Here is a 461,373-nt window from a genome sequence, read left to right on the forward strand (position 1 = left end):
CTTCCGCGGTATCGACCACGCCGGGTACTACCGGCTGACCGACGATCTGCGCAACGACTACGACGTGACCGGCTGCGGCAACTCCGTGGACACCTCCCACCCCGGTGTGCTGCAGATGATCATCGACTCGATGCGCTACTGGGTGACCGAGATGGGGGTGGACGGGTTCCGTTTCGACCTGGCCACCGAGCTGATCCGCGACGAGCACCACGGTGTCGATCAGGGTCACGAGTTCAAGCGGGTGATCGCCGAGGATCCCGACTTCGCCGGGATCAAGATGATCGCCGAACCCTGGGACCTCGGCCCCTACGGCTACCAGGTCGGCAACTGGGGCCAGCGCTGGACCGAATGGAACGACCGCTTCCGCGGTTACATCCGTGACTACTGGCGCAGCCAGGTCGACGGGGTGGACGAACTCGCCACCCGGCTGGCCGGTTCCACCGACATCTTCGATCATGAAGGACGTCCGGCGACCACCTCGGTGAACTTCGTCACCGCCCACGACGGCTTCACCCTGCGGGATCTGGTCACCTACAACGACAAGCACAACGAACTGAACGGTGAAGACAACCGGGACGGGACCAATGACAACCGGTCCTGGAACTGCGGGGCCGAGGGTGAGACCGACGATCCGCAGGTGAATGCCCTGCGGATGCGGCAGATGAAGAATCTGATGGCCACCCAGCTGCTCGCGGTCGGGGTGCCGATGATCACCGCCGGGGACGAGTTCGCCCGTACCCAGGACGGCAACAACAACGCCTACTGCCAGGACGGCCCGCTGTCGTGGATCCACTGGGATCTGCTGGAGCCCTATGCCGAACTGCACTCGATGACCAAGGCGCTGTTGCAACTGCGGGCGAAGTATCCGGTGCTGCGGCGGAACAGCTTCCACTACGGCCGGGAGATGAACGACCTGCAGGGCAAACCACTGGGGCGCAAGGACATCGCCTGGTTCTCCGAGAACGGGGAGATGTCGGATGTGCACTGGGCCGACGGTTCCCGCCGCCTCCTCGGATGGTACGTCTCGGATCGCCGGGTGGCCTTCCTCAGCTGGTTCAACTCCTCCGATGTCGGTGTCGACGTGGTACTGCCCGACCAGCCGTGGGCGAACTCCTGGCAGCTGCGGATCGAGACCGGCCCGCCCGGTGAGCTGCCCTCGGAGGTGCTCGCACCGGGATCGACCTTCCACCTGCCGGGGCGCACGGTGGCGGTCTTCCAGGCCGAGGTGCCGCTGTGGGCCGCCGCCGATCCCAACCGGGAGCTGCGCCGCCCGGCGGCGGGTGAAGCCGGCGACCCGAGCCAGCGAGGTCGTCCCGGCCCGCGCTGAACGCGTCGGTCGACGGGCCCCACCGAAGCACTGTCTCGGTGGGGCCCGTCGCATCATTCCTGAATCGACCGGCCGACCGGCACCGAACGCGTCAGGGTACGTAGTCGATCGGTGCGTTCGGCCCCCAGGGGATGCCGAGCGCCCACCAGAGGAAGAATGCCGCACCCCAGAAGACCCACATGGTGATCGATAGCGGAATCGTCAGCGACAACAAGGTGCCGATGCCGGCGTTGGACTTGTACCGCTGGATGAAGCCGAGGATGAGTACGAAGTAGGGGCTCATCGGGGAGACGATGTTGGTCGTCGAGTCACCCACCCGGTACATCGCCTGGGTGGTCTCCGGTGAGATCCCGAGCAACATGAACATCGGCACCAGGACCGAGGACAGCAACGTCCACAACCCGGAGCCGGAGGTGATGATCAAGGCCCCCACGGCGACCAGGAGGAATCCGCCCAGCAGGATCACGAACTTGCTCGCGTTGATGCTGTCGAAGAACTCGGCCCCCTTGATCGCGATCACCTGACCCAGGTTCGACTCGCTGAACAGCGCCAGGAACTGCGAGGCGGCGAAGAACAGCACCAGCACCGGTACGAACGGGCGTACTCCGTCGGCAACCATCTCCGGGATCTCCGAGGCCTTCTTGATCTCCCCCACCGCAACCCCGTAGGCAATGCCGACGAGGAAGAAGCCGAAACCGACGATGGCGGCGATCCCGGCCATCAACCCCGAATCGGTGGAGAACCCGCCCTCGGCGTCGCGGAGGAAGGAGCCACTCGGCCAGGCCAGCGCGGTCAGCAGCACGAAACAACCGATCAGGGTCGCCAGGGCGATCCACATGCCACGCTTCTCCTGCGGGGTGGCCGATCGGGTGAACTCCTCGTCGTCCTGGTCCTGCTCATCGGCATCCAGTTCGATCTGGTCCCCGCGCTTGTTCAGCACGAGTTCGGTGACCAGGGTGATCGCCAGGGTGACCACGAACATGGAGACGAAGTTCCAGTACAGGTTGGCCACCGGGGTGACCGCATAGCTGTCGTCGACGATGTGTGCTGCCGAGGTGGTGAGGCCACCGAGGATCGCGTCCAGGCTGTTCACGAAAGGTGCCGCCGAGTAGCCACCGGCGGTCGCGGCATAGGCCACCGCACAACCGATCACCGGGTTCCGGCCGACCGCCTTGAACGCCATCCCGCCCAGCGGAATGACGATCATGTAGGAGGCGTCCGAGGCCATCGACGAGGCCGTACCGACCAGCGCCACCACCGCGGTCACCCACCGCGGAGAGGCCGAACGGAGTGCGCCGCGCATGACCACCGCGAACAGCCCGGAACGTTCTGCCACAGCCACACCGAAGAGCACCACCAGCACCAGGCCGAGTGCGGGGAACTCGACGTAGTTGGTCACCACACCTCCGACGACGGCGCGCAGGTTCTCGGTGGAGAACAGATTCGAGACCGCGACGGTCTCCCCGCTCGCCGGATTCACCGCCGACACCCCGGCAGCGGCACAGATGGCGGAGACGAACATCACGATCACCGCCAGGCCGAGGAAGAGCCAGAACGGATGCGGCAGTTTGTTGCCGAGCTTCTCGATGATCACCAGCGCCCGCATCAGCGGTCCGAGATCATCCTCACTCGCGGTCGTGGTGGACTTGGCCATCGGGTACCTCCGGGGGATCTGTCGTACCTGCTGGTGCGGGGGTCACGTCTTCTCCGACCCATTCGTCATCGACCCTGTCGAGCATCGGTCACCCGGGCAAGCATAATGATGATGATCGCCGGGCACAGCAGATCAACGAACCGAAGCTGATCCCGAGTCGGCACACCCGACAGCTTCCCGAGGAGAATCGATGAGAGCTCCGAAAGCTCGTCCGCAGCACCACCGGTCCATGATCGTCACCCCGCAACCGGAGGCCACCGATGCCGGTGCGGTGGTGCTCGCCGAGGGTGGCAACGCCGTCGACGCCGCCGTCGCAGCCGCACTCGTGCAAGGTGTCGTCGATCCGCTGATGTGTGGTGTCGGTGGCTTCGCGCTGATGCAACTGCGGCTGCCCGACGGCACTCAGTTGATCATCGACGGACTGGGCACCTGCCCGTCGGGGATCAGCGACGGCGTCTGGGCCGAGGACCTGCTGGGCATCACCTCCGACGGATTCGGATTCCGGGTCAGGGACTTCGTCAACGAGACCGGACCGCAGGCCGTGATGACCCCCGGCACCCTGCGTACCCTGATGCAGGCCCACGACCGGTTCGGGTCCCTGCCCTGGTCCGACCTGTTCGCCGAGGCGATCCGATTGGCCCGGACGGGCTGGCCGGTCCGCCCGCATGTGCAGACGGTGCTGATCCAGAACGAAGCCAAGTACGGCCGGATGGACTTCGCCGACAAACTCGGGGTGACCGCCGACGGCCGACGGATCTACCGACCCGAGGGCGCACTCCCCCGGCTCGGTGATCTGGTGGTCAACCCCGAACTGGCCGAGACCCTGGAACTGATCGCCGAGCGCGGTGGGGAGGACTTCCACCGCGGCGAACTGGCCGGGGTGATCGTCGACTCGATCGCCCGCGACGGCGGGTTCCTGTCCGCCGAGGACCTGGCCGACTACGTCACGATCGACCGGGAGCCGCTGCGCGCCGACTACCGGGGTCTGACGCTGTGTGCACCGCCCTCACCGGGAGGTGGGCACCAGCTGCTGCAGACGCTCGGGATCCTGGCGCGATTCCCGCTCGGCGAGCTGGTGCACAACAGTGCCGACCACCTGCAGATCCTGACCGAGGCGATGAAACGTGCGATGGGCGACCGGGAGGCCTTGTGGAACTCCGCCTCGGTCACCGACGCCGACTACGACGCGCTGCTGGAACCTGCCGGCCTGGACGCCGCAGCCGCTGCCATCCGGGCCGGTGATCGATACGACCTGGAGGCCGGACGGGTCTCCCCGCAGCCGGCGGAGTCGCAACACACGACCCACCTGAACGTGATCGATGCCGACGGGCTCACCGTCGCCCTGTCCCATACCTTGGGCAACCCCTCGGGCTACATCCCCCGGGGTACCGGCTTCATCCTCAACGGCGGGATGAGCACCTTCGATCCCCGTCCGGGGCGGACGAACTCGATCGCCCCGGGCCTGCGGCGGAACTCGACGATGAGCCCGACGATCGTGCTGTCCGAGGACGAACCGGTGATGGCGGTGGGAGCACCCGGCGCCTCCTGGATCACCCCCGGCATCACCCAGGCGATCTCGAATGTCCTCGACTTCGGCATGTCGGCCGCCGAGGCGGTCAGCGCCCCGCGCGCCGTGGCCACCTCGAATGCGATCGACATCTCCAACCGGATCCCCCGGCGCACCGAGACCGCACTGATCGCACAGGGCTATCAGGTACGCCGCTCCGCCCTCTCCTACGCTTTCGCCGGGGTGCACCTGATCACCCGTTTCGACGACGGACTGCGTGGTGGAGCCGATCCGCAGCGCGACGGCTACGCCGCCGGAATCGGCTGACCCGGGCGATCTCGAAGTGTCCGGCCCGGGCGTCGGATGGGTGGCAGGGCCTGACCACCGAAGCGATCACCCGATACCGTGGTCTCGTGACTCCTCCGAGCTCCGCCATGGGCAAGAATCCCGGCCACACCGACCCGAGCGTGACCACTCCGGCTGCTGCCTCCTCGGACAGCGTCGCCGTCGATGCTGCCGCAGCGGTCTCCCCGACGGACCTGCGAGCACCCGAACCCGACCACCCGGAGCCGGTGCTGGCACATCCCACCCAGGAGGCCCACGGGACGCCGTTCGGCCGGATCCCGATCACCGCCGTCGAACCGGTGATCGAGGGCGGTGCCTATCCGGCGAAGGCAACGGTGGGCGAATCCTTCGACATCACCGCCACCATCTTCCGAGAAGGCCATGATGCGGTGAATGCCACCGTGCTGCTCACCGCACCGGACGGCAGCGAGCGGCAGGTCCCGATGGCCAAACACGGGCCCGAGGGTCTGAACGGGTGGCTGGCGACGGTGACCTTGGACTCCCCCGGCCCGTGGACCTACCGGATCGAGGCCTGGGACGATCCGTGGGGCACCTGGCATCACGCCGCAGTGGTCAAGTTCGGTGCCGGGATCGACACCGAACTGGTCTGCGCCGAGGGCCGCCAGCTCTTCGAATGGGCAGCCGAGCAGGCCCGTACGGCACGGGATCAGGCCTCACTGAAGTTCCTCTCCGAGGCCTCGAACGCACTCACCCCGAACCGCCTCCCCCAGGCCCTGGCCGAGCTGGCCGACGACCCGTACCTGGCCGAGGTGATGGCCCGGTACGGCCCACGCCGGCTGGTCACCCCCACCCCGGAGATCCCGATCTGGTGCGATCGCCGGCGGGCCCTGTTCGGCTCCTGGTACGAGTTCTTCCCCCGCTCCCAGGGCGCGGTGCAGAACCCGGACGGCAGTTGGACCTCGGGCACTCTCCGCAGCTCCCGCGATCGCCTGGACGAGGTGGCCGCGATGGGCTTCGACGTGGTCTACCTGCCGCCGATCCACCCGATCGGTCAGGCGTACCGGAAGGGCCCGAACAACACCCTCACCCCCGGACCGTACGATCCCGGATCGCCGTGGGCGATCGGTGCCGCCACCGGCGGTCACGACGCGATCCATCCGGATCTGGGTGATTTCGACGACTTCGACGCCTTCGTCGACCACGCCCGGGACCTCGGGATGGAGGTCGCCCTGGACCTTGCCCTGCAGGCCTCACCGGACCATCCCTGGGTGAGCGAGCATCCGGAGTGGTTCACCACCCGGATCGACGGCACGATCGCCTATGCGGAGAACCCGCCGAAGAAGTACCAGGACATCTATCCGATCAACTTCGACAACGATCCCGACGGGATCTATGCCGAGGTGCTGCGGATCGTCAATCTGTGGATCGACCACGGGGTCACCCTGTTCCGAGTCGACAATCCGCACACCAAACCGCTCAACTTCTGGGCCTGGCTGCTCGCCGAGGTACGCAAGGAGCATCCCGAGGTGATCTTCCTGGCCGAGGCCTTCACCCGCCCGGCGATGATGCATGCGCTGGGGAAGATCGGTTTCCACCAGTCCTACACCTACTTCACCTGGCGCAACGAGAAGTGGGAGCTGGAGGAGTACCTGACCGAGCTGACGACCGAGACCGACAGCTTCTTCCGGCCGAACTTCTTCGTCAACACCCCCGACATCCTGCCCGGTTACCTGGTCGACGGCGGACCGGCGGCCTTCACCATCCGGGCCGTGCTGGCATCGATGCTGTCACCGACCTGGGGCGTCTACTCCGGGTTCGAACTGTTCGAGAACCTGCCGGTGCGTCCGGGCAGCGAGGAGTACCTGGACTCCGAGAAGTACCAGTACCGACCACGGGACTACGACGCCGAGCCGAATCTGAACATCCTGCTCACCCGGTTGAACGAGATCCGTGACGAGCACCCGGCGCTGCAGCAGTTGCGGAACCTGACCTTCCACCACGCGCCGAATTCGCAGGTGATCGTCTTCTCCAAACAGGTGCCGACCGCCGACGGTTCGGCCGACCGGGTCCTCTGCGCAGTCTCGCTGAATCCGCAGGAGACCGTGGAGTCGGAGGTCTACCTCGACTTCGCCGCGATGGGACTGCAGCGCGGGGAGACGATCACCGTCACCGATCAGCTGACGCACCAGAGCTGGACCTGGGGTGAATCGAACTACGTCCGCCTCTATCCGGCCCAACCCGCGCACATCTTCACCGTGCGGCGCGACGGCACCCACTGAGCACCCCGCCGCCAGCCGCCCGTGGCCTGACGCTACGGTCGAATCCGACAGAATCTGAGGTGACCATGTCCGACGACCCGACAACCGATGCACTGCGCTACGGCGGTCTCGCCGGCTGGGACCTGGAAGGTTTCCACACCGGCGCCGACACCGAGATCTGGAAGCGGCTCGGGTCCCACCTGGTCACCGTCGACGGTCCCGAGGGTCCGGTCAGCGGCACCCGCTTCGCGGTCTGGGCACCGCAGGCCAAGGCGGTCTCGGTCCACGGCGACTTCAACGACTGGTCCGGCCAGCCGATGGAACTGCTGCCCGGCACCGGCGTCTGGGTCGGTTTCGTCCCCGGCGTCGGTGCCGGTGCGCTCTACAAGTACTCGGTGCAGACCCAGTGGGGCGAATGGCTGGAGAAGGCCGATCCCATGGCCCGTTATGCCGAGATCCCGCCGGCGAGCGCCTCCATCGTCTGGGAATCCGACTACACCTGGTCGGACCAGGAATGGCTGGAGCGCCGGGCCGAGGCAGATCTGCACGCCGAACCGATGAGCATCTACGAGTTGCATCTCGGCTCCTGGCGCAAGGGCAAGAGCTACCGCGAGGTCACCGAGGAACTCGTCGAGTACGTCACCTGGCAGGGGTACACCCATGTCGAGCTGCTGCCGCTCAGCCAGCATCCCTACGAGCCGTCCTGGGGCTATCAGGTCACCGGGTACTTCGCGGCACAGTCGACCTTCGGCAACCCCGATGATCTTCGCCACCTGATCGACCGGCTGCACCAGGCCGGTATCGGAGTGATCATGGACTGGGTTCCCGGTCACTTCCCGAAGGATTCCTGGGGTCTGGGACGTTTCGACGGCTCCGCCCTCTACGAGCACGCCGATCCCCGCCAGGGTGAGCACCGCGACTGGGGCACCTACATCTTCAACTACGGCCGCAACGAGGTGAAGAGCTTCCTGGTCTCCAATGCGCTGTACTGGTTGACCGAGTTCCACGTCGACGGGCTGCGGGTCGATGCCGTCGCCTCGATGCTCTACCTGGACTACTCCCGCGAGGAGGGCCAGTGGGTGCCGAACATCTACGGCGGCCGGGAGAACCTGGAGGCGATCGACTTCCTGCGCTACGTCAACTCCCACCTGCAGAAGCGGGTTGCCGGGATCGCCATGATCGCCGAGGAATCCACCTCCTTCCCCGGAGTCACCCTGCCGGTGGAGGAAGGCGGCCTGGGCTTCACCTTCAAGTGGAACATGGGCTGGATGAACGACACCCTGTCCTACATCGAGGACGACCCGATCTATCGGCAGTACCACCACAACAACCTCACCTTCGGTCTGGTCTACGCCTGGAGTGAGCACTTCATCCTGCCGATCAGCCATGACGAGGTGGTGCACGGCAAGGGATCGATGATCAACAAGGTCCCGGGCGACGACTGGCAGAAGTTCGCCACCCTGCGCGCCTACTACGCCTTCATGTGGAGCCACCCGGGCAAGCAGTTGCTGTTCATGGGATCCGAGTTCGGCCAACGGCCGGAGTTCAACGAAGCGGTCAGCCTCGAGTGGTGGGTCAGCGACCTGTGGGGTCACCACGGACTGCAGTTGTTGTTGCGTGACCTGAACCGGGTCTACCGTTCACACCCGGCGCTGTACACCGCCGACAGCGACCCGGCCGGATTCGCCTGGATCGACGCCGGTGACGCATCGGGCAACACCATCTCCTTCCTCCGCCGCGGGACCGGCGGGGAGCAACTCGCGGCAGTGATCAACTTCTCGCCCGTACCACGGGAGGCGATGACCATCGGCCTGCCGTCGACCGGTAGCTGGCACGAGGTGCTGAACACCGATTCCGAGATCTACGACGGAACCGGGAAGTACGGCAACCTCGGCCAGGTGGAGGCGCTCGCCGAACCGTGGAACGACTTCCCGGCACGGGCGAGCGTGGTCGTCCCGCCGATGGGAGCGGTCTGGTTCAGCCAGGACCCGGTCGAGCAGAACCCGGGACACGAGTCGGATCGGTGAACATCGACTGCACGATCGGTGCCGACCGGATCGCCCGGTTGGTCTGGGACCGGTCCCCCGAACCCGATGAACTGCGGGAGACCGCCGAACGGGCACTGGCCGAGGTCGAACGGGTGGAGGTCGAGGTCGCCGCTCCCGACCGGGTGGTACGCCGAGCGCTGCATCTGGCGGGGTTCCGGCTCGAGGGCACCCGCCGGCGCGCCGGCCGCGGGGCGGACGGGTCGACGGTCGACGTCGATCTGTACGGCCGCCTGCGGGAGGACGACACCGGTGGTCAGTCCGGTTTCTCGGCGGTGATGAACTCGGTCCTGCCGCGTACCCGGTCGATCGCCCATGTGCTGTTCCACCGCGACCGTGAGGGCGGCCGGGAGTACCTGTTCTGCCAGACCCTGTTCAAACCCGACTGGGAACTCCCCGGCGGTGTGGTGGAGCGCTTCGAATCCCCCCACACCGCGGCCACCAGGGAGGTGCTGGAGGAACTCGGGCTGGAGGTCGAGCTCGGGGACGTCCTCGCCGTGGACTGGCTTCCGCCCTACCTGGGTTGGGACGATGCCGTGGAGTTGATCTTCGACGGTGGGGTGCTCAGCGAGGAGCAGCTGGACTCGATGGTGCTGCAGCCCTCGGAGATCGAATCGGTGCACTGGCGCCGGGCGGCCGATGCCCTGGACCAGTTGCGCCCGGGGGCCGCCCGGCGGTTGCAACACATCGAATCGGAACCGAATCGGACCTGGTACCTCGAGGACGGCAACCCGGTGGGCTGAGACAAGCCCACTCAGCCCACCGCGGTCGGCCGGCTCATTCGGTGATGCCGATGCCGTCGAGCAGGAAGGCGTAGTCCCAGGCGACCTCTTCCCATCCCTTGTAGCGACCGGAACCACCACCGTGTCCGCCGTCCATCTCGATCTTGAACACGATGGGCTCGGTGCCGGTGCTCACCTCCCGCAGCCGCTGCACCCACTTGGCCGGTTCGACGAAGAGCACCCGGGTGTCGTCCAGGCTGGTGACCGCGGCGATCCGGGGGTAGTCGACCGCCCGGATGTTCTCGTAGGGGGTGTAGGCCTTCATCGCGGCATAGACCGCGGGGTCGGTGATCGGGTTTCCCCACTCCTCCCACTCCAGCGCCGACAACGGCAGGTCCGGGTCGAGGATCGAGGTCAACGCGTCGACGAACGGGACCTGGGCGACGATCACCGCATAGAGCTCCGGGGCGAGGTTGGCCACCGCGCCCATCAGCAGGCCGCCCGCCGAACCGCCCATGGCGCCGATCCTGGACCGATCGGCCCAGCCGGCATCGATCAGGTACCGGGTGGAGTCGACGAAGTCGGTGAAGGAGTTGATCTTCGCCAGCTTCTTGCCCTCGACGTACCAGCCGCGCCCGAGCTCCCCACCACCGCGGACATGGGCGATGACATAGACGACACCACGGTCGAGCAGACTCAGCCGGGAGATGCTGAAGCCGGGGTCCATCGAGATCTCGTAGCTGCCGTAACCGTAGACGATGCTCGGGTGCGGCCCGTTGTCCGGACTCAGATCGGCACGCCGGATCACCGTCAGCGGGATCTGCGTACCGTCGGCGGCACTCGCCCACTCCCGCTCGGCGCGATAGGCCTGCGGATCGTATCCACCGCGTACCGGGTTCTCCTTGCGCAACAGGAGTTCTGCGGAGTCGGGTACGAAATCGTAGACCCGTGCCGGGGTCAGATAGGTCTCGTAGACCAGCCGGACGAGCGGCGCCTGCAGATCCGCGGCGATCAGCTCGACCGAATGCAGTTCGGCCTCGAACTCCGGGGTCTGCAAGGTCACCTCACCGGCGGTGATCTCGGTCAGGGGCACATATCCGATGGTGGGAACGGTGTCGCGCCGCAGGCCGACGAACAACTGCCCGGCGGCCGGGACGGCCGAGGTGATGCGTACCCGGTCGTCATGCGGTACGACGGTACGCCAGACCTGTTCGGCACGCGGGAGGGAGATCTCCTCGGCCGCCAGGATCGAGACCATCGAGTTCCGGGCGCCGTCGGAGTCATGGGTGATGATCAACCAGCGCTGGGAGTCGATGTCGACCGGTTCGACGCTGTACAGCACCCCGGCGTCGCGACCGAGCACCACCTGCGGTTCGGCTGCGGGGTCGGTGAGGTCGAGCAGCTGGTTCTCGCTCACCTCGGAATTGCCGATGCCGATGATCAAGGTCCGGTGATCGGCCGAGCGGTCGATGCCGGTCCACATGGTCGTGTCGTCCTCGGTCCAGATCACCTGGTCGGCCTCGGCGGCGGTCCCGAGCAGATGTCTGCGCACCTGGTACGGGCGCCAGGAATCGTCCACCACCAGGTAGAAGATCGCCGAGGCATCCGGTGCCCAGACCGGTCCGTAGAAGGTGTTCGGGATCTCGTCGGCGAGTTCGTCACCGGTCCGCAGGTCACGCACCTTGAGGGTGAACTTCTCGTTGCCCGCATGGTCGACGGCATAGGCCAGCAGGTTGCCGTCGTCGCTCACCGTCGCCGCCCCCAGGGAGTAGAAGGCATGCCCGTCGGCCTCGGCGTTCTCGTCCAGCAGGATCTGCTCCTGCGCCGGCGGATCGTTCGGGTCGATCACCGGTGGGGTCCAGTCCTGCCCACCGGCCGGCACCCGGCAGTGCAGGCCGTACTGCTCGCCCTCCACCATCCGGCCGTAGTACCACCAGTCCCCCCGGCGGCGTGGCACCGACAGATCGGTCTCCTGGGTACGGGCCTTGATCTCGTCGAAGATCGACTGTCGCAGCTTCGCCTGACCGGCGGTGACCGCCGCGGCGTAATCGTTCTCGGCGTGCAGATGCGCCAGCACCTGCGGGTCGTCGCGGTCCCGCAGCCATTCGTAGTCGTCGACGAAGGTCTCGCCATGATGGGTACGGGTGACCGGCCGCTTCTCGGCGATCGGTGCCTGCAGGGGCTTCACGTACAGATACTCCTTGGTCTGGGAGAGGTCGTTGAGCTCTCTCACGTCACTGCGTCTGCTGAATCCCAGGCGCTCGTAGAGTCGGTGGGCATCGGTGAACCGGGTGTCGGTCCACAAGATCAACTCGCGGCAGCCGGCATCGGCGGCAGCCGTTTCGGCCGCCCGGACCAGCGCCGCGCCGAGCCCCGAACCGCGAGCCTGCGCGGCAACGTAGAGCGATTTCAGTTCGGCGGCACCAGCTGCGGGCCGCCAGCCGACGCTGGCGACCAGCACACCGTCACGCTCGAGCACCCAGAGGTCACCGGCATGCTCGGCCCAGGCCGTGGCCGGGGAGCGCATCCAGGGTTCCTCGGCGTCGACGTCGAGGATGATCCCGGGATACTCGGACCAGATGCCACCGATCAGCTCGATCAGTGCCGCGGAATCGGTGTCGCGAACCGGGCGCAGATCCTCCACCGCCTGGGCTCGACGGCCGCTCAGAACAGTGCCGTCATCAGGTCTCGCCGGGCCTTCAGAACCGCCGGATCCTTCGGGTCCACCACCTCGAACAGTTCCAGCAGCCGCTGCCGGACCCGCTCGCGGTCATCCCCGGCGGTACGCCGCACGACCCCGACCAACCGGCCGAACCCGGCCGCCGCGTCACCGCCGACGATCTCGGCGTCCGCGGCGGCCAGCTGGGCCTCGACATCTGCGGGCGCGGCCTCGGCCGTCGCGATCACCGCCTGCGGATCGATGCCGGCGCCGACCGTGCGGGCGAGCAGGCCGACCTGGGCCTTACCTGCCCTGGCCTCGGGATCGTTCGGGGTCTCGGCCAACAGCTTGGCGTACTCGGCCTCGGCGGCGGCGTAGTCACCGGCGGCCAGGGCAGCGTCGGCGGCCTCGAAACGTGGATCGGCCGGGGGCTCTGCACCCTCGTCGGACTCGGCTTCGGCGCCCTGGGACGGTGCGGTGCCGACGATCCCGTTGGCCACCGCGGTCTGCAGCACCTGATCGATCACCGCCCGCACCTGGTCGGCGGGTTGGGCACCTTGGAACAGCGGGGCCAACTGCCCACCGAGGACCGCCACCACCGTCGGCACGGCCTGCACCCCGAGCGCCTGGGCGATCTGGCCCTCGGTGTCGACATCGACCCGCCCGAGCAGGAACCTGCCACCGGAGGAGTTCGCCAGGTCGGCCAGGGTACGGCTCAACTCCGCCGTGCCCTCCGCCCTCGGTGACCAGAACTCGACCACCACCGGATACCTGACCGACTCCCCCAGCACCTGCTGGAAGTTCACCTGGGTGATGTCGACGACGAAACTGCCGCCACCGGCCTGTGCGCCGGTGGACTGCGGGGCCTGCGCCTTGGCCTTCAGGGCCGAAAGGTCCATGGCGCCACCAAAACTGGAAGAACTCATGACCCCATTCTGGCAGGCCCGGCCGACGACACGGCAGGATAGGGCCATGGCACACGAGCGGGCCGGTCAACCGGCGCAGTCCTCCGACCTGATCGACGTCGACGCGGTGCTGGCCGCGTACCACGAGATCGTCCCGGATCCGACGAATCCGGACCAGCAGGTGGTCTTCGGCACCTCCGGTCACCGGGGCTCCAGTCTGGACGGCGCCTTCAACGATCTGCACATCGCCGCCACCACCCAGGCCATCGTCGAGTACCGGGCCTCGCAGGGGATCACCGGCCCGGTGTACCTGGGCAAGGACACCCACGCACTGTCCCTGCCCGCCTGGCGTACCGCCACCGAAGTGCTGATCGGCAACGACATCGCGGTCCGCGCCGAGCGCGAGGACGAGTACACCCCCACCCCGGCCCTGTCCCGAGCGATCGTGGTGCACAACGCCGACCCCGCCAATGCCGGTGCACCCGCCGACGGGATCGTCGTCACCCCCTCGCACAACCCGCCCCGCGACGGCGGGTTCAAATACAACCCACCGCACGGCGGGCCCGCCGACACCGATGCGACCAAGGCCATCGCGGCCCGGGCCAACGCACTGCTCGCTGACCCGGCGGCCATCCGGAGGGTCACCTACGCCGTGGCCGAGCCGCAGGTCGAGCGCTTCGACTACCTGAGCCTGTACATCGACGGACTCGCCGAGGCGATCGACCTCGACGCGATCCGCAGGTCGGGACTGCGGATGGGGGCCGATCCGATGGGCGGTGCCAGTGTGCACTACTGGCAGGCGATCGCCGAGCGTCTGCAGCTCGACATCACCGTCACCAATGACACCGTGGACCCGGCCTGGTCGTTCATGACCCTGGACACCGACGGCAAGATCCGGATGGATCCCTCCTCCCCCGACGCGATGGCCTCCCTGCTGGCCAACCGCACGGCCTACGACCTGTCCACCGGCAACGACGCCGACTCCGACCGGCACGGGATCGTCACCCCCGATGCCGGGCTGATGAACCCCAATGCCTACCTGGCCGTCGCCATCGGCTACCTGTACACCCACCGCAGCGGATGGCCGCAGGGCATCGGAGTCGGCAAGACCCTGGTCTCGTCGTCGATGATCGACCGGGTCGTCGCCGATCTCGGCCTGAATCTGGTGGAGGTGCCGGTCGGCTTCAAGTGGTTCGTTCCCGGTCTCAGCGACGGAACTCTCGGCTTCGGCGGGGAGGAATCGGCCGGAGCCTCCTTCCTCACCCGCGACGGCCGGACCTGGACCACCGACAAGGACGGGATCCTGCTCTGCCTGCTGGCCGCGGAGATCCTGGCCGTCACCCAGAAGACCCCGTCGCAGCTGTACTCGGAGTTGACTCACCGATTCGGGGAGCCCGCCTACTCCCGGATCGACGCCTCAGCCGACCGGGAGCAGAAGGCGCGGCTGGCAGCCCTCTCCCCGGCCGATGTCACCGCCACCGAACTGGCCGGCGAGCCGATCACCGCGGTGCTGACCAAGGCACCCGGCAACGATGCCCCGATCGGCGGGATCAAGGTCACCACCGAGAACGCCTGGTTCGCCGCCCGGCCCTCCGGCACCGAGGACAAGTACAAGATCTACGCCGAGTCGATGCGCGGCCCGGAACATCTGGCGCAGGTGCAGGCCGCCGCCCAGGACGTGGTGTCGCGGGCGCTGGGTGATTGATCGACCGGCTGGGTGATTGATCGACCGGCTGGGTGGTTGATCGACCGGCTGGGTGGTGAGTCGACCTGCCCGAACGGCGGCTGATCCGGAAGGTTCGGCACCGAAACGACCCGCACCGAAGCGCCACCGTTCGTTCACCACGGGTTCATCCGGGGGTTGCCAGCACACACCGAAGGGCCCTAGCTTTCCGGAGTGGCTGGCACAGTGGAAGTGGCAAGCGGGGATCCTCCGCGGTCCGAGGCGACCGCCGATGATCGAACGGGAACGTCACCGTCCCGCCGTCGGCGATTCGGCATCAGCAGGCGCAACCGGGGTGATTTCTGGATCTTCTTGTTGTTCGCGCTGCCGAACATCGTGTTGATCCTGGTCTTCTCCTACCGCCCGATCCTGACGAACTTCTACTACTCCACGCTGAACTGGGTGCTCGGGTCACCGATCGCCACCAGCGCCGGGCTGGACAACTACGTCCGGTTCTTCAGCGGCGACCGCGCGGTCGAGGTGCTGCGGACGACGGCGATCTTCACCATCGCCACCGTCGGCGGCTCGATCGTCCTCGGCCTCGGTCTGGCGGTGGTCCTCAGCCGGCCCCTGCGCGGACGTACCTTCGCCCGAGCCTCGGTCTTCGCTCCCTATGTCCTGTCCGGTGTGGGCATCGGACTCGTCTGGTCGTTCATCTTCGACCCGACGATCGGCGTGATGGCGATCATCCTGCGCAAGTTCGGCGCCGCCTCACCGCAGTGGTTCAACGACCCGGACCTGACCCTGGTGATGGTGATCATCGTCTTCATCTGGAAGAACGTCGGCTACTGCGCGGTGATCTACATCGCCGCCATGACCGCGGTCCCCAATGACGTGCTCGAGGCGGCCTCGATCGACGGGGCCTCACCGGTACGTCGATTCTTCTCGGTCACCCTGCCGTTGCTGTCGCCCACCAGCTTCTTCCTGCTGATGACCGTCACCTTGGCATCACTGCAGGCCTTCGACATCCTGCGGATCATGAACCCGCTCGGCCGGGGCACCACGACGCTGATGTACGAGTCGTACCTGCAGGCCTTCCTGGCCAACAACCAGGCCGGTTACTCCGCAGCGATCTCCAGCATCTTGTTCATCGTCCTGATGGTCCTCACCCTGGTCCAACTGATCTTCGTCGAGAGGCGGGTGCACTACACGTGAGCACGACCACGCTCCCGGCCGATACCCCGACCCCGCGCCGCCGGCAGCGTTCCGGCGCCGCGGTCGCCGGGGACCTGATCGGCGGCTACCTGCCGATGATCATCGCCACCTTGGCAGTGGTCCTCCCACTGGTCTGGATGATCATCAGCTCGTTCAAGTCCCCCGGGGAGATTGTCACCCGGGAGCTGATCCTGTTCCCGGCCGATCCCAGCCTCGCCGCCTACGAGCGGGCCTCGGCGACCGTGGACTTCCCCCGGTTGTTCCTGAACTCGTTCATCGTCACCGCCATCGGTTCGGGCCTGAAGGTGATCTTGGCACTGACCACCGCCTATGCCCTGGTCTTCGTCCGGTTCCCGTTCAAACGGATCATCTTCGTCGCCATCCTGGTGGCCCTGATGGTGCCCCCGCAGGTCTCCCTGCTTCCCAACTACGTGTTCATCGCCGGGCTCGGCGGAACCGACACCTACTGGGGACTGATCCTTCCCGGTCTGGGCACGGCATTCGGCACGTTCCTGCTCCGGCAGCACTTCCTGTCCCTGCCCAAGGAACTGCTGGAAGCTGCCGAGATCGATGGCGCCGGTCACTTCCGACGCCTGTTCAGCATCGTCGCCCCGGTCTCCGCACCGACCATCGCCACGGTCGCCCTGGTCACCATCGTGACCGAGTGGAACGAGTACATCTGGCCCCTGGTGATCACCAACTCGCTGTCGATGGCGACCTTGCCGGTCGGCCTGACCCGGTTGCAGAACAGTGAGCCTGATCCCAGTGCCTACGCCATGTTGATGGCGGGATCGGTATTGGTGATCCTGCCGGTGCTGATCGTCTTCGCGATCCTCCAACGACACATCGTTGCAGGACTCACCCAAGGCGCGGTCAAGTGACCGCCACCTATGTATCGACCCTCCCGGCGGCGACGGATCGTCGGGTTGTTGACGAAAGGGACAGTCAATGAGATCAATGTTCGACCGGCGCCGATTCCTCGGCCTGGCCGGTGCCGGCGTGGGTGCGCTGGCCCTGGGCGCCTGTGGCGGCCCGTCCATCGGTGGCGGTGCCGGCGGAGGTACCGCACCGGTGGACGTCAACGGTCCCGACTTCAGCGGTGTGGAGGCGGCCAAGTCGATCACCTTCTGGTCCAACCATCCCGGTGGTTCGGAGCAGATCACCCGAAGCCTGCTGGACGCCTTCACCCAGGAGTCCGGGATCGAGGTGGAACTGGTCACCGCCGGCGCCAACTATGAGGAGATCGCCCAGCGCTTCCAGACCGCCCAGGCCTCCGGTGACCTGCCGGATGCGGTCGTGCTGTCCGATGTCTGGTGGTTCCGCTACTACATGCAGCAGACGATCATCCCGCTGGGGACCGCGATCGAGGCTGCCGGGATCACCACCGCCGGTTACCGGGAGTCGCTGATCGGTGACTACCAGTACGACGGTGGCCAGTGGGCGCTGCCCTGGGCCCGCTCGACGCCGCTGTTCTACTACAACAAGGCGCACTGGGAGGCCGCCGGGCTGGAGGATCGTGCTCCGCAGACCTGGGCGGAGTTCGCCGAGTGGGCACCGGCGCTGAAGGAGGCCACCGGTGTCTCGGCCTATGAGTTCCCGGCCCTGGACGGGTACGCGGGCTGGATCCTGCAGAACCTGCTGTGGGGGTACGGCAGCGGCTGGTCGGCCGAGGAGTCCTTCGACATCATCTGCGACAACCCGCAGGCCGTCGAGGCCATCACCTTCGCGCAGAACTCGATCAAGGACGGCTGGGCCACGGTGGCCAGCCAGGCCGCGGTTGACGACCTGGCCGCCGAGGGCTGCAGCGCGACCATCGAGTCCACCGGTTCGTTGGTCGGTCTGCTGGACACCGTCGGTGACAAGTTCGAGGTCGGGGTCGGCTTCCTGCCCGGCGGACCGCAGGTGCAGACTCCGGTCTGCCCCACCGGTGGCGCCGGCCTGGGCATCCCCTCGGGGATCGATCCGGCCAACCAGCTCGCCTCGGCGATGATGATCGGCTTCCTGACCAACCCGGAGAACACCGTGAAGTTCTCCGCCGCCACCGGATACATGCCGGTGCAGACCGACGCCGATGTCTCCACCCTGTTGGCCGAGACCCCGCAGATCCAGACCGCGATCGATCAGCTCGAGGTCACCCGTTCCCAGGACTGGGCCCGGGTGTTCGTCCCCGGGGCGGAACTGGAGATGGCCAACGCCGCCGCGGCCGTGCTGAACGAGCAGGCCGATGTGCAGGAGACGCTGACCGGGTTGAAGTCGACCCTGGAGGAGTTGTACACCACCCAGGTGGAGCCGAACATCGGCTGAGCCACGGGAATCAGGACGAGACCCCGCCGGGGACCGGATGGTCGCCGGCGGGGTCTCGTCACTTCCGGTCCTGATCAGCCCGTACGTGCGGCCGGATCGAGGCTCGGGTCAGCGATGCCTGTCATCGGGGTCGGACGGTCGCTTCCCTGGGGCCGGCGGGCCGCGCCGGTTCGTCCCGCAGGCCCACCAGATGATCCACCGGACCGTTGCCGTGTCCCACGGCCAGCTGCCGGCCGGCGGAGATCGCCGCGGTCAGCCAGTCCTTCGCCTGCTGGGTCGCCAGCGCCCAGTCACCGTGGGCGGCCACCCGGGTGGCCAGTGCGCTGGACAGCGCGCACCCGGTTCCATGGGTGTTGCTGCCCGGCACCCGGTCACCGGTGAACTCGGTGACCACTCCGCGGTCGAGCAGCGCGTCGGTGACCACCAGTCCCCGCAGGTGTCCGCCCTTGACCAGTACCCGGACCCCGGACCGGTCGGCAAGACCGTGGGCCTGTTCCAGTGCCTCGGCCAAGGTACGGGCCGGGGCAGCGTCGGTGAGGACGGCCAGTTCGGGGATGTTCGGGGTGACCAGGTCGGACCGGGTGATCAGCTCCGAGACCGCGTCCTCGGCATCGGCATCGACCAGCCGGTCCCCGCTGGTGGCCACCATCACCGGGTCCAGCACGACCACCGGGGGCCGATGCCGGACCAACCATTCCCCCACCACGCGGGCGACCGCTGCCGTACCGAGCATGCCGATCTTCACCGCGTCGACGGTGATGTCGTCGCTGATCGCCTCAAGCTGGGCGCTGAGGAACTCCGGTGGTGGCACGTGGATGGCCCGGACCCCGGTGGTGTTCTGGGCGGTGAGCGCACTGATCGCCGCCATCGCGTACCCGCCGTTGGCGGCGATGCTCTTCAGATCACCCTGCACCCCGGCCCCTCCACTGGGATCGGAGCCGGCGATCGACAACACCCGCGGGATGCCGCTCACCCGTTCTCCCATCGGTCGGCCAGCGCACGGGCGGACCCTTCGGGGTCGGCACTGGCACAGATCGCCGAGACCACAGCCACACCGGCGGCCCCGCCGCGACGGAGCCCCGGCAGATCTTCGGACCGGATTCCACCGATCGCCACGCACGGCAGTGCGGTGGCGCCGGCGAGTCTGGAGAACCCGTCGGTACCCAATTCCGGCGGGTGGTCGGGCTTGGTGGCGGTGGCCCGCACCACCCCCACCCCGAGGTAGTCCACGGTGCCACCTGGCAGTGAATCCGCGGCCGCCAGCTGTGCCCGGGAGCTTGCCGTCAACCCGATGATCGGTTCGGCACCGAGGATCCGCCTGGCCGTCTCGGCGGGAAGGTCGTCCTGTCCCAGGTGGACTCCGGCCACGGCTGCCTGCTGTTCCCGGGCGGCACAGAAGATGTCCACCCGATCGTTCACCAGCACCGGTACCCGGTCACCCACGGTGTCTGCGATCCGGGTCACCAGGTCGAGAAATTCGCGAGCCGAGGCGGTCTTGTCCCGTATTTGCAGCACGCTCACACCGCCGGCGACGGCTCGCCGAACGGTCTCCAGCACACCGCGGTCACCACACTGGGCGGTGTCGGTGACCAGGTGCAGCTCGAGCCGTCCGGGCACCCGAGCCCGGCCGGGCACCGGTTGGCCGACGCTCATGCCAGTACCACCCGCTGCCGCACCTGGTCCGCCGTGAGATCGCCGAGCCGGTCCAGGAATGCCACCGCGAACGAACCCGGACCTGCTGCCTGCTCGGCGGCCAGTTCGGCGGCGATCGTGTAACAGGCCACCGCGGTCACGGTCGCATCGAACACCGTCGTCTCCTCGCTCACCGCCAGGAAGGCGGCCATCACCGCCCCGAGTGCGCAACCCCCACCGGTGATCCGGGTCAGCAACCGGTCCCCGTTGGCCACCCGGACGACGGTGCTCCCGTCGGTGACCAGATCGGTCGGGCCGCTGACCGCGACCACCCCACCGGTACGGACCGCAAGTCCCCTGGCGGCATCCAGTGCCGCTTCCGGCCCGGCCGTCGAATCGACTCCTCGCCCGCCACCACCGGCGCCGGCAGCGGCGAGGATCTCACTGGCATTACCGCGGATCACGGTCGGGCCGGCGGCCACCAGTTCGGCGGCCAGTGCGGTGCGGATCGGCAGCACCCCGGCCGCCACCGGGTCGAGCACCCATGGGGTCCCGGCCCGACCGGCGGCTGCGGCCGCCTCGACGGCGGCGGCCCGGTTCTCGGCCAGGGGTGTCCCCAGGTTGATCAACACCCCACCGGCGAGGCCGGCGAACATCCCGGCCTCGCCCGGGATGTCCACCATCGCCGGTGCAGCCCCGAGTGCAAGCAATGCATTGGCGGTGAAGTTGGTGACCACGGTGTTGGTGATCGACTGCACCAGTGGGGAGGTCGATCGGAGCCGATCGAGCAGCTCGGTGTGAATGGTCGGCGTCGTCGCGGGCGCATGGTCGCGCATACGGACATCCCTTCGCTAGTACGAACTAGATCAGGTTCAACGGGTGTGATCTCAGCACCGTGGCGCACCCCGTGTCACTTGCCCCACACCCTACGTCAGCACCCAGAGGCACGAAAGGGCCGGGACCTACCAGAGGTGGATCCCGGCCCTTCGCCGATCGATTCCGCCGGCCTCACGGCCGGGGCGAGCCCGAGATGATCAGGCTGCCGCCCGCGCCGACTCGGTCACCGGTTCCAACGCCGCGGCGACCAGTTCGGCCACATCGGTGGACGGGACGACGGTGATCGCCTCCAGCACCTCACTCGGCACCTCGTCGAGGTCGGGTTCGTTGCGCTTCGGTGCGAAGACCGTGCGCAATCCGTTGCGCTGGGCGGCGAGCAGCTTCTGCTTCAATCCGCCGATCGGCAACACCCGCCCGTTCAAGGTCACCTCACCGGTCATCCCGACATCACTGCGGACCCGACGGCCGGTGGCCATCGAGACCAGTGCGGTCACCATGGTCACACCGGCGCTCGGCCCGTCCTTGGGGATCGCACCGGCCGGAACGTGGATGTGGATCCGCCGGTCCAGCACACCGGGGTCGGTGATGCCGAGTTCGGCGGCGTGCGCCCGGACGTAGGACAGGGCGATCTGCGCCGACTCCTTCATCACCTCACCCAACTGACCGGTGAGGGTGAGACCTCGCTCGCCGTCGACGGCATTGGCCTCGATGAACAGCACGTCGCCACCCAGTCCGGTGACGGCCAGACCGGTCGCAACCCCGGGCACCTCGGTACGTTCGTCGGACTCCGGAGTGAACCGTGGCCGCCCCAGGAAGTCCTTCAGATTGCCCAGGTCGATGGTGATCGCTGCCTCCGCCCGGCCCTGAGCGATCTTCGTCGCCGCCTTCCGCAATCCCTTGGCCAGCAGCCTTTCCAGCTGCCGCACGCCGGGTTCACGGGTGTAGTCGGCGGCGATCTCCCGCAACGCCTCGTCGGTGAAGATCACCTCCTCGGCATCGAGTGCGGCCAGTTCCCGCTGCTTCGGCAGCAAGAAGTCACGCGCGATGTTGATCTTGTCATCCTCGGTGTAACCGTCGATCGTCACCAGTTCCATCCGGTCCAGCAGCGGCTCGGGGATGTTCTCTATCACGTTCGCCGTGGCCAGGAACAACACATCGGACAGGTCGAGATCGACGTCCAGGTAGTGGTCGCGGAAGGTGTGGTTCTGCGCCGGGTCCAAGACCTCCAGCAGCGCCGAGGACGGGTCACCCCGGTAGTCCGAACCCACCTTGTCGATCTCGTCCAGCAGCACCACCGGATTCATCGAACCCGCCTCGCTGATGGCACGCACGATCCGACCCGGCAGGGCTCCGACGTAGGTACGCCGGTGACCGCGGATCTCGGCCTCGTCCCGGACTCCACCCAGGGCGACGCGGACGAACTTGCGGCCCAGGGCACGGGCAACCGACTCCCCCAGGGAGGTCTTGCCGACACCGGGCGGCCCGGCCAGCGCCAGGACGGCACCGGAGCCACGCCCCCCGACCACCTGCAGCCCACGCTCGGCCCGCCGCGACCGAACGGCCAGGTACTCGATCATCCGGTCCTTCACGTCATCCAGACCGTGGTGATCGGCATCCAGCACCTCCCGCGCCGCGGCGATGTCGGTGTTGTCGGTGGTCGTCTGTCCCCACGGCATGTCCAGGATCGTGTCCAGCCAGGTACGGATCCAGCCGGCCTCCGGGGTCTGGTCCGAACTGCGCTCGAGCTTGTCCACCTCACGCAGCGCGGCCTCGCGTACCTTCTCGGGCAGGTCGGCCTGCTCGACCCTGGTCCGGTAGTCCTCCGCACCATCGGGTTCGCCCTCGCCGAGCTCTGCCCGGATGGCATTGAGCTGCTGGCGCAGCAGGAACTCCCGCTGCGACTTCTCCATGCCCTCGCGGACATCGTCGGCGATCTTGTCGTTGACCTCGGCCTCGGCGATCTGGTTGCGAGTCCACTCGATCAGCGTCTGCAGCCGCTCGGCGACCTCGGGGGTCTCCAGCAGTGCGCGCTTCTGGTCGTCGGTCAGCCAGCTGGCGTACCCGGCGAGATCGGCGAGCTGATCGGGATCGGTCACCCGCTGCACGTTGTCGATCACCTGCCATGCGTCACGGCGCTGCAGGGTCGCGATCACCAGTGACTTGTACTCCTTGGCCAGCTCGCGCAGCTGCTCGTCGGGTTCGGTCACCGGCACATCCTCGGCCTCCACCCACAGGGCACTGCCGGGCCCGGACACACCGGAGCCGATCTTCACCCGGCGTTCGGCACGCAGGACCGCGGCTTCGGCGCCGTCACCGGCCATCCGCCCCTGCTGCACGATCTCGGCCACCACGCCGTAGCTGGCGTACCGGTCGGCAAGTCGCGGAGCGACGACGAGTTTGCCGTCGCTGCTGGCGCGCGCGGTGTCGATCGCGGCCCGCGAGGTCTCGTCCAGCCGGATCGGCACGACCATGCCCGGCAGGACCACCAGTTCGGAAAGAAAAAGAATCGGAAGTTGCACAACATCCTCCATCAAGTTGAGCGTCACCGACTCAACGTCAGATTCAAGGACTTCATTCCCGGTTCGCTCACGGTGAAAACGCTCAGCACAGATCCACCGGATCGGACACGTGTCTCATGTCTCATTCGAGAAGGTTGTGACCTTCACCTCTTGACGTAAGGTGTCCCTAACCTAGGAGAATGACGGGGCACCGCACGGGACCGGTCACGGGGCATCGTTCCCAGTGACGACACGGCAGCACCAGAAGGATGAGCATGAACCTCGCAACCGCGACGCAGATCAGCACCACCCCATTCGTGTCTGCGCCGAACGAAGCTGCACCCCTGCCCTCGGTGGGACGATGCGCGATGGCGATCCACTCCCCCTTTCCGGTCGAACGGCTGCTGCCCCGCTGCGTAGCAGCACTGGCCAACCAGGAACTGGTGGCTGCGGCGGCCCGCTCGCAAGGGATCAGCGTGTTCCGGGTCTCCCGGCCGACCGCCCGGGTGAGTGCGGTCGACCATGGTGACGAAACCCTGACCATGTGGCGCGACGACGCCTTCTCCCGAACCGACCTGGCCGACCGACTTTCCAGCGCCGGGCGTGACTGCCTGGTGATCGTCGGCGGACACGCCCAGATCGAGTGCCTGGCCACGGCCACCCGAGCCGTTCGTGAAGGGTTCTGCCCGGTGCTGGTGACCGACGCACTGGTCGACACCGATGAGTTCGGCGCGACGGCGACCGCCCGGTACGTGGCCGCCATCGGTGGTCGGGTGTGCACCAGCGAGGAACTCCTGGCGCAGTGGCAGGGCGACGAGCGAGGTCGGACCACCGGCAATGACTGAGGATTCCTGCGCCTGCCGTTCGACCGATGAGATGCGCCAGCCGCTGCTGGCCGTGGCCCCGGCCTCGGCAGTCCTGGCGGTGGCCAGCAACCACTTCCACCCCTGGGTGGCACTGTCGCCGATCGAACGCGCCCGCTGCCGCTCCCTGCACTCGCAGCAGGATCGGGTGAACTTCGCGGCCTCACGTGCGCTGACCCGGCTGCTGCTCGCCCGCTGGGCGGGCCTGGCGCCGTCGACCGGCATTCGCTTCCGCTGGTACCAGAACTGCTCCAGTTGCCGTACCCCGCACGGTCGGCCGACCCTGTTCGGCTGCCGGCCCCCGGGGGTCTCCTGGGCCTATGCCGGCGGGATGGTCGCCGCTGCGGTCGGCGCCGGTGCCATCGGGGTGGACATCGCCCTGACCGGTTTCGACGATGACGACCCCCGCAGCATGTCGCCGCGGCGGACCGCCGCCGGGGCCGCGGCGAAGGCCGGTCTGGGGGAACTGGCCGACCTGTTGGCCAGCCGCTCGTTGTTCTCCCTACCGGCCGGTGAGTTCTCCGACCCGGCCACCGGCGTACGCGGACATGTCGTCTGCGGTGGCGCACCTGAGGCGATCGACCTGTTCGCCCTGGTGGACACCACCGCCGACACCCCGGCCTGAAGCCGGGGTGGGCGGGCCGTGCGCGCGGCTCAGGGTGCGTACAGGATCAGCGCATCACCTTGTCCGCCACCACCGCACAGCGCGGCAGCACCGATGCCGCTGCCACGGCGCTGGAGTTCCTTGGCCAAGGTGAGCACGAGTCGGGCGCCCGACGCGCCGACCGGGTGACCGACGGCGATCGCGCCGCCGTGGATGTTCACCTTCTCCTCCACCGCTGCGTCGTCCAGCCCCAGTGAGCGGGCGCTGGCGATGCCGACCGCGGCGAAGGCTTCGTTGATCTCGATCAGATCCAACGAGGCGGGATCGATGCCCGCCCTCGCACAGGCCTTGCGGATCGCATTGGCAGGCTGCAGCTGCAGCGAGGAATCGGGACCGGCAACCTGTCCGTAGGCCCCGATCCGGGCGATCGGGGTCAGCCCGAGGCGCTCTGCGGCCTCCGGGCTGGCCACCACCACGGCAGCCGCGCCATCGGAGATCGGGCTGGATGATCCGGCAGTGATCGTGCCCTCGGCGGCGAAGGCCGGACGCAACCTGCCCAGGGTCTCGGCGGTGGTGTCCCCCCGTACCCCTTCGTCGGCGGCGATGACCACCGGCTCACCCCGGCGTTGCGGGATGCTCACCGCCACGATCTCCTCGGCCAGCAGCTCCGCGAACTGTGCTGCCCGCTGGTGGGACCGGGCGGAGAAGGCATCGCCCTCGGCCCTGGTGACCTCATCGGCACCCTTGTTGTACTGCTCGGTCAACGCACCCATGGACTGATCGGTGTAGACGTCGAACAGGGCGTCCAGTTCCATGTGGTCGGCCATGCTGAGCGCACCGTACTTGTGTCCCTGACGGGATCCGGTCAGCAGGTGCGGCGCATTGGTCATCGACTCCATGCCCCCGGCGACCACGACCTCGGCCTCACCGGAGCGGATCAGCTGATCGGCCATGGCCACCGCGGTCAGTCCCGACAGGCACACCTTGTTGACGGTGACGGCCGGTACGTCCATGGAGATCCCGGCCTTCACCGCAGCCTGCCGGGCGGTCAACTGCCCGCCCCCGGCGGGCAGCACCTGGCCCAGCACGACCTGGTCCACCTCGGAGGGATCGACACCTGCCCGTTCCAGTGCCGCCGCGATGGCGATCCCCCCGAGATCGGTGGCCGACTGCGAGGCCAGGCCTCCGAGCAGTTTGCCGAAGGGGGTACGGGCACCGCCGACGATGACAGATCCGGTTGAACTCGCCTGTGAACTCATGTTTTCCTGCCTCCTGGATGTCGCCCACATGGTAGCGCCGATCAGCCCTCGCGGACTCCTCGGCCACCGACCCCCGGGCCACCGACGACACCCGCTCAGGCCGGCGGCAGAATCTTCTCGAACACCTAAGATGTTCATTCAGCAGGCAGTCGTGCGTCGTTTTCGTACCTGCTGCGCGCTAACTTGGAAGCAGCGCCAGCCTGCCCCGCACGCATTCAGGAGTTGCACAGTGACCGAGATGACCGGACTCAACCTTTTCGACGATCGGGCCAGTGCCGCCGGCAACTTCCCTTCCGCCCTGCGGGGTTATGACCGTCATGCGGTGGACGAGTACGTGCTGTCGCTGGAGGAGAAGCTCGGCCAGGCACGCGATTACATCCGGGAACTGGAGTCGCAGAACGCCGACCTCGCCGCCCAGGAGCCGACGCAGCCGATTGCACCCGGTGAGGGCGATTTCGAACATCTGGGCAATCACGCGACCGAGATCCTGCGGGTCGCCCAGTCCCAGGCCCGGGAGCTGACCGACCGCGCCCACATGGAGGCCGAGCGGGTACGCGAGGAGGCCCGCCGGGCCGGTGACGAACTGCGCGCAGCGGGACGGCAGGAGGCCGAGGACACCAAGGCGATGACCCTGGCCGATCTGCGCGAGCTGCGTGACAACCTCGACCGGCAGGCGACCCAGCACGTGGAACTGGCCCGGGCGGAGGCGGCGAAGATCGTGCAGGCTGCGGAACAGCGGGCGAACGCGATCATCGGCGAGGCCGAGAGCGAGAGCGCCGCCATGGTCGAACAGGCCCGGCTGAACGCCGAACAGACCAACGAGGCCGCCCGGCGGACCGCAGCGGAGTCGGTGGCCGAGGCCGCCCGCAAGCGGGAGGAGATGCTGGCTGCACTGCGGGCCGAGCACGAGAAGATCAGCGGTGACACCGTACGTCTGCTCGACGACGCCAAGCAGCGCCATGCCGAGTCGACGGAGTTGCTGGCCGCCCAGGTCGCCGAGGCCAATCGGGTACGTTCGGAGGCCGCCAAGGAGGCCGAACGGATCAAGGTGCTGGCCGCCCGGGAGACCGAGGAGCAGATCGCCAATGCCCGCCGACAGGCCGAGGCGATGACCAAGCGGGCCGAGAAGCAGTTCCTCTTCCGCAAGGAGCAGCTGGGCCGGGAGACCGAGTTGCTGAACCAGCGCAAGCAGTCGATTCTGGCGCAGCTGAGCAGCCTCTCGGCGCTGGCCACCCAGACCGCGCAGGAGTTCCCTTCGGTCGACGATCTGGACGAGTTCTCCGACGGCGCCCCGACGGGGAACCAGCAGCCGGACACCGCCTCACAGCCCGCTGACGAATCCGATGTGCAGACCGTCGCCACCTCCGAGACCGTGACGACCTCACAGGGCCCGGCCGCGTCACAGCCGGCTGAGGCCTCACCCGACGACGAGCCGACGGTCGAGACCGCCCAGTTCCATCAGGAGCATGCCGCCACGACCGACTCCGGTTCGGGTGAGGAGACCGAGGTCTCCACCCGCAAGCTCAGCCTGCCCAGCGACACCACCAGCACCTCGAAGTGACCGAGGACCCCGCCGAGCCTTCGTCCGAGCGATCGGGCCGAGCGGGATCCGGCGAACTGTCGGTCCGGGGCCGGTTCGGTCGGCTGGCGCGGCTGATCCGGCCACGTCGACCACGCGTCCCCGAGCCGGACTGGACGATGTCCTCCGATCCGTGGGAACGCTCATCCTGGCCCGAGGCGGCGCCTGCCGGGTCGCTCGCCGATGACCGCCCGGACAGCCCTTCGGAGCGGGCAGCCGAGGATCCCGGTCCGCGCCGCGGGCCGGTGGAGCGCGACAGCGCGCCGCCGATCCCCGCGGCTTCACTGCGCCGGCGCGGTCTGACCGACCGGTCGCCGTTCGGCATCGGCTTCTTCGGCACCCTGGGCGCGCTGGCCGCCCTGGCGGTCGGTACCGCGCTGCTGCAGTTGCAGACGCTGGTGCTGTTGATCGTCCTGTCGTTGTTCATCGCCCTGGGCGCGAACCCGGTGGTCGAGTTCTGGATCCGTCGCGGGGTACGCCGGGGGTTGGCCGTGCTCGGGGTCGTGCTGGTCGGCCTGGGACTGCTCGCACTGGGTCTGGCCGCGGTGCTCCCGGTTGCCCTGGCCCAGGTCAACCAGCTCGGTACGGCCGTACCGATCGCCTTGGAACGGCTGGCCCAGCTCCCGCAGCTCGCCGCCCTCGACGCCGACTACCAGCTGACCGAGCGACTGACCGGTTTCATCGCCTCCGGTCAGTGGGCCGACCGCGCCTTCGGCGGCATCCTGGGCGCCGGTGTCTTCGTCGCGAACTCGGTCTTCTCACTCGTCGTCACCGTGGTGCTGACCATCTATTTCCTGATCTCACTGCCGACGATCAAACGCACGATCTACCAACTGGCGCCGGCCTCGCGGCGTCCCCGGGCCCGCTACCTGGCCGACAAGACGATGCGGCAGGTCGGCGGATACCTGTCCGGTATGGCTGTGGTGTCGCTGTGCTCGGCGACCTTCGCCTTCATCTTTCTGAACATCATCGGGATGGGCCGCTACGGCCTGGCGCTGGCCTTCGTGGTGGCCATCTTCGCCTTCATCCCATTGGTCGGATCCACCATCTCGTTGATCATCGTGACCCTGATCTGCTTCGCGGTCGGAGTCGTACCGGGGGTGGCGTACCTGATCTACGGGATCGTCTACCAGCAACTGGATGCGTACCTGATCCAGCCGCGGATCTTCCATCGGTCGGTGAACATCCCCGGTGTGGTCGTGGTGATCGCCGCCACCGCCGGTGGACTGCTGAACGGGGTGCTGGGTGCCATCCTGGCGATCCCGATGGCGGCGGTGATCATGGTCCTCTACCGCGATGTGCTGATCCCCCGGCTGGACCGCAGCTGACCTGCGCTGCTCCCCCGCCGGGCGAACGGTCGACTCGTCGGCCTCGACACCGTCGCGACGGTGAGGCGCCTTGCGGAGCGTGCCCTCAGATCTCCATCGGGAACCACTGTTCCAGCCAGTTCAGCGCAACGGTGTCCCGGACCTCCTCGCCCAAGGTGTCCGGGGCGTCGAAGTCGTGGCCACCGAAGGGGTAAATGAGGTGGCGTACATCCACCCGTTGCCCGCGCAGCGCGCTGGCGAACCGGTCGGCCACCGCCTGCGTGGTCACCGGGTCGTACTGACCGGTGATCAACAACGTCCGCGGCAGGTCCTCGCGGACCCGGTTGATCGGTGAGGCATAGGCGTAGGCCTCGGCCGCCTCCTGCGGGCTGCCCCCGAGGAACTCCGCCCAGGGGAAGTCGCCGGCCTTCGTGGGTACGGTGAGATCGACCTGCGGCGAGATCGCGATCACCCCGGCAGGCGCCTCGGGCAGGTCACCGCAGCTGGTGCCGATCCCGGACTCGGCCTCCTCCCCCTCAGCCGGTGGCTGGTCCAGGCCGTAGGCCACCGTCAGCGCCAGGTTCCCACCGGCATCGGATCCCCCGAGAACGATCTGTTCCGGATCGATGTCGAGTTCCCGGGACTGCTCCCGGACCCAGGACAGCGCACAGGCGACATCGGAAGGGGCCTCCTGCCAGCGCGGTGGCGGCGACAACCGGTACTGCACCGAGATCACCGGGTAACCGGCCTCGGCGAGCTCACGATGCCAACCGGCGTCCTCGGCGGGGTCACCGCCGACGAATCCGCCACCGTGCATCCAGATCAGGGCCGGCCGGGGATCGAGCGAATCGTTGCGGGGCAGCCACAGTTGGGCCTGCAGTTCGGTCCCGTCCTCCAGCGTCGCATAGACAGCGGTCCGATCCGGTGCGGTGTTCTCGGTCGAGGCGATCCCCAAGGTGTTCGCCGGGGTGGGCACCGTACCCTCACTGAACGCGACCACGGCCTGCGGTGCGCAGACCACCAGCCCGAGCAGCAGTGCCGGGGTCGCCAAGGCGGCGCCGAACCAGCCGAGCACCGTGCGTCCGAGCCGGCGGACCAGCAGCCCGGCACCGAACATCAGGGCGCCGATGATCACCACCCAGGGCCCGTAACTGCCGTAGACGGCGATCCCGAGCTCCTGCAGCGGGCCGGGAATCCAGATCGCGGCCACCGCCAGGACGACGAGCAGCGCCCCGATCACCACCGCGACCACGCCGAGACCGGTCGCCACACCTCGCTTCATGGGGCCTCACCCTAGGGGCAATGGGTTCGGCTCGGGCAGGCGTAGGGCGGTACGGCGGGGCTTTCGTTGGCAGGTTGTGATCGAACCGGCCGCGATTGGCATCCGTTCCGCAGCACCCCCCGCCGGCAGGCCCGGCCCGCCATCCGTTCCGCAGCAAACGCAGCCAACGCGCCACCAGAGGTGCACGTACTGCGGAACAGATCAACGGACGCGGCGGTACGCGGACCGGGCTCCCGCGGGTCGGGGCCGTCAGCGATTCAACCTGGCCCGTCAGCGATTCACATGGGCCCGCCAGCGATTCAGAAGAGTCGGTCCTCGGGGTTGTCGATCCCCCGCAGGGCGTCGTAGTCGACCACCACGCAGCTGATCCCACGATCGGCGGCCAGCACCTTCGCCTGCGGTTTGATCGCCTGCGCGGCGAAGACCCCGCGTACCGGTGAGAGCAGCGGGTCGCGGTTGAGCAGCTCCAGGTAGCGTGTGAGTTGTTCCACGCCGTCGATCTCCCCGCGCCGCTTGACCTCTACGGCGACGTGCATCCCGTCGGCATTGCGGCACAACAGGTCGACCGGCCCGATCGCGGTCGGGTACTCCCGACGGACAAGCGACCACCCGTCGCCGAAGGTGTCGGGGTTGGCGGCCAGCAGTTCCTGCAGATGGGCCTCCACTCCGTCCTTCTGCAGCCCCGGATCGACACCCAGTTCATGACTGGAGTCGTGGTGCACCGCGGTGATCGAGATCTGCAGCAGCTCGCCGGCGGTATTGCGTACCTGCCAGCGCTGGATCACCTCGGCCAGATCGCCCTCCAAGGGCTCCGGCGCGGTGTCGATGGTGAGGGTGCAGGGCGGGCTCATCCAGTTCAGGGGTTTGTAGGCCCGATCATCGGCATGGATCGAGACCGAACCGTCGGCCTTCACCAGGATCAACCGGCGGGCCATCGGCAGATGCGCCGAGAGCCTGCCCGCGTAGTCGACCGAACACTCCGCTATCACCAACCGCACGATCACCCAGCCTAGTCCTCCGACCCGAGCATGCGCAGTTCCGCGTTCGGCTGCCCACTGCGCCGAGGCCAGCGGTCATCGCTGGTCCGGACCTGCCAAGATGGGGCAGTGAGCGAACAGCAGACAACCGCCGTGATCGGTTTGGGCACCATGGGGGCCGGCATCGTCGAGGTGCTGGCCAAGGCCGGACATCGGGTGTTCGGCATCGACTACGACGACCGGGCGGTCGCCGGTGGTCGCGAACGCCTGGAGACGTCCCTGGACCGCGCCGTGCAGAAGGGCAAGCTGAACCCCGACGAACGCCAGGCAGTGGTCTCCCGGGTGAGCTTCGGCACCGACAAGGCCGTCCTCACCGGGGCATCGGTGATCATCGAGGCGGTCAGCGAGAAGCCCGAACTGAAGCAGGCGGTCTTCGCCGAGATCGACGCCCACGCACCGGCGGATGCGATCCTGGCGACGAACACCTCCTCGCTGTCGATCACCTCGATCGCCGCCGGTACCACTCGTCCGGACAGGGTGATCGGCATCCACTTCTTCAACCCCGCTCCGGTGCAACCGCTGGTCGAGGTGATCGACACCGTACTGACCGATCCGGCGGTGATCGACCGGGCCATGTCCTTCCTGCAGGAGCTGGGAAAGCGTCCGATCCGCTGCGGGGACCGGGCCGGGTTCATCGTCAACTCGTTGCTCGTGGGATACCTGAACGCAGCGGTCCGTACCTATGCCGACGGCCGGATCAGTCGCGAACAACTGGATGCGGCGATGGTCGAGGAAGCCGGGTACCCGATGGGGCCGCTGGCGTTGCTGGACATGATCGGGATCGACGTCGGCCATGCCGTCCTGGTGCGGATGTACGACGAGACGAAGGACCGTCGACATGCCCCGGCACCGTTGCTGACGCAGTTGCTGGAGGCCGGACTGCTCGGTCGCAAGACCGGCCGCGGGTTCTACGACTACCGCTCCGAGGAATCGGTCGCCCCGGTGCGCACACCGCAGTGGGCCAGCGGTGAGGGCATCGCCGAGGAACTGGTCACCGATTATCTGAACGATGCCGTTCGCATGGTGGAGACGAACTACGCCACACCCGATGACATCGACGCCGGGATGTCGTTGGGCTGTCGGATGCCGAAGCCCTTCGAGGTCCTGGCCGCGCGCGGGCCCCGCGCCGTACTGGACCGGCAGCGGGCGATCTTCGAGCGGACGGCCGAGCCCGGTGACCGTCCGAGTGCGCTGCTGGAGGCGCTGGCCGATGCGGCCGAGCCGCAGGCCGCCCTGGAACTGCTGCGGTCACGATGACCCGGACCGGGCGAGGGTGAACGGAGGCTCCGATGGGAAAGCGCCGTCCGAGCAAGCACTTGCGTACCCGCGTCCGCTCTCGGCCGGATTCGCGGCCGATCTGGCGGCCCCCGCGGGCTGGGTGGTCCGGCGGGTGAGCGGCGCCGGCGCGACCAAGGAGTACCGCTGCCCGGGGTGCAACCGGGTGATCAGCCCGGGGACCGCCCATCTGGTCGCCTGGCGCGCCGAACGCAGCCTGGCCGGGGGTGGCCCGGAGGACCGTCGCCACTGGCACAACAGTTGCTGGCAGCGGTTGGGACCGCGTTGATCGACCGTACCCGCCGGCCGAGGACGCGCCCGGACCGGGATCGGGACCACGAAGGGAATGAACGGTGAAACTGCACGAGTCGGTGATCGGAGGTTCCGAACCGGATCTGGCGTTCTGCCACGGCCTGTTCGGTCAGGGCAAGAACTGGACCCGGATCGCCAAGGCGCTGACACCGGCGCACACCAGCCTGCTGCTGGACATGCCGAACCACGGCCGCTCTCCCTGGACCGATTCGGTCGACTACGCCGCCTGGGCGGATCTGGTCGCCGAACAACTACGCCGGTACGCGCCGGTCGATCTGATCGGTCATTCGATGGGTGGCAAGATCGCCATGCAGGTGGCCCTGCGGCATCCCGACCTGGTCCGCCGACTGGTGGTGGTGGACATCTCCCCCGTCGACTACCGAGGCCTGACCTCCTTCACCCGTTACGTCGAGGGGATGCAGGACATCGACCTCGATTCCCTGACCAGCCGCGGGGATGCCGACGATCTGCTCGCCCAGCGGGTACGCAGTGGGGTGATCCGGGGATTCCTGCTGCAGAACCTGCGGCGGGACAAGGACCACTGGCGCTGGCAGATGAACCTGCAGTTGCTCGGTGCACATCTGGACGACCTGGGTGGCTGGCCACCGACCGAGGCGACCTTCGACCGACCGGTGCTGTGGGTGGCCGGCGCCAATTCCGACTACATCCAGCCCGGTTACCGCGAGGCGATGCGTCGGCTGTTCCCGAAGGTTCGCTCGGTGACGATCAAGGGCGCCGGCCACTGGGTGCATTCCGAGCAACCCGAGGCCTTCGTCGCGGTGCTGCAGAAGTTCCTCGGCGACACTGCTGAGGACTGAACACCCGGCCGACTGCCCGCCCTCGGTCGGCAGCACGACCTGCTCGAGGTACCCCCGACCGCATCCGTTCCGCAGGACACGCACCTTTGAGACGATCATGGCTGCGCATGCTGCGGAACGGATGCGAGGGAGGACGGTTGTTCGGTGACCCGCGACCGGTTCTCGTCGCCGGGGAGTTCTGCGCGGCGCGCAGCCCAGACTGCCTCGCGATGCCCCTCAGCGCGCCGGCCGGCTTGAGGCGGTGGGTACCTCACCGTCGGCGCCGAGCAGCGACAAGCGGTGCGCCGCGTCCCACACCACCGGGTGGGCTCGCCGGCTGGGTAGGCTGTCCGTCGTGAGCATGGGACGAGGTGCGGCCAGTGGAGCGGCGACCAGAGCCCTGTTGCACGAGCACACCCGGACTGTCGCCGAGCAGGCCGACCGCCATGCGGTCACCCTGGAGTCGATCCTGGCGATCCTGCGGTCACCGCGGCTGGACCACCGTACCGCCCGTACCCGCGCAGTCGATGTGGCGGCAGCCGCGCTGGTCTCCTTGCGTGCGGACAGCGATGCCCAGCGCCAGAGCCTGCTCGAGCCGGTGACCGGGGCGTTCGAGCGACTGCAGAACGATCTGCGTCCGTTGATCCGGTACGGGGACCTGCAGGTGCAGTTCGTGGCGCCCCCGGCCACCGGGCGGGCACTGCCCGGTGAGGTCGCCCAGGCCGCCCGGGCGATCGTCCGGATCGCGGTGCTGGCCCTGACCGATCGCGAGGATGCCCAGCGGGTACGGATCCAGTGGAACTGTGACGGTTTGAATCTGCTGATCGACATCCACGACGACGGCGACGGCGAACTCGACGTCCACGACGACTCCCTGCGACCGATCGCCGAGCGGGTGAAGGCGCTCGACGGAAGGTTGGACATCGAGTCGACCAGTGGTTGGGGATCGCACACCTCGATCCGGCTGCCGCTGGACCCGCCGGGCGGCCGCAACGAACGCGAACCTGCGGTGGGACTCACCAGCCGCGAACGCGACGTGCTTCACCTGGTGGCGGCCGGCCATCGCAATGCCGACATCGCCGCCGAGCTCGCGATCAGCCCGAACACCGTGAAGTTCCACATCGCCAACCTGCTGCGCAAGGTCGGCGCCAGGACCCGGTCGGAACTGATCGCCCTCACCCGGTGAGCCGGGTTCCGGCCTGCTCCAGTCGCAGCAGGCTGGTCCCCCAACCGACGGTGCCGCGCTCGGTGACCGCCAGGCCGGCGCGACCCACCAGAGAATCGGTCTGCGCCGGGTCACGGGTCCCGCTGCCATGGATGGCGAAGTCCAGCAGATCCTCGGCGTAGTCCTCGTCGTCGGCGTCCGCACCGGCGTCGAGCAGGTTCTCCAGCAGGTGGAGCCGCCCACCGAGCAGCGACCAGTTCCGCAACCGCCGTTCGGCCGCATCGTCGGCCAGCCCGGCGAGCACCCCGCTGAGCAGCACCACGTCGTAGTCCCCGGCCGGGGGCTGATCCGGATCGCCTGCCGACCAGGTCACCCGGGCGGGTTGCCCGTGCACCCTGGTCAGGGCCTCCACCTCCGCCGGGGTGGTGACCACGGTGACCCGGCGTTCGGGGTCCGCTCGGGTCAACGCCACCGCGAGGTCACCGGCGGCGGTTCCGGCGACCAGCACCGACCGGCTGCCGGTGAGTGTGGATGAGGCGGCCAGCGCCGTGGCCACATAGGCGCTGAGATAGGACTGCCAACGGACCGCGCGGCGCAGCACCTCCGGCTCGGCCTGCACCAGCTCGGCGAACTCCGCGCCGAACAGCTCGGCGTAGTTGCCCCGTCCGCCGCGCACCGCCTGGGTCAGGGCGAGCACACCGAGGGTCCGGCGGCCGGTGTAGCTGTTGAAGTCCAGTTCCTCCAGCGAGTGCTCCTCGGCGAGTTCGTTGCCCAGGGCGGTCAGCGCCCACCGCTCGCCGATCTGTTCGGTGAACCCGACCGCACCCAGATAGCGCAGTAGTCTTGCCGTACCGACCGCGTCGGTACCGGTGTCGGCGACCAGGGCGTCGAAGGAGACCGGTCCGCCGGACAATGCCTCGATCAGGCCGACCGAGACCGCCACCCGGGCGGCGAATCCCGGCATGATGTCGATCAGCTCATGCATCCGGGCGTGGACACTCGGTTCGTCGGCCGGTCTGGCCGGATCGGCCTTCTGCACCCGCCAGTAGCCGTCCACCTGGACCTGCTCCGCGGTGAGCTTCTTCTCCCGGCGCAGCCAACGGCGGATCGGTGCGATGCTCAGCGCCTCGCCGGCCACCCAGGCGAACGGTGTCCCCGGATCCCAGCGGGCCGAGGTGAGCGCATCCAGCAACAGCGTGGTGGTCCCCGCCGGAGCACCGTCGCGGGACAGCCAGGTCAGCTCGACCCCGTCGGGCACGGCAAGCTCCTGGCGATGCGCGGGTTCGGCCACCTCCACGAACACCTGGCCCGGAACTCCGGCCGGCCAGTGCTCCAACCAACGGCCGATGGCCGGCAGGGCCGTCTCGTCACCGGCGGCCAGGATCCAGTCCGCTCCGACCGGATCACCTTCCGACATCGTCGGACCAGCCACCTGGATCGACTCGCCGGGCTGCACCCCACGGGCCCAGCTGGTGGCCGGTCCGGCCCCGTGCAGCACCAGGTCGACGTCCAGCTCACCGGCCTCGGGGTCCCAGCGGCGCACGGTGTAGGTACGCATCACCAGGTGCGGATCCTCCCGCGGCCAGTTGAGCACCCCGTCGGCCTGGGTCGGGCCGACCACCTGGGCGGCATCGGGATGCTTCAGGATCAGTTTGAACTCGTCGTCGAAACCCTCGGAGCGGAACCCCTGGACCGGAAAACCGTTCGGTGCCGTGTGTGCTGCCAGCAGCGGGCCGCCGAGGGTCACCCGCCGCATTCCCGGGGTGACGTCGGCGACCCGGAGCACCTGCAGGACCCGGGTGGTGATCGGGAAGACGTCCATCGGGCGAAGACTGCGGGCCATGCTCACTCCATTCGGGCCGGAGGTGATCCGGCGTTCGGTTCGGGGACCGTGCTGATTTCGGCGGTCCGGGATCGTACCCGGCGGTACGGACTCAGCCGACTGCGAGGTCGGCAGCACTCCGGGCGTTCACCGCACGCCCTCGACGTCGAACGGCTGGGCCCGAGGATCCAGGGGCACCACCGACGGGGTGCCGGTCACCGGGTCGGGTACGACCAGCACCCGCAGGCCGAAGACCTCCTCGATCACCTCCGCGGTGATCACTTCGGCCGGGGGGCCAGTGGTGACCACCTCACCGTTCCGCATCACGATCAGGTGCTGGGCGTATCGCGCGGCCTGGTTGAGGTCGTGCAGCACCGCGACCACGGTCTTGCCCTGTTCGTGCAGGTCCCGCAACAGTTCCATCAGTTCGAACTGGTGGGCGATGTCGAGGAAGCTGGTCGGTTCGTCCAGCAGCATCAGTCTGCTGGGCCAGCAGCATCGCCACCCAGACGCGCTGGCGCTGACCGCCGGAGAGTTGGTCGACCAGTGCCCCGGACAGGTCGGTCAACCGGGTGGCGCGCAACGCTGCCGCGACCGCTTCGCGGTCCTCCGGGCGCCACTGCTGGATCAGGCTCTGGTACGGGGCCCGGCCCCGGGCCACCAGGTCGGCCACCCGGATCCCGTCCGGGGCCAGGGAACTCTGCGGGAGCAGGCCCAGGCGCTGTGCGACCTCCTTGGGGCGCTGGTCGGCCAGATCCTTGCCGTGCAGCAGCATCTGACCGGCCACCGGACGCAGCACCAGGGCGAAACCACGCAACAGGGTCGACTTCCCGCAGCCGTTCGGGCCGATGATCGCGGTGAACGATCGGTCCGGCACCGTCACGTCCAGCTCCCGGCTGATCACGACCCGGTCGTAACCGATCGTGACCCCGCTGGCCTGCAGCACCGGCGGGTCGAGAAGTTCGGGTCGAGAGGTCATGACATCACTCCGTACTGTCGGCGGGTTTCCCGGACCAACAACCAGATCAGGTAGAGACCGCCCACACAGACGGTGATCAGCCCGGCCGGGACCGGGCGGTAGAGGATCCCGAGCACCAGCGACAGCACCTGGGCCCCGACCAGCAGCAGTGACCCCATCGCCGCCGCGGCGAGCAGACTGGTGCCCGGTGTGTGCGTCAGCCGACGGGCGATCTGCGGGGCGACCAGGGCGATGAAACCGATCGGGCCGGCCGCGGCGGTGACCAGGGCGGTGGTGGCCACACCGACCACGATCAGCCCCAGCCGGACGGCGCCGACGCGAGTGCCCAGGGTGACCGCTGCATCATCGCCCAGCTCGAGGCGACGCAGACCGGGCTCGAGGGCGGCGGCAGCGATGATCACCACGGTCGCGATCATCATCGAGGGCAGCAGACTGGTCCAGGAGATCCGGGCCAAGGAGCCGGCACTCCAGAAGCCGACTGCCATGGCGCCCTCGATCGCCGCCCGGGTGATCAGGTAGGAGTTGATCGAACCGAGGATGGCGGTGACGCCGATGCCGACGATGATCAACCGGAAACCCTGGATCCCCTGACGACAGGCCAGAACGTAGACCACGAAGGCGGTCAGCAGACCGCCGACGATGGCAGCACCGGCGATCGGCCAGTAGGACCGGTTGCCGATGATCAGGATCATCACGATCACGGCGGTGTAGGAACCGGCGTCGAAACCGATGATGTCGGGTGATCCGAGCGGGTTGCGGGACAGGGACTGGAAGATCGCCCCGCCGATCCCGAGCAGTCCGCCGAAGACAAGCGCGCCCAGCAGGATCGGTGCGCGCCACTCGAGCACGATCATCTGCTGGAACTTGGAACCGCCCCCGACGAGGGTGTTGACCACCTCGGAGATGCTCAGCGGATAGTCACCGATGGTCAGCCCCACCACGGCGATGCAGCTGGCCACGACGAACAGCAATGCCGAGATCATGATCAGCCGCCAGGAGGCCCGCCAGGAGAAACCCGGCAGCTGGAAGGCGGTCGTCCGGTAGCCGAAGTCGATGCTGGGGTCGACATCGGTGTTCGGTTGGCGTTGGTCGGCCCGGATGCTCACAGTCCGCTCATCCCCTTCCGGCGCACCAGGGCGATCCGCACCGGGGCGCCGATCACCGCCGTCAGCACACCGACCTCGATCTCGCTGGGCCAGGCAATGACCCGTCCGAGGACGTCGGCCAGCAGTACCATCACCGGTGCCGCGAGCACCGAATAGGCCATGATCCAGCGCTGATCGGGTCCGACCGCCCAGCGGACCAGGTGCGGGATCATCAGACCGACGAACGCCCACCGCCTAAGGTGCCTGACCACCATGACAACTCCCGTCTGGGCGGTGGGACGGAGATTCCCGTCACACCCCGACATCGGCCCGCAGCCGATCAGCCCGGGGTCACCGCCACGATCTCGGCGGAGTTGTTCGGACGTCCGGATCCGTCGGCCGAAGAACCGTCCTGTCCCTCGGCGGCGATCCGATTGACCACCTCGAGTCCGGCGGAGTCCATCTCGCCGAAGACGGTGTAGTCGGCAGGCAGCGGGCTGTCGGCCCAGACCAGGAAGAACTGGGATCCGTTGGTGTTCGCCCCCGAGTTCGCCATCGCCACCGTGCCCGGCGGGTAGCTCTCGACACCGGTCAGTTCGTCGTCGAAGGTGTAACCCGGCCCGCCCATTCCGGTGCCGCTGGGGTCCCCGCACTGCAGGATGAAGATCCCGGTGTCCACCAGACGGTGGCACCGGGTGCCGTCGAAGTATCCCTGCGAGGCCAGGGAGCTGAACGAACTGGCGGTGCACGGGGTGAGTTCGTAGTCCAGGGTGATCGGTACGTCCCCCTGGTTGGTCTGCACCACCCAGCGGGTCTGCGCAGTGGCCGGATCCACCTCCGGCGACGGCGGATCGACCGGGATCGCCGGCGAACCGTCGGCACGGTAGTCACAGCGTGCGGTGACCGCCGCGGTCGGTTCGCCGTCGGCGGCACGGTCCGGCGCACAGCCAGCTGTCGCCACCAGCAGCGCCACCGCCGGTACCAGCAGCGGCACCACCCGGACCGAGGTGCGGTGCGAACGGGACGGCGCGATCTGCGAATTGCTCACCGCAGTACCGTGCCACATGCACCCCCGTCGGCCGATTAGGCTCGGGGCGAACGATGCCGATCGTGGACACGGCGGTGTCCCGCCGGGCCGACAGGGGTTGCACAGTGGTCGTACTCAGCCGTATCTACACCCGCACCGGGGACGGCGGGAGCACCGGGCTGGTGGATTCCACTCGGGTCTCGAAGACCGATCCCAGGCTGGGAGCGATCGGAGATGTCGACGAGGCGAACGCCTCGATCGGCCTGGCCCTGGCCATCGGCGGACTCGAGGTCGAGGTGGAACGGGCGCTCGGGCTGATCCAGAATGAACTGTTCGACCTCGGCGCCGATCTCGCCACTCCCCTGGCCGACGACGATACCGAGACCGCTTTGCGGATCGTCCCCGACTCGGTCGCACGGTTGGAGGCTCTGTGCGACCGGTTCGGGGCCGGACTCCCGGTCCTGCGCTCCTTCATCCTTCCCGGGGGACGACCGGTAGGTGCCCAGCTCCACCTGGCCAGGACGATCGTCCGCCGCGCCGAACGCTCGGTCTGGGCGGCGATCGAGGCACACGGTTCGGGATCCGACGACTCCGGGCCGGGCAACGGGATCAGCCCGCTGCCGGCGATCTACCTGAACCGCCTGTCGGACCTGCTGTTCGTGCTGGTACGCGTGGTCAACGGGGCGGACCAGGAGACCCTGTGGCAACCCGGCGCCGAGCGCACCGATCTCGAGCAGGCTGATCTCGAGCAGACCGGTCTCGAGCCGAACGATCCCGAACGGGCGGACTGAGCGACAGCAGAGCCTCGTGCACCAGCGGTAGCAGTGCGCGAGCGCCGTCGCGGATCAGCTCGGCGCCGACCAGGTGAAGGCCGCTCAGACCTCCCTGTCGGCCAGTCCGGGCGGAGCAGCCTCCAGCCAACTCATCAACCCGGTGAGCGAGCCCGGCTCCATGGCCAGTTCGACGGGCCCGGAGTCGGGCGAATCGGCACCGACGATCTGCAGCACCCGCTGCCCGGCGAAGAGCACCGACTGCTCCTCGGGCTCGGCATCGCGGACCGCGACTATCGCCGCCCGCCCGCGGTGCACCCGTACCCGCGGGCAGAAGGAAAAGGAGAAGACCCGGAAACACTCCAGATCTTCTCCGCTGTACCGGGCCACCCCGAGAGCCCAACCGGACCGGCCTGGACCGATCCGCACACTGCACTCGAACAGCCCACCGTCGCGCGAGAGCCAGCGACGACGCAGGACCAGCACCACCACGGGGGTGGCGACCATCAACACGATGAGCAGCACCACCAGACCTGCCCAAGACATGGCAGAAACTTAACGGCGGGGCGGGCTGGCACAAAGTCGGCAGATAACGATTCGGAAAACGGCGACTGCCCGCATCCTCGACGGATGCGGGCAGTCACGGTGTGAGGGTCGAATCAGCTCGCCTTCCGAGCAGCCTTCACCTCGGCTTCGGCCCGCTCGAACTCCTTGCGGGCGTCCTCATCGGAGTCGTCGGCATCCGACCACGCCGAGGCGGCCCGCTGCAGACGCTTCTCGGCATCGGGCAGCGACAGCTCCGAGGCCAAGGTGGCGTACTCGCTGAGGATCGAGACCCGGCCACCGGCGACGGAGACGAATCCTCCGTCGACGGCCACCACGATGCGCTCACCGTCGGTGCTGACGATCTCCACACCGTTGGGCACCATCACCGAGAACATCGGCGAGTGGTTGGCCATGATGCCGATGTCACCCTCGACGGTCCGGGCGACCACCAGCGTGGCCTCCCCCGACCATACGACGTGGTCGGCGCTGACGACCTCGACGTGCAGTGCTGCACCCTCGGCCATCAGTTCTCCTTCTCGAGCTCAGCAGCCTGCTTCTCCACGTCGTCCATGTTGCCGGTGTTGAAGAAGGCCTGCTCGGGCAGGTTGTCCACCTTGCCATCACAGATCATCTTGAAGCCCTCGACGGTCTCGGCGACCGGCACGTTGGATCCCGGCACGTTGGTGAACTTCTCCGCGGTGTAGGTGTTCTGGCTGAGGAACTGCTGGATCCGCCGGGCGCGGGAGACGATCAGCTTGTCCTCCTCCGGCAGTTCGTCCACACCGAGGATGGCGATGATGTCCTGCAGTTCCTTGTTCCGCTGAAGGATTCCCTTCACCTCGGTCGCCACGTCGTAGTGCTGCTGGCCGACGTACTGGGCGTCCAGGATCCGCGAGGTGGAGGTCAACGGATCCACCGCGGGGTAGAGGCCACGCGAGGCGATCGAGCGGGAGAGCTCGGTGGTCGCATCGAGGTGGGCGAAGGTGGTCGCCGGGGCCGGGTCGGTGTAGTCGTCGGCCGGCACGTAGATGGCCTGCAGGGAGGTGATGGAGTGACCCCGGGTGGAGGTGATCCGCTCCTGCAGCTGACCCATCTCATCGGCCAGGTTCGGCTGGTAACCCACCGCCGACGGCATCCGGCCGAGCAGGGTGGAGACCTCCGAACCGGCCTGGGTGAACCGGAAGATGTTGTCGATGAACAGCAGCACGTCCTGGTTCTGCACGTCGCGGAAGTACTCGGCCATGGTCAGTGCCGACAGGGCGACCCGCAGCCGGGTGCCCGGCGGCTCGTCCATCTGGCCGAAGACCAGCGCGGTGTCCTTCAACACCCCGGCCTCTTCCATCTCGAAGATCAGGTCGTTGCCCTCACGGGTGCGCTCACCCACACCGGCGAAGACCGAGGTACCGCCCATGTTGTTCGCGATCCGGAAGATCATCTCCTGGATCAACACGGTCTTGCCGACACCGGCGCCACCGAACAGACCGATCTTGCCGCCCTTCACGTACGGGGTCAGCAGGTCCAGCACCTTGATGCCGGTCTCCAGCATCTCGGTCTTGGGCTCCAGCTCGTCGAACTTCGGTGCCGGGCGATGGATCGGCCAGCGCTCGGTCACCTCGAAGCTGCTGGGATCGACGTTCAACACGTCACCGGTGGCGTTCCACACCTTGCCCTTGACGATCTCGCCGACCGGCACGCTGATCGGCGCACCGGTGTCGCGGACCTCGGCCCCACGCTGCATACCGTCGGTGGGCTTCATGGCGATCGCGCGCACCATGTTGTCACCGATGTGCAGCTCGACCTCCATCACCATGGTGCGCTTCTCGCCCATCACCTCGGTGTCGACCTGCACGGCGTTGTAGATGTCGGGCATCTGGTCGGCGGGGAACTCGACGTCCACCACCGGGCCGATCACCCGAGCCACCCGGCCCACGCCGGGCGTGCTCGTGGTCTCGGAGTCAGTCACTGTCGCAGTCATTCTCGCCTCACTCGCTGTTCGCGTCGGCGAGCGCACCCGCGCCACCGACAATCTCGCTGATTTCCTGGGTGATCGATGCCTGACGCGCCTGGTTGGCCTCGCGGGTCAGCGACTCGATCAATTGCTCTGCGTTGTCCGTTGCCGCCTTCATCGCCCGCTGCCGGGCAGCCAGTTCCGATGCCGAGGCCTGCAGCAGGCAGTAGAAGATGCGACTCCGCACGTACAGCGGGAGCACCTCGTCCAGCACCGTCTCGGCGTCGGGCTCGAAGTCGTAGAGCGGCAGCAACTCCTGGTCGCTCGGGGCGTCATCGTCCTCGACCACCTCCAGCGGAACCAGTCGCAACACCTCCGGCCGCTGGGTCAACATCGACACGAACTGGGTGTAGACGATGTGGATCTCGTCCACACCACCCTCTTCGGTCGGGGTGAGGAACGCCTCCAGCACGACATCGGCGATCTGCCTCGCATCGGCGTACTGCGGGGAGTCGGAGAACCCCTCCCAGGAATCGGCCACGTCGCGCTTGCGGAACTTGTAGAAGGCCTTGCCCTTGCGACCGGCGATGAAGGGCACGACCTCCTTGCCCTCATCGCGCAGTCGGGCGGTCAGCTGCTCCCCGAGCCGCAACACGTTCGAGGAGTAGGCACCGGCCTGACCACGGTCGGAGGTGATCAGCAATACCGCCGCCCGGGTCGGATTCTCCGACTCGACGGTGAACGGGTGGTCGACATGGGCGTAGGTGGCCAGTGCCGAGACAGCCCGGGTCAGCTCCCGGGCGTACGGCGCCGCCGCCTGGGCAGCATGCCGAGCCTTGATGATCCGCGAGGCCGCAACCAGCTCCATGGCCCGCGTGATCTTCTGCACGTTGGTCACAGATGCCTTGCGGCTGCGGAGTTCGCGCAAACTCGATGCCATTACCGCTCCGCTCCACAACTCGTACCGGAGGCGGACCGCGTCACCGCGGTCCGTCCGGCGCAGGGGCTGGAAGCCATCCGATCAGCCCCGCTTCTGCTTCTTGATCTGCAGCTGCTCGACATTCTCACCCTCCAGGGCCTCCGACTCGGGCTCCTCGCCGGCCAGCAGCTTGCCCTCCGAGGTCTTGAAGCCCTGCTTCACCTCGGTGACGGCCTTCTCGGCCGCCGAAGCGGTGTCGTCGTCGAACTTGCCGGTCTCGCGGATCACACTGAGTACATCGGTGTTGTGCTTCAGGTGGTCGAGCAGGTCGCCGACGAAGCGCAGCACATCCTCGACCGGTACGTCGTCGAGCTGTCCGGAGTTGCCGGCCCAGATCGAGATCACCTCGTCCTCGACCGGGAACGGGTCGTACTGCGGCTGCTTCAGCAACTCGGTCATCCGGGCGCCACGATCCAGCTGCCGCCGCGAGGTCGCGTCCAGGTCGGAGGCGAACATGGCGAAGGCCTGCATGTCGCGGTACTGCGCCAGGTTCACCTTCAGCGGACCGGCGACGTTCTTCATCGCTTTGATCTGCGCCGCACCACCGACTCGGGAGACCGAGATGCCGACGTCGATCGCCGGACGCTGGTTGGCGTTGAACAGATCGGACTGCAGGAAGATCTGACCGTCGGTGATCGAGATGACGTTGGTCGGGATGAAGGCAGAGACGTCGTTGGCCTTGGTCTCGATGATCGGCAGGCCGGTCATCGAACCGGCGCCGAGCTCGTCGCTCAGCTTGGCGCAACGCTCCAGCAGCCGGGAGTGCAGGTAGAACACGTCACCGGGGTAGGCCTCACGACCCGGGGGACGACGCAGCAACAGCGACATCGCACGGTACGCCTCGGCCTGCTTGGTCAGGTCGTCGAAGACGATCAGGACGTGCTTGCCGTTGTACATCCAGTGCTGGCCGATGGCCGAGCCGGTGTAGGGAGCCAGGTACTTGAAGCCGGCCGGATCGGACGCCGGGGCGTTCACGATCGTGGTGTACTCCAGGGCGCCGGCCTCCTCCAGGGTGCGGCGCACCTCGGCGACGGTCGAGCCCTTCTGGCCGACGGCGACGTAGATGCAGCGGACCTGCTTGTCCGGGTCGCCGGATTCCCAGTTCGACTTCTGGTTGATGATCGTGTCGACGGCGATGGCGGTCTTGCCGGTCTTGCGGTCACCGATGATCAGCTGCCGCTGGCCACGGCCGATCGGGGTCATGGCGTCGATCGCCTTGATCCCGGTCTGCAGCGGCTGGCGTACCTCCTGGCGATCCATCACGCCGGCGGCCTGCAGTTCCAGCGCGCGACGGGAGTCGAGGCCCTCGATCTCACCGAGACCGTCGATCGGGTTGCCGATCGCGTCGACCACCCGGCCCAAGTATCCGTCACCGACCGGGACCGAGAGGATCTCGCCGGTGCGCTTGACCTGGGAACCCTCCTCGATGCCCTCGGAGTTGCCGAGGACGACGACGCCGATCTCGCGGACGTCGAGGTTCTGGGCGATGCCCATGGTCCCGTCGGCGAAGTACAGCAGCTCGTTGGCCATTGCCGACGGCAGGCCTTCGACCCGGGCGATTCCGTCGCCGGAGGTGAGCACCGTGCCGACCTCCTCGGTGGCGGCGGTGTCGGGGGTGAAATCACGGACATAGCTGTCCAGTGCGCTCCGGATGTCCTCCGGGCGGATGGTGAGTTCGGACATCTCCTGGGTTCCTTGCTCTCGTTGCGAAGACTGCTTGTCAGCGGATGGTGCGGCGGGCGGCTTCGAGTCGGGAGGCCACCGATCCCTCGATGACCTGGTCCCCGACCTCGACCCGGACCCCGCCGAGCACGGTCGGGTCGACGATCACCTGCAGGGAGATCGCCCGGCCGGCCTGTTTGGTCAACGCCGCCCGCAGGCGGGCCTCCTGCTCGGCGTCCAACGGCCGGGCCACCCGCACGGTGGCGATCGACCGGTTGCGCAGGGCAGCGGTCTGGTTCAGGTAGTGCTCCATGGTCCGGGTGAAGGTGCGCTCGCGCGCCCGTACCGCACGTTCGGCCAGCGCGATCGTCGCCGGATCGGCCTTGCCCCGCAGCAGGTCGGCGACCAGCTCGGTCCGCCGTTCGACCGGGGCCGTCCGGTCAGCGAGGACATTGCGGAGTTCGGAATCGGCGTCGACCACCCGCTCGAAGCGGAAGAGTTCGTCCTCCACCCGGTCGAGCCGACCCTCACGCTCGGCACCGATCAGTCGCGCCCGTACGCCCAGGCGTTCCAGTTCGGCGACGAAGGTGGAGATCGCCGACCAGCGCTTCTCGGCCACCGAACCGACCACCGTGATGGTGGCGTCGGTGAGCTGACCGGCGAGCAGCCGCTCGGCGACACCGCGGCGAGCCCGCGGCGGCAGACCGGGATCGGTCAGTGCCCGCCGAAGGGCCGGACTCGCGTCCAGTGCGTCGACCACGGAGAACAACTCCGAGGAGATGACGGCCGGATCGCCGGAACCGAGGACGGAGTCGACCACCTGGTCGAGGTCTCCCCCACCGGTCGAGGTCTCCAGATCCAGTTCGGGCTGTTCGGTCACGACTGCTCCACGGATTCTTGGTTCTCCAGGTCGGCGATGAACCGGTCGACGGTACGTCGTGCCCGGTCGTCGTCGTCCAGCGACTCGCCGACGATCTTGCCTGCCAGCGAGGTCGCCAGACCGCCGACCTCGGCACGCAGCTGATCGATCACCTGCTTGCGCTCGGCGGCCAGCTGCGCCTGGGTCGACTCCTTGATCCGGGCAGCCTCGGCATTGGCCTGCTCCCGCATCTCGGTGATGATCTGGGCGCCCTGGTTCTTGGCATCCTCACGGATCCGGGCGGCCTCCTCGCGGGCATCGGCCAGTTGGGCCTTGTACTCGGCCAGCGCCGCCTCGGCCTCCTTCTGGGCCTTCTCAGCGCGCTCGATACCACCTTCGATCTCGTCTCGGCGCTCGGCGAACATGCTCTCGAAACGAGGCACGACCACCTTGGCAAAGATGATCGTCAGCAGCACCGTGAAGACGATCGCGGCGACGATTTCGGTCCAGTAGTGGGGCAGCAACGGCCCCAGATCGATCTGCATCTTCCCTCAGAGGATGTCGACGGCGATCAGTTGCCGAGGACGAACGAGAACGCCAGGGCCAGAATGGCCAGGGCCTCGACCACGGCGAAACCGATCCAGGCGGTACCCATCATGGCACCACGGGCCTCGGGCTGACGGGCGGTGCCCTGGATCACGGAGGAGAAGATCAGGCCCACGCCGATACCGGAGCCGACGGCGGCCAAGCCGTAGCCGATGAGGTTCAGCGAGCCGTGGAGTGCGTATTCCATCTTGGGTTCCTTTCGAGAACTCTTGTCTTCTTCTTGAAGTCTTGAGGTTGTTGGGACAGGTGGTCAGTGGTCCTCGGCGAGCGAGGAGGCGACGTACTGGGCGGACAGGACGGTGAACACGTAGGCCTGCAGGGCCGCGATCAGCAACTCCAGGGCGAACAGAGCCATGGAGAAGATCAGCGCGGCACCACCGGCGATGTTGTTGACGAGCCCCCAGCGGTTGGAGGCGTGCGCACCGTAGAGCAGCAGCCAGCCACCGCCGACGGTGAAGACCAGGATCACGATGTGACCGGCGAACATGTTGCCGAACAGTCGCAGGCCCAGCGTCAACGGGCGGATGATGAAGTTCGACAAGAACTCGATCGGGATGATGATCGGCAGCAGCGGCCACGGCACACCGGCCGGGATCAGGCTGTTCTTGAAGTAGCGCGCACCGTGCCGGGCGATTCCGGCACCGTTGTAGACGACGAAGACCAGCAGCGCCAGACCCCAGGCATAGCCGATGCTCGCCGCCGTCGGGTACATGAACAAGAAGGTGATGCCGAAGACGTTGCTGAGCAGCAGGAAGAAGAACAGGCTCATCAACAGCGGCAGGTAGGCCCGGTAATCGGGTCCTAGAGCATCGCGGGCGATGCCGTTGCGGACGAAGTTGTAGGCGTACTCGGCTGCGAACTGTGCCTTGCTCGGAATCACCCGCAGCTTGTTCGAGGCGAGCAGCCAGACGATACCGACCAGCAGGAAGGCGATCAGTGCCTGGATCAGCGGCTTGTCGACCCAGTCCACCCCGGGGATGAACCCGCCGGTGAACATGAAATCGCACTCGACCGTCGGTGCGTGGTACTCGGGGACACCCGTTGCCGGATCGATGGTCTCCTTGCACTCGTCGCCGACGGTGGGCATTGCACCGCCGAAGGAGATCAGGCCGCCCACAAAGGCTCCTCTCTGCACGCGTCGGTCATCGCTCCGACCTCGCGTATCGTCTGATGATCATGTAGACGGACAAGGCACATCCGACCAGCATTCCGATTCCCACCAGGAACTCGGTCCCGATGAATCGGTCGGCCAGCCAGCCGATCCCGCCGTAGCAGAGCGGACCCGAGATCAGGTACGCCAGCACCCGCATTCCCTCGTTCATGCCCTGGGCATCCAGTTGCTTGTCCGACGGGGTTCGCGAGGAGGTCTCGGCGGCACGGACTCTAGCAGTCCGGTCAGCTTTGGTCATATCGCCTCCTCACTCGTCCGAACGGGCTCGGGCTCGGGTTCGTCGTAGACCGGAATCCGCAATTTCGCGTACGCCCGGGCCATTCCGATCAGCCATCCGAGCACACCTGCACCGACCCCGATGCAGAGGCCGACGGTGGACAACCGGGACTGCGTGTCGACACCCAGATTCGCCCACCCGGTCAGCAGCAGCGCCAACAGTGCCGCCCGAGCACCGAAGGAGGCCATCGAGGCGGCGAAGAGCTGCCGCGCGGGTGCGGCGGCGAAGCGGATCTGCACCGCCTGGCCGATGGTGTAGAACATCAACGACACCATGGCGCCCAGGGCGACCGATACGGCGACGCGGGCGCCACCGACGAAGGCGGCGATGATCACGGCCGGCACGACCAGCAGGTGCAGACCGATGATGCCGCCGACCAGCAGGGAGCGGGCCCGGTTGATCAGCACACCCGCCTGTACCGGACCGGGCAACGACGCGTCCACCGGTGGCCCCGGTTTCGGGCTGGCCTCAGAGGTCATCGGTAGCAATTCTCATTCGGATCGGGCGGCGTCGTCCGCAATGCGACGACTGCTTGTGAAAGCTAGCACAACCTACTACACAGCGTCGAACTCGTCGGTAACCAGCCACGACGTCTAACCGGCGGGCCGGCTGCGGCGCAGCGGCCCGATGGTCAGCCGGGCGATGATCAAGATCAGTACGGCCAGCAGGATCAAGGTGGTCCACTGCCCGGTCATCCCGATGGCGATCGTGCCGAAGGAGATGATGGCCGCCCACACGTACATCAGCAGCACCGCATTGCGATGGCTGTGCCCCCGGGCGACCAATTGGTGGTGCAGATGCTGTTTGTCGGCCACCCACCACCAGTGACCGCGGATGGTCCGGCGGACGAAGGCCAGGCTGAAGTCCAGGATGGGCAGGGCCAGTGCCGCGATCGGCAGGATCAGCGGCAGGTACGCCGGCAACAGCCCACCGGCCCGTTCGGCACCGCTGTCGACCAACCGGGTGGAGTCGATCTGACCGGTGAGGCTGATCGCCGAGGTGGCCAGCAGCAGTCCCAACAGCATCGATCCCGAGTCGCCCATGAACATTCGCGCAGGGGTGAAGTTGTGCGGCAGGAAGCCGATACAGGCACCCGCTGCGGCGACGGTGATCAGGCTGGCGGTGGTGGCCCGGAAGATGTCCTGGTCCCAGGTCAGCCAGTAGGCGTAGGAGAAGAAGGCCAGGGCACCGATGGCGATCACCCCTGCGGCCAGCCCGTCGAGGCCGTCGACGTAGTTCACCGCATTGGTGCAGAGCACGATGAAGAAGACCGTGATGGCGATCGAGGAGGCATCGTTGAGGGTGAAGATGCGATCGGGCAGCGGGATCCACAACATCTTCACGCCGAGTGCGACCACCAGCCCGGCGGCCAGGATCTGACCGGCGAGTTTGGCCAGCGCATTCAGTTCGAAGAGGTCGTCCAGCACCCCGACCGCACAGATCACCCCGGCTGCGGCGAGCACCGCCCAGGCATCGTGGCGGACCAGTTCGAGTCGGCCGAGGAACGGCAGGTTCACCGCCACGACGAAGGCCGCGGCCACCCCGAAGAACATCGCCAGCCCGCCGAGGTACGGGATCGGCACGGTGTGCATGTCCCGCTCGCGGACCTGGGCCACGGCGCCGGCCCGGACCGCGATCCGTCGGCACAGCCCACTGCCGAGATAGGTCACCGTCGCGGCGATCAGGAAGACCAGCAGGTACTCACGCATCGTTCGGGCGACCCTTTGCCGACTCGGTCCCCTCGGGCTGGGCCAGCTCCGGCGGTACGTGCAGCGCGGGCAGGACTTCCCGCAATTCCTCCACACCGATGCCGCCGACCCGCAGCAAGGCACCGTCGGGGGTGGAGACGAAGTCGACGATCGTCGAGGAAGGGCCGTCACTGCTGCGGCCGGCGTCGAGATAGCCGGCGACCGACAGCCCGAGCTGCAGCTCGGCCTCCTGGGCGGTACGGGCAGCGGGCTGACCGGTCTTGTTCGCGCTGCTCACGGCGAGCGGGCCGGTCACCCGCAGCACCGCCCGGGCGATCTCGTGATCGGGGATCCGGATCGCGACGGTACCGTCGGCATCGCCCAGGTCGAGGCGGAGGCTTCGCTGGGCGGTCAGTACCAGGGTCAACGGCCCGGGCCAGAAACGCTCCATCAGTTCCCGGGCAGCCGGCGGCACATCGGAGGCCAGGGCCATCGCCACCTCGGGATCGGCCACCAGTACCGGCGGCGGCATGTCCCGACCGCGGCCCTTGGCATCCAGCAGGCGCTGGACGGCCTCGGCGTCGAAGGCATCGGCGGCGATCCCGTAGACGGTGTCGGTGGGCAGCACCACACATTTGCCGGCCACGATCAGTCGGCGTGCCCGGGCCGCCGCCTCGCCGACATCGTCGGTGGGCAGGATCCGGCTGGGTGCCGGGTCTCCCGGGACTCCCGGCCGGTCCGTGCTGCTCACCGTTCCATCCTGCCAGAATCCGACCGCTGCGCCGTGACGAACCGCGGCCTGCCGGTCAGGTCACGATGGTCGGCCACGGCGACGAAACCGCCGTGATCGATGAACACCGCCGGCGCGCTGTCGGCCTGCACCTCGGCATGTTCGGCGGCGACCACTCCCCCGCGGCCAGCCGGCCCGTCGACCCGCAACAGGCGATGCGCGGTGGCTGCGACCTGTCGCATCGCGGTCAATCCGTCCGGACCGGAGAACAGCGCCAGGTGCGGTTCGTGGGTGCGTACCTCCTCGGCCACGCCGTCCCAGTGCTCCAGCGGGATGTAGGGCGGGTTGCTGATCACCAGGTCGACCGTCCGATCCAGGTCGGGGAAGGCATCGGCGAGGTCGCCGTGGCGCAGGTCGACCCCGTGGCGGGAGAGGTTCTTCGAGGCCCAGGCCAGTGCGTCCTCCGACAGCTCCACCGCATGTACCAGGGCGGCCGGGACCTCGGCGCTGACGGCCGCCGAGATCGCACCCGAACCGGCGCCGAGTTCGACCACCACCGGTGCGGCGACCCCGTCGGCGATCCGATGGCGCAGCCAGTCCACGGCCCATCCGGTCATCACCTCGGTCTCCGGACGTGGTGTGAACACACCCGGGCCGACTTCCAGCCGGACGGTCCGGAACCAGGCCTCTCCGGTCAGGTGCTGCAGGGGTTCACCGGCGATCCGACGCCTCACCAGTGCGGTGAGCGCCTCGAGCTGGGCGGCCTGCAGTGGTGGGGCCAGCACCAGGGCACCGAGTTCGACACCCAGCACATGCGCCAGGAGGGTCCGCGCCTCGGCGGCCGGGCTCGGCGATCCCCCGTCGGTGAGCAGCCGACCGGTACGCCGCAGGACTACCGCGATCGATCTGTCGCCGTGGTCGGCGACCGGCATCGGTTCGGTGCTCATCGCCCCAGCCGGGCCGCCAGGTCGGCCTCGGCGAGCGCGGTCAGCACCGCGCCCAGCTCGCCGTTCAGCACCGCGTCCATGTTGTAGGCCTTGAACCCGATCCGGTGATCGGCGATCCGGTTCTCCCCGAAGTTGTAGGTACGGATGCGCTCGGACCGGTCGACGGTACGTACCTGCGAGCGCCGTGCATCGGAGGCTGCGGCTGCCGCCTCCTCCTCGGCCCGGGCGACCAGCCGCGCCCGGAGCATCCGCATCGCCTGCTCCCGGTTCTGCAGCTGGGAGCGCTCGTTCTGGCAGGAGACGACGATCCCGGTCGGCAGATGGGTGATCCGGACCGCCGAATCGGTGGTGTTCACACCCTGACCGCCGGGACCGGAGGAGCGGAAGACGTCGATCCGCAGATCGGCGGGGTCGATGTCGACCTCATCGGCCTCCACCTCCGGCATCACCAGGACGCCGGCGGCGCTGGTGTGCACCCGCCCCTGGGTCTCGGTCACCGGTACCCGCTGGACCCGGTGCACACCGCCTTCGAACTTGAGCACACCGAAGGGCTGCTCCCCTGCTCCGCTGCCGCCCTTGATCGCCACGGTGACCGAGCGATACCCGCCGAGATCGGTCTCCTGGGAGTCGAGCACCTCGACCTTCCAGCCGCGGGACTCGGCATAGCGGGTGTACATCCGCAGCAGGTCGCCGGCGAACAGCGCGGATTCCTCGCCGCCCTCACCGGACTTGATCTCGATCAGGGCGTCGGCGGCATCGTTGGGGTCACGCGGTGCGAGCAGCCGGGTCAGCTTCTCGGTGTTGCGCTCCAGCTTCTGGGACAGTTCGTCGACCTCGTCGGCGAACGAGGGGTCCTCGGCGGCCAGTTCGGTCGCCGCCCGCTGATCGGCCAGCAACTTCTCGCGGTCGTCGAAGGCCTTGATCAGCGGTTGCAGTTCGGCATGACGACGGCCGATCCGGCGCACCCGCGCCGGATCGGCGTGGGTGGCCGGATCGGCCAGGGCGACTTCCAGCTCGGCGAATTCCGCCCGTACCGGGCCGGGATCGAAGACCCCGTCGGAGGTACCGGCAGCCGAGGGCGGTGTCGTCAGGACTGCTTCTTGGCGTACCGCTTCTGGAACCGGGCGACGCGGCCACCGGTGTCAAGGATCTTCTGCTTGCCGGTGTAGAACGGGTGGCAGGCGGAGCAGACCTCGGCGCGGATCACGCCGTCGGTCTTGGTGCTGTGGGTGGTGAAGGTGTTGCCACAGGTGCAGCTGACCTGGGTCTCCACGTACTCGGGATGAATTCCCTGCTTCATTCTTGGTCTCCTCGATTCGATATGTCCGGGTCGCCGATCTGGAGAGGCGTGAACCGGACCGACGCACGATTTTGCCGTACGCATCCCTTTCAACCAAATCCGACGGCGATTATTCCCTGGACAACCGGGCCCGAGCGACGGTTCAGAAGCCGCAGATCGCCTGCCCCGGAACCATCGGCTGGACCACCAGATGCCAGAGCTCGTCCTGGTGACGCCACAGGGCCGTCGGATTGTCCCGGGCCGCTGCCAGCAGGGTACGTGCCTGTTCACCACCGACCGATCCGCACGAGCGCGTACCGGTCGGGATCCGCAGCAGCTCGGCGGGATCCTCACCGGGCCACTGCACCGCGTCGTCCGACTCCCCCGTACCCGACTCCTCCGCCGGTGTCCCCCGCACCACGGCCGCATCGGGCTCGAACGGTTCGGGGCTGCCGGTGCGGACCCAGTCGTGGGCCTCGTCGAGGAATTCCCGCAGCTGTCTGCGGTGTTCGGCCGGTTCACCGTCGAGCAGTGCGTCACCGTCGCCGAAGGCGTAGATGCTCAGTCCGCCGGTGCTGCCGGGAAGGTTGAACGCGATCTCGGTCGAGGACTGATCGGTGATCGACGGCTCTCCGTAGTCGACCCCGGAGAGCAGACCGGAGTCGGCGAGTCGCTGCAGGTAATCGCTCACCTCGGCCGGTTCTCGGCGGACCTGCTGCAACTGGGCCGGTACGGCACCGAGGCTGCGTTCGGCGACCTTGGTGACAACGAGGCCGTCGTCGAACACGGTGAGCACCGGGACGGTGCCGGCGGCGATCACCTCCAGCGGGGCCGGTGGGGAGGAGATGGTCACCTGCAGCACCGGGATCGCGTCGGTGGGATCCGGCACCTGGGTGCTCGCGGACCCGCTGGAGGTGGCCGGGGTTACCGGTTCGGCTCCGGTGTCGGCACAACCCGACAGCAACGCGGCGGCGCCGGTCAGTGCACCGAGTCGGAACACGTGACGCCGGGTGAACGGTTCCATTGCCCGAGGATCGCAGATCCGGGGCTCATCGGTCACGACGCACAGTGGCGCAGGTTCGCCCCACTGCCCGAGGCCTGTGTTGCAGGTCTACGGTGTGCGCATGAGCACACAGGACGACGAGGTCATCGAGAGCGAGTTCATGCGGGCCACCGGTCTGGTGATGACCGAGATCACCGCGACAAAGGTCACCGGGTACGCCGAGCTGGGCCCACGCCAGCACCAGCCCCATGGCATCGTGCACGGCGGGGTGTACTGCGCGATCATCGAGACCGTGGCCAGCACCGGTGCCTTCACCGCCGTCGCCGATCAGGGCAAGGTCGTGGTCGGCGTGCACAATGCGACCGACTTCCTCCGCGCGGTCTCCGAGGCCCGGGCGACGGTGGTGGGCGAGCCGCTCTTCCAGGGCCGCACGCAGCAGTTGTGGCAGGTCGTGATCACCAATGACGCGAACAGCAAGGAACTGGCCCGCGGCCAGGTCCGGCTGGCTGTGATCGACCGGCCGAGCTGACCGATCGGCCGAGCTGACCGACCGACGGGCGGCTCAATGTTCGAGCGCCACCGCCAGGCCGAAGGCGACCAGGACCGAACCGGTCACCGCATCGAAGGCTCGACGCACTCGCCGGCGGGTGAGGAACCGGCGGGCGGCATGCGCACCGAGCACCAGCAATGCCTGGTAGATCGTCCCAAGCACGGTGGTCGCGGTGGCATAGAACACCAGTGCCAGCACGCCCTGCCCGGGGGTCAGGAACTGCGGCAGGATCGCCAGGTAGAAGATCAACACCTTCGGGTTGGTCAGATTGCTCAGTGCGCCCTGCAGGAAGCTGCTGCGACTGCCACCGGCACGCAACCGACGCCGGGTGCGCCGATCGTCGGTCACCGTGCCACCTGTCGTACCGACCGGGTCGCTCGGTACGTCATCCGCCGGACCCGTTACCACGGCTGCCGGATCGGTCGCGGCGAGTGGTGCGTACCGGCCGCGGATCGCGGCCCGGATCGACAGTGCACCGAGTACCACCAGGTACGCCGCACCGACGTACTTGATCGTCCAGAACAGCGGGTCGATGGTGACGATCAACGCGCCCAGACCGGCCGCTGCGACCAGTCCCTGGGTCAGGTTCGCCAAGCTGACCCCGGCCACGGTCCACAGCCCCGGTCTTGGCCCGTGGACCATCGCCTGCTTCAGCACCACCGCGGTGTCCGGGCCCGGTGCCAGCACCAGCACGATCACCACCGAGAGGAAGATCCCCAATGACGCCCACTCCATGATCGAATGGTCTCAGCCGTCCCCCGCCTCCCTGCGAGGGGTCCACGATGCGTCGGCCGGGCCCGGGCGAGGTCCGGACGGCCGCTCCGAGTCGAGGTCGCCGGCCCGCTGCAGGGAGGTGGGCAACCAGGCGCCAGTGCCGGGCCGTGATCACCCGCACGTCACAAAGGTGGAATCCCGGCGTTACAGCCCAATCGGCCGATGCCGTCGGCGGTCACGACCCGAAGGAGAAGTTGATGTTCACCGACCGCGGTGATGTCGGCGGGACAGACGAATGCCACCCGGACCGGATCGGTTCGGGTGGCATTCGTACTCGGTGGGGCAACACCGGCCACCGGTCAGGACTCGCCGACGACGATCCCGTCGGCATCGGCCCAGACATGGGCGCCGGGGGTGAAGACGACATCGCCGATCGTGATCTCGACATCCACCTCGCCTGCACCGTCCTTGGCCGACTTCCGGGGATTGGTCCCCAGGGCCTTCACTCCCAGATCCAACTTGCCCAGCTCGACGCTGTCCCGGACGGCACCGTTGATGATCACCCCGGACCAGTCGTTGCGCACCGCGGAGGCACCGATCAGATCACCGACCAGTGCACTCTCCAGCGAACCACCGCCGTCGACCACCAGCACTGCCCCGTCACCGGGTGTGGCCAGGATCTGCTTGATCAAGGCGTTGTCCCGATGGCAGCGGATCGTGCGTACCTGTCCGTCGAAGTCGATCTTGCCACCGAGATCGCGGAGCTGAATCGAGACGCTGGCAAGTGAATCGCCGCGCTCGTCCCACAGATCGGCGGTGGCAACCATGATCAGTTCTCCTGGCTCGGCGTCGTCTTCTGGATCTGCAACAAGAACTCGGTGTTGCTCTGGGTCTTCTTCATCCGGTTCAACAAGGTCTCCAGGGCCTGTTGTCCGTCGAGTCCACTGAGCACCCGGCGAAGCTTCCACATCACCTGCAGTTCGTCACGGGCCAGCAGCAGTTCCTCCCGACGGGTGCTGGAGGCATCCACGTCGATCGCCGGGAAGATCCGCTTGTCGGCGAACTCACGGCGCAACCGCAGCTCCATGTTGCCGGTTCCCTTGAACTCCTCGAAGATCACCTCGTCCATCCGGGAGCCACTGTCCACCAGCGCGGTGGCGAGAATGGTCAGTGAACCGCCGTTCTCGATGTTGCGCGCAGCACCGAAGAACTTCTTCGGCGGGTAGAGCGCTGCCGAGTCCACGCCACCGGACAGGATCCGGCCCGATGCCGGTGCCGCCAGGTTGTAGGCCCGGCCCAGGCGGGTGATGCCGTCGAGCAGCACGACCACATCGTGTCCGAGCTCGACCAGACGCTTCGCTCGTTCGATGGCGAGCTCGGCGACCGTGGTGTGGTCACCGGCCGGCCGGTCGAAGGTGGAGGAGATCACTTCACCGGTGACGGTCCGCTCGAAGTCGGTGACCTCCTCGGGACGTTCGTCGACCAGCACCACCATCAGGTGCACCTCGGGGTTGTTGGTCGTGATCGCATTGGCGATGTTCTGCATCACCATCGTCTTGCCGGCCTTGGCCGGTGAGTTGATCAAGCCACGCTGCCCCTTGCCGATCGGCGAGACCAGATCGATGATCCGTCCGGTCATGTTCGTCGGCGTGGTCTCCAGCCGCAGACGCTCCTGCGGGTAGAGCGGGGTCAGCTTGGCGAACTCCGGCCGGTTCTTCGCCTTCTCCGGGTCATCTCCGTTGATCGAATCGATCTTGACCAGCGGATTGAACTTCTCCTTCCGCTCCCCGTCGCGGGGTTCGCGGATCGCGCCGGTCACCACATCGCCCTTGCGCAGACCGTACTTGCGCACCATCGACAACGAGACGTAGGCGTCGTTGGAACCGGGCAGGTAGCCACTGGTACGGACGAAGGCGTAGTTGTCCAGCACGTCGAGGATGCCGGAGATCTGCAGCAGGACGTCGTCCTCACTGATCACCGGTTCGACGTCGAGCCGGTCCATCCCGCCGCTGCGGCCGCGCCGGTTCTGCCGGTCGCGGTTGCGACGACGGCGTCCGCGACGACCGCCGTCATCGTCACCGTCGCGGTTGTTCCGGTCGTTGTCGTTGTTGTTCCCGCGGTCGTTGCGGTCGTTCCGATTGTTGTTGCCGCGATCGTTGCGCTCGTCACGATTGTTGTCGTCACGATTGCGATTGCGGTCACGTCGCGAGCCCCGGTCGTCGCCATCGGAGTTGCGATTGCGGTCGTTGCCCCGGTTGTCCCGCTCGGCGATCTCGCGTACCAGATCGTCGGGATTCGGCGCCTCGGAACCGTTGCCCTCGCGTCCGTTGCGGGATTCGGAGTCCGATTCCCCGCGGGTGCGATCGTCGTTGCGGTTCTCGCCCCGGTTGTCGTTGCCACGCCGGTTGCGCCCGCGCCCCCGTCCGTTGTCGCCATCGTTGCGATCGCCCCGACCGTTGTCGCCCTCGTTGCGATCGCCGCGAGCGTTGTCGTTGCGGTCGTCACGACCGTTGTGGTTGCGGTCGGCATTGTGCTCGCGGTCGGCATTGTGCTCGCGGTCGGCATTGTGGTTGCGGTCGGTACGAGCGCTCGGGCTCTCCTCACCGGCCTGGTCCTGCGACGCCTTCGGCTCGGCGTCACCGCGGCGACTCGCACGCTCGATGGCCACTCTCCGCGCCTCCTCGGCGCGGGCATCGGCATCGGGTAGCGCGGGCTGGGTCTCGGCACGGCGGTCGGCACCCGACTGCTTACCGGCCGAGTCCTCCGCGGGTCGGTTCTCGACGGGCCGCTCGGCGCTTCGACCGGCACCGCCGGTCGATCCCGGCTGCCCGGACTGAGCTGCTCGGATCGCCGTGATCAGGTCACCCTTGCGCATGGCGGCGGCGCCCTTCAGGCCCAACTGGGAGGCGAGCTTCTTCAGTTCGGGGAGCACCATGGCTTCCAGACCCGAACCCTTGCGCCGTCGACCAGGTTCCGTGACGCTCGTCGTCTCGGTGGTGTCCGTCACATGTCCTTCTTTCTCTTGGCCCAGACGGGGCCTTGACGTTTCTGCGGAGTTTGGACTGAGATTCCGCTGCCAAGCCAGCCCGACGGCAGAGCCGTCAAAAAATGGTGTCAGTGGCGTTGGGGTGCGATTAGCACTTCCTGCCGCGCCCGCTTGACCGAGGCGCACCGTGGTGAATCCACCACTCGTGGACCAAGGTTAGCACCGGGGTGGGCACAGCCCGCAAGGGCGACGATCCGGCGTGTCCGCCCAGCCGGGAAACCGGCACCGGACGGTCCACCGGATCAGCCTCGGTGCGCGGGCGCGAATTCCACCCGGGCACCACCGGCCGGCCGCAGCCGGCGCATCCGGAACCCGAGCGCCTCATCCAACCCCGAAAGGTCCGCCGGCGTCCCCAGCACCACCACGGTCGGCCCGGCACCGGAGATCACCGCGGCATGTCCGGCATTGCGCAGCCGATCCAGCAGCGCTGCCGAGGCAGGCATCAGCGGCGCCCGGTACGGCTGGTGCAACCAGTCCTGGGTGCCGGCGAGCAGGTCCTGCGGCGAGTGCTGCAGGGCGTGTACCAGCAGTGCTGCACAGGCGACCGAGGCACTGGCGTCGGGATGCGGCACCGTCGGCGGCAGCGCTCCCCGGGCCGCCCGGGTGGCGACCGCACCATCGGGAATGAACGCCAATCCCATCAACCGCTCGTCCAGCGGCAGCCGTACCACGCGGTCCTCACCGGGGACGACCAGCGTCAGCCCGCCCAGCAGGGCCGGTGCGGCGTTGTCCAGATGCCCCTCGGCTGCCCGGGCCCGGCGCAGCAGCCAACGCTCGTCCACCGGGCGACCCGGGCGGGCCCAGGTCCAGGCGGCCATCAGACCGGTGACCACCGCCGCCGCCGAGGAGCCGAGACCACGCCCGTGCGGAATCCGGTTCACTGCGCTCAGCCGTATCCCGTCCGGCACCGGCGAGCCGAGATCGGCCAGCCCGCTGAGCAGCGTGGCGATCACCAGATGCCGCCGGCCCTCGGGTACCCGGCCGGCACCCTCACCGGTGACCGACACGGCGAATTCGTCGGCGACCTCCAGCCGTACCTCGTCGACCAGATCCCAGGCCAGGCCCAGGGCATCGAAACCGGGGCCGAGGTTCGCGCTGGTGGCCGGCACCGTGACCGCCAGCGCCGGGAAGGCGGTCGGTCCCGGTACGGACGGAACGCTCAACTCTCCAACCCCAACCAGCGAGCCACCTCGGCGGCCTCGGCCGGCAACACATCGGGGTCGACGCTACGGTCGCGCATCGCGGTGTCGACATCCTTCAACCCGTTGCCGGTGCAGGTGACCGCGATCCGCAGCCCCGACGGCAGGTCGCCGGCGCGATGGGCGGCCAACAGTCCGGCGACCCCGCTGGCCGAGGCCGGCTCGACGAAGATCCCCTCCCAGGCCGCCAACACCGACTGTGCCTCCAGGATCTGATCGTCGGTGACCGCGCCGAACCGGCCCTCGGAGTCGGCGACCGCGGCCTTCGCCAGATCGGCCGAGGCGGGGTTGCCGATCCGGATGGCGGTGGCCACCGTCTCGGGATTCAGCACCGGATGCCCGTGCACCAGCGGCGCGGCCCCGGAGGCCTGGAATCCCCACATCTGCGGCAATCGGGTGGCCAGGCCATCGGTGTGGTACTCGCGGTAGCCCATCCAGTAGGCGGAGATGTTGCCGGCATTGCCGACCGGCAGCACATGCAGGTCCGGGGCGTCACCGAGGGCGTCGACGATCTCGAAGGCGGCGGTCTTCTGCCCCTGCAACCGGTCCGGGTTCACCGAGTTCACCAAGGCGACCGGGTAGTTCTCCGACAACTTCCGGGCCACCTCGAGGGCGTTGTCGAAGTTGCCGTCCAATTGCACGATCCGGGCACCGTAGACGACGGCCTGGGCGAGCTTGCCGGTGGCGATCTTGCCGGCGGGCAGCAGCACCAGGGCCTTCATCCCGGCCTTCGCGGCGTAGGCCGCGGCCGAGGCCGAGGTGTTGCCGGTGGAGGCACAGGCCACGGTGGTGGCTCCCTCGGCGAGGGCCCGGCTGATCGCCACGGTCATCCCCCGGTCCTTGAACGAGCCGCTGGGATTGGCCCCCTCGACCTTGATCCAGACCTCACACCCCAGATGCGCCGACAGCTTCTCGGCGTGCACCAGGGGCGTCGATCCCTCACCGAGACTGACCACCGGGTCGTTCGGGGCCAGCGGCAGCCGATCGGCGTACCGGGCGATCAACCCGGCCGTGGCCGGGCCGGAAACCTGCTCTGCGCTCATTGCGCTGCGCTCCTGTTCTCTGCCTGTCCGCCAGGCATCGTGGTTGGTCGGGCGACGGGACTCACAAGCCCTCGACGCGCATCACGCTCAACACCTCGTGCACGGCCGGCAACTCGTCCAGGGCGCGGACACAGGCGGCCAGCGCGGCGTCCTTGGCCGGATGGGTGACGACCACCAACCGGGCCTCACCGTCCTCGCCGGGGCTGGCCACCTGCCGCAGGGTCTGTACCGACACCTCGTGCTCGGCGAAGCACTGGGCGATCGCTGCCAGCACACCGGCACGGTCGTCGACCTCCAAGCTCAGGTGGTAGCGGGTGACCACCTCCCCGATGCTGTGCACCGGCCGCTGGGCATACGTCGACTCCCCCGGCCCGCGGGTGTGCCGGGTGCGGTTCCGGGCCACGGTGACCAGGTCACCGAGGACTGCTGATGCGGTCGGGCTGCCACCGGCACCGGGGCCGTAGAACATCAGCCGGCCGGCTGCCTTGGACTCGACGAAGACGGCGTTGTAGGCGCCGCCGACCGAAGCCAGGGGGTGATCCTCGGGAATCATCGCCGGGTGCACCCGGGCGTTGATCGTGGCCTCGGCTCCCTCACCGGACAGCTCGCAGATCGCCAGCAGTTTCACCACACAGCCCATGGCCTTGGCCGAGGCGATGTCGCTGCGGGTGATCTCGGTGATCCCCTCCCGATGCACCTCGACCCCCCGGACGCGGCTGTGGAAGGCCAGTCCGGCCAGGATGGCGGCCTTGGCGGCGGCATCGAACCCTTCCACATCGGCGGTGGGATCGGCTTCGGCATAGCCCAGGGCCTGGGCCTCGGCGAGCGCATCGGCGTACCCGGTGCCCTGTCCGTGCATCTTGTCCAAGATGAAGTTCGTGGTCCCGTTGACGATGCCCATCACCGCGGTGATCTCGTCACCGACCAAGGACTCGCGCAGCGGCCGGATGATCGGGATCGCACCGGCGACGGCGGCCTCGAAGTACAGGTCGACCCCGGCCGCCTCGGCCGCGCTGAACAGATCGGTACCGGCCTCGGCCAGCAGCGCCTTGTTCGCGGTGACCACCGATGCCCCGTGCTCCATGGCGGTGAGGATCAGTGACTTCGCCGGTTCGATACCGCCGATCACCTCGATCACCAGATCCACGTCGCCCCGCCGGACCAGTGCCTCGGTGTCGGTGGTGAACAGCGCGGAGTCGATCCCGGGCCGTTCGACACCGGCCCGGCGTACCCCGATGCCGACCAGTTCCAGCGGCCGTCCGATCCGGGCGGTGAAGTCGTCGGCGGAGTCGACCAGCATCCGCGCGACCTCCGAGCCCACGACACCGCAACCCAGCAGCGCCACCTTCAGCGGCTGCTCGGTCGGCGGGGTCGCCCCGTCGGCGGCCGGACCGGCCACCGGTACGGCATCGGGTCCTGCGGGCGATTGTGCGGTCTCGGTCATCGACCAACTCCCAGCTCGGCGTCCAACATCGTCTTCATCTCCATCGGCGATCCCTCGCGATCGGTCGCCATCGCTCAACCCATGTCCAGGGCCAACAGGTCATCGACGGTCTCGCGCCGCAGCAGGGTACGCCATCGACCGTCGGCGACCGCGACCACCGGCGGACGCGGTACGTGGTTGTAGTTGCTCGCCATCGACCGTGCATACGCCCCGGCCCCCGGTACGGCGATCAGGTCACCGGGGGCGATGTCACCGGGGAGGAACTCGTCGCGGACCACGATGTCACCGGATTCGCAGTGCTTGCCCACCACCCGGCACAGCACCGGTGCGGCGTCACTGGCCCGGTTGGCCACGGTGGCCGAGTACTCCGCGGCGTACAGCGCGGTACGGATGTTGTCGCTCATCCCGCCGTCGACCGAGACATAGGTACGCACCCCGCCACCGGCCAGGACCACGGGTTTCACCGTGCCTACCTCGTACAACATCAGCGCCGCCGGCCCACTGATCGCCCGGCCGGGTTCGATCGACAGCTCCGGACGGGGAAGCCCGGTGCTGCGGCACTCGGCCTCGACCATCGCATTCAGGTGTTCGGCCAGTTCGACGGTCGGCCGCGGATCGTCCAGGGTCGTGTAGGCGATGCCGAAACCGCCGCCGAGGTCGAGTTCGGGCAGGATCTGCCCGGTGCGTTCGGCGATCGCTGCCAGCAGGCCGATGGTGCGGCGCACCGCGACCTCGAAACCGGCGGTCTCGAAGATCTGTGAACCGATGTGGGAGTGGATCCCGCGCAGGTCGATGCCCGGCGCCCCCAGACACTCCTCCACCGCACGCATGGCATCACCGGTGACGATGGAGAATCCGAACTTCTGGTCCTCGTGGGCGGTGGCGATGTACTCGTGGGTGTGTGCCTCCACGCCGGCGGTCACCCGTACCAGCACCGGTGCCTGCACCCCGCGGGCGGCAGCGAGTTCGGCCAGCCGGGCGATCTCGATGAAGGAGTCGACGATGATCCTCCCGACCCCGGCCTCCAGTGCGGCCTGCAGTTCGGCCAGGGACTTGTTGTTGCCGTGGAAACCGATCCGCGCGGGGTCGATCCCGGCGGCCAGGGCCACTGCCAGCTCGCCACCGGTGCAGACGTCGAGGTAGAGCCCCTCCTCGACCACCCAACGCGCCACATCCTTGCTCAGGAAGGACTTTCCGGCGTAGTAGACCCGCCAACCGGCGAACGCCTCGGCGAAGCCGCGGGCCCGTTCGCGCAGATCGGCCTCGTCGAAGACGTAGGCCGGCGTACCCACCTCGGCGGCCAGTGCGGTGACCGGCACCCCGGCCACTTCGAGTTCGCCGTCCGGGCGTCGGCGTACCCCCGAACTCCACAGGCCGTCGACCAGGGCATTGACGTCGGTCGGCCGGCGCAACCAGCCCGGTCCGGAGACCGAGACATCGGCGTGGATCGCGCCCGCGACGTGCGTGTGACTCATGGGGCACGATGCTACAAAGACCAGCCGCCGGGACGCACCGGATCGTCTGTGATGAGACTGCTGCACCGGCCTCGGCCTCGGCGATGCGACGGAACCGCAGAACCTTGCTACTGTGTTCCTCGCGCCGGACACCGGTCACCGACTTTCGGTGGCCGCGGCCCCCGTAGCTCAGGGGATAGAGCACCGCCCTCCGGAGGCGGGAGCGCAGGTTCGAATCCTGCCGGGGGCGCAAACATCACCGACGGTGGCTCGTCGATCGGTGCGAGATCGGCTGACATAGTCGGCTTCGGACCCGGTCCGAAGTCCTCGGGCCACCGGCCACCCCAGAACCTCCGCCAGCCGTGGGAACCATGCGATGAACCCGTCACCCGCACCGACCCGGGACGCAGGTCTCGTCGATCGCTGGGCAGGTATCGCCGCCGGTGGCTTCCAGATCCTCTGTGCGTTCGGGCTGTGGTTGATCTGGTCACAGTGGCGGGACCGCGAGAACGGTGACATCCCCTACTACTACGGCCAGTTGACCGGCGGGGTGCCGATCGAACAGGTGATGCCGGAGTACCCGGTGCCTGCCCTTTGGTTGCTGGAACTCCCCCGGTTGCTGATCGGCAGCCAGGGTGATCAGAACGACTACCGCGATGTCTTCGTCGTCCTCTGTTTCGCCGCCCTCGGCGGGTTCAGCCTGCTGCTGTGGCACCGGATCGCGCCGCAGGACCGCCGGGCGGCCGCTGCCGGGGTGATCTGCTGGGCGGCGTTCAGCACCGCCACGGGTACGGTCATCCTGCTCCGCCCGGACATCGCAATCGCCGTCCTCGGCGGTACGGCGGTGCTGCTCGGCAGCAGTTGGCCGGTACTCGCCGGTGCCCTGCTCGCCCTGGCCGGCTGGCTGAAGATCTGGCCGGTGGTGCTGGCCGCCGGCTTCCTGCCCGGTCGCGGGTTGATCGTCCGGGTGCTGCTCGGCGGCTTCGGCACCGCGGTGGCGGTCGCCGTGGTGGTGCTCGTCAGCGCCGGCTGGCAGCGGATGATCTCCCCGCTGACCTACCAGAGCGATCGGGGGCTGCAGGTCGAATCGCTGTGGGCCACCCCGTTGCTGCTGGGCCGGCTGGCCGACCCGGCCGCCTTCCCGGTCCGGATGACCGAGTGGAAGGCCTTCGAGATCCTCGGCGAGGGGCGCGATGCCGCCCTGGTCCTGGCCAATCTCGGCGCACTCGGGCTGACGGCGCTGGTCGCACTCGCCTGTTGGCGTTCCCGCCCGCGGACCGCCGCCGACGGCCGCCGACCCGGGTTCGATCAGGCGGCGATCGCGGAGTTGGCGGTGCTGATCGTGTTGGCGGTGCTGTTGGCGAACAAGACCTTCAGCCCGCAGTACCTGAGCTGGCTCGGGCCGCCACTGGCGATCGCGGTGGCCCGGGCGGTGCAGACCCAGCGGGCGGACCGGGCGCTGCGCTGGGCCGCGATCGGTGTCGCGGCAGCCGCTGCCACCTTCGTGCTCTACCCGTTCGAGTACGGCGGCCTGGTCTGTGGCGCCACTCCCGAGGACGTGGCCACCCCGATCCACTGGCTGCTGCTCCGCAACGCCCTGCTGGTCGCCCTGTTCGTCGACCTCACCTGGTGCCGGCTGCGGACCGGGCAACCGGCACTACTTCGGCACCGCCGAAGATGATCATCGATTCGGGTCCGACCGGCCGCCGCACCGTACCTTTGGTACCGGTGGTCTGCTTTGTCGAGTAGGCTGGATCGAGGCGGTGTGCTAGCCGCCGCTGATGGAGCACGCAGACCGGAAGAAGGCGATTGTGGCCACCGCGCCCTACCAGAACACAGCTGACGGAGCGGACGAATTCGGAGCCAATGACTGGCTCGTCGAAGACATGTACGAGCAGTATCAGGCCGACCCGTCCTCGGTCGACAAGCAATGGCAGGAGTTCTTCGAGGCACGGGCCAATGGCAAGCCCGCCTCGTCGAAGTCCGCCAGCACGGACACCAAGCGGGGTGGGTCGGAGCAGAAGTCGGCCGACCCGAAGCAGAACGGTCAAAAGTCCGGCGCCTCGAAGACCGCGACCTCGAACGGTGCGAGCGGAAACGGCAGCGCACCGGCGAAGTCGACGGAGTCCAACGGCGACGGCTCCAGCGACGACGAGTCCGCCTCCCCCGAGCCCGCCGCGAAGCGCGCTGTCTCCAGCAAGCGCCCGCAGGCGAAGGTGGAGTCCGATGTCGACGTCCGGGATCTGCGCCCGAGCAAGCCCGGCACCCCCGGCGGCGTTCCGGCCGATCCGCCGCGGCCAACCGTCCGCGAGCTGGGCGAGGCCAAGGAACCCACCGAGACCGTCCTCCGCGGCGCCGCCGGCCGGACCGCGAAGAACATGGACGCCTCGCTGACGATGCCGACCGCCACCTCGGTGCGCTCGATTCCGATGAAGCTCATCTGGGACCAGCGGATCGTGATCAACAACCACCTCAAGCGGGCCCGCGGTGGCAAGGTCTCCTTCACCCACATCCTGGGGTACGCGCTGGTGCAGGCCGTGAAGGCCACCCCGGCGATGAACAACGGCTACACCGAGACCGACGGCAAGCCGACGCTGATCGAACCGGCCCACATCAACCTGGGCCTGGCCATCGACCTGCCCGGCAAGGACGGCAACCGGCAGCTTCTCGTACCCTCGATCAAGGGGTGTGAGGACACCGACTTCGCCCAGTTCTGGGCCGCCTACGAGACCCTGGTGAAGAAGGCACGCGACGGCAAGCTGGGCCTGCCCGACTTCCAGGGCACCACGATCACGTTGACCAACCCCGGCACCATCGGCACCAACCACTCGGTCCCCCGGCTGATGAACGGCCAGGGCGCCATCATCGGCGTCGGTTCGATCAACTACCCGCCGGAGTTCGCCGGAACCGATCCCGAGCGTCTGGCCGAGATCGGGGTCTCGAAGATCCTCACGCTGACCTCCACCTACGACCACCGGATCATCCAGGGCGCGGTCTCGGGCGAGTTCTTGGCCAACATGGAACGGATCCTGCTCAGCGACGAGTTCTACGACGACATCTTCCGTTCGCTGCGGATCCCCTACGAGCCGATCCGCTGGGCGCAGGACCGCAGCACCAACCTCGAGGACAAGGTCTCCAAGCAGGCCCGGGTCTTCGAGTTGATCAACGCCTACCGCAGCCGCGGCCACCTGATGGCCGACACCGATCCGGTCGAGTACCGGATGCGCAAGCACCCCGACCTGGACGTGCAGACGCACGGGTTGACGCTGTGGGACCTGGACCGCGACTTCGCGGTCGGTTCCCTGGGCGGGCAGCCGCCGCAGGTGATGAAGCTGCGGGACATCCTGGGCATCCTGCGTGGTTCGTACTGCCGCCAGATCGGCATCGAGTACATGCACATCGCCGATCCCGAGCAGCGCGAGTGGATCCAGGAGCGGGTCGAGAAGCCGCACCAGCCGTTGCCTCGCGAGGAGCACCTGCGGGTGCTGGACAAGCTGAACGAGGCCGAGGTCTTCGAGCACTTCCTGCAGACCAAGTACGTCGGGCAGAAGCGGTTCTCCCTGGAGGGTTCGGAGTCGGCGATCGTGATGGTCGACGAGGTCTGCGAACTGGCCGCACACGACGGCCTCGACGAGGTCGCCATCGGTATGCCGCACCGCGGCCGGCTGAACGTACTGGCCAATGTGATCGGCAAGTCCTACGGCCAGATCTTCCGCGAGTTCGAGGGCAATGTCGATCCCCGTTCGGTGCAGGGGTCGGGCGACGTGAAGTACCACCTCGGTTTCGAGGGCAAGTTCAGCGCCCAGGACGGTTCGACGATCAAGACCTCGGTGGCCGCCAACCCGAGCCACCTGGAGGCTGTCGATCCGGTGCTGGAGGGCATCGCCCGGGCCAAGCAGGACATCTTGGACAAGGGCACCGAGTTCCCGGTGCTGCCGCTGCTGATGCACGGTGATGCCGCCTTCGCCGGCCAGGGTGTGGTCTTCGAGGTGCTGCAGATGTCGCAGCTGCGGGGTTACCGGACCGGTGGCACGATTCACCTGGTGGTGAACAACCAGGTCGGATTCACCACCTCGCCGACCGAGTCGCGCTCCTCGATCTACTCCACCGATGTGGCGAAGACGATCCAGGCGCCGATCTTCCATGTCAACGGTGACGATCCCGAGGCGGTCGTCCGGGTGGCCAAGCTGGCCTACGAGTTCCGTCAGCGGTTCCACAAGGACGTCGTGATCGACCTGATCTCGTACCGTCGCCGGGGGCACAACGAGGGCGACGACCCGAGCTTCACCCAGCCGCTGATGTACGACCTGATCGACAACAAGCGCAGCGTCCGCAAGTTGTACGCCGAGGCTCTGGTCGGCCGGGGCGAGATCTCCATCGAGGACGCCGAGGCGGCGCTGAAGCGCTTCCAGCAGCGGTTGGAGGAGGTGCTGACCGAGGTACGCGAGAGCGCCACCTCACCGGACGAGGAGCCCGGTTACCGCCGAGTGCCGAACTACCCGGCCAAGCAGGGCACCACCGGCGGCACCTCGGTCGACCCGTCGGTGCTGAAGGCGATCGCCGATGCCCATACCAATGCGCCCGAGGGCTTCACCACCCATCCGAAGGTGAAGCCGCAGCTCGAGCGTCGGGCGAAAGCCATGATCGACGGGCCCGTGGACTGGGCCTCGGCCGAGCTGCTCGCCTTCGGTTCGCTGCTGTTGGAGGGACGTCCGGTCCGGTTGACCGGTCAGGACTCGCGTCGCGGCACCTTCACCCAGCGGTTCGCTGCGGTGATCGACCGGGAGAACGGTGACACCTGGGTGCCGCTGAAGAACCTCGCCGAGGAGCAGGGCAAGTTCATGATCTTCGACTCGCTGCTCAGCGAGTACGCGGCGATGGGCTTCGAGTACGGCTACTCGGTGGCACGACCGGAGGCGCTGGTCCTCTGGGAGGCCCAGTTCGGCGACTTCGTCAACGGCGCCCAGATCATCGCCGATGAGTTCTTCTCCTCCGGCCAGGCCAAGTGGGGCCAGAAGTCCGGTGTGGTGCTGTTGTTGCCGCACGGGTACGAGGGCCAGGGGCCCGACCATTCCTCCTCGCGGATCGAACGCTGGCTGCAGCTGGCGGCCGAGGGGGCCTTCCGGGTGGCCCAGCCGTCGACCCCGGCCAGCTACTTCCACCTGTTGCGTGACCAGGCGTTCTCGGAGAACCACCGACCGCTGGTGGTGGCCACTCCGAAGTCGATGCTGCGGAACAAGCTGGCGACCTCCGATCCGGTGGCCTTCACCCAGAACACCTGGCAGCCGGTGCTGCCGGATCCGACGATCGAGGATCCGACCAAGGTCGAGCAGGTCATCCTGTGCTCGGGCAAGGTCCGTTGGGACCTGGTCAAGGAGCGGGAGAAGCAGGGCCAGGTGGGCAAGGTGGCGATCATCGCCCTCGAACTGCTGTACCCGCTGCCGACCAGCCAGCTCGCCGAGGTGCTGGAGCCGTTCAAGCACGTGAAGGATGTGCGCTGGGTGCAGGACGAGCCGGAGAACCAGGGCGCCTGGCCCTACATCGCGCTGTACCTGGCCGAGAAGCTGGCCGAGCACGGTGAGCTCCCGGAGGTGCGTCTGCAGCATGTCACCCGGCCCGCCTCCTCGGCACCGGCCGTGGGCGTGCACAAGGCGTCGGAACAGCAGGGCAAGGAGTTGATGTCGGCAGCCTTCGCGAAGAAGGGCTGAGCGGGGTCACGGCAACCGAATCGGGGCCGGGTCGGGCAATCGCCCGACCCGGCCCTGGTCGTTCGCCGGGTGACCTTCGTCGTGGTGGTTCACTCGGCCCGATGCGTCACTGGTCCGGTGCGTCACTGGTCCTGTGGGTGGTGGGTCACTCGTCGGTACGCGAGGTGTCCGGCTCGTGGAGTTCGGGCAGGATCGCCCGGGTGGCCGGCGGCGAGACCAGGCAGCCGATGATCACCAGCGAGGAGAGCAGGCCGAGGACGGTCACCGCTCGGGTGGAGCCGCCCCAGAAGCTGATCGCGATCGGGATCTGCAGCAGGGCCGCGAAGACCGCTGCGCTGCGGGCCCAGCGGCGCAGCCCGAGCAGCCCGCGCGCGGCTGCCAGCAACAACCCGGCATAGGCGAGGAAGCCGATCCCGGTGCTGATCGCGACCTGCGGCCGGATCGGATTGGTGTTGGCGAGTTCGAGGATCGCCAGCACGATGAACAACAGACCCAACGCGGCCACGATCGCCACGGCCAACAGAACGGGTATGGGCCGGGCCGCGACTCGGGTGGACATGGGCCCATCCTCGCCCAGATGACCGGCCGGCTCAATTTGATCTGGACGCGAAGTGTGAGACAGTCAACTCTCGATACCCTTGTATTTGTCGGCGTCAGTTGACACCCTTGTACTCGTACGCGCCCGCCCGGGGCTTCTGGGTGCCTGCGCAGGGGTCACCACCCCCATCTGGTGAGTGCGACGACAAGGAGAAACCAGGAATGGATTGGCGCCACAAGGCTGCCTGTTTGGACGAGGATCCGGAGCTGTTCTTCCCCATCGGGAACACCGGTCCCGCCCTGATGCAGATCGAGGAGGCCAAGAAGGTCTGCCACCGCTGCGACGTTCGTGAAGCGTGCCTGCAGTGGGCTCTCGAGGCCGGACAGGATCATGGTGTCTGGGGCGGTATGAGTGAGGACGAGCGTCGGGCGCTGAAGCGTCGGGCAGCCCGCTCACGGATTCGTTCAGCCTGATCGGATCACCGAACACGGACAGGCCACGGGCCGGCGCAGGGGCGCCGGCCTTTTTGGTGCCCGGAAACGGATGTCGCGGCCCGGTCATCGCCGCAGCGGCCGATCCCGAGCGTCGCCCGACAGCCGGGATGCGCAACCCGGGATCGAGACCTCAGCCGCCTCGGCGACTGCTCGGGATCGGTACCTCGATCATCGCCATGGTTCCCCGACCCTGCGGATTCGGTCCGAGGGTGAAACTGCCGCCTAGATCACTGACCAGGGTCCGGACGATCGACAGTCCCAGGCTGTTGCCCGTCGGGTCGACATTCGGTGGCAGGCCGCGCCCGTCGTCGCAGACCTGCACGGTCAGCCGCCTCCGGTCCCGTTGGGACTTCACCAGCACCGTGCCGGCGGCATCGCCGAGTCCGTGCTCGATCGCGTTCTGGCACAGTTCGGTGACCACCAGGGCCAGCGGGGTGGCCACCTGCGCCGGGATCCGGCCGAAACTGCCCTGCCGGCTCACCCGTACCCGTGACTGCGAGGCCCGGCTGACATCGGCCACCATCCGCAGCACCCGATCGGCGACATCGTCGAACTCGACCGCCTCGTCGTAGGTCTGGGACAAGATCTCGTGCACCACCGCGATCGCACCCACCCGGCTCATCGCCTCGCCCAGCGCCGCCTCCGCATCGGCGGACTGGATGCGCCTGCCCTGCATGCGCAACAGCGCGGCGACCGTCTGCAGGTTGTTCTTCACCCGATGGTGGATCTCCCGGATCGTTGCATCCTTGGTCACCAGCTCACGCTCGCGGCGGCGGATCTCACTGATGTCCTTGCTGAGGACGATCGGCGGGATCGGGCCGTCGGCATCGCGCAGCGGCAGCACCCGCAGCCGGAGGACCACCTGCTCGGCGACGATGTCGATCTCCCGGGTGATCTCGCTGTGCAGGAACTCGCGGATCTCCACCTCGGGTTCCTCGGTCACCAACTGCTCGACCACCGATGCCAGATCCTGGTCCAGCAGATCCCGGGTCAGCCCCAGGCGCCGGTAGCCGGTGGTGGCATTCGGCGTGGCATAGACCACCTGGCCCGCGGCGTCGAGCCGGATCAGTCCGTCGCCCACCCGCAGGCTCTGGGTCGGATCGATCGGTTCGCCGGGAATCGGGAACTCACCGCGTTGCAACATCCCGGTGAGGATCTCGGCGATCTCGAGATAGTTGTCCTCGAGGGTGCTCGGCGCCCGTACCGTCATCTGGTTGGTGTGCCGCTCCACCACGGCGACCAATCGCTCGTCGACCTCGTCGTCGAACTCCTCGTCGTCGAACTCATCGAGGTCGCAGACCTCGGGTTCGTGTCCGGGGGCCTCGGCCGGCTCGGCCGGGATCAACTCGTCCAGGGCCTCCCCCACCTCGGGCGGAAGATCGGCATCCCACTGGAACCCGGCAGGCCGTCGGACCGGAATCGCCACGACATCGACCGGGATCCCCGCCTGCAGCTTGTTCTCCCCGGTCTCCACCGGTTCCCCCGACATCCATGCCTCGGCGACTCCGCTGTCGGGTTCGTAGGCCAGCTGGTCACCGACGACGTCATCCTCCAAGGCCGTCGGGCCCGTGGCCGGACGGATCTGGGCGACCGCGTCGTAGATGTCGGCATCCATCGGCGCCGGCACCCAGAGCACCAGATCGGAGAAGGAGAGATCGGCCAACAGATGCCAGTCGACCACCAGGTGGCTGAGCCACTGGGCTGTCACGGGATCCAGCCCGTGTGCCTGCAGAAGCTCTCGCACACTCGCCACGCCGTCACCCTACCGTCCCCGCGCAGGAGCTCCCTTCACCGGATCGCACCCGGTGGCCCGATGCGACTGTCGGCGCAGATCCGTGGCATAATCGGACTCGCACGAACTAGGAGGCTCTCATGGGTAAGACCGGCCGCAAGCGCCGCGCCCGCAGGAAGAAGGGCGCGAACCACGGCAAGCGCCCCAACGCCTGAGGCAGGCAGATGTAGCAACGGACCCCGCAGAATGCGGGGTCCGTTCTTTTCGGCTCTTTTCCAGGGCGGCTTCAGTCGCGCAGGAACACCGCTCGCTGGCTGATCTTGATCCGCAGCGCTGCCGGGGCCTGCACCTCGGAGGTGCCGCAGCACCGGTGGACCAGCTGCTTCAGCGCCTGCTCGGCGTCGAAGTTCTCCAGACACGGTTCGCAGGCGGTCAGGTGCTCGCGAATGGCATCCATGTCCGCTGTCTCCAGCTCGGTGTCGAGGAACTCCTGCATCTGCTGCAGAGCACGCTCACAGTCCACTGGCTGGTTGTTCTGCCCGGTCACCTCGTCATCACCTTCCCGCTGCACACTCATGCCTGGGCCCCGATCAGTCCACGCTCGCGGGCGTGATCGGTCAACAGCGACCGAAGCTGACTGCGGCCCCGATTCAGCCGTGACATCACGGTGCCGATCGGGGTGTCCATGATCTCGGCGATCTCCTTGTAGGCGAAGCCCTCGACATCGGCCAGGTAGACCGCCATCCGGAACTCCGGACGCAACTGGGCCAGTGCATCCTGTACCGCGCCGTCGGGCAACCGGTCCAGCGCCTCGGCCTCGGCCGAACGCAATCCTGCGGAATCATGCTCGGCGGCCCGGTGCAACTGCCAGTCCTGCACATCCTCCCCGCCGGAGATCTGCGGCTGGCGTTGCGCCTTGCGGTAGGAGTTGATGTAGGTGTTGGTCAGGATCCGGTACAGCCAGGCGCGAAGATTGGTGCCCGGTTTGAACTGGTGGAAGGACGCGAACGCCCGGGCATAGGTGTCCTGCACGATGTCCTCGGCGTCGGTCGGATTGCGGGTCATCCGCAGGGCCGCACCGTACAGCTGGTCGAGGTATTCCATCGCATCGCGTTCGAAACGCGCACTGCGCTCGGCATCGGTCTCGGTGGCGAGATCGACGTCTTCACTGTCCACAGGACCCGTCGGCGTACTCATCACCACCGAGCCTACCTTGCCCGGTCGCTCCATCAGTGTTGCAGTCACATCGGTACAAGGTCACCGGGGTCAGTGATATTCCCTGCACCGCCGATTCGACGAACTGCGTACGGTCGCTTCGGCCAGCCGGTGACCGCTCAGTCGCCGATCCTGCCGCGGAGCTCGGCCACCGCATCGCTCAGCGCCTGCCCGATCGGACCCCAGTAGGTCCGGGCCGGGGTCTTCATGGCGTGGTCGCCACCGGGCGCAGTCAGGACCCGAACGTCACTGCCGGTGACCGCCTCGCGGAGTTCCTGATCGGTGCCGAAGCTGTCGCGGCTGCCCTGCACCACCACGGTCGGCACCCCGGCGCCGAGCAACTCGGGCAATCGTGACTTCTCCAGCCTGCCCGGTGGGTGCAGCGGGAACGCGCAGCACAACACACCGGCCGCACCGCTCGCCGTGGCGGTACGGCAGGCGACCCGGGCGCCGGCGCTGCGGCCACCGACGACCAGCTGATCGATCGCGGCCTGGTCCTGCAGCACCTGAACGGCCGGGATCCACCCCTCGTCCAGCCGTGCCGGTGCCGGCGCGACCTTCTTGCCGGCCACCCGCCAAGGCTGTTCGTAGCGGGCGACGCCGATCCCCGATGCCGGGATCGCGGCAGCCAGGTGGGCAAGATCGAGCGCGTCGATGCCACCACCGGCACCGTGGCCGAGCAGCAGCCAGAGCCCGCCGGGCTCACCGGCCAGGTGCAGGCGGCCCGGCCCCAAGGAGGTCTGCACCTCGACGGTCCGATCCGGCATCCGGCCACCACTCACCACAGCGTGTCGATCGGTTCGGACGGCAACGGTTCGACCAGCTCCGGGGAGTTGTTCGCCACATTGCCCACCGCCGGTGAGACCGGGTAGGCCTCGAGTTGATCACTGACACCGATCAGCTCGAACACCGCCGAAGGGTCCTGCAGCTCCGGATCCAACCAGTCGGTCCAGTTCTCCTGCGGGACCGTCAGTGGCATTCGATCATGGATGTGACCCACCGAGTCGGTCGCATCGGTGGTGATCACCGTGCAACTGCGCACCCAGGCTTCGGGGTCCTCGGGGTCTCGTGCGGGGTCGCGCCAGAACTCGTACAACCCCGCCATGACGAAGGTCTGCTGATCGGGGTGGTGGATGAAGAACGGTTGTTTGCGGGACTTGCCCCCCGGGGTCTCGAGGGTCCGCCATTCGTAGTAGCCATCGGCCGGCAACAGGCAGCGACGTGCCAGGAAAGCCTTCCGGAAGGCGGGTTTCTGCGCCACCGTCTCCAGTCGGGCGTTGATCATCCGCGGACCGATCCTGACGTCCTTGGCCCACGAGGGCACCAGCCCCCAGCGCAGCGCGGCGAGCCGGCGCTGCGGACGCCCCGAGTCATGGTCGACCCTGGTCAACACCGCCGGCACCTGATCGGTCGGGGCGGTGTTGTAGTCGGGGCCGGGCAGGGGTTCGATCACCCGGTCGATCTCGAACTCCTCGACCAACCGCGCCTCGGTGGCCGAATGGGCGTACCTCCCACACATGTCTGCAGCCTACCGACCGGTACCGACAAGCACGGTGACGGTGCGACGCACTACGCTGTCGAGGGACGGACTTCAGAAAGGACCGCTCATGTTGCGCTTCCTCGCTCGCACAATGCTCGCGAGCTACTTCATCACCAACGGTGCCAAGATCGCCCGCGACCCCAGCAGCCGCGCCGACGATCTGCAGATCGTCGCCACCAAGGTGGTGCCGCTGGTGAAGCAGGTCGCCCCGCCGACCGTCTCCGGCTACGTACCCAGCAATGCCCGCACCCTGGCCCGGATCTCCGGGATCGCCCAGATCGTCGGTGGCGCCAGCCTCGCGACCGGGATCGGCCGCCGGGTCGGCGCCGGCCTGATCGCCGCCGGTGTGCTGCCGCAGGTCTACGGCGCCAGCCCGCTCGGCCCGAAGCGCCGGACCAGCAACGGTGACATCGATGCCGAGGCCGAGGCCGAGCGCAAACGCGACTTCCTGCTCTACCTGAGCCTGCTCGGTGCCGCGCTGCTCGCGGCATTCGACACCCAGGGCAAGCCCAGCCTCGGCTGGCGCGCCGATCACGCCCGGCAGAACTTCGTCAAGGCCGCCGACAAGAGCCTGAACAGCAACAACAAGAAGCTGTCGAAGAAGGCCGGCGAGCTGGACAAGAAGGCCCGGAAGAAGGCTGCCGAACTGGAGAAGAAGGCGTCCAAGAAGGCCGCCGAGCTGCAGAAGAAGGCGAACAAGCGGACCAAGAAGCTGCAGAAGTCGGGCAAGAAGGTCAGCAAGAACGTTTCCGGTGCGCTTGGCCAGGTCCCGGAGCTGAAGCTCTGAGGAGCGGTACGTGAGCTACAACCCCCGAGCCGACGACCTGTCGACCCCCCAGAGCCCGTCCGCGTTCGACCCATCGTCGACCGCCCCCGCGGCCGGTTCGGCTCCCCGCCGAGCCGCCGCGGGTTGGTCCGCCCCCCGGGTGACCGGGCGACTGCACGCCGTGGTGAGCGTCCCCGGTTCGAAGTCGGAGACCAACCGAGCCCTGGTGATCGCCGCCCTCGCCGACGGACCCTCCAGGATCCGCGGCGGACTCGACGCCCGGGACACCCAGCTGATGCGGGATGCGCTGCGCGAACTGGGTGTCGACATCACCGAGACCGTCGACGGTTGGCAGGTCCAGCCCCCCGAGCAACTGGCCGGTGACGCGGTCATCGACTGCGGACTCGCCGGTACGGTGATGCGCTTCGTCCCGCCGGTGGCCGCCGTCGCCAGCGGACAGTTCCGTTTCGACGGCGACCCCGCCGCCCGGGACCGGCCGCTGGAGCCGCTGCTGCTGGCATTGGCCGATCTCGGCGCCGGAGTCTCCGAACAGGCGACCGGACTTCCCTTCGACCTGACCGGCCGACCGGACCTGCCCGGCGGGCCGGTGCTGATCGACGCCGGCAGCTCCAGCCAGTACGTGTCCGGGTTGCTGCTGGCCGGTGCGCGCTATCAGCGTGGTGTCGACATCCGGCACATCGGTGAGGGGCCGGTCCCCTCCCAGCCCCATCTGGACATGACGATCGCGATGCTCCGCGAGCACGGGGTCCGCGTGGACACCGCCGAGGAGAACCGGTGGGTGGTCTGGCCGGGCACGATCGAGGCCGGGAACACGGTGATCGAGCCCGATCTGACCAATGCTGCCGCCTTCGCCGCCGCCGCTGCGATCGCCGGTGGTCAGGTGACGATCACCGACTGGCCGACCGAGACCCGCCAGGCAGGCGACCGGATCCGGCAGGTGCTGACCGACTTCGGTGCGTTGGTCGAACTGGACGGACGCGGGCTGACCGTCACCGGTGGCGGCACCCTGACCGCGATCGAGGTCGACCTGCGTGATGCCGCCGAGCTGACCCCGGTGGTGGCAGCGCTGGGCGCCGTCGCCGACGGCACCACCGTGATCACCGGTGTGGGCCACATCCGCGGACACGAGACCGACCGCCTGGCCGCCCTGGAGGCCGAGATCAACGACCTCGGGGGCAAGGTCAGCCAGACCGAGGACGGATTGCGGATCGAGGGCACCGACCTGCACGGCGGGACCTTCGGCAGCTACGCCGATCACCGGCTGGCCCACACCGGGGCGTTGCTCGGCCTGGTGGTCCCCGAGGTGGTCATCGACGACATCGACTGCACCTCGAAGACGATGCCGGCGTTCCCGGTCGACTGGCGGACGATGGTCGAGGAATCGAACAGGTTGAGCTGATCGTGGCCCGCCAGATCGGGACCGATGACCACGAGGGGTTCGACCGGCCGCGCCGACGTACCCGGCCGCGGACGAAACAAAAGCCGGACTACAGCGATGCCGAGATCGGCACCGTCACCTCGATCACCCGCGGTCGCTACCACGTGCTGGTGGGCGACCGGCCGGTGATCGCGGTGAAGGCGCGCCAGCTGGGCCGCAAGGCCGCGATCGTCGGCGACCGGGTACGGGTGGTCGGTGACACCTCCGGGGATGAGGGGACGCTGGCCCGGATGGTCGAGGTCGAGGAGCGTACCTCGGTGTTGCGCCGCACCGCCGATGACGACGACCCTTACGAGCGCCCGATCGTGGCCAATGCCGATCAGCTGGTGATCGTCACCGCATTGGCCGATCCTCCCCCGCGGACCGGGATGATCGACCGGATCCTGGTCGCCGGCTTCGATGCCCACCTGTCGCCGCTGCTGTGTCTGACCAAGGCCGATCTGGCCTCACCTGAGGCGTTGATCGCGGCCTACGAGCCGCTGGACGTACCGGTCGTGGTACTCGAACCGGGCAGCGACCTGAGCGAACTGCGCGAGCGGCTGCACGATCGGGTCTCGGTCCTGGTGGGCCATTCCGGGGTCGGCAAGTCGACCCTGGTGAACCGTCTGCTGCCCGATGCCGACCGCGCCATCGGTGTGGTCAACGAGGTGACCGGCCGTGGTCGGCACACCTCGACCTCGGCGATCGCGTTGCCCCTGCCCGGCGGTGGCTGGGTGATCGACACACCCGGGGTACGTTCCTTCGGGCTCAGCCATGTCGATCCGAGCACCATCGTCGATGCCTTTCCCGACCTGGCCGAGGTGGCCGCCGACTGTCCCCGCGGTTGTGATCATCGGACCGGTACGCTGGGTTGCGCCCTGGACGCCGCCGTGGCCACCGGACGGGTCAGTGCTGAGCGGGTGAACAGTTTCCGACGGATGGTCAGCGCCGACCGGGAGTCGTTCTGACCACGGCGGCGCACCCCCACTAGGCTGGCCCCATGCCACCGTCCGACAGTTCCCTGATCGAGGACCTGCGGGTCGCCCACATGCTCGCCGACAACGCCGATGCGATCTCGCTGAAGCGGTTCGGGGCCTCCGACCTGCGTGTCGACTCCAAACCGGACATGACCGAGGTCACCGACGCCGATGTCGCCGTGGAGGAAGCGATCCGGGCCGTGCTGAAGAAGGCCCGACCGCGCGATGCGGTGCACGGGGAGGAACTCGCCGACACCGGCCACGGTCCGCGCCGCTGGGTGATCGATCCGATCGACGGCACCCGCAACTTCGTCCGCGGGGTTCCGGTCTGGGCGACGCTGATCGCGCTGTTCGACGGCGACGAGGTGGTCCTGGGTTGTGTCTCGGCGCCGGCGCTGTCGCGTCGTTGGTGGGCCAGCAAGGGTGGCGGGGCGTTCACCGGGAAGTCGATCCGCACCCCGAAGCAGTGCCGGGTGAGTGCGGTCGGCAGCATCGAGGACGCGTCGATGTCGTACTCCAGCATCGGCGGCTGGGTCACCACCCCCTACGGCCAGCCCTTCGTCGACCTGTTGCGCCAGTGCTGGCGTACCCGCGCCTACGGCGACTTCTGGTCCTACATGCTGCTGGCCGAGGGCGCGGTCGACATCGCCTGCGAGCCCGACCTCGCGCTGCACGACATGGCGGCCCCGTCGATCATCGTCACCGAGGCCGGTGGCCGGTTCAGCAATGTCGCCGGTGAGGACGGTCCGGTCGGGCCGGGTGCCCTGGCCACCAATGATCTGTTGCACGACCAGGTCGTGGCGCATCTGAACCGCGGCTGAAAGCCGCCCAGACTGGCGGCGACCCCGACGACGATCACCTGACCTGACGACGATCCACCAGACCTGGCAGCGCCCCTGGCGACGACGACCCGGTCCGGATCATCCGGACCGGGTCGCGCTCTGCCCCGGTTGCTGTCGGGAAGGAACCTCAGTCCTCCTCGACGATCAGCCGCAGATCGATCGTCTCCGGCAGCGAGCGCAGTTCGTTCTCCAGCGCCTCACTGATCGGTGAACCGATGTCGGTCACCACATAACCCTGTTCGCCACGGGTGGCCAGCGACTGCCGGTCGATGTTCACGCCGAAGTCGGCCAGCAGCGAGTTCAGCCGGGCCAGGGCTCCGGGAACGTTGCGGTGCAGGTAGAGCAGGCGGGCCGCGGTGGCCCGGCCGGCCGCCACATGCGGAATGTTCACCGACATGGTGGTCGTGCCGTTGTGCACGAAGTCGCCGAGCTTCTTCGACACGTACCGCCCGATGTCCTCCTGCGCCTCCTGGGTGGAGCCGCCGATGTGCGGGGTGAGGATCACATTGTCCAGCCCCTGCAGCACCGAGCTGAACGGGTCGCCAGCGGCCTTCGGTTCCTCGGGGAAGACGTCGACCGCGGCACCGGCGATGTGCCCGGACAGCAGGTTGTCCCGCAAGGCCTCGTGATCGACCACCACACCGCGGCACAGGTTCAGGAACAGCGAACGGGGCCGCATCCGGGCGAACTGCTCGGCACCGAACAACCCGGCATTGCCCGGGCGTCCGTCGACGTGCAGGGAGATCGTCTCGCAGGTCTCCAGCAGCTCGTCCAGCGATTCCACCTTGCGCGCATTGCCGAGCGCGAGTTTGTCGGCGATGTCGAAGAACGAGACCTGCATCCCGAGCGCCTCGGCGACCACCGAGAGCTGGCTGCCGATGTTGCCGTAGCCGACGATGCCGAGGGTACGGCCGCGGATCTCATGAGCGCCCTTGGCTGACTTGTCCCACAACCCGGCGTGCATGGCGCTGTTCTTGACCGTCAGCCGACGGGCCAGGGAGATGATCTCGGCGATCACCAGCTCGACCACGCTGCGGGTGTTGGAGTAGGGAGCGTTGAAGACCACCGTCGCGGCGGCGGCGGCGGCGTCCAGATCGATCTGATTCGTACCGATGCAGAAGGCACCGATCGCCCGCAGCCCCGGACGGGCCTGGAAGACCTCGGCGCTGACCTGGGTCTTGGACCGGATGCCCAGCAGGTCGACCCCCTCGAGGGCGGTGATCAACTCATCGGTGTCCAGCGCCCCGGATCGGCGCTCCACCTCGATCCCGGCCTCGGCCAGGATGGTATCGGCGCAGGGGTGGACGTTCTCCAGCAGCAGGGCTTTCACGACGACCAATGTAGGACCCCGGGAGCGTCGAGGCATCCCGCTTCCGAGGTGTGGCCATTCGACGCTCCGTCGCGCGCAGGGTGTTGGTGGCTGACGGTCTGTCGCAGGGGCGGTGACGGATACTGCGCCGCCGGCCGATCAACGGCACACCCCGGGACAGCAGGAGTCGGGCAGTGGCAGACTCCCGGGTGAGAAGTGAGGACGGAGGTGGTGTCGAGGTGGCGAAGCGGCGGAACCCGCAGATGCGTTCACGGGCGATGCGTGCCCTCAGTCTGGGCGAGACCTCGATCCTGATCAGCCGACGCACGCTGCGCAGCGGCATCGGTCGCTGGCGGAACCGGATCTGGATGATCGTGCAGTGCGCGGTCACCGCCGGCGTCGCCTGGTGGTTGGCCATCGTGCTGCTGGGCCACCAGCAACCGGTGTTCGCCGCGATCGCGGCGGTGCTGACCCTGGGCACCAGCTACGGCAAGCGGTACAGCCGGGCCCTGGAGGTCGGCGTCGGTGTCTTCATCGGGGTGGCGATCGGCGACCTCTTCTTCTCCCTCTTCGGCGCCGGAGTGCCGCAGATGATCGCCGCAGTGGTGATCTCGATGTCGGTGGCCACCATCCTCGGCGCCCGCACGCTGATGATCATGCAGTCGGCGGTGCAGGCGATCTTCGTGATGACCCTGGCCACCGCACCGAACCAGGGATTCAGCCGGTGGCTGGATGCCCTGCTGGGCTTGAGTCTGGCGATGCTGGTGGCGCTGCTCGCCCCGACCGGGCCTGCCCTCAAACCTCGCTTCGCCGCCGCCAATGTGCTGCGCGAGGTCGCCGACTGTCTGCGGGACACCAGTGCGGCACTCGACGCCGACGACCCCGATGCCGCCGACCGTGCCCTGCAGCGGGCCCGGAACAGCCAGCGATTGCTGTCGACGCTGTCGGACAGCATCGACGAGGCCCTGGCCGTTGCTCGCTACTCGTTGTTCCGCTCCCGGCACAAGGACCGGGTCGGTCAGCTGGCTGATCTGTACGACCCGTTGGACCGGCTGGTGCGGAACCTGCGGGTGCTCGCCCGCCGCAGTGCGGTGGCGCTGTGGCGGGGCGAGAGCGTACCCATGGCGTACCTGGAGATCATGCGGCAGACCGGGCAGATCCTGGAGTTCTGCGCCAACGAGCTCTTCGAGGGCCGGGTGCCCAGTGAGGCGCAGGCGCGGCTGATCCGACTCGGCCGCAGCAGTTCGCGGGTACAGATGGCTGACGATCTGTCCGCGGTGGTGATCCTGGCCCAGCTCCGGTCGATGATGACCGATCTGCTGCAGTTGTCCGGGATGCCGTACCCGCAGGCCCGGGAGGCGATCCCGGAGGTCGGTCGCTGACCTCGGTTTGCCCCGAACCCCGACGCCGGGTACGGTCGTAGACGCACTGGTCGAGAGACCGGTTGGCGACGCGGGGTGGAGCAGCTCGGTAGCTCGCTGGGCTCATAACCCAGAGGTCACAGGTTCAAATCCTGTCCCCGCTACCACCATCAACGGGCCCGAGATCCTCGGATTCCGGGCCCGTTGGCTTTGCGGTCTCCGGTGGACGTTCCTGGGTGACCTCCGGTTCGACAGCGGCACCCTCGCTCGCGCGTGAACTTTCCGAACTCTTCCGCAGGAACGGCCAGCTGGGGAGCCCTCGGAGGGCGATTCCCGCAGAAGGAATCCGCGGGGGCGATTTGGATCTCCAAGGGGCCATCCACTAAAATTGAACATCGCGACGCGGGGTGGAGCAGCTCGGTAGCTCGCTGGGCTCATAACCCAGAGGTCACAGGTTCAAATCCTGTCCCCGCTACCACCGACATCGGGCCCGGGATTTTCGGATTCCGGGCCCGATGCATGTTCCGGGCCGTGGTCTCCCTCACTCGAACAGCGGCAGCCGGCCGACGCCCCTCGGCACCCGGCCGGCTACCTCCGCGCCCCGAGTGCAGACCGCCCTCTCGGGACCCCGCGTTTGTTTCGAGTCGGGCTTCACTCGAGTCGGGCTTCATCCGAGTCGGGCCTCATCCGTCGAGCCCATCTGACTCGAGCCCATCTGACTCGAGCCCATCTGACTCGGCCCCACTAGCGCGCAGGGGCGACTCATCGAGGTTGACGCTCGTTGCACTCACGCTGGCTCAACCGCTTCCTTCGTTCCTTCCGCAAGAAGCGCCCCCTAACGCGCCGAACGAGGGCAATTCCTGCAGAAGAGATGCCGACCCAACACGGCTCGGCGGACCCGACCCAACACGGCTCGGCGGGCCCGAAGACAGCAGGATTCCCAGGCCGCGCTACTCGGTGTCCTCCCGGGGTGCCGAATCCTGCGCCTTGTCGGGTGCAGTCGCTGCCTGCAAGTCCTTCAGGAGAGGCCCGATGACGTCAACGGGATTGCCGCCGCTGAAACCGACGAAGGTTTCCAGGGGCATGCCCCCGGCAACCCGGAAGACCTCGTCCGTGGCCGGAATCGGTGAACCCTCCGATGTGGCGGCCAATGCCTGCCGCATGAGACCGGAGCCCACCGGATCGGCGAGCCACTCGTTGATGCTGGACTCCCCCGTCAGCGGCGCGCGCTTCAACTCCACGTCCAGGCTGATCGTCTCGGTCAGCGGCAGCGACCTCGACGACGGACCGACCGCGATCGTGTACTCACCGGGGTCTGCGGTCCAGCCCTGCTCACCCCAGTAGGCGAAATCACGCTCACCCAGCTCGAACTCGACGGTCCGGCTCTCACCGACCGGGACCCGGACCTTCTCGAAGCCGCGCAGTTCGCGTACCGGACGGTCGACCCGGGCACTGTGCGGAGCCAGGTACAGCTGGACGACTTCGCTGCCGTCCCGCTCACCGGTGTTGGTGATCGTCGCCCGCACCGTCGCCTGCGCGGTCTGCGGATCCGGGACGACGACCTCGAGATCGGAGTAGGCGAAGGTGGCGTATCCCAGCCCATGACCGAACGGGAACCGCACCTCGAGTTCGCGGGCGTCGTACCAGCGGTAACCGATGTAGACCCGCTCGCCGTAGAGGACGACATGATCGCTGCCCGGCCAGTTCAGGTACGCCGGGGTGTCGGACAGCCGCAGCGGGACCGTCTCGGCCAGGCGCCCACCCGGCTCCGAGATCCCGAACAGCAGATCCGCAGCCGCCGAGCCGGAGGCCTGACCGCCGAGCCACATCTCGAGGATCGCCGAGGCGTCGGCAACCGGGCCGAGGTCGACGACCGCGCCGTTGCTGAGGACGACGACGACCGGCACATCGCGGGTGGACAGTGCCTCGATCAGGGCCAGTTGGGCCTCGGGGAGGTCGAGGTGCTCCCGGTCGAACCCCTCGGATTCGGCGGCATCGGGCAGTCCGACGAACAGCACCACGACCGCGGCCTCCTGCGCATTGCGGGTCGCCGTGGCCAGCACCTCGTCATCGCGTTCCCCGTCGAGCCGGTATCCGGCTTCGAAGGTGACCGGGCGCGCCGTGGCCCGGCTGATCGCATCGAGAGCCAGATCGAGCCTGGTCGGGTTGATGTGGGAGCTGCCCGCCCCCTGGTACCGCGGGGTACGGGCCAGCTCTCCGACCACGGCGATGGTGCCCTGCCCATCTGGGTCGAGCGGCAGGATCCCGTCATTGGTCAGCAGGACGCTGCCGGCGCTCGCCGCCTGGCGGGCGAGTGAGTGGTGCGCCTCGAAGTCGGGTTGCGGCAGCTCGCTGCGCGCAGCGCGGAGTCGATCATGGGTGGTGAGGATCCGGGAGACTGCGAGGTCCAGCGTCTCCTCGCTCAGCCGCCCGTCGTCGATCGCTGCGAGCAGCGGCGCGACGCTGCCGTTCCCGCGCGGCGGCATCTCCAGATCGAGACCAGCGGCCAAGGATTCGACCGAGTCGCTGACCGCTCCCCAGTCCGAGACCACGTACCCCTCGAAGCCCCAGTCGTCGCGGAGCACCTCGGTCAGCAGCCACCGGTTCCGAGACGCATGCACCCCGTTGATCCGGTTGTAGGAGCACATCACCGTCGCCGGCTGGACTTCGGTCACGATGTGTTCGAAAGCCGGCAGGTAGATCTCCCGCAGTGTGCGCTCGTCGACCTCGGCGCTGATCTTCAGCCGATCCGTCTCCTGGCTGTTGGCCGCGAAATGCTTGACCGATGCGCCGACCCCCTTCACCTGGATGCCGCGCACCCAGCCGGCACCGAGCGCACCGGCGTGCAGCGGATCCTCGGAGAGGTACTCGAAGTTGCGCCCGCACAAGGGGGACCGCTTCATGTTCACCCCCGGCCCGAGCAGGATGTCGACGCCCAGCGCCCGGGCCTCGGTACCCAGCGCCTCGCCGATCCGCTGCAGCAGCGAGACGTCCCAGCTCGATCCCAGCGCGCTCCGGTCGGGAAGGCCGTCGCCGGCGCACTCTGGGCGATCCCGAGATGGTCCTCACCGGTGTCGGGGTTCTGCATCCGCACACCGTGCGGCCCGTCGGTGAGTGTCGCCCCCTCGATCCCCGCGTGCTCGATCGTCTCGGTGGTCCAGAACGTGGCGCCCGAGACGAGGCTCGCCTTCTCCTCGCGAGTCAGGCGGTCAAGAGCCGGATGGGTCATGGTGGGAAGCTCCTCGGGCATGTCGGCGATGATCGCGGTCGGGATCCCCAACATACAGACGCGTCGAATGCCGGGCACAGGGTCGCACCCCGCATCCGCGGTAGGGAGACGACGGACGGACCATGGTGACCTACCGGCGCCTGACGGACCGACGAGGCATGATGGGACACATGCCGGATCCGACCACCCCTGAGCTGTTGATGGTGGTCGACGGCAACTCGTTGTTGCACCGCAGTTTCCACGCCCTGGCCGCCAGCAATGCCCGCAACCGCGCAGGTGAACCGATCTGGGCGATCCGCGGGCTGCTGACCCAACTGGTGGTGGCGGCCGAACGGATCGGGCCGCAGCGGATCATCGTCGGTTTCGACGACCCCGACCGCAACTGGCGTCGCGAGCGCTGGCCGCACTACAAGGCTCAGCGGGCGGAGAAGCTGCCCAGCCTGGATTCGCAGTTGCTCCTGGCCCGCGCGGTGCTGGACGAGCTCGGGGTGCAGGTCGTCTGCCCCGAGGCGCAGGAGGCCGATGACGTGCTCGCCTCGGTCTCGGCCCGGGCCGGCACCGAGGGAGGCCAGTGCGTGGTCGTCACCTCCGATCGCGACGCCTTCTGCCTGATCAACTCCCACACCCGGGTACTGCGGGTGATCAACGGCGGGGTCGACGCCTCACCGGTGCTCACCCCCGAGCGCCTGCAGCTGATGATCGGCATCGGCCCACAGCAGTACCCCGACTTCGCCGCGCTGCGCGGTGACCCGTCGGACAACCTTCCCGGCGTTCGCGGGATCGGCCCCAAACGTGCGGTCACCCTCCTCACCGAGGTCGGCGACGGGGAGCAGATCTTCGCCGACGCCGAATCGGGCGGTGAGTTGATCACCGCCGCGCTCAGCCGTACCTGGGCCCAACGCCTGGCCGATCCCACCGCCCGGCAGGTGTGGCAGCACAACCGGCAGGTGATGCAGATGCGCCACGATCTCGACCTGGGCCCGCTGACCGACCGGGGCAGGTTGCCCCTGTCGGCTGCGGCGGTACGGCAGGTACTGCTCGACCTCGGACTACCGGCCACCGCCCGTACCGCCGCCCGGGTGCTGGCCGAGGACCCGAACGCCGAGACCGAATCGGCCACCACCGATTCCCTGGGCTGGCAGAGCCGGGCACAGTGGCAGGGCGCCCGTCGATCGCTGCCGGCGCTGCCGGTGAATCTGCAACCGACCCTCTTCTGAGCGCGCTCAGACGCTCCGGCCGGGCCGCGGATCGGTCGCCAGCAGTCCGTAGATTCCGGTGTCGGTCCACTCACCCTTGATGTACCAGTCCTGCCGCAGATGCGCCTCGTGCTTCATCCCGAGCCGCTCGCACAACCGGGCCGAGGGCTCGTTGCGCGGATCCAGCTGCGCCGCCACCCGGTGCATCCCGAAAGTCCCGAAAGCGATGTCGAACAGGGCATTCACCGCCTCGGTCGCGTACCCCTTCCCGGCGGCCGATCGTGCGAACACCCAACCGACCTCACCCTTGGAGCGGGAACCGTCGGTCGCCCACAGGGCAAGATCACCGATCATCACACCGTCCCGCTCGACCACCAGGGCCAAACCGGCCGACGGCGGCTCGATGCCCGCCCGCTCGACCCGCTCGTTGACCCGCTGGGTGGCGAGCTCGAGGGTCCAAGGATCGTCGAGCAGGTAGCGGGCCACCTCCGGATCGGAGTAGTAGGCCAAGGAATCGGCGACATCGTCGGGCCGATAGGCACGCAGGAGCAGGCGCTCGGTACGGATGGGCAGCGTTACCGTTCTGGACACTCGCTCAGCCTAGGGCGAACAGCCCGCACCGGACAGCCGATCCGCTCCGGTGCAGTGATCAACTGGGCTAGGTTGGCCTGCATGGTCCCGTCAGTCCGCTATCCCCTACACCAACGCCGGCTCGACAACGGTTTGCGCGTGGTGATCAACCCGGACCCGGCAGTACCGGCCGTGGCGGTGAACCTGTGGTACGACGTGGGCTCGCGGCACGAGGAGCCCGGACGCTCGGGCTTCGCGCATCTGTTCGAGCACCTGATGTTCCAGGGATCGGCCCATGTCGGATCGGGCAAGCACATCTCGATGCTGCAGGCCGCGGGCGCGTCGGTGAACGCCACCACCTGGTTCGACCGGACCAACTACTTCGAAGCGCTCCCGGTGGGTGGACTGGACCTGGCGCTGTGGTTGGAGGCCGACCGGCTGTCCACCCTGCTGGAGGCGGTCACCCAGGAGAACCTGGACAATCAACGCGAGGTCGTGAAGGAGGAGAAGCGGCAGCGCTACGACAACGTCCCCTACGGGTTGATGATGCAGTTCCTGGTGCAGAACACCTTCCCTGCCGATCATCCCTACGGTCACACCACGATCGGTTCGATGGAGGATCTGGACGCCGCCGAACTCGCCGACGTCCATGCCTTCTTCCGCCGCCATTACATGCCGAACAATGCGGTGCTGACGATCGCCGGTGGTATCGAGGTCGATGACGCGATGACGCGGGTCGAGCGCTACTTCGGTCAGATCCCGGCCGGGGAGCTGCCGGAGACGCCGAAGACCCCGCCGCTGCCCGCGCTCAGTGGCGTACCCCGGACCGAGGTACGCGCGCCCGTGCCGGCCGATGCGCTCTATCTGAGCTGGCGCCTGCCGGCCCTGGACCAGCGCAGTTTCGATGCGGCTGATCTTGGTCTGTCGATCCTGGGTGACGGCCAGACCTCGCGGCTCTACCGGCGTCTCGTCCGCGAAGATCAACTCACCACCGGGGCCGAGGCATCTGCCCTCGGGTTGATCGGCGGCAACTCCTTCGGATTCGCCTCCGCCCGCGCACGCGAGTCGGTCGACATCGCCCAGGTGGAGGCGATCATGATCTCCGAGATCGAACGGTTCGCGGCCGAGGGACCGACCGACGAGGAACTGCTGCGAGCCAAGGCCCAGTACGAACGTCAGTGGCTGTCCGCCCTCGCCACCTTGGCCACCCGGGCGGATCAGATCTCCTCGGCCGCCACCTTGCTGGACGATCCCGAGGAGATCAATCAACGCTTGATCACCATCGACGGCATCGACACCGCCGAGATCACCGCTGCCGTCGCCGAACACCTGACCGCCGATGCACGGGCCGCGGTCGTCTACCGAGCGATCGGTGAGGACGACCCGGTGACCGTCACCTCCGAAAGGCTGCCGTCATGATCACCCAGGCACCACTGGTGGCCGCGCCGCAACTCCCGCACTTCGCCACCCCGAGCAGCAGCCAACTGGACAACGGGTTGAAGATCATCGTCCTGCACCTTCCCGGCCAGCACGTGGTCAGCGTCAGCGCAGTCGTCGACGCCCCGCTGGGCGAGGACGACCCCGAGGGCGTCGGCAGCATCTGCGCCCGTACCCTCGACGAGGGGACACTGTTGCACCCGGGTGGACGTTTCGCCGAGGTGTTGGAGAACAGTGGCGCGGTCTTCGGCGCCTTCCAGGAACTGCACGGGATCGTCGCCGGGATCGACGTCCCGAGCACCCGCCTGCCCGAGGCGTTGGAGCTGTTCGCCGAGGCATTGACCACACCGGAGCTGTCGACGGCAGATGTCGAGCGTCACGTCGCCCTGCGGCTGGCCGAGATCGAACAGCAGGCGGCCAATCCGGGTTTCACCGCGGCCAAGGAGTTCCGGCGGGCCGTCTACTCCGCTGACTCCCGGGTCTCCCGCCCGCTGGCCGGTGACGCCGACTCGGTGGCCTCGATCTCCGCCGGTGCCGTGCAGGGCTACCACCACTCGCGCTACACCCCCGACGCCACCACGATCGTGATCGGCGGCGACTTCTCCGGGGTCGACCCGGTGCGGCTGGTCGAGGCCGCGCTCGGCCACTGGGAGGGCCGCTCGCATGCCCCGACCCAACCGCTGACCGCCCCCGGTGATCGCGAGTACCGGCTGATCAGCCGGACCGAGGCGGTCCAGGCCAATCTGCAGCTGGGCGGTTTCGGCATCGACCGGACCGACCCTCGCTGGCCCGCCCTGCGCGTCGCCCTCTACGCCATGGGCGGATCCTTCGGCAGCCGGCTGAACCTGCTGCTGCGCGAGGACCTCGGCTACACCTATGGCGTCCGGCTCTCCCCCAGCCCGCTGCGCAGCGGTGGCAGCTTCGCCCTCACCGGCTCCTTCCGTACCGAGGTCACCGCCGATGCGATCGACCAGGCGCTGGCGACCATGTTCGACGGCCGTCCGATCACCGAGCAGGAGGTGGCGAATGCGGTCAACTACTACATCGGCAGCGCACCCCTGACCTGGGCCACCGCCGAGGCGCTGGTCGACCAGACTTCGCGGCAGGTGCTCAACGGCCAGCCCGAGGACTACCTGGCCACCTCCCTGCGTGCCCTCTCCGAGGTCACCGCCGCACAGGCGAGCAAGGCCTATGCCGAGATCGTCACCCCGGACAAGCTCAGCCTGATCGTGGTGGGCGAACCGTCCCTGGCCGAGAGCCTGCCGCAGCCGGACTCGCTGCCGCCGCTGGGCACCGACTGACAGGCTGAGCACCGACCGATGATCATCGACTGGTGATCGCGCCGGCCACCGCCGATCAGGTCACGAAAACCGGAGTCAGCGGCTGAGCGGACCACCCACGAGGTGCCCGCCGACGACCGTCAACCCGACCGACAACTGCCGCAGCACCCGTGCCGCGTCGGCGGAGCCGGTACCGGCCAGCGGATCCCGATCGACCAGCACCAGGTCGCCGCGACCGCCGGCCTGGACGGCCGCGACGCCGCCGGTGCTGGCGGCCAGCGCCTGCTGGGCGGTGAGCGCCTCGTCGGCGTACCAGGCCGGACGGTCGTCGGCACTGCGGTGCACCGCAGCCGCCATCGCCAGCCACGGATCCAGCGGCGCCACCGGGGCATCGGAACCGAGCCGCAGGGTGACTCCGGCCTGCAGCATCGAGGCGAACATGAAGCAGCGGTCGGTACGGTCCGGCCAGACCTGCTCGGCGACGTCCCGGTCGTCCAGCAGATGCGCCGGTTGCACACTCGCGACCACCGACGCCCGGGCCATCCGCTGCAGATCGGAACGCTGCAGCAACTGTGCATGCTCGATGCTGCCGCGCGCCCCGCTGGCCTCGATCGCCGACAGGGCAGCACTCACCGCCCGGTCGCCGATCGCATGTACAGCCACCTGCAGGCCCCCGATACGGGACCGCTGCAACAGCTCCAGCAACTCCTCCGGAGTCTGGTTCGACTGTCCATGATCACCACCGGGATGATCACCGTGATCGGCATAGGGCTGACAGCACCAAGCGGTACGGGTGTTCAACGAACCATCGGAGATGATCTTGAACGGTCCCATCGTCAACCGTCCGCTGCGATCCAACGGGTCGCCGGTCTGCAACCCGGCTGCCAGCACCTGCGGCAGTTCGTCGGCGTAACAGGAGACCTGTATCCGCAGCCTGTCGAGTCCGGCGGCGAAGCGGTGCGGCCATCGGCGCCAGCCGTCACCGAACTCGAAGTCGACCAACCCGACGACTCCCCTGTCGGCCGCGTCCTGCAGAGCCCGGGCACAGGCATCATGTTCGGACTCCCGGGCCGACAGACGCTCCACCTGCGGCGCGATCGCGAACCAGTCGTCCTCCGACAGCGCCCCGCTGACCGGTGGTAGCCCGAGCATCCGTAGCGCCGCCGAGTTAAACCAGCACTGGTGGGAGTCACCGCTGATCAGCGCCGTCGGTCGATCACCGGTGACCGCATCCAGGTCGGCGACCAGCGGCAGATCGGGCCAGACCGCGGACCGGTGGCCGAAACCGACCAGCGGCTGGTCCCCCTCGTCGGCGGCGGCGATGACCGCCAGCCGGGCACACAGATCAGCTGCCGACTCCGCGGCCGACAGATCCAGTTTGGATCGCAGCCGTGCCCACTGCAGCAGATGCACATGGCCGTCCCACAGACCCGGCAGCAGCCACCGGCCGTCGGCGTTGATCTCGGGCACTCCGGTGTCCTCGAACCCGGCCGCTGCCGTACCACTCTCGGCAACGGCAGCGATCCGGCCGTTGCGGATCAGGACGTCGACGACCTGCGCGACCGGGTCCGCGGTCAACGGGACCGGCCGGGCACGCCGGATGATCAGTGATCCGGCCACCCATCAGCCTCCGCCGAGCGCCTGCTGCGCCCGCCGCGTCGCGGCAGCGGCCTCGTCCTGCTTCTCCTGGTACAGGCCGAGGTCACCGTCGGCCAGGGCCTGGTTGGCCTCCTCGTTGGCCGTCAGCGCGTCGTTGATCGCCTGCAGGGCGGCCGGATTGTCCACCTCGGACGGGTCGACGCTCTGATCGCTCTCGGTTCCCTCGCCCTCCTCGGCCTCGACCTCACCCTCACCGGTGCTGGCACCGGCATCACCGGCGAAGACCTGGTCCAGGGCCCCCTGCAGGGTGGGATCGATCGCCACGGTGGAACCGAAGCGGACGATCACGAACTGCAGCGCCGGGTACGACCCGGTCGAGGCCTGCCGTTGGACATAGACCGGCATCACGTTCAGCAGCCCACCGCCGACCGGCAGCGTCAGCAGGTTGCCGTAGCTCACCTGGGCGGTTCCGGCGTTCTGGAAGCGCAGCAGGGTGTCGGCGACCGTCGCATCGTTCGTCATGGCGGCGAAGACCTGCCCGGGACCGTCGGTCTGTTGCGAGTCCGACATCCGCAGCACCCGCATCTGCCCGTAGTTCTCCGAACTCGCGTCGGCATTCACCGCCATGAAGGCCGCCAGGTTCGACCGGTTGCTCGGGACGTAGATGGAGGTCAGGGCGAAGTTGTCCTCCTGTTCCTGAGGCCAGCGCACCGACAGGTAGTACGGCGGAACCTTCGAGGAGTTGCCACCGACCGGATCCACCGGCACCTCCCACAGGTCATTCTCCTGGTACCAGACCGCCGGGTCGGTCATGTGGTACTTGCCGAGGATCTGTCGCTGCACCTTGTACAGATCCTCGGGATAGCGCAGGTGTTCCATCAGCTCGTCGCTGATCGCCGAACGGGGCTGCACCGAATCGGGGAATGCCTTGCGCCAGGTCTGCAGCAGCGGATCGGTCTCGTCCCAGGCATAGAGGGTGACGGTGCCGTCGTAGGCATCGACCACCGCCTTCACCGAGTTGCGGATGTAGTTGATCGAGTCCGTTGGCTGGGTGGTGGCCGAGGCATTGGTCTGGGAGTCGGTGATCGCGTCGGTCAGCGAGATCCGCTGGCTGTTCGGATAGTTGTTCGTCAACGTGTACCCGTCGACGATCCACTTGATTCGGCCGTCCACCGCCGCCGGATAGGCATTGGAGTCGACCTGCAACCACGGCGCGGCCGCCTGCACCCGCTCGACCGGGGTCCGGTCGTAGATGATCCGGGACTCGCTGTTCACCCGGTCCGAGAGCAGGATCTCCGGCGAACCCATCCGGATCGCGTAGAGGATCCGGTTGAACCAGTTGCCGATCGGTACGCCGCCGGTGCCGTCGTAGGTGTTCAGCGTGGGGGTGTTGTTCTCCCCGCCACCGGGGGTGTCGATCTCGATCGGTGCCGATCCCTCGGGGGCGCCGACGATCGAGTACCCGGTGTTCAGCTCGCCGAAGTAGATCCGCGGTTCGTACTCGGGCAGCTCGCCCTCCGGCGGGATGTCCTGCTCCACCCATTCGGGGGTGCCGTTGGCCTGTCGCCGGTTGCCGTAGGCACCGACCAGCCCGTACCCGTGGGTGTAGACGGTGACCATGTTGTTCCAGGTCGGGTTCTCCACACCGGCCGGGTCGAGCTCACGGGCGGCGACCACGGTGTCGGTCTTCGTACCGTCGATGTCATAGCGGTCGACGTCCAGGACCGAGGGGAAGGAGTAGAAGTCACGGACCTGCTGCAGCTGCTCGAAGGTCGGGCCGACCTTCGCCGGATCGATCAGCCGGATGCCCGGCAGGGCCCCGGCGTCCTGCCGCAACTGGCCGGCAGTGGCGGTCGTGTCGGCGGAGTACTCCTCGACCTGCACGTCCTCGACGTCGTAGGCCTCGCGCGTGGCGGCGATGTGCTGGGCGATGTAGGGACGTTCCAGGTCGGGCTCGTCGGGAGCCACGGTGATCGCCTGCACGATCCCGGGATAGATCACCCCGAGGATCAGCGAGGACACCACCATCAGCGCCAGGCCCGCCATCGGCAGCAGCCACCGGCGGACGAAGATGGTGGCCCAGAACAGCAGCGCGCAGATCACGGCGATGCCGGCGAGGATGGTGGAGGCACTCACCTGGACGTTGTCGGAGGTGTAGGTGAGACCGGTCAGCAAGGTGCCGGTCTCCAGGGTGTAGCTGTAGCGGGCGAGCCAGCGCTCGGCACCGAAGGCCAGCACGGCCAGACCGATCAGCACCGACAGGTGCACCCGAGCGGCGGTGGTCACGTTCTGGGCGCCGCGACCGAAACGCAGCCCGCCCATCACGTAGTTCATGATCGCCACACCGAGGGCGGCGGTGAGCAAGGTGGTGACGGCGAAGCTGAGGATGTAGCTGTACCAGGGCAGGTCGTAGACGAAGAAGGACAGGTCCAGGCCGAAGCGCGGATCGACCTGACCGAAGGGCGTGCGGTTGGCGAAGGCGAGGAAGAGCGCCACCTGGCCGGCGGCGCTGGCCCCGGAGAACAGGGCGACCGCACCACCGAGGGCGATCATCGTCGGCACGAACCGCGACTCCAGCAGTTCCCGGTACCGCTCGAGCAACTGGCTGCCGACCGGCCCCTGGCGGACCGAGGGGCGTAACCGGTACGCCAGGACCACGTTCCCGACCACGATCAATGCCGTCAGCAGACCGAAACCGGCAAACAGGATCACCCGGGTCAGCAACTGGGTGGAGAAGACCTGCGGAAAACCGAGGTTGTCGTACCAGAGTCGGTCGGTCCACACGCCGGTGGCGAGCAGACCGACGACCAGCAGTGCCACCAGCGCCACAAGGGTCGGCAGCAAAGCGTTGCGTCGACGGCGCAGCGCAGGGGTCGTCATCGTGATGCTCCTGGGAAGTTCGCGGTCTGGTCAGGCAAGGGTAGTCGCTAGCAAGGAGGTCAGTCCCGGGGCGAGTTCGGGGCCGCCGAGCAGGTCCTCGGGGCTGCTGCTGAGGCGTCCGACCCCGTAGGCGGCACCGGCCCGGGTGACCCCGACGACCAGCCGAAGGTCTTGTCGGTCCGGATGGTTCTCGACGAAGGCCTGCGCCTGCTCGGGGTCCTCGGGCAGGTCCTCCTCGGCGGCCGCGGGCAGGAAGCTTCGCTCCAGGGCCAGCGCACAACCCTTCACCGCCTCGGGCCACTGCACCTGCTGCAGCGACTCGAGGACGTCGTCGGTGACGAAATCGGTCTGTTCGATGGCGGTCCAGGCGCCCGGTACGGACTCGGTGATACCGAACTCCTGGGCGACCTCGGGTGAGTCGCGCAGGATCTCCTCGGTCGGCACCAGGGCGAACAGCCTCGGCGGTACGTCCCAGCCCTCGGCCTGGCAGTGCCGGTCGAGTTCGATCAGGGCAGCGGCCAGCGCACTGGTGGCCGGGTCGAGATCCGGCTCCTCCCCGGTGGCATCGGTCGGTTCGTCGGGAGTCAGCATCGGGGCACCTGTCCAGCGGTCGCGGGATCTCGCAGCAGGTCGACGGCATCGATCGCCTCGGCCAGGCTGGACACCGGTACGACCGCGATGTCGGGATGGTTGGAGGTGATGTCGGCGCAGTTGCCGGCAGGGGTGAGGAAGGCGGTCGCACCGGAGCGTTCGGCAGCGGCGATCTTCTCGTCCACGCCGCCGATCTCGCCGACCACGCCATCGGGGGTGATCTCCCCCGATCCGGCGATGGTCAGGTCTCCGAGCAGGGGTTCGGGAGTGATCTTGTCGTAGATCGCCAGGGCGAAGATCAGGCCTGCGCTCGGGCCGCCGATCGCCGGATCGACGTTGTAGCTGACCTGGGGGGTGGCTCGGTATCCGGTGGTCAGCTCGATGCCGACGATCGGCGCCCCGGTGTCACTGTTCGACGCCCCGAGGACCACCGGGATGGTCATCTCCCTTCCCTCCCGCAGGATCAGGAAGGTGACCTCGTCACCCACCTCGTACCGTCCGATCAGGCTGGTCACCTCCGACGGTGCGCGGGTGGTCACCCCGCCGACCTCGACGATCAGGTCACCGGCCTGCAGCAGACCCTCGGCCGGACCGGCGCTGGTGACGCTGGCCACCTCCGGTCGCTCCTCCACCGGTTGCCCGGCTTCTCGCAGGGCCGCGATCAGGGCGCTGTCCTGAGAGGTGGTCATGTCGGTGCTGGACTGTTGGTCGATCTCGTCGGCGGTGACGCCTTCGCGGTAGTAGGCCTCCCGCGGCAGCGTTTCCCGACTGGGCAGGAAGTGGGCAAGGATCGCCTCGGGAACGCCGACGGTGCCACTGACCTGGGTGACGGCGACGGTGGTCATCTCCAGCCGCCCGGTCGTCGGGTAGGTCTGCACCGACCCCAGGTCGACCAGTGGCTCGCCCTCCTCGTTGGTGGCCATCACGTCCACCGCGCCGCCGGGGGTGAAGACCACGAAGGGTACGGGGATCACCGCCAGCCCGATGGCGAGGCCGACGAAGACCATCGCCGAGACCAGTGCGGTCATCGTCTGCCGGGTCACTGGGCTCCACTCCACTGGCTGGAGCCGTTGTCCCAGATCTGTTCCTTCCAGATCGGCACCTGTTCCTTCACGGTGTCGATCAGGTCGCGGCATGCCTCCAGGGCCGGTCCACGGTGGACCGCGGAGGTCGCGACGACCACCGCCAGATCCCCGACGCCGAGGTCCCCGATCCGGTGTTCGACCGCCACATGGCGTACCTGGTGACGCCCGGCCACCTCACGGCAGATCTCGGCCAGGGTCTGCTCCGCACTCGGGTGGCAGGTGTATTGCAGTGCCACCACCCGGTCCTCGGCCCCGATCGGGTCCCGGTCGGTGCTGAGGCCGATCGAGACCGGGTCGATGTCGCGGACGGTACCGACGAACAGGCCGATGCCCCCGCAGCCGGGATCGGTGACCGCGGCCAGGACCGTGTCCACGCTCAGTGGCTCGGCGCTGATCCGGGCCAGCCGTACCGGATCGACGAGTTCTGTGGACACGGCGCAAACCCTACCCGCCCGAGCCCTGGCTGCCGAGCCGCGAGTCCGGGCGTACCGCTGCTCGGACCGGAGCAACCCCGAGCCGGATCCGGATCCGTCGGGACGCCTGCTCGGCGTCTGCGGTACGAGAACTTGCGCAGTGCGGTTGAATGGGTGGACCACCAATCAGGAGAGTCAGTGATGTCCGACAAAGAGCCGTTCGACCCGGACCGACCCGACGACCATCCCGACCAGTCGGGTGACCAGCCCGGATCCGACCAGCCCGGGTTCGACAAACCCGGGTCGGGCAACACCGGTGGCCCCGGCTCGTCCGAGAGCAACTCACAGCCGGGTCTGGGCCCACGGCCGAACAACTCGCAGAACGAGGACAGCGGCGCAGGAAACCCGAACGACCCCTTCGCGGCGATGTTCGGCCAGCTCGGCGGGGGCGACTTCTCCCAGTTGATGCAACAGGTGCAGCAGGCCCTCTCGCAACTCGGTCTCGGCCAGTTCGGCGCCGGTCAGTTCGGTGCCGCCGCGGAGTCCGGCAACCGGATCGGTTTCCAGGCGCCGAATGCGTCGGCCACTGCCGCTGGTACCGCCGACGGTGTGAACTGGAATGTGGTCCGCGATGTCGCCCGCAAGGCAGCCGCTGCCCAGGGCAGCGATCCGACGCCGACGCGGGCTCAGCAGGAGGCGGTCGCCGATGCCGTCCGGTTGGCCCAGTCCTGGCTGGACGGTGCCACCGAACTGCCCGCCTCCTCGGCCGCCGCCCGGGCCTGGTCCAGGGCCGAATGGATCGAGAAGACGATCTCGGTCTGGCAGCGCCTGGTCGACCCGGTGGCCACCAACATGGCCTCGGCCATGGCCGACACGATGACCTTCGGCGACGGCCCGGAGGCACAGATGCTGGCCGGTATGGAACAGATGTTGAAGCCGATGCTGCGCACCAGCGGTTCGCAGATGTTCGGTATGCAGGCAGGACAGGGAATCGGTGCGGTGGCCGGCGACATCCTGAGCGGGACCGACAACGGGCTGCCGCTGCTGGATGCCTCCACCATCGCCTTGGTGCCCAGCAACATCGACGCCTTCGCCGACGGCCTGGACGGTGACACCGACGACCTGCTGATCTACCTCGCCCTGCGCGAGGCTGCCCGGCAGCGGTTGTTCGCCCATGCGACCTGGTTGCGCCCGCAGGTGCTGGCCCTGATCGAGGAGTACGCCAAGCAGATCACGATCGACACCTCCCGGCTGGAGGAGTTGATGGGCTCGGCCGGTGGGTTGGACCCGGAATCGCTGCAGAAGATCGCCCGCCAGCTGCAGGACAACACCTTGTTCGTCCCGGCCAGGACGCCCGATCAGGAACGCATCCTGGAACGGCTGGAGACCCTGTTGGCCCTGGTCGAGGGCTGGGTCGACGATGTCGTGGCGACGGTGGCGGAGAAGTGGTTGCCGAATGCCGAGGCCCTGGCCGAGCTGATCCGCCGGCGACGCGGCGCCGGCGGCCCGGCCGAGGAGACCCTGACCCAGCTGGTCGGGCTGGAACTGCGTCCGCGGAAGGTACGCGAGGCCGCGAAGCTGTGGCAGGTCCTGCGGCAGCGCTCCGGGGCACAGGCACGGGAGGCGGCCTGGACCCATCCAGACCTGTTGCCGAGCAGCGAGGATCTCGCCGACCCGTTGGGTTACGCGCCCGGTGGGGACGACGAGGGCGACGACTTCGACGCCGCGCTGTACTCCCTGCTCGACGGTGACACCGGCTCGGGACCGGATGAACCGGACTCCGACGCCGACGACTCGGGGCCCGATCGCCCGCAAGGGTGACTCGGGAACCGGACGGTCCGGCTCGGGCGGTCTGACTCAAGCGGTCTGACTCAGGCGGTCTGGCTCGGGCGGACTGACTCGGGCGGACTGACTCGGGCGGACTGACTCGGGCGGACCGACTCAGGCGGACCGGCTCGGTTCGACTCAGCTCGGCTGGGCCTGGCTCGGCTCGGTCCGACTCAGCTCGGCTGGGCTCGGCTCGGTCCGGGCAGTCTCGGTCCGGGCCAGCGCATCGCTCCAACCGGACAGATAGGCCTTCGCCCGTTCGGCATCGGCGTAGGCATTCACCAGGGACCAGAACCGCGCATTGTGTTCCCGCTCGACCAGATGCGCCAACTCGTGCAACAACACATAGTCGACGACCCAGCTGGGCATCGGTCGCATCCGGTCCGACAGGCGGATCGTCCCTGCCGAGGGGGTGCAGGAACCCCACCGGGTGTTCTGGTTGCCGACCCAGCGCACGCTGGCCGGTAGCGGCGCCCCGACCGCCGAGAGGTGTTCGCGGCTGAGCTCGGCAGCCCGCCGCAAAAGATCGGGCTCGCTGTCGGGACTGCGCTGCCGGGATTCCTTGGCCAGGACCTTGGAGACCATCTCGGGCACGATCTGGCGTTCCTCGGCCTTCGTCGTGTGCTGCGGCAGCATGACCACGATCTTGCCTGCGTCGCGGTAGGCGGTGATGGTACGTCGGCGACGGGCGCTGCGTCGTACCTCGACCTCGACCCGGCCATGATCGGACGGCGCCGCCCCCTTCAGCTCGACCGCGTGCTCGTCACCGGCCGGGACCATGTCGGCCGACGCTGCTTCGCCTCCGTCGGGTCTGTGCCCGCCTGAACCTGACATGGGCCACATTCTTGCATCCGGGTCCGACATCGGGACCGTTCACCGATCGGACCCGCGGGTGATCATCAGCCACCCGGTTCACCGGGCCGAAAAATTCTTTCTCGGCGAGGACTGTGCTCCCCGGACCGGACCAAGAGCACCACTGGTATGCGGGTTCTCCCCCGATGAGGGAGTTGCTCCACAGGGATGACCGGCGCGCTCCACACCGGATCCACAAAGTTTTCCACAGGCCGTGGACGCAGCGTGCGGCAGTCCTTCGACACCCGCTTGACGGCCTGCTCGGACTGCCCTAGGTTTCTTGCACAGGCCCCCGGATGGTCGGCCCGCTCGCAGGGGAAGGCTAGCGGAACCGATGTTCCCGGGGGCCTTCTCCATGTCCGCACGTCAACGACTGACGACCCGTCGCGGCACGCGGGCCACCGGCCGGATCGACTGCGGATCGGCCGGTGTCACGTTCGGACCGGCGCAAGGGCCTGTGGAAATCTTCCGGACACCTCGATCCGGGGGCCGACGATGGTGTGATGACGATCCCCGAACGTCCGCGGCTCAACCCCGACAGCCCGATCCTGCAGCGACCGGACGGCACTCACCAGGTGGGTCTGCACCACCGGCCCGTCCTGCTACCGGCCAGGCTCGAACCCCTGCTGCTCGCGCTCGACGGGCGTTCCTCGCCGACCGGACTGGCGGCCCGGACAGGTCTTCGGCGGACCGAGATCGAGCTCGTCCTGCAGGCATTGGCGGGATCCGGTCACCTCACGGCCGGCACCACCCGCTCCGGCGGCGGCGCGAGCCTCGCTTCGCCACCGCCTGTGGCCTGCGGTTCAGTCACACTGATCGGCAGTGGTGTGCTGGTCGAGGAAGCCGCTCACCTGTTGCGTCAGCTCGGTCGGCGCGCCCGGTTGCTGCGCCACCCCCGCCGGTTGAGTCCACCGGACCCGAGCGCGCTCGGCGCGGACCCGGGTCTGTGTGTGCTGGCCCTGGGAAGCAGGGAGGCCGACCGGGCGGTGGTCGCGACCGTCCACGCAACCGGGCACCCGTACCTGCTGGTCGACTCGGCGTCGACCTGGGTACGAGTGGGACCACTCGTGCTTCCCGCGATCACCCCCTGTCCGCGCTGCGCCGATCTGCACCGACGCGACCACGACCGCGACTGGCCGTGGCTGGCCGCGCAACTGGCCCGCCCCGCTGAGGAGCCCGGGCCCGGGCTGCGAACCTGGGCACTGGGCCAGTTGCTCACCCAGAGTCAGGCCCTGGCCGCCGATCGGTCACCGTTCTGCCTCGGCGCCAGCGTCGAACTCGACACCAGCACCTGGCTGCCGACCCACCGCCGCTACCGTGCTCATCCCGACTGTCCCTGCGGTGCCAGCGAGTGAGCGGGTGACATCGCACCTCAGCGATCTGGCTGATCCGCTGTCGGGCTTTCGGCTCGGCGCCGGCATTGTGGGTAGTCATTCGGCCATCGCTGCCATATGCGGCAGCAATGGCCCAATTGCGACCGCAAATGCCGGCATCGGCCCGGGCCTCGCCTGCCACCCACGTCACGGTCGTCAGTCACAATGGAACTGTGACCCCAGCCGACGACGACAAGTTCTCGCTCCGACGCGGAACCCTCTCCCGTACCGGCCGGTTGCTCTCCCTGCCGGCCGGGGCTGCCGGACGCGCCGGACGCCGCCTGGGCAACCGGATCGGTGGCATGGACCGCGCGAGCGCCGACGCCCAGTCACGCGAGCAGGCCGCCGAACAGCTCTTCCAGGTCCTGGGTGAGTTGAAAGGCGGCGCGATGAAGCTCGGCCAGATGCTGTCGGTCTTCGAATCCGCCATGCCGGAGGAGATCGCGGCGCCGTACCGGATGCGGATGCGGAAGCTGCAGGACTCCGCGCCACCGATGCCACCGTCGAGGGTACAGAGCATCCTCGCCGCCGAACTCGGCTCGAACTGGCCCTCGCTGTTCAGCGGTTTCGGCCCCCGACCGGTCGCGGCGGCCTCCATCGGCCAGGTGCACAAGGCAATCTGGAAGGCGACCGGTACACCGGTGGCGGTGAAGCTGCAGTACCCCGGGGCCGATCAGGCGCTGGCCACCGACCTGCGTTCACTGCATCGGGTGGCGTCGATGTTCGCCCCGCTGACCGGTGGCCTGGAGGTGAAGCCACTGATCGCCGAGCTGGTCCGACGGATGGGACAGGAGACCGATTACGCCATCGAGGCCGCCAGTCAGCAACAGGCCGCCGAACGATTCGACGGCCACCCCGAGTTCGTCGTACCGACCGTGCGGCTGCACACCCAGCATGTCATCGTCAGCGACTGGGTCGACGGGATGCCGCTGTCGAGGGCCGCGGATCTGGAGCCCGAGCACCGTAATGCGATCGGCCTGCGCTATGTCCGGTTCCTGTTCGCCGGGCCCCGCGAAGCCGGCCTGCTGCACGGTGATCCCCACCCGGGCAACTTCAAGGTCCTGCCCGACGGCCGCCTGGGCGTGGTCGATTTCGGCCTGGTCGAGTCGATGCCGAACGGACTTCCCGAGGCCATGGGCCGCCTGATGTCCATGGCTGCGAGCGGCGACGGCGAAGGAACCCTGGCCGGGCTGCGCGCCGAGGGCTTCGTCCGTCCCGACGCCGATGTCAGCGCCACCGAACTGCTCGACTACCTCTCCCCCTTCATCGAGCCGGCACTGGCACCGGAGTTCCATTTCACCCGTCACTGGATGCGTACCGAGTTCGAGCGGGTCAACGCCACGGTCCGTCCCGGCGGCATCGCCACCCAGCTCAATCTTCCCGCCCACTACCTGCTGATCCATCGGGTGTGGCTGAGTGGGATCGCGGTCCTGGCGCAGCTGGATGTCCGGGCCGGTTTCTCCGGTGTGCTGGCCGAGTTCCTCCCCGGCTGGCAGGTCGAACGCGAGTGAGTCGGGCGTCGTGCCGGTAGCGGCGCCGCCTACCCGGACAACCGCCAGCCCAGCAGCTGCAGGCGGTCGGCATGCTGTTCCAGCGCCTCTTCGATCACTTCGGGATGGCTGTCCCAGAACGTGCGGTGTTCGCGCCGGACCCGGTCGTCGGGGACTCGCTGGTTGTCGATCAGCCACTCCGCCGACGGTTCCCGGTCCAGCCCGAGAGCCTGCACCACCTCGGCATCCACCGGCGCCCGGACCGATCCGAGCAGCACCCGTCCGGGATCGGTCACCTCGGTGTCCAGCCCCAGCCGGGCACGTACCCGCTCGGCCAGAGCACGGACCAGGCCGTTGTCGGGATGGTTCAGGGTCCAGAACTGCCCCGGGCGGGCGGCGACCACATCGTGGATCTCGATGGTCTGCTGGGCGGCGGCGCGATCACGCATGGTGGTGATCGAGTCGGTGGAAATCTGTCGCAGGGCGGCGGCGAACTCCGCAGCGCCGAGTTCGTGGGGACCACCGCTGATCCCGGCCACCTCGGCGATCAGCCGCAGATCCTGGTACGGGATGTCGGGTTCGGCCAGGCCGGGAGCGCGGACCAGCACCTGGAAGGGATGGGCGGTGTTGTCGCGCACCGTCGGGAAGAGCACCACCTGTGCACCCGCGGGCAGCAGCTGTCGCACCTGGTCGGTCCCCAACGGGAGCTCGCGGTAGTTCTCCCGGACCGGTTGGGCCAACAAGACGTCGGTCCGGGCCAGCAATCGTTGCAGGTACGGCAGATCGGCGGCGGTCAACTCATGGACCGGCGGGATCCGCACCGTCTGCAGGTCCGGTACGTGCCGGTGGCTGTCCAGGCAGACCCGCAGGGACTCGGCGAGACAGTTGCCCAGCACCACAGTCACCGGTAGTCCGCTGTCGGGGATCTCGCTCAGACCGTAGAAGGTCCCGTAGTGGCGGCGGCGGCCCGAGTCCTCGCTCGTAGCAGCTGTCCGCTGCTGTTGTGACATCGGCGTCACCCCTCCTGGATCTGGTCGGTCAACTCCCAATGCTCACCGCGCAGCCGGATCAGACCACGGCGGGCGAACTCCTCCAGCCACCCGACCATCGGGAACTCCGACCAGCGGGAGCGGAACAGATTGGCATTGGCGACGATGCTCTGCAGGTGCTGCACCGGCGGCGTCCGCGTCGGGTGGTACTGATGGTAGGCCATCGGCTCGACCGACCATCCCAGTCCGATTCCGGAAGCCTCGGCCAGACGCGCGAAGTCGGTGTCCTCCCCGCCGTAGCCGGTGTAGTCGGTGCAGAATCCGCCGACGGTTCGCCAGGTGGCTGCGGTGAGCGCGAAGGACAGGGACCAGAAAAGGTCGCGGGGCAATCCGTCGGGACCCGGTACGGCGCTGCGCCGGGCCGGATGCGGATCTGTCCAGGCCGCCAGCTCGGCCGGTGCGGCGAGCTCGGCGACCCGTTGTTCGGGTGAGAGATAGGTGACCGGTCCCGACCAGATCACCTCCGGTTGCTGTGCGGTCAGCCGGCGGTAACTCTCGACCAGCCGGGCAGCGGGAACGCAGTCGACATCCAGCAGGATCACCGTTTGCGCACCGGCCTCGATCGCCGCCTCGACACCGAGGTTGCGGGCCGCGGCGAGCGGCAGCCGCGCCGGATCGACCGGCAGGTCCAGCCATCGGGTCGACAGCGCGGGATCAACCGTGCCGGCGTGATCATCCACGGGTATCCCTGCATGATCATCCACGGGTACGTCTGCAAGGTCATCGGCAGCCGTATGTACCTGATCACCCGCAGGCACGCGCACCTGATCACCCGCAGGCACGCGCACCTGATCACCTGCGCGCATCCGCACGACCACATAGTCGTCGGGGAGCTGGGTGCCGGCAGCCAGCATCCGGGCCTGCTGTGCCAGATGTTCGGTGCGGCCGAAGGCCAGGGTCACCACCGCCGTCGACATCAGCGACCACCCAGCAGACCGGTGATCGACGCGGCAGCCCGCTGCGGGGCACCGGCTGCCTGCCACAGGGACCACCGGTCGGGTCGGTCGATCGTTCGTCGGACGACGGCCGCCCAGTCGGTGACCGGTTCGGTGACGATGGTGGCCAGCGCGTGGTCGGCGAGGACCCCGGCGGTCACCGCCTGTTCATCGAACGGTCGCGGCGCGGGTCGGAGGATCGCCGGCACCGACAGCAGAGCCAGATCGGCCACCGTACCCAGGCCGCTGATGCCGACGGCCAGCTGCGCCTGTGTCAGCAGCGCAGACAACTCGCAGGCGCCGAGTCCCCGGCCACGGATCCACTCCCAGCCGGGGGTTGCCGCGCGCGCCCGGTCCAGCTCGGCGTCCGACCATCCACCCTCGGTACCCGGCAGCCAGGCCGCGACGGGTCGCTGGCCGGAGAGCTGCCGACGAGCTCCCCGATCACCACTGCCCCCGTGATCAACTCCGGCCCCGTGACCAGGAACGTCCTGTCGATCGGCGGTATCTCGTCGACCATGGCCGGTGACCGGGTCCAGGCCGGAGATCCCACCGACCCAATGCACCTTCGGGTTGTGCACCGACAACCAGTCCGGTTCGTATAGGGCCCGTGGCCAGGGCGCGATGATCAGATCGGCCGAGCCGTAGGCCTGGTCATGGGGACGGTCGGTCCGGTCCCCGGGTTGGGCGATCACGACCACCCTGGCCCCCAGCAACCTGCCCAGCACCGCCACCTCGGCCGACACATCGCTGATCAGGACCGCTCCGGGATGATCGGCGACCCATTGGGCGATCACGGCCATCCGCCGTCGATGACCGGCCGAGTCCTGCGGCGCCCAGTGCCACTGACCACCGGCGGTCGCGGCCTGCCGGTCGATTCCGGGCTCGTCGTCGGCCGGCAAGGGGTGCCACCGTCCGAAACCGGCCGGCGGGAGGGTGGAGAAGATCGTCACGTCGAGCCCCGGATGTTCTGCCACGATCGCCGAGACGATCGCCCGCGCCCGGTTCAGGTGTCCGTTCCCGTGGTGGTGGATGTAGTAGCCGATCACACCCGGGCGCCTTCGAAGATATCGGCCCGGGCCTCGCTCAGGCTGCGGTAGAGCCGCTCGTAGGCGGTGACCATCCGGTCCAGCGACAGGTCGCGCCGCCCGACCATCGCCACCTGACGGCGGTTCAGACCGAGCGCGGCCTCCACCGCCGCGGCCAGTTCTCCCGGTTCCTGGGCGAAACACCCGGTGACCTGCTCGGTCACCACCTCGGGCAGTCCGCCGCGGCGCAGAGCAGCAACCGGGGTACCACAGGCGATCGCCTCCGCGGCCACCATGCCGAACGGTTCGTCCCAGCACGGAGTCACCAGCAGCGCACCGGCCGAACCGTAGATGCCGGGCAGTTCGTCCTGCGGGACCGGACCCAGGTACTGCACCTCGGGGCCGAGCTCCGGCCGGATCACCTCGGCGAAGTACTCCTCGTCGTAGATGCTGCCCACCAGTCGGATCGAACGCCCGAGCGACCTGGCGGTGTCGATCGCCAGATGGGTTCCCTTCTCCGGTGTGATCCGACCGGCCCACAACAGATCCTCACCCCCCGCACCAGGAGTGAACAGGTCGGTGTCCACTCCGTTCGGCACGACCTCGATCCCGCGCAGTGGCCACAGCGAACGCAGCGCCCGACTGACCGCGACCACATGATGCCGGGCACCGACATTGCGCAGTGGTCCCACGATCCGACGCAGCGGCGGGGTGTGCAAGGTGGTCAGCATCGGCGGCCCGCCGAGGAGGGACTGCTTCACCGGCAGCGGGTGCAGGGCATTGTTGTGGACCACATCGGCGTCCCCGGCGAGCACGTCGGCCATCACCTGGCGATAGCTGACCGCGTCCAGCTCCGCCTGTTCGGGGACATCGCCGAGCATCGTGGGTGCGGCGAACTCGATCACCTCGCAGCCGGCCGGCGGCTGGGTTCCGGCCGGGGCGTGCAGCCGTACCTGATGCCCCCGGGCGACCAGTCCCCGGGCCAGGTGCCAGACGAAGGCCTCGAGACCTCCGACGAAGGGCTGGCACAGCGGGAACCAGCTCGGCCCGATCAGGTCGATCCTCATCCGACTCCTCCCTTCGGGGCCCACCGGGTGGCCGCAACGGTGCCGTCGATCACCAGCGGGATCCGCGACAGTTCCTCCGGTGACGGGCGGCCCAGATGTACCCCCGGTGGCAACGGTCCACCGGACCAGCACTGCCCCGCAAGATCCAGCCACAGGTGGACCTCTCCCCCTGCCGCGAGGCCGGCGACGAGCAGTTCGAGGCTGTCGGCGGGCAGTTCGGGTTCGGTGAGGATCACCGCCACCGACGGCACCTGCGTCGGCGGGTGAGCACCCGGATGGTCCTGCAGCCTTCGGAACCAGGGGTCGGGCAGCAGCGGGGTGAGCCGCTCACGCTGCCGGTCCAGGACCTGAGCCAGTTCGTCGGCATCGAGGCGTCCGGCCAGGTCCGCTCCGTTGTGCCAGGCGACGGCCCCGGGCAGGTACCGCCAGCGGGCGCCGGCGAGCCAGCAGCGATGGGCCAGATCCCAGTCCTCACCCCCGTAGCCGACGAACCGCTCGTCGAAGCCACCGATCCGGTCGAACATCTCGGCGGTCATGGCGAGCACCGCCGAGATCAGGTAGCGGTAGCTGCGCGAATTGCTGTCGGCCAGGTTCGCCGTCGCGGCGTACCCCTCGGCCAGCCAGGCCGGCGGAGTCAGTTCCCGGGGCGGAGCGGCCCGGCCGGTCAACCACTCCCCGATCCGGCTCGGGCTCCAGTTGCCGAGATCGGCATGCCGGCGTCGACCGACCACCACGTCGAGGTGTTGCAGGGCGGCGACGACGGTGGCCAGGTATCCCGGTTCGGGAACCATGTCGGCGTCGAGGAAGACCAGCAGATCGGCCGGGTACGCCGCAACGGCCAGGTTCCGGGCGGCGGCGGCCCGGAACCCGCGGTCGTCCTGATGCACGGTGTGCAGCGCGTACCTGCTCGACCGGGGAAGGATCGGCGGCACCCTCGATCCGTCGTCGGCCACGACGATCCTCACCGGACCGGTATGGGTCTGCAGTTCCATCGCCGCCAGCAGACGGTCGAGTGCAGCTTGGTCGTCGTAGAACGGGACGACCACGCTGATCGACGCGCGCCGGCCGGGGTCGGAAGCGCTCATGACCACGCCTCCTGCAGTGTCCGGGCCAGCTGTTCGGCGACCTCGGCCGGGCCCGCGCCCACCTTCGTACCGGCCGGCAACCAGGTACGCGCAGGGTCCTGCCAGGCCGCGGCAATGGCGCCGGCCAGGTCGTCGGTGAGTTCCAGGGTCTGCGGGAACGACTCCTCGAGTTCGCTCAGGTACGGATTGGGCACCGCGATCGGGCGCCTTCCGGCCTGCCACCAGCTGCCGACCGATCCCGATGCCGACATGTGGCGATGGGCCAGCACCGGGACCGCCACCGCACGGGCGGCCTGCAGCAGGTCGGCATCACTCAGCCAGCCGCTGATCTGCAGCGTGGTCCCCTGTGCGGCCGCCAGCTCGTGGAGTCGGCGACCGTACTCCTCGTGCCCGCGGGCGATCGGCCCCAGATTGACCACTGCCAGGTCGAGCCGAAGCCGACCGAGGGTTTCGAGAACGGTCTCCATCCCCTTGCCCGGATGCAGGAATCCCAGCATCGCCACCTGGGGCAGTCGGTCGCCGGGATCTCTCGGCGCCGGTCGGGGCTCGGCGCGCGGAAGCCCGATCACGGTGATCGGGCCCCGGGTGCCGGCCCGGCGCAGCAGTTCAGCCTCGAACTTGCTGGCGACCACGACCACCTGCGCGGCGTCGGCGATCCGCCGGTAGGCCGCGACCCGGTCCCGTTCCCCGGAGCCACCGGTGGTCCGCGGATCGGCCGGGTCGGGGATGTCGTGCAGGGTGACGCCGATCGAGGTGCCGGCGGCCAGGGCGGTGATCCGATCGGCGGCCGTACCCGGGGTGGGGCCCCACAGATGATCGGTGACGTGCAGATGGAGCGGACCGGTGAACTGGCCCGGGTCGGGGATCCGGCGCCGCACGCTGGCCGAGGCCAGGGCCGGCTGGTCCAGCAGTTGCAACGCATGCAGGACGACGCCATGCTCTCGCGGGCCCGGTACGACGTGGATGGTCGAGTTCACCCGACACCACCGCCACTGACCCGGTCGTAGATCTCCCGGTGCCGCCGGGACAACTGCGCGCGTTCGGTCCGCCGCTGGTCCGCGGTCGCCGGCTGCGGTACCGCGTCGATGGCGTCTGCCAGTGCCGCGGCGAGGGAGGCTCCCGGATCGGTCCAGCTGTGCACCGCGTGTTGTTGATGGAACCAGCCGATCCGCGGTGCCACCACCGGCCTGCCCAGGTCGTGACCGAGTTCCACCCACCCCGAGTGCGTTCCCCAGCGGTACGGCAGGACGATCACGTCGAAACCCGCCACGTGGTCGAAGAACTCGTCCTCATCCCCGGCGGCCCGTTCGACCACCTGCCACTGCCGGCCGTCGCCACGAAGCTCCGGCGCCAACCGGGCGCGCAGGCCCGGACGCAGATCCACCGTCAGCTCGCTCCCCGCGGGCAGCTGGCGGGCGATCACCGGGATCAACTCCGGGTCGGTGTTCGCGCGCAACGCTCCGAGCGGCAGCAGCACCCGCAACGGTCCGTCCATCCGGGGGCGAGGGTCGCAGAGCCGGTCGAGCCCGACCACATGCGGATGCGGCAGCACCACGGCCTCACGCTGCCAGTGCTCGGCGATCTCGGTCGCCGCCCCCGGTGTCAGGGTGATCACCGCATCGGCCCCCTGCACCAGAACTCCGAGGGTCTGTCGGTACCCGGACTGGTCGTGCAGGTGCGGGTTCGTCAGGTCGTGGACCGTCAGCACCAAGGCGATGCCGGCGCGGCGCAGCTCGGCCAGCCAGTCCCGTGCGGCGGCCGGTGCGAGGTGGTCGAATCCGAAGTGCAGGTGGACCAGGTCGGCGGTCCGCTGGGCAGCCCAGCCCGGATCGAAGACCGGCGACGGCCACCACTGACCACTCGGGGCGCCCGGTACCGGAGGGTCGGCCAGCCATCGCAGATCAGCCTCCGGTGGGACCGGGCGAAGGTGGCGGACGTAGTTGTGTGCTGAGGGAACGGACTGGACGCGTAGGGGGGCGGTGCTCAACTGGCGGGGTTCTGCACACCGGTGCGGTGTCGGGGGTGATGCTGCTGCATATCGGTGCTCACGTTCTCTCCTCAATCGAATGACGGAATCAATCGAGTGACAGAGGCCGACGATATCCCACCGGGCCGACATCGCGGACCGACATCGTGGAGAACCGGCAGCGACGACCTGCGCCGATCAGCCCATCGCCGACCGCTTGGGTGTGGCGGCACCCGCCGGCGAGTGCGGCCGCACCGGTAGGGCGTGGGCCGGAACGGTCGTTCCGGCCCACGCCTCAGGCTGCCCGCGTACCGACCCTGGTCGGCACCCGCAGCGGATTCGGTGCCACCTCGCGGCGCACCACCGGTTGCACCGGTGCCGGGTTCTTCCGTGGCCGTCCACGTCCCCGCTTGCGGGAGACGATCACACCGTTGACGAACAGTTCGCCACCCCAGACACCGGCCGCCTCGGCACGCTCCGACGCTCCGGCCAGGCACTGGGTCCGCAGTGGGCAGTCGGTGCACAGGGACTTGGCGAACTCGACGTCGTTGGGTGACTCGGCGAAGAAGACCTCCGGATCAACAAGGTGACACGGCAATGCCTGTGTTCGTACCTCGTCCAGCCTGGCAGTCATGGTTTTCTCCTGGTTGTGTGGCCTGATGGGGGTAGCTGGGCCGAAAACCATGCCTGGAAAAAGAAATCAGGCCATGGATTCCGGATGATCGGATCCACGGCCTGGAGTCAACGGTGCGCTGTTACACCGGACTTCGTCGAGAATCCGAACTTCGCTGAGCGGCGGTACGACCGAACGGGTCGATACCGGCGCCTTGGGAATTGGGCACCTCGCCCACCAGTCGCACGCGCTCACCGGTGACCGTTTTGCGGCCGAGGCCGGTGGCAACGGCAGAGGTACGGAATGCGTCAGTGATGAACCGCGGGGCGGTGGCGGAGGTATGGCAAGCAGCCGACAACGTCGGCAGGTACTTGATCATCGTGTTTTCCATTTCGCATTCCTCCTCTCGTGTGCATCGGATCGGCGGTCCGATGTGGCCTTGTCCGGCGCCCGGTCGAACGCCAGGTTGGACTTTACGGAGCACGCCGATCGGGTGCAAGCGATTATTCGGACAAATTGTCGGCGTCGTTGCGTCCGGGCAGAAGTTGATCATCGTCGGAGTTCAGGATCTGCAGCACCTCGGCGCCGTACTTCTCCAGTTTGGAACGGCCCAGACCGTTGATCCGCAGCAGTCCCGCATCGTCACTCGGCCGCGCTTCGGCGATCGCCACCAAGGTGGCATCGGTGAACACGCAGTAGGCCGGCAGTTTCTGTTCGGCGGCTCGTTCGCGGCGCCAGTCCCGCAGCCGGACCAAGGTGGCCTCGTCGTAGGTCGCCGGACACTCGGTGTGCCGGCCCAGTTTGCGTTCGGCGGCGCTGCTCAACGGCTCGTCACAACTGCGGCAGGTCGCGGCGAGCACACTGGAGCGTTCGCGACGTCCGGGACGGGCTCCCCGACCGCTCTGCGTCCTCGCCTCCTGGGCCGGGCGCAGACCGTCGAGGAACCTCGAAGGCCGCCGGTTCCTCGGACCCGGGGACCAGGAGACGCGCAGATGTTCACGGGCGCGGGTGAGCGCGACGTAGAACAACCGCCGCTCCTCGGCCACCTGCGCCGGGGAGGTCGCCAGCACGAACGGCAGCGTGCCCTCCTGCACCCCGACCACCGCGACGGCGTCCCATTCGAGGCCCTTCGCCGCATGGATGGTCGCCACGGTCACCCCGTGGGCGACCGGAGCATGTTGTTCGGCCGCCCGGCGGGCCAGTTCACCGGCCACCTGTCCGAAGGTGACCTCCGGGTCGGCCCGGCGCAGGTCCTCGGCCACCGAACGCAGGGCCGCCAAGGACTCCCACCGCTCCCGTACCGCCCCGGCACCCGCGGGCGGATCGACACTCCACCCGGCCGACTGCAGGACCATCGTCAGTTCCTCGACCGGGTCCCGGTCGTCATCGGCGAGATGGGCGCCGATCAGTTGCAGGGCCCGCCGTACCTCGGCGCGGTCGTAGAAACGCTCGGAACCACGTACCACATAGGGCAGTCCGCGATCGGCCAGCGCCTGTTCGTAGGCCGGCGATTGGGCGTTGATCCGGAACAGCACCGCCATCTCCCGCGGATCGGTCCCGGCATCGCGCAGTCCGGCCAGCCAGTCGGCCACCGCCGCGGCCTCGGCCGCCTCGTCACTGCTGCCGGCATAGAGGACCGGCGGACCGGCCGGACGCTGGGCCACCAGGGATCCCGATTGCAGCCCGGCGGTCCGGGGTGCTCGGGACAGCACCTGGTTGGCCGCCTCCACCACCTGCGGGGTCGAGCGGTAGTCGCGGACCAGCCGAATCACCGAGGCATCGCGATGGCGCCGGGCGAAACCGGTCAGGAAGTCGGCCCGGGCACCGGCGAAGGAGTGGATGGTCTGTGCCGGATCGCCCACCACGCAGATCTCGTTGGCCGAGCCCAACCACAGTTTGAGCACCGCCTCCTGCAGCGGGCTCACGTCCTGGTACTCGTCGACGACCAGATGTCGGTACTGCCCCCTGACCTGGGCGGCGACCTGGGGGTCGTCGGCCAACAACGAGGCGGTGCACAACAAGATGTCGTCGAAGTCGATCACGGCCCGGGCACGTTTGGCGCCCTCATAGGCCTCCATCACCCGGGCCACGGTCGGGTGGTCGACCGAGGAGACCTCCCGGCCCATCGAGCCGGCCATCGAGGCATAGGACTCGGCGGGGACATTGCTCACCTTGGCCCAGCTGATCTCCCCGGCGAGATCCCGCAGCACCGCGGTGTCGGTGGAGATCCGCAACCGGGAGGCAGCCTCGGCCACCAGCGACATCCGGTTCGCCTGCACCGGGGGGAGTTCGTTGCCGTGCACCCGGGGCCAGAAGTACTGCGCCTGCCGCAGTGCCGCGGAGTGGAAGGTACGGGCGGCGACCGCCGGCACCCCGAGCCGACGCAATCGGGCCCGCAGCTCACCGGCCGCCCGGGTGGTGAAGGTCACCGCGAGGACGGCATTGGGCTCATAGGTGCCGGTGACGATGCCATAGGCGATGCGATGGGTGATCGCCCGGGTCTTCCCGGTGCCGGCGCCGGCGATCACCGCCACCGGCCCCAGCAGACTGGTGGCCACCTCCCGCTGGTCGGGATCGAGGTCGGCCAGCAGACGCTCGGGTTGGGCCGACAACGCCGACTGCAGCACACTCACGGTGACCACGATAGGCGCCGTGGCCGACAAGGCCGACATCGCCGGGCGGCGACTGTCGGTGGACTGATTTAGGGTGGTCCCCGATGACGACGATCGACGCCTCCGGGCCGCGAACCGGTGAGTTGGTGGTGCACCACGGCCCGGATCCCGAGGCACTGCTCGACGTCCTCGCCCGGGAGCTGGCGACCCCACTGGCCGATCCGTTCGCCTTCGAGCTGATCAGCGTCCCCAGCCAGGGTGTCGAGCGCTGGTTGTCCCAGAGCCTGGCCGCACGGCTGGGCACCAGCGCATCCGGGGGCGACGGGATCGCCGCCGGGATCGACTACCGGCCGCTCGACCGGTTGGTGGCCGAGGTGGTCACGGCGGCCTCCGGCAGCGAGGACGCCTGGTCGTCGCAGCGGCTCCCGTGGTTGCTGCTGGCGGCGATGGAGGCGGCGCGCGGCGAGCCGTGGTTCGCCGTGGTGGCCGACCATGCCTGGCCCCAGGGCAGTCCCCGTGGGCGTGCCTGGTCGGTCGCCGAGCGCCTGTCCCGCCTCTTCTCCGGGTACGCCGACCAACGGCCGAGCATGATCAACGCGTGGCGCCGGGGGGAGGACAGCGGCCCCGGCGGGGCGATGCTGCCCGATGATCGCCGCTGGCAGCCGCAGCTCTTCCGATTGCTCTGCGAGCTCGCCGAGGTGCCCGATCCGGTCGAGCGACTGGACCTCGGTCTGCATCGTCTGCGACGGGACCCCGACCTGGTCGACCTGCCGCAGCGGCTCGCGGTCTTCGGCCCCACCCGGCTCGACGACGGGCAGTTGCGTACCCTCACCGCGATCGCGGCCCACCGCCGGCTCCTGCTGTTCACCCCCCACCCCTCCCCGGTGGCCTGGCAGGCCCTGGCCTCCCGGCCGCCGTCGACGTCACCGGCCCGTGCCGCAGACAGCACGTGGCAGGCCCTGACCAATCCCCTGAATTCCCTCCTGGGACGGGATTCCCGGGAGTTGCAGACCCGACTCCGGCAGCTCCCGGCACAGACGGTGGGGCACCGCGGCCCCGCCCCCGCGACCACCCTCCTGGGCAGGTTGCAGGCCGATGTGCACGATGATCGCGCCCCCGCTCGGCTGCAGCTGCAGCCGAGCGACCGGAGCATCGCCCTGCACCGCTCACACGGCCCGGACCGGCAGGTCGAGGTGCTGCGGGAGGTGATCCTCGGCCTGCTCAGCGACGACCCGACGCTGGAGCCCCGCGACATCATCGTCATGTGCCCCGACATCGAGGTCTTCGCCCCGTACATCCAGGCCGCCTTCGGCCTCACCAGCGAGCTCGGCACGCACCCGGGGCACGATCTGCGGGTCCGGTTGGCCGACCGGTCGCTGCTGCAGCAGAACCCGGTCCTGGCCACCGTCTCGGAGGTGTTGCGGATCGCCGACTCCCGAGCCGGTCTGTCGGAGGTGCTCGACCTGTGCGCCAGCGCCCCGGTCGCGCGCAACTTCGGCTTCGACACCGATGACCTCGAACGGATCGCGGTGCTCGCCGAACGTGCCGGTGTGCGCTGGGGCCTGGACACCGATCACCGCCGCCGCTACGCGATGCAGGGATTCGGTCAGAACACCTGGCGCGCGGGCCTCGACCGGATGCTGCTCGGGGTGGCCATGGACGGCGAGGGCGGGCACTACCTCGGCACAGCCCTGCCACTGGACGATGTCGACTCCGGGGATGTCGCCCTGATCGGCCGTCTCAGCGAGTTCATCGCCCGGCTGGAGCGGTGTTGCCGCAGCCTCGGCGGGCCGCAGTCGGTCCGGGCCTGGGCACAAGCCCTGCGATTCACCATCGAATCCCTGACCAAGGTTCCCGGTTCCGAGTCCTGGCAGCTCAGTCACGCACTGAGCAGCATTGCCGAGCTGCTCCCCGACACCGAGAACTCCGAGAACGCGCCGGATCCCGACAGCGATCCCGCCGCCTCGCACGAACTCTCCCTGGGCGACCTGCGTTCGCTGCTCGCCGATGCCTTCGCCGGTCGCCCCAGCCGGGCGAACTTCCGTACCGGCGGCATCACGATGTGCACCCTGACGCCGATGCGGTCGGTTCCCCACCGGGTGGTCTGCCTGCTCGGCATGGACGAACACCGGTTCCCGCGGCGGCCCACCGCCGACGGTGATGACCTGCTGCAGCTCGAGCCCTGGATCGGTGATCGGGATCCCCGCAGTGAGGACCGTCAACTGCTGCTCGATGCGGTGCTCTCGGCACGCGACCAGCTGGTGATCATCCACAGCGGACACTCCGAGCGGACCGGTGAGCATCGTGACCCCTGCGTCCCGGTGCAGGAGCTGACCGACACCATCGCCGCCATGATCGGCGACCTGACAGCGATCACCACCGAGCACCCGTTGCAAGGGTTCGCACCGGCCAACTTCAGCCAGGATCCGCCGCGCAGTTTCGATCCGATCGGGGTACGGGCCGCCCGGGCAGCCGGTGCGGTGCAGGTGGCCCCGCCGAGGATCTGGGACGTCGCCGACCTCGGTCCGGCCGAGACGAGCGAAACGGTGGATCTGAGCGAGCTGATCCGGTTCCTGGTGCATCCGGCCAAGGAACTGCTGCGGGTACGGGCCGGCCTGTCGCTGTGGTCGGACGAGCAGACCGTGCTGGACGAGATCCCGATCGAACTCGACGGCCTGCAACGCTGGGCGATCGGCGAACGGATGCTGCAGGCCGCGGTCGCCGGCGGTGACCTCGACCGGCTGGTCGCCGCCGAGTGGCGCAGCGGCCAGGTCCCGCCGAAGGGATTGGGTGGGGCGTTGCTGCAGACCCTGCGCAACGATGTGGAACAGATCGGCCGGGTCGCCTCGGAGCCGATGATGCGGGCTGCACGCAGCCTGCCGGTCAGTGCCCAGCTGGGGGAACGGGAGGTCTTCGGTGTGGTGCCGGGGGTACGCGGCAACGAGATCGTGTCGGTCAGCTATTCCCGCCTGGGACCGAAGCATCGGCTGACCTCCTGGGTACGTCTGCTCGCCCTGACCGCAGCCGAACCGGGAACACCGTGGCAGGCGGTGACCATCGGCAAACGTGGCCGCCGGTCAGTGCTCGGCCCGGTCGCTGCGGCCGATGCCCGGGCCCGGCTGCTGGATCTGGCGCGGATCCGTGACCTGGGGCTGGGTGAATTGCTGCCGCTGCCGCTGAAGACCGCTGCGACCTTCGCCGAAACCGCTGCCCGCGGGGCGAAACCGCGACCCTACGAGCTGCCGAACGCCTTCAACGACGAACGCGACGACGTCTGGCACCTGTGGTTCGACCGGTTCGGCGATGTCGATCGCGCCCCGGCCCGAGCGGTCGACCAGGCCAACAGCGAACCGGCCCGGCACGAGTCGAAACGCTTCGCCGCACTGGCCCGGCGCGTCTGGGAGCCCCTGGTGGAGGCCGAGCGCTCATGACCGTACCCCTCTCCTCCGTCGACGGCCCGCTGCCGGCACGGACACCGATCACCCAGTTCGACCCGCTCGGGGAGCTGCCCCGCGGGACGGTGATCCTGGAGGCTTCGGCCGGCACCGGCAAGACCTGGACGATCGCCGCCCTCGCCGCACGCTATGTGGCAGACGGGCTGGGCCTGGACCAGTTGATGATGATCACCTTCACCCGGCAGGCCACGCAGGAACTGCGCAACCGGATCCGTGACCGCCTGCTGCGCAGCGCCCGCCACCTGCGCGACGTACTGACAACCGGTGGCCGCACCTGCGATGACCCGATCGATGCCTTGCTGGCTAGCGGTCCACGTGCGCAGGTCGAGTTGCGATTGCAGCGCCTGACCCGTGCCCTGACCGATTTCGACGCCGCGACCATCAGCACCACCCACGAGTTCTGCCAGCGGATGCTGGCCGGTCTCGGGGTGCTGGTCGACCACTCCGCCGACGACACCCTGGTCGAGGACCTGTCCGATCGAGCTCGCGAGGTGGCCGCCGACTTCTATCTGCGCGCCTACGCAGACGCCTCCCCCGAGTTCGACTACCGGACCGCGATCCAGCTCGCCGAAGAGGTGGTGGCCCACCCCGATGCCGTGATCCGTCCCGATGACGATTCGGCCCGCAGTCGATTCGCCAAGGCGGTCCGCAACGAGGTGGAGAAGCGGAAACGTCAGCTCGGGCTCTACACCTTCCATGATCAACAGCAACGCCTGGCCGACGCTTTGGCCAACCCCGCTGCGCAGCAGCGCCTGTCGGATCAGTTCCCGGTGGTGCTGGTCGACGAGTTCCAGGACACCGATCAGGTGCAATGGCAGATCCTGCGCACCGCCTTCCACCGAAGGTCCACCCTGATCCTGATCGGTGATCCGAAGCAGGCCATCTACGGCTTTCGCGGGGCCGATGTGCACAGCTATCTGCGGGCGGTGGGCGAAACCGAACAGGTCGCCACCTTGGGCATCAACCGACGTTCCGATGCCCGCCTGGTGACAGCCCTGGGCGAGCTTCTCGGCGGTGCCGAGCTGGGTGATCGGCGGATCCGGGTTCACCCGGTCGAGGCGGCGCACACCCGGTCCCGGTTGGAGGTCTCCCATCCGCTGCTGCTCCGGGTACGCCCCGACGACGGTGACCACTGGGCTACCACCTTGCAAAGTGACATCGACGCCGATCTGGTGCACCAGGTACGCCAGCTGCTCGCCGAGGCGCCGAAGCTCACCGAAGAGCGCGACGGGGAGCAGGTGGTGCGTCCGTTGCGGGCCGGTGATCTCGCGGTGCTGACCCAGACCAACTGGCTCGCCGACAGCATCACCGACTCCCTGGCCTCGGCGGGGGTCCCGGTGGTGCGGGTCGGTGCCGGCAGCGTCTACCTGGGCGAGGAGGCCAAGGACTGGTTGGCACTGCTGCGGGCACTCGCCAAGCCACGGCCGCAACCGATCCGTCGGGCCACCCTGACGAGCTTCATCGGCTGGACCCTGCCGGAGCTGGCCGCCGCCGATGAGTCCGCCCTGGCGCAGGTCAGCCAACGGATCCGGCGCTGGAAACGCCTGGTCGACAATCACGGGATCGCCGCCCTCTCCGAGGCCGTGGCCGCCGACGGTGTCGCCGAGCGGTTGCTGCGAACCGCCGGCGGATCCCGCAGGTGGACCGACCTGCGCCACATCGGCCAGGAACTGCATGCGGTGCAGCGTGCGCGCCAGCTCGGGTTGGCCGGTCTGATCGAGTGGCTGGCCGAGCAGATGGACACCTCCTCGAAGACTGTGGACGAGCGCGCGCGCCGACTCGACACCGATGAGGACGCGGTGCAGGTGATGACCCTGCATTCGGCCAAGGGGCTGGAGTTCCCGGTGGTGCTGCTGCCCGACCTGTGGCGTGCTCCGGGCAACCGGTCGGCGGGTCCGCAGACCCGCAATGCCGCCGACGGTCAGCGGATCCTCGACATCTCCGGTTCCGCCGATGCCGATGCCGATCGGGCCAGTCGGGAGGACTCCCTGCGCCGGACCTATGTGGCGCTCACCCGGGCCAGTCGGCTCGCCATCGCCTGGTGGGCATGGAACGACAAGGTCTCACCGCAAGCACCGCTGCACCGGCTGTTGCAGCGGCCGGCGCAGGTGGCCGTCCCGCCGGTGGCAGCAGCCCGGGGGGTCGATCCGCACACGGCAGCCGGGTTCACGACCAGCACCATCGACCCGCAGCCGCAGGTGATTCCCCCCGACCCCGCCGTACCCGGTGGCTCGCGGCTGCGGGCGCGCCGATTCGACCGGGAGATCGACCAGGCGTGGCGGCGAACCTCCTATTCCGGGCTGACCGCGGCCGCCCACGATGCACCTCACCCGGGTGCGGTGATCCCACCGCCGTCGGTGACCGTCGCCGGCAGTGAACCCCTGGGACCGCTCAGCGACGAACCCGAGACCGGCAGTGATCCGGATCTGCTCGTGCTCGATTCACCCCCGAGCGAGGCGCCCGGGTCCAGTGCGCCCGGGTCCGACGCATCCGAGATCGACTCACCCGGGCTCGACACAGCCGGGCTCGACTCCCTCCGGCCCGATCCCGCAGCCGGCGGAACGGCACCCGAGGATCCGCGGACCGGCGTGGGAACACCGGATCTGGGACTGGTGTCGCCGATGAGCGGGATGGTCGCCGGCACCTCCTTCGGCACCCTGGTCCACGAGATCCTGGAGCGGGTGGACACCCGGGCCGAGGACCTCGCCGCGGAGGTACGCGCGGAGGTGAACACCCGCTTGCGCCGGCTCCCGCTCGACGGGGTGGACCCCGATCATCTGGCACAGGCCCTGGTGACGGTTCTGCGGACCCCACTCGGACCGATGACCGGTGGTCGCAGCCTGGCCGACTTCGCACCCGCCGACCGTCTGCCCGAGCTGGACTTCGAATACCCGCTCGGCGGTGGTGACCGGCCGACGACCTCGGCGGTGATCGCCGACATCGCCGCCCTGCTACGTGATCACCTGCCGGACACCGACCCACTGGTCGACTACCCCGGCCACCTGGCGAATCCGTTGCTGGCCGAGGAGCCCCTGCGCGGCTGGTTGACCGGTTCGATCGATGCGGTGTTGCGGGCCCCGGTGAACGGTCCGGATCAACGCCACTTCGTGGTCGACTACAAGACGAACTGGCTGGGCGGCCCGGTGGGTGAGGTGCTGACCATCGGCAGCTACGTGCCGAAGGCGATGGCACAGGCGATGATGGCGGCGCACTACCCGCTTCAGGCGCTGCTCTACTGCGTCGCCCTGCATCGCTTCCTTCGCTGGCGGTTGCCGGACTATCGACCCGATGATCATCTGGGTGGCGTGCTCTACCTGTTCGTCCGGGGAATGGCCGGTCCGCAGACCCCGGTGATCGACGGCACCCCCTGCGGTGTGTTCGCCTGGCAACCGCCGACCCAGTTGATCATCGACCTCTCCGACCTCCTGCACGGCGGGGAGAGCGGATGGATCGGTCAGGTGGGACCATGATCAGTGCGGAGACGGTGCTGGATGCCACCGGTCTGCTGGCGGAGTTCAACACCGCCGGTGTCCTGCGGGCGGCCGATGTGCACACGGCCCGGCGGATCGCCGAACTCGCCGGGGAGACCGAGGAGTCGGTGATCCTGGCACTGGCCCTCACCGTACGAGCGCTGTCGGGTGGTTCGGTGTGCATCGACCCGTTGACGGTGCATGCCGATGTCTTCGAGACCGACGCCGCCGACGCGCCCGGCCAGTCCGCTGAACAGACCCTGGCCACCGAGGATCTCCCGTGGCCCCAACCGCAGCAATGGCTGACCGACCTGACGTCGTCGAGGCTGGTCACCGTCGACGCCGGCGGCGTGGGTGAGCGTCCGCTGCGGCTGGTCGGCGGCAAGCTCTACCTCGAACGTTACTGGCGGCAGGAGGATCAGGTCCGCCGTGAACTGCAGCAGCGCTGGATCGGCGAACCACAACAGGTTTCGGCCACGGCACTGCGGGCAGGGCTGGACCAGCTCTTCACCGGTCAGGGCCTGCCCCCGGGTGTTCCCGATCAGCAACGGCTGGCCGCGGCGATGAGTGTGCTGGGCAGGGTGACGGTGATCAGCGGTGGCCCAGGTACGGGAAAGACCCGCACCGTCGCCCGGATCCTCGCGCTGTTGCACACACTGAGCCCGCGTCCGCCACGGATCGCGCTGGCTGCACCGACCGGCAAGGCCGCAGCCCGGCTGGAATCCTCGGTCCGCGGGGAGGCAACCGGCCTGGCGGTGCTGGGCCAACCCTGGGACCGGGTCGGCAGGGATGTGCTCGACCGGTTGCAGGCGACCACCCTGCACCGTCTGTTGGGCGCGGGTTACCAGACCAACCGGATGCGTCACCATGCGACCAACCCGCTGCCACACGACATCCTGGTCGTCGACGAGATGTCGATGGTCCCCTTGACGATGATGAGCCGACTGCTCGACGCCGTCCGTCCCGACGCCCGGTTGATCCTGGTGGGTGACCCGGATCAGCTGACCTCGGTGGAGGCAGGTGCGGTGCTGGCAGACATCACCCGTGCCCAACCGGCGGCGCCGGTGGGGATGGCCGAGCAGGTCGCGGCGGCGGCCAGACGGGATCCCGCCGAGATCGTTCCCGGTCAGGTGACCCTGCAACACACCTGGCGGTTCTCCGGTGACAGCGGGATCGACCGACTGGCCCAGGCCGTGCGGCATGGCGATGCCGATGCCGCGTTGGCCACGTTGCGTTCGGGGGCCGAGGGTCTGCTCTTCACCGAGCTCGACTCCCCGATCGCCGATGCCTTGGCCACACCGCAGTTGCAGGCACTGCGGCGCCGGGTGATCGAGGCCGGACGCGTCCTGCACGAGGCAGCCCGCACACCGGGTGAGGCCTCGACGAGAAGGGCACTCGAGGCGTTGGACAGTCACCGGGTGCTGTGTGCCCACCGCGGCGGACCCTACGGTGTCAGCCGGTGGGGACGGCTGATCCAGAGCTGGTTGGTGGAGGCGATCGACGGCTACGGGTTGGACGGTGACGGCGAGTGGTACTACGGGCGCCCGCTGATGATCACCCGCAACGATGCCGAGGCCGGTCTGTACAACGGTGACACCGGAGTGGTCGTGGCGACCCCGAACGGTCCGCGCGCCGCTTTCGCCCGCGGGACCTCGATCGCGCTCCACTCACCGCTGCAACTGGACGCGGCCGAGACGGTCCATGCGATGACCGTGCACAAATCCCAGGGCAGCCAGTTCCGGTCGCTGACCTTGATCGTTCCGCCGCTGGACTCACCGCTGCTGACCCGGGAGTTGTTCTACACCGGCGTCACCCGCGCCAGCGACGAGGTGGAGGTCATCGGTGAAGCCGCAGCGATCGTGAAGGCGATCCAACGGCCTGCGAACCGGGCCTCCGGCCTGCGCGAGCGCCTCTGATCATCGAATCCTGCCGATGCTGCGCCCGGCGGTCCCGGACCCCGAACCGACCGGGGCATCGGTGTGGCAGCCCCGGGCTGTCACCGCGACGATGATCACCAGTTCTCGGGAATCTCACCGTCGGTCTGCCACCAGGCCATGATCAACCGGTGGGCGATACTTGCCTTCCCCGGCAGGATCAGCTCCCCGCTCTCGACAGCCCGGGTCAGCTCGTCTCGGGTGTACCAGTTCGCCCACTCGATCTCCTCGCCGTCGACGGCGATCGATTCCGAACTCGCCCTGGCGATGAAACCGATCATGATCGACTGCGGGAATGGCCAGGGCTGCGAGCCGAAGTAGCTCAGCTCACCCAGCCGGACGTCGGCCTCCTCGCCGATCTCACGGTGCACGGCCTGTTCGAAGGATTCACCGACCTCGACGAATCCGGCCAGGACCGAGACCCGACCCTCTGCCCAAATGCGCTGGTGGGCCAACAACAGTCGATCGTTCTCGTCGACGATGGCCACGATCACGGCCGGGTCGCTGCGCGGGAAGATCTCCTGCCCACACAGATCGCACTGTCTGGCCAGACCACCACGGATGACCGTGGTGGGCGATCCGTCGCGGGGGCAGAACCGGCCGTTGCGGTGCCAGTTGAGCAATCCGACACCTGCTGCTGCCAGATCGCGATCGATCGGTGCCGCGTCGACCAGCACCTCGCGCAAGGTGGCGGTCTCGCCCTCGCTCAGTGCATTGCTGACGAAGACCGCCCGGTCCTCCACGGTCCCGAGCAGGTAATGCTCAGCGGGGTCGAACTCGCCGAACGGTTTGACCAGACGCAGTGTGCGGTCGGGATTGACGAAACAGCGGCCGGTCTCGTCGACATTCAGCACCCGGGTCTCGGGCTCGCGCCACTGTCCGGCGACCCACTCGGCATTGCCTCGGTGCGCATCCACTCGATCCAGCTCACTCGGTTCCTGCCACTTGTTCACGAGGGTCCACGCTACCGCCGCACCCCGAGCCGATCGCCAATCCTCACCGAGGCGCCCGGAGTTGCGATCGACTTCAGAGGGAGAACCGCTGTTCCAGGCCGGCACGATCCGGCAACCCGGTCTGCACGACCAGCCGGTCGGACCGGATGAAGTAGAACGCTGCCTCCACCTCGTCGATCGGTGTCCCGGTGAGTTCGGCCCAGGCGAGCCGGTACAGCGCCAGCTGGTCGGGTTCGGCACGGTCACGTTCACTGGTCTTCCAGTCGACCAGCAACCACCGATGGCCCCCCCGGCCCGGATAGACCGCGTCGATCCGACCACGGACGACGCGCCCGCCCAGAAGCAGGCTGAAGGGTTGCTCCAGCGCCGTCGGCACTTCGTCGGCGAACCGACCCGTGGCGAACTTCTCCGCCAGCCGGGCCAGCTCGGCATTGTCGACGAGTTCGTCGAGCAGATCCGGATCGTCCTCCAACAGCGCCGGCTGCAGGTGATGGCGGCGAGCGACGAACCGTTCCACCCACTGATGGAACCTGGTCCCGAAGCGCGCCCGGGCCGAGGGTTGGCGCGGCATCGGTCGCGCCAACTGGGCCGCCTGTGCCTGTGGGTCACGGTGCTCGGTCAGCAACCCGGTCACCGAAACACCGGCGGGCGCTGCCACCGAGTGCACCCCCCGTCGGTTCTGCCGGGCCTCGGTGAGCAACTGATCGATGTCGGCGTCCCAGGCCGACACCCGAGCCTCCAGGTCCAGCAGCAACGGCTCATCGGACTCGAGCTGCTCCCCCTTCGCCAGCTGCTCCCGTACCGCTCGGACTGCGTCGGCGGCCTCCCGCCGGCGTCGCTGCTTGTCCGGATCCAGCGGTGCCGGCCAGGCCACCGCAGCTGTCCCGGTGTCCAGGGGGTTGACCGCACCGGGTTCCGGTGGCGGGGTGTCGACCACCACCGCGTTCGTCGTCTGCGCCTCGGCCCTGATGGCGGCGAAGTAGTCCGACGGGCGACGCGGTTTCTTCGTCTGCGGCCGCCAGTGATGGGCGGTGCCGATCAGCAGCCGACGCGCGCGGGTCACCGCGACATAGGCCAGCCGGTCCTCCGACCTGCGCTGGCCACTCTTCAGCTCCTTGGCGTAATCGGCCATGGCCGGCTTCGTCGCCTCCGCCAGTTGCGGGATCGAACCGGCGTCACCGCGCAGATCGGCCGGCACCACCTCGGCGGCCCGCAGCCAGTTGCCACTGACCCGATCGCTGGGGAACACATCGTCCACCAGCCCCGGCAGCGCCACCACATCCCATTCCAGGCCCTTGGCCTTGTGCACCGTCAGCAACTTCACCGAGTCCGCACCGCTGGGAACGGCCTGGTCCAGACCGGTGCCGGTCTCGATCTCCGCCCGCAGCCAGGCCAGTAGACCACCGAGCGAGGCATCGCCGTCCACGTCGACGTAACTGGCCACCGCCTCGCCGAAGGCCGCCAGTTGGTCACGGCGGCCCATCCGGGCCAGATCCGGATCGGCACCCAGCTCGACCTCCAGTCCGAGGGTCCGGATCACCCGCCGGGTCAGGTCCAGCACCGGCTCGGAGGCATTCGACCGCAGCTGCGCCAACTCGTCGGCGAACCGGGCCAGCCGTTCCCTGGCCTGCGCCGAGAACGGCGCGTCACCGGGGTCGTGCACCGCGTCCAACAGTGACACCACCTCGGCGGGGTCGACTCCGGCGACCGCCTGGTCGAGTGCTGCGGCCAGGTCGTCGGCGTCGGTGGCCAGTCGTTCGGCCGTGGCGAGCTCACGCGCCCGCGCGCCCAGCAGAGCCAGGTCGCGGGGGCCGATCTGCCAGCGGGGACCGGTCAGCAACCGGATCAGTTCGGCATTGGCGGTCAGGTCGTCGAGCACGGTCAAGGTGGCGATCACATCGGTGATCTCGGGCAGTTGCAGCAGCCCACCCAGGCCGACGATCTCGGCCGGCACGTCTCGATCGGTCAGCTCTGCGTAGAAGGCGGCGACATCGGCATTGCGGCGGCACAGCACCGCGATCTGGGACCAGTTCTGCACCTGTCCGGCTGACCGCAACTGGGTCAGCTGGTCGGCCACCCAGGACAACTCCTCGGGCCAGGTCTCGAAGACTCCGGCGACGACCTCCCCGGCAGCGGTCTCGGCCGGGGCCCGCAGCGCAGTCGCGGACAGATCGGTCTGCACATGCGGGTCGTTGCGCAGCGGGGTGGCCAGGGTGTTCGCGACCGCCAGGATCCGGTGTCCGCTGCGGCGGTTCATCGTCAGGTCGAAACGCCGGGCGGGCCGGCCGGTGGCGGTCGGGAAGTCGTCGGCGAACCCGATGATGTTGGACGCCGCCGCCCCGCGCCAGCCATAGATCGCCTGGAACGGATCGCCCACCGCGGTCACCGCGTGGCCCTTGCCGCTGCTGGTGTCGGTACCGGAGAACAACCCCTGCAGCAACAGCGCCTGGGCCGCCGAGGTGTCCTGGTACTCGTCGAGCAGCACCACCTTGTAGGTGTCGCGGACGATCGCCGAGACCGCCGGAACCTCCCGGGCGAGACGGGCGGCGATCGCCATCTGATCGGCGAACTCGACGACACCGCGGCGGCGCTTCAGTTCCTGGTAGTCACCGACCAGGCTGGCCAGTTCCAGTCGCTCGGCCAATGCCGCCTGGGCCCTGGCCACATCGGCATACGGTTTGTTGCGGTACTGCGGGGCTTCGGCGAACGCCAACTCGTAGTCGCGTGCATGCCGATCCAGTTCGGACAGGGTGAGCAGATGCGACTGCATCTCGCCGTCGAGCCGCAGCACCCGCTCGGTCACCGACTGCGGTCGCAGTCTGGAGATCGATTCGAACGGCCCGGCAGCCGCACTCACCACCCGCGATGCCAACCGGAACCGGGTCGCCCCGGTGATCATCACCGGCTCGGACTCCTGCCCGATCCGCAGACCGTGTTCGGCGATCAACCGCTGGGCGAAGGCGTCATAGGTCATGATCACCTGCTCACCTGCCTCGTCGACACCGTCGACGTCGACCACACCGGCGGCCGACAGTGCCGAGCGGACCCGGGCGGACAGTTCGGCGGCGGCCTTCCTGGTGAAGGTCAGCCCCAGCACCTGCTCCGGCCGCACCTGACCGGTACCGACCAGCCAGACCACCCGGGCCGCCATCACCGTGGTCTTGCCCGAGCCGGCCCCGGCGATGATCACCCCCGGCTCCAGGGGAGCGCAGATCGCGGCCAATTGCTCGTCGGAGAAGGGAATCCCGAGCAGGCGGCCGATCTCCTCGGGATCGCTGATCCTGGCCCGGCTACGCCCGATCGAACGCAGCTGCGCGCCGGCAGGCTGATCATGGTGCTCAGGCAACGACACTGCCTCCGTTCGGTTTCGCCGGGCAGCTGTTCTCGAACGGGCAGTGCCGGCAGCCCGGGTTGGGCCGGGCGAGGTAATGCTCGGAGCGGGCGATGGCGGCTGCCTCGGCGATCCGGTCGTGCACCCAGGTGGGACCGGCCGGGGGGAGCTGCCGTTCGTCGTCGTGGGTCTCCTCGGGCAGCCGGGGTGAATCGTCCAGCGACGGCTGCACCCGGGTCGTCGGCCAGGGCAGGTCCTGTTTGTCCTGCACTCGCAGGAACACCAGTTCGGCACCGGCCACCTGCCTGACCCCCGGTGCCAACTTGTCGAAGGCACCGGCCTGGGCCGCCAACTGGTAGATCCCGAGTTGATCATGGCCGGCCACCTCGGACTCGGGCAGCGCATTCCGGGAGGTCTTGTAGTCGACGACGTAGAGCTTGCCGTCGCCGGTCAGCTCCAACCGGTCGACCTGACCACTGATGGTCACGCGCTGTTCGGGACGTTCGGCACTGGGCTGCAGGCTCACCTCGGCCCGGAAACCGACCTCAGTGCCGAGCAGTCGGCGATGCCCGCGCGCCTGCAGCCAACCGGCCCACCGCTGGACCGCCGCCTCCGCCTCGGCCCGCTCGATGGCCGACAGCCAGTGGGCGTCGAAGGTCATCCGATCCCAGATCCGGTCCAGCTCGCCCAGCTGCAGCTGCGCCTGCCGCCCGTCGTCGGAATGCTCGATCAGGGCATGCACCACCGAACCGAACAGGGCCTTGTCCCCCGATTGCCGGTCGCCGCGGGCCCGTCGGGCCAGGAACCAGCGCCGGGGGCAGGTCCGGATCGCCTCGACCTCGGAGCCCGAGAGGGTGATTCGGCCCGGTTCCACCGCAGGCGCACTCTCGGTCGGCGCCGACAGACCCCACCAGTTGATCGGATCGGCCGCCGGCACCAGCGGGCGACCGACATCGTCACGGGCCTCGGCCAGCCGGGCCAGCCGCTGCACCGCGGCATCGCGCGCCGGGGGCGTCTCGTTCGGGTCTACCGCCACCCGCCGCAACTCGGCAACCAGTGCCGTCAGGTTCAGCGGACGCGACGGCCTGCCGGCAAGTGGCCGCAGGGGTACGCCGAGCTCACCGATGAACCGCGAGGGCTGGTCGCCCTCCCCCTCGGTGCCGACCACCGAGGTCACGACCAGCCGTCGGCGGGCCCGCGAACAGGCCAGGTGGAAGAGCCGGCGCTCGGCTGCCAGACGGGCCGCCGGCGGTTCGGCATCGAGCAGCCCGTCGGCCCCCAGCCGGGAGGGTTCGAGCAGCGACTCGCGGCGACGCAGATCGGGCCACAGACCCTCCTGGGCACCGGCGACGATCACCAGGTCCCAGGCCTGACCCTTGGCCCGGTGGGCGGTCAACAACCGGACCGCTGCGCCGCGTACCCCCTCCTCCCGGAGAGTGTCGGCCGGGATTTGCTGGGACTCGACCTCGGCCAGGAATCCGGCCAGACCACGTCGGCCACCGATCTCACTGGCCCGCTCGGCAACCTCGAACAGCGCCACCACCGAGTCGAGGTCCCGGTTGGCCCGGCGGGCGGACAACCCGCCACCGAGCGCGCTGCTGCGCAACCGCTGTGGCCAGTCGGTGCCGTCCCACAGCTCCCACAAGACATCCGAGGCGGTGCCGTCGGCCCGGGCGACCGCTGCGGCACCGGAGAGCAGATCGGCCAGCCCGCGGGCCGCCGCCACCTCGGGTGAGTCCCGAAGACCGACCAACCGGTCCGGTTCGACCAATGCCCGGTGGACCAGGTCGGCGGTGGGCGCCGGCAGGCCACCGCCACCGAGTTCGTCCCGCTCGGCCTGCCGCAGGGCCCGGCCGAGCCGGCGGACCCCGAGACTGTCCAGACCGGCCAGCGGCGAGGTGAGCAGTCGATGGGCCTGATCTGCGTCGAGCTGTCCAGCGGCGACCACCTGACAACCGAGCAGCAGCGTCCGCACGGCCTGCTCGGCCGCCAGCGGGATCTCGTCACCGGCCACCTCGATCGGCACCCCGGCGGCCAGCAGGGCCCGCGACAACGGAGGTATCCCGCGTTGCCCCGAACGCACCAGCACCGCCATCTGCGACCAGGCCAGGCCGTCACGCAGGTGGGCGGTCCGCAGCAGCTCGGCGATCTGTTCGGCCTCGGCCCCGGCCGTGGTGCAGCTGTAGGCCTCGACACTGCCACCGGGGTGTTCGGCCACCGGCTCGCGCAGCAGGTGCGGATCGGGCAGCGACCGGGCGAGCGGCAATCGCCACGCGACCCCGCTGACCGCCTGAGCCAACCGGGCACCGCTGCGATGGTTGTGCCCGAGGGTGAGCACCGGTGCGGCCGACCCGTCGGGGCCGGGGGCCAGATCGGGGAAGTCGAGAATGCCGCGGGAGTCGGCGCCGCGGAAGCCGTAGACCGCGGAGTCGGGATCGCCGAAGACGACGACATTGCACTGTCGGCCGGCGGTGGGGTGTCCGGCATAGGCCAACAACAGCTGGGCCTGGGCGGAATCGGTGTCCTGGAACTCGTCGACGTAGACCCGGCCGACCTCGGCTGCCAGGGACTGCTGCACCGAGGGATCGGCGAGCAGGATCCGACTGCGATGGACCAGCTCGGCGTAGTCGAGCACTCCCTCGGCGTCGAGCACGTCGAGGTACTCGGTCATGAACTCCCCGACCGCCTGCCAATCCGGTCGACCGGACTCGGCGCCGAGGGCGGCGAGTTGGTCGGGATCCAGACCCAACTGTCGGGTACGGGCGAGCACCGCCCTGACCTGGGAGGCGAATCCGCGGGTGGGCAGCGCCTCGGTGAGCTCCCCGGGCCAGGCATCGGCCTCGCCCCGGCCCGCCAGCAGCTCGCGTACCCGGAACTCCTGTTCCGGTGCGGTGAGCAGGCGCGGCAGCGCATCGGAATCGGTGAATCGATGCATCAACGCGAAGCTCAGACCGTGGAAGGTGAACACCCGCGGCATCGCACCGGAGCGGCCGATGCGGCGCACGATTCGGTCCCGCAACGCGACCGCTGCCCGCCGGGAGAAGGTGATCACGCTGATACTGCCCGGGTCCTCCCCGGCAGCTACCCGGGCGGCCACCGCCTCGACCAAGGTCGCGGTCTTGCCCGTCCCCGGGCCACCGAGCACCAGCAGTGGGCCGTCGGTGTGGTCGATCACCACCTGCTGGGTCGGATCCGGGACGATCCGTGGGAGCTCGGGGGTGTGCGGGGCGAGCAACTCCCACCGCTGCCCGTCGACGGCGCCGCCATCGGCCTGCCCGGCCCGCCGGGACGACCGATCGTGAGCCGCGACTGCATCGGCTGCGGCCGCGTCCCGGCCTCGATCGCTCACTTCCAGCCCTGCTTCCCTCACGTCGTCCATCGAAGCATCTCACTCCGACAGTCGCCGGTCTCCCGCGCCGCCCGCCTGCTTGCCTGCCGAACCGATGAGCCTGAGTAACTGATGAATTGCGCGGCAAAATCCGGACTGCAGTTCCCAAGCCACTGCATCTGTGACAGGGTTGTGGAGCCGCGAGGATGTGGGAAGACGTCTCCACGTCCAGAGTGCACCTGAGCACGTTGCATTCTGGCGGTGTGGAGTACGCGCCCGCGTTCTTCGCAGTATCAGCAAGGAGAAGAAGTTCATGGCACAGGGAACCGTCAAATGGTTCAACGCCGAAAAGGGTTACGGGTTCATCGCCATTGATGGCGGCGGACCGGACGTGTTCGTTCACTACTCAGCGATCGACACCAACGGATTCCGGACGCTTGACGAAGGACAGCGGGTCGAGTTCGAGACCAAGCAGGGTGACAAGGGACCGCAGGCCGACAGCGTGCGCGTCGTCTGATCTCGCACTGAAATCGAAGGGGCGCCGGGTTTTCCCGGCGCCCCTTCTCTGTGCTGACGACCTGCGTTCCGACGACCTGTGTCCGACGAACCGTGTTCCGACGACCTGGGTTCTGACGGCCTGGGTTCTGACGGACACGCGGCCCGACGCCACACCGCACTTCAGGGGCGGTCCGTCCCGGCCGCGTGCTGCCAGCCGAGGATCCCGCCCTCGAGATGCTCGACATCGGTACGGCCGGCCCGCCGCAGTCGCTGCAGCACCGCTGCCGAACGGGCACCGGAGCGGCAGTACAGGACCAGCCGCCCGGCAGGCAGCGCCGCCTCCTCGGAGTCGAGCAGTGATTTCGGCACGGTGATCGAACCCTCGATCTGCGACACCGCAACCTCGGCGGGTTCACGCAGATCCACCAGGGCGAATTCCTGCCTCCCGGCCTCCCGCTCCGCCAGCAACTGCCGCAGCTCCCGGACCGAGATCCCCGCCTCCTGCGCCGCATCGGTCGTCCCGGTGATCGCTCGCACCTCGCCGATCCGGGCGTCCTCACCGCAGATCGGGCAGTCGGGATCGGCCGCGACCGGCAGCGTCTGCCACTGCTGGGTGAGCGCATCGTGGATCAGCAGCCGGCCGAGCAGCGGCTCCCCCATCCCGGTGATCAACTTCATCGCCTCCGTGGCCTGTACCGTGCCGATCACCCCCGGGAGCACACCGAGCACCCCTCCCTCGGCGCAGCTGGGGATCTCACCTGCTGCCGGCGGGGTCGGGAAGACACAGCGATAACACGGTCCGTGTCCTGCCCAGAAGACGCTGACCTGGCCGTCGCTGCGCAGGATCGAGGCCCAGACCGCGGGTTTGCCGGCCAGTACGCAGGCGTCGTTGACCAGGTACCGGGCGGCGAAGTTGTCGGTCCCGTCGACCACCAGGTCGTACCCGTCGACGACCGCGGCGGCATTGGTGGCGGTGAACGCCTCGTCATGGGCGATCACCGTGACCAGGGGATTCAGGGCGGCCATCCGGGCGGCCGCCGAGTCGACCTTCGCGGTCCCCACCGCCTGGGTGCTGTGGATGATCTGGCGGTGCAGATTCGTGGTGTCCACCCGATCGGCGTCGATCACCCCGATGGTTCCGACACCGGCCGCGGCCAGGTAGGCCAGCACCGGCGATCCGAGACCTCCGGCCCCGACCACCAGCACCCGCGCGGCCTTCAACCGGCGTTGTCCCTCCACCCCCAACTCGGGCATCAGCAGTTGCCGGTCGTAGCGGACCAGTTCGTCGGCGGTCAGCTCGGGACCGGGCTGGACCAAGGGGTGCATAGCTGCAACCTAGCGCGGTCCCGCACGCCCGGGTTCGCGCAGCGGCGACAGGGGCACGGCATGCTTGGGCCATGGCCCGTTCCGAGACGCTGACCGAGATCGACGGCCACCGGTTGTCGTTGAGCAACCTGGACAAGGTGCTCTACCCGGAGACCGGATTCACCAAGGCCGAGGTGATCTCCTACTACCTGCAGATCGCCCCGGTGCTGTTGCCGCACCTCCACCGTCGCCCGATCACCCGACTGCGCTTCCCCGACGGAGTGGAGGGATTCAGCTTCTACGAGAAGAACGCCCCGGCCGGTACGCCGGACTGGGTGCCCACCTGCACGGTGCGCGGCTCCGAGGGACCGATCGGGTACGTCCTCGCCGACGGCCCGGCGAGCCTGGTCTGGCTGGCCAATCTGGCCGCACTGGAGTTGCACGTACCGCAGTGGCAGCTGCCCGAGACGGTCGACGAGGTCACCCTGCCCGAGGCGCTCGCCACCGACCCCGACCCCTCGGCCGGCGGCCCGCCGCTGCACGACCGGCTGGTGGTCGACCTCGATCCGGGTGAGGGCATGACCATGATCGAACTCGCCCGGGCCGCCCTGCTCACCGCCGGTGCACTGGCCGCCGACGGTCTGGTCCCCAGTTGCCGGACCACCGGCAGCAAGGGTCTGCAGGTGGCGGCAGCGATCGCCCCGACCGACGGGCAGCGGGCCCGCGACTACGTCCGCGAGCTGGCTGCGGCGATGGTCCGACAGCACCCGAAGCTGTTCGTCGATCAGATGGCCAAGGCCGTCCGCGACCAACGGATCTTCCTCGATTACAACCAGAATCAGACCTTCCGGAACACGATCGCCCCGTACTCGCTGCGGGGACGGGCCGAGCCCCGGGTCGCCACGCCCGTCACCTGGGACGAGGTTGCCGCCGTGGACACCCCGGAGGCTCTACGATTCGGCCCAGAAGAGGTTTTGCGGCGCGTGGCGAAATCCGGGGATCTTGCTCATGACCTGCTCGACCCCGATCCCCCCAGCCTGCCCGCCTGAGCGATAGGGTGCGGGGAATGGACGAGACGGTGGAGGATCCGGACGCCTACGAGCGCCCGTCACAGCGCACCCGCCTGCCGCGCGAGCAGCGACGCCAGCAGTTGCTCGAGGTCGCCGGCGCGGTCTTCTCCACCAAGGGCTACCACGCGACGGTGATGGACGACATCGCCGAGGCAGCCGGTGTCTCGAAGCCGGTGCTCTACCAGCACTTCCCCTCCAAGCTGGAGCTCTACTTCGCCCTGCTGGACAGCTCGGCCGAACAGGTGATCTCCATGATCAGCCTGGAGATGCAGTCGACCGAGGACAATGCCGAACGGGTGACCTCGGCGATCTCGGCCTTCTTCAACTACGTCAACGACAACCAGGCTTTCCGGTTGATCTTCGAAAGCGACCTGATCCCGGACCCGCAGGTCAGCGACCGCTTCTGGCAGATGCACACCCGGCTGGCCGAGGCCGTCGGTGAGGTGATCGCGATCGACACCCGTCTGCCCGCCGAGGAGGGAAGGTTGCTCGGCGTCTCCCTGGTCGGCATGGCCCAGGTCGGTGCCCGCTACTGGGTGAACGAGGAGTCCGGGATCTCCCGGGAACGGGCGATCGAACTGCTCAGCACCCTGGCCTGGCGCGGGATCCGTGGTTTCCCGCGGGTACGCACGAGCGCCTGATCTGGCTGCGGTCCGGTTCAGGACCGATACCGGTGCCCGATGACTCCCGCGCCCACTAGATTGTCCTGCGAATGTCGGCGGCCCCCGGGGTCGGCGAGCTGGTGATCCAACCAACGGGAGGCATCCGATGACGCAATACCCCGAACAGCCCGCAGCCGCGGCCGCCGCAGCGCCGGCACCGCTGGCCCCGCCCGCCGGTATGCCGGCTGCGTCGCTGAGCCTGGAGGCACCTGCGCCGATCGCCCAGGTGGTCGAGACCCAGGCACCGAAGATGGCTCCCCCGGTCAGCGCCGAGCAGGTGCCGGTGCTGGAGGCGAAGGTCGAGGCGTTCGTCGCCGCGATCGGCCAGGCACAGCCCAAGTCGCCGGAGATGGACGCCCAGGCTGCCGCCGTCCGCTCGATGGGAGATGCCGACATCCGCCGTGCCGCCGAGACCTCCAACCGGTTGTTGAAGCGGCCGGTGAAGGAGATGGACGAAGGCGCCCTGAGCGGAAACTCCCAGGTCGGCAAGACCCTGCTCGACCTGCGGCGGACCATCGAGGACCTCGATCCCTCGCAGGCCACCGGCACCCGCAAACTGCTCGGCATCCTGCCCTTCGGGGACAAGATCGTCGACTACTTCCGCCGATATCAGGACGCCGAGAAGCACCTCAACGGAATTCTGCACTCCTTGCAGAACGGCCGCGACGAGTTGGCCAAGGACAATGTCGCGCTGAACATGGAGAAGCAGAACCTGTGGCAGGCCATGGGCCGGCTGAACCAGTACATCTACATCGCCGAACGGCTCGATGCCCGGATCTCCGAACAGATCTCGGCACTGGAGCTGTCCGATCCCGAACGAGCCAAGACCTTGTCGGCCGATGTCTTGTTCTACGTCCGGCAGAAGCACCAGGATCTGCTCACCCAACTGGCGGTCTCGATCCAGAGCTATCTGGCGATCGACATCATCATCAAGAACAACATCGAGTTGATGAAGGGTGTCGACCGGGCCTCCACGACCACCGTCTCGGCGCTGCGGACCGCGATCATCGTCTCCCAGGCATTGACCAACCAGGAACTGGTGCTGAACCAGATCAGTGCCCTGAACACGACCACCTCCGGCCTGATCCAGCGCACCTCCGAACAGCTCAAGATCAACTCGGCGAAGATCCATGAGGGCGCGGCCTCGGCGACCATCGGCCTGCCGCAGCTGCAGGCGGCATTCCAGAACATCTACGACACGATGGATTCGATCGACGACTTCAAGGCCCGGGCACTGGACTCGATGGGGCAGACGATCACCGTGCTGCGCCATGAGGTGGAGAAGTCCGAGGCCTATCTGGCGCGGGTCGCCCAGCACGACGAACGGTTGGCCGCCGGTGCCCTCGATGTCGAGGGCGGCGGTCCGGACCGGAGTGGAATCTGACTCCATGGGTTTTCTGGACTGGGTCGCTCGGGTCAACGAACGACTGGAACCGGAGACGGTGGACACCCCTGTCGTACCGACCGACGACGACATCGCGAACGCCCTGGACCGGACCGAGGAGCTGGCCCGCGACGCCCAGCTGCCGCCGCTGGTCCTGGCCCGGGTGGGTCGGGTGACCGAGTTGGTACGCGCCACGCTGCCGCGGTTGCGGAGCACCGGGCTGAACACGTCGGACTCCTATGCCGTGATGGCCACTGCCACCGACTACCTGCCGGAGGCGCTGAACGCCTACCTGCGGTTGCCCCGGGACTGGGCGAACTCCCGCCCGGTGGAGGGGGGCAAGACCTCCCTGATGCTGCTGGTCGACCAGTTGGACCTGCTCGGTGCCACCATGGCCAAGATCCTGGACGCGGTCGCCCGGACCGATGCTGCGGCGTTGATCGCCCACGGGCGCTTCCTCACCGAACGTTTCGGAGGCACCGCGCCCACCCGCACCGCCGAACCGGCGCGGCCCCGCAGCTCCAATCCGCTCGACCTGGAGGGACCATGACCGACGACCCCGGCCATACCGATACCGATGCCGGAGCAGGGGCCGATTCCCCGGCTCTGCCGGATCTGGCCTCGGCGATCGCCGAGGCCGCCACAGTGGCCGGATCGGCCGGTCTGCCCAGCGCAGCGGCCCGCACCGAGGCGAGCCGACTGGCGGCCACCGTCGCCGAACCGTCGGCCGAGGCCTTCGAGGAGTGGGCACGGGAGACCGGCAGCCCGGTCGACGCAGACGTCTTCCTCTCCGCGGCCCGCCGGGGGCGGCGCTGGCGGGGTGCCCCGACCACCTTGTTGGACCAGTTGATCGCCGCCCGTTCCCCGCTGGCAGGCAGCTACGCCCGGGCCCTGGCGCAGGTGTGCATCGTCGCGGCGGGCCTGGGTACGCCGAACCAGCGCACTCTCGGCAATGCCTCGGCCGCGGCAGCGGCGCAACTGGCCGCGGTCGCTGCCAGCGACCGGCTGCACGACCCGCAGCACTCCCCGGCAGCGCCGTCGGATCCGATCACCGGTGAAGCCGCCGGTGCCGGGTCGCTCGCCGCAGAGGAATCTCCGGTCCGCGCATTCGCCCGCCGGGCACCGGCGCTGCTGACCGAGATGTTGGCCCGGATCGGCCGGCCGCAGCCGCATCCGACCCCGATCGGCAGTGGCTCCTGGTTGGACCTGGACAGCGATCTGCCACTCACCCCGGGCGCCTTCGACCTGACCGGAACCCGAGCCGCCGAGCCGGCCCCGGTGAGTGGGTCCGTCACTTCGGCCCCGCCGGCCCCGGACACCCAGCAGGTGGCCGCCGGCGATGACCCGGCCGACGACACCCGGGCGACCCGGGACCGAGCGGCAGGTACCCCGGAACCCGCCTCCGAGACCGCCGAGGCCGAGGCGGATCCGCGCACGGTCGAGGAGCTGCTCGCCGAGTTGGACGAACTGGTCGGACTCAACACGGTGAAGGCGGAGATCCATCGGCAGGCCGCGGTGCTGCGGGTCGAGGGCCTGCGCGCCGAGGCCGGGTTGAACCAGCCCACGATCACCCGGCACCTGGTCTTCGTCGGCAACCCCGGCACCGGCAAGACCACCGTCGCCCGGCTGGTCGCCGGGATCTACAAGGCCCTCGGGCTGCTCAGCAAGGGACACCTGGTGGAGGTCGACCGTTCCGAACTGGTCGCCGGTTATCTCGGGCAGACCGCCATCAAGACCGCCGAGGTGGTCGAATCGGCCGCCGGTGGGGTGTTGTTCATCGACGAGGCCTATTCGCTGACCGGTGACCAGTACGGCCAGGAGGCGGTCGACACCTTGGTGAAGGAGATGGAGGACCGCCGCGACGACCTGGTCGTGATCGTCGCCGGTTACCCGATGCCGATGGCGGTCTTCGTCGGGCAGAACCCCGGCCTGGCCAGCCGTTTCCGTACCACCATCGACTTTGTCGACTACACCGATGCCGAACTGGTGCAGATCTTCGGCCTGCTGGCCGAGGGTGCCGACTACGATCTGGCGCCGGAGACCTCCGAGGCGTTCGCGGCGCTGGTGGCTGCCCAGCAGCGGGGACCGACCTTCGGCAACGCCCGCTTCGCCCGGAACTGCCTGGAGGCGGCGATCGGCCGCCATGCCTGGCGGCTGCGGGATGTGGAGTCGCCCTCGGTGCAGGACCTGCGATTGCTGCTCCCTGAGGATCTGGACCTGGACAGCCCCGGCGACGAGGCGGTCACCGTCCCCAGCGAACTGGTTCCCGAGGTCGAGGTGGTACCGGAGATCGACCTGGTCGACTTCGACTCCCCGACCCCGGCGGTCGGTGCCACGACCGAGAAGGACCAGGTATGAGCCAATTCCCGTCCCCCGACCCGCGTGGGCTGCCCGCACCCGGCCCGGCCGGCCCAGCAGCCGGACCCGCCACCGCAACTGCACCCGCGCCCCGGCAGAGGCAGGCGCCACCGGCCGGTCAGGATGCCGCCACCGAGGCGGCCCGGGCCAACCCACCGACGGCCCGGAAACCGGCACTGAGCACACCTGCCTGGCTCCGCCGGGTGCTGGTGATCGCCGTCACCGCCTGTGCGGTACTGGCCGTCGCCTCGACCGGCCTGTTGGCCTCGGACCGATCCTCGGTCACCGCCCTGCAGGCCAATGTCACCCAGTTGCTGCGCATCCAGTCGATCCAGGCGAGCCTGCTCGACGCCGATGTCGCTGCCACCAATGCCTTCCTCGGCACCGGCGCCGACGATGCCGCACAGCTCGCCATCTACGATGCGGCGATGGCGCGGGCAAGTGCCGAGATCGTCACCGCCGGCCGCGCCCAGCCGGCCGATGCCGAGGCCCTCGCGGCCCTCAACCAGCAGGTGGTGCTCTACGCCGAGGCGATCGAGGCCGCCCGGGTGAACAACCGGCAGGGCTTCCAGGTCGGTACCGCCTACCTCTCCGACGGCAGCGACGCCCTGCGGACGGAGACGATGCCGATCATCCAGCGCCTGCTGGAGGCCAACAACGACCGGATCGACGCCGAGATCTCCAACCTCGGCGGTCTCGGCCTGGTGCTGGCGATCCTCGCCCTGGCGGCCCCGGTGACCATGGTGGTCCTGTGGATCCGGCTGGCCCGGCGCTTCCGCCGCTACGTCAACGTACCGTTCGCCGCCGCCACGGTGGCCGCGACCATGGCAGCGGTCACCCTCCTCGCCTCGGTCGGCGCCTCGATGGCCATGGCCCGCGAACTGGCCGACCACGAGGTCGGTGCGCTCAGCCAGGTGTCATCGGCCAAGGGCGCGGCCGCCGATGCCAAGAGCTACGAGTCCTTGCGGCTGATCGAGCAGTCCGCCCGGGACTCCCACGAGGAGTCCTGGGCCGCCTCGGCCGAGGAGGTCGAGTCGCACCTGACCGGTGAGGCGCAGGCCTTGCAGGCACCGTGGCAGGACTACGTGGCAGCCCACCAGGCGATCGTGGAGGCCGACACCGGCGGTGACTGGTCGGCTGCGGTGGAGATCGCCACCACCGGTCAGGACAGTGGGAGCAATGCCCTGTTCGGCCGGTTCATCGACGCGGCGAACGCCCTGGTCGACGAACTGTCGGTACGTGTCGATGCCGAGCTCTCGGCCTCTGCCACCTGGCTCGGGGTGGCCGCCGTGCTCACCGGACTGCTCGGGGTCACCGCAGCCGTACTGGCTGCGGTGGGTGTCAACCAGCGGATGAAGGAGTTCGTGTGAGGACCTCGGTGCTCCATCGTCGTACCGGTCGCAGATCACCGGTCTGGGCTGTGCTGCTGGCCGCACTGGCCCTGCTGTTCACCGCCTGCACCGCCAGCTATGCACCGACCGAACTGCCGCCGACCGCGCCCAGTGAGGAACCCGCGGTGCCCCCGGCCGGTGGCTCGACCTGCCCCGATGCCCTGCGCAGCTACGCCCCCTCCGGTGACCTGCCCACCCCCGGGGAGATGCCGAGCGGGTCGACCATGGCCGAGATCGCCGACCGCGGCCGACTGATCGTCGGGGTCTCCTCCGACACCCGGTTGCTCGGGGCGAGGAACCGGGAGACCGGGCAGATCGAGGGCTTCGACACCGATCTCGCCCGGGACATCGCCGAGGCCATCTTCGACGACCCCGATGCCATCGAGCTACGGGTGATCACGGCCAGCCAGCGGATCCCGCTGCTGGCCGACGGCGAGGTCGACCTGGTCGTCCGCAACTTCACCATCAACTGCGACCGCTGGGAGGAGATCGCGTTCAGCGCCGAGTACTACCGCGCGGGGACGAAGATCCTCGCCGGTCAGTACGCGAACATCTCCGGCCTGGCAGACCTCGCCGACCGGCGCGTCTGCATGCCCAGCGGAACCACCCAGGCCGCCCTGCTCGCAGAACAGGCACCCTCGGCGATCCCGGTCTACGCTGCCAACCACACCCAGTGCCTGCGGCTGTTCCAGACCGACCAGGCCGACGCGATCATCGGCGACGACGCCGTCCTCGCCGGGCTGGCCAGCCAGGATCCGAATGCGGAGGTGATGGACACCGACCCGATCACGCCCGAGCCCTACGGGGTGGGAGTGAATGCCGAGAACGACGACCTGGTCCGGTTCGTCAACGCGGTGCTGGCCGAGCGTGCCGAGGACGGCAGGTGGCAGGACAGCTACGACCGCTGGCTGGCCGAATACCTCGGCCCGGCCTCACCACCCGAGCCCGAGTACGGCAGGTCGGAATGAACCCGCAGGCTCCCGTACCCCCAGGTGCACTCGGCCGCCCGGCCGAGCCCGCCCAGTTGCAGCAGTACCTGAGCGCGATGATCAGCTGGTGTACCGATCGGAAGACCGAGCTCGACGCCCTCGACGAGGCGGTCCTGGCCGAGGACGCGGAGACCCGTACCGCGCTGACCAAGGACATGATGTTGTCCCTGGCGCTGTGGCAGGCGGTCGCGGACCGGCTCGACCTGCTGGAGGCCACCTGGGACTCCGGCAGGGTCGGCCGGGTCGAGCTGGAACGGTTGTCGTCGTTGATCTGGGGCCGTTTGGACGCCACCTTGGACCCGGCGCTGATCGCCGGTGCTGGCCGCGACGACGACCGGGGCACCGGCAACGGCCTGGCCGTCTCCCTGCCCGAGGCCTGCCGACTCTCCGACGCGCTGGCCGCCCAGTTGCGGGCACGGCTGGCCGATGACCCCCAGGTGGACCGCCTGCGCCACCGCCTGCGCGACCTGCGGGCCCAGCTCGAGCGGATCCGGGACCAGATCGCCTGGGAGCCCGCCGAGCTGCAGGCCGCACCCACCCGGGAACTGGCCGCACTGCAGTTGCGCACCGATGACCTGTTCAGCCGTTCCGAGCGTGGCGCGGACATCGGCGGGATGATCGGTCCGGTCGAGATCGAGGCCGCCCGGATGGAGCGTGACCTGATCGTCGGCGGCGCCGAGCGCCGGGCGGGGCGGGCGCTGGTCGAACAGGCAGAGGAGCTGCGCGCCGATCTGCTCGACCGGTCCGCCGCCTTGGCGCAGTTGATCGAGCAGACGGTACGCCGGGTGCAGCCGGCGCCGAAGTACGCACTGCCCGATGTCACCGCCCTCGGCCCGCCGCCGGCAGGCAAACCCGAAGTCACCGCCTACCTGTCCCGGCTGGAGCAGGTGAGCGCGGCGATGCAGGTCGTGCAGCATGCCTACAGCCAGGCACTCGGGGAGCACACCAAACTGCGCAGCGACCTGGCGTCGGTGCAGCGTCGTGCCGCCTCGATCGGGGTGGCCGAGGACCCGACGCTGCTCACCCTGACCGATCTCGCCGAGGAACTGCTGACCTGCAGCCCCTGCCCCCTGCCGCTGACCGGCCGGGTGATCGAGGCCGGTCGCGAGGCTCTCGTGTGGCGTTCCAACCAGAACCCTGTCAGCTCGGATTCAGGAGCCGTGTCATGAAATGCACCCAGCCCGGATGTTCGGGAGACATCGTCGACGGCTACTGCATGATCTGCGGGATGCCCGCAGTGACGACCGGCGGCACCGGTTCGACCGCGCCCGGCGCCACACCGTCACCACTGGACGGTCCGGCGACCCAGCCCTTCGTACCCACCGGGGTCGCCCCTGCCCCACAGCGCGGGCAGTCCGCGAACGCCTGTGCCCGGCCCGGGTGCCCGGGCAGGATCCTGGACGGCTGGTGCGATGTCTGCGGCAGCCCGGCTGCCGCGACCCCGTCCCCGCTGGAATCACCGGTCGGGTCGAGTCGCAGCCAGGGCTCTTCGCGCCTGCAGTCGACCGCCATGGGTTCGGCCCGGATGTCCGGCTCGGGCACCGTCCTCACCCGGCGCAGCGGCGGTTCGCAGCGTCTGCGCGCCTCCAGCCGGATCGGTGCCGGGTTGCTGCGGGTGGATCCGGCGCCGACACAGGATCCGGCCGAGGCGGTGATGGCCAACCCGGTGGTGCCGGAGAACAAGCGCTACTGCCCCAGTTGCGGCAGCCCGGTCGGCCGTTCCCGCGACGGCCGTCCCGGTCGTACCTCGGGGTTCTGTCCGAAGTGTCGCAATCCGTTCTCCTTCGATCCGAAGCTGAAGGCCGGTGACCTGGTCGCCAACCAGTACGAGGTGGCCGGTTGTCTGGCCCATGGCGGCATGGGCTGGATCTATCTGGCGCGGGACAAGAACGTCTCCGACCGCTGGGTGGTGATCAAGGGCCTGTTGAACTCCGGTGACGCCGATGCCCTGGCCGCCGCGATCGCCGAGCAACGGTTCCTGGCCCAGGTCGAGCATCCCTCGATCGTCGAGATCTACAACTTCGTGAACCACGACGGTGCCGGTTACATCGTCATGGAGTACGTCGGCGGGCGCTCGTTGAAGCAGTTGCTGAAGGACCGGATGCGGGAGAACAACGGGGTCTACAACCCGTTGCCGTTGCCGGAGGCGATCGCCTACATCCTGGAGATCCTGCCGGCGATGCAGTACCTGCACGACCTGGGCCTGCTGTACTGCGATTTCAAGCCCGACAACATGATCCAGGTGGGCGACGGCCTGAAGCTGATCGACATGGGAGGCGTCCGGCGGATCGACGACGACGAATCGGCCATCTACGGCACGGTCGGCTACCAGGCCCCCGAGGTGCCGCGGGTCGGGCCCAGCATCGCCTCCGACATCTACACCGTCGGCCGGACGTTGCTGGTGCTGGCTGCGGAGTTCCGCGGCTACCAGACCAGCTGGAAGGACTCGCTGCCCGGTCCGGAGCAGATCCCCCTGCTCGGGCAGCACGACTCCTTCCATCGGTTGCTGCTGAAGGCCTGTGCCCCGACCCCGGCGGACCGCTTCGCCACCGCCGACGAGATGCGTACCCAGTTGTTGGGCCTGCTCCGTGAGGAGGTGGGGCGCTCCACCCCGGGCACTGCGCTGACCTCTGCCCCGTCGGTACTGTTCACCACCCCGCATGTCACCGGCAACACCTTGTCGGACAGGCAGTTGCCGATGCTGCGGGAGGATCCGACCGACCCTCAGTTCGCCTGGCTGGCCAGCATCGACGAAACCGATCCGCGCGAGCGTCTGGCGCTGCTGCGCGCAGCACCGGCCGACAGCCCGGAGGTGCTCCTGGACCGAGCCCGGTGCTGTGTGGACCTCGGTGATTTCGCCGGTGCCGAGCAACAGTGCAGCCTGCTGCTGGACGAGGATCCGTGGGAATGGCGGGCGGTCTGGCTGCAGGGTGTCGTCGCCATGCGGCAGGACAGGTGGGCCGAGGCGCAACAGTGCTTCAACGCCGTCTACGGTCAGGTTCCCGGTGAACTCGCCCCAAAGCTGGCGCTGGGCCTGGCCTGTGAACTGGGTGACCAGCCGCAACTGGCCGAGTCCATGTATCAGATCTGCGCCGCGACCGACGCCTCCTACCTGGTTCCGGCCGCCTTCGGCATCGCCCGACTGCGGGCCCGGGCCGACGACCTGGTCGGCGCTGCGAAGGCTCTGGAGGCGATCCCGCCCACCAGCCGGGCACATGGTGAGGCATCCCAGTTGCGGGCCCGGCACCTGCTGACGATGAGCAATGGGGTGACCGAGCTGCTGGCCGCCGAGGAAGCGGTCGCCGAGACCCAGATGGACCCTACCGACCGGGACAGCTTCATGGCCTCGATCCTGGAGCGGGCGTTGTGGATGGTCCGCAGCAGCGGGCCCGAGAAGGTGACCATCGGTGGCTTCGCCGCCGAGGAGGTCGCCCTGCGCGACGGTCTGGAACAGCGGTACCGGTCCTTGGCCCGGCAGCTCCCTGCCGAGCGGGTCGACTGGGTGGACAAGGCGAATGCGATCAGGAACTGGAGCATGACGTGAGTGAGCCGACCTCGGCATCGCGACTGCAGTGCCCGAGCTGCGGGGCCGAAGTGCAGCCCTACGAGTCGTTCTGCGAGGCCTGCGGGGGTGAACTCGATCCCACCGCCGAACCGCCGGGCGAGTTCGTCGACGACGTACCGGTGCACCTCAGCAGGTCGGTACGGGCGCAGAGTCCGGACCTGGGTTTCGACCAGCAGCGGCGTCCCTGTGCCGAGTGCGGCGCCACCGTGTCCGTCGACGGCTACTGCGAGGTCTGCGGTACGAAGGCGACCCTGCCGCGGGATCATTTCAGCGAATCCCCGGCCGGCTGGCTGGCCGGTACCTCCGATCTCGGACTGCGTCACCAGCGTAACGAGGACGCCATGGCACTGGCCGCCGAGGAGCCTCCGGGTTCGCTGGGTGTGCTGGTGGTCTGCGACGGCGTCTCCACCGCGCCGGACTCCGATGTCGCCTCCCTGGCGGCGGCCCGAGCGGCCCGGGACCTGCTGGTCAGCACCCGGCCGAGCGGGCTGGGGACGGCGGCCTCGGCCAATGCGGCGGCGGTGCAGACCATGGTGGACGCAGCCGCCACCGCCAATGCCGCGGTGGTCGGTTCGTCCACCGTCCCGGTCGATGCCGCCCATGCGCCGTCGTGCACCTTCGTCGCCGCCACGGTGCATGACGGCCTGATCACCTGGGGCAGCCTCGGGGACTCCCGGATCTACTGGATCGCCGACTCCGGTGCGTCGGCGCTGATCACCACCGACGACTCCGTGGCCCAGGCCCGGATCGCCATGGGTGTGGACCGGGCCACCGCCGAGAACGGGCCCGGCGCCCACGCGATCACCAAGTGGCTGGGTGCCGATGCACCGGATCTGTCCCCGCAGACCGGTCAGTTCGCCGCCCCCGGACCGGGGTGGCTGCTGGTCTGCTCCGACGGGTTGTGGAACTACGCGTCCAGTCCGGAGGAGCTGGAACGGGTCTTCGCCGAGGCCGTGCTGGCCGATCCGCCGACCAATCACAACCCGCTGGCACTGTCCCGGCTGCTGGTGGCCTGGGCACGCGACCAGGGCGGGCGCGACAACATCACCGTCGCCCTGGCCCGATTCGGCAACGCACAGTGGCAAGGACCGGTACGGACGACCGGGCAGGCCGAACCCTCACCGCTGGAGTCGGACAGTCCGACCCGCAGCAACCGGCCACCGCACCCGCCGGTCGATAATGTTCCCCCACCAGCGCCCGCGGTTCCCCGGACCGCTCCGGAGCCGGTACCTGCTCGAGCACTGCCAACCGAGGAGACATCGTGACCGAGTTCACCGCAGCCGTCTATCAGAACGAGTTCCTGCCGGCCGGCGGCACCGATGTCCATGCCATCGTCAACCTCAGCTGCACCGGCGCCGGTCAGGCCGGCGCCGGCGGGGGTGCTGCCGGGGAGATCATCGCCGTCGACACCTCGGGTTCGATGGGTTCGGCGAACATGGAGTTGGCCAAGAGGGCCGCTGTCGCCGCAGTGGAGAACATCCACGACGGCACCTGGTTCGCCGTCGTCGCCGGCAACCACCGCGCCTTCCTGGCCTATCCGCGCAACCCCGGCGCGGTGGGCATGGTGCAGATGACCCCGCAGACCCGTTTCGAGGCGATCAACGCGATCGCCACGTTCCGGGCCCAGGGCGGGACCGCCATCGGCTCCTGGCTGAACCTGACCCGGGCGCTGTTCGACTCGGTGCCGAACCTGCCGCAGCGGCATGCGATCATCCTCACCGACGGGGAGAACCACAACGAGACACCGGCTCAGCTGGACGAAGCGATCAATGCCTGTCTCGGATCCTTCCAGGCCGATTGCCGGGGTGTCGGCACCGACTGGAAGGTCAGCGAGGTACGCCGGATCTCCCAGGCCCTGCTCGGCACCGTCGACATCATTCCCCGTCCCGAGGACATGCCCCGGGTGTTCGCCGAACTGGTGCAGCAGTCGATGTCGCGCGGCGTCGCCGATGCGGCGCTGCGGGTGTGGACTCCGCAGGGGGCGCAGGTGTTGTTCTGCCGCCAGGTGCTGCCGCAGGTGGAGGACCTGACCGGACGGGCCAGCCAGGTGAACCCGCTGACCGTCGACTACCCGACGGGTTCGTGGTCCGACGAGTCCCGCGACTACCACGTGGCGGTCCGTCTGGCCGCCCGGGAGCTCGGGCAGGAACAGCTGGCCGCCCGGGTGCAGATCGTGGTCGGTGAACAGACGATGGCCCAGGGGCTGGTGAAGGCCCGCTGGTCCGATGACGACTCGCTGACGGCCCGGATCGACCCGGCCGTCGCCCATTACACCGGGCAGACCGAGTTGGCCGATGCGATCCAGCAGGGACTGGCGGCCAAGGCAGCCGGTCGTACCGACGAGGCGACCACCCGGCTCGGCCGGGCGGTACAGCTGGCTGCGGCCACCGGCAACGAGGAGGCGACCTCGCGTTTGCGGAAGGTGGTCGACATCGACGATCCGGAGACGGGTACCGTTCGTCTCAAGGCGTCGGTCGACAAGGCTGACGAGATGGCGCTGGACACGGCGTCGACCAAGACCACCCGGATCCGAGGCTGATGCCGATGCCCACCTGTCCCGACGGTCACCACAGTTCAGCCGACGACTACTGCGATGTCTGCGGTACGCCGCTGAATGCACCCGCTGCTGCCCCCGCGGCGGCAGCGGAGCCACCGGCCGCTTCGCCGGTGCGTACCTGCCCGCACTGCGGTGCGGAGTCACCGCAGGGTGCGTTGTTCTGCGAGGCCTGTGGTTACGACTTCACCACCGGTACGTTGCCGCGTCCTGCATCGGTGCTCGATCTCGACGCACCAGCCCCGTCGGCCGAGGTGTCGCAGGGGCCTGCGCCCGATCCCTCGCCTGCGGCTCCTCCGCAGCCGGCGGCCCAGGAATCGGCAGCGCAGGACTCGGCACCTCAGCCGGCTTCCGAGTCGGCTCCCGGCCCGCTGGTCCCGCCCGGGCCAGCGACCGATGCCGGGTCGCAGGCCACACCGCCGCGGTCACCGAACGTCTCCCCGGCCGCGCCGGGCCAGCCCTGGGTAGCCGAGCTGTGGATCGACCCGGACTGGTACGCCCTGCAGGAGAGCCCGGATCCGATGCCTTCTCCGGGTCTGCCGCGGCTGGTGACGCTGCGCAACCGGTCGATGCTGATCGGCCGCCCGTCGCGCTCACGCAACATCCATCCTGACCTGGACTGCGATCCCGATGCGGGGATCTCCCGCCGCCACGCACAGCTCACCACCGACGGTTCGCGATGGTGGATCGAGGATCTCGACTCCTCCAACGGGACCTTCGTCGCCGGCATCGCAGAGCCGTTGCCGGAGGAGCCGCTGCGACCGGGGCAACGCCGCGAGATCGGCACCGACGACCGGATCTATCTCGGTGCCTGGACCCGGATCGTGCTCCGTCCGGCACTGCCCGGCGAGACCGGCTGAGGGCTCGTTCCGGTCGGTCGAGCGGTCCGTCGTGACGGACTGAGCTCGTGATCAGGCTGTCTGGATGACTAGGCGCCTGGGCCCGGATCGTCGTCCTTCGGTTGAGACCGACCGAGGGCTCGTTCCGGTCGGTCGAGCGGTCGCCGTGAGGGCGCGAGTTCTCGATGAGGCACCGGGTCGCCCGGCGGGCACCCCACTGCCGGTGGTCGCCTCAGTCGGTCGGTGACTCGGCGCGTCGTATCCCGCGCCGCCGCGGCCGCCCAGCAGGCTCGGGCTTTTCCTCGACGACCTCCCGCGGACTCAGGTCCGGGGCCAGGGCGACCCGTTCGTCGAAGACGAAGCACTCACCATTCCAGTGCGCTCCCCCGACATGCTCGAAGTAGCCGAGAATGCCGCCCTCGAGCTGGTGGGCGTCGATGCCCTGGTCCCGCAGGTGGATCGCGGCCTTTTCACAGCGGATACCCCCGGTGCAGAAGCTGACGACCGTCTTGTCCGCCAGGTCCCCTCGATGTGCCTGCAGCGCCTGCGGGAACTGGGTGAACTTCTCGATCCGCCAGTCCACGGCATTGTCGAAGCTTCCGTGGTCGACCTCGAAGTCGTTGCGGGTGTCCAGCAGCACGACCTCGCGGCCGTCGTCGTCATGGCCCTGGTCGAGCCAGCGACGCAGGGTCTGCGGGGCCACCGCCGGCGCCCTTCCCTCCGCCGGGCGGATGGTCGGGTGGTTCATCCGGATGATCTCGTTCTTGATCTTCACCAGCATCCTGCCGAACGGCTGGGCCTCGTTCCAGCTCTCCTTCGGGGTGAGTGCTGCGAAGCGCGGATCGGTACGCAGGTCGTCGACGTAGCCGCGGACCGCCCCGGGTTCACCGGCCAGGAACAGGTTGATGCCCTCGCCGGCGAGGATGATGGTGCCCTTCAGCTGTGCCCGTACCGCCCGTTCGAGCAGCACCGACCGCAACCGCTCGAGATCGTCGAGCGGGGTGAACAGGTAGGCGGAGATGTTCAGGACGTCGGACACGGCGCACAGCCTAAACGCTGGGCCCGGGCTCTCGTCGCCATCACTCGCCGGGCCCGCATCCGCCCAGGCCTCCACCGCGACCTCGCCCTCCCCAACCCTCGCCCTCTTCGCCCGCTGCCTCCCCCGACGCCTCCGCCTCGACCCGGCACCGAGACACCCGCCGCCCGGTTTTTTCAGCGGTTATGGCCCCCTGATGGCCGATCAGGGGGCCGTTGTCGCTGACGGATTCGTTGCGGCAGCCGCGCGCAGCCCGAACCGACCGCACGGACCCGGCTGGTACGGGAGACGCGGACAGCACCGGCAGGCCGAAGTCGCCGCGGCGGCTGGCCACCACCAGCCAGCCCAGCGCGTACCAGCGCATGATCATCGGCCGACACGGTTGCGCCGTGTGCGAACACCACGGGCCCGGAGCCCTGCACTGTGCAAGGGTGGACACCGAGGACGCTCTTCAGGAGGAACACGTGGAAGTCAAGATCGGAATGCGCCAGGTGGCGCGCGAACTCACCGTCGAGACCGAGGATTCGGCCGACTCGATCCAGCAGGCCTACCAGAAGGCGCTCAAGTCCGGCGAGGCTTTCGAGATCACCGACACCAAGGGTTCGAAGGTGATCGTGCGCGCCGAGCTCGTGGCCTACCTCGACCTGGGCAAGGAGAACCCACGGCGGGTGGGCTTCGGCGCTCTCTGAGCGCATCACGCCATCGAACAGTGAAGGGCTCCCCGGGATCGTCCCGGGGAGCCCTTCACCTGTCGGACCCGGCACCCGCATGGAAACCGGCATCCACGAGCCCACCGGGGTGCACCCGCGTGGACCCCGAATCGATCTATTTCGAGGCCGATCGCAGATCGCCCGGGGTACGGACGGGGAATAGTTCGTCCGACTTGCTCGTTGGACCCAGTGCTGGTGCGGAACGTGTCCCCGGGCCTCACCTATTGCCTTCGCGGAATACCGTTCGGCTGGAACCGCGTCGCGCCACTCGCCGAGAGGCGACGCTCGCACCAGTTCGGCTTGGCCCCGGCGACCTCGAGTCGCCGGGGCTTTGGTCTGTCACGACGCAGTCCTTGGCCGCTGCTCGTCTCATAGGCCCAGTCCTGACGCACCTGGCTTGACCAGTCTGGCTTCGCTGCCCGTCTCGCAGACTCCTGCACTGCCCGGAGGCCACCGTCGGCACAGTCGCAAGGGCGACCCGCCTCTCGGTGTGGATGTGGAGCCGATCGGACACCGCTGGTGTGGCTCCAGTCAGCCGATCTGCGGAGTTTCGGGGTCGATCTGGGTTCTGGGGCCACTGCAGCGGTGTTGGGGAGTCCCATGCTCCGGCGTCGGGGTTGCGGGTCGGGTGAGAGTCTCGGTGCGCGTTGGTGAACGGATTGGTTCCGCGGCTTGAGCTCGGGACACCGCTGGCGTGGCTCCAGTTGGCCGAATTGAGAGTTTCTGAGGCGGATTCGGGTTCTGGAGCCACTGCAGCGGTGTCAGGGTGCGGCAGACCCGGAGGACTCGCGACCCCCAGGGCCTCAAGACGACTCCAGACCTCAAGGGCACCAAGTCTCAAACGACTCAAGGGCCCCAAGTCTCAAGACGACTCAAGGGCTCCCAGACTCAAGACGACTCAAGCACTCCAAGGCAGCAGGACTCCAAGGCCCAAGGCTCAGGCGTTGTGCTGGTCTCGCCAGGCCACCCATTCGGCGAGCCCGTCGAGGTCATGATCCGGGCCGCCGACACCGACGGTGAACAGTCGGGCACCGGCGCCGTGCAGGGCATCGGCCGTGTCGTCGGGCAGGCCGATCGGGTGGCCGTCGCGGCCGCGGCCGTTGACGCCGACCGACACCTCGATCTCGGCGAGATCGCGCCCGACGGCGGCACAGGGTCCGCCAGACCGACCGGAGGCTAGGCCGTACCCCCGGCGACCAGCAGACCGCCGTCCACGTCGAGCACCTGACCGGTCACCCAGGCCGCATCGTCGGAGGCCAGGAAGGCCACCGGGCCGGCGATGTCGGCCGGCTCCCCCAGCCGCTTCAGCGGATAGGCCGCCGACACCTGCTCCTCCCTGCCCTCGTACAGCTTCTTCGCGAAGTCGGTCTTGACCACGGCCGGCGCCACCGCGTTCACCCGCACGTTGGGCCCCAGTTCGACCGCCAGGGTCCTGGTCAGGTGATCGATCGCCGCCTTGGAGATGCCGTACATACCGATCCCCGGGCTGGGCACACTGGAACTGACCGAGGAGATGTTCACGATCGCACCGTGCTCGGCGAACCCGAGCCGGGCATCGGCCACCACCTGCTGGCTCCAGGCCAAGGTGCCCAACAGGTTGATCTCGAGGATCTTCGCCGCCGCGACCGGGTCCAGTTCGGCCACCGGACCGAACACCGGGTTGCTTCCTGCGTTGTTGACCAGCACGTCGAGCCGTCCGAAACGCTCGGCGATCGCGTCGAGGACCGCTGCTCGGTGAGCCGGGTCCTGGCTCTTGCCGGCCACCGTCAGTACCGCCTCGGGGGAGAATTCCCGGGCGGCGGCGGCCAGACTGTCCTCACTGCGGCCGGTGATGCAGACCCGCGCCCCCTCCGCGGCCAGCCGGGAGGCAATCCCCAGGCCGATTCCCCTGCTGCCACCGGTGACCAGTGCGACCCTGCCGTCGAAACGCTGCATTGCGTACTCCTCTGCTTGAACTCGAAAGGCAGCTTAGCGTTCGTTCAGTGGCGGCCGACGGCAGGCCCGACATCGGGTGATCCGACCCTGACCGGGTACGTGGGGTAGAATGGCCGCCGACGGCCCGAACAGCCGTACCCTCCTGCGCACCGCGTTCGCCCGCGACGACAGCTTGTGGCGATGCAGGTGACCGCCCTGACGGGGCCGGTCCGGCGTTGTGCCGGGAGGCGTATCCCAGGATCGCCGCTGTGCGATCCAGAGCACTGAGGCACACATCCTGAACACCGAGAACACAGACAATTCCATCGCGGTTTCCGCCCCGGACGACACCCTCGAGACGCTCGGTACCACCGAGCCCGTCGAGGCACCGGTGGCCGATGCCGCCGTCGCGGTCGAGCCGACCGGTGAGACCGTCACCGTGACCACCGATGAGGCCAAGGCGATCAGCTTCGCCGACCTCGGCGTCCACCCCGACATCGTGGCCGCCCTGGAACAGGTGGGCATCAGTTCACCGTTCCCGATCCAGCAGATGTCGATCCCGATCGCCACCGCCGGCACCGACATGATCGGCCAGGCCCGGACCGGTACGGGTAAGACGCTCGCCTTCGGCATCAGCCTGTTGCAGCGGATCGGCCTCGGTGCCGACGCCCCGACAGACAAGGCCGCCGGCAAGCCGCAGGCACTGGTCATCTGCCCCACCCGCGAGCTGGCCAGCCAGGTCGCCAAGGATCTGCAGACCGCCTCCACCATCCGCAAGGCACGGATCCTCACCGTCTACGGCGGTGTCGGGTACGAGCCGCAGCTGGATGCGTTGAAGTCGGGTGTGGACGTCGTCGTGGGTACGCCCGGACGGCTGCTCGACCTGGCCAACCAGCGCGCCCTCGACCTCAGCCACGTGAAGGTGGCCGTCCTCGACGAGGCCGACGAGATGCTCGACCTGGGCTTCCTGCCCGATGTGGAGAAGCTGCTGGCGAAGACCCCGACACTGCGGCAGACACTGCTGTTCTCGGCCACCATGCCGAGCCAGATCGTCACCTTGGCCCGCCGTCATCTGCGCCAGCCGATGAACATCCGGGCAGAAAGCGCGAGCGAGAACCAGACCATCCCGGCCACCTCCCAGTTCGTCTACCAGGCACACGACCTGGACAAGCCGGAGGTGGTGGCCCGGATCCTGCAGGCCAAGGACCGCGACCGGGCGATCATCTTCTGCCGCACCAAGCGGGCCGCCCAGCGGCTCACCGACGATCTGGACGAGCGTGGCTTCTCGGTCGCCCCGATCCATGGTGACTTGACCCAGGTCGCCCGGGAGAAGGCGTTGAAGAAGTTCCGCGAGGGTTCGGTCGACGTGATGGTGGCCACCGATGTGGCCGCCCGTGGCATCGACGTCACCGGGGTCACCCACGTGATCAACTACGAATGCCCCGATGACGACAAGACCTATGTCCACCGGATCGGCCGTACCGGACGTGCGGGCAAGTCCGGGGTGGCGGTCACCTTCGTCGACTGGCCCGATGTCGCCCGGTGGAAGATGATCAACAAGACCCTGGGTCTGCCCTACGACACCCCGGTCGAGACCTACTCCACCTCGGCGCATCTGTTCAGCGACCTAAAGATCCCCGAGGGGACCAAGGGTCGGTTGAAGCCGGCCAAGCCGGTGGAGCGCAAGCCCCGCGAGGAGGGCCGCGAACGGCCCCGTTCGGAGCGCCCGCGTCGCGATCGCAACCGCCGCCGGACCCACAACGGGGAGCCGGTCGCCGAGGATTCGGCCAAGTCGACCGACACCGCGCCGAAGACGGACCAGCGCCACTCCGACGGGGACGCCGCGAAGACCGGCGAGGCACCGAGCCGCCGTCGGCGTCGTCGTCGGCGCGGTGGTCGCGGTGGCGACGGTGGCGAACAGTCCGCACCGACCCAGGCGAACAGCAACGCCTGACCGATCACCGGCTGCCCACCCGGGCAGCTGATCGAACTCGACAGCCCGGTCCTCGACCGGGCTGTCGTCGTCTCCGGGCGGGTGATCGCTGCGAGCGGAAGTCGATCAGTAGAACCAGGTCTCGGTGCGGTGCCGCGGACGGTCCCGGTAGCGCTGGTCAGCTCCTCTGTTCCACAACAGGTAGTCGAGATCGGCAGCGGTGGCACGTCCGCCGAGCCGATCGACCATCAGCTCGCAGGCATGGATCGCCACCGCCCGCAGCTCCACCTCGGCGCGTGACCCGGCGGGGAGCAGCTGCCCCGACGCGATCTGCTCGGTGAGCTCGGCGTCGTACTCCAGCACCCCATCGGTGTGCAGGACATGGGGTACGAGGTTGTCGGCGAAGATCGTCAACCGATCAAGATCATCGAAATGCCCCAGTTCGTGGTCGGGCAGTGCGAGCGCAAGATCGACCGCGGTCAGCTGGGCCCGCTTGAAGAAGCTCACGCGCCGGCCGTCGACGGTGGCGACGTCGTCGAACATCGGCATCTGTACCAGCACCTGCACCAGTCGGCCCGCCTGCCCATCGGCGGCCCGTACCAGCAGTTCCGGATCGCCGGAGAAGTCACTGACCAGCAAGCTGCCGAGCTGATTCAGCGCCGTGCCGAACAGTTGCATCAGGTCGGCCACCTGCGGGTTGCCTGACTGGCCGAAGATCGCACCCACCCGATCGACCTCCACTCCCGCCAGCTCCGCCGCGGTCGGTGGATTCTGCACGAACCAGTCCCGCAGGGACTCGGCGACGGTGAGATAGCCCGAGCGACCGGGCCGTTTGCGGAATCGGGGGAACCACCCGGACCCGAAGTTGACCGCATCCAGGCAGAGCACCGCCAAGACGGTGCTCGAGGGATCGCCGCGGTAATGGTGTTCGGCATCGAAGACCGGGACCGCCTCGGCCCCCAGCTCGAGGCGATCGGTGTAGTCGGCGAGGGCTTCGGGGTCGATCCGCACATGACGGGCCCGCTGTGCCGCAGCAGCGCATTCGTCACCGACGCGCGCCAACAGGTCCGGGCCGGGTTCGCTGGGGGTGGGCACGCTCCAAGGCTGCCACGGGAGCGGACCCACGGTGCAGTCAGGCTCGTCTTCTCCTGGACCGGCTGGGACCGATCCGCCCCGGGGCCTGCCGTTGATCTGCGCGGAGTTGTAGCGTGCTGTCCCATGGATGACATCGTGGTCACTTCCGAGGAACTCTCGATCGACGCCGGGCCGACCGATCCTCCGCTGCTGGAGGAGACGATCGGCGACAACCTCGCCCGTACCATCGCCCGATCCGCAGACCGTGACGCGCTGGTCGAGTCCTTCACCGGCCGGCGCTGGACCTGGGCGGAGTTCGGTGCGGAGGTCGACCGTACCGCCCGGGCTCTGTTGGCACTCGGTATCGGCACCGGTGACCGGGTCGGGATCTGGTCGCCGAATCGTGCCGAATGGGTGCTGGTGCAGTATGCGACCGCCAGGATCGGCGTCGTGCTGGTGAACATCAACCCTGCGTACCGGACCCACGAACTGTCCTATGCGCTCAACCAGTCCGGCTGTGTCGCCGTGATCGCCTCCGACGCGTTCCGGACCAGCGACTATCCGGCCATGATCGAATCGGTACGCGGTGAACTGCCGGATCTTCGGCATGTGGTGATCATGGAGCCCGTGTCCTGGTCGGCCTTCCTCGCCGGTGCCGACGCCGTCGACCCGGCGAGGTACAACGGATCGGCGAAGGGCTGTCACCGAACGACCCGATCAACATCCAGTACACCTCCGGCACCACCGGTTACCCCAAGGGCGCCACGCTCAGCCACCGGAACATCTTGAACAACGGGTTCTTCGTCACCGACCGGATCGGTATCACCGAGAACGACAAGATCGTCATCGCTCCCCCGTTCTACCACTGCTTCGGCATGGTGATGGCGAATCTGGGCTGCACCTCCCACGGCGCGACCATGATCATTCCTGCTCCCGCCTTCGACCCTGCCGCGAGCTTGCAGTCGGTGCAGGACGAACGCGCGACCGCCCTGTACGGAGTGCCGACGATGTTCATCGCCGAGCTCGGTCTGGAGAACTTCGCCGAGTACGACCTGGCCAGCCTGCGCACCGGGATCATGGCCGGCTCCCCGTGTCCGGTCGAGGTGATGCGGCAGGTGATGGACCGGATGCACATGTCTGAGGTGTCGATCGCCTACGGGATGACCGAGACCTCCCCGGTCAGCACCCAGACCCTGCGCGACGACGATGTCGAGCGGCGTACCGCCACGGTCGGCCGGGTGCACCCGCATGTGCAGATCAAAGTGGTGGATCCGGTGACCGGGCAGGTGCTTCCACGCGGTCAGGTCGGTGAGTTCTGCACCCGCGGGTACTCGGTGATGCTCGGTTACTGGCAGGACCCGGAGAAGACCGCCGAAGCCGTCGACGCCGAGGGCTGGATGCACACCGGGGACCTGGCGGTGATGCGACCGGACGGGTACGTGACGATCAACGGGCGGATCAAGGACCTGGTGATCCGTGGCGGGGAGAACATCTATCCCCGCGAGATCGAGGAGTTCCTCTACGCCCATCCGAAGATCGCCGATGTGCAGGTCGTCGGCGTCCCGGACGAGAAGTACGGCGAGGAGCTGTGCGCCTTCGTCCGGCTGCGCAGTGGCGAGAGCTCGCTGAGTGCCGAGGAAGTTGCGCAGTTCTGCGCCGGCAAGCTGGCCCGGTTCAAGATCCCGCGCTACGTCCTGCTTGCCGAGGAGTTCCCGATGACGGTCACCGGCAAGATCCGGAAGGTCGAGATGCGGGCTGACGCCGCCCGGGAACTCGGTCTGGGCTGAGGACGAGTTCGCGGGCTGCGGTCCCGGGCGAGACCGGCCGCTGGCGGCATCGGCCGGTGTGATCACGGTCGCGCTGCAGTCGACGCACTCTTGGCCCGAGCTTTCGCCTGGCCTGACTTTCGCCGCCCTGCATCGCTTCTCTGCGCCATCTTCCCTCGGTGTCCGCACCTTTTCGCACGCTTTCGGACAACCGGTTGACCAATTGTCTGGCGGGTTCTTATGCTCAGGACACGGGCGGTGGCGAACCGGCCCGCATCCTCACGACGAAGTGGACCCTGCATGACACCCGATCCCTGCACCGACGCACGATCACAGCACCCACCCGCCGCCTGGTCCGGCGATCATGCCGATCATGCCGGCGGTACTCAGGCAGCCGATTCACCCCACACCGACCGCGGCCCCGCCCCGCCTGTGCTGCGTCGAACCCACTGACCCGCGCGGCAGGATCGACGCTCTCATCCGTCGCCCCACGCAGCCACCAACCGTGGCGATCCCGAATCAAGGAGATGATCATGACCGAGAACACCACCACCGACAGCAAGTCCCTGACCCCCCTGTACGGCAAGCAGGTCGAGCTCGACCCGAGCATCAGCGTCGCGGTCGCCGGAGCCGCAGGCAAGATGGGCACCCGCGTCTCGAACAACCTCAACCTGACCGATGCCCCGGTCTACTACGTCGAGGCCTCCGAGCCCGGCCGGGAACGGCTGGCCGACCTCGGACGCGAGGTGACCGACCTCGACGAAGCCGCCCGGAATGCCGATGTGGTGATCCTGGCCGTACCCGATGTGGTGCTGGGCAAGGTCTCGGCGCAGGTCGTACCGCTGATGAAGGACGGCTCGCTCCTGCTCACCCTCGACCCGGCAGCCGCCTATGCCGGCCTGCTGACCGAACGTACCGGCGTCCACCAGGCCTGTGCACACCCCGCACATCCGTCGATCTTTCTCGAGCGCACCACCCCCGAGGAATGGGCCGACACCTTCGGCGGGATCGCCGCCCCGCAGGAGGTGGTGGCCGCCTACGAGGGAGGCGACGAGTCCGTGCGCGAACGCGCCACCAAGGTGATCCGGGCGATCTATGCGCCCGTGATCGATGTCCACTGGGTCACCGTGAAGCAACTCGCGCAACTGGAACCGACCCTGGTCGAGACCACCGGCTGCATGATCGGGCAGTTCCTGAAGGACTCGATGGATCACGCGATCAACGAGGTGGGGATCCCGGAGAAGGCCGTCCAGGCGCTGTTCTACGGTCACATCTTCATCGCCTTGACCAATGCGCTGCGGGGCTCGAACCCATTCTCCGACGCCTGCCTCAGGGCGATGGACTTCGGCCGCGAGCACATCATCAGCCCGGACTGGAAGTCGGTCTGGGACGACGCGGAGCTGGACGTCGTCCTGGCCAAGATGCTGGACCTGGACAAGATCGAGCGCTGACCGCCCCTCCCGCTCGACCCTCCTCCACCACCGGTCCGCCGAACGCCGACCGGCTGCTGCCTCATGCCCGAAACCTGCCCCGGAAGCGCCATGACCACCTCACCATCCTTCGCCCCTGCGGCGAAGTCCACCATCCGCAAGATCTCCATCCGCTTGGTCCCCTTCGTCGCCCTGATGTTCTTCATCAACTATCTCGACCGCACCGCGATCGGGTTCGCCGCCCCGAACGGCATGAACGACGACCTCGCCCTGAGCGCCGCCCAGTACGGGTTCGCCTCCGGGGTCTTCTTCATCGGATACATCCTGTTGGAGGTCCCTTCCAACCTGGCCCTGCACCGCTTCGGCGCTCGCATCTGGTTGGCCAGGATCATGATCACCTGGGGGATCGTCGCCGTCCTGTTCACCTGGGTGCAGAACTTCCCGCAGTTGGTCGTGCTCCGGTTCCTGCTCGGCGTCGCCGAAGCCGGCTTCTTCCCCGGCGCGATCCTCTTCCTCAGCATGTGGGTGCCCGCCGCCTACCGTGGCCGGATCCTGATGCTGTTCTATCTCGCGCAGCCACTGACCACCGTCATCGGCGCACCGCTGGCCGGTCTGCTGATCCAACAGCACGGCCTCTTCTTCGGCCTGGAGGGCTGGCGGTTCATGTTCTTCGGGGTCGGCCTGCCCGCGATCATCGTCGGCATCCTGGCCCTGGTCTACCTGAAGGACAAGCCGGCCGATGCGAAATGGCTGAACGAGGAGGAGAAGCAGTGGCTGACCGGGGCGCTGCAGGCCGAGGAAGCGGCCAAGAGCCAGGGCACAGGACACGTACCTGCGCGTTTCGCCTTCCGCAGCGGCCGGGTCTGGGTGCTGTCGTTGATCTACTTCGGCTTCATCTACGGCCTCTACGCATTGGCGTTCTTCCTGCCGACGATCATCGAGGGATTCCAGTCCCAGACCGGACAGACCTTCGGCGTGGTGGAGAAGGGATTGATCACTGCGATCCCCTACCTGCCGGCAGCCGTCGTGATGTACCTGTGGTCACGAGATGCCGGACGACGCGGTCTGCGTACCTGGCACATCGCCGTCCCGGCCGCAGTCGGTGGGGTCTCGATCCCGCTGGCCCTGTTCGCCGGCTCACCGGCATTGACGATCACCGTGATCACGATCACCGCCTGTGCGATCTTCGCCGCCCTGCCGAACTTCTGGACCTTGCCGACCAAGTTCCTCACCGGCGCCGCCGCAGCCGCCGGTGTGGCGTTGATCAACACCGTCGGCAACCTCGGCGGCTTCAGCGCCCCGTACCTCACCGGTGCGCTCTTCGACCTGACCGGCGGCTACCGGGTGCCGATGTTCGTCGTCGGCTTCTTCATGCTGTTGTCGGCGGTGTTGATGGTGCTGCTCGCCCGTACCGAACGGGATTCGGTACCCGACACGGCCGAAGCCGACAGCCCCCGATGATCATCGACTGACCGGTTCCCTGCGCGCCGATCACCGGCGACGGATCGCCCGGCCCCACGCACTCGGATCGAAGGGCGCGGGGCCGGGCTGCATCGATATGGGCGAGGTCGCGTTCAGCCCTCGCTGACCTCACTGCGATCGGCCGACCAGAGCGTGTGGAAGCTTCCCTCGTCGTCGATCCTTCGGTAGGTGTGCGCGCCGAAGAAGTCACGCTGTAGCTGGGTCAGCGCAGCGGGCAACCGCGGTGAGCGCAGCGCGTCGTAGTAGGCCAGGGAGGTGGACAGGGCCGGGGTGGGTACGCCGGAGTAGACCGCCGTCGCGACCACGCGGCGCCAGCCCTGTTGTGCCTTGGTCAATGCCTCGCTGAAGACCGGTGCCTCCAACAGGGTGATCAGGTCGGGATGCTCGACATAGGCCGCGGTGATCTGGTCCAGGAAGCCGGCCCGGATGATGCACCCGGCACGCCAGATCCGGGCGATCTCACCGAGGTTGATGTCCCAGCCGTACTTCTTCGCCCCGGCGACGATCTCGTCGAATCCCTGGGCATAGGCGATGATCTTGGCCGCATAGAGCGAGTCCCGAACCTCGTTGATGAACACATGCGGGTCCTCGATCCATACCGATCGTTCGGGTCCGGGCAGTTTCTGTCCCACCGCCCGGCGTTCGGGATCCGACGACAGCGAACGGGCGAACACCGCTTCGGCGATGCCGGAGACCGGTACGCCCAGGTCGAGCGCGTTCTGCACCGTCCAACTCCCGGTGCCCTTGGCGCCGGCGGCATCGAGCACCTTGTCGATCAGCGGTTCGTCGCCACCGCGCGGATCGGTCTGCCTCAACACCTCGGCGGTGATCTCGATCAGGTAGGAGTTCAGGTCACCGGTGTTCCACTCGGCGAAGACCTCGGCGATCTTGGCCGGCTCGTACCCCAGCACCCGGCGGAGCAGATCGTAGGCCTCGCCGATCAGCTGCATGTCGGCGTACTCGATGCCGTTGTGCACCATCTTCACGAAGTGACCGGCCCCATCGGTGCCGACATGGGTGACACAGGGACTGTCGTCCTCACCGGCGCGGGCGGCGATGGTCTCCAGGATCGGCCCCAGTGTCCGGTAACCCTCGGCACTGCCACCGGGCATCAGTGAGGGTCCCTTGAGAGCTCCCTCCTCGCCACCGGAGATGCCGCAACCGACGAATACGAAGCCCTTCTCCCGCAACTCGGCCTCGCGCCGGATGGTGTCGTGGAAGTCGGCATTGCCGCCGTCGACGATGATGTCACCGGGTTCGAAGACCTCGGTCAGTTCGTTGATCACCGCATCGGTCGGTGCGCCGGCCTTGACCATGATCACCGCGGTTCGGGGCCTGGCCAGCGAGGCGGCGAAATCGGCCATGGTCTCGGCCACCACGAACCCGGCCTCGGGATGTTCCTCGGCGACCCGGTGGGCCTTCGCGGTGGTCCGGTTGTGGATGGCCACGGTGTTGCCCTCGCGGGAGGCCAGGTTCCGGGCCAGGTTCGACCCCATCACGGCCATCCCGGTGACACCGATGTTGGCGACTCCCGAGCCCGGCGTTGGCTGCTCCGACATAGTTTCCCTCTCGACACAGACGTGGAACTCGACCCTACTTCGTCTGCCCGGCACACCGCAGGGCCGACCGGTCTCCGACCATCGCGCGGGTGGCTGCGCCAGGGCTACGTCCCACTCGGCGCCACCAGCTCAGCGCCGTGGTCCGACCGCACCGTGGAGCCGGTCCCTCGACACCTCGGCCACGATCTCGGCGACGGTACGGACCGGGCCGCGCTGCATCCGATCGGGACGGGACAGCAGGCTGATCACCCGTCCGGTGCGCACACCCCGCAACGGCAGCAACACCAGACCCGGGGTCGGTCTGGTGGAGAAGCGCGGCAGCAGCCCGATCCCCTGCCCGGCCACCACCAGCGATTCGACCAGTCGGTTGTCCCGCAGCCGCTGCACCACCTCGAAGGGCGCGCCGGCTCGACGCTCGATGGCGGTGCGCAGGTCGTCGAACGGGTAGCCGTGGGGCACGCCGATCCACCGTTCCCCGCGAAGATCGACCGGGCTGACCTGAGTGGCGCCGGCCAATCGGTGGTTCTCGGCGACGGCGATGTCCAGGGGTTCGCGGAACAGATCGGTCTGCACCAAGCCGGACCAGCTCGGGTCGGGATCACCCATCCGATGCCCGATCACCAGATCATGATCACGGGCCAGCTCGGCGTACCCCGCCTCGTCCACGTCGTGATCAGTGATCTCCAGTCGTACCCCGGAGTCGCCCAACCGCTGGAGTGCGCTCGGGACGACCACCACCCCGGCGCTGGGCAGCACTGCCAGCCGGACGGTTCCGCCGACGACCTGGCGGTACTGCGACCAGACACGTTCGGCCCGTGCGAGTTCGGTGGCCACATCGGCTCCGAGGCCGGCCAGCAGCTGCCCGGCCTCGGTGAGCCGGATCCCTCGGCCGTGACGTCGGACCAGCTTCTCCCCAAGTTCGGATTCGGCGGCTCGCAGTTGCTGGGAGATCGCCGACGGGGAGACGAACAGCGCGTCGGCGGTGGCGCCCACCGAACCGTGATCGGCGAGTTCGCGCAGCAGCAACAGATGCCGGGTCTCCATGGCCCTCCTGACTTTGTTAAGCAGAGCTTCACTGTACTGAAGATGTTTTCACTTGTGCTCATGCCACGGGTGGGTCTTGACTGCCGCTGTGAGCAACCTCCACCGTCTGCTCGGTGTCGGCGTCGCCGTGCTGTGGGGCATCAACTTCCTTGCCCTGCACGCCTCCTTGCAGCAGTTCCCGCCTTTTCTGCTGGTGGCCATCCGGTTCGCCGTACTGGCCATTCCGACGATCCTGTTCATCCCTTTCCCGCAGGCACGGCTCCGTTGGCTGATCGGGTACGGCATCGGCTTCGGCACCTTGCAGTTCGCCTTCCTCTTCCTGGCCATGGACACCGGGATGCCGACCGGTCTGGCCTCGCTGATCCTGCAGTCCTCGGCGCCGTTCACCGTGCTCCTGGGGGCCACCTGGCTGAAGGAGAAGCTCAACCGCAATCAGGTGATCGGCATCTGCACCGCGGTCGGCGGGCTGGCTCTGGTCGGTACGCAACAAGCCGGTACGGCAGCCATGATCCCGTTCCTGCTGACCCTGTGCGCGGGGCTCGGCTGGGCCTTCGGCAATCTCTGCAGCCGGCAGGCTCATCCGCCGAACCCTGTGCACCTGACCCTGTGGATCTCGGTCGTACCGCCGCTGCCGATGCTGGCCCTGTCCTTGCTGCTGGAGGGCCCGGGCAGGATCGCCGACAGTTTCACCACCCTGGCCACACCGGTCGGCATCTGGGCCCTGATCGGACTGGCCTACACCGTCGTCCTCGGCACGGTCGTCGGTACGGGGGCCTGGACCTGGCTGATGAGCCGATATCCGGCCAGCCGGGTGGCGCCCTTCTCGATGCTGGTGCCGGTCGTCGGTCTCAGCAGCGCCTGGCTGGTGCTCGGCGAGACCGTCAACTGGATCGAACTCCTGGGTGGCGCGGTGATCGTCGCCGGTGTCCTGTTCGGCTCCCGGGCCGGCCGGGGACCTACCTCGGCCGAGCGACCGGCGGTCGCGCCACCAATCTCTTCGGGACCTGTGGCGACCTGAATCGCGGTTCTGGTCACCATAACTTCCGACAATTTGCGGGTGGAGGTCAGGACAGCAGGCGCTCGTACATCGCGGGGTCGGTGGTGAAACAGCCGAGTTCGTGATCGAGCTTGCCTGCACCGTGGTAGTCGCTGGAGCCGGTGGCGATGATCTGCAGTTCCTCGGTCAGCGCCCGGAGTTCCCGCCGGGTCTGCAGGTCATGATCGTGGTGGTCGACCTCCAGGCCGTCCAGTCGGTGTTCTGCCACCAGCGCCGCCAGGACCTCCGGCGGCAGCACTTCACGACTCGACCGCGACCAGGGATGGGCGATCACCGCCTTGCCCCCGGCAGCGTGAACCAGGTCGATCGCGGCCGGCAGTTCGGTGGTGTAGCGCTCCACATGGGCCGGTCCGCCGTCATGCAGCCAGCGGTCGAAGGCCTCGGTCCGGTCGCCCACCAGACCGGCCTCGACCAGGGCATCGGCGATGTGCGGCCGACCGATCGAGGAGGCATCACCGGCTTGTGCCTCCACCTGCTCCCGGCTGATCTGCATCCCCAGACCCGACAACCGTTCGAGCACCGGCCCCACCCGGTCCTCGCGACCGACTCGGATGCGCTGGAGTTCGGCATTCAGCGCCGGATCCTCGGTGTCCATCCCGTAGGCCAACAGGTGCACCGATGCGCCGTGCAGGTGGGTCGACATCTCCATCCCCGGCAGCAGGGTGATGCCGCTACGTTTGGCAGCAGCCGCCGCCTCCGCCAGGCCGTCGAAGGAGTCGTGATCGGTGAGTGCGATCACCGCCAGGCCGGCATCGACGGCCTTGTCCATCAGTTCGCTCGGGCTGTCGGTCCCGTCACTGACCGAGGAATGGGTGTGCAGATCGATCCGCCGACGATCCACCCGCCGGGAATCACCCGCGTCCCTGCCGCCCCCAGCAGTACCTACCCCACTCATGACCTGCCCTCCGTCTACTCGCTGCGGGCCAGTGACCGCACCACCCGCAACCCGACCGACAGGCAGGCCAGCTCGGCCGGCCCGTCGCAGATCGCCGCGATCGTGGAGATGTCCTCGACCAGGTCGTCTCCCTGCGCAGCGACCCACTGCTCGACGGCCTTACGCGGATCGTCGTGGTCACCACAACGCAGCGCGGCCATCGTCAGCCGGGCGTGCAACTGATGCAGATCGTCGCGCAGCGCGCCGCGGGCCAGGGTCGACCAACGATCGTCGCGAGGCAGCTCGTCGATCCGGGATCCGAGCAGATCCAGCTGCAACCGCTGTCCCAGCGCGAAGTAGGCCGCGGCCACCTCGGTCGCCGAGCGTTCCGACTGCTGGGCGACCTGGGCGATACCGAGTGCGTGGTAGACCAGCTCGGCCCGGGCCACTGCCGCGGCGAGTTCGTCGGGAAGGCCGTCGGCGATCAACCCCTGCAGCCGGTTGCGGTAGTGCGCTGCCTCGCGGCCGGTGAGCAGCTCGGGCAGTTCCTCGGCGATCGCCTTCACGTCACGGCCGTAGCGATCGATGGTCTCGGCGATGTCGATCGGAGTCCGCAGGTTGTTCAGGATCCACCGGGTGCCGCGTTCGACCAGCACCCGCAGCCCGGTCCGGGCCCGTCCCTGCAACTGCGCCGGAACCTTGTTGTCCAGGTGCCGCAGACGGGTCTCGTGCAGACCGACGTCGAAGATCGACCGCGCGGCCAGCTGTGCCCGGACAACATCGGAGGCCTTCGCCTCGGTCTCGGTGGACAACCGGTGGTAGACCGAGATCCCGGAGGAATCGACGAACCTGTTGACCGCGATCGTGGTGATGATCTCGCGGGCCAATCGATGCTCGGGCATCCGATCGGCATAGAGTTCGCGCAGCTTCTTCGGGAAGTACTGGATCAGCCGGTCCGCCAGGTACGGATCGTCGGGAAGATCGGAGGCGGCCAGTTCCTCGGCCAGGACGATCTTGGTCCAGGCCAGCAAGGTGGCCAGCTCCGGTGCGGACAGTCCCTCCCCGGCGGCTTGCCGCCGTGCCATCTCCTTGCTGCTGGGAAGGGTTTCCAGTGCCCGATCGATCCGTCCCGAGCGCTCCAGTCGGCGGATCCAGTCCTCGTGCACCGCGACCATGCTGGGGGCCTGGATCTCGGCATTGGCCAAGGCCAGGTTCTGGTCGTAGTTGTGTGCCAGCACCAGTTCGGCGACCTCATCGGTCATCGAGGCCAGCAGTGCGCGGCGGTCGGGTTCGCTCAACCGACCGGCAGCGACCTCACCGGCGAGCAGGATCTTGATGTTGACCTCATGGTCGGAGGTGTCGACACCGGCGGAGTTGTCGATGAAGTCGGTGTTGATCCGCCCGCCGGACCTGGCGTACTCGATCCGCCCTGCCTGGGTCAGCCCGAGATTGCCTCCCTCGCCGACGACCCGTGCCCGGAGTTGATCACCGTTGACCCGAAGTTGATCATTGGTCCGGTCCCCGACCACGGCATCGGTCTCGGTACTGGCCTTGACATAGGTCCCGATACCGCCGTTCCACAGCAGGTCGACCGGTGCGGTCAGGATCGCACTGATCAACTCATTCGGCGTCAGGGCCCGCACCGTCTCCTCGATCCCGAGCGCCGCACGCATCGGCTCGGTGATGTCGATCGACTTGGCGCTGCGAGCGAAGACCCCGCCGCCTTCGCTGATCAGGCTCCGGTCGTAGTCGGCCCAACTCGAACGGGGAAGGTCGAACATCCGGCGCCGTTCGGCGAAACTCGTCGCCGGGTCGGGATCGGGATCGATGAAGATGTCGCGGTGGTCGAAGGCCGCGACCAGCTTCGTGTGTTCGCTGAGCAACATCCCGTTGCCGAAGACGTCACCGGACATGTCACCGATACCGACCGCGGTGAAGTCCTCGGTCTGACAATCGATGCCCAGCTCGCGAAAGTGCCGCCGGACCGACTCCCAGGCTCCGCGGGCGGTGATACCCATGCCCTTGTGGTCGTAGCCGACCGACCCGCCGGAGGCGAAGGCATCGCCGAGCCAGAACCCACGGCGTACCGCGATCTCGTTGGCGACATCGGAGAAGGTGGCGGTCCCCTTGTCCGCGGCGACGACCAGGTACGGATCGTCGCCGTCGTGACGCACCAGGTCCGGCGGCGCCACGACTTCACCGTCGACGATGTTGTCGGTCACGTCCAGCAGGCTGTTGATGAAGATCCGGTAGGCCTCCTTGCCGGCCTCCACCCAGGCACCGCGATCGGTCGCCGGGTTCGGCAACTGCTTGGCGTAGAAGCCGCCCTTGGCACCGACCGGCACGATCACGGTGTTCTTCACCATCTGCGCCTTCACCAGACCGAGCACCTCGGTCCGGAAGTCCTCGGCCCGATCCGACCAGCGCAGACCGCCGCGGGCGATCGCACCGAAGCGCAGGTGCACACCCTCGACCTGCGGGGAACAGACGAAGACCTCGAAGGCCGGCCGCGGTTCGGGCAGCAGGTCCAGATCGGTCGGCCGGAGTTTCAGCGCTACCGCCCGGGCATCGGGCTGGAAGGCATTGGTCCGGATCGTTGCCATGATCACCGACAACAGGGCCCGGATGATCCGGTCCTGGTCGAGGCTGGTGACGGTGTCCAGGCCGTCCAGGATCCGCTGCCGGACCTCGCGCACCGCCGCGTCCCGGTCCCCGGTCAGCGCCGGATCGAAACGCGCCCGGAACAGGGCCACCAGGTCCTCGGTCAATGCCGGCTGGGAGAGCAGGGTCCGTGCGATGTAGGTCTGGCTGAACCCGGCACTGGCCTGCTGCAGGTAACGCGACAGAGCCCGCAACCAGCTGACCTCCACCCAGTCGAGCGAGGTCGAGGTGATCAACCCGTTCAGCCGTCCCGACTCCGAGCGTCCGCTGTAGCTGGCGGCGAAGGCATCGGTGAACCGACGCCTTCCCCCGGCATCCCAGGCCGGACCGGCGGCGGCCTCCCGGCCGCCGGGTACGGCCAGCCCGAACTCGTAGATGGTCGACTTCTCGTCCTCGGCGCCACGCAGGGTGTAGGGGTACTCGTCGAGCACCTCGACGCCGAGGTTGGACAGGTGCGGCATCACCTGGGACAAGACGATGGAGCGCCCCCGGCGGAACACCTTCAACCGCAGATCCGCCTCATCGGTGGGCGAACTCGGCAGGAACAGTGCCAATGCCATGTCCTCGTCCTGGGCCTGCAGATCGGCCAGTGCGGTCAGATCGCTGACGGCCTGGATCGCGTCGAAGTCCTCCTTGTAGCCCTCGGGCAGGACCGCCGCGAGTCCGGCCAGCCGCTCCCCGTCCTCCTGCACGGCCAGTTCGTCGACCAGTGCGTCGTCCCAGGAGCGGGTGGCCGCGGTGAGTTCCTCCTCCAGTGCCTCGACGTCGATCGGCCCGATCGGCCGGCCCGGCGCCATCCGCACCACGAAGTGCAGCCGGGCCAGGACCGATTCGCCGACCATCGCCCGGAAGTCGATCGACTCCCCTCCCAGGCTGTGCAGCAGTTGCTCCTGCATCCGGTTCCGGGTCTGGGTGTTGTACCGGTCGCGCGGGAGGTAGACCAGGAAGGAGATGAACCGTCCGTAGTCGTCGGCCCGGCTGAACATGCTGACCCGGCGGCGCTCCTTCAGCCGGGAGATCCGTTCGGCCACCGGCGCCAGGTCCTCGGCCCGGGTCTGGAACAGCTCGTCTCGGGGATAGCTGTCCAGTACGGCACGGATCGCCATCGCTCCGTGGCTGCCGGGTTCGAAACCACTCGCCTCGATGATCGCCGCGACCTTCTCCCGGAGCAACGGGATGTGCGTCACCGAGTCGGCATAGGCCGCGGCGGCGAACAAGCCGAGGAACCGGCGTTCCCCCACCACTCGGCCGTGGTCGTCGAAGCGTCGGATACCGATGTAGTCCTGGTGAACCGCACGATGCACCGACGCCACCTCGTCGTCCTTGGTGATCACCAGCAGGTCCGGATCGCCGTCGGCCGGCGGCTTGGCCGCGAAACGATCCGCGGCGGCCGCATCCTCGCGCAGGATGCCGTACCCGGTCTGCGGTACGGGGCTGTAGCTGCCCTCGGCATCGACGGTGTAGTCGCGGCAGCCGAGGAAGGTGAAGTGGTCGTCGGCCAGGTAGTCCAGCAACTGGATCGCCTGTTGGCGCTGATCGGCCCGAGGCCCCTCACTGCCCTGCTCGACGAGCTCGGCCATGGTCTCGGCGACCCGCTCGCCCATCGCCGGCCAGTCCGAGACCACCACGTCGACATCGGCCAAGACCTTCGCCAAACCGTCCCGCAACCGCGCGATCAGCTCGGCCAGCGGCTCGGTGGTGGAGGGACGGCGCACCTCCAGGTGCATCCAGGACTCGCCGATCACACCCTCGTCCCCTGCCGCCTCCTGGTGGCTGACCACTCGTTCGAGACGTCCGTCGGCCGAGCGGGTGACCAGGAACTGGGGGTGGAAGATCTCCCTGATCGACCATCCCTGGTCGAGGATCTCCATGGTGACGGAGTCGACCAGGAAGGGTTTGTCGTCGGTGATCACCTGCACCGCGATGGTGCCGGTGACCTCGTCGGTCGCCGATTCGATCGCGATCACCGACTCGCCGATCCGGCGTTGCATCGCCAGTGCGTAGTGGTCGGCGACCAGTTCGAGCAGTTCGTCCACCTCGCGTCCGGTGACATCGGCCGGATCGACATGGCGGAAGTAGTGACCGACGAACTCCCCGACCCTTGCGGGATCGGCTCCCATGGTCGCGGCACGCTCAGCACCGGCTCGAGCAAGCTCGGCAATTCTTCTCGTCTTCTCACGCTCAGCCGAGGAATCCAGGACCGTCACGGGTGTTCGCCCCCAAGATGTGTGGTGTTCACCGGGCAGCAGCGACCGGTCCGTCCCAGCGTATCCGGGACCGCGATCCGGGGCGACCTTCGACGCGGCGGCACGCTGTCGTCACCCGTCGTGGTCCATAGTGGGCTCATGCAGATCACATCTTCGGCCACCTTCTCCGCCTCCGCCGACGCGGTCTTCGCGATGCTCACCGACGAGGCGTACCTGACCGAGGTCTGCCGCGCCTCCGACGCCACCGACTACTCGGTGAGTTCCGACGGCACGACCACCCGGACCAGCCGTACCCTGGCGGCGCCGAAGGAGGCCGCGCGATTCACCGGCCCGACCCTGGTGGTCACCGAGCAGATCGTCTGGGGCTCTGCCGCGGCCGACGGCAGTCGCAACGGCCAGCTCACCCTCGGAGTCCAGGGTCAGCCGGTGACGATGAACGGCACGACCACGATCCACCCCTCCGGTCAGACCACGACCGTCGATGTCGACGGTGAGCTGAAGGTGAACATCCCGCTGCTCGGCGGAAAGCTGGAGAAGGCTGCGGCGCCGGCGATCCTGGAGGGGATCAAGCTGCAGCAGGAGGTCGGCAACCGCTGGTTGGCCCGCTGAGGCCGGGCCCGGTCAGCGCAGGTCGGTCAGCGCAGATCGGTCAGGGTGGCCGGGTCGACCGTCGTGCCGATCAGCTCCCGGAGCTGGTCGTTGACGTCCCAGATGCCGACGTTCATGGCGGCGGTGACGGTCCGCCCCTCGTCGCCGCCCAGCCAGTAGGCGATGAACTCGTTGTCCGACAGGTTGCCGCGGACCACCACCTCGTCATGCGGCCGGGAGTGCCCGACGTACTCCATCGAGAACTCGAACTGGTCGGTGAAGAAGTACGGCTGCCAGTCGTAGCGCACCTCCTGACCGAGCATCGCCCGGGCTGCCGCCTTGCCCTGCCGGATGGCGTTGTCCCAGTGCTCCACCCGCAGCGGGCCGTAGAGCGCATGGGTGGCCTTGGCCACATCGCCTGCGGCCCATACCTGTGGATCGGTGGAGCGCAGGGAGACATCGGCAATGATGCCGTCACTGACCCCGAGACCGGCTGATTCCGCGAGCGCGGTCTCCGGCTCGACACCGATGGCGGCCAACACGATGTCGGCCGGAAACTCCTCACCGTCGGCGAGCACGGAATCCGGGGTGATCTCCTGCACCTCGATGCCGTTGCGGATGTCCACGCCGTGCGATTCGTGCAGGCGCTGCAGGTACGCCGAAAGCTCGTCGCCGAGCAGAGCCTGCATCGGTGCCGGTCCGCGATCCAGGACGGTCACCTCGAGTCCGGCCTGACGGGCCGAGGCGGCAACCTCCAGGCCGATCCAACCGGCACCGATGATCACCAATCGCTTCTCCGGTGCGAAGGCGGCGTGCAGCTGCTGCTCGTCGGCGCGGGTCCGCAGCACGTACGCGCGATCAGCCCCGGGCACCGACAGCGGACGGGGGCTCGCGCCGGTGGCCAGCAGCAGGCCGTCGTAGTCCAGCTGCCGCCCCTCGTTGAGGGTCACCCTGCGGTTGTGCAGGTCCAGCTCGGTGGCCTTGGCACCGGTGATCACCTCGATGTTCTGGTCGGCGTAGAAGTCGGCCTCGTACTGCAGGTGGAACTCCTTGGTGTCCTGCAGCACCTCCTTCGACAGCTGTGGTCGCGGGTAGGGCAACAGCTTCTCGGCACCGACCACGGTCAGTTCGCCGTCCCAGCCCTCCTCCCGCAGGGTCTCAGCGGCGTATGCCGCGGTCAGGCCAGCTCCGACGATGACTATGCGCTCCATCTGTCCATCGTGCGTCGGCACTCACCGGAAGGAAACCCCCTGCAGCCGGCCTCAGCCGGTCTTGGACTCGCCCTTGGCCGCTTCCCGGCGCTTCTTCGCCGCGTCCACCGATGCCCGCAGGGCGGCCACCAGATCGACGACCTCGGCCTCCTCCGGGGCCTCCTCGGAGTCCTCGGACGGCATCGGCGAGCCGGACAGCTTCGCGTTCACGACCTCTTCCAGCGCGGCGCGGTAGTCGTCGTGGTACTGCTCGGGCTCGAACGGGCCGTCGAGTGCCTCGATGAACGACTGGGCCATGGTCACCTCGGCGTCGGAGACGCTGACATCGGAGGCCGGGGCGGCGAACTCGCCGTCGCGCAGCTCGTCGGGCCACAGCATCGTGTGCATCAGCAACAGATCACCCTTGGTCCGGATCATCGCCAACTGCTCACGGCTGCGGATGGCGACCTTCACCAGGGCGGCCTTGCCGGTCTTGTCCAGCGCATCGCGCAGCAGCACATAGGGCTTCGCGCCGGGTCCGTCGGCCTCCAGGAAGTAGGTCTTGTTGATGTAGGTGGGGTCGATCTCCTCGGCATCGACGAACTGCACCACCTCGACCTGCTTCGCGCTGGGCAGCGGCAGGTCGTCGAAATCGGACTTCTCCAGGATGGCCATCCGGCCGTCCGGCGCCTCGTACCCCTTGGCGATCTCGCTGAAGGGGATCTCCTTGCCGTCCTTGTCGCAGATGCGTTTGTACTTGATCCGGCCGCCGTCCTCGGCGTGCACCTGCCGGAAGGAGATGTCCTTCTCCTCGGTGGCGGAGTAGAGCTTGATCGGAATGGTCACCAGGCCGAAGGAGATGGCGCCCTTCCAGATTGATCGAGGCATGCTGCCCATTGTGACCCACTCCACCACCGCGACGACAGCAGGTGGCCCAGCCGGGGTCGATCAGTCCTGCGGTGCCTTCACCGCCAGCACCGGGGTCAACAACGTGCAGGTGGTGAACATCCCCGGCGCCGGCGGCACCATCGGCCTCAGCTCCTTCGTCACCATGACCGGTGATCCGACCACCGTGATGGCCACCGGTACGGCGATGCTCGGCGGGATCGAGCTGAACGACTCACCGGTGGACCTGACCGATGTCCGGCCGATCGCCAGGGTGGCCGAGGACTACGACGCGATCGTGGTCAATGCCGACTCCCCGTACCAGACCATCGACGATCTGGTGAACGCCTGGTCCGGCGATCCGGGTGGGCTGGTCTGGACCGGCGGCTCGGCCGGTTCGATCGACCATCTGATCATCGCCGCCCTGGCCAAGGAGAGCGAACTCGACCCGAGCGAGATCACCTTCATCCCGAAGCGGTCGGCGTGGCCATGATCGACGTACCCGAGGGCACCGACCCGCCCGGACCGGAGTTCTTCCCGCTGCTGATCGCGGTCGTCATGTACGTCCTGGCGGTGCTGCTGGTCGTGAACTACATCCGCAATCCCGAGGTTCCGCAGCCGGCCACCTACGATGAGCACGACGAGGTCTCCGAGGAGGACCGACGGATCGCCGAGGAGGCGGCCAAGGTCAAGTACGCCACCTTCACCGACTGGCGCTCGGTCGCCTGGGTGGTCGGCGGGTTCCTCGCGTTCGCTGCGGTGCTGGAGTTCGCCGGCTGGGTGATCTCGGCGGCACTGCTGTTCTGGTGTGTCGCCCGAGGGATGGGCAGCCGTCGCCCGCTGCTCGACCTCACTGCCGCCCTGACCGTCTCCAGCATCGTCTATCTCGCCTTCGACGTCCTGCTCGGCCTGAACCTGCCCTCGGGCTTCCTCGGAGGTTTCTGATGGAATCACTATCCATGCTGATGGAGGGGTTCAGCCACGCGTTCACGCCGCTGAACCTGCTCTTCGTGGTGATCGGCTGTCTGCTCGGTACGGCGGTCGGCGTGCTGCCCGGTCTCGGTTCCTCGATGGCGGTCGCGCTGTTGTTGCCGATGACCTTCTCGCTGGATCCGACGGCGGCCTTCATCATGTTCGCCGGTGTCTATTTCGGCGGCCTGTTCGGCGACTCCACGATGGCGATCCTGATGAACACCCCGGGTCAGGCCTCGGCCATCGCCTCCACCTTCGAAGGCCACAAGATGGCGCGGGCCGGTCGAGCACCCGCAGGCGCTGGCGACGGCGGCGATCGGCGCCTTCATCGGCGGCATGATCTCCTGTGTGGTGGTGGTGTTCCTGGCCCCGACCCTGGCCGATTTCGCCACCGCGTTCGGCCCGGCCGAGTACTTCGCGCTGGCACTGTTCGCCTTCGTCGCCACCTCCTCGGTGGTGGCCGACTCGGTGCTGAAGGGGCTGGCCTCGCTGGTCGTCGGGCTCGGCCTGGCCACCATCGGGATCGATTCGATCACCGGTGCCGAGCGGTTGAGCTACCACGTACCGGAGCTCTTCGACGGCATCTCCCTGGTCACCGTCACCGTCGGCCTGCTGGCCCTGGGTGAGGTGATCCACATCGCCTCCCGGATCCGTCGGGACCCGGCCCCGGCGACCATCCGCAAGTCGGGCCGTCCGTTCCTGTCCCGGGCCGAGTTCAAGGAGGCGCTGCCGGCGTGGCTGCGGGGTACGGGGATCGGCCTGCCGTTCGGCGTGATCCCGGTCGGCGGTGCCGACGTACCGACCTTCATCGCCTACGGTGCGGAACGCTCGATCGATCGTCGACGGAAGAATCCGCAGTTCGGCAAGGGCGCCATCCGCGGTCTGGCCGCGCCGGAGGCGGCTGGCAATGCCACCACCGGTACGGCGATGGGTGCGCTGCTTGCCCTGGGCCTGCCGGTCTCGGCCACTGCGGCGATCATGCTGGCGGCGTTCCGGCAGTACGGTCTGCAGCCCGGCCCGCTGTTGTTCGAACGGGCGCCCGAGCTGGTCTGGGGCCTGCTGGCCAGCTTCTTCCTGGCGATGATCGTGCTGTTGTTGTTGAACCTGCCGTTCGCGACCCTGTGGGCCAAACTGCTGCTGATCCCGCGGCCGTACCTCTACGCCGGGATCGCGGTCTTCTGCGGGCTCGGCGTCTATGCCACCTCATCGTCGACCTTCGACCTGTTCATGCTGCTCGGGATCGGCTTCTTCGCCTTCTTGATGCGGCGCTTCGACTTCCCGCCGGCGCCGTTGCTGATCGGGATGGTGCTGGGTCCGCTGGCCGAGACCAACCTGCGGGACGGTCTGCTCAGCTCCGGTGGTGACTACGGGATCTTCCTCACCGGGGCGATCCCGATCATCATCTACCTCCTGTTGCTGATCGCGATCGTGATCTCGGTGGTCGGCCGGATCCGCTCCCGCCAGCGCGTCGACGTCTGAGTCGCAACGGAAAACGACGTCTGAGTCGCAATGGAAAACGACGTCTGAGTCGCAGCGGACATCGACGTCTGAGTCGCAATGGACGACGAGCCGGATCCAGGGCGCGTCTGCGTCCTGGATTCCGGTCTCGGTTCGTCCGCTGCGGTCAGCCGCGGTCGATCAGTCCACCCAGCTCGGTGCGGGAGTGCCAGAGCAGGTCGTTCTCGGACAGGAAATGCTGCACCGCCGGGGACTCCCAGGCGCTGTCCAGGTCCTCGCCCTCGACCGCGGAGGCGGCGGCCGTCACCCGTGCGGGCTCGGAGTCGGCGAAAACCCCGCTCACCTTCGGCAGCCGCAGCCCGTCGACGGCCACCGTGCCGAAGTCGGCCGGTTCGACCGGCTGGGAGTCCACCTCGGCAGTGACCACGATCGGGGACCCGACGAGCAGACCCGCCGCCCGCGCGATCAGCAGGCAGACGTACTCGGCCTCCTCGCCGGCTTCCAGGCCGAAGGCCTCGGTCATCGGTACGGTCGTGGTGTGGCCGAGCAGCCCGTCGACGGTTCCCCCGGCTGCCAGTTCCCGGGCCTGCTCGGGGGTCAACGGGATCGCCGTCAGACTGCTCATCGCTGCTCCTCCAGATCGCGTACAGCCGCCATCATGGCAGACCCGATCGCCGTGGCGATCCGCTCGGGATCCGGTCCCCCCTCGCCGTCGGCGTACACACTGAGGTAGGTCTGCCCCGCCAACTGCAGGATGCCCAGGGTCAGCTGGTGCCCGGCCGAGATCGGTACGACCGGCCAGCTGCCGACCAGCACTGCATCGGCCAGGCGGATCATCGACCCACCGGCATCCACCTCCACGGTGAGCAGGTCGTGGACCAGCGCCGGTGGCTCTGCCGCTGCGGCCACGGCCAGATCGCGACGGGTGGCCGCGGGCCAGCCGCCGAACACCGAGTCACCGAACACCGGGTCGCCGAACACCGAGTCCTCTCCGGCAGGCTCGGCGGCGGCAGACTCGGCCAGTGCATCGATCCGGGTACAAAAGCTCGCCCCGGCGAGCGGCAGCGTCCGTACCCGGGACACCACCGGATTCTCGCTCGCCGACCCGGCGCCCACGCCCGGCACCAGGATCGCCACGGTGTCGACCGGCTCGGCCAGCACCCCGGGAAGCTCGGCCAGCGCCTCGGCCAGACCGGCGAGCACCAGCTCGATCACACCGACCTCGCGAGCGTGCGGGTGATGGGCGCCGTGGTCCTGCCGGTCGCAGGCGTCGCGGTCCTGCCGGTCGCAGGCGTCGTGCAGCAGTGTCTGCACAGTGGTGAGCGTCTCCGCCGGCAGAACGCGCAGTGCCAGCGCTCGTTTCCGGGAGGTGGCTCCGGCCAGTGGTGAACCGACCGGTGGCGGGCCGGTGACCCACGCACCGACCACATCGGTGGCGGCGTCGGCGGCGACCCCGGCGAACGGGGCGAGGGTCAAGACGGTGCCGAAGCCCTCCACCGCGGCCCGCCGCAGCCGCGGCAGCCATCCGTCGCCGGCTGCCGCCTCCGTACCGGCCGCGAGCAGCAGCTCGCGAGGTCCCGGCATCGGCTCGGGCTGCCACGGGCTGCCGAATCCACCCCAGTCGGTGTCCCCGGTGTCGAGGCCCTTGTCGAACCAATCCTGGCCTCCACCGGGCCAGACGTTGCCACCGTCGGTCACCGGTTCATAGAGCAGTTGTCCGGGGTCCAGCGCATCGGGGCCGCAGACCAGGGCCGGATGCAGCTTCCAGATCAGCGCACCGGCCTCTCCTCCGGTGATCACCCAGAGCTGCCACAGCGGGCGGTCCCGGGGAAGCCGGGTGGCGAGGACCTCGGCGGCCAGTTCCCCCAGCTGCGACTCATCGGCGGCATCGGCCACCCGACGGGTGAGCACCTGCCGCCGAAGATCGAAGTCGGTGTCGTCGGCCCAGACCGGTGTGCCCAGATGTCCGGGGATCGGAAGCACCCGCTGCCGGAACCGGGGTAGGTAGCTGAGCTGGGCCTCGAGCAGGTCCCGGACCCGGTCCACCTGCAGCGGCCGGTCGAAGCGGTCGACCGAACCGATCACGGCCGGGTTGTTCGGGGTGTCGGTCGCCAGATGCCGCAACTGCAGCTCGGTCAGTCGTTCCATACGATCTCCCTGCCTCCACCCCGTCGCCTGCTGCCCGGTTCGGCCGCACTGTCCACAGACCCACTTCCCCGCGGCCCGACGACCTGTGAGGCTGACGACATGGCCGTGTCACCGACTTCCACCGATCCCGACCTGCGACCTTCCGGTCGGCGGGAACCGGCACCGCTGGTGAGGCCGGCCCCGGCGTACCTCCCGGCGGGTACCAGTTGGCGCTCGGAGCCGACCCTGCCGAGGGTACGTCGGCACGCCACGCCGCCCCAGCCGTCGATCCCGGCAGCGGCTCCCCGACCGGCCGAAGGCCCGGCACAGGCACTGGCCCGGAGCCTGCTGGAGGTGGCCACCGGTCGGCGTAGCGACGAACAGTTGCAGCAGGTGCTGCACCCGGCCGCCGAGGCAGGGATGACCGCGCTGCGTCGCCGGTTCACCGGCCGGCCGGTCGCCCTGCGACGGGCCCTGACCCAGTCGCCCCGGCCGGCGGTGGTCGAGGTCACCGTGGTCTGCACCGTCGGCGGGCGCGGGACCCCCACGCGCACCGAGGCGGTGGCCGTCGAACTCCGCCGGATCGGCGGCAGCTGGCGGATCTGCGCGGTCGAATGCGCCGGCGGCCGGGCCGGTGTCCCGGTCCCGGCGCCCACCCGCATCGTGGAGGCAGGTCGTCGTGCTGCAGTGGCCTGATCAGCCCTTGCGCCCGTGGCACTGCTTGAACTTCTTGCCCGAGCCACAGGGACACAGCTGATTGCGGCCGACACCGGCGAACTCGTCCTCGCCACTCTCGGTCCTGGTCTGTTCACCGGACTCACTCGGCGCCGAGTAGCGCAGCTTCGGAGCGGTACGCCGACGCTCGGCACCCTTCACCTGCACGGTGCCGGCACCGACCAGTCGGTCGCCGGAATCGGTCGTCTCCGGTGCCGCCCCGTCGGCCTCCGTCGGCTCCCCGGCCTCGGACCCGGCCTCGGCCGACCCGGCCTCGGACCCGGCCTTGGCCGACCCGGCCTGGGCCTCGGTTGCCGAGTTGCCGTTCACCCCGGCGGCCAGGCTGCCGACGGTCACCTTCTTGCCCGCGCTGTCCCGGACGGCCTTCATCGTCGGCTGCTGCACCTCGACCCGGAAGACGAAACTGACCACCTCGGCCAGCACCGCCTCCATCATCGAGTTGAACATATCGCCACCCTCGCGCTGGTACTCGACCAGCGGATCCCGCTGGGCCATCGCCCGCAGGCCGATACCCTCCCGCAGGTAGTCCATCTCGTAGAGGTGTTCACGCCACTTGCGGTCGAGTACCGTCAGCAGCACCTGCCGCTCCAGGCTCCGCATGTTCTCCTCACCCAGCTCCTCCTCGCGCTTGGCGAAGACGGCGTGGGCGTCGTCGATGAAGGCCTGGGCCAGTTCCTCCGAGCGCAGGTCACCGCCCTCGTAGTCGGCGCGGTCCAGGCCGACCGGGTAGAGCGCCTCGGCCTCGGCCCAGATCGCCTCGTAGTCCCAGTCCTCGGCGAACCCCTCGGAGGTGAGCTGGCGGATGGTCTGGCCGACGACCTTGTCGATCGCCGCCTGCACCTGGTCCTTGACCTCGGCGCCCTCCAGCACGGCCCGTCGGTCGGCGTAGATGACGTGGCGCTGCCGGTTCATCACGTCGTCGTACTTCAAGACGTTCTTGCGCATCTCGAAGTTCTGCGACTCGACCTGCTTCTGCGCGCTCTCGATCGACTTGGTCACCGAGCGATGATCGATCGGCTGGTCGTCGGGGACCTTCAGACTGGTCATCACCCATTCGACGATGTCGGACTTGAACAGTCGCATCAACGTGTCGTCCAGCGACAGGTAGAAACGGCTCTCGCCCGGGTCACCTTGTCGACCCGATCGACCGCGCAGCTGGTTGTCGATCCGGCGGGACTCGTGACGCTCGGAGCCGACCACGTAGAGACCGCCGAGTTCGACCACCTCGGCGTGTTCGGCGGCGACCTGTTCCTCGATCTCGGGCAGCACCTCAGCCCAGGCCTGCTCGTACTCCTCGGGGGTGTCCTCGGGGTTCAGGCCGCGCTTCTGCAGCTTCGCATCGGCCAGGAACTCGGTGTTGCCACCGAGGATGATGTCGGTACCACGGCCGGCCATGTTGGTGGCGACGGTGACCGCACCCTTGCGTCCGGCCTCGGCGACGAACTGCGCCTCCTTGGCGTGGTTCTTCGCGTTCAGCACGTTGTGCGGTACGCCGGCCTTCTTCAGCCGCTTCGAGATCAGCTCCGACTTGGCCACCGACCCGGTACCGATCAGCACCGGCTGGCCCTGCTCGTGCCGCTCGGCCACATCGGCGACGATGGCGTCGAACTTGGCCGCCTCGGTGCGGTAGATCAGGTCGGGATTGTCCTTGCGGACCATCTCCTTGTTCGTCGGGATCGGGATCACGCCCAGACCGTAGATCTTCTGGAATTCCGATTCCTCGGTCTTCGCCGTACCGGTCATCCCGGACAGCTTGTCGTACATCCGGAAGAAGTTCTGCAAGGTGACGGTGGCCAGGGTCTGGTACTCGTCCTTGATCTTGACCTTTTCCTTGGCCTCGATCGCCTGGTGCAGACCCTCGGAGTAGCGGCGACCCTCGAGGGTACGGCCGGTGTGCTCGTCGACGATCAGCACCTCACCGTTGACCACCACGTAGTCACGGTCACGTTTGAACAGTTCCTTGGCCTTCAGCGCCTGCTGCAGGTAGCTGATCAAGGGGGTGTTGGCCGACTCGTAGAGGTTGTCGATACCGAGCCGGTCCTCGACCACGTCGATGCCGGGCTCCAGGATCGCGACGGTGCGCTTCTTCTCGTCCACCTCGTAGTGCTTCTCGATGCTCAGGGCAGCAGCCAGCCGGGCGAACTCGGGGTACCACTCGTGGTTGTCCTCGGCCGGACCGGAGATGATCAACGGCGTCCGCGCCTCGTCGACCAGGATGGAGTCGACCTCGTCGACGATCGCGAAGTGATGGCCCCGCTGGACGCAGTCCTCCAGTCGCTGGGCCATGTTGTCGCGCAGGTAGTCGAAGCCGAATTCGTTGTTCGTGCCGTAGGTGATGTCGGCGTTGTAGGCCTCACGCCGCTCGGCCGGGGTCATCGAGTTCAGGATCGACGAGGTGGTCATGCCGAGGAAGCCGAAGATCCGGCCCATCTGCTCGGACTGGAACTTCACCAGGTAGTCGTTCACGGTGACGACATGGACACCCTCACCGGTCAGCGCATTCAGGTACGCCGGCAAGGTGGCGACCAGGGTCTTTCCCTCACCGGTCTTCATCTCGGCGATGTTGCCCAGATGCAGGGCGGCGCCACCCATCAACTGGACGTCGAAGTGCCGTTTGCCGAGCACCCGCCGGCTCGCCTCCCGCACGGTCGCGAAGGCCTCCGGGAGCAGGTCGTCGAGGGTTTCGCCGTCCTCCAGCCGCTGTTTGAAGTCGGCGGTCTGACCCTGCAGTTCGGCGTCCGACATCTCGGTGAAGTCGGACTCGATGGCGTTGACCTGCTTGGCGATGGCCTCGAGCTTCTTCAGCGTCCGGCCCTCACCGATCCGCATCAACCTGTCCAGTACAGCCACGCGTTCCTCGTCCTTGCCTCGGCATGCGTACCGACACCCAGTACGCCGCCGTCCATGGTAGACGCTCGGCCCGCCGGCCGTCGCTCGGCGGCCACGACGATCCCGGTCGGTCGGCGAGAAACCCTCACCCCCACCACCGGGGGGATCCCGGCAGCCGGGATTCGTCGGCCGATGGAGCCACTCGCCTGATCCGCGCCGGGAGCTGTTCTAGGCTGGGGCCCGTGACTGGTTCCGACGATGCACCGGCCTTCCGTGCCTCCGATGCCGACCGGGACGCGGTACTCGGCGTTCTCGGTGAGGCGTTGGCCAACGGCAGGCTGACGACCGAGGAGTTCGACGAGCGGCAGAACCAGGCGCTGGCTGCCCGCCTGCTCGGTGATCTCCCGCCGTTGATCCAGGACCTGCCCGAGGGCCGCCGGCTGCTCGCCCGGCAACAGCCCGAGCACCCGGTCTCGGCCCGGCCCGCCGGTGGGGAGAATCTGCCGGTGCGACCCGGCGAGGGGGAAACCTCCAGTTCGGTGGCGATCATGGGAGGCAAGACCCTGCTCGTGCCGCCGGGTACGCCGAAGCTCATCTCGTACCTGCTGATGGGCGGCGACGACGTCTACCTGACCGATGTCATGGGCCCCGGGGTGCAGTTCACCATCGAGAGCTGGTCGATGTGGGCCGGCAACGACATCTATGTCCCGAGCGGGGTACGGGTGATCGACAAGATGACCAACATCATGGCCGGCAACGACATCGCCGCCGAGGCACGAGGTGACGGGTCGAACGGCACGCTGATCCTGACCGGGGTGAACCTGATGGCCGGTCATGACGTGAAGCTGGATCCCGGGAGCAGGACAGAGCTCGAGGAGTGATCGGCCGGACGCGGAACCGAACGGTTCAGCAGACCGAGTCCGACGGTTTCGGCACCGAGAGCCCGAACCATCCCCGGGCCCGCAACCCGACCCAGGTGCCGGCCAGGGCGACCAGCCCCCAGACCCAGCCGGAGACACTTCCCGAGGCGATCCCGGCCAGATAGGCCCCGATGTTGCAGCCGGAGGCCAGCCGCGCGCCGATGCCCATCAGCACACCGCCAAGGATCGAGACCAGCGCCAGATTCCACTGGATCCGCTGCCGGAACACCCAGACCCCGCCGGCGGTCGCCGCCACCCCGGCCCCGAGGATGATCCCGAGGTTCGTCAGCGAGGTCTTGTCGGCCAGGATCGGACCGGCCAGTTGCTTCGCCGGACCGGCCTGCTGCCAGTACTGCCAGGTCTCGGGCTGCAGACCGAACAGCTGCAGGACCTTCGCGCCCCACAGGGCGAATCCGGAGGTCACCCCCCAGGCACCGCCGGAGACCAGCATCACTCCCCCGCCGAGCAGCGCCAGTGCCAGCGCGCCGACCCACAGCGGCCAGGCACCGCGGACGATCCGGGCAAGCCCGCGGGCGGTCGGCGGGCGGCCGGTGGGAGGCGGGTTGCGGCGGGCCTGCACCAGCCGGGCCAGCACGTAGACCGCGAGCAGCGCCGCGATGGTCACCACCCAGGAGCCGAACCAGCCCACGGAGTCCGACAGCAGGATCGGCGGCAGCGCCGGCAGGTCGGCGACCCAGGGGTAGATGGCGGTGAAGATCACCGATCCGGCGATGAACCCGAACAAGGTGAACAGGATCGTGTTCTGGCCGCTGCCGACGGCAAACAGGGTGCCGGAGGCACAGGCGCCGCCGAGCTGCATCCCGATCCCGAACAGGAAGGCGCCCAGCAACAAGCCGATCCCGAGTGTGCCGGCGCTGGGCTCGGGGGTCGAACCGAACAGTCCCGTACCGGTCCCGATCAACAGGCGAAGACGGTCGCCGTGGCACCGAGCAGGACGGTATGTGCCCGCAATCCCTCACCGTTGCCGACCGCCACCAGTTGCCGCCAGGCGGAGGTGAAACCGAAGCGGGAATGGAACAGCGCCAGGCCGAGGCCGAGGCCGAGCAGCAACAACACCGCTGCCTTGGCCCCGTGCTGGATGCCGACGAAACCGACCAATCCGGCGGCCAGCAGCAGGTAGATCGCCAACGGCAACCACTGGGCCCGCCCGGCGCTCTCCGGCGCGGGTGGCACCGCACAGGTCGGCGCGGGGGCCGGCCAGCGGGAGGGGGCAACACTGGTCACGACGTCTCCTTCTGCGGGGTACGGTTCTGTGCGCGGGGCGTCCTGCCCGCTCAGTCGCACCCTACGACGCACGGCCGAGGCACCCCTCAGGTCCGGCAGGTGGAACGCGGATCGCCCGGGCCGGCCGCTCGTGCCAAGGCCGGCGCGAGATCGCCGTCCGGGCCGATGTCGACCATGGACAGGCCGAGCCAGTCGGCGAGGGCGCGCAGCTCGATGGCGAGTTCGGTGGCGATCCGGTCGTGGTCGTGACCGGCTTCGGACCAGGCCGAACGCACCACCAACCGACCGCTGGATCGATCGGCCTTCAGGTCGACCCGGGCGACGAACTCCTCACCCAGCAGGAACGGATAGACGTAGTAGCCGTAGCGACGCTGGGGTTCGGGAACGTAGATCTCGATCCGGTAGTCGAAACCGAACAGCTCGGACAACCGGCGGCGCTCGAAGACCAGTGAATCGAACGGACTGAGCAGGGCCCGGGCGCCGATCCGGCGCGGGATCGGCGCTCCGGCGAGCATCCACAGCGGCCGATCCCAGCCGTCCACCTGCACCGGCGCCAGTTCACCGGACTTGACCAGCTCCTCGATCGCCGGTTTCACCACACCGGTCCGCAGCCGGAAGTAGTCGGCGAAACAGGTCAGCGAACCGATGCCCAGGGCTCGTGCCGAGCGGCGGACGAGCTGACGTACCGCCTCCTCGTGGCTGGGTGTGGGCTGGTCCACGATGGCGGCCGGCAGGACCTTCTCCGGTATGGCGAAGGCGCGCTCGAACTGGCTGTTGCGGTACGCGCTGGTGATCGCACCGGCGTCGAACAACCACTCCAGGGCGGTCTTGGTCTCCGACCAGTTCCACCCCCAATGATCGCGCCGGTGCTCCTCCTCGGACTCGATCTGCCGGGCCGTGATCGGCCGCCGAGCCTGCTCCACCTCGCGGCGCACCCGGGCGACCAGGTCGGGACGCTCCCGCTGGATCCGTACCTTGCCGGCCCAGGCTTCCTCGGCGGCCCGTTCCATCCGCCAGCGCAGCGCCGGTTGCAAGGTGATGTCGATCAGCGAGGCCGCATGTCCCCAGAACTCGAACAGTCGCCGTGGTGGACGGTGCGCCGCCCGTTCCAGCAGTGCCGGGTCGTAGGCGCCGAGCCGGGAGTACAGCGGCATGAAGTGGGCGCGGGTGACGATGTTGATCGAGTCGATCTGGAACTGCCCGAGCTGGCTGATCACCGCCTGCAGATCACGCATCGTGATCGGTCGCTGCGGACGCGGCCGCCGGAAGCCCTGAGCGGTCAGGGCCACCCTTCGCGCCTGGCTCAGTGACAGGCGGCGTGGTCTCGGCACGACGGGTCCGGTAGGCATGGGGGCAATCTAGCCATCGGCTCCGACCGCACCGGTGACTGCCACCGGCCGGGGAAGCAACCCGGCCCGGGCACGGGCGACGGTGTGCCGGGCGAAAAGCTCGGCAGCCGGCAGCATCCGCCGCTGCGGCGACCAGGACAACCCGATCTCGCGTTGCGGGGAACCGGCCAGGCCCAGCACCTGCACCCCCTCGACCGGCGCCGCCACCGAACCGCCCCACAGGGTCGGGGCGATCCCCACCCCCAGTCCGGCAGCGACGAATCCACGCAGGGTCGGCAGATCGTCGGCGACCAGGCCGACCTGCGGCTCGAATCCGGCTGCTGCGCACAACTCCCGCGTCTGCCGGGCCAGCAACGAGGTGGGCCGCGGAATCACGAACGGATCCTCGGCCACCTCGCGCAGATCGACCCGCCCGGCATCGGCCAGCCGGTGGTCGCGGTGCAGCAGCAAGGTGAGCGGTTCGGGAACCAGGCCGCGCCATCGCAGGCCCTCGGCATCGGTGGGCGGCCGCAGGGTCGACAGTTCCAGATCGATCTCGCTGCCGATCCCCACGGCCGGGACCGTCTCGTCGTGGTTGCTGCGCAGATCCAGGCTCACCGCGGGGTGCAGATCGCGGAAGCTGCGTACCAGATCGGGAATCAGCCAGGTGCCCAAGGAGGGCTGGAAGGCGATCACCACCGTCCCGGTCTCGGGATCGAGCAACTGGTCGACGGCGGCCAGGCCGTCGTCCCAGGCGTGCATCATGGCGTCCACGTGGTGCTTCAGCGCCGAACCGGCATGGGTCATCCGCAGCACCCTGCCGTCGCGTCGGAGCAGCGGCGTCCCCACCTCCCGTTCCATCCGGGACAGGGCTCGGGAGACAGCAGGCTGGGAGACCTGTTCACTCTCGCTCACCTCGGTGACCGTCACTCCGTCGGCGATCAGTTGGAACCAGCGCAACACCTGCACATCCATTCCATAACGCTAGCGCATGGATGGTCTGCACAAATGGCATTGGACGCATGGATCTGCCGAGCGCAGCATGGATACATGACCAAGATTCTTCGCCACCTCCTGAGCTTCGACCCCTTCATCACCAGCTACCCCTTCAGCACCCGGAGCACGCTCCGGCAGACCCGGGTCAGCATCGCCGACAAGGCCTGATCCAGCACCCGACCGACCCCGACCAGCCGTTCCCGCCGGATCCCGGCAAGCTCGAGGCCCCGGCGAGCCGGACCACCCCGGGGAAGCAGAAGACGGGCGGTACCCACCGTGAGTTGTCACAGTGGGCACCGCCCGTCCCCGGGTTCTCAGCGAACAGCGGCTGCCGGGGTGCCGAACTCGGCTTGGCTGGTGTCCAACCGGATCACGCCGTAGTCGTAGTGTCGGCGCCGGTAGACCACACTCGGCAGACCGGAGTCGGCATCGACGAACAGATAGAAGTCGTGGCCGACCAGTTCCATCTGGTCCAGGGCCTGCTCCAGGGTCATCGGCTGGGCGCTGTGGGTCTTCTCCCGGACCACCAGCGGACCGTCACCGGTGACCTCGATCCCGGCCACGGTGTGGGTCTCCACCGCCGAGTCGTCCCCGTCCTCCCCCTCCGGCAGCGGGATCTCTCCCAGCAGTACCGGTGACAGCGTCGAGGTCGCCTCGGCAACTGAACGGGGCGAGCGCCGGCCACGCCGTACCTTGCGCCGGTCATTGGCCTTGCGCAACTGGGTACGCAACTTCTCCAGCGCCTGCTCGAAGGCCGCGGTCTTGTCCTGGGCCGTGGCCTCGGCCCGTACCACCGGGCCCTTGCCGACCAGCGTCACCTCCACCCGTGCACCGTCGTCCGGTTGCTTGGTGCGGCCGCCGGCCGAGACGAGGACTTCCATCCGGATCACCCGGTCCCTGAGCTTCTCGACCCGGGCGACGCGCTCGCGGACATGGTCGCGGAACTCGTCTGAGACCTGGCAATGGCGTCCTGTCACCACAACATCCATCGGATACCTCCTGGTAGGTGCGCACTGGCGTGCACCGGACATGAAAAAGGCGCCCGTGTGCTCCGTTGGTCGAGACCTCCAGGGCAACGTGGCGCCATGGACCAACGCTAGTGGTCGTCGTGGTCAGGCACCAGAGCAGCCCACCTTTTGGGTTGCTGTGACCGTCGCCGCACCGATCACCGGCCAGCCCGCCCGCCGCAGTGTGGCCACGGCCTCGGCGATCGAGGCGCCGGTGGTGACGACATCGTCGACGACGATCAGCCCCGGTTCCAGCGCGGTCGGTGAGCTGCGGGTACGCAGGGCGCCGCGCAGGTTCGCCACCCGCTGGCTCGAGGACAGTCCGGACTGGTCGACCACACCGGAGCGCTGCCGCAGCAGTCGACGGACACCCACCTGTCGGTGCCGCATCCCGCTCACCCGTCGCAGCCGGGCCGCCGCCTGCCGGGCGAGCACGGTGGTCGCGTCCAATCCCCTTCGGCGTACCGCCGCCCGTGCGCTCGGCATCGGCACCAGGGCCACCCCGACGGCCGGGTCCCAGCCGTCGGCGCGTACCAACAGCTCGGCCACGGCCAGGGCCAGACGGCCGCCGAGCACCGGCGCGAGGGTCAACGCGCCGCGGTCCTTGTAGGCCACCACCGCCCGGGCCGCGGGCCCGCGGTAGGTCCCGGCGCCGACGCAAAGGGGCCAGCCCGGTGGTGCCGGCCGGGGAACCACCGGATGCGGCACTTCGGCCCGGACGGCGCCCAGACAGGGCATACACAGCCCGATCGCCGGCCGGCTGCAGGCACAACACCGGGCGCCCAGCAGCAGGTCGGCCGCCAGCTCGAGCCCGTGGCGGACGGCTGTCGCGATCCCGAACGCCGACCCGGCAGGCGGTCCGTCCGGCGGACGATCGGATCCGGTCACCGGTCCAGCATCACCGCTGGGCCGACGCTCGACCACCTTCTCTGTGGACAAACTCTGTGGACAAAACCGGGCCACGCACGACCCGTGCCGGGCAACCCGCTTCCTCGGTGCCAGTCAGGCCGCGAAACCGATGGCCTGCAAACCGGGGCCGACCTCCCGCCAGGTGGCGTCGTCGACATAGCGCCACGTGCCCGCCTGCCCGGTGACCACGACCCGGGAATTGCGGTGCCGCGGCAGGGCAGCGATGCTCTCGGCGTCCCAGCCGTCGGGGGTGGTCAGTTCGGTCGCCGGGGTGCCGTCGGTCGACACCCGCCAGACACCGGCGCCGCCTTGGCCCTCGGCCAGCACCATCAGCGTCAGGTCCGACATCCAGGCGACGTCGAACGGCTCGCCGTCGATCGGCAGGGTACGCCAGCCGTCGATTGCCACCTCCCCCAGGCGATCGATCCGGACCAGTCCGAGCACGGACTGTCCGTCCCGCTCGCCGACGATCGCCATCCGGCCGCCATCGGGGGAGATCCGGAAGTTCACCACCTCCACCCCGGCCAGACCCGGGGCCGAGACGGACCGGACGTCCCGGCCGACCACCCGGCTGACGGTGTTGTCGGCGGCGTCGATGGCCCACAGCTCATCGCGTCCGTCGTCGACGTACTGCGGCCGTAACAGGTCGGTGCCGGACACCATGTCCAGGGGTTCACCGATTCCGGTCGATCCCTGCTGGATCCGGGTCCCCCCATCGGTGACCGCGGCGAGCCGGTCCCCGGTCAGCGACGGACTCATCGCCTCCACATCCTCGGCTTCGGTCCCCCACGGACCAGCCAGTGGAACCAGACCGGTCCCGTCGAGGTCGAAGCCGCGGTCGTCGTCGATTGTCGCGACCGACTCACCGGTGGAACCGAAGAGCTGCTCACCGAGTTCGACCGGGATCGGGTCCAGATCGGCCGGGATCTGCACCTGGACCACCCCGCGTTCATCGGCTCCGGGCACCCGGAAGGGATCACCGGCGACCGACAACCGGACCGCGCTGATCTCCGAATCCGACAAGGTGGCGACAATCTGGTCCCGCAGCCGGGAGCGGGTCTCGTCACCCATCGCGGTCAGTTCCGGCCCACCGACCAAGGACACATCGGCGATGCCCTCGGCATCGAGGAACACCGAACCGACGCTCAGCTGGGTTCCCTCGGGAATGGCGGTGCGGACCGAGGGGGCAAGCCACTGCGTGGGACCGTCGAAGAGCGCACGCAGCCGGGCCCCGGCATTCTGCCGACCCTGCGGAACCACGACCGGGTCGGGTACGAGGGTGCGGAAGTCCGGGTCGTAGTAGTAGACCGCGGCGGTGGTGTAGAAGCGGTTGAACAGGTACTCCTGCACCAACCGACCCGGCGGCGGGTTGGAGATCCGCCACTCACCGTCGACGTCGCGGATCAGTTCGAAGTCGAAGCTCAGTTCGGGCTCCCCCGAGCCGGCGACGGTGATCTCCCCGGCCGATCCGGTCGGGTCGTCGGGGTCGAGCAGCACACCGGGGGTGTAGGAACCGTCGGCATTCACATGACCGGTCACCGGCGCCTTGAGCAGCACACTGCCCGCAGAGCCGTCCCCGCCGGCCCCCTCGCTGATCGTCCACTCGTCGCCGTAGACGGTGATCCCGGCGCCGGGATTCCAGTCCTGCCGGACGCCGGTGGCCAGGTACTCCCGGGCAACGGTGTCACCGTGGAGCTGGCTGGCCGTCGCCTGCAGGAAACCGGCGACGACCTCCGACGGTTCGGCACCGGGCAGCGGATCGGCCGGGTTGATCTCGACCTCGGAGTCGGCGATCGGGCCTGCCCGGCCGACGCTCTGCACCGGGCCGCTGGTCGGGATCGTCCCGCAGGCACCGACCACCGCCAGGATCAGCGGCAGGCCCAGCAACTGCAGACCTCGGGTGAACCTGCCGCGACGAGGAGGCGTCGTCGATCCGCTCATCGTTCCCCCTCCCGATCGTCGTCTGCGCGGCCGTCGGCGGCCTTCACCGCGGTACCGCCACCGGCTGTTGCGTCACCATCGGTTCGATGGCCGGTGGCGCTCGCCGATCCCTGGGCCGGCCGCCGGTGTGGTTCGGCGACCGCATCCCGCGGCATCAGCGGCAGCGGAGACAGCTGCAGGATCGTGTCCTGGGTACGCGGCAGGGTCATCCGGAACTGCGCACCCAGGCCCGGGCGGCCCCAGGCGTTCAGCCAGCCACCGTGCAACCGTACGTCCTCCATCGAGATGGACAGCCCCAGCCCGGACCCACCGATCGTCCGGTCGCGGGAGGGGTCGGCACGCCAGAAGCGGTGGAACACCAACCGGACCTGTCCGGCCTCGAAACCGACCCCGTGGTCGCGGACGGTCACCGCGACCGCCTTCTCGTCCCCGGCCACCTCGATGTCGATCGGCTTGCCCTCCCCGTGTTCGATCGCGTTGGTGATCAGGTTCCGCAGGACCCGGCGGATCCGGCGCTCGTCGACCTCGGCCACGACGTCCGGCCCGGTGTGCAAGCGGAGTTCGGTTCCCAACCGGCCGGCGAAGGCCCGCTGGGCGGCGATCTCGTTGCCGACCAGGACGGCGAGGTCGACCTCGGACAGGCTCAGTTCCGCCTCACCGGCATCGAAGCGGGAGATCTCCAACAGATCGGTCAGCATCTCCTCGAACCGGTCGAGTTCCTTCTGCAGCAGTTCGGCCGACCGCCGGACCATCGGGTCGAAGCTGTCCCGCTCCTCGTAGAGCACCTCCGCGGCCATCCGTACCGTGGTCAGCGGGGTACGCAACTCGTGGGAGACATCGGAGACGAACTGTTGCTGGATCACCGACAGGTCCTCCAACTGGCTGATCTGCTTCTGCAGTTCCGAGGCCATGTTGTTCATCGAGCTGGCCAGGCTGGCCAGGTCGTCGGTGCCGCGGACCGGCAGCCGGTTGTCCAGCAGACCCGAGGCCAGGAGTTCAGCGGTCTTGCGGGCCTCCCGGATCGGTGCCACCACCTGCCGGGCGACCAGTGCGGCGATCAGTGCCAACAGCACCGACAGCAGGACACCGCTGGTGATCACCGCCTGCTGCAACACGTCCAGGGTCTGTTGCTCCTGCTCCAGGGGGAACAGCACGTACATCGGGTACCGCCCGCTGCCCGGATCGACCAAGGAGGTGCCGACGACCAGGCCGGGGGCGTCGGGACGTCCGTCGTCGTGCAGCAAGGTGGTGTAGGTGATCCAGATCCCGTTGTCGGTGGCGACCTGCTGGCGAAGGGATTCCGGGACCGACTCGGTCCGTACCCCCGGGGAGGAGAAGGCCGAGTACGGTCCGTCGACGACCACGTCGTAGCTGGTTGCCCCGCTGCCGCGGTTGCTGGCGTCCAGGGTCAGCTGCACCAGCAGGGTGGAGATGTCGGCCCGGTCGATGTCGGCGGCGGTGAGCTGACGCTGGGCGGTGTCGAAGGCGACCGTCGCGACCACTGTCGCCGACTGCCGCTTACCCTCCAGCACACCGTCGGCGGCCTGCCGCATCAACAGCACACCGCTGAGTGCGGTGACCCCGACCGAGGCGATCAGCACCGAGGAGATGACGCGCAGCGGCAGCGATCCCCACCACCACCGCAGGGGGAACCGTGCCCACTGGGCGATCCGGCTAGTTGGGCTCACCGGCCTTGTAACCGATTCCGCGAACGGTGACCACGATCCGTGGCCGCTCCGGGTCCTCCTCGATCTTGGATCGCAGTCGTTGCACGTGGACGTTCACCAGCCGCGTGTCGGCGGCATGGCGGTAACCCCAGACCTGTTCCAGCAGGGTCTCCCGGCTGAACACCTGGCGGGGACGGCGGGCCAGGGCGAGCAGCAGGTCGAACTCCAACGGGGTGAGGCTGATCTCCTCCTCACCGCGCTTCACCGTGTGTGCCGGTACGTCGATCCGCAGATCACCGATCCGCAGTTGGTTCTCATCGGGTTCGGGTGTCGAGCGCCGCAATCGGGTACGGATCCGGGCGACCAGTTCCTTGGCCTTGAACGGTTTCACCACGTAGTCGTCTGCTCCGGCCTCCAGCCCGGCGACCACATCGGTGGTGTCGGACTTCGCCGTCAGCATCACGATCGGTACCCCGCTGCCGGCGCGCATCTCGCGGCACAGCGACACACCGTCTCGTCCGGGCAGCATCAGATCGAGCAGCACCAGATTCGGATTCGCCTCGCGGAAGACCTGCATCGCCTTGTCCCCGTCGGGGGTCCAGATGGTCTGGAAGCCCTCCTGCCGCAGCACCAGCTGCAGCATCTCGGCCAGCGAGGCGTCGTCGTCGACCACGAGCACCCGCTGGGTGTCGTGCGCTGGATCGGTCACGCATGTCCTCCGTTTCGTCGGTGCCCGACCGGGACATGTCCTGATGCCAGGACAACACTCCTTGCCCCCCGCAGGCGCTGCCGTGCAGACATGGTACGCGCCGGGCCCGGGTCGGCGTCCGAACCACAGTCTCGCGCGCCTGTCGGACCCCCGCCGGTCAAGCCCCGGGTCAGTTCAGTTCCGGGTCAGTTCAGTTCCGGGTCGGCCGGCCAGCTCGCATAGATCGCCAGCTCGAGTGGCTGACGTCGCAGCACTCGCCGCCACAGCGTCTCCGGGGCGACGGTGAAGACATCGGCCGACTCACCCGGAACCACGTACCACGCGCCGTCGGCCAGCTCGGTCTCCAACTGCCCGGCCTCCCACCCCGAGTAGCCGGCGAAGATCCGCAGTCCGGAATAGGCGCCGGCGACCAGTTCGACCGGGGTGTCCAGGTGCAGCAGCCCGACATCACCGAAGGACCGCCGCCACCCCGGCGGGTCCTCCCGCGGCTCCAGCGGCCGGGCCAGACAGATCGCACCGTCGGGCGAGACCGGTCCACCGGTGAACATCACCCCCGGTTCGGACACCTGGTCCACCCACGCCGGCAGGACCGCTGCCAGCGGTACGTCGGAGAGCCGGTTCAGCACCACCCCGAGCGCACCGCCGGCATCTGCTTCCAGCATCAGCACCACGGTGTAGCCGAACCAGCCCTCGGTGTCGGCCACCGAGCTGACCAGCAGATCCCCGGTCTGCGGTGTCACCGGACTGCTCATCAGGACGGTCCCCGCATCAGGCAGTCGCGGCCTGCTTCGCCGCTTCCCGGACGGCTTCGGCGACCTCGGTGTGCACCTCGGGATGGAAGACGCTCGGGGTGATGTAGGAGGCGTTCAGTTCGTCGTCGGTGACCACCGCGGCCAGCGCGCGGGCAGCGGCGAGCAGCATGTCCTGGGTGATCTGGTTCGACTGGGCGTCCAGCAGCCCCCGGAAGACCCCGGGGAAGACGAGCACGTTGTTGATCTGGTTGGCGAAGTCGCTGCGCCCGGTGGCGACGACCTCGGCGTAGCGCGCAGCCTCCACCGGATCGATCTCCGGGATCGGGTTGGCCAGGGCGAAGACGACCGCCCGATCGGCCATGGTCGCGATGTCGTCCCCGGTGAGGATGTTCGGCGCCGACACACCGATGAAGACATCCGCTCCGGCCAGGGCTGCGGTCAGCGGACCGCTGAGATTGTCCGGATTGGTGTGCTCGGCGATCCACTGCAAGGAGGATTCCAGGCCGGGACGTCCGCGATGGATCAGCCCGTCGATGTCGGCGACGCAGACATTCGTCGCACCCGCGGCCAGCAGCAGCTTCAGGATCGCCGTCCCGGCAGCGCCGGCGCCGGACATCACGATCCGCACCGAGGGCAGTTCCTTGTCCACCACCCGCAGCGCGTTCAGCAGCGCGGCCAGGACGACGATCGCCGTACCGTGCTGATCGTCGTGGAAGACCGGGATGTCGAGCAGATCGCGCAGCCGTTCCTCGATCTCGAAGCAGCGGGGTGCGGAGATGTCCTCCAGGTTGATCCCACCGAACCCCGGAGCGAGGTTCTTCACCGCGGTGATGATCTCCTCGGTGTCGGTGGTGTCCAGGGCGATCGGCCAGGCATCGATCTCCCCGAAGCGGTGGAACAGGGCGGCCTTCCCCTCCATCACCGGCATCGCGGCCTCCGGCCCGATGTTGCCCAACCCCAGCACGGCGGTGCCGTCGGTGACCACGGCCACCGAATTGCGCTTGATGGTGAGCCGGCGGGCATCCTCGGGGTTGTCGGCGATCGCCCGGCAGACCCGGGCCACACCCGGGGTGTAGATCAGGCTCAGGTCGTCACGGTTGCGGATCGGATGCTTGGACTCCATGGAGATCTTGCCGCCCAGGTGCATCAGGAAGGTACGGTCGGAGACCCGGCCGACCTCGATGTCGGGAAGTTCCCGCAGGGCCGCCACCAGTTCGTCGGCATGTTCGGTGGAGGAGGCGCCGATGGTGACGTCGATCTGCAGCTTCTCGCCACCGGAGCCGGAGACGTCGAGGGCGGTGACGCTGCCCCCGACCCGCTCCACGGCGCTGGTCAGTTGGCTGATCGCCGCACCACCGGCGGGCGCATGCAGGCGCACGGTGATCGAATAGGCGATGGACGGTGCTGGTCGTTGGCTCTCGGCTGTCACCGCAGAATGATTGCACGTGCCGACCCCTCACCCCGCGCCGCAGGTCCCGCAGCCGATGTGGAACAGGCCACATTCGCCACCCCCGGCTTCGTGGTCGGCGACCGCTCAGACGTTGTGGCGTTGGTACGCCGGTGCGCGCTCCCCTCGCAGCGCCTGCCACATCCGTACCGCGTCGACCGTGGCCGCCACGTCGTGGGTGCGCACCAGGGAGGCTCCACGCTCCAGGCACCACATGGTGGCGGCCAGGGTCCCGGGCAGGCGGTCACCGGCCCGCCGGTCGAGGGTCTCGCCGATGAAGTCCTTGTTCGACACCGCCGCCAGCCACGGCCAACCCTGGGAGTTCAACACCTCGATGCCGCGCAGCAGTTCCAGGGTCTGCACGGTCGACTTGTTCAGGTCGGGCCCGGGGTCGATCACCAGCCGGTCGGGAGACACTCCGGCGGCGATGGCTCGCTCGGCCCGCCCGGCCAGGAACGTCGCCACCTCGGTGACGATGTCGTCGTAGTGCGGTGTCGGCAGATGGGTCCGCGGTGCCGCCAGACTGTGGGTGACGATCACCCCGGCTCCTGCGTCGGCGATCACACCGGCCAGTTCAGGGTCGGCCAGGCCGGAGGTGTCATTGATCACCGAGGCCCCGGCGGACAGGACGGCTGCCGCGACCTCGGAGCGCCAGGTGTCGACGCTGATGGTCAGTCCGTCGAGGTCGGACAGGGCCGCCACCAGCGGCCGTACCCGGTCGATCTCCTGGGCCACGGTGACCGGTTCGGCATCGGGAGAGAAGGGCACCCCACCGATGTCCACCCAGGTCGCACCGTCGCGGATCGCGCGCCGACAGGCATCGAGCGCGGGCTCGAAGTCGAAGGTCGCCCCATGATCATGGAAGGAGTCCCGGGTGCGGTTGACGATGGCCATCACCGAGGGACCCTTGTTGCTCAACACCTCTTCAGCCTAGAATGATCAAGGTTACTTTCCAGTAGGTAGTTGCGGGCGGACGTTCCGGCGGATCCGGCCGATGGTGTTCCGAACTCCCCCCGATGAGGAGGAAGTGATGGATGTGCTGTCGACGACCGTGTGGCGGACAGGTATGGACATCCACCAGTGGCGCACGCTGGTGAACACCTCGTTCGTCCCCGTGCAGGTCGATCCGCTCCACGGAATTCCCTTCGCCGGTGATCTGCACATGACCACCGTCAACGAGGTGACCGTCTTCGAGCTGGCGCAGACACCTCATGTGGTGCACCGCACCCCGGAGTTGATCGCCGCCTCCGAGGTGGCCGGCGGCGGCTTCTACAAGCTCAGTCTGCAGCGGGAAGGCATCGTCGACCTGATCCAGGACGGACGTACCGCGCACATCCGCCCGGGCGACGTCGCCATCTATGACACCACCCGTCCCTACGAACTCCGGGTGGAGACCGACAGCCGGTCGCTGATCCTGCTGTTCCCCCGTCGGATGGTCGATCTGACACCTTCCGATGTCGCCGAGGTGACCGCCCGGGTGTTCACCCGCGAGTCGGTCCTCGGACGGTTGGTCATCCCGTTCCTGGAGGGGCTGGGCGCCAACGTCGAACGGCTGCAGGGCCCGAGCGGCGCGAGGATGGTGAACACCGCCCTGGATCTGCTGGTCACCTTGTTGTCGAGTGAGATCGACCTCGATTCGGATCCGCGCCGACGTCTGGCCAAGGACGTGCAGCACTACATCGAGCAGCGCCTGGGCGATGCCACCATGACCCCGGCCTCGATCGCCAAGGCGCATTTCATCTCCACCCGGCATCTGCATGCGATCTTCTCCGAGGAGGGCGCCACGCTGTCGGCCTGGATCCGGGACCGCAGGTTGCAGCAGATCCGGCGCGAACTGGCCGACCCGCTGCATGCCGGCGATCCCCTGCAACAGATCGCCGCCCGCTGGGGGCTGCCCGGAGCGACCCATTTCTCGAAACTGTTCCGCCACACCTACGGCGAGAGCCCCAGCCACTTCCGTCGGCGGATGCTGGGCGCGATCGCCGCGCAGCGCGACACCGGTCGGCCGGATCCACAGCGCAGGGTGTCCTGACGAGACCACGAGGAAAGACGACAGCGGCGCCGTCCGTGGACGGCGCCGCTGGCAACAGGGTGGAGGTGGCGGGAATCGAACCCGCGTCCTCGAAGGGTGAACCAGGACTTCTCCGGGCGCAGCTGGTTGGGCGGTCTGCTCGGCCCCTGCACTCACACCAGCAAGTTGCAGCCGGGCCCAGTCACAGTTGAGTCCCGACTGTCCCCTGTGACGCAGGACAGCCAGCAAGCCTTCTAGACGAGGCCAACATCCGGAGCGAAGGCTAACTCCGGGTTGACCCTTCGGTCACTGCTCAGGCAGCGAGAGCGAAGTCAGTGCGCTTGTTGTCGGCACTTGTTGTTTTCCAAGGAGCATCAACGAGTTGACCTTGGATCCTCGGCCCGCTTCCCCTGGGACTACCGCCCCAAGTCGAAACCGATCACCCCCTGTTGAGTTGTCATGCTCGGCGGCGGACCGCCTCCGCATCACGTCACCCGCAGGCGACACCCGTACAAACACCGGGACCGGCAAGTATAGTCCCGCCGCCGGTGGCGAAATCAATCGAGTTCCCGGTCACCTACCGAACACCGCAGACGAGCCGAACACCGCTGACGTGGCTCCAGTTGCGAGAATCGGCCCGGCGATCGCCCTTTCGGTGATCTGGCGCCACCTCAGCGGTGCTGATCGGCCCGGATTCAGGCCTCGCGCGGCTGGAGCAACTGGATCAGGTTGCCGCAGGTGTCGTCGAGAACGGCCGTCACCGCACTGCCGATGTCGGTCGGCGGCTGAGTGAACCGCACCCCGAGCTCGGTCAGACGGGCATGCTCGGCCGCCAGGTCGGCCACCTCGAACTGGGCGATCGGGATCCCGTCGGCGACCAGTGCCTCGCGATACGGGCCGACCGCCGGATGCCCGGAGGGTTCCAGCAGAAGCTCCGGACCGTCGGGATCATCGGCACCGACCACGGTCAGCCAGAGGTCATCGCCCAGTGGCTCCTCGTGCTTGGTCCGGAAACCGAGTACCTCGGTGTAGAAGCGATGGGCTGCGCGCTGGTCGTCGACGAACACGCTGGTCAGTCTGATTCTCATGGGTCCTGTTTTCGTTCGGGCCAGCGACGAGCGATCTCGGCCAGCGGTCCTGGGTCGAAGTGGTGGAGCTTGGTACGGCCTTGACGCTCCGTGCGCACCAGGCCCGCCTCCTCCAGCACCGCCAGATGCTGGGAGATCGCCTGACGACTGGAGCTCAGCCCGTACCTCGTGGTGAGCGCACCACAGATCTCGAACAAACTGCGTCCGTCGCGCTCGACGAGCAGGTCGAGGATGATTCGCCTCGTCCGATCGTCGAGTGCCCGGAAGACGTCTGCCACACGCCGATCATATGCAAGCCCCGCCTTGCCTATCAAGTGCAAGCCTGGACTTGCCTGTCGGATGTTCCCAACCGCCGTCGACGAGGCCGTGCTCGCGGTTGCGTGGCCGCCATCGATCCCGGGCTCCTGTCCGGAGCTCGGCCTGCGGTTGGTCAACGATCGGCCTCGCCGGGACCGCAGGACCATGGGTTCGCCGGTGTCCTCGGGTAGCCTCGGCGCCGTGGATCGGATCGTGGACTGGGTCGTTGGCCTGATGGAACTGATCGGCGCCCCCGGCGCCGGTCTCGCTGTCGCACTGGAGAATCTCTTCCCGCCCATTCCGAGCGAGGTGATCCTGCCCCTGGCCGGTTTCACCGCCGCCCGCGGCGGAATGAACCTGGCCGAGGCCCTGATCTGGACCACTGCCGGTTCGCTGGTCGGCGCGCTCGCACTCTACGCACTCGGTGCCCTGATCGGTCGGGACCGGATCCGCTGGATCATCGACAAGATGCCGCTGGTCGACGTCGAGGACTACGACAAGACCGAGGCCTGGTTCATCAAGCACGGCAAGGGTGCGATCTTCTTCGGCCGGATGATCCCCATCTTCCGGAGCCTGATCTCGATCCCGGCCGGTGTCACCCGGATGTCGCTGCCGTTGTTCATCCTGTTCACGACCGCCGGTTCGGCGATCTGGAACACCATCTTCGTGATGGCCGGATACCTCCTGGGCGACAACTGGCACATCGTCGAGGAGTACGCCTCGATCTTCCAGAAGATCGTGATCGTGGTGGTGGTCGCCGCACTCGCCTACTGGTTGTTCCGACGGATCCAGAAGATCCGGGCGCGCCGGGCGCGCGGCGGCGAGGAGGTACCGGTGGACCCGTCGGCGGACACCTTGTCCGGGTACGGCCGGGATGAGCCGGGCCAGGACGAGTCGGGCCAGGACGAGTCGGGGCAGTTCGAGGCGGACTCGACCGGTCGCCCGGCATCGAGGCGAGCGGCGGCCGAGGAGGACCCGACAGGTCCGGGTCGAGCCCGCGACTGACCGTCAGTCCGACCGGCGCCGATGGTGCGAGGGGTCCAGCGCACCGGCTGCACGATCCTGACCGCGGAGCGGCCGCGCTGCGCCCGTACCCACCCACGCCATTAGGCTGTAGCGATGACCGAGAAACCGGAAGTCGATTTTCCCGAGGGCCCGCCTCCGAGCGAGCTGCAGATCACCGATCTCGTCGTCGGCGACGGCGAGGAGGCCAAGGCCGGACATGTGGTCGAGGTCGACTACGTCGGCGTCTCCTACAGCACCGGCGAGGAGTTCGACGCCAGCTACAACCGGGGCCAACCCCTGCGCTTCGGCCTCGGCGCACAACAGGTGATCCCCGGCTGGGACACCGGGATCCAGGGGATGAAGGTGGGTGGCCGCCGGCAGCTCGTGATCCCGCCCCATCTGGCCTACGGCGATGCCGGAGCCGGCGGCGTGATCAAGCCGGGTGAGACCTTGATCTTCATCTGTAATCTGCGTGGCGTGAGCTGAACCGATCGCACATGCGACGAACCCCCGAGGCAAACGCCTCGGGGGTTGCGTCATCTGCGGGTACGGACTGAGCCGGGCCGTCTCCGCGGTCCGGGTCACTTCTCCGACAGCGGTTTCCACGGGCTCAACCGCATCAGCGGGTTCGCCCAGTTGGCGCCGCTGAAGGCCTGCACCGAGCCGACGATGGTCATCGCCACCCAGGTGATCCAGCCCGCCCCCACCAGGAAGTCCAGGTCGAACGGCATGACTACGGTCAGCAGCGTCAGCAGGAAGAAGACCAGCGAGGAGACCAGGGTCCAGTTGAAGGACTTGGCCGCCTCCCGCTTCACATAACTGCCCTGAGGGGAGATGACGTAGACGAAGGCCGGTCCGATGATCCAGCTGATGAACGGCAGCAGGTGGGTGATGCCGGCCGTGGCCTTGGCACCGGGTACGTCGGCGCTGTTCCGGTTCGCCGGCGGCCGGTAGACCGGGTGCGGACCGAAGAACGGTGCCGCGGCCGGCACCAGGTCGGTGAAGGCTGCGTTGAGGTCGCCGCGGGTACGTGCGTTCATCGCCAGGTCGATCCGCTGGGAGAACTCGTCCTCGTCGATCCGGCCCTCGGCATAGGCGTCCTGCAGGAAGTGCTCGGCTCGTTCGCGCTCGACATTGCCGACTCGTTGCTGCTGCCCGGTGTACTCATCCATTGCGCCCATGCCGACCATTCTCCCCGATCGGGTCCGCTCACCCCATCGGGCCAAGCCCCCATTCGACCCCGAACCGGGTCCGACCACGGTCTGGGCGGCGGGTGGCAGCGCCTGGACGATGGCGGTTCACCGGCTGCGGTGGGTCACCAACTGCCGCCGCCGCCGCCACCGCCGCCGCCGCCGGAGAAGCCACCGCCGCCGAAGGAACTGCCACCGGAGCCGAACCCGCTGCCGGAGAATCCTCCCCCGCCGCCGGACGACGGTGGCGGCGGTGGCGGTGCCGCGGAGGTGTTCACCATGCTGGCGAAGGCATAGGCGTTGAAGAACTGGAACCCGGGCCCACCGGCGTACCAGTAGTAATCGGTTTGCGGGATGTATCCGGCCTGCATCGCCTGTTCACAGACCTTCTCCCAGCGGTCGGCCAGGTTGAACACGATCGCCCACGGCAGGTAGCGGGAGAAGATGTCCTGGCCCTCCTCGAACTTCAACTGGTTCGCCTCGGCCGTCGCCAGGTAGGTACGGAAGCCTTCCACCTGGTCGGTGATCGCCCGTCCCTCGGCGGTCCGGGTGCCGCTCTTCATTTTCGCCCGGACGACCAGCCAGGTGATGATCGGCCCGGCCAGCAGCAACATCGGCAGGAGCAGCAACCAGCCGATGTTGATCACGATCCAGCCCAGCACGAAGATCATGCCGATCGAACCGGTCCACTTCCCCGCCCGGCCGGCCCTCGGTCGGACCTTGAACCATCCGTGGGCGTGGACCTGATCCTCGATCACCTGTCGCAACTGGTCGGCAGGGCGTTCCAGTGAGGAGCGGCCGCCGATCGCCACCCGCTGTCCGGGGCGTTGCGGACCGGGGAACAGTGCGTTCAGGAAGACCGTGTCCTCCGGGTTCGCCGCGCGCCCGGGGTCGAGCAGTTCGACCTCGTAGTCGTCGGCCCGCTCCCCGTGGATCTTCACCGCACCCTTCACCGCCAGGTCGACCAGCACCGCGGCGGTCTCCTCTCCGGTGATCTTGCCGTCGATCACGTAACCGGCCTCACCGACCGGGATCTTCGGCGGTGCGAACGCGACCGGGATCTGCACAGTCTTGTCGTGTTTCACGATCTTCGCGTTCGCCGGATCGGTCGGTACGGTGCCCGGCGGAATCCCGGCGTACCGGTCGTCGCGGCCGTTGCGGCGGTACCAGAGCCAGCCGACCAACGGGGAGCCGAGGCCGATGGCTCCGAAGACGATCCCGCCGATGGTCAGGTCCCGCCGGTCTTCGGAGGACATCTTCGACCCGTCCTCGACCAGGATCGGCCCGACATTCGTCACCGCACCCTTGGTGATCGCGGCACCGATGCTCACACCCTCACCGGTTGCCAGGTCGCTTGCGCTGTAGGTCGCGACCCCCTCGTCGTCGACGCTGGTGGTGCAGGTCTCCGTGCTGCCGACGGCGCCTTGGAAACAGCTGGAGTCCTGGACGCCGTCGGGCACCTCGACACTGATCTCCACATTCTCGATCGGTGCGTCCCAGTCGAAACCGGTGGCGTCCCAGTAGAACTCGTCGAATCCGTCCTGCGCCCGCAGCGCCCCCTTGACGTCATAGCTGATGACATAGGTCTCGGAGGAGTCGACGGTTTGCGAGGAACTGCCGATCTGCAGGGTCATCGTCCGGTTCCGTCCGGACTCGTCCTCGGTCTCGGTGTAACGGGGGGACGCACCGGTCGGGCTCTGCACCGAGAGGTCGTCGATCTCGTAGACCATGTCCATCCCCGGGTTGTCCGGGTCCTCCTCGCGGATCGCGAGCTCCCGGTAGATCCCGTGTCGATCGGAGCCGGCGAAGGAGTAGTCGATGGTCTCGGTGACCTCGACCGTACCGTCGGCGTTGACCACATAGTCGATGTCGAAACTGGTGATCACATCACCGGACTCGGCGTGGGCCAGCCCTGGCAGCAGGCCGACGGTGGCCAGGGCCGTGGCCCCGGTCAGCGCCGCCGCGCGCATCGCGCCGCGCCGGATCCGCCCCGGGAGGTCGCTCCGCCGGGTGGTCGCGCCGTCCGCCTGCGTCATCGGCCCCTCCGGTTCAGCACCGCACCGCGGTTGCGTTGGGCCAGCGCCCGCTGGGCCTCCCGATCGGCATCGCGCTTGGCGATGGTCTGTCGCTTGTCGTACTCGCGTTTGCCGGTGGCCACCGCGATCTCGACCTTGGCGTACCCGTCGTTGAAGTAGATCGACAACGGGATCAAGGTGGTGCCGGAGTTCTGCAGCGCTCGCTCGATCCGGTCGATCTCGCGCCGGTTCAGCAGCAACTTCCGGGTCCGCCGGGCAGTGTGGTTGGTGTAGGTACCGTGCGAGTACTCCGGGATGTGGGCCGAGCGCAGCCACACCTCACCGTCGTCGACGGTGGCGAAGGCATCGGCCAGGGAGGCACGGCCGTCCCGTAGCGATTTCACCTCGGTCCCCTGCAGCACCAGACCCGCTTCGTAGGTGTCCCCGATGGCATAGTCGTGGCGCGCCTTCTTGTTCTGGGCGACGACACTGCGTCCTTTTTCGCGCGGCATGGCTACCATCATGCCCGCTGCGGGGCGCAGTCGAAGAAACTACGCCCCGCAGCGGTGCCGATCAGTCCGGTCGATCCGGGTCAGATGTTGACGCCGTTCTTCTTCAACCAGGCCCGCGGATCCTTGGCTGAGTAGACGCTGCCGGGGGTGGCGCCCTTCGGGTAGTACTCGAAGTGCAGGTGGGGTCCGGTCACGTTGCCGGTCGCACCGGTGTAGCCGATGATGTCGCCCTTCTTGACCACCTTGCCCTTGCTGGCGGACTTCCGGCTCATGTGGGCGTACAGGGTGGATTCGCCGTTGCTGTGGCGCAGGATCACGTGGTTGCCGGCCCAGCCACCAGCGGTCGAGCTCAGCACCACTCCGTCCTTGGCGGCACGGATCGGGGTGCCGGTGTAGACACCGGCGAAGTCGAGACCGGTGTGGTAGCGGGCCCAGAGACCGGTCTGGCCGAAGACTGCCGAGATCCGGTAGTTGCCGGGCTTGATTGGAGAGACAGCCGCCGCGGAACTCGTCTTGGTCGCGTCGCGGGAGGAGTCGGACTTCTTCTTCTTCTCCTTCTCGGCCTTCTTCTTCTCCTCTTCCTTCTTCTTCTCGGCCTTCTTCTCTTCTTCCTTCTTCTTCTCGGCGGCTTCCTTGTCCTTCTTCGCCTTGGCCTCGCGCTCCTTGCGCTCCTTCTCGGCCTTCTTCGCCTGCTCGGCCTCGTACTCCTCGAGCTTCTCCTGGGCTTCCTCGGACTCAGCAGCCATCTCAGCCACCCGGTCCTTGTCCGCCTCGACCTGGGTCTCGACCTCTGCCTGGGCGTCGGATTTCGCGGCCACGAGCGCGCTGATTCGCGATTCCTCGGCCTGCGCCTCGGACTCCAGTTCCTGCATGTTCGACAGATTCGTCGCGGCTGCCTCACGCTCGGCCTCGGCCTCTGCTTCGGCCTCGGCCTGGGCCTTCTTGGCCGCCTCCAGCTTCTGCTGTGCCTCCTCCAGTGCATCCAACTTGGCCTGGGTGGCGTTGAACATGGTGGTCGACCACTGAGCGCGGGTCTGCAGTGTGCCGGCGGTGGTGTTGTCGACCACCATGGCCAGTCCGACCAGGCTGTTCTGCTTCTGGTACTGCTCGCGAACGACCTCACCGGCCTTCTCGCGCTGTTCCTCGACCCGCTTCTGGTTCGCCGCCACTGCGGCCTTGGCCTGTTCCAGCTTCTCCTGCGCTTCGGCCAGACGCTCCTGGGACTCCTCGTCGCGCTCCTGCGCGTCGGCGAGCTCTCCTTGGATCCGGTTCAACTCCGAGCGAGCATCGTCGAGCTGGCTCTCGGCATCGGCCAGGGCAGAACGGGCCGATTCCAGATCATTGGAGCTGTCGTCCAGTTGGCTCTCGGCCTCGGTCAGCTTCTTCTCCGCCTTGTCGGCGTCATCGGACGGGTCGGCGAAGGCCGGGGCGGTCAGGCCGATGGTCAACGCCACCGCCGCCACTGCCGTGGCAGCACGGCGGACGAGGCGCCGCGACACCGGCGGCACGCAGAACCCGTACCACGGGGTTGCGGAATCCTGAGCTTTTCCGGATTCGGTGTTTCCGGGTCTTTGCGACTTTGCGGCCGCTAGGGGAAGTTGCCGGTCCACTGTCCATCTCCAAATCGGTCTCAGGTGTGCGACCCGTCCGGAAGCCCCGGATCAGACCCGCAGATACCTGCGTGTAGCTATCAACGTCGGAACAATGCTTAACACCAGAGCCACGATTGCAACCCCGAGGCAGGCCCAAAGCACTTGTTGCGGGCCAATCCAAGGTGAAGCCTGAATCAAGACTTGAGCGTTTTCGGTGATCAGGAAGAACACAGCTGCGGCGAGAGTCGCACAGGCCAGTGCGGCACCGACCACGGCCGCCAGCAGCGCCTCCAGCACGAACGGCATCACGATGTAGAGGTTGGAGGCACCCACCAGACGCATGATCCCGATGTCGCGGCGCCGGGCGAAGGCCGCCACCCGTACCATGTTGCCGATCTGCAGCGCGGCGGCGGCCAGCAACAGGCCGGAGGCGATGATCGCGCCCCACTGCAGGACCCCCAGCCACTGGAACAGCGGATCGAGGATCTCGTGCAGGTCCTGGATGGCCTGCACCCCCGGCAGGCCGGAGATCGCGGTGACGACTCCCTGGTACTCCTCCGGGTTCACCAGCTTCACCCGGAAGGATTCCTGCATGTCCTCCACCCGCAGGGTGTCCTGGATCGGGCTGCCCTCGAAGGCCCGGCGGAACTCGTCGTAGGCCATCTGCTTGGTCTCGAAGTAGACCTCCTGCACCTCGGGGTTCGTGTCCAGAGCCTGCTCGATGGTGCTGCGCTGGGCGTCGGTGATCTCCTCACCGGAGCAGTTCTGTCCCTCCGAGGAGGCATTGCAGAGGAAGACCGAGATCTCGACCTTGTCGTACCAGCTGTCCTTCATCAGGTTGACCTGCTGGAACGCCAACAGACCGGCCCCGAACAGGGACAGCGACACCCACATCGTGACGATCACCGCGAGGTTCATCGTCAGGTTGCGACGCAGACCCGAAAAGGTCTCGGAAAGCATGTGGCGCATCAGTGTTCCTCAGAAGTTCTGTGTGATCGGCGGGCCGGGTAGGCGTCACTGTGTGCCATAGACGCCCCTGCGCTGGTCACGTACCAGTTCGCCGTCGTCGAGCTCGATCACCCGGCGGCGCATCTGGTCGACGATCGTGGAGTCATGGGTGGCCATGATCACGGTGGTGTCGGCCCGGTTGATCCGGTCCAGCAGTTTCATGATCCCGACGCTGGTCGCCGGGTCCAGGTTTCCGGTCGGCTCATCGGCGATCAGGATCTTCGGCTTGTTCACCACGGCCCGGGCGATCGCCACCCGCTGCTGCTCACCGCCGGACAGTTCCTCGACCAGCCGATCGGCCTTGTTCGACAGGCCCACCAGTTCGAGGGTCTCGGGGACGACCTGCTTGATGTGGGCCCGGGACTTGCCGATCACCCTCTGGGCGAAGGCGACATTGTCGGCCACCGACTGGCCGGGACGGAGCCGGAAGTCCTGGAAGACCGTGCCGATCTCGCGGCGCAGCTTCGGCACCTTCCAGCGCGGCAGCTCGGTCAGGTCGCGACCGGCGACCCAGACCTTGCCCGAGGTGGGCTGATACTCCCGCAGCACCAGCCGCAGGAAGGTCGACTTGCCCGAGCCGGAGGTACCGACCAGGAACACGAACTCGCCGGCGCCGATCTCCACCGAGACGTCACGCAGTGCGGGACGGCGTTGATGCTCGTAGGTCTTGGTCACATTGTCGAACTGGATCACGGTGTTGCCCTCGGCCGGCTAGACGAGACCTGCGCAGGCAGCACTGATACAGCTGCTGACCGGCAGGGGATACGGCCGCTTGCAGTCTAGGCAGTCACTCAACAAATTCTTGGGAACACGCCGCGTGTTGCCGATCTCGGCACCGCGAGCGGTTGATCGGGAGAGCCCCCGCTTGAGACAGCCTCAGATCGAGACGCGTCCGGTTGAGACAGCGTCCGGTCGAGACGCGTCCGGTCGAGACAGCACGGTGGTGCTCGGTTGCCAGGCACCATCTGTTCCGCAGCAAACGCACCCATTCCTCACCGATGGGTGCAATTGCTGCGGAACGGATGCCGTTCGGATCAGGCGTCGGCGGTCTCGGTGCGCTTGCGCCAGCGGATGCCGGCATCGATGAAGCCGTCGATCGACCCGTCGAAGACGGCATCGGGGTTGCCCTCCTCGTAGTCGGTACGCAGGTCCTTCACCATCTGGTACGGCTGCAGCACGTAGGAACGCATCTGCGCCCCCCACGAGTTGCCGCCGTCACCCTTCAGCGCATTCATCTCCGCCTCGCGGTCCTTGCGCGCCTTCTCCAGCAAGCGGGCCTGCAACACCCGCAGGGCTGCGGCCTTGTTCTGCAGCTGCGATTTCTCGTTCTGGCACGAGACCACGATGCCGGTCGGCAGGTGGGTGATCCGTACCGCCGAGTCGGTGGTGTTCACGCTCTGTCCACCGGGACCGGAGGAACGGAAGACGTCGACCCGGATGTCGGCCTCGGGGATGTCGATGTGGTCGGTCTCCTCGGTGACCGGCAGCACCTCCACACCGGCGAACGAGGTCTGCCGCCGGCCCTGGTTGTCGAAGGGGCTGATCCGTACCAACCGGTGGGTTCCCTGCTCGACGCTGAGGGTGCCGTAGGCGAAGGGGGCGCTGATCTGGAAGGTGGCCGACTTGATCCCGGCCTCCTCGGCATAGGAGGTGTCGAAGACCTGGCTGGAGTATCCGTGCCGCTCGGCCCACCGCAGGTACATCCGCATCAGCATCGAGGCGAAGTCGGCGGCGTCCACGCCACCGGCCTCGGCACGGATGGTGACCATGGCCTCGCGTGGGTCGTACTCGCCGGACAGCAGGGTCCGGACCTCGAGTGCCTGGATCGACTTCTCCAGCCGGGCGATCTCTCGCTCAGCCTCGGCAAGGGAGTCCGGATCGGCCTCCTCGGCGGCCAGTTCGACCAGCACCGCGGCGTCGTCCAGACGCTGCCGGAGCCCGCTGACGCGCTCGACCTCGCCCTGGACCGCCGACAGCCGAGAGGTGACCCGCTGGGCGTTCTCCTGGTCGTCCCACAGGTCCGGTGCCGCCACCTGCTCCTGCAGGGAGGCGATCTCCTGACGCTTGGAATCGAGGTCCACAACGGCCTCGATCGAGGTCAATGCCTTGTCGAGATTGTCCAGCTTCTCGGCGATGTCGTCTGCCACAGCAGGCCATCCTATCCCCCACATCCCAGACTCACCCGTCCGCGACCCGGCACCGTGCCGGACAGGCTCGGGTACGTCAGCTCGCAGCACCCGCCGTAAGCGACGCCGGTATCGGTGGTTAGGCTGACGCAGGCCGGTCGACCCGGCCGAACTCGACCGGTCCACGCAGCATCTTGGGATGGTCCGGTCCCGACACCGGAAGGGTGCAGCAATGACGCGAACCATCACCTCCGCCGAGGATCTCGACTCGGTCGTGGGCCAGCCCCTGGATCCCGGCGACTGGCTGGAGATCGACCAGGAACGGGTCAACACCTTCGCCGATGCCACCGGTGATCATCAGTGGATCCACGTCGATGCCGAACGCGCGGCCGCCGGACCCTACGGCGCCACCATCGCCCACGGGTTCCTCACCCTTTCGCTGATCCCGGCACTCGGCCAGTCGGCGCTCTCCCTGGACTTCGGCTCGGCCAAGATCAACTACGGGCTGAACAAGGTGCGGTTCATGAATCCGGTGAAGGTCGGCAGCAGGATCCGCACCCGGGCCGAGATCATCGACGTGAAACCCGGCGGGACCGGGACCCAGGTGGTGACCCGCTACACCGTGGAGATCGAGGGCACCGAACGGCCGGCCTGCGTGGCCGAGCAGATCACCTTGATCCTCCCCTGACCACGCCGATCAGACGTTGCGCGGGGCCAGACAGAGGTCGACCTCGGCGCGCAGACCCGACCCGACCAGTTCGGCCTCGACCCGACTCTGCGCCGCGGCCAGCACTGCCACACCCGGTCGCCCGGGTTCGACCACCACGTCGGCGCTGACCCGTGCCCGGCCGTCCCGGATCCGCACGTCGACCTCAACCCTGTCCGGGCCACCGGTCATGCGGACGGCCAGCCCGCGCAGGACCGCCCGGGGGCTGGGGAGCAACGCCTGCACCCCCGGGGTCGTGTGCAACACCTCGGCCACCCGTGCCGCGATCTCGCCATGCCCCGGTGTCTGCTTCGGCAGCGACACCGCATCAGTCATCGTGCACCTCCTCCACGACCAGGTCGATGACGATCTCGCGTGGTCCGAGTTCCCTGTGCAATCGCTCCCGAATCGCCCGCCGGGCACGCTCGACCAGCGCCGGATGGAGCTGCGAGACCGCCACCGACAGGCCGACCGAGATCTGCAGCGGTTCGACCGTCTCTGCCTGCTCGATGTCGACGGGGGCCTCGGTCGGCTGGAGCACGCGGCAGCCGCGCGGCCAGACCCCGGGGATCACCGCAACCGCCTGCCGTACCAGCTCGGTGATCGCGGACTCCCGCACGCTCAGTTCACCGGCCTCGGCGCGCTTCAGCGGGATCTTCCGTCCGCTGCGGAACTCGGCCCGTACCGCCGACATGATGGATGCCTTGAGATCATTGGAGGGTTGCTGCGGTGCCTCCTCGATCCCGCTCCGCCAGGCGGCGGCGAACAGATCGACGGTGGCCAACCGCGCCCGCGCCTCGGTGCAGGTGACGCAGTCACACTGCTCATCGACCACATCGTGTTCGAGTTCGTCCCAGACGTCTCGCAGGTGCCGCTCGGTGCCCGGGGAGGAACGGTGCCGCGGTCGCGGACTCGGGCTGGTCATTTCCAGTCCACCATTCCTCGTGCCAGAGCGACCCTGGCTCGCGCCAGTCGCCCCCGTACCCCATCAGGTGTGGTACGGACGATCACTGCGACCTCCTCGTAACTGAATCCGTCGATCTCGCTCAGCAGCCAAACCGCACGCTGCGTGGGGGGCAGGCGGCGCACCAGGGCCACCAGTGCCTCCCACTCTGCCTTGGAGATGGCCGATCTGTCCGGCCATGGGTGATGATCGGCCACCCGATCCCCCAGCGGCCGGCCGTCGGCGACGGTGTCGTCCAGCGAATCCGACGGGCGGCGGGACCGGAGCTGGTCCAGGCACCGATGGGTGCTGCTGCGGTAGAGCCAGCTGCGCAGACTGCTCGGGTCCCGCAGCTGTTCCAGCCTGCGCCAGGCTCCGACCAGCACGTCCTGGGTGATGTCCTCGGCATCGGAGCTGTCGTTCACCATCCGCAGCGCGTGACGGTACAACGGTCCTTGGTAGCGATCCACGATCTGGTCGAATGCCTCGGTGCCACCGTCACGAGCCCGGAGCACCAGCGTCGCGTCGTCGACCCGCAGCATGGACGCCCCGGCCGCCATGTCCGCCTCGGCACCGCGTGCACCCTCGGTGCTGGTTGGGGCCCTGTCCACGGGCCCATCATGCCACCGATGAACTGTGATGCAGCTCACCCGAGATCGGCCGTGAGGATCCTGCCCCCACCCCGTCTGAATAGGGGTAAGGGCATTCAACGGAAAGGGAAAGCATCATGGCAGCACAGAACAAGCCCACCCCGGCAGATGTCGCGGACACCCCGGTCAAGGGTTCCGCGGTGGAGGTCAGTGACACCACTGCAGAGCCGAAGAAGCTCGATGCCCTGCACACCGAGCACGGTGACACCACGATCGCCGACCAGGTCGTCGCGAAGATCGCCGGCCTGGCAGCCCAGGAGGTCGAGGGTGTCTACGCGATGGGCAACGCCGCTCGCCGCACCCTGAACGCGATCACCGAGCGGATCCCCGGCTCGCAGACCAACGTCACCGGTGGCGTGAGCGTGGAGAAGGGCGAGCGGCAGGCCGCCATCGACATGACGATCATCACCGAGTACGGCTACCCGATCGCCGAGGTGACGCAGAACCTGCGTGACGCGGTGATCCAGGCAGTGGAGTACGGAACCGGCCTCGAGGTGATCGAGGTGAACGTTGCCGTCACCGACGTGAAGCTGCCCGATGAGGATGATCAGAACGCCGACGACGCGCCGACGAAGGAGCGCACCACCACCCTGCAGTGAGGCCCGATCCCGCGGTGGGGAGGGAGACCCCGAAGGCCTCCCTCCCCCACGCGGTGTCGGCGACTGCCGGTCACCGAGGAGCAGCACGATGGAGATTCAGATGAAAACCACTCAGTTCGCCATTCTGGTCGGCATGGCGCTGGCCGCAATCGCCTACTTCGCAGGCTTCGTTGCCCTGCTGATCACCGCGATCGGCGGTGCTGTCGGATGGTTGGTGGCCATGATCATCACCGGTCGGATCGATCTTCGTGATCTGGCGGGTCGGGCAGGCGATCAGCGATGAGTGACCAAGTGGTCGCGGAGTCGGGTACGGCACGATCGACCGAGAACCGACGCGGTACGACCACGATCGCCCGTCGGGTGTTCGAGAAGGTCGCCGCCCAGGTGGCCGGTGAGGTGTCGGCCGCCGGCGGCACGAGCGGCGGGTTCCTCGGAATCGGGACCCGACGCGATCTCGACGCCAAACCCGAGGTCGATGTCACGCTCACCGGTGACGGTGCCGTGGTCTCGGTCCGCTGCGGGGTGCGCTACCCGGCCTCCCTGCGCGCGACCACCGACGAGGTACGGCAGAACGTCACCACCCGGCTGCAGGAGCTCACCGGGGTGAACGTCGACCGGGTGGACATCCAAGTCGCCTGGTTGTCCCGCACCCAGTCGCCCGGTCCCCGACCCCGATGATCATCATCTCCGGGGTCGCCGACCCGACCCACCGCTGATCCCGGGCGGTCCCCACATCCACTTCATCCCTCACGCTCCGAAAGGAAGTGCGCAATGGCCTCGTCATCGTTGATCAACCGCGCCCAACGACGGATCCCGGCATCGGTGATCGCCGTCGCCCTGGCGGCACTCGGTGTCATCGCAGTCTGGGTCGGCATCGTCGGCCTGCAGACCGCCCAGCTGGTGACGTGGCTGCAGTGGATCCCCCAGCAGCTGTCCGGGCTGACCTGGCAGGCACCGATCGTGCACGTGCTCGGCATCGTCGCGGTGCTGCTCGGACTGTTCCTGATCATCGCCGCCTGCCTGCCCGGTCGGGTCTCCGGTGTGCGGCTGCAGGCGCCGAAGGCCACCGAAGAGGTGACCGGCCCGGCCGTCGTGCTCAGTCGGCGCGGACTGGCCCGGGTCGTCGGCAGCTGGGCGGCCCTGGTCGATGGCACCGATGCGGTGGATGTCAGTGTCGGCGGTCGTTCGGTCAGGGTGGCGGTACGCACCTCGGCCAATGATCCCGACGCGGTCCGCGAGGCGGTCGCCGAACAGGTACGCAACCGGCTCGCCGAGTTGGATCTGCAGCGCACACCGACCGTCGTCGTGCAGGCACGCTCGACCAACTGAAGAAACCCAAGCCCCGCAACCACGGTTCATGATCGTCACTGGGAACCGTCGTCGGTCCAGGAAGAAGGATGAGTGAGATGGCAGCAATGCTCAGCGCCGGCCCGGGTGGCCGCAACCGGACCGGAATGATCCTCACCGGAATCGTGTTGACGGTGGTCGGACTGGCCGCGATCGCCATGGCCACCGGTTTGGCCGGCTCGTGGCTGAACGGCCTGGGCTCGCCCTTCACGGTCGCCACCCCGACCGACCCGGTGGTGCCCAGTGCCACGGTCTCGTTGTCCGCCTGGTTCTGGCTGCTGCTGGCACTCGCCGGAGTGGTGATCTTCGTCCTGGCCGTCGCCTGGCTGGCCGCACAGTTCCCGAAGGTCGTACCGGTCAAGCCGTTCCGGCTGCAGGACGACCCGAGGCAGGGCACCACCTCGATCGATGCCTCGGCGCTGGAAGCCATCACCGCCGAGACGATCGAGGAGATCACCGGCGTCAACAGCGCGCGGGCAACGGTTCGCGGAACCGCCGCCGAGCCCACGCTGGAGGTCAATGTGACCGTCGGGGAACGGTCCGACCCGCAGCAGATCGTGCAGCAGATCCAGTCCGGCGCCGCCACCGATCTCGCCACCGCGTTGGACGGGACCGTCGTCGCGCTCCGCATCTTCGTCGAGGTGAACCGTGAAACCTCCTCCACCGACACGGTCACGCTGCCGGCTTGAGCATTCCCCCCGCTCGCCGGCGGCGTGGCCGTCCCCCATTTTCCGCCGTGTCCGCCGACCACAACCGGGTTCGATCCGCAGCGGCGATCGCAGGATCGCGTGCACCCCACCCGGGCCGGATGCCGAGACCGTCGGCGCCGGTCGTACCCGCAGACCTACGGTCACTGCATGACGCGCACGGACCCCGCCACCCACCACACCGGACCCCGCTACACCCACGGTCACGGTGATTCGGTACTGCGGGCGCACAGTTGGCGCACCGCGGAGAACTCGGTCGGCTATCTGCTGCCGCATCTGCGGAGGGATCAGTCATTGCTCGATGTCGGTGCCGGGCCGGGCACCATCACGGCCGACCTGGCCGAACGGGTCGGTGCGGTGACGGTGCTGGAGACCTCCGAGGCCACCTTGGAGTTGGCCCGGACCACTTTTGCCGAACGGAACCTCGACGCCGAGTTCGTGGTGGGCGATGTCGAGCGGCTGGCGCTCGCCGACGACAGTTTCGACGTGGTCCACGCCCATCAGGTGTTGCAGCATCTCGCGGATCCGGTGGAGGCGCTGGTGCAGATGGCCCGGGTCTGTCGGCCGGACGGTCTGATCGCGGTACGCGAGGTCGACTACCACGGATGGACCTGGTGGCCCCAGTTGCCAGGGTTGGACCTCTGGCAGGAGGTGCTGCAGACCGTCCACCGCGCCAACGGCGGCGAGCCCGACGCGGGTCGACGCCTGCTCGCCTGGGCGCATTCCGCCGGACTGCGCGATCTCACCGTCTCGGCCAGCCTGTGGCTCTTCACCGACGAGGATCGTCGGTGGTGGGGGCAGACCTGGGCCGACCGGATCCGTACCACCTCGATCGGGCGACAGGCACTGGACGACGGGGTGGCCAGCGAGTCCGACATCGAGACCATCGCGCAGGCCTGGCTGACCTGGGCCGACGATCCCGACGGTCTGCTGCTGATGCCGCATGTGGAGTTGCTGGCCCGTCCCTGACGCCGGGCCCGGGGCGTTTGCCGACTCGGGCCCTCGGACTGTGCCTTCGCCACGGTCGATAAACGTTCGCGAACTGCCCTACTCTCACCGTATGCACACGCTGGCCGCGCACCGGGGACGGTTGTCGGCACTGCCGGCCCACTGTTCGCCTGCCCGGCATCGGGCAGCCCGGTATCTGGCGGACCGGTACTCGTCGCCCCGATCGGGGTCGACCCGGTCCTGGTCGACCCGGCATTCGACCCCTTGCTCACCGACTCCCCGTTCGTCGCCTTCTTGTCCGGCGCCCCCCGGATCGTCGGCCCGGCACTGGTGGACCCCGTGTTCGTGACCCCGGAGTGGTTCCTCGGGAGCCTGCCGCAGTGGCTGACCGCGCTGGCTGCGCTGGGCACCCTGTTCGCGATCCTGACGATGCTGCGTCGGCGGCGTCGCAATGAGGAGATGGCGCTGCCCAAAGCGGTACACGGCTGGGCAGAGACCCTCTCGGACTCACCGGAGCTGACCCGGATCGTGGTCTACAACGACGGTTCGACCGTGGTCCGCGATGTCGTCGTCCTGACTGCCGGAAGCTCTCGAGGCGACGCACGAGCCACCGTTGCCAGCCGACGCCTGTGGGCCGACGACCTGGTCCAGGTCGATCTGCCGGTGACCGCCTGTGCGACCTGCGAGGTGCAGTTCACCACCGTCGACAACGAGATGTTCTGGCTGGACCTGGCTGAGAACACCCACCGACGGCGCTCCCGGATCGAGAATGCCGCCGCACTCAGCAGCCAGGCATTGGCCGCCGCCTCTGCAACACCCGAACCCGCGGGACGGCACCCGGAGGTCTCACCGACCTCACCGGTGGCCACGCCCACGAGCGAGCAGACCAGCTCCGCGACGGCACGAGACCGTGAACCCGCCGACGAGGACCGGACCGAAACGTTGCCGGTGGTGGACGCCGACACCGCGCGCAACGCGGACCCGGATGCACTCCCGACGGCCGATGACGATGCGCTGCCGGCCCCGGACCCATTCCCGGACGCCGCACGCCATGCACTGCCAGACACCGACCCGGTCCCGCTGCCTGACACCGAGCCTGATGCACTCCCGGACATCGAACCGGACCCACTCCCGGACACCGGCCGCCATGTACTGCCAGACACCGAACCTGATGCGCTTCCGGACACTGGCCGGGCTTCAGCGACTTCCGCCACCGTAGATCCGGTCACGTCGACCGACCTGCGGACGGCAGCGATGAGCGAATCCGGACACGTACACGCCGGGCAGGACCACGCCGGACACGTCCACGCCGGGCAGGACCACACCAGCCGCCAGGAGCTTGCGACGGCCGAACCGGTACAGCCGCAACCGGCGCCTGTCCCCTACGGCAACGGCTACGGCACCTCTGCGACACCGGGAACATCGGAGTCACTCGTCCTGCAGCCCGTACCCGACGATGTGGGCAGACACAGCGCGGGTCCGGCGACGGTCACACCAGCAGCGGCCCGCCCCGCCCGCCGCGCATGGACCAATGACTCCGCATCCACCGACGAAGCCGACGCCGGCCCGCGGCCCCGGCGCGCCCTCTGACTCCGAGGCCCCAAACCGCAAATTGTCGGAAGTTATGGCGACCTCGCGACGGGTGCAGGTCGCCACAGGTCCCGATGAGTTTCAGTTCAGGCGTCCGGTGCCCCGGATTCCTCAGTGCCGCACGTACTCGGCGAGCACGACACCGGACTGGTACGCACTCACGGCGAGCGGCCGGAGTGCCGCAGGGTCGTAGGGCCGGTCGCCGAACAGGCGGACACCGTCGCCGAGCAGCACCGGGTTGACCTTCAGGCTGAGGCGATCGATCTCATCGGCCAGGACTGCGGCGAGCGCGCCACCCCCGCAGAGCCAGATGCCTGCCCCGGCCTCGGCCTTCAGCTCACGTACCACCTCCACGGGATCGCGATCGGTGAAGTCGACACCGGCAGCACCCTCCGGTGCCTGGTGCTCGTGGGTGAACACGATCTGGCGCAGATGTTGGTACGGGTCGGGTAGCTCCGGCAGCCCGACGGCGAAGGTGTTCCAGCCCATCAGCACCGTGTCGAACGGCCCGCCCTCGACCGGAAGCCCCGCCGCGGCGGCGAGCGCAGTCGGTGCCGTACCCCGGTACTTCGCCCAGATCTCACCGGCATGGTCACCCTCGACGAGGAACTGGTCGAACTGTCCGGCGGGTCCGGCGATGAAACCATCGACGCTCACCGCGACGAAATAGGTGAGTTCTCGCATTCGTTTCTCCAATCACGACATATGTAGTGTTTGAACCATAGCAGCTGTAGTGGTTGATCGGGTTAGAGTCGAGCCATGGCGAAGAACGAGGCACGTCGCACCGCGCTGGCCGACGCGGGCATCAGCGTGCTCGCGCGGGAGGGATCGCGAGGACTCACCCACCGCGCGGTCGATGCAGCGGCCGAAGTCCCGACGGGTACGACATCCAACTACTTCCGCAACCGGGAGGCGCTGATCACGGGGATCTTCGAGCGGATCGGTACCCGACTGGCCCCTAGGGCAGACGACCTCGAGGCTGCGGCACGCGAGAAGCCGAGCCGCGAGCTCTTCGCCCGGTACGTGCGAGACATCGTGCGGCGACTGACCACCAACCGAGAGGTCACCCTCGCCCTCTACGAACTGCGCCTCGAAGCCGCACGCCGGCCCGAGCTGGCTGCACCGTTGGTCGAATGGCAACACGCAGCATTCGAGGCCGACATCGCCTTCAACGAAGCAGCCGGCCTGCCGGGGGGCCGTCGCGAGATCGCCTTGTTCCACTATGCGATCGAGGGATTCGTCTTCGACCGGCTCACCTCACCCATCGACCCCGAGACACCCGCCGACGAGGTGATCGACGATTTCGTGGCCGGGCTCCTCCGGTGACCTCCTGCCCCCTGGAAGGATCACACGCGCCTGAACCACGCACCCCATGGCCAGCCTGAGCCGTCGACGCTGGACCTCACAGCTCTCCCCGTCTCGGACCTGGGACCCCCAACAGGAGCCGGTCTCTGGCAGCTGCCCGCGGTTCGGCAACCTCGCCGAAATCCTGCAACAGATCGGCGCAGCGGATACAGTCGATGAATCCGGAATCTTTCGTCCACTTAGTGCGTTGATTCGGACGAGCACTCACCGTGGGTGCGGAGCGGGGGGGCACGCGATGAACACCCAGACCAGCACCGACCGACCGGCCGACCTGCAACGCGGCACGCGACCCCCACTCCGCAAGGATGCGTCGGCCAACCGCGAGAAGGTGCTCGCCGCGGCAGTGACGGCGATCCTCCGCGAGGGCAGGAAGGTTCCCATGGCCTCGATCGCCGATCTCGCCGGCGTCGGTGTCGCCACTCTGTACCGCCGCTACCCCACCCGGGAGGATCTGCTGAGCGCGCTGACCGAGCGCTCCTTCACCTTGGTGCGCGATCTGGCCCACTCGATCGCGGCCCGTGACGAGCCGGGCATCGTCTCGCTGGAGCGTTTCCTGGAGGGGACGATCGATCATCGCGATCAGCTCGTACTGCCGATGCACGGCGGCCCGGCAACACTGTCGGCGGAGGCCGTCCGGCTCCGTGACGAGGTGCACACCGCACTGGCGGAGATCCTCGACAGGGGGCGGCGTGACCGGACGATCGGGTCGAGCGTGACCACCTCGGATGTCGTCTTGTTCGGGGCCATGCTCGCCCAACCGCTGGCCAACACCGCGGACTGGGACGCAGCGGCGAGACGCCAGAAGGACATCTTCCTCGCCGGTGTCGCCGCAGCACCCATCCCCACCCAGGGTGGACGAGGACAGGAGAAATGATGCGAACACTGGTCATCGGCGCCGCCGGTCACGCCGCCGGCGAGGTCGTACCTGCACTGCACTCGCGCGGCGCGTGGGTACGCGGGATGGTCCGTCGGGACGCACAGCGGGCACTCGTGCAGAGCCGTGGTGCGGCCGAGGTGGTGCTGGGCGATCTCCGCGATCGGCGCACCATCGACTCGGCAATGGCGGACATACAAGCTGTCTTCTACATCGCCCCGGCGTTCCTTCCCGACGAGGCCGCCGTCGGCGTGCAGGTGATCGACGCCGCCGTCAGGGCCGGGGTACGCCGAGTGGTGTTCTCCTCGGTCATCCATCCGAGCCTGTCGTTGATCAACCACCGTGCGAAGGCACCGGTGGAGGAAGCACTGTACGACTCCGGGCTCGAGTACACCGTGCTCCAGCCGGCGCTGTTCTTCCAGAACTTCGCCGGTGGCTGGGAGCGAACCCTTGCCACCGGCGTACTCGCCGAGCCCTGGTCGTCGCGGACCAGATTCTCCCGGGTCGACTACCGCGACGTCGCCGATGCAGCGGCGATCGCCCTGACCGAGGACCGCCTGCTCGCAGGCACCTATGAGCTGGCCGCGCCCGGGCACCTGGACCGCCACGATGTGGCCGCCCTCATCGGCGAGGTCACCGGCCGCCGGATCCGCGCCGAGCGTACCGACCCTGCGCAGCTCGACGTCGCCGAACCCATGCGCGCGATGTTCAGCCACTACGACCACGCAGGTCTGCTGAGCAACCCACTCGCCCTGGCCATCATCCTCCAACGTGATCCACGAACGCTGCGCGACTACTTCGAACAGCTGAACTCCGCCAACCCGATCGACGACCCCACCGCTGAACAGGAGCAATCATGACCACTGCCAGCATCCCGCCCGACGACCCACGCCGAACCCTCACCGTGGCTCATCCCGACGCGGCCGACGCGACCCACATCACCCTTGCCGGCAACATCTACACGATGCTCGTCAGCGGTGCCGACACGGCCGGTCGCTACTGTCTCATCGACATGCGGATCCCCGAAGGCGGCGGCCCGCCCCCGCACCGGCACGACTTCGAGGAGATGTTCACGATCCTCAGTGGGCAGATCGAGTTCACCCTGCGTGGTGAGACCACGACGGTCGGCGAGGGCACCACCGTCAACATCCCCGCCAACGCCCCACACTTCTTCCGCAACACCTCCGACGCACCTGCCCGGATGCTCTGCATGTGTGCCCCGGCGGGCCAGGACGAGTACTTCGCGCGGGTGGGCATCCCGATCACCGACCCTGACTCCCCGCCGCCGGCACCGACCGAGCAGCAGCAGGCCGAGAGCCGCCGTCTGGCCGAATCCCTCGCCGCGACCTACCGCACCGAACTGCTCAGCTGAGCAGGGAGCGGTTCCCGACTGCCGGTCCTGCCGGTGCCGCAGTCGGGTCGAGGTTCCGCGACCTGGACCCGGTGATGTCGTTTCCCCGATCCCCGATTCAGGCGAGTCCGCCGTTGGTGAAGAGGATCTGCCCGTTCACCCACCGAGCAGGACCCGCGAGGAACGCGACAGTCTCGGCAATGTCCTCGGGCTCACCCAGGCGCTCCAGCGGCGCAGCCTTCGACAGCTCCGCGATCTGCTCCTCGGTCTTGCCCTCCAGGAACAGCGGCGTCGCGGTCGGACCGGGGGCGACGGCATTGACGGTGATGTCCTTGCCCCGCAGTTCCCGGGCCAGGATCAGCGTCAGCGCCTCGACCGCGGCTTTGCTGGCCACGTAGGGGCCGTAGGTCGGAAACTGGGTGCGAGTGACTGTCGTGGAGAAGTTCACGATCGCCCCACCCGCACGCACCCGGCGGGCAGCCTGCTGGGAGACGACGAAGGTGCCGCGTACGTTCGTGCGCATCAGCCGGTCGAACACTTCGAGGTCGTACTCGACGACGGGTGCCAGGACCATCACGCCGGCGGTGTTCACGACGACGTCGATCCCGCCGAGCGACGCCTCGACCTCGTCAAACAGGGCCGCGACGGCGTGCTCGTCGGCGATGTCGGCTCCGACGGAGAGCGCTCGACCCCCGGCATCGGTGATCTCGGTGACGAGCGCGTCCGCCTTGGCCCGGTTCCCGGCGTAATGCACGGCAACGGCATGACCGTCGGCGGCGAGCCGTTTCGCGACGGCCCGGCCGATCCCGCCGGAACCACCGGTGACGAGGACATTGCGGGTGGTGTTCTGCGTGTTCATCGGAATATCTCCTCGCTTGAAGTCAACGACCACCGCTCACGCGGGCGCGTGCACGGAAGAGGGTGGGGTACATCAGCGCCGCCCGAGCGAAGCCGGGCCGGAGCTCGTCGGATGCGGTCGAACCGATCATCGGACGCGGTCCAGCCACTCGATCAGCAGCGCGGATTCGGCCGCCGTGAACGCATCGGACTCGACCAACCCGGCCCTCAGTGTCGTGGCAGCGACGCGCTGCGCCTGTGCTGCCTCCACGGGCTCATCGGCGAGGATCGCGCGCATCGTCGCCTCGCGCATCGCGATCGACGTCGCCACGTCGGGATACTGCTCGGGGCGCAGGATGAGCGACAGCGCCACACCACTGTTCGCGGCCATCACGATCTGTGCCGCCACTGCCGGGGCGACCCGCAACCTGCCCTGTGCGGCGACGCGCTGCAGAACGCCACGCAGGAGTTCCATCGCCTCGTCTGCCGCTGCCGGACGCGACGGCAGCGCACTGGCGAACACGAGCCGGTAGGCGTGGGGATTGGCCAGCGCGAAAGCGGTGTGGTTGTCCCAACCGTGACGCAGATCCTGCACCGGGTCATCCGACACCTCGGCCGCACGCTTCGCCGCCAGGTACTGTCCCCAGACCTGATCGGCCACCGCGGTCAGCAACCCGTTCTTGTCCCCGAAGATCCGATACAGCACCGGCTGACCGACGCCCGCGGCCTGACACACCGCGCGAGTCGACACATCCCCGGTTTCGGAGGCGGCGAGCAGTTCCACAGCTCGCTCCAGGATCAACGATCTCGAGCTCACGAAATCAACGCTAACACGATGCCGTATCGATGAACAGCGCGATGCGTATCATCGATACTGACGGCGGTCACACAACTGGTCGCATCCCGTGCAGGGTCGTCCCTCGCTCGCCAGGTGAGGGGTGCGGGACCGAGGACATCGTCGAGGTGAGGTGCCGATCACGGCGGCGGACGGGGCTCGAAAGGCTGCACTCGACGGATCGACAGCGCAGCAGATCGGTCTAAGCTCCGACGGCGACACGGGAGACGATCACGAACCGGTGGTGGGCGCAGAGGGACTCGAACCCCCGACCCTCTGCTTGTAAGGCAGATGCTCTAACCAACTGAGCTATGCGCCCGGGCCAGCGTCAGATGCTACCCCGAACCAGCAGATCCTGCACCTCACTCGAGGGTACGACTCGGCTTGCGCCGCCGGCGGCGTACCACGATCACCGCGGCACCGACCACCGCCACTGCGGCCACCACCGCGAGCAACAGCACCGCGATCCGCAATCGCTGGATCGACGGTGCGGGTACGACCTCGCCGGGCCCGCTGTCGGGCTGCACCGGCGCCACCGAGTAGAAGCCCCAGTAGGAGTTCTGGTATGCGATCATGCCACCCTCGGCCGGCTGCGGCTGGAAGCCGGTGAACCGATCACTGCGGTAGGCGCTCAACTGCTGCGGATAGTACAGCGGCCGGATCACGCCGTCGAAGTAGGCGATCGTGAATGCCTGGCGCACCAGGTCGGCACGGGCGGCGGGATCGACGGTGGTGTGCTGCTCGGCGTACAGCTGGTCGAACTCACTGTTGCAGTAGTTCGCCTCGCTGATCCCCTCGCCGTCGGACGAGCGGCGCGCATCACAGGTGTTGATCAACATCTCATGATCAGGATCGGCACCCACCGACTGGTTGCCGATGTGCAGGTCGTACTCACCGGCATTCACCCGCTCGGCCAGATCCGCGGTCGCCAAGGCCTCGGTCTCCACCCCGATCCCGAGCGCGTCCAGCCCGCTGGTGACCTGCTCGGCGATCATGGTCTGGGTCGGGTCCTCGGAGTCGATCAACAACCGGAACGACAGCGGCTGACCGTCCAACCCGAGGCGCAGGCCGTCGTCGCCGCGCAGATACCCCGCCTGATCGAGCAGTTCCCCGGCCCGCGCCAGGTCGAAGGCGAACGGCTCGCTCCCCTCGGACAACCCGGTGAAGTCGGGATAGACCGGTGGGATCAGGGTGAGTCCCGCCTCCCCGTACCCCTGCAACGCGTCACGGATCAACGCATCCTGGGCGATCGACCACTGGACGGCCTGACGGACCAGCGGATCCCGCAACGCCTCACTGCCGTCACCGAACGGTACGTCTTCGGCATCGGCGACACCCGGATTGATCACCAACGAGGTGTAGCTGCGACCGGTACCGACATGCGTACCGATGTCGGTACGCCCGGCCAGGGAATCGAACTGCTCGGCCGACAACGGACTGACGAAGTCGACCTCCCCGGCGACCAGTGCCTCCACCGCCGCCGCCGAGTCCGTCTGCGGTACGAAGTCCAGCCCGGGCAAGGCGGCCGGTCCGCGCCAGAAGTGCTGGTTGGCGATCAACTCGACCGGTGACCCCGAACCGACCGCCGCGGCGACGTCGTCATCGACGGGTACGAACGGCCCGGATCCGACCGAGGTGAGGGTCGACGGATCGCCGAGGTCGGCACCGGAGAGCACGTGCTCGGGCAGCACCACCAGGTCGGCCGCCGGATTCGCCGCCTGGGGCTCGACCATGGTGATCACCAAGGTGGTCGCGTCGGGCGCCTCGATCCCGCCGATACCCGACAGCAGTCCCTCATGGGCTTTGCGCAGGACCGGGTCCTCGGCAAGCGCCCGCAGCGTCCACTCCGCATCCTGGGCCGTCAGTGGTTCACCGTCGGACCAGACCCGGCCGGCCGGGAAGGTGTAGGTCCAGACCCGTCCGTCGGCCGAGGTCGACCACTGCGAGGCCAACCCCGGTACGAGTTCATTGGAGATACCGCGCCCGACGACCCGTTCGTACTGCTGCCGCAAGATCATCTCCGCGGCGGGTGTCGTTGCCAGCCACGGGTTCAGGGTGTCGATCTCGGAGAGCACGGCGACCTGCAGGTGATCGGTCGCATCGGCCCGTGCCGGCGCGGCGACGCCGAGCAGCACCAGACAACCGAGCAACACAGCGACGAGCACCCGCAAGGGACCGGTCGGGCGGGGGGCGGACCGGGTCACCGCAGCTCGACCTCACCGTGGGCCAGCGCTGCCGCGCCGAGCAGTCCGGCATTGTCCAGCTCGGCCCGGCGAACCTCCAGATCGGTGACATAGGACAGCACCGCGTACTCGGCAACATGCCGGCGCAACGGGTCGAAGATCACCGCCCCCGCCTTCGAGACGCCGCCACCGAGAACCACCACCGGCACGTCCAGGTAGACCGCGGCGCTGACGATCCCCTGGGCCAGCGCACGCATCCCCTGATCGATCACCTCCAGGGCGACCGGATCACCGTCGCGGGCGAGCTGGGTGAGTTCCTTGGCATCGGCCACGCCCAGACCGCGGTCCCGGGCCGTGGCGGCCAGGGCCGGGCCCCGGGCGTACAACTCCACACACCCACGGTTGCCGCAGACGCACAGCTCACCGAGGAAGTTGATCGAGGTGTGGCCGATGTGCACCGCATTGCCGGTGGTACCGGTGAACAGCTCGTTGTTGATCACCGCTCCACCACCGACGCCGGTGGAGACCACCATGCCGATCATGGACTCGACGTCGCGCCCGGCACCCAACCAGTACTCCCCCAGCGCGATCGCGTGACCGTCGCCGATCAATTTCACCGTCGCCGGATCGTGGCCACTGGCCCAACGGGCGGCATCGCGTACCCGCTCGACGATCGGGTAGTTGCGCCAGGCACCGATGTTCACCGGGCTCACCGCGCCGTTGCGGGAATCGATCGGACCGGCCGATCCGATGCCGATCCGCAGTTCACCGGGCCAGTCCGACACCAACTCGGCGATCGCCCCACCGATCGGGGCGAAGATCTCCTCGGCGCCGGCCTGCAGGGTCGGCACGACCCGCTCAGCCATCACCCGGCCGGTCGCGTCGACAACCGCCAGAGCCACTTTCGTGCCGCCGATGTCGACCGCCAGTACCCGTTCAGCCACCGGGACACTGTAGCGACCCCTGCTGTGCCGGGGTCGTGACCGACACCGGTGCGGAACACCGGCCTGGGATGGGTTTGAATGGTGCCGTGCGCATGCCCGATCCTGCCGTTCCGCCCGATGCTGCCGGCCCGTTCGACTTCACCCGGGTCTCCACCCCGACCGACGCGGTACGGACGATCGATCTGGTCGAGCGGATCTGGGGCGGCTCTGCGGGTGTGGACGTGAACACGCTGATCGCCCTCGACCACAGCGACAACTACGTCATGCTGGCCGAACGCGACGGCGACGCGGTCGCCGTCGGGATCGCCTTCTGCGGGCCGCCACGCAGCCGCAACCTGCACTCCCACATCGTCGGCGCGAGCGTCCCCGGAGCCGGCCGGGCTCTGAAGTACCACCAGCGCGACTGGTGCCGGGAGCGCGGAATCGAGACCATCACCTGGACCTTCGACCCGCTGATCGCCCGGAACGCCTGGTTCAATCTCGGCGTACTCGGCGCCCGGCCGGTCGAGTACCTGGTCGACCACTACGGGCGGATGGACGACGGGCTGAATGCCGGACAGCCGAGCGATCGGTTACTGGTCTCCTGGCCGGTGGCGACCGATCCCGGGCTACCGACGCTCGAGCCGGAGGTCGGCAGGATCGCACTGCCCGACGACCTCGAACAGATCCGCCGGACCGATCCCGATGCCGCACTGGACTGGCGACTGCGGGTACGCGAACAGTTCGCCGAGCTGATCGCTTCCGGACATGACGTGATCGGTTTCGCCCGCCCCGACAGCAATCGCGGCGGCGAGTACCTTCTGGCCCGCAGCACCCAGTCCCCCACCCTCCGGTTCCATCCCGCTCCCGCGACCGCCCGAGCAGCACAGGAAAGGCCCTCTGCATGAAGCTTCGCTCACTGACCCTGCACCGACTCCGGATGCCGCTGGTCAGCCCGTTCACCACCTCCTTCGGCACCGAGGAGGACAAGTACGTGTTGCTGTTGGAGGGCAGCTTCGAGACCGACCGCGGCCGGATCACCGGCTGGGGCGAATGTGTGGCGATGGAACTGCCGCTCTACTCCGCCGAGTACGTCGACGGTGCCGCCGAGGTGATCGAACGGTGGCTGGCGCCGACCCTGTTCGCCGCCGACGACCTGACCGCCGAGACCGTCGGTGAGCTCCTGGAACCCGTCGTCGGCCATCCGATGGCCAAGGCCGCGGTGGAGATGGCGGTCCTGGACGCCCAACTGCGGGCAGCCGGGGTCTCCTTCGCCCGCTACCTCGGCGTCACCCGTACCGCGGTGCCGTCGGGGGTGTCGGTCGGCATCCAGTCCTCGGTCGACACCCTGCTCGAGGTCGTCGGCGGCTACATCGACGAGGGGTACGCCAGGATCAAGCTGAAGATCGAACCGGGAACCGACATCGCCCCGGTGGAGGCGGTCCGCCGGGAGTTCGGCGACGACCTGTTGCTGCAGGTGGATGCCAATGCCGCCTACTCGCTGAGCGATGCGCCATTGCTGCGTCGGCTCGACGAGTTCGGGCTGTTGCTGATCGAACAGCCGCTGGCCGAGTCCGATCTGCGCCAACACGCCGAACTGGCCGAACAGCTGAGCACCCCGATCTGTCTGGACGAGTCGATCACCTCCGCCCAGGTCGCCGCGGATGCGATCGCCCTCGGCGCGGCATCGGTGATCAACATCAAACCCGGCCGGGTCGGCGGCTATCTGGAGGCCCGGCGGATCCATGACCTGGCGCGGGCGAACGGCGTCGCGGTGTGGTGCGGCGGGATGCTGGAGACGGGTATCGGACGGGCGGCCAATGCCGCACTGGCCGGTCTTCCCGGATTCACACTGCCCGGTGACATCTCCGGGTCCAAGCGCTTCTACGATCTCGACATCACCGCCGAGACGGTGATGAGCGACGGCGAGGTGGCGATCCCCGAGGGACCCGGATTCGGTGTCGAGGTCGATCCGCAGATCCTGTCGAGGTTCTCGGTCGGCGAACACACGGTCACCGGCTGAGCCGGACACTGCCCGGCGAAGGCTGAGTCAGCCGTCGATGGCCGGATCACCCACCCGCTCACGCGACGATGGCTGGGCTCACCGGAGCAGGGTGCGGGCCTGCTGCAGGTGATCGTCGAGGTCGCGGGCGGTGCCGATCGGGTTGACCACCGACCACACGATCCGGCCGTCGCGCCCGATCAGGAACGATCCGCGGACCGCGCAACCGCGGTCTTCGTGGAAGACGCCGTAGGACCGAGCGATCGCCCCATGGGGCCAGAAGTCGTTCAGCATCCAGAAGCTATAGCCCTCCTGCTCGGCGAAGACCCGCTGGCTGAACATCGCATCACAGGAGATGCTGACCGGCCGTACCCCGGCGGCCAGGAAATCGGCGGAAAGTTCCTCCAGCCGGCGCAACTCGCCGGTGCAGGTGCCGGTGAAGGCGAAGGGGTAGAAGACGACCAGGACGGCGGACTCGGCGAGCAGGTCGCTCAGGGAGACCTCGGTGCCGTGCTGGGTGCTGGAGGTGAAGTCGGGGGCCTCGGCCCCGACAGCGAGCTCGCCGCCCTGGATCACCGCCGGTCGCCCTTGGTCCGTACCAGTTTGCTGCCCGACCATTCCGGGCTCACCCCGACCGTGTTCGTCATCGCCAGTCCGGCGGTGAGCGCGGCCTCGGAGATGTCGGCGGGATCGACGTAACCATCGCGACCCACCTTGGGGGTGAGCAACCAGATCCGGCCGTCGTCGGCGAGATCGGTCAGGGCATCCATCAGTCCGTCGCCGACGTCGCCGTCCTCCTCGCGCCACCAGAGCACGACCACATCGACCGCATCCTCGGCCTCCTCGATCATTCCGGCGTCGATGGCGTCCTCGATCTGCACCCGCAGTGCGTCGTCGACGTCGGTGTCCCACCCGAGTTCCTGCACCGTCAGCCCCGGGCGCAGATCCTGCGCCGGGCCGGGAGCCTTACTGCCGTTTCCGCCCGAGGGCTGACCCGCGGACTTCTGCGACGTACCCACCTTCTCCTCCGATTTGTTCGTTGCGCCCCGACATGACTGTCGAAGGGCTGTTGACAAGCCAGATTGCCAGAGCCGGGGCCGACTGCCTACCCCGATGGCCGATGCGGACACTGAGAAGAACCTTTGAGCTGGTCCGCTTCGATGATTCGGCGGATCGGTGAGAGAATGGCTGGGCCAGCGGTGACATACCCCGTCACCCTCAAGGAACGCCACAGATCGGCGTCATCGCACGTACGCGTGAAGGAGCAACATGGCCAGGCCTGGAGACCGACCCGCCATCACGGCCGAGGGTACCGCCAGCCAACTGCCGGACATCGACCCCGAGGAGACCCGGGAATGGCTGGACTCGTTGGACGGTCTGCTGAAGGACCAGGGTGAGCATCGCGCCAGATTCATCATGCTGAAACTCCTCGACCATGCTCGGGAGAACCGGATCGGCCTGCCCGCCCTGCGGAGCTCGGACTACATCAACACCATCCCTCCGGAGAAGGAACCGTGGTTCCCCGGGGACGAACACGTCGAGCGCCGGATCCGCGCCTATATCCGCTGGAATGCCGCGATCATGGTCTCCAAGGCCAACCGCAAGGGCCTCGAGGTCGGCGGCCACATCGCCACCTACCAGAGCGCAGCCAGCCTCTACGAGGTCGGCTTCAACCACTTCTTCCGCGGCAAGGACCATCCCGGTGGCGGCGACCAGGTCTACTTCCAGGGCCACGCCTCCCCCGGCATCTACGCCCGCGCGTACCTCGAGGGACGGCTGAACGATTCTCAGCTCGACGCCTTCCGCCAGGAAGTGAGCCAGGGCCCGCACAAGGGTCTTTCCTCCTACCCGCACCCGCGGCTGATGCCGGAGTTCTGGGAGTTCCCGACCGTCTCCATGGGCCTGACCGGGATCAATTCGATCTACCAGGCCCGGTTCAACCGGTACATGCAGAACCGGGGCATCAAGGACACCTCCGACCAGCGCGTCTGGGCCTTCCTCGGTGACGGCGAGATGGCCGAGCCCGAATCGCTGGGTGCGATCAACTTCGCCGCCCAGCAGGGGCTGGACAACCTGACCTGGGTGATCAACTGCAACCTGCAGCAGTTGGACGGACCGGTCCGCGGCAACGGCAAGATCATCCAGGAGCTGGAGTCGATCTTCCTCGGTGCCGGCTGGAACGTGATCAAGGTGCTGTGGGGCGGCGGCTGGGACAAACTGCTGGCCAAGGACGCTGATGGCGCCCTGGTGAACAAGATGAACACCACCCCCGACGGTCAGTTCCAGACCTATTCGATCGAGACCGGCGACTACATCCGCAAGCACTTCTTCGACGACCCCCGGTTGGCGAAGATGGTCGCCGACATGTCGGACGAGGACCTGGTGAAGCTGCCTCGCGGTGGCCACGACTACCGCAAGGTGTTCGCCGCCTTCAAGCGCGCCACCGAGCATGTCGGCCAGCCGACGGTGATCCTGGCGCAGACGATCAAGGGCTGGACGATCGAGGCGCTGGAGGGCCGCAACGCGACCCACCAGATGAAGAAGCTGACCAGCAAGGACCTGAAGAGCTTCCGGGACCGGCTCTACCTCGACATCCCCGACTCCAACCTCGAGGACCCGTACAACCCGCCATACTTCCATCCCGGCGCCGAGGACGACGAGATCCAGTACATGCAGGAGCGCCGTCGGGCACTGGGCGGTTACCTGCCCAGCCGGAAGCCGAAGCCGACCACCATCGCGCTGCCCGGGGACAAGGCCTACAAGCCGCTGCTGGAACCGGCCGGTGAGCACAAGGTCGCCACCACCCAGGCCTTCGTCCGGTTGCTGCGCGATCTGATGCGGGACAAGGAGATCGGCAAGCGGATCGTGCCGATCGCGCCGGACGAGTTCCGTACCTTCGGTATGGACTCGATGTTCCCGACCGCGAAGATCTACTCCCCGCACGGGCAGAACTACGAGTCGGTGGACCGCAAGCTGCTGTTGTCGTGGAAGGAGTCGCCGTCGGGCCAGTTGCTCCACGAGGGCATCACCGAGGCCGGTGCGATGGGCTCGACCACCGCCGCCGGTACGGCCTATGCCACCCACGGCGAGCCGATGATCCCGTTCTACATCTTCTACTCGATGTTCGGGTTCCAGCGCACCGGCGACTCGATCTGGGCCATGGCCGACCAGCTCGGCCGCGGCTTCCTGATCGGCGCCACCGCGGGTCGGACCACCCTGACCGGTGAAGGGTTGCAGCACGCCGACGGTCATTCGCCGCTGCTGGCCTCCTCGAACACCGCGGTCGTCCACTACGATCCCGCATTCGCCTACGAGGTGGCGCACATCGTCAAGGACGGTCTGCGGCGGATGTACGACTACGGCTCGGAGGAGCACCCCGGCGGGGAGAACGTCATCTACTACCTGACGGTCTACAACGAGCCGGTCGCCCAGCCCGGTGAGCCGGAGAACCTCGATGTGGACGGCCTGTTGAAGGGCATCCACCGCGTCGCGGTGGCCCCCGAGGGTGGGGACGAGCGTCCGAAGGCACAGATCTTCGCCTCCGGTGTGTCCATGCCCGATGCCATGAAGGCGCAGAAGATCCTCGCCGATGATCATGGTGTGGCCGCCGATGTCTGGTCGGTCACCTCCTGGAACGAGTTGCGCCGCGACGCCTTGGAGGCCGATCAGTTCAACCGCGCCCACGGCTCGGAGGAACCGCGGGTGCCGTTCATCACCAAGGCGCTGGAAGGCGCCGAGGGTCCGGTGATCGCGGTCAGCGACTACATGCGGGCGGTGCAGGACCAGATCGAGCCCTGGGTTCCGAACCGGTTCCATTCGCTGGGCACCGACGGGTTCGGCTTCGCCGACACCCGCGCGGCAGCCCGTCGGTTCTTCAACACCGATGCCCCGTCGATCGTGGTCGGCACCCTGCAGGCGCTGGCGGCCGATGGCAAGTTCGATGCCGAACAGGCAGCGAAGGCCTACGACGCCTACCAGCTGGGCGATCCGACCGCCGTGGCCGATGTCGCCCAGGAGGGTGGCGATGCCTGACGGCGGACCCGCCTCGATCGTCGCCGGCTGAGCAGACCGGCGTGAACGATCAGCAGTTCAGTGCCCGGTTGGACGACCTCGTCTCCGACCGGGCACTGGTCTTCGGTGGACCGGCCGAGTTCGTCGGTGCCGCACAGGTCTCGCAGGTACGGCCGGTGCTGGAGCAGGTGGAGGCGGCGACCCGGGCAGGCCGCTGGGCGGTCGGCTGGGTCGCCTACGATGCGACCCCGGCGTTCCTGCCCGAGGTCTCCGGATTCCCCGAGCCCGATCCGGCACTGCCACCGGCCGGCTTCTGGATCACCGGCCCGCCACGGGTGACCTCGGCACTGTCCGGTCTGCCCGAGGGCCGGGCGGTCGCCGAGGACTGGGCCGGCCCGTGGTCACCGGCCGAGCACCGGCTGAAGGTGCAACAGGTACGACAGGCGATCGCCCGCGGCGAGACCTACCAGGCGAATCTGACCACCCGGCTGTCCGGTCGGCTCGACGGCGATCCGGCCGCCTGGTACCGGGACCTCGGCACCGCGCAGCGCGGGGCATTCCACGCCCTGTTCACCCACCGCGACGTGACGGTGGTCAGCGCCAGTCCGGAGCGGTTCTTCCGCTGGGACGACGACGGGTTGTTGTGCAGCCCGATGAAGGGTACGGCTGCCCGCGGCCCCACGCCCGCCGCCGATGCCCGTGCACGTGAGGCGTTGATCACCAGCGCCAAGGAGCGGGCGGAGAACGTGATGATCACCGATCTGTTGCGCAATGACCTGAGCCGGATCGCCCGGCTGGGCACGGTACGGGTGAGTGAGCTGCTGCGCGCCGAGCCGTACCCCACGGTCTGGCAGCTGGTCAGCGATGTGCGGGCCGAGCCCGCCGAGGGCGTCGGGCTGCCGGAGATCTTCGCTGCGCTGTTCCCCTGCGGCTCGATCACCGGCGCTCCGAAGATCTCCTCCACCGAGCTGCTGGCCGAATTGGAGGGCACCGCCCGCGGTCTGTACTGCGGCACGATCGGTTATGTCGCACCGCCCGGCTCCTCGGTCCGTGCCGAGTTCGGCATCGCGATCCGTACCGCCGTGGTTGATCGGCGAAGCGGCCGGGTCGACTACGGGGTGGGCGGCGGGATCACCTTCGACTCCCGGCCCGCGGACGAGCTTCGAGAGATTCAGGCCAAGGCGCGGGTGGTCACCGAACCGAGTGCGCCCTTCGCCCTGATCGAGACCCTCGGTCTTCGTCCGGTCGACGGGGCTGCGGAATTGATCAACTTCGAGGCACATCTACGGCGACTGGCCGACTCCGCGGCGTACTTCGGCTTCGCCCTGGACACCGCCTTGGTGCGCTCCCGGGTGGCCCGGGCCGTCAGCGGCCTGTCGGCTGCCCGGGTACGGATCGAGCTCGCCCGCGACGGAGCCGTCGAGGTGAGCACCGCGGGCCTGCCGCCGGATCCCGACCGGCCGCTGCGACTGGCCGTGGCGAGTGCCCACCCGGTCGACCCGGACCTGGTCTGGGTCCACCACAAGACCACCCGCCGCGACCACTGCCGCCGCGCTGCCGAGGCCCATCCCGAGGCCGATGAGGTGCTGTTGATCAACACCGAGGGCAGGATCACCGAGGCGACCACCGCGAATGTGATCGTCCTGGTCGATGGTGAGTGGCTGACCCCACCGAGCTCCGACGGGTGCCTGCCGGGTGTGGAGCGCGGACGGCTGCTGGCTGCCGGTCTGATCCGCGAGCGATCACTCACCCCCGAGGACCTGGCGTCGGCGGAACGGATCGAGTTGATCAACTCCCTGCGGGGCCGCCGGGTCGCGGTGCCGGCCGATCGATGAGCGGGCGGTCAGCGACGTCGCTTCTTCGCCGCTGCCCACTCGACCAGCTGCTCCACCGGCCAGGTGTCGATGATCATCTCCGGCTCGATCCCGGCGGCAGCGGCCCGCTGTGCCCCGTACTGGGAGAAGTCCAGCTGACCGGGGGCGTGGGCATCGGTGTCGATGGAGAACTTGCAGCCCATCTCCTGGGCCAGGGCGAGCAGTCTGCTCGGCGGGTCCCGGCGCTCGGGACGGCTGTTGATCTCCACCGCCACGTCGAACTGCAGGCAGGCGGCGAAGACGACCTCGGCGTCGAAGGTCGACTCCGGTCGCGTACCCCGTGATCCTTCGACCAGACGCCCGGTGCAGTGCCCCAGGATGTTGGTACGCGGGTTGGCGATCGCCGCCACCATCCGGTGGGTCATCGATTCGGAATCGATCCGCAGCTTCGAATGCACCGAGGCGACGACGATGTCGAGCTGGTCCAACAGCGCCGACTCCTGATCCAACCGGCCGTCGTCGAGGATGTCGACCTCGATCCCGCGCAGCACGGTGAACTCCCCGGCCAGTTCGGCGTTCAGGTCGTCGATCAGTCCGATCTGCTCCCGCAGGCGTTCGGCGCTCAACCCGTGGGCCACCTTCAACCGGGGCGAGTGGTCGGTGATCGCCAGGTACTCACGCCCCAGCCTGCGTGCGGTCTGCACCATCTCCGGCAGCGGGCTGCCCCCGTCGGACCAGGTGGTGTGGGTGTGCAGGTCACCACGCAGCACCGCCAGGATCTTCTCCCCACCCGTGGCCAGCGGTTCGGCACCGGCGGTGCGCCGGCCCTGCAGGTAGTCGGGTACGCCGCCGGCGGCCGCTTGGCTGATCACGGTGATCGTCTTCGGTCCCAGTCCGGGCAGGTCGGCCCACCGGTTGTCCGCCTCCCGCTCGGTACGTTCGGCCGCCGACAGCGCCTCCACGGTGTCGGCGGCCTTCCGGTACGCCTGCACCCGGTAGGTGTCCGAGCGCGATCGTTCCAGCCAGAAACCGATCTCTCGCAGTGCTGCCACGGGGTCCACCCGCTCAGGCTACGCGGCCCGCGGCGGTGACCCCCACAGCAACCTCGGAAGTTGAAAAGGGAACTATCTGCGTGGTGATCCGTTGGGACTCGTGACGGCAGCATCGCCGCCGCCGGACACCCACCCACGGCAAGAACCCGCGAGATGGAGACCCCCGTGCCGAACGAGAACCCGCAGCATGACGACGAGCAGAACAACGAGCCGACCCAGAAGGTGCCCGATGACGGCCGCTCTCCCGACAAACGCGGCGGGCGCCGCAAGGCGCTGCTGATCGGCATCCCGATCGCGTTGATCGTGCTGATCGCGGCGGCCGTACTGGTCCCCCGGATCTATGCCGATTCCCAGAACGCCGCAGCACCGGCACCACTGGAGTACACCCCGACCGCCGAGACCGGGTCCGAGGGTGCCGATGCCGATCCGGCCACCCTGGACGGCGAGTGGAGCGTCGGTGACGGTTCGGGGGCCGGATACCGGATCGAGGAGGTGCTGAACGGTGCCGATGTGACCGTCGTCGGTCGGACCGAGGAGGTCACCGGTGACGTCACCATCGCCGACGGCGAACTGAGCGCGGGCACCGTCGAGGTGGACGTCGCCTCCATCACCACCGACAGCGATCGACGCGACAGCTACTTCCGCGAGCAGGGGATGAACACCGAGGAATACCCGACCGCCACCTTCGAGATCACCGAGCCGGTGGCGCTCACCGGGGCCTCGAGCGAAGAACTGCAGGTGACCGGTGAACTGACCATGGCCGGACAGACCAAGGAACTGACCGGCACCTTCGAGCGGACCACCGATGGCGAGAACCAGGTGGTCACCGGAGCCCTGGACGTGACGCTGAGCGACTTCGGACTGGAGGCACCCGATCTCGGCTTCGTCACCGTCGAACCGGACGGGCAGGTCGAGTTCCTGCTGCAGCTGGCCCGCTGAGGTCAGCGATCGACGCGGACCCGCCGGATCCGCGGACGCGGCCGGTTCAGCAGCAGAACCAGGGCGATCAGCAGTGCGGCACCCATCAGCAGCACCAGGGTCGTCACAGTCATCTCGGCTCCGTTCGGCGAACTCCGGACCCATTATGCCCACCCGTGGGCCCGGATCGGAATGACCTGCTCCGAGGCATCGATGGCGAGCGCTAAGCTCGCCGTCATGCCGACCGATCCCGCGTCCTGGCCGTGGTGGCCGTCGACGCGTACCCGCAACGGCATCGTCAAGCGATTGCGCGGTCTCCGCGGACAGTTGGGTACGGCCGCCGCAGCCGAGATGGAGCACCGTCACGACTGGTTCGGCGACCTCGACGCCGAACACCGGTCCTGGATCGCGGTGGTGGCCCAGACCGGTATCGACGGGTTCATCACCTGGTTCGCCGACCCGAGCAGCGGACCGGTGGGGGCCGAGATCTTCCGGGCGGCACCGCAGTCGTTGACCCGGCAGGTGTCGCTGCACCAGACCGTGGAACTGGTCCGGACCACGATCGAGGTGGTGGAGACCAAGACCCAGGAGCTGATGCCCCGAGGCGACCGGCCGGTCCTCGGGCAGGCGATCATGGCCTTCAGCCGGGAGGTGGCCTTCGGTGCCGCCGAACTCTATGCCCGCGCCGCCGAGACCCGGGGCGCCTGGGATGCCCGGTTGGAGGCGCTGGTCGTCGACGCCGTGGTACGGGGAGAGGCCGACGACACGGTGCTGTCCCGCGCCTCCACCCTCGGCTGGCAGTGGCCCGATGCCGTGATGGTCGTCGTCGGCGGTGTCGGCGAGAGCGACCCCGATGGCGCGATCGAGGACATCCGCCGCCGGTCCGGACGGCTCGGCCTCGACCTGCTCGCCTCCACCCAGGGCGATCGCCTGGTGGTGGTGCTCGGTGGCGAGGCGATCGCCGACAACGAGTCCCGGCCCCGTGCGCTGAACTCGGTGCTGCCCGCCTTCGCCGACGGTCCGGTGGTGGTCGGGCCGGTGGTGGACCATCTGGTGGAGGCCTCCGCCAGCGCCCGCGCCGCCTTCTCCGGCCTCCGCGCCGTACCCGGTTGGCCGGGGGCACCACGGCCGGTCGAGTCCCGCGAACTCCTGCCCGAACGGGCACTCTCCGGTGACGGCCACGCCCGCCGCGCCCTGAATCACGAGGTCTACCGTCCGTTGCGCGATGCCGGGGGTGGGCTGCTGGAGACCTTGGAGGCATTCCTCAACCACAGTTCCTCGGTGGAGGGCGCGGCGCGGGACCTGTTCGTCCACCCGAACACCGTGCGTTACCGGTTGAAGCGGATCGCCGAGATCTGCGACTACTCCCCGACCGATCCGCGGGAGGCCTACTTCCTGCGACTGGCGCTGACCCTCGGTCGGCTGATGGACCATGCCTGACTCACCCGATCGTCTCGACGACGCGTTGGAACCCGGTGAACCGATCCGCCGCCGGGAGTTCGACGATCTCGCCGACACCCACCGCCCGGGACCGGAGAACCTGGATTTCGTCCCCCCGGTACGGGTCCCTGAACAGCATCCGAGCGCCCCGCAGGCCGAACCCGACCCGCCGACGGAACGTACCTGGAGCCCCCGCTGGGTGATGATCATCGCCGCGGTGAGCGTCGCCGCGGTCGTCTCGGCGGTGCTGTTCTTCACCAGCCCCTTCGCCGGTGGCGGCGGGGAAACCGAGCCCACACCGATCGCCTATGAGGTCCCGAGCGAACCGATCGAGGGCACCGTCGGGGAATCCCTGGCCTGGTACCAGCACACCGGACGCGGTGACGTGGAGGTGGTCGATGCCCGATGGGAGACCGAGGGCACGATGCCACCCAGCGAGGGCAACCAGTACCTGGTGCTGGAGCTGACGATCACCGCCACCGCCGGTGAGCTGCGAGTGAATCCGCTCTACGTCAGCGCCTACGACGCCGACGGCAACGAGGTCTTCCTGGCACCCTTCGGCGGTTTCCCGCCGGAGCTGAGCGAGCAGACCCTGGCCGCCGGCCAGAGCAGCACCGTCAACGCGGTCTTCGAACTGCCGCCGGAGCAGTCGCTGGTGATGTTCAGCGACGAACTGTTCAATCCCGTCCTGCTGATCGACATTCCCGCCCCGGAGTAGCGCCCGCCTTTGTGGGAATCCCACAAAATCCGCCGAGCAGATTCATCGACTCGCCTCCCCCACGGCGTCCCGCGGCCGGGCCATTGTGGAGGTGTGCTCGCGATCGTCGCGCCCGGCCAGGGCGCCCAGAAGCCCGGCTTCCTGACCCCGTGGTTGGCCGATCCCCGCTTCGCCGCCCGGCTGGACTGGTTGTCGGCGGTCAGCGGGCTCGATCTGCGTCACTTCGGCACGCAGGCCGATGAGGAGACCATCCGCGACACCGCGATCGCCCAGCCGTTGCTGGTCGCCGCCGGCCTGCTGAGCGCAGCCTCCTTGTTCCCGTACCCGGCCGATGCCTTCGACCGGATCGGTGTCGTCGCCGGTCACTCGGTGGGCGAGATCACCGCTGCCGCCGGCGTCGGTGTCCTCAGCGCAGAACAGGCCATGGTGCTGGTACGCGAGCGCGGCCGGGCGATGGCCCGGGCCAGCGCGGTCCGCCCCACCTCGATGGCCGCCGTCCTGCGGGGCGAACCCGAGGAGGTGCTGGCCGCCATCGAGGCCGCCGGGTTGACCGCAGCGAACAACAACGGCCGTGGCCAGGTGGTGGCCGCCGGTACGGTCGAGCAGCTCGACCGGCTGGCCGACAACCTGCCCCCGAAGGCGCGGCTCGTACCGCTGAGTGTCGCCGGCGCCTTCCACACCGCACACATGTCCCCGGCGGTGAAGCACCTGTCCGATCTCGCCCGCGCGGTCAGCACCCACGACCCGCGGGTACCGCTGCTGTCGAATGCCGACGGCCAGGTCGTCGGTCGTGGCAGCGAGGTGCTGGCCCGGATCGTCGGCCAGGTGGCCAACCCGGTGCGCTGGGACCTGTGCCTGGACACGATGGCCGATCTGGGGGTGACCGGTCTGTTGGAGGTCACACCCGCCGGCACCCTGACCGGACTGGCGAAGCGCAACCTGCCCGGGGTGGAGACCTTCGCCCTGAACACCCCCGACGAACTGGACGATGCCGCCACCTTCGTCCGCAACCATGCCGACGTCGATCCGGCCCGTACCGCGACCGCACCGGCCTGGCAACTCGTACTCTCCCCCGCCCGCGGCCAGTTCGAGCGCACCGAGGGGATCGAGACCGAGACCGTGCTCAGCGGCCTGACAACCCTCGGCACCGTGCAGGGCGCCGACGACCGGTTCACCATCAGCACCCCCGCCGGCGGCGCGGTCGGTGAGTGGCTGGTCGAGGACGGCGACCCGGTCGCCCCCGGCCAACCGTTGCTGCGACTGGACCCGTCCGGCCGCAGCTGACCCCCAACTGTCCGGGCCCGCGCCCGGCGCCGTCACCGACCGGTACGGCACACCCCCACCAACCCACCGAGGAGAATCCATGGCCACCACTGAAGAGATCCGCAGCCAGCTCGCCGAGATCGTCAACGAACTGCTCGAGGTTCCGGTGGAGGACGTCCAGCTCGACAAGTCCTTCATCGACGACCTGGATGCCGATTCGCTGGCGATGAACGAGATCATCTACGCCGCCGAGGACAAGTTCGGTGTCTCCATCCCCGACGAAGAGGCCAAGAACCTCAAGACCGTCGGCGACGCCGTGGCCTACATCGAGCGCAACCAGGGCTGATCCGCCCCGGCCCGGGCACCGGCGCTCTCGCGCCGCCCGGGCCTGCTTGCGTTCCCGAATCCCCTTCGCACCCACCTCGAGGACATCATGAGCCGTACCATCGTCGTCACCGGAATCGGAGCCACCAGCCCCCTGGGTGCCGATGCCCCCAGCACCTGGCAGGCCATGCTGAAAGGCACCTCCGGGGTACGGCCGATCGTCGCCGAGTGGGCCGAACAGCTCCCCACCCGCTTCGCCGGTCAGGTCGCCCAGGAACCGACCGAGGTGATCCCGCGGGTGCAGGCCCGTCGGATGGACCGGGCGAGCCAGTTGGCCACGGTCGCCGGACTGGAGGCCTGGGCCGATGCCGGGTACGGCCTGGACGAGGACAATCCGGTCGATCCCGAGCGTCTCGGTGTCGCCATCGCCACCGGCATCGGCGGTCTGCACTCGCTGCTGGAGAACTGGGACACTCTGCAGTCACGCGGTGTCCGCCGGGTCAGCCCCTTCGCCATCCCGATGCTGATGGCGAATGCACCGGCTGCTTCGGTGGGTCTGCGCCTGCGGGCCCGGGCCGGGGTGCACACCGCGGTCTCGGCCTGTGCCTCGAGTTCGGAGGCGATCGCCCAGGCGGTCGACATGATCCGCCTCGGTCGCGCCGATGTGGTCGTCGCCGGCGGCACCGAAGGTGTGGTGCACCCGTTGCCGCTGGCCGCCTTCGGCCAGATGCATGCCCTGTCCAAGCGCAATGACGAACCGGAGAAGGCATCCCGGCCGTGGGATGTCGATCGTGACGGATTCGTCCTCGGTGAAGGCGCTGCCGCACTGGTCCTGGAGACCCTGGAGAGCGCCCGGGCACGTGGGGCGAGGATCTATGCCACCGTCGAGGGTGCCGGGATCAGCAATGACGCCCATGACATGGTGCAGCCCGATCCGACCGGTGCCGGACAGGCCTCGGCCATGCGCCGGGCGCTGGCCGAGTCCGGGCTGTCGGCCACTGACATCCGGCACGTGAACGCGCACGCCACCTCCACCCCCCAGGGCGACCTGGCCGAGGCGAAGTCGATCCGCGAGGTGCTGGGCGATGCCGCCGACAATGCCGTGGTCACCGGTACGAAGTCGATGACCGGTCATCTGCTGGGTGCTGCCGGTGCGATCGAGGCGGTGGCGACGGTGCTGGCGCTGCGCGACCGTACCTCCCCGCCCACGATCAACATCGACACCATCGAACCGGACCTGACCATCGACGTCGCCACCGAGCCCCGCGATCTGGGCCCGGGCGATCTCGCCGCCCTGAGCAACTCCTTCGGTTTCGGCGGCTCGAACGTGACCGTCGCCTTCAGCAACGCCAACCAGACCGACTGACGACCGGCTGCCCGCCGACTGACGACCGGCTGCCCGCCGACTGACGACGGACTCGACCGGCTACCGGTCGCGCACTCTCTACCGCAAACTCCTCGGGAGCTGTGGCGACCTCCGCGGTAGTCCAGGTCGCCATAACTTCCGACAATTTGCGTGGAGGGGTGCGCCTCAGCCGACCTGATGCAGCCAGCGCACCGGGGTGTCGGCGCCGGCATGACGGAAGGGCTCGAGTTCCTCGTCCCAGGGGCGGCCCAGCAGCTCGTCCAACGAGGTCATGATCTCCTTGCGGCCCAGCGCATCGCAGACGACGGCGTGCTTGATCCGTTCCTCACTGATCAGCAGGTCGCCGTGTTGGCCGATGGTCCCGGAGAAGACGCCCAGCCGGGGGGTGTAGGCGTAGCGCACACCCTCGGCGCCGGCACTCGGCTCCTCGGTGACCTCGTAGCGGATCCGCTGCCAGCCCTTCAGGGTGCTGGCCAGTTGCGCTGCCGAACCGGTCGGCCCGGTCCAGGACAACTCGGCGCGATAGGTCGCGCGCTCCACCGGTTGGGCGATCCAGTCCAGTGAAACGGGCATGCCAAGGAGGCCTCCGACTGCCCACTCGATGTGGGGACACAGCGCCGAAGGCGTTGAGTGGATGTAGAGCACTCCACGGGTGTCGTTCACGGTTCCTCCTGCGGGCTTGAGGTGTGCCTTCCCCAGCAGCCTGAAGTCTCCGCACGGATGAACCGGTTCCCATTGTGCAGCATCGCGGCTGCACACACCAGACAGTTGCTCAGCCGTAGTCGCGGGCGCCGAAGATCGCCGTCCCGATCCGGATCACCGTCGCCCCGTGAGCGATCGCCGCGGCCCAGTCCCCCGACATCCCCATCGACAGTTCGTCGAACGACCCCGGGGCGCCGAGGTCGCGCAACTGCGACTGCAGCCGCTGCATGATCGCGAAGCTCGCGTCGATGCGTACCCGGTCGTCGGTGTTCGCCCCGATGGTCATCAGACCGACTACGTTCAAGGAGTCGAACGGCGCCAGCGAGCCGACGAAGGGGGCGACCTCGGCCGGCGGCAGCCCGAACTTCGACTCCTCGCCGGAGGCGTTGACCTGGACGAACACATCGAGTCCTCGGCCCAGCGCCTGCAACCGCCGGTCCAGGGTCTCGGCCAGCCTGAGCGAGTCCAGGGCATGGAACTCCGCGGCATGTTCGGCAACGATCCTGGCCTTGTTCGTCTGCAGGTGGCCGATCGCGGCCCATCGCAGCCCGTCCAGATCGGCCAGTTCCCCGGCCTTGGCAGCCAGTTCCTGCGGCTTGTTCTCCCCGAAGGTCCGTTCCCCGGCGGCATGGGCGGCGCGGATGGCCGCTGCCGGATGGGTCTTCGAGACCGGCAGCAGGCGTACCGTCGACGGATCCCGGCCGACGCCGGTGCAGGCCTCGTCGATCTGCGCCCGCACCGTCCGCAACCGGTCGGCGATGTCACTCATGGCCAGCTCATCCTCTCGCACTCACACACAACGGAATCGCACACACCGAATCACACACACCGAATCACACACAACGGATCTGCCCGCAGGCTAGGGCCAGCGGGCGGCCAGCGACACCACGCCCACCGCCGACAACAGCGCCAGGAGCAACCCGATCCCGGCATAGCGGTTGGTCACCTCGACATCGACCAGCTCGTACCCCACCGAGGAGGAGATGTTCTCGTACACCTCCGACAGCTGCTCGGCCGAGGCCGCGCGGTAGGCGTTGCCGCCGGTGATCTCGGCGATGGTCTCCAACTCGTCGTAGGCCACCGGTACGTGCTCGCGGCGGCCCTCGATCTCGACGTAACCCTCCTCGGTGCCGTAGGCGATCGTGTACACCGGCACACCTCGGTCCTTCGCCGACTGGGCGGCCGCGGCCGAGGGTGTGCCCACCGTGGTGGAGCCGTCGGAGAGCAGGACGATCCGGGCGGGCAACTCCTCGTTCGGGTCGTCCCCCGCCGGCACCTGCAGCAGCGCATCCAGGGAGGACAGGATGCCGTCGCCGATCGCGGTCGCCGGCATCAGCGTCAGGTTGTCCACCGCGGCCAGGGCCTGGCCCCGGTCCGGGGTCGGGGGTACGAGGATCTGCGCGGTGCCGCCGAAGGCGACCACCCCGACGTTGTAGCCCTCGGGCAGGGAGTTGATGAAGTCCGTCGCCCCCGCCTGGGCCGCGGCCAGCCGGTTCGGCTGGACGTCATCGGCCTCCATCGACAGCGAGATGTCGATCGCCACCACGATCGTGGCGCGTTCCCGGGGCACCTCCACCTCCTGCTTCGGCCGGGCATAGGCGACGATCAGCGCGGTCAGACTGGCCAGGGCGAGGATCACGGCCAGATGCCGTTTCCAGTTCGACTCCCGCTGCACCATCTGCTGCACGGCCTGCCAGGACGACGCGGAGTCGTTGCGCAGCCGGTTCAACACGACGTAGAGGACGGCCAGGCCGGGGATCAGCAGCAGCCACCACAGCCGTTCGGGGTTGAGGAACTCGATCCAGTCGGTCATGAGGGCCACCTCGCGCTCAACGAGATCGTGCTCAAGGCGGCGAGCAGGGCGAACACCGCGGCGTACATCGCGTACCGCGCCGTCACATCCCGCTGGACCAGCTCGTAACCGATCTCGGTGCTGAGTTGTTCGTAGACATCGGCGAGCTGCTCGGCCGATCCGGCCTCCAACGCCTCGCCACCGGTCGCCTCGGCGACCTCGCGCAGCTCGGCATCCTCGACCGGTACGGGTTCGCGCTGCCCGTCGAGTTCGACGTAACCGTTGGCGGTGCCGTAGGCGATCGTGTAGATCGGCACCTCATCGGCCTTCGCCTGCTGGGCCGCCTGGATGCCCGGGCGCCCTTCGGTGGAGCCGCCGTCGCTGAGGATCACGATCGCCCCCGGAGGCGGTTCGCCGTTGTCGGCTGCCGGTGCCTGGCCGAGCGCGTTCAGGGCGACGATGATCGACTCGCCCAGGGCGGTGGCATCGCGCAGTTCCAGCCGGTCGATCGCATTGTTCACCGAGGCGTGGTTCGTGGTCGGCGGTACGACCACACTGGGGTTGCCCGACAGGGTCACCAGGGACACGTTGTAGGTCTCGGGGATGGTGCCGACGAAGTCGATCGCGGCCGTCTTCGCGGCATCGATCCGGCTCGGTTCGACATCGGTCGCGGCCATCGACTGGGAGACGTCGAGGACGACCACCACGGTCGCCCGCTCCACCCGTTCGCGGTCCAGGCCGATCGGTTTGGCCCAGGCGACCGCCATCAGGACCAGGCTCAACAACGCCATCGCGACGGCCAGGTGCCGTCGCCACCGCGAGGCGCCGGGCATCGCGATCTGCAGCAGCGCGGTGTTGGAGAACCGCATGCCCTTACGGTTGCGGCGCCTCGACAACAAGATGTAGGCGCCGGCGAGCAGCGGGATCACCAGCAGCACCAGCAGCCGCTGGGGGAACTCCAGGCTCTCGGGGATGATGCTCTGCCACAGGTTCATCGCGCCACCCCGCGCGGTGGTGCGTGCAGCATGCTGGCGACCTTGCGGTAGGAGAGGACGAAGCGGGAGATGTCGGCCACCCAGTCCGAATCGGTCCGCAGCTGGATGTGCCCGGCGCCGGCGCGACGCAGCGCCACCCGGATCCGTTCGCGCTGGGCGCGGGCGACGGCGTTCACCCGTGCGCGGGCCGCGGCATCGGAGGTGTTCACATAGCGTTCGAAGGCGGTCTCAGGGTCCCGGATGAGGACCTCGCCGACATTCGGGAATTCCAGCTCGCGGGGGTCGACCACCTCGATCGCCAGCACCTGCTGGTGGGTCGCCATCGTCCGCAGCGGACGCTCCCACTCCGGGGGTACGTCGGCACTGAGCTCGGTGTCGCCGGCGGTCTGGAAGTCGGAGACGATCACCCGTACCCCGCGTCGCCGCTCGGTCCGGTTCAGGTTCTCGATCGCCTCGGCCAGGCTGGTCCGAGCCGGTGTCCGGTCGGGCACGATCGGGTCGGTCAGCATCCGCCGGAGCAGGCCGTAGAGCGCGGTCCGCCCGGCCCGCGCGGGCAGCCGTCGAAGACCGTCGGGGCGCAGGATGACCCCGCCGAACCGGTCCCCCACCCGCTGGCCGAGGAACCCGATGGTGGCGATCGCGGCGATCCCCAGGTCACGTTTGGTGACCCCGGCGGTGCCCCAGTTCATCTTCGGGAAGGCATCCAGCAGCGCCCAGATCTCCAGTTCCCGGTCGGCGATCGTGTCCCGCACATGCGGGTTGGTGGTACGCGCGGTGACCGCCCAGTCCATCCGCCGGACATCGTCCTGCCCGGGCTGGTAGACCCGGGCGTCGTTGTTCTCCGAACCGGCCCCGGGCAGCAGGCCCAGGTGGTCACCGTGCAGGAATCCGTCCAGACGCCGGGCGATGGTCAGTTCCAGACGCCGCAGCGCCGCCTCGGGTGAGAGCTGGCTGAGCGGGATCGTGGCAGCCCTGGGTACCTCGACGACCGAACGGAGCGCAGCCGTCGGGTCCCGCTGGTCGCGGGGTGCCATCGATCAGCTCCGGGGGAACTGGCCGGGACCGGGTTGTCCGGGGGCCGGGTAGCCGGCCGGGGGCGGGAAGTTCGGCGGCTGCTGCCCGGACTGCTGCTGCGGTGCCTGGTGGGCGTGCGGTTGCGGCGCCTGCGGCGCGGGCTGCTGCGGTGCCTGCTCACCCTGCCAGACCGGGGTCGGCGCCGGCACCATCGCCAGGACCCGCTCCACCACCTGGGTGGGCTCGATGTTGTCGGCGACGGCGTCGAAACCGAGCACCAGCCGGTGCGCCATCACGTCCTTGGCGACGGCCTGCACATCGGTCGGCAGGACGTAGTCGCGGCCGTGGATCAGCGCCAGGGCACGGGAGGCAGCGACCAACCCGAGGGTGGCCCGGGGGCTGCAGCCGATCTGGATCACCGACTCCAGGTCGGGCATGTCGAACTCGGCGGGGGTACGGGTGGCCAGCACCAGGCGCACGATGTACTCGGCGACCAGATTGTGCACGTACACATCCGAGGCCATGGTCTGCAGTTGCCGGACCATCGCCGGGTTCAGCACATTCGTCGCCTCCGGCGGGCTGACGCTCATCCGGCGGAGGATCTCGAACTCCTCGTTGCCGCGCGGGTACGGTACGTCGACCTTCAGCAGGAACCGGTCGCGCTGGGCCTCGGGCAGCGGGTAGACACCTTCGGACTCGACCGGGTTCTGGGTGGCGATGACGATGAACGGATCCGGGGTCTTGTGCGTCTGGCCGCCGAGCGAGACCTGCTTCTCCGCCATCAGCTCCAGCATCGCCGACTGCACCTTGGCCGGTGCCCGGTTGATCTCGTCGGCCAGCACGAAGTTCACGAAGATGGGGCCGAGCTCGACCTGGAAGGACTCCGACTTCGCCGAGTAGATCCGCGTACCGACGATGTCGGAGGGCACCAGGTCGGGGGTGAACTGGATCCGGGCGAAACTGCCCCCGACGACGGTGGCGAAGCTGCGTACCGCCAGGGTCTTGGCCACACCCGGTACGCCCTCGAGCAGACAGTGGCCCTTGGCCAGCAACGCCACCATCAGCTGTTCGACCATGTGCTCCTGGCCGACGATGACCTGCTGCACCTGCTGGATCGACCTGCCGAGCAGTTCGGCCGCCTCGGCAGTCGTCAGGTCGTCGCTGCGCGCCTGGTCGGGCTGGGTTGCACTGCTCACTAACACTCCTGTGCCTGGTCGGATCCGATCACTCGGATGGTCACTGGTTCAGTCGGGTCACCGGCGGTCGCGCGGCGCCCCGCACACGATACCCGCCACCCGGTCAGTGAACCCGCCGACGGCTGAGCTGGCGCTGTGTCTGTGGTGTGAATCATCGCGATATCCCCGCCTGGACCGCTTCGGCACGGTGCGGGGAGGCGGTCCGCCCCGAACTCGTGGTGGAATGTCCCTGATGTCTGGACCCGAACTGTTCCCACTGGCTGCCAGTGACCCGCCGCGGATCGGCGGCTACTGGCTCGACGCCAGGGTCGCGGCCCGTGAGTCCGGCGTCGGTTTCCTGGCCCACAGCACGGTTCCCCGCGAGGACGGCCGCTCCGATGTGATCCTGGTCCAGCTGAACGAGGGCGCCTCCCGCGATGCAGCGGCCCGGGACCGGTTCGCCGGCCTGGTGAACGCTCAGCCGATCGACGACGTGATCGCCCGCGGCGGACAGGGCCAGGACGCTGGCAGGTTGGCCCGCAAATTCGTCGAGGAGTCCGCCGACACCCCGGCCGGGGCGACCCCGTTGCCCGCAGCCCCGTGGGTGGCGCTGGCCGCCGACGGCACCGATCGCCCCGCCGTCTTCGCCGATGAGCTGCTGCGGGAGGTCCAACTGGCCGACGTCGCCCCGCAGGGGTCACCGAGTGGGCCCGATTACGAACTGCCGTGGATCCGACGGGTGGCGCCGGGGTTGACTCGAATCTGGCCGCTGCCGTGGCCGGGAAGGTTCGATCGTGCCGGTTGGGGGACGATCCTGGTCAGTTGGCTGTTGACCTTGTTGATCGCCGCACTGGGGGTGTTCATCGCCACGTTGATCTTCCGCAACGAACCGCCGCAGCAACCTCCGCCGCCGATTCCCACCTCCGGGTCGGGTGAACCGCAGTCGGGCAGCCCGGAGTCGGCCGATCCGAGCGATTCCAGCGCCAGTCCCAGTGAGGATCCGAGCTCGTCCGGTGAGCCCAGTGAGGAGCCCTCGGAATCGGGTTCGGCTTCGCCGACGCCGGGTGAGGAGAGCAGCCAGCCCGGCGGTCCGACCACGAGATCGCGGTTGTGAGCACTGTGGGCGGTGGTCAGGTGCCACGATTGATCGCCAGTGACCTGGACGGGACGTTCCTCTCCCCCGACGGCAGCATCTCGGAGGTGAACGCCCGCGCGGTGGAGCTCGCGCGGGCGGCGGGGATCCACTTCGTCTTCGCCACCGGTCGGCCGCCGCGCTGGCTGGATGTGCTGAACACCCTGCCGGCCGACGAACGCCGGGTGATCTGTTCCAACGGTGCGCTGGTCTTCGACCTGAGCAGCCAGGAGTTCCTGATCTCCCACCCGATCCCGGTCGACGAACTGCAGCGCACGATCGCCGTGATCCGGGAGCTGGCCCCGCAGGTGGCCTTCGCCGTGGAGCAGGGGTTCTCGGTCGGGGTGGAGGACCATTTCATCCGGGACCTGCGGGCAGCCGAACGGATCCGCCGGGTCACCGTCGCGCCGGCCGAACGGTTGATCGAGTCGGGGCCGGTGCTGAAGTTGCTGGCCCAGCATCCGACGATCACCTCCGATGAGTTCCACACCCTGGTCGAGGGGGCGTTGGCCGAGCTGGTGACCGTCACCCATTCCTCCTTCGGCCGGCGTGGACTGTTGGAGATCAGCGCCCTCGGCGTCAGCAAGGCCAGCACCCTGGCCGAGTACAGCCGCCGGCTGGGTATCGCACCGGCCGAGGTGGCCGCCTTCGGCGACATGCCGAACGATGCGCAGATGCTGGCCTGGGCCGGGCACCCCCATGTGATGGAGCATGCCCACCACAGCCTGGAGACGCTGGACGCCACCCGGATCGGCAGCAATGCCGACTCCGCGGTCGGCCGGGCGATCCTGGCCTGGCTGGGTGAGCGGTGAGCGAACGCGGGAAACGGCTGGCCATGGCCATCCTCTGGTGGTTGCCACCGGCGGTGGTGGCCTGTCTGGTCGGCGCGGTGGGGTTGCAGATCGGTTCGATCATCCCGTGGGATCCGTTCGCCCTCGATCTCGGCATCTACCGGCGGGCGGGTGTGGATCTGCTCGCGGGACGCGACTTCTACCTGACTCCGCAGGAGAGCTGGCCGTTCATCTATCCGCCCTTCGCCGCACTGCTGGCCGTACCCCTGGCGTGGATGAGCTGGACGGTGACGACGATCGTCTGGCCGGCGTTGAATGCGGCGCTGCTGATGGCGATCGGATACCGATTCGGGATCAAGGGCTGGCGGTTGTGCCTGTTGATCACCCTTGCGGTGGTGGTCGTGGAACCGATCCGGATCACTTTGGCGTTCGGCCAGATCAACATCGTGCTGATGGCTCTGGTGGTGCTGGATTCGTTGCCGGGCAAACGTTTGCTGGGTGAGCGTCGCTGGCTGCCGGAGGGATGGCTGACCGGCCTGGCGGCGGCGATCAAGCTGACACCGGGGATCTTCGCGGTCTACCAGCTCGGTGTCCGGCGCTGGCGGGTCGCGGCGGTCACGGTGGGGACCTTCCTGCTCAGCGTGGTGATCGGTTTCCTTGCGCTGCCGGCGGCGTCGGTGGAGTTCTGGACCCGGTTGGCCGGCGGGGATTCGGGGATCAACGAGGGGTTGTTCCACTACACGAACCAGTCGGTGGTCGGGAATGCGGTACGCCTGTTCGGCGACGGCGCGGAGACCGCAGCACTGCCGTTCACCGCGCTGGCCGGATTGATCGGACTGGTCGCCGCGGTGGCCTGGCACCGGCTGGGGCAGGTGTCGCTGGCGCTGTCCCTGGTCGGATTCGCCGCCCTGGTGGCCTCCCCGATCTCCTGGTCGCACCACTATGTGTGGGTGCTCCCGCTCGGCCTGGTGCTGTTCCGCAGCCGACGCGAACTCCCCCGACTGGTGTTGGTGACCGGGATTCTCCTGGTCGCCTATGTGACCTTCGCCCCGTTCAACGCCCTGCCGTACGCGCAGGAGGAGACCTGGGGTATCGGTTACCGGTTGCTGAACACTGCCGGCCTGCTGCTGGCGCTGACCTTCATGATCAGCTGCCTTCTGGTCGGGGTACGCAAGCTCCGGGACAGGACTGCGGTTTCGGATGTCGCGGTGAGCAGCGGTTAGACTCAGCGGTCGCAAGGGGCGGTAGCTCAGCAGGTCAGAGCAGGGGACTCATAATCCCTGGGTCGCGGGTTCGAGCCCCGCCCGCCCCACCGGCGGGGAACCCGTGCTCCCGGATTACTCTTACCGACACGGTCACAGCCGTGACACCGTTCACCCCGAGGAGCTCCCATGACGATACGTCCAGCCCTGGTGGCCCTGGCTGTCGTGATCGTTGTGCTCCTCCTCGTGCTGTTCCTGGCCGGCCTAGGTCAGAGCGTCATCTGTGAGGCAGGCGGATCGTCGGGCTGCGAGTCCTCCTGGCGCTGGGACTGGCCCCTCCAGTGACCTGAGCCCGAAGGCGCTGAACGCGCCCCGGCGCCTCGATCTTCGTCGGTTAGGGTTCCCAAACCCCTTGCAGTACGGGCATTCCGCAATCCCCCGGTTACTCCGTTCACCTGCACAAACCGCTCCGGACGACATATACTACGAATCGTAGTATTCACTGACGATGCCAGGGGCCCCCATGGAAACCGACCAGCCAGCCACCCAGAGCAGCCCGCGGTTCGACACCTCCTTCCTCTGGAAGTTCGCGGTGATGGTGGCCGTCGCCCTCGCGATCTACTTCATCCCCCCGCCGGCAGGGGTCGACCCGCGGGGGATGCACATGCTGGCCATCTTCGTGGCCACCATCCTCGGGCTGATCCTGCAACCGCTGCCGACGCCGTCGATCGCCATCATCGGCCTGGCGGTGGCGATGATCACCGGCGCCATGGACGTCGGCGAGGGTGAGGCCCTGGCCGGCTTCGCCAATGCCACCGTGCTGCTGATCGTCGCGGCCTTCTTCATCGCCGACGGCTTCCTGCTGACCGGGCTCGGACGGCGGATCGCGCTGATCTTCGTCTCCTGGATCGGCAAATCCCCCCTGGGTATCGCCTACGGCATGGCCGTCACCGACCTGGTACTGGCACCGGCCACGCCGTCGAACACCGCGCGTGCCGGCGGGGTCGTCTACCCGATCATCCGCTCGATCTCCGAGGTCCAGGGCTCCACCCCGGACAGCGACGAATCCCGGCGCAAGCTGGGCTCCTACCTCACCCTGACCGCGGCCCATGTCAACGTGATCACCAGTGCCATGTTCGTCACTGCCATGGCCGGCAACCCGGTCGCCCAGGAAGCCGCCGCCGGACTCGGGGTGGAGATCACCTGGGGCGGCTGGGCACTGGCCGCGATCGTCCCCGGGATCCTCAGCCTGCTCGCCGTTCCGTGGGTGATGACCCTGCTCTACCGCCCCACCGCCACCCACACCCCCGATGCCCCGGAGATGGCCCGTACCGAACTTCGGAAGATGGGCCGGATGTCCCACGGCGAAATGATCATGGCCGGGACCTTCGTGCTGTTGCTCGGGCTGTGGATCGCCGGATCGAGCATCGGGGTGAACGCGACGGCCGCAGCCTTCGTCGGCATCGCCATCCTGCTGCTCACCCGCGTCCTGACCTGGAAGGACATGGCGCGCAACGCCTCAGCCTGGAACACCTTCATCTTCTTCGCCGTGCTGGTCGGCATGGCCGCCCAGCTCAACACCCTCGGTGTGATCGACTGGATCGGCAGTGTGGTCTCCGGCCTGGTCGGCGGCATGCCCTGGGTCCTGGCTTTCGCCATCCTCAGCCTCGTCTACTTCTACGTCCACTACCTCTTCGCCTCCAACACCGCCCAGATCGTCGCCATGTACGCGGTCTTCGTCGGTGCAGCGATCACCGCCGGCGCCCCGCCGATGTTCGCCGCCCTGGTCTTCGGATTCATCGGCAACCTCTTCGGCGCACTCTCCCACTACGCCTCCGGACCGTCGGCCGTCATCTACGGCTCCGGGTACGTGAAGGTCGGGGAATGGTTCCGGATCGCCTTCGCGATGTCGATCGTGATCATCCTGATCTGGACCATCACCGGTGGCGCCTGGATGTACGTGCTCGGCATGTGGGAAGGCGCCGGACCGCCGTTCGGATGATCCCGGGCAACCCTCCCGATCCTGCACCGGACCAGCCACCGAGCCGGTCACCGCCCCGCCAGTTCCGACCCATCACGGAGGAAGCAGATGACCACCGTCGATCGCCCACCAACCGCAGGCACCTCGCCACCCCGACCCATGATCAGCAACTTCTGGGCGAAGACGATCATGGCGATCACCGGACTGATCTTCGCCGCCTTCGTCTTCGTGCACATGTACGGCAACCTGCACATCTACTACGGCGCCCAGGCCTTCGACGAGTACGCCCACTGGCTGCGTACCCTGCTGGAGCCACTGCTGCCCTACTCCGGCGTGCTCTGGATCCTGCGCGTGGTGCTGTTGATCTGCCTGGTCCTGCACGTCGGCTGCGCCGTCCTGCTGCACGTCCGCAGCCGACAAGCCCGCGGACCGCACCGGCGTCCGGGACTGCGTCGCACCGAGGCCTGGTTGGCCCGGTCGATGCTGGCCAGCGGAGTGATCATCGGACTGTTCGTGATCTTCCACATCCTCGACCTGACGATCGGCCTGCAACCGGCTGCGACCGATGTCTTCACCCACGGGGCCGCCTATGCCAACCTCGTCGCAAGCTTCCGGCGACCACTCGTGGCCGCCTTCTACATCCTCGCCATGCTCGTTTTGTCCGCCCATCTGGCCCACGGGATCTGGGCAGCCGCCAATGACCTCGGCGCCACCGGCAAGCGGCTGCGTCAGGTCGCGGTGATCGTCGCCGGTCTGGTCGCCCTGGCGGTCTGCGTGGGCAACATCTCGATCCCCGTGATGGTTCTGACAGGAGGACTGCAATGACCCCCGTCCCCCACGCCACCAGTACAGCACCCGGCACGGCGATCGCCGACACCGCCGCCCTGCTCGACGACCTGCGAGCGATCGGTGAGGATCTGCCCGGATTCGACCTGCCCGCCGATCGCGATCCGGCGAAAGTCTGGTCCGAACGCAAACTCGACTACCGGCTGGTCTCACCGTTGAACCGTCGCAAGTTCACCGTGATCGTCGTCGGCACCGGCCTGGCCGGTGCCGGCTGCGCAGCTGCTCTGGGTGAGCTCGGCTACCGGGTCGAGGCCTTCACCTTCCACGACGCGCCCCGGCGCGCCCATTCCGTGGCCGCCCAGGGAGGTATCAACGCCGCCCGCGCACGCAAGGTCGACAACGACTCCCTGGCCCGCTTCGTCAAGGACACGGTGAAGGGCGGCGACTTCCGCGGACGCGAGGCCGATGCCTGGCGGCTGGGCGAGGAGAGCATCCGGGTGATCGACCACATGGAGGCGATCGGGGCGCCGTTCGCCCGCGAGTACGGCGGCCAGTTGGCCACCCGGTCCTTCGGCGGGGTGCAGGTCTCGCGTACCTACTACACCCGGGGACAGACCGGACAGCAGTTGCAGGTCGCCGCATCGCAGGCCCTGCTCCGGCAGGTCGCCGCCGGCACGGTCACCCTGCACACCCGCTCGGAGATGCTGGACCTGATCGTCAGTGACGGACGCGCGCAGGGCATCGTCGTCCGGGATCTGCTGACCGGCCGGATCCGGCCGGTCACGGCCCATGCCGTGGTGCTGGCCACCGGTGGGTACGGCAATGTCTACTTCAAGTCGACCCTGGCGAAGAACTCCAATGTCACCGCCGCCTTCCGGGCCCACCGCCGCGGCGCCCACTTCGCCAATCCCTGTCTGATCCAGTTCCACCCGACCGCGCTGCCGGTCTCCTCACCGTGGCAGTCGAAGACCATCTTGATGAGCGAATCGCTGCGCAACGACGGCCGCATCTGGGTGCCCGTCGAACCCGGTGACCCACGTCCGGCCAATGACATCCCCGAGGCCGAACGCGACTACTACCTGGAACGTCGCTACCCCGCCTTCGGGAACCTGACCCCCCGCGATGTCGCCAGCCGGGCGGCCCGCGACGAGATCGTCGCCGGCCGCGGTGTCGGCCCACTGAAGAACTCGGTCTATCTCGACTTCGCCGATGCCATCGCCCGGGTCGGCAAGAAGGTGATCACCGAGCGGTACGGGAACCTCTTCGAGATGTACACCGATGCCACCGGTGAGGACCCCTACACCGAACCGATGCGGATCGCCCCCGGCGCCCATTTCGCCATGGGCGGTCTCTGGAGCGACTACGACCTGATGACCTCCATCCCCGGCCTGTTCGTGGGCGGCGAGGCCGGCTGGGGTTATCACGGGGCGAACCGGCTCGGCGCGAACTCGCTGCTCTCGGCCTGCGTGGACGGCTGGTTCACCCTGCCCTTCTCCGTACCGAACCATCTGGCGACCCTGCTCGGCAGCGACCGGTTGGCGCTCGACGACCCGGCGGTGACCGAGGCGGTACGCCGGACCGAGGACGGTGTCCGCGCACTGCTCGAGATCGGCGGCAGCCAGGGACCCGACCGGTTCCACCGGCGGCTCGGTGAACTGCTCTACGACAAGTGCGGGGTGAGCCGTTCCGGACCCGAACTGGCCGCGGGCATCGAGCAGGTACGGGCGATCCGGGAGGAGTTCTGGTCCGATCTGCGGGTGGAGGGCCGACCGGACGGGTTCAACCAGGAGATCGAACGTGCCGGACGGGTGGCCGACTACCTCGACATGGCCGAGCTGATGTGCCTGGACGCACTGGATCGCGACGAGTCCTGCGGTGCGCACTTCCGTACCGAACATCAGACCCCGCAGGGTGAGGCCCAGCGCGACGACGTCCACTGGCGCTTCGCCTCGGCCTGGGAACGTATGGCCGACGGCCGGTACCGACGACACCAGGAACCGTTGAACTTCGTCTCGGTGCCCCTGCAGACCCGGGACTACCGATGACCGCGAGTACAGCGCGTGCCGCGGTTCCTCGGGTACGCGACACCCTCCCCCATCCGATCGACCACGTCCATGGAGAGGAGGTCGGCCGATGAAGCTGACCTTGAAGATCTGGCGTCAGGACGCCACCGATTCCGCCGGTGGGTTCGTGGAGTACCCGCTCGAGGAGGTCGGCCCCGAGTTCTCGCTGCTGGAGGCATTGGACAAGCTGAACGACGAGCTGGTCGCCGACGGCCGGGAACCGGTCGCCTTCGACTCCGACTGCCGTGAAGGTGTCTGCGGCTCCTGCGGGATCACCGTCGACGGTCGGCCCCACGGCCCGGTCGCCAACACCCCGTCCTGTCGGCAGCACCTGCGGTCGTTCGACGACGGGGCGACGGTGCGGCTGGAACCGTTCCGCTCGGCCCACTATCCGGTGGTGAAGGATCTGGTGGTCGACCGCGACGGTCTCGACCGGATCATCGGAGCCGGTGGCTATGTCAGCGTCGATGCCGGCACCGCGCCCGATGCCGACTCCCATCCGGTCACCCACGAACAGGCCGAGTACGCCCTCGACATGGCCGCCTGCATCGGCTGCGGGGCCTGCGTCGCGGCCTGCCCGAACGGTTCGGCGAATCTGTTCACCGGCGCCAAGCTGCTGCACCTGTCGACCACCAGCCAGGCCCGGACCGAGCGCGGCACCCGGGCCCGGGAGATGGCCGCGGCGAGCGAGGAGTTCGGTCCCTGTTCGCTGTACGGCGAATGCGTCGAGGTCTGCCCGGCGGGGATCCCGCTGAGCGCCATCGCGGGTCTGAACCGGGAGCGGTTGCGGGAGGTCTTCCGCCGGCGGGCGAACTGATGCGGCCACACCCGCGCAGTCGCCGGCCAGTGGGGCGGGGCGGCTCAGGCCGCCCGGCGATCCAGTTCGTCGGCCAGCAGATGCAACCAGGTCGCCACCTCGGCCGGGCCGTGGCAGACCACATCGGCTCGCTCGAGCAGGGCGTTCTGCTCCGGCGAGGCCGAGGCGATCAACAGCCCGGGGATGCCGAGGGCGCGCTGGCGTACCACCTCGTCATAGGCGGGCAGGTCACCCAGGTCGTCCCCGCCGAAGATCTGCGCCCGCACACCGCGTTCGGCGATCAGCTCGGCCAGGGCCATGCCCTTGTCCTTGCCGGGCGGACGGATCTCCAGCACCGAACGCCCCGGTTCGACACCGAAGTCGTGCTCGGCGGCGATCGCCCGGGCCCGTTCGATCAATGCCGCGGTGGCCCGCTGCGGGTCGGCGGCGGTACGCCAGTGGATGCCGATGGCACGGAACTTGTTCTCGATCGTCACCCCGGGGATCCCGACCTCGTCCACCAGCGCGGTGACGGCTTCGCGTACCTGCGCGATCCCCTCCGGTGGCGGCGGGATCGTGAACTCACCGCTCGCGCCGTCCCAGCGCTCGGCACCGTACTGGCCGAGGACGACCATCCGCTCGGCACCGGCCAGCTGGGCCAGCCCACCGAGTTCGACCGCAGCCCGCGCAGGCCGGCCGGTGATGATGGCGACGGTTCCCAGCCGGCGGGACAGCCGATCGAGTGCCCGAGCCCCCTCGGGATGGATCACCGCATTCTCCGGCCGATCGATGATCGGCGACAGGGTCCCGTCGAAATCCAGTCCGAGCAGGGAATTCGCCGGGTCCTCGAGCACGGCGGAAAGAGCCGCCACCCCCGGTCCCGGGCGCACAGCGAAACGTTCGAGGTCCGGCGCGATCTGATCGACCATGGCACAAGCGTGACGCAACCCGGCGCGGGCAACAACCTGAACGCCGCAATGCGTCCCCGATGCAGGCCCTCAGCCCTCCCCCACGCGTCCGTTCCGCAGGTATCGCACCCATTCGGGTGCCAGAGCTGCGATACCTGCGGAACAGACCCTGGGGAGGAAGCGATTCGGCACTGGCTAGGGTGGAGGCTGCAGGGCAGGCGATGAGGGAGAAGAAGTTGGCGTCGAAGAGCTCCGGTCAGAAAGCCGATTTCGTGGTGGTGGCGAACCGCCTCCCGGTCGATCGGGTGATCAACTCCGACGGGTCTGTCGACTGGCGTACCTCACCGGGTGGCCTGGTGACCGCCCTGGAACCGGTCATGCGGGCACAGAACGGCGCCTGGGTCGGCTGGCACGGCGCACCGGACGAGAAGCTGGAGCCGTTCAACAACAACGGCCTGGAACTGGTGCCGGTGGAGTTGAGCACCCACGAGATCGCCGAGTACTACGAGGGCTTCTCCAATGCCACCTTGTGGCCGCTGTACCACGACGTGGTGGCCCACCCGAAGTTCCATCGTGAGTGGTGGGTCGAGTACAAGAAGGTCAACCAGCGTTTCGCCGAACGGACCGCCGAGGTGGCCGACACGAACGCTGTCGTCTGGGTGCAGGACTACCAGCTCTCCCTGGTGCCGCAGATGCTGCGCGACCTGCGGCCGGACCTGCGGATCGGCTTCTTCCTGCACATCCCGTTCCCGCCGCCGGAGCTGTATCGCCAGTTGCCGTGGCGGAACTCGATCCTGCGCGGCATGCTCGGCGCCGACATCGTCGGCTTCCAGCTGCCGGGCGGGGCGAACAACTTCTGCGAGCTGGTACGGCGGCAGCTGAAGCTGCCGGTGCAGCGGCACGAGGTGACGATGCCCGATGACCGTCGGGTGCTGGCCCGGGCCTACCCGATCTCGATCGACGCCCAGGGGTTCGCCGAGCTCGCCGCCTCCGCTCCGGTGCAGGAACGTGCCGCGCAGATCCGGCGCGATCTGGGGAACCCGTCGACGCTGGTGCTGGGGATCGACCGGTTGGACTACACCAAGGGTCTGCGGCAGCGTCTGCGGGCCTTCGGTGAGCTGGTCTCGGAGGGGGCGCTGTCGCCCTCCGACTCGGTCTTCCTGCAGGTCGCCAACCCCTCGCGGGAGCGGGTCGAGGAGTACCGCCGGTTGCGTGACGACATCGACATGCTGGTCGGCCGGCTGAACGGCAATGTCGGCACCATCGGCCATCCGCCGATCACCTATCTGCACACCAGCTATCCCCGCGAGGAGATGGCGGCGATGTACGTGGCGGCCGATGTGATGATGGTGACCCCGTTGCGCGACGGGATGAACCTGGTCGCGAAGGAGTTCGTCGCCTCCCGTACCGACAACACCGGCGCGCTGGTGCTGAGCGAGTTCGCCGGAGCAGCCCGGGAGTTGAAGCAGGCGTACCTGGTCAACCCCTATGACATCGACGGGATGAAGGAAGGGCTGATGACCGCCATCCAGGACAGCCCGGCGGCGAAGACGAAGCGGATGAAGGCCATGCGCAAACATGTCTTCGAACACGACATCAACCACTGGGCCGATGAGGTGCTGCGGGACCTCGGCGCCGATCTGTGAGGTACGGCCCGGGGTGAGCAGGTTCAGCCCAGCAGGTCGCTGACCAGCGCCCGCAGCAGCGCCGTCCGCGGCGGGATCTGATCGACCAGCACGTGCTCGTCGGCCGCATGTGCCCCGCCGCCGGCCGCTCCCAGACCGTCCAGGGTGGGTACGCCCAGGGCGGCGGTGAAGTTGCCGTCCGAGGCCCCGCCGACCGAGACCGCGCGGGGTTCCGGCAGCCCCAGTCGCTGCGCGATCGCCACGGTACGGTCGAGGAGGTCCTGCGACATCGCCGGTTCCAGCGGTGGCCGGTTGATGCCACCGGCGATGCTGATCTCCGCACCGGCCTGCGGCACCAGCGCCGCGAACGCGCGATCGACGCGTTCCTGTTCGGCGACCGTGGCGGCACGGACGTCGACGGCGAACTCGGCCCGGTCGGGCACGGTGTTCTGGGTCTGACCACCGGTGGCCAGGGTCGGTGTCACCGTGGTGCCGAGCGCGGTGTCGGACAGCTCGGCCACGGCGATCACCTGGTGGGCCAGCTCGACAGTGGCGTTGATCCCGTTCTCCGGTTCCAGTCCGGCATGGGCTGCCTTGCCGGCGAGCTGCACCTGGTAGATCGACGTACCCTTGCGGCCGATCTTCAACGCCCCGTCGGCGCTGGCCTCCAGCACCAGGGCGGCGACGGCGCCGCGGGCGGTCTCCTCGATCAGGCCCCGCGAGCTGGGTGAGCCGAGCTCCTCGTCACCGGTGACCAGCAGGGTCAGCCCGACATCGCGACGGTCGACGAACTGGGCGGCCACATGCATCGCCATCACCAGTCCGGTGAGCATGTCGAAACAGCCCGGGCCGGTGAGGATGCCGTCGGTGATCGCGAACGGCCGGTTCGCCAGGGTGCCGAGCGGCCAGACGGTGTCGTGGTGGGCGAGCAGCACCACCCGCCGGGCGTCGGCCGCGGTGCTGCCGAGTTGCCATCGCAGATGGGTGCAGCCGTCGATCACGATTCGCTCCGGGCTGCTGCCCAGCCGCTGTTCCCCGAGGCTGCTGATCAGGTCTGCCGATCGGGCGACCGCGGCGAGGTCGGCCGACGGTGATTCGCATTCGATCAGTTGCTGCAGATCGTTCAGGATGGCCGTCAGGGACTTGTCGCCCCACTCGAGTTCGTTCACCCCGGCACGCTATCGCGGATGGTCCCGGGCCCCGGATCGGGGCTGGTGGAGGTGGTGGCTCCCCCGGTTGGACTCGAACCAACAACCCTTCGATTTTCTCACGGCCCTCGGTTGAAGCCGTCGCGACAGCCCCGGTGTTAATCAGGACAGGGATTTCGGACAAGGCGAGATGAGTGGAGGCGGGTGCAGATGAGCACAAATAGGTGAGTTAGAGCATAGGTCAGACCATAGGAGTTGCTGATGCATCTGGTGTCTTGCCTGAGTACGCGGCATGCCGCCGTCACCGGTTGGCCAGGCCGATTCGTCGCGTGCGATAACCATCCGTAGCCTCGGGGGTAGGTCGAACGACACGAACCGACCGACTCCTCACCTGCGTAGCCAAGTGATCTGACCTGAATGATCGGAGTCCGATGTTCTCGTGCTCGCGGATGCGCACGCCGCGGATCGCCGGTGCTTCGGAGCTGACTGCGCGAAGTCATTCTTTGGCTGCGCGCTATCACCGATCTGATCGATGAGCAGCGCCTCGGGAATGACGTCGCCGTGATCTTCGGTGGAGTAGCTGCTGGGCTTGGTCTTGGTGACGAACGGGCCGGAGTAGATCGCGTTGCGCAGCTCTTGCCGGATCTGGTGGGGCTCGGCCTCAGATGCAACGGCACGATGGGCGGCGGCCTAGTAATGGACTTGATGTCGTCATCCCTGACGACCAGCGAGTCGGGCGAGCCCTTCCACGTCCAGCAGGCCAAGTAGTATCGGGGAACAAGGAAACGCTGTCGGAACATCCATCGCTAATCAGGGGGAAACCAGTTGCACACTCTCACGGGTAAACGTGTCGCCAAGTTTGCGCGCGATTTTGGCTTCGCGGTATCAGAGGATAAGCAGTTCGAGCTCTATGTTGCTGCCAACTACCTCTATCCGTATCTACGGGACGATGTGGACAAGATCGAGCGGTCCGTCCACGGAGGAGGGTCGGACGAGGGAATCGACATCGCTGCCATAGTCGTCAACGGGCAGCTCGTGTTCGAACCCTCGGAAATCGAAGAGCTGATCTCAGAGCAGGCCTCGAACACCGCACGAGTCATCTTCATCCAGGCCAAGACGAGCGAGTCTTACGACGCAAAACTGATCTCAAAGTTCCTCCATGGGATCGAGTCAGTCACGAAGTACGCGATAAACCCGCAGAGTATTGCTCTCCCTGCCGCGCTAGTGGACCTCGCAGCACTGATCGACAAGATTGCCGAGAACGGTGACAAGTTCCAGGAAACACGAATCCCGTGTGAAGTGTTCTACGTCACAACCAGCGGGCACGACGGGGCTGATGCACGCAAAGAACTGCAGGTCACTGAGGCGGTTCACCGGATCAACGAACTCGGGGTGTATTCGGAACCCTTCGAGTTGAAAACTCACGGACACGATGCACTGGCAGCGAAGCTGAAGGAACGACACGGGCCACAAAACATTCGGTTTGAGTTCACGAAGCGGCAGACTATCCCGGCCACCGAACGTGTGAGTGAGGCCTACATCGGCCTGCTATCTGGAACGGAAGCGCTGAAGCTGTTAACCGACGAGACTGGCGCCATCCGGCCCGGTATCTTCGATGACAATGTGCGGCTCGATCTCGGAGCGCACAACACTGTCAACATGCGAATCACTCGAACCCTCGAAAGCGAGGAACGTGAACAGTTCCCGTTCCTGAACAACGGTCTGACGATCATCGCTAGCTCTCTTAGGGGAGCTGGAGACAAGTTCTTCATATCTGGCTACCAGATCGTGAACGGCGGGCAGACGAGCCATCAGCTGGTCAGATGGGCGGCGAGCCGGAGGGTCAGAGAGAACCCGGAACTCTTGTCCGATCTCTGGATTCCAGTGAAGGTTGTCAGTTCGGAAGATGCAAGCGTGCGAACCAGTGTAGCGATTGCTACGAACCTCCAAACTGCGATCGGTTCGACGGACATCCAGGCGAGTTCGCAGACCGCCAAGGACGTGGAGGAGTATTTCACCCAGACAGGTGCCGATGGTCTGCGCTACCTGCGTCAGGTGCAGCACGCCGCACTCGACTTTCCGAGGACGCGGGTCGTCACTACGCCAGAGCTCAACGGGCAGTCGCCGCGACGCTCTTCGGCGAATCCTTCCGAGCGATCGGTTCACCCAAGGAACTCGAAGCCGAGGATTCCTTCGTGTGGGGTAGCTATTCAGTCGAGGCGTATTACTACGCCGCCTGGATCCTCTACCGGGTGGATCGATACTTCGCTCGCAATCCCGACTCCACAACCCTGAAGGCGGCGAAGTATCACATCGCCATGATGGTCTCTGTCATCATCAATCCGCAGATAGCAGCGGTGTTCGAAGCAAAAGATCTCGAATCCGCTAAGTCTCGGCTTGCCTCGGCAAAGAGGGTTCAGTTCAAGGTCACCGACTCTAACCGGATCGAACTCGCCATCTCCAAGGCCATGGAGCTAGCCTCAGCACAGTTTCAGACCGTTCTCTCTGAGGGGCGAAGCCTCCGGAAGGACGATGTGCGAAACCGACGCCATCAGGAAGCTCTCCTAGAGAAGGCGAAGGCGGTGCAGCCGAAGGCGCGGTCGCGTTGACGGCGCAAAGAATGCCCGGGGACGACCCCCTCGATATCCTCGGCCTTCTCGTCTATCGCATCAGCTCGTCGCGCCCACCCTAACGGCCTCAGCGTTGACTGCGGAAGTCGCCGTCGCCGGCGAGGTAGTCCCATTTCCAATGATGGATGTTGACGACGCCCTTACCGCTGACTTCCTCCGTCTCGAGAACGAACTATTCCCATTGGCGCGAGTCTCGGTCGCGTCGGACTTCGCGTCGTGCAACTCCGAGAGCGTCGGTAGTACGAGTACAGCACCGGGTTACTGTCGGGAGCGTATGAAGATGAGACAAACTCCTTGAGTCCGAGGCCAACGAAGCGAAGAGCGAAGAAACTCGTTGAAGTTGGACCACTCGAGGTCGTCGCATGGCAGCAAGACGACCTCAGCACGGACACATGGGCGTCGTACTCGATAGAAGCGTTGACCTCGCTCTACGTCAGCCCACCGTGCGTGAAAACTCCTCGTTTTCGACCGTCTTGGCCGCGTTAAGGCTCGAAGTCCGACGCACGACTGTAGACATGCCCCCCCTGTGACCTGTGCACCACCCGGGTCGGGCGCGGACTTCCCTCGTAGGGTCATCGTATCGGCGAGTGCCGACAGCGTAGAGAGACGAGCCCGCGTCGCGACGCGCCCAAGGCGCCCATTCTTCGCGACGCTCGTCGGAGACGTAGCCGATGTTGCCTCGCCACTGTTCCGCTGTCTTCCACAGCGTTGAACGTCAACGTCAACGTCGACTGGGTGGGAGCCTGCCCTGGTGCGAGCAACGCGCGCTAGTTGGCGCACCAAGATCGCTACAAGGCTCAACCGACCCGAGCGATATCGTCCGGCGATCCTCGCGACCCATGGGACACAGACAGGACAGCAGTCCCTCAGACAACTGGGCTGAGCACACAGCTCGTGAGCTCAGCTCACCAGACCCCTCGCCACAGTAGGGAGCCTACTCGCTGGGTTCCAATCCACCGAAACCCTGCATCCGCCAGCTAGAGCATAGGAATGAGCATAGGGTCAGCAAAACTGTGTTGTGCGAACGACCGCAATCTCGGCGTTTTACCTAGTCACGCGGCATTTGGCTCCCCCGGTTGGACTCGAACCAACAACCCTTCGATTAACAGTCGAATGCTCTGCCAATTGAGCTACAGGGGATCGCTTGACGCGAGAAGAAACTCTAGCAGCTTCACCCCGAGATGTCGTATTCGGCCCGGACCCGTTCCAGGGCGTGGTCGACCCGGGCAGCGACCTCGGGGTCGGAGAGCCGGGTCCCGCGCATCGGCGTGGCCCGCCACAGCAGTGGTGCGTCGGGATCGGCCAGGTTCCGCCGCCCGCTGATCACCACGCCGTCGTCGGTGCCGTCGATGTCGATCCGTTCCCGGGCGACGATGGTGGCGTTCACCCGGTCGATGAACGCATCCGGCAGCTGGCCGACCTCGCGCAGCCGCAGCGTCCCCGGCCGGCCGTCCACCGTGGTCCAGCGCAGTTGTCGAAGTTCGGCGTTCCAGCCACCGTGGCCGACGTGATGCCACAGCAGCTCGCGCCAGTCGTTACCGTGCCCCCAGACCAGCCGGTCCGGCAATGCCACACACCACTGGTCGTCCTCGGTACGTCCCCAGGCCAGCGGCCGGACCCGCCGCCCCGTTCGCGCGGACAGCACCGCCCGGATGTCGCGGTCGAGTCGTCTCCACACAGGTCCAGTCTCCCACCCGCTGTGACGGCAGGTCAGGCTGCATCGCGTCGCAGGCGCGCCAAGGCCTGCGTCTCCAGTTGGCGTACCTCGGGCACCGAGATGCCGAGTTGGCGGGCCGTCGCCGGGCGGCTCAGGACGGCACCGGTGAACCCGAAGCGGAGCTCCACGACCCGGCGCTGGTCCTCGGCCAACCGGCCGAGCAGCCTCGCCCCGGTCGCCCGGTCGATCACCGCCAGCAAGGCGGTGTCGGCGATCGGGTCCGAGGGTTCGGCCACCTGGTCGATCGGTACGGGGAGGTGGTCGCACCGCCGCGCGTCGGTCCGCGCCGAGGATGGCACCGCCGGCCCGAGCACACTTTCGAAGCCGGCCCCGTCGTTCACCCGGCGCGATCGACGGCGAGCGATCGCCACACCGATCGGCAACTCCCCCGCCCGGGTGCAGACGGCGGTGGAGATCCGCGAGCGGGCCTGCACCGCAACCCAGGCACCCAGCCGGACACCACGGCGATGATCGAATCTGTCGACCGCATCGAGCAGCCCGAGCACCCCCTCGGCGAAGAGCTCGGCGACCGGCACCGGTGAACTGCTGGCGGCCTCCCGGGCGATCGCTGCCACCAGTCGGAGATTGCCGATCACCATCACTTCCCGGGCATTGCGACCGAGTGCCACCAGTTCACCGAGCTCGTCGCTGGTGGCCACCTGACAGTTCGCCTCGGCCAGCAGGTACGCGGCGTGGACCGCCACCTCCCAGCGGAGGGCGAGTTCGATCTCCTGACCGTGACTGAGCAGGTCATGTCGGAGCAGCTGTGCCGGGATCGTCCCCGGCGTGAGGAGGGGTGCTGTCATGAGCTCATCCTCGACAGCCACACCGGGCTCGCCAAGATCAACTCGAGGATCTGTGGTTAGCACCCGGACAACAACCCGACACCGCTCAGCCCCACCCCGTAGACACCGCCGGAGCCGGGGACCACACCCGACAGGCCCGTGTCCGAATGATCCGTGTCCGAACGCTCCCGGGGAGCGGCAGGTCAGGAATCGATGCCGACGCTGCGCGCCTGCAGGTCCTTGCGCCGATTCTCCAGCACCAGCAGATCGGCGAACATCTGGTTGTAGGCCGTCTGTTGATCAACCGGGTTGGTCCGTTGCAGTTTCGACTTCAGGTCCGCGATCGCACGTACCGTGCTGAGCAACCGCAACTTCGCCGCATAGGCCTGGACGTACTTCTGGTCCGGGGTGCTCAACAACGGCTGCACCGCCAAGGAGGCGATCAGGTGTTCCAGCGCGGCCGCGGCCGGGCCCTCCCCCAGGTGGGTACGCAACCGGACCAACCAGTCCTCGCCCCCGCGTCCGGTGGCATCGGTCGCCTTCACCGCCGAGAACAGTGCGGCATAGGCCGGATGGGTGAAGTCGGAGCCCTGCAGCTCCTCCCAGCTGGGTGAGAACAACTCCGGTTGCTGCACCAACAACTGACACGTACCCCGCTCCACCGAGAGTGCCCGGTCGGTCGGGTCGGGCAGCAGCGACAGCTCCGGCGGGCGTTCGTGCTCCTCGGCCGGCTCCGGCGCCGGTTCGGTGTGCCGGCTGGCGGCGCGACCGACCTCCCGGCGTACCTCCTCGACGTCCAAACCGATCATGCCGGCCAGCTCACGGGCGTAACCGTTGACCAGCGAAACATCGCGGATGCTGCTGACCAGCGGTGCCGCAGCCCGCATCGCTGCGGTCCGGCCCTCGGCCCGGTCAAGATCGAAACCGGCGATCACATTGCCCATCACGAAGCGGTACAGCGGGATCCGCCGGGCGACCAGTTCACGCACCGCCGCCGGCCCGTGCTGCAACCGCAGGTCACAGGGATCGAGACCGGTCGGTTCGATCGCCACATAGGTCTGGGAGATGAAGTTCTTGTCCCCGGAGAAGACCTTCAGCGCGGCCTTCTGCCCGGCCGCGTCACCGTCGAAGGTGAAGATCACCTCACCGTGGAAGGAGTCGTGGTTGCCCATCAGCCGTTGCAGCACCCGAGCATGATCATCACCGAAGGCCGTCCCGCAGGAGGCGACCGCGGTCTCCACCCCCGACAGGTGGGCCGCCATCACATCGGTGTAGCCCTCGACCACCACGGCCTGGGACTGTTTGCCGATCGCCTGCCGTGCCAGGTCGAGGCCGTAGAGCACATGCGACTTCTTGTAGACCGGCGTCTCGGGGGTGTTGATGTACTTGGCCGGCAGCCGGTCGTCGTCGTAGAGCCGCCGACCGCCGAAACCGAGCACCGAGGAACCGGAGTCGCGGATCGGCCACAGCAGCCGGCCGTTGAAGAAGTCCCAGCCCTTGTTCCGGACCAGCCCGGCGGCCTGCAGATCGGGCTCGGAGAAACCCTTGCCGCGCAGGTACGTACCGAGCTCGCGGCCACCGCGCGGGGCGTAACCGACACCGAACCGCTCGGCTGCTGCCCGGTCGAAACCACGCTGGTCGAGGAACTGTCGGGCCTGCAGCGCCTCCGGCCCGCGGAGCTGGGCGGCGAACCATTCCGCCGCCGCCGCATTGGCCTCCAGGATCCGCATCCGCTGGCCCCGCTCGGCGCGGACGCCGGGATCGTCCTCGGTGTAGCGCAGCTGGATACCGGTCTTGTCGGCCAGCCGCTCGACGGCCTCGGTGAAGCTGAGGTTGTCGATCTTCTGCAGGAAGGTGATCACATCACCGCCCTCACCGCAGCCGAAGCAGTAGAAGAAGCCACGCGAGGGGGTGACCTGGAAGCTCGGGGTCTTCTCGTCGTGGAAGGGGCACAGACCCTTCTGCGATCCGCCGCCGGCCTTCTTCAGCGTGACGTAGGTGCCGATGATGTCGTCGATCCGGGCGCGCTCACGCACCTCGGCGATGTCATCTGGGTGTATCCGGCCAACCACGGGGGCGAGTGTACGCGCCGATCAGGATCGGAAGTCCCGCCCGTCGGCTGCCAGCAGCTCGGCCAGGATGCCGATCGCCCTCGGCCCCACACCGTGCAATGCCGAGAGCTCGGTACGGGAGTGGCCGGCGACCGCATCCAGGTCGCTGATCCCGGCCTGCGCGAGTGCCCGCAGCGCAGGTTTTCCCAGCCGGTCGGGCAGCTCGGTGCGGTCCGTCCCGGTGCGCTGGGTGAGCCTGCTGGGTGCCGGGCCAGCCAGGCCTGTCGTACCCAATGATTGAGCGCCATCGCGTTCACCTCGGCGAGCGCGAACTCGATCCCGTCGGTGGGTCGATCCACCTCGACGGCACCCAGCTCGGCGACGAAGCTGGCGATCTGTTCCTCGTCGAGCCGCAGCCGAACCCGATCACGCCCGACCCGGCGGGCGAACCAGCCACGCCCGACCGCGTACACCGGGTCCGCCTGCCGATCGGCCGCGCTCACCTCGGGCAGGCCGGTGGCGGTTCTCTCCGGCTGTCGGGCTGTGGTCACGCTCGCCTCGATCCGTCTGCCGCGGTCCGCGGTCTGCCCACACCCTAGTGTGGGGGTATGGATCGACCACTGCTGCTGATCGACGGCGATTGCGGTTTCTGCCGCACCTGGGCCGGCCGGATCGCTCGCGCCCTGGACTCCCTCGGCGCCCGGCCGATCGACATCGACGCGGCATCGGCGGTCGCGCTCGATGCGCTCGGGGTGCCGCGCGCCCGGACCGAGTCCGAGGTCGTGCTGGTAATGCTCGACGGTCGCCACGTCGGTGGTGCGCAGGCCTTCGCGCAGTGGCTGGTCTGGGCCGGTGGGCCGGCCGGCCTGCTCGGACGCGCACTGGCGCTGCCCGGGGTCAGGCAGCTCGCCCAGCTGGCCTACCGGATCATCGCCGCGAACCGCTATCGACTGCCCGGATCGACCGCTGCCTGCGCGCTGCCGGCGGTACGTCGCCCTCACTCGGAGAACGTCAGCCAGGCCTGAACCGGGGCGTGGTCGGAGGCGAACCGGCCGCCCCGCGAGTAGATGTTGATCTTCGCCTTCTCGACGGTGATCGTGTGGTCGGTGAGCACCCAGTCGATCCGGTCGTTTCCGACCACCGGCTCCTCGTAGCCGAGGAAGGTACCGTACTCCGGGCTGAGGCGGCGCTTCGCCTCGTTCCAGCTGTCCTGGAACGGTCCGTCCACCACCAGGGTGCGGTAGCTCCCCGAATCCTGGGATGCCGGAGTGTTGAAGTCACCGGTGAGAATCACCGGCAGGTCGTCGAATTCGCCTGCCAGCTCGATGATCGCCTCTGCACTGCGGATCCTGGCCGGCTCCGACTGGTGGTCGAAGTGAGTGTTGATCATGATGAACTCGTCGCGGCTGCGCCGATCCTGCAAACGCGCCCAGACAACCACCCGGGTGACACTGTTGCCCCAGCTGGTCGAGCCGATCAGGTCCGGGGTGTCGGAGAGCCAGAACTGATCCCACTCCAGCACCGAGAAACGCTGTGCATCGTAGAAGATCGCCGAGTACTCGTCCTTGCTGCCGCCCTGCCGACCGTAGCCGATCATACGGTGATCCGGCAGCGCTTCCTCGATGGAGGCGAGTTGGTTGAACTGTGCTTCCTGCACACCGAGCAGACCGGGTTCCTCCTGCCGGAGCAGCTTGATCAGGACGGGCTCGCGTTCCGGCCAGTAGTCGTCCTCGCCGGGCTGGGTCTGACCGGTGTCCTGGCGGATGTTGTACGACATCACCTGCAGGCCACGCCCACGGTGGCGGCGTCTCGAATCCGCTGCGGCGGTGTCGGTCGCTCCGAGGGCGAGTGCCGCAGCTCCGGCGGCGGCACCGCCGATGAGGATCCGGCGACGATCGATCGGGGGCATGGGTGGCTCCTAGCCTGCTGGGGGGGGTTTCCGATGATCGTTCCAGTTCACCGGACAACGGCTCAACCACCATCGGGTGAACGCCTCCCGACGTGGAGGTTTCCGGAACGGCAGCATCGGTCCACCTCACCCGCGTCTCCGGTCCCGGACAGTTGCCGGGGCCACCCTTTGCCCGTCTCCCGACGACTGCCGCCGGTCGCGACACCAACCCGCGCACGGTCCGTCTGCCCGCGGCAAGGCCGGGCCACCGCTCCCCCGCAAGCACCAGGCCGACGCCGCCGGCGGCCACCAAGATCCCGGTGGCGGTGATCACGGTGAACGGTTCGGCGAACAGCAGCACCCCGCCGAGGGTCGTCGTCGGCACCACCAGGAACAACAGTGCGTTCAATGCGGTGACATCGACCCGCCGCAGCAGTGACCAGTAGGCGGCATACCCCAGAAGGGTGGGTACGAGGGCGAGCAGCGCCACCACGGCCCAGAACTGCCAGGTCCCCGGTGGTTGGAGCCGCCCGCTCAACCCGGCGATGATGATCATCGCCGCCGAACCGACGGTGGAATGGATCGCCATCATCACCGGCACCGGAACCCGGCCCGGCTGCACCCGGCGGCGTTCCAGGAACGTGGCCAACACCAGGCCGGCGACGGCGGCTGCGATCAACAGATAGGCGGCCGGCGGTGCGGAAGCGGTGAACAGATCGGCACCGATGATCATCAGCGCGCCGAGCAGGGCGATGATCAGTCCCGCCCACTGGCCGATCCGTACCGACCGACCAAGCAGCGGCCCCACCAAGGTGGCCACCACCACCGGCTGGATCGCATCGATCAACGAGGTGACTCCGGTGCTCACCCCGAGGGCGACGGCGGCATAGACCGGACCGACATAGCCGAGCTGGGAGAACAGTCCGATCACCGACTGTCGGGACCACTCCCCCCGCGATCTCGGTGTGGGCAGGCGAAACAGCGCCACCAGCCCCCAGAGGAGCACCGAGACGAGGACGAACCGCCAGAGCAGCACGGTCACCGGACCGACGGTGGCACCGAGCTTCGCGATCCAGAAACCCGAACTCCATGCCAGCACGAAGACCGGTGCCAACAATCCCAAAGGTATACCGATCTGTTTACTCATACCGGTGACTATACAGGTCTGTTTACGTGATGCTGCCGAACGGTAGACTGATCCGGTGCCCACGACGATGACCCCGGCTGCCCGACGCGTGCTGGATGCGGCGTCGCGGCTGTTCTATGCCCAGGGCATCCATGCCGTCGGCGTGGACACGATCGCTGCGGAGGCCGGGGTCACGAAGAAGACCCTGTACGACCGATTCGGCTCCAAGGACGCGCTGGTGGTGGCGTACCTGCGCGAACGCGATGATCGCTGGCGCGAGCTCCTGGCCGACCATCGTCAGCGAGCCGGGACCGACCGCGAGCGGTTGCTCAGCCTGTTCACCGCCGCGGAACGATGGTCACGGAAGGCAGGCGGACGCGGTTGTGCAGCGATCAACGCCCGCGCCGAGATCGACGACCCCGAGCACCCGATCGCCATCGAGGTGGCTCGGGAGAAGGCCTGGCTGTTGGAGCAGCTGGTCGCCGACTGCCGATCCGCCGGCGCCGACCGGCCGAAGGAGCTCGCGGCCGAACTGGCGCTGCTCTACGACGGCGCCCTCGCTGCCAGCGGCCTGCACTCGGTGCGGAATCCGTTCGGCTCGGCCCGCCGAGCCGCCGAGGCCTTGTGCACGGCGCACGGGATCTGAACCGGTGGCGATCAGTGCCGGTCGATCCCCTGCGGTAGCCGGGCCGGGTCCCAGTCCAGCAACTTGATCGCCTGCTCGAAGGCGTACCGATCGGTCATCCCGCCGACATAGCGCACCGCCTCGTGCACGGCCTCGCTGCTGCCGGGGTCGACCGCCGGTACATCGGGGATCGTGGAGGGGGCGGCGACGTAGTGCTCGACCAGTGCGCGAAGGACGTCGACCACCCGACGGGACTGATCGACCGCAGCCGGCCGGGTGTAGATCCGCTCGTAGTTGAACCTCCGCAAGGTGGCCAGCGCGGAGGCCTCCCGCGGTGCCATGCCGACCTCACCGTGCTCGGCCACCGAACCGATCACGGCTCGGATGAAGGTGCCGAGCTGTTCACGTCGGGCGGTCCCGGCGACCTCGACCACCTCGGCCGGGATCTCGTCGACGGTGATGATCCGGGCGTGGATCGCATCCTCCAGATCATGGGCGCAGTAGGCGATCCGGTCGGCCCAGGAGACGATCTCCCCCTCCACCGTCGACGGCGCCGGCCGGGACCACGAATGGTTGCGGATCCCGTCCAGGGTCTGCACACACAGGTTCAGCGGGGTGAGCACCACATCGGCCCCCCACGGCCCGTGGTCGTAACCCTCGGGAAGGAACTCGTCGAAGGCATCCTCCGAGGCATGTCCACCGGGGCCGTGCCCGCAGTCGTGACCGAGGGCGATCGCATCGGCCAACGAAACGTTGACCCCGATACCCCGGGCGATCGAGGTGGCGACCTGGGCGACCTCGATCGCATGGGTCAGCCGGGTCCGCTGATGATCGAGCGGATCGACCACCACCTGGGTCTTGCCTGCCAGCCGACGGAACGCGGTGGAGTGGACGATCCGGTCACGGTCGCGTTCGAAACAGGTACGTTCGGGATCCGGCGCCTCCGCGATCGCCCGCTCCCCGGCTCCCTCGGAGTAGGCGGACCCGGGCCGCAGGGTCAGCCGCTCCCGCTCCTCGCGCGCCTCCCGCCCGAGCACCTCCTGCTCGCCCACCGCGGCGTGGGAGTCGCGATGGGCGCGTACCAGCCCCTCGTCACCGTGGCCGCGCATGGTCTGTGCCCAGGCGATGGCGCGCGGGGGAAGTTCGGAATTCACGGCGGCCAGCCTAGTGACCGGCGGCCCGAAAGCCGACCCGACGCGAGGCGACGCCCGAAGGTCGATGCCGTGAGCGAGAACGTGGTCGACGACCCGACGAGACGTCGGTGATCACAAGACGTCGGTGACCCGGGACGATGTCGGTGGCCCGGGACGCGTCGGTGACCGCGAAGGCATCGGTGCCCATGAGACTGTCGGTGACCCATGGAACAGTGGCGACATGAGCTCACGTACCGCCAACTTCTGCATCGACGCACACGACCCGATCGCCCAGGCCCGCTGGTGGGATCAGGTGATCGATGATTTCTCGATCACCGACGACTGCATCATGACCGATGACGAGGCCGAGCTGATCGGCCCCGCCGGGCGTTGCCTGGAGTTCCTGAAGGTGCCGGAGGCGAAGACGGTGAAGAATCGGATGCACATCTGCCTGCGGCCGGTGTCGACCACCGTCGATGCCGAGGTGGAGCGGATCCTTGCGCTGGGCGCCAGTCTGGTCGACGACCGGCGCGGCCTGGACGACGGCGGCTGGGTGGTACTGGCCGACCCCGAGGGCAACGAGTTCTGTGTGCTCGACCGCACTGCCGAGCAGATGAACATCCTGCAGGCCTAGGACCTGTCCGAGGCTCCTTCGGCTCCATCTGTGTCCAAGGACACGAGGTAGGCGGCATTGCCGCGGAGCGCAGCCTCGTAGCGCTGCACCTCGGCTGTGGGAAACCGGTCGGCGATGACGGTCAGAACAACCCCGAGGGCGGCACTGGGCCGGCCCGCCGCATGCAATGTGAGCGCACGGAAGAGGCCGAGCGACTCCGACTCGGGGAACAGCGCCAAGCCTTCGTCGAACACGGTCAGGCTCTCGTCGAAGCGGCCGAGGTTGCGCAGCGTGCTGCCGTACTGCAAGTAGCACTGCCGCAACCAGCGCCCCTCCAAACCAGCGGCCATCGCCCGCTGGTAGTAGTCGAGCGCGGTTTCCTCCTGACCGTCGGTGTCGTAACTGCCGCCGACCTCGTAGAGCACGGCCGGGTCGTCCGGATGTTCGGCAAGCACCTCGAGGAACGCTGCGATGGTGGGTGCCATCTGTGTCCGATCCCGCGCGGCGAAGATCTCGTCCAGGCGGGCCCGCAGGACTGCATCCGTTCCCATGGGGGCATCCTCCGTTCAGCGTTCAGCCAGAATCCGTGTTCGAACAGCAATCGCCTCGAGCGGGTCGTGTCAGACACGACCTATGCCTCAACCGCCGCTGATGCCGATCTCGGCCTCGGCCAGGTCGGTGTCCAGACCACAGGTGTCGGACAGCCAGCCCTCGGGCATGATCACCTTCGCCCGGGGTGAGCCCTGACGCCCGCGGGGCTGACCGAGTTCGCCGGTGGGGAAAGGTTCGTCGGCGTCGACCTGACCGAGCCAGTGATCGACACCGGCCAGTGAGGAGGCCAGGCCGAGACCGCGGCGTACCTCACCACCGATCCCGAATCCCTTGAAGTACCAGGCGACGTGTTTGCGCAGGTCGGTCACCCCGGTCTGCTCCCCCATCAGCTCGGCGAGCAGTTCGGCATGGCGACGGAAGACCCTCGCCACCTCCCCCAGGTTCGGCAGCGCACGCTGCTGCTGCCCGGCGAAGGCGGCGGCGAGATCGCCGAACAGCCACGGGCGCCCCAGACAACCGCGACCGATCACCACCCCGTCGGCACCGGTCCGCTGCATCATCTCCAGCGCATCGGAGGCCTCCCAGATGTCACCGTTGCCGAGCACCGGGATTCCGACATGCTGCTTCAGTTCCGCGATCGAGTCCCAGTCCGCCGTACCCGAATAGGCCTGCACCGCGGTACGCCCGTGCAGCGCGATCGCCGCCACCCCGCAGTCCTCGGCGATGGCACCGGCATCGAGGAAGGTCAGGTGTTCGTCGTCGATGCCCTTGCGGGTCTTGCAGGTGACCGGCACCCCATAGGGTTCGGCCGCCTTCACCGTGGCCGAGAGGATCGCCCGCAGACGGTCCCGTTTCCAGGGCAGGACGGCTCCGCCACCCTTGCGGGTCACCTTCGGCACCGGGCAGCCGAAGTTGAGGTCGACATGGTCCACGCCGAAGTCACCGCAAAGGATCCTGGTCGCCTCGGCCATGGTCGGGGCGTCCACGCCGTAGAGCTGGACCGAGTTGACCGGTGCCCCCGGGTCGAAGGCCAGCATCTGGATCGACTTGCGATCCCGTTCCACGAGACCCCGGGAGGTGATCATCTCGCAGACGTAGAGGCCTGCGCCCTGTTCACGGCACAACTGCCGGAAGGCGGCATTGGTGATACCGGCCATCGGTGCGAGCACCACCGGCGTAGGGGCATGGACGGACCCCAGTCGGAGTCCGCTGTGGGTGGAGGTGATCGTCATGACCGGCCCAGCTTAACCCGGCCGAAGCGGCGACCGTTGCCTGAGAATCAGGCGGCCCGGACCAACCCGTCGCCGATCAGCGACGCGGGAGTACCGGTCGCCGATCCTTTGCCGATCCGCGACATGGGCTGCATCGGCGGCCGACCCGTCGGCGATCAGCGACGCGGGCGGCGCATCTGCGTGACACCGAAACCTCCGAACGACGCCCCGAAGGCCAGTCCCATACCCGCGAGCATCCACGGTACCCAGGCCCCGCCACCGGGGTCGACCCGGCAGTCCTCGGGATCGACCGGGTCGTAGATCACCTCGACCGGATCGCCGACGAAGTACTCCGTCGAGGTGCTGTAGGTGCCTCCTTGACAGGTGAGCGCCTGCCCCTCGATGGTCCGGTAGTCCGCACTCGGGGAATAGCTCACCTTCCGCTGGTCAGAGGCTTCGCTGTAACGGAGCGCTTCCCCGGTGTCGGTCACCGTGCCCTGCACGCTGACCCAGGCCGGTCTGTGCTGCGCCACGGCGACCAGGACGGCAGCCGTGCCGAGCGCCAGCAGCGTCACGATCCCGATCACCAGGAAGATCCTGCCCAGGCGATATCTCTCCGATCTGCGTCGGCGAGGTTTCCCGGACCGACGTTTCCCGGGCGCATCCTCGGTCGGCAGGAGCCGGGTGGTGATCTCGGTCCAGGATCCATCCGGATTCCGGCTCCGGATGGTGCGGGTCTGCACCACGGGATCCGGCATCGGCAGATCGTGTCCGGTCCAGGTGCTGTCGGCCGGCCGATAACCGCCGCCGGACGAGGCGCCGGGGTCGGGGTTCGACCGGCCCGGGTCGGTGGGTGGCTGTGACATCAGCTGATCTCCTCGATCGATGTGCCACATCGTGCCACGACCGGGGGCCGGCCTACCGCTCGCTGCCCCGACCCGTCAGGCGCCGACCAGGCGCTGCGCCAGGTAGTTCTGCACCTGGTCCAGCGCCACCCGCTCCTGACTCATCGAGTCCCGCTCGCGGATCGTGACCGCCTGGTCGTCCAGGGTGTCGAAGTCGACGGTGATGCAGAACGGCGTACCGATCTCGTCCTGTCGGCGGTAGCGCCGGCCGATCGCCTGGGCGTCGTCGAAGTCGACATTCCAGTACTTGCGCAGTTGCGCCGCCAGGTCCTTCGCCTTCGGCGAGAGGTTCTCGTTGCGCGACAGCGGCAGCACCGCAGCCTTCACCGGGGCCAGGCGCGGGTCCAGCTTCAACACGGTGCGCACATCCACACCGCCCTTGGTGTTGGGGGCCTCGTCCTCGGTGTAGGAATCGACCAGGAAGGCCATCAGCGACCGGGTCAGACCGGCCGCAGGCTCGATCACGTACGGTGTCCACCGTTCGTTGTTGGCCTGGTCGAAGTACTCCAATTTCGTACCGGAGTGCTCGGTGTGAGTGGTCAGGTCGAAGTCGGTGCGGTTGGCGATACCCTCCAGCTCACCGAACTCACTGCCGGCGAAGCCGAAGCGGTACTCGATGTCGACGGTCCGCTTGGAGTAGTGCGACAGCTTCTCCTTCGGGTGCTCGTAGTGGCGCAGGTTGTCGGGGTCGATGCCCAGATCCACGTACCAGTTGGTCCGCTCGTCCAACCAGTAGCTGTGCCAGTCCTCGTCGGTCCCGGGCTTGACGAAGAACTCCATCTCCATCTGCTCGAACTCGCGGGTACGGAAGATGAAGTTGCCGGGGGTGATCTCGTTGCGGAAGCTCTTGCCGGTCTGGGCGATGCCGAACGGCGGCTTCTTCCGTGACGTGGTCATGACCTGGTTGAAGTTGACGAAGATGCCCTGTGCGGTCTCCGGGCGGAGGTAGGCCAGACCGGACTCGTCCTCGACCACGCCGAGGTGGGTCTTCAACATCATGTTGAACTCACGCGGCTCGGTCCACTGTCCCTTGGTGCCACAGTGCGGGCAGTTGATCTCGGTGGCGGGGACGGAATCGGGATCGTCGATCCCCTTCTTCTCGGCCACGGCCTCCTGCAGGTGGTCGAGCCGGAACCGCTTGTGGCAGGACAGGCATTCGACCAGCGGATCGGTGAAGACACCGACGTGACCGGAGGCGACCCACACCTCGCGGGGCAGGATGATCGAGGAATCGATGCCGACCACATCGTCGCGACCGGTGACCATCGACTTCCACCACTGCCGCTTGATGTTCTCCTTCAGCTCCACGCCGTAGGGGCCGTAGTCCCAGGCCGACCTGGTGCCGCCGTAGATCTCTCCGGAGGGGAAGACGAATCCGCGCCGCTTGGCGAGGGAGATGACATTGTCGAGGCGGCTGGCCATGGGAAACTCCTTGCACGCTGCCCGGACATCCGGCTGATGCCCGGCACACGGCCGCCAATCCTAGCCGTCGGTGGACCAGCGATGCCCAACCGCCGCTCCGCCGGGCCCGCCGGGAGATCGCTCGGCGCTTTCGGCGAACGCCGAACTTCGCTGGCGCGTGCCAGACTGGGTCGGGTGACTCAAGCGCGGACACGAGTGACCGAGGCGGTACGCGAGACCCTGCAGACAGCCGTCGCCGGGGATGATCTCACCGCACACCAGGTGGAGACGCTGCTGCGGGCCGGCGGCGATGACCTGGACGCACTGCTGGACGCCGCCGGCGAGCTGCGGGACCGGGGCCTGGCCGAGGCCGGCCGTAGCGGCATCATCACCTACTCCCGCAAGGTCTTCGTGCCATTGACCACCTTGTGTCGCGACCGTTGTCATTACTGCGTCTTCGTCGACACCCCGGGACAGTTGCAAAAGCTGCACAAACCCCTGTTCATGTCGCCCGACCAGGTGCTCTCGGTGGTCGCGCAGGGACAGGCGATGGGCTGCAAGGAGGTCCTGCTGACCCTGGGTGACAATCCCGAGGACCGGTGGCCGCAGGCCCGGCAGTGGCTGGACGAGCACGGCCATGCCTCCACCATTGACTACGTCGCCGCCACCGCCGCCATGATCATCGAGCGGACCGGGTTGTTGCCGCATGCGAACCCTGGAGTGATCACTGCCGAAGGTTTCGCCCGCCTGCGTCCGGTGGCACCGTCGATGGGGATGATGTTGGAGACCACCTCACGTCAGCTCTTCGAGACCCCCGGCCAGGTGCACCACGGTTCACCGGACAAGGATCCTGCACTGCGGCTGCAGGTGATCGAGGACGCGGGCCGGGCCGGGGTGCCGTTCACCACCGGTCTGTTGATCGGGATCGGTGAGACCGTCGCCGACCGGGCGGAGTCCCTGCTCGCCCTGCGCGAGCTGCACCGGCGGTACGGCCACATCCAGGAAGTGATCATCCAGAACTTCCGGGCCAAGCCGCGTACCGCGATGCGCGATGTCGCCGACGCCGAGTTCGGCAGCTACCTGGCGGCCGTGGCCACCGCCCGGATCGTCTTCGGTCCCGCGATGCGGATCCAGGTTCCGCCCAACCTCTCCGATCCGGCCGAGCTGGGGCTGCTGTTGCGAGCAGGGGCGGACGACTGGGGCGGGGTCTCCCCACTGACCGCCGATCACGTGAATCCCGAACGCCCGTGGCCGCATCTGGACGAACTGGGCGCGCGTACCTCAGCACTCGGGTTCACCCTGCGGGAGCGATTGACCGCCCAGCCGGAGTACGTACTCGACGCTGCGCGGTGGATCGATCCTGGGCTGCGACCCGCGGTCGCCGCCCTGGCCGACCCGCAGACCGGCCTGGCGAGGACTGGGCCGACCGATCGGCCACGGCCGGACCGACCGGGTGCAACCGGCACGGTGGCCTGGACCGGAAACGGCGCGAGCGAGGAGCTCGCCGATCTGCTCGGCCGGGCCGCAGCGGATCCGACCGCCCCGAGCGATGCCGACTGGGTACGGCTGCTGCAGACCGAGGGTGAGGAGTTGCAGCTGCTGACCGAGACCGCCGATGACGTCCGGCGCTACACCGTCGGGGAGGCGATCTCGATGGTGGTCAATCGCAATCTCACCTCCACCGGCCTGACCTCCGACTCGTCGATGGACCCGAGCTCGTTCACCTTGGACCAGGTCGGCGAGATCGCCGCAGACGCCTGGCAGCTGGGTGCCACCGAGATCTGCGTCCAAGGCCTGTTGGGCGCCGAACGGGACCCCCTGGACTACCTGCGGATCGTGGAGGCGATCAAACAGGCGACCCCCCGGATGCATGTCCACGCCTACCGCCCGGCCGATGTCGCTGATCTGGCGGCCCGCGGCGGTCTGGGCCTGGACGGTGCGCTGCAGGCAATGCGGGAAGCGGGCGTCAACACCGTCCCCGGCACCGGGGTGAAGGTACTGAGCGAGCGGGTACGGCAGGCGATCGCGCCGGGCGACTGCGCGATCGCCGACTGGACCACGTCGATCATCGCCGCCCATCGGGCTGGCTTCGGATCCACCTCGGTCCTCTTCTACGGTCACGTGGAGGAGGCGGCCGAACGTGTGGCCCACCTGCGCGAGTTGCGGCGGATCCAGGCGCTCACCGGTGGCTTCAACGAGTTCGTACCGATTCCACTGCCGGGTCACCGCTCGTCGCTGGTGTCCGGTCGGAGCGAACTGGACGAACACCGGGCGATGGTGGCGGTCTCCCGGCTGCTGTTGTCGGGTGCGATCTCGCACATCCAGATCCCCTGGACCCGGCTGGGCGCCGAGCAGTCGGCGGTACTCCTGGGATCGGGGGGTGATGATCTCGGTGGCACCCTGCTGGATGGCCGGGTACGGCCCCGCGCCGGGATCGAGTACGGCCACGAGTTCCCACTGGCTCGCGGTGCCCAACTGGCCGCCCGCCTGATGCGCCCGTTCCGGCAGCGCACGACCGACTACCGCGAGCCCGACCCGGACCGGAAGCTGCCGCTGCGATGAGCGCCGACCGAGTGCCGGTGGTGATCATCGGTGCGGGATTCGCCGGTATCGCCTTGGCGATGCAGTTGCAGCGCAGCGGGTGGGACTCCTTCGTGATCATCGAACGGGGTGACTCGGTCGGCGGCACCTGGCGGGACAACCACTACCCCGGTGTCGCCTGCGATGTCCCGTCCCATCTCTACGCACTGCGCGATCATCCGAATCCGGACTGGTCGTCGATGTTCGCGCCGGGTGCGGAGATCCACCGCTACCTGCGCGCAGTCGTCGACGAGGAGGGCTTGGGCGAGCGACTGCGGCTGCAGACGACGATGTCGGCCGCCCGTTGGTGTACCGACCACTGGCAGCTCACCCTGAACTCGGCCGATGGGCGGGTGAGCGAACTGCGGGCAGACAACCTGGTGCTCGCCTGCGGGCGGCTGACCGAACCCCGCCTGCCCGAAGTGCCCGGCCTGGACAGCTTCGCCGGACCGTGGTTCCACACCGCCCGATGGGATCACCGGATCGACCTGACCGACGCGCGGGTGGGGCTGGTCGGAACCGGGGCCAGTGCGGTGCAGCTGCTCCCCGAACTGGTCCGAGCAGGCAGCCGGGTCCTGTTGTACCAGCGCAGCGCGGCCTGGATCATGCCCCGGCAGGGGCGCGACTACAGCCCCACCGAACGACGACGTTTCGCTGCCGGGAACGGCGTGCTCGAGCGGACCCGGGAACGACTCCTGGTCGAGGGCGAGGAGCGCTTCGCCTCCCGTTCGGGTGACCCGGTCGCTGCCGGTGCCGCGGCCGAGGTGGCCCGGGAGCATCTGCGGTCGCAGGTGGCCGATGCCGAGTTGCGCGCAGCACTGACCCCTGACCATGCCTTCGGCTGCAAACGGGTCCTGTTGTCCGATGAGTTCTACCCCGCGGTGGCATCGGACCGGGTCGAACTCGTGTCCTCGGCGTTGGCGGGCGTGGACCGATCATCCCTGATCGCCGCCGACGGGTCCCGACGGGACTGCGATGTGCTGGTGCTGGCGACCGGATTCTGGACCACCCGACAGCCCTATGCCGAACTGGTGGTCGGTGAGCAGGAAAGATCACTGGCCGATCACTGGGCGAGCGGCATGACCGCCTTTGCCTCGACCGTGGTCAGCGGGTTCCCCAACCTCTTCGTGCTGAATGGTCCGAACGCCTCCCTGGGCCACAACTCCTCGGTCCTGATGGCCGAGGAACAGGCCGGGTACGTGAGCCGTACCCTGCACCGGTTCCCCGGCGTCCGGCGGGTGCGGCCCAGCGCCGAGGACGCCTGGACCCGGGAGATCGCGATCGCCGCCGTGGACACACCATGGCTCCGGGGCGGTTGTCGCAACTGGTACGTCGACGAGCGATCCGGTCGCCTGACGCTGCTCTGGCCGGGCACCATCGACGATTTCCACCGACGGCTGCAGGCCGCCGACGGATCGGAGTTCGATCAGCTGCCGCGGGGACGATTCTCCCCCACCGCCTCGATGGTGCCGTAGGCCGACGGTTCGTCGATCGCCATCGACAGCACGGGCACCACGCTCAGTTTGGACTCGTACCCCCCGAGGGCGCGCCGGTAGGAGCCCACGTCGGCCCAGCGGGAGGCGAGCACCCACAGCTCCGGTTCGTCGAGATTGCGCAGCAGATCGATCGACACAAGACCGGGCTTGTCGGACAGGACCTCGATCACCGTCGCCATCCGGGAATCGAACTCCGACCGCTGGGCATCGGTGACCCGGAACCGATTGATCACCAACATCGGCATCCCCTTCGCGGCCCTCGGCTTTCCCGATGACCCTCGGCTCCTGGACCACCCTCGGTCTATTTGCCAACCCTCGGCTTCCCGCGACCCTCGGCTTCCCTCGAATCCTCGCCGACCTCCGGCTTCCCTCGAATCCTCGCCAACCTCCGGCTGCCCTCAAATCCTCGCCGACCTCCGGCTTCCCTCGAATCCTCACCTCCGGTTCCTCGACGAAGCTCGACTTCCCGCCGACTCGGCTCCTCGGCGACCTCGACTTCCCGCCGACTCGGCTCCTCGGCGACCTCGACTTCTCGATGACATCCTCACACAGTGGCAACAAGACAAACGTCACACTCGATCCGATCCCGAGACACCCACCCTGCGCCATGACGCGCTGAACCGCTCCGGACCGCCGATCGAGTGTGACGCTTGTCCTGAGCGGCAGCGACCCGACGCACTGGTGACCTCGATCCGGCAGGTGACTGGTCAGCACTGCACGAGGGCGGCAGCGGGACAGGCACAGCGGCAGCAAGGCATAAGTCGGACAGTGGCAACAAGACAAGCGTCACACTCGATCCGATGCGGAGACACCCACCCCGCGCCATGACGCGCTGAACCACTCCTGACCGCCGATCGAGTGTGACGCTTGTCCTGCTGAGCGACCGAGTACCCCGGTGCACAACCGGTCGGCGATCAACCCAACCCCTCGTCGACGACCCATCCGACTGCCCGCGACCGATCCGCGACCACGTCGCCAAGTGCTTCGGGTTGTTGTCGACGGCAACGGACCACGGTGACGGTCCGGCCGTGGGCATCTCATCACCCAGGCACCAGCGATTCGGACTCGCACGACACCGACGATCCGACCCGCCCGCAGGAGTCGGTCTCACCGTGGCAGCAAGACAGACACACCAGCGGTGATCTGGTGACGGTGCTGCTCCTGGAGCGTCTGCCCGCAACCTTCTCGCCGACCGTCGCCAGTCTCTGATCGCACTGGTGACCTCGATCCGGCAGGTGACTGGTCAGCACTGCACGAGGGCGGCAGCGGGACAGTCACAGCGGCAGCAAGGCAAGCGTCGGGCAGCGGCACAAGACAAACGTCACACTCGATCCGATCCCGAGGCATACACCCCGCGCCATGACGCGCTGAACCGCTCCGCATCGAGTGTGACGTTTGTCTTGCTGAGCGACCGAAGACCCCGGTGCACAACCGGTTGGCGATCAACCCAACCCCTGACGTTTGTCTTGCAGACCGTCCGACACGAACTCCGGTCCAGAACCCGCGATTTGACCTCGGGTCAGACTTGAATGAAAATCATTTCCATGAAGCTTCGTCTGCTCGCCCCGCTGGCCGCCGCACCCCTGCTGCTCACCGCCTGTGCCACCGACTCCGCCGACCCCGGTGCGAACCCCGAAGCGCTGACCGTGGTGACGAGTTTCTACCCGCTGCAGTACACCGCCGAACAGGTCGGCGGGGACCAGGTCTCGGTCGAGACCCTCACCCAGCCCGGCGCCGAACCGCACGACCTCGAGCTCACGCCGCAACAGGTGGCCTCGATCACCGATGCCGATCTGGTCATCTACCTGGCAGGTCTGCAACCGGCCGTCGACGAAGCCATCGCCGAGGCGCAGCCGGCCCATGTCCTCGAGGTCGGAGCACTGGTGGAGCGGATCGACGGCACCGAGGAGTCGGCCGAGCACGACCATGCCGAGGGCGAGCATGCCGAGGGCGAGCACACCGAATCCGAGCACGCCGAGGACGAGCACGACCACGGCAGCCTCGACCCGCACATCTGGCTCGATCCGGAGAACATGGTCGCCATCTCCGACGGTGTCGCCGCAGCCCTGACCGAGCTGCAGCCCGACGGTGGCTTCGACCAGCGTGCCGACACGCTCGACACCACCATGCAGGACCTGGACCAGCGATTCAGCGAGGGCCTGGCCGAGTGCGAGACCCGTACCTTCATCACCTCTCATGCCGCATTCGCCTATCTGGCCCAGCGCTACGACCTGGAGCAGATCTCCATCCGCGGCATCTCACCCGACGAGGAGCCTTCGGCGGCCCGGATCGCCGAGGTGCAGGAACTGGCGAAGGCCGACAACATCACCACGATCTTCTACGAGACGCTGGTCTCACCCGCGGTCTCCGAGGCCGTCGCCAACGACCTGGGCCTGGTCACCGATGTGCTCGACCCGCTCGAGGGTTTGACCGACGCATCGCGCGGAACCGACTACGTTTCTGTCATGGACTCCAACCTGGAGGCCCTGCGTACCGCGAACCGGTGCCAGTGACCGCCGCGGCGACCGCCGCCACCGTGAGGACAGTTCCCGACAGTGACAGTGGTACCCCGATGAGCGTCGCCATCGACGCCGAACACCTGACGGTCTCCCTCGGCGGCCCCCCGGTGCTGCGCGATGTCAGTTTCGCGGTCCGGACCGGTGAGTCGGTGGGCCTGTTCGGCGCCAACGGCTCCGGCAAGACGACCTTGCTGCGGACCCTGCTCGGCCTGGTCCGCCCCGAGTCCGGACACAGTTCACTGTTCGGCACCGAGATCAGCCGTTTCGGTGACTGGAAGCTGATCGGGTACGTACCCCAGCGCTCGACCGTCGCGATGGACGCCGCCACGGTGGCCGAGGTGGTCGCCTCCGGCCGGCTCCCCCATCGCCGCCCCTTCGTACCGGCCCGGGCCGCCGACCGGAAGGCCTGTGCCGCCGCCCTGGAACAGGTCGGCGTGGCCGCGCTGGCGCGACGGGAGTTCCAGAAGTTGTCCGGCGGCCAGCAGCAACGGGTGCTGATCGCCCGGGCACTCGCCGGTGAACCCGAGTTGCTCTTCCTCGACGAGCCACTGGCCGGCATCGACCTGCCCAGCCAGCAGGCCCTGGCCGAGACACTGCACTCACTGAACGAATCGGGCCGAACCCTGTTCACGGTGCTGCACGACGCCGGCCCCCTGGCCGACATCCTGCAGCGGCGGTTGACCCTGGTGAACGGCAGGCTCGACCGGGACGAGGCCACCCGATGATCACCGACCACTCCGAGCTCGCCCCCCACCCGGACGGAGGCCTGCCGTGGAACTGCTGAGCTACCCGTTCATGGTGCGGGCCCTGATCGCCGCCCTGATGACCGGATTGATCGCCCCGGCGATCGGCACCTACATCGTGCAACGCCGACTCAGCCTGCTCGGCGACGGCCTCGGGCATGTGGCGATCGCCGGGGTCGGCCTCGCCCTGGCCACCGGTACGGCACCGCTGCCGGTGGCAGTCGTCGTCTGTCTGGCCGGTGCGGTGATCATCGAACTGCTCCGACGTTTCAACCGGGCGAGCAGCGATGTCGGGCTGGCGATCCTGTTCTACGGCGGACTGGCGGCCGGAGTCCTGCTCGCCGGGGTGGCCGGCCAGGGCGCGGGTGCGTTGTCGCAGTACCTGTTCGGCTCACTGACCACGATCTCCGATGCCGATGCCTGGATGGTCGCGGTCCTCGGTGCCGTCGTGCTGATCCCGGCGATCGGTCTGGCGCCACAGTTGTTCGCGGTCTCGGTGGACGAGGAACATGCCCGGACCATGGGTCTGCGCCCCCATCTGTACAACCTCTGCGTGGTGTTGTTGGCCGCCGTCACCGTGGCCATCGCGATGCGCACGGTCGGCCTGCTGCTGATCAGTGCGCTGATGGTGATCCCGGTCGCCACCGCCCGCGGACTGGTGATCGGATTCCGCCGCGGTCTGTACGCGGCGATGGTGATCGGTGTGATCGTCGCCGTCTCCGGCACCGCCGCCTCGTTCTACGTCGACGCGGCCCCGGGCGGATTGATCGTGGTGTTGGCTATCGCCGCCTTCGCCCTGAGCTGGCCGCTGTCGGTGACCCTGAACCGCCGTCGACGGCAAGGTATTCTGGCCTCCGAGCACGAGCGGTCCCCGGAGGCGGTGTGACCGCTGCAGTGACCGGAGAACGGCAGGAGGACACGATGACCAGCGGGGGCAACGCCACCACCGGGCCGCAACGTGTCACCCGGCAGCGAGTCGCGGTCTCGGCGGTGCTGGAACAGTTCGAGGACTTCCGCAGTGCCCAGCAGATCCATGAGGTGCTGCGTCGCAAGGGCGAGTCGGTCGGCCTGACCACGGTCTACCGGGCACTGCAGAACATGGCCGATGCCGGTGAACTGGATGTGCTGCGCAATGAGGAGGGCGAAGCGGCCTATCGCCGCTGCTCCACCGGACACCACCATCACCTGGTCTGCCGCAGTTGCGGCCGCACGGTCGAGATCAAGGCGCCGGAGGTGGAGCGCTGGGCCGAGGAGGTCGCCGCTGCCCAGGGGTTCCGCGAGGTACGCCACGACCTGGAGATCTTCGGCACCTGCGGCAACTGCTGACCGATCAAGCTCACGATCGTCTGCAACCTGCACTCCCGGTCCCCGGTGGAGGCTCGCAAGGACGCCGATGGCGCCAGGCAACCATTCCGGCCCGGGAACCGCTGACTGCCGCAGACCCCGCAGCGCGATGTCCTGACCCTTCACCCGGATACGGGGCGGTCCAGCGCAGAGGACAACGCAGGGATCGCGGCGACGGGGAGGTTCCCCGGCTCACCCGACCTGACTCAGCGACCGGAATCGGTGTTCGGTCTGCCAGGTGAGGAAGGCGCTGATCAGGCCGGATGCCTGCTTCATCACCGCATCGGTGACCTCGCGGGTGGCCGGCCAGTCCCCGGTCAACAAGGCGGTCAGGTGTTGTTGCACCTGTGGACTGAGCACTGCCGAACCGGGTGGTCGGCAGCGGCGGCAGACCGAACCGCCGAGCTGCACGGAGAAGGATTCGTGCGGACCTTCGACCCCGCAGCGGGAGCAGGCATCGAAGGTCGGCGCATAACCGGCCACGGAGATGGCCCGCAGCAGATAAGCGTTGATGATCATCCTGGGGGGACGATCCCCGTCGGTGGTGCCGGAGACCATCGCCCGCAACGCCCCCACCAGCAACAGGAACTGCTGCAGGGCGGGCTCGCGTTCCTCCACGACCAACCGGTCGGCCACCTCCAGGGCGACCTGCCCGAGTACGTACCGATCGAAATCTGCTGCGAACCATTCCCCGAGAGGGTGCAGGGACTCGGCCTGGGTGACGATGTCGATGCTGCGACCCTCGGCGAACTGCAGGTCGACATGACTGAACGGTTCCAACCGGGCGCCGAACTTCGACGAGGTCCGGCGCACCCCCTTGCCCACCGCCCGGATCTTGCCGTGGCGCCGAGTGAGCACGGTGATGATCCGATCGGCCTCGCCCAGTTTGCGGGTACGAAGCACGAGTCCCTCATCGCGATAGGTCGGCACCCGACCATTGTCACCCCTGGATCCGACAGCACCACCGCGATCGCGTCCAGCGTGTCGGGAAACCCCTGTGATCGGGGGCCTGATCGGGGACCGTGGAGCACTCCCAGGGCCATGGGCCGACCACCCATGATTGCGCTGTCATGATTCGAGGCGTAACGTGCGGTCGGCTGGCTCGGGCAACATGCCAGTAACCGCACAAGGGGGTAACGGTTTTGGCAACGCAACAGGCGTCATCGGGGACGATCCTGGAGATGGTGAACATCACCAAGCGCTTTCCCGGGGTGCTCGCGCTGAACGATGTCTCGATGAGCGTCCGCGACGGCGAGGTGCATTCGATCTCCGGTGAGAACGGTGCCGGCAAGTCCACCTTGATGAAGATCCTGTCGGGGGTCTATCCGTACGGAAGCTACGACGGCGAGATCTACTTCCAGGGCCAGTTGGCCCGATTCGGCAACATCCGCGCCAGTGAGGACGCCGGGATCGTGATCATCCACCAGGAGTTGGCACTGATCCCCGAACTGTCGATCGCCGAGAACATCTTCCTCGGCAACGAACGGACCCGCTTCGGCGTGATCGACTGGACCGCGACGAACAACGCCGCCACCGAACTGATGCGCCATGTCGGACTGGACGAGGCACCGAACACGCTGATCAAGAACATCGGCGTCGGCAAACAGCAGTTGGTGGAGATCGCCAAGGCGTTGAGCAAGAACGTGAAGCTGCTGATCCTGGATGAACCGACCGCTGCCCTGAACGAGTCCGATTCCGCGCACCTGCTGGGGTTGATCAAGGAACTGCGCAGCCGAGGCATCGCCTGCATCATGATCAGCCACAAACTGAACGAGGTGACCGAGGTCTCCGATGCCGTCACGGTGATCCGCGACGGAGAACTGGTCGAGACCCTGCGCGCCGATGACGGGCCGATCGACGAGGACCGGATCATCCGCGGCATGGTGGGTCGGCCGTTGACCTCCCGCTTCCCCGATCACCAGCCGAAGATCGGCGAGGTGCTGTTCGAGGTCCGGGACTGGACCGTGCGTCACCCCGAGATCCCCGACCGGTACGTCTGCAAGGGCTCCACCTTCGAGGTCCGGCGCGGCGAGATCGTCGGCTTCGCCGGGCTGATGGGAGCCGGCCGTACCGAACTCGCCCGTTCCCTCTTCGGCCGGTCCTACGGCATCTGGGAGAGCGGCCAGATGATCATGAACGGCAAACCCATCGTCACCCGGACGGTGCATCAGGCGATCGAGGCCGACATGGCCTATGTCACTGAGGATCGCAAGGTGCTCGGACTGAACCTGCTCGATGACATCAAGACCACGGTGGTCAGCGCCGATTGGGAGAAGGTCTCCGCCGGTGGTGTGATCAGCGAGCGGGGCCAGTTCGAGGCCGCCGAGCGCTACCGCAAGGACCTTCGGATCAAGACTCCGTCGGTGAACCAAGGGGTGTCCACCCTGTCCGGCGGCAACCAGCAGAAGGTCGTGCTGGCGAAGTGGTTGTTCACCGAGCCCGAACTGCTGATCCTCGACGAACCGACCCGCGGCATCGACGTCGGCGCCAAGTTCGAGATCTACCGGATCATCCAGCAGCTCGCCGATGCCGGCAAGGCGGTGATCGTCATCTCCTCCGAACTGCCCGAGCTGCTCGGGCTGTCCGACCGGATCTACACGATCGCCGAAGGCGCGATCACCGGCGAGCTCGCCCGGGGCGAGGCCGACCAGGAGTCGCTGATTCGGCTCATGACCCGTAGTACGAACAAAGATCTTGTGGCCTGAGGAGCACCATGCGTCACGTCAAGGACATCTTCGGTGGTGATCTGCGCCAGTTCGGCATGCTGATCGCCCTGATCATTCTGATCGTCTTCTTCCATTTCATGACCGGCGGGAAGGTGATCGACCCGCTGAACATGATGAACATCATCAATGGCAATGCCTACATCCTGATCCTGGCCGTCGGCATGGTCCTGGTGATCATCGCCGGCAACATCGACCTGTCGGTCGGTTCCGTCGCCGCCTTCGCCGGGATCGTCGTCGCCATCGCGATGCGCGACTACGGGGTTCCGTGGTGGGGCGGCATCCTGTTGTGCCTGCTGGTCGGCGCGCTGGTCGGCGCCTGGCAGGGGTTCTGGGTCGCCTACGTCGGCATCCCGGCCTTCATCGTCACCCTCGCCGGTATGTTGATCTTCCGCGGTGCGAACCAGTTCGTCGGCAACTCGACCTCGGTTCCGGTTCCCGCGCAGATCCAGTACCTCGGCGGTGGGTACCTGCCCGAGGTCGGTCCGAACACCGGCTACAACAACCTCACCCTGGTGCTCGGTCTGTTGGTGATCGTCGCCCTGGTCGCCGGTGAACTGCTGCAGCGGCGTTCCCACAACCGGACCCAGGCGCCGAATCCGCCGCTGTGGGTGAGCGCGGTCAAGCTCGTCCTGCTCGCCGCCATCATCTGGGGTGCCACCTATCTCTTCGCGACCGGTCGTCCGGGCACCTCGTTCCCGGTCCCGGGCCTGATCCTGGTGGCGATGGTGCTGCTGTACTGGTTCATCAGTTCACGGACCGTGTTCGGCCGCCATGTCTACGCCTTCGGCGGCAACCGGCAGGCGGCTGCGCTCTCGGGTGTGAACACCAAGTTCGTGAACTTCCTGGTGATGATGAACATGTCGGTGCTCGCCGCCCTGGCGGGTCTGATCTTCATCGGGCGCTCCACCGCATCGGGCCCGGCCGACGGCAACATGTGGGAGCTGGACGCCATTGCCGCGGTGTTCATCGGTGGCGCCGCAGTCAGCGGCGGGGTCGGTACGGTCATCGGCGCGCTGATCGGCGGCCTGGTGATGGCCGTGCTGAACAACGGCCTGCAACTGCTCGGAGTCGGCGCGGATGCCACCCAGATGATCAAGGGCCTGGTGCTGTTGCTGGCCGTTGCCTTCGATGTCTGGAACAAGACCCAGGGCAAACCGAGCATCACCGGACTGCTCTTCGGTTCCAAGCCGGCGAGTGAACACTCCACAGCTTCCGTCCCCGTGGCGGAGGAGGCCACCGAGCCTTCCAAGGCGAATGCCTGACAACTCGAGAATGCAGTAACCAACAGCAAGGAAGGTAAACATGTTTGGACGCAGGTCCTGGGCGAAGGCGGCCGTGGCCGCCGTCGCCGCAGCAACGATGATGTTGTCTGCCTGTGGTGGCCGTGAGGCAACCGAGACCGATCCCGGGGGTGAGGCCACCGCCGGTGGTTTCGAGACCGGGTCGCTGATCGGTGTGTCGCTGCCGCAGAAGACCTCGGAGAACTGGGTTCTGGCCGAGAGTCTGTTCAACGACGGGCTCACCGAGGCCGGATACGAAGCCGATGTTCAGTTCGCCAACTCCGGTGCCTCGGAGCAGCAGAACCAGATCCAGTCGATGATCACCAAGGGTGCGAAGGTGATCATCGTCGGTGCCGTGGACGGTTCCCAGCTGGGTGCTCAGGTGCAGCAGGCCAAGGATGCCGGTATCACCGTGATCGCCTACGACCGACTGCTGTTGAACACCGCCGCCGTCGACTACTACGTGGCCTTCGACCCCTACAAGGTCGGTGAGCTGCAGGGTCAGGCACTGCTGGACGGGCTGGCCGAACGCAAGGGCGAGGCGCCGTACAACATCGAACTGATCGCCGGTTCACCCGACGACGCCAACACCGCCAACTTCTTCAACGGTGCGATGAGCGTGCTGCAGCCGAAGATCGACGACGGAACCCTGGAGATCCCCTCCGGCCAGGTCGCGATGGACCAGGTCGCCACCCAGGGCTGGAAGGCGGAGAACGTGCAGCGCCGGATGGACACCATCCTGTCGGGCAACTACAGCGGTGACACCACCCTGGACGGTGTCCTCTCCCCCAATGACACCCTGGCCCGAGCAGCCCTGACCTCGGCCGCCTCGGCCGGTGCCGACACGCCGGTGGTGACCGGTCAGGACTCGGAGGTGGAGTCGGTGAAGTCGATCCTCGCCGGTGAGCAGTACATGACGATCTACAAGGACACCCGGGAACTGGTGAACCAGTCGATCGCCATGGTCGATGCGCTGCAGACCGGCGCGGAACCGGAGATCAACGACACCGAGTCCTACGACAACGGGGCGAAGGTCGTACCGGCCTACAACCTGGAGCCGGTCGTGGTCACCGAGGCGAATGCCCGTGAGGTGTACGCCGACGACCCGATCCTGCAGTCCGAACTGGGCTGATCGCCGAAGACCGGGCCCTCACCGGACGGTCGATCATCGACAGGGGCTCGCACCATGGGTGCGGGCCCCTGTGTCCGTCCGGCTCCACGGGTGCCCACCCGTTGCACCCGTGCCCGCCGGGTACGACGGACCCGATCCCCTCACTCCCCGACCCTTCCGTCGATCGATTCCCGCAGCAGGTCGAGATGTCCGCAGTGCCGGCCGTACTCCTCGATCAGATGGACCAGGATCCACCGGACGTTCGGCCGCAGACCGTCGGGTCGAGAACCCTCGGCCAGACGTTCCATGCCACCCTCTGCGTGAGCCGCTGCGATCAAGTCCCGGGACCTGTCGACGGCGGTGTGCCACAACTCGAACGATGCCTCCGGTGGTTCGACCAGTGCCGAGTCGAACTCCCAGTCACCGTCGACGTCCCAGTCGACACCGTCCCACGGTGGCACCGGTTTCCCGCCCCACAGCACGACGTTCGACCAGACGTCCTCGACGTAGGCCAGGTGGCGGACAAGACCGATCATGGTCAACTTCGACGGCGGGTGGGTCTGCATCAGTTGGCCGGGCCCGAGATCGGCGACCTTCCACCGGACCGTGGCGCGCAGATGGTCGAGGAAACCGTTGAGAGTCGCCCATTCGTCGGCCTGCGAGGGCGGCTCGGGCCGGTTGTCCAGCGGATTCACTTCGATTCCTCACGTCGCGGCATCGGCAGTGACCCCACCGACCCGGTCGACCCTAGCTTCCACCCCTCGCTTCCGGCCCCACCCTGCGGTCGGGGCTCCAGGGTGCACACCAGCACCGGTCCGACCACGCCAGCGGGTAGGCTCCTCCAGTGGTCCGGAAGACAGTCGAGAAACCCAAGCCGCATCCCAGCGGGGCGCGGCCGCCGAGTATCCCGTCGAAGATCCTGCCCAAACATGTGGCGATCGTGATGGACGGCAACGGCCGCTGGGCGAAGGAGCGAGGTCTCCCCCGTACCGACGGACATGCCGCGGGCGAGACGGCCCTGTTCGACGTGATCGAGGGCGCCATCGAAGCCGGGGTGCGTTATCTGTCCGCCTACGCCTTCAGCACCGAGAACTGGCGCCGGTCGCCCGACGAGGTGCGGTGGCTGATGGGGTTCAACCGCGATGTGATCCACCGTCGGCGCGATGAACTGGATGCGATGGGGGTGCAGATCCGCTGGGCCGGCCGGCGTCCTCGGCTGTGGAAGTCGGTGATCGACGAGTTGGAGAGCGCCGAGGTGCAGTCCAAGGACAACACCGTGCTGACGCTCCAGTTCTGCGTCAACTACGGCGGCCGGGCCGAGATCGTCGACGCCAGCAGACGGATCGCCGAACTCGCCGCCGCAGGGAAACTCGACCCGGCACGGATCAGCGAGAAGACCTTCGCCAAGTACCTCGACGAGCCGCAGATTCCCGATGTCGACCTCTTCGTCCGCTCCTCCGGTGAACAACGCACCTCGAACTTCCTGCTCTGGCAGTCGGCGTATGCCGAAATGGTCTTCCTCGACACCTTGTGGCCCGACTTCGACCGTCGCGATCTGTGGCGGGCGATCCAGATCTATGCCGAACGCGACCGACGGTACGGAGGCGCGGTGCCGAACCAGGTGGGCTGAGCGTCCGACGACGGACCCGGCCACCGCCCGACGCCACCGGACCCCGGACCGAGACCGGCCGTCCGGCGGGCCGATCACCGGGCTGCTCGATCGGCACCGGGAACGGACGCGGTCACCGCACCGACCTTCCTAGTCTGCACAGGTGAGCGCCACCACCGTCCCCCGCCGAAGCCCCGGCGTGGCCAACCGTTGCCCGCTGTTCGCCCTCGCCGCAGCGCTCAGCCTGGGTACCGCCGCGGTGCTGGCGAACCAGGTACCCGGTACGCCCGGCAGCGTCCTGCAGTTGCTGTTCGGCTCCGGTCTGGCCTGGTTGCTGGCGGCGTTGATCAGCGGAGCTCTGGCGGCCAGTCGTGGGCAGGCGGCGATCTGGGGTGCGGTGATGCTCACCGGCGCGGTGGGGGTGTACTACCTGGTGCTCGTGCTGTTCGACCTGCTGGCGGTCGAGGACGTGGTGGTCGGTCTGCTGCTGTGGGGTGTGCTCGGCCTCGTCGGCGGGTCGATTGCCGGACTGCTGGGGTACGGGGTGGTCCACGCCTCCGCGCTGGTACGGGCACTGGCCGTCGGTGCAGCAGGTGGTGCGGTGGCCTCCGAAGCCGTCGCCTCGTTGCTGCGTCAGCCACCGCAGCTCGACGTACCGATGCTGATGATCGGTTTCGGGGTCCCGGTGGTGGCGATCCTGCTGTGCGTCCGCGGTCGCAGACTGCTCGGAGCCTTGACCGTTGCGGTGGTGGTCGGCTGCTGCGGTGGTCTGGCCTGGGTCCTGGTGGACACCCTCGCCTGAGCAGGGTCGGGCGGCGGTAGCCTGCGGTCACTCGCCACCGACCGGAAGCAGACCATGGCCCGCATCTTCGACAACCTGACCGAACTCGTCGGGGGCACCCCGTTGGTCCGGATCCACGGACTCGGCGGGGCCGAACCGTCGGCCCGGGTACTGGCGAAACTGGAGTACTTCAACCCGGCCGGCAGTGTGAAGGACCGCACGGCACTCTCGATCGTCCGGGCCGCTGAGGCCGACGGCCGGCTGCGACCGGGCGGAACGATCCTGGAGGCGACCAGCGGCAACACCGGTGTCGGATTCGCCTGGATCGGTGCGCTGCTCGGCTACCGGGTGGTGATCGTGATGCCCGACGACGTCTCGACCGAACGGGCGACACTGTTGCGCGGACTCGGGGCGGAGGTGTTGTTCACCCCGGGAAGCGAGGGCATGGCCGGTGCGAACCAACTGGCGAATGCGATGGTCGAACGCGACTCCTCGCTGTTCCTGTCCGGGCAGGGAGGCAATGACGCCAATCCCGCCGTCCATACCGCGACCACGGGCCCCGAGATCTGGGCCGACACCGACGGTGAGGTCGACGTCTTCGTCGCCACCACCGGCACCGGCGGCACGGTCAGCGGCGCCGGACGGTACCTGCGCTCACAGAACCCCGAGATCGAGATCTACGGTGTGGAACCGGCCGAGGCACCGGTGCTCAGCGGAGGCGAATGGGCCCCGCACAAGATCCAGGGCATCACCGGCGGCAACGGGGTTCCGCCGGTCACCGATCTGGAGTTGTTGAGCGGTGTGCTCACCGTTCCGCAGGACCGTGCCATCGCGGTCGCCCGCCAGGCACTGCGCACCGAGGGGTTGCTCGTCGGCGTCTCCTCCGGTGCCGCCCTGGCGGCGTCGTTGGCTCTGGCCGAACGTCCGCAGTACAGCGGCAAGACCATCGTCACCGTCCTCGCCGACACCGGCGAGCGCTACCTCTCCGGCGAACTGTTCGACCACGCACGTCGCTGACCTCGCCCGCCTCGGTGCGGCCGAAGCGCTGCACCGGCCGGAGGAGATCCCGCCGGAGTGAACACTTTCGCACACCCTGCTCGGCTCCCGGACCGACGCTGCCTGACCCGACCAGACTGCGCCGTCGGGGGCCGTCCGTACCGGCCTGTGGCCTCCGGCTAACCAACCCTGCGCCTCCGGCGTACCAACCCTGCGCCTCCGGCGTACCAACCCTGCGCCTCCGGCGTACCAACCCTGTGGCCTCCGGCGTACTGCACTGCGGCCTCCAGCCGGGGCCGGACGGGGAAGGCCGTGTGCCCGATGATCATCGAAATGGTTGACTGTGTTCACCCGAACGCCGAGGATGAATCCAGTTCTGCGACGAAGGAGCCTGATGCTGGCCACGGAACGCCAAGCCCGAATCGTGGCCGAGGTGGAACGCAAGGGGTCGGTCCGAGTGACCGACCTGGCCTCCATGCTCGCGGTGTCGGACATGACCATCCGGCGGGATCTGGACGTACTCGCCCGGGAGAATCGTCTGGCCAAGGTGCACGGCGGTGCCACCACCCGACGCACGGCCAGCACCGACGAACCCGGATTCGCCGCCAAGGCCCGTCGCCAACAACCCGAGAAGGCAGTGATCGCGGCCCGGGCGGCATCGCTCGTGGAGCCCGGCGCCGCGATCGGCCTGTCGGCCGGTACGACCACCGCCACCCTGGCCGGTCTGCTGCTCGACGTCGACAACCTGACCGTCGTCACCAATTCCATCCGGATCGCCGACCTCTTCCACAACAGCGGTGGCGGCCACACCGTGGTGATCACCGGTGGGGTACGTACCCCTTCCGACGCCCTGGTCGGACCGCTGGCCGTCTCGGCGTTGCAGCAGCTGCATCTGGACACCGTCTTCCTGGGTGTCCACGGCATGGATGCCGGCGCCGGTTTCACCACCCCGAACATGCTGGAGGCCGAGACCGATCGTGCCCTGGTCGCGGCTGCCCGCAAACTCGTCGTGGTGGCCGATCACACCAAGTGGCAGACGGTCGGGATCTCCACCATCACCACCCTCGACCGGGCCGATGTGCTGATCACCGACAACAAACTCGATCCCGATGCGCAGGAGTGCCTGCAGGAGCGTGTCGGTCAGCTGATCCTGTGCGATCCAGACACCCCCGAACACTGAGTTCGGCGCGATCTGTTCATATTTGTTCATATGCGTTAGAGTTGCTGTCACAACGTGTTCCCGAGACTGACCGGCACAGCAGCCGGTGGATGAGGCCGGTCGATGAGTACCACTGACGGTGCAGATGCTTCGTTGAGAACCCCGACGTCAGCCCGAAACCCCGGGGACGAGCCCGCTGCGGTACCGGCGGACCGCCGGACCGCGAGCTCGTCGGCCGGAGCCGGTGAGGGTCGCCCCGAGCTGTCGCAGTCGACCACCCGACTGGCCGACGGCCGTACCCTGCACTACTACGGGGTCCTGCCGGAGCCGGCAGCCGACCGGCGCGAGCTGCCCGCGGTCAGCACCTCCTCGCAGATGCGCCACGACCCGATCCTGGACGAGTGGGTGGTGATGGCCTCCCATCGGCAGAGCCGTACCTTCCTCCCGCCGACCGACCAGTGCCCGTTGTGCCCCTCGACTCCCCAGCGGCAGACCGAGATCCCGGCCAGCAGCTACGACGTGGCGGTCTTCGAGAACCGCTTCCCCAGTCTGTCCACCGGCGCCGTCGCCCCGCCCGCCGACCCCAGGCTCGTGGCACCGTTCGAACCCGCGCGGGCAGGCTCGGGCCGCTGCGAGGTGGTGTGCATCACCAGTGATCATCAGGCCTCGTTCGCCGATCTCAGCCCCGAACATGCCCGGCTGGTGATCGACGTGTGGGCCGAACGTACCGCCGCCATCGGGGCGATCCCGGAGGTGGAGCAGGTGTTCTGCTTCGAGAACCGCGGCGTCGAGATCGGCGTCACCCTGGGACATCCGCACGGGCAGATCTACGGCTACCCCTTCCTCACCCCGCGTTCCTCGCAGATGCTCGCCTCGGCGCGCCGCTACCGCGCCGAACATGATCGGGACCTGTTCGACGACGTGGTCGCCGCCGAGCGCGCCGACGAGTCGCGGACGGTGCTCGAATCCGAGCACTGGTACGCCTTCGTACCCCGGGCCGCCCGCTGGCCGGTGGAGGTCCACCTGTACCCGAAGCAGCGGCATCTCGACCTGCCGGAGCTGAGCGATGCCGAGCGTGATGACCTGGCGGTGGTCTACCTGGAGCTGTTGCAACGACTCGATCGGCTCTACGACGCGCCGCTGCCCTACATCGCCGCCTGGCATCAGGCGCCGGTACGGATCGAGCGCGATCTCGCCTCCCTGCACCTGGAGTTGTTCTCCATCCGTCGCTCCGCCGACAAGCTGAAGTACCTCGCCGGCTCGGAGTCGGGGATGGGTGCCTTCATCACCGATGTCCTGCCCGAAGCCGTCGCCGAACGTCTGCGCAGCCTGGCCACACCGGCCGGAGTCGATCATGGCTGAACCGACGTTCGGGACCGGTCCGTCCACCGGTGGTTCGTGGTCGGCACCGGGCAGGGTGAACCTGATCGGCGAGCACACCGACTACAACAACGGCCTGGCACTGCCGATCGCGATCGGCCAGCGGACCACGGTCGAGGCCGTCCCCGCCGACGACGGTGTGTACCGGGTCAGCAGCGCAGGTCACGGTCAGGAGGTGCTCTTCGGTCCGCAGACCCAACCCGGGGAGGTGACCGGGTGGGCCGCCTATGTCGCCGGTACGGTCTGGGCCCTCGGGGAACTCGGCGTGCCCCTGGTGCCCGGCAGCTTCACCATCAGCTCCGAGGTACCCACCGGAGCCGGGTTGTCCTCGTCTGCCGCATTGGAATGTGCCGTCGCCTGCGGCGTCCTCGGCCTGGCCGGACGGGGACTGGACCGACACTCGCTCGCCACGGCCACCCAGCGGGCCGAGAACGTCTACGTCGGAGCACCGACCGGAGGGATGGACCAACTCGCCAGCGCCTTCGGCCGTGCCGGATCGGCACTGCTGGTCGATGTCGGCGCGGACAGCCTGGAACAGGTCCCCTTCGAACTGACCGAGTCCGGACTGGAACTGCTGGTGATCGACACCGGTTCCAGCCACAGTCACGCCGATGGCGAGTACGGCGCTCGCCGTCGCAGTTGCGAACAGGCCGCCGCAGCGCTCGGCGTGGCCAGCCTGCGAGATGTCCAGGACGCTCCCCTGGCCGAGACCCTGGCGTCCCTGGCCGGCCTCGATGACGGCACCATCGCCCGCCGGGTGCGCCATGTGATCACCGAGAACGCGCGCGTCGAACGTACCGTCGCCCTGCTGCGCGAGAAGCGGATCACCGAGATCGGCCCGCTGCTGCTGGCCAGCCACGAGTCCCTGCGCGACGACTACGAGGTGACCGTCCCGGTCCTCGATCTGGCCGTCGACGCGGCGATGGCCTCGGGTGCCCTCGGCGCCCGGATGACCGGTGGCGGCTTCGGTGGCTCGGTGATCGCCCTGGTCGATGCCGGATTGTCGGAGTCGGTCGCCGAGGGTGTCAGCGCGGCATTCGTCGACGCCGGTCACGCTGCGCCCACGACCCGGTCGGTGGTGCCCGCCGACGGAGCCGGCCCACTGCTTCCCGACACCACCCCGTAGGCGACACCCTGCGGTTCCGAGGCCTTGCGGACCGGCACCGGCCCGTAGGGCGACACCGGGTGGACCGACACCGGGTGGGACCGACACCACTTCGGTGGCCGCAGGGCCCTAGGGTGACGGCACCACCCGGTGCAGGAACCGGACCCGGGCAGGATCCGCGTCCCGACGACGAAACGAGAGTGATCAGATCCATGACCACTACCGATCCGGTGATCCCCACCGGCCCGATCCACCACTTGACCGGACACGGGTACGAGGCCGAGGTGGTCGCGGTCGGAGCCGGTCTGCGAGCCCTGCGCCACCTTGATCGGGAACTGCTGGTCTCCTGGCCGAGGGAGGTCGCCCGGCCCATGGGGCGCGGCGCGGTGCTCGCTCCCTGGCCGAACCGGATCGCCGACGGCAGGTACCGCTGGAACGACGCCGATCACCAGCTGGCGCTGACCGAACCGGACCGGGCCAATGCGATCCACGGCCTGATCCAGTGGGTACGTTTCGAGGTCGCCGAGGAGTCCGCGGACCTGCTGCGTTTCTCCACCCAGGTGGTGCCCCAGCCGGGATATCCATGGCCGCTCGAGCTGACCGTCGAGTACCGGTTGACCGAGTCGGGTCTGACCTGGTCGGTGATCGCCGGCAATCCCGGTGATCAGGTCGTCCCCTTCGGTGTCGCCCCGCACCCGTACCTGGTGGCGCCGGGGTCGTTGGACGACTGGACGGTCAGCGTTCCGGCCGACACCGTGCTGGAGGTGACCGAGGACCGTCTGCTCCCGGTGGGGACTCGGCCGGTGGAGGGCACCGAACTCGATCTTCGGCGACCGACCGTGCTCGGCGATCGCCGGATCGACCACGCCTACACCGATCTGATCAGTACCGACGAGTTCGCCTCCGTCTCCGTGCAGGATGCCGACGGGATCGGCGCACGGATGCGCTGGTCGACTGCGCAGTGTCCCTGGGTGCAGATCCACACCGCCGATCGACCGGAGCCGGAGAACGACCGGGTGGGACTGGCCGTCGAGCCGATGACCTGTCCGCCCGATGCCTTCGGTACCGGCACCGACGTGATCGCCCTGCAACCAGGCGCCCAGCATCGGGTGGACTGGGAGCTGTCGGCAATCGGTGGGTGACCCGGCGACCTCACCGGAAGGCGACCTCACCGGAACGCGACCTCACTGGAAGTCCCGGGATCGGGTTGCGGCCCGCAGCACCAACTCGACCAACTGGTCGGCATAGAGGTTGGTCACCCCGTGCTCCGAACGTTCCAGGATGCCGCGGATGATCATGGCCGAAGCGGTCCGGGCGACCTTGCGGTGTTTGCGCCAACAGCCCTGGGTGACGATCACGTTCAGCAATCCGGTCTCGTCCTCGATGTTCAAGAAGGTGATCCCGCCGGCGGTCATCGGGCGTTGCCGATGGGTCACCACCCCGGCGACCAGCACCCGCCGCCCCGGTTCCACCTCAGACATCGCCTCGATCGGCAGCACCCCGGCTGCAGCCACCTCCGCGCGGTAGTGCCGCATCGGATGATCAGCCGGGCTGATACCGGTCGCCCGCAGGTCGTGGCCCAACAGCTCCAGCGGAGTCGGTTCGGGCAGCAGCGGCGGCTGGCTCGGCAGGTCCACCTCCAACTGCCCCGGCCCGGTCCCTGCCACCAATCCCGACTGCCACAGGGCCTGCCGCCGAGAACCCGCCACCGAATCGAAGGCCCCGGCCAACGACAATGCCTCCAACTGTGCGGCATCCAGCCCCACCCGCCGGGCCAGCTCGGCGATGCTGACGAAGGCACCACCGGCCTCTCGTTCGGCGACGATCCGTTCGGCCAGATCGGTGCCGATCAGGTTGATCTCGGCCAGCCCCAGGCGTACCGCCAGACCATGATCACGTCGGTGCCGGTCGGTACGGTCCGGAGCATCGGGATCGAACTGCCCGACCTCGGCCTGGGTGTGATCACGCAGGCAGTCCGCCATTCCCCCACCGATCGCCTCCCCCCCGATCGGCTCCAACCCGGCCTGGGCACCGGAGACCGCCAGATCCGGGCCGAGCACCCGTACCCCGTGCCGGCGGGCATCCCCGGTCAGGGTCGCCGGGGAGTAGAAACCCATCGGCTGGGACCGCAGCAGACCGGCCAGGAAGGCCGCCGGGTAGTGCAGTTTCAGCCAGGAGCTGGCATAGACCAGGACCGCGAAACTGAGTGAGTGGGACTCGGCGAAACCGAAGTTCGCGAAGGCCTCGATCTGGGTGTAGATCGAATCGGCCAGTTCACCGGTGATGCCATTGGCCGCCATGCCCTCGAAGAGTTTCGCCCGCAACTCGTCGATCCGCTCCACACCGCGTTTCGACCCCATCGCCCGCCGCAGCAGATCGGCGTCGGCCATCGAGCAACCGCCGACGGTGGTCGCCATCTGGATCAACTGCTCCTGGAACAACGGGATCCCCAGGGTCCGTTCCAGTACCGGTTCCAGCAGTGGATGGGCATAGGTGACCGGGTCCTGACCGGTCCGACGCCGGATGTAGGGGTGCACCGCACCGCCCTGGATCGGGCCGGGCCGGATCAGTGCGATCTCGATCGCCAGATCGTAGAAGCTGCGCGGCCGCAACCGAGGCAGGGTCCCCAGCTGCGCCCGGGACTCGACCTGGAAGATGCCGATCGCATCGGCCCGGCACAACATGTCGTAGACCCCGGGTTCGTTGCGTGGCAAGGTCTCGATCCGCCACCGCTCGTCGAGGTGTGCTGCCACCAGGTCGAAGGTGTGCTGCAGTGCGGCCAGCATCCCCAGGCCGAGCAGGTCGAACTTCACCAGCCCCATCCAGGCGCAGTCGTCCTTGTCCCACTGCAACACCGTCCGGTTCTCCATCCGCGCCGGTTCGACCGGACAGACCTCCGAGACCGGCCGATCGGTCAACACCATGCCGCCGGAGTGGATACCGAGATGGCGGGGGAACTTCAACAACTGCTGGGCCAGCTCGACCACCGGTGGGGGAATGTCGTGGTCGGTGCTGGCGAAATCCGATCCCCAGCGTTCGATCTGCTTGGACCAGGCATCCTGTTGTCCGGTGCTGTATCCGAGCGCCTTGGCCATGTCCCGGATGGCGTTCTTCGGCCGGTAGGTGATCACATTGCTCACCTGGGCGGCATTGCGCCGACCGTAACGGCGGTAGACGTACTGGATCACCTCCTCACGCCGGCGGGAGTCGAAGTCGACATCGATGTCGGGCTCCTCCTCCCGCAGGGCGGAGAGGAAACGCTCGAACGGCAGCCGGTAGAAGACCGAGTCGATGACGGTGATCCCGAGTACGTAACAGACCGCCGAGGCTGCCGCCGATCCCCTTCCCTGACAGAGGATCCCGCGTTCGCGGGCGAAGCTGACCAGATCATGGACGATCAGGAAGTAGCCGGCGAAACCCTTGTCGGAGATCACCGCCAACTCCTCGGCGATCCGCCTGCTCGCCTCATGATCAGGATTGCCCACCGCCTCGGGATAGACCTGTGGCATCCGCTGCTCCACCAGCTCCCGCAGCCAGCTCATCGGGCTGTGACCCTCCGGCACCTCGGTGTCGGGCAGGTGGGGGCGGGCCGTCCGCAGCACGAACTCGAGGTCGTCGGCGATCTCCACCGTCCGTTCGGTCGCCCCCGGATAGCGGGAGAACCGGTGGGCCATCTCCGCACCGCTGCGCAGATGGGCACCCGGTGGCAGCCAGCCGTCCAGTTCGGCCAGCGAGGAGCGGGCCCGGACCGCTGCCAGCGCACTGGCCAGCCGATGGCTCTGCGGGGTGGCGTGATGGGCCGCACTGGTGGCCACCACCGGCAACCGGTGCCGCTCGGCCAGCCGGGCGAGTTGATCATTGTGGGTGCTGTCGGTCGGCAACCCCAGATCGGTCAGTTCGACCAGCACATTGTGCTTCCCGAAGAGGTCGACCAGCTCACCGATCTCGCGGTACGCCGCACGCTCCCCCGACTCGACCAACGCCCGCCGTACCCGCCCCTTGCGGCAACCGGTCAGCACCATCCACTGCTCACCCGAACGCTGCGCCAGATCCTGCAGATCATGCACCGGCCGCCCCTTCTCCGCCCCCTCGCGCAGGTATCCCTCGGTGAGGGCCAGGGACAACCGCCGGTACCCCTCCTGCCGGCGGGCCAGCAGCAACAGATGATCATCCTCCGGGTCGGGCATACCGGTCCGTCCCTGCCGGCCGATCGACAGTTCGGCACCGAAGACCGTCCGCAGGTCACCGTAGGCCTGGGCGGCCTCGGCCATCCGGACCGCACCGTAGAGACCGTCGTGGTCGGTCAGCGCCAGCGCATGCAGTCCGAGTCGATGGGCCTCGGTCGCCATCTCCTCCGGCATCGAGGCGCCGTCGAGAAAGCTGTAGGCGGAATGGGCGTGCAACTCGGCATAGGGCACCACCGGACCGGCGGGGGCCGCGGCCGGATCGGCCCGGAAGGGCGCTCGCTTGTGCGTCCGCGGGCGATCGTCGGCCGGCATCGGTCGCCGGGACAGCTTCGCCTCCAGCTCGCTCCAGCGGACCGGCGGATTGTCGAACCCCATGTCAGTACCCCGCCTCCAGCCAGCAACCGTCCCCGACCAGGGCCAGCAACCAGGCCTGTTGCAGCTCGTCGACCACCTGGAAGCGGTCCAACCGGTCGGTGCCGGCCCCGGCGTCCCACCAGCGTTCGCGGACCACCCACGGTCCGGCCCAGGCGATCACCTGGCGGGCCGGGGTGCGGGGATCGAGCAACAGGATCTCCGGTTCGGCGCTGGGATTGCCCCGCTCGTCGACCCGGACCGGTTCACCGGTGGCATCGAGCAGCCGTGCCGCGGTCGGCCGATCCAGCACCAGGGCAGGTGGCGGGCCGGGCACCCGACCTGGCCAGGGCTGTTCGGCTCGGCGCTGTTGCGGAGTGGGTGGCGCGGTGCCGAAGGGAACCCAGGTACGGCGGTCCTTGGCCAGCCTGCCCCCTTGGGGAACCACCACCCGTACCTGGCGATATCCCAGACGGTCCTGCAAACCGCTCAGCACCTTGATCACCTTCGACTCCGGCCGGCTTCCCCACAGTCCCTGCGCAGCTGCCTGTGCTTCGACGATCCGGGTCGGGATCAGTTGCACACCGACCACCCGGTCCGACCGCACCGGGTCGGCCTGATCGTCCGGATCGCCGGTGAGCAAGGGATTCCCGGCGGCAGCCAGGTCGAGCAGTTGCCAGCGAAGGCGATTGAGCAGTTCGGCGGAGTCGAAGTTCCAGGGGTGACGCCACAACCGGTCGTCGCGCCGGTGTTCGGTGGTGACCCGGATCCGCACCTCGGTCAGGACCAGCGAATCGGAGTCCAGCCCGCGGATCAGCCGTTCGATCACCGGGGTGCAGTGCGCCACGACCTGCTCACTGTCGGCGGCATCGGTGTCGATGTCGACACTGCGATCACCGGCCGGGTTGTGCGAACGCAGGATCTGCAGATCCTCGCCGCAGGCGAGTTGGTGACAGCGCCGACCCACCGCCCCGAAACGGTTGTGCACCTCGGCCCGGGAGAGTTCGGCGAAACGACCGAGGGTGCCGATGCCCAGCTGGCGCAGCTGCCGGGCCAACAACGTCTGATTGAGGCTCTCCACCGCCAGTTCGGCGAGCAGCGCCCGGGACGCCCCGGGAGGGACGACGCTCCACCCACGAATCTTCGCCGCGGCCTGCTCGGCGGCGAAGACACCGTCGGCGACCGCCACCGTCGGACGGCAGTCGGGGGTGGCGAAGTCGATCAACCGCTCCAACAGGGTCCTGGCTGCGACGTCCTCACCGCCGTAGAACCGGGCCGGTCCGCGCGCCCGTACCGCAGCCACCCCCGGCCGGACCGGATGCACATCGGGAGCGATCTCGGCGATCGCCCGCAGCACCACCTCGAAGGCGGTCTCGTCGACCTCATCGAGGTGTTCGCGGATCACCGCCTGGGGGCAACGCAGCTGCGCCTCGCGTACCCGCACACCGGCGTGCACCCCCTCGGCAGCAGCCCGCGGACAACAGGTCAGCACCACCCCCTTGGCGACCAGGATCAACGGGGAGTCGCCGGCCAGGTCGCCCGGTGCCAGGCCGAGGCGGATCGCCGCCAGCGGCCAGTCGCCGAAACGGACCAGCATCACCCGGACCGGGTCGGGCCCCAGCTCGGGCTCGCTCAGCTTGCCCATGGCTGGTCCAGCTCGCCGATGCCGGACGAGTCGTGCTCGAACGCCTCGTGCCCGGCCGCTTCATCGGCGCGGGATTCATCGGGTACGACTGCCAGGGACAGTTCGGTGAAGGGCTCATGTCCGCGGATGATCCGATGCTGCCGGGTGTGATGACGTTCGGTGACCTCGATCCGCAACCGTTGATGGGTCAGGTATCCGTGTCCCTGGCCCAGGCCACCCCAGCCCTCGATCCGCGCCCGGATCCGCGACTGCGGCCTGGGCCAGCCCCCGCAGACGATCATGGCGGTGTTGCGGTGGCGCAACCGGGACAGCAGTCGTCCGGCGATCGCATCGGTCACCGGAGGAGGAGCGCAGGTCAGGATCGTCTCGGTGACCTCGGCCAGCTCGGCGACGACCTCCACCCAGGCAGCTCCGACCTCGGGGATCAGCACCAGCTTCTGCGGTTCGATCCCCCATTCGACGATCGCTTCGGCGCCGAGATCGGGGAAGCCCACCACACCTGCCCAGTCGCTGCCGGAAAGCAGTCCCAGGCCCACTGTGAGCGGACCGTCGAGGGTGTGCACCCCGGCTGTCAGCCCCTGGGGGAACAGTGGGCGCAGTTGCGAGTGGACCGTACGGTTGCGGATCGTCTCGCTTCCCGCCGAACGCAGGCCGGTCCGCAGACTCTCCAGCGCGGACATCTTCTGCGGATCGGACACTCGGCCAGTATCGAACATGTGTTCGATTCAAGCAAGACGCTCCGACAGCACCCCGACGACCACCGGCCGGCCCGCCTTCCTATCATCGAGCCGACCGGTGAGCATCCGGTGACCGAATGACCCACCTGGAGCCGGGATGACCGAGGGCAGACTGACCATCGAGACACAGGGGCACTGCGCCACCGTCCGGATCGACAACCCACGGATGCGCAATGCCATCACCAGCGCGATGTGGCGACAGTTCCCGGCCCTGATCGGTGAACTGGAGAACCGGCCCACCGTCAAGGTGATCGTCATCCGTGGCGCCGGGGAGAACTTCTCCGCCGGTGCCGACATCGGCCACCTGGACGAGATCCTGTCCGATGACGACGGCGGCCTCCCCTCCGTCGCCGAGGAGGCCGTGGCGCACTGCAGCAAACCGGTGATCGCCGCCATCGACGGCTTCTGCATCGGCGGCGGCTGGGAGATCGCCGGTGCCTGCGACCTCCGCCTGGCGACCGACCGCGCCCGGTTCGCGATCACCCCGGCCAAACTCGGCATCATCTACCCCTTGCCGGCGATCCGTCGCCTGGTCGACCTGGTCGGACGCGGACCGGCGAAGGACCTGTTGCTGACCGGCCGGATGGTCGACGCCGGTGAGGCCGCCGACCTCGGCCTGCTCACCCGCACCTGCGAGGTCGACCGATTCGACGACGCGATCGCAGAACTGGCCGACACCCTCGCCCGTCGCTCCCAGTTCTCGATCCAGGCGATGAAGAACCTGATCGACACCCTGCTCGACTCCCCCGAACTGCTCGCGCAACGCAATGCGATCTGGCAACAGGAGATGCGCCACGGCAGCGACGCGGCGAACGGTATCCACGCCTTCCTGGAGCGCCGCGAGCCCGAGTTCGACTGGCCCGGAGGCATTCTGGCTCAACCATCCCCGACTGCGGGGCGAGTCCTGACCACCGGGTGACACAGGCGCCACTTCCGGGTTGCCAGCTATTGAATATGATTATCAATAGCGTCACAATGGGACTGTACCGGCCCTCCGCACCCACAGTGCGTCCGGACGAGACACCATCACCGATCACCGCCGAACCGACGCGGTGGTCACCGAACACCAGAACGGAGTGCGCCTGCCATGGCCAAGCGCAACGACCTCCGCCCGATCGTGAAACTGCGGTCGACGGCGGGTACCGGATACACCTATGTCACCAGGAAGAACCGTCGCAACGATCCCGACCGGCTCACCCTGCGCAAGTACGATCCACACGCACGTGGTCACGTCGAGTTCAAGGAACAACGCTGATGGCGAAGCGGTCGAAGATCGTCAAGAACCACAAGCGGGCCGCGATCGTCGCCCGCCATGCCGAACGCCGGGCCGAGCTGAAGCGGGTGATCAGCTCACCCGGGACCGACTGGGACGAGCGCCAGGCCGCTGTCCGGGCCCTGTCCCGACTCCCCCGCGACTCCTCACCGGTACGGCTGCGCAACCGCGACGCCGTCGACGGCCGACCACGAGGCTATGTCGGCAAGGCAGGGATCTCCCGGATCCGATTCCGCGAGCTGGCCCACCGCGGGCAGCTCCCCGGGATCACCAAGTCGAGCTGGTGACGAACGACCCCCGCAGGTGAACCGGGCAGCCGACCGGGCAGACTGCGTCCATGGCGAATTCCACGGTGACCATCGCCGTCGAGGACGGCACCCTGCCCGCGCAGTGGTATCCCCCGAAGCTCCCCGACGCGCCGACACTCGTCGTGTGCCAGGAGATCTTCGGGGTGACCGACTACATCCGCCGCCGCTGCCAGGACCTGAACGATCTCGGTTACGGCGTGCTGGCGCCGGAGTTCTACTGGCGGGTCGCCGACGACGGCCCGGTGCCCGAGATCACCGAGACCGGTGAGGACGCCCTGCAGCAGGCAATGGCGCTGGCCGGTCGGCTCGACTTCACCGCGGCGACCTCCGACGGCGTCGCCGCCGTGGAGTGGGCGCAGGACTCGGCCCCGGCCGTGGGCCTGATCGGATTCTGTTTCGGCGGCGGGTTGGCCTTCGCCATCGCCGCCCAGACCGATCCGGCCGTCCTGGTCAGCTACTACGGATCGGCACTGCCCTCACTGTTCGACCTTGCACCACAGGTGACCGCGCCCAGTCTGCACCACTTCGGGGAGGTCGATTCCTTCATCGATGCCGACGCCCAGGCAGCGATCCGGGAGGCGGTGAGCGCCCACGGCGCGGTCTGGCAGAGCCATCCCGGTGCCGATCACGCCTTCGACAACGACGCCGCCGGCTGGTTCCATCCCGAGTCCTCGGCGAACGCCTGGCAGGCCACAATCGCCTTCCTCGCCACGCATCTGCCGGTCGGCGGCAACGATTGATCGACCCGTACTTCGTCTTCCTCGGTGCCGCACTGGGGATGATCGGCAGCAGCGTCTATGCCTGGCGCACCCTGCAGGGACGCGCCAGCCCGAACCGGGTGACCTTCTTCCTCTGGTCGGCCGCTCCGCTGATCGGCTTCCTCGCCCAGCTCGACGAGGGTGTCGGTCTGCCCTCGGTGCTGACCCTGGCCATCGGGGTCGGACCGGCGCTGGTGTTCCTCGCCTCCTTCTTCGGCCGGGCAGCACCGTGGCGGTTGACCGCCTTCGACCTGGGTTGCGGTGCGGTGTCGGTGGTCGCGTTGATCATCTGGCTGAGCATGGACAACCCGACGGTCGCGGTGATCTTCGCCGTGCTGGCCGATCTGCTGGGCGGTATCCCCACGATCCGCAAGGCCTGGCGGGCGCCGCAGACCGAGGACTGGCGTTTCTTCGCCCTGTCCGGCACCAACGGCGCGATCACCTTGTTGACGATCACCAGCTGGGATGTGGCGACCTGGTCGTTCCCGGTCTACATCACCGTCGTCGGGTACGGGATCGCGCTGATCGTGCTGCTGCGCCGACCCGCCCTGCGCTGACTTCCAACCCCGTACCAGGCCAGGTCCCGCTGCGTGCAGCGCAGTGCCTTCGCGCTTACCGGCGAGCGCCGGCGATCAGCGTCCCGTGGCGCGTTTGGCCAGCGCCACCGCCCCGTCCGGTGTGGGGATCGAGCGGTCCAGCCGGTATCCGGCCTTCCGGTACAGCTTCAGGTTGTGGGTGCTGCGCTCCCCGGTGAACAACCAGAACCGTTCGGTGCCCTCGGGTGCCTGTTCCTCGATCCGTTCCAGCAGCCACCGCCCGAGCCCCCTGCCGCGCAGATCGGGGGCGACCATCAACCGACCGACCTCGTAGGACGTGCCGTCGGCGCGGCCGCGTACCGAACCGACCAGCCGACCGCCGCTGCGCAACACCAGCGTGGTCCAGGTCTGCAGATCGGCGGCGGCCTGTTCCAGCGTCTCGTGCAACGGCGGTATGTCCAACCGGTCGTTGATCAACGCCTCGGGCACCCAGCAGGACTTCGTCAAGGTGAACAACTCCGCCAGGTCACCGGCGACCGCCGGCCGGAGGCTGCCTTCGGCAAGATCATCGGGGGCCAGGACCTGGGAGCTGTGCAACAGGTCAGGCCGGGTGACAGCGGTACGCCTGCGCGACTGCTCGGCCCGCCAGGCCGCGATCTTGGCATGGTCCCCGCTCAGCAGGATCTCGGGGACCTCACGATCACGCCACACCCGTGGCTTGGTGTAACTGGGGTATTCCAGCAGACCGTCGCTGTGGGACTCCTCGACCAGCGACTCGGGGTTGCCGACCACACCGGGGATCAACCGCCCGACCGCTTCGATCACCGCCATCGAGGCGACCTCTCCCCCGTTCAGCACGTAGTCGCCGAGACTGAACGGGATCACCTCGGCCCATCCGGCGGCGTCGTCGATCACCCGCTGGTCGATTCCCTCGTACCTGCCGCAGGCGAAGATCAACCACTCCCGCCGGGCGAGGTCGCGGGCCATCGCCTGGCTGAATCGGTGTCCGGCCGGGGTGGGTACGAGCAGGGTCGGCCGGCTGCCGTCGCCGGCGCCGCGGAGGTGGTCGAGCGCCTCCCCCCACGGCTCGGGCTTCATCACCATGCCGGCGCCACCTCCGTACGGCGGTGCATCGACGGTTCGGTGTCGATCATGGGTGAAATCGCGCAGGTCATGGGTTGCGAAATCGATGATGCCGTCGGTCATCGCCTTGCCCAGCAGGGACATCCGCAGCGGGGCAAGATACTCGGGAAAGATCGAGACGACATCGATATGCACGATTGCATCCTGCCACGAGCAACTGCTCGCAGCGCAGCAACCTGGCTCGGCCTGGGAACCCGCCACCGGTCAGGTCGATGATCGGTTCCGCGCGTTCTGCGCGGACTCTCCTGTCGACCGAAGAGTCGGCGCGGTGCCGCCACGAGCTGCTGGGCGGCACCGCGCCGCGACCCCACCACATCGATCCGGACGTTCTCCGGTCGCGATGCGGTGTGTGCCGGGGCCGGGAGGATCACCCCTGGCGCCGGCCTTCCGTACCGCGGGCCTCAGGCCTGGACGCGGTTGATTGCGGAGATGACCGCCTTCAGCGAGGCGGAGATGATGTTGGCGTCGATCCCGACACCCCACAGCACCTGCGAGTTCTCACCCGAACCCACCTCACACTCGACATAGGCAGCGGCCTGGGCATCGCCACCGGCGCTCATCGCATGCTCGGCGTAGTCGTGCACCTGCACGTTGTAGCCGATGCTGGACAGTGCGTCGACGAAGGCCGAGACCGGGCCGTTGCCCTCACCGTGCAGCTGCTTGCTGACACCGGAATCGACCACCGTGGCGTCGACGGTGTAGCTGCTGTCGCCACTGGAGGTGGAGTTCACCGAGACGAGTTGCAGCGGCGCGGTGGAGGTCAGGTACTCGGTCGAGAAGTAGTTCCACATCTTCTCCGGCTCGATCTCCCCGCCCTCACCGTCGGCGTGGCTCTGCACCACCCGGGAGAACTCGATCTGCAGCCGGCGGGGCAGGTCGAGCTGCCGCTCGGACTTCATGATGTAGGCCATGCCGCCCTTGCCGGACTGGGAGTTGACCCGGATCACGGCCTCGTAGGTACGGCCGACGTCGTGCGGGTCGATCGGCAGGTACGGCGCCTGCCACGCGATCTCGGAGACATCGATGCCCTCGTCGGCGGCGCGCCGTTCCAGATCCTCCAGCCCCTTCTTGATCGCATCCTGATGCGAACCGGAGAAGGCGGTGTAGACCAGATCACCGGCGTAGGGGTGGCGCGGGTGGACCGGCAGGTTGGTGCAGTACTCGACCGTGCGACGGATCTCGTCGATGTCGGAGAAGTCGATCTTGGGGTCGATGCCCTGGCTGAACAGGTTCATGCCCAAGGTCACCAGGTCGACATTGCCGGTGCGTTCACCATGACCGAACAGGCAGCCCTCGACCCGGTCGGCACCGGCCATCAGGGCCAGTTCGGTGGCGGCGACGGCCGTACCCCGGTCGTTGTGCGGGTGCAGGGAGACCGTGACATGCTCACGGCTGTCGATGTGGCGGCAGAAGTACTCGATCTGGTCGGCGTAGGTGTTCGGCGTCGACATCTCCACCGTCGCCGGCAGGTTGAAGATGATCTCCCGGCCGGGGCCGGGCTGCCACACCGCGGCGACGGCATTGCAGATCTCGACGGCGAAGTCGGTGGGGGTCTGGGTGAAGATCTCCGGTGAGTACTGGTAGCCGAACTCGGTGTCGGCCAGCAGTTCCTCGGCGTACTTGCGGACCAGCTCGGTACCCCGGGTGGCCAGGGCGATGCACTCGGCCTCGTCGATCCGGAACACGACCCGGCGGAACAGCTCGGCGGTGGCGTTGTACAGGTGGATCGTCGCCCGTTTCGCCCCGACCAGACTCTGCACGGTCCGTTCGATCAGGTCCTCGCGGGCCTGGGTCAGCACCGAGATGGTGACATCGTCGGGGATCGCCTCGGACTCGATGAGTTCGCGGACGAAGTCGAAGTCGGTCTTCGAGGCACTCGGGAAGCCGACCTCGATCTCCTTGTAGCCCATCCGGACCAGCAGGTCGAAGATCCGCCGCTTGCGGGCCGGGGTCATCGGGTCGATCAGGGCCTGGTTGCCGTCACGCAGATCGGTGGACAACCACCGCGGGGCCTGGGTGATCTTCTGGTCCGGCCAGGTGCGGTCGGGTACGACGACGGGTTCGAAAGCGCGGTAGCGCTGGAAGGGCATCGGGCTCGGCTGCTGGATCGGCCGCGGTTGTGGGCGGGTGCCGAAGGTGGTCGATGCGGTGGGGGTGGTGGTCACTGTGTCTTCCTCGGGTCGGGATCGTTGTCCCGGCGGCGCATGCTCGACTCCGCAGCGAGGGAGCCACCGGTCTATCGGGCCCCGCTGCGGCGAATGAGGAGGAGAACCATTGCCACGGCCAGCACCTTACGGCATCTCCCCGTGCAGTGGAACCCCCGGCCGGTGAGCGGTCGCAGCAGTTCCCGGCCGGAGGTCCACCCGCCGTTGCCGACGGGTGCCGCAGGGCAGATCCGGCGGTTCAGTCGGCCTCGGCGAGATAGGCATCGACGAACTCCTGACTCGGCGGAATCGGCTGGATCACGTCGATCAGCACGCGGTCGGGGCCCTCGACGATGAAGTGCCGCTGCCCGAAGGCCTCGTCCCGGATGGGTTGCACCAGCGGGACACCGGCGGTGACCAGATCCGCCAACACCGTATCGGCGTCGTCGACCTCGAAGTTCAACAGGATCCCGCCGGCGACTGCTCCCCACCCGGCAGGCACCGTCGGATGGTCGGCGTCGAGCACGGCCAGTTCGAAGTCGCCCAGCCGGAGGCTGACGTACCAGTCGGCGGAGAACGTCACCTCGAAGGAGAAGCGATCGACGTAGAACGCCGCGACCTCGGCGACGGAGTGGGTCATCAGGACGGGATAGAAGCTGCTGAGGTTCATGGTGCATCCTTTACGTACGGAGTGTAGGTAAAGTAGTTTTACATACACGCTGCACGTAAAGGAAGAGGGAATGCCACGAAAATCCGCTGCGGTCGCGGCCGAGACCGCCCGATCGATCCTCCGGACGGCCACCGAGTTGTTCGCCGCCGAGGGTTTCGGCCAGGTGGCACTGGACCAGGTCGCCGGCGCCGCGGGGGTCACCCGGGGCGCGGTCTACCACCACTACCGGAACAAGTACGGGCTCTTCACCGCTGTCGCCGCGGACTGTCAGGCCGCGGTGGCGAAGGCCGTCGTCGGCGCGGCCGGTGAGCAGGCCGACCCCGTGACCTCCCTGCGCAACGGCTGTCACGGATTCCTCGACGCGATCACCACCGGTGCCGCCGCGCGAATCCTGCTGGTGGAGGCCCCGGCGGTGCTGGGCTGGCAGCAGTGGCGGGCCCTCGACGCGGAGCACTCCGTGGTCCACCTGCGCGATGCCCTGGCCGAGGCCGGGGTGGAGCTCGAACTGCTCGATGCGACCACCGCACAACTGTCCGGTGCGATGAACGAGGCGGCTTTGTGGCTGATCGAGGAACCCGACCAGACCGCGGCCGCCCATCAGGTGCTGGACCGGTTGATCGACAGCGTGATCGGGCGAACCGTTCGGTGACGGTGAGATCACCACTGCCCGGATCGGCAGCGGTTGCCGACCGGGCGGGACTACGATGCCCCCATGAGCCCACGACGCCGCCCGACCCACCCCGGTGAACCGCATGACGGCGGGTTGGCCGAGCGACTGAACTGGTTGCGGGCCGGTGTACTGGGTGCCAATGACGGCATCGTCTCCACCGCCGCGGTGATCGTCGGCGTGGCCGGGGCCAGTACCGCACTCTCGCCGATCCTGCTGGCAGGACTCGCAGCCCTGGTCGGCGGGGCGATCTCGATGGCCCTCGGTGAGTACGTCTCGGTCTCCAGTCAACGCGATACCGAGCGGTCGTTGATCGACAAGGAACGGACCGAACTGGCCACCGACCCGAAGGCCGAGCTCGCCGAGCTGGCCCAGCTGTATGTCGATCGCGGACTGAGCGAGGAGACCGCCCGGACCGTCGCCACCGAGCTGACCGCCCATGACGCGCTGGCCGCACATCTGGAGGCCGAGCTCAATCTCGAGGCCGATGACGTGGTGAGTCCCTGGCGGGCAGCCGCAGCCTCGGCTGTCTCCTTCACCCTCGGTGGACTGCTGCCATTGCTGACCATGCTGCTGCTGCCCGATCCGGCCAAGATCATCGGGACCTTCACCGCAGTCCTGCTCGCGCTCGGGGTGACCGGATACGTCGCCTCCTGGATCGGTGGCGCCTCCCCGTCGCGGGCGATGATTCGTACCGTGATCGGCGGAGTGCTCGCGCTGGGTGCCACCTTCGCCCTCGGCTCGGCACTGGGGACAGGTGTCGGCTGATCTCCGGGCGACGACGGGTTGCCACCGGTGACCCCGATGTCAGATCGGCTGGGGGTCACATCGGCTGGGGGTCACATCGGCTGAGGGGTCACATCGGTTGAGGTCATATCGGGGGGAACGGTCGGGTGGGGTGAATCACAGGTCTTGGGCCGGTTCATCACCCTCCCGTAATCTCGACCCATGACCCCGCGCCGCCTGTTCCGTACCGTAGCGATCGCCGAGGCGATCACCTGGGCACTGCTGATCGCCGGCATGATCGTCCGCTCCCTGGGGATCACCCCGCTGGGGGTACGGATCGGCGGTGGATTGCACGGTTTCGTCTTCATCGCCTTCGTCGCGGTGCTGATCTTCGTCGCCGGGAACCAGCGCTGGAAGCCGCTGACGATCCTGCTGGGGCTGGTCAGTTCGATCATCCCGTTCGCCACCGTCGTCTTCGACCTGGTCGCCGAACGGCGCGGACGGCTCGACGGCGGTTGGGACACCGACTCCCCCGGGATCGTCGGCCGCTTCCGGGCCTCCGCGGTCGCCCATCCGATCCGCGCGGCCTTGCGTGCTCTGGCCGCCGTGACAGTGATCTTCGCCGTGATGTTGATCATCGGCCCGCCAGGCTCGCAGTAGCCGACCAGCGCTGCTCGCGGCAGATCAGCTCGGAGTCGCTGCGGTGCGTCATTCGGCGCAGCAGGGGGCCCGATCGGTCTCGGTGGCGAACTGGGTGCGGTGCAACTCGGCGTATCGCCCGCCGGCGTCCAGCAGACTGCCGTGATCACCGCGCTCGACGATCCTTCCGTTCTCCAGCACCAGGATCTGATCGGCCGAGCGGATCGTCGACAGTCGGTGGGCGATCACCAGCGAGGTCCGTCCGTTCAGTGCTTCGGCCAATGCCTCCTGCACGGCGACCTCCGAGGTGGCGTCCAGCGAGGCGGTGGCCTCGTCGAGGATCACCAGTCTGGGTCGAGCCAGCAGCAACCGGGCGATCGCCATCCGCTGCCGTTCCCCACCCGAGAGCCGGTAACCCCGTTCGCCGACCACCGTGTGCAGACCGTCGGGCATGTCCCGGACGAGATCGTCCAATCGTGCCCGGCGCAGGGCCTCCCACAGTTCGGCCTCGGTGGCATCGGTCCGCCCCAGCCGCAGGTTCGCTGCCAGCGTGGTGTGGAACAGGTGGCCGTCCTGGGTGACCATGCCGACGGTACGTTTCAGATCGGTACGAGAGACCTCCCGGAGATCGAGTCCGTTGATCAGCACCGCGCCGGCGTCGGGGTCGTACAGCCGTGTCGCCAACTGGGCGATCGTGGACTTGCCCGCCCCGGAGGAGCCGACCAGTGCCACCATCGCCCCCGCGGGCACGGTGAAGGAGAGCTCGTGCAACACCTCCGCCCCGCCTCGATGATCCAGCGTCGCCACCTCCTCCAAGGAGGCCAGGGAGACCTTGTCCGCCGCGGGATAGCCGAAGCTCACGGCATCGAACTTCAACTCGGCCGTGCCGTCCGGCAGCGACCTGGGATGGTCGGTCTCGGTCACCAGGGGTTGCAGATCCAGCACCTCAAAGACCCGTTCGAAGCTGACCAGCGCACTCATCACGTCCACCCGGGCACCGGCCAGTTGGGTCAGCGGTGCGTACAGCCGGGTCAGCAACAGGGCCAAGGCGACCACATCGCCGGCAGCCAGCCGACCGGTCACCGCGTACCAGCCGCCCAGTCCGTAGACCACGGCCAGGGCGAGGGCCGAGGCCAGGGTGAGGGCATTGGTGAAGACCGTCTGCAGCATCGCCGAGCGGACACCGATCTCGCGTACCCGATCGGCCCGTACCGCGAACTCGACCGACTCGCGGCGCGGGTCGCCGAACAACTTGATCAAGGTCGCACCCGGCGCCGAGAAGCGTTCGGTCATCTGGTCGGTCATCACCGCGTTGTGGTTGGCGGCCTCACGTGACTGGGCGGCCAGCCGGGCACCCATCATCCGGGCGGGAACCAGGAACAGGGGCAGCAGGACCAGGCTCAACAAGGTCAGCTGCCAAGAGACGCCGACCATCACGATCAGGGTCAACAGCACGGTGACGGCGTTGGTCACCACCCCCGACAGGGTCGAGGAGAATGCCCGCTGGGCGCCGATCACGTCGTTGTTGAGCCGGCTCACCAGCGCCCCGGTACGGGTACGGGTGAAGAAGGCGACCGGCATCGTCTGCACATGGTCGAACACTGCGGTACGCAGGTCGAAGATCAATCCCTCCCCCAGCCGGGAGGACAACCAGCGGCCGAAGGTACCCAGCCCGGCCTCGGCCACTGCAATCACCGCGATCAGCGCTGCCAATCCGATGATCATCGCACTGGGCCCACCGGCGGTGATCGCATCGACGATCCGGCCGGCGAGCACCGGTGTGGCCACCGCCGTCACCGCGGTCGCCACGCCGACGATCAGGAACCCGATCAGCAGCCGACGATGAGGCCGCGCGAACTCGAGGATCCGGCCCAGTGTGGCGGCCGAGAAGGGCCGCCGATCCGATTGGGCGTGCATCGCGTTGTACATCGAGTTCCACGCCGCCACATCCATGCTCATGGCGACGACGCTACGAGCTGAACCAAGGTTGAGCTCAAGCCCCGGGCCGGACTTCTTCGGAGTGCTGCATCCGGGCACGCGCCCGGAGCGATCCACTGCCTGAGCGCATACCTCTGCCTCATGCGGGCCGGATCATCCGGCGAGGAGCTGGATCAGGCCGCCAGCAACAGGGCCAGTACGGCGGTGTCGGGGTCCTGGTCCGGGTCGACCTCGTGGGCGGCGACGAAGCGACTGACCGATCCGTCCGGTTCGGTCTCCACCCAGGCCGCCCGATGGTCCAGGCCGAGATGCGGGATCCCCGGCAGCAGGACGCAGCCGGAGGCACCCCGGCCCTTGGACTCCCCCGGCGGATGCAGCAACATCAACGCACCGGGTTGCGGCTGGCCGAGGCTCCCCGGCTCGGGCGCGTCCTCGCCCACCACCGGTCCGCGGTGCATCAGGACCCCGACCGGATGGTCGATCGGCCCCTCGATCTCCGGCCGGTCGTCGACACTGGCCAGCACGGCGGCACAACCGCCCAGCAGCCCGGGTACGGCACCGACCCGTACCACCAGCGTCAGCAGTTGTGCCCATTCCTGGGCGCTGTCGGGCCATCGATTGGCCACGATGAAACCACCAAGTGCCTTGCTCCCGGTGCTGAACGGAGCGAGTTCGACCTGTGACATGTGCGACCTCCGGTCTCGTTCACGCCATGATCACCCCGGAACGGTACGCAACGACGCAGACGCGGCGCGTTTGTCACACAAATGCAACCGATCGAACAGCAACGGACGGGTCACGGACCGACCACCGTGGTCACGAACCGGCACCGGTCACCACCCGGGCACACCCGCTGCCGACGCACGACCCCATTCCCAGTGCCGACCCACACCCCGCACACTCTCGGCGCGGACTCGCTCAGCCGCCGTACCGCCGGACGAAGTTGCCGATCACCGCACCACAGTTCGCCGTCGACGACGCCGCCGCCGCGATCAACCGCTCAGCCTCCGGCGGCGGGAAGTACCCTGCGTCGCGGTACAGGTCGATCCGTCGGGCGAACGCCGGACCGTCCATCTCCGGATGGAACTGGGTGGCGTAGACGTTGGCGCCGTAACGGAACATCTGCACCGGACAGCCCTCCCCGGTCGCCAGTACGGTGGCGCTGTCGGGCAGTTCGCCGATCGCCTCCTTGTGCCCGACGAAGGCACCGAAACTGGATTCGAGACCGGCGCACAGCGGATCGGCGACCCCCTCCGGCGTCAGGCTGATCGTCACCTCGTTGGTGATCTCGGAGTAGCGGCGATCGACCGTGGCGCCGATCAGTCGGCCGATCGTACCGATCCCGTAGCAGATCCCGAGGAAGGGATGGTCGACCTCCAGCACCCGCCGCAGCAGCACACCGAGTTCGGTCTCCACCCGCAGTTGCAGAGGCGACTTGACCTCATCGGGATCGGAGACGTTGAACTGGCTCCCGCCGAGCAGGAACCCGGAGTGGTCGGCGAACTCCAGTGGTGGCAGCGGTTCGGCCTCCAGGCGGACCCAGCGCAGTTCCCCCGGGGTCAGACCCGACATCTGCAGGAAGGACTCGTACTCCTCGGCGGCAGCGACATCGTTGACCCGGGTGGTCAACAGCACGAACGGCCTCACCGGTCAGAAACCGAGCCGGTTCAGCGCCTTGGCATCACGCTGCCAGTCCTTGACCACCTTCACCCGCAGATCGAGATGGACCGGGGTGCCGAACAGTTTGCGGATCTGTTCGCGGGCGCTGCTGCCGACCTCGCGCAGCCGACTGCCCTTGTGGCCGATGATGATTCCCTTCTGGGAATCCCGCTCGACGATCAGGTTGGCGAAGAGATCGAGCAGCGGGCGGTCCTCCGGACGTCCCTCGCGCAGTCGCATCTCCTCGACGGTGACGACGATCGAGTGCGGCAGCTCATCGCGTACCCCCTCCAGGGCGGCCTCCCGGATCAGTTCGGCGATCAGCGTCTCGTCGGGTTCGTCGGTGATCTCACCGTCGGGATAGTAGGCCGGTCCTTGCGGGAGCTCGGCGATGATCAGGTCGGCCAGTTCGTTCAGGTTGGTCCCGGACTCGGCCGAGACCGGGACGATGTGCACGAACTCGATGCCGAGTTCGGCCTGCACCGCATCGATCGCCTGTAGATGCTCGATCATCCGGTTCGGGGTGACCAGGTCCTCCTTGGTGGCGATCGCGATCAGCTTGGGCCGCTTCGGCAACTGCGCGATCTGGCCCATCAGGTACTTGTCCCCGGGACCGATCCGCTCATTCGAGGGCAGACAGATACCGACCACATCGACCTCGGACCAGGTGTCGCGGACGACATCGTTGAGCCGCTCGCCGAGCAGGGTACGCGGCCGGTGCAGCCCCGGGGTGTCGATCAGCACCAACTGCGCATCCGGCCGGTTCACGATGCCGCGGATCGCGTGCCGGGTGGTCTGCGGTTTGGACGAGGTGATGGCGATCTTGGAGCCGACCAGGGCGTTGGTCAGGGTCGACTTCCCCGCGTTCGGGCGGCCGACGAAACAGGCGAAGCCGGATCGGAAGGCGGGGGCACTGCCAGCAGCGCTGTCGCGGTTCATCGCACCATGGTGCCTGCTGCGGTGCCCTCGGGGCCACTCGGTACGCGGATGCCCACCTGTCGGGCGCTCACTGGTCCGGAGCTGGGCCGGCCTACTCGGCCCCGGCGTCGGCCTCGGTGAGCTCTTCGTCGGTCAGCCGACGGACCAGTACCGTGCTCACCCGGTTGCGCCGACCGACCGGATCCTCAGCGGTCAGCTCGAGCCCGGAGACCGTCACCGTCGACCCGGCGAGCGGGACCTTGCCGAGTTCCTTGGCCATCAGGCCACCGACGGATTCGATGTCGTCGTCGGCATCGGTGTTGACCCCGAACTCCTCGTCGAAGTCGTCCAGTCCCAGCCGCATCGTGACCCGGCACCGACCGTCGTCGAGGTGACTGATCGGCGCCACCTCGCCGGCGTCGTACTCGTCGACGATCTCCCCGACGATCTCCTCCAGGATGTCCTCGATGGTCGCCAGGCCGGCGGTGCCGCCGTACTCGTCGACGGCGATCACGATATGGGTGTGGGTGGTCTGCATCTCCCGCAGCAGGGCGTCCACCGCCTTCGACTCCGGTACGAAAGCCGGCTCCCGCATGATCGTCGCGACGGTCTCGGCACCGGCACCGTCGACCAGCGAGCGGCGGACGAGGTCCTTCAGGTAGACGATCCCGACGATGTCGTCGACGCCGGCCTCGCCGATCACCGGGATCCGGGAGTAGCCCGAACGCATCGCCAGCGAGGTGGCCTGCCGCAGGGTCTTGTGCTGTTCGATCCAGACCATGTCCGGGCGTGGCACCATCACCTCGGCAACGACGGTGTCGTCGAGGTCGAAGACCGACTGGATCATCCGTTGTTCACCGGCCTCGATCACCGCCGACGATCCGGCCACGTCGACCAGTCGGCGGAATTCCTCCTCGGTCGCGAACGGACCGTCGGCATAACCCCGGCCGGGTGTGACGGCATTGCCGATCGCTATCAGGAGTTTCGGCAGCGGTCCGAGGATGGCAGTGACCGCGCGTACCGGCCCGGCGACGGCGGATGCGACCTGCACCGATCGCTGCCGCCCATAGGTACGCGGAGCCACTCCCCAGGCGATGAAGGAGATCGCCGACATGGCGGCGATGGTGATCAACAACCGCAGCCAGTCCGAGCCGAAGAAGTCCGAGACCACCAGCACCACCAGTACGATCGAGGCGATCTCGGCCACGATCCTGATCAGCAGCACCGTGTTCACGTACCGGGGACGGTCCCGGCTGATGATCAACAGACTGCCTGCGCCGCGTCGTCCTTCGTCCAGGGCCTCCGCGGCCTGTTCGGGGGTGACCAGCCGCAGTGCCTGTTCGGCTGCGGTCAGCAACCCGACGACGCCGGTCAGCGCGAGCGCGATGATGATCATCGCGGTCTGTGCGGCGGTCATGCCTCGGCGCGGCTCGATCGGTAGTCGGCCAGCAGACGATCCTTCAGGCCGAACATCTCGGCCTTCTCCTCCGCGGTGGCGTGATCGAACCCGAGCAGGTGGAGCAGGCCGTGCACCAGCAGGTACTCGGTCTCCCCACCGACGTCACGCCCCCGTTCGGCGGCTTGTTCACCGATGATCTCGGGGCAGATGACGATGTCGCCGAGGATCCCCTCGACCGGTTCGTCGTCGTCTCGCGGCGGACGCAACTCGTCCATCGGGAAACTCAGCACATCGGTCGGCCCGGGCTCACCCATGAACCGCTCGTGATAGCTGGTCATGGTCGCCACATCGGCCACCATGATCGACAGCTCGGCCTGCGGGTGGATCCGCAGACGCTCCAGGCAGTAGCCGGCGAGCGAGATCAGGCCGCGTTCGTCGACGGTCTGGCCGGACTCGTTGGTCAGGTCGATGCTCACGCGTTGCCTCGTCCGATCCCGCGGTTCTGGGCACCGCGCGCGCTGTCACGTCGGGCGGCCCGTCCGCCACTCAGGTCACGAGAGCGATCCGAGAGGGACTCGTACCGGTCGTAGGCGGCGACGATCCGGCCGACCAGCTTGTGCCGTACCACGTCGTGGTTGGTCAGTCGGCAGAAGGCGATGTCGTCCACCCCGTCGAGGATGCCCTCGACGGCCCGCAGGCCGGAGGTCTGCCCACCGGGCAGGTCGACCTGGGTGACGTCACCGGTGACCACCATCTTGGAGGCGAATCCGAGGCGGGTGAGGAACATCTTCATCTGCTCCATCGAGGTGTTCTGTGCCTCGTCGAGGATGATGAAGGCGTCGTTCAGCGTGCGTCCGCGCATGTAGGCCAGCGGCGCCACCTCGATCGTCCCGGCGGTCAACAACTTCGGGATCGAATCGGGCTCGACCATGTCGTGCAGCGCGTCGTAGAGCGGCCGCAGGTACGGGTCGATCTTGTCGCTGAGCGTGCCGGGCAGGTACCCGAGTCGCTCACCGGCCTCGACCGCGGGCCGGGTCAGGATGATCCGGTTGACCTCCTTGTTCTGCAGCGCCTGCACCGCCTTGGCCATGGCCAGGTAGGTCTTGCCGGTGCCCGCCGGGCCGATGCCGAAGACCACGGTGTGATTGTCGATGGCGTCGACGTAGCGCTTCTGGTTCAGGGTCTTCGGCCGGATCGTCTTGCCGCGGCTGGACAGGATGTTCTGGGTCAGCACCTCGGCCGGCTGCGCTTCGGCGCTGCGCATCATGGCAATGATCCGCTCGACGGCATCGGCGCTGAGGCCCTGGCCGGTGCGGATCACCGCCACCATCTCGTTCAGCACGTCCTCGCCGAGTTCCAGTGCCTCGGCCTCGCCCCGCAGGGTGATCTGGTTGCCCCGGGCGTGGATGTCGGTGTCGAGTTCACGCTCCAGGGTCCGCAGGAACTCATCGGCCGGGCCGAGCACCGTCACCATGTCGATCGACGGCGGGACGGTGATCTGCCGGGTCGCAGAGGATCCTGCGTGACTGGTCGTATCGGATGTGATGGGTGGCCTCCGGGTCGTCAGGTGCTGCGGCTGTTCTCCATGTTACTCAGCGTCCGGGCGGTCGCCCAGCGGGTTTGTGACGGTTCGGGTCACTCCAGTGCCCGGGCGGTCACCCAGCGGGTTTGTGACGGTTCGGGTTACTCCAGTGCCCGGGCGGTCGCCCAGCGGGTTTATGACGGCTCGCCGGGAGCGATGGGGACCGAACCCACTGATCACGCGGCTGAACCCCGGCGCTATCGCGACGAGCCGTCATTCTCCGATGACCGCGGCCCGCTGACGGTCGGCGCGCATGCCTCGACGACGTACCCGACCCGCGTCGGGTTATCGGCGGCTCACCCTGGTGCGTGATTCCGACGGCTGACCCCAGATGCAGGGGTTTCCGACGGCTGACCCCAGGTGCGTGGACTCCGACGGCTCGTCCCAGATGCTGGGGTTTCCGACGGTTCACCCCGGGTGCGGGATTTCCGACGACTGACCCTTGATGCGGGTTTCCGACGGCTCGGCCCTCCACCGGACCGCAACAACCGCGTCAGGACGGGCTGGACAACTCACCCACAGGCCACGAGCCGTCGTAATCCCCTCGCCGCATCCTCATCACTCGCGTTGCGCCCCGGCCCGCCGCGCCCGTTCTGAGCAGGCAAAGTCAATGGCCCCAGCCGGTACGCCGACTCAGTCCTCGTCGATGATGTGGACGGCGGCTTCCTCGGCGCTGGCCGCGCCACCGGCCAGGCCCTCGTCCTCGGCGATGAGCTCGGACTCCACATCCTCGCCGTCCACGGTCGCGGGGTCGGCCAAGCGACCGGCCCGGACGCCACCGACCTCGTCGATGGCGTACTCGCTCGGCTCATCCTCTGCGGCCAGGTCCGGGTCTCCGGCCAGTTCGTCGAGGCGTCCCTCGTCGGCGTCCTCGGCCAGCAGGTTCGTGGTGCCGGGATCGTTCGCATCCTGCTCGGCCTCGTAACTCCCGTCCCCGCCGTAGCTTCCCGGGCCGACGTCGGGGTTCTCCTCCTTCAACTTCTGATCCAGGCTCTCGCCCTCGGCAGCCTCCGCCGCGGTGTTGCCGAAGCCCTCGGCCGCGGACCAGCCGTCCGGTGCGATGTAGCCCTCGTCGAGCGGATCTGGTTGTCCACGATCGATCAGGGTGTCATCGGCCTGCAGTTGGTCGAGCTGCTCGGAGTCGTCGGGGATCTGCTCGAAGTTCGATTGTTCGCTCATGTCCCCACCCTGCCACGACCCGTGGCACCCGATTCCCGCGGGGAACGAGGAGAGGACACTACCCGCGGGCCTGCCACGGCAGACCCGGGCCGGCCGGTCCTGCCGACCCCGGCGTCACCAACTGACCCGCGGGGACCCCCAAGTGGAATCCCGACCGGTACTTGCGCGACCATGCTGCAGTGAGTTCAGCATCGCCTGCCGAGACGGCCGCGGACGTGGGCAAGGCCCGTTTCGCCCTGCCGCAGAGCACCTACTTCATGGGCCTGGTCGGATTGTTCGTGTCGGTGATGCTGATCAGCAATGTGGTGGTGACCAAGGGTGTGGTGTTCTTCCCCGGCCTGGAGTTCGCCCTCGGCCCGATCCAGGTCAGCGGCATCGTCACCGACGGCGCCTTCTTCCTGTTCCCCCTGGCCTACGTGCTCGGCGATGTGATCAGCGAGGTCTACGGGTTCCGCACCATGCGGAAGGTGATCGCGCTCGGATTCGTCTGCCTGCTGCTGATGACCGGCGTCTTCTGGCTCACCCTGCAGCTGCCGGCTGCCGACTTCTGGGACAACCAGGCAGCCCTGGAATCGGTGATCGGGGTCGTGCCGCAGTTCGTTCTGGCCGGTCTGGTCGGGTACGCGGCCGGCGAGTTCGTGAACTCGTGGGTCCTGGTGAAACTGAAGCAACGCACCGGTGAGCGCAGCCTGTGGGCGCGGGCCATGGGCTCGACTCTGGCGGGCCAGGCCTTCGACACGGTTGCCTTCTGCGCCATCGCCGCCACCGCCCTGGGGATCGCCAGCTTCTCCGACTTCCTGAACTACACCGTGGTCGGCTTCATCTGGAAGGTGTCGGTGGAGGCCATCATGCTGCCGGTCACCTACGCGGTCTGTCGTTGGTTGAAGCGGGCCGAGCCGAGCTACGGCACCGTGGAGGCATGAGCCCGGCGACAGTGGTCGCGACCGACAGAAGGACAAGGCACATGGCGGCCGCGGCCGACCACAGCTTTCCGGGGTTCCGGACGGTCGTTGAATGCCCGGAGACGCTCGGCACGGTTGGCTGTGATCTGATGTCAGCGGGTGGTGGTCACCCTGCCCAGACGGGTCGCGCCGAGAGGCCGTCAAGGAACCGATGCACCTCCGGCTCAATGGATTCGGCGCTCGGGTCGTGGTCTTGGCCTTCGATGATACGGCGCTGCGCGCTGGTGATCGTCGCAGCGACAGCATCGGCAGCAGAGGTCAGCCACGGCTCGGTCCGACTGCCGCTGAGTACGACGGTCGGGGCACGAACGGAATCGAAGCGGCTCAGTGCGCTCGGGACACCCGTCGAGACCGGGGCCATGATTTCAGCGTCGTAGGGCAGGCTGCGCGCGGCGCCGACCCCCATTCGAAAGCCCGGATCGCCCCTCATCTGCTCGACAACTTCAACCGGCATGCCCACCGGTTCGGTCATGAAGAGCGCCAACGCGCCGACGAGATCCCCGCGTTCCACCAGCTCCGCCACGGCGGCTGGGTAGCCGGGACTGACCGGAGCGCGACCGTTGTTCGCGACAACGGGCGGCTCGTAGAGTGCCAGCCCCGCAACAGGAAGGCCTTCGCGGACGGCCTCGAGCGCGAGCACAGCTCCCGAGGAGAAACCCAGCAGAACCGGCGGCTCAGCAAGCTCATTGACCAAGCAGCACAGGTCATCGACTTCGTGGATGATGCCCGGCTCACCCGCCGCGCTCAGGCCGCGCCCCCGACGGTCGTAGCGGACAACAGTGCACCGCTCCGCAAGGGCTTCGTCCAGTTCCGGGGCGGACGGGTGCTGCTCCCGTGAAGACATCGCACCGTCGACGATGACCAGTGGGATGCCACTGCCGGTCATCGACACCCCAATCCGGGTTCCGTCGCGGGAATTAACAGTCATGATCGTCGCGCCACCCGTCATGTCCCAATGCAACGGCATGGACCGATCGAGCGCAACGGACAGTGAGTACCGGGCGACCTTCCGACGGGCTCACAAAACAGATGAGCCCCGTGTTCTGGCATCGACAAGGAGATCAGCAAGCACATTCACGGGGTCTGCGAGTTCTCGGCCGCACGATCGGCATGTCCGAGATCCTTCTCCGGGGCGATCACGTCGCGCACCCGCCGCTTGAGCTCGGTGATCTCGGGGAACCCGCCATCGCGCTTGCGGTTCCAGACGCCGTGGTAGCCGTCGTCGTTGGTCACGTCGACCCGGAAGATCCCGCCCTTGCCCGGTGACAGCGTGACCCCGTCGAGTTCGTCGGCGAAGGTCTGCAACAGCTCGGCGGCGTACCAGTTGGCGCGCAGCAGCCAGTTGCACTGGGTGCAGTAGGTGATCTGGACAATCTTCACCACGCCATGGTGTCACGCCGATACTCACCCGGTGACCCGGCGGCGCGGCAGGAAGTCAGCCACCACCCCAACTGCAGCAACACCACGAATCCGAGTCCGGCAGCCACCAGTGGTACGACCAGGGTCAGGCTGCTCGCCCCCTCGGCCTGCACCACCAGCGAAGGCAGGTGCCTCAGGACCGCCGCCGCGGCTGCGACAGCCAACACCGCACCACCGACCCGCGGCAGCGTCGTCAGCAGGGCAGCCCCCAGGAACCCCCCGAGGCCCATCGCGATCAGCAGCGACGACGTCACGGGTCGGCCCGCGGCAACCAGTGCCCAGCCCAGCCCGGCGCCGAGGACGACCGTCATCACGGCACTGGTGGCCGCCAGCAGGAACGCCAGGGTCGCCAGCGGAGCACCGTCGACCAGGATCACCCACCACAGGACGAGGTCCCGCAGCAGCCAACTGCCGAGTGCGATCCAGATGGGCAGCCAACCGATCTCGACGATCGCTGCTTCGGACCTCGGGAACAGTGCCGGGAACAGGGCAATCGCTGCCAGCGCCCAGACCTCGGCGGCCAGGAACCCCAGCCCGATTGTGCGGAACGAGCGCGGCGCCGATCGGGGCAGGATCGCCCGGATTCCCCAGCCCAACTGCCACCCACCGAAAGCGCACCCGACCGCCAGGCAGAAACACATGATGATCACCGCCACGACACTCATGCCGACCGCCCGGACAGGCTGACGGGCGTTTCCACCCAGCCATCGACGACAATCGGTTCTGCCCGCGGGACCGTGCCCAGAGCGCGGATGATCAAAACCTGGTTCAGCAGGCCGACGCCGGCCGTGAGCATGATCATGGCGACCGTGGTGACCGTGAAGGTCGGCCCGGCGGTGACGGTGACGGCGTCGGCGGTACGGAGAATGCCGGTGATCGCCCAGGGCTGCCGGGCGACCTCCCGGTAGACCCAGCCCATGATCGTGACCGCCGCGGGAATCGGAAAACCCCACGCCAGCGGCCAGAGCAGTCCCGGCATCCGGAGCAACCGGGAACGGGAGAGCAGTGGCAGCAGGACAAACCAGGTGACCGGTGTGACCAGCACCCAGACCAGCATCATCAGCGCCAGCATCGTTCCCGACTCCCCTGTGACGTGGGGTTCGGGATCGGTACGCGCCCAACTGAACTGTCCGATCCCGGAGGCCACCAGCACGGGACTGCCGACCGCAACCATGATCACGCCCGTGCGCAGCGCCGCCCGGGCCACCGGGAAGTCGATCCGACGACGGGCCAGGCGGGCCGCCCCGGCCGTGAGGACGAACCCGCCGACCCACAGTGCGGCCCCGCTGATGTGGGCCAGTGCCGCGAGCGCACTGGGGTTGGTGAACAGGGCCCCGGGATCGACCAACTGCAGACGGTCGCCCGTACGGCCGTACCCCACCGGGCGATGCAGGAAACCGTTGGCGACGAGAACGAACCAGGCCGACACCCAGGCAGCGATGGTGACCAGCCAGATCAAGCCTGCTTGGACCCCTCGCGGAAGGATCCGCCAGCCGAAGATCCACAGGCCGAGAGCGGTCGACTCGACCATGAAGGCCAGCACCGTCTCCAGCACCAGCGCCGTGCCGAACACGTCGCTGGCCACCTTGGTCAGCCCACCCCAGTTCAGCGCCAACTGCAGTTCCATCACCAGCCCGGTGACGATTCCCAGCGCATAGTTGATCAGGTACGGCCGGGTCAGCCAGCCGAGCAGTCGCTCACTGGTGGCATGTGCCCGACCGGTGCTCGGGGCGAGTGCGCGCACGGTGGCGGTCACCGCCAGTACCGGAGTCACGCCAAGGGTGAGCGCGACAAACCAGAAGTGCACACCGGCGGTGACCCCGAAGAGTGTCCGCGCGAGCATGATCGTGTCCATTGGCGCAATCCGCTCCCGCTCACCGTGCGCGGCAGCCACCGGGCAGGTCGAGAACTCTGCCATGGTGGGTTCGGCGGGCGGGGAACAGAAGCTTTAGTTGCATGCACGCAATCATTGCGCGCGTGCAATCATTGGGGAAGGGTCTCCGTCCCCGAGTGATCCCTGATGTCGACGAGAGGGCCGCGCATGGCAGGCAGTGTCGGAGGTGTGATCCAGCGGTACCTGGCCGCCACCATCATCTGGGGCCATCACACCGCGCAGGAGTTGGGCCTGAGCTCCACCGAGTTCGCCACCCTCGTGCAGTTGAACCAGGCGCCGGCCTCCCCCGCCGAACTCGCCCGCACGACCGGCCTCAGCGCAGCAGCGGTCAGCCGGATGGTCGAACGGCTGGTCGAACGCGGGTACGCCGAGCGGGTCGCCGACCCCTCGGACCGCCGGCGGATCCTCATCCATCGCACCGACAACTGGCAGGCACGGATCGACGAAGCGGTCGAACCCCATCGCCGGGCCATGCGCGAACTGTTCGGCGACCTCGAACCCGAAGCCGTCGAGCAGGTGCTGACCTACATGGAGCGGGCCGAGCCGATGCTGCGAGAGCTGGCTGCTCGCTGACGGAGACGACCCGGCGGCCCGAACCGATCGGGCCACCGGGTCGCCCCGAGATCGACCGGTCAGCCGGAGAAGGTGCCGTTCACCAGGACCGCACGGGACCGCAACTCGCCTGCTTCCAGTTGGCGCAGGGCGTTGCCGGCCTCGGACAGGTCGAAGGACTCGGTGACGGTCCGGATCCTGCCCTCCGCAGCCAGACGCAGAACCTCGGCCATCTGGGCACGGTTGCCCAACAGTGACCCCTTGATCGTCTGTCCCTTGTTGAACGGGAACCCGTCGATGTTCACCGGCACCGCATTGACCAAGGTCCCACCCCACTTGAGACTGGCCATGGCCATGGCTGTCACCGAGTCGACACCGGCGAACGTCAGGACGCCGTCCATCGAGTCCGCGATTCCCTCGACCTCACCCCGGGTGGTGTTCACCAGCCTGGTGGCCCCGAGATCGGCGGCCACAGCCAGATGCTCGTCATTGCGGCCGACCGCGATCACCTCGGCACCGGCCAGCGCAGCGAACTGCACCGCCATATGCCCTACGCCACCGAGACCGAACACCGCAACCGACTGACCCGGCTCGATACCCAGCTTCTCGACCGCACCGAAGGCGGTGATACCGGGACAGAACAGCGGCGCTGCGGCAACCAGGTCGAGTCCCGCCGGCACCGGATAGGTGTGGCGCGCGTTCGCCAGCATGAACTCGGCGTACCCGCCGTCGACATGCTCCCCGGTGATCACCCGCTGGTGGCACAACTGCTCTCGGCCGGTCCGGCAGAACTCGCACTCCTCGCAGGTCCACCACAGCGGCTGCACCCCGACCGGGTCCCCGACCACGAAATCCTCCACACCGGGTCCGAGACCCGCGATCCGCCCGGTCACCTCGTGGCCGGGGACGATCGGAGAGGCCCCCGGGACCCCGTCCGCAGCCCAGTCACCGACCACCATGTGCAGGTTGGAGCGGCACACACCGCAGGCCGCAACTTCGATCAGCACCTGCCCTTCGCCAGGCTCCGGTACCGCAATGCTGCGCCATTCGAGCGGGTCGGTATCCAGCGGTGCCGGGGAATCGAGTGTGTTGGCCATCATCGTCGTTGACATGTCGTTCCTTCTGTTGGTGCTGTTCGGTGGTCGATCGGTACGGACGTCGGCGACTACACACCCACCTCCAAGGCGATGTCGGTCCCGTGGCCGAGCAGGAAACCAGCAACGAAGGCGTCGCCCAAGCCGATGGTCGTCCGCGGCCCTGTACCGCCGACCGATCGCGTCGGTTCGGTCCAGAGCCCCGGGCTCTCGGAGAGACCGTCGCGAACGGTACGACCGGCATCACTGAGGGGCAGCTTCCCCGTCGTCGCCAGGTCCTGCGCCGTCCAGTCGTCACCCACCCGGTAGCGCGTCGTGGCCAGGTCCGACCCCCACCGCAACGCCGGACCGAAACCGGCGGCACCCTCACCCCGGGCCGCCGCCCAGTGGCGCGTGTGGACGACCAGCATCGGCACCGGGAACATCGCACCGAGATCTGCCAGAGCCGCTCGAACCTGCTCAGCACTGGCCAGGTCGACATCTCGACCGAGGTGGCCGACCATCTCGTCCTCGTTCATGCTGAAGACGTCGACCCGACCCAGCAGGAACTCCCGGATCTCCCGCGCAAGACCCTGATCGTGGTAGCCGGCATCCTCGTGGAACACCAGCGCCGAATCCGGCAACTGCCCCAACGCCGACTGCAGCTCGGCCAGCCGGATCTGGACCAGCCGTCGGTCACGCATCGCGTTCAGACCCGACAGCAGGACCAGGTCGGACCGCCCCATGGCCGCCGGCAACTCCTTGGCGAGCTGCACCTGTTCGCTGGCGGGATCGTTGACCAGGATGGCGCGGTTCGGTGCGTCGGTCGTGATCGCGACACCATCGACGGTGGTGACCGTCGTTCCCTCCGGATACTGCACGATCAGGTGCGGGTACGATCCGGCGCCGGTCTCCGACCAGAGCACATCGGTGGAGCTGGGCAGCAGGTCCACGAGCCCCTGCCCCACACCGCCGATGTGCAGCGTGGAGGAGACCCCCAGCTTGGCCAGTTCTTTCCACGCACGCACATTGGTCCCGCCGAGTGACACCGTCCGTGCGAACAGGTCACCGAACTCGAACAGGAGCTGCGCCGATTCGACTCTCCGCTCTCCCCCGGTTCCGCCTGCCATCAGCGTCAGCAGGGTGCGGAGCAGGTCGCGCTCCGTCCTGATCGGACCGCAATAGGGCAGGTCTGCAGCGGAGACGCCCAGTTGGTGGACCCGTCGCTCAACGGTTCGGGCCGACCATTCGACCTCCCAGTCGATGCTCGCTCCAAGACCGAGCAGGATCATCATTCCCCTTCCACAGCTATTCCGATCACACCTGCGGCACCCGGCTCACATCGCCGGAAGCTCACTCAGCCGGTACAGATCGGCCTTCCCGTCAGCCTCGAACAGTTCGATCTTGTGCAGGGCAACCTCCTCCATGGCGGCGACACAATCCGGCTGGATGACATTCGGCTCTCGGCGCGAGCGGTCGGCCAGAACCTCGCGCATCCGGTCGTGGTAGGCCGCCTTGATGTCGCTCGAGATGTTGATCTTGTTGATGCCGCGCTTCACGGCCCCCGCGATCTCGTCATCGGGATTTCCCGATCCACCGTGCAGCACCAGAGGAACACCCACGGCAGACTTGATCTCTTCCAGCAGGCCCAACTTCAGCTCCGGCTTCATACTTGCCGGATACAGCCCATGGCTGGTGCCGATCGCCACGGCCAGACTGTCGGCACCGGTTTCCTCCACGAACCGAACGGCATCCTCGGGCTGGGTGTAGACGATGTTGGCGGCACCTTCCTCGCCGGCGTCGTCGGCCTGGCCGATCGTCCCCAGTTCCCCCTCCACGGACAGGCCGACCGGGTGCGCGATCTCCACCGCCCGCCTGGTCAGAGCCACGTTGTCCTCGAAGGAGTGCATGGACCCGTCGAGCATCATCGAAGTGAACCCGGTCCGGACACCCCACAACATGTGGTGAACGGTCGTGCCGTGGTCGAAGTGGATGGCTACCGGCACGCTGGAGCGTCGCGACCGCTGGATGATCGAGGCCAGGAAGTCGTCACCGACATGCGCCAACTCCATCGGGTGAATCGCGACCAGCAGCGGTGACCTGCTGGCTTCGCTGATCCGGAAGATTCCTTCACCCATCGCCCAATCGCTGATGTTGAAGGCAGGAACGGCGAAGTTGTTGGTGTTCGCCACGTCGAGGATGGCCGAACCTGTTGTGAGCATAAGTGATCCTTCTTTCGTCTTGAGGTTGGAATTCGAGGGGGTCAGACCTTCACGGCGCCGGCAGTCATACCGCTCATGAAGTAGCGCTGGAAGATGAGGAACAGGATCAGAACCGGAATACAGCCCAGCACGCTCATGGCCATCATCTCGTTCCAGTTGTAGGAGTGCTGCCCCATCAGAAGTTGGATGCCGATCGGCACAGTCCGCATGTCGTCGGTGCGAGTGAGGGTCAGCGCGAAGATGTACTCGTTCCAGGCGATCATGAAGGTGTAGACGCCGACCGAGACCATGCCGGGCAGCGATATGGGCATCAGGATCCGCACCAGAGTCGTCACCCTGCCACCGCCGTCCACGGCAACTGCTTCATCGAGTTCTCTCGGCAAAGTGTTGAAGTAGCCAGTGAGCATGATGATCGCATAGGGCAGCACGAACACCATGTAGGTGAGGATCAGCCCGGCATAACTGTTGTAGATGCCGAGGAAGACGACCAGGCCGAAGTAGGGAATCAGCAGCGTGATCGGCGGTACGGCCTGCACACTGATGATCAGCACGTTGATCTGCTTCTTGAAGGGAAACTCGAACCGGCTCAGCGCGTAGGCACCGAAGGACGCCACAGCCAGCGAGAGCAGGGACACCGCTATCGCCACCACGTAGCTGTTGATGAAGAACCTGACCTTCACCGGATCCGTGAGTATGGTGACATAGGCGTCGAGGGAGAAGTTCTCGGTGATCAGACGGGGCGGCTGCTCGAAGATCTCGGTGTTGGACTTGAAGGAACTCGACAGCATCCAGAGGATCGGCAGCCCGGCGAACAGGCCACCCAGGAACAGCCCGATCACGGCGCAGACCTGGGCAACTCGCCGACGCCCGTGGATCCGGCGCCGTCGGGGAATCGTAGCCGTTGTGCTCATCACACTCACTCCTTGGCTCGCTGGTGGCGGACGTAGAGGACGGCCAAGATCGTCGACAGCAGCAGCACGATCACCGCACTGGCCGACGCCTCGGCGAAGTCGTAGCTGGCGAAGGCCAGCTTGTAGGTGAAGGTGCTGAGCACTTCGGTGGCATTGATCGGGCCCCCACCGGTGGTCATCCAGATCAGTGCGAACTGCTGACTGGTCCAGATGAAGTCGAGCAGCGCCATGCTGATGATCACCGGGCGCAGCTGCGGGAGCGTGACACTGACGAACTGGGCGACGGGTCCTGCCCCATCGACCTTCGCCGCTTCGTACAGGTCCTGCGGGATTCCTTGCAACCCTGCCAGGAGCGAGATCATGAAGAACGGGTAACCGCACCAGATGTTGATGAAGGTGATCGCCGGCAGGGCGAGATCGGCGCTGCTCAACCACTCGATCGGGGCGCCGACGACCCCTGCATTCGTGGCCAGGTAGTTGATCACACCGTTCGGGCTGAGCAGCATCCGCCAGAGCACGGCGGTCACCGCCACGGTGAACAGCCACGGCAGGATCAGAATCGCCCGGAAGGCCACCCGGAGCCCGACAGGCACCAGATCACTGTTCAACAGCAGTGCAAAGGCCAGGCCGATGACGAAGTGGGCAACCACACTGACAGCACAGAAGATCAGGGTGTTGACCAACGACACCGTGAAACTCGGATCCTGAATGACTGCGAGGTAGTTGTCCAGACCGACGAAACTGGTGTCGGGGTTGGTGATCGCACGCTTCATGAAGGAGTAGGCGATCACCATCGCGATCGGTACGGCCATCAGACCGATCAGCAGCACCAGGGTCGGCGACAGGAACAGATACGGGGTCAGCGCACGCCGTCCGGAGGATTGCTTCGGTGCGGCCGGCGCCGGTCCGGGGACGTCGACGTCCTCGGACGACGGGAGTGCAACGGCTTCTGCGGATGTCATGGCAGCTCTCTCTTCCGATTCCCTCCCCGGTGACACCGCGTTCGCGATGTCGCCGGGATGGTGGAATCAGCTCTGGGACAACTCGGTGGTCCACTGCTCATTGATCGCGGCCAAGGTGTCCGGAACCGGCTGGCCCTGGTCCAGACTCCGCTGGAGTTCTTCGTCGAAGATCCGCATCAGTTGCTCGGCAACCGGCAGGCCGTTGAACTCGTTGACCGGTTCACCGGCCTGCCATGCCTCGTAGGCTGCTTTGTAGAGTTCGTCGCTCTCGTCGAATCCCGGTTCGGAGTTCACATTGCCCGGGAACCCATTGGCCGAGGTGGCCAAGCTTGCATTGGCCTCCGGGCTCATCAGGAACTCGATCAGTTTCCACGCTTCCTCGGGATGCTCGGTCTGGGAGGAGACCCCGACACCCCAGGAGGCGAAGGTGACCCCGGGGGTACCGGAGAAGCCGTCGGCAACCGGCACGGGTGAGACGGAGAACTCAAGATCCGGGTTGTTCTCCCGGAGCAGGTTGATGTGCGCCAGGGACGAGATCATCATGCCGACGCGCTCGTTGGTGAACTCCTCAACCTTGTCCTGCTCCTTGAGGTTCGCAGCGCCGGGCGCGATCACGCCGGCATCGTTCAACTGCTTGATGTAGTCGACCGTCGCGGTCACGTCGGGATTGGTCAGATCCGGCTGACCGTTGGCCAGCATCCGGCCGCCGGAAGCCCAGTTCCACGACATCACATCGTTCTGCACCCCGACCGGCGACTCCAGCGACAGCGGTAGCGCCCATCCGCTGGCATCGCCCTTCTCGGTCACCGCCTCGGCGGCGCTGAGGAACTCCGAGCGAGTGCTCGGCGGCTCATCGACGCCTGCCTCGCTGAGTAGCTTGTCGTTGGTGAACAGCATGTAGGAGAAGTTCACCGCCGGGATCGAGTAGGTCGCCCCATCGACCTGCACCTGGCTGGCAAGTTGGGAATCGTCGTACCCGGCCGTCTGCATGGCCTCACTCAGATCGGCGATCGCTCCCTGCTGGACGAGGTCGTAAACCCAGCCACCGTCGAGACCGACCACATCGGACAGCGTTCCGGAGGCTGATCCGGCGACGATCTGCTCCCTGGTGGAGGAATACGGGCCGGACAGCAGTTCCACCTTGATGCCCGGATTCTGCTGTTCGAACTCGTCCATCAACGACCGCAGAGCACCGTCGGGCAATTCGGGTTCCCACCACTGCGTGAACTCCAGAGTGACGGTCCCGTCCTCCGCGCCACCGGAACCGCCGCCAGCGCATCCACTCAGGCCGATGACCGATGCGGCCACCGCTGCAATGGATGCGGTCATCACCCGCTTGTGAGCCCCTTTGCCCATCACGTTCCTCCTTGAACTGCGCATCGTTGCTGCGATCTGCTGGTTTTTGCATGTTTATGCGTGTAGTCACGCTAAGTTTCCGGATTGCGGCTTGTCAATAGGCGATCTCAGGGCAAATACGGCATAGCCTCGCGGGTATGTGCTAGATATTGCGTGTGCCCACCTCTGTCCCTGATCCTGAGCGGACGCTGCCCGCCGGCCGCAAGGCGAGGATCGCGAGTCTGGTCAGCAGCGTCGGGGAGGCCACCATTCCCGAACTCGCTGCGCGCTTCAGCGTCTCCGTGGACACCATCCGGCGCGACCTGGACCAATTGCACGCCGAGGGGGTGGTGCACCGCACTCGTGGGGGTGCAATCCGCTCCCCCGATACCCCGAAGCCCGAACTCAGCATCGACGCGCGCCGCTCGGCACACATCGAGGAGAAGGCGCTGATCGGTGAGGTGGCAGCATCGCTGGTCCACGACGGGATGTCGGTGATGCTGAACGCGGGCACGACCTGTCTGGCCGTGGCACGGTGCCTCGGGGATCGCCGGGACCTGATCATCGCAACCAACAATCTGCTGCTCCCGGCAGAGCTCGAGCACCGGGCGATCCGCAATGTCTACCTGTTCGGCGGCGAGGTACGACTGAGTGCTCAGGCCACCATCGGGCCGGTACGTTTCGACAGCAGCTCCGCCCACGGTGAGTCATCGGTCCTCTGTGACATCGCCTTCATCACCGTGGGCGCCGCCTCGGTCGACGGCGGATTCTCCACCGGCAGCCTGTCCGAGGCCACGATGATGCGGGAGATGATCGAGCACGCACAACAGGTGGTCCTGCTGGTGGACGGATCCAAACTGGGAAAGCGCCTGTTCGCCCAGGTGTGTGAGTTCGCCCGTCCCGACTATCTGGTCACCGACCGTGAACCACCGGCCGATTTTCTCCGAGCGGCGCATGATCAAGGGGTGACCGTGAAGTTCCCGGCCCCTCTCGGCTGAGCCCGCCCCCCCCCCATTTCGCGACCGCTCAGCTCAGTTCGATCGTCGTCACCACCCGGGTCAGTGACGGCCGTGCCGGGGTCGAACTGAATCCGAAGCGACACGGCGGATCGACCGGCGCCAGTGACCCGAGATCGGTACCGTCCAGCCGTCCGGTGATGGCGCAGATCGCCCTGACATCGGTGGCGCCGTACCACTCGCGTCGGCCGCGCCCGGCGGTACCGCGGGTGCGTACCCCGGGCATGATCACGCGGGCAATCAAGTCGGTGATCGCACACCAGGCGGTCGAGGTGGAGACCCGATGTGGGAGCAGCGCGATCACGCGGCCGAGGGCGGTTCTGCTGCCGACATCGGCAGTGATCTCCAGCGACTCACTGGTGAAGATCCTTCGGTGTGCGGTGAGGCTGAGGTCGGTCGGCTCCACCCGTACCTCGTCGAAGACATAGGTTTCGGCGATGAACTCGGCCAGCTCCGGAGTGGGCGCGATCAGGATCCGATGCCCGGCTGCCGTTTCCACCATGGCATCGGCGACCGTCCCGAACGGCGAGGTAGCCCAGTTGCCGACGACCACCCGGATCCCGCTGGCCGAACCGATGCCGGTGATCTCACCGGTGAAGCGCACACGCATTCGTCCAGCATGACATCCACGGTGTTGATCAACCGTAGTAGCGGCCCAGGAACTCCTCCCGGAAGGCCTCGAAGTCACCGGTACGGATCGAGTCCCGGATGTCGTCGACCAGCCGGACGATGAACCGTTCGTTGTGGATTGTCGCGAGCGTGTTCACCACCATCTCCTTGGCCTTGAACAGGTGATGCAGGTACGCCCGCGTGTAGTGCGCGCAGGTGTAGCAGTCGCAGTCCTCGTCCACGGGCCCGAAGTTGCGGCGGTTCGCCGCGGTGTTCACGTTGAAGCGCCCGTCCCGGCTGTAGAGCGCGGCATTGCGGGCCACCCGGGACGGGGAGACGCAGTCGAAGGTGTCGGCACCGGCGGCGATCGCGGCGAAGAAGTCGTCGGGTTCGGAGATCCCCAGCAGGTGCCGCGGCCGGTTCTCCGGCAGTTCCTCGGCGCACCAGCCGACGATCGTGCCCAGGTTCTCCTTCTCCAGGGCGCCGCCGATGCCGTACCCCTCGAAATGCCGGCCATCGATCTCGGTGGCTGCGAGATCGCGGCAGGCCTTCCGCCGCAGGTCCTCGTACTGGGCGCCCTGCACCACCCCGAACAGTGCCTGCTGCGGACGGTCGGGGTGGGCGGCCAGCAGCCGGGAATGCTCGGCCAGACAGCGTTGCGCCCAGGCCTGGGTACGGGCCAGGGACTGCTCCTGGTAGCCGCGGGTGTTCATCAAGGTGGTCAGCTCGTCGAAGGCGAAGATGATGTCGGCACCGATCTGATGCTGCACCTTCATCGAGACCTCCGGGGTGAACCGGTGCATCGTCCCGTCCAGATGGGACTTGAAGGTCACCCCGTCGTCGTCGACATGGGCCATCCGCTCCTTGCCGGCGGCGATCACGTCATCACCGGTGACACCCTTGGCATCCATCGCCAGCACCTTCTTGAACCCCACGCCCAGGCTCATCACCTGAAAACCACCGGAGTCGGTGAAGGTCGGCCCGGGCCAGTTCATGAACCTCCCCAGACCACCGGCGGACTCGACGATGTCGCTGCCCGGTTGCAGGTACAGGTGGTAGGCATTGGCCAGCACCGCCTGAGCGCCCAGCTCGGCCATCGACTCCGGCAGCACGGCCTTCACCGTCGCCTTCGTCCCGACGGCGATGAAGGCCGGGGTCTCGATCTGCCCGTGCGGGGTGGTGATCACCCCGGTACGCCCCAGCTGCCCGTCCAACCGGGAGCCCACCTCGAATCCGAAACTCACCGCAGCATCCTCCCCGGGGACCATGTTCGGATCAAACCCGCGGTGTCGCACCCGGGCCGGTTCACAACTTCGGCCGGTTCAGGCAGCCGGCCAGGGCCACCACCCCGGCGGTGGAGGTACGCAACACCGCGTCGCTGATCAACACCGGGACTCCCCCGGCCTCGACCAGTCGTTGCAGTTCGGCCGGATCGATCCCGCCCTCGGGTCCGACGATGATCAACACCTCACCGGACTCGGGCAGTCCCACCTGCGCCAGCGGTGTGGTCGCCTCCTCGTGCAGGATCAGCGCAAGATCAGCTTCTGCCACCCGGGCTGCCAGCTCGGCGGTGCCGACCGGCTCGGCCACCGCAGGTACGGTGAACCGGCGCGACTGCTTGGTCGCCTCCCGCACCGCTGCCTGCCACTTCGCACGCGACTTCTCCGCGCGATCACCGTTCCAGCGCACGATGCAGCGCGCTGCCTGCCAGGGAACGATCTCGGCCACACCGACCTCGGTCAACAGGTCCAACGCCCGGTCTGCATGATCACCCTTGGCCAGGGCCTGGGCGACCGTCCAACGTACCGGCGAAACATCGCGGTGCAGCCGTTCGGTGACCTCGATCTCCACCCGACCTTTCGACACCGCGGTGACCGGTCCTCGGACCGCGGCACCGGCGCCGTCGGCGACGATGATCACCTCGCCGACGCGCAGCCGCCGGACCACCGAGGCATGGTGACCCTCCGGCCCGTCCAGGAGCAGACTCGCACCGGGCCCGACCGTGGCGGCTTCGGCGGCCAGGAAGACCGCATCGGTCACTGGGCGGACCGCTTCAACCGCTCGAAGAAGCCCTTGCCGCCACCCGAGCGCAGTTGCACCCGGGTCTCCTCCCGCAGCTCGGCCAGCTGCTCGAGCAGTTCACGCTGCTCCTTGTTGATCTTGGTCGGTGTCTGCACCAGGAAGGTGACGCCGAGCTCGCCACGGCCACGGCCCCGCAGTTTCGGCACACCCCGGCCGGCGATCGCGACCCGGGTACCAGACTGGGTACCGGCCGGGACCTCCACCTCCAGGGTCTTCGGCGCATCGGCCATGTCCTCCCGATCACCGAGGTCGGCCTCCAGGGTCGGCACCTCGACCGACGTCCCCAGGGCGGCAGCGGTCATCGGGATCGGCACCACCAGTTCGAGGTTGTTGCCCTCGCGGCGGAAGTGCTCGTGCTCGCGTACCTGCAACTTGATGTAGACATCACCGGGCTCGCCACCGTTCGGGCCGGCCTCACCACGGCCGGCCAGGTGGATCTGCATCCCCGACTCCACCCCGGAGGGGATCTTCACCTGCAGCTTCTCGGTCTGCCGGACCCGGCCCTCACCGTCACACTCGATGCACGGATTCGGGATCGTGACGCCGAATCCCTGACAGTTCGGGCAGGGCTGGGAGGTACGGATACCGGCCATCCCGATCCGCTGCATCTGGGTGATCTCACCCGATCCCTGGCAGGTACGGCAGCGCTCGGGCGAGGTGCCCGGTGCCGCACCGCTGCCGTCGCAGACCGAACAGCGCACGGCGGTGTCGAGGACGGTGTCGATGGTGGTGCCGAAGGCCGCCTCGGCCAGGCTCAGACTAGCCGGTACGTAGGAGTCCTGTCCCCGCCGTACCCGTGAGCGCGGCCCCCGAGCCGTGGTCTGTCCGGTGAACATCGCATCGATCAGGTCGCTGAAGTCGAAGCCCTGGGCGCTGCCGAAGCCACCGAATCCGCCGAAACCGCCGCGCCCACCGGCACCGGCCATCCGCGGGTCACCGCCCCGGTCGTAGATCGAGCGCTTCTCCGGGCTGGAGAGGATCTCATAGGCCTCGGAGAGTTCCTTGAACTTCTCCGCTGCCTCCGGGCCCGGCGCCACATCGGGGTGCACCTTCATCGCCATCTTGCGGTAGGCCTTCTTGATCTGCTCCACGCTGGCGGTACGTTCCACGCCCAACAGCGCGTAGTAGTCAGTGCTCATCTGTGTTCTGTGTTCCTCTGCTCTGCGGGATCAGCTCTCGGACAGGAAGCGGCCGACGTAACGCGCCACCGCCCGGACCGATGCCATGGTCGAGGGGTAGTCCATCCGGGTCGGACCGACCACCCCCAGGCTGGCTCGGACATCCTCGGAATTGCCGTAACTGCTGGCGATCACCGAGGTCGTACTGAGCTGTTGATAAGGGTTCTCCGCGCCGATGCGGACGGTCAGGGTGTCGTCGTGCGCCTCACCCAACAACTTCAGCAGCACGACTTGTTCCTCCAGCGCCTCCAGGATCGGCCGGATGCCGTCGAATCCGGCACCGAAACTGGTCAGGTTCGGCACCCCACCGACGGCGACCCGGGTGGCGACCTCCTCGTCCAGCATCTCGGCCAAGGTGACGGCGACGGTCCGGGCCAGCGGTTGCAGCACGTCCGGCACCTGCGCGACGACCTCAGGCAGCAGTCCACCCGCCCGTCGCAACCGTTGACCCACCAGCTCGGTGTTCAGCCGGTCCCGGAGATCGGCCAGATCGTCCTCATCGGCCCGACCGACATCCACCGTCCGCTGTTCGATCCGGCCCGAGGAGTTGATCAGCACCAACAACGCCCTCCCCTCGGTGACCGAGACGAGCTCGACGTGGCGGACCGTGGCCGAGGAGACGATCGGGTACTGCACGATGGCCACCTGATGGGTCACCTGGGCGAGCAGCCGTACCGTCCTGGAGACGATGTCGTCCAGGTCCACCGCACCGGACATGAAGGCCTTGATCGCCCGCGCCTCGGCCGGTGACAGCGGCTTGATCGAGGCGATCCGGTCGACGAAGAACCGGTAGCCCTTGTCGGTCGGGATCCGGCCGGCGCTGGTGTGGGGCTGGGTGATGTAACCCTCCTCCTCCAGCACGGCCATGTCGTTGCGGACCGTGGCCGAGGAGACACCGAGGTTGTGCCGATCGACCAGTGCCTTCGAACCGACCGGTTCGTGGCTGGAGACGTAGTCGGTGACGATGGCACGCAACACATCGAGTTTGCGGTCCTCCATCATTTCCCACCTCCTGCTGCTGGTTTCTCCTCGGCCCGGCCCGGGATGCCGATACCCGATCGATACTGGCACTCCACGGCAACGAGTGCCAGTCTAACTCGTGGATCGGGGTCTAGGCTGGCGGCGTGCCCGAACCGTCATCGCCCGACCCGTCGGCGGCGAACCCGCCACCGACGCATCTGCAGTGGCAGGAACGGGCTCCGGGCATCCTGGTCGCGGTGGCCGAGCCGGACACGGTGAACCTGGTGCTGGTCCTGCCCGGACAGGACTCGGTCACCGACACCACCCCTGGTGCACTGCTGATCGACACCGGGTCGACCCCGGAGCAGGGACGGCAGGTACGTGCCGACGTCGTCGCCCTGACCGGCGCCGACCCCGCGCATGTGGTGATCACCCACGGCCACCGCGACCACTGGTTCGGGCTGGCCGCCTTCGAGCAGATCCCCAGCCACGGACATGCCAGTCTGCGCGAACGCCTGGCGACCGAGGAACTCCACGCCGATCGGCAGACCCTGGGCCTGCGCGCGGCCGATGTCGTCCTGCCGACCCAGCTGATGTACCTGGCCCGGGGGCTGGACCTCGGCGGCCGTCGGGTGGAGATCGTCCATCTCGGCCCCGGCCACACCGACGGTGACCTGATCGTCGTCGTACCGGATGCGAACACACTGATCGCCGGCGACCTGCTGGAGAGTTCCGACCTGCCGCAGGTCGGGCCGGACACCGATCTGACCAGTTGGCCCACCACCTTGGACGGGGTGATCGGGGTGCTCGACGCCGACAGCCTGGTGATCCCCGGGCATGGGCCGCCGATGACCCGTGACGATGCCCTTCGGCAGCGGGCCGAGTTGGCAGCCGTGGTCGGTGAGGCCCGGGCCCTGATCGAGCGCGGTGTCAGCGAGACCGAGGCGCTGTCGGAGGGGAACTGGCCGTGGCCGCTGGAGCTGATGGAGGCACCGATCAGCCATGCCTATGCCGAACTGCGGGCGCGCGGGCTGGTTCCCCGGGCGCAGCTGCCGATCGTGATCGAGCGTCGGCGCCGCTGAGCTCAGCGGTGCCCGGCGAGGAGCCCGAGCAGAGCCGGATGCGCCGAGACCGTCAGCGGGTTGCCGCGCGGGGCCGGTCGTCCGGCACGGTACGGCTCACCGTCGAGGTAACGGCCGTCGCCGCCGAGTTCGCGCGCCATCAGCACCCCAGCCGCATGGTCCCAGGGTTTCGGATGGGCATAGGCCAACAGGTCGAAGGTGCCGTCGACCAGGTCGGGATAGTCCACGCCACAGCAACCGCGCGCCCAGACGAGCCGGTAGTCCGGACTCTCCAGCCGTCTGGCCGAGGAACTGGCCAGCACCGGCGGATGGTGCGGGGCACTCGGGCCGACCGGTTCACCGTTGCGAAGCACCCCGCGGCCCTGTTCGGCGGTCAGCGCCAGTCCGTGCTGGGGTTGCCAGATCCAGCCCCGGACCGCCTCGGAGTCGCGCAGCTCGGCCACCAGGACGGCATGATCGTCGGATCCGCGGACGAAGTTCTTGGTGCCGTCCAGCGGGTCGACGAGGTACGCGTGGTCGGCCCCGGCCAGCTGCTCCAACAACCCGGGATCGGCCGCCACCGCCTCCTCGCCGACGATCAGCGCATCGGGGGCGAGCTGTTGCAGTGCCTCGGTGAGTGCTGCCTCCGATTCCCGGTCGGCCACGGTGACCAGATCCCCCGGGCCCTTCTCGAAGACCTCGTCGGACTGCAACTGTCGGAACCGGGGAGTGATGAACTTCTCGGCGACCTGCTGCATCAGGTGGAGGATGCCCTCGGTGGAGGCGTCATTCGGCAACGTCAGATCCGGCACAGGGACAACTCTCACACATTGCGGCAAGTCCCACACCTCCCGGGAGCCTCTGCCCGTTCACCGTCGATGAGCCGCGGACTGAAGTAGCGTCGGTGCCATGGCCACGCTCCTGCTGGTGCTCGCCGCGCTGTCCCTGACACTGGCGGCGGCGATCCACGTCTTCATCTTCTATCTCGAATCGATCGCCTGGACCGGTCCCCGGGCCGCGTCGACCTTCGGACTCACCGGTGAACAGGCCGAACAGACCCGGCAACTGGCGTTCAACCAGGGTTTCTACAACCTGTTCCTGGCGCTGTTGATCATCCTCGGGTTGGTCCTGCAGTCACCGACGCTGGCTGCCGCCGGTGCCTTGGTGATGGTCGGCGCCGGTGCGGTGCTGATCCTCTCCGATGCGACGAAACTGCGTGCCGGGCTGATCCAGTCCGGGCCCCCGGCCCTCGGCCTGGTGCTGCTGGCCCTCGCGATCGCCACCGGTTCGGGGCCGTCACTGGGAGTCGGCTGAGTCGTACCGATCAAGCCGTACCGATCGAGCCATGCCGATCAAGCCATGCCGATCAAGCAGAGGCGATCAGCGTCAGTGATCACTGCGGGTGGTCGGCGGTGACGAAGTCGATCAGCTTCTCCACCTCGGTCAGCAACCGGGTGTCCAGATCGTCCCAGGACCGTACCCGGCCGAGCAGACTCGACCACACCTTGCCGATGTCGGCTCCGCTGGCATGCGGCCAGCCCAGCTGCTTGCAGACGCCGGTCTTCCAGTCCTGCCCCTTGGGCACCTGGGGCCAGGCGGCCCGGCCGATCCGTTCGGGCCGGATGGCCTCCCAGATGTCGATGAAGCGATGTCCGGTGACGAAGGTGTACTCCCCGTACCGGCCGGCATTGACCTGCTCGACGATCCGCCACTCCTTCGTACCCGGCAGCAGGTGGTCGACCAGCACCCCGAGCCGGCGCCCCGGACGCGGAGCGAAGTCGTCGACGATCGCCGGCAGGTCGTCGATCCCGTTCAGGAATTCGACCACCACCCCGACATGGCGCAGGTCGTCACCCCAGATCTTCTCCACCAGTTCGGCATCGTGTTTGCCCTCGACGAAGATCCGGCTGGGCAGGGCCACCTTGGCTGCGGTCGGCGTACCCGCCCGGGAACCGCTGCGGGTACGTTCGGCGCCGGCCGCCTTCCGTTTCGGCATCACCACCGTGACCGGTTTGCCGTCGACCCAGAAACCCGGACCGATCGGGAAGCTACGGCGTTTGCCGCGCCGGTCCTCCAGCACCACCAGACCGTTCTCCCAGCGGATCACCGCACCGACGAACCCCGACGACGGGTCCTCCAGCACCAGGTCCAGGGCGAGCGGGAGCTCGGTCACCACGGGTTTGCGGGCTGCCTTGGCCTGCGGGCTCAGGACATCGGCGCCGTAACGGTCGAATGGGGAAGGCACTCCGCGATGCTAGTCATCGATCGCCCACCCCCGGTGCAGGCGCCTCGACGTGTCGCCGGCCCCGGCTTGCCGTCCGTTCCGCAGTATCCGCACTCATCGGTCGTTCTGGGGTGCATTTGCTGCGGAACGGATGCAGGAAGATTCGCTGACCGGCAGGCGACGAAGCCGGGGATCGGGTCGAGCTCAGTCGACCAGCTCGCGGGTCACGGCATCGGCGAGCAACCGGCCGTCCAGGGTCAGCAGCAGTCGCTGCTGCTCCTCCCGCAGCAACCCCCGTCGGGTGAGTTCGGGTACGGCCCGGCGACCGCGGTCGTTGAGCACGTCCAGCGGCAGCCCGTCGGAGGTACGCAACTCCAGCAGCACCCGTTCGGTGTGCCGTTCGGCGCGGGTGAGCACCTCGCGCTCGAAGGCCGGCGAGCGACCGCCGTCCAGCCGGGCGGCATAGGCCCGGGGATGCTTCACGTTCCACCAGCGGACTCCGCCGACATGGCTGTGCGCACCGGGCCCGATCCCCCACCAGTCGTCGCCGCGCCAGTAGCCGAGGTTGTGCCGGCAGCGGGCCCGCTCGTCGATCGCCCAGTTGGAGATCTCGTAGGCGCGGTAGCCGGCTGCGGTGAGTTCCCGCTCGGCCAGCAGGTACTTGTCGGCAAGATCATCATCGTCCGGCATCGGTACGATCCCGCGACGCACCTGTGCGGCCAGGGCCGTCCCCTCCTCCACGATCAGGGCATAGGCGCTGATGTGATCAGGTTCGGCCGACAGTGCCGCAGCCAACGATCGCGACCAGTCCTCCAGGCTCTCCGAGGGCGTGCCGTAGATCAGGTCCAGGCTGACCTGATCGATCCCGGCGCGGCGTGCCGCGGCCACCATCTGCTGCGGCCGGTCCGGGGTGTGGGTGCGATCCAACACCTGCAGCACATGGGAGACCGCCGATTGCATACCGAACGACACGCGGGTGAAACCACCGGCGGCCAGTACCTCCAGATCGGCCTCGGTGACCGACTCCGGGTTGGACTCCGTGGTCACCTCGGCTCCGGGCGCGATCGGGAAACGATCACCGACCGCCTGCACGAAGCGGGCCAGATCCGCTGCCGGCAGCAGCGTCGGCGTACCCCCGCCGACGAAGATCGATTCGACCTGCGGGCGCTCACCGAGGACGGTCACGGCCAGGTCGAGCTCGGCGATCGCGGCGTCGATGTAGGTGTCCCGGCTGGCTCCCGGCTCCGAGCCCAGCTCGGCGGCGGTGTAGGTGTTGAAATCGCAGTATCCACAGCGGGTACGGCAGAACGGCACATGCAGGTAGATGCCGAACGGGCGCTTCCCGAGCCCGGCCAGCGCAGCGGGCGGCAACTGCCCGTCGACCGGACTGGGCTCACCGGGCGGAAACGTGGACGGCATTCGACAGATCCTACGCCCCGCCGGCGGACCTCAGGGCAGCTCGAACGGCAGGCTCATCCCGTCCAGCACCCGACGGCAGGTGCAGGAGGCCTCGGCATCGGATTCCGGTTCCGGCAGATCGTCGATCACCTGCAGCAACAGCGCCTTCAACCGGTCGATGTTCCCGGCGAAGATCTTCATCACCTCGGCATGGGTGACATGTTCGCCTGCCTCCACCCCGGCATCGTGGTCGGTCACCATGGCCACCGTGGTGAAGCACATCGCCAGCTCCCGGGCGATCGCCGCCTCCGGCATCCCGGTCATCCCGACCACCGACCAGCCGGCCGCGGCATGCCACTGCGATTCGGCCCGGCTGGAGAACCGCGGCCCCTGGATCACCACCAGGGTGCCGCCGTCGACCACCGGCCCGGCGGCGGCGCCGGCATCGTCCAGGACCACCTGCCGGCCCCGCGGACAGTACGGATCGGCGAACGGTACGTGGACCACCTCGCCCTCGACGTCGTAGACGGTCTGCCGGCGACCCCAGGTCCGGTCGACCACCTGGTCGGGGACGACGAACACCCCCGGTTCCAGCTCCGGCTTCAGCGACCCGACAGCACAGGGCGCCAGCACCTGGCGTACCCCGACCGACCGCAGGGCCCACAGATTCGCGCGGTAGTTGACCAGGTGCGGCGGGTGCTGGTGACGCTCACCGTGCCGGGGCAGGAAGGCGACCGTGCGGCCGTTCACGTCACCGACGGCGAGGTCGGCCGAGGGTGGTCCGAAGGGCGTCTCGACGGCGATCTTGCGGGGTGAGTCGAGGAATTCGTAGAACCCCGATCCACCGATGATGCCGATGTCGGCACCGAGGTCCTCCGCAGCCGTGGCCTGATCGCTCATGAGGCTCACCCTAGCCCGCAGGCCGTTTCAGGCCTCCAGCGGAATCGACAGGTCGGCCCGTTCGGCGCCCAGGGCCGAGAACAGTGCGCCGGAATCGACGCTCACCCCGACACCATGGGCACCGGCACCCAGCGAGATCGTGCCGTCGATCCGTTCATCGGCGAACACCGGCAGTGCCTGCACCGACCCCAACGGGGTGATGGTGCCGCGTTCGTACCCGGTCACTTCCAAGGCGGTTGCCGCATCGGGCATGGAGATCCGATTCACCCCCAGGTGGTGCCGCAACTTCGGCCAGGAGATCTCCCGATCACCCGGCACCAGGACGAAGAGGTAGTCGTCGGCAGCCCGGCGTACCACCAGGGTCTTGATCAACTGTCGGGGTTCGATCCCCCGTGCGGCAGCTGCCTCGGCCAGCGACCCGACCCGCCCGTGCTCGGTCCGGCGGTAGTCCAGCCCCAGATCCTGCAGCGCCTGCCGTACCCGCAACTCGCCGGGCTGGATCTTTCCTGCTGGCCGGTCGTCGGCATTCGAGGTCACGCACTCAGCCTACGCACAGAGCCAGCACCTGTTGTTCAACCGATCGTCGCGCATTCGTCGCACAAGCGATCCGCCACGATCACGAGCCGGCGGTTGGCTCATCGCAGTATCCCTCGACGAAAGGTCCCCCATGCGGAAGATTGCCGCACCGGTCGCGATGGCAGCGGCCGGCTTCTTGTTCATCGGCGGTGGTGTCGCAGTGGCCGACATCGCCGACCCCTTCGGCGCGAACCGTCTCACGGGCGACAAGACCACCCAGGTCATCGCCGAGGCCAAGGAAGGCCCGGCGAAGAACGTGATCCTGCTGATCGGCGACGGCATGGGCGATCAGGAGATCACCCAGGCCCGCAACTACGAGGTCGGCGCCGGCGGCACCCTGCCCGGCATCGACGCCCTGCCCCTGACCGGCCAGATGACCACCTACAGCGTGACGGCGGAGGGCGACGCCGACTACGTACCCGACTCCGCCGCCACCGGCACCGGCTGGGCCACCGGCCAGAAGACCTACGACAACGCCGTATCGGTCGACCACCAGGGCAACCCGCTGAAGTCCATCCTGAAGTATGCCAAGGACAAGGGCCTGAAGACCGGCAATGTCACCACCTCCGAGGTGCAGGACGCGACTCCGGCCGTACTCGCGGCCAGCGTGAAGCAACGCGCCTGCTACTCCCCCTCGCGGGTGGAGCAATGTGGCGACGACGCACTGGACAAGGGCGGCGCCGGCTCCATCTCCGAACAGCACATCAGCACCCGGGCCGACCTCACCATGGGCGGCGGCGCCGAGTACTTCGACGACGAGATCCTGGCCGGGGAGTACGAAGGCCAGACCGTGCTGGAGAGCGCCGAGGCCGAGGGCTTCAACGTGATCAACACCGCCGATGAGCTCGAGGCGTTGACCGTGGCCGACCAGGAGGCACCGGTGCTCGGCCTCTTCGAGCCGAAGAACATGGTCCGCGAGTGGGCCGAGACGGTGGCTCCGGTGGGCGGCTACTACGCCGACGATGCCGTGACCTGCCAGCCGAACCCGGAGGTTCCCTCGACCTCCCCCGATCTGGCGGCGATGACCAGCAAGAGCCTGGAACTGCTGGAGAACGACAAGGGCTTCTTCCTGCAGGTCGAGGGAGCCTCGATCGACAAGGCCGACCATGCCCGGGACGCCTGCGGGCAGATCGGTGAGACGATCGCCTTCGACAAGGCCGTGCAGGAGGCGCTGGCCTTCGCCGAGGCCGACGGCGAGACGCTGGTGATCGTGACTGCCGACCATTCGCACAATGCGCAGCTCACCGAGGGACCCGATGACAACGTCCCGTCGATCCGGCTGTTGACGAACGAGGGCTCGGAGATGGGGATCGTCTACCCCTCGGGCGGACACTCCGGTACGCAGATCCGGGTCGCCGCCTACGGTCCCGGGGCGGCCAATGTGACCGGCCTGATCGATCAGACCGATCTGTTCGGCATCATGAGCCGCGGTCTGCAGTTGGACACCGACGCCCCCGACGACGAACCGACGACGGCACCCACCGAATCGCCGTCGAGCGAGCCGAGTGAGACCCCCACCGGCGAGCCGACCGAATCCCCCTCGGGTGATCCCACCGAAACACCTTCGGGTGATCCCACCGAAACGCCTTCGGGTGAGCCCACCGAAACGCCCACCGGCGAGCCGAGTGGAACACCCGGTGGCGAACCCACCGGTTCCCCCTCGACCGACGGCGACGGGGCAGGTGGCGGGACGGACGGCGGCTCCGGTGCGGACACCGATCCGGCTCCGAATGCTCCGCGAGGAGGGCTTGCCGAGACCGGTGGCCCCGCCGCGATCGCCGCGATCGCTGCCGGCATCGCCCTGCTGGGAGGCAGCGCCGCCCTGTGGAAGCAACGCCGGAGCGGTCACTGATCGACCCGGAACGGACCGTCGGTCCGGCTGAACGGGTGTTACCGGGCCGACTGATCCGTACCGGCTGAGCCCGCTGCAGCACCGGGAATGGGTGTGTTGTCGCCGCTGCGTCAGCACACCCATTTCGCGTGTCGACCACCCCTATTACCCGAAGTCCAGTGCGATACTCGACTTTGTTCAAGGGCCGAAATCGGCCCGCGGGAGACGGTCGACGGTGGTTAGTGTGATCAACATGTCATCGCGACGTGCAGCGCGAGCGGAAAGCCTGACGGCCTACACGCTGCTGGCCCCCAGCCTGGTCGGGGTCTGCCTCTTCCTGCTGCTGCCGGTACTCGTGGTCTTCTGGCTGTCGTTGAACCGGTGGGACCTGTTGCGGCCGATGCAGTTCGTCGGCCTGGAGAACTGGACCTCGGTGCTCGGTGATTCCAGCTTCGGCCACACGCTGCTGGTCACCCTCGCCTTCGTCGCGATGGTGATCCCCTTGCAGACCGCCCTCGGCCTGCTGATGGCGGTCCTGCTCACCAAGGGACTGCCCGGCAGCGCCGTGTTCCGGGTGATCTACGTGATCCCGTGGGTGTGCGCGCCACTGGCCCTCGGCATCGTCTGGCAATGGATCTTCGCACCGTTCGACGGCGCCCTGAACACCATCCTCGGGGTGAACATCGCCTGGCTCAGCAATCCCGATCTGGCACTGCCGGCGGTGGCCGCGGTCTCGATCTGGTCGCAGGTGGGCTACGTCGCCCTGTTCTTCATGGCCGGCCTGTCCGGCATCCCGAAGCAGGTCGTCGAGGCCGCCGAGGTCGACGGTGCGAGCCCGTGGCAGACCTTCTGGCAGATCAAGATCCCGCTGCTGGCGCCGACCTTCTTCTTCGTCCTGGTCACCGGCATCATCGCCTCCTTCCAGGCCTTCGACACGATCTGGGCGCTGACCCCGAACGGCGGCCCGCAGGGGGCGACCGATGTGATCGCCACCCGGATCTACCTCGAGGCCTTCCGCGGCGCCTTCGACCTCGGCCGCGCCTCGGTGATGGCCGTCATCCTGTTCGCGATCCTGGTCGTGGTGACCGTGGTCCAGCAGCGCTGGTTCTCCAAGCGGGTGACCTATGACCTCTCCTGAGCCCAGTGCGGCAGGTCTGCGTACCCGGCGTACCCGGCGCAACCCGCTCGCGGCGGCCGGGGTCTATCTGCTGTTGATCATCGGCGCGGTGATCACGCTCGGCCCGTTCGTGCTCAGCCTGAACACCTCCTTGAAGTCGGCGCGGCAGTTCGCCACCAATCCCCCGCTGAGCCCGGCCGTACCGCCGACCCTGGAGAACTACGTCCAACTGCTCGGACGTGATTTCGTCACCCCGTTGGCGGTCACCGCGCAGATGACCCTGGTGCTCTTGGTCGGGCAGTTGTTCTTCTCGATCCTCGCCGCCTACGCCTTCGCCCGGATGCGATTCCCCGGCCGGGAACTGCTGTTCTGGTTGTACCTGGCCACGCTGATGGTGCCACAGGTGGTGACGGTGATCCCGCTGTACACCATGTTCTCCGAGATCGGTCTGCGCAACACTTTCTGGGGTCTGGTGCTGCCCTACGTCTTCGGTTCGCCGTATGCGGTCTTCCTGCTGCGCGAGTACTTCCGCGGCATTCCCCAAGACATCGTCGACGCCGCCCGGATCGACGGTGCGAGCACCTGGCGGATCATCTGGCAGATCGTCGTGCCGCTGGCCCGGCCGATCATCTCCACCCTGGCGATCATCACCGTGGTCAGCCAGTGGAACACCTTCCTCTGGCCGTTCATCATCACCACCGGCCCGACCTGGCAGACGATCACCGTGGCCACCGATGCATTGCGCGGGCAGTACAACGCCAACTGGACCCTGGTGATGGCTGCCACCACGATCGCGATGGCCCCGCTGCTGGTGATCTTCACCCTCTTCCAGCGCCGGATCATCGATTCCATCCAACTCACAGGTCTGAAGTAGACGGCACGAAAGGACCCCCATGGACGTCTTCAGGAATGCCCGCATCAAGCGGTACGCCACGACCGCGCTGGCCACCGTGTCGGTGGTCGGCCTGGCAGCCGCCTGCTCACCGGCAGCCAGCGGTGATCAAGGCGGTGACGGTGAACAGCAGGTGGTGACGGTACGGGTCTGGGACGAGCAGGTGCAGAAGGCCTACGACGCCTCCTTCGCCGAGTTCGAACAGGCCAACCCCGACATCGATGTGCAGACGGTGCTGGTCCCCTTCTCCGACTACTTCACCAAGCTGCGTACCGACGTCTCGGGTGGCAACGCCGACGACCTGTTCATGATGAACGGCTCCTACATCCAGCCCTACATCGAAGCCGGGCAGCTGATGGAGATCGGTTCGGACTTCGACGGCCTGCGCGACGGGTGGTTGCCCGCGGCGGTCGAGCAGTACACCTTCGACGGGACCCTCTACGGCGTACCCCAGCTGACCGACGGTGGTATCGCGGTCTACTACAACGCCGACCTGCTGGCCGAGGCCGGGCTGAGCCCGGAGGACCTGAACGACCTCACCTGGTCCCCCGACGGTGGTACCGACACCTTCCTGCCGGTGGCGCAGAAGCTCACCGTGGACGAGTCGGGAACCCGGGCCGACGAGGAAGGTTTCGACGGGTCCGAGCCGGGCACCTGGGGGTACTCGGCCGCCCAGGATCTGCAGGGCATCTACTACAACTTCATCGGTTCCAACGGTGGCCAGTTCCAGCAGCCCGACGGCACCTTCACCTTCGCCTCACCCGAGTCGCAGGAGGCCTTCCAGTACCTGGTGGACCTGATCAACACCGAGCAGGTCTCGCCCGATGCGTCCAACACCAACGACAACGGCGACTTCACCCGCGACCAGTTCCTGCAGGGCAACATCGCCTTGTTCCAGTCCGGCACCTACAACCTGAAGAATGTCGCCGAGGGCGCCGACTTCGAGTGGGGTATCGCGCCGATCCCGACCGGCCCCGACGGGGCGGTCTCGGTGGTGAACAACGTGGTCACGGCCGGCAACGCGAACTCCGATGTACCCGAGGCCACCACCCGGGTCCTGCAGTGGCTCGGCTCGCCGGAAGGCGCGTCCTACATCGGCGCCGAAGGTGCCGCACTGCCCGCGGTGACCGGGGCGCAACAGGGCTGGAACGACTACTGGGCCGCCCAGGGTGTGGATCCGTCCCAGTTCGCGAAGCAGGGCGAACTGCCGGCCATGCAGGCGCCGACGGGTTCGAACTACAGCGCCGCTCTGGACGCCTGGAAGCCGATCTTCAACGAGATCTTCCTCGGCCGTACCCCGGTCGCCGAGGGCCTGCCGGAAGCCGAGCAGGCGGCCAACGAGGCGATGCAGGGCTGACACGCTCGCGTAATGAGCTGACACGCTCGCGTAATGACAAGGGGGCCGTCGGCCCGGTCCGTGCGACCGGGCCGATGGCCCTTGTCAGCCCGTCGCCTGATGGACCGCCCTGCACACGTCGTCGCGCGACCGGGGTCGCTCCAGCCGGGCGATTCCCGCTCCCGACTCCGGTTGTTGACGCGTCGGCCGGACCGCGCCCGGACCGGGCTCGCGGCGACCGTATCGGCCCGATCAGGAGATACGGACGTCGAAGGGCATCGACAGCACGCCGCGATGGGAGACACCGAGCATGCCGGCGCCGAAGGCGAGCAGACCTTCCCATCCGCTGAATTGCGGCAGACCGGAGGCCTGGGCGGCAGCCAGGGACTCGCTGTTCTCGCTCGGCCGCAGGTGGCTGAGCATGCCGAGGCTCGGGACCGGGCGGACCACCTGGGCGTCGCGGTCCAGGTCGGCCAGGGCACACACGCGTTCGATGGCCAGGTCGAGGCCGCCGAGGTGGTCGACCAGGCCCTTCTCCGCCGCATCCGCGCCGGTCCACACCCGCCCCTTGGCGACCGCGTCCAGGGCTTCGACCGGCAGTGCACGATCGGTCGCCGCCTTGGTGGTGAAGTCGGTGTAGACCTCGTCCAGCCAGCCGTTCAGCTTGTCCCACTGCTCCTCGGTGAACGGCTGGCTGCCGCTCAACATGCCGGCATTGCGCCCGGCGTCGACGGCCTCACGTACCAGCCCGAGCTTGTCGACCAGGCCCTGGGTGACCAATTTCCCGGCGAGCACGCCGATGGAGCCGGTGAGAGTGCTCGGGTTGGCGATGATCTCGGCGGCCGGCATGGAGACGAAGTAGCCGCCGGAGGCAGCCACCGCGCCCATCGATGCGACGACCGGTTTGCCTGCTTCGCGCAGTTGCAGGACCTCGCGACGGATCGCATCGGAGGCGACATAGGAACCACCGGGGCTGTCCACCCGCAACACGACCGCCTTGACCGAGTCGTCGCGGCCGGCTGCCCGCAGAGCAGCGCAGACGGTGTCGGACCCGGCCGTGGGTTCACCGGTCGGCCCGCCCGGTCGGCTGGCGCCGCTGACGATGGCCCCGTGCACCGAGACCACGCCGACGGCGGGCTTGGTCTTCTGCAGCAACGGTGCGAGGGGGCCGCCGCCGTGCTTCTCGGCGTAACGCTGCACGTACTGCAGGTTGATCTGTTCGTCGACACCCCAGTTCTGCCGTACCCAGGCATAGACCTCGTCGCGGTACCCGACGTGGTCGATCAGCCCGCGATTCAGCGCCTCGGCCGCCGGCACCATGGTGTCGTCCACGCTGGTGCGGACCTGCTCGGTGCTGAGGTCACGGCCGTGGGCGATCGCATCGGTCGCCGATTCGAGCAGCGATTCGGCGAGCCTGCGCGTCATCTCCCGGTTGGCCTCACTCACCTCACTGCCCGCGAACTGCTCACCGGCGCTCTTGTACTCCCAGCGCTGGGCGAACTCCGGGCTCACCCCGAGCTTCTCCAGGCCACCGCGCAGCAGCAGGATCTGGGCGTGCACCCCGGACAGGTTCACTGCTCCGGACGGCTGCACCCAGACATCGGCGGCCGAGGCCGCGAGCCGGAAGGCGAACAGTCCACTGGACACCTCGCCGAAGCTGCTGGCGAAAGCGATCACGGGCTTCTTCTCGCCGAACGCCTCGATCAGGGCGGCGAGCTCGTCGGCGACGTAGGCCTGCACCGGCAGCGCGCCGAGATCGATCACCAGTCCGGTGACCTTGGGATCGTCGGCCGCGGTTCGCAGAGCCCGGCGAATTGCGCCCAGACTCGGCAGCTGCCGGGCGAGGAACATCGCGACCGGGTTCTGCGGCATCGCGTCGATCACCCCACGGGTGAGATCGAGCTCCAACACCAAGGGATGGTCGCCGGACTCCTTCCGCAGCATCTGCTGCACCTGCTGGGCACCTTCACGGATCACTGAGGTCACGTCCATTCCACGAGGCTAGCCAGTCACCGATACCGACCACAGGGTCCGCTGCCCTGAACGTTCCCCCATCGGAACCCGATGGGTCTTGATCAAGGGTCATGCCCTCTTCAGGGTTGACGGTCAGGCAGCCAACTCCAGGGTCGGCAACCAGCGTCACGCCAGCGGTCAGCTTCACGGCCAAGAAGTCAGCGTCACGGCCAGCAGCCAGCATCACCGGCAGCAGCCAGCACCACGACCAGCAACCGGCACTACCCACCAGCAACCGGCACTACCCACCAGCAACCGGCACTACCCACCAGCAACCAGCATCACCACCAGTAGCCAGTCGCCTGCCAGCACCCAGCAGTGCATCAACACACCCGCGCACCAGGCCCGAAGTCCCCGGTACTGCCGGGAAAGTGACGGTTCGCCACCGTGCCTCACCTCCGCGCGATGGCCTCGCCTGGCTCAGCGCCCCGGCTGCCCACCGCGACACGTCGAAATACCGGATGCTCGACGGGCAATGGTCACATCGCCCGATCGTCGCGGAGCCGTTGCTGCGGCCGTTTCCTTGGTACCTGGAGCCGCTGCTTCCTCGATCCTGGACCCACATGAGATATCGGCCGACACAACAAGAGCGACGCCGATCAACAGGGCTACACCGCGCTTGGGCCAATTGAGCCGGGTTTTCGACGTCCCGCGACGCCGTGTTCCACAGCCATGCACCTGCTACACGACTCTGCGTCGTCCAGCACGCAGCGAGCCGTCGATTTCCCGCCGTGCGGATGTGTCATCCGGCCGAGCTGACGCTGGTCGGTGTCGTCTTGTTGATTCCTCGGCCCCAACCCCACGTGCGGTGGGCTCCCTCGAGGTGAGGATCGAGCATAGAACCGGTTCGGACGCAATTCGTCCGCCGTCCCACCGGCGATCCGACTCTCGAGTCACGCCCTACAGCGTCGAGTGCGGAGACCTTCGCTGACTTCCGGGTGCCAGTGGGGAGAACCGGCCGGATGAAGTGACGCTCGGACTACTTCTTCTCGGTACGGGACTCCCCGGTCGACAACGCGGCGACGAAGGCCTCTTGAGGAACTTCCACCCGGCCGACCATCTTCATCCGCTTCTTGCCTTCCTTCTGCTTCTCCAGAAGCTTCCGCTTGCGGGAGATGTCACCGCCGTAGCACTTGGCCAGCACGTCCTTGCGCATGGCCCGGATGGTCTCCCGGGCGATCACCCGGGATCCGATGGCGGCCTGGATCGGCACCTCGAACTGCTGGCGCGGGATGAGTTCCTTCAACTTCCCCGCCATCGCCAGACCATAGCTGTACGCGCTGTCACGGTGAACGATCGCGGAGAATGCGTCGACCGCCTCCCCCTGCAACAGGATGTCGACCTTCACCAGGTCGGCGGCCTCGTCGCCGGCCATGTCGTAATCCAATGAGGCGTACCCCTTGGTCCGCGACTTCAGGGCGTCGAAGAAGTCGAACACGATCTCGGCCAACGGCAGGGTGTAGCGGATCTCCACGCGGTCCTCGGACAGGTAGTCGATCCCCTTCTGCACCCCTCGCCGGGTCTGGCACAACTCGAGGATGGTGCCGATGTACTCCGCAGGCGCCAGCAAGGTGGCGTTCACGACGGGTTCGCGTACCTCCGCGACCTTGCCGTTGGCCGGGTACTCGCTGGGGTTGGTGACCACGATCTCCGACCCGTCCTCCATCGTCACGTGGTAGACCACGTTCGGTGCGGTGGAGATCAGATCGAGGTTGAACTCACGTTCCAGCCGCTCGCGGACGATCTCCATGTGCAGCAGGCCGAGGAAGCCGATCCGGAACCCGAATCCGAGGGCACCGGAGGTCTCGGGTTCGTAGGTGAGCGCGGCGTCGTTGAGCTGCAGCTTCTCCAGCGCCTCCCGCAGGTCGGGGAACTGGTTGCCGTCAATCGGGTACAGGCCGGCGAAGACCATCGGGTTCGGGTTGCGGTAACCGCTGAGCGGCTCGGTCGCGCCCTTGCTCGCAGCGGTCACCGTGTCACCGACCCGCGACTGTCGGACGTCCTTCACGCCGGTGATCAGGTACCCCACCTCACCGACGCCGAGCGCCTTGGTGGCGGTCGGCTCCGGGGCGATCACACCGACCTCCAGCGCCTCATGGGTTGCACCGGTCGACATCATCAGGATCTTCTCGCGATGGGCGATGGATCCGTCGACCACCCGAACGTAGGTGACGACACCGCGGTAGGAGTCGTAGACCGAGTCGAAGATCAACGCCCTGGCCGGACCGTCGGGATCTCCTACCGGGGCGGGGATCTGCTTGACGATCTCGTCGAGCAGATCGGCCACACCTTCACCCGTCTTGGCCGAGACCTTCAACACGTCGGAGGGGTCGCAGCCGATGATGCCGGCGAGCTCGGCGGCATACTTCTCCGGTTGGGCGCCCGGAAGATCGATCTTGTTCAGTACCGGGATGATCTGCAGATCGGCATCGATCGCCAGATAGAGGTTGGCCAGGGTCTGCGCCTCGATGCCCTGCGCCGCATCGACGAGCAGGAGTGCACCCTCGCACGCCTCCAACGACCGCGACACCTCGTAGGTGAAGTCGACGTGGCCCGGGGTGTCGATCATGTTCAGCACGTAGTCGTGGCCGTCACTGATCCACGGCATCCGCACTGCCTGGGACTTGATGGTGATGCCACGTTCGCGCTCGATGTCCATCCGGTCGAGGTACTGGGCGCGCATCGCCCGGTCGTCGACCACCTTCGTCAACTGCAGCATCCGGTCGGCCAGGGTCGATTTGCCGTGGTCGATGTGCGCGATGATGCAGAAGTTGCGAATGCAACCGGGGTCGGTCGATCCCGGGCTGGGTGCGGTACGTGCGGGCAAGTCCGGCTTCTCCTGGGTGGTCGCGCCCGGTGCCCCGGGACGAACTGGGAGCGCCCATCCTCCCACGGAGTGCGGGCGGGTTGAAATCTCCGCATATCGCCGACGGCGCTTCCGGGTCGCCGACCAGCGCGAACCGAGCACCGGGTGTCAGCTGCGGTACGCCCAGCCAGGACAAGGGGCGGCCTTTCACCGCGAACCAGGCATCCTCACCCACGAGCTCAGGACCAACACGACCATCAGCAGGTGGCCGGGAAGCAGGTGGACCTGCCCGACGCGATCGTGCTGGCCGATCCGGCCGAGTTCGGTCCGCACACCACCAATCTGGAGAACCCTCGCACAACAGAACGCCCGGTCGCCACGCCTCCACGAACGGGCGCACAGCACAACCGGGGACGGTTTCCCCGGTCGGACCTCAGCACAACCGGGGGGCGGCTTCCCCGATCGGCCCTCAGCACAACACCCTCAGCACGACAGAGGACGAGCCATCACCGCTTGTCCGACGACCCTGCCTCACGAACGGGCACTCAGCACGACAGGACGGATCTGACCTGGGAGATGAACGCCTCCGGCCTGTCGCTCAGCATGCGCCAGGTGAAGCGGAGGACCCGCCAGCCGTGCGCGACGAGGTTGTTCTGACGCTGCCGGTCACCCTCGAACGCAACCCGGGTGCCGTGCACCTGCCAACCGTCGATCTCAAGGATCAACCGCGCAGACTCGAACAGGACATCGGCGAGATAGCGGCTGGAACCAGTGCTGACGGGGGCATTGGCGGTCCAGCCGCGGATGCCCGATCCGCGGAGCAACCGGTGTGCGAGGCGCTCCGCCGCCGACCACGGCTGATCCCGCGAATCATCGAGAACCTCACGCTGGCGGACATTGCCGCGCCGTCCCGGCAACTCCGCCAGCACCCGTTTGAACGCAGCAAGACTGGCCCGCCCCAACCGGAGGACATTGTCGATTGCGGCACCACCATCGGTCGCCGCGAGTTCGACGGCCACAGCACTCGGAGTCAGCACCCGAACCCCGTCGATCACAACTACCTGCTCCGGCGGGATCGCCCGTTCGGTGAAGCGATAGCCCTGCTGCGGTCGCCGATGGCCGTTGACAGCAACATCGATCACCGCGGGTGCCGGCCGATCCATCGTCAGCCACGCCGCCGCCTCACCCACGATCACCGCATCCGGGATCCGCCGCAACACCGCCGCCACGCGGATCTCGGGGCGTTGTGCATTGGCCAGAACGGTCCACACCCCCGGCAGAAGTTTGGTCAATGCACCGCTCGCAGCGGCGTACTCCACCGCGCGCCGCTGATCGGGATGCTCGGCCAGGTGAACGAAGCCGTCCGTGCTCAGCAACTCGATCAAACGCGGGTTCATACACGCACAGTGGAAATCGGCAGTATCCCGAACTGCCCGCCACCCGATCTGTGGACAGGAACAGCTCGCAGGGCGACTGTGGACAACGACGGCTCGGGAGCCAACAGGCCCCTGAGGCTTACAGATGGTCCACAAACGGGTGTCGAGCCGTCGAATACCCGGTGCCCGCCTCGAACAGACCGATCACATCGTCACCGGCAGTCGCTCCGCTCTGGACCGGCAGCCGCTGCGCTCTGGTCGATGGTTCTGCAGACACCCGGCCGTCAGCCGCCCGTTGGTACGCCCTCGGCCTCTGACACCGGGTATCGATAGCGCGGTGTGGACCCTGCGGTGTCCGGGCCTTCTGATCCAACCGGTTCGCCCGCCGGTCACCGGCAAGCACCCGTCCTTCAAACCGGCCAGCCCCACACCGACCACCAGCACCACGGCCATCCGAAACCCGCCAGCCCCCCACACCGACCACCAGCAGCACGGCCATCCGAACCGGCCAGCCATCCACCGGCTCCTCCTCCGAGCCGTCCGGACCAGACCAGGCGACCTACCACCGGGAAAAGGACGTCTCGCCGGCTGGTCGGCCGCGGTGCTGCGGTCAGTCCGCGGGTCACCGTCGCACCAGGGTCCGCGAGCCGTCGAAAACACGGTGTCTGGCTCCCTGCATAGGTCATCGACTTGCCACGCCTCACGGACCCCACCGATACCCGGCGATCATGCCGCTGGCGAGTTGTGCCCGCACGCCGAGCCCGCACACCGGGTTCCTGCACGCCGAGCGTCACACCGGGTACGGTTCGAGATCCAGCAGTTAGCCCTCCAGCCGGCTGGCTTCCTCATCGTCTCCTGCACGCAGCCCGCACGCCGGCCCTCTCTTATGGCGGGCCGGCATAAACCACCGCAGCTGGCAGAATCGTCCGAGCAGCGATCGATTAGGCCTCGACGGCGCTCGCTGCTAAAGTTGGCTGTCGCGCCGTGTGCCGGGCAATCCGTGTACCGCGCGAGGACTTTCCGAACAGACCATACGATCCTGACGGATCACGAGAACTACCCGAGGCGTGCAGTGGCAAACATCAAGTCGCAGATGAAGCGGATCAAGACCAACGAGAAGGACCGCTTGCGGAACAAGGCCGTGAAGTCGGCCGTCCGCACCCACATCCGTCGCTTCAACGAGGCCGCCGCAGCCGGCGACGCCGCCAAGGCCGCGGAACTGGCCGCCGCCGCCTCGCGTGCGCTGGACAAGGCCGCCTCGAAGGGCGTCATCCACAAGAACCAGGCAGCGAACCGCAAGTCGGCCATCGCAACCAAGGCTGCTTCGGTCTCCGCCTGACCAATTCACGCTGACCGGTTCGCGCCGGTCGCACCGCCCCGCCGAACACGCCTCGGCGGGGCTTTCGTGCGTCGCCACCTGGTCCGCCCCGGGATATATCGAGTGAGCGCCTGAGCAGCACCCGGCGACAAAGTCGGAGCGTCGCCGACCGGTCCCTGGGCAACGGCGCGTCGCGAACCCTGTCGACCGAGCCACGGACGTCGCGGATCGGTCGCCCCTGGTAACAGTGCGTCGGCGATGGCCTTCTCGGCCCGGTTCTGCGAGCCGACGCGCCGCGGACCCCGCCGACCAAACCACAGAGCGCCGCGGACCCCGCCGACCAAACCACAGAGCGCCGCGGACCCCGCCGACCACGCCACGGCGCACCCGGGACCTCGTCGACAAACCACGGCGATGCGCGTCGCCCGGCCCAGTGATCTCGATCGCCCGACCCAGTGATCTCGATCGCCCGACCCAGTGATCTCGATCGGCAGCCGCCCGAGGCCGGTGGTGAATCCGGGCGCGCATCGTCATGGTCGTCCGGTTCGGCAATCTGCCATGCTGGGGGCCGAGCGGATCGCGAGATCCAGACGAAAGGCACGAGATGGCGGACATCCCGAAGACCATGCGCGCGAGCGTCCTGGTCGACACCAACCGCATCGAGATGCAGGAGCGACCGGTCCCTCAGGCCGGCCCGGGAGAGGTACTGATCCGGGTGCGGTCGGTCGGTGTCTGCGGATCCGATGTGCACTACTACTACGAGGGCCGGATCGGCGATTTGGTCGTCGAAAGCCCCCTGGTGCTCGGCCACGAGGTGTCCGGAGTGATCGTCGATGTCGGTCCCGGGGTCAGCGAGGACCGGATCGGCGAGCGAGTGGCGATCGACCCGCAGGTGCCGTGTCGACACTGCCGCTTCTGTCGTACCGGCAAACTGAACCTCTGCCGGGAGATGAAGTTCTATGCCACACCGCCGATCGACGGAGCGTTCGCCGACTACGTCACAGCCCCGGCGGACTTCTGTTATCCGGTTCCGGACAGCATCAGCGACAACGCCGCCGCACTGCTGGAACCCTTCTCGGTCGGTTTGTGGGCCTGCAGCAAGGCCTCGATCGAACCGGGATCAACCGTTTTCATCACCGGCGGTGGCCCGATCGGTGCATTCGCGGCCATGGCAGCGCGTGGGTACGGCGCGACCTCGGTGATCGTCAGCGACCTGGTGGAGTCGCGCCGGGAACGGATCCTGTCGTTCGGTGCGACCGAGTCGGTGGACCCGACCGACAAGTCCTTCGACCCCTCGGCCATCGGCGCCGACGCGTTCATCGAATGCTCCGGAGCAACACCTGCACTGCTGTCGGGACTGCACGCCCTGCGTCCAGCGGGTACGGCGGTGATGGTCGGCCTCGGCGCGGAGGAGATGCCCATCCCGGTGCAGTTGATCATGAACAACGAACTCGTGCTGACCGGGATGTTCCGCTATGTCGACACCTGGCCGAAGGTGATCGAACTGGCGCGAACCTCTCCCTTCGATCTCGACGCCTTGGTCACCGGTGAGTTCGAACTGGAGGACGCCGAAGCGGCGCTGACCAGCGACAGCGATCCGATGAGCATGAAGTCGGTTGTGGTGGTGTCGCGCGCATGAGCATCCTCGACACCTTCTCCCTCGCCGGTCGTACCGCACTGGTGACCGGCGGCTATCGCGGGCTCGGGCTGGCGTTCTCCCGAGGCCTGGCCGAGGCCGGTGCCGATGTGGTGATCGCCGCCCGCGACGGCGAGGCCAGCGCCACCGTGGCGGCCGAACTGGCTGCCGAGACCGGACGTACCGTCGTCGGCACTGCGCTGGACGTCAACGATCGCGACTCGATCCGGGCTGCGCTCGACCTGGCCCTGGAGCGAACCGGGCGACTGGATGTGTTGGTCAACAATGCAGGCACCTGTTATCACCGACCCGCGCTGGAGGTACCCGACGACGAATGGGACAGCGTGTTCTCGACCAATGTCGACGGATTGTGGAAGATCAGCCAGGAGGCTGCGAAGCACTTCTCCGCCGTCGGCGGTGGCAACATCGTGAACGTCGGGTCGATCTCGGCCGAGATCGTCAACCGACCACAGTGGCAGCCGGCCTACAACGCCTCCAAGGCCGCGGTGCACCAACTCACGAAGTCACTCGCCGCGGAGTGGGCCCCGCTGAACATCCGGGTGAACGCCGTGGCCCCGGGGTACGTGAAGACGGAGATGGCACCGGTCGACGACCCGAAGTTCAAGGCGCGGTGGATCGACGACTCTCCGATGCAGCGGTATGCATTGCCGGCGGAGATCGCTCCGACGGTGGTCTATCTGGCCAGCGACGCCTCGTCGTTCATGACCGGTTCGGTGGTCGTCATCGACGGCGGGTACACCACCTTCTGATTCTCGGAGCTGAGCGTCGCCCACTGACCTCGGAAGTGATCATCGCCCACGGATCCTCGCAGGTGATCATCGCCCACGGATCCTCGCAGGTGAACATCGCCCACGGATCCCGCAGGTGAACATCGGCCGGGAGTTGGGCTCGGCTGCCTACCCACCCCCGGGACCCACCATCCCGGGATCGTCCGGACCGGCCGGCCGAGTTGGATCGGGGTACTCCGGCCGATGGTGCAGTTGCGTCCGGATTCAGCCGCGAGCGCGACCCGCGATTGCCAGTACCGCGCGTTCCAACGCGTAATCGGCATTGTCGGCGGCGCCCTTGATGTCGGCATCGGCGACGGCGACGACGGTCAGCGCCTGAGCCAAGGAACTGTCGTCCCAGGCGCGGAGCTGGCTGCGCATCGACTTCAGTTTCCAGGGCGGTACACCGACATCCTTCGCGATCTCTGCATCACGCAGTCCCGAACCGCGCAGCCCGGACAGCTTGCCCAGCCCACGTACCCCGGAGGCCAGTGCGCTGGTGATCAACACCGGCGCCACACCGGTCGCCAGCGCCCAGCGCAACTGTTCGAGCGCTTTGGCTGTCTGGCCCGTCATCGCCAGGTCGGCGATGACGAAACTGGTCGTCTCCGCCCGACCGGCGAAGTACCGGCCGATCAGTTGCTCGGTGATCACCTGATCCTCGCTGTCGGCCAGCAGTTGATCAACGGCCGCGGCCAGCGAGCGCAGGTCGTGCCCGACAGAGTCGACCAACAGCTGGGCTGCCGTCGAATCGATCCGGCCGCCCCCGGCACGGGTTTCGGCGACCACGAACTTGGACACCTCCCACTGCTTCACCTGCGGACAGTCGACGACCTCGACCTGCTTCGACTTCTTCAGCTTGTCGAGCAGGCCGCGCCCCTTCTGCCCCCCGCCGTGCACCAGCACCAGGGCCAGGTCGGCCGGTGTCGCCTGGGCCATTGCGAGCACGGCGTCGGTGAGATCAGCGGGCAGGTTCGCCAGATCCCGGATCACGGCGACCGACCGCTCTGCGAACAACGACCCGCCGGTGATCTCGGCCAGCACGCCCGCATCGACTGCATCGGCCTGGACATCGTTGAGCTGTGCATCGGGCGTCTCCGCACGACAGGCCTTCACCTGCGCGGTGACCTGGCGATCGGCCAACAGCGACTCCGGGCCGGTGACCAGGACGGTACGGCCGAACGGGCTGCTCTTCGATGCCATTGCACCAGCATGCCATCACCCACTGACCGACGGTGCCGATGACGTGCAAGGTCCATTGCAAGTCGCCGGTGGCACCGATGCCGTACAAGGGTCCGCTTCAGGTCGGCGTTGGGTGGCACCGATGCCGTACAAGGGTCCAGTTCAGGTCGGCGTTGAGTGGCGCCGACGACGTACAGGGTCCGATGCAGGTCGTCATCGGCAACGCGCGCCACCCCTTACCGAGCCTGCGGCCCATGCAGCCCGCACACCGAGCCCGACTGACCGGTCATGGTCGGACTCCGTCCTGGGTGGCGACAGACAATCCGCCCTCGTCGGCCACCACCGCGATCGCACCGCTGCGGTCGGTGCTGAGGACGGTCATGTGCATCGAGCGCAGCATGGTCACCGTCGACGGTGCCGGGTGGCCGTAGTCGTTGTCCTCCCCTGCCCCGATCAGGGCGACCCGAGCACCGGTGGCGGCCAGGAACTCCTCGTCCTGTCGTGACGACCCGTGATGGGGCACCTTCAACACATCGGCCCGCACCGAAGCGCCTGCGGCCAGAAGCTGGCTCTGGCCGGCGGGTTCGAGGTCGCCGGTTGCCAAGACGGTCAGCTCCGGGGTGGCGATCCGGGCCACGATGCTGGCGTCATTCTCCGCACCCGACTCACTGTCCGAACCCGGCGCTGCCTCAGTCACCGACACCGGGCCGTTCGCCAGGGGCGCCAGTATCTCGACACTCGCCCCGGCGACGGCGAACCGATCGCCTCGCCGCACAGTTCGGGGTTGCAGCCCGTGACCGGCCAGTTGACGAGCCACCTCGGCATTGCCCGTCGATGCTGCCGACACCAGCACGGTGCCGACGGTACGCCGCGACCCGAACACCCCCTCGATGCCACCGACATGATCGGCGTGGGAATGGCTGAGCATCAACAACGGGACCGTCCGTACCTGCAGTTGGTCCAGGCACGTGCGGATCGGACCTGCCTCGGGACCGGTGTCGACGACGATCGCCGCACCACCGCCGAGGTCGATCACCAAACCGTCCCCCTGACCGACCTCGCAACCCACCACCGCCCACTCGCGGGGCGGCCAGCCGGGAGGGTTCACCGGTCGCAGCAGGGCCAACAGCAGCAGTATCGCCATGCCGACGGTGAGCCAGCGATGGCGCAGCAACCGTCCTGCCAACCAGGCGACGATGAGGCAGCCGGTTCCCAAACCGATGAGTGCCACCGTCGAGGTCGGCCACTCGACCACCGCACCCGGAAGCTGCGAACCGTAGGTGGCTATCCAGATTATTCCCTGGGCGCACCAGCCCGCGAGGCTGCCTGCGACAGCCGCGGGCCAGGGGTGGATGACCGACAAACCGGCGGCCGTGAAACCCAGCACGGTCGCCGGTCCGACCAACGGCGCGGCCAGCACGTTCGCCGCCAGCCCGACCAGCGAGACCTGGCCGGACAAGGCGGTCACCACCGGTTGGGTGGCCAACTGCGCGGCCAGGGCGACGCAGAACGCCTCGGCCAGTGGTCGGGGCAACCACAACGCCAGCCGCTCCGACCAGGGGCCTGCCCAGCAGACGATTCCGCCGGTGGCCAGGACCGACAGGACGAACCCCCACTGCAGCCCCAGCCAGGGGTCGATCACCAACAAGACGATCACGGCCACCGACAGGGAACGAATACCCCGGGCCCGGCCGCCGGTGACACCGAGCCCGGCCAGCCCGACCAGGCCCATGGCCGCGGCGCGGACCACGCTCGGTTCAGCCCGACAGAGGACGACGAAGGCGGCCACGCCGAGCGGCCCGACCGCCCGCAGCCACCAACCGGTCAGGCCTGCCCACCGGGCCAAGGTGAGTACGAGCGCCAACATCAACGTGAGATTCGCTCCCGAGACAGCTGTCAGGTGGGTCAGCGCGGTGGCCTCGAACGCGTCATCGAGACCGTCGGGGAAGAACGTCATGTCACCGACCACCAGCGCCGGCACCAGGCCTCGACGCTCCGCCGGTTGCCCGGCGACCGACTCCCGCAACCCGGCACGGATGTGTTCGACTGAGTCAGCCACCGGCGATGGAGAGGCGAGCGTCGACGGGGGTGAGCGCAGGCGTCCCACGGCGGCCGAACGGTCACCGAGGCGTTCGGGCAGGCTCAACGACACCCGGACCCGCACCGTCGTCCCCACCACCGGTGCGATCAGCCCGGCCGCACGATCGCCCGAGGCGGTCAGGGTCACCGGAAGCGCGGTCCGCCACCGTCGTCCGCCGCTCTCGAAATCGGTCAGCCGAGCCTGTCTGATCGCGAACTCTCCCCTACCGCCGGCTGCAGGCAGGACGACCGCATCCTGGGTCAGGCGCACCACCATCGTGGCACCGGCACCGGATTGCGCGGCCTCCCGCACCGGGGACGACTCGAGAACGGCAAGCTGTAGCCCGGCAGAGGCCGCGACCGGAATGAGCGTGGCCCCGGCCGCGGTCAGGGCCAGCAGCCGCAAGCGCTGACCGGCGATGATCAACACCACCGCGGCCACCGCCGACGCCACCGAGCCCACCGCTCCGAGGAGCAGGCTCGCCCCCACCGCCGCCCAGGTGAGAACGGCGGTGGGTACGAGTCGCAGGTCCCGCTCGGTCGTCGGCTCGGCGACCGGCCCGAGAAGTGTCCCCCACCGCCGGTGAAGATCGACGGTCATACCGAGATCAACGGGGCCAACTCGGCATAGGTCTTCGGCCCGATCCCGGACACGTCCTGCAACTCCTCGATGCTGGCGAACGGGCCTTGTTCGGTACGCCAGGCAATGATCTTGGCTGCAGTCTTCGGACCCACCCCGGGCAGCGCCTCGAGCTCACCGGCGGTCGCGGTGTTGATGTTGATCTTGGTTCCGGAGCCCTCGGCACCGGTGGTGGCGCCATTGTCCCCACCACCGCTGTCCCCGCCACCGCGTACCTCCCCTGCCGGTTCGGAGCTGCTGCCGACGACGATCTGCTGCCCGTCGGACAGGGGTTGGGCCAGGTTCAGCTCGGCCGGATCGGCACCCTCGGACAGTCCCCCGGCAGCCGCCAGGGCGTCGTCGACCCGGGAACCGGCCGCCAACTCGACCACTCCTGGTTCCTCGACCTCCCCGAGCACATGCACGGTCACCCTCTGGGTCACGGATGCTTCGGCCGTCGGAGCAGCTGCGACGGACCCGGTCGCCGCCGGTACGGCAACGGCCTCGATCGGCACCGGCCTGTTCAGCCAGGACCGGAACCCAAAGACACCGACGAGCAAACCGACCAGGACCAACAGCACCACCACGTGCAGGGCCGTGAACCGCCGCCGACCCGGCGGCCACCGCTCCGCGACAGGATCGGTCACCTCACCGGCCGGAGGCTCCTGACCCAACCGGGGTACGCCTGCCGGTCGAGGCCTCGCAGCCGCGGTCTCGGACGTGCCGTCGGCATCGGCCCGCCTGCGCCGCAGCGTCGCGACCTCGGCCAGCCAATCCGGATCGGGGTGCAGAACCTCCGTCGGCCGGTCATCCGGATCCTCGCCACCGACCCGCATCACCGCGCGCCGCGGCCGCTCGTCGGCACCGGGACGCCGACGGCTCCGTGTATCCGGTCGGCGGTGATCGGGCGACCTGACCCGATCATCGACCGGGACCGTCACCGATCCGGCGACCATCTCCTCGAGCCGCTGTCGTACCCGGTCGGTCACCCGGGCATCGCCGAACAGGTCTGCCATGTACACACCGTCGGCTGCGCCGGTACCCACCGACCGCCCGCCGACGAATCTGTGGACAACCAGGACCGGTCAGCCGCCTGTGGACACGATGCCGGGCGAGGCCACTGGGGAGCGACAACGAGTACGTCGAGACCGAGCAGTACCGGCTCGGGCGATGACTGCCTTCAGTCAGTACTGGGGTGTCGGCGGTAGGAGTTCGGCGTGAGGCCCAGGACGCGGCGGAAGTCGGTGGTGAGGTGGGCGTGGTCGGCGTACCCGAGATCGGCAGCGACCTGGCTGATCGTCAGGAACGGATCCTCGCGTAGACGTTGGGCGGCCTCCTGGAGGCGGTAGCGGCGGATGACGGTCAGCGGTGGCAGGCCGACATGGCGTCGCGCAAGACGCTGCACTGCCCGGATCGAGATGCCCAGTCGATGGGCGACCTGATCGACACCGACGATGGTGCGGTCGGCGGAGATCAGGTCTTCCATCGCATTGGCCAGCAGACCGCTCTCCCCCGCTGGGTCAAGATGCGCGCTGATCCATGCGGTGCAGGCTCCGACGGCGCGCTCGCGCCCCGTTGTCTCGTCATCGTGGCGCATCGCGGCCCGAACGGTCTGATGCAACTCGGTGGCATCGAAGGGCATTTCGATGTCGTGGATCGCACGAGGATCGGGGTGGAGAGCGGCGATCCCAGCCGGTCGCAGAAGTACCCCGACGGCCCAGCCCCGCCCTCGCAGATCGCGATGTGATGCCCCGGTGGTGGGGCCCGCCAGGATCACGTTCTCGGGTTGGACGACGAGGTTGGAGGCCGGGAACGGCAGTAGCTCCTGTCGTGAGATTCGCCCGGCGGGAAGGTTCCATCGAGGGATCCAGAACCAGCGGATCAGCTCACGCAGTTCTTGGGGCGCGGGTTCTCGATGGAACGACGGCAGCCTGGCCGGGTAGAGGACACCGCGGCCATCGCTCAGGTCAGCCATCGTGCCCCTCTTTCTGCGAAGTCGTCGCGAATCTTCAAGCCAGACCGGCGGAGTCGCTCGTACGGTCGCTGCATGGACAATCACGAGACACCCCGACGCGGGGTCACCGGACAGCACACCACCGAGGGCATCCCACACGGCTCGACCAGCCTGACCCCGTTCCTGACCATCCAGGGCGCGGCAGACGCGATCGAATTCTATCGCTCGGCGCTCGGCGCTCGGGTGGTCGACGTCACCGAGGTCGGCGGCATCGTGGTCCACGCCGAACTGGACTTCGGCAACGGCCGACTCCAACTCGGAGAACCCAACCCCGACTATGGATTGGAGCCCGCGCCGGCAGGAGAGGGCGACTGCTACTCGATCGGCCTGTACTGCGCCGACGTCGATACGTTCGTCGCACGTGCCCAGCAGGCCGGCGCGACGATCCGCGAACCCGTCAGCACATTCGTCTCCGGGGACCGGTTCGCCTCCATCCGAGACCCCTTCGGCGTGCGCTGGTCGATCATGTCTCGTGTCGAAGACCTCTCCGAAGCCGAGAGCTCCCAGCGAGTCGCCCGATGGGCAGCCGAGCAAGAGACGACGAACGCCACCTGAGCAGCGCTCACCCTCCGCGACAACCGGATCAGGTCAACCTGATCAAGCGGGGACGATGCTGACCAGCTTCGGCGCCTTCACGATCACCTTCCGGATCTCGGCACCGGCCAGTGCCCGCTGGACATTGGCATCGGCCAGAGCCAGCTGCTCCAGGGTCTCGGGAGAGACATCCGGGGCGACCTCCAGCTTCGCGCGTACCTTGCCCTTGATCTGCACCACGCAGGTCACCGAATCCTCCACCAGCAGCGCCGGATCGGCCGCCGGCCAGGTGGCATTGGCCACCGACGGTGCGTGACCCAGCAGCTCCCACATCTCCTCGGTGACATAGGGAGTGAACAGACTGAGCAGGACAGTCACGGTCTCGGCGGCCTCCCGGACCGCCGGATCCCCACCTCCGTTGGCATCCAGGGACTTCCGGGCGGCATTCACCAGCTCCATGATCCGGGCGACCGAGACGTTGAACTTGCGTTCGGTGATCTGCTCGGTGACCGCCGCAATCGTCTGGTGGGTCACCCGACGCAATGCCTGGTCCCCGGTCGCCGGATCGGATCCGGGTGCGCTGGTCACCTCCGTGGCCAGCCGGTAGGCACGGTTCAGGAACTTCAACGATCCCGCCGGCGACACATCGGCCCAGTCGATGTCGTCCTCCGGCGGACCGGCGAAGATCACCGTCAGGCGCACCGCATCGACACCGAACTCGTCGATCTGCTTGCCCAGGTCGACACCATTGCCCAGCGACTTCGACATCGCCTTGCCCTGGTTGATCACCTGCCCCTGGTTCAGCAGCCGTTGCATCGGCTCGGTGAAGTCGATCATGCCCATGTCGTGCAGCACGCGGGTGAAGAACCGCATGTACAGCAGGTGCAGGATGGCGTGCTCCACACCGCCGACGTACTGGTAGATCGGCATCCACCGCCCGACCGCCTCGGGATCGAAGGGCCCGTCGGTGTATCCGGGTGAGGTGAAGCGGAAGAAGTACCACGAGGAGTCGACGAAGGTGTCCATCGTGTCGGTGTCCCGCTTCGCCGGGCCGCCACAGATCGGGCAGGTGGTGTTCACCCAATCGGTGGCCGCGGCCAGCGGGGATGTCCCCTTCGGCGCCAGGTCGGCACCGCGCAGATCGGGCAGTTCCACCGGCAGTTGATCATCCGGTACGGGAACCTCCCCATGCTCGGGGCAATGGATGATCGGGATCGGGCAGCCCCAGAAACGCTGCCGGCTCAGCAACCAGTCGCGCAGGCGGTACGTGACCGCCGGCTCGCCACGCCCCTCGGCGGTCAGCTGGGCGATGATCGCTTCGATTCCCGAGGACTTGTCGGTCAGTCCGTCCAAGGTGCCGGAATCGACATAGGCACCGTCGCCGGTGGTGGCCACACCGGTCTCGGCCGGATCGGCATCACCGGTGTCGACCACCCGACGCACCGGCAGGTCGAACTTCCGGGCGAAGTCCAGGTCGCGTTGATCATGGGCCGGGACGGCCATCACCGCACCGCTGCCGTAATCGGCCAGGACGTAGTCGGCGACCCAGATCGGCACCTGCTCACCGTTCACCGGATTCGTCGCGTACCGGCCGGTGAAGACACCGGTCTTCTCCCGCTCGGTGGACTGCCGGTCGATCTCCGATGCCTGCTTGGTCTTCTCCAGGTAGGCCTCGAAATCTGCACGATGATCATCGGTCACCAGCTCGTCGGCCAATGCCGACTCCGGCGCCAGCACCATGAAGGTGGCGCCGTAGAGGGTGTCGGGTCGGGTGGTGAAGACCCGGATCGGTTCACTGCGTCCGTCGACGGCGAAGTCGACCCAGGCACCGGCCGACTTGCCGATCCAGTTGCGCTGCATCGTCAGCACCCGCTCCGGCCAGTTGCCGGACAACTCGTCCAGACCGGCCAGCAGGTCCTCCACGTAATCGGTGATCTTGAAGTACCACTGGGTCAGGTTCCGCTTGGTCACCTCGGCACCGCAACGCTCGCAGTGGCCGTCGATCACCTGTTCATTGGCCAGCACCGTCTGGTCGTTCGGGCACCAGTTGACCGGGCTCGCCTTGCGATAGGCCAGCCCGCGCTCGAAGAACCTCAGGAACAGCCACTGGGTCCAGCGGTAGTACTCCGGGTCGGAGGTGTGCAACCGCTTGGTCCAGTCCAGGCTCAACCCGTACCGGCGGAAGGAGCCGGCCTGGGTCTCGATGTTGGCGTAGGTCCACTCGGCCGGATGCGCATTGCGCTTGATCGCAGCGTTCTCGGCCGGCAGCCCGAAGGAGTCCCAGCCGATCGGATGCAGCACGTCGTAACCCTGCAACCGCAGGAAACGCGCGATCACATCACCCATGGCGAAGGCCTCGGCATGACCCATGTGCAGATCACCCGAGGGGTAGGGGAACATGTCGAGCACGTAGCGACGTTCCTTCTCGCCGTCGTCGGCGGCGACGAAGGTGTCGTTCTCCTCCCAGTACCGCTGCCAGCGTTCCTGGGCGGCCACGGCGTCATAGCGCCGCTCCGTCGCCTCGGTCGGCTGCTGCTCGCTGGTCTGCTGCTCGGTCATCGGTCCTTCCTCTGCCTGCTCTTCGTGTGGTCTCTCGCCGGACATGCAAAGACCCCTCGCACAGGAGGGGTCGCCGCATCGAGCCTTGTGCTCAACGCGGCCCGAGAAGGAGCAGGGCACGTGCCATAGGGGCATTGTAGCCCCGACGCCGCGGCCGGGTACACCGGACAACCAGCGACCGGGGTCACGCCGATGGGCCATGGGCGACCATCGGCCGTCCCACGCGACCCGGCCCGTCCGTTGCTCCCCGAGCACGAGCGGTGCGGGTATGAGATCTCAGCGGCTGCGCCGGAACTCCTCGACCTCCGCGCGGGTCGGCGGTTGGGCACCGATTCTGGTGACCACCAGCGCCGAGGCGGCGGTGGCCACGGCCAATGCCTCGGCCACGTCCTCGGGATGTCGGTGGTACGCGGCGAGGAATCCCGCCATGAAGGTGTCCCCGGCGGAGATGGTGTCGACCAGCTCGACCCGGTGACCGGGCGCGCGTACCGGTTCGGACCCGGCTCTCACGGCGACCGCGCCGTCGGGGCCGAGGGTGAGCAGGCCCAGGTCGATGCCGTAGCGGTCGATCCACTCGGTGAACACGTCCTCGGCGTTGCGGTCGGGAGCCACCGCCCCGGCGAGGAAGTTCACATCGTCGTCGCTGGCCTTCACCACGCTGACGAATCCTCGACGCCGACGCTCCCCCAGTACCTCCAGCCACGGTTCCAACCGGGCCCAGTAGTCGGCGGCATCCTCGACCAGACTCGGCCGCACGTTCAGGTCGACCGACAGGTTGCAGTTCTGCCGAGCGGCCCAGTCCAGCAGAACCGATGCCCCCGGCTCGATCACCACGGCCAGGGTGCCGGTGTGCAGCCAGTCCGTCGGCGACAGTTCCGGCAACTCCTCGCCACGCCAGGCGAAGTTCGCCGTGTCGGTGAAGTGGAAGGTGTAGCTGGCGCGACCGTCGTCATCCAGGCTGACCACGGCCATCGAGGTCGGCTCGTCGGTCGACACCGCGAGTTCGAGGTCGACGTTCTTGCCCTCGAGGTATCCGCGCAGTTGCCGGCCGAGGGCGTCGGTCGAGAGCCGTCCGAGGAAGCTCGCCCGCTCGCCCATCAGTTCCAGTGCGATCGCGGTCGTCATCGGGCCACCGGCCGACGTCGCGCTCCACGTGCTGGAGAAGTGGTCGTCGGTCTCATTGCCCGTGGGCAGCAGATCGATGAGCGCCTCACCGCAGCTGACGAATCGACTGATGGTCACCGCGGCAGCGTAGCGCGGGGATCACCCCTGGTCGCGCCGTCCCGCCCGCGGCCGGGCCTCACCGGTCGGGTCAGCCGGACCCGGCTGCCTCGCCGAACCGCGGCCCGAACAACTGGGGCGGCAACCGCGTCTGTCGCCGGCCGACCAGGCTCGGATCCCAGGCACTCGGGGGGACCATGGCGCAGTTCAGCTCCAACAGGTCAGCGGCGAGCCCATCGCTGGGATCCAGGACCTGTGCCCGCTCGGCGCAGATCAGCTGCAGCGCACCGTCCCCGTCGACCCAGGCCGCGGTACCCAACAGGCACAGCGCTCCCACTGCCCACTCCGCGGGGGTACGGCGCACCACGGCCGACCACAGGGCGACAGCGGCCGGGGCAGCGTCGCGGTCCAGGCGGGCGAGTGCGGCCGCCCGCCCGGCTGCGGTGCCGGCGAGCAGCGCCAGTTCGATCCAGGGGTCCGCACCCGCCAGCGACGGCTCGAAACCCTCCTCCGACCGGTCCGACGATCCCGGACCGGAACATTCGGTCGCGATCGCATCGAGCAGACGATCCATCCGCTCGTGGCGGTCGGCGTCACCGGGGTGCTCACCGGCGAGCCGCAGGAGTACCGCAGCGAAGGCGGTCGTGTCCTCCTGCACCGACGGCAGCGCCAGGCGTCCGACATCGGAGCGACTGGGCAGGGCGACCATGCCGTGCATCACCGCCGCGACGACCGACGGGGTGGCATCGTCACAGACCGCGGCGGCATCGTCGAACACCGAGAACCACCGTCCGTCGGTGACCACCAGCGCATCGCGCACCTGTTCTCGAGGAAGGACATCGCAGCACAGCGCGAACAACCACTCGGTGGGATGGTCGGAGTCGTCGACGAAGGCGATGATCACCGCGGCATCACCACCGTTGGCGTTGATCATCTTCGTCACGAATCCAGGCACGTGGACGAAGTCCTCCGGTTCGGGTAGATCGATCCGAGCAGTCACGACGAGGCGTTTGCCGTGCAGCACCAAGATCACCAACGAGTGCTGCGGGTGGAACCCGAGCAGGTACGGTACGGCGGCGATCAGGTCACCGCGGTCGGAGATCCGCAGGGTCGAGGCATCCATGGCCGGTCCGGAGGTCGAGGCTTCCATGACCGAACCATGGGAACGACGACACCGAATCTGCCGCGGGTCGGGCGATTGTGGACAACCAGGCTGGACCGGAGGCCCTGTGGACAAGTCAGCGCATGGACAAGTCAGCGAGTGAACTCAGCGGACGGTCGTGTACAGCTGCTCGAACCGGTCCAGGGTTGCTCCGAAGGCGTGTTCGGCGACGATCTCCGAACTCTTCTTGCCCATCAGCCGCCGGGTCTCGGCATCGGACAGGATCGCGGTCAGTCGCGCCGCCAGCGTCTCCACCTGCCCGGGCGGATACAGCCACCCGTTCTCCCCTTCCCGCACCAGGTGCGGCAGGGCCATCGCGTCGGCCGCGACGACCGGCAGCCTCGCCGACATGGCCTCCAAGGTGGCCAGGCTCTGCAGTTCGGCCACGCCGGGCATGCAGAACACCTCGGCGCTGCCGTAGGCGGTGAGCAGTTCGGTCTCGTCCACGTACCCGCTGAACTCGAGCCGATCGGCACCGAGTCCGAGCTCGGCGGCCAGATTGCGCAAGGCTGCCCGCTGCGATCCGTGGCCGACCACCACCAGCCGGCCCGGCACCTGCTCGGGCAGCAGGGCCATCGCCCGCAGCAGATCGTCGATCCGCTTCTCCGGGTCCAGCCGACCGACGAACAGCACGGTGGGGGTGGCCGGACGGACGGCCCGGTCGCGCGCGCGCTCGTACCGCTCGCTGTCGATCCCGTTGGAGACGGCCACGGCGGGCAGGCCGGTGGCCCGCGTCAACAACTCGGCCGCCTTCGGTGTGGGTGAGGTGATCACCGAGGTACGGGCGAACACCCGCCGCAGGTCGGCCCACAGCCACCGCGCCCCGATCCCCCGCAACCGCCTCGGGCAGGGAACGTGGTCGAAGTAGTTCTCCGCCATCATGTGATTGGTCGCCACCACACCGATCCCGCGGGAGGCGGCCCGCCGGATCAGCGCGCGGCCGATCAGAAAGTGGTCCTGGACATGCACCACCTCGGGCTGCAGCCGGTCGAGCAACCGTCCGGCCGCCGGCCCGACCGCCGTCGGTCGACTGATCCTGAAGGTCTCGTAAGGCGGGTACGGGAACGAGCCGATCTGGTGCACTGTCACCCCACTGGGTTCGGTGGTGGTGACGCTGCGCGTGGTCTGTGCCGGGCACAGCACATGCACCTCGTGGCCGCGGCGACTCAGACCGCCGGCGAGACGTCGGGAGAACTGGGCTGCCCCGTTGACGGTCGGGGGGTAGGTGTCGGTACCGATCAGGATGCGCATGTCGGAACTCCTGTCTGCTGCTCAACTGCCATGGCCGTGCGGTAGGCCCGGGTCACGGATCGAAGGAAGGTGTCGGCGCTGAACACGTCGCGGGCGGAGATGGCGGCCGAGGAGGCCGCGATCACGGGGGTGGGATCGGTGGCCAGTTCGACGAGCCGACCGGCGAGGACGTCGGTGGATTCACCGAATGCCGCGATCCCGGCATCGGCGAGGCCTTCGGTGAGGGCGGGGTCGCACCAGATCACGCCCCGCAGGGCGGTGATCGACTCCGCCACCGTCATCGGCTGGTTGTCCCAGCCGATGGAGGACAAGACGGTGACATGGGCACGCTCCAGGGCCGCGGGGATCTCGGCCGGGTCGAGCCTGCCGCGCCAGGTGATGCCCCGATGCCCGTCGATCAACCGACGGACCTGCGCCTGTCGCGGACCGGCGCCGACGATCTCCACCTGCAACCGGTCGGCACCCACGTCGCCGACGGCCCGCAACGCATCCCGGACGAACGGCAGGATGCGCTTCTCGTCGGCCAGCCGGCCGATCCACAGGACCCGCAGCGGACCGTCGATCGAGGTCACCGGCCGGGCGGTCGGATTCGGTGCGACGGTGTTCGGTACGACCTCGACCCGCGCCAGCCCCGCCGCCCGCAACCGGTCGGCCTGATGGGCCGACGGGGAGATCACCAGATCCACCCGCCGTGCGGTGGCCAGGGTCATCGCCCGCAGCGCCGAGTCACCGGCCCTGTCGGCCAGCCGTATCCGGGCCGGGCTGAAACCGGTGACCAGTCGGTGGAACGGTGGGCCGCCGAGGGCCAGCAGGGTCTGGATCGGTGCCGTCGTCTGCCAGAAGAAGGTGTGCACCGTCTGCACCACGGCTATGCCGAGTTCTCGAGCGGCCGCGATCGCCGCGGCGGCCAGGCCGAACTCCGAGTGCAGGTGCACGACCTCCACCCGGTGTTCGGCCAGCACGGTGCGCAACCGGTGGCGCAGACGGGCCGTGTGGGGTACGAGCGGGAACCCCAGTCCCGGGACGACGAATGCTGCGGGTACGCCCATGGCCCGGATCTGCGGCTGCCGCCCGAGTGCGGCCAGCCGCTCGCTGGGAGGGCAGATGGCGAGCACATCGGCGACTGCACTCAGCGCCAGGACCTGGTCGTGGAACGCGTTCTCGGCACCGCCGAGGGTGGCCAGGGTGTAGTCGCTGACGACGGCCACCCGGGCGCGGCGGGTCATGCCCGCTCCCCGACCGGCTGCAGGGACCGTTGCCGGGCCTCGGGGTGGTAGCGCGACAGTGCGGCGACACCGCCGGTGGCGATGGCACCGAAGATGATCATGCCGGCCACCACCAACGGTGTGAGCGACACCCCTTCGGACAGGACGACCAGGCCGTAGGCGACGGCGATCAGCGGGTCGACGGTGGTCAGGGACCCGACGACGACCTCCGGATGACCGATGATGTGGGCCTGTTGGATCACCCAGCCACCGAAGGCGTAGGTGGCCAGGATCGCCACCGCCCCGACGACCACGACCGGAATCGGGAACCGATCGGCCTGCTCGACGTGGAGGAAGAGGGTCTTCGTCGCGGCCGAGGCCAGGCCGTAGAGGATCGCCCCGGCGGAGGCGACGGCGAACGACCGGATCGACATCGGAATCGACCGCCGGGCCAGCAAGAGGGTCAGCGCCATTGCGAGACACAGCACGACCGCGCCCAGCATCAGCGGAAGGTCGATCGTGGAGCGTCGATCATCGGAATGGGTGGTCGACAACACGGTGAAACCGACGATGCCGATCACCGTCATCGCCACGGTCAGCCACATCACCGGCGTGGTGCGGTAGCGGTAGATCCTCGCAGCCAACAGCACCGACCAGGGCACGGCGAGGATGCCGATCGGCTGGACCACGGTGACCGGCGCCTGGGAGAGCGCGACCAGATGCAGACAGGCGCCGACCATCACGAGACCGAGCCCGAGCAGCCAGCGTGGACGACGTACCAGGCTGAGAATCTGTGCGAGGGACAGCGAATCCTGTTCCTCCGAGACCCGGTCCGAACTGACCGCCATGTGCTGGAACAGGGCGCCACCGGCGAAACAGAAGGAGGCGATGACTACCAGTCCGATGGCGATCGTCGTGATCATCCGCGGGGGCCTCCTGTGAGAGCGGTCGGAGCCGTGGCAGGAGCGCGTCCGTGCGGTCCGTCGGCCGGTCCGTACCGGCCTGTTCTCCGCAACTCAGCTTAATCCTGTGACGTGGTTCCGGAACCGACTCCGGGCCCGGATCGGCCCCGGAGAAGTCCGACCGCAGACCACTACGGGCAACCCTGAGCCCGGGCCCGTTGGGGCCACCGGGAAGATCATCCCGGTGGGGTCCATCGACCCGGCCGTCTGCCGAAGGACGAAGGGCGGGCCGGAGGTTTCCCTCCGGCCCGCCCTGTCGTCCCGGTCGCTTCGACTCGGTCGGTCCCGCTCAGCTGTAGACGTAGACCTTGGTGCCGATCGAGACCTGGGAGTACAGCTCGGCGACCTTGCCCTTGTCCCGGACGTTGACACAGCCGTGGGATCCGCCGTTGTATCCGCGGGCGGCGAAGTCGCTGGAGTAGTGCACCGCCTGCCCACGGCTGAAGAACATCGCGTACGGCATCGGCGTGTGGTACATGTTCGAGACGTGGTCCTTGCGCATCCGGTCCACATAGAAGGTGCCCTCGCGAGTCGGGGTCTCGTCGGTGCCGAAGCGGACGTCGAAGGAGATCGAGACGACGCCGTCCTTCAACCACCACAGCTTGTTCGACTTCTTCGAGATGCACATCACCTTGCCGGTCATGCACTCATCCGGCAGCCCCTCGGCCTTCTCGCCCTGCTTCGACTCCGAGTCCGAGGACTTCTCGTCGTCCTTGTCTTCCTTCTTCGGCTTGTTGTTGAGCTCCTCATCGGTCGGCTCGGTGGTCATCTCGTTCAGCTTGTCCACGGTGCGCTGGTCGACCTCACCGGTCTCGGGGATCTCCCGCTTGGCCTGGAACCCCTTGACCGCGGCGACCGTGACCGATCCGTAGTTGCCGGTGACGTCCTCGGTGAACCAGTCGAGCTGCTTCAGCCGGGCCTGCAGGTCCTTCACCTTGTCCCCGGAGTCACCGTCCTTCAAGATGGCCTTGCCCGGGGTGAGGCGGTTGTTCTTCTCGTCATCGGTCGGCTCGCGCGTCATCTCGTGCAGCGCGTCCAAGGTCTTCTGGTCGACCTCACCGGTCTCGGGAAGTTCGCGTTTGGCCTGGAAACCCTTGATCGCACTGACGGTCTGGTCGTCGTACTCACCGGAGATCTTGCCGTTCCACCAGGCGATCTGCTTCAACCGTGCCTGCAGATCCTTCACCTCGTCGCCGGAGTCACCCTTGGCCAGCAGGGCCGGTTCGGTGGTCGGGGTCGGGGAGGCCGACGGTGTGGGGCTTTGGGTCGGGGTCGGCGTCGGGGTGCTCGACTCGACGACGGCGGGCGCGGGGGCGACCACTGCGGTGTCGGTCGACGGGGTGTTGGGGGCGCACCCCGTGAACACCAGCGCTGCGCTGGCCAGAACTGCGAGCGCGCAGACGTTGCCCTTCATGACTGACTCCCTTCCCGGAGAAATCCGTGCTTACGTTAGACCTATTGATTCCCGGGACAAATCAAAAGTTCGCGATTCAGCGAAGTTTCCGCAATCGTGATCTCCGCGAGACCGATCACCCGAACTGACCACGGCACCGGTCGGCCCCTGGTCCGGTCCTGGACCGACCACGGTCTTCGGCGTGGTTCGAGGCCTCGGTTGCGGACCTTCGACAGGCTTCAATGACTGCATGGCGCTCACCGAACCGACCCGCGTTCACCGGACCGCAGTCAACGCACCGCAGCCACCGACCGCCGCCACCGTGCGACTGCCGATGGCACCCCTTGCCCAGCCACCGCAGGTCTGGTGGCCCCGGATCCAGCCGACGATCCCCGGAGCACGCTCGGTACGTCCGGTACGTATCGGCGACACCGAGCGGTCCGCCGCCTGCGACCTGTTGACCCTGCACTTCAGCGAGGGCCGACTGGCCGAGGACGAGTTCGAGCAACGGCTGGAGGCTGCCGTCGCCGCGCGGTACAGCAGCGAGTTGCGCCAGTTGTTCGACGACCTGCCGCGCCAAGGCAGCCGCCGAGCCGCTCCGCAGGCCGCTGCCGCCCCGAGCGCCCCGGCGAAGATCGCGGCCGTGCTGCTGGCGGTGACCACGGCGATGATCTGCCTGTTGATGGTGGCCGGGATCGGCGCCTACGAGGGCGGGCTCGGTGTGGCCGCCATGTTCGGCGGCGTCCTGGCCGCCACTGGTGGCGCGGCGATCGGCTGGCTGTACGCCCATCGCGGTACGAGTCGACACCGCCCCTGAGCAACGGTGAGGGTCGACCTCATTGACCCTGTCGACCCATTGACCCTGTCGACCTCATTAACCCTGTCGACCTCATTAACCCTGTCGACCTCATTAACCCTGTCGACCTCATTAACCTTGGGTCGGTGGACACCGACCAGCCCTTGCCACCGATGCGGCTCCGTGAGCTCCGGGTGCCCCGGACCGGCCCGCACGAGCGCGGGCTCGCGATCGGCACCGCCTTCGGCCCCGAGATCGCCGCCAGCGCCGCACGGTACGCGCAGATCTACTCCCGGTTCGGCGCCGACGCTGCCACCGTCGCCGAGGTGGTCGACGGATCCCTGCAGGCCGTGCAGGACTGGGCGCCGGAACTGTTCGCGGAGTTGGCCGGGGTGGCCGAGGGTGCCGAGGTCGATCTGCCGACCGCGATGTCGCTGAATGCCCGGACCGAGGTGCTGGCCCGGACCCAACTCGCCGCGCGTGAGTGCTCCACCGTCGTCGCCCTCTCCCCCGACGGGCCGCCACGCACCTTGCAGACCTGGGACTGGTACCCCGAACTCGCGCCGATCGGGGCACTGCTGGAGCTCCCGCTCGGCGACCGGGTCGTGCGTACCTTCTCCGAGGTCGGCATGCTCGGCAAGATCGGTACGAACGGTCGCCTCGGTCTGCATTTCAACATCCTTCGTCACCACAGCGACGGTGGCTCCGGGGTCCCGGTGCACCTGGTGGCCAGGGCGATCCTCGACCGGGCCGACACGGTCGAGGAGGCGATCGCGATCGCCGGATCGGCTCCGCTGGCCGCCTCCACCGTGCTCACCGTCGCGCAAGCCGCGCCGGGGCGGGCGGTCAGCATCGAGCTCTCCCCCGCCGGGATCGGGGTGGTCGAACCGAGTGCCGGTTATCTGGCCCACACCAATCATTTCCTCGATCCCACTCTTGCCACCGGGGAGGCGGCCGGCGTCGATTCCACGACCTGGCAGCGACTCGACCACGTCCTGGGCCAGCGGGAGGCGGTCCTGGCGGCCCGCGGCCCGGTGGAATTGTCGGCGGCCGCCTGCGGTACGGCAGGTGGCGCCGCGGCGATCTGCGTCCACTGCGACCCCGATGCCGATTTCGACCGGCGCGTCGCCACGTTGTTGACCGTCTCCCTGGACCTGACCTCCGGGGCGATCCACCATCACACCGGCACACCTGCGGAGTTGACGCAGACCACCGTCGCGGAGTTCGTCTGACCGACCGCCGGAGGATCGGTCCCCAGGTCGGAGCCGTTACCCTGATGCAATGTCGCGAAACACCGATGTCTCGGACCGGGTGGCCGAACTCATCGAGGAGCTCGGCGTCGACGCCGTGGTCACCGATCCGATCCTGATCGACAACTACCGCTGGGACTGGTCCCGCAGCACCGCCACCGGTATGCCGCTCGCGGTGGCCCGACCCGGCGACACCGCACAGGTGCAGACCGCCGTCCGGTGGGCTGCCCGGCACCGCATACCGATCGTGCCCCGTGGCGCCGGCAGCGGACTGTCCGGTGGTTCCTGCGCGGTCGACGGCTGCCTGTTGCTCAGCCTGGACCGGATGCGGGCGGTCGAGATCGACCGGTCGACCCGGGTCGCGGTCGCCGAACCGGGTGCCCTCAATGTCGATGTGAAGCTGGCCGCCGCGGCGCAGGGACTGTGGTACCCGCCCGACCCCAGTTCCTTCGAGATCTGTTCCATCGGCGGCAACGTCGCCACCAATGCCGGCGGCCTGTGCTGCGTCAAGTACGGGGTGACCACCGACTACGTCCTCGGCCTCGACGTGGTGCTCGCCGACGGCACCTTGGTCCAGCTCGGGGGCAGGCGGATCAAGGATGTCGCCGGATTGTCGCTGATGAAGCTGTTCGTCGGCAGCGAGGGCACCCTGGGCATCGTCACCCGGGTGATCCTGCGACTGATCCCGCCCAAACCGGCCGCCTCGACGATCGTCGGCTACTTCCCCAGCGTCACCGCCGCGGCCCAGGCCGTGGTCGAGGTCGGTACGACGATGCGTGCGTCGATGATGGAGCTGATGGACCAGGCCAGCATCAACTCGGTCGAGGATCTGCGCCCGATGGGTCTCGACCGCAGTGCCGGGGCGATGCTGTTGGCCCAGACCGATGCCCCCGGTTCGGCCCGGGACGAGGAGTTGGCGCTGATGGAGCGGGTCTTCGGTGAGTGTGGTGCGACGGAGGTGTTCAGCACCGACGACCCCGAGGAGGGCGAACTGTTCTGCGCTGCCCGCCGGGCCACCTTCCCGGCCGCCGAGCGCCTGGGCGACCTGCTGCTGGAGGATGTCGGGGTGCCGGTTCCGCTGCTGCCGAGACTGCTGGGTGGGATCGAGGAGATCGCCGCCGAACACCAGGTGGCGATCCCCACCGTGGCCCATGCCGGCGACGGCAACAGCCACCCGATCGTGGTCTACGACGCCACCGACCCGGATTCGACGCAGCGAGCCTCGGCCGCCTTCAAGGCGGTGATGGCGCTGGCCATCGCACTGGGTGGCACGATCACCGGAGAACACGGAGTCGGTCGTCTGAAACGCGACCACCTGGCAGATCAGCTCGGGCCCGAGGTGATGGCACTGACCCACCGGATCAAGACCGCACTCGATCCCGATGGCCTGTTGAACCCTGGTGCCGGCATCTGAGACCCCTACCCCTGGGGGGTATCGACTAGACTGGCCGGGATGCGAGGCCGGGCGAGAACCCAGGAGGGACCGATGGAAGGCGAGCACACGCATGGATACATCAGTGACAAGGCTCGTTATCTCGCGCGGTTGAAGCGGATCGAGGGCCAGGCGCGCGGTATCCACCGGATGATCGACGAGGATGTCTACTGCATCGACATCCTGACCCAGATCAGCGCACTCACCAGTGCACTGGAGAATGTCGCCCTCGGCCTGCTGGATGACCATCTCGCCCATTGCGTGGCCGATGCCACCCGGCAAGGGGGCGAGGAGGGTGAGGCGAAGCTGAAGGAGGCCTCGGCGGCGATCGCCCGGCTGGTGAAGTCCTGAGTCGGGTTCTGCCGCTCCGGCCTGCGGCTCACCGCAGGTCCTCCTCGGTCGGACGGTGAGCCGGCTCCGGCCAGACCGGCCACCGCTGTCCTGAGGAGCCGGCAGACCCGGGGCCGTCCACCGGTCCGGCATCGATCGCCGCGGCGCCGTCGGTCACCCCCGACGCCGGCGCGTCATCGGCCGGCACCCAGGAGCTCGGGATCACCGCCGGTGGCGGCGCGTACCGTGCCCGCTGCAGCCCGATGGCCAGACCGACCAGCGCGAGTGCGGTGAGGAAGATCGCGGCCTTGGCGAGCAGGTACGGCAGGTCGACCGCCATCGCGATCCCGGTCTGCAGTCGCGGCAGGGCGGAGTCTCGGATGCCATAGGCCGAGGCAACGGCCTGCACGAGGAGGAACGCGAACCCGGTCCCGATTGCCGTACCGAGCAGGAACGCCAGATCCGCGGCTCGTGGCCGCCGACTACCACGCCACCAGGGCATGCCCACCCAGAGCACGCTGAGAACGGCCGCCGACTGCACGGCCAGCGGCAGCCAGAAGGTCTCCGGGTTGCGGTACGGCGGCAGCTGGTGGCCCAGCCACGGTGCCACCGGACAGCAGACCAGCCAGAACGCGCCGAGTAGCCACTGCGACCACGCCGGACGCGGGCCGCCGGAACGGGTGTCGAGGTGGGTCTGCGGCACGGATGCATCCTCCCAGACCACGGTTGCAGACTGCGTGCTCCCCCTCGCCCGCGCTCCCCCTCGCCCCCGATCACGGTCACAGTTCCGGAGGGCGTGAAGCAGTGATTGCGACGACGCGGCCCGGTCTGCGGGACCGCCTCCTTACCACGCCATGGCCTCGCCGACGACCGTGCCTGCCGACCACCCTCAGGTGCGTAACATTTTGATGACATGACTCCACGCCGCCGTGCGACTCGGGCAGGATGCGATGGTCCAGGGAACGTCCCAAGCAGTCCCCGAGAGGAACCACGTGACGAATCGCGCAAGGTCAACCACCCGCATCGCAGCCGGTCTGGCCGCCCTCTCGCTGGGCCTCGCCGCCTGCAGCGGCGGCGGCAGCTCCGACGGCGAGGGCGACGGCGGGGAGGATCTGACGGTCACCAGCTCGATCAGCCAGGACGTGGACACCTTGTTGCCGATGGATGCCAATGTCGGCGACAACATCGCGGTGCTGGACGTGATCTACGACGGGCTGGTCCGCTACGACCCCGAGACCACCGAGCCGTACCCCTACCTCGCCGAGGAGATCACCACCACCGACAACCAGGTGTGGACGATCAAGATCAAACCGGGCACCACCTTCCACAACGGTGAACCGGTCGACGCCGAGGCCTTCGCCCGCGCCTGGAACTATGCCGCCTACGGCCCGAACGCGATGGGGAACAACTACTTCTTCGAGCGGATCGAAGGCTACGACGACATGCAGGGCGAGTACGAGGAGGCTGACGACGGCACCGTCACCGTCGACGAGGAGCCGGCGGCCGACGAGCTCAGCGGGCTGGAGGTGGTCGATCCGCAGACCCTGCAGGTGACCCTGAACGCGCCCTTCGTCGGCTTCGACACCATGCTCGGCTACACCGGCTTCTTCCCGATCGCCCAGGCCTGCCTCGACGACATCGAGGCCTGTACCACCAAGCCGATCGGCAACGGCCCGTTCCAGGTCGAGGAATGGTCCCAGGGTCAGTCGCTGACGGCGACCAAGTACGCCGACTACACCGGTGCCGAGACCCCGAACTACGACCGGATCGAATGGGTCGAGTACGCCGGCGGTTCGGAGTGGCCGGACTTCCAGGCCGGTCTGATGGACCTGGCCGAGGCCCCCTCGGCGAACTTCACCCAGGCCTACGACGACCCGGCCCTGCAGCGTGTCGAGCGTCCCACCGCGGCGCTGACCTACCTGTCCTTCCCGCTCTACGACGACGGCCCGTGGACCGACATCGAGTTCCGCAAGGCACTGTCGATGGCGATCGACCGACAGGCCGTGATCGATGCGGTGCTGCCCGGTCAGCGCGTACCCGCCGACTCCTGGGTGATGCCCGACGGTGTCCCCGGTGGGGTCGCCGGTACCTGTGGTGAGGCCTGCACCTTCAACCCCGAGGCCGCGAAGGCCGCACTGGAGGCTGCCGGTGGCTGGCCGGAGGGCGAGACCATGACCATCCATCTGGGGGTCGACGAGACCGAACAGGAGTTGTTCCAGGCCATCGGTGACCAGATCACCTTGAACCTCGGCATCCCCTACGAACTCGATCCCACCCCGGACTTCTTCGACCGGCGGAGCAACCGCGACTTCTCCGGCCCGTTCCGGTCCAACTGGTTCCCCGACTACCCCTTGAACGAGAACTACCTGGGCCCGGTCTATGCCAGTGACGATGCCGAGGAGGGCAACACCAACTTCGGCTACTACAACGAGGACTTCAACAACGCGATCGCCGACGGTGATTCGGCAGCCACCCTCGACGAGGCGGTCACCAACTACCAGGAGGCCGAACGGATCCTGGCCGAGGACTTCCCGACCGCGCCGCTGTTCTACACCAATGTCGTCCTCTTCCACAGCGACCGGGTCTCCAATGTGGTGATCGATCCGTTCAGCGGGCGGGCCAAGATGCGCCTGCTCGAGGTCACCGGCTGAGTGCCGCCCGCCCGCTCGCCCGGCTCCGGCCGGGCGAGCGGGCCCGGCCGGATCGTGCATCACCAACCTCGTGGGGAGTCGTCGGTAACCGATGGGACGTTATGTCGCCAGACGCCTGTTGCAGGGTCTGTTCACACTGTTCGCGGTGCTGGCACTGCTGCACCTGTTGACCACCCTGGCCATCCAGTTGAACGGCAACCCGGCACTGGCCTTCTTCGGCGAGCGGGTTCCGTCGGCGGCCCAGTTGCAGGCGGTCGAGGAACGTTACGGGCTGGACGATCCCTGTTTCGAGCAACCCGGCAATCCCTGTGTCATGCCGTTCGTCGAACGACTCGGCGACTACGCCCGGGGTGACTTCGGCACCGACCTGCGCGGACGCCCGGTGACCGAGATCGTCGCCGCAGCCGCCCCCAACACCCTGCGGCTGTTCGTCGTGGTCACCCTCACCTGGCTGGTGATCGGGATGACCCTGGGTTCGGTCGCCGCCCGGTTCCGCGGGAAACCGGCCGACCACGGCATCCGCGCCGGCTCAATCCTGATCGACGCCTTCCCGGTGTTCGTGATGCTGCTGGTCTACAAACTGGTGATCGCCGTCCCCGTGTTCACCTGGGCGCGGGACACCTTCGGCGCCACCTCCTTCGCCGCCTTGTTGTTCCGGCCGTCGTTCTCCCCCGATGCGCCATGGGCGACCACCATCGTCCCGGGCATCCTGCTGGGGTTGGCCGGTTCGGCCGCCTTCATCCGCCTCGTCCGGGCCGCCCAGTTGGAGAACTACGGCGCCGAGCACGTCCGTACCGCCCGCGCGAAGGGCCTGCGCGAGCGGGACGTGGTGGTCTCCCATGTGGTCCGCAACTCCTCCATCCCGGTCGTCACCGCCGTCGGCTTCGTCTTCACCGAGGCCTTGTCCGGGGCGGTGATCACCGAGGGACTGATGAACATCTACGGAATGGGTGGTGTGCTCTGGGGCGCCGTCGCCGGCTCCGATGTCTCGGTGGTGATCGGCATCGTCACCCTGCTGGCCGTGATCACCGTCCTGGTCCTGATCTTGGTCGACCTGGCCTATGCGGCCCTGGACCCGAGGATCCGCTTTGACTGACCCCACCCTCACCTCCCCCGACATCCCCGTCGCACCGGCCTCCCGCAGCCTGTGGTCGGATGCCTGGCGGAACCTGCGCAAACGCCCGTCGGTGATCATCGCCACGATGATCATCGCCTTGTTCACCGTGGTGGCCATCGCCCCGGGTCTGTTCACCTCCACCGATCCCCGTCGCTGTGACGTCTCCCAGTCACGACTCCCCCCGCAGGGATTCGGCGGCCTCCATCCCCTGGGCACCAACACCCGTGGCTGCGATCTGTACGCCCAGGTGATCCACGGCGCCCAGCCGTCGTTGCTGCTGGCACTGGTCGTGGTCACCTGCTCGGTGATCATCGGCCTGATCCTGGGCACGCTGTCGGGCTACTACCTGGGCTGGGTGGATGCGATCGTCTCCCGGGTGGTGGAGGTCTTCCTGGTGATCCCGCTGTTGCTCGGTGCACTGCTCCTGTTGTCGCTGTTCCGCAATGTGCAGCTCGGCACCGGCCAGCTGGCCAGCATCGCCCAACCCGCGATCGTGCTGACCCTGTTCGGCTGGATGACCTACACCCGCTACGTCCGGGCGAGTGTGCTGGAGACGAAGAGCCTGGACTACGTGATGGCGGCGAAGGTGCTCGGCGCCTCCGATCTACGGGTGATGGCCCGGCACATCCTGCCGAACGCACTCGGCCCGGTGACCGCCCTGGTGCCGACCGCGGTCGCCACCGTGATCGGCACCGAGGCCGTGCTGGCCTACCTTGGCATCGGGGTACGGCCGCCCGCCGTCAGCTGGGGTGTGTTGATCAACGAGGGGTCGGAATGGTTCGCCGCCGGTACGCACTACCTGCTGCTCGCCCCGCTACTCTGCCTGCTCGCCACCGTGCTGGCCTTCGTCGTCCTCGGCGATGCCCTGCGCGATGCCCTGGACCCGAAGCTGAGGTGAGCAGATGACCGAGACGACCGGGCCCCACGAACCGGCCCCGAACACCACCAAGACCCTGCTGCAGGTGCAGGACCTGGTGGTCGACTTCCGCAGCGTCGACGGCACCTTCCGTGCCGTCGACGGCATCAGCTGGGATCTGCGTCAGGGTGAGACCCTGGCCATCGTCGGCGAATCCGGATCGGGCAAGTCGGTCAGCTCGTTGGCGGTGATGGGGCTGCTGTCCACCCCGCCGGCGGTCATCTCCGGCCATGCCGTCTTCGACGGCACCGATCTGCTGGCGTTGCCGCGGGCCGAGCACCGCCGCTACTGCGGCGAGCGGATCGCGATGGTCTTCCAGGACGCCCTGGCAGCCCTCAATCCGGTCTACACCGTCGGCCGCCAGCTGGCCGAGCCCTTGGTGAAACGGCGGGGGATGTCACGCTCCGACGCCCGCAGACGGGCGGTCGAACTGCTCGATCTGGTCCGGGTGCCCGACGCGGCGAACCGGGTGGATGCCTACCCCCACCAGTTCTCCGGCGGGATGCGGCAGCGGGTGATGATCGCGATGTCCCTGGCCCTGGACCCGGATGTGCTGATCGCCGACGAACCGACCACCGCACTCGATGTCACCGTCCAGTCCCAGGTCCTCGACCTGCTCGCCGAGATCCAGACCGAACGGCAGATGGCCATGGTGTTGATCACCCACGATCTCGGCGTGGTCGCCGGGGTCGCGGACCGGGTGAGTGTGATGCACGGCGGGCATGTGCTGGAAGCCGGCGGGGTGACCGACATCTTCGACTCCCCTGCCCATCCCTACACCGAGGCGCTGCTGGCAGCCGTACCCCGGTTGGTGCTGCCGCCGGGCACCGATCCCGACGCCGATCTGCCGGTCGTGAACTGGCGCCCCGATCCGTCGGTACGGCCGGTGCTGCGGCAACTCGGCCCCGACCACTGGGTGGCCGAGGAGGCCCGTCCGGCAACGGCTGCGGCCCCGGCCGGCGCCGATCGGACCGGAGGTGACGATGTCTGACCCAGAACCCACCGCGTCGGCCCAGGACCCGACCGCCCAGGAACCGACCGCCGCAGCACCCGGTCGGGCCTCGGTCGCGACCCCCGAGTCCGATCCGGTGCTCGAGATACGCCATCTGGTGAAGACCTATCCGGTCGGACGCGGCCTGTTCGGCCGCGCCCGGGGGGAGATCCCGGCGGTCCAGGATGTGTCCTTGACGCTGCAGCGCGGCCGTACCCTCGGCGTGGTCGGCGAATCCGGTTCGGGCAAGTCGACCGTGGCGAAGATCCTGGTCGGGGTGGAGAAACCGACCTCCGGGCAGGTGTTGCTGGAGGGCTCCGACATCACCGCGATGACCCGTTCCGACCGGCACGCGCTGCGGAACAAGGTGCAGATGATCTTCCAGGATCCCTACACCTCGTTGAACCCGCGGATGTCGGTCGGCGACATCATCGGGGAGGCCTACACCCTGCATCCCGATGCCGTGGGGCCGGCCGGCAAGCGAGCCTCTGTGGACGAGATGCTGGAGCTGGTCGGGCTCAGCCCCGACCATCGTCACCGCTACCCGCACCAGTTCTCCGGAGGACAGCGCCAGCGGATCGGGATCGCCCGGGCGCTGGCGGTGAAACCGGAGGTGCTGATCTGCGACGAACCGGTCTCGGCACTCGACGTCTCGATCCAGGGGCAGGTGATCAACCTGCTGCGCCGACTGCAACGCGAGCTCGGCCTCACCTACCTGTTCATCGCCCACGACCTGGCCGTGGTCCGCAGCATCGCCCATGAGGTGGCGGTGATGCACCGGGGCAAGGTGGTCGAATCCGGGCCCCGGGACCAGCTCTACGACACACCCGCCCACGACTACACCAAGTCGCTGCTGGCCGCGGTCCCCGAACCGGATCCGAGACGTCGGCGCCGCCCGATCGTTCGCCGTTGAGTCCCGGGTTTCGCCGCTCAGATCCGGTACCGACGCGCTACGGTCGCCGAGGAAGAACCACCCCGATTCGAGGAGGATCGTGACGCAGCAGAGGACCACCCCGACGGTGCTGGTGGTGGAGAACTCCGCCGGCAGCGGACCCGGCCGCCTGCTGGACTTCCTGGCCGATGCCGGGGTGCGGACACAGGTGGTCCGGGTGCACGCCGGTGAGCCGCTGCCCGCTGCCGCCGAGGTGGAGGGGATCGTACTGCTCGGGGGCGGGCTGTTGCCCGACCAGGATCACGACCACCCGTTCCTGCCCGCCGAGCGGGCACTGGCCCGGGAGGCGATCGATCACGGTGTGCCCCTGCTCGGCATCTGTCTGGGGATGCAGTTGCTGGCCCATGTCACCGAGGGAGTGGTGACGGCGAAGTCGGGTGAGACCGAGCGTGGTTCGACCGCGATCCGGCTGCTGCCCGCGGCTGCGGAGGATCCGCTCTTCGGCTCCCTGGGCTCGCGGCTGCAGATGGTGCAGAACCATCAGGACAGTGTCACCACTGCCCCACCGTCGGCCGTCGTCCTGGCCGATTCGGATTCCTGCACCGTGCAGGCCTTCCGGATCGGTGAGAGCGCCTGGGGTGTGCAGTTCCATCCCGAGGTCGGCGCCGAGCGACTCCTGCGCTGGGACGAGTCGGCGATGAGCCCGGCGGGCCTGAACCGAGAACAGATGTATGCCGAGGCGCTGGCCCACGAGGAGGCCAACCAACGTCAGTCCCGTGCCCTGATCGGTGCCTTCGCCGCCCGGGTACGCGAACATGCCGAACACGGAGGGTCCCGATGACCGATCAGGAGGGGCGCGTCGCCCATCACATCGTCCGCGCCGACGGGCGGGTGCTGAGCAGCCGTCGGGCCACCGCGCAGTTCTACGCCGCCAGCACCGTCAAACTCGCCGTGCTCGCCGCGCTCGCCCGCGAAGTGGCGCAGGGTACGGCCGATCTGGCTGACACCCTGCCGAGCCAGGACACCTTCAGCTCGGTGGTCGACGGCGCCCCCGACTACCGGCTGATCCCCGATGACGTCGACCACGGTATGCCGGCGCCGGGCGAACCGATGACCCTGGCCGAACTCGCCCGGCGGATGATCGTCATCTCCTCCAACGAGGCGACGAACATCCTCTTCGCCCGGCTCGGCCAGCCGGCCGTGGGCCAGGTGCTCAGCGATGCCGGCGCCGAGGGGGTCAGCATGGGCCGCCAGTACGGTGACTTCGCTGCCGCGAAGCAGCTCGGGCCGGTGAACCTGGTCAGCGCAGCGGGGCTGACCTCGCTGATGTCGGCGGTGATCACCGGCCGGCTGTGCCCCGACCCGAACCTGAACGCCTGGATGATCGGGCTGTTGGAGGCCCAGGAGTTCCCCGCGCTCTCACGCTCGCTGCCCGCCGGTGTCCGCTGGGGCAGCAAATCGGGTTCGGTCGACGGCGTCCGCCACGATTTCGCCTTCTTCGGTGAGCCGGGCCCCGATGCGCTGGTGGTGGCGGTCTGCACCTCCGGCTACGAACACGAGGCGGCCGGGGAGTTGATCACCGCCATCGGCGCGGCCGCCTACGGCCTGGCCGGCGTCTGAGCCGCCGACTTCCGTACCTGGCCGAGGCTCAGCGCGGCCGCGGCGAGACCGGCCAGCACCGGCACCAGCAGACCCGCCCGCAGGTCCCAGACCTGCGCCAGCACACCGACCGTCGGCGAGGCGACCAGGAAGCCGAGCCGCATCGTCCAGCTGATCACCGCCACCCCGGTCGCCTCGGCCAGCCCGGGAATCCGGCCGGCTGCGGCGAAGGCCGCCGGAATCAGCGTCGCAGTACCGAATCCGCTGATCCCGAAGCCGAGCAGCCCGACCGCGGGATGGGTGGCGGTCATCGCGACCACCGAGCCGAGGGCGATCAGCACCCCGCCGAGGGCGGCGACCCGGTCCCGGCCCCAGCGGTTGGTCATCGGGTCCCCGGCGAAGCGGCCGATGCACTGGGCCGCCAGCACCACCGACAACCCGGCCCCGGCCAATGCCAGGCCGGCCCCGGTCTCCCGCACGAGATAGAGCGGCACCCAGTTGTTCGACACGTCCTCGACCAGGATCCCGCAGATCGCCAGGCCGATGATCGGCGCCAGCAGCCAGCGGGCACGCGGGCGTACCGTACCCGGCTCGGTGACCGCGGGAACCGGTTGCGACACCGTACCGGCGGGTACGTGAGCCAGCACACTGCCGAGCACCGCCAGTGCCCCGAAGACGATGCCGTTGATCATCATCTGGGTGGCGATCGGCAGCTGGATCGCCGCTGCCCCGGCGCCGAGCAGTCCGCCCAGGGCGGCACCGACGCTCCACAGCGCGTGCATCGAGTTGAGCACCGATCGTCCCTGCCACTGCTCGACCAGCACCCCTTGGACATTCTGTGCCGAGTCGACCAGTCCGTCACAGGCACCGGCCACTGCCATCGCCACGGCGAACCCGGCGACCACCGGGCTGAGGGTGGCCATCGAGGCAGCGACGGCCATCAGCAGGGCCCCGACCGCGGCCACCCAGGGAGCGCCGAAGCGACGGATCACCGACGGCGCCACCATGGTGGCGAGGATCGCCCCGGCAGGAATGGAGACGACCAACAGGCCGAAGGCGGCATCGGTGAGCCGGTAGAACTCCTTGATCTCGGGGTAGCGCGGCAACAGCGCACAGAGCAGTGCACCGTTGGTGAAGAACATCAAGGAGACACCGATCCGGGCACGTAGCGGTGTGTGGTGGGCAGGCACCTGTCGAACCTACGGGGTCGGTGACGGTGGGTGCATCCCGGCCGTAGAATCCGAACGTGACGAAGCTCCGCGTCGCCGTCGCCCAGGCGGGATCCCCTTTGTTCGACACCACCGCTGCGATGCGTGCGGCACGGCGCTGGATCGGTGAGGCCGCCGATGCCGGCGCGCGATTGGTGGTGTTGCCCGAAGCGTTCCTCGGGGGTTATCCGAAGGGTCTGGACTTCGAGATCACCGTCGGTTCGCGTACCGACGCCGGACGCGAGCTGTTCCGCCGCTACAGCGACTCGGCGATCTCGGTGCCGGGGCCGGAGACCGACGAACTGGCGGCGCTGTGCGCCGAGCGTGGGATCGATGTCGTGATCGGTGCGATCGAGCGCAGCGGCGGCACCTTGTACTGCACCTCGTTGTTCCTCTCCGCAGCCGACGGGCTCATCGGCAAGCATCGCAAACTGCTGCCGACTGCGGCCGAGCGCTTCCTCTGGGGTGCCGGCGACGGTTCCACCCTGACCACGATGGACCGCGGGTACGGGGTGATCGGCTCGGCAATCTGCTGGGAGAACTACATGCCGCTGCTGCGTACCGCGATGTATGCCCAGGGCGTGCAATTGTGGTGCGCGCCGACGGTCGACGACCGTGAGGTGTGGGCCTCGACGATGACCCACATCGCCTTGGAGGGACGCTGTTTCGTGCTCAGCGCCAACCAGTACCTGACCCGCGCAGGGCTTCCCGACGACGTCCACCCGGTGCAGGGCGACGATCCCGACACCGTCCTGATCGGCGGCGGCAGCATGATCATCTCCCCGGCCGGGCAGGTGCTGGCCGGGCCGCTGCGCGGGGGCGAGGGGCTGCTCAGCGCAGAGATCGACCTCGACGACATCACCCGCGGCCATTTCGATCTTGATCCGGTCGGCCACTATGCCCGGCCCGATGTGTTCGAGTTGCGGGTCGACCGGCGTCCGCGCAGTTCGGTCACCGGTCCGGGCCGATCGGCGGTGATCGCGCGCGGCGGCCAGCCGGGCCCGGTGTCACGGGTCGACGGCAGCACTCCCCTAGACTCCTCGGGTGGATGACGACCGACGGATTGCCCTGTTCCTGGACTACGAGAACCTGGCCCTGGGTGCCAGGGACCACTTCGGGGAGGACTTCGATCTCCGGCCGGTGACCGAGGCTCTGGCCGAACGGGGTCGGGTGCTGGTGCGTCGTGCCTACGCCGACTGGTCCTACTTCGACGAGGATCGCCGGATGCTCACCCGCAGCCATGTGGAGCTGATCGAGATGCCGCAGCGGATGGGGGCGGTACGCAAGAACGCCGCCGACATCAAGATGGCGGTGGATGCGATCGAGATGGCCTTCACCCACGACTACATCTCGACCTTCGCCATCTGTACCGGTGACAGCGACTTCACACCGCTGGTGCACAAGCTGCGCGAGTTGAACAAGAACGTGATCGGCATCGGCGTCCGGGACTCGACGTCGAAGATGCTGCCCCCGGCCTGTGACGAGTTCCTCTACTACGACGATCTGGCCGGTCTGGATCCGTCCGCCCGGACCGGTTCCCGGCGGCGCAGGTCGACCGGGTCGGGATCGGCTGCCCCCGTCCCGAGCACCGGCAACGAGACCGACACCGAGCGGGCCGAGGACCCGACGGCACAGCGTCCGGATGCCGATCGCGCTCGGATCGGGCAGCCCTCGGTCGAAGCTCATGAGTCCGATCGATTCGAGTCCGGACAGCCCGAGCCCGGGCAACCCGAGTCCGAGCAGCCCGAGTCCGAGCAGGACCTGGCGGTGCTGGTCGCCCAGACCGTCGCCGGTCTGCAGAGTTCCTCGGCGGCCGATGTGACCGCCTCGGCCCTGAAGCGGGCGCTGCTGCGCAAGGACCCGACCTTCACCGAGGCGGCCTACGGGTTCCGCGCCTTCGGTGAGCTGATCAATGCGCTGGTCGACAAGGGTGTGCTGGAGACCGCCGAGGGCCCGGCGAAGGGCGATCCGGTGGTGAAGCTCTCCGAACGGGGTGAGCGCGAGGAGGGCTTCTCGCTGCTGCGCGATGCCATCCTCGCCGAGGGCGACGGTGCTGCCGTACCCCTGTCGGGCCTGAAGGATCGGATCCGCCGCGACCGCCCCGGGTTCACCGAGAAGACCTTCGGCTACCGCTCCTTCCTGCAGTTCAGCCGGGCCGCCGAGACCGCCGGTGTGGTGCACCTGACGAAGACCGACGACGGGTACCTGGTCGCGCCGCAGTCCTGAGGGCGCTCACCGGGTACTCGTTGCCGGGGGTTGACACCGATTTCGTGGCTCCAGATGACGATTTCGGCCGGACCGGCACCTGTTTTGTGATTGCGAGCCACGACAGCGGTGTGCATCCACCGGCAAGCGGGCCGCCGGCCCCGTCACGCCCACAACCCGCCACGCCCGCAACCGATGCGGGCGCCCGAACCGGGTGCCCGACCGGAAGGAACGGGCCGATCCGACCCATGGCCGGTGATCACTCCGTAACATGCTGACCATGAAGCTCTTCGTTGCAGTCGGCCGTCTCCTGATCGGTACCACCTTCGGCGTCTCCGGGTACGGCGCGGTCCGTGACCCCAAGGGACGCGCGACGGTGGCCGCCCCCACCTTGGACAAGCTGCGGGAGATTGTCCCGCTGCCGAAGGACGACGCCCTGCTGGTGCAGATCAACGGCGGCGCCCAGGTCGCAGCCGGGGCCACCCTGGGGCTGGGGATCTTCCCCCGCCTGTCGGCGCTCATCCTGGCCGGTTCGCTGGCCATCACCACCTACGCCGGCCACGAGTTCTGGAAGGTCGAGCATCCCGAGCAGCGCAATGCCCAGAAGATCTACTTCCTGAAGAACCTGGCGATGCTCGGCGGTCTGCTGGTGATCGCCGGCGCCAAGAAGAAGTAGTCAGGATCAGTAGCCGCCACCGACCACGGTGGTCTGCACCCGGTGCAGCCCGGAGGTGGCGGTGATCGCCAGGGTGCCCTTGTCCGGTCCGCCGAAGGCCAGGTTTGAGACCGTCTGCGGCAGTTCGATGGCGCCCAGGAACTGCGCCTTGTCGTAGCCGTCGGGGACGTAGACCCGTACCTGCGGGCCCCAGGAGGTCCAGATCCGCCCGTCGGTGTCGAGCCGCAGGCCGTCGGGGATCCCGACCTCGTCCGGGGCGACGATCTCGGCCGGCTCACCGAGACGGTCACCGATCACCGGGAAGGCGAGGATCAGGCCCTGCTCGGAATCGGCGACGTAGAGCACCTGCTGGTCGCCGCTGAAGGCGAGTCCGTTCGGGGCCGGCATCGGTGCGCTGACCGCGGCGACGTCGCCGTCGGGCGCGATCCGGTAGATCCGACACCCCGGTATCTCCACCTCGCCGCCGTAACCCTCCTCGGGCCGGTCGATGCCGTAGCGCGGATCGGTGAACCAGATCGCGCCGTCGGCGGCAACCACCAGGTCGTTGGGCGCGTTGAACTGCTGGGAGCCGAATCGGTCGGCGACGATCTGCCAGCGGCCGTCGGGCTCTCGACGGACGACCGCCCGTTCCCCATGGCTGGCGCCAGCAACCGGCCCTCGCGGTCGAGGGTGTGCCCGTTCTGATGATGCGACGGCTCGAGGAACGTCCGCACCCCGCTGTCGGGTGACCAGGCCAGCAACCGATTGCCGACCACATCGCTCCGGACCACCTGCTCCGGCCCGGTCCACACCGGGCCCTCGAACCACTCACCGCCGTCGGCGAGCAGGTCCAGGCTCGCATCGGCAGGGAACAGCGCGGTGAAGTCATCGTGTCTGCCCGGTGCGGGCCGCAGATTCAGTCGGTCCTGGCTCAATTCGCCGTGGGAAGTCATGCACCCAACGTACGGGGCCGACACCGACGCACCCCACCAGCGGTGGGCACGGGCCGTCTGCCGATCGCGCCGCCTCGGTGCCGCAACCGGTCCACACCCCCCGGGGTTGCCTACAGAGAAAAACTGAGTAGGCTCATTTTTATGCAGGACATCGTGTCGAGCGGGATCGAGACACCGGAGCGCACCGGTGGATTCCCATCCGGTCGGCGCCATGAGAACAAGCGGCAGAAGCGGGTACGCATCTTCGACGCGGCCTCGGCACTGCTCCGCGAGCGCGGCTTCTCCGCGGTGACGACACAGGAGATCGCCGAGCGCGCCGAGGTCGCCGCGGGAACGGTCTTTCGCTACGCGGCATCGAAGAGCGAACTGCTGCTGATGGTCTACAACGAGGTCCTTCGCACCTCGATCCGTACCGGAGTCGAGTACGCCGAGCGCGAGCCCGAGACCGTACCCGCCGTGGTCGCGATGCTCTCTCCCCTGGTGGCCGCGGCCGCCCGCGACCCCGAGAACAGTGCCGCCTACCAGCGCGAGTTGATCTTCGGCCCGCGCGGCGAGACCTATCGGGCGGAGGGTTTGGCGCTGATTCGCGAGTTGGAGGACACGATCGCCCGACGACTGCGCGACACAGTCCCGGGGCTCGATCCCGAGCCCGCCCGGCTCGCCGCCGGAACCCTGTTCGCCGTCACCCATCTGGCGATCGCCCGGCTGTCGGCGGGGGCAGCCACCGAAGCCGAGGTCACCCACGATCTCGCATGCCAGGCGGCGCAGATCGTCGCCGGCACCCAACCGCGGCACAGCGCCGCACCCAATGAAGGAGACAACGCATGAGCGACATCACCCACGTCACGGTTCTGGGCACCGGAGTGCTCGGATCACAGATCGCGTTCCAGACCGCCTACAGTGGTTTCCAGGTGACCGCCTACGACATCAGCGACGAGATCCTGGAGAAGGCCAAGGAGCGGTTCGCCGGCCTCGCCGAGACCTACCGCACCGATGGTGTCGCCGGTGCCGCCGAGGGCAAGGCCGCCGAGGCGCTGACGCGCATCCGTACCTCCTCAGACCTCGCCGATGCCGTGCACGAGGCTGACCTCGTGATCGAGGCGATCCCGGAAGTCCTCGCGATCAAGCGGGAGACCTACGAGAAGCTCGCCGAGGTGGCACCGGAGAGGACGATCTTCGCCACGAACTCCTCCACCCTGCTGCCGAGCGACCTGAAGGACTACACCGGACGTCCGGCCAAGTTCCTCGCGCTGCACTTCGCCAACCATGTGTGGAAGTTCAACACCGCCGAGGTGATGGGCACCGCCGACACCGATCCGGCCGTCTTCGACGAGGTGGTGGCCTTCGCCTCCGAGATCGGCATGGTGCCGATCCCGATCCACAAGGAGAAGGCGGGCTACGTCCTCAACTCGCTGCTGGTGCCGTTCCTCAACGCCGGTTACGCCCTGGCCGCCGGCGGGTACGCCGAACCGGAGGACATCGACAAGGTCTGGCGGATCGCCACAGGTGCCCCGATGGGCCCGTTCCAGATCACCGACATCATCGGCCTCACCACCCCGTACAACATCTTGTCCAACGGCGGGGAGCAGGACCGATCGCTCGCCGAATGGCTGAAGACCAACTACATCGACAAGGGCAAGCTCGGCGTCGGCTCCGGCGAGGGCTTCTACCCCTACAAGTGACGCGACCCCAGCAGCGGAAGGATAACAGCGAGATGTACTACAGCAGCGGCAACTACGAAGCGTTCGCCCGCCCGCGCAAACCCGCCGGAGTGGACGACAAGACGGCCTGGTTCGTCGGTGCGGGCCTGACCTCCATGGCCTCGGCGGTCTTCATGATCCGTGACGGTCAGTTGCCCGGGAACCGGATCACCATCCTGGAGCGACTTGAGCTCCCCGGCGGCGCACTGGACGGCATCAGGAAGCCTCACAAAGGATTCGTCATCCGCGGCGGTCGGGAGATGGAGGACCACATGGAATGCCTGTGGGACCTGTTCCGGACGATCCCCTCGCTGGAGGTCGACGGCTCGGTCCTGGACGAGTTCTACTGGCTGAACAAGGACGATCCGAACTACTCGCTGACCCGTGTCACCCACGAGCGGGGCAAGGATGCCGAGACCCACAACGAGTTCGGGCTGAGCGACAAGGCGCAGAAGGAGATGATGAAGGTCTTCCTCGCCACCCGCGAGGAGATGGAGAACAAGCGCATCGACGAGGTGGTCGGCGAGGAGTTCCTCGCCAGCAACTTCTGGCTCTACTGGCGCACGATGTTCGCCTTCGAGGAGTGGCACTCCGCTCTGGAGTTCAAGCTGTACCTGCACCGGTTCGTGCACCACATCAGCGGGCTGCCCGATCTGTCGGCGCTGAAGTTCACCAAGTACAACCAGTACGAATCACTGGTCCTGCCGATGTATCGCTGGCTCCTCGACCAAGGTGTGACGTTCGAATTCTCCACCGAGGTCACCGACATCGACTTCGCCTTCGACGGTGACCGCAAGCAGGCCACCCGGATCCACTGGATCCGCGATGGCGTGGCGGGCGGGGTGGACCTGACCGAGGACGATCTCGTCCTGACCACGATCGGCTCGCTCACCGAGAACTCCGACGACGGCAACCACCATCGTCCGGCCGCGCTGAACGAGGGTCCGGCACCGGCGTGGGATCTGTGGCGGCGGATCGCGGCGAAGGATCCGTCGTTCGGCCGGCCCGATGTGTTCGCCGGAGACATCGCGAAGTCGAAGTGGGAGTCGGCGACGGTGACCACCACCGGCCCGGAGATCCCGAAGTACATCCAGAAGATCACCAAGCGCGACCCATTCTCGGGCAAGGTCGTCACCGGGGGCATCGTGACGGCGAAGGACTCGGCCTGGCTCCTGAGCTGGACGATCAATCGTCAGCCGCACTTCAAGGCACAGTCCCCCGACGAGATCGTCGTCTGGGTGTACGGATTGTTCGTCGACACTCCCGGCGACTACGTGAAGAAGACGATGTCGGAGTGCACGGGTGAGGAGATCACCCAGGAATGGCTGTACCACCTCGGTGTGCCCGAGGCCGACATCCCCGAACTCGCCGCCCACGGTGCGAAGACGGTGCCGGTGATGATGCCGTACGTCACCTCGTTCTTCATGCCCAGGCAGGCAGGTGACCGGCCTGCTGTCGTACCGGAGGGTGCAGTCAACTTCGCCTTCATCGGCCAGTTCGCCGAGACGACCCGGGACACGATCTTCACCACCGAGTACTCGGTGCGTACCGGTATGGAGGCCGCCTACCAACTGCTCGGCATCGACCGCGGCGTACCGGAGGTCTTCAACTCCACCTACGATCTGCGGTTCCTGCTGAAGGCGGCCACGCGCCTGCGGGACGGGTCCGAGGTGGAACTGCCGGGCCCGAAGTTCATCGGGAACAAGATCATCTCCCATCTCGACCACACCGAGATCGGACAGCTGCTGACCGACTTCGGTGTGGTCCCCGAGGTCGGCGGGACGGTCCAGCGACCGCGTGCCGACGATGCCATCGCCTGATGCGGCGGCTCGGCGAGACGTCTCGTGCTGACGCCTGGCCGAGAGTAGTCGTCAGCGGGGACGGGGCCGGGATCGTACCCGAGGTACGGCACGTGCGGGCGGCGCACAGGGCTGACGGTGCGCTCGGCATCGGCGCCGGCCGGACCCCGATTTCTCCCCGATCAGGAAGAAGTCGACCCGAATCGGGCTGTCGCTGACCGGCCCACGATGCCATCGAGGGTGCGGTGAGCGGCGCGGCGCTGCTCCACCCGGGAAGGAAACATCACATGCGGACGATTCTGAACCTCATCTGGCTGGTACTCGGCGGCTTCTGGCTGGCCCTGGGCTACATCGCCTTCGGCGTCCTCGCCTGTCTGCTGATCGTCACCATCCCCTTCGGCGTGGCGAGTTTCCGGATGGCCAGCTACGCGCTCTGGCCGTTCGGGAAGGCGGTCGTCGACAAACCGTCGGCCGGCGTCGGTTCCGGGCTGGCGAATGTGATCTGGTTCCTGATCGCCGGCGTCTGGTTGGCGATCGGTCACGTGACCACCGCGGTGGCCCAGGCCGTGACCATCATCGGCATCCCGCTGGCGATCGCGAACCTGAAGATGATCCCGGTCACCTGTTTCCCGTTCGGCAAGATGATCGTGAACAGCGATTCCCTGCCTCCGGGATACCGCCCCCTGCACAGCCTCTGAGACCTGACGTGACCCGTATCCCAAATTGTCGGAAGTTATGGCGACCTCACCCCAGGCGTAGGTCACCACAGCTCCCGATGAGTTTCGGTGATCGCGCCGGCGGGCTGCCCGTGGCGCAGCGCCGACCACGGGTGGGGATCGGAGTGCCCGGTGCTCCCGGGCCGAGCCGTCAGTTCAGGAACTCCAACTGCTGCAGATCGGCCTCGGTCAGCTTCCAGGTCGTGCTGGCCGCATTCGTGGCGACCTGCTCGGCGGAGGTGGCACCGGCGATCACCGAGGCGACCGACCGGGGCCTGGGCGAGCAGCCAGGCGAACGCCAGTTCGAGCAGAGTGTGCCCGCGATCATCGGCGAAGGCCGCCAGCCGGTCGACCCGGGCCAGGTTGTCATCGGTGGCGACCTGGCTGAAGAACGGCAGTTCGTCGAACCGCGAGCCCTTCGGGAAGGCCTGTCCTCGGTGGTACTTGCCGGTCAACAGCACCGAGGCCAACGGGTAGTACGGTACGACGCCCATTCCGGCGGAGACGGCTGCGGGGACGATGGATTCCTCGACCTGACGGTTCAGCAGGTTCCATTCGATCTGCGTACCGCAGAAGGCAGGAAGATCCCGCTGCGCGGCGGTCTGCTGATCACTGACGATCTGCTCGGCCGTCACGTTCGACGACGCGATGTGCACGACCTTGCCTTCGGCGACCAGCGAGGCGAGGGTTTCCAGAGCCTCCTCGGCGGGGGCCTGCGGATCCGGGTAGTGCTGGTAGTACAGGTCGATCCGGTCGGTGCCGAGTCGACGCAGGCTCTGTTCACATCCGGAACGGATACGTGCGGCGAGCGCGCCCGGGGTGTAGGGCTCCTCCGCCGGCCGCGGCAGGAACTTCGTCGCCACGACGACCTCGTCGCGTCGAGATCCGAGTGCGCGACCCAGGAACTCCTCCGACAAGCCGTCGCCGTACATCTCGGCGGTGTCGAAGTGGGTGATCCCGGCGTCCAGCGCCGCCCCGACGACCTCGTTCGTCTGTTCGGCGTCGATCTTCATTCCGAAGTTGTTGCACCCGAGCCCGAGCACCGAGACCGTCGGTCCGTTGCCCAACTGTCGTACCTGCATGAATCTCCTCGCGTCAGTGTGTCGATGATCAATGGTGCCGACCCCGGTTCGCCCGACCTCGCAGCGAACCCGAGTTCGGCTCAGCGGTCGTTCGGTGTGGCCGCGGCGTGCCGGGCGGTGATCAGGCCGTAGACGAGTCCTTGCCCGATGGTGGCACCGGCGCCGGGATAGGTACGGCCGAAGACGTTGGCTGCGGCGTTGCCGATCGCGTACAGCCCTGCGATCGGGCTGCCGTCGGTACGCAGCGCGGCCGTGCTCATCGGCGCGGATACCACCACAGGTGCCGAGATCGCCGAGGATCACCTTGACCGCATAGAGCTTCCCGCGCAGCGGACGCAGATTCGGATTCGGCGTGACGGTCGGATCACCGTAGTAACGGTCGTAGGCACTCTCACCGCGGCCGAAATCGTCGTCGACACCGGCGGAAGCCAACGTGTTGTACCGGTGGAGGGTCTTCAGCAGCGCCGCCTGCGGCAGGCCCACCGACTTGGCAAGCTCGCCCACCGTCTTGCCACGATGGGCGATCCCTGCCTCGTACCAGGCATCGGGAAGCGGCATCCGCGGGAAGACCCCGCCGGCGAAGACATAGCCGTTGCGGTAGCGCTGGTCGAAGATCAACCACATGGACTCGGCCGGGGTGCCGGCCTTCTCCAGTTCGCGTACCCGCTGCCCGAAGGACATGTAGTCGATCGCCTCATTGATGAACCGCTCGCCGTGCTGGTTCGCGATCAGTGAACCGGGCAGGGACCGCTCGGCCAGCAGGACCTGCGGAGAACCACCGGGTAGCGGAGCCCAAGCAGGGAACCACCAGCTCTGGTCCATCAGCGCCACATCCGCGCCGACGGCCCGGGCCTGTTTGATCGCATCCCCGGTGTTGCCGGGACTGCCGAAAGTGCTGTCGTCGGTGATGGTCTCGGACTGGTACTCATGACGCATGTCCAGGTCATGGTCGAAGCCCCCGGCGGCGAGGATGACGCCGCGGCGGGCGGTCACCGTTACCCGTTCACCGCGTTGGTCCACCACGACGCCGGCGACCCGATCGCCGTCGGTGACCAGTTCGACCACGGCGGTCTCGGTCCAGACCGGGATCTTCGCCTTCAGGACACCGGCGTACAGACCGGCGGCGAGCGCGTGCCCGCCGGCGATGTATTCACGTCCCACGGCCAACCCGCCGATGCCCTGGGTCACCCGCGTGGCGATCTTCGGGATCGCCTTGGTGTGCGGACCATGAGATTCATCCACCGGTAGTCGGCGCCGGTGATCGGCATCGGAATCGGAGCGGCCATGCCCGAGGGACGCAGTCGGTCGCGTTCGGCACCGAGGCGCTTGACGTTGAACGGTCGGGACTCGCAACTGCGACCGCTGGCACTGCCACCGGGACGTTCGGGGTGGTAGTCGGCGTACTCGCGGGCCCAGGAGAACTTCAGTGGTGTGGCCCGGCGCAGCAGTTCGACGGTGGCTTCACCATGATCGAGGAATGAGCGCCAACGCTCCTCGGGTACGGCTCCGTCGACCAGCGACTCGATGTAGCGGGACGCGCGTTCGAGGGTGTCATGGGCCCCCTCGGCCTCCAGGATGGGGTTGGCCGGAATCCAGAAGGCGCCACCGGACAGGGAGGTCGAACCGCCCACGTATTCGGTCTTCTCGATCACCAGCGCCTCCAGGCCGGCATCCTGGGCGGCCAGCGCAGCTGCCAAACCGGTTCCGGACCCGACGACCACGACATCGACCGTGGTTTCGCGTACACGGGTCAGTGGTAGTGATTCAACAGTCATGCAGACCTCCCAGAGTGTGACCTGGCACACCAGCCAGTTGGCTCAAACGTACTAGCCGTTCGGCTAGCATGCCAGTGCGAGTGATCAGCTTTCGCATGAGCGAGGGGGTTCCATGCAAGCAAAGAAGAGCAGTCCTGGACGCGGCGGCATCGTTGCTGCAGCTGCCCGGCAGTTCTCCGAACACGGGATCAACGGCACGTCCCTGCAGCAGATCGCCGACGCCGCCGGAGTCACCAAAGCGGCCGTCTACCACCACTACCGGAGCAAGAACGACATCGTCCGCGCCGTCCTCGCACCGGCCCTCGACGATCTCTCCGCGATCGTTCGCCGCGCTCGGCAACACGCCACCGCCGGGGCCCAGGTGGAATCCGCCGTGATCGGACTGGCCGACCACACCATCGCGAATCGTCAGCTCTGGGCACTCCTCATGCAGGACCCGGCAGCGGCCGACCTGATCCACACCGATCCCGACGGTCAAGCCGTCTTCGCCTCGCTGCGAGACGTACTCACCGGACCGACCTCGGATCCGGCCGGGACGATCGCCGTGTCGATGTTCCTCTGGGGACTCACCGCACCCTTCCTCGATCCAAGGCTGGCAGCCGACGTCGACGACGAGACACTGCGAGGAGCGATCGTCGCCGCCGGGCGCCGGTTGCTCGAACCCGATCTCAGGCCCATGTCTTCGCCTGCTGCCGCGGGCGGCTGACGGACGCAAAGATGATCACGCTGCCGCAGAGGACGCCCGCGGCCCCTGAGACTCCCCAATCCCTGCCGACCAGCACGAACCGATCCCCTTGTCCGACAGCGATTCCACTCCGGCTTCGGCACCGAGGGTCGGGTGGTGATCGGCGACGGGCCGCCCCCGGATGCCGCCATCGACCCCAAACTTTACCGTACGTACGGTATGGTTCCCAGGGTGAGAACCAGTTCCCGAAACGACATCCTCGACGCCGCACTGCAGGTGGTCGACGCCGAAGGCGGTGCAGACCTCACCTACGACAGCGTGGCCAAACAGGCAGGCCTGACCAAGGCCGGTCTGATGTATCACTTCCCATCGAAGGAGGACATGATGATCGCGGTCATCGAGCACGTCCTGACCCGTTGGCGGAGCGAGTTGGAGGCCGAGCTCGGCGTACCGCTGGAGGAGACGACCCTGGCCGAACGCGTCCGAGCGTTCGTCACCTTCGCCGGTGAGGGCGGCGTGACCCGAGGTGAGTTCGTGATCTTCTTCGAGACCCTCCGCCGTCCGGCACTGGCCGGCCCCTGCCGGCAGTACCTGCAGCAGTGGTTCGGATTCGGACCGTCGACCGACCCGACGCCGCTGATGCTGACCTGGTTCGCGGCCAACGGTATGTGGATCGCGGAGGCGACCGGGATCGTCGAGATCAATGCCGCCCAGCGGACGGCGCTCGTCGACGCGATGTTGCGCATGGTCGGCGGTGACGAACGATGAGGAAGTGGCTGATCCTCGCCGGTGCGATTGCCATGGAGGTGGTGGCGACGATGGCATTGCGTGCCGCGATCGACAATCCCTGGTGGGCGATCCTGACGGTTGCCTGTTACGGCGGAGCGTTCGTCTCCCTCGCCATGCTGCTCCGGATGGGAGCACCGATCGGATTGATCTACGGCATCTGGGCGGCCTCCGGGGTTGCGCTGACCGCGGTGCTGGCCTCGGTGATCTTCGGCGAACCCTTCACCCTCACCATCGGTATCGGGATCGCCATCGTCGTCACCGGTGTGGTCCTCGTCGAGACCGGACACTCCGCACCGTCGAACGGTGCCGCCGAGGCGGAGGTGAACCCATGACCTGGCTGTTGCTGGCCGGCGCGATCCTCACCGAAGTGGCAGCCACCATGTCGCTGCGCGCCTCCGAGGGCCTGCGGAAGAAGCGATGGATTCCTGCGGTAGCCGGATTCTACCTCGCCGCCTTCGGCCTGTTGACCGTAACGCTCTCCCTGGGGATGCCGGTCGGCATCGCCTACGGGATCTGGGCAGCATCCGGGGTCGCACTGACGGCCATCGGCGCCCGGGTGTTCTTCAAGGAGCGCCTGACCCTGCGAATGAGTCTCGGCATCGTCCTGATCGCCATCGGCATCGTCGTCATCGAGCTCGGCGCGACCCACTGACTCCCCGGTTCGGCCCCCCACCGCTGGTGTCGCTGCTCAGTGCTCGTCCAAGGCGACCAGGAGGTACGGCGTCGACGGGCACCCATGATCAACACCGCAGGCCTGCCTGTCAGCGAGGTGTGGAGCGAGCCCGCAGATGGATGCGTTTGCCTTCCTTGCTGAAGATCGACAGCAGCTCCACCGGGCCGGGGCCGGCTGCCGACATCCAGTGGGGTACGCGGGTGTCGAACTCGGCAGCCTCTCCCGACCCGAGGGTCACCTCCTGCTCCCCGAGAACCAGCCGTAGCCGACCCGAGAGCACGTAGAGCCACTCCCGCCCCTCGTGCACCTGCGGGTCGGGGACCTCGGTGCCGCCCTTCGGCTTGCCCGGCAAGGTGATCTTGTAGGTCTGCACCGGGCTCGATTCCAGCGAGAGCGTCTCGAACCTGACCCCATCGACATGCTTCGTCGTCCGCGGGACCCGAGGGTCGGGTGCGGTCCGCGGTACGAGGTCGTCGAGCCCGAGTCCCAGCTCCCGGGCGATGGGCACGATCAACTCGAGATTCGGGGCACGCTTGCCCGCCTCCAGCCGGGAGAGGGTGCTGGCGGAGATTCCGGCGGCCCTGGAGAGTTCTGCCAGAGTCATACTGCGCTTCTCCCGCCAACCCTTGATCCGGGGTCCGATGAGGGTGAGGGTGTTGTCCGGCATACCGCTCCCTTCTTGCTGATACGGCATGGATTCTTGCCGATATGCTAGTCGGTCCTCACTCTGAATACATGACCACTGTTGAGAACCCGACCACTGCACCGGCAGCTGACCCCACGGACTCCCCGATCTCGAACCAGATGTGGGACGTCATGATCATCGGCGGCGGCGCTGCCGGCCTCAGTGCGGCGCTGATCCTGACCAGGGCCCGACGTCGCGTGCTGGTGCTCGATGCACAGGAACAGCGCAACAGGTTTGCCGCGCACATGAATGGGGTGCTGGGCCGCGACGGCTACTCCCCGCGCGATCTCGTTGCCGACGGCTACCGGGAGGTGAGGTCGTTCGGCGGCGTGATCGAGACGGGCCGGGTGGTCACAGCGCAGACCAGCGCCGAAGGGTTCGAAGTCGTGACCGACAGTGGCGTCCGCGCCTCGGGTCGACGGCTGATCGTCGCCACGGGAGGCCGCGACGAACTGCCCGACATCCCCGGCCTTGCCGAGCAGTGGGGTCGCGGTGTCGTCACGTGCCCGTACTGTGACGGATACGAGGCGTCCGGTCGCGCCATCGGCGTACTTCTCCGCTCCGTCGCCGGAGCACATGTTGCGCACATGCTCCGCCCCTACTCCGACAACGTCACCGTCTTCACCGATCTTGCGGGCCCGTTCCCCGAAACCGAGAGGCGGGTGCTCGAGGAACGTGGGATGCGGGTGGAGACACGCAAGGTGGCTCACGTCGTCACTCGCGAGGACCAGGTCAGCGGGCTCGCACTCGAGGACGGAACGGTGGCGCCGATCGACGTGGTGTTCGTCGAGCCGAGACTCGCCACCCGGGACGAACCATTGCAGCAGCTCGGCGCCGAGGTCACCGAGACGCCGTTCGGCCCCTGGCCCACGGTCGACGCCACCGGGCGGACGAGCGTTGCGGGCGTGTGGGCGGTCGGCAACGCCAGCAACCCGGCCGCCCTGGTTCCGGTCGCGATGGGATCAGGGGCCACCGCAGCTCTCGCCGTCAACAGCGAGTTCGTCGCCGCAGAAGTCGCTGCCGCATCCGCCGGAGTGGGCGTCCACCATCGCGTCCCGCCGCCGCGACCTCATCGGTGCGCTGGCTGAAACCGTGCTCACCCGGCCCTTGTCGCCGTTGGAGCACACCGCCATCGACACCGCTTTGACGGAGACGGTGCGCGGCAATGACGTGCCGATCCTGCCCATGGTCGTGGACCACATCCTCAAGCCCAGCAAGGCAGCGGACTCGGATGGGAGGCTTGCTGAGGACGGGCGCCTCGTCGGCCACGCCCTGCGCCGCCTGGTGGCAGGTGATCTGGCCGGGCTCTTCGACGGGCCCTCCACCGTCACTTTCGACCCCACGCTGCCGATGATCTCCCTCGACCTGTCCCGTGTCGCTGAGAACTCCACGTTGATCTCCGTGCTGATGACGTGTTCCAGCGCGTGGATGGAGTCGGCTCTCCTGGACCCGGCGGGCGGGCAACGGTGGTGTATCTACGACGAGGCCTGGCGCCTCATGTCCCACCCGGCACTCTTGAAGCGCATGGATGCGCACTGGCGGCTGGCCCGCCACTACGGCATCGCCAACATGCTGATCTTCCACAAACTCACCGACCTAGAAAACGTCGGCGACCAAGGCTCCGCCATGCGATCCCTCGCCAACAGTCTCCTGGCCATCTGGCTCCTGAATCTCGACAGTGCCCGTAGAGTGCAATATGCTGCACTATATGGATGTGGGAGCGGAGTCGCTGGCGCGCGCGATCGGTGCGCGGGTGAAGCAGGAACGCAAAGGGCGCGGCTGGACGCTCGACCAGCTCGCAGCCACTGCGGGGGTGAGTCGTCGCATGCTCGTGAACGTCGAGCAGGGCGGTGTGAATCCGAGCGTGGGTACGTTGCTGCGTCTTTCTGATGCACTGGGTGTCGGGCTGCCTGCGCTGGTGGAACCGCCTGCCTCGCGCACGGCAAAGCTCACCCGGCACGGTGACGGCGCAGTGTTGTGGACCGGTGACCAGGGTGGTCAGGGTGTGCTCGTGGCGGGCACCGAGCCGCCGGACGTGGTCGAGCTGTGGGATTGGACGCTCGCACCAGGCGACCAGCATCAGAGCGAGCCGCACAGTGCGGGCACCCGCGAGTTGCTGCACGTCCAGGCTGGCACCGTGACGGTGACGGTCGGCGACGAGCGCTTCGCCCTCGCCCCCGGTGATGCTCTGGCCTTTCACGGTGATCTGGCCCACTCGTATATGAACACCACTACAGAGCCTGCCCGGTTCTCGCTCACGGTCTTCGAACCGGGGGTCGGGGCCTCACATCGAACGGAGAAACCAAATGCCTGACACCATGACCCCCGACGAGTTCCTGGCCGCCGCCACTGTGGAGCCTGCGGTGTTCGAGCTGCGCCCCGATTACCGGGCCATGCTTGTCGTCATCGACGGTCTCTCCCCGGTGATCACCGCCCAAGAGGGTGGCCAGGGAGTGGACGAGCTGATCGGTGCCGCTGAACAACATGCGACTGGTCTGCTTGCCGCTTCTGCGGTGGATGAGCTGCCCCATATCGCAGCTTGGCGGGAAGCGTACCGGGGGTTCGGGGCGAAGCCACAGCGCACCCGCAACAGTCTCGAAGCCCTCACCCGCCGAGCTGAGAAGGGCTTGCCGCGGGTGAATGCGCTCACCGATATATACAACGCAATTTCGGTACTGCACCAGATTCCGTTCGGCGGTGAGGACTTCCACCACTATCAGGGTCCAGCACGTCTGATCCGTGCCACCGGCACCGAGCCGTTCGATACGACTGCAAACGGGGAGGACTCCACAGAGCACCCGGATGCCGGTGAAGTCGTCTGGTGTGATGATGACGGGGTGACGTGCCGGAGGTGGAACTGGCGACAGGGCCGCCGCACCGGGCTCACCGACGACACCCGAACGGCGTTCTTCATCCTCGACGCCCTCGCCCCGGCCTCAAACGCAGAACTCCACGCCGCCGCTGACGCGCTGGTCGACGCCCTCACGGATCTGGGCACCGGGGTCCGTGCGACCAGCCGCCTGATCGGAGCACAGTGACCAGGGCACGCACGACGACGGGGATTCCGCCGTGGTCGATGGCGGTCGCGGCGATGCTGTCCGTGCAGCTCTCCAACGCCCTGTCGGTGCCGGTGATCGACCAGGTCGGTGCGGCAGGCACGGCGTGGTTGCGGATGTGCTTCGGGGTGGTGTTGTTGTGGATGATCGCCCGCCCCGCGATCCGCTCCTTGCATCGCAACGACGTGCCCGCGCTGATCGCGCTCGGCGTGGTGACAGGGTTCATGACCACGTTCTTCCTCGCCGCCGTCGAACGCATCCCGCTGGGCACCGCGGTCGCGATCGAATTCCTCGGACCCCTCACCGTGGCGGGACTCATGAGCAAGCACCGCAAAGCCCTCATCTGGCCCGGCCTCGCCTTCGTCGGGGTCGTGCTGCTGACTGAGCCGTGGCACGGGCGCATCGACCTCGCAGGCGTCGGCTTGGCGCTGGCCGCGGGCACCTGCTGGGGGTTGTACAACCTCCTCACCCAGCACGTCGGCGACCGCTTCTCCGGGATCAGCGGCCTCTCGCTCACCATACCCGTTGCTGCTCTTGCGACGCTCCCGGTCGGGTTGCCGCAGGTGATCGGGGGCGAGTTCACCTGGTGGGTGCTGCCGGCGGCGGCGGGGATCGCTCTGATCACCCCGGTGATCGCGTTCGGGCTCGAGATGCTCGCCCTGCGCCGCATGACCCACACCGCGTTCGGCACGCTGCTGTCGATCGAGCCCGCGTTCGGGATCCTCATCGGCCTGCTCGTCCTCGCCCAACAGCCAACCCTGATGCAACTGGCGGGCATCGCGGTGGTCATTTTCGCCGGTGCTGCCGCGCAACGCGGCGGCACACGCCCCGCCACCCCCACAGCACCGATCACGAAACCGGAGAAAGAGGCCGCATGAGCGCCACACCGAAGTAGAGTTCCACGTTCATCTTCGAGACGAAGAACCTGACCGAAGAGTTCGACCGTATCGACAGCGAGATCGCCGAGCGTGCCCGCCAGATTCCCGGATTCCTCGGCGAGGAGGCCTGGCACAACGAGGACACCGGCCTGCACGCGGAGGTCTATTACCGGACCGACATGGACGCGCTGCGCACGTTGGTCGGGATGGATACGCATCGGCTCGCGAAATCCCGGTACGGGGAATGGCTCGGCGAGTACCGGGTCGTCATCGCCGAGGTGCAGTCCGTCTACGGCAACCCGATCCTGGGACTGGAACACCGGCCCGAACAGGAGCAGTCATGTACACCCGCTTCACCGGTCTGAGCGCTTTCCCCCTCACCCCGCTCCACGACGACGTGGTCGACGAGGCGGCATTCGCCGGGCTCATCGAACGACTCGTGGCAGCGGGAGTGGACTCGATCACAGCACTCGGCTCGACCGGCTCCTACGCCTACCTCACCCCCGAAGAACGCGCGCGCGTCGCTCGTCTCACTGTCGAGCACGCCGGTGCGACACCGGTGTTCGTCGGGGTCGGGGGCCTGCGCACCTCGCACGTCCTCGCCCACGTCGACAGCGCGGAAGACGCCGGCGCTGCAGGGATACTGCTGGCCCCAATGACCTATCAGGCACTCACCCCGGATGACGTGTTCGAGCTCTACCGCACGGTCACCGAGCACACCCAGTTGCCGGTGATCGTCTACGACAACCCCGGCACCACCCACTTCACGTTCACCACCGACCTGTACGCCCGCATCGCCCAGTTGCCGGGCATCGTCTCGATCAAGATCCCCGGCGTACCCACCGACCCGGGAAAGGCACGGGAGCACGTGGCGGGGATTCGTGCGGTAATCCCGGAGCATGTCACGATAGGCGTCTCCGGTGACGCGTTCGCCGCGACCGGCCTGAACGCGGGCTGCGAAGCCTGGTACTCCGTCATCGGCGGCACCCTCCCCGAACCGGCCCTCGCCATCACCCGCGCCGCCCAAGCCGGAGATTTTGAGGATGCGGTTGCGGAGTCGGAACGACTCGCCCCGCTCTGGGCCTTGTTCGCCGAGTACGGGGGCAGTCTGCGCGTGACCGCGGCGATCGCTGAACACCTCGGCCTCACCCCTCAGCAGTGTCTGCCGTTACCGATCCAAGGTCTCACCGGCGAACAAAGAGCGCGGGTCGCCGACGTGGTGGACCAGCTCGGCCTTGCCTGACCCGCAGCACGCCCCCGGAGATACGGCGGGGCGGGGGTGGGCGCTGGCCCGCTACGTGTTCGCTGCAACCCTGGTGCGCTCGGCCGACGGGGGGCGCGGTCGTCGCGATCGTGCTCCTCGCCCACGCGCAAGGCCTCCCGGGGTGGGTGTCGGGGCTGCTCGGGCCTGCAACGCTGCTCAGCGCCACAGATCATGTGACACCTACCCGCGCATCAGTCCCCATCATCTGCCGTTCGTCGTCGGTTAGATCCGTCCAGGGCACGTCGGTGCGCACGCCGAACTCGCGGGCGACGGCGGGCTGGACGTTGAATCCGAACATCTGCCAGGGAACGACGGCCCCGTCGTCGATGGTCTTGGATGGGTCGGAGACGAGTGCCGCGTCGTCGACGGCGCGCACGAGGCCGGTGCCCTGGCAGCTCGGGCAGGCGCCAGCAGCGTCAAGGACAGCTCCTCTGCGCTGGGCGGGTGCACCTGTTCGCCGCAGTCCCGGGCCGGCCACGCTGCGCACCCCGGTGCGGTTCAAGGCGCGCCCGCACCAGGACACCTCCGCGGTCCTCCGGGCGGCGTATCCGTTCCTCGCCGAAGGAGGATTGGGCAGCAACGGTATCTTCATCGGCCAAGATCTCTACTCCGGCGGATCCTTCGCGTTCGACGCATTCGAGCTCTACCGGCAAGGGGTCATCACCGCCCCAACCTCATCATCGCCGGGATCGTCGGTGCCGGGAAGAGCGCTTTGATCAAGAGCCTCTACACGCGCAGCATCGCGTTCGGCCGCCGCGTCTACCTCGCAGGCGACCCCAAGGGAGAGCACTCGGCGATCGCTGAGGCAGTAGGCGGAAAGGCGATCCGCCTCGGGCACGGCCGTAACACGCGCCTGAACCCCCTCGACGAGGGATACCGGCCGGCCGGGACCAGCGATACGGAGTGGGCCAGCATGGTCGCCTCCCGCCGCCGCGACCTCCTCGGTGCGCTCGCCGAGACCGTCCTCGAGCGGCGCCTGTCCCCGCTGGAGCACACCGCGATCGATATCGCTCTGGCCGAGACCGTCCGCGACAGCACCACCCCGATCCTGCCGATGGTCGTCGACCGGATCCTCGACCCCACACCCGACGCGCTCGGCGACCTGACCGCCGAAGACGGGCGCCTGGTCGGCCACGCGCTGCGCCGGCTCGTCGCGGGAGACTTGTCCGGCTTGTTCGACGGGCCCAGCACCGTGGCCTTCGACCCGACCCTGCCGATGATCAGCCTCGACCTGTCCCAGGTCGCCGAGAACTCCTCGCTGATCTCCGTGCTCATGACGTGCGCGAGCGCGTGGATGGCAGGCGCCCTGCTCGACCCCACCGGCGGGCAACGCCTCGTCGTCTACGACGAGGCCTGGCGACTACTCGCCCACCCCAGCCTGCTACGGCGCATGGACGCGCAGTGGAGACTCGCCCGTCACTACGGGATCAGCAACGTGCTGATCTTCCACAAGCTGAGCGACCTGGACAACGTCGGCGACCAGGGCTCGATGATGCGCGCTCTGGCCTCGAGCCTGCTGGCCAACGCGGAGATCCGGATCGTCTACCGTCAGGAAACCGACCAGATCGGCTCGGCCGCTCAGACGTTGGGGCTGACAGGGACGGAGCAGTCGCTGCTGCCCAGCCTGGGCATCGGCCAGGGCTTGTGGCGGATCAAGGAGCGAGCTTTCCTGATTCAGCACCAGATGCATCCCGATGAGCTCGAGATGTTCGATACTCGAGGCCGGCTCACGGATAAAACCTAGAAGTTCGCGTGAATATTGACGGTTTTCGCGGGAACTTCAAGGTGCGCGGACCATGTTGGGTGCTTAACGCTTGAAGTTCCCGCAACTTCCCGATACTCCTATTCTCTCATCGCTCTGCCGTCCAGTTCAGCGTGCAAGCGCGTGCCCCGCGATTGGGGTAGTGATACGACCATCGACGACCGTGACGAGATCATCCAGGGTGTCGCGGTGCACGAGGTCGTGGGTGACGAGCAGGGTGGCGGTGTCGCGTTCGTGCGTGAGGCGAGCGATGAGTTCCATGATCTCCGCACCGCGCACTTGATCCAGGGCGCTGGTCGGCTCATCGACGAGGAGGACTTCCGGGTCGTGGACAAGACCGCGGGCGATCGCGACCCGTTGCCGCTGCCCACCGGAGAGTTGGTGCGCGCGCTTGCCTGCGTGCTCGGTGAGGCCGACGGCGGCGAGGAGTTCGTCGACACGGGCGTCGATCTTCGCTCGCTTGTTCCGGCTGGTGCCGCCGCCGAGCCTGGCCATGACCTGCAACTGCTCACGGGCGGTGAGCGCGGGCAGCAGGTTGGACTGCTGGAACACGATGCCGATGCGCTCATGGCGCAGTTGCGTGGCCTCGTGCTTCGAGAGCTGGGCGGCGTCGATCGTGTCGCTGCCGTTGCCGACGAGAACTCCGCCGGAGTCGGGGCGGATCAGGGTCGCGGCGACGGCGAGGATGCTGGACTTGCCCGACCCGGAGGGACCGGTGATACCGGTGACGGTGCCGTTGTTCCCGCGGAGGGTGACGTGGTCGACGGCGGTGATGCGGTTGTCCCCGTCGGGGAAGGTGAGGGTGACGTTCTGCAGTTCGATCATCGGTTGCTCCCAAGGGCGGTGAGGGGGTCGGCTTTGGTGACGGAGCGCAGCGCGAACGCGGCTCCGGCGAGGCCCAGGACCGCCATCACGACGGCTGGGGCGAGCGTGGTGAGCGGGCTGATGATGAACGGCAGCGCCTGCCCCGCGAGGGTGCCGAGCCCGATCACAGCGGCGAGGCCGACACCGATCCCGGCAACCAGAACGATGGACGCCTGGCCGAGGGAGTCGCGGACGAGCGATCCGGTAGTCGCACCGAGGGCTTTGAGTACGGCGATGTCACTGGCACGCTGCATCGTCCAGACCGTGAAGAACGCGCCAACGACGAGGGCGGAGATCCCGAACAGCATCGCGATCATCAGCCCGAGCGACCCGATCTCAGATCGGAACGCTTCCAGGGCCGTCAGGCTCGCCAGCGGTGTTTCGGCCACCGTGCCGGTTTGAGCGCCGACGGCCTCCCAGTCTGCGTTGCCGGTGACGGCGAGCACCGTGGCCTCACCGGTACCGCCGACGCGCTTGCTCGCCTCGCTCCATGCCTCCGGGGTCAAGACGACGACCGGGGTGTGGCTGTACCAGAGGTCATCGCCGACGACGCTGACGGTGAAATCAGTGCCGGTGATCGAGATCGTGTCACCGGTCTCAACGCCGAGATCATCGGCGGCCCCGGAGGAGACACCGACCTCGTCGTCGTGAGCAGGTGCGAGGTCGAACAGGGGGTTCGACTGGGTACCCGATGCATGCTGCGGCAGCCCGTAGAGGGCGACCCCGGTCGGGTCGTCGGTGCCGCTGGCCGAGGCCCGCGATTGGACGATCCCGATCGGTGTCACCGACTCGACCCCGGCCGCCTGTTCCCACGCCGTGACCGTGTTCTTGTCGAGGGAGGAGGTTGCGTAGCTGGGGTCGCTGTTCTCGGGCTGTTGCAGCACCAGCCGGTCGCCGGGCAGCTGCAGCACGGAGGAGATGTTCTGGGCGGCGAGGCCCCCGGTGAGGCCGGAGAGGAAACCGACGAGCAGGGTGATCAGGGCGACGACGGCCCCGATGAGGAGGAACCGGCCGCGGGCGAACCGCAGCTCTCTCCACGCGACGAACACGATGGTGCCTTTCCGCTCGCGCACTCTGCCCGAGCTACCCTTCAACCCTCCTTCTCGCAGGCAGGGCCGGGCATCGCCTAAACCGTGGGATTCACGGTCAAACTTTCGGTTGATGCCGGGCAACACCGCTCGCATAGGCTTGGAGCGTCATGTCGCATTCGACCCTCGCCCCGGTGTTCACCGGTCTCCGGTTCGGCCTGCACGCCCTCCTGATCGGGCTCGCGGGTTTCGCGGTCGTGCGCGCATTTGTCGTCTCCTCTCCGGTTGCGACATGGACGTTGGTCATCGGGATCGCGTTCGTCGCGGTGTATCTCGTCGGTGCGTGGGCGGCGCGGACACAAGGCGAATCAGGAGTCTCGCGGCGCGGCTACGCCGTCGGCTGGATCGCCGCGCTCACACTGTTGTGGGCGGTGCTGACCTGGCTGAGCCCCGAGGGGGCGTACCTCGTCTTCCCGCTGTTTTTCCTCTACTTCCACGTCCTTCCCGGACGTGGCGGGGTCGCGGCGATCGTGGTCACGACCGCGTTCGCGATCCTCGCCCTCGGCCTGCATCTGGGGTTCAGCGTCGGCGGGGTGATCGGCCCACTGGTGGGTGCCGGCGTCGCCCTGCTGATCGGGCTCGCCTACCGTGCGCTTCGGCGGGAAGCCGAGGAGCGCGAAGGCCTGCTTGCCGAGCTGATCCGTACTCGGCAGCAGCTCGCGGAGACCGAACGCGAACAGGGCGCGCTGGCTGAGCGTGCCCGGCTCGCTCGTGAGATCCACGACACCGTAGCACAGGGCCTGTCGAGCATTCAGATGCTGCTGCGCGCCGCCGAGCGCGACACTCCCGAACCCGGTGCCGGGTATGTGCGCCTCGCCCGCGAGACCGCGGCCGACAGCCTCGCCGACACGAGGCAGATAATCCGCGAGCTCACCCCTGCCCGTCTCGGCGATGGGCTCGCCGCAGCCCTGCACCGCCTCGGTCAGGAACAGTCCGACCGTGCGTCCATCCCAGTCGAGGTGAGTGCTGAGGAACTCGACCTGCCGATGGAAACGCAGACGGCGCTCCTGCGTATCGCCCAGGGCGCGCTCTCGAACACGATCCGCCACGCGAACGCCACCCGGATCACCGTCGAACTCACCCAGGACGACGCCACGGTCTCCTTGATGGTTCGCGATGATGGGCAGGGCTTCGATACGTCCTCCGCGGTCGCCGACTCGCATGAGGCTGACTCCTTCGGGCTGCACGCCATGCGCGAGCGCGTGGAACAGCTCGACGGCACGCTCACCATCGCCTCGGCTTCCCAGCAGGGCACCACGGTCACGGCGCAACTGCCTGTTCGTGTGGGAAGTGAGGCGGAATCATGATCCGGATCCTGCTCGCCGACGACCATCCCGTCGTCCGCACCGGCTTGCGCGCCATGCTCTCAGACGACCCCGACCTCGACGTGATCGGGGAAGCGGCAACCCCCGACGAGGCCGTTGCCCTCGCGACCGATCTGATACCGGACGTGGTGCTCATGGACTTGCAGTTCGGCACCGACCAGACCGGGGCTGACGCGACCCGACGCATCCGCGCGCTCGACCGGCCGCCTGCCGTGCTGGTGCTCACGAACTACGACACCGACAGTGACATCCTCGGCGCCGTCGAAGCCGGAGCCAGCGGCTACCTGCTCAAGGATGCTCCACCCGAAGAGCTCATCGCAGCGATCCGCGCCGCAGCCGCAGGCGAGACCGCCCTCGCCCCCGCGATCGCGGGGCGCCTGCTCGCCCGGATGCGTTCCCCGCAACCCCGCCTCAGCGCCCGCGAGACCGAAGTGCTGAGGCTCGTCGCAGACGGCGCGACGAACAACGACATCGCCGCACGACTGCACATCAGCGACCCGACCGTGAAATCACACCTCGTGCACATCTACACCAAGCTCGGCGTCTCCTCCCGCACCGCCGCCGTCGCTTCTGCACGCGACTCCGGCCTACTGAGATAGAGGCATACTCGGCTTTCTTGATCCGGCTTCTGTGGCAGCAACCTCGCCGTAGAGGAGCTGTCGAACGCGGATGAGTCGTCGAGGAGACAGGTAGTCGGCCAGACCCCGTGCGCGGGGATGACGCTCTCCTTTCATCCGCCCTCGCATGGGATCGGTCGATGACAAGCCATCTCGAACATCCGTCGTGAATGCGGACGGTGGCCGTACCTGACGGGCGTGAAAAGCCACAACGCACCCCAGGCCGCCATGTCCCCACTACCCAGGAAGAGGAGCGGGCGATGAAGCACCGAGTGTTCCCTCCCAAGCGGGCGACCGAGACTGGCGGTGTTCCGGCGGTACTGCCGCTGGTGGTGTTCGAGACCCACGGCAACGACCAGCTCGTGATGACCGTCAACGGCGACAAGTCCACGGCGGAGACCCTCGACCGCAACGACATCGGCACCCGGCTCAGCGAGCTCATGGCCGGCTTCGGAGTGCCGACCCGGGTGGAGATCCACGAGCAGGACAGCACGGTCCACGCCGACATCCTGCAACCACCGCCGAAACCGACAGAGCCAGACGAGTCGCCGGAGCTTGGGGAGCTGGAGCATCCTCGCGGTCGCCGTCGCAAGCAGCCGGATTTGGTCGAGCTCGAGGCGACCGGGTTCGTGCCCGGCGAAGACGTCGCCGTCGCCGTGGTGATCCGTCACGGATCGGCGGGTCCCGACGGGCGCGCGAGGGCGTTGATCGACCGCACCGAGATACCGGGAGCCGATGGTGCCGAGGTGGTGCTGCTGGGTCGGATCTCGGGGACGACCGCCGTGCGGTCTCTCACCTAACAGGCGCGGGGCGTCTGGGCCCCGCCCGTGTTGAGGGAGGCCCCTGTTGCAGAACCGTCCACCCAACGACTTCACCGTCAGCCTGGCCCTGGGAGGCCTCGCCGCGACGGCCGCGTTTGCGCTCCTGCTGCGCTACACCGGTAATGTCGCCGCGTTCCTGTCCAGGAGCCCGGCCCCGACCGGTAGCCCTGTCAGCGGGCTCGGTGTGCTCGCCTCACCGACCGATCCGGGCAAGGCGATCGGCGCTCCCGGTCTGAACCCATATCTCTAGTGGCTGCTCATCCTCCTGATCCTCGGCGGCCTGGCCGCCCTCGGGATCTGGGCGTGGCGCGCGGTACGCCGTGGCCGTGAGCGCTCCCGCGTGCACGCATTGACCGGGACCGCGACCGGTGACGAGGTCGCCCGGGTCGCGTCCCGCAAGGCCTTGCAGCGTCGCGCGGGGAACCTGCGCCCGTCGCTGGAGGGGCAGAAGCCCGACCCCCGCGAGGTCGGCTACCTGCTGGGGTCGGCGAAGGGCAGCCAGGTTTGGGCGACCATTGAGGATTCCATGCTGCTCGTCGGCCCGCCGCGCAGTGGCAAGGGTCTGCACATCATCGTCAACGCGATCCTCGACGCCGCCGGCCCGGTGCTGACGACCTCCACGCGCCCCGACAACCTCACCATCACCCTGAAGGCCAGACAGCGGCGAGGCCCGGTCGCCGTGTTCGACCCGCAGCATCTCGCGCCCGGTCTGCCGGCGGGGATGCGCTGGTCTGTCGTGCGGGGCTGTCAGGACCCTCTGACCGCCATGATCCGGGCCAAGGGCCTGGCCACCGCGACCGGTTTCGGCGGGGTTTCCGACGGTGGCTTCTGGGAGGGCAAGACCACGGCCGCGATCCAGGGACTCCTGCACGCGGCGGCGCTGGATGGGCGAGATTCCAAGACCGTGTACCAGTGGTCGCTCAGCCCGGCGGCAGCGGCAGACGCCGTGCGCATCCTGTCCACGAACAGCGACGCCGCCGAAGGATGGGCGGACTCGCTGGACGCGATGATCCAGTCGGATCCGAGGACCAGGGACTCGATCTGGCAGGGTGTCTCGCTCTCGTTCGGGGCACTGGCGGACCCACGGGTGCTCGGCGCGGTCTGCCCGAGTGAAGACGAGCAGTTCGATCCCGAGGCGTTCCTGTGCGAGAACGGCACCTTATATCTCCTGGCGACCGGAGCCGGTGCGGGGGCAAGCGCCGCGCTCGTGTCGGCGTTCATCGAGGACCTCGTCGAGACCGCCCGGAAGATCGCGGCGCGCTCAGCCGGAGCACGCATGGACCCGGCCCTGCTTCTCGCATTGGATGAGATCGGCAACTTGGCACCCCTTCCCGCGCTCCCGGTGTTGATGGCTGAGGGCGGCGGCACCGGGATCACCACGCTCCCGGTCCTGCAGTCTTTGGCGCAGGCGCGGGAGAAGTGGGGCGAGAACAACGCCGGCGCCTTGTGGGACTCGAGCATCGTCAAGATCGTGCTCGGTGGGGCCAGCAACACCAAGGACCTGCAGGACCTGTCGGCGCTGATCGGGGAACGCGACGAGACGACCGACTCGGTGACCACCGACGCCTACGGCGCGCACTCCAACCAGAGATCCATCAGGCGGATCCCGATCATGCCGCCCGAAGTGCTCCGCACGCTCCCGTTCGGTACCGGCGTCGTCATGCTCCGCACCGCACGCCCGATCATCACCACCCTGCGGCCCTGGACCGCCAGGGCGGATGCGGCGCAGCTGAAGACGGATCGGACGGAGATCGAACGGCTCCTGCAGCAAGCCCACTGACACCCGGTAGCGGCCCGTACCTATCGCGTAAACCCGGCGCAGGGCCGGGCAAGAACTGAGAGGAGACCCGCCCATGCCTATCCCGACCACACCCGGCATCTCGGGGTTCATCGCGTCCGACCCGACCCTGAGCTTCACCCGCAACGGCGACGCCCGCTTCTACGCCCGCGTCGGCATCCACCAGTCGACCCGCGACGAGGAGGGCAACTTCCACGAGACCGAGCCCCACTTCACCGACATGGTCATGTTCGGCCCCTCGGCCGAGCGCGCCCACGAGAAGTACCAGAAGGGCGACAACTTCGTCGCCCAGGGACAGGAACGCTCCTACACGCAGAACGTCGACGGCGAGCAGGTGATGCACGAGCAGTTCCGCGCCAGCACGATCGGCCCGAACGGCAACATCACCAACTTCACCATCGACCGCGCCCCGCGCGAACGGGAGACCCCCAGCGTCGATGCCACCGCGCGAACGACCGCTGAGCAGGACACGCCCGCCGCCGAAGCGTCGGCCGAGGAGCCGGCCGACCCGGTGGCCGACGTGCTCGCGCGCCGTGAGTCCCAGGTCGCTCCCGAGCCCACGGCCGCCCCGGCGACGGCCACGGCGGAACGCGAGCCCGTGGCCCGGTGAGCGAACGGAACCTGCGGGGCGACCAGGACACCCTGGCCGCCCCGCCCCGTTCCCACCCGTGACACGGCAAGGAGGCAGCAATGGACACCCCGACACCACCCGACGACGATCAGGACACCGGCACGGCCCAGCCCGTCACGGATGCTCCGCCCGACCTGGACAGCCTGCCGCCCGGAGTGCTGCAGCAGGTCAAGCGCATGGTCCAGGCCGAGTACGCCAAGGACCTCCGCGCCCAACTCGGAACCGTTCCCCGCACCATCAACTGGCACGCCCTGACCCCCGAAGACCTCGAGCAGGAACTGCTGGCGCTGAACGAGTGGGTCGACTGGCTCCGCCACGAATACGGACTCCCACCCCAGATCGTCCCACCCATGTGGCACCGCCACTGGGAGCTGATCTGGGAACTCTCGGCCCTCCGGCAGCACTGGCTGATCTGCTACGACCAACAGGCCAAGGGCAACATGGGGGTGATCTGGCACAACGACTTCGCCGCCGCCCGCGAACGCCTCCGCGACTGGGTCAGCATCTCCGGCACCCGCCTGGACCGCGACCGCGCGACCCGAGTCACGGCCTGGCCCGGCGGCGAAGCCGAGGACTGGACAGCCCCGGACGCGACCGAGCAGCCCGTCACCGAACGCAGCGCCAACTTCGTCAGCTTCGTGGTCCAAGCCGTGCAAGCACGCGAGGCCGAGCAAGACGCGGTGATGCAGGAGATCCTCGACGACGAGTAAGAGAGTCGATCAGCTCCGGCGGCCGGGACGATGATGCGTCCCGGCCGCCTTTCGTGTCTCGCCGCCACCTCGTCGGTGGCGCGGCGGGGTGGCTCTGGCACGGGCCGTCGAACGGAGGGAACGCCAACCGCAGAATCGCTCGCAAACCAGGACGAACCCAAGGAACAATGAACGACCCCTCGAACCGGTCCGGAGCCACGGTGATCGGAATCCCGAGGGCCAACGGCTCATGACAACGACACCCGCGATCCGGCCCGCACCGAGCCTGGATGATCTGCACCTGACCGCGATCACCTATCAACGCGTGTCCACCGCAGAGCAGGCCTCCAAGGGCGGGCGCAGTGAAGGCTTCTCAATCCCGGCACAGCGGCAGGCCAACCAGCGCAAGGCTGACGACCTCGGCGCCGCTGTCGTCGAAGAATTCGTCGACCCCGGCTACTCCGGGCGCACCCTCAACCGCCCCGACCTGCAGCGGATGTTCGCCTACATCAAGACCCACCAGGTCACCTACTGCATCGTCCACAAGCTCGACCGGCTCGCCCGCGACCGCCTCATCGACCTCGAGATCCAACGGCACCTGATCGAAGCCGGTCTCACCCTGGTCTCGGTCACCGAGAGCATCGACGAGACCCCCTCCGGCACGCTCGTGCACGGGGTGATGTCCGCGATCTCGGAGTTCTACTCCAAGAACCTCGCCGCCGAGGTCACCAAGGGCCTGACCCAGAAGATCGCCACCGGCGGCCCCCCCGGACGCGCACCACTGGGCTACCTCAACGTCCGCAAGCTCACCGAGGACGGCCATGAGTACCGCACTGTCGAGGTCGACCCCGAACGGGCCGCGCTGATTCAGTGGGCCTTTGCCACTTACGCCGCCGGAGACACCTCGGTCGAGAAGATTCTCACCGACCTCACCGCCCGGGGACTGACGACCGTGGCCACACCGAAGCGACCGGCCGGCCCGGTCAGTAAGTCGGGGTTCTTCAAGCTGCTGCGCAACCCCTATTACATCGGACAGATCCGCTACAACGGCGCCGTCTACGATGGCAACCACCCACCCATCGTCGAGACCGAGGTCTGGGAACGCGTGCAACGCCTCCTCGACGTTCGGGCGCGAGCCGACGTGCGCTTCCGTAAGCACGAGCACCCCTTGAAGGGGATCCTGTACTGCGCGAGCTGCAAGTCGAGGCTGCACCTCGATTTCGCCCGGAACAAGCAGGGCATCCGGTACGCCTACTTCGTGTGCTCTGGTCGAACCAGCAAGCGCACCACCTGCACTCGCAAGGCTGTTCCCGTCGGCATTGCCGAGCAGCTCGTCGCCACCTGCTACGAGCGCATCGGGATCAGCGAGGACACGTTCAAGGCCCTGGCGCGGCAGGTCGATGCAGTCTTCGAGGAACGCTTGGCATCGCGCTCCCAGGAACTGGCCGAGCTGACCTCGACCCGCAAGCGACTCGAGTCCGAGAGCGAGAAGCTTCTGGCCGCGCACTTCGCTGACGCGATCGACCTCGATACGCTCAAGCGGCACCAGGATCGGATTCGTGCAGGGCTGGCGGACATCGACCGGAAGCTGGAGAACGACCACGAGTGGTACACCGGCCAGAAGAAGTACCTCGCCAGTGCTCTGCAGCTGCTGACCTACTGCGCCACGATGTACCGGCAGTCCGATGACGAGGCCAAGCGCCTGGCGAACCAGGCCTTCTTCGAGAAGATCTACATCGGTGAGGACGAGCAGGCTGTCGCCGAGCTCGCCGAGCCCTTTAACGAACTCGCCCCCGACACGCTTTCGCATGTCGGGGGTTCGAGTAAGTCAACTACGGTGGAGCTAAGGGGATTCGAACCCCTGACCTCTTCCATGCCATGGAAGCGCGCTACCAACTGCGCCATAGCCCCGCATCGCTCGATCTCACGATCAGCGACCACGAGACTATAGCGTCGCTGCGACCCGGAGCTCAAATCGAGAGCCGCAGGGCGCCCCCACTCGACCCGATCTCCACCCCGTGACGCTCAGAACCGTTCGGAGTCACCGGGCAGCGGCACCAGCGTCCAGCGGAGGAAGAACTGGGTCACCGGACCGATCGCCACCGCATACAGCAGGGTGCCGAGGAACACCTGTCCACCGAGCAGCCAGCCGAGGCTCAGCACCACCACCTCGATGCCGGTACGCACCAGCCGCAGCGACAATCCCGTCCGGTGATGCAAACCGGTCATCAAACCGTCCCGCGGCCCCGGGCCCAACTGCGCGCCGACGTAGATCGCACCGGCCAGACCGTTGCCGATCACCCCGACGAACAGCAGCGCGACCCGTACCGAAAGCTCCTCGACCGCCGGTACGACGAACAGCCCGAGGTCGATCGCGGCACCGACGATCGCCACGTTCAGCACCGTGCCGACCCCCGGCCTCTGCCGCAGCGGAATCCACAACGCCAGCACCAGCACCGCCACCACGGTGGTGATGGCGCCGTAGCTGAACGGGAAGGTCAGCGTCAGGCCTTGGGTCAGCACTCCCCAGGGCTCCAGCCCGAGCGCTGCCCGGACCACCAGCGACAGCGACATCCCGTACAGCACCAGCCCGACGAGGAGTTGCGGAATCCGTCGGCCGAGCCGGCCGGCCCGCAACTGCTGCAGGGGGCCGAGAGAGGTCAGGGTCTTGGTCTTCGTACTCACAGATCCACCACACCACTGAATTGGACTTCATTTCCATAGCCACTTCTGGAACAGTGGCCTCATGACCTGGATCCCGGCACCACAGCTCGCGCGGCTGCTCGCGGGAAAGGACTGGGTCGCCCCGCGCTATCGCGATCTCGCCGACCGGATCGGCATCCTGATCGCCGACGGCCGAGTGGCTCCCGGCACCCGGCTGCCCAGTGAGCGCGACCTGGCCACCGCACTCGGCCTGAGCCGGACCACCGTCACCGGTGCCTATCGAACCTTGTTGGAGCGCGAACTGCTGCTCGCTCGCCGCGGATCGGGCCACTACATCGCGCCTCGTCCGCGGGCGCAGGAGAGTCCGCTGCTACCGACCCCCGGCGCCGGGGACGACGGGATGATCGCGCTCACCGTCGCCGCCTCCCCGGCACCACCGCAGGTGCTGGCCGCCTACCGTCGGGCGACCGAGCGGCTTGCCGAACTCACCACCGGTACGGGCTACTTCCCCGAGGGCCTGCCCCTGCTGCGCCACCGACTGGCCGAGCGCTACACCGCCCGCGGCGTCCCCACCGATGCCGAGCAGATCATCATCACCAACGGTGCCCTGGCCGCCCAGCACACCTGTGCCCGTGCCCTGCTACGCCGGGGGACGAGCGCGATCACCGAGAGTGTCGGTTACGGCAACTCACTGCACCTGCTGCGTCGGGTGAGTGCCGATGTCGGCGCCGACATCCGTTCCTTCGACATGAGCCCGGACGGCTGGGATCTCGGATCCCTGGCCAGCGTCCTCTCCCAGACCCGTGCCTCCGCGGCCTTCGTCACCCCGGACTTCCACAATCCGACCGGCAGGCTGATGTCGGCCGACGACCGTGGCGAACTCATCGAGATCACCGGCCGGCTTCCGGTGGTGGCCGATGAGACCCTGGTCGACCTGCCGATGCCCTGGGCGGTCCCGAGCCGCTCACTGGCCAGCGTCGGCGATCGGGTGATCCTGATCGGTTCGGCCTCGAAGAGCTACTGGGGCGGGCTCCGGTTGGGCTGGATCCGCAGCCCGCAGCGATTCACCTCCAGCCTGCTGGATGCCCAACTGGTCGGCCACCACGGCAGCCCGCCGCTGGAACAACTGGTCCTGGCAGAGCTGCTGGCCGAGGACTCCCCCGACGGTCCGCGGGTCGAGAACCGGGACCGGCTGCAGGAGTTGGTTCCCGCGGCGATGGCCGCGGTCGCCCAGCACCTGCCGAGCTTCGACTTCCGCCGGCCCGACGGTGGGCAGTCGCTGTGGCTGCATCTGCCCCGGCCGGCGTCGACCCGCCTGAGCCGGATAGCCGAACAGCACGGGGTGCTGATCACCCCCGGTCCGCACTTCTTCTGCAATCCCGGCGGCGAGCACTGGCTGCGTCTGCCCGTGGTCACCGATGCCGACACCTTCACCGAGGCGGTACGCCGGATCGCCCACGCCTGGCAGGATCTGCTCGACGGCCGCAATCCCGATACCGGCACCGGGCGACAGGTGATGTCGGCCTGAGACGCCCCCCGGGCACCTCGTGTCTGCGCCGGCTGCCGACCGAGAAGATCAACTGCTGCGGCGGCGCACGATCCGGTCGAGGATGCCGAGGGTCGCCTTCAGCGAGTTCTCCCCGATCACCGGGAAGATGCCCTTCCATTCCGGCGCCGCCTGGGACCAGTCGTAGTAGGAGACCACTCGGGTCCCCTCGGCCACCGGCTCCAGCCGGTAGCCGTAGACGTGACCGATCGGCGGCTTGATCGTGCCGTCGATGGTCCAGGCGATCTCCACATCGGGCTGGTAGACGGTGAAGATCACCTCGACGTCGTACTTGCCCATCGGCAGATCACCGAGTGCCTCCCGGTCCATGTGCACGACGAAGGACTCACCGACCGCATCCACCGGTACACCCTCCGACCCCTGCAACATGCCGGAGGCATCGATGTCGACATGCCCTTCGGGGTCACGCAACACTGCGAAGACGTCGGCAGGGGACGCCGGGATCACCCGGGAAACCTCGATCCGCTCGCTCATGGACCGATCATGACATCCGGGCCCGACCGGCCGCGAACGGGTTCACCGGCTGATCGCGGACAGGAAACCGATCAGGCCCGTACTCCGATGACCGACACCCCGTTCAGCCCGAGACTCCGACCTTGCCAGAACCCGATCGGGCCAGCACTGCGAACAGCTCAGCACTTCGAGTGGCCGAGCACTCAGGCGAACGGGTTCACCGGCGCGGCCACCCGGTTGTAGGCCGCCAGCCGCCAGTCCCCCCGGCGGTCCGGCGCGATCACCAGCCAGCCGGCATTGCTCATCCCCTGCAGGGCACTGGCCGAGGCCGGGTCGATGCCGACGAACGAACACGCCGCCACCCGGGCCGCGAGCCCGTGGGCGACCACGACCAGAGTCCCGGATTCGGTGTCGTCGAGGTACTCCTCCAACGCCGTTACGAAACGCGCCGCGACCTCTCGCGGGGCCTCCCCGGTGGGAGAGCGGCGGGTGTCGTCACCCGACCCCTCCCATTCACTGCTGGCCTCCACCTCGGCGAACCCGAGACCCTGCCAGCTGCCGACCGAGATCTCCCGGAAGCGCGGCTCACTCTCCACACCGATGCCGGTCAGCGCCGACAACGCCGCCGCGGTCTCCTGGGCCCGACCGAGGTCGGAAGCCACGATTCGGACCGGCTCCTCCTCCGCCGCCAGCGCCTGCGCAGCGGCCTTCACCTGTTCCCGGCCGTTGGCATTCAGCGGGATGTCGGCCTGTCCCTGGAACAACCCGGCGATGTTCCAGTCGGTCTCGCCATGGCGCCAGATGATCAACTTCGAGGCGGTCATTCGGCGGCGTCACCCTTCGACCCGGTCGGCAGTTCGAGATCGAGCTGCGGGCAGTCGCGCCACAACCGTTCCAGCGCGTAGAACGAACGCTCCTCGGCATGTTGGACGTGGGCGACGATCTCGCCGTAGTCCAACAGCACCCACCGGTTCTGCCGATCACCCTCGCGGCGGATCGGTTTGACCCCCTCGCCCCGCAGGGCCTCCTCCACCGCATCGACGATCGCGCCGACCTGTCGTTCGCTGGCCGCACTGACCAGCAGGAAGATCTCGGAGATCGCGAGTTGTTCGGAGACGTCGAAGGCGACGATCTCGACACCTTGTTTCTCGTCCGCGGCCAGTGCCGCGGTCTTCGCCCAGTGCAGTGCCTGTGGGTCGGCTGCCATCAATGTCCTTCCCCGGATGCCGGGTGCTGTCGGGTGGCACTCAGGTTCTCGGGACCGGGTCGGTAGAGGTCGACCTTGGCCATGTACTGCACGATGCCGTCGGGCACCAGGTACCACGCGGGCTCCCCGCGGGCCACCCGTTCGCGGATCGCGGTCGAGGAGATCGCCAGCGCCGGCACCTCCATCAAGGTGATCTTGTCCTTCGGCAGATGCGCCACCGCAGGAGAGTTCAGCTCCACCCCGGGACGGGTCACGCCGACGAAATGCGCCAGGTCGAACAACTCGTCGGCACCCCGCCAGGTGAGGATCTTGGCCAACGCATCGGCGCCGGTGATGAAGAAGAAGTCGGTGTCGGCACCACGCTCGGCACGCAGATCCTTCAACGTGTCCACGGTGTAGGTGTCACCGGGCCGGTCGATGTCGACCCGGCTGACAGTGAACCGCGGATTGGAGGCGGTGGCGATCACCGTCATCAGGTAGCGGTCCTCACCGGGGCTGACATTGCGGCCCTTCTTCTGCCACGGCACACCGGTGGGTACGAACACGACCTCGTCGAGATCGAATCGGCTGGCGACCTCACTGGCCGCCACCAGGTGCCCATGGTGGATCGGGTCGAAGGTGCCACCCATCACCCCGAGGCGGTACCGCCGAACAGCCTTGCCGGCGGCCGGATTCGTACCGTTCATCGAGCAGTCCGTCGAGCGCTCAGTGATGCTCGATCGCTTCGTGCCTAGTCGGCCCGCCCTCGCTGTGGGGCCGGCTCTTGCCGATGCTGCGGAAGATCGTCAGCAGGACCATCAGCACCACGAAACCGATGATGCCGAACAGGTAGGCAGGCATGAAGAGCTCGTTCACCACGTGATGGCCACCTGCAAGCGGAATCAGCATGGCCGCATCCTAGCCGCCCGGCACCGCCGTGTCCCGCCGAGCCACCCGGGCGGTACGGGTTCAGCCGCGGAGCTGGCCCTGCCCGCTGATCAGATACTTGGTGGTGGTCATCTCCGGCAGCCCCATCGGGCCGCGGGCATGCAACTTCTGGGTGGAGATGCCGATCTCGGCCCCGAACCCGAACTCGCCACCGTCGACGAACCGGCTGGAGGCATTCACCAGGACTGCGGCGGCGTCCACCTCGGCGGAGAACCGCTGGGCCACGGCCAGCGAATCGGTGACCACGGTCTCGCTGTGACCGGTGCTGTAGCGGTCGATGTGGGCCAGGGCGGCATCCAGATCCGGCACCACGGCCGCGCTCAGGTCCAGTGACAGCGCCTCACCGGTGAAGTCGTCCTCGGTGGCCGGCACCACCTGCTCGCCATGGGCCGCGATCGCGGGATCACCGTGCACGGTCACCCCGTGTTCGGCCAGGGCTGCCAGCGCCTTCGGTACGAACTCCTCGGCGATCGCGCTGTGCACCAGCAGCGTCTCCAGCGAATTGCACACCGAGGGACGTTGGACCTTCGCGTTGATCATGATCTGCAATGCCATCTGCTGATCGGCCGCGGCGTCGACGTAGAGGTGGCAGTTGCCCGTACCGGTCTCGATCACCGGCACCACCGAACCGGTGACCACGGCCTCGATCAGCCCGGCACCACCGCGCGGGATCAGCACATCGACCAGTCCCCTGGCCTGCATCAGCTCAGCGGTCACCTCACGCGGCGCCGGCAGCAGTTGCACCGCGTCATCCGGTACGGCCGAACCGGCCAGCCCGGTACGCAGGGCCTGGGCCACCGCGGTGTTGGAGGCATGGGCACTGGAGGATCCCTTCAACAGCACCGCATTGCCCGACTTCAGGCAGATCCCGGCGGCATCGGCGGTGACATTCGGCCGTGCCTCGTAGATCATGCCGATCACCCCGAGCGGCACCCGTACCTGGGTGTACTGGACACCGTTGGGCGCGATCCACCCACGTACCACCTCCCCGACCGGATCCGGCAGGGCGGCCAGGTCCCGCAACCCCTCGGCCATGGCACCGATCCGTTCCTCGGTGAGCCGCAGCCGGTCGATCAACGACACCGCCATCCCGGCCCGTTCCCCGGCGTCGATGTCGACCGCATTGGCGGCAAGGATGTCCTCGGTGGCCGCCATCAGGGCATCGGCCATGGCCTGCAGGGCGTCGTTCTTCTGGGCGGTCGAGGCGATCGCCAGTGCCCGGGCGGCGCTCCTGGCCCGCGATGCCTGATCGTGGAAACTCACGCACGCAGGATACGCCGTCACCGAACCACACCGGTCCGGGTGCCGCAGCCGCTCCGCCGGGCGAGGAGCGTCCTCCTCCGGGTCCGGGCGGCCCGAGCCGCCGTGGTCGGCGCCTTCGTCTCCGCCGGCCGTCACAGGTGGCTGTCGCGCCCGCGGAGCCGATCGATCGCGCGCCGGTCCCGTTTGGTCGGCCGGCCCGCACCGGGATCGCGCCGGGGCACCCAGGCCTGCACCTGTTTCGGCGGTGGTGGCGGCGAGTTGTCGAGGTAGGCGGCCTGGGCCAACGGTGCGGAGACCCGTTTGCTCAACAACTGCTGGACCACGACCACCTTCTCCACCCCGTGCATCCGCAGCCGTACCTCGTCGCCGATGTGCAGCTGCTGGGAGGCCTTCACCCGTTCACCGCCGACCCGCACATGGCCGCCCTTGCAGGCATTGGTCGCCAGTGATCGGGATTTGAGCAACCGGACAGCCCACAACCAGCTGTCGACGCGTACCTTCTCAGCCATTGCCGGTCCCCTCGGGAACAGTCACGGGCAGCCGGCGACGGTAGGTCCAGGAGGTCAGCGCGGTCCCCGCCATCGCGGTCAGAACACCAAGGAAGATGTGCGGCGCCGCCATGCCGAGAGTTCCGATCAGGTACTGGGCGAAGATCATGACGACCACCAGCGCTGCCAGCCCGAGCAGGACCCCGCCGGCGGTACGCCGGTACGCCACGAAACAGAGCCCCATCAGGACTGCGGCGATCGCCGTCACCGGCGCGAAGAACCGATGCTGGTCGTACCACGCCGGGTCACCGCCGAGAAAGGCCGCAGCCCACCCCGCCTGACCGATCAGCAACGACAGCACGATCGTGACTGCGGTACGCAGCACCACCAGCTCCCGACCAGGCCACCTCATGTCCACCATCTTGGCACTGTCCGTCGACCGCGCCCTGGCCGTGCGGCGAATGGCTCAGGCGACCGGTGCCGGCGCCTCCCCGAGAGCCTCGGCATTGGGCTTGATCTGCCCTGAGGCGATCTCCTTCGCATAGTGACAGGCGACCCCGTGACCGGGCGCCGCCTCCACCAGCGGCGGGTCCTCGGTGTCGCATCGCTCCAGCTGCCGGAAGGGGCAGCGGGTGTGGAAGCGGCAACCCGAGGGCGGATTGGCCGGGCTGGGAAGATCGCCCGACAGCAGGATCCGTTCCCGGTTGTCCTCGATCTCCGGGTCCGGGGTCGGGATCGCCGACAACAGCGAGATCGTGTACGGATGCATCGGCGTCGCGTACAGCGAATCGCTGTCGGTCTCCTCCACGATCCGGCCCAGGTACATCACGCCGATCCGGTCGGAGATGTGACGCACCACCGCCAGGTCATGGGCGATCACGATGTAGGTCAGCCCCAGTTCGTCCTGCAGGTCCTGCAGCAGGTTGATCACCTGGGCCTGCACCGACACATCGAGTGCGGAGACCGGTTCGTCGGCGATCACCAGATCGGGGTTCAGGATCATCGCCCGGGCGATGCCGATCCGCTGGCGCTGCCCGCCGGAGAACTCGTGGGGGTACTTCGCCAGGCTGGACTGCGGCAGGCCGACCCGTTCGATCATGTCCCGGACCTTCGCCAGATGGGCCTTCGGCCCGTCGGCGCCGAAGCGTGCGCGGTCGTTCTCGCTCAGTCCGTGGACCTGCAACGGTTCCAACATCAGACTCTGGATGCTCATCCGCGGGTCCAGGCTGGCCAGCGGATCCTGGAAGACCATCTGCATCTGCCGACGCTGCCGGCGCAACTGCTCACGCTTCAGGCCGCCCAGGTCGACACCGTCGAGTTCGACGCTGCCCTCGGTCGGATCGTCCAGCCGCAGCAGCGCCCGGCCGAGGGTCGACTTGCCGCAGCCGGACTCCCCCACCAGACCGAAGCTCTCCCCGTGGCGGACGGTCAGGTCGACCCCGTCGACGGCGCGGACGTGGCCGACGGTGCGGTCGATCACCAGACCGCGCCGGATCGGGAAGTGGACCTTCACCCCACGGGCCCGCAGCAGCACCCCATCAATGGGCCCGGGTTCAGTGGACTCGGGTTCCGTGATCACGGGTTCAGTGGACTCGGGGTCCGTGGGCTGCACGGCTCCCCCGGTCTGCGCCGGGCTCACCTGTGGTCGATCGGTCATCGGATCCCCTCCTCAACCGGGTGGACGCAGCGCCAGGCATGATCACCGTCGCTGGTCAGCTGCAGATCGGAGGTGACACAGGCATCGGTGGCGCTGCGGCAACGCGGCGCGAAGGCGCAGGCGACATCCCAGCCGATGGTGTCCCGCGGCGTACCCGGGATCGGCACCAGCCGTTCGGAACGATCACCGTCGAGCCGCGGGATCGACTGCAACAATCCGGCGGTGTAGCGGTGCCGCGGGTGGGCGAAGATGTCGCGGCGGTTGGCGGTCTCCACGATCCGTCCGGCATACATCACGTTCACGTGATCGCACAGCCCGGCCACCACCCCCAGGTCGTGGGTGATCATGATCATCGAGGCACCGGAGTCACGGACCAGTTCGGCCAGCAACTCCAGGATCTGGGCCTGGATGGTGACGTCGAGCGCGGTGGTCGGCTCGTCACAGATCAACAACCGAGGCTTGCAGGCCAGCGCCGTGGCGATCAGGGCACGCTGCCGCATCCCACCGGACAATTGGTGCGGGTACTCGCCGTAGCGGCGTGCCGGGTCCGGGATCCCGCAGCGCCGCAGCAGATCGATCGACTCGGCCTTGGCGTCGGCGCGGCTGATCTTCTCGTGCGCCAGCAGCACCTCTGCGACCTGTGCGCCGACGGTCATCACCGGGTTCAACGAGCTCATCGGGTCCTGGAAGACCATCGCCAGGTCATGGCCGCGCAACTTCGCCAGCCGATCGGTCTTCATGGTCAACAGGTTCTGGCCGTCGTACTCGGCCACCCCCTCGACCTCCGCGGTGCGCTTGGGCAGCAGACCCATGATCGCCATCGAAGTCACCGACTTGCCCGATCCGGACTCGCCGACGATGCCGATCACCTCACCGGGACCGACGCTGAAGTTGACCTTGTCCACGGCCTGCACGACCCGTTTGCCGGTACGGAACCGTACCTGCAGGTCCCGCACCGAGAGGATCGGTTCGCCCACGGCCAGTGCACCGCCGCCGGCCAACGGATTCTGCTTCTCGCTCATGGTCACCTCCGTGACTTCGGATCGAGCGCTTCCCGCAAAGCCTCACCCAGCAAGGTGAAGCCGAGAGCGGTGACCGCGATGCACAGACCCGGCAACAGGGTCAGATGCGGTGAGGTCTCCAGCCGGGTCTGCCCGAGCACCAGCAGCCGGCCCCATTCGGCAACGGTCGGGTTCGGATCACCCAGTCCCAGGTAGGACAGTGCGGCGACTTCGATGATCGCGGTCGCCAGCACCAAGGTGGCCTGGACGATCACCGGGCCGACGGAGTTCGGCACGATGTGCGACATCACGATCGTCCGCTGCCGCAGACCGATCGAGGTGGAGGCCAGCACATAGTCCTGCCGCCGCTGCGAGAGCATGGACCCTCGCAGCAACCGGGCGAAGATCGGCACCTGCGCGGCGGCGATGGCGATCATCAACGCATACGAGGTACGACCGGCGATCGCGGCCACGCTGACTGCCAGCAGCAGCGCCGGGATCGACAACAAGATGTCGACGATCCGCATCACGATCGTGTCCACCCAGCCGCCGAAGGCTCCGGCGATACCCCCCAGTACCGCGCCGCCGGCCAACCCGAGCAGGGTGGACACGACACCGATCAACAGGGACTGACGGGCACCGTAGATCAACTGGGTGAGCAGGTCCGAGCCGTAGGAGTCCAGTCCGAGCGGATGCTCGGGACTGAACGGCGGCAGACTCGACGGGGTGATCTGCGAACCCCATTCCGCGGTCGCCGGCTGGTACGGGGCCAGCACCGGCGCCAACAGGGCAACCAGCACGAAGGCGGCGACGATCACCGCACCGACGATCGCCGAGGGATTGCGGATCAGCCGTCGCAGCGCCCCCTTCCAGAGGCTGACACCGGTCTCGTCGGCACTGTCCCGGCCGGCCATCGCGGCCTCCAGCGCGGGTGGGCGCCGGATCTCACCGACCACCGGATCGCTGTTGACACTCATGACACACGCATCCTCGGGTCGATCACGCCGTACAAGATGTCCACCACCAGGTTGATCAACGCATAGGTCAGGGCGATGAACAGGATGAATCCCTGCAGCACCACGTAGTCGAGGTTGGAGATCGCGTCGAACAGATAGGAGCCGATGCCGTTGATCGCGAAGACCGATTCGGTCAGCACCGCACCCGACAACAGCGCACCGGACTGCAACCCGATGGTGGTGACCACCGGCAACATCGCATTGCGCAGGATGTGCCGCCGGGTGATCCATCCCTTCGGCAGCCCCTTCGCGGTGGCGGTGCGCACGTAGTCCTCGTTCAGCACCTCCAGCACCGAGGCCCGGGTCATCCGGACGATGATCGCCAACGGGATGCTGCCGAGCGCGATCCCGGGCAGGATCAGGTGCACGATTGCATCCCAGGAGGCGTCCCACTCCCGGGTCAGCAACCCGTCCAGGACGTAGAAGTCGGTGATGTGGGTGGCGTTGATCCGCACGTCCTGACGGCCCGAGGAGGGCAGGAAGGTGAGGAACTCCAACCCGGGCAGGCCGACGGCGAAGACCACCTTCAACAGGTACGCCAGGACGAAGACCGGGATCACCACCCCGGCCAGGGAGGCGCCGACGGCGAACATGTCGAGGAATCCGCCGGCCCGTCGCGCCGCGAAGTAGCCCAGGGGGATGCCGACGACGACGGCGAAGGTCAACCCGGCCAGGGCCAGCTCGATGGTGGCCGGGAAACGGGTGATGAAGGTCTCCAGGACCGCCTGGCCCGTTTGCGGTGAGGTCCCGAAGTCACCCTGCAGCAGCCGGCCGATGTAGAGCACGTACTGCTCCAGCAGCGGCCGGTCGAAGCCGTAGGTGGCGTTGATCCGCTCCACCGCCTCGGGGGTGGCCCGTTCACCGAGCAGCGCCCGGGCGGGGTCTCCGGGCAGCGCCCGTACCCACAGGAACAGCAGGACCGACAGTCCGAAGAGCACCGGCACCATCAGCAGCAGTCGCCGGATGATGAATCTCAGCATGGTTCCTCCCCGCCCGTGGCCCGCCGAGGGCGGGCCACGGGGTCAGGGATGATCACTTGATCCGGTTCACTCAGGAGACGGAGACCCCGGTGAAGGCCTCACTGCCGAACGGGCTGGGCACGTAACCCTGCACGTTCTGCGAGAAGGCCAGCGACGGCGCCGGGTGCGACAGCGGTACGCCCGGTGCGAACTGGGCGATCTGCTCGTTGATCTCGGAGTAGGCCGAGGCCTGCTCCTCGACGTTCGGCAGCTGCCGGGCGTCGGACAGCGCGTCGAACAGCTCAGGGTTGTCGAAGCCCCACTCGTAGGACTCGGCGCCGAAGAAGGTGCCGACGAAGTTGTCCGGATCGTCGTAGTCACCGGTCCAGCCGAGGAAGCCGATGTCACGCTGGTCGGCGCCCTCCTCGGTCTGCATCATGTCCAGGTACTGCGACCAGTCCGCGGTCACCGGTTCGACGGTGATGCCGACCGCCTCCAACTGCGCGGAGACCGCGACGAAGGTGGCTTCCGGGGTGGGCATGTACGGCCGCGAGACACCGGTCGGGTACGCGAAGCGCAGTGTCAGGTTCTCCTGGCCGGCCTCGGCCAGCAGTTCCTTGGCCCGCTCCGGGTCGTAGTCGTAGCTGGTGACATCGGGGTTGTACCCGTTGACCATCGACGGCATGAACTCGATCGCCGGCTCCGAGCCCGGGGGCAGGGACTGGCTGATCACGGCGTCCTTGTCGATCGCGTAGTTGATCGCCTGCCGGACCCGCTCATCCTGCAGTGCCTCGGTCTTCTGGTTGAAGTTGAGGTACAAGATGTTGAAGGCCGGGCGGTTCAGCACCTGGAGTCCCTCGTCCTGCAGCGGCTGCACGTCACCGGGCGCGACCAGGTCGTACCCGTCGATGTTGCCGGCCTGCAGTTCCTGCCGACGTGCGTTCGGGTCGGAGATGCTGCGGATGATCACGGTCTCGCTCTTGGCCGGCTCGCCCCAGTAGTCGGGATTGGCCTTCAAGGTCACCTGCTGGTCGCGCTCCCACGACTCGAAGGTGAACGGGCCGGTGCCGGTCGGGTGCTCGGTGGCGTAGGGCGAGAAGCGGGTGTCGTCGACGGTGCCGGTGGTGTTGTCGGCGTCGTACTGCTCCAGCGCGGTCGGGCTCTGCATGGAGAACGCCGGCAGCGTCATCGCGGCGACGAAGGCGGCGAACGGATCGTTCAACTGGATCGTGGCCTCGGTCGGGCTGTCGGCGGTGCAGCTGTCGTAGATGCCGTTGTCCTTGCCCTCTTCGGGGTTGGCGAAGCCGCGGAACATCTTGTTGTAGTAGTAGCTGATGTTCTCGTTCTGGTTCAGCCCGGTCCAGTTGTGCCAGCGGTCGAAGTTGGCGCAGACGGCTTCGGCGTTGAAATCGGTGCCGTCGTGGAACTTCACACCCTCACGCAGGGTGAAGCTGTGGGTCAGACCGTCCTCGCTGGACTCCCATTCGGTCGCCAGGGCCGGTGCGAGCTCGGTGGAATCGCCCTCGGTGGTGACGAGCCCTTCGAAGATCTGTCGGGAGACCCGGAAGGTCTCACCGTCACTGGCCAGTGCCGGGTCCAACATCACCGGATCGGAGGCGCCGGCGAAGATGAAGGTGCTGCCACCGTCACCGCCACTGCCATCTCCCGAGTCCCGCTCACTTTCGGCACAGGCCGTCAGGCCGATCGCCAAAGCCAATGCTCCAGCAGTGGCCAGGCCACGCTTGGTCCATCCGATACGCACGTTTCCTCCGCGCCCTTAGTTACAGGTCCGATCAACCTAGCCGAGGTCCACGGGTTGAGACGCCTCCTAGGAGTAACATTTGAATTTCGTCGCCCCCGGCTTGCGAAATTCGATCGGCTTCGGCCGCTCGCCGATGGGTACCGCACGACCGGGGCCGGCTGCCACCCTGCGGGACTGACGTGTCGGGAATCCGTTGCCCGCAAGGAGATGTCTGCTAGGGAAATGCCCTCAGGGACGGTTCAGTGCCCGGGCTGCTGCAGGACGATCAGTGCGTCGCGATGGACCACGGTGCGCTCGTACTCCGGTCCGCGTTCGGCGGCCAGGTCATGGGTGGAACGACCGATCAGGTCGGGCAGTTCGGCGGCGTCGTACCCGCTCAGCCCGCGGGCGACGACCGTCCCCGAGGGTGAGCGCAGATTGACCGGATCACCGGCCCGGAACTCACCCTCGACCCCGGTGATCCCGGCCGGCAGCAGCGAGGCCTTGCGGTCGACCACCGCCCGTACCGCACCATCGTCCAACCACAGATCACCACTGGTGTTCGAGGCATGGGCCAACCACAACAGCCGGGCCGGCCGGCGCTTACCGGTCGGGTGGAACAAGGTGCCCACCTCCTGCCCGGCGAGCACCTCGGCACAGCGCGGCGCACTGCTCAGCACCACCGGAATCCCGGCAGAGGTGGCGATCCCGGCCGCGTCGACCTTGGTGATCATGCCGCCGGTGCCGACCGCCGAACCGGTGGCCGAGATGTTGATCTTGTCGATCTCGGAACGATCATGCACCTGGGGCACCGGACGGGCGCCGGGTGTGCCGGGTTTGTCGGTCCACAGTCCGTCCACATCGCTGAGCAGCACCAGCGTATCGGCGTGCACCAGATGGGCGACCAGGGCCGCCAGCCGGTCGTTGTCGCCGAAGCGGATCTCGCTGGTGGCGACGGTGTCGTTCTCGTTGACGATCGGCAGCACCCCCAGCTCCAGCAGCTTGGCGAAGGTCTGGTGGGCATTGCGGTAATGACTGCGCCGGGTGACATCGTCGACGGTCAGCAGCACCTGACCGGTGGTGATCTCGTGCTCGGCGAACCGGCGAGAGTACTGCTCCACCAACAGCCCCTGCCCCACCGCCGCGGCGGCCTGCTGCAGCGGCAACTCGCGCGGACGTCGCTGCAGTCCCAGTGGGGTCAACCCGGCCGCGATCGCACCGGAGGAGACCAGCACGACCTCGGCACCGGAGCGCTTGCGCGCGGCCAGCGCATCGACCAGCCCGGCCAGGCGGTCGGGGTCCAGCGCACCATTGTCCCCGGTGAGCGAGGAGGAACCGATCTTGATCACGATCCGCCGGGCGGTCGCGATCGCGGTACGGATGCTCAACGCTGCTCCTTCGACCCCGTACCGTCCTCGGGCTCCGAGGCCTGGGACTCCTCATCGGCCAGTTCCCAGGCAGCTGGTTCCTGCCGCTCGCTGCGCCAACTGCCGTCGGCCTTCCGGCGGCTGTACTCGGCGTCCAGGTCCCGGCGCCGGGCCACCGCCGGGCGGTCGTCGGTGAGCCGGTCGTCCTCGCCCCGGCGGGAGAGGATCTCGGCCCCGATGTCGACCTGCGGCTTGAAGTCGAAGATCACCGCGCCCTCGCCGTTGGCCGGGTTGCCGCCGATGGCCACCGCATCACCGGCCACCGCGCCGAGGGAGAGCAGCTTGTCCTCCACCCCCAGACGGTTCAACCGGTCGGCCAGATAGCCGACGGCCTCGGGGTTGTTGAAGTCGGTCTGCCGTACCCAACGCTCGGGTTTCTCCCCACGGACCCGCCACAGGTGACCGCCTTCACCGTCACCTTGTCGCTTGATGGTGAATGCCTCACCCCCGCCGATTGCAGCCGGTCGCAGGGTGATCCGTACCGGTTCTGCTGCGGGTGCATTCGCCCGCTGCTCGGCGACGATGCCGGCCATCGCATAGGTCAGCGCCTGCAGCCCCTCACCGGTCTTGGTGGAGATCTCGAAGACCGGCCAGCCGAGTGCGGCCACATCGGCGCGGACGATGTCGGCCATGTCCCGACCGTCGGGGACGTCGACCTTGTTCAGGGCCACCAGCCGGGGCCGGTCCTCCAGCCCGCCGTGGGCAGCCAGCTCGCCCTCGATCACCTGCAGGTCACCGACCGGATCGCGGCCGGGAATGTAGGTGGCGGTGTCGACCACGTGCACCAGCGCGGCACAGCGTTCGATGTGGCGCAGGAAGTCGTGGCCCAGTCCGCGACCGTCGCTGGCCCCCTCGATCAGTCCGGGAACGTCAGCGACGGTGAAGGTCACCTCACCGGCCACCACCACCCCGAGGTTCGGCACCAAGGTGGTGAACTCGTAGTCGGCGATCTCCGGTTTGGCCCGCGAGATGGCAGCGATCAACGACGATTTGCCGGCACTGGGGAAACCGACCAGTCCGACATCGGCGACCACCTTCAACTCGAGGGTGATCGTGCGTTCCTCCCCCGGTTCGCCGAGAAGGGCGAATCCGGGGGCCTTGCGGGCGGCGGTGGCCAGTGCGGCATTGCCCAGCCCGCCCTTGCCGCCCTTGGCGACCACCAGTTCGGCTCCGGCTCCGGTCAGGTCGGCCAGCACCTCCCCGGAATCGGCGTCGGTGACCACGGTGCCGTCCGGTACGGGGAGCACGATGTCGTCACCGCGGGCACCGTTGCGGTGGTCGCCTTCGCCGGGTTGGCCGTTGCGGGCCCGACGCTGGGACTGCCGGTGGAAGTCGACCAGGGTGGAAAGGCCGGGGTCGACGCGGAGGATGATCGAGCCACCGTCACCGCCGTTGCCGCCGTCGGGGCCACCGAGCGGTTTGAACTTCTCCCGGTGCACCGAGGCGCAGCCGTGTCCGCCGCGGCCGGCTGCCACCTGCAGCCGGACCCGGTCGATGAAACTCGGAATCGCCATCAGTTCTTTCCTTCTCCGGGCCTGTGCCCGGATGTCGTCGACCCGTCGTCCCCGCCGGGCGCGTCCAGCGCGCGGCGGTCGGCAACGACACCGTCATTGCCGATCGGGGTCGCCCCATGATTGTCCAGCACCCAGGCATCCATGCCCGAGCGTCCGAAGTGCAGTCGGCCGCGGCTGGGCCGCAGCACCGTGCCCCGCTTGACCAGCGCATCGACGGCCCAGGAGATCTGCGAACTCGACTCCTTGCCGACCGCCCTGGCCAGTTCGGCCACCGTCGCCTGTCCACCGGCGAGTGCCAGGGCCAGCAGGATCCGTTGCCCCTCGGCCGGCGCCGCCTCCCAGGCACCTTCGTAATAGGCCTGCAGTTGCGGCTCGGCCGCCGCCAGGCCCGCCCGCACCGAGGCCAGCGTCAACTCGTCCTCGGGACCGCGATGTTCCCAGATCTCGGCGCCGAGCTCCTGGATGAATGCCGGGTAGCCGCCGGAGGCCTCGACCGCGGCCTGCAACGCCTTCGGCGTCCAGTTGCCACCGGCCTCACGTACCGGCAGCAGGAACGCGTCACGGGTGGCGTCGGCGTCGAGATAGCCCAGGGTGATCCGGCGATAGACCCGTTCGGCGTGACTGGAGGACTTGCCGACCATCCGTACCGTATCCCCGGGCAGGCCGGCGAAGCAGACGAACAGTGCCGGCCTGTCGGCGTCGCGCTCGCCCAGCAGAGAGACCAGTTCGGACAGGTTCACCAGACTGGGGTGGTCGGCGTACTGGGTCTCGTCGATCAGCAGTGCCAGGCCGATCCCGCCTCGGGTACGGATCTCGGTGGTGGCCTCCCACAGCCGGGTCATGAAGGCGGTGTCGATCAGGCTGCGGTCGGGATCGGCGAGTTCACGCTGCAGTTCGACCCCACCGATCGGGGTGGTGATCGCGGCCCGGGTGAGCCGCCCGTGCTGCTGGGCGAAATCGGACTGCTCCAAGGCCGTGCCGACGGCGGCATCGACGCGATCCATCAGGGTCTCCCGGCCCGAGGCCTGGCACCGTACGCGGACCGCCAGGCAACCGGCCTGCAGGGACTCCTCGGCGAACTCCTTCAGCAAGGAGGTCTTGCCCACCCCGCGTACCCCGGTGATGATCAGGTGCCGCGCCTGGGAGTGCCCGAAGGCCTCGAAGTCGGTCATCACCCGCTGCCACTGGCGCAGCTCGGATTCGCGGCCCTCCAGCCGGTACGGACTGGTGCCGGCACCGGGGAAGAACGGGCCTTGCATGGGACCACTCTAACCAAAAGAACAAAAAGTGGGAGTTTTTAGGTGTTTGAGTTGCGGGTGGTGGAAGCATCAGAGCCCGCCCGGACAGTTCCGAGCGGGCTCTGGTGGGAGTGGTTCAGCTGGCGGCGTCGACCAGGACGTTCACCACGCGCCGACCACGGCGGGTGCCAAACTCGACCCGGCCCTGGACCAGGGCGAACAGGGTGTCGTCCCCACCGCGGCCGACACCGTCGCCCGGGTGGAAGTGGGTGCCGCGCTGGCGGACCAGGATCTCACCGGCGTTGACCTGCTGGCCACCGAAACGCTTCACACCGAGCCGCTGGGAGTTGGAATCGCGACCGTTGCGCGTGGATGCCGCGCCCTTCTTGTGTGCCATTGTCTCGCCTCAGCTCTCGATACCGGTGATCTTGACCTGGCTGTAGCGCTGGCGATGGCCCTGACGCTTCTTGTAGCCGGTCTTGTTCTTGTACTTCACGATGCGGATCTTCGGACCCTTGGTCTCGCCGAGCACCTCGGCGGTCACACTGGCTGCTCCCAGCTTGCTCGCATCGGCGGTGACATTGTCACCATCGACCAGCAGCACCGGGCGCAGCTGGACCGACGTGCCTACCTCATCGGTGACCTTGTCGATCTCGACCACATCGCCGACGGCGACCTTGTGCTGGCGGCCGCCACTATGCACGATCGCGTACACGCCTGACCTCTTTCCTCGTCTTGGTTCTGGTGCGGGTGCTGCTCGACCTTGCGGACCGGCGCACTCCCGAGGCGCTGCGAAGACGCCTCCGCACACCGACGACCAAGGTTACGCTCCGCATCCCACCAGGGTCAAACCGGGCGGGGAACACACCTCGGGCGCCGGTGGCGTCCTCAGTCCTGCTCCGACTTCTCCGCCGCTGATTCCTCGAGCCGGCGGGCGAACTCGGCCACATCGGGACCGACCGGCACATCCGGATTCACCGGTTCTGCCGAACTCTCCTGTTCCCGCCTGGACTTGGCCTCGGCAGCGGCCTTGATCCGGCTGGCCGGGTTCGGTTCATGCGGTGTCGACTCCTCGGGGGTGTCGGAGTTGTCACTCCGGTCGTCGTCCTCACCGCCCTTGCGGCGACCACCCCGGGACTTGTTCTGACCGTTGCCGTTGGAGCCACCGTTGCCGTTGGAACCGCCGTTGCCGTTCTTGGACGAGTTCTTGCCTCCCCGACGTGAGCCCTTGCCGCCGCGGCGCTCGCCACCGTCGGAGGGAGCCTGGGACTCGACCGGCATGTCGTGGATCGCGTACCCGCGGCCCGAGCAGCACTCACACGGTTCGGTGAACGCCTCGGCCAGACCGGTGCCGATCTTCTTCCGGGTCAGCTGGACCAGCCCGAGGCTGGTCACCTCGGCCACCTGGTGGCGGGTCCGGTCGCGGCTCAGGCACTCGACCAGCCGTCGCAGCAGCAGGTCCCGGTTGCTCGGCAGCACCATGTCGATGAAGTCGATCACGATGATCCCGCCGATGTCGCGCAGCCGGAGCTGACGAACGACCTCCTCGGCGGCCTCCAGGTTGTTGGAGGTGACGGTCGCCTCGAGGTTGCCGCCGCTGCCGGTGAACTTCCCGGTGTTGACGTCGATCACCGTCATCGCCTCGGTACGGTCGATGATCAGCGACCCACCCGAGGGCAGGAAGACCTTGCGCTCCAGTGCCTTGGCGATCTGCTCGTCGATCCGGCTGGCGGCGAAGATGTCACCGGACTCGCGGTCCCAGCGCTTGATCCGGTCGACCAGATGCGGCGCCACGTGACCGACATAGGAGGTGACGGTGTCGTAGGCGTCGTTGGCCTGGCCGTTGCCGTCGATCAGCAGCTCGGTGAAGTCTTCGGTGAACAGGTCGCGGACGATCCGCACGGTCAGGTCGGGCTCGCCGTAGAGCAGCTTCGGCGCGCCGGTGCCCGACTTGGTCTGCTTCTCGATCGCCTCCCACTGCGCCTTCAGGCGGGTGACATCGCGTACCAGCTCCTCCTCGGTCGCCCCTTCGGCGGCGGTACGGACGATCACCGAGGCCTTCTCGTCGACCAGTTCGGCGAGGATCTCCTTCAACCGCTTGCGCTCGGTGTCGGGCAGCTTGCGGGAGATACCCGACAGGTGACCGCCGGGCGCGTAGACGATGTAGCGACCGGGCAGCGAGACATGACCGGTGAGCCGCGCACCCTTGGCCCCGACCGGATCCTTGGTCACCTGGACGACCACGGTCTGTCCGGACTTCAGGACGTTCTCGACCTTGCGGTCCTCACCCTCGGCGCCGAAGGTGTCCCAGTCGACCTCGCCGGCGTAGAGCACGGCATTGCGGCCGCGGCCGATGTCGATGAAGGCAGCCTCCATCGACGGCAACACGTTCTGCACCCGACCCAGGTAGACATTGCCGATCAGCGACGCAGCGCTGGCGCGGTCCACATAGTGCTCGACCAGGACCCCGTCCTCGAGCACACCGACCTGGGAAAGTTCCTCGTTCTGCCGGATCACCATCGACCGCTCGACCGACTCCCGGCGGGCGAGGAACTCGGCCTCGCTGAGGATCGGGGCGCGACGACGACCTGCCGACCGGCCCTCCCGGCGGCGCTGGCGCTTGGCCTCCATCCGGGTCGAACCGTCGATCCCGGTCACCTCGTCGGCGCCGCCCTTGTTCCGGCGACCGTCGCGGACCTTGACCACCACGTCACTCGGATCGTCCTCAGCACCGGAGGTGTCCTCACCGCGGCGGCGGCGACGACGGCGACGGCGGCGGCCGTTGCTCGAGGAGGATTCACCGTCGGAATCGTCGGCGCCATCCTTCTCGCCTCGGCCGTTCGAGTCCGCGTCATCGTCGTCGCGGGCAGCGGCGTCGGCCTCGTCGGACTTGTCCTGGTCCTTGCCTCGGGTCGCGTCCTCGGCATCGTTCTCGGCGGCGCCGGAATCGGAGTTCCTGGAGCCGCCGGACTTCCCCGACCGCTTCCGCGATCGGCCTTCGCCGGATTCGGTGTCGGCTGCGGCCGACTCCTCCTCGGAGTCATCGGCGCTGTCCTCGGCAGCGCTGTCGGAGTCGCCGTCATTGCCCCGGCGGCGACGACGCCCCCCACGGCGGCGTCGGCGACGGCGCGGCCGGCCGTCCTCACCGTCGTTGTCCTCGGCGGTGGCGCTGTCGCCGTCGGAGCTGTCGCCGTCGGAGCTGTCGTCATCGGAGCTGTCGTCGTCGGAGTCACCGGCAGAGCTGTGCTCGTCGGTGCTGTCGGCCCGCTCGATCCCGGCGACGGATTCCTCGGAATCCTCGCGACGCTCCTGCGTGGAGATATCGGGCTGTGCCGCTGCGGGGGCGCGGAACGGGTCCAGCAGCGCACCGGGCCGGCCACGACCGGTCTCGTCGGTGGCACTCGCCACCGTGCCGGGCTCGTAGCCGGTCGATCCGTCCGTACCTCGGTCGTCGGAGGTCGGCGCCCGGTCCTCGGACTCGCTGGTGGGCGGTGCGTCCTCGGCGACCTCGGCAGCCGTCCCACCGGTTGCATCCGGATCGGTGACGGTCGCTTCGGGGTCATCCTCGGCGATGGCTGCGGCCTCGGCATCGCCAACGGTTTCGGCGGTGGCGGCCTCGTCACCGGTTTCGGCGGTGGCGACTGCTCCGTTGCCGGTGTCGGCGGATTCGTCATCGGACGACGGCGATTCGGCCGCCGCGGTGTTCGCATCGCCGGTAGTGTCGGCCGGTGCGTCCGAGGATGTTGGGTCGGCCGGCGCAGCCGAGGGCTCGGTTGCGTCGACACCGGGCAATGCCTCGGCGGCGGTCTCCTGGGTCACGGGAGTCTCCGGCACCTCGATCGGCGGACCTGCCGGGCGGCTTGCCGCGCGGCGGCGCCGACGCGGCTGGGACGACGAGGTATTCGCGTTTTCGGTCTTGTCGAGCATCGGGCCCCTTCGTCCGGGGTACGCCAAAGCCCACCCCGGGGTAGACACCGGCCGCAGCCGGTGAGAAGTCTCATCGATCAGCGGTCGAACACGCCCCCGCGGTCGCACCGTCTCCGAACGGCCGTCGCGGTGGGGCAGCATCCCACGAGCTGTCACCTCGTGGATGGTGTCCGACACCAGCAGATCAGGTGGGGCCGGATGGCCCCGAACCTCGGCCAGTATCCCACACAACGCCGAAGAATCACGACAACCCCGCCGATCGAACGCCGGAGTGCACTGCGCGGCAGACTCCCGCGACAGATTCGAGCGCCGTCAGCGCCGCGGTGTCGCCTGGGATCCGGGATCGCTCGGGGCACCCGGTGGCGGCACCGGAGCAGGGCCGGCGCCAACCTGACCCGGCGACCAGTCCGGGATCGGTTGCCCGGGCTCGGGCGCAGCCGGACCCGGCCGGCCGGCGAGCGCTGCGGCCGCCGGAGCGCTGGCGGTGGCCAGTCCCCGCCGCCTGGCCCAGAGGATCATCAGCCCTGCCAGCAGCAGCACGACCAGCGTGGTCGGCAGCACGTCGATCAGCTGTGCGCTACCGGCCTCACGGTCGAAGATGCCGTTCATCTCCCCGGCCCAGATGGTGATCAGGAACGAGACGACGTTGTTCACCGCGTGGATGGCGATCGGTGCGGCCAGGCCACCGGTCTGCCAGGTGAGGACGCACATGGCCATACCGAAGATGAAGTAGTAGACGTTCAGGTACGGGTCACCGGCCGCGTGCAGCAGCATGAAGATCACCGAAGCGACCACCCAGCCGATCACCATCGCCACCTTCGACGAGACCCGCGGCAACAACCCCGCCACCGCGCGCGGCACCAGTCCCCGGAAGGCGACCTCCTCGCCGGCGGCCTGGATCGGTGTGGTCAACAGCATCAGCGCCAGGTAGGCCACGAACTCGGGGTCGTTGCCGAACGCCGGCAGTGGTGACAGCAGGTAGGTGATCACGGTCAACACCGCATAGGCCAGCAACGACAGCCCGAAGCAGCGGCCGAGCCACCCCCAGCGAACCTTCCCGTCCACCGACATCAACCAGCCGAAACCCTGGCCGAAGAAGAGGAACTGGACCAGGGCGGCACCGCCGATCAGGGAGGCCAGGCCCAGGTTGTTCGCCGTGAACAGCGCCGGGGTCATCGTGGTGGCGATGTCCTCGAGCTGGGTACGACCGGTCGCGATGTCGATCCCGATCCCGATCAGCCCGATGCCGGTGCTGGCGATCAGCCCGAAGAGACCAAAGACGATCAGCGCCAACAGGGCCTTCCACCACTTCAGCGCCGGGGTTCGGTAGAAGGCGTAGTAGTCGCGCGGCTCAACCGGCAGGGTCGGTGGTTTCGGCCTGGGCGGCGGCGCCCAGGGGTGACCGGGGATCCCGGGTTGGCCGTAGGGCTGTCCGTACGGCAAGGGCTGCCCGTACGGCAAGGGTTGCCCGGCCGGGGGTCCGTAAGGGGCCGGCTGACCGACCGGAGGACCGTAGGGGGCCGGCTGACCGGCCGGGGGTCCGTAGGGAGCCGGCTGACCGGGCCGACCGTGCTCATGGCCGGCGGCCGTCGACGGATCCTCGGCAGGCGACCAGTGCTTGTCGGTCATGGCACCCATTCTGTCTCAGCGGTCCTGTTCGTCCCGGTCACCGGATCGCCCGGCCTGGTTTCGCCGACCCGGAGGTGGCGAGCGGGCCGGACCGAACCGTCCGACCCGGCTTCTCGCTCAGGACTGCTCGGCACCGAACCAGAGGGCGATCTCGCGGGCCGCGGATTCCTCGGAATCCGAACCGTGGACCAGGTTCTCGCGGTTGGACAGGGCCAGGTCGCCGCGGATGGTGCCCGGGGCAGCTGCGCGTCCGTCGGTGGCACCGTTGAGCAGACGTACCACCTCGATCGCCTGATCACCCGACAGCACCATGGCGATCGAGGGCCCGGAGGTGACGAACTCGCGCAGCGGCGGGTAGAAGTCGCGCTCGACATGTTCGGCGTAGTGCTGATCGGCGAGTTCGCCGGTGACCTGCCGCAGTTCCAGCTTCTCGATGCCGAGCCCCTTGGCCTCGTAGCGGCCGAGGATCTCCCCGACGAGTCCCCGCTTGACGGCATCGGGCTTGATCAAGACGAACGTGCGTTGTGTCATGGCTCCAGCCTAGAGGTGGTCGCCGGATCCGGCATCTCGGATCAGACCGCGTCGCGGGCGTTGCGCTCCAGTCGGCGGCCGAGGATCAGGCAGAGCACCCACAGGCCACCGAACAGGGCGACCATCACCCAGATCGCCGGCTGGGCGAAGCCGAGGCCGATGGAGACGATCTGGGTCAGCCAGCCCAGGACGTACCCGACCGTGCCGCGACGCAGGGTCGCTGCCGCCAACAGTGCCAGCAGGGCCACTCCCCCACCCAGTGCAGCGGCCAGGGCGATCGGCAGGCCGGCGATCCGGTCGAGCACGAAGATCGACAACCCGTAAACGATCACTTCGAAGGCGAGCACGGTGAGCAGCACCGACTGCATGGGGTTCCCGGGCTGCAACTTCATGGGGCCATGATTCCGCTCGCGTGCCCGGCGACAAAATCACCGGGCACCGCTCAGTCCTCGACCAGTTCGGCGTCGATGATCTCGGCGTCGTCCTCGTCGTCGTCGGCGACCACCTCGGTGGTGTTCGGTTCCTCGTCGACCAGCAGGGTACGGGCCTCACCCACCGCGATCACCGAGCCGGTGATCAGTACCCCGGCCTGGGCCAGTTCACCGGTGGTGTTGCTGGACTCGGCCAGGTTCACCGCCTGCTCGATCGCCAGATCCATCCGCGGCTGCACGGTGACCCGGTTGGCACCGAAGATGCCCTCGGCGATCTCGGCCAGCTCACTCGCCGGCAGTGCCCGGTCGGTGGAGGCTGCCTGGGTGAGCACCACCTCGTTCAGCTGCGGTTCGAGCTCCCGCAGGATCGCCTCGGCATCCTTGTCCCGCATCACCGCGATCACCCCGACCAGCGGGTCGAGTGCGAAGGATTCGGCCAGCCCGGCGGCCAGGGCCTTCGCACCGTGCTCGTTGTGGGCGGCATCGAGGACGATCGAGGGCGACTGCCGTACCAGCTCCAACCGGGCCGGGACGGCGACCTCGGCGAAACCGTCGGAGATGGTCTGCTCGCTCAGTTCCTTGCCGCCGAGGAAGGTCTGCACCGCGGCCAGGGCGAGGGCGGCATTGGCTGCCTGATGGGCGCCGTAGGCGGGTACGAAGAGATCGCCGATCACCCCTTGGGGCTCGTTGAGGCGTACCACCTGTCCCCCGACCGCGACCTGTCGATCCAGTACGCCGAAGTCGATCCCCTCCCGCAGGGCCGGTGCGCCGACCTCGGCGCAGCGCTCCAGCAGGACGGTGGCGGCAGCCTTCTGCTGACCGGCCAGCACGGCGGTCGATCCGGGCTTGATGATCCCCGCCTTCTCCTTGGCGATCTCGGTCACCGTGGAGCCCAGGATGTGCTGGTGGTCGACATCGATCGGGGTCACCACCGCGACCTCGGCATCGGCGACATTGGTCGCATCCCAGCCTCCGCCGAGACCGACCTCGAGGATGATCACGTCCACCGGCGCATCGGCGAAGGCGGCGAAGGCCATGGCGGTGATCACCTCGAAGAAGGTCATCTGCGGCACCCCGTCGAGCTGCTGATCGTCGACCATTGCCACATACGGCTCGATGTCGGCCCAGATCTCGGCGAACCGCTGCTGACTGATCGGCCGCCCGTCGATGCTGATCCGCTCGGTGACATCGCGCAGGTGCGGACTGGAGAAGCGTCCGGTACGAAGACCGGTGGACCGCAGCAGGGCGTCGATCATGATCGCCGTCGACCCCTTGCCGTTGGTCCCGGTGAGGTGGATCACCGGTGCCGAGCGCTGCGGGTCGCCGAGCAGTTCGCACAGCGCCTGGATCCGGGCCAGGGACGGCGCCACCCGGTTCTCCGGCCAGCGGGACGTGAGGGCAGCGGTCAGTTCTTCGTGGGTCGTCATGATGTGGCCGATCCTATGCCGTGCGGCAACCGCGGCGGGGGCGTTGCCGTCCATAGCGGGACGCCGCTCTACGAATCAGGACATGGGTCGGCAACAGTCCCCTGCCGACATGCATCAAGCTTGGAGTAACACATGTAGCCGATCGCCGAATCCGTAGTGAGAAGTTCCTGCAGCTTCCCGCACCGCTCTGATCTCGTCGGCAGGGCCTTGAGCGGGATTGTGGCATCAAGGGCAGCGACATGAGCGGTTCCTAGAAACCCCACTCCTCAGCCTGGAGAGCTCCGGCATAGTTGCGGTCGTGGCGCTTTACGAACTCACTGGGGATCAAACGCTGTCGGAGGTCACCCCAACCACCTTCGCGGCTGCCGGGGTATGGGAACGCCGCGATCTGCAGGCAGCGCTACGAAAGAACATCGCCACCATCGATGCAGATCTAATGGTGGTAGCCGAAGAATTCGGAGAGTTCGAGGGCAGCGATCGCCGCATCGACCTGCTTTGCGTCGATCGTGAGGCTCGCCTTGTGGTGATCGAGTTGGAGCGCACCACCGACGGCGGTCATATGGAGCTTCAGGCCCTACGGTATGCAGCCATGGTCTCGTCGATGACCTTCGAGCAACTGGTGGACATCTATCAACGCTTCCTCACCAGACACTCCGGCCTTGAGGCGCGACCCGACGCACGCCAGGAACTGGCGGATTGGATCGACGAATCGGGCTCATCCGATTCCAGGGTGTAGTCGCGGTCTGAAGCCGCCGGTCTCGAGCAGGGACCTGGCGATGTAGTTGGTGAGGTTGCGGAACCCGAGGGCTGAGCCGCGGAGGTGCTCGAGCCGGCCGTTGATCGCCTCCGTAGGCCCCGTTGCTGGTGCCGGGGCGGTCGAAGTAGGCCAGCACGTCGGCGGCCCGCTTCTTCAACGTCCGGCCCAGCGTGATGACCTCGATCAGCGCGGCCGGGACGCCGTCGCTGACCGACTCGATCAGCTTGGTCATGAGCTCGCGGCCCTGGCGTCGGTCCTCGTGGCGGTAGGCCGCGATCATCCGCTGATAGATCCCCCAGGTCGCCTCGACCTGCACGTGCTCATCACCGGCGAACAGTGCCCGTAGTCGGCTGGCCTGCTTGTCAGTGAGCAGCCCAGCACCGGTGTGCAGCGTTCGCCGTGCGGAGTAGAGCGGTCCAACGCGTCGCCGGCCAACCGGACCACGTGGAAGGGATCCATGACCGCGACAGCGTCGGGGAGCTCCTCGGTGGTGGCGGTCTTGAAGCCGCTGAACCCGTCCATCGCGACGACTTCCACGCCGTCACGCCAGGTGTCGCTCCGGGTGGCGAGCCAGGTCTTGAACACCTGCTTCGAGCGACCCTCGACCATGTCCAGGAGCCGTGCCGGGCCGGTGCCATCACGGATCGGGGTGAGGTCGATGATCACGGTGACGTACTTGTCGCCACGCCTGGTGTGGCGCCACACGTGTTCATCGACGCCAACGACTCGGACACCCTCGAACCGTGCCGGGTCGTCGATCAGGACCCGCTTGCCCTCGGCCACGACGGCGTCGTTAGCGGTGTCCCAGGCAACCCCGAGACCCTCGGCGACCCGGGCGACGGTGAGGTGAGCGATCACGATCCCCTCAAGTGCCCACCGCAGCCCGCGACGCGAGAGCTTCGCCCGAGGTTCGGCCGCCCGGGAGGTGTCTTGGCGCCACACGTGCCCGCAGCCAGCGCATCGGTAGCGGCGGATGGTGAGCAGCAGCGTGGTAGGTCGCCAGCCGAGTGGTTCGTGGGCCAGCTGCCTGGTGACCGTGTCCCGCGGGGTTCCTTCGCAGCCGCATCGGCGGCACCACTGGTCGGCTTCGGCGACCCGGCACGCGACGACCGCACGGTCGGACTCGAGGCGTTGGCCGGTGACGACGAGGCCGAGCTCGTCGAGTCGGCAGAAGGTGGTCAGATCTGGGTGGGCGAACGCGCGTGAGCGGTCGCCGGCGGTAGCGTCGGGCACGTCGAGGTCTTTCAGGATGAGCGTGTAGGAGCCTTCATCCTCGGGAGACCTCGACGTCTATCCCGGGACCGCCACGCCAACGCCTGCTACACCCAGAACCGGGATGAGCCCCTATACGGGTTGCGGCTCTCGGTTGAGGGCTGCGTAGTGGTCCTGCTCGTACTCGACTGGGGTGATCATTCCCAGCGTCCCGTGCAGGCGCCTGTTGTTGTACCACTCGACCCAGCCGGCGGTCGCGTACTCGACGTCGGCGATGGTCTTGTAGGGCCCGTCGTGGAAGACGGTGGTGCGGATGCACTCGGCCTTGTACAAGCCATTGATCGTCTCCATCAGCGCGTTGTCGTAGGCATCCCCGACCGATCCGATCGAGGGCCGGATACCCTCGAGCTCGAGGTGCTCGGTGAGCCGGATGGACGTGTACTGGGACCCGGCATCGGAGTGGTGGATCAGCTCCCCGGCGACCGTCGGACGTCCTTCGCGGTCGCGGTGCCACAACGCCATGCGCAGCGGCACCATGACCAGGTCGGTCTGCTTGGTCGTGGCGACATGCCAGGCCACGATCCGCTGGGCGAAGACGTTGACGATGAAGGCGACGTAGACGAACCCGGCCCACGTACGGACGTAGGTGAAGTCGGTGACCCAGGTCCGGTTGGGCGCTGCGGCGGTGAGTCCCGGTCCAGCAGGTCACCGGCCCGCTTGCCGTCCTTGGCCGGGATCGTGGTCCGCACGCCCTTGTCGCGGCGCACCCCCGCTAGGCCCAACGTGTGCATAGCCCAGTCCACCGCGCCCGCCGAAGCCTCGGGCAGCACGGTGCGGCGCACCAGGGCGGTCATCTTCCGCCGCCCGTAGAGGCCTTCGGCCGCGAGCCGGCGCCGGCCGTGGACGTCGATGGTCCACGCCAGCTCCCGGACCGCGTCGATCACCTGAGCGTCGGTGACAGTGCGAGCAGCGACCGTCCGGCCGGCCTGCTTCCAGGACCGGTAGGTGCGCGCGGCGATCTGAAGGCCCTGCTCGCGCAGGACCCGGCAGATCGACTCGACCGCGTGCCCCTGGGAGCGCTGATCGTCGATGAACGCCGCGATCAGCGGTTGCGGGGGTCGAGCTCCCGGATGCTCCTATGTCAAGCCGCGAGTTGAACAGGCGACGCGGCGGGCTGCTGGGCTGCAAGTAGGTCGGCGCGAAGAGCCGCAAAGACGCCATCGGAAAGGCGCCGGCGCAACAGCCTCAGGGCGGCTACGCGGTCCTTGCCGCGGGCCAACTGCTTGTCGAGGTAGGGCCGGCCCGGCCCGACGCCGCGGGCCTGGGTCACGGCGATCATGTGCAGGGCGCAGTTGACGGACCGATTGCCGCCTCGGTTGAGCCGAACCTTGCCCGCGCTGGATCCCGACCAGACCGGCACCGGCGCTGTGCCTGTGAAGCGGGCGTAGGCGTCCTTGTCGCGGAAGCGGTGCACTCCGGCTGTCTCGCCGACGATCACGGCTGCGGACAGCACGCCGCAGCCGGGGATCTCAAGTAGCGAGGGAGCGAGCCGACGAACCAGGTCCCGCAACTCTCGCTCGAGGTCGTTGATCTGTGTAGTCAGCTCCTGGCAGCGCAGCAGGTGTCGCCGGGCAAGCCTGGCCACGACGCCGTCGAAGCGTTCCAGTTCCGCCAGCAGCTCACGTACGACCTTCTGGCGTCGCAGGCCGCGGCTGGGGATCATCAGGTCCGGGTCCAGCTCGTGGAGGTGCCAGCGAACCTGTTGAGCGATGCGGGACCGCTGAACCACCAGGTCATGACGGTGATCAGACAGAAGCTTGACCTCACGCGCAGGTCCGTCCAGCTCAGCGACGGGAAGGTCGGGGTGACGTAGCGCAGCCAGGGCTACGGCCTCGGCGTCGATCGGGTAGGACTTACCAGGGTCGCGGCTGCTGCGGCGAGCACCGGCCATGAGCCGAGTCGGCACCCGCAGCACGCGTTGACCCGCAGCCAAGAGGTCGGATTCCAGCCGACGGGTGAGGTGGCGGCAGTCCTCCAAGGCGAACCTGACGCCGTAGAAAGTCGTTGCCGCGCGGAGGATCTCCACGTCCTCGCGCAGCCGCTTGTTCTCGGCCTTGAGCCGCTTGATCTCAGCGTGCTCCTCGCTCGTCACGCCCGACTTGGCGCCCGCGTCGATCTCGGCTTGGGCCACCCAGCGACGCACGCTCTCTCGGCCCAATCCGAGCCGCTCGGCCACGGCCTTCGACGCGGCCGTCACCGACGGGTAGTCCTGCTGGTGCTCACGCACCATCCGCACCGCGCGCTCACGCAGCTAGGGATCGATCTTCTTCGGCATGGTGCTCATCCTCCTGGACTCAGAAGGGAGCGGCATCAAACCTGGGGCGCTTCACAACCGTGGTACACGAGAGCACGCATGGTGCGGCTCCTTCGGCGGGTGGGCTGCGGCCGGGGGCCGGGTTCGGTGCGGGTCGGTCTCAGAAGGCGCTGGCGGCGGCTTCGGCGACGGCCTGGTCTTGGTCACCGGTTCCTCCGCTGACGCCGACGGCGCCGACGACCTGGCCGTCGCGCTCGAGCGGGATGCCACCGGCGAAGATCATCACCCGACTGTCGTTGGAGGCGTGGATGCCGTAGAACTGCTCACCGGGTTGGGCGAGGTCGCCGAGGTCTTTGGTGGCTGTGTCGAACGCGCGGGCCGTGAAGGCTTTGTTGATCGAGATGTCGATGCTGCCCAGCCACGCTCCGTCCATCCGTACGTGAGCGACGAGATTGCCGCCGGCATCGACGACGGCGATGTTACTGGGCTGACCCTGCGTGCTGGATTCAGCTTCTGCTGCCGCGATGACACGTTTGGCGTCGTCCAACGACAATGTAGGAATAGATAGCATCAATTGCTCCTTCGAATGTGGCGTGCGCTTTGTGGCTCGAGCCGCTCCAGAGCCGCCCGTTGGTTTGCCTGTTGAGTTTGTGACCGACAGCGCTCGTGTTGTGCTTCGCGTTGCGTGCGTGCGTGGGCGGACTACGGGAGCTTGGACGCGAGGACGTCGGCCGGCAGGATCTCGGGTGCTGCGCCGAGGAGGTGCTGGTTGGTCGTCAGGGCTGCGATGATGGCGCCGTTGGCGTGGGCGTCGCGAGCGGCCTCGTCGGGGAATGCATCGAAGATCCAGAAGGTGTCGGCGTGGGTCCTGACCGCGAACCAGACAATCGTTCCTACTTCTTCGTTGGCGAGGGCGACAGCGCCGGCGAGCAGATCGGCGAGCGCGTCGTGCTGTCCATCGGCCGCGACGATCTTGGCGACGAAGGCATACGGAAGTGATGCGGGTGTGGACATGAGGGGTTCTCCCAGGTGTCGAGGTTTCTTGGTGAAGCGAGTTCAGCGTATGACGAGCAAGGGCATGTGAGAAGTGGCGTATACGACAGTATTGCTATTGTTCACGCCATGCGTATCGGACTGATCGCGATCGACGGCTGCTTCGGTTCGGCTGTCGCGTCGATCATCGACATCGTGCGGGTGGCCGACGGAGCCCGCAGCGATGTCGACCCGCGGATCGACCCGATCGAACTCGCCATCCTCGGTCCGAAACGGCGAGTGACCACGACAACATCGATGACCCTGTCGGTGGACCACCCGCTGTCGGAGTCCGCAGAGTTCGACGTGGTCGTCGTCCCTGCGCTTGGAACCCTCACGGCCGCCGCTACCCACGACGCCCTCCAGAGCCGAGATGCTCGTTCGGTCATCGCCTCGCTCGGGCGCCTCGACGAGGCGACCACCCGGATCGCCGCGGCGTGCACCGGCGTGTTCGCCGTCGCCGAGACCGGACGGATGCATCATCGGCGGGCGACGACCAGCTGGTTCCTGGGGCCGGAGTTCCTGAAGCGCTATCCGACCGTCGCCCTCGATCTCGACACCATGGTCGTGGTCGACGGGAACCTCGTCACCGCCGGCGCCGCGTTCGCCCACATCGACCTCGCGCTCTCACTCGTGCGATCGATCAGCCCCGACCTGGCCCAACATGTCGCCAAGCTCCTCATCATCGACGAGCGTCCGTCGCAGGCGGCCTTCGTCGCCTACGAACATCTCCGGCACGAGGACCCGATCGTCGTCGAGTTCGAACGCTTCGTGCGCGCCCGCCTGGACGAACCGTTCAACGTCGCCTTCGTCGCGCAGTCGCTCGGCACCAGCCGGCGCACCCTCGAACGACGAGTCCGTGCGGCGCTCAACCTCACTCCGCTCGGGTTCGCCCAACGGCTTCGCACCGAACGAGCTCGGCACCTCTCAGCAACCACGGATCTCACCTCCGCCGAGATCGCGCTACGGGTCGGCTACGCGAACGCCGAGACTCTGCGCTCCCTCCTGCGCAGGGAGCGACGCCGTTCCTGACCTATCGCCATGCCTGTAGCCGGTGTCCTAGTTGTACTGCCCGGGCAGGTTGGTTGAGTGGCTGCGGCCGACGAACGGGAAGGCCTCGGCGGGACGGCGTTCAGCCGCAATAGGGCGCCTGTCAAGCGCAGCACAGAGACACCCGGACGACGTTAGGAGAGGCGTGTGGCCGCCAGGAGCCATTGCACGGGCTTCGGGTCGCCTGTCGTGATGATTCCGGGGGTGCTGGGCGTGTACTGGTCCTGTCCCAGGATGATGGCCTTGAGGGCTCGTGTTGTCGCGGTCAGGTCGGCCGTCGAGGCGCTCGGGGAGGGCTCGCGGACGATCGTTGTCTCGTCGGGGGCCAGGCGAGCGAGATAGGTGACGTATTCGCCAGCTGCGGCCCGGCGCGAGTCGGTGAGGCGGAGGGCGACCGTTGCGGGGCTGGTAACGAGGTCGGGGCGCGGTCGCGCGTGGGCTCGCATGGTCAACACGAGGGTGTCCGGGCTCATGTCGGCGTCCCATGGAAGGGAAGGTGATGCGACGGCCCAGGCAGCCAGCTCATTGTTCACGCGCTCAAGCCCATGCCCCCACGAGGTCAGTTCGTAGTGCTCACCGGGGAGCCCGTCGACCTCTGTCTTGACGGCGATGCCAGCTTGGACCAGTTCACCGAGGCGGCGCGTCAAGATCGTTGGCCCGATCCCCATCACGTCGCGCTGCAGGTCCGAAAAGCGTTTGGGGCCGAGCAGCAGCTCGCGCACAACGATCATCGTCCACCGATCCCCGATGAGGTCCAGCGCGTGTGCCGCAGCGCACCCGTCGTTGTAGGACCCGTATGTCTTTCGCTCGCCCATTGACACAGATTACTACTGAAAGTGTAGCGTCAGTGCTACCAAAACAGTAGCAAGGAGCGCGATGAACGATCAGCTGTCGACCTGGACGCACCAAGCCCGACAGAGGCTGGCGTACGACCTCGGAGGCTTGACGGCAGCGGACTGGCGAAGCCCGAGCCTGTGCTCGGGGTGGGATGTCGAGCATGTGGTGGCGCACCTGACGGCTGCCGCCTCCACCAACCAACTCGCGTGGCTGCGAAGCATCATCCTGTCGGGATTCCGGCCTGCCGTTCACAACGAGCGACGTCTTCGTGAGCACCTGGGCAAAGACCCCGCAGAGACGTTGGCGCGCTTTCGGGCGGTCATCGCTTCGTCCGTTGCCCCATCCAAGGACTTGGCCGCGTATCTCGGAGAGGTTCTCGTCCATGGAGAGGACATCCGGCACCCCCTCGGTATCCCGAGCGTGGTCGACGTCGGCGCCGTGACGCAGGTCGCCGAGTTCTACGCGAGCCGCAACTTCGCCGTCGACAGCAAGAGCCTCGCGGCTGGGCTGCACCTGCGCGCCACCGACGGCACCTTCGAGCACGGCAACGGCCCAGAGGTGGCGGGCCCCACGCTCGGCCTCGTCATGGCGATGGCCGGGCGGCCGAGCCACCTCGACCAACTCGCTGGCGACGGCATCCCCGTCCTGGCCTCGCGACTCGGAGAGGGGTCCTGATGGACGCGATCTGGAACTCTGTCCACCGCGAACGGGCAGCACTCATCCGCGACCTTCGCGACCTCGGCCCGCACGACTGGGATGCCGAGTCCGGGTGTCGAAGGTGGCGGATTCGCGATGTGGTCGCCCATCTGGTCGACACGGCCGCCACCACCCCGACCACCTTCCTCACAGGCATGGTTCGAGCCGGATTCGACTTCGACCGGCAGAACGAACTCGGTGTGGAACGCTACCGAGACAAGCAACCAGACGAGCTCATCAGCCTGCTTGTGCAGGTCAGGGATCGAACGTCTGGCCCACCTCGCTTCATGGCTCCACTGGCCACGCGCCTTGTCGAGGAAATCGTGCACGGCGAGGACATTCGCCGCCCCCTCGGTCTCCACCGGGAATATCAGCCAGAGGACCTCCAGATGGCCATCGAGTACCAAGTGGCCACAAGCGTCAGGATTGGGGGCGCCCGAGAGAAGCTGGTCGGAGTCATGCTCGTCGCCGACGACATCGACTGGACCCACGGCCAGGGCTCGGTCGTGACCGGACCAGCCCTCGAGATCCTCATGCTCGTCTGCGGGCGGCCTCCAAGGTCTCGAGTAGTGACCGGGCCGGGGCTTGTGAGGTTCTTATGACTGGTCCGTCACGCCTGCACGCCAACGCGGCGCTCACTCCAAGGCACCGAATGATCGTCGTTCGTCTGGTTGTTGACGATGGTTGGCCGATCAGCGAGGTTGCCGCCCGATTCCAGGTTTCCTGGCCGACAGTGAAGCGCTGGGTCGACCGCTTCCGCGCGGGCGAATCGATGCAGGACCGATCCTCTCGGCCGCATCGCTCGCCGAACAAGACCAGCCAGAAGACGACCCGGCGGTGTATCGACCTTCGGCTGCGTCTGAGGGAGGGACCAGTGCCGCTGGCCTGCCGCCTCGGCATCGCACCGTCGACTGTCCATCGCATCTTGGTCTACGTGCACCTCAACCGGCTGTCACACGTGGACCGTGCGACCGGCGAGCCGATCCGGCGCTACGAGCACGACAAGCCTGGTGCGATGCTGCATGTCGATGTGAAGAAGCTCGGCAACATCCCCGACGGGGGAGGCTGGCGCTACGTCGGCCGACAGCAGGGAGAGAAGAACCGAGCCGCGACCCCTGACAAGCCCAGGAACAAGTACCGGGACCCGTTGATGGGCAATGCCTGTGTCCACACCGTCATCGACGACCACTCCCGCGTTGCCTACGCCGAGATCCACGACGACGAAACCGCCCGCACCGCCACCGGCGTGCTGGTCCGGGCCATCGAGTGGTTCAACGCCCGCGGAGTCACCGTCGAACGAGTCCTGTCCGACAACGGCGGCGCCTACCGCTCACACCTATGGCGAGACACCTGCACAGAACTTGGCATCAAGCACAAGCGGACCAGGCCCTATCGGCCGCAGACCAACGGCAAGATCGAGCGCTTCCATCGCACCCTGGCCGACGGTTGGGCCTACGCCCGCTGCTACACGTCCGAGGCCGAGCGCCGGGGCGAGCTCGACGGCTGGCTGCACTACTACAACCAGCACCGACCCCACACAGCCTGCGGGAACCAGCCGCCCTTCTCACGATTGATCAACGTCCCCGGGCAGTACACCTAGTGCTCGACCGGAACCACCTCTCAGCACGTCGCGTCGACGCTACTGCGTCGCCCCTGGACGACCCACTCGACACGCCCGCAGCACAGGCCATGTGACGTGCCCCGGCTTCCCGGACGGTCGGGGTCGGGTGGCTGTGATGTGTCGCTGCGTTCTCGTCGAGGGGGTCAGCAGACTCGATCAGGGTCGATTGGGATGAGACACGAAGGCGCTCAGGTCAAGGTGGCCGAAGCCGGCCGGCGGGGTAGCGTCGGTCACGTCGAGGTCTTTCGGATGGATGGCGTAGGAACCTCCATCGTCGGGAGACCTCGACGTCTACCTGCGGACCGACGCGCCCGGCCGACCTACACCCTCATCTGGGAAGAGCCTGTCATAGCTAAGGCGGATCGACCACCCTCAACTCTGTGAAGAGCCGTAAGGGTGCTCATCGACGACACCCGCGGCCGCTCAGCCAGGCTGGTCGGTCGACAGTGTCCAGCGCTGCCCATCGTCGAGGAGTTGGTTCAGCTGCGGGGAATAGTGGTTGCATCGGTCCCGCTCGAGATGTACGCGGAGAGCGGATCGAGTTCGGGTATCGACCAACACCATGACCTCTTCATACTGCAACCACTCCGCACACGGGGGTTCTACTCGCGGTGGCGCCTCGGCCAGCAGGGTCCGCCAGAAAGGCGGGTCGACAGCGGTCTCGAGCTGTCGATAGTCGCCCTCTTCGGGGGCGCGTAGCAGCTCCCGGCACCACACCAGGCGGTCGAAGCGAAAGTCGTCGGGTATTCGGGCCGGAGGATGTTCGGCGAGCCACAACTCCCTGTCCTCGAGCGACGGACAGATTCCTTTCCCGTCGGTGACCGGAAACGGACTCCCGGTAGAGGCGGCATTCGTTGGGCCGCCAGAGGGCGCCGGCCCGTCGGGTAGCGAAGGCGAGCCACAAGCCGCCAGTAGGGCAGTCAAGGTGCAGGCGATCATCGCCGCTCGTGCCAGGCGAATCATGTTGTCTTAATTCGGAAGTCTCCATACGCGCGCGCAATCTGGCCGAAGTCCACGAACCATGTCGCAGCGTACCGCTGACCGGACGACGAGGCCAAAAACGGACGGATCTGGGCGCAACAGTCCTTGTCGCCGAACCACCTCCTCGGTGGGCACGTCGCTGCCCAAGGACGACGCGGTATCGCCCACGGGTAATTGGCTCCCGCAGCGCGTGCCCACTGTTTCGCCCCGACGCCCGCAGAACCCTAGGATTGGGTCCCATGACGTCGATCCCGAACATCCCCGAGAAACCGGTTCTGGAAGGGCTGGAGGACAAGTGGGCCGTTGTCTGGCAGGACAACGAGACCTACAAGTTCACCCGCCCGAGCAGCCGCGCCGAGGTGTACTCGATCGACACCCCGCCGCCGACGGTCTCCGGCAGCCTGCATGTCGGCCACGTCTTCTCCTACACCCATGCCGATGTGATCGCCCGCTTCCAGCGGATGCGCGGCAAGCACGTCTACTACCCGCTGGGTTGGGACGACAACGGCCTGCCGACCGAGCGCCGGGTGCAGAACTACTACGGCGTCCGCTGCGATCCATCGATCCCCTACGACCCCGATTTCACCCCGCCGGAGAAGCCGGACCCGAAGCGGCAGGTACCGATCAGCCGGCGCAACTTCGTCGCCCTGTGCGAGGAGCTCACCCAGGTCGACGAGAAGGTCTTCGAGGACCTGTGGCGCAAGGTCGGCCTCAGTGTCGACTGGTCGGCGCTGTACAGCACCATCTCCGATGACACCCGATTCGTCTCCCAGAAGGCGTTCCTGGACAATCTTTCCCGCGGGGAGGCGTACCTGTCCGAGGCCCCGACCCTGTGGGACGTCACCTTCCAGACCGCGGTCGCCCAGGCCGAGCTGGAGGCCCGGGACTACCCCGGCGCGTACCACAAGATCAACTTCCACGGTGCCGCCGGGCCGGTGCAGATCGAGACCACCCGCCCGGAGCTGATCGCCGCCTGTGTGGCGCTGATCGCCCACCCTGATGACGAGCGGTACCAGCCACTGTTCGGCACCACCGTCACCTCCCCGATCTTCGGCGTCGAGGTGCCGGTGCTGGCCCATCCGGGTGCGGAGCGGGACAAGGGCGCCGGTATCGCCATGTGCTGCACCTTCGGCGACCTCACCGATGTCACCTGGTGGCGCGAGCTGCAGTTGCCGACCCGGGTGATCATCGGCCGCGACGGACGGTTGTCCCGGGACACCCCGGAGTGGTTGGTGAATGCCGCACCGTACGCGGAGTTGGCAGGCAAGACCGTCTTCTCCGCCCGGGAGGCGATGGTCGGGCTGCTGCGGGAATCCGGTGACCTCGACGGTGAGCCGACCCCGACCCAGCGGAAGGCGAACTTCTACGAGAAGGGCGACAAACCGCTGGAGGTGGTCTCCACCCGCCAGTGGTACATCCGCAACGGCGGACGCGATGCCGAGCTGCGCAAGGCCCTGCTGGCCCGCGGTGAGGAGCTCAACTGGGTGCCGGACTACATGTCGCACCGGTACGAGAACTGGGTCAGCGGACTGAACGGTGACTGGTTGATCAGCCGCCAGCGCTACTTCGGTGTGCCGTTCCCGGTCTGGTACCCGATCAACGACTCCGGGGAGACCGATTACGCCAACCCGTTGCTGCCCGAGCAGCCCCAGTTGCCGATCGACCCGGCCTCCGACGTGCCGAACGGGTACGTGGAATCGCAGCGTGGTGAACCGGGTGGCTTCCTCGGCGACCCCGATGTGATGGACACCTGGGCCACCTCGTCACTGACCCCGCAGATCGCCACCGGTTGGGGTGGGCGCGATGACGAACTGTTCGCGCTGACGTACCCGATGGACCTGGCCACCCAGGCACACGACATCATCCGTACCTGGCTGTTCTCCCGGGTGGTCCGGGCCCACCTGGACGGTGACTCCCTGCCCTGGCACACCGCGATGATCAGCGGCTTCGTGGTCGATCCGGACCGGAAGAAGATGTCGAAGTCGAAGGGCAATGTCGTGGTGCCCAGCGAGATCCTCGAGAAGTACGGTGCCGATGCCGTCCGCTGGCGGGCGGCGCTCGCCCGTCCCGGGATGGACTCCCCGTTCGACGAGAAGCAGATGAAGGTCGGCCGGCGGCTGGCGATGAAGCTGCTGAACGCCTCGAAGTTCGTTCTCGGGTACGGTTCCTCGACCGATCTGACGGCGGTCGTCAATGCCGCCGACCTGGCCCAGCTGGAAGCGCTGAAGGCCGTTGTCGTCGAGGCCACGAAGCGTTTCGAGGACTACGACTACACCGGCGCCCTGGAGGTCACCGAGGCGTTCTTCTGGTCCTTCTGCGACGACTACCTCGAACTGGTGAAGGAACGCGCCTACGGTGCCCAAGGTGAGGCCGAGGCAGCCTCGGCCCAGTCGGCCCTGGCGTTCTCGCTGCACGTGTTGTTGCGCCTGTTCGCGCCCTTCCTGCCCTTCGTCACCGAGGAGGTCTGGTCCTGGTGGCAGCAGGGTTCGGTGCATCACGCGAACTGGCCGGCGCTGGAGGAGATCACCACCAGCGGTGACGCCGCGACGGTCGACGACACCGCCGCTGCGCTGATCGCCATCCGCGGCGCGAAGTCACAGGCGAAGGTGTCGATGAAGACCGAGGTGAACACCGCCCGGATCAGCGGACCAGCCGCTTCGATCGCGCGACTGCGGGCGGTCGAGGCCGACCTGCGTGCGGTGGGTCGGATCACCGGCGCGGTCGAGTTCACCGAAACCGACGGCCCGATCACCGTCGACGTGGAACTGGCACCGCAGCCGGCCTGACCCCCGCTGAGACCGGACACGGCGAACCGGGACATCGACAGCAACGGACGCGAACCGGGTCGCCCGGGTGATCCCACCGAGAAGGTACGCGAACGCGATTCGGCCCCGCAGCCCTGAACGGGTTGCGGGGCCGAAGCGCGGAGCGGGACCCTCAGCCGCCGGTGTAGCAGGAGGTGTCGGAGAGGGCGGCACTGAATGCCTCGGTGTCGGCGGCATCGGTCGGCGCCTGCCCGTCGGCGATCTTCTGCAGACCCTCGTCGCTCATGTCGGAGGCGACCAGCGACCCGGCCATGCAGCTGATGATCTGGTCGGCCTCGCCCGGCAACTCCGTACCGGTGGACTCCAGCAGGGTCTTCAGACCGGTGGCGACCTCGTCCTCGCTCGGTCGACCCGAGCTGTCGGCGTCATCGGACTCCGCATGGTCCTCGGTCGACTCACCCGACTCGGCTGAGGTGGCACCGGTCTCCGGCTCGGCCTCAGGAGCAGCAGTCTCCGCGGCCGGCGCGTCGGCGGCGCTCTCCTCCTCTGATCCACCGCAGCCGCTGAGCAGCAGGGTCGCGGACAGGGCGGCAGCGGCGAGGCCACCGGCGAAGGTCTTCATGGTCACGTTCTGGTCCTCCAAGACTGTGGATTGGGCGTTGGGCTGCACCCTAGGGGCCGGTGGGTTCACCCGACCACCGGGCGAGCATTCAGGGTTTCAGGACCACCTTGATGCACCCGTCGGTCTTGTGCTGGAACTGCTCGTACAGCTGCGGAGCCTCCTCCAGCGGCGCGGTGTTCGTGGTCAGGTCGAGCACCCCCAGGGGGTCGCCCGAGTCGTCCAGCAACGGCATCAAGGTCTCGGTCCAGCGGCGGACATTGGCCTGGCCCATCCGGAACGAGAGCTGCTTGTCGAACATCTGCATCATCGGCATCGGGTCCAGCGCTCCGCCGTAGACCCCGGAGATCGACACGGTGCCGCCGCGGCGGACCAGATCGATCGCCGAGTGCAGGGAGCTCATGGTGTCCACGCCGATCGTCTCGGTGGCCTTCTGCCCCAACTTGTCCGGCAGCAGACCGGCCAGGTTCTGCATCGCCCGGGCCACGGGCGATCCGTGCGCCTCCATCCCCACTGCGTCCAGCACCGCATCGGGTCCGCGTCCGTCGGTGACCTCCCGGATCCGGTCGTTCACGTCCTCGGTGAGATCGAAGGTCTGCACACCGTGACGTTCTGCCATCTGCCGACGCGCGGCCTCCGGCTCGATGGCCAGTACCCGGTAACCCCGGTACACCCCGATCCGGGACGCGAACTGTCCGACCGGTCCGAGACCGTTGACCACCAGCGTGCCCCCATCGGGCACCTGCGCGTACTCCACACCCTGCCAGGCGGTGGGCAGGATGTCGGAGAGGAACAGGTACTTCTCATCGGGACCCTCGTCGGGCACCTTCATCGCCCCGTAGTCGGCATGCGGCACCCGCAGATACTGCGCCTGTCCACCGGGCACCGAACCGTAGAGCGCGGAGAAGCCGAGCAGTGACGCACCGGTCCCCCGGTCCTTGACCTGGGTCGTCTCGCACTGGGACTGCAGATCATTGCGGCACATCCAGCAGTGTCCGCAAGAGATGTTGAACGGGATCACCACCCGGTCACCGGGTTTGAGATTGCCCACCTGTGCACCCACCTCGGTGACGATGCCCATCGGCTCGTGCCCGAGGATGTCGCCGGGGTTCATGTACGGGCCGAGTACTTCGTACAGGTGAAGATCCGAACCGCAGATCGCGGTCGAGGTGACCTGGATGATCGCATCGGTCGGATCGATGATGCTCGGATCCGGGACGGTCTCGGTGCTGACCTTGCGCTTGCCCTGCCAGGTGACAGCCTTCATGGGTACTCCTTCGCAGGCGAGCGGTCGGCATCGCGTCGGACCTGTGCTGTCCGAAGGGAACGCGGGGAACGAACCACTCGCCTCATCCCCTACGACGCTACCGGCAGGTACCGACCGCTCCGATCAGGGGGCCCGGCTCGACGGGGTTCAGGCGCAGCGCTTCTGCGGTGACGCAAGGGCAGCCTACGGGTTCAGGCGCGGCTGTTTCAGTGCCGCGCGGCGACGAGCCAACGGGCCTCAGGCCCGGCTCGACGGAGCTCAGGCGCTGCGCTCCTTGCGCTCGCGCCGCGGCAGCTTGGCATGCGGTACGAGGGTGGGCAGCACATTGTCGTTCACCACGTCCTCGGTGATGATCACCCGGGCGACATCGTCGGCACTGGGTACGTCGAACATCACATTCAACAGCACCTCCTCGAGGATCGCCCGCAGGCCGCGGGCACCGGTCCCCCGCAGCAGCGCCAGGTCGGCGATCGCCTCGACGGCCTCCGGGGTGAACTCGAGCTCCACGCCGTCGAGTTCGAACAGCTTGCGGAACTGCCGGATCAGCGCATTCTTCGGCTCGGTGAGGATCGCGATCAGCGCCGCCCGGTCCAGGGGCGCGACGGTGCTGATCATCGGCAGCCGGCCGATGAACTCCGGGATCAGACCGAACTTGGTCAGATCCTCGGGACGGACCTCCTCGAACGGGTTCTCCGCCGGCGGACGCCGCGACTCGGTGTCGTTGTTGAACCCGATCGGGCGCTTGCCGACCCGGTCGTCGATGATCTGGTCCAGACCGGCGAACGCACCACCGACGATGAACAAGACATTGGTGGTGTCGATCTGGATGAAGTCCTGATGCGGGTGTTTGCGACCACCCTGCGGCGGCACCGAGGCGGTGGTCCCCTCCAGGATCTTCAGCAGCGCCTGCTGCACCCCTTCGCCGGAGACGTCGCGGGTGATCGACGGGTTCTCCGACTTGCGGGCGACCTTGTCGATCTCGTCGATGTAGATGATCCCGGTCTCGGCCTTCTTCACATCGAAGTCGGCGGCCTGGATCAGCTTCAGCAAGATGTTCTCGACGTCCTCGCCGACGTACCCGGCCTCGGTCAGTGCCGTCGCATCGGCCATCGCGAACGGAACGTTCAGCATCTTCGCCAGGGTCTGGGCGAGGTAGGTCTTGCCGCAGCCGGTGGGCCCGATCAGCAGGATGTTGGACTTGCCGAGTTCCACCCCGTCGTCCTCGGCGGCGCGTCGCCCCGAGGAGCCCTGCTGCTGGGACTGCACCCGCTTGTAGTGGTTGTAGACCGCCACCGCGAGCGCCTTCTTCGCCGAGTCCTGCCCGATCACGTAGGTGTCAAGGAACTCCCGAATCTGCTTCGGCTTGGGCAACTCCTCCAACAGACCGGAGTCGGAGGCGCTGGAGAGCTCCTCCTCGATGATCTCGTTGCAGAGCTCGATGCATTCGTCACAGATGTAGACGCCTGAGCCCGCGATGAGCTTCTTGACCTGCTTCTGGCTCTTTCCGCAGAACGAGCACTTCAGCAGATCGCCGCTCTCACCGATCCGTGCCATTCATCCACTCCATCCGTATCCAACCGTGCCCCGACCCGCTTGCCAGGGGTCCAGCCTAACTCGCAGACCGAACAATCACGCCGGTCATTTCGATGCCGGCTGCGGAGTGTCCTCCGCAGCCGTCGCCACTCAGTCCTCGACGTCCTTGAGGGAGGTCAGGATGTCATCGACGATGCCGTACGCCTTGGCCTGTTCGGCCGTCAGGTACTTGTCGCGCTCCACGTCCAGGCTCACCTGTTCCTTCGACTTGCCCGAGGCCTCGGAGATCATCGTCTCCATCAGTTCGCGGATCCGCAGGATCTCCTTGGCCTGGATCTCCAGGTCCGAGGACTGGCCGTAGGAGCCCTGGGAGGTGTAGGGCTGGTGGATCAGCACGGTGCTGTTCGGCAGCATCAGTCGCTGCCCCTTCGTACCAGCGGCCAGGATCACCGCCGCAGCGGAGGCGGCCATGCCCAGACAGACGGTCTGGATCTTCGGCTTGATGTAGCGCATCGTGTCGTAGATCGCGGTCATGGCCGAGAACGATCCGCCGGGGCTGTTGATGTACATGCTGATCTGCCGATCGGCGTCCATCGACTGCAGGCACAGCAGCTGTGCCATCACGGCATTGGCGATGTCGTCGGTGATCGGGGTGCCGAGGAAGATGATCCGGTCCTCGAAGAGCTTCGTGTAGGGGTCGACCCGACGCACACCGTAGGACGTGCGCTCCTCCCACTGCGGGATGTAGTAGTCCATCGACGGGCCTGCCGGGGCGATGCCACCGGGAAGGCTGGGGTTGGTGTTCACAGTCTGTTGCCTCATCTGTTCTGGCGTCTGAGAGTTCCGCGGAATCACTGGTTGGGCGCGTCTTCGGCGTCGCTGATCTGCGAGGCGCGCTCGAAGACGTGGTCGATGAAGCCGTACTCCTTGGCCTGGTCGGCGGTGAACCACCGGTCGCGGTCGGAGTCGGCCTCGATCTGCTCCAGGCTCTGCCCGGTGTGCTCGGCGATCAGGCTGGCCATCTGCCGCTTGATGTGCAGCGACTGCTCGGCCTGGATCCGGATGTCGGAGGCGGTGCCACCGAGTCCGCCGGACGGCTGGTGCATCATGATCCGGCTGTGCGGCAATGCGTACCGCTTGCCCTGGGTGCCGGCGCTGAGCAGGAACTGGCCCATGGAGGCCGCCAGGCCCATGGCCACGGTGGCGACATCGTTGGAGATCCACTTCATGGTGTCGTAGATCGCCATGCCCGAGTCGACCGAGCCGCCTGGGGAGTTGATGTAGAGCCAGATGTCGGTGTCAGGGTCCTCGGCGTTCAGCAGCAGCATCTGCGCACAGATCGCGTTGGCATTCTCGTCCTTCACCTCGGAGCCGAGGAAGACGATCCGGTTGGCGAGCAGGGACTGGTAGACGTTGTCGGTCAACCCAAAGCCCGGTGCGGTGGCGGCGGCCCGCATGGGAGCGGGTCCGGGGAAATTCGTCGCTGATGAATTCACGTGTCCGAACGTACCGGTCGAAGTGCGCAAAACCGATGAACCGGGAACTTTGTTCGCTGTTGGCGCAGCGCCGTGTTGACTCGGCGTGGCCCGCCCGGCGCCGGTCACCGGATCACCGCAGACGTGACAGGGCCCCGGGAGAGTTTCCCGGGGCCCTGTTCTGCTCGTTCGCCTACTCGGTTCAGCTGTCGGACTTCTCCGACTTGGCCTTGGCCGACTTCGACTTGGTCGGCTTGGCCTTCTTCGGCTTCTCCTCGGCCGCCGGAGCCTCATCGGCCGTCTCGGTGCTCGCTGCCTCGTCCGTGGTCTCGGTGGCCACGGCGTCGTCCGCCGGCTCGCTGGGGACGGTGTCGACCTCGATCACCTCCGGTCCGGCCTCGACATCGGCAGCCGGATCGGCCAGCGTCCCGTCGGGCCGCAGGTTCTTCAGGTCGACGACATTGCCCTCGGTGTCCTTCACCTCGGCAGAGGCCACCAGCTCGGCCAGCGCCTTGCTCCGACGGATCTCCGACATCCACTCCGCGGTGTGGTTGTGCTCCATCATGTGCTGCGCTTCTTGTTCCGGGCTGGTGTTGTTCTGCTGCGCGCGCATCATCAGGTGCTGGGTCAGGTCGTTCTGGTCGACGCCGATCTCCGAGGTCTCGGCCAGCTTGTCCAGCACGAGCTGAGCCTTCAGGGCCTCAGCGGTGCGGGCGTCGATGTCGGCCCAGAACTCCTCGGCGGTCTGCTCCTCCTCGCTGTCGGCGAGGTACTGGTCCAGGGTCAATCCGGCCTGGGCCAGTTGCTGGGTGATCTGGTTGTGACGTGCCTCCACCTCGGCGGACACGACCGACTCCGGGACCTCCAGGTCGATCTGGGCGACATAGGCCTCCAGGACCTCGTCCCGTGCCTTCGACGCCTGGTCCAGACGGGCCATCTGTTCGGCCCGGGACTCCAGATCGGCACGCATCTCGTCGGCGGTCTCGAACTGCGAGACCTGCTGGGCGAAAGCGTCGTCGACCTCGGGCAGCTCCTGCTCCGAGACCTTCTGCACCGTGACCTCGATGTCGGCATCCTCGCCTCGCAGCGGGCCCCCGACCAGAGTGGAGGTGAAGGTCACCGACTCACCGGCGCTCAACCCGGTGACGGCCTCATCCAGGCCGTCCAGCATGCCGCCGGCGCCGACGGTGTACTGCAGACCCTCGGCAGTTGCGTCCTCCAACGCCTCGCCACCCTTCGAACCCTTCAGGTCGATGGTGACGATGTCGCCCTCGGCGGCGGGACGGTCCACCTCGTTCTGGCTGCCGAGCCGCTGCCGCAGCAGCTTGATCTGCTCGTCGACGAGAGTCTCGTCGACCTCCAGCGGGTCGACGGTGACCGAGACGCCGGTGGCCTCGGGCAGGTCGAAGTCGGGGCGCACCACGACGTCGGCGGTGAACTCGACGAGGTCACCGTCCTCCAACTTGGTCACCTCCACCTCCGGCTGGCCGAGCGGGATCAGCGAGTGCTCGGCGATGGCCTTGGAGTACTGCTCGGGAAGCGCGTCGTTGACGGCGTCGCTCAGGATCGCGCCACGGCCGAACCGCTGGTCGATGATGGCTGCAGGAACCTTGCCCTTGCGGAATCCGGGGATGGTGACCTGCTGAGCGATCTGGCGGTAGGCCTTGTCCAGGCTCGGCTTCAGGTCGGCGAACGGAACCTCGATGGTGATCTTCACGCGCGACGGGCTGAGCTGCTCGATGGTGCTGGGCAAGATGATTCTCCGTTGTAAGTCTTCGTGGTGATGTCGTCGCGCCGCAGCGCAGACGGATAACCACGCCATCGTACCCATCTGCCAGCGCCGAGGCCACCGGACGCCGGCAGCGCGGATTCCGACGGCTCGCGCGCATCCGACGGCACCCGCGGCGCCAGACCACGCGACCCAGCGCGGCACACGCATCGGCGGGCCGTCGATTCCCCATTCTTGGTCTTCGGCGGTCTCCCCCAGCCCAGCCTGATCGTCGATCCCACCCGCGCCTGGTCGTCGATCCCACAGCCTGCTCGTCGATCCCCCAACAACCTCCCGTCGATGCCCCGCAGCCTCCCAACCTGGCGCCACCTTCAGCGAGGATTCCGTCGATCCCCCAAACAACCTCCCCGTCGATGCCCCACAGCCTCCCCGTCGATGCCCCAACAACCTCCCAACCTGGCGCCACCTTCAGCGAAGGGTTCCAACGTGGCAGCCCCTGAGCGATCGGGATTCCGACGTCTGACCACCTCGACCGCGAGTCAGAACGCCAGATCACGCCACCGAACGCGGCCTGGCCGTTCACGAGGCGTCGATTTCCCCGCCCTTGTCCCGCGACGCACGAGCCGCGCCATGCCCTCGACAACCCGGGCCACAAGGATGCGCGACGGGGATTCCGACGGCTCGCCGGCTTCGAGCGGCAGCCGCGGCGCCAGACCACGCCGGCTGCCGCAACCGGAGCGGCCACGAGCCGTCGATTTCCCACCAGCCGCACTCCGAGGCCGACCGTCGCTGGCCCACCTGGTTACCGTCGCTGCCCCACCTAATTACCGTCGCTGCCCCACCTATTTCCCGGCGCCCGCACTCTTGCCTGTTTGCCGACACCAGCCGGTTCTCCGGACACCGAGGTGATCGGTCGGTGCCACCCACAACCGGGAACCACCAGCCGCCCGAGCCCCGCGGCATTGGACGCCGAGTCGCTGCATGCCCGAGCCGCAGGACGCTCGACGGGGATTCCGACGGCTCGCACGTGCCGGACGGCACCCGCAGCACCAGATCACGCGCCCGAGCACGGCTGACACATCGGCGAGCCGTCAATTTCCCCACCCAACCGCGACCCAGATCCCTCGGAGAGACACCGCCCCTCCCTCACGGTGAGCACCGCGCCCCGACACCACCAAGCCACCTCGGCGCCACAAGCCACAAGACGCCAAGAGCCGCAGGACGCTCGACGGGGATTCCGACGGCTCGCACGCGCCGGACGGCACCCGCAGCACCAGATGACGCGCCCGAGCACGGCTGACACATCGGCGAGCCGTCAATTTCCCCACCCAACCGCGACCCGGTTCCTGGCGGCCAGTTCCCACCAGACCCAAGGCGGTGTGGCCCCAAAGCAGCGCGGTCCCAAAGCGGCGCGGTCCCAAAGCGGCGTGGCCCCAAAGCGGCGTGGCCCCAAAGCGGCGTGGCCCCAAAGCGGCGCGGTCCCAAAGCGGCGCGGTCCCAAAGCGGCGCGGTCCCAAAGCGGCGCGGTCCCAAAGCGGCGCGGTCCCAAGGCAGCGCGGTCCCAAGGCGGCGCGGTCCGCAAGGCGGTATTGGTCCCAAGTCGGTAATGGTCCCAGGGCGGCGCAGTCTCAGGGCGGCGCAGTCTCAGGGCGGCGCAGTCTCAGGGCGGCGCGGTGTGGATCAGGAAGCCAGGGTCCGCGACGCCGTCGCCAGGCCGGCGCCATCGCGTCCGGAGACTGCCCAGAAGACCAAGGCGACGAAACCGACGGCGGCAGCGACCACCAGCATCGATGTGAGTCCGTACAGCTGCGGGACCTGGGCGCCGATCGCACTGCCCCCGGCGATGCCGACCTGGAATGCAACGACATAGGCCGAGGAGGCGACATCGGCGGCCGGACCGGCCAGTCGGATCACATCGGTGTGCAACATCGGCGGCAAGGAAGCAATCGGTGCGCCCCACAACACCAACACGAGGACGACCATGGCCGGGGACCCGAACGCCACGGCCAGTGGTGAGATGGCCAACAGTCCTAGGATGGCGACGCTGATCCGGCCCCGGCTCCGGTCGATCCACCTCGACACGAACAACACAGCCAGCACCCCGAGGACCCCGTGCGCGACCAGCAGCAGCGGGAAGCCCGTGGCCCCGACACCGGCTCGTCGATCGGCGAGCAGGCTGATGAACGGGTACGCCAGATAGACCGCCCCCACCGCCAGTGCGGTCAACACGACCACCGTCGCGATCGAGCCGATCAGCCCGGGATTGCCCGGAGCCCGGGTCGGTGGGACGAGACGCCCTCGTCGATCTCCCCCGCATCACCGGCCCGCGCCGAACCAGCCACCTCACCGGCCCGCGCCGAACCAGCCACCTCACCGGCCCGCGCCGAACCAGCCACCTCACCGGCCCGCGCCGAACCAGCCACCTCACCGGTTCGCGCCGAACCAGCCTTGTTCCGGGCCGGGCCAGCAGGTAGGACCCGTCCGGCCCCGACGGTGAGTCCGAGGGCGAGTACGCCCAATGCGATCGCAGTCGCCCGCCAGCCGAGGAGCTGCCCGAGCCAGGCCACCAGCGGCACGCCAGCCACCATGGCCACCGAGGTACCGATGAAGGTCGAGCCGGCCGCACCCGACCGACGATGCTGGTCGGCGAGCTCTGCGGCGACCACCGGCACCAGCGCGAAGACCACGGTGTGCACTGCCCCGACCACACCTCGAGAGACGAGTGCCACCGTCACCGAGGGGCTCAGCGCCAAGGCGAGCTGTCCGAGCGCCAACACCAGCAGGCAGAAGATGATCACCCCACGCCGGGAACGACGACGGACCATGATCGTCATCGGCACCCCGAGGACCGCCGCAACCCCGGCGTAGACGGTGATCAACAAGGCGATGCTCTGTTCGCTGACGGCAAGATCAGCTGCCATCACCGGCAACAGGGCGGTCGGCAGGAGTTCGGCGGTCATGAAGGTGACCGAACCGAGGACGACCGCGCGGACGGTGACGCTCATAGTCGGTGCCGACCCAGGAAGGCATCGATCATCTCCGCCCAGGCAGCAGTGTCCGCGGGACCGAAGATGTGTGCGGCCCCGGTGACCTCCACGACCTCGGCCCCCGGGATCGCCGCACCCAGGTCCCTGGTGCTCGACGGCAGCACGATCCGATCCTGTTCGGCCACCACCACCAACGACGGAACCGCCACCCGGGAGGCGATCGCGGTGATGTCGATGCTTCTGACAAGGTCCATCTGCCCGGACCGGCGAAGGCCCTCGACCCGATGGTGGTCGGCAAGATCAGCGATCGCGGTCCGAGCCTGATCAGCGTCCATCGTCGCCAACACAGCCGGTGCGATGCTGGTCAGGAACAGCAGGTGGGCAAGATCATCGATCCGGCCCGCCCGGGCCAAGGAGGCATAGGTACGGGCGAAGGCGACTGCCTGTGCGTCGGCTCGGAGCATGCCCACCGTCAGCACCAGTGCACTGACTCGCTCGGGTGGCGGTGGGCAGCGGTGACCGCCACCGTGGCACCCATCGACAGTCCGAGCACCGGGAATCGCTCGTGCCCCGCAGCAACCCCGGCCGCGACCAGTTGATCGGCGAGCCAGTCGACCCCGTACCCAGTCGCGGGATCCGCACTGGCATCCGAGCCCGGATAGTCGACCCCGATCAGTTCCCGATCGGTCAGGTGCCGGGCCAGTTCGCCGAAGTTGTCCGCGACGGACCCGCCCGCACCATGTGCCAGCAGCAGAGGCCGGACGTGTCCGAATCGGACCTTCGTCAGTGGCGGCTGCCCACTTGGTTCAGTGTTCATACCTGCGACCGTAGGCATTGACATCAGTGGCAAGGTCAAATCTCCGCACCAGCGGCACGGTCAAATCGGTCCACCCGCGCTCGTCGACCACCACGCCCCGACCGAACAGGACTCCACCTATGCTCGTGGGAGGAGGGGAACGACGCACCGAAGTGAGACGCAGTCCGTCACAGGTCCGGTCGAATCGACGAGCGGCACGATTGAGACGCAGTCGGTCACAGGTCCGGTCGAGTCGACAAGCGGCACGATGCTGATCGGCGAACTCGCCGGTCTGAGTGGCGCATCCGCACGATCGTTGCGGCATTACGAATCCCAGGGCCTGATCACGTCCGACCGTGACGCCAACGGGTACCGGCACTACGCGGCGTCCACCGTCGAGGTGGTGCAGCGGATCCGACGTCTGCTGCGGGCGGGGTTCTCGTTGGAGTCGGTACGGGTGATCCTGCCCTGCCTGCTCGACACCGACCGGCCACTGCAGATGTGTCCCGCAGTTGCGGCCCAGGTCCGATCCTTGGTGGCTGATCTTGACTGTCGCGCCGAGGAATTGCAGCGTCGCCGCGAATCGGTGGCGGCGCTGATCGGTGACGCCGACGCGCCCGCGGGCGCGCCCGTCGACCACTGAGCAATGGGCCCCACCGGTCAACGATCCGCGCACTCTCGAACCGGCCGGGACCGGCCCGCCGACGAACGACGACAAGACCCACCGGCCGAACCACGACAAGACCCACCGCCAATGCAGAACCGGCCGGGCGGGGCGAGGACGCCCCACCCGGCCGGTGGTGGAGCGGATGACGGGAATCGAACCCGCGTAATCAGTTTGGAAGACTGAGGCTCTACCATTGAGCTACATCCGCAATGCGCCGCCCATGCTAGCGCACGTTGTCACCGGTCGCCGCATCCAGCCACGCGGGTGCCTGAGCTCGGGATTCCCCGGGCTGCTCCCGCGGCGTTGAAGATCGTCTGCTGTGGCTCCGGCTGCTCCTCCAGCGTTGAAGATCGCTGACAGCGGGCCCGGCTCCTCCCAGTGGTGAACCGGTGGTTCTGACTGCTCCTCCAATATGAAGGTCTCCGACGGTGGCTCGTGAAGGTCGCCGACGGTGGCTCCGGCTGCTCCTCCAGCGTTGCAGATCGCTGACGGTGGGCCCGGGATCTCCTCGCGAGCTGCCTCGCAGCG

415 protein-coding genes, 8 tRNA genes, 1 other RNA gene, 7 pseudogenes and 1 riboswitch (1 of these 432 running past the window's edge) are annotated in these 461,373 nt (G+C 67.9%); of the genes and pseudogenes, 191 read left to right on the forward strand and 240 right to left on the reverse strand.

Annotated features, from left to right (window positions below; translation table 11 throughout):
• A protein-coding gene (gene glgX / locus CLV29_RS06120; protein ID WP_133754091.1) for a glycogen debranching protein GlgX crosses the window boundary here: on the forward strand, positions 1-1,327 show its 3' portion. The gene continues 857 nt to the left of window position 1, outside the view; the window shows 1,327 of its 2,184 coding nt (coding positions 858-2,184); its start codon lies off the left edge, out of view; the stop codon is at positions 1,325-1,327.
• 91 nt (positions 1,328-1,418) lie between these two features.
• On the opposite strand, the gene CLV29_RS06125 is transcribed toward glgX, so the two are convergent.
• A complete protein-coding gene (locus tag CLV29_RS06125) occupies positions 1,419-2,981 on the reverse strand; it encodes an AbgT family transporter (protein ID WP_133754092.1) in 1,563 nt (520 codons plus the stop codon).
• Positions 2,982-3,171: 190 nt separating this feature from the next.
• Between CLV29_RS06125 and CLV29_RS06130 the strand changes: the two genes are divergently transcribed.
• From CLV29_RS06130 to CLV29_RS16730, 4 genes are all read left to right on the forward strand, one after another.
• A complete protein-coding gene (locus CLV29_RS06130; protein ID WP_133754093.1) occupies positions 3,172-4,815 on the forward strand; it encodes a gamma-glutamyltransferase family protein in 1,644 nt (547 codons plus the stop codon).
• 107 nt (positions 4,816-4,922) lie between these two features.
• Positions 4,923-7,073: an alpha-1,4-glucan--maltose-1-phosphate maltosyltransferase gene (locus tag CLV29_RS06135; RefSeq protein ID WP_133755071.1), complete on the forward strand. Its 2,151-nt coding sequence runs from the start codon at positions 4,923-4,925 to the stop codon at positions 7,071-7,073.
• A gap of 65 nt (positions 7,074-7,138) precedes the next feature.
• Positions 7,139-9,079, forward strand: a complete 1,941-nt coding sequence (gene glgB, locus CLV29_RS06140; protein ID WP_133755072.1) for a 1,4-alpha-glucan branching protein GlgB — start codon at positions 7,139-7,141, stop codon at positions 9,077-9,079.
• Complete coding sequence (locus CLV29_RS16730) at positions 9,076-9,840, forward strand: NUDIX domain-containing protein (RefSeq protein WP_243831760.1); 765 nt, start codon at positions 9,076-9,078, stop codon at positions 9,838-9,840. The genes glgB and CLV29_RS16730 overlap by 4 nt, the downstream gene beginning before the upstream one ends.
• 34 nt (positions 9,841-9,874) lie before the next feature.
• On the opposite strand, the gene CLV29_RS06150 is transcribed toward CLV29_RS16730, so the two are convergent.
• Positions 9,875-12,463 (reverse strand): GNAT family N-acetyltransferase, encoded by a 2,589-nt coding sequence (locus tag CLV29_RS06150; RefSeq protein ID WP_133754094.1) that lies wholly within the window; start codon positions 12,461-12,463, stop codon positions 9,875-9,877.
• A gap of 20 nt (positions 12,464-12,483) precedes the next feature.
• Positions 12,484-13,404 carry a tetratricopeptide repeat protein gene (locus CLV29_RS06155; protein ID WP_133754095.1) on the reverse strand — a complete coding sequence of 307 codons (921 nt, stop codon included), beginning with the start codon at positions 13,402-13,404 and terminating at the stop codon, positions 12,484-12,486.
• 46 nt (positions 13,405-13,450) lie between these two features.
• Between CLV29_RS06155 and pgm the strand changes: the two genes are divergently transcribed.
• The 4 genes from pgm to CLV29_RS06175 all read left to right on the forward strand — a co-directional run bounded on the left by pgm (position 13,451) and on the right by CLV29_RS06175 (position 18,565).
• A complete protein-coding gene (gene pgm, locus CLV29_RS06160; RefSeq protein WP_133754096.1) occupies positions 13,451-15,088 on the forward strand; it encodes a phosphoglucomutase (alpha-D-glucose-1,6-bisphosphate-dependent) in 1,638 nt (545 codons plus the stop codon).
• A gap of 192 nt (positions 15,089-15,280) precedes the next feature.
• The gene (locus CLV29_RS06165) at positions 15,281-16,261 is read left to right on the forward strand and encodes a carbohydrate ABC transporter permease (protein WP_133754097.1); all 981 of its coding nucleotides are present in this window, start codon (positions 15,281-15,283) and stop codon (positions 16,259-16,261) included.
• Positions 16,258-17,142, forward strand: coding sequence for a carbohydrate ABC transporter permease (locus tag CLV29_RS06170; RefSeq protein ID WP_243831761.1), 885 nt, complete (start codon positions 16,258-16,260; stop codon positions 17,140-17,142). The genes CLV29_RS06165 and CLV29_RS06170 overlap by 4 nt, the downstream gene beginning before the upstream one ends.
• A gap of 67 nt (positions 17,143-17,209) precedes the next feature.
• Positions 17,210-18,565, forward strand: coding sequence for an ABC transporter substrate-binding protein (locus CLV29_RS06175; RefSeq protein WP_133754098.1), 1,356 nt, complete (start codon positions 17,210-17,212; stop codon positions 18,563-18,565).
• Between the two features lie 121 nt (positions 18,566-18,686).
• On the opposite strand, the gene thiD is transcribed toward CLV29_RS06175, so the two are convergent.
• From thiD to lon, 4 genes are all read right to left on the reverse strand, one after another.
• The gene (thiD, locus tag CLV29_RS06180) at positions 18,687-19,538 is read right to left on the reverse strand and encodes a bifunctional hydroxymethylpyrimidine kinase/phosphomethylpyrimidine kinase (RefSeq protein WP_208292778.1); all 852 of its coding nucleotides are present in this window, start codon (positions 19,536-19,538) and stop codon (positions 18,687-18,689) included.
• Positions 19,535-20,218 carry a thiamine phosphate synthase gene (gene thiE, locus CLV29_RS06185; RefSeq protein WP_133754100.1) on the reverse strand — a complete coding sequence of 228 codons (684 nt, stop codon included), beginning with the start codon at positions 20,216-20,218 and terminating at the stop codon, positions 19,535-19,537. The genes thiD and thiE overlap by 4 nt, the downstream gene beginning before the upstream one ends.
• Positions 20,215-21,033 (reverse strand): hydroxyethylthiazole kinase, encoded by an 819-nt coding sequence (gene thiM, locus CLV29_RS06190; RefSeq protein ID WP_133754101.1) that lies wholly within the window; start codon positions 21,031-21,033, stop codon positions 20,215-20,217. Before thiM ends, thiE begins: the two co-directional genes overlap by 4 nt.
• Positions 21,024-21,115: riboswitch (TPP riboswitch) on the reverse strand. (Overlaps the previous gene by 10 nt.)
• 116 nt (positions 21,116-21,231) lie before the next feature.
• Positions 21,232-23,565, reverse strand: a complete 2,334-nt coding sequence (gene lon, locus CLV29_RS06195; protein WP_133754102.1) for an endopeptidase La — start codon at positions 23,563-23,565, stop codon at positions 21,232-21,234.
• Between the two features lie 242 nt (positions 23,566-23,807).
• On the opposite strand from lon, the gene CLV29_RS06200 reads away from it, so the two are divergent.
• Positions 23,808-24,377, forward strand: a complete 570-nt coding sequence (locus tag CLV29_RS06200) for an isochorismatase family protein (RefSeq protein ID WP_166649150.1) — start codon at positions 23,808-23,810, stop codon at positions 24,375-24,377.
• On the forward strand, positions 24,370-25,020 hold the full coding sequence (locus CLV29_RS06205) for a 4'-phosphopantetheinyl transferase family protein (protein WP_133754104.1): 651 nt from the start codon (positions 24,370-24,372) through the stop codon (positions 25,018-25,020). The genes CLV29_RS06200 and CLV29_RS06205 overlap by 8 nt, the downstream gene beginning before the upstream one ends.
• A 29-nt stretch (positions 25,021-25,049) precedes the next feature.
• Here the strand turns inward: CLV29_RS06205 and CLV29_RS06210 are convergent, their stop codons facing one another.
• Complete coding sequence (locus tag CLV29_RS06210; protein WP_133754105.1) at positions 25,050-26,258, reverse strand: acetyl-CoA C-acetyltransferase; 1,209 nt, start codon at positions 26,256-26,258, stop codon at positions 25,050-25,052.
• Between the two features lie 238 nt (positions 26,259-26,496).
• Here CLV29_RS06210 and CLV29_RS06215 point away from each other — a divergent pair, with 238 nt between their 5' ends.
• Together CLV29_RS06215 and CLV29_RS06220 are read left to right on the forward strand one after the other, a co-directional pair.
• On the forward strand, positions 26,497-27,819 hold the full coding sequence (locus CLV29_RS06215) for a hypothetical protein (RefSeq protein ID WP_133754106.1): 1,323 nt from the start codon (positions 26,497-26,499) through the stop codon (positions 27,817-27,819).
• A gap of 137 nt (positions 27,820-27,956) precedes the next feature.
• Positions 27,957-29,165 (forward strand): AI-2E family transporter, encoded by a 1,209-nt coding sequence (locus tag CLV29_RS06220; RefSeq protein ID WP_133754107.1) that lies wholly within the window; start codon positions 27,957-27,959, stop codon positions 29,163-29,165.
• Positions 29,166-29,250: 85 nt separating this feature from the next.
• Here the strand turns inward: CLV29_RS06220 and CLV29_RS06225 are convergent, their stop codons facing one another.
• Entirely contained in the window at positions 29,251-30,426 is a 1,176-nt protein-coding gene (locus CLV29_RS06225) for an alpha/beta hydrolase (protein WP_133754108.1), read from the reverse strand.
• 299 nt (positions 30,427-30,725) lie between these two features.
• On the reverse strand, positions 30,726-31,430 hold the full coding sequence (gene nucS, locus CLV29_RS06230) for an endonuclease NucS (RefSeq protein ID WP_392508725.1): 705 nt from the start codon (positions 31,428-31,430) through the stop codon (positions 30,726-30,728).
• Positions 31,431-31,532: 102 nt separating this feature from the next.
• On the opposite strand from nucS, the gene CLV29_RS06235 reads away from it, so the two are divergent.
• The 4 genes from CLV29_RS06235 (at position 31,533) to CLV29_RS06250 (ending at position 35,033) form a co-directional block, all read left to right on the forward strand.
• Positions 31,533-32,720: a 3-hydroxyacyl-CoA dehydrogenase gene (locus tag CLV29_RS06235; RefSeq protein WP_166649151.1), complete on the forward strand. Its 1,188-nt coding sequence runs from the start codon at positions 31,533-31,535 to the stop codon at positions 32,718-32,720.
• A 133-nt stretch (positions 32,721-32,853) separates the two neighbouring features.
• Positions 32,854-33,027, forward strand: a complete 174-nt coding sequence (locus CLV29_RS16735; protein WP_243831762.1) for a hypothetical protein — start codon at positions 32,854-32,856, stop codon at positions 33,025-33,027.
• Positions 33,028-33,091: 64 nt separating this feature from the next.
• Complete coding sequence (locus CLV29_RS06245) at positions 33,092-33,868, forward strand: alpha/beta fold hydrolase (RefSeq protein ID WP_133754111.1); 777 nt, start codon at positions 33,092-33,094, stop codon at positions 33,866-33,868.
• Between the two features lie 340 nt (positions 33,869-34,208).
• On the forward strand, positions 34,209-35,033 hold the full coding sequence (locus CLV29_RS06250) for a helix-turn-helix transcriptional regulator (RefSeq protein WP_133755076.1): 825 nt from the start codon (positions 34,209-34,211) through the stop codon (positions 35,031-35,033).
• Here the strand turns inward: CLV29_RS06250 and CLV29_RS06255 are convergent.
• The 6 genes and pseudogenes from CLV29_RS06255 to CLV29_RS06275 all read right to left on the reverse strand — a co-directional run bounded on the left by CLV29_RS06255 (position 35,023) and on the right by CLV29_RS06275 (position 39,946).
• Positions 35,023-36,834 (reverse strand): siderophore-interacting protein, encoded by a 1,812-nt coding sequence (locus tag CLV29_RS06255; protein WP_208292780.1) that lies wholly within the window; start codon positions 36,832-36,834, stop codon positions 35,023-35,025. The genes CLV29_RS06250 and CLV29_RS06255 overlap by 11 nt on opposite strands.
• A 147-nt stretch (positions 36,835-36,981) precedes the next feature.
• The gene (locus tag CLV29_RS17115) at positions 36,982-37,311 is read right to left on the reverse strand and encodes an ABC transporter ATP-binding protein (RefSeq protein WP_341799755.1); all 330 of its coding nucleotides are present in this window, start codon (positions 37,309-37,311) and stop codon (positions 36,982-36,984) included.
• 61 nt (positions 37,312-37,372) lie between these two features.
• A pseudogene (locus CLV29_RS17120) lies at positions 37,373-37,813 on the reverse strand (ABC transporter ATP-binding protein); the annotation flags it as partial.
• Positions 37,810-38,919, reverse strand: coding sequence for a FecCD family ABC transporter permease (locus CLV29_RS06265; protein ID WP_243831763.1), 1,110 nt, complete (start codon positions 38,917-38,919; stop codon positions 37,810-37,812). The pseudogene CLV29_RS17120 and the gene CLV29_RS06265, both read right to left, overlap by 4 nt.
• On the reverse strand, positions 38,916-39,224 hold the full coding sequence (locus CLV29_RS06270; RefSeq protein WP_133754113.1) for an iron chelate uptake ABC transporter family permease subunit: 309 nt from the start codon (positions 39,222-39,224) through the stop codon (positions 38,916-38,918). Before CLV29_RS06270 ends, CLV29_RS06265 begins: the two co-directional genes overlap by 4 nt.
• 14 nt (positions 39,225-39,238) lie before the next feature.
• Positions 39,239-39,946 carry a peptidylprolyl isomerase gene (locus tag CLV29_RS06275; protein WP_243831765.1) on the reverse strand — a complete coding sequence of 236 codons (708 nt, stop codon included), beginning with the start codon at positions 39,944-39,946 and terminating at the stop codon, positions 39,239-39,241.
• 104 nt (positions 39,947-40,050) lie between these two features.
• On the opposite strand from CLV29_RS06275, the gene CLV29_RS06280 reads away from it, so the two are divergent.
• Complete coding sequence (locus tag CLV29_RS06280) at positions 40,051-40,716, forward strand: cob(I)yrinic acid a,c-diamide adenosyltransferase (protein ID WP_208292781.1); 666 nt, start codon at positions 40,051-40,053, stop codon at positions 40,714-40,716.
• 84 nt (positions 40,717-40,800) lie between these two features.
• Here the strand turns inward: CLV29_RS06280 and CLV29_RS06285 are convergent, their stop codons facing one another.
• The 17 genes from CLV29_RS06285 to CLV29_RS06365 form a co-directional block, all read right to left on the reverse strand.
• Complete coding sequence (locus CLV29_RS06285) at positions 40,801-41,241, reverse strand: DUF2550 domain-containing protein (protein WP_133754116.1); 441 nt, start codon at positions 41,239-41,241, stop codon at positions 40,801-40,803.
• A 113-nt stretch (positions 41,242-41,354) separates the two neighbouring features.
• Positions 41,355-41,765 carry a F0F1 ATP synthase subunit epsilon gene (locus CLV29_RS06290; protein ID WP_133754117.1) on the reverse strand — a complete coding sequence of 137 codons (411 nt, stop codon included), beginning with the start codon at positions 41,763-41,765 and terminating at the stop codon, positions 41,355-41,357.
• Positions 41,765-43,216: a F0F1 ATP synthase subunit beta gene (gene atpD / locus CLV29_RS06295; RefSeq protein WP_133754118.1), complete on the reverse strand. Its 1,452-nt coding sequence runs from the start codon at positions 43,214-43,216 to the stop codon at positions 41,765-41,767. The genes CLV29_RS06290 and atpD overlap by 1 nt, the downstream gene beginning before the upstream one ends.
• Positions 43,217-43,223: 7 nt before the next feature.
• Positions 43,224-44,129 (reverse strand): F0F1 ATP synthase subunit gamma, encoded by a 906-nt coding sequence (locus tag CLV29_RS06300; RefSeq protein WP_133754119.1) that lies wholly within the window; start codon positions 44,127-44,129, stop codon positions 43,224-43,226.
• Positions 44,130-44,210: 81 nt separating this feature from the next.
• A complete protein-coding gene (gene atpA, locus CLV29_RS06305; protein ID WP_133754120.1) occupies positions 44,211-45,851 on the reverse strand; it encodes a F0F1 ATP synthase subunit alpha in 1,641 nt (546 codons plus the stop codon).
• Between the two features lie 37 nt (positions 45,852-45,888).
• The gene (locus CLV29_RS06310) at positions 45,889-46,710 is read right to left on the reverse strand and encodes a F0F1 ATP synthase subunit delta (RefSeq protein ID WP_166649152.1); all 822 of its coding nucleotides are present in this window, start codon (positions 46,708-46,710) and stop codon (positions 45,889-45,891) included.
• Positions 46,707-47,234 (reverse strand): F0F1 ATP synthase subunit B, encoded by a 528-nt coding sequence (locus tag CLV29_RS06315; protein ID WP_133754122.1) that lies wholly within the window; start codon positions 47,232-47,234, stop codon positions 46,707-46,709. Before CLV29_RS06315 ends, CLV29_RS06310 begins: the two co-directional genes overlap by 4 nt.
• A 26-nt stretch (positions 47,235-47,260) precedes the next feature.
• Positions 47,261-47,482, reverse strand: a complete 222-nt coding sequence (locus tag CLV29_RS06320; protein ID WP_133754123.1) for an ATP synthase F0 subunit C — start codon at positions 47,480-47,482, stop codon at positions 47,261-47,263.
• Between the two features lie 63 nt (positions 47,483-47,545).
• Entirely contained in the window at positions 47,546-48,382 is an 837-nt protein-coding gene (gene atpB, locus CLV29_RS06325; RefSeq protein WP_133755078.1) for a F0F1 ATP synthase subunit A, read from the reverse strand.
• A gap of 55 nt (positions 48,383-48,437) precedes the next feature.
• The gene (locus CLV29_RS06330) at positions 48,438-48,704 is read right to left on the reverse strand and encodes an AtpZ/AtpI family protein (protein ID WP_133754124.1); all 267 of its coding nucleotides are present in this window, start codon (positions 48,702-48,704) and stop codon (positions 48,438-48,440) included.
• Positions 48,701-49,222, reverse strand: coding sequence for a hypothetical protein (locus CLV29_RS06335; protein ID WP_133754125.1), 522 nt, complete (start codon positions 49,220-49,222; stop codon positions 48,701-48,703). Before CLV29_RS06335 ends, CLV29_RS06330 begins: the two co-directional genes overlap by 4 nt.
• 114 nt (positions 49,223-49,336) lie before the next feature.
• Positions 49,337-50,452, reverse strand: coding sequence for an MraY family glycosyltransferase (locus tag CLV29_RS06340; RefSeq protein WP_133754126.1), 1,116 nt, complete (start codon positions 50,450-50,452; stop codon positions 49,337-49,339).
• Positions 50,445-51,182: an L-threonylcarbamoyladenylate synthase gene (locus CLV29_RS06345; RefSeq protein WP_133754127.1), complete on the reverse strand. Its 738-nt coding sequence runs from the start codon at positions 51,180-51,182 to the stop codon at positions 50,445-50,447. The genes CLV29_RS06340 and CLV29_RS06345 overlap by 8 nt, the downstream gene beginning before the upstream one ends.
• Positions 51,179-52,108, reverse strand: coding sequence for a peptide chain release factor N(5)-glutamine methyltransferase (prmC, locus tag CLV29_RS06350; RefSeq protein ID WP_243831766.1), 930 nt, complete (start codon positions 52,106-52,108; stop codon positions 51,179-51,181). Before prmC ends, CLV29_RS06345 begins: the two co-directional genes overlap by 4 nt.
• Positions 52,105-53,199 carry a peptide chain release factor 1 gene (gene prfA / locus CLV29_RS06355; protein WP_133754128.1) on the reverse strand — a complete coding sequence of 365 codons (1,095 nt, stop codon included), beginning with the start codon at positions 53,197-53,199 and terminating at the stop codon, positions 52,105-52,107. Before prfA ends, prmC begins: the two co-directional genes overlap by 4 nt.
• Entirely contained in the window at positions 53,196-53,408 is a 213-nt protein-coding gene (gene rpmE / locus CLV29_RS06360) for a 50S ribosomal protein L31 (RefSeq protein WP_133754129.1), read from the reverse strand. The genes prfA and rpmE overlap by 4 nt, the downstream gene beginning before the upstream one ends.
• A 142-nt stretch (positions 53,409-53,550) precedes the next feature.
• Complete coding sequence (locus CLV29_RS06365; protein ID WP_133754130.1) at positions 53,551-54,411, reverse strand: hypothetical protein; 861 nt, start codon at positions 54,409-54,411, stop codon at positions 53,551-53,553.
• A gap of 100 nt (positions 54,412-54,511) precedes the next feature.
• On the opposite strand from CLV29_RS06365, the gene CLV29_RS06370 reads away from it, so the two are divergent.
• On the forward strand, positions 54,512-54,919 hold the full coding sequence (locus CLV29_RS06370; protein WP_133754131.1) for a PaaI family thioesterase: 408 nt from the start codon (positions 54,512-54,514) through the stop codon (positions 54,917-54,919).
• Positions 54,920-54,952: 33 nt separating this feature from the next.
• Here the strand turns inward: CLV29_RS06370 and CLV29_RS06375 are convergent, their stop codons facing one another.
• The 7 genes from CLV29_RS06375 to lysA form a co-directional block, all read right to left on the reverse strand.
• On the reverse strand, positions 54,953-55,675 hold the full coding sequence (locus CLV29_RS06375; protein ID WP_133754132.1) for a LysE family translocator: 723 nt from the start codon (positions 55,673-55,675) through the stop codon (positions 54,953-54,955).
• Between the two features lie 338 nt (positions 55,676-56,013).
• The gene (rraA, locus tag CLV29_RS06380; protein WP_133754133.1) at positions 56,014-56,481 is read right to left on the reverse strand and encodes a ribonuclease E activity regulator RraA; all 468 of its coding nucleotides are present in this window, start codon (positions 56,479-56,481) and stop codon (positions 56,014-56,016) included.
• 2 nt (positions 56,482-56,483) lie between these two features.
• Positions 56,484-58,661: a transcription termination factor Rho gene (rho, locus tag CLV29_RS06385; RefSeq protein ID WP_424991524.1), complete on the reverse strand. Its 2,178-nt coding sequence runs from the start codon at positions 58,659-58,661 to the stop codon at positions 56,484-56,486.
• A 281-nt stretch (positions 58,662-58,942) separates the two neighbouring features.
• A complete protein-coding gene (thrB, locus tag CLV29_RS06390; RefSeq protein ID WP_243831767.1) occupies positions 58,943-59,863 on the reverse strand; it encodes a homoserine kinase in 921 nt (306 codons plus the stop codon).
• Positions 59,860-60,942: a threonine synthase gene (thrC, locus tag CLV29_RS06395; RefSeq protein ID WP_133754134.1), complete on the reverse strand. Its 1,083-nt coding sequence runs from the start codon at positions 60,940-60,942 to the stop codon at positions 59,860-59,862. Before thrC ends, thrB begins: the two co-directional genes overlap by 4 nt.
• 61 nt (positions 60,943-61,003) lie before the next feature.
• A complete protein-coding gene (locus CLV29_RS06400; RefSeq protein ID WP_133754135.1) occupies positions 61,004-62,386 on the reverse strand; it encodes a homoserine dehydrogenase in 1,383 nt (460 codons plus the stop codon).
• Between the two features lie 74 nt (positions 62,387-62,460).
• Positions 62,461-63,861 (reverse strand): diaminopimelate decarboxylase, encoded by a 1,401-nt coding sequence (gene lysA / locus CLV29_RS06405; protein ID WP_133754136.1) that lies wholly within the window; start codon positions 63,859-63,861, stop codon positions 62,461-62,463.
• 157 nt (positions 63,862-64,018) lie between these two features.
• On the opposite strand from lysA, the gene CLV29_RS06410 reads away from it, so the two are divergent.
• The 3 genes from CLV29_RS06410 to CLV29_RS06420 all read left to right on the forward strand — a co-directional run bounded on the left by CLV29_RS06410 (position 64,019) and on the right by CLV29_RS06420 (position 69,548).
• A tRNA-Arg gene (locus CLV29_RS06410) sits at positions 64,019-64,090 on the forward strand.
• Positions 64,091-64,216: 126 nt separating this feature from the next.
• The gene (locus CLV29_RS06415; RefSeq protein ID WP_133754137.1) at positions 64,217-65,521 is read left to right on the forward strand and encodes a glycosyltransferase 87 family protein; all 1,305 of its coding nucleotides are present in this window, start codon (positions 64,217-64,219) and stop codon (positions 65,519-65,521) included.
• Between the two features lie 100 nt (positions 65,522-65,621).
• Positions 65,622-69,548: a multifunctional oxoglutarate decarboxylase/oxoglutarate dehydrogenase thiamine pyrophosphate-binding subunit/dihydrolipoyllysine-residue succinyltransferase subunit gene (locus tag CLV29_RS06420; RefSeq protein ID WP_133754138.1), complete on the forward strand. Its 3,927-nt coding sequence runs from the start codon at positions 65,622-65,624 to the stop codon at positions 69,546-69,548.
• A gap of 145 nt (positions 69,549-69,693) precedes the next feature.
• On the opposite strand, the gene CLV29_RS06425 is transcribed toward CLV29_RS06420, so the two are convergent.
• A complete protein-coding gene (locus CLV29_RS06425) occupies positions 69,694-70,107 on the reverse strand; it encodes a hypothetical protein (protein ID WP_133754139.1) in 414 nt (137 codons plus the stop codon).
• A gap of 200 nt (positions 70,108-70,307) precedes the next feature.
• Here CLV29_RS06425 and CLV29_RS06430 point away from each other — a divergent pair, with 200 nt between their 5' ends.
• Positions 70,308-70,559, forward strand: coding sequence for a WhiB family transcriptional regulator (locus CLV29_RS06430; protein WP_133754140.1), 252 nt, complete (start codon positions 70,308-70,310; stop codon positions 70,557-70,559).
• 151 nt (positions 70,560-70,710) lie between these two features.
• On the opposite strand, the gene CLV29_RS16980 is transcribed toward CLV29_RS06430, so the two are convergent.
• Entirely contained in the window at positions 70,711-72,333 is a 1,623-nt protein-coding gene (locus tag CLV29_RS16980; RefSeq protein WP_133754141.1) for a sensor histidine kinase, read from the reverse strand.
• A gap of 119 nt (positions 72,334-72,452) precedes the next feature.
• Between CLV29_RS16980 and CLV29_RS17200 the strand changes: the two genes are divergently transcribed.
• Positions 72,453-72,527: a 50S ribosomal protein bL37 gene (locus tag CLV29_RS17200; protein ID WP_369797015.1), complete on the forward strand. Its 75-nt coding sequence runs from the start codon at positions 72,453-72,455 to the stop codon at positions 72,525-72,527.
• Between the two features lie 71 nt (positions 72,528-72,598).
• On the opposite strand, the gene rsrA is transcribed toward CLV29_RS17200, so the two are convergent.
• The 4 genes from rsrA to CLV29_RS06455 all read right to left on the reverse strand — a co-directional run bounded on the left by rsrA (position 72,599) and on the right by CLV29_RS06455 (position 75,046).
• Complete coding sequence (gene rsrA / locus CLV29_RS06440) at positions 72,599-72,889, reverse strand: mycothiol system anti-sigma-R factor (protein ID WP_133754142.1); 291 nt, start codon at positions 72,887-72,889, stop codon at positions 72,599-72,601.
• A complete protein-coding gene (locus tag CLV29_RS06445; RefSeq protein ID WP_208292782.1) occupies positions 72,886-73,509 on the reverse strand; it encodes a sigma-70 family RNA polymerase sigma factor in 624 nt (207 codons plus the stop codon). The genes rsrA and CLV29_RS06445 overlap by 4 nt, the downstream gene beginning before the upstream one ends.
• Positions 73,510-73,646: 137 nt before the next feature.
• Positions 73,647-74,294 (reverse strand): alpha/beta hydrolase family protein, encoded by a 648-nt coding sequence (locus tag CLV29_RS06450; protein WP_133754143.1) that lies wholly within the window; start codon positions 74,292-74,294, stop codon positions 73,647-73,649.
• 11 nt (positions 74,295-74,305) lie between these two features.
• A complete protein-coding gene (locus CLV29_RS06455; protein ID WP_133754144.1) occupies positions 74,306-75,046 on the reverse strand; it encodes an SOS response-associated peptidase in 741 nt (246 codons plus the stop codon).
• Positions 75,047-75,158: 112 nt separating this feature from the next.
• Here CLV29_RS06455 and CLV29_RS06460 point away from each other — a divergent pair, with 112 nt between their 5' ends.
• The 4 genes from CLV29_RS06460 to CLV29_RS06475 are packed head-to-tail and all read left to right on the forward strand — an operon-like array spanning position 75,159 to position 79,069.
• On the forward strand, positions 75,159-75,854 hold the full coding sequence (locus tag CLV29_RS06460) for a DoxX family protein (protein WP_166649153.1): 696 nt from the start codon (positions 75,159-75,161) through the stop codon (positions 75,852-75,854).
• Between the two features lie 10 nt (positions 75,855-75,864).
• Positions 75,865-77,253, forward strand: a complete 1,389-nt coding sequence (aroA, locus tag CLV29_RS06465; RefSeq protein ID WP_243831768.1) for a 3-phosphoshikimate 1-carboxyvinyltransferase — start codon at positions 75,865-75,867, stop codon at positions 77,251-77,253.
• A 2-nt stretch (positions 77,254-77,255) separates the two neighbouring features.
• On the forward strand, positions 77,256-78,239 hold the full coding sequence (gene rsgA / locus CLV29_RS06470) for a ribosome small subunit-dependent GTPase A (protein WP_243831769.1): 984 nt from the start codon (positions 77,256-77,258) through the stop codon (positions 78,237-78,239).
• Positions 78,240-78,271: 32 nt separating this feature from the next.
• Positions 78,272-79,069: an inositol monophosphatase family protein gene (locus CLV29_RS06475; RefSeq protein ID WP_133754147.1), complete on the forward strand. Its 798-nt coding sequence runs from the start codon at positions 78,272-78,274 to the stop codon at positions 79,067-79,069.
• A 148-nt stretch (positions 79,070-79,217) separates the two neighbouring features.
• Here CLV29_RS06475 and serA read toward each other — a convergent pair whose 3' ends face one another.
• On the reverse strand, positions 79,218-80,420 hold the full coding sequence (gene serA / locus CLV29_RS06480) for a phosphoglycerate dehydrogenase (RefSeq protein WP_208292783.1): 1,203 nt from the start codon (positions 80,418-80,420) through the stop codon (positions 79,218-79,220).
• 173 nt (positions 80,421-80,593) lie between these two features.
• Here serA and CLV29_RS06485 point away from each other — a divergent pair, with 173 nt between their 5' ends.
• The 3 genes from CLV29_RS06485 (at position 80,594) to CLV29_RS06495 (ending at position 82,238) form a co-directional block, all read left to right on the forward strand.
• On the forward strand, positions 80,594-81,781 hold the full coding sequence (locus CLV29_RS06485) for an FUSC family protein (protein ID WP_133754149.1): 1,188 nt from the start codon (positions 80,594-80,596) through the stop codon (positions 81,779-81,781).
• A gap of 69 nt (positions 81,782-81,850) precedes the next feature.
• Positions 81,851-81,927 (forward strand) — tRNA-Met (locus tag CLV29_RS06490).
• A gap of 234 nt (positions 81,928-82,161) precedes the next feature.
• Positions 82,162-82,238: transfer RNA gene (locus tag CLV29_RS06495), tRNA-Met, on the forward strand.
• Between the two features lie 472 nt (positions 82,239-82,710).
• On the opposite strand, the gene CLV29_RS06500 is transcribed toward CLV29_RS06495, so the two are convergent.
• Together CLV29_RS06500 and CLV29_RS16430 are read right to left on the reverse strand one after the other, a co-directional pair.
• Positions 82,711-84,768: a glycoside hydrolase family 3 C-terminal domain-containing protein gene (locus CLV29_RS06500; RefSeq protein WP_341799750.1), complete on the reverse strand. Its 2,058-nt coding sequence runs from the start codon at positions 84,766-84,768 to the stop codon at positions 82,711-82,713.
• Entirely contained in the window at positions 84,666-85,043 is a 378-nt protein-coding gene (locus CLV29_RS16430) for a hypothetical protein (RefSeq protein ID WP_208292785.1), read from the reverse strand. The genes CLV29_RS06500 and CLV29_RS16430 overlap by 103 nt, the downstream gene beginning before the upstream one ends.
• A 116-nt stretch (positions 85,044-85,159) precedes the next feature.
• On the opposite strand from CLV29_RS16430, the gene CLV29_RS06505 reads away from it, so the two are divergent.
• The gene (locus tag CLV29_RS06505) at positions 85,160-86,206 is read left to right on the forward strand and encodes a 5'-3' exonuclease (protein ID WP_166649154.1); all 1,047 of its coding nucleotides are present in this window, start codon (positions 85,160-85,162) and stop codon (positions 86,204-86,206) included.
• A 6-nt stretch (positions 86,207-86,212) separates the two neighbouring features.
• Here CLV29_RS06505 and CLV29_RS06510 read toward each other — a convergent pair whose 3' ends face one another.
• Positions 86,213-86,776, reverse strand: coding sequence for a GNAT family N-acetyltransferase (locus CLV29_RS06510; RefSeq protein ID WP_208292786.1), 564 nt, complete (start codon positions 86,774-86,776; stop codon positions 86,213-86,215).
• Positions 86,777-86,857: 81 nt separating this feature from the next.
• Here CLV29_RS06510 and CLV29_RS06515 point away from each other — a divergent pair, with 81 nt between their 5' ends.
• Both CLV29_RS06515 and CLV29_RS06520 read left to right on the forward strand, forming a co-directional pair.
• Positions 86,858-88,174 carry a M16 family metallopeptidase gene (locus tag CLV29_RS06515; RefSeq protein ID WP_133754151.1) on the forward strand — a complete coding sequence of 439 codons (1,317 nt, stop codon included), beginning with the start codon at positions 86,858-86,860 and terminating at the stop codon, positions 88,172-88,174.
• Positions 88,171-89,493: a M16 family metallopeptidase gene (locus tag CLV29_RS06520; RefSeq protein WP_133754152.1), complete on the forward strand. Its 1,323-nt coding sequence runs from the start codon at positions 88,171-88,173 to the stop codon at positions 89,491-89,493. Before CLV29_RS06515 ends, CLV29_RS06520 begins: the two co-directional genes overlap by 4 nt.
• Positions 89,494-89,568: 75 nt before the next feature.
• Here the strand turns inward: CLV29_RS06520 and CLV29_RS06525 are convergent, their stop codons facing one another.
• Genes CLV29_RS06525 through CLV29_RS06545 form a run of 5 tightly spaced genes read right to left on the reverse strand, consistent with a single transcriptional unit; the run spans position 89,569 to position 96,061 of the window.
• Positions 89,569-91,092, reverse strand: coding sequence for an amidohydrolase (locus CLV29_RS06525; RefSeq protein ID WP_208292787.1), 1,524 nt, complete (start codon positions 91,090-91,092; stop codon positions 89,569-89,571).
• A 3-nt stretch (positions 91,093-91,095) separates the two neighbouring features.
• Positions 91,096-93,951, reverse strand: a complete 2,856-nt coding sequence (locus CLV29_RS06530; protein ID WP_133754153.1) for a UPF0182 family membrane protein — start codon at positions 93,949-93,951, stop codon at positions 91,096-91,098.
• A gap of 30 nt (positions 93,952-93,981) precedes the next feature.
• Complete coding sequence (locus CLV29_RS06535; protein WP_133754154.1) at positions 93,982-94,542, reverse strand: PPA1309 family protein; 561 nt, start codon at positions 94,540-94,542, stop codon at positions 93,982-93,984.
• A complete protein-coding gene (locus CLV29_RS06540) occupies positions 94,536-95,600 on the reverse strand; it encodes a YlbL family protein (protein ID WP_166649155.1) in 1,065 nt (354 codons plus the stop codon). The genes CLV29_RS06535 and CLV29_RS06540 overlap by 7 nt, the downstream gene beginning before the upstream one ends.
• On the reverse strand, positions 95,582-96,061 hold the full coding sequence (locus CLV29_RS06545; RefSeq protein ID WP_133754156.1) for a molybdenum cofactor biosynthesis protein MoaE: 480 nt from the start codon (positions 96,059-96,061) through the stop codon (positions 95,582-95,584). Before CLV29_RS06545 ends, CLV29_RS06540 begins: the two co-directional genes overlap by 19 nt.
• Before the next feature lie 180 nt (positions 96,062-96,241).
• Here CLV29_RS06545 and CLV29_RS06550 point away from each other — a divergent pair, with 180 nt between their 5' ends.
• Positions 96,242-97,861, forward strand: a complete 1,620-nt coding sequence (locus tag CLV29_RS06550) for a zinc-dependent metalloprotease (protein WP_133754157.1) — start codon at positions 96,242-96,244, stop codon at positions 97,859-97,861.
• A 144-nt stretch (positions 97,862-98,005) separates the two neighbouring features.
• Here CLV29_RS06550 and CLV29_RS06555 read toward each other — a convergent pair whose 3' ends face one another.
• The gene (locus CLV29_RS06555) at positions 98,006-98,701 is read right to left on the reverse strand and encodes a M48 metallopeptidase family protein (protein ID WP_243831770.1); all 696 of its coding nucleotides are present in this window, start codon (positions 98,699-98,701) and stop codon (positions 98,006-98,008) included.
• A 446-nt stretch (positions 98,702-99,147) separates the two neighbouring features.
• Between CLV29_RS06555 and CLV29_RS06560 the strand changes: the two genes are divergently transcribed.
• Positions 99,148-100,074 carry a hypothetical protein gene (locus tag CLV29_RS06560; RefSeq protein ID WP_133754158.1) on the forward strand — a complete coding sequence of 309 codons (927 nt, stop codon included), beginning with the start codon at positions 99,148-99,150 and terminating at the stop codon, positions 100,072-100,074.
• Positions 100,075-100,265: 191 nt separating this feature from the next.
• The gene (locus tag CLV29_RS06565; protein ID WP_243831771.1) at positions 100,266-101,603 is read left to right on the forward strand and encodes an ABC1 kinase family protein; all 1,338 of its coding nucleotides are present in this window, start codon (positions 100,266-100,268) and stop codon (positions 101,601-101,603) included.
• Positions 101,604-101,632: 29 nt separating this feature from the next.
• Here the strand turns inward: CLV29_RS06565 and CLV29_RS06570 are convergent, their stop codons facing one another.
• From CLV29_RS06570 to CLV29_RS06615, 10 genes are all read right to left on the reverse strand, one after another.
• On the reverse strand, positions 101,633-102,592 hold the full coding sequence (locus CLV29_RS06570; RefSeq protein ID WP_133754159.1) for a WcbI family polysaccharide biosynthesis putative acetyltransferase: 960 nt from the start codon (positions 102,590-102,592) through the stop codon (positions 101,633-101,635).
• Positions 102,593-102,597: 5 nt separating this feature from the next.
• Positions 102,598-103,548, reverse strand: coding sequence for a glycosyltransferase family 2 protein (locus tag CLV29_RS06575; RefSeq protein ID WP_133754160.1), 951 nt, complete (start codon positions 103,546-103,548; stop codon positions 102,598-102,600).
• Positions 103,548-104,615 carry a hypothetical protein gene (locus CLV29_RS06580; RefSeq protein ID WP_133754161.1) on the reverse strand — a complete coding sequence of 356 codons (1,068 nt, stop codon included), beginning with the start codon at positions 104,613-104,615 and terminating at the stop codon, positions 103,548-103,550. Before CLV29_RS06580 ends, CLV29_RS06575 begins: the two co-directional genes overlap by 1 nt.
• On the reverse strand, positions 104,612-105,661 hold the full coding sequence (locus tag CLV29_RS06585; protein ID WP_133754162.1) for a glycosyltransferase: 1,050 nt from the start codon (positions 105,659-105,661) through the stop codon (positions 104,612-104,614). The genes CLV29_RS06580 and CLV29_RS06585 overlap by 4 nt, the downstream gene beginning before the upstream one ends.
• Positions 105,658-106,746: a glycosyltransferase family 2 protein gene (locus CLV29_RS06590; protein WP_133754163.1), complete on the reverse strand. Its 1,089-nt coding sequence runs from the start codon at positions 106,744-106,746 to the stop codon at positions 105,658-105,660. The genes CLV29_RS06585 and CLV29_RS06590 overlap by 4 nt, the downstream gene beginning before the upstream one ends.
• Positions 106,743-107,723 carry a glycosyltransferase family protein gene (locus CLV29_RS06595; protein WP_133754164.1) on the reverse strand — a complete coding sequence of 327 codons (981 nt, stop codon included), beginning with the start codon at positions 107,721-107,723 and terminating at the stop codon, positions 106,743-106,745. Before CLV29_RS06595 ends, CLV29_RS06590 begins: the two co-directional genes overlap by 4 nt.
• A complete protein-coding gene (locus tag CLV29_RS06600) occupies positions 107,720-108,733 on the reverse strand; it encodes a glycosyltransferase (protein ID WP_166649156.1) in 1,014 nt (337 codons plus the stop codon). The genes CLV29_RS06595 and CLV29_RS06600 overlap by 4 nt, the downstream gene beginning before the upstream one ends.
• A gap of 274 nt (positions 108,734-109,007) precedes the next feature.
• The gene (locus tag CLV29_RS06605) at positions 109,008-109,346 is read right to left on the reverse strand and encodes a WhiB family transcriptional regulator (RefSeq protein WP_208292788.1); all 339 of its coding nucleotides are present in this window, start codon (positions 109,344-109,346) and stop codon (positions 109,008-109,010) included.
• Positions 109,347-109,467: 121 nt separating this feature from the next.
• A complete protein-coding gene (locus tag CLV29_RS06610) occupies positions 109,468-109,704 on the reverse strand; it encodes a hypothetical protein (protein ID WP_133754167.1) in 237 nt (78 codons plus the stop codon).
• A 124-nt stretch (positions 109,705-109,828) separates the two neighbouring features.
• Complete coding sequence (locus CLV29_RS06615; protein ID WP_133754168.1) at positions 109,829-111,997, reverse strand: ATP-dependent DNA helicase UvrD2; 2,169 nt, start codon at positions 111,995-111,997, stop codon at positions 109,829-109,831.
• A 44-nt stretch (positions 111,998-112,041) separates the two neighbouring features.
• Between CLV29_RS06615 and recC the strand changes: the two genes are divergently transcribed.
• Genes recC through recD form a run of 3 tightly spaced genes read left to right on the forward strand, consistent with a single transcriptional unit; the run spans position 112,042 to position 120,778 of the window.
• A complete protein-coding gene (gene recC / locus CLV29_RS06620; protein WP_133754169.1) occupies positions 112,042-115,368 on the forward strand; it encodes an exodeoxyribonuclease V subunit gamma in 3,327 nt (1,108 codons plus the stop codon).
• Positions 115,365-118,862 carry a UvrD-helicase domain-containing protein gene (locus CLV29_RS06625; RefSeq protein WP_133754170.1) on the forward strand — a complete coding sequence of 1,166 codons (3,498 nt, stop codon included), beginning with the start codon at positions 115,365-115,367 and terminating at the stop codon, positions 118,860-118,862. Before recC ends, CLV29_RS06625 begins: the two co-directional genes overlap by 4 nt.
• The gene (gene recD / locus CLV29_RS06630; protein WP_133754171.1) at positions 118,859-120,778 is read left to right on the forward strand and encodes an exodeoxyribonuclease V subunit alpha; all 1,920 of its coding nucleotides are present in this window, start codon (positions 118,859-118,861) and stop codon (positions 120,776-120,778) included. Before CLV29_RS06625 ends, recD begins: the two co-directional genes overlap by 4 nt.
• Positions 120,779-120,873: 95 nt before the next feature.
• On the opposite strand, the gene nudC is transcribed toward recD, so the two are convergent.
• The 3 genes from nudC to CLV29_RS06645 form a co-directional block, all read right to left on the reverse strand.
• Positions 120,874-121,749, reverse strand: a complete 876-nt coding sequence (nudC, locus tag CLV29_RS06635) for an NAD(+) diphosphatase (RefSeq protein WP_166649157.1) — start codon at positions 121,747-121,749, stop codon at positions 120,874-120,876.
• A gap of 73 nt (positions 121,750-121,822) precedes the next feature.
• On the reverse strand, positions 121,823-125,095 hold the full coding sequence (locus tag CLV29_RS06640) for an ATP-dependent DNA helicase (RefSeq protein WP_243831772.1): 3,273 nt from the start codon (positions 125,093-125,095) through the stop codon (positions 121,823-121,825).
• A complete protein-coding gene (locus CLV29_RS06645) occupies positions 125,088-128,459 on the reverse strand; it encodes an ATP-dependent helicase (RefSeq protein ID WP_133754173.1) in 3,372 nt (1,123 codons plus the stop codon). The genes CLV29_RS06640 and CLV29_RS06645 overlap by 8 nt, the downstream gene beginning before the upstream one ends.
• A 262-nt stretch (positions 128,460-128,721) precedes the next feature.
• On the opposite strand from CLV29_RS06645, the gene CLV29_RS06650 reads away from it, so the two are divergent.
• Positions 128,722-128,925, forward strand: a complete 204-nt coding sequence (locus CLV29_RS06650; protein ID WP_133754174.1) for a cold-shock protein — start codon at positions 128,722-128,724, stop codon at positions 128,923-128,925.
• A gap of 161 nt (positions 128,926-129,086) precedes the next feature.
• On the opposite strand, the gene moeB is transcribed toward CLV29_RS06650, so the two are convergent.
• Positions 129,087-130,232 (reverse strand): molybdopterin-synthase adenylyltransferase MoeB, encoded by a 1,146-nt coding sequence (gene moeB / locus CLV29_RS06655; RefSeq protein ID WP_133754175.1) that lies wholly within the window; start codon positions 130,230-130,232, stop codon positions 129,087-129,089.
• A gap of 71 nt (positions 130,233-130,303) precedes the next feature.
• Here moeB and ligD point away from each other — a divergent pair, with 71 nt between their 5' ends.
• The 12 genes from ligD (at position 130,304) to CLV29_RS06715 (ending at position 145,044) form a co-directional block, all read left to right on the forward strand.
• Positions 130,304-131,260 (forward strand): non-homologous end-joining DNA ligase, encoded by a 957-nt coding sequence (gene ligD, locus CLV29_RS06660; RefSeq protein WP_133754176.1) that lies wholly within the window; start codon positions 130,304-130,306, stop codon positions 131,258-131,260.
• Between the two features lie 17 nt (positions 131,261-131,277).
• Complete coding sequence (locus tag CLV29_RS06665; RefSeq protein ID WP_133754177.1) at positions 131,278-131,922, forward strand: TetR/AcrR family transcriptional regulator; 645 nt, start codon at positions 131,278-131,280, stop codon at positions 131,920-131,922.
• Between the two features lie 127 nt (positions 131,923-132,049).
• A complete protein-coding gene (locus CLV29_RS06670; protein WP_133754178.1) occupies positions 132,050-133,327 on the forward strand; it encodes a toxic anion resistance protein in 1,278 nt (425 codons plus the stop codon).
• A 4-nt stretch (positions 133,328-133,331) separates the two neighbouring features.
• Positions 133,332-133,877 (forward strand): hypothetical protein, encoded by a 546-nt coding sequence (locus CLV29_RS06675; RefSeq protein ID WP_133754179.1) that lies wholly within the window; start codon positions 133,332-133,334, stop codon positions 133,875-133,877.
• The gene (locus CLV29_RS06680) at positions 133,874-135,685 is read left to right on the forward strand and encodes an AAA family ATPase (RefSeq protein ID WP_133754180.1); all 1,812 of its coding nucleotides are present in this window, start codon (positions 133,874-133,876) and stop codon (positions 135,683-135,685) included. Before CLV29_RS06675 ends, CLV29_RS06680 begins: the two co-directional genes overlap by 4 nt.
• The gene (locus tag CLV29_RS06685) at positions 135,682-137,055 is read left to right on the forward strand and encodes a hypothetical protein (protein ID WP_133754181.1); all 1,374 of its coding nucleotides are present in this window, start codon (positions 135,682-135,684) and stop codon (positions 137,053-137,055) included. Before CLV29_RS06680 ends, CLV29_RS06685 begins: the two co-directional genes overlap by 4 nt.
• Positions 137,052-138,044 (forward strand): glutamate ABC transporter substrate-binding protein, encoded by a 993-nt coding sequence (locus CLV29_RS06690; RefSeq protein ID WP_243831773.1) that lies wholly within the window; start codon positions 137,052-137,054, stop codon positions 138,042-138,044. The genes CLV29_RS06685 and CLV29_RS06690 overlap by 4 nt, the downstream gene beginning before the upstream one ends.
• Positions 138,041-139,234 (forward strand): hypothetical protein, encoded by a 1,194-nt coding sequence (locus CLV29_RS06695; protein ID WP_133754182.1) that lies wholly within the window; start codon positions 138,041-138,043, stop codon positions 139,232-139,234. Before CLV29_RS06690 ends, CLV29_RS06695 begins: the two co-directional genes overlap by 4 nt.
• On the forward strand, positions 139,231-141,609 hold the full coding sequence (locus tag CLV29_RS06700) for a serine/threonine-protein kinase (protein WP_133754183.1): 2,379 nt from the start codon (positions 139,231-139,233) through the stop codon (positions 141,607-141,609). The genes CLV29_RS06695 and CLV29_RS06700 overlap by 4 nt, the downstream gene beginning before the upstream one ends.
• A complete protein-coding gene (locus CLV29_RS06705) occupies positions 141,606-142,895 on the forward strand; it encodes a PP2C family protein-serine/threonine phosphatase (RefSeq protein ID WP_243831774.1) in 1,290 nt (429 codons plus the stop codon). The genes CLV29_RS06700 and CLV29_RS06705 overlap by 4 nt, the downstream gene beginning before the upstream one ends.
• Entirely contained in the window at positions 142,892-144,169 is a 1,278-nt protein-coding gene (locus CLV29_RS06710) for a vWA domain-containing protein (RefSeq protein ID WP_133754184.1), read from the forward strand. Before CLV29_RS06705 ends, CLV29_RS06710 begins: the two co-directional genes overlap by 4 nt.
• 5 nt (positions 144,170-144,174) lie before the next feature.
• Positions 144,175-145,044, forward strand: coding sequence for an FHA domain-containing protein (locus CLV29_RS06715; protein ID WP_133754185.1), 870 nt, complete (start codon positions 144,175-144,177; stop codon positions 145,042-145,044).
• Positions 145,045-145,255: 211 nt separating this feature from the next.
• Here CLV29_RS06715 and CLV29_RS06720 read toward each other — a convergent pair whose 3' ends face one another.
• Entirely contained in the window at positions 145,256-146,062 is an 807-nt protein-coding gene (locus tag CLV29_RS06720) for a sulfurtransferase (protein WP_133754186.1), read from the reverse strand.
• A 428-nt stretch (positions 146,063-146,490) separates the two neighbouring features.
• On the opposite strand from CLV29_RS06720, the gene CLV29_RS06725 reads away from it, so the two are divergent.
• Entirely contained in the window at positions 146,491-146,748 is a 258-nt protein-coding gene (locus tag CLV29_RS06725; protein WP_243831775.1) for a DUF3107 domain-containing protein, read from the forward strand.
• A gap of 958 nt (positions 146,749-147,706) precedes the next feature.
• Here the strand turns inward: CLV29_RS06725 and CLV29_RS06730 are convergent.
• A complete protein-coding gene (locus CLV29_RS06730; protein ID WP_133754187.1) occupies positions 147,707-147,886 on the reverse strand; it encodes a hypothetical protein in 180 nt (59 codons plus the stop codon).
• Positions 147,887-147,945: 59 nt separating this feature from the next.
• Positions 147,946-148,704, reverse strand: coding sequence for an SDR family oxidoreductase (locus CLV29_RS06735; RefSeq protein WP_133754188.1), 759 nt, complete (start codon positions 148,702-148,704; stop codon positions 147,946-147,948).
• Positions 148,705-148,981: 277 nt separating this feature from the next.
• Here CLV29_RS06735 and CLV29_RS06740 point away from each other — a divergent pair, with 277 nt between their 5' ends.
• Positions 148,982-150,637, forward strand: coding sequence for a DEAD/DEAH box helicase (locus CLV29_RS06740; protein ID WP_481819216.1), 1,656 nt, complete (start codon positions 148,982-148,984; stop codon positions 150,635-150,637).
• A gap of 105 nt (positions 150,638-150,742) precedes the next feature.
• Here CLV29_RS06740 and CLV29_RS06745 read toward each other — a convergent pair whose 3' ends face one another.
• Positions 150,743-151,711 carry a queuosine salvage family protein gene (locus tag CLV29_RS06745; protein ID WP_208292789.1) on the reverse strand — a complete coding sequence of 323 codons (969 nt, stop codon included), beginning with the start codon at positions 151,709-151,711 and terminating at the stop codon, positions 150,743-150,745.
• A gap of 123 nt (positions 151,712-151,834) precedes the next feature.
• Here CLV29_RS06745 and CLV29_RS16985 point away from each other — a divergent pair, with 123 nt between their 5' ends.
• The 4 genes from CLV29_RS16985 (at position 151,835) to CLV29_RS06760 (ending at position 156,347) form a co-directional block, all read left to right on the forward strand.
• Complete coding sequence (locus tag CLV29_RS16985) at positions 151,835-152,479, forward strand: AMP-binding protein (protein ID WP_279586457.1); 645 nt, start codon at positions 151,835-151,837, stop codon at positions 152,477-152,479.
• Positions 152,413-153,477 (forward strand): AMP-binding protein, encoded by a 1,065-nt coding sequence (locus CLV29_RS16990; protein ID WP_279586480.1) that lies wholly within the window; start codon positions 152,413-152,415, stop codon positions 153,475-153,477. Before CLV29_RS16985 ends, CLV29_RS16990 begins: the two co-directional genes overlap by 67 nt.
• 512 nt (positions 153,478-153,989) lie before the next feature.
• A complete protein-coding gene (locus tag CLV29_RS06755; protein WP_133754189.1) occupies positions 153,990-154,907 on the forward strand; it encodes a phosphogluconate dehydrogenase C-terminal domain-containing protein in 918 nt (305 codons plus the stop codon).
• Positions 154,908-154,997: 90 nt separating this feature from the next.
• Positions 154,998-156,347, forward strand: coding sequence for an MFS transporter (locus CLV29_RS06760; protein ID WP_133754190.1), 1,350 nt, complete (start codon positions 154,998-155,000; stop codon positions 156,345-156,347).
• Positions 156,348-156,460: 113 nt separating this feature from the next.
• On the opposite strand, the gene gndA is transcribed toward CLV29_RS06760, so the two are convergent.
• Complete coding sequence (gene gndA / locus CLV29_RS06765; RefSeq protein ID WP_133754191.1) at positions 156,461-157,927, reverse strand: NADP-dependent phosphogluconate dehydrogenase; 1,467 nt, start codon at positions 157,925-157,927, stop codon at positions 156,461-156,463.
• A 129-nt stretch (positions 157,928-158,056) separates the two neighbouring features.
• Positions 158,057-158,971 carry a LysR family transcriptional regulator gene (locus tag CLV29_RS06770; RefSeq protein WP_133754192.1) on the reverse strand — a complete coding sequence of 305 codons (915 nt, stop codon included), beginning with the start codon at positions 158,969-158,971 and terminating at the stop codon, positions 158,057-158,059.
• 88 nt (positions 158,972-159,059) lie between these two features.
• Between CLV29_RS06770 and CLV29_RS06775 the strand changes: the two genes are divergently transcribed.
• Complete coding sequence (locus CLV29_RS06775; RefSeq protein WP_133754193.1) at positions 159,060-159,989, forward strand: EamA family transporter; 930 nt, start codon at positions 159,060-159,062, stop codon at positions 159,987-159,989.
• A 46-nt stretch (positions 159,990-160,035) separates the two neighbouring features.
• Here CLV29_RS06775 and CLV29_RS06780 read toward each other — a convergent pair whose 3' ends face one another.
• On the reverse strand, positions 160,036-160,923 hold the full coding sequence (locus tag CLV29_RS06780) for a PHP domain-containing protein (protein WP_133754194.1): 888 nt from the start codon (positions 160,921-160,923) through the stop codon (positions 160,036-160,038).
• Between the two features lie 14 nt (positions 160,924-160,937).
• Positions 160,938-165,683: an NAD-glutamate dehydrogenase gene (locus CLV29_RS06785; RefSeq protein ID WP_133754195.1), complete on the reverse strand. Its 4,746-nt coding sequence runs from the start codon at positions 165,681-165,683 to the stop codon at positions 160,938-160,940.
• 225 nt (positions 165,684-165,908) lie between these two features.
• On the opposite strand from CLV29_RS06785, the gene CLV29_RS16145 reads away from it, so the two are divergent.
• Positions 165,909-166,379 (forward strand): DUF2505 domain-containing protein, encoded by a 471-nt coding sequence (locus CLV29_RS16145; protein ID WP_166649158.1) that lies wholly within the window; start codon positions 165,909-165,911, stop codon positions 166,377-166,379.
• 26 nt (positions 166,380-166,405) lie between these two features.
• On the opposite strand, the gene CLV29_RS06795 is transcribed toward CLV29_RS16145, so the two are convergent.
• Together CLV29_RS06795 and ku are read right to left on the reverse strand one after the other, a co-directional pair.
• Entirely contained in the window at positions 166,406-167,569 is a 1,164-nt protein-coding gene (locus tag CLV29_RS06795) for an NAD(P)/FAD-dependent oxidoreductase (protein WP_133754197.1), read from the reverse strand.
• Positions 167,570-167,620: 51 nt separating this feature from the next.
• A complete protein-coding gene (gene ku, locus CLV29_RS06800) occupies positions 167,621-168,436 on the reverse strand; it encodes a non-homologous end joining protein Ku (RefSeq protein ID WP_133754198.1) in 816 nt (271 codons plus the stop codon).
• Here ku and CLV29_RS06805 point away from each other — a divergent pair.
• From CLV29_RS06805 to CLV29_RS06815, 3 genes and pseudogenes are all read left to right on the forward strand, one after another.
• Positions 168,435-168,926: a tripartite tricarboxylate transporter substrate-binding protein gene (locus CLV29_RS06805; protein WP_208292790.1), complete on the forward strand. Its 492-nt coding sequence runs from the start codon at positions 168,435-168,437 to the stop codon at positions 168,924-168,926. The genes ku and CLV29_RS06805 overlap by 2 nt on opposite strands.
• Complete coding sequence (locus tag CLV29_RS06810) at positions 168,923-169,378, forward strand: tripartite tricarboxylate transporter TctB family protein (RefSeq protein ID WP_133755094.1); 456 nt, start codon at positions 168,923-168,925, stop codon at positions 169,376-169,378. The genes CLV29_RS06805 and CLV29_RS06810 overlap by 4 nt, the downstream gene beginning before the upstream one ends.
• Positions 169,378-170,884, forward strand: a pseudogene (locus CLV29_RS06815) (tripartite tricarboxylate transporter permease). Before CLV29_RS06810 ends, CLV29_RS06815 begins: the two are co-directional and overlap by 1 nt.
• 145 nt (positions 170,885-171,029) lie before the next feature.
• Here CLV29_RS06815 and CLV29_RS06820 read toward each other — a convergent pair.
• Entirely contained in the window at positions 171,030-171,488 is a 459-nt protein-coding gene (locus tag CLV29_RS06820) for a DUF6912 family protein (RefSeq protein ID WP_133754200.1), read from the reverse strand.
• On the reverse strand, positions 171,485-173,011 hold the full coding sequence (locus CLV29_RS06825) for a wax ester/triacylglycerol synthase domain-containing protein (RefSeq protein ID WP_133754201.1): 1,527 nt from the start codon (positions 173,009-173,011) through the stop codon (positions 171,485-171,487). Before CLV29_RS06825 ends, CLV29_RS06820 begins: the two co-directional genes overlap by 4 nt.
• A 99-nt stretch (positions 173,012-173,110) precedes the next feature.
• On the opposite strand from CLV29_RS06825, the gene CLV29_RS06830 reads away from it, so the two are divergent.
• Positions 173,111-173,686, forward strand: coding sequence for an Rv3235 family protein (locus CLV29_RS06830; RefSeq protein WP_133754202.1), 576 nt, complete (start codon positions 173,111-173,113; stop codon positions 173,684-173,686).
• Here the strand turns inward: CLV29_RS06830 and secA are convergent, their stop codons facing one another.
• Positions 173,687-176,575 (reverse strand): preprotein translocase subunit SecA, encoded by a 2,889-nt coding sequence (gene secA, locus CLV29_RS06835; RefSeq protein WP_481819214.1) that lies wholly within the window; start codon positions 176,573-176,575, stop codon positions 173,687-173,689.
• Between the two features lie 221 nt (positions 176,576-176,796).
• Between secA and CLV29_RS06840 the strand changes: the two genes are divergently transcribed.
• Entirely contained in the window at positions 176,797-177,435 is a 639-nt protein-coding gene (locus tag CLV29_RS06840) for a DUF1707 SHOCT-like domain-containing protein (RefSeq protein WP_208292792.1), read from the forward strand.
• 25 nt (positions 177,436-177,460) lie between these two features.
• Here the strand turns inward: CLV29_RS06840 and CLV29_RS06845 are convergent, their stop codons facing one another.
• The 12 genes from CLV29_RS06845 to folP all read right to left on the reverse strand — a co-directional run bounded on the left by CLV29_RS06845 (position 177,461) and on the right by folP (position 190,396).
• Complete coding sequence (locus tag CLV29_RS06845; RefSeq protein ID WP_208292793.1) at positions 177,461-178,396, reverse strand: YeeE/YedE family protein; 936 nt, start codon at positions 178,394-178,396, stop codon at positions 177,461-177,463.
• A complete protein-coding gene (locus CLV29_RS16435; protein WP_208292794.1) occupies positions 178,393-178,719 on the reverse strand; it encodes a hypothetical protein in 327 nt (108 codons plus the stop codon). The genes CLV29_RS06845 and CLV29_RS16435 overlap by 4 nt, the downstream gene beginning before the upstream one ends.
• Positions 178,720-178,805: 86 nt before the next feature.
• The gene (locus tag CLV29_RS06850) at positions 178,806-180,068 is read right to left on the reverse strand and encodes a winged helix-turn-helix domain-containing protein (protein ID WP_166649159.1); all 1,263 of its coding nucleotides are present in this window, start codon (positions 180,066-180,068) and stop codon (positions 178,806-178,808) included.
• Positions 180,069-180,077: 9 nt separating this feature from the next.
• Positions 180,078-181,022: a LysR substrate-binding domain-containing protein gene (locus CLV29_RS06855; RefSeq protein ID WP_133754204.1), complete on the reverse strand. Its 945-nt coding sequence runs from the start codon at positions 181,020-181,022 to the stop codon at positions 180,078-180,080.
• Positions 181,023-181,357: 335 nt separating this feature from the next.
• Entirely contained in the window at positions 181,358-182,032 is a 675-nt protein-coding gene (gene hpf / locus CLV29_RS06860) for a ribosome hibernation-promoting factor, HPF/YfiA family (RefSeq protein WP_133754205.1), read from the reverse strand.
• Between the two features lie 123 nt (positions 182,033-182,155).
• Positions 182,156-182,938 carry a ComF family protein gene (locus CLV29_RS06865; protein ID WP_133754206.1) on the reverse strand — a complete coding sequence of 261 codons (783 nt, stop codon included), beginning with the start codon at positions 182,936-182,938 and terminating at the stop codon, positions 182,156-182,158.
• Positions 182,939-183,052: 114 nt separating this feature from the next.
• Entirely contained in the window at positions 183,053-184,900 is a 1,848-nt protein-coding gene (locus CLV29_RS06870; RefSeq protein WP_133754207.1) for an LpqB family beta-propeller domain-containing protein, read from the reverse strand.
• A complete protein-coding gene (gene mtrB, locus CLV29_RS06875; protein WP_133754208.1) occupies positions 184,897-186,588 on the reverse strand; it encodes an MtrAB system histidine kinase MtrB in 1,692 nt (563 codons plus the stop codon). Before mtrB ends, CLV29_RS06870 begins: the two co-directional genes overlap by 4 nt.
• Positions 186,575-187,276 (reverse strand): MtrAB system response regulator MtrA, encoded by a 702-nt coding sequence (gene mtrA / locus CLV29_RS06880; protein ID WP_279586458.1) that lies wholly within the window; start codon positions 187,274-187,276, stop codon positions 186,575-186,577. The genes mtrB and mtrA overlap by 14 nt, the downstream gene beginning before the upstream one ends.
• A 185-nt stretch (positions 187,277-187,461) precedes the next feature.
• Positions 187,462-188,028, reverse strand: coding sequence for a YqgE/AlgH family protein (locus CLV29_RS06885; RefSeq protein ID WP_133754209.1), 567 nt, complete (start codon positions 188,026-188,028; stop codon positions 187,462-187,464).
• Positions 188,029-188,044: 16 nt separating this feature from the next.
• Positions 188,045-189,457: an NAD-dependent malic enzyme gene (locus tag CLV29_RS06890; RefSeq protein ID WP_133754210.1), complete on the reverse strand. Its 1,413-nt coding sequence runs from the start codon at positions 189,455-189,457 to the stop codon at positions 188,045-188,047.
• A 105-nt stretch (positions 189,458-189,562) separates the two neighbouring features.
• On the reverse strand, positions 189,563-190,396 hold the full coding sequence (gene folP / locus CLV29_RS06895) for a dihydropteroate synthase (protein ID WP_208292795.1): 834 nt from the start codon (positions 190,394-190,396) through the stop codon (positions 189,563-189,565).
• Positions 190,397-190,505: 109 nt separating this feature from the next.
• On the opposite strand from folP, the gene CLV29_RS06900 reads away from it, so the two are divergent.
• Entirely contained in the window at positions 190,506-191,507 is a 1,002-nt protein-coding gene (locus tag CLV29_RS06900; protein WP_133754211.1) for an AraC-like ligand-binding domain-containing protein, read from the forward strand.
• A gap of 57 nt (positions 191,508-191,564) precedes the next feature.
• On the opposite strand, the gene ssrA is transcribed toward CLV29_RS06900, so the two are convergent.
• From ssrA to CLV29_RS16440, 3 genes are all read right to left on the reverse strand, one after another.
• Positions 191,565-191,933: a transfer-messenger RNA gene (gene ssrA / locus CLV29_RS06905) on the reverse strand.
• 248 nt (positions 191,934-192,181) lie between these two features.
• Positions 192,182-192,574 (reverse strand): VOC family protein, encoded by a 393-nt coding sequence (locus CLV29_RS06910; protein ID WP_133754212.1) that lies wholly within the window; start codon positions 192,572-192,574, stop codon positions 192,182-192,184.
• Positions 192,571-192,852 (reverse strand): ArsR/SmtB family transcription factor, encoded by a 282-nt coding sequence (locus CLV29_RS16440; protein ID WP_208292796.1) that lies wholly within the window; start codon positions 192,850-192,852, stop codon positions 192,571-192,573. The genes CLV29_RS06910 and CLV29_RS16440 overlap by 4 nt, the downstream gene beginning before the upstream one ends.
• A 220-nt stretch (positions 192,853-193,072) precedes the next feature.
• Here CLV29_RS16440 and CLV29_RS06920 point away from each other — a divergent pair, with 220 nt between their 5' ends.
• The gene (locus CLV29_RS06920; RefSeq protein ID WP_243831777.1) at positions 193,073-193,876 is read left to right on the forward strand and encodes a DedA family protein; all 804 of its coding nucleotides are present in this window, start codon (positions 193,073-193,075) and stop codon (positions 193,874-193,876) included.
• 114 nt (positions 193,877-193,990) lie between these two features.
• A complete protein-coding gene (locus tag CLV29_RS06925; RefSeq protein ID WP_133754215.1) occupies positions 193,991-194,362 on the forward strand; it encodes an FKBP-type peptidyl-prolyl cis-trans isomerase in 372 nt (123 codons plus the stop codon).
• A 95-nt stretch (positions 194,363-194,457) separates the two neighbouring features.
• Here CLV29_RS06925 and CLV29_RS06930 read toward each other — a convergent pair whose 3' ends face one another.
• The 7 genes from CLV29_RS06930 to prfB all read right to left on the reverse strand — a co-directional run bounded on the left by CLV29_RS06930 (position 194,458) and on the right by prfB (position 202,340).
• Complete coding sequence (locus tag CLV29_RS06930; protein WP_166649160.1) at positions 194,458-195,057, reverse strand: DUF1707 SHOCT-like domain-containing protein; 600 nt, start codon at positions 195,055-195,057, stop codon at positions 194,458-194,460.
• A gap of 134 nt (positions 195,058-195,191) precedes the next feature.
• On the reverse strand, positions 195,192-197,102 hold the full coding sequence (locus tag CLV29_RS06935; protein WP_133754217.1) for a DUF2207 domain-containing protein: 1,911 nt from the start codon (positions 197,100-197,102) through the stop codon (positions 195,192-195,194).
• Positions 197,099-197,593, reverse strand: coding sequence for an SsrA-binding protein SmpB (gene smpB / locus CLV29_RS06940; RefSeq protein ID WP_133754218.1), 495 nt, complete (start codon positions 197,591-197,593; stop codon positions 197,099-197,101). Before smpB ends, CLV29_RS06935 begins: the two co-directional genes overlap by 4 nt.
• 80 nt (positions 197,594-197,673) lie before the next feature.
• Positions 197,674-199,092: a M23 family metallopeptidase gene (locus CLV29_RS06945; RefSeq protein ID WP_133754219.1), complete on the reverse strand. Its 1,419-nt coding sequence runs from the start codon at positions 199,090-199,092 to the stop codon at positions 197,674-197,676.
• A gap of 162 nt (positions 199,093-199,254) precedes the next feature.
• Positions 199,255-200,154, reverse strand: a complete 900-nt coding sequence (gene ftsX / locus CLV29_RS06950; RefSeq protein WP_133754220.1) for a permease-like cell division protein FtsX — start codon at positions 200,152-200,154, stop codon at positions 199,255-199,257.
• A gap of 45 nt (positions 200,155-200,199) precedes the next feature.
• Positions 200,200-200,886, reverse strand: coding sequence for a cell division ATP-binding protein FtsE (ftsE, locus tag CLV29_RS06955; RefSeq protein ID WP_133754221.1), 687 nt, complete (start codon positions 200,884-200,886; stop codon positions 200,200-200,202).
• A gap of 341 nt (positions 200,887-201,227) precedes the next feature.
• Positions 201,228-202,340, reverse strand: a complete 1,113-nt coding sequence (prfB, locus tag CLV29_RS06960; RefSeq protein WP_392508806.1) for a peptide chain release factor 2 — start codon at positions 202,338-202,340, stop codon at positions 201,228-201,230.
• 211 nt (positions 202,341-202,551) lie between these two features.
• Here prfB and CLV29_RS06965 point away from each other — a divergent pair, with 211 nt between their 5' ends.
• Positions 202,552-203,007, forward strand: coding sequence for a MaoC family dehydratase (locus tag CLV29_RS06965; protein ID WP_133754223.1), 456 nt, complete (start codon positions 202,552-202,554; stop codon positions 203,005-203,007).
• 9 nt (positions 203,008-203,016) lie between these two features.
• On the opposite strand, the gene CLV29_RS06970 is transcribed toward CLV29_RS06965, so the two are convergent.
• Genes CLV29_RS06970 through CLV29_RS06980 form a run of 3 tightly spaced genes read right to left on the reverse strand, consistent with a single transcriptional unit; the run spans position 203,017 to position 204,579 of the window.
• Complete coding sequence (locus CLV29_RS06970) at positions 203,017-203,361, reverse strand: hypothetical protein (RefSeq protein ID WP_133754224.1); 345 nt, start codon at positions 203,359-203,361, stop codon at positions 203,017-203,019.
• Positions 203,354-203,950: a hypothetical protein gene (locus CLV29_RS06975; protein ID WP_133754225.1), complete on the reverse strand. Its 597-nt coding sequence runs from the start codon at positions 203,948-203,950 to the stop codon at positions 203,354-203,356. Before CLV29_RS06975 ends, CLV29_RS06970 begins: the two co-directional genes overlap by 8 nt.
• On the reverse strand, positions 203,947-204,579 hold the full coding sequence (locus tag CLV29_RS06980) for an RNA polymerase sigma factor (RefSeq protein ID WP_208292797.1): 633 nt from the start codon (positions 204,577-204,579) through the stop codon (positions 203,947-203,949). The genes CLV29_RS06975 and CLV29_RS06980 overlap by 4 nt, the downstream gene beginning before the upstream one ends.
• A gap of 116 nt (positions 204,580-204,695) precedes the next feature.
• Here CLV29_RS06980 and CLV29_RS06985 point away from each other — a divergent pair, with 116 nt between their 5' ends.
• The 7 genes from CLV29_RS06985 to CLV29_RS07015 all read left to right on the forward strand — a co-directional run bounded on the left by CLV29_RS06985 (position 204,696) and on the right by CLV29_RS07015 (position 209,809).
• Complete coding sequence (locus tag CLV29_RS06985) at positions 204,696-205,217, forward strand: Asp23/Gls24 family envelope stress response protein (protein WP_133754226.1); 522 nt, start codon at positions 204,696-204,698, stop codon at positions 205,215-205,217.
• Between the two features lie 100 nt (positions 205,218-205,317).
• Positions 205,318-205,500 (forward strand): hypothetical protein, encoded by a 183-nt coding sequence (locus CLV29_RS06990; RefSeq protein WP_133755100.1) that lies wholly within the window; start codon positions 205,318-205,320, stop codon positions 205,498-205,500.
• Entirely contained in the window at positions 205,497-205,895 is a 399-nt protein-coding gene (locus CLV29_RS06995; protein ID WP_133754227.1) for an Asp23/Gls24 family envelope stress response protein, read from the forward strand. Before CLV29_RS06990 ends, CLV29_RS06995 begins: the two co-directional genes overlap by 4 nt.
• Before the next feature lie 93 nt (positions 205,896-205,988).
• Positions 205,989-206,546, forward strand: coding sequence for a DUF6286 domain-containing protein (locus tag CLV29_RS07000; RefSeq protein ID WP_133754228.1), 558 nt, complete (start codon positions 205,989-205,991; stop codon positions 206,544-206,546).
• 77 nt (positions 206,547-206,623) lie between these two features.
• A complete protein-coding gene (gene amaP / locus CLV29_RS07005; RefSeq protein ID WP_166649161.1) occupies positions 206,624-207,253 on the forward strand; it encodes an alkaline shock response membrane anchor protein AmaP in 630 nt (209 codons plus the stop codon).
• Between the two features lie 168 nt (positions 207,254-207,421).
• On the forward strand, positions 207,422-208,240 hold the full coding sequence (locus tag CLV29_RS07010; protein ID WP_133754230.1) for a class I SAM-dependent methyltransferase: 819 nt from the start codon (positions 207,422-207,424) through the stop codon (positions 208,238-208,240).
• A 243-nt stretch (positions 208,241-208,483) separates the two neighbouring features.
• The gene (locus tag CLV29_RS07015; protein WP_133754231.1) at positions 208,484-209,809 is read left to right on the forward strand and encodes a hypothetical protein; all 1,326 of its coding nucleotides are present in this window, start codon (positions 208,484-208,486) and stop codon (positions 209,807-209,809) included.
• A 111-nt stretch (positions 209,810-209,920) separates the two neighbouring features.
• Here CLV29_RS07015 and CLV29_RS07020 read toward each other — a convergent pair whose 3' ends face one another.
• The gene (locus tag CLV29_RS07020) at positions 209,921-210,493 is read right to left on the reverse strand and encodes a dihydrofolate reductase family protein (RefSeq protein WP_133754232.1); all 573 of its coding nucleotides are present in this window, start codon (positions 210,491-210,493) and stop codon (positions 209,921-209,923) included.
• A gap of 75 nt (positions 210,494-210,568) precedes the next feature.
• Between CLV29_RS07020 and CLV29_RS07025 the strand changes: the two genes are divergently transcribed.
• The 4 genes from CLV29_RS07025 (at position 210,569) to CLV29_RS07040 (ending at position 213,420) form a co-directional block, all read left to right on the forward strand.
• Positions 210,569-211,135 (forward strand): TetR/AcrR family transcriptional regulator, encoded by a 567-nt coding sequence (locus CLV29_RS07025; protein ID WP_133754233.1) that lies wholly within the window; start codon positions 210,569-210,571, stop codon positions 211,133-211,135.
• Between the two features lie 274 nt (positions 211,136-211,409).
• Complete coding sequence (locus tag CLV29_RS07030; protein ID WP_133754234.1) at positions 211,410-212,048, forward strand: TetR/AcrR family transcriptional regulator; 639 nt, start codon at positions 211,410-211,412, stop codon at positions 212,046-212,048.
• Entirely contained in the window at positions 212,048-212,908 is an 861-nt protein-coding gene (locus tag CLV29_RS07035) for an NmrA family NAD(P)-binding protein (protein WP_133754235.1), read from the forward strand. The genes CLV29_RS07030 and CLV29_RS07035 overlap by 1 nt, the downstream gene beginning before the upstream one ends.
• The gene (locus tag CLV29_RS07040) at positions 212,905-213,420 is read left to right on the forward strand and encodes a cupin domain-containing protein (protein ID WP_133754236.1); all 516 of its coding nucleotides are present in this window, start codon (positions 212,905-212,907) and stop codon (positions 213,418-213,420) included. The genes CLV29_RS07035 and CLV29_RS07040 overlap by 4 nt, the downstream gene beginning before the upstream one ends.
• A gap of 97 nt (positions 213,421-213,517) precedes the next feature.
• On the opposite strand, the gene CLV29_RS07045 is transcribed toward CLV29_RS07040, so the two are convergent.
• From CLV29_RS07045 to CLV29_RS07065, 5 genes are all read right to left on the reverse strand, one after another.
• Positions 213,518-214,258, reverse strand: a complete 741-nt coding sequence (locus CLV29_RS07045) for an SDR family oxidoreductase (protein ID WP_133754237.1) — start codon at positions 214,256-214,258, stop codon at positions 213,518-213,520.
• Positions 214,259-214,384: 126 nt separating this feature from the next.
• Complete coding sequence (locus tag CLV29_RS07050; protein ID WP_133754238.1) at positions 214,385-215,053, reverse strand: TetR/AcrR family transcriptional regulator; 669 nt, start codon at positions 215,051-215,053, stop codon at positions 214,385-214,387.
• 260 nt (positions 215,054-215,313) lie between these two features.
• A tRNA-Val gene (locus CLV29_RS07055) sits at positions 215,314-215,390 on the reverse strand.
• 43 nt (positions 215,391-215,433) lie between these two features.
• Positions 215,434-217,275 carry an ABC transporter substrate-binding protein gene (locus CLV29_RS07060; RefSeq protein WP_133754239.1) on the reverse strand — a complete coding sequence of 614 codons (1,842 nt, stop codon included), beginning with the start codon at positions 217,273-217,275 and terminating at the stop codon, positions 215,434-215,436.
• Positions 217,272-218,198: an ROK family protein gene (locus CLV29_RS07065; protein ID WP_133754240.1), complete on the reverse strand. Its 927-nt coding sequence runs from the start codon at positions 218,196-218,198 to the stop codon at positions 217,272-217,274. Before CLV29_RS07065 ends, CLV29_RS07060 begins: the two co-directional genes overlap by 4 nt.
• A gap of 92 nt (positions 218,199-218,290) precedes the next feature.
• On the opposite strand from CLV29_RS07065, the gene CLV29_RS07070 reads away from it, so the two are divergent.
• Positions 218,291-219,085 (forward strand): GNAT family N-acetyltransferase, encoded by a 795-nt coding sequence (locus CLV29_RS07070; protein WP_133754241.1) that lies wholly within the window; start codon positions 218,291-218,293, stop codon positions 219,083-219,085.
• The gene (menC, locus tag CLV29_RS07075; RefSeq protein WP_133754242.1) at positions 219,082-220,200 is read left to right on the forward strand and encodes an o-succinylbenzoate synthase; all 1,119 of its coding nucleotides are present in this window, start codon (positions 219,082-219,084) and stop codon (positions 220,198-220,200) included. Before CLV29_RS07070 ends, menC begins: the two co-directional genes overlap by 4 nt.
• Before the next feature lie 78 nt (positions 220,201-220,278).
• Here menC and CLV29_RS07080 read toward each other — a convergent pair whose 3' ends face one another.
• Positions 220,279-220,755: a peroxiredoxin gene (locus tag CLV29_RS07080; protein WP_243831778.1), complete on the reverse strand. Its 477-nt coding sequence runs from the start codon at positions 220,753-220,755 to the stop codon at positions 220,279-220,281.
• The gene (locus CLV29_RS07085; RefSeq protein WP_133754244.1) at positions 220,752-221,198 is read right to left on the reverse strand and encodes a DUF3052 domain-containing protein; all 447 of its coding nucleotides are present in this window, start codon (positions 221,196-221,198) and stop codon (positions 220,752-220,754) included. The genes CLV29_RS07080 and CLV29_RS07085 overlap by 4 nt, the downstream gene beginning before the upstream one ends.
• A gap of 250 nt (positions 221,199-221,448) precedes the next feature.
• On the opposite strand from CLV29_RS07085, the gene aceE reads away from it, so the two are divergent.
• Positions 221,449-224,211 (forward strand): pyruvate dehydrogenase (acetyl-transferring), homodimeric type, encoded by a 2,763-nt coding sequence (gene aceE / locus CLV29_RS07090; RefSeq protein ID WP_133754245.1) that lies wholly within the window; start codon positions 221,449-221,451, stop codon positions 224,209-224,211.
• A 41-nt stretch (positions 224,212-224,252) separates the two neighbouring features.
• Complete coding sequence (locus tag CLV29_RS07095) at positions 224,253-226,025, forward strand: chorismate-binding protein (RefSeq protein WP_133754246.1); 1,773 nt, start codon at positions 224,253-224,255, stop codon at positions 226,023-226,025.
• 8 nt (positions 226,026-226,033) lie between these two features.
• Here CLV29_RS07095 and CLV29_RS07100 read toward each other — a convergent pair whose 3' ends face one another.
• Positions 226,034-227,065, reverse strand: coding sequence for a PHP domain-containing protein (locus CLV29_RS07100; RefSeq protein ID WP_133754247.1), 1,032 nt, complete (start codon positions 227,063-227,065; stop codon positions 226,034-226,036).
• A 144-nt stretch (positions 227,066-227,209) separates the two neighbouring features.
• Here CLV29_RS07100 and CLV29_RS07105 point away from each other — a divergent pair, with 144 nt between their 5' ends.
• From CLV29_RS07105 to CLV29_RS07130, 6 genes are all read left to right on the forward strand, one after another.
• A complete protein-coding gene (locus CLV29_RS07105) occupies positions 227,210-227,995 on the forward strand; it encodes a YceI family protein (RefSeq protein ID WP_133754248.1) in 786 nt (261 codons plus the stop codon).
• Positions 227,996-228,301: 306 nt separating this feature from the next.
• Positions 228,302-229,414 carry a PucR family transcriptional regulator gene (locus CLV29_RS07110; RefSeq protein ID WP_424991532.1) on the forward strand — a complete coding sequence of 371 codons (1,113 nt, stop codon included), beginning with the start codon at positions 228,302-228,304 and terminating at the stop codon, positions 229,412-229,414.
• Positions 229,407-230,132, forward strand: a complete 726-nt coding sequence (locus CLV29_RS07115; RefSeq protein WP_133754250.1) for a DUF4352 domain-containing protein — start codon at positions 229,407-229,409, stop codon at positions 230,130-230,132. Before CLV29_RS07110 ends, CLV29_RS07115 begins: the two co-directional genes overlap by 8 nt.
• A gap of 93 nt (positions 230,133-230,225) precedes the next feature.
• Positions 230,226-231,416, forward strand: a complete 1,191-nt coding sequence (locus tag CLV29_RS07120; protein WP_133754251.1) for an ACP S-malonyltransferase — start codon at positions 230,226-230,228, stop codon at positions 231,414-231,416.
• Positions 231,417-231,495: 79 nt separating this feature from the next.
• Positions 231,496-231,741, forward strand: coding sequence for an acyl carrier protein (locus CLV29_RS07125; protein ID WP_133754252.1), 246 nt, complete (start codon positions 231,496-231,498; stop codon positions 231,739-231,741).
• Between the two features lie 87 nt (positions 231,742-231,828).
• The gene (locus tag CLV29_RS07130) at positions 231,829-233,085 is read left to right on the forward strand and encodes a beta-ketoacyl-[acyl-carrier-protein] synthase family protein (protein WP_133754253.1); all 1,257 of its coding nucleotides are present in this window, start codon (positions 231,829-231,831) and stop codon (positions 233,083-233,085) included.
• 165 nt (positions 233,086-233,250) lie between these two features.
• Here CLV29_RS07130 and CLV29_RS07135 read toward each other — a convergent pair whose 3' ends face one another.
• From CLV29_RS07135 to CLV29_RS07160, 6 genes are all read right to left on the reverse strand, one after another.
• On the reverse strand, positions 233,251-233,748 hold the full coding sequence (locus CLV29_RS07135; RefSeq protein WP_133754254.1) for a DUF3145 domain-containing protein: 498 nt from the start codon (positions 233,746-233,748) through the stop codon (positions 233,251-233,253).
• A 109-nt stretch (positions 233,749-233,857) separates the two neighbouring features.
• Positions 233,858-234,556, reverse strand: coding sequence for a YggS family pyridoxal phosphate-dependent enzyme (locus CLV29_RS07140; protein ID WP_133754255.1), 699 nt, complete (start codon positions 234,554-234,556; stop codon positions 233,858-233,860).
• Between the two features lie 90 nt (positions 234,557-234,646).
• Positions 234,647-235,600: a VWA domain-containing protein gene (locus CLV29_RS07145; RefSeq protein WP_133754256.1), complete on the reverse strand. Its 954-nt coding sequence runs from the start codon at positions 235,598-235,600 to the stop codon at positions 234,647-234,649.
• The gene (locus CLV29_RS07150) at positions 235,597-236,574 is read right to left on the reverse strand and encodes a VWA domain-containing protein (RefSeq protein WP_133754257.1); all 978 of its coding nucleotides are present in this window, start codon (positions 236,572-236,574) and stop codon (positions 235,597-235,599) included. The genes CLV29_RS07145 and CLV29_RS07150 overlap by 4 nt, the downstream gene beginning before the upstream one ends.
• Positions 236,571-237,608, reverse strand: a complete 1,038-nt coding sequence (locus tag CLV29_RS07155) for a DUF58 domain-containing protein (protein WP_133754258.1) — start codon at positions 237,606-237,608, stop codon at positions 236,571-236,573. The genes CLV29_RS07150 and CLV29_RS07155 overlap by 4 nt, the downstream gene beginning before the upstream one ends.
• Positions 237,609-237,611: 3 nt before the next feature.
• The gene (locus tag CLV29_RS07160) at positions 237,612-238,790 is read right to left on the reverse strand and encodes an AAA family ATPase (RefSeq protein WP_133754259.1); all 1,179 of its coding nucleotides are present in this window, start codon (positions 238,788-238,790) and stop codon (positions 237,612-237,614) included.
• A 226-nt stretch (positions 238,791-239,016) separates the two neighbouring features.
• Between CLV29_RS07160 and CLV29_RS07165 the strand changes: the two genes are divergently transcribed.
• The 9 genes from CLV29_RS07165 (at position 239,017) to CLV29_RS07200 (ending at position 247,535) form a co-directional block, all read left to right on the forward strand.
• Complete coding sequence (locus CLV29_RS07165) at positions 239,017-239,877, forward strand: hypothetical protein (protein WP_133754260.1); 861 nt, start codon at positions 239,017-239,019, stop codon at positions 239,875-239,877.
• Positions 239,874-240,707, forward strand: a complete 834-nt coding sequence (locus tag CLV29_RS07170) for an HAD family hydrolase (RefSeq protein ID WP_166649162.1) — start codon at positions 239,874-239,876, stop codon at positions 240,705-240,707. The genes CLV29_RS07165 and CLV29_RS07170 overlap by 4 nt, the downstream gene beginning before the upstream one ends.
• Entirely contained in the window at positions 240,704-241,909 is a 1,206-nt protein-coding gene (locus CLV29_RS07175) for a glycosyltransferase 87 family protein (protein WP_133754262.1), read from the forward strand. Before CLV29_RS07170 ends, CLV29_RS07175 begins: the two co-directional genes overlap by 4 nt.
• Before the next feature lie 15 nt (positions 241,910-241,924).
• Positions 241,925-241,998, forward strand: a tRNA-Ile gene (locus tag CLV29_RS07180).
• Positions 241,999-242,077: 79 nt separating this feature from the next.
• The gene (locus tag CLV29_RS16150; RefSeq protein ID WP_166649163.1) at positions 242,078-242,233 is read left to right on the forward strand and encodes a hypothetical protein; all 156 of its coding nucleotides are present in this window, start codon (positions 242,078-242,080) and stop codon (positions 242,231-242,233) included.
• 178 nt (positions 242,234-242,411) lie between these two features.
• Entirely contained in the window at positions 242,412-243,890 is a 1,479-nt protein-coding gene (locus CLV29_RS07185; protein ID WP_208292798.1) for an anion permease, read from the forward strand.
• Positions 243,891-243,977: 87 nt separating this feature from the next.
• Positions 243,978-244,694, forward strand: coding sequence for a succinate dehydrogenase cytochrome b subunit (locus CLV29_RS07190; protein ID WP_133754264.1), 717 nt, complete (start codon positions 243,978-243,980; stop codon positions 244,692-244,694).
• Positions 244,691-246,700, forward strand: coding sequence for a fumarate reductase/succinate dehydrogenase flavoprotein subunit (locus tag CLV29_RS07195; RefSeq protein WP_133754265.1), 2,010 nt, complete (start codon positions 244,691-244,693; stop codon positions 246,698-246,700). Before CLV29_RS07190 ends, CLV29_RS07195 begins: the two co-directional genes overlap by 4 nt.
• An 88-nt stretch (positions 246,701-246,788) precedes the next feature.
• Positions 246,789-247,535 (forward strand): succinate dehydrogenase/fumarate reductase iron-sulfur subunit, encoded by a 747-nt coding sequence (locus CLV29_RS07200; protein WP_133754266.1) that lies wholly within the window; start codon positions 246,789-246,791, stop codon positions 247,533-247,535.
• A 44-nt stretch (positions 247,536-247,579) separates the two neighbouring features.
• Here CLV29_RS07200 and otsB read toward each other — a convergent pair whose 3' ends face one another.
• Positions 247,580-248,443, reverse strand: a complete 864-nt coding sequence (otsB, locus tag CLV29_RS07205; RefSeq protein WP_133754267.1) for a trehalose-phosphatase — start codon at positions 248,441-248,443, stop codon at positions 247,580-247,582.
• Between the two features lie 200 nt (positions 248,444-248,643).
• On the opposite strand from otsB, the gene CLV29_RS07210 reads away from it, so the two are divergent.
• Positions 248,644-250,068 carry an alpha,alpha-trehalose-phosphate synthase (UDP-forming) gene (locus tag CLV29_RS07210; RefSeq protein WP_133754268.1) on the forward strand — a complete coding sequence of 475 codons (1,425 nt, stop codon included), beginning with the start codon at positions 248,644-248,646 and terminating at the stop codon, positions 250,066-250,068.
• 23 nt (positions 250,069-250,091) lie between these two features.
• Here CLV29_RS07210 and CLV29_RS07215 read toward each other — a convergent pair whose 3' ends face one another.
• On the reverse strand, positions 250,092-251,216 hold the full coding sequence (locus tag CLV29_RS07215; RefSeq protein WP_243831781.1) for a M20/M25/M40 family metallo-hydrolase: 1,125 nt from the start codon (positions 251,214-251,216) through the stop codon (positions 250,092-250,094).
• A gap of 804 nt (positions 251,217-252,020) precedes the next feature.
• Between CLV29_RS07215 and CLV29_RS07225 the strand changes: the two genes are divergently transcribed.
• Both CLV29_RS07225 and CLV29_RS07230 read left to right on the forward strand, forming a co-directional pair.
• Positions 252,021-253,490, forward strand: a complete 1,470-nt coding sequence (locus CLV29_RS07225; RefSeq protein ID WP_133754269.1) for an AIPR family protein — start codon at positions 252,021-252,023, stop codon at positions 253,488-253,490.
• A 23-nt stretch (positions 253,491-253,513) separates the two neighbouring features.
• On the forward strand, positions 253,514-253,804 hold the full coding sequence (locus CLV29_RS07230) for a hypothetical protein (protein ID WP_166649164.1): 291 nt from the start codon (positions 253,514-253,516) through the stop codon (positions 253,802-253,804).
• A 1,085-nt stretch (positions 253,805-254,889) separates the two neighbouring features.
• On the opposite strand, the gene CLV29_RS07235 is transcribed toward CLV29_RS07230, so the two are convergent.
• The 5 genes from CLV29_RS07235 to CLV29_RS07255 form a co-directional block, all read right to left on the reverse strand.
• Positions 254,890-254,965, reverse strand: a tRNA-Asn gene (locus tag CLV29_RS07235).
• 31 nt (positions 254,966-254,996) lie between these two features.
• Complete coding sequence (locus CLV29_RS07240; RefSeq protein WP_133754271.1) at positions 254,997-255,503, reverse strand: hypothetical protein; 507 nt, start codon at positions 255,501-255,503, stop codon at positions 254,997-254,999.
• 32 nt (positions 255,504-255,535) lie between these two features.
• Entirely contained in the window at positions 255,536-256,348 is an 813-nt protein-coding gene (locus CLV29_RS07245; RefSeq protein WP_133754272.1) for a sigma-70 family RNA polymerase sigma factor, read from the reverse strand.
• Positions 256,349-256,530: 182 nt separating this feature from the next.
• Positions 256,531-258,399, reverse strand: a complete 1,869-nt coding sequence (gene dnaG, locus CLV29_RS07250; RefSeq protein WP_133754273.1) for a DNA primase — start codon at positions 258,397-258,399, stop codon at positions 256,531-256,533.
• Between the two features lie 21 nt (positions 258,400-258,420).
• Entirely contained in the window at positions 258,421-258,672 is a 252-nt protein-coding gene (locus tag CLV29_RS07255; protein WP_208292799.1) for a helix-hairpin-helix domain-containing protein, read from the reverse strand.
• Here CLV29_RS07255 and CLV29_RS07260 point away from each other — a divergent pair.
• Both CLV29_RS07260 and CLV29_RS07265 read left to right on the forward strand, forming a co-directional pair.
• Positions 258,672-258,977, forward strand: coding sequence for a hypothetical protein (locus CLV29_RS07260; RefSeq protein WP_133754274.1), 306 nt, complete (start codon positions 258,672-258,674; stop codon positions 258,975-258,977). The genes CLV29_RS07255 and CLV29_RS07260 overlap by 1 nt on opposite strands.
• Positions 258,978-258,986: 9 nt before the next feature.
• Entirely contained in the window at positions 258,987-259,403 is a 417-nt protein-coding gene (locus tag CLV29_RS07265) for a thiol-disulfide oxidoreductase DCC family protein (protein ID WP_133754275.1), read from the forward strand.
• Here the strand turns inward: CLV29_RS07265 and CLV29_RS07270 are convergent.
• Positions 259,376-260,287 (reverse strand): endonuclease/exonuclease/phosphatase family protein, encoded by a 912-nt coding sequence (locus CLV29_RS07270; RefSeq protein WP_133754276.1) that lies wholly within the window; start codon positions 260,285-260,287, stop codon positions 259,376-259,378. The two genes, CLV29_RS07265 and CLV29_RS07270, sit on opposite strands and share 28 nt — an antisense overlap.
• Positions 260,288-260,606: 319 nt before the next feature.
• Positions 260,607-261,413 (reverse strand): annotated as a pseudogene (locus tag CLV29_RS17205) (DMT family transporter); the annotation flags it as partial.
• Between the two features lie 55 nt (positions 261,414-261,468).
• On the opposite strand from CLV29_RS17205, the gene CLV29_RS07285 reads away from it, so the two are divergent.
• A complete protein-coding gene (locus tag CLV29_RS07285) occupies positions 261,469-262,038 on the forward strand; it encodes a TetR/AcrR family transcriptional regulator (RefSeq protein ID WP_243831783.1) in 570 nt (189 codons plus the stop codon).
• Between the two features lie 11 nt (positions 262,039-262,049).
• Here the strand turns inward: CLV29_RS07285 and CLV29_RS07290 are convergent, their stop codons facing one another.
• Positions 262,050-263,126: an HD domain-containing protein gene (locus CLV29_RS07290; RefSeq protein ID WP_133755104.1), complete on the reverse strand. Its 1,077-nt coding sequence runs from the start codon at positions 263,124-263,126 to the stop codon at positions 262,050-262,052.
• A 265-nt stretch (positions 263,127-263,391) separates the two neighbouring features.
• Between CLV29_RS07290 and CLV29_RS07295 the strand changes: the two genes are divergently transcribed.
• Entirely contained in the window at positions 263,392-263,784 is a 393-nt protein-coding gene (locus tag CLV29_RS07295; protein WP_133754278.1) for a VOC family protein, read from the forward strand.
• Here the strand turns inward: CLV29_RS07295 and CLV29_RS07300 are convergent.
• From CLV29_RS07300 to CLV29_RS07315, 4 genes are all read right to left on the reverse strand, one after another.
• On the reverse strand, positions 263,781-264,314 hold the full coding sequence (locus CLV29_RS07300; RefSeq protein ID WP_133754279.1) for a tetratricopeptide repeat protein: 534 nt from the start codon (positions 264,312-264,314) through the stop codon (positions 263,781-263,783). The two genes, CLV29_RS07295 and CLV29_RS07300, sit on opposite strands and share 4 nt — an antisense overlap.
• Positions 264,315-264,401: 87 nt before the next feature.
• Positions 264,402-265,547 (reverse strand): tRNA dihydrouridine synthase DusB, encoded by a 1,146-nt coding sequence (gene dusB / locus CLV29_RS07305; protein ID WP_133754280.1) that lies wholly within the window; start codon positions 265,545-265,547, stop codon positions 264,402-264,404.
• Between the two features lie 155 nt (positions 265,548-265,702).
• Positions 265,703-266,392, reverse strand: a complete 690-nt coding sequence (locus tag CLV29_RS07310; protein ID WP_166649165.1) for a DUF3592 domain-containing protein — start codon at positions 266,390-266,392, stop codon at positions 265,703-265,705.
• 75 nt (positions 266,393-266,467) lie between these two features.
• Positions 266,468-267,853: a glycine--tRNA ligase gene (locus CLV29_RS07315; protein ID WP_133754282.1), complete on the reverse strand. Its 1,386-nt coding sequence runs from the start codon at positions 267,851-267,853 to the stop codon at positions 266,468-266,470.
• A gap of 174 nt (positions 267,854-268,027) precedes the next feature.
• Between CLV29_RS07315 and cofG the strand changes: the two genes are divergently transcribed.
• Entirely contained in the window at positions 268,028-270,394 is a 2,367-nt protein-coding gene (gene cofG / locus CLV29_RS07320; protein ID WP_208292800.1) for a 7,8-didemethyl-8-hydroxy-5-deazariboflavin synthase CofG, read from the forward strand.
• Positions 270,391-271,887 (forward strand): flavin-containing monooxygenase, encoded by a 1,497-nt coding sequence (locus CLV29_RS07325; RefSeq protein WP_133754284.1) that lies wholly within the window; start codon positions 270,391-270,393, stop codon positions 271,885-271,887. Before cofG ends, CLV29_RS07325 begins: the two co-directional genes overlap by 4 nt.
• Here CLV29_RS07325 and CLV29_RS07330 read toward each other — a convergent pair.
• A complete protein-coding gene (locus tag CLV29_RS07330; protein ID WP_133754285.1) occupies positions 271,839-272,147 on the reverse strand; it encodes an antibiotic biosynthesis monooxygenase family protein in 309 nt (102 codons plus the stop codon). The two genes, CLV29_RS07325 and CLV29_RS07330, sit on opposite strands and share 49 nt — an antisense overlap.
• Before the next feature lie 1,305 nt (positions 272,148-273,452).
• Here CLV29_RS07330 and CLV29_RS07335 point away from each other — a divergent pair.
• From CLV29_RS07335 to CLV29_RS07350, 4 genes are read left to right on the forward strand one after another with little or no spacing between them, the layout of a single operon-like run.
• Positions 273,453-274,421 (forward strand): metal ABC transporter substrate-binding protein, encoded by a 969-nt coding sequence (locus CLV29_RS07335; RefSeq protein WP_243831784.1) that lies wholly within the window; start codon positions 273,453-273,455, stop codon positions 274,419-274,421.
• Positions 274,412-275,152: a metal ABC transporter ATP-binding protein gene (locus CLV29_RS07340; RefSeq protein WP_133754287.1), complete on the forward strand. Its 741-nt coding sequence runs from the start codon at positions 274,412-274,414 to the stop codon at positions 275,150-275,152. The genes CLV29_RS07335 and CLV29_RS07340 overlap by 10 nt, the downstream gene beginning before the upstream one ends.
• 46 nt (positions 275,153-275,198) lie before the next feature.
• Positions 275,199-276,056: a metal ABC transporter permease gene (locus tag CLV29_RS07345; protein WP_243831785.1), complete on the forward strand. Its 858-nt coding sequence runs from the start codon at positions 275,199-275,201 to the stop codon at positions 276,054-276,056.
• Positions 276,057-276,091: 35 nt separating this feature from the next.
• Complete coding sequence (locus CLV29_RS07350) at positions 276,092-276,496, forward strand: Fur family transcriptional regulator (RefSeq protein ID WP_133755106.1); 405 nt, start codon at positions 276,092-276,094, stop codon at positions 276,494-276,496.
• A gap of 210 nt (positions 276,497-276,706) precedes the next feature.
• Here the strand turns inward: CLV29_RS07350 and recO are convergent, their stop codons facing one another.
• Positions 276,707-277,444 carry a DNA repair protein RecO gene (recO, locus tag CLV29_RS07355; protein ID WP_133754288.1) on the reverse strand — a complete coding sequence of 246 codons (738 nt, stop codon included), beginning with the start codon at positions 277,442-277,444 and terminating at the stop codon, positions 276,707-276,709.
• Positions 277,445-277,695: 251 nt separating this feature from the next.
• Here recO and mmsA point away from each other — a divergent pair, with 251 nt between their 5' ends.
• Genes mmsA through CLV29_RS07370 form a run of 3 tightly spaced genes read left to right on the forward strand, consistent with a single transcriptional unit; the run spans position 277,696 to position 281,652 of the window.
• Complete coding sequence (gene mmsA, locus CLV29_RS07360; protein WP_133754289.1) at positions 277,696-279,219, forward strand: multiple monosaccharide ABC transporter ATP-binding protein; 1,524 nt, start codon at positions 277,696-277,698, stop codon at positions 279,217-279,219.
• An 8-nt stretch (positions 279,220-279,227) separates the two neighbouring features.
• Positions 279,228-280,502: a multiple monosaccharide ABC transporter permease gene (gene mmsB / locus CLV29_RS07365; RefSeq protein ID WP_133754290.1), complete on the forward strand. Its 1,275-nt coding sequence runs from the start codon at positions 279,228-279,230 to the stop codon at positions 280,500-280,502.
• Positions 280,503-280,542: 40 nt separating this feature from the next.
• Positions 280,543-281,652, forward strand: coding sequence for a substrate-binding domain-containing protein (locus tag CLV29_RS07370; protein ID WP_133754291.1), 1,110 nt, complete (start codon positions 280,543-280,545; stop codon positions 281,650-281,652).
• Between the two features lie 140 nt (positions 281,653-281,792).
• Here the strand turns inward: CLV29_RS07370 and CLV29_RS07375 are convergent, their stop codons facing one another.
• Complete coding sequence (locus tag CLV29_RS07375) at positions 281,793-282,326, reverse strand: DinB family protein (RefSeq protein WP_243831786.1); 534 nt, start codon at positions 282,324-282,326, stop codon at positions 281,793-281,795.
• Positions 282,327-282,475: 149 nt separating this feature from the next.
• On the opposite strand from CLV29_RS07375, the gene CLV29_RS07380 reads away from it, so the two are divergent.
• From CLV29_RS07380 to CLV29_RS07410, 7 genes are all read left to right on the forward strand, one after another.
• On the forward strand, positions 282,476-283,261 hold the full coding sequence (locus CLV29_RS07380; protein WP_133754293.1) for an isoprenyl transferase: 786 nt from the start codon (positions 282,476-282,478) through the stop codon (positions 283,259-283,261).
• A gap of 142 nt (positions 283,262-283,403) precedes the next feature.
• A complete protein-coding gene (locus tag CLV29_RS07385; RefSeq protein WP_133754294.1) occupies positions 283,404-284,042 on the forward strand; it encodes a DUF6518 family protein in 639 nt (212 codons plus the stop codon).
• 54 nt (positions 284,043-284,096) lie between these two features.
• A complete protein-coding gene (gene cysK, locus CLV29_RS07390) occupies positions 284,097-285,038 on the forward strand; it encodes a cysteine synthase A (protein ID WP_133754295.1) in 942 nt (313 codons plus the stop codon).
• Between the two features lie 373 nt (positions 285,039-285,411).
• Positions 285,412-286,197, forward strand: coding sequence for a DeoR/GlpR family DNA-binding transcription regulator (locus tag CLV29_RS07395; protein WP_133754296.1), 786 nt, complete (start codon positions 285,412-285,414; stop codon positions 286,195-286,197).
• A 102-nt stretch (positions 286,198-286,299) separates the two neighbouring features.
• Positions 286,300-287,538, forward strand: coding sequence for a galactose-1-phosphate uridylyltransferase (gene galT, locus CLV29_RS07400; RefSeq protein WP_208292802.1), 1,239 nt, complete (start codon positions 286,300-286,302; stop codon positions 287,536-287,538).
• A complete protein-coding gene (galK, locus tag CLV29_RS07405) occupies positions 287,468-288,682 on the forward strand; it encodes a galactokinase (protein WP_424991525.1) in 1,215 nt (404 codons plus the stop codon). Before galT ends, galK begins: the two co-directional genes overlap by 71 nt.
• A 191-nt stretch (positions 288,683-288,873) precedes the next feature.
• Complete coding sequence (locus CLV29_RS07410) at positions 288,874-289,803, forward strand: aldose 1-epimerase family protein (RefSeq protein WP_133754298.1); 930 nt, start codon at positions 288,874-288,876, stop codon at positions 289,801-289,803.
• 42 nt (positions 289,804-289,845) lie between these two features.
• Here CLV29_RS07410 and CLV29_RS07415 read toward each other — a convergent pair whose 3' ends face one another.
• Genes CLV29_RS07415 through CLV29_RS07425 form a run of 3 tightly spaced genes read right to left on the reverse strand, consistent with a single transcriptional unit; the run spans position 289,846 to position 295,542 of the window.
• Complete coding sequence (locus CLV29_RS07415; protein WP_133754299.1) at positions 289,846-293,223, reverse strand: error-prone DNA polymerase; 3,378 nt, start codon at positions 293,221-293,223, stop codon at positions 289,846-289,848.
• 1 nt (position 293,224) lies between these two features.
• A complete protein-coding gene (locus CLV29_RS07420) occupies positions 293,225-294,844 on the reverse strand; it encodes a DNA polymerase Y family protein (RefSeq protein ID WP_133754300.1) in 1,620 nt (539 codons plus the stop codon).
• Entirely contained in the window at positions 294,832-295,542 is a 711-nt protein-coding gene (locus tag CLV29_RS07425; RefSeq protein WP_133754301.1) for a hypothetical protein, read from the reverse strand. Before CLV29_RS07425 ends, CLV29_RS07420 begins: the two co-directional genes overlap by 13 nt.
• Positions 295,543-295,678: 136 nt before the next feature.
• Here CLV29_RS07425 and CLV29_RS07430 point away from each other — a divergent pair, with 136 nt between their 5' ends.
• The 5 genes from CLV29_RS07430 (at position 295,679) to CLV29_RS07450 (ending at position 298,477) form a co-directional block, all read left to right on the forward strand.
• Positions 295,679-296,500, forward strand: coding sequence for an enoyl-CoA hydratase/isomerase family protein (locus CLV29_RS07430; RefSeq protein ID WP_133754302.1), 822 nt, complete (start codon positions 295,679-295,681; stop codon positions 296,498-296,500).
• Positions 296,501-296,668: 168 nt separating this feature from the next.
• Positions 296,669-296,836: a 50S ribosomal protein L33 gene (gene rpmG, locus CLV29_RS07435; protein WP_133754303.1), complete on the forward strand. Its 168-nt coding sequence runs from the start codon at positions 296,669-296,671 to the stop codon at positions 296,834-296,836.
• Positions 296,836-297,141 carry a 30S ribosomal protein S14 gene (gene rpsN, locus CLV29_RS07440; RefSeq protein ID WP_133754304.1) on the forward strand — a complete coding sequence of 102 codons (306 nt, stop codon included), beginning with the start codon at positions 296,836-296,838 and terminating at the stop codon, positions 297,139-297,141. Before rpmG ends, rpsN begins: the two co-directional genes overlap by 1 nt.
• Before the next feature lie 50 nt (positions 297,142-297,191).
• On the forward strand, positions 297,192-297,902 hold the full coding sequence (locus CLV29_RS07445) for a dienelactone hydrolase family protein (protein ID WP_133754305.1): 711 nt from the start codon (positions 297,192-297,194) through the stop codon (positions 297,900-297,902).
• Positions 297,899-298,477 carry a hypothetical protein gene (locus tag CLV29_RS07450; protein ID WP_133754306.1) on the forward strand — a complete coding sequence of 193 codons (579 nt, stop codon included), beginning with the start codon at positions 297,899-297,901 and terminating at the stop codon, positions 298,475-298,477. Before CLV29_RS07445 ends, CLV29_RS07450 begins: the two co-directional genes overlap by 4 nt.
• A gap of 75 nt (positions 298,478-298,552) precedes the next feature.
• On the opposite strand, the gene trmD is transcribed toward CLV29_RS07450, so the two are convergent.
• From trmD to CLV29_RS07465, 3 genes are all read right to left on the reverse strand, one after another.
• Positions 298,553-299,734, reverse strand: a complete 1,182-nt coding sequence (trmD, locus tag CLV29_RS07455; RefSeq protein WP_133754307.1) for a tRNA (guanosine(37)-N1)-methyltransferase TrmD — start codon at positions 299,732-299,734, stop codon at positions 298,553-298,555.
• A 266-nt stretch (positions 299,735-300,000) separates the two neighbouring features.
• Positions 300,001-301,689 carry a 2-isopropylmalate synthase gene (gene leuA / locus CLV29_RS07460; protein WP_133755108.1) on the reverse strand — a complete coding sequence of 563 codons (1,689 nt, stop codon included), beginning with the start codon at positions 301,687-301,689 and terminating at the stop codon, positions 300,001-300,003.
• Between the two features lie 313 nt (positions 301,690-302,002).
• On the reverse strand, positions 302,003-302,413 hold the full coding sequence (locus CLV29_RS07465) for a VOC family protein (RefSeq protein WP_133754308.1): 411 nt from the start codon (positions 302,411-302,413) through the stop codon (positions 302,003-302,005).
• Between the two features lie 70 nt (positions 302,414-302,483).
• Between CLV29_RS07465 and CLV29_RS07470 the strand changes: the two genes are divergently transcribed.
• The 3 genes from CLV29_RS07470 (at position 302,484) to CLV29_RS07480 (ending at position 304,466) form a co-directional block, all read left to right on the forward strand.
• Entirely contained in the window at positions 302,484-303,062 is a 579-nt protein-coding gene (locus tag CLV29_RS07470; RefSeq protein ID WP_133754309.1) for a TetR family transcriptional regulator, read from the forward strand.
• A gap of 63 nt (positions 303,063-303,125) precedes the next feature.
• Entirely contained in the window at positions 303,126-303,848 is a 723-nt protein-coding gene (locus tag CLV29_RS07475) for a VIT1/CCC1 transporter family protein (RefSeq protein WP_133754310.1), read from the forward strand.
• Positions 303,849-304,028: 180 nt separating this feature from the next.
• Complete coding sequence (locus tag CLV29_RS07480) at positions 304,029-304,466, forward strand: DUF3817 domain-containing protein (RefSeq protein WP_133754311.1); 438 nt, start codon at positions 304,029-304,031, stop codon at positions 304,464-304,466.
• 48 nt (positions 304,467-304,514) lie between these two features.
• On the opposite strand, the gene CLV29_RS07485 is transcribed toward CLV29_RS07480, so the two are convergent.
• From CLV29_RS07485 to CLV29_RS07520, 8 genes are all read right to left on the reverse strand, one after another.
• Positions 304,515-306,404: an ABC transporter ATP-binding protein gene (locus CLV29_RS07485; protein ID WP_133754312.1), complete on the reverse strand. Its 1,890-nt coding sequence runs from the start codon at positions 306,402-306,404 to the stop codon at positions 304,515-304,517.
• Positions 306,405-306,556: 152 nt separating this feature from the next.
• Positions 306,557-307,069, reverse strand: a complete 513-nt coding sequence (locus CLV29_RS07490; protein WP_133754313.1) for a peptidase — start codon at positions 307,067-307,069, stop codon at positions 306,557-306,559.
• Positions 307,070-307,301: 232 nt separating this feature from the next.
• Positions 307,302-308,030, reverse strand: a complete 729-nt coding sequence (locus tag CLV29_RS07495; RefSeq protein WP_133754314.1) for a glutamine amidotransferase — start codon at positions 308,028-308,030, stop codon at positions 307,302-307,304.
• A 3-nt stretch (positions 308,031-308,033) separates the two neighbouring features.
• Positions 308,034-308,981: a GTPase Era gene (gene era / locus CLV29_RS07500; protein WP_133754315.1), complete on the reverse strand. Its 948-nt coding sequence runs from the start codon at positions 308,979-308,981 to the stop codon at positions 308,034-308,036.
• 91 nt (positions 308,982-309,072) lie between these two features.
• Positions 309,073-310,377: a hemolysin family protein gene (locus tag CLV29_RS07505; protein WP_133754316.1), complete on the reverse strand. Its 1,305-nt coding sequence runs from the start codon at positions 310,375-310,377 to the stop codon at positions 309,073-309,075.
• A complete protein-coding gene (gene ybeY / locus CLV29_RS07510; RefSeq protein WP_133754317.1) occupies positions 310,374-310,835 on the reverse strand; it encodes an rRNA maturation RNase YbeY in 462 nt (153 codons plus the stop codon). Before ybeY ends, CLV29_RS07505 begins: the two co-directional genes overlap by 4 nt.
• On the reverse strand, positions 310,832-311,833 hold the full coding sequence (locus tag CLV29_RS07515; RefSeq protein WP_133754318.1) for a PhoH family protein: 1,002 nt from the start codon (positions 311,831-311,833) through the stop codon (positions 310,832-310,834). The genes ybeY and CLV29_RS07515 overlap by 4 nt, the downstream gene beginning before the upstream one ends.
• 741 nt (positions 311,834-312,574) lie before the next feature.
• Positions 312,575-313,120 carry a DUF5709 domain-containing protein gene (locus tag CLV29_RS07520; RefSeq protein ID WP_133754319.1) on the reverse strand — a complete coding sequence of 182 codons (546 nt, stop codon included), beginning with the start codon at positions 313,118-313,120 and terminating at the stop codon, positions 312,575-312,577.
• A gap of 179 nt (positions 313,121-313,299) precedes the next feature.
• On the opposite strand from CLV29_RS07520, the gene CLV29_RS07525 reads away from it, so the two are divergent.
• Positions 313,300-314,043, forward strand: coding sequence for a queuosine precursor transporter (locus tag CLV29_RS07525; protein WP_243831787.1), 744 nt, complete (start codon positions 313,300-313,302; stop codon positions 314,041-314,043).
• 145 nt (positions 314,044-314,188) lie between these two features.
• On the opposite strand, the gene CLV29_RS07530 is transcribed toward CLV29_RS07525, so the two are convergent.
• The 4 genes from CLV29_RS07530 to CLV29_RS07545 form a co-directional block, all read right to left on the reverse strand.
• On the reverse strand, positions 314,189-315,049 hold the full coding sequence (locus CLV29_RS07530; RefSeq protein ID WP_133754320.1) for an alpha/beta fold hydrolase: 861 nt from the start codon (positions 315,047-315,049) through the stop codon (positions 314,189-314,191).
• A 107-nt stretch (positions 315,050-315,156) separates the two neighbouring features.
• Entirely contained in the window at positions 315,157-315,462 is a 306-nt protein-coding gene (locus CLV29_RS07535) for an Rdx family protein (RefSeq protein WP_243831788.1), read from the reverse strand.
• Positions 315,459-316,166, reverse strand: a complete 708-nt coding sequence (locus CLV29_RS07540; protein WP_133754322.1) for a hypothetical protein — start codon at positions 316,164-316,166, stop codon at positions 315,459-315,461. Before CLV29_RS07540 ends, CLV29_RS07535 begins: the two co-directional genes overlap by 4 nt.
• Positions 316,163-317,356 carry a cytochrome ubiquinol oxidase subunit I gene (locus CLV29_RS07545; protein WP_166649166.1) on the reverse strand — a complete coding sequence of 398 codons (1,194 nt, stop codon included), beginning with the start codon at positions 317,354-317,356 and terminating at the stop codon, positions 316,163-316,165. The genes CLV29_RS07540 and CLV29_RS07545 overlap by 4 nt, the downstream gene beginning before the upstream one ends.
• 186 nt (positions 317,357-317,542) lie before the next feature.
• Between CLV29_RS07545 and CLV29_RS07550 the strand changes: the two genes are divergently transcribed.
• Positions 317,543-317,968 (forward strand): MarR family winged helix-turn-helix transcriptional regulator, encoded by a 426-nt coding sequence (locus CLV29_RS07550; protein ID WP_166649167.1) that lies wholly within the window; start codon positions 317,543-317,545, stop codon positions 317,966-317,968.
• 59 nt (positions 317,969-318,027) lie between these two features.
• Here CLV29_RS07550 and CLV29_RS07555 read toward each other — a convergent pair whose 3' ends face one another.
• The 6 genes from CLV29_RS07555 to CLV29_RS07580 all read right to left on the reverse strand — a co-directional run bounded on the left by CLV29_RS07555 (position 318,028) and on the right by CLV29_RS07580 (position 324,471).
• Entirely contained in the window at positions 318,028-319,059 is a 1,032-nt protein-coding gene (locus tag CLV29_RS07555) for an alcohol dehydrogenase catalytic domain-containing protein (RefSeq protein WP_133754325.1), read from the reverse strand.
• Positions 319,060-319,112: 53 nt separating this feature from the next.
• On the reverse strand, positions 319,113-320,315 hold the full coding sequence (locus CLV29_RS07560; RefSeq protein WP_133754326.1) for an ADP-dependent glucokinase/phosphofructokinase: 1,203 nt from the start codon (positions 320,313-320,315) through the stop codon (positions 319,113-319,115).
• A gap of 42 nt (positions 320,316-320,357) precedes the next feature.
• A complete protein-coding gene (locus CLV29_RS07565; RefSeq protein ID WP_133754327.1) occupies positions 320,358-321,242 on the reverse strand; it encodes a ketose-bisphosphate aldolase in 885 nt (294 codons plus the stop codon).
• A 41-nt stretch (positions 321,243-321,283) separates the two neighbouring features.
• Positions 321,284-322,153, reverse strand: a complete 870-nt coding sequence (locus CLV29_RS07570) for a carbohydrate ABC transporter permease (protein ID WP_133754328.1) — start codon at positions 322,151-322,153, stop codon at positions 321,284-321,286.
• 5 nt (positions 322,154-322,158) lie between these two features.
• Positions 322,159-323,115: a carbohydrate ABC transporter permease gene (locus tag CLV29_RS07575; RefSeq protein WP_133754329.1), complete on the reverse strand. Its 957-nt coding sequence runs from the start codon at positions 323,113-323,115 to the stop codon at positions 322,159-322,161.
• Between the two features lie 66 nt (positions 323,116-323,181).
• Positions 323,182-324,471, reverse strand: coding sequence for an ABC transporter substrate-binding protein (locus CLV29_RS07580; RefSeq protein WP_133754330.1), 1,290 nt, complete (start codon positions 324,469-324,471; stop codon positions 323,182-323,184).
• 155 nt (positions 324,472-324,626) lie between these two features.
• Between CLV29_RS07580 and CLV29_RS07585 the strand changes: the two genes are divergently transcribed.
• Positions 324,627-325,448, forward strand: coding sequence for a DeoR/GlpR family DNA-binding transcription regulator (locus CLV29_RS07585; RefSeq protein WP_133754331.1), 822 nt, complete (start codon positions 324,627-324,629; stop codon positions 325,446-325,448).
• Positions 325,449-325,476: 28 nt separating this feature from the next.
• Here CLV29_RS07585 and CLV29_RS07590 read toward each other — a convergent pair whose 3' ends face one another.
• The 5 genes from CLV29_RS07590 to hrcA all read right to left on the reverse strand — a co-directional run bounded on the left by CLV29_RS07590 (position 325,477) and on the right by hrcA (position 330,337).
• Positions 325,477-326,076, reverse strand: a complete 600-nt coding sequence (locus CLV29_RS07590) for a hypothetical protein (RefSeq protein WP_133754332.1) — start codon at positions 326,074-326,076, stop codon at positions 325,477-325,479.
• A 28-nt stretch (positions 326,077-326,104) separates the two neighbouring features.
• On the reverse strand, positions 326,105-327,319 hold the full coding sequence (tgt, locus tag CLV29_RS07595) for a tRNA guanosine(34) transglycosylase Tgt (RefSeq protein ID WP_208292803.1): 1,215 nt from the start codon (positions 327,317-327,319) through the stop codon (positions 326,105-326,107).
• A 61-nt stretch (positions 327,320-327,380) separates the two neighbouring features.
• On the reverse strand, positions 327,381-328,115 hold the full coding sequence (locus tag CLV29_RS07600; RefSeq protein ID WP_133754334.1) for a 16S rRNA (uracil(1498)-N(3))-methyltransferase: 735 nt from the start codon (positions 328,113-328,115) through the stop codon (positions 327,381-327,383).
• Positions 328,112-329,296: a molecular chaperone DnaJ gene (gene dnaJ / locus CLV29_RS07605; RefSeq protein WP_133754335.1), complete on the reverse strand. Its 1,185-nt coding sequence runs from the start codon at positions 329,294-329,296 to the stop codon at positions 328,112-328,114. The genes CLV29_RS07600 and dnaJ overlap by 4 nt, the downstream gene beginning before the upstream one ends.
• A gap of 30 nt (positions 329,297-329,326) precedes the next feature.
• A complete protein-coding gene (gene hrcA / locus CLV29_RS07610) occupies positions 329,327-330,337 on the reverse strand; it encodes a heat-inducible transcriptional repressor HrcA (RefSeq protein WP_133754336.1) in 1,011 nt (336 codons plus the stop codon).
• A gap of 122 nt (positions 330,338-330,459) precedes the next feature.
• Here hrcA and CLV29_RS07615 point away from each other — a divergent pair, with 122 nt between their 5' ends.
• Positions 330,460-331,377, forward strand: coding sequence for an MBL fold metallo-hydrolase (locus CLV29_RS07615; protein WP_133754337.1), 918 nt, complete (start codon positions 330,460-330,462; stop codon positions 331,375-331,377).
• A 2-nt stretch (positions 331,378-331,379) separates the two neighbouring features.
• Here the strand turns inward: CLV29_RS07615 and CLV29_RS07620 are convergent, their stop codons facing one another.
• Positions 331,380-332,168, reverse strand: a complete 789-nt coding sequence (locus CLV29_RS07620; RefSeq protein ID WP_208292804.1) for an inositol monophosphatase family protein — start codon at positions 332,166-332,168, stop codon at positions 331,380-331,382.
• A gap of 97 nt (positions 332,169-332,265) precedes the next feature.
• On the opposite strand from CLV29_RS07620, the gene CLV29_RS07625 reads away from it, so the two are divergent.
• The gene (locus tag CLV29_RS07625; protein ID WP_133754338.1) at positions 332,266-332,670 is read left to right on the forward strand and encodes a DUF1304 domain-containing protein; all 405 of its coding nucleotides are present in this window, start codon (positions 332,266-332,268) and stop codon (positions 332,668-332,670) included.
• A 79-nt stretch (positions 332,671-332,749) separates the two neighbouring features.
• On the opposite strand, the gene CLV29_RS07630 is transcribed toward CLV29_RS07625, so the two are convergent.
• The 4 genes from CLV29_RS07630 to CLV29_RS07645 form a co-directional block, all read right to left on the reverse strand.
• Positions 332,750-333,601, reverse strand: a complete 852-nt coding sequence (locus CLV29_RS07630) for a DUF3097 domain-containing protein (protein ID WP_133754339.1) — start codon at positions 333,599-333,601, stop codon at positions 332,750-332,752.
• Between the two features lie 183 nt (positions 333,602-333,784).
• A complete protein-coding gene (gene hemW, locus CLV29_RS07635; protein WP_133754340.1) occupies positions 333,785-334,999 on the reverse strand; it encodes a radical SAM family heme chaperone HemW in 1,215 nt (404 codons plus the stop codon).
• A 30-nt stretch (positions 335,000-335,029) separates the two neighbouring features.
• On the reverse strand, positions 335,030-335,878 hold the full coding sequence (locus CLV29_RS07640) for an S-methyl-5'-thioadenosine phosphorylase (protein WP_133754341.1): 849 nt from the start codon (positions 335,876-335,878) through the stop codon (positions 335,030-335,032).
• 27 nt (positions 335,879-335,905) lie between these two features.
• Positions 335,906-336,415, reverse strand: a complete 510-nt coding sequence (locus tag CLV29_RS07645) for an aminoacyl-tRNA deacylase (RefSeq protein ID WP_243831789.1) — start codon at positions 336,413-336,415, stop codon at positions 335,906-335,908.
• A gap of 130 nt (positions 336,416-336,545) precedes the next feature.
• Here CLV29_RS07645 and phoA point away from each other — a divergent pair, with 130 nt between their 5' ends.
• From phoA to CLV29_RS07665, 4 genes are all read left to right on the forward strand, one after another.
• Positions 336,546-338,306 carry an alkaline phosphatase gene (phoA, locus tag CLV29_RS07650; RefSeq protein ID WP_208292805.1) on the forward strand — a complete coding sequence of 587 codons (1,761 nt, stop codon included), beginning with the start codon at positions 336,546-336,548 and terminating at the stop codon, positions 338,304-338,306.
• Positions 338,307-338,538: 232 nt separating this feature from the next.
• Complete coding sequence (locus CLV29_RS07655) at positions 338,539-339,423, forward strand: carbohydrate ABC transporter permease (RefSeq protein WP_133754342.1); 885 nt, start codon at positions 338,539-338,541, stop codon at positions 339,421-339,423.
• Positions 339,410-340,276: a carbohydrate ABC transporter permease gene (locus tag CLV29_RS07660; protein ID WP_133754343.1), complete on the forward strand. Its 867-nt coding sequence runs from the start codon at positions 339,410-339,412 to the stop codon at positions 340,274-340,276. The genes CLV29_RS07655 and CLV29_RS07660 overlap by 14 nt, the downstream gene beginning before the upstream one ends.
• Positions 340,277-340,295: 19 nt before the next feature.
• Positions 340,296-341,651, forward strand: coding sequence for an ABC transporter substrate-binding protein (locus CLV29_RS07665; RefSeq protein ID WP_133754344.1), 1,356 nt, complete (start codon positions 340,296-340,298; stop codon positions 341,649-341,651).
• Positions 341,652-341,882: 231 nt separating this feature from the next.
• On the opposite strand, the gene sppA is transcribed toward CLV29_RS07665, so the two are convergent.
• The 3 genes from sppA to CLV29_RS07680 all read right to left on the reverse strand — a co-directional run bounded on the left by sppA (position 341,883) and on the right by CLV29_RS07680 (position 347,846).
• The gene (gene sppA / locus CLV29_RS07670; protein WP_133754345.1) at positions 341,883-343,622 is read right to left on the reverse strand and encodes a signal peptide peptidase SppA; all 1,740 of its coding nucleotides are present in this window, start codon (positions 343,620-343,622) and stop codon (positions 341,883-341,885) included.
• 1,000 nt (positions 343,623-344,622) lie between these two features.
• Positions 344,623-346,470 (reverse strand): translation elongation factor 4, encoded by a 1,848-nt coding sequence (lepA, locus tag CLV29_RS07675; RefSeq protein ID WP_133754346.1) that lies wholly within the window; start codon positions 346,468-346,470, stop codon positions 344,623-344,625.
• Positions 346,471-346,994: 524 nt separating this feature from the next.
• The gene (locus CLV29_RS07680; protein ID WP_133754347.1) at positions 346,995-347,846 is read right to left on the reverse strand and encodes an endonuclease domain-containing protein; all 852 of its coding nucleotides are present in this window, start codon (positions 347,844-347,846) and stop codon (positions 346,995-346,997) included.
• A gap of 1,051 nt (positions 347,847-348,897) precedes the next feature.
• Between CLV29_RS07680 and rpsT the strand changes: the two genes are divergently transcribed.
• The 3 genes from rpsT to CLV29_RS07695 all read left to right on the forward strand — a co-directional run bounded on the left by rpsT (position 348,898) and on the right by CLV29_RS07695 (position 351,549).
• Positions 348,898-349,164 carry a 30S ribosomal protein S20 gene (rpsT, locus tag CLV29_RS07685; RefSeq protein ID WP_133754348.1) on the forward strand — a complete coding sequence of 89 codons (267 nt, stop codon included), beginning with the start codon at positions 348,898-348,900 and terminating at the stop codon, positions 349,162-349,164.
• Positions 349,165-349,747: 583 nt separating this feature from the next.
• Positions 349,748-350,782 (forward strand): NAD(P)-dependent alcohol dehydrogenase, encoded by a 1,035-nt coding sequence (locus CLV29_RS07690; RefSeq protein ID WP_133754349.1) that lies wholly within the window; start codon positions 349,748-349,750, stop codon positions 350,780-350,782.
• Entirely contained in the window at positions 350,779-351,549 is a 771-nt protein-coding gene (locus CLV29_RS07695; protein ID WP_133754350.1) for an SDR family NAD(P)-dependent oxidoreductase, read from the forward strand. The genes CLV29_RS07690 and CLV29_RS07695 overlap by 4 nt, the downstream gene beginning before the upstream one ends.
• A gap of 243 nt (positions 351,550-351,792) precedes the next feature.
• Here the strand turns inward: CLV29_RS07695 and holA are convergent, their stop codons facing one another.
• From holA to CLV29_RS07715, 4 genes are all read right to left on the reverse strand, one after another.
• Entirely contained in the window at positions 351,793-352,770 is a 978-nt protein-coding gene (gene holA, locus CLV29_RS07700) for a DNA polymerase III subunit delta (protein ID WP_133754351.1), read from the reverse strand.
• A 265-nt stretch (positions 352,771-353,035) separates the two neighbouring features.
• Positions 353,036-355,429 (reverse strand): ComEC/Rec2 family competence protein, encoded by a 2,394-nt coding sequence (locus CLV29_RS07705; protein WP_133754352.1) that lies wholly within the window; start codon positions 355,427-355,429, stop codon positions 353,036-353,038.
• Positions 355,426-356,463 carry a ComEA family DNA-binding protein gene (locus CLV29_RS07710; protein ID WP_133754353.1) on the reverse strand — a complete coding sequence of 346 codons (1,038 nt, stop codon included), beginning with the start codon at positions 356,461-356,463 and terminating at the stop codon, positions 355,426-355,428. The genes CLV29_RS07705 and CLV29_RS07710 overlap by 4 nt, the downstream gene beginning before the upstream one ends.
• Before the next feature lie 164 nt (positions 356,464-356,627).
• Positions 356,628-357,422 (reverse strand): AraC family transcriptional regulator, encoded by a 795-nt coding sequence (locus CLV29_RS07715; RefSeq protein ID WP_133754354.1) that lies wholly within the window; start codon positions 357,420-357,422, stop codon positions 356,628-356,630.
• Positions 357,423-357,494: 72 nt separating this feature from the next.
• Between CLV29_RS07715 and CLV29_RS07720 the strand changes: the two genes are divergently transcribed.
• Positions 357,495-358,016 carry a VOC family protein gene (locus CLV29_RS07720; protein ID WP_133754355.1) on the forward strand — a complete coding sequence of 174 codons (522 nt, stop codon included), beginning with the start codon at positions 357,495-357,497 and terminating at the stop codon, positions 358,014-358,016.
• Positions 358,017-358,058: 42 nt separating this feature from the next.
• Here CLV29_RS07720 and leuS read toward each other — a convergent pair whose 3' ends face one another.
• From leuS to CLV29_RS07755, 7 genes are all read right to left on the reverse strand, one after another.
• On the reverse strand, positions 358,059-360,554 hold the full coding sequence (gene leuS, locus CLV29_RS07725; protein WP_133754356.1) for a leucine--tRNA ligase: 2,496 nt from the start codon (positions 360,552-360,554) through the stop codon (positions 358,059-358,061).
• Between the two features lie 276 nt (positions 360,555-360,830).
• Positions 360,831-361,796, reverse strand: coding sequence for a PfkB family carbohydrate kinase (locus tag CLV29_RS07730; RefSeq protein ID WP_133754357.1), 966 nt, complete (start codon positions 361,794-361,796; stop codon positions 360,831-360,833).
• A gap of 70 nt (positions 361,797-361,866) precedes the next feature.
• Positions 361,867-362,925, reverse strand: a complete 1,059-nt coding sequence (locus CLV29_RS07735) for a DUF4192 domain-containing protein (RefSeq protein ID WP_133754358.1) — start codon at positions 362,923-362,925, stop codon at positions 361,867-361,869.
• A 117-nt stretch (positions 362,926-363,042) separates the two neighbouring features.
• Positions 363,043-364,188, reverse strand: coding sequence for a glycosyltransferase (locus CLV29_RS07740; RefSeq protein ID WP_133754359.1), 1,146 nt, complete (start codon positions 364,186-364,188; stop codon positions 363,043-363,045).
• A complete protein-coding gene (locus tag CLV29_RS07745) occupies positions 364,176-365,414 on the reverse strand; it encodes a glycosyltransferase (protein ID WP_133754360.1) in 1,239 nt (412 codons plus the stop codon). Before CLV29_RS07745 ends, CLV29_RS07740 begins: the two co-directional genes overlap by 13 nt.
• Positions 365,411-366,316 carry a hypothetical protein gene (locus CLV29_RS07750; protein WP_133754361.1) on the reverse strand — a complete coding sequence of 302 codons (906 nt, stop codon included), beginning with the start codon at positions 366,314-366,316 and terminating at the stop codon, positions 365,411-365,413. Before CLV29_RS07750 ends, CLV29_RS07745 begins: the two co-directional genes overlap by 4 nt.
• A 328-nt stretch (positions 366,317-366,644) precedes the next feature.
• The gene (locus tag CLV29_RS07755) at positions 366,645-367,769 is read right to left on the reverse strand and encodes a L,D-transpeptidase family protein (RefSeq protein ID WP_133754362.1); all 1,125 of its coding nucleotides are present in this window, start codon (positions 367,767-367,769) and stop codon (positions 366,645-366,647) included.
• Positions 367,770-367,998: 229 nt separating this feature from the next.
• Between CLV29_RS07755 and CLV29_RS07760 the strand changes: the two genes are divergently transcribed.
• The 4 genes from CLV29_RS07760 (at position 367,999) to CLV29_RS07775 (ending at position 371,577) form a co-directional block, all read left to right on the forward strand.
• Positions 367,999-368,565, forward strand: a complete 567-nt coding sequence (locus tag CLV29_RS07760; RefSeq protein WP_133754363.1) for a DUF1707 SHOCT-like domain-containing protein — start codon at positions 367,999-368,001, stop codon at positions 368,563-368,565.
• 125 nt (positions 368,566-368,690) lie between these two features.
• A complete protein-coding gene (locus tag CLV29_RS07765) occupies positions 368,691-369,776 on the forward strand; it encodes a C45 family autoproteolytic acyltransferase/hydrolase (RefSeq protein ID WP_133754364.1) in 1,086 nt (361 codons plus the stop codon).
• A gap of 49 nt (positions 369,777-369,825) precedes the next feature.
• On the forward strand, positions 369,826-371,208 hold the full coding sequence (locus CLV29_RS07770) for an FAD-binding oxidoreductase (RefSeq protein ID WP_133754365.1): 1,383 nt from the start codon (positions 369,826-369,828) through the stop codon (positions 371,206-371,208).
• Positions 371,209-371,280: 72 nt separating this feature from the next.
• A complete protein-coding gene (locus tag CLV29_RS07775) occupies positions 371,281-371,577 on the forward strand; it encodes a metal-sensitive transcriptional regulator (RefSeq protein WP_166649168.1) in 297 nt (98 codons plus the stop codon).
• A 28-nt stretch (positions 371,578-371,605) separates the two neighbouring features.
• Here the strand turns inward: CLV29_RS07775 and CLV29_RS07780 are convergent, their stop codons facing one another.
• The gene (locus tag CLV29_RS07780; RefSeq protein WP_133754367.1) at positions 371,606-372,259 is read right to left on the reverse strand and encodes a hypothetical protein; all 654 of its coding nucleotides are present in this window, start codon (positions 372,257-372,259) and stop codon (positions 371,606-371,608) included.
• A 289-nt stretch (positions 372,260-372,548) separates the two neighbouring features.
• On the opposite strand from CLV29_RS07780, the gene CLV29_RS07785 reads away from it, so the two are divergent.
• From CLV29_RS07785 to CLV29_RS07815, 7 genes are all read left to right on the forward strand, one after another.
• Positions 372,549-374,207 carry a peptide ABC transporter substrate-binding protein gene (locus tag CLV29_RS07785; RefSeq protein ID WP_166649169.1) on the forward strand — a complete coding sequence of 553 codons (1,659 nt, stop codon included), beginning with the start codon at positions 372,549-372,551 and terminating at the stop codon, positions 374,205-374,207.
• 91 nt (positions 374,208-374,298) lie between these two features.
• Entirely contained in the window at positions 374,299-375,303 is a 1,005-nt protein-coding gene (locus CLV29_RS07790) for an ABC transporter permease (RefSeq protein WP_133754369.1), read from the forward strand.
• Positions 375,296-376,222 carry an ABC transporter permease gene (locus CLV29_RS07795; RefSeq protein WP_208292806.1) on the forward strand — a complete coding sequence of 309 codons (927 nt, stop codon included), beginning with the start codon at positions 375,296-375,298 and terminating at the stop codon, positions 376,220-376,222. The genes CLV29_RS07790 and CLV29_RS07795 overlap by 8 nt, the downstream gene beginning before the upstream one ends.
• Positions 376,223-376,226: 4 nt before the next feature.
• Positions 376,227-377,231 carry an ABC transporter ATP-binding protein gene (locus tag CLV29_RS07800; RefSeq protein WP_133754371.1) on the forward strand — a complete coding sequence of 335 codons (1,005 nt, stop codon included), beginning with the start codon at positions 376,227-376,229 and terminating at the stop codon, positions 377,229-377,231.
• Entirely contained in the window at positions 377,224-378,144 is a 921-nt protein-coding gene (locus CLV29_RS07805) for an ABC transporter ATP-binding protein (protein WP_133754372.1), read from the forward strand. The genes CLV29_RS07800 and CLV29_RS07805 overlap by 8 nt, the downstream gene beginning before the upstream one ends.
• Before the next feature lie 79 nt (positions 378,145-378,223).
• Positions 378,224-378,964, forward strand: coding sequence for a type 1 glutamine amidotransferase (locus CLV29_RS07810; protein ID WP_208292807.1), 741 nt, complete (start codon positions 378,224-378,226; stop codon positions 378,962-378,964).
• Entirely contained in the window at positions 378,961-379,743 is a 783-nt protein-coding gene (locus CLV29_RS07815; protein ID WP_133754373.1) for a serine hydrolase, read from the forward strand. The genes CLV29_RS07810 and CLV29_RS07815 overlap by 4 nt, the downstream gene beginning before the upstream one ends.
• On the opposite strand, the gene CLV29_RS07820 is transcribed toward CLV29_RS07815, so the two are convergent.
• Positions 379,722-380,912, reverse strand: coding sequence for an MFS transporter (locus tag CLV29_RS07820; RefSeq protein WP_133754374.1), 1,191 nt, complete (start codon positions 380,910-380,912; stop codon positions 379,722-379,724). The two genes, CLV29_RS07815 and CLV29_RS07820, sit on opposite strands and share 22 nt — an antisense overlap.
• 56 nt (positions 380,913-380,968) lie before the next feature.
• Here CLV29_RS07820 and CLV29_RS07825 point away from each other — a divergent pair, with 56 nt between their 5' ends.
• From CLV29_RS07825 to CLV29_RS07835, 3 genes are all read left to right on the forward strand, one after another.
• Positions 380,969-381,982, forward strand: a complete 1,014-nt coding sequence (locus tag CLV29_RS07825) for a carbon-nitrogen hydrolase family protein (protein WP_133754375.1) — start codon at positions 380,969-380,971, stop codon at positions 381,980-381,982.
• Positions 381,975-383,156: a PIN domain-containing protein gene (locus tag CLV29_RS07830; RefSeq protein WP_133754376.1), complete on the forward strand. Its 1,182-nt coding sequence runs from the start codon at positions 381,975-381,977 to the stop codon at positions 383,154-383,156. The genes CLV29_RS07825 and CLV29_RS07830 overlap by 8 nt, the downstream gene beginning before the upstream one ends.
• A gap of 259 nt (positions 383,157-383,415) precedes the next feature.
• Positions 383,416-383,811 (forward strand): DoxX family protein, encoded by a 396-nt coding sequence (locus CLV29_RS07835; RefSeq protein ID WP_133754377.1) that lies wholly within the window; start codon positions 383,416-383,418, stop codon positions 383,809-383,811.
• A gap of 6 nt (positions 383,812-383,817) precedes the next feature.
• Here CLV29_RS07835 and CLV29_RS07840 read toward each other — a convergent pair whose 3' ends face one another.
• Positions 383,818-384,618, reverse strand: coding sequence for an SMP-30/gluconolactonase/LRE family protein (locus CLV29_RS07840; RefSeq protein ID WP_133754378.1), 801 nt, complete (start codon positions 384,616-384,618; stop codon positions 383,818-383,820).
• Between the two features lie 266 nt (positions 384,619-384,884).
• Here CLV29_RS07840 and CLV29_RS07845 point away from each other — a divergent pair, with 266 nt between their 5' ends.
• The 4 genes from CLV29_RS07845 (at position 384,885) to CLV29_RS07860 (ending at position 388,940) form a co-directional block, all read left to right on the forward strand.
• The gene (locus CLV29_RS07845) at positions 384,885-385,571 is read left to right on the forward strand and encodes a TetR/AcrR family transcriptional regulator (protein WP_133754379.1); all 687 of its coding nucleotides are present in this window, start codon (positions 384,885-384,887) and stop codon (positions 385,569-385,571) included.
• Entirely contained in the window at positions 385,568-386,425 is an 858-nt protein-coding gene (locus CLV29_RS07850) for a 3-hydroxyacyl-CoA dehydrogenase (RefSeq protein WP_133754380.1), read from the forward strand. The genes CLV29_RS07845 and CLV29_RS07850 overlap by 4 nt, the downstream gene beginning before the upstream one ends.
• A 32-nt stretch (positions 386,426-386,457) precedes the next feature.
• A complete protein-coding gene (locus CLV29_RS07855; protein ID WP_133754381.1) occupies positions 386,458-388,263 on the forward strand; it encodes an oleate hydratase in 1,806 nt (601 codons plus the stop codon).
• A gap of 266 nt (positions 388,264-388,529) precedes the next feature.
• The gene (locus CLV29_RS07860; protein WP_133754382.1) at positions 388,530-388,940 is read left to right on the forward strand and encodes a YccF domain-containing protein; all 411 of its coding nucleotides are present in this window, start codon (positions 388,530-388,532) and stop codon (positions 388,938-388,940) included.
• Positions 388,941-389,002: 62 nt separating this feature from the next.
• Here CLV29_RS07860 and CLV29_RS16995 read toward each other — a convergent pair whose 3' ends face one another.
• Positions 389,003-391,282 (reverse strand): aldo/keto reductase, encoded by a 2,280-nt coding sequence (locus CLV29_RS16995; RefSeq protein WP_279586459.1) that lies wholly within the window; start codon positions 391,280-391,282, stop codon positions 389,003-389,005.
• Positions 391,225-391,815, reverse strand: coding sequence for an FAD-binding protein (locus CLV29_RS17000; protein WP_279586460.1), 591 nt, complete (start codon positions 391,813-391,815; stop codon positions 391,225-391,227). Before CLV29_RS17000 ends, CLV29_RS16995 begins: the two co-directional genes overlap by 58 nt.
• 112 nt (positions 391,816-391,927) lie before the next feature.
• Between CLV29_RS17000 and CLV29_RS07875 the strand changes: the two genes are divergently transcribed.
• The 4 genes from CLV29_RS07875 (at position 391,928) to CLV29_RS07890 (ending at position 393,941) form a co-directional block, all read left to right on the forward strand.
• Positions 391,928-392,521, forward strand: a complete 594-nt coding sequence (locus CLV29_RS07875; protein WP_133754383.1) for a TetR/AcrR family transcriptional regulator — start codon at positions 391,928-391,930, stop codon at positions 392,519-392,521.
• 210 nt (positions 392,522-392,731) lie between these two features.
• Positions 392,732-393,268: a TetR/AcrR family transcriptional regulator gene (locus CLV29_RS07880; RefSeq protein WP_166649171.1), complete on the forward strand. Its 537-nt coding sequence runs from the start codon at positions 392,732-392,734 to the stop codon at positions 393,266-393,268.
• Positions 393,265-393,621 carry a DMT family transporter gene (locus CLV29_RS07885; RefSeq protein WP_133754385.1) on the forward strand — a complete coding sequence of 119 codons (357 nt, stop codon included), beginning with the start codon at positions 393,265-393,267 and terminating at the stop codon, positions 393,619-393,621. Before CLV29_RS07880 ends, CLV29_RS07885 begins: the two co-directional genes overlap by 4 nt.
• Positions 393,618-393,941 (forward strand): DMT family transporter, encoded by a 324-nt coding sequence (locus CLV29_RS07890; RefSeq protein WP_133754386.1) that lies wholly within the window; start codon positions 393,618-393,620, stop codon positions 393,939-393,941. Before CLV29_RS07885 ends, CLV29_RS07890 begins: the two co-directional genes overlap by 4 nt.
• Positions 393,942-394,050: 109 nt before the next feature.
• On the opposite strand, the gene CLV29_RS07895 is transcribed toward CLV29_RS07890, so the two are convergent.
• Entirely contained in the window at positions 394,051-394,656 is a 606-nt protein-coding gene (locus tag CLV29_RS07895) for a helix-turn-helix domain-containing protein (protein WP_243831790.1), read from the reverse strand.
• 41 nt (positions 394,657-394,697) lie between these two features.
• Here CLV29_RS07895 and CLV29_RS07900 point away from each other — a divergent pair, with 41 nt between their 5' ends.
• The 6 genes from CLV29_RS07900 to CLV29_RS07930 all read left to right on the forward strand — a co-directional run bounded on the left by CLV29_RS07900 (position 394,698) and on the right by CLV29_RS07930 (position 399,824).
• The gene (locus tag CLV29_RS07900; RefSeq protein WP_166649172.1) at positions 394,698-395,735 is read left to right on the forward strand and encodes an NAD(P)/FAD-dependent oxidoreductase; all 1,038 of its coding nucleotides are present in this window, start codon (positions 394,698-394,700) and stop codon (positions 395,733-395,735) included.
• A 620-nt stretch (positions 395,736-396,355) separates the two neighbouring features.
• Entirely contained in the window at positions 396,356-396,961 is a 606-nt protein-coding gene (locus CLV29_RS07910; RefSeq protein WP_133754389.1) for a helix-turn-helix domain-containing protein, read from the forward strand.
• Between the two features lie 4 nt (positions 396,962-396,965).
• Entirely contained in the window at positions 396,966-397,685 is a 720-nt protein-coding gene (locus tag CLV29_RS07915) for a B3/B4 domain-containing protein (protein WP_133755114.1), read from the forward strand.
• A complete protein-coding gene (locus CLV29_RS07920; protein WP_243831791.1) occupies positions 397,682-398,581 on the forward strand; it encodes an EamA family transporter in 900 nt (299 codons plus the stop codon). The genes CLV29_RS07915 and CLV29_RS07920 overlap by 4 nt, the downstream gene beginning before the upstream one ends.
• Positions 398,582-398,760: 179 nt before the next feature.
• Positions 398,761-398,946: a hypothetical protein gene (locus CLV29_RS16455; protein WP_208292808.1), complete on the forward strand. Its 186-nt coding sequence runs from the start codon at positions 398,761-398,763 to the stop codon at positions 398,944-398,946.
• Entirely contained in the window at positions 398,922-399,824 is a 903-nt protein-coding gene (locus tag CLV29_RS07930; RefSeq protein WP_133754391.1) for a dihydrodipicolinate synthase family protein, read from the forward strand. The genes CLV29_RS16455 and CLV29_RS07930 overlap by 25 nt, the downstream gene beginning before the upstream one ends.
• 190 nt (positions 399,825-400,014) lie before the next feature.
• Here CLV29_RS07930 and CLV29_RS07935 read toward each other — a convergent pair whose 3' ends face one another.
• Positions 400,015-400,221 (reverse strand): hypothetical protein, encoded by a 207-nt coding sequence (locus tag CLV29_RS07935; protein WP_166649173.1) that lies wholly within the window; start codon positions 400,219-400,221, stop codon positions 400,015-400,017.
• A 115-nt stretch (positions 400,222-400,336) separates the two neighbouring features.
• Between CLV29_RS07935 and CLV29_RS16155 the strand changes: the two genes are divergently transcribed.
• Both CLV29_RS16155 and CLV29_RS07940 read left to right on the forward strand, forming a co-directional pair.
• Positions 400,337-400,561 (forward strand): hypothetical protein, encoded by a 225-nt coding sequence (locus CLV29_RS16155; protein ID WP_166649174.1) that lies wholly within the window; start codon positions 400,337-400,339, stop codon positions 400,559-400,561.
• The gene (locus tag CLV29_RS07940; protein WP_243831792.1) at positions 400,558-401,589 is read left to right on the forward strand and encodes an ATP-binding protein; all 1,032 of its coding nucleotides are present in this window, start codon (positions 400,558-400,560) and stop codon (positions 401,587-401,589) included. The genes CLV29_RS16155 and CLV29_RS07940 overlap by 4 nt, the downstream gene beginning before the upstream one ends.
• Positions 401,590-401,715: 126 nt before the next feature.
• On the opposite strand, the gene CLV29_RS07945 is transcribed toward CLV29_RS07940, so the two are convergent.
• Together CLV29_RS07945 and CLV29_RS07950 are read right to left on the reverse strand one after the other, a co-directional pair.
• Positions 401,716-402,432, reverse strand: coding sequence for an ABC transporter ATP-binding protein (locus CLV29_RS07945; RefSeq protein WP_133754392.1), 717 nt, complete (start codon positions 402,430-402,432; stop codon positions 401,716-401,718).
• Complete coding sequence (locus CLV29_RS07950) at positions 402,429-403,643, reverse strand: ABC transporter permease (RefSeq protein ID WP_243831793.1); 1,215 nt, start codon at positions 403,641-403,643, stop codon at positions 402,429-402,431. Before CLV29_RS07950 ends, CLV29_RS07945 begins: the two co-directional genes overlap by 4 nt.
• A gap of 26 nt (positions 403,644-403,669) precedes the next feature.
• On the opposite strand from CLV29_RS07950, the gene CLV29_RS07955 reads away from it, so the two are divergent.
• The 8 genes and pseudogenes from CLV29_RS07955 to CLV29_RS17210 all read left to right on the forward strand — a co-directional run.
• A complete protein-coding gene (locus tag CLV29_RS07955; RefSeq protein WP_133754393.1) occupies positions 403,670-404,866 on the forward strand; it encodes a sensor histidine kinase in 1,197 nt (398 codons plus the stop codon).
• Positions 404,860-405,483, forward strand: coding sequence for a response regulator transcription factor (locus CLV29_RS07960; RefSeq protein ID WP_279586481.1), 624 nt, complete (start codon positions 404,860-404,862; stop codon positions 405,481-405,483). Before CLV29_RS07955 ends, CLV29_RS07960 begins: the two co-directional genes overlap by 7 nt.
• Before the next feature lie 197 nt (positions 405,484-405,680).
• Positions 405,681-406,301 carry a hypothetical protein gene (locus tag CLV29_RS07965; protein ID WP_133754395.1) on the forward strand — a complete coding sequence of 207 codons (621 nt, stop codon included), beginning with the start codon at positions 405,681-405,683 and terminating at the stop codon, positions 406,299-406,301.
• Between the two features lie 46 nt (positions 406,302-406,347).
• Positions 406,348-406,572 carry a hypothetical protein gene (locus tag CLV29_RS16770; RefSeq protein ID WP_243831794.1) on the forward strand — a complete coding sequence of 75 codons (225 nt, stop codon included), beginning with the start codon at positions 406,348-406,350 and terminating at the stop codon, positions 406,570-406,572.
• 90 nt (positions 406,573-406,662) lie between these two features.
• Positions 406,663-408,102, forward strand: coding sequence for a type IV secretory system conjugative DNA transfer family protein (locus CLV29_RS07970; protein WP_243831795.1), 1,440 nt, complete (start codon positions 406,663-406,665; stop codon positions 408,100-408,102).
• A 73-nt stretch (positions 408,103-408,175) separates the two neighbouring features.
• On the forward strand, positions 408,176-408,730 hold the full coding sequence (locus CLV29_RS07975) for a single-stranded DNA-binding protein (protein WP_133754396.1): 555 nt from the start codon (positions 408,176-408,178) through the stop codon (positions 408,728-408,730).
• An 80-nt stretch (positions 408,731-408,810) separates the two neighbouring features.
• A complete protein-coding gene (locus CLV29_RS07980) occupies positions 408,811-409,461 on the forward strand; it encodes a hypothetical protein (RefSeq protein ID WP_133754397.1) in 651 nt (216 codons plus the stop codon).
• A gap of 229 nt (positions 409,462-409,690) precedes the next feature.
• A pseudogene (locus CLV29_RS17210) lies at positions 409,691-410,719 on the forward strand (recombinase family protein); the annotation flags it as partial.
• A 559-nt stretch (positions 410,720-411,278) separates the two neighbouring features.
• Here the strand turns inward: CLV29_RS17210 and CLV29_RS07990 are convergent.
• Positions 411,279-411,351, reverse strand: a tRNA-Ala gene (locus tag CLV29_RS07990).
• A 114-nt stretch (positions 411,352-411,465) separates the two neighbouring features.
• Positions 411,466-412,125 carry a membrane protein YczE gene (yczE, locus tag CLV29_RS07995; protein WP_243831797.1) on the reverse strand — a complete coding sequence of 220 codons (660 nt, stop codon included), beginning with the start codon at positions 412,123-412,125 and terminating at the stop codon, positions 411,466-411,468.
• 61 nt (positions 412,126-412,186) lie between these two features.
• Here yczE and CLV29_RS08000 point away from each other — a divergent pair, with 61 nt between their 5' ends.
• Positions 412,187-413,632, forward strand: coding sequence for an aminotransferase-like domain-containing protein (locus CLV29_RS08000; protein ID WP_133754399.1), 1,446 nt, complete (start codon positions 412,187-412,189; stop codon positions 413,630-413,632).
• A gap of 48 nt (positions 413,633-413,680) precedes the next feature.
• Here the strand turns inward: CLV29_RS08000 and CLV29_RS08005 are convergent, their stop codons facing one another.
• The 23 genes from CLV29_RS08005 to CLV29_RS08115 form a co-directional block, all read right to left on the reverse strand.
• Complete coding sequence (locus CLV29_RS08005; protein ID WP_133754400.1) at positions 413,681-414,145, reverse strand: SRPBCC family protein; 465 nt, start codon at positions 414,143-414,145, stop codon at positions 413,681-413,683.
• Positions 414,146-414,327: 182 nt separating this feature from the next.
• Positions 414,328-414,948 (reverse strand): histidine phosphatase family protein, encoded by a 621-nt coding sequence (locus CLV29_RS08010; protein ID WP_133754401.1) that lies wholly within the window; start codon positions 414,946-414,948, stop codon positions 414,328-414,330.
• Positions 414,945-415,331 (reverse strand): ribosome silencing factor, encoded by a 387-nt coding sequence (rsfS, locus tag CLV29_RS08015; protein ID WP_133754402.1) that lies wholly within the window; start codon positions 415,329-415,331, stop codon positions 414,945-414,947. The genes CLV29_RS08010 and rsfS overlap by 4 nt, the downstream gene beginning before the upstream one ends.
• Positions 415,331-416,017: a nicotinate-nucleotide adenylyltransferase gene (gene nadD / locus CLV29_RS08020; protein ID WP_133754403.1), complete on the reverse strand. Its 687-nt coding sequence runs from the start codon at positions 416,015-416,017 to the stop codon at positions 415,331-415,333. Before nadD ends, rsfS begins: the two co-directional genes overlap by 1 nt.
• A gap of 19 nt (positions 416,018-416,036) precedes the next feature.
• Complete coding sequence (locus tag CLV29_RS08025; RefSeq protein WP_133754404.1) at positions 416,037-416,219, reverse strand: hypothetical protein; 183 nt, start codon at positions 416,217-416,219, stop codon at positions 416,037-416,039.
• A gap of 60 nt (positions 416,220-416,279) precedes the next feature.
• On the reverse strand, positions 416,280-417,521 hold the full coding sequence (locus CLV29_RS08030; RefSeq protein WP_133754405.1) for a glutamate-5-semialdehyde dehydrogenase: 1,242 nt from the start codon (positions 417,519-417,521) through the stop codon (positions 416,280-416,282).
• Between the two features lie 131 nt (positions 417,522-417,652).
• Entirely contained in the window at positions 417,653-418,030 is a 378-nt protein-coding gene (locus CLV29_RS08035; protein WP_133754406.1) for an RNA-binding S4 domain-containing protein, read from the reverse strand.
• Positions 418,023-418,421, reverse strand: a complete 399-nt coding sequence (locus CLV29_RS08040) for an LptF/LptG permease family protein (protein WP_133754407.1) — start codon at positions 418,419-418,421, stop codon at positions 418,023-418,025. Before CLV29_RS08040 ends, CLV29_RS08035 begins: the two co-directional genes overlap by 8 nt.
• Before the next feature lie 54 nt (positions 418,422-418,475).
• A complete protein-coding gene (locus tag CLV29_RS08045; protein ID WP_133754408.1) occupies positions 418,476-419,666 on the reverse strand; it encodes an ABC transporter ATP-binding protein in 1,191 nt (396 codons plus the stop codon).
• Positions 419,663-420,688 (reverse strand): ABC transporter ATP-binding protein, encoded by a 1,026-nt coding sequence (locus CLV29_RS08050; protein WP_133754409.1) that lies wholly within the window; start codon positions 420,686-420,688, stop codon positions 419,663-419,665. The genes CLV29_RS08045 and CLV29_RS08050 overlap by 4 nt, the downstream gene beginning before the upstream one ends.
• Before the next feature lie 2 nt (positions 420,689-420,690).
• On the reverse strand, positions 420,691-421,644 hold the full coding sequence (locus tag CLV29_RS08055) for an ABC transporter permease (RefSeq protein WP_133754410.1): 954 nt from the start codon (positions 421,642-421,644) through the stop codon (positions 420,691-420,693).
• On the reverse strand, positions 421,641-422,663 hold the full coding sequence (locus CLV29_RS08060) for an ABC transporter permease (protein ID WP_133754411.1): 1,023 nt from the start codon (positions 422,661-422,663) through the stop codon (positions 421,641-421,643). Before CLV29_RS08060 ends, CLV29_RS08055 begins: the two co-directional genes overlap by 4 nt.
• Before the next feature lie 70 nt (positions 422,664-422,733).
• A complete protein-coding gene (locus tag CLV29_RS08065) occupies positions 422,734-424,404 on the reverse strand; it encodes an ABC transporter substrate-binding protein (RefSeq protein ID WP_133754412.1) in 1,671 nt (556 codons plus the stop codon).
• Positions 424,405-424,643: 239 nt separating this feature from the next.
• Positions 424,644-425,771, reverse strand: a complete 1,128-nt coding sequence (gene proB, locus CLV29_RS08070) for a glutamate 5-kinase (RefSeq protein ID WP_133754413.1) — start codon at positions 425,769-425,771, stop codon at positions 424,644-424,646.
• A complete protein-coding gene (gene obgE / locus CLV29_RS08075) occupies positions 425,768-427,324 on the reverse strand; it encodes a GTPase ObgE (RefSeq protein ID WP_133754414.1) in 1,557 nt (518 codons plus the stop codon). Before obgE ends, proB begins: the two co-directional genes overlap by 4 nt.
• Positions 427,324-428,583, reverse strand: coding sequence for an ATP-binding protein (locus CLV29_RS08080; RefSeq protein WP_133754415.1), 1,260 nt, complete (start codon positions 428,581-428,583; stop codon positions 427,324-427,326). Before CLV29_RS08080 ends, obgE begins: the two co-directional genes overlap by 1 nt.
• Positions 428,584-428,698: 115 nt before the next feature.
• Positions 428,699-428,959, reverse strand: coding sequence for a 50S ribosomal protein L27 (gene rpmA, locus CLV29_RS08085; RefSeq protein WP_133754416.1), 261 nt, complete (start codon positions 428,957-428,959; stop codon positions 428,699-428,701).
• A gap of 9 nt (positions 428,960-428,968) precedes the next feature.
• Entirely contained in the window at positions 428,969-429,277 is a 309-nt protein-coding gene (rplU, locus tag CLV29_RS08090) for a 50S ribosomal protein L21 (protein ID WP_133754417.1), read from the reverse strand.
• A 173-nt stretch (positions 429,278-429,450) separates the two neighbouring features.
• Positions 429,451-432,135: an Rne/Rng family ribonuclease gene (locus CLV29_RS08095; RefSeq protein ID WP_392508936.1), complete on the reverse strand. Its 2,685-nt coding sequence runs from the start codon at positions 432,133-432,135 to the stop codon at positions 429,451-429,453.
• A 666-nt stretch (positions 432,136-432,801) separates the two neighbouring features.
• Positions 432,802-434,118, reverse strand: a complete 1,317-nt coding sequence (locus tag CLV29_RS08100; RefSeq protein ID WP_133754419.1) for a CPBP family intramembrane glutamic endopeptidase — start codon at positions 434,116-434,118, stop codon at positions 432,802-432,804.
• A gap of 117 nt (positions 434,119-434,235) precedes the next feature.
• A complete protein-coding gene (gene ndk / locus CLV29_RS08105; RefSeq protein ID WP_133754420.1) occupies positions 434,236-434,649 on the reverse strand; it encodes a nucleoside-diphosphate kinase in 414 nt (137 codons plus the stop codon).
• A gap of 41 nt (positions 434,650-434,690) precedes the next feature.
• Complete coding sequence (locus CLV29_RS08110; protein WP_208292809.1) at positions 434,691-435,041, reverse strand: DUF4233 domain-containing protein; 351 nt, start codon at positions 435,039-435,041, stop codon at positions 434,691-434,693.
• 50 nt (positions 435,042-435,091) lie between these two features.
• The gene (locus tag CLV29_RS08115) at positions 435,092-436,507 is read right to left on the reverse strand and encodes a bifunctional folylpolyglutamate synthase/dihydrofolate synthase (protein WP_133754421.1); all 1,416 of its coding nucleotides are present in this window, start codon (positions 436,505-436,507) and stop codon (positions 435,092-435,094) included.
• Between the two features lie 298 nt (positions 436,508-436,805).
• Between CLV29_RS08115 and CLV29_RS08120 the strand changes: the two genes are divergently transcribed.
• On the forward strand, positions 436,806-437,243 hold the full coding sequence (locus CLV29_RS08120) for a PDDEXK family nuclease (RefSeq protein ID WP_133754422.1): 438 nt from the start codon (positions 436,806-436,808) through the stop codon (positions 437,241-437,243).
• Here the strand turns inward: CLV29_RS08120 and CLV29_RS08125 are convergent.
• The 6 genes and pseudogenes from CLV29_RS08125 to CLV29_RS08145 form a co-directional block, all read right to left on the reverse strand.
• Positions 437,223-438,497, reverse strand: a pseudogene (locus CLV29_RS08125) (ISL3 family transposase). The gene CLV29_RS08120 and the pseudogene CLV29_RS08125 overlap by 21 nt on opposite strands.
• 111 nt (positions 438,498-438,608) lie before the next feature.
• Positions 438,609-439,603 (reverse strand): annotated as a pseudogene (locus CLV29_RS08130) (IS3 family transposase); the annotation flags it as partial.
• A 14-nt stretch (positions 439,604-439,617) separates the two neighbouring features.
• Positions 439,618-440,199, reverse strand: a complete 582-nt coding sequence (locus CLV29_RS17005; protein WP_279586482.1) for a transposase — start codon at positions 440,197-440,199, stop codon at positions 439,618-439,620.
• 24 nt (positions 440,200-440,223) lie between these two features.
• Positions 440,224-440,766, reverse strand: a pseudogene (locus CLV29_RS17010) (IS110 family transposase); the annotation flags it as partial.
• Positions 440,767-440,950: 184 nt separating this feature from the next.
• The gene (locus CLV29_RS08140; protein WP_243831798.1) at positions 440,951-441,337 is read right to left on the reverse strand and encodes a GlcG/HbpS family heme-binding protein; all 387 of its coding nucleotides are present in this window, start codon (positions 441,335-441,337) and stop codon (positions 440,951-440,953) included.
• A 155-nt stretch (positions 441,338-441,492) separates the two neighbouring features.
• The gene (locus CLV29_RS08145) at positions 441,493-441,804 is read right to left on the reverse strand and encodes a putative quinol monooxygenase (protein WP_133754423.1); all 312 of its coding nucleotides are present in this window, start codon (positions 441,802-441,804) and stop codon (positions 441,493-441,495) included.
• Positions 441,805-441,912: 108 nt separating this feature from the next.
• Here CLV29_RS08145 and CLV29_RS08150 point away from each other — a divergent pair, with 108 nt between their 5' ends.
• Positions 441,913-442,854: a GlxA family transcriptional regulator gene (locus CLV29_RS08150; protein ID WP_133754424.1), complete on the forward strand. Its 942-nt coding sequence runs from the start codon at positions 441,913-441,915 to the stop codon at positions 442,852-442,854.
• Between the two features lie 152 nt (positions 442,855-443,006).
• Here CLV29_RS08150 and CLV29_RS08155 read toward each other — a convergent pair whose 3' ends face one another.
• Positions 443,007-443,687, reverse strand: coding sequence for a winged helix-turn-helix transcriptional regulator (locus CLV29_RS08155; protein WP_133754425.1), 681 nt, complete (start codon positions 443,685-443,687; stop codon positions 443,007-443,009).
• Between the two features lie 61 nt (positions 443,688-443,748).
• On the opposite strand from CLV29_RS08155, the gene CLV29_RS08160 reads away from it, so the two are divergent.
• The 5 genes from CLV29_RS08160 (at position 443,749) to valS (ending at position 449,793) form a co-directional block, all read left to right on the forward strand.
• A complete protein-coding gene (locus tag CLV29_RS08160) occupies positions 443,749-444,384 on the forward strand; it encodes a maleylpyruvate isomerase family mycothiol-dependent enzyme (protein ID WP_133754426.1) in 636 nt (211 codons plus the stop codon).
• On the forward strand, positions 444,384-445,007 hold the full coding sequence (locus tag CLV29_RS08165) for a maleylpyruvate isomerase family mycothiol-dependent enzyme (protein WP_133754427.1): 624 nt from the start codon (positions 444,384-444,386) through the stop codon (positions 445,005-445,007). Before CLV29_RS08160 ends, CLV29_RS08165 begins: the two co-directional genes overlap by 1 nt.
• The gene (locus tag CLV29_RS08170) at positions 445,004-446,005 is read left to right on the forward strand and encodes an IS481 family transposase (RefSeq protein ID WP_133754428.1); all 1,002 of its coding nucleotides are present in this window, start codon (positions 445,004-445,006) and stop codon (positions 446,003-446,005) included. The genes CLV29_RS08165 and CLV29_RS08170 overlap by 4 nt, the downstream gene beginning before the upstream one ends.
• Positions 446,006-446,422: 417 nt before the next feature.
• A complete protein-coding gene (locus CLV29_RS08180) occupies positions 446,423-446,725 on the forward strand; it encodes a hypothetical protein (RefSeq protein ID WP_133754430.1) in 303 nt (100 codons plus the stop codon).
• Positions 446,726-447,246: 521 nt separating this feature from the next.
• Complete coding sequence (gene valS, locus CLV29_RS08185; protein ID WP_133754431.1) at positions 447,247-449,793, forward strand: valine--tRNA ligase; 2,547 nt, start codon at positions 447,247-447,249, stop codon at positions 449,791-449,793.
• 151 nt (positions 449,794-449,944) lie between these two features.
• On the opposite strand, the gene CLV29_RS08190 is transcribed toward valS, so the two are convergent.
• From CLV29_RS08190 to CLV29_RS08235, 10 genes are all read right to left on the reverse strand, one after another.
• Positions 449,945-450,400 (reverse strand): hypothetical protein, encoded by a 456-nt coding sequence (locus tag CLV29_RS08190; protein WP_133754432.1) that lies wholly within the window; start codon positions 450,398-450,400, stop codon positions 449,945-449,947.
• An 82-nt stretch (positions 450,401-450,482) separates the two neighbouring features.
• A complete protein-coding gene (locus CLV29_RS08195) occupies positions 450,483-451,658 on the reverse strand; it encodes a zinc-dependent alcohol dehydrogenase (protein WP_133754433.1) in 1,176 nt (391 codons plus the stop codon).
• 258 nt (positions 451,659-451,916) lie between these two features.
• Entirely contained in the window at positions 451,917-453,212 is a 1,296-nt protein-coding gene (gene clpX / locus CLV29_RS08200) for an ATP-dependent Clp protease ATP-binding subunit ClpX (RefSeq protein WP_133754434.1), read from the reverse strand.
• 129 nt (positions 453,213-453,341) lie between these two features.
• Positions 453,342-453,947, reverse strand: coding sequence for an ATP-dependent Clp protease proteolytic subunit (locus CLV29_RS08205; protein WP_243831881.1), 606 nt, complete (start codon positions 453,945-453,947; stop codon positions 453,342-453,344).
• A 95-nt stretch (positions 453,948-454,042) separates the two neighbouring features.
• On the reverse strand, positions 454,043-454,648 hold the full coding sequence (locus CLV29_RS08210; protein WP_133755120.1) for an ATP-dependent Clp protease proteolytic subunit: 606 nt from the start codon (positions 454,646-454,648) through the stop codon (positions 454,043-454,045).
• A gap of 220 nt (positions 454,649-454,868) precedes the next feature.
• Positions 454,869-456,419 (reverse strand): trigger factor, encoded by a 1,551-nt coding sequence (gene tig, locus CLV29_RS08215; RefSeq protein ID WP_208292811.1) that lies wholly within the window; start codon positions 456,417-456,419, stop codon positions 454,869-454,871.
• A 1,656-nt stretch (positions 456,420-458,075) separates the two neighbouring features.
• Positions 458,076-458,630 (reverse strand): MFS transporter, encoded by a 555-nt coding sequence (locus CLV29_RS08220; protein ID WP_133754437.1) that lies wholly within the window; start codon positions 458,628-458,630, stop codon positions 458,076-458,078.
• A 17-nt stretch (positions 458,631-458,647) separates the two neighbouring features.
• Positions 458,648-459,400: an MFS transporter gene (locus tag CLV29_RS17015; RefSeq protein ID WP_133754438.1), complete on the reverse strand. Its 753-nt coding sequence runs from the start codon at positions 459,398-459,400 to the stop codon at positions 458,648-458,650.
• Positions 459,397-459,846: an alpha/beta fold hydrolase gene (locus CLV29_RS08230; RefSeq protein ID WP_133754439.1), complete on the reverse strand. Its 450-nt coding sequence runs from the start codon at positions 459,844-459,846 to the stop codon at positions 459,397-459,399. The genes CLV29_RS17015 and CLV29_RS08230 overlap by 4 nt, the downstream gene beginning before the upstream one ends.
• An 8-nt stretch (positions 459,847-459,854) precedes the next feature.
• A complete protein-coding gene (locus CLV29_RS08235) occupies positions 459,855-460,199 on the reverse strand; it encodes an alpha/beta fold hydrolase (protein ID WP_166649176.1) in 345 nt (114 codons plus the stop codon).
• 247 nt (positions 460,200-460,446) lie between these two features.
• On the opposite strand from CLV29_RS08235, the gene CLV29_RS08240 reads away from it, so the two are divergent.
• Entirely contained in the window at positions 460,447-460,821 is a 375-nt protein-coding gene (locus CLV29_RS08240; RefSeq protein WP_133754441.1) for a MerR family transcriptional regulator, read from the forward strand.
• 158 nt (positions 460,822-460,979) lie between these two features.
• On the opposite strand, the gene CLV29_RS08245 is transcribed toward CLV29_RS08240, so the two are convergent.
• Positions 460,980-461,053: transfer RNA gene (locus CLV29_RS08245), tRNA-Gly, on the reverse strand.
• Positions 461,054-461,373 lie beyond the last annotated feature (320 nt).

It is taken from the genome of Naumannella halotolerans (assembly GCF_004364645.1).
Taxonomy (GTDB): domain Bacteria; phylum Actinomycetota; class Actinomycetes; order Propionibacteriales; family Propionibacteriaceae; genus Naumannella; species Naumannella halotolerans.

Excerpts from the sequence above, each read along its gene's own strand:
- CLV29_RS16455 (WP_208292808.1), top strand. The coding sequence starts at position 398,761 with ATGGACGCGCTGCGCACGTTGGTCGGGATGGATACGCATCGGCTCGCG.
- rpmA (WP_133754416.1), bottom strand. The coding sequence starts at position 428,959 with ATGGCACACAAGAAGGGCGCGGCATCCACGCGCAACGGTCGCGATTCC.
- CLV29_RS07200 (WP_133754266.1), top strand. The coding sequence starts at position 246,789 with ATGAAGCTGACCTTGAAGATCTGGCGTCAGGACGCCACCGATTCCGCC.
- CLV29_RS08155 (WP_133754425.1), bottom strand. The coding sequence starts at position 443,687 with ATGGGCGAGCGAAAGACATACGGGTCCTACAACGACGGGTGCGCTGCG.
- CLV29_RS07260 (WP_133754274.1), top strand. The coding sequence starts at position 258,672 with ATGATTGAGCGCCATCGCGTTCACCTCGGCGAGCGCGAACTCGATCCC.
- ku (WP_133754198.1), bottom strand. The coding sequence starts at position 168,436 with ATGCCTCGATCAATCTGGAAGGGCGCCATCTCCTTCGGCCTGGTGACC.
- CLV29_RS07560 (WP_133754326.1), bottom strand. The coding sequence starts at position 320,315 with ATGATGATCCTGCTCGGTCTTGGAGCGAGCATCGACTGGGAGGTCGAA.
- rraA (WP_133754133.1), bottom strand. The coding sequence starts at position 56,481 with ATGGTTGCCACCGCCGATCTGTGGGACGAGCGCGGCGATTCACTTGCC.
- CLV29_RS08240 (WP_133754441.1), top strand. The coding sequence starts at position 460,447 with ATGCTGATCGGCGAACTCGCCGGTCTGAGTGGCGCATCCGCACGATCG.
- CLV29_RS07530 (WP_133754320.1), bottom strand. The coding sequence starts at position 315,049 with ATGCCGTTGCATTGGGACATGACGGGTGGCGCGACGATCATGACTGTT.
- prmC (WP_243831766.1), bottom strand. The coding sequence starts at position 52,108 with ATGAGCACCGAACCGATGCCGGTCGCCGACCACGGCGACAGATCGATC.
- CLV29_RS07430 (WP_133754302.1), top strand. The coding sequence starts at position 295,679 with ATGACCGAGGGCAGACTGACCATCGAGACACAGGGGCACTGCGCCACC.
- CLV29_RS07480 (WP_133754311.1), top strand. The coding sequence starts at position 304,029 with ATGACCCCGCGCCGCCTGTTCCGTACCGTAGCGATCGCCGAGGCGATC.
- CLV29_RS07490 (WP_133754313.1), bottom strand. The coding sequence starts at position 307,069 with ATGTCACAGGTCGAACTCGCTCCGTTCAGCACCGGGAGCAAGGCACTT.
- CLV29_RS08235 (WP_166649176.1), bottom strand. The coding sequence starts at position 460,199 with ATGAACACTGAACCAAGTGGGCAGCCGCCACTGACGAAGGTCCGATTC.
- amaP (WP_166649161.1), top strand. The coding sequence starts at position 206,624 with ATGGCAGCAATGCTCAGCGCCGGCCCGGGTGGCCGCAACCGGACCGGA.
- CLV29_RS06675 (WP_133754179.1), top strand. The coding sequence starts at position 133,332 with ATGGGTTTTCTGGACTGGGTCGCTCGGGTCAACGAACGACTGGAACCG.
- CLV29_RS07640 (WP_133754341.1), bottom strand. The coding sequence starts at position 335,878 with ATGAGCGATCAGGCCACGGCTGCGGAGGACCTCGGTGCCGACATCGGC.
- CLV29_RS07165 (WP_133754260.1), top strand. The coding sequence starts at position 239,017 with ATGTCTGGACCCGAACTGTTCCCACTGGCTGCCAGTGACCCGCCGCGG.
- CLV29_RS06205 (WP_133754104.1), top strand. The coding sequence starts at position 24,370 with ATGACTGAGGATTCCTGCGCCTGCCGTTCGACCGATGAGATGCGCCAG.
- CLV29_RS16145 (WP_166649158.1), top strand. The coding sequence starts at position 165,909 with ATGCAGATCACATCTTCGGCCACCTTCTCCGCCTCCGCCGACGCGGTC.
- CLV29_RS06995 (WP_133754227.1), top strand. The coding sequence starts at position 205,497 with ATGAGTGACCAAGTGGTCGCGGAGTCGGGTACGGCACGATCGACCGAG.
- CLV29_RS06685 (WP_133754181.1), top strand. The coding sequence starts at position 135,682 with ATGAGCCAATTCCCGTCCCCCGACCCGCGTGGGCTGCCCGCACCCGGC.
- dusB (WP_133754280.1), bottom strand. The coding sequence starts at position 265,547 with ATGACGATCACCTCCACCCACAGCGGACTCCGACTGGGGTCCGTCCAT.
- hemW (WP_133754340.1), bottom strand. The coding sequence starts at position 334,999 with ATGCCGTCCACGTTTCCGCCCGGTGAGCCCAGTCCGGTCGACGGGCAG.
- thrC (WP_133754134.1), bottom strand. The coding sequence starts at position 60,942 with ATGAGCGCAGAGCAGGTTTCCGGCCCGGCCACGGCCGGGTTGATCGCC.
- moeB (WP_133754175.1), bottom strand. The coding sequence starts at position 130,232 with ATGCACCCCTTGGTCCAGCCCGGTCCCGAGCTGACCGCCGACGAACTG.
- CLV29_RS17115 (WP_341799755.1), bottom strand. The coding sequence starts at position 37,311 with ATGCTGCTGGACGAACCGACCAGCTTCCTCGACATCGCCCACCAGTTC.
- CLV29_RS06320 (WP_133754123.1), bottom strand. The coding sequence starts at position 47,482 with ATGGAATACGCACTCCACGGCTCGCTGAACCTCATCGGCTACGGCTTG.
- CLV29_RS08080 (WP_133754415.1), bottom strand. The coding sequence starts at position 428,583 with ATGCAAGGCCCGTTCTTCCCCGGTGCCGGCACCAGTCCGTACCGGCTG.
- CLV29_RS07975 (WP_133754396.1), top strand. The coding sequence starts at position 408,176 with ATGCCTATCCCGACCACACCCGGCATCTCGGGGTTCATCGCGTCCGAC.
- CLV29_RS06520 (WP_133754152.1), top strand. The coding sequence starts at position 88,171 with ATGATCACCCAGGCACCACTGGTGGCCGCGCCGCAACTCCCGCACTTC.
- CLV29_RS06130 (WP_133754093.1), top strand. The coding sequence starts at position 3,172 with ATGAGAGCTCCGAAAGCTCGTCCGCAGCACCACCGGTCCATGATCGTC.
- pgm (WP_133754096.1), top strand. The coding sequence starts at position 13,451 with ATGGCACACGAGCGGGCCGGTCAACCGGCGCAGTCCTCCGACCTGATC.
- CLV29_RS07370 (WP_133754291.1), top strand. The coding sequence starts at position 280,543 with ATGTTTGGACGCAGGTCCTGGGCGAAGGCGGCCGTGGCCGCCGTCGCC.
- CLV29_RS06555 (WP_243831770.1), bottom strand. The coding sequence starts at position 98,701 with ATGTCAGGTTCAGGCGGGCACAGACCCGACGGAGGCGAAGCAGCGTCG.
- CLV29_RS06370 (WP_133754131.1), top strand. The coding sequence starts at position 54,512 with ATGAGCACACAGGACGACGAGGTCATCGAGAGCGAGTTCATGCGGGCC.
- CLV29_RS08205 (WP_243831881.1), bottom strand. The coding sequence starts at position 453,947 with ATGGACTACTACATCCCGCAGTGGGAGGAGCGCACGTCCTACGGTGTG.
- CLV29_RS07150 (WP_133754257.1), bottom strand. The coding sequence starts at position 236,574 with ATGAACCTGTGGCAGAGCATCATCCCCGAGAGCCTGGAGTTCCCCCAG.
- valS (WP_133754431.1), top strand. The coding sequence starts at position 447,247 with ATGACGTCGATCCCGAACATCCCCGAGAAACCGGTTCTGGAAGGGCTG.
- CLV29_RS07555 (WP_133754325.1), bottom strand. The coding sequence starts at position 319,059 with ATGTCAACGACGATGATGGCCAACACACTCGATTCCCCGGCACCGCTG.
- CLV29_RS06855 (WP_133754204.1), bottom strand. The coding sequence starts at position 181,022 with ATGGATGTGCAGGTGTTGCGCTGGTTCCAACTGATCGCCGACGGAGTG.
- CLV29_RS08115 (WP_133754421.1), bottom strand. The coding sequence starts at position 436,507 with ATGACGACCCACGAAGAACTGACCGCTGCCCTCACGTCCCGCTGGCCG.
- CLV29_RS07230 (WP_166649164.1), top strand. The coding sequence starts at position 253,514 with ATGATGGTCTCTGTCATCATCAATCCGCAGATAGCAGCGGTGTTCGAA.
- CLV29_RS06570 (WP_133754159.1), bottom strand. The coding sequence starts at position 102,592 with ATGTCACAACAGCAGCGGACAGCTGCTACGAGCGAGGACTCGGGCCGC.
- CLV29_RS06400 (WP_133754135.1), bottom strand. The coding sequence starts at position 62,386 with ATGACCGAGACCGCACAATCGCCCGCAGGACCCGATGCCGTACCGGTG.
- CLV29_RS07000 (WP_133754228.1), top strand. The coding sequence starts at position 205,989 with ATGGCCTCGTCATCGTTGATCAACCGCGCCCAACGACGGATCCCGGCA.
- cysK (WP_133754295.1), top strand. The coding sequence starts at position 284,097 with ATGGCCCGCATCTTCGACAACCTGACCGAACTCGTCGGGGGCACCCCG.
- CLV29_RS07415 (WP_133754299.1), bottom strand. The coding sequence starts at position 293,223 with ATGGGGTTCGACAATCCGCCGGTCCGCTGGAGCGAGCTGGAGGCGAAG.
- CLV29_RS08000 (WP_133754399.1), top strand. The coding sequence starts at position 412,187 with ATGACCTGGATCCCGGCACCACAGCTCGCGCGGCTGCTCGCGGGAAAG.
- CLV29_RS08170 (WP_133754428.1), top strand. The coding sequence starts at position 445,004 with ATGACTGGTCCGTCACGCCTGCACGCCAACGCGGCGCTCACTCCAAGG.
- CLV29_RS07270 (WP_133754276.1), bottom strand. The coding sequence starts at position 260,287 with ATGCCCCCGATCGATCGTCGCCGGATCCTCATCGGCGGTGCCGCCGCC.
- CLV29_RS07945 (WP_133754392.1), bottom strand. The coding sequence starts at position 402,432 with ATGATCGAACTGCAGAACGTCACCCTCACCTTCCCCGACGGGGACAAC.
- CLV29_RS07025 (WP_133754233.1), top strand. The coding sequence starts at position 210,569 with ATGGCGAAGAACGAGGCACGTCGCACCGCGCTGGCCGACGCGGGCATC.
- CLV29_RS08025 (WP_133754404.1), bottom strand. The coding sequence starts at position 416,219 with ATGCTGATTCCGCTTGCAGGTGGCCATCACGTGGTGAACGAGCTCTTC.
- CLV29_RS07330 (WP_133754285.1), bottom strand. The coding sequence starts at position 272,147 with ATGTTGGTGATCAATCGGTTCCGGGTCACCGATGCCCAGCGGTCGGAG.
- CLV29_RS06795 (WP_133754197.1), bottom strand. The coding sequence starts at position 167,569 with ATGGAGCGCATAGTCATCGTCGGAGCTGGCCTGACCGCGGCATACGCC.
- CLV29_RS07475 (WP_133754310.1), top strand. The coding sequence starts at position 303,126 with ATGAGCCCACGACGCCGCCCGACCCACCCCGGTGAACCGCATGACGGC.
- thiM (WP_133754101.1), bottom strand. The coding sequence starts at position 21,033 with ATGCGCGACCATGCGCCCGCGACGACGCCGACCATTCACACCGAGCTG.
- CLV29_RS16985 (WP_279586457.1), top strand. The coding sequence starts at position 151,835 with ATGGATGACATCGTGGTCACTTCCGAGGAACTCTCGATCGACGCCGGG.
- CLV29_RS07295 (WP_133754278.1), top strand. The coding sequence starts at position 263,392 with ATGAGCTCACGTACCGCCAACTTCTGCATCGACGCACACGACCCGATC.
- hpf (WP_133754205.1), bottom strand. The coding sequence starts at position 182,032 with ATGGATGTTGTGGTGACAGGACGCCATTGCCAGGTCTCAGACGAGTTC.
- CLV29_RS06285 (WP_133754116.1), bottom strand. The coding sequence starts at position 41,241 with ATGTCTTGGGCAGGTCTGGTGGTGCTGCTCATCGTGTTGATGGTCGCC.
- CLV29_RS08100 (WP_133754419.1), bottom strand. The coding sequence starts at position 434,118 with ATGACCGACAAGCACTGGTCGCCTGCCGAGGATCCGTCGACGGCCGCC.
- CLV29_RS07030 (WP_133754234.1), top strand. The coding sequence starts at position 211,410 with ATGAACACCCAGACCAGCACCGACCGACCGGCCGACCTGCAACGCGGC.
- CLV29_RS07705 (WP_133754352.1), bottom strand. The coding sequence starts at position 355,429 with ATGACCGTCGATCTTCACCGGCGGTGGGGGACACTTCTCGGGCCGGTC.
- CLV29_RS08210 (WP_133755120.1), bottom strand. The coding sequence starts at position 454,648 with ATGCGGGCCGCCGCCACCGCACCGGGCTTTGGGTTGACCGACAACGTC.
- CLV29_RS07680 (WP_133754347.1), bottom strand. The coding sequence starts at position 347,846 with ATGAACCCGCGTTTGATCGAGTTGCTGAGCACGGACGGCTTCGTTCAC.
- atpB (WP_133755078.1), bottom strand. The coding sequence starts at position 48,382 with ATGCCCACCGTCGGCGACGAGTGCAAGGAGACCATCGATCCGGCAACG.
- CLV29_RS06420 (WP_133754138.1), top strand. The coding sequence starts at position 65,622 with ATGGAGCACGCAGACCGGAAGAAGGCGATTGTGGCCACCGCGCCCTAC.
- CLV29_RS06925 (WP_133754215.1), top strand. The coding sequence starts at position 193,991 with ATGACCGAGAAACCGGAAGTCGATTTTCCCGAGGGCCCGCCTCCGAGC.
- CLV29_RS06375 (WP_133754132.1), bottom strand. The coding sequence starts at position 55,675 with ATGGAGTGGGCGTCATTGGGGATCTTCCTCTCGGTGGTGATCGTGCTG.
- atpA (WP_133754120.1), bottom strand. The coding sequence starts at position 45,851 with ATGTCCGAACTCACCATCCGCCCGGAGGACATCCGGAGCGCACTGGAC.
- atpD (WP_133754118.1), bottom strand. The coding sequence starts at position 43,216 with ATGACTGCGACAGTGACTGACTCCGAGACCACGAGCACGCCCGGCGTG.
- CLV29_RS07625 (WP_133754338.1), top strand. The coding sequence starts at position 332,266 with ATGGCCACGCTCCTGCTGGTGCTCGCCGCGCTGTCCCTGACACTGGCG.
- CLV29_RS08005 (WP_133754400.1), bottom strand. The coding sequence starts at position 414,145 with ATGAGCGAGCGGATCGAGGTTTCCCGGGTGATCCCGGCGTCCCCTGCC.
- galT (WP_208292802.1), top strand. The coding sequence starts at position 286,300 with ATGAGTACCACTGACGGTGCAGATGCTTCGTTGAGAACCCCGACGTCA.
- CLV29_RS07850 (WP_133754380.1), top strand. The coding sequence starts at position 385,568 with ATGAGCGACATCACCCACGTCACGGTTCTGGGCACCGGAGTGCTCGGA.
- CLV29_RS07860 (WP_133754382.1), top strand. The coding sequence starts at position 388,530 with ATGCGGACGATTCTGAACCTCATCTGGCTGGTACTCGGCGGCTTCTGG.
- CLV29_RS06590 (WP_133754163.1), bottom strand. The coding sequence starts at position 106,746 with ATGAGCGCTTCCGACCCCGGCCGGCGCGCGTCGATCAGCGTGGTCGTC.
- CLV29_RS07185 (WP_208292798.1), top strand. The coding sequence starts at position 242,412 with ATGGAAACCGACCAGCCAGCCACCCAGAGCAGCCCGCGGTTCGACACC.
- CLV29_RS07505 (WP_133754316.1), bottom strand. The coding sequence starts at position 310,377 with ATGACCGCCGCACAGACCGCGATGATCATCATCGCGCTCGCGCTGACC.
- CLV29_RS07575 (WP_133754329.1), bottom strand. The coding sequence starts at position 323,115 with ATGACATCCGCAGAAGCCGTTGCACTCCCGTCGTCCGAGGACGTCGAC.
- CLV29_RS07545 (WP_166649166.1), bottom strand. The coding sequence starts at position 317,356 with ATGGACACGATCATGCTCGCGCGGACACTCTTCGGGGTCACCGCCGGT.
- CLV29_RS06335 (WP_133754125.1), bottom strand. The coding sequence starts at position 49,222 with ATGACCTCTGAGGCCAGCCCGAAACCGGGGCCACCGGTGGACGCGTCG.
- CLV29_RS07890 (WP_133754386.1), top strand. The coding sequence starts at position 393,618 with ATGACCTGGCTGTTGCTGGCCGGCGCGATCCTCACCGAAGTGGCAGCC.
- CLV29_RS07895 (WP_243831790.1), bottom strand. The coding sequence starts at position 394,656 with ATGCCGTATCAGCAAGAAGGGAGCGGTATGCCGGACAACACCCTCACC.
- CLV29_RS08110 (WP_208292809.1), bottom strand. The coding sequence starts at position 435,041 with ATGAAGTTGCAGCCCGGGAACCCCATGCAGTCGGTGCTGCTCACCGTG.
- leuS (WP_133754356.1), bottom strand. The coding sequence starts at position 360,554 with ATGACCGAGCAGCAGACCAGCGAGCAGCAGCCGACCGAGGCGACGGAG.
- CLV29_RS07125 (WP_133754252.1), top strand. The coding sequence starts at position 231,496 with ATGGCCACCACTGAAGAGATCCGCAGCCAGCTCGCCGAGATCGTCAAC.
- mmsB (WP_133754290.1), top strand. The coding sequence starts at position 279,228 with ATGCGTCACGTCAAGGACATCTTCGGTGGTGATCTGCGCCAGTTCGGC.
- CLV29_RS17000 (WP_279586460.1), bottom strand. The coding sequence starts at position 391,815 with ATGACTGTTGAATCACTACCACTGACCCGTGTACGCGAAACCACGGTC.
- CLV29_RS07140 (WP_133754255.1), bottom strand. The coding sequence starts at position 234,556 with ATGAGTGACATCGCCGACCGGTTGCGGACGGTGCGGGCGCAGATCGAC.
- CLV29_RS07755 (WP_133754362.1), bottom strand. The coding sequence starts at position 367,769 with ATGAAGGGCAACGTCTGCGCGCTCGCAGTTCTGGCCAGCGCAGCGCTG.
- CLV29_RS06810 (WP_133755094.1), top strand. The coding sequence starts at position 168,923 with ATGATCGACGTACCCGAGGGCACCGACCCGCCCGGACCGGAGTTCTTC.
- CLV29_RS08060 (WP_133754411.1), bottom strand. The coding sequence starts at position 422,663 with ATGCTGAGATTCATCATCCGGCGACTGCTGCTGATGGTGCCGGTGCTC.
- mmsA (WP_133754289.1), top strand. The coding sequence starts at position 277,696 with ATGGTGAACATCACCAAGCGCTTTCCCGGGGTGCTCGCGCTGAACGAT.
- CLV29_RS08035 (WP_133754406.1), bottom strand. The coding sequence starts at position 418,030 with ATGGCTGAGAAGGTACGCGTCGACAGCTGGTTGTGGGCTGTCCGGTTG.
- CLV29_RS07195 (WP_133754265.1), top strand. The coding sequence starts at position 244,691 with ATGACCCCCGTCCCCCACGCCACCAGTACAGCACCCGGCACGGCGATC.
- CLV29_RS06715 (WP_133754185.1), top strand. The coding sequence starts at position 144,175 with ATGCCCACCTGTCCCGACGGTCACCACAGTTCAGCCGACGACTACTGC.
- CLV29_RS08010 (WP_133754401.1), bottom strand. The coding sequence starts at position 414,948 with ATGACCGCCTCGAAGTTGATCATCTGGCGCCATGGCGAGACCGACTGG.
- CLV29_RS07070 (WP_133754241.1), top strand. The coding sequence starts at position 218,291 with ATGCCCGATCCTGCCGTTCCGCCCGATGCTGCCGGCCCGTTCGACTTC.
- CLV29_RS07265 (WP_133754275.1), top strand. The coding sequence starts at position 258,987 with ATGGATCGACCACTGCTGCTGATCGACGGCGATTGCGGTTTCTGCCGC.
- CLV29_RS06225 (WP_133754108.1), bottom strand. The coding sequence starts at position 30,426 with ATGAAGCGAGGTGTGGCGACCGGTCTCGGCGTGGTCGCGGTGGTGATC.
- thiE (WP_133754100.1), bottom strand. The coding sequence starts at position 20,218 with ATGAGCGTCGGCCAACCGGTGCCCGGCCGGGCTCGGGTGCCCGGACGG.
- CLV29_RS07335 (WP_243831784.1), top strand. The coding sequence starts at position 273,453 with ATGAAGCTTCGTCTGCTCGCCCCGCTGGCCGCCGCACCCCTGCTGCTC.
- CLV29_RS06530 (WP_133754153.1), bottom strand. The coding sequence starts at position 93,951 with ATGACGACCCCTGCGCTGCGCCGTCGACGCAACGCTTTGCTGCCGACC.
- otsB (WP_133754267.1), bottom strand. The coding sequence starts at position 248,443 with ATGGTCGATCAGATCGCGCCGGACCTCGAACGTTTCGCTGTGCGCCCG.
- CLV29_RS07325 (WP_133754284.1), top strand. The coding sequence starts at position 270,391 with ATGAGCGCCGACCGAGTGCCGGTGGTGATCATCGGTGCGGGATTCGCC.
- CLV29_RS06825 (WP_133754201.1), bottom strand. The coding sequence starts at position 173,011 with ATGGAACGACTGACCGAGCTGCAGTTGCGGCATCTGGCGACCGACACC.
- CLV29_RS06155 (WP_133754095.1), bottom strand. The coding sequence starts at position 13,404 with ATGAGTTCTTCCAGTTTTGGTGGCGCCATGGACCTTTCGGCCCTGAAG.
- CLV29_RS07955 (WP_133754393.1), top strand. The coding sequence starts at position 403,670 with ATGTCGCATTCGACCCTCGCCCCGGTGTTCACCGGTCTCCGGTTCGGC.
- CLV29_RS06330 (WP_133754124.1), bottom strand. The coding sequence starts at position 48,704 with ATGACCAAAGCTGACCGGACTGCTAGAGTCCGTGCCGCCGAGACCTCC.
- CLV29_RS07660 (WP_133754343.1), top strand. The coding sequence starts at position 339,410 with ATGACCTCTCCTGAGCCCAGTGCGGCAGGTCTGCGTACCCGGCGTACC.
- CLV29_RS06585 (WP_133754162.1), bottom strand. The coding sequence starts at position 105,661 with ATGAGGATCGACCTGATCGGGCCGAGCTGGTTCCCGCTGTGCCAGCCC.
- rpmE (WP_133754129.1), bottom strand. The coding sequence starts at position 53,408 with ATGAAGCAGGGAATTCATCCCGAGTACGTGGAGACCCAGGTCAGCTGC.
- CLV29_RS06315 (WP_133754122.1), bottom strand. The coding sequence starts at position 47,234 with ATGCAGATCGATCTGGGGCCGTTGCTGCCCCACTACTGGACCGAAATC.
- CLV29_RS06250 (WP_133755076.1), top strand. The coding sequence starts at position 34,209 with ATGGGACGAGGTGCGGCCAGTGGAGCGGCGACCAGAGCCCTGTTGCAC.
- CLV29_RS08150 (WP_133754424.1), top strand. The coding sequence starts at position 441,913 with ATGCGTATCGGACTGATCGCGATCGACGGCTGCTTCGGTTCGGCTGTC.
- CLV29_RS07395 (WP_133754296.1), top strand. The coding sequence starts at position 285,412 with ATGCTGGCCACGGAACGCCAAGCCCGAATCGTGGCCGAGGTGGAACGC.
- CLV29_RS06220 (WP_133754107.1), top strand. The coding sequence starts at position 27,957 with ATGTCCTCCGATCCGTGGGAACGCTCATCCTGGCCCGAGGCGGCGCCT.
- CLV29_RS07045 (WP_133754237.1), bottom strand. The coding sequence starts at position 214,258 with ATGAACACGCAGAACACCACCCGCAATGTCCTCGTCACCGGTGGTTCC.
- CLV29_RS07720 (WP_133754355.1), top strand. The coding sequence starts at position 357,495 with ATGGACAATCACGAGACACCCCGACGCGGGGTCACCGGACAGCACACC.
- CLV29_RS07300 (WP_133754279.1), bottom strand. The coding sequence starts at position 264,314 with ATGGGAACGGATGCAGTCCTGCGGGCCCGCCTGGACGAGATCTTCGCC.
- CLV29_RS07550 (WP_166649167.1), top strand. The coding sequence starts at position 317,543 with ATGGCAGGCAGTGTCGGAGGTGTGATCCAGCGGTACCTGGCCGCCACC.
- CLV29_RS06175 (WP_133754098.1), top strand. The coding sequence starts at position 17,210 with ATGAGATCAATGTTCGACCGGCGCCGATTCCTCGGCCTGGCCGGTGCC.
- ligD (WP_133754176.1), top strand. The coding sequence starts at position 130,304 with ATGGCCCGTTCCGAGACGCTGACCGAGATCGACGGCCACCGGTTGTCG.
- CLV29_RS06415 (WP_133754137.1), top strand. The coding sequence starts at position 64,217 with ATGAACCCGTCACCCGCACCGACCCGGGACGCAGGTCTCGTCGATCGC.
- CLV29_RS07815 (WP_133754373.1), top strand. The coding sequence starts at position 378,961 with ATGACCGATCAGGAGGGGCGCGTCGCCCATCACATCGTCCGCGCCGAC.
- CLV29_RS08050 (WP_133754409.1), bottom strand. The coding sequence starts at position 420,688 with ATGAGCGAGAAGCAGAATCCGTTGGCCGGCGGCGGTGCACTGGCCGTG.
- CLV29_RS06910 (WP_133754212.1), bottom strand. The coding sequence starts at position 192,574 with ATGAGAATCAGACTGACCAGCGTGTTCGTCGACGACCAGCGCGCAGCC.
- CLV29_RS06885 (WP_133754209.1), bottom strand. The coding sequence starts at position 188,028 with ATGAGCAGTCCGGTGACACCGCAGACCGGGGATCTGCTGGTCAGCTCG.
- CLV29_RS06760 (WP_133754190.1), top strand. The coding sequence starts at position 154,998 with ATGACCACCTCACCATCCTTCGCCCCTGCGGCGAAGTCCACCATCCGC.
- CLV29_RS06985 (WP_133754226.1), top strand. The coding sequence starts at position 204,696 with ATGGCAGCACAGAACAAGCCCACCCCGGCAGATGTCGCGGACACCCCG.
- CLV29_RS17015 (WP_133754438.1), bottom strand. The coding sequence starts at position 459,400 with ATGAGCGTCACCGTCCGCGCGGTCGTCCTCGGTTCGGTCACCTTCATG.
- CLV29_RS06615 (WP_133754168.1), bottom strand. The coding sequence starts at position 111,997 with ATGTCGGCCTTGTCGGCCACGGCGCCTATCGTGGTCACCGTGAGTGTG.
- CLV29_RS06930 (WP_166649160.1), bottom strand. The coding sequence starts at position 195,057 with ATGGGCGCAATGGATGAGTACACCGGGCAGCAGCAACGAGTCGGCAAT.
- CLV29_RS08055 (WP_133754410.1), bottom strand. The coding sequence starts at position 421,644 with ATGAGTGTCAACAGCGATCCGGTGGTCGGTGAGATCCGGCGCCCACCC.
- gndA (WP_133754191.1), bottom strand. The coding sequence starts at position 157,927 with ATGTCGGAGCAGCCAACGCCGGGCTCGGGAGTCGCCAACATCGGTGTC.
- CLV29_RS06755 (WP_133754189.1), top strand. The coding sequence starts at position 153,990 with ATGACCGAGAACACCACCACCGACAGCAAGTCCCTGACCCCCCTGTAC.
- CLV29_RS08145 (WP_133754423.1), bottom strand. The coding sequence starts at position 441,804 with ATGTCCACACCCGCATCACTTCCGTATGCCTTCGTCGCCAAGATCGTC.
- rsrA (WP_133754142.1), bottom strand. The coding sequence starts at position 72,889 with ATGAGTGTGCAGCGGGAAGGTGATGACGAGGTGACCGGGCAGAACAAC.
- holA (WP_133754351.1), bottom strand. The coding sequence starts at position 352,770 with ATGGCATCGAAGAGCAGCCCGTTCGGCCGTACCGTCCTGGTCACCGGC.
- CLV29_RS06780 (WP_133754194.1), bottom strand. The coding sequence starts at position 160,923 with ATGAGTGGGGTAGGTACTGCTGGGGGCGGCAGGGACGCGGGTGATTCC.
- CLV29_RS07115 (WP_133754250.1), top strand. The coding sequence starts at position 229,407 with ATGCCTGACTCACCCGATCGTCTCGACGACGCGTTGGAACCCGGTGAA.
- leuA (WP_133755108.1), bottom strand. The coding sequence starts at position 301,689 with ATGCCCTTCCAGCGCTACCGCGCTTTCGAACCCGTCGTCGTACCCGAC.
- CLV29_RS06990 (WP_133755100.1), top strand. The coding sequence starts at position 205,318 with ATGAAAACCACTCAGTTCGCCATTCTGGTCGGCATGGCGCTGGCCGCA.
- CLV29_RS08230 (WP_133754439.1), bottom strand. The coding sequence starts at position 459,846 with ATGCTCCGAGCCGACGCACAGGCAGTCGCCTTCGCCCGTACCTATGCC.
- CLV29_RS06700 (WP_133754183.1), top strand. The coding sequence starts at position 139,231 with ATGAAATGCACCCAGCCCGGATGTTCGGGAGACATCGTCGACGGCTAC.
- CLV29_RS07910 (WP_133754389.1), top strand. The coding sequence starts at position 396,356 with ATGGATGTGGGAGCGGAGTCGCTGGCGCGCGCGATCGGTGCGCGGGTG.
- CLV29_RS07775 (WP_166649168.1), top strand. The coding sequence starts at position 371,281 with ATGGAAGGCGAGCACACGCATGGATACATCAGTGACAAGGCTCGTTAT.
- CLV29_RS06365 (WP_133754130.1), bottom strand. The coding sequence starts at position 54,411 with ATGGAACCGTTCACCCGGCGTCACGTGTTCCGACTCGGTGCACTGACC.
- hrcA (WP_133754336.1), bottom strand. The coding sequence starts at position 330,337 with ATGATGGAGGACCGCAAACTCGATGTGTTGCGTGCCATCGTCACCGAC.
- CLV29_RS06830 (WP_133754202.1), top strand. The coding sequence starts at position 173,111 with ATGGCCGTGTCACCGACTTCCACCGATCCCGACCTGCGACCTTCCGGT.
- aceE (WP_133754245.1), top strand. The coding sequence starts at position 221,449 with ATGGCCAGGCCTGGAGACCGACCCGCCATCACGGCCGAGGGTACCGCC.
- CLV29_RS07800 (WP_133754371.1), top strand. The coding sequence starts at position 376,227 with ATGACCGAGACGACCGGGCCCCACGAACCGGCCCCGAACACCACCAAG.
- CLV29_RS06135 (WP_133755071.1), top strand. The coding sequence starts at position 4,923 with ATGGGCAAGAATCCCGGCCACACCGACCCGAGCGTGACCACTCCGGCT.
- CLV29_RS07745 (WP_133754360.1), bottom strand. The coding sequence starts at position 365,414 with ATGACCCGCCGCGCCCGGGTGGCCGTCGTCAGCGACTACACCCTGGCC.
- CLV29_RS06210 (WP_133754105.1), bottom strand. The coding sequence starts at position 26,258 with ATGAGTTCACAGGCGAGTTCAACCGGATCTGTCATCGTCGGCGGTGCC.
- CLV29_RS07875 (WP_133754383.1), top strand. The coding sequence starts at position 391,928 with ATGCAAGCAAAGAAGAGCAGTCCTGGACGCGGCGGCATCGTTGCTGCA.
- CLV29_RS06935 (WP_133754217.1), bottom strand. The coding sequence starts at position 197,102 with ATGACGCAGGCGGACGGCGCGACCACCCGGCGGAGCGACCTCCCGGGG.
- CLV29_RS06300 (WP_133754119.1), bottom strand. The coding sequence starts at position 44,129 with ATGGCATCGAGTTTGCGCGAACTCCGCAGCCGCAAGGCATCTGTGACC.
- menC (WP_133754242.1), top strand. The coding sequence starts at position 219,082 with ATGAAGCTTCGCTCACTGACCCTGCACCGACTCCGGATGCCGCTGGTC.
- CLV29_RS07665 (WP_133754344.1), top strand. The coding sequence starts at position 340,296 with ATGGACGTCTTCAGGAATGCCCGCATCAAGCGGTACGCCACGACCGCG.
- CLV29_RS07740 (WP_133754359.1), bottom strand. The coding sequence starts at position 364,188 with ATGCGCATCCTGATCGGTACCGACACCTACCCCCCGACCGTCAACGGG.
- CLV29_RS07485 (WP_133754312.1), bottom strand. The coding sequence starts at position 306,404 with ATGAGCATGGATGTGGCGGCGTGGAACTCGATGTACAACGCGATGCAC.
- CLV29_RS06650 (WP_133754174.1), top strand. The coding sequence starts at position 128,722 with ATGGCACAGGGAACCGTCAAATGGTTCAACGCCGAAAAGGGTTACGGG.
- CLV29_RS07350 (WP_133755106.1), top strand. The coding sequence starts at position 276,092 with ATGACCAGCGGGGGCAACGCCACCACCGGGCCGCAACGTGTCACCCGG.
- CLV29_RS07855 (WP_133754381.1), top strand. The coding sequence starts at position 386,458 with ATGTACTACAGCAGCGGCAACTACGAAGCGTTCGCCCGCCCGCGCAAA.
- CLV29_RS08040 (WP_133754407.1), bottom strand. The coding sequence starts at position 418,421 with ATGAGGTGGCCTGGTCGGGAGCTGGTGGTGCTGCGTACCGCAGTCACG.
- CLV29_RS07315 (WP_133754282.1), bottom strand. The coding sequence starts at position 267,853 with ATGGCCAGCCGCCTCGACAATGTCATCTCCCTCGCCAAGCGGCGCGGA.
- era (WP_133754315.1), bottom strand. The coding sequence starts at position 308,981 with ATGAACCGCGACAGCGCTGCTGGCAGTGCCCCCGCCTTCCGATCCGGC.
- CLV29_RS06665 (WP_133754177.1), top strand. The coding sequence starts at position 131,278 with ATGGACGAGACGGTGGAGGATCCGGACGCCTACGAGCGCCCGTCACAG.
- CLV29_RS06870 (WP_133754207.1), bottom strand. The coding sequence starts at position 184,900 with ATGAGCGGATCGACGACGCCTCCTCGTCGCGGCAGGTTCACCCGAGGT.
- CLV29_RS07565 (WP_133754327.1), bottom strand. The coding sequence starts at position 321,242 with ATGCTCACAACAGGTTCGGCCATCCTCGACGTGGCGAACACCAACAAC.
- CLV29_RS06535 (WP_133754154.1), bottom strand. The coding sequence starts at position 94,542 with ATGCTGACTCCCGACGAACCGACCGATGCCACCGGGGAGGAGCCGGAT.
- CLV29_RS07915 (WP_133755114.1), top strand. The coding sequence starts at position 396,966 with ATGACCCCCGACGAGTTCCTGGCCGCCGCCACTGTGGAGCCTGCGGTG.
- CLV29_RS06200 (WP_166649150.1), top strand. The coding sequence starts at position 23,808 with ATGAACCTCGCAACCGCGACGCAGATCAGCACCACCCCATTCGTGTCT.
- CLV29_RS07750 (WP_133754361.1), bottom strand. The coding sequence starts at position 366,316 with ATGATCACGACGATCGCCATCGGACTGGTAGTCATCGCCTCCTTCTGT.
- CLV29_RS08045 (WP_133754408.1), bottom strand. The coding sequence starts at position 419,666 with ATGACCGATCGACCACAGGTGAGCCCGGCGCAGACCGGGGGAGCCGTG.
- CLV29_RS06515 (WP_133754151.1), top strand. The coding sequence starts at position 86,858 with ATGGTCCCGTCAGTCCGCTATCCCCTACACCAACGCCGGCTCGACAAC.
- CLV29_RS06450 (WP_133754143.1), bottom strand. The coding sequence starts at position 74,294 with ATGCCGGATCGGACCGTCGAGGTGCAGACCTCCTTGGGGCCGGGCCGC.
- CLV29_RS07735 (WP_133754358.1), bottom strand. The coding sequence starts at position 362,925 with ATGGAAGCCTCGACCTCCGGACCGGCCATGGATGCCTCGACCCTGCGG.
- CLV29_RS08195 (WP_133754433.1), bottom strand. The coding sequence starts at position 451,658 with ATGAAGGCTGTCACCTGGCAGGGCAAGCGCAAGGTCAGCACCGAGACC.
- CLV29_RS07035 (WP_133754235.1), top strand. The coding sequence starts at position 212,048 with ATGCGAACACTGGTCATCGGCGCCGCCGGTCACGCCGCCGGCGAGGTC.
- dnaJ (WP_133754335.1), bottom strand. The coding sequence starts at position 329,296 with ATGAGCACTGACTACTACGCGCTGTTGGGCGTGGAACGTACCGCCAGC.
- lon (WP_133754102.1), bottom strand. The coding sequence starts at position 23,565 with ATGGAGGATGTTGTGCAACTTCCGATTCTTTTTCTTTCCGAACTGGTG.
- phoA (WP_208292805.1), top strand. The coding sequence starts at position 336,546 with ATGCGGAAGATTGCCGCACCGGTCGCGATGGCAGCGGCCGGCTTCTTG.
- CLV29_RS06505 (WP_166649154.1), top strand. The coding sequence starts at position 85,160 with ATGCCGGATCCGACCACCCCTGAGCTGTTGATGGTGGTCGACGGCAAC.
- CLV29_RS07310 (WP_166649165.1), bottom strand. The coding sequence starts at position 266,392 with ATGTCACAGCCACCCACCGACCCGGGCCGGTCGAACCCCGACCCCGGC.
- CLV29_RS06970 (WP_133754224.1), bottom strand. The coding sequence starts at position 203,361 with ATGACTGATGCGGTGTCGCTGCCGAAGCAGACACCGGGGCATGGCGAG.
- CLV29_RS07420 (WP_133754300.1), bottom strand. The coding sequence starts at position 294,844 with ATGGGCAAGCTGAGCGAGCCCGAGCTGGGGCCCGACCCGGTCCGGGTG.
- CLV29_RS07155 (WP_133754258.1), bottom strand. The coding sequence starts at position 237,608 with ATGGCACCCCGCGACCAGCGGGACCCGACGGCTGCGCTCCGTTCGGTC.
- CLV29_RS07845 (WP_133754379.1), top strand. The coding sequence starts at position 384,885 with ATGCAGGACATCGTGTCGAGCGGGATCGAGACACCGGAGCGCACCGGT.
- CLV29_RS16150 (WP_166649163.1), top strand. The coding sequence starts at position 242,078 with ATGACGATACGTCCAGCCCTGGTGGCCCTGGCTGTCGTGATCGTTGTG.
- CLV29_RS06455 (WP_133754144.1), bottom strand. The coding sequence starts at position 75,046 with ATGTGTGGGAGGTACGCCCATTCGGCCACCGAGGCGCGGTTGGTCGAG.
- CLV29_RS07010 (WP_133754230.1), top strand. The coding sequence starts at position 207,422 with ATGACGCGCACGGACCCCGCCACCCACCACACCGGACCCCGCTACACC.
- CLV29_RS07130 (WP_133754253.1), top strand. The coding sequence starts at position 231,829 with ATGAGCCGTACCATCGTCGTCACCGGAATCGGAGCCACCAGCCCCCTG.
- CLV29_RS06625 (WP_133754170.1), top strand. The coding sequence starts at position 115,365 with ATGACCGTACCCCTCTCCTCCGTCGACGGCCCGCTGCCGGCACGGACA.
- CLV29_RS07540 (WP_133754322.1), bottom strand. The coding sequence starts at position 316,166 with ATGAGTGTCGTGGCGGTGATCATCATGTGTTTCTGCCTGGCGGTCGGG.
- sppA (WP_133754345.1), bottom strand. The coding sequence starts at position 343,622 with ATGGACGTGACCTCAGTGATCCGTGAAGGTGCCCAGCAGGTGCAGCAG.
- CLV29_RS06805 (WP_208292790.1), top strand. The coding sequence starts at position 168,435 with ATGCTGCCCATTGTGACCCACTCCACCACCGCGACGACAGCAGGTGGC.
- CLV29_RS07655 (WP_133754342.1), top strand. The coding sequence starts at position 338,539 with ATGTCATCGCGACGTGCAGCGCGAGCGGAAAGCCTGACGGCCTACACG.
- obgE (WP_133754414.1), bottom strand. The coding sequence starts at position 427,324 with ATGGCGATTCCGAGTTTCATCGACCGGGTCCGGCTGCAGGTGGCAGCC.
- CLV29_RS07145 (WP_133754256.1), bottom strand. The coding sequence starts at position 235,600 with ATGACCGACTGGATCGAGTTCCTCAACCCCGAACGGCTGTGGTGGCTG.
- clpX (WP_133754434.1), bottom strand. The coding sequence starts at position 453,212 with ATGGCACGGATCGGTGAGAGCGGCGATCTGCTGAAGTGCTCGTTCTGC.
- CLV29_RS07290 (WP_133755104.1), bottom strand. The coding sequence starts at position 263,126 with ATGCGCGGCCACGGTGACGAGGGGCTGGTACGCGCCCATCGCGACTCC.
- CLV29_RS06430 (WP_133754140.1), top strand. The coding sequence starts at position 70,308 with ATGGATTGGCGCCACAAGGCTGCCTGTTTGGACGAGGATCCGGAGCTG.
- CLV29_RS06445 (WP_208292782.1), bottom strand. The coding sequence starts at position 73,509 with ATGAGTACGCCGACGGGTCCTGTGGACAGTGAAGACGTCGATCTCGCC.
- CLV29_RS06290 (WP_133754117.1), bottom strand. The coding sequence starts at position 41,765 with ATGGCCGAGGGTGCAGCACTGCACGTCGAGGTCGTCAGCGCCGACCAC.
- CLV29_RS06125 (WP_133754092.1), bottom strand. The coding sequence starts at position 2,981 with ATGGCCAAGTCCACCACGACCGCGAGTGAGGATGATCTCGGACCGCTG.
- CLV29_RS07020 (WP_133754232.1), bottom strand. The coding sequence starts at position 210,493 with ATGCGAGAACTCACCTATTTCGTCGCGGTGAGCGTCGATGGTTTCATC.
- glgB (WP_133755072.1), top strand. The coding sequence starts at position 7,139 with ATGTCCGACGACCCGACAACCGATGCACTGCGCTACGGCGGTCTCGCC.
- CLV29_RS06785 (WP_133754195.1), bottom strand. The coding sequence starts at position 165,683 with ATGGGAGCCGATCCCGCAAGGGTCGGGGAGTTCGTCGGTCACTACTTC.
- CLV29_RS07760 (WP_133754363.1), top strand. The coding sequence starts at position 367,999 with ATGGCGCTCACCGAACCGACCCGCGTTCACCGGACCGCAGTCAACGCA.
- CLV29_RS08165 (WP_133754427.1), top strand. The coding sequence starts at position 444,384 with ATGGACGCGATCTGGAACTCTGTCCACCGCGAACGGGCAGCACTCATC.
- CLV29_RS07040 (WP_133754236.1), top strand. The coding sequence starts at position 212,905 with ATGACCACTGCCAGCATCCCGCCCGACGACCCACGCCGAACCCTCACC.
- nadD (WP_133754403.1), bottom strand. The coding sequence starts at position 416,017 with ATGAACGGTACGAATCCGGCCGCCGGCAAGGCTGTTCGGCGGTACCGC.
- CLV29_RS06975 (WP_133754225.1), bottom strand. The coding sequence starts at position 203,950 with ATGACCAGCCCGAGTCCGCGACCGCGGCACCGTTCCTCCCCGGGCACC.
- CLV29_RS07695 (WP_133754350.1), top strand. The coding sequence starts at position 350,779 with ATGAGCATCCTCGACACCTTCTCCCTCGCCGGTCGTACCGCACTGGTG.
- CLV29_RS07105 (WP_133754248.1), top strand. The coding sequence starts at position 227,210 with ATGGAGACCCCCGTGCCGAACGAGAACCCGCAGCATGACGACGAGCAG.
- CLV29_RS06770 (WP_133754192.1), bottom strand. The coding sequence starts at position 158,971 with ATGGAGACCCGGCATCTGTTGCTGCTGCGCGAACTCGCCGATCACGGT.
- rpmG (WP_133754303.1), top strand. The coding sequence starts at position 296,669 with ATGGCCAAGCGCAACGACCTCCGCCCGATCGTGAAACTGCGGTCGACG.
- CLV29_RS07520 (WP_133754319.1), bottom strand. The coding sequence starts at position 313,120 with ATGAGCGAACAATCGAACTTCGAGCAGATCCCCGACGACTCCGAGCAG.
- CLV29_RS06670 (WP_133754178.1), top strand. The coding sequence starts at position 132,050 with ATGACGCAATACCCCGAACAGCCCGCAGCCGCGGCCGCCGCAGCGCCG.
- CLV29_RS06475 (WP_133754147.1), top strand. The coding sequence starts at position 78,272 with ATGCCACCGTCCGACAGTTCCCTGATCGAGGACCTGCGGGTCGCCCAC.
- CLV29_RS06605 (WP_208292788.1), bottom strand. The coding sequence starts at position 109,346 with ATGACTGCCAGGCTGGACGAGGTACGAACACAGGCATTGCCGTGTCAC.
- CLV29_RS08160 (WP_133754426.1), top strand. The coding sequence starts at position 443,749 with ATGAACGATCAGCTGTCGACCTGGACGCACCAAGCCCGACAGAGGCTG.
- CLV29_RS07445 (WP_133754305.1), top strand. The coding sequence starts at position 297,192 with ATGGCGAATTCCACGGTGACCATCGCCGTCGAGGACGGCACCCTGCCC.
- CLV29_RS07210 (WP_133754268.1), top strand. The coding sequence starts at position 248,644 with ATGAGGGAGAAGAAGTTGGCGTCGAAGAGCTCCGGTCAGAAAGCCGAT.
- rpsN (WP_133754304.1), top strand. The coding sequence starts at position 296,836 with ATGGCGAAGCGGTCGAAGATCGTCAAGAACCACAAGCGGGCCGCGATC.
- CLV29_RS07835 (WP_133754377.1), top strand. The coding sequence starts at position 383,416 with ATGAAGCTCTTCGTTGCAGTCGGCCGTCTCCTGATCGGTACCACCTTC.
- CLV29_RS07980 (WP_133754397.1), top strand. The coding sequence starts at position 408,811 with ATGGACACCCCGACACCACCCGACGACGATCAGGACACCGGCACGGCC.
- CLV29_RS06255 (WP_208292780.1), bottom strand. The coding sequence starts at position 36,834 with ATGGACGTCTTCCCGATCACCACCCGGGTCCTGCAGGTGCTCCGGGTC.
- CLV29_RS07580 (WP_133754330.1), bottom strand. The coding sequence starts at position 324,471 with ATGGGCAAAGGGGCTCACAAGCGGGTGATGACCGCATCCATTGCAGCG.
- CLV29_RS07465 (WP_133754308.1), bottom strand. The coding sequence starts at position 302,413 with ATGAACCTCAGCAGCTTCTATCCCGTCCTGATGACCCACTCCGTCGCC.
- smpB (WP_133754218.1), bottom strand. The coding sequence starts at position 197,593 with ATGCCGCGCGAAAAAGGACGCAGTGTCGTCGCCCAGAACAAGAAGGCG.
- CLV29_RS06645 (WP_133754173.1), bottom strand. The coding sequence starts at position 128,459 with ATGGACGACGTGAGGGAAGCAGGGCTGGAAGTGAGCGATCGAGGCCGG.
- CLV29_RS06850 (WP_166649159.1), bottom strand. The coding sequence starts at position 180,068 with ATGCCTACCGGACCCGTCGTGCCGAGACCACGCCGCCTGTCACTGAGC.
- CLV29_RS07410 (WP_133754298.1), top strand. The coding sequence starts at position 288,874 with ATGACCACTACCGATCCGGTGATCCCCACCGGCCCGATCCACCACTTG.
- CLV29_RS07885 (WP_133754385.1), top strand. The coding sequence starts at position 393,265 with ATGAGGAAGTGGCTGATCCTCGCCGGTGCGATTGCCATGGAGGTGGTG.
- CLV29_RS06425 (WP_133754139.1), bottom strand. The coding sequence starts at position 70,107 with ATGTCCACCCGAGTCGCGGCCCGGCCCATACCCGTTCTGTTGGCCGTG.
- CLV29_RS07710 (WP_133754353.1), bottom strand. The coding sequence starts at position 356,463 with ATGGCAGACCTGTTCGGCGATGCCCGGGTGACCGACCGGGTACGACAG.
- ndk (WP_133754420.1), bottom strand. The coding sequence starts at position 434,649 with ATGACACAACGCACGTTCGTCTTGATCAAGCCCGATGCCGTCAAGCGG.
- CLV29_RS06215 (WP_133754106.1), top strand. The coding sequence starts at position 26,497 with ATGACCGGACTCAACCTTTTCGACGATCGGGCCAGTGCCGCCGGCAAC.
- CLV29_RS06735 (WP_133754188.1), bottom strand. The coding sequence starts at position 148,704 with ATGCAGCGTTTCGACGGCAGGGTCGCACTGGTCACCGGTGGCAGCAGG.
- CLV29_RS06340 (WP_133754126.1), bottom strand. The coding sequence starts at position 50,452 with ATGCGTGAGTACCTGCTGGTCTTCCTGATCGCCGCGACGGTGACCTAT.
- CLV29_RS07515 (WP_133754318.1), bottom strand. The coding sequence starts at position 311,833 with ATGGTGACGGTGCTCGGCCCGGCCGATGAGTTCCTGCGGACCCTGGAG.
- ftsX (WP_133754220.1), bottom strand. The coding sequence starts at position 200,154 with ATGCGCCACATGCTTTCCGAGACCTTTTCGGGTCTGCGTCGCAACCTG.
- CLV29_RS07590 (WP_133754332.1), bottom strand. The coding sequence starts at position 326,076 with ATGCGTGTGCGCTTCACCGGTGAGATCACCGGCATCGGTTCGGCCAGC.
- CLV29_RS07770 (WP_133754365.1), top strand. The coding sequence starts at position 369,826 with ATGTCGCGAAACACCGATGTCTCGGACCGGGTGGCCGAACTCATCGAG.
- CLV29_RS07470 (WP_133754309.1), top strand. The coding sequence starts at position 302,484 with ATGCCACGAAAATCCGCTGCGGTCGCGGCCGAGACCGCCCGATCGATC.
- CLV29_RS07900 (WP_166649172.1), top strand. The coding sequence starts at position 394,698 with ATGACCACTGTTGAGAACCCGACCACTGCACCGGCAGCTGACCCCACG.
- CLV29_RS07715 (WP_133754354.1), bottom strand. The coding sequence starts at position 357,422 with ATGGCTGACCTGAGCGATGGCCGCGGTGTCCTCTACCCGGCCAGGCTG.
- CLV29_RS07805 (WP_133754372.1), top strand. The coding sequence starts at position 377,224 with ATGTCTGACCCAGAACCCACCGCGTCGGCCCAGGACCCGACCGCCCAG.
- CLV29_RS06900 (WP_133754211.1), top strand. The coding sequence starts at position 190,506 with ATGGATGTGCTGTCGACGACCGTGTGGCGGACAGGTATGGACATCCAC.
- rsfS (WP_133754402.1), bottom strand. The coding sequence starts at position 415,331 with ATGGCAGCCGACCCACAGGCACTGCACTGGGCGAAGACCGCGGCACTG.
- CLV29_RS06575 (WP_133754160.1), bottom strand. The coding sequence starts at position 103,548 with ATGTCGACGGCGGTGGTGACCCTGGCCTTCGGCCGCACCGAACATCTG.
- recD (WP_133754171.1), top strand. The coding sequence starts at position 118,859 with ATGATCAGTGCGGAGACGGTGCTGGATGCCACCGGTCTGCTGGCGGAG.
- CLV29_RS06820 (WP_133754200.1), bottom strand. The coding sequence starts at position 171,488 with ATGAGCAGTCTGACGGCGATCCCGTTGACCCCCGAGCAGGCCCGGGAA.
- CLV29_RS06550 (WP_133754157.1), top strand. The coding sequence starts at position 96,242 with ATGTCCGACAAAGAGCCGTTCGACCCGGACCGACCCGACGACCATCCC.
- CLV29_RS07245 (WP_133754272.1), bottom strand. The coding sequence starts at position 256,348 with ATGACAGCACCCCTCCTCACGCCGGGGACGATCCCGGCACAGCTGCTC.
- CLV29_RS07570 (WP_133754328.1), bottom strand. The coding sequence starts at position 322,153 with ATGAGCACAACGGCTACGATTCCCCGACGGCGCCGGATCCACGGGCGT.
- CLV29_RS07930 (WP_133754391.1), top strand. The coding sequence starts at position 398,922 with ATGTACACCCGCTTCACCGGTCTGAGCGCTTTCCCCCTCACCCCGCTC.
- CLV29_RS07790 (WP_133754369.1), top strand. The coding sequence starts at position 374,299 with ATGGGACGTTATGTCGCCAGACGCCTGTTGCAGGGTCTGTTCACACTG.
- CLV29_RS06610 (WP_133754167.1), bottom strand. The coding sequence starts at position 109,704 with ATGATCAAGTACCTGCCGACGTTGTCGGCTGCTTGCCATACCTCCGCC.
- CLV29_RS06460 (WP_166649153.1), top strand. The coding sequence starts at position 75,159 with ATGCTCGCGAGCTACTTCATCACCAACGGTGCCAAGATCGCCCGCGAC.
- CLV29_RS06695 (WP_133754182.1), top strand. The coding sequence starts at position 138,041 with ATGAACCCGCAGGCTCCCGTACCCCCAGGTGCACTCGGCCGCCCGGCC.
- CLV29_RS07690 (WP_133754349.1), top strand. The coding sequence starts at position 349,748 with ATGGCGGACATCCCGAAGACCATGCGCGCGAGCGTCCTGGTCGACACC.
- lysA (WP_133754136.1), bottom strand. The coding sequence starts at position 63,861 with ATGAGTCACACGCACGTCGCGGGCGCGATCCACGCCGATGTCTCGGTC.
- galK (WP_424991525.1), top strand. The coding sequence starts at position 287,468 with ATGTCCTGCCCGAAGCCGTCGCCGAACGTCTGCGCAGCCTGGCCACAC.
- CLV29_RS07190 (WP_133754264.1), top strand. The coding sequence starts at position 243,978 with ATGACCACCGTCGATCGCCCACCAACCGCAGGCACCTCGCCACCCCGA.
- CLV29_RS06270 (WP_133754113.1), bottom strand. The coding sequence starts at position 39,224 with ATGTCGGGGTGTGACGGGAATCTCCGTCCCACCGCCCAGACGGGAGTT.
- CLV29_RS06680 (WP_133754180.1), top strand. The coding sequence starts at position 133,874 with ATGACCGACGACCCCGGCCATACCGATACCGATGCCGGAGCAGGGGCC.
- CLV29_RS06965 (WP_133754223.1), top strand. The coding sequence starts at position 202,552 with ATGACGCGAACCATCACCTCCGCCGAGGATCTCGACTCGGTCGTGGGC.
- CLV29_RS16430 (WP_208292785.1), bottom strand. The coding sequence starts at position 85,043 with ATGTTGGGGATCCCGACCGCGATCATCGCCGACATGCCCGAGGAGCTT.
- recC (WP_133754169.1), top strand. The coding sequence starts at position 112,042 with ATGACGACGATCGACGCCTCCGGGCCGCGAACCGGTGAGTTGGTGGTG.
- CLV29_RS17005 (WP_279586482.1), bottom strand. The coding sequence starts at position 440,199 with ATGATCCCCAGCCGCGGCCTGCGACGCCAGAAGGTCGTACGTGAGCTG.